The following is a 461,373-nucleotide window of genomic DNA, read 5'->3' as shown; positions in this document are numbered from 1 at the left end:
TCGCCCCAAGGGCAGGACCTTTTTTGGGTAGGCGACAGATGGTGGCTCTGTGCTATCTCCGCGGGTGCGCTGGAGGCTGTATCAGGCCGAATAGGCGACTCTTTCGTCGCTGACATTCACCCGGTTGCGGCCGTTATCTTTCGCTGCATATAGCGCTCGATCTGCCGCATTCAGCCACATAGCGGCGCTGGTGAAGGAGGGCTGAAAGTCCGCCAAGCCAATGCTCAGGCTCACGCGCAGCTCAGGGATGTGTGGGGCGCGGTATTTGCTGAAGGTTTCGCGCATGCGCTCCATCACCTGTGCGGCTTCTTCTTGGTTCATTCGCGGAAGAATCACACAGAACTCGTCGCCCCCGTAACGTCCAGCCAAGTCGTTTTCCCGCAAGTGGCGCCTTAATTCCAAGCTCAACTGGCGCAGCACGGCGTCGCCGGCGATATGGCCATGAGTGTCGTTAATCTGTTTGAAGTGATCGATATCGATCAGCGCAATAGTGCCGTGGGTTTGTTGTTGCTGGCACTTGTGGAACTTGAGGTGCAACAAGTCTTTCCAGGACCCGTGATTGAGTAATCCCGTGAGGCTGTCGATGCGGCTCAAGGCACGGAGGGCGCGTTTGTGGTCCGAGAGTTTGATCGCCAATTGATAGCAGATCATGCCGATGGCCATGGGGTAGAAGGTCAGCATCGGCAGGCACGCGTAGACCTGGACCACGCTGATGCCAGGGTTGAAGTGCAGGCCAAACAGCAAAACAGCGACGCCGGCGCCGAGCAGTTGCGCCAGTGCTCCGCGTAACAGCAGGTATCTGCCGCCGGCGGCGACGTTGTTCATGGACACCATGGACAGCAAGGTCACGGTGGTTAACGGCGCGAACTGCAACGTCGCGACCCAAAAGCCGCTGAATAACGCGTCGTACACCAGATTGCGTCGCTCGGCGTCGTAGGGGACTTTGGCGCGGGTCGCCAGTTGATACGCGAGGTGCGGCCAGACAAAACCATTGGCCAACAGCGCTGCCCAGACCCACCCCGGCATCGCCAACGGATACAGGGCGGCTATTACACTGATGCTGCACATGGCAGAGCCGATGATTCTGGGCCTGTAGATGCGCCTGGCAAACGAGAGTCCTTTGCCTTGTCTGTTTTCCATAAAGTCCTGATTGAGCTGCTTTTCTACCTATATGAAGGCGCACGTTCGCTGGATGAACCGTTGATCGGATAAGGCCGATGAATATTGTCAGTTATTCCCGTGGGAATAATCAGTGTCCTTCCAGGCCATTTACGCAAAACAGAGGGCGAAAGCGTCAAATACGACCTTAAGTGTCGCTTACACAACAGGCATTACTGGGCGGGTGTGGGCCTGACTTCGTAGCCGGCCAGGAACAGGTCAATGGCGGACTCGATCACGCTGGCCTGGTTGGCGGCGTCCAGGGTTGGTTGGCCGAGGGTAATCTGCGGCCAGAATGCGAAGGCTTTGAGCAGACTCTGGATCTGATGGGCGGCAAATGCCGGGTCGGTGCAGGAGAGACGGCCGTCTTCCTGGGCGGCGCGCACCCACTGGGTGAAGCCTTCTTCGCGCTGGCTCAGGCGGGTAACCATGTCTTGCGCACGTTCCGGCGAATGAATGGTAGCCGCGATGGCGACTCTGGCGAGATCGAGGAAGTTGGCGTCCGACATCATCTTCATCTTTGCCTCCAGCAATCCGCGCAATTGCTCACGCAGCGGGCGGTCGCTGGCATAGCAGACGTCAAGCTGAGCGACGCTGCTGGCCCAGAGCTGGTGGAGAATCTCGGCGAACAACTCTTCCTTGCTGGGAAAGTGGTTGTACACCGTGCGCTTAGAAACGCCGGCGGTGGCGGCGATCTTGTCCATGCTGGTGACCTCGAAACCGTTATCGCGAAACTCAGCGATGGCAGCAGCCACGATGGCTTGGCGTTTACGGTCGGTGAGGCGTTGAGGGGCAGTCATGGATGGCGCTCAGCTCTTGAAGGAAAATTACACTCGGTAGTTTACTTGCTCCCTGTTTTGTTGCAATCTTGAAACTACACTGTGCAGTGTAATTTATGAGCGGACCGTAGGAGTCACTCTGCAATGGCCACCATCTCACCCCGCGTCGACCGCACGTCTGCAGCGCTCAAGCCAGCAGAGCAGGGCAAGGCGCACTTCAGCAACGACGCCCCTGTGCAACATGGCGGGCTTGGCAAAACGTTGCGTATTTTTTGGAACATGGTGTTTAACAAGCCGCGCACCACGCGACCGGTGGGGGCGATTCCGGTAGAGCCGCTGACGCGCGAGCAACTGTTGGCGGCGCCTGATCACAGCGTATTTCGCTTGGGGCATTCCACTGTATTGCTGAAAATGCGCGGTAAGTTCTGGGTGACCGACCCGGTGTTCGCCGAGCGTGCCTCCCCATTCAGTTGGGCCGGCCCCAAACGCTTCCATCAGCCGCCGATCAGCCTTGAAGAGCTGCCTGATCTCGAAGCGGTGATTCTTTCCCACAACCATTACGACCATCTGGACCGCAAGGCTGTCGTCCAATTGGCCAACAAGACCCGTCATTTTCTAGCACCGCTTGGCGTGGGTGACATTTTGATCAAGTGGGGTGTCGACGCCAGCAAGGTTCGCCAACTGGACTGGTGGCAGGGCACCGAGGTAGACGGCATCCGTTTTGTGGCCACGCCGGCTCAGCACTTTTCCGGGCGTGGCCTGTTTGATGCCAATCAGACCCTATGGTGTTCGTGGGTGATGATCGACGGTGCGCGGAGGATTTTCTTCAGCGGTGACACGGGTTACTTCGATGGCTTCAAGCGCATCGGCGAGCAATACGGCCCGTTCGATCTGACGCTGATGGAAACCGGTGCTTACAACGTTGATTGGCCCCATGTGCACATGCAGCCGGAGCAAACCCTACAAGCGCACATCGACCTCAAGGGCCGCTGGTTGCTGCCGATCCACAACGGTACCTTCGACCTGGCGTTTCATGCCTGGCATGAACCGTTTGACCGCATCATGGCGCTGGCTTGGGAGCGTAATGTGTCGATCACTACGCCACCCATGGGCCAGGCGTTCAGCTTGAATCAGCCTGAGCGTGGGTATGCATGGTGGCTGGAAGTTGAAACTCAAAAAGATGCACAAGAGCAGCTTTTGAGCTGATGGAAGAGGTGTGGGAAAAAGGAGTTTTCATGTTGTTTCAGGGCTGCGACACACGCCAGTGAAGGATGCGATGATCCCCGGAAAATCACGGTTCAGGGGGTAGTTTTGGTGGAAAAAAAATGCAGTAAACATCCGCGAACAGAGGCGGTTTGCCAGTTAGGGCAGCCGCTGGCTGCACTCATGGATATAGCCGGTCGGGCAACGTCGTGCCACGCTCCGTCCTCTGAGCAGCCCCCTCCCCGCAACATCGCTTTTTGTGGCGATCCACACGTTCAAGTCCATCCCAGGGATGGCGTACTGATCCCCGGATATAACGCGCCGGCCCTGCCGATAAAACCCGTGCGTGACCCCTCATTGACGCTGATTGCCTTGAGCGGCATCGAACCCGAGGGACCGGTGATGGTGGAGGTGCCTCTGGTGCAGAACAACAGCACTTTTACTGCCCTCAGCATGCTGGCTGGCCGGCGCGTAGGTTTTGCCGACCGATATGAGCGCAACGGTGATCAAGAACCCCTCAAGCATCGGGCGCCGTTCCTGCGAGCGTTGGAGCAATTACGACAGGCCGGGGCGCTCCTTGTACCGGTGTCTGCACAACAGGTCGATGGCTCGCTGCAATTCGACCTCCACACGCGTAACGAAATCGACGACCTTATGACTGAGCATCGGCTGGATGCGCTGGTCTCGGACAGTCAGAGTGCCGCGTTCCATCAGGCTTGTTGGAGTGGATACCCAAGGCTGGGCGAGCCTTTGGGAGCCGGGGCTACGTTGTGGTTCTACGGTGCAAGATGGTCGAAGGATTCACTGGCAGTCCTGGTGCAGGGGTATCGCAGTGTTCGTGGCCATGCAGATGCACGGTAGGGGCTGACTGTGGCGTCGGGCAATCCCACTCGTTGATCTCCCTACGTAGCGTGCGCCGGCATGAGACCTGGTTAAAGGTGCCGGCTGGTCCGCTGACTTGGATAGGCTTTACGCACCATTCGGCTGGGCATTGGGAGAGTCTATTGATGCGGTGGTTGAGCCCATCAGCCGAGACATGATGCCCTGTGCCACGGGTTCAGGTGGCGTGATATTAAGGCGGCGCGCACTCATTCCCCAGCCCGGCGCAAAGCCTGGGAAAAATACCAGCCCTTCAGCCTCCAGCCGAAACGCCAGCGCCAGGCGCGTTGCATCATCGCTGTCACCCTGGCTTTCAAACCGTTGAATAGCCTCCACCGCCACACCGACATGACGGGCCAGGTCTTCCCGACTCCAGCCCAGCATCGCGCGGGCCTGTGCGCTGTGTTTGGCGGTGAATTGGTGCAGGACGATCTGCTGTTCTACGAAAGAGCTCATTGCCAGAGAGGACATGGGGTTTCTCCAGGGTTCGACGGGGGAGGACAAACTATACTGTGTTTTTGTACAGTTGTTTTGACCGCTCATCAACTGGATTTTTCCGATGGCTTTTTACCACTGGCTATTCCAACCCCGGCGCCTCCCGAATAATCAGGTGATCCAGGTTCTCGATATCCGCGCTGAACACCCCGAACGTTTGCTCGGGATTCTTCTTGCTGGGCACATGCTTGAGCTCTGGCGTCACCCCGTAGAAGAAGCAATACAGCGCACGCTGACTGTCCACTGCCGCCTTGATCTGTTCTAGGAACGCCGTGCGCTTGCGGTAGTTTTCGATGAGTTTTTTGCTCAGATAAACGTTGACCGAGTAGGGCTTCTTGTCGAGCCACACCTTCTTTTCGAAGTCGATGCGAAAGCTGCTGGTGTAGTCCTTGATCGCTTTAATCTTGCCCCAATAGATCAGGCCCTTGCTGTCTTGCAGGTATTCGATCTTCTTGAAAAACGTCCAGTAGGTCGCGGTGTGATCGCCGATTTTCAGCGGCATGCGCTTGAGCGTGTCCTTGTCGTCGATGTTGGACACGTAACATTCCACCGGGTGGGCGAATACGCTGGTTTTATCCGGGGTGGTGTCGCTGGAACTGACGGACGTGCTGGTTCGGTTTGAAGGTGTTTTCGCAGGTGACGCTGGGATTTGAGCTTCGGCACCGGTCACCGGAGTGTTGCGCGGGTACGTTCGTCGGGTCAGTACAAATTCCGACGGGAAATGGTCTTCGCGCTCGTCTTCAGTTTCCCCCGCAGCGCCCCTGTGCGTGCTGGCATAGCGGCAGCCCTCGATATGCTGGGTGCTGGTTTTGTTCTTGAAGTGCGGCGTGCGCACATAGTTGACGTTTTTTGCATTGAATGTGCTCAACGCATTGCCCGTATCGAACGTCCCTCGGCACGCATCGTTGGGGCAGAGGAAATGGTCAGTGTCGGAGTCGTATACGGCAGTTTCGTCGAAATTCAGGTCACGCACGTCGTAGATCGACAGCTTGTCATCGAGACTCAAACTGTAGGCTGTGTCGAATTTCATGAGGCTCGGGTCCGTGAGAAGTTTCGCTATTAATAGCGGGATCCCATGTAAATATCAGCAAGAACCTGCAACCCGCCGCCCACTCAGGAAACACAAGGTGCCACCCACAGCTGTCAGTGCGCCCAAGGCATAGAACATGCTGGTGGGCGCCGCATTGATCAGCAAGTACCCACAAATCACCGGGCTCAACGCTCCGCCAAAGGCGGCCAGGTTCTGTGCACCGTAGTAACTGCCGCGCAGGGTGTCGGGGGCGATGGTGTCGATGAACAGGAACTCCGAGGGGTAGATGATCATCTCGCCCAAGGTGAATACAAACATCGCCAGGCACCAGGTGACCAAGCTGTCCGCCAGGCTGAAACCGATCAAACCGGCAATGAACAGCAACGTCCCCAGCACGATCCAGTAGCGCAGCTGTTCACGCTTGAGAAACCGGCCTATCTGGTACTGCATCAAAATCACCGTAATGGCATTGCATGCCAGCACCGCCGAGAGAATCTTCAGAGCTTGCGCAGGCTTGTAGGCCACCAGCAGAAATTGCGACAGATACAGGGTGTAGCGCCCGTGGACAATGGTGCTTAACAGGCTGCCACCGGTGAACAGAATCAAGGTACGGTCGCTGCGCAATGTGCGCAGGGTGCTGAGAAAGCTCAGCGGTTTGTTGCTTTCGTCCCGTTGAGTCGGTGGGATGCCGATCATCAGGAACACACTGCAGAAGGCAATTGCGCTGGCGATCAGGAACGGCGCCAACTGCATGTGCCCCGCAATTACTACACCCACCATGGGGCCCATGGCGTAGCCGACGTTGGTGAGGGTGTAGCGCAGGGAAAACACCTTGGCACGCTCACCCACTGGCAGATTTTCGCTGATGATCGCTTTGGAGCCAATCAGGAACAGCGCCGACGCGGCTTCGGTGATTACCAGGGTCAGTGTCGTCAGGTAGAGGTTGCTGGCAAAGGTCAGCAACAGAAAACCGATGGCGCTGGAGAGCATGGCCAGGATCAGCAGCTTGCGCTTTTCCAGGCGGTCGATGATGTAGCCGCCGTACAGGCCCAGCAGCGTGGCGATAAACACGGCGATCCCCATCAGCAGACCGATGTCCTGCTGGTTGAGGCCCAGGCGCGTGCTCAGCAGCAGGGCCAGCAACGGGCTGGTCATGGCGCGGCTGACCACGATGGTCACCGAGCAAATCATCAGGCGGCGGATTACCAGGGAGTAGGTGGCCACGGTGGGGCGGATGTCCTTGTTATCTTTTTTGAACAACAAAAATCCAGTGTGGGAGGGGGCTTGCCCCCGATAGCGGTGTACAGCCAAGCATCAGGTGACAGAACCACCGCCATCGGGGGCAAGCCCCCTCCCACCTTTTTTAGACCGAGTTATTGGCCAGCGTTAATGGTGATCTTCTCGACCGCCCCTTGCTCCAGATCCCACTTCTTCAAAATCTTGCCGTAGGTCCCATCATCAATCATGCCCTGCAGCGCCTCACTGATCGCGGTCACCAGTTCAGTGTTGCTTTTCTCAATCCCCAGCCCGGTGAACTGCTTGGAAATCGCCAGCCCAACCGGCTTGTACTTACCTTTATCCAACGACATCAGATAAGGAATCGTCTCGCTGCCCTGCATCGCCGCATCCAACCGGTTCTGCTGCAACTGCGCCCGCGCATCCGCCGAACCTTCAGTCCCGATCACCACGATTGCCGGTTTACCCGCCGCTTCGCAGTTTTCCTTGCTCCACGCGGCAATTTCCGACGGCCAAGTAGTCCGGCGACTGGTGCCGACTTTTTTACCGCACAGGTCAGTCAGTTCCTTGATCTCTTCACGCTTGGCCAGGGTGTACAGCTGCGGGCCACTGGTGAAGTAGTCGACAAAGGTTACGGATTTCTGGCGTTCGGCGGTGTCCGACATGCCCGACAGCACGATGTCCACGCGCTTGGTGGTCAGGCCGCTGAGCATTTGCTCGAAGCCGGTTTCCTGCCACTTGATCTTCACGCCCAGGCGCTCGGCCAGAGCGTTGCCCAGGTCGAAGTCAAAGCCGGTGAGTTTATTGGTGGCCGGGTCCTTGAAATCCATCGGCGGGTAGTTCGGCACGATAGCCGCGCTGATCTCACCCTTGTCCTTGATGGCCGCCGGCAAGGCCGCGAATACACAGGTGGAGGCCATCAGGCCTGCGAGCATCGTTGGGATAAACAATTTTTTCATGGGGGCGTTCTCGTTAGTTTTTTAGTTAAGTGCGAACGGCAGAAATAAAGCTTTGGGTACGCGGGTTTTGTGGGCTTATTAGAATTTCTTCGGGGCTGCCGGCTTCCACAATCTGGCCGGCGTCCATAAACACCATGCGGTTGGACACTTCACGGGCGAAGCCCAATTCATGGGTGACCACGATCATGGTCATGCCGGTGGTGGCCAAATCGCGCATCACCGACAGCACTTCTCCTACCAGCTCCGGGTCGAGGGCTGAGGTGGGTTCGTCGAACAACATCAGCTTGGGACGCATCGCCAGCGCACGGGCAATCGCCACGCGTTGCTGCTGGCCGCCGGACAATTCCACCGGATAGGCATTGCGTTTGTCCGCCAGGCCCACGCGGGCCAGCAGTTCCAGTGCATCTTCGATGGCTTCCTTGGGCGAGCGCTTGAGCACCTGGCACGGGCCTTCGATGATGTTTTGCAACACGGTCATATGCGGGAACAAATTGAAGCGCTGGAACACCATGCCGGTGGCCAGGCGCTGTCGGGCGATCTGCGATTCATTCATCTCATGCAGCTTGTTGCCGACGACCCGGTAACCCACCAGTTCGCCGTCGACCCACAGGCCGCCCTTATCGATTTTTTCCAGTTGGTTGACGCAGCGCAGCAGCGTGCTTTTACCCGACCCGGACGGGCCGATGATGCACATCACTTCGCCTTGCTCGACTTCGATATTGATGTCGCGCAGCGCGTGATACTGGTCGTAATACTTGTTCAGGTTGACGGCCTTGACGATGCTTCTCATGGGGCAAATCTCCTCAACCCAAACTTACGAACGCTTGCCGGCGCCGCGAGCGAAACGACGCTCCAGACGGCTCTGGCCAAATGAAAGAACAGTCACCACCGCCAAGTACCAGATACCGGCAACGATCAGCAGCTCCATGACCCGGGCGTTGGCGTAGTAGATGTTTTGCGCGTTGTGCAGCAGCTCCGAGTACTGGATGACGCTGGCCAGGCTGGTCATTTTCACCATGCTGATGAACTCGTTGCCTACAGGCGGAATGATCACGCGCATGGCCTGCGGCAGAATGATCCTACGCAGCGCTTGCAAGCTCGGCATGCCGATGGACTTGGCGGCTTCGTACTGGCCCGTGTCCACTGACAGCAAACCGGCGCGCACCACTTCGGCGGTATAGGCACCCTGGTTGATGCTGAGGCCGAGCAGGGCGGCCACGAACGGCGTCATCAGGTCAACGGTGTCGATGCTGAACAGGCCGGGAATCGCGATTACCGGGAAAATCAGCGCCAGGTTGAACCACAGCAACAGCTGCAAAATCAGCGGTGTACCGCGGAACAGCCAGGTGTAGGTGATGGCCACATAGCGCAGGATCGGGTTGGCCGACATGCGCATGATTGCCGTGATCACGCCGATCACCACACCCAGCGCCATCGCCAGAATCGACATGACGATGGTATTCACCAGGCCCCATAGAATGGCCTCAGACGTGAGGAACTGACCGATGTAGGACCATTCGATCTGGCCATTGGCGAAGGCGCGCAACAGTGCGGCCAACACAATCACGATCAACGTGGCAAAAAACATCCGTCCGTAATAGCGGCGCGGCACGTGTTCGTACTGGGTTATGTCGAACTGGTTCTCGGACAGCTTGCGCTCTATTTCCAAGCGCTCGGCCGGGGTTTGGTTCATGGTGATTCTCCAAAACTGATGACGCTACTACTGATGTACTCGGTCCAAATGTGGGAGCGGGCTTGCTCGCGAAAGCGTCAGCCCCCGCACCACACCTCTGACAGGCTTAAATCCGAAAGCCCTGATAGCTCTCAGCCCACTGCTGCTGAGCCGCCAATGCAATCTTCAAACGTCCAATCTGCTCTCGAACCCGCTCCGGTGCCGTCCCACCCCAGCCACTGCGTGCCGCAATCGCCGCTTCCAGGGTCAAGCAATCCCGCACCTCAGGCAGCAGCCGAGCATCCACCTCGGCCAACATCGCCGGTGAGGCTTCCCACAACTCAATCTCATGCTTCTCACAGGCTTGTACCAACGCGCCGGTAATCTCATGGGCCTCCTTGAACGGCACACCACGAGTGGCTAGCCAATCCGCCACCTCGGTCGCCAAGGTAAAACCCATCGGTGCCTGGCGCCGCAGTTCGTCCACCTGGACTTTCATGGTCGCCACCATCCCCGCCATGGCTGGAAGTACCAGCAGCAACGTGTCCACACTGTCCAACACGCTGTGTTTGTCTTCACTCAAATCGCGGTTGTACGACAGCGGCAAGGATTTGAGCGTCGACATCAACCCGGTCAGGTTGCCAATCAAACGCCCAGCTTTGCCCCTGGCCAGTTCGGCAATGTCCGGGTTCTTTTTCTGCGGCATGATCGAGCTGCCGGTAGCGTAGGCATCGTCCAACACCACCCAGCGAAACTGGCGCGACGACCACAGGCAAAACTCCTCCGACAGCCGCGAAATATTCACCCCGAGCATGCCCGCCACAAACAGGAACTCCGCCACATGGTCACGGCTGGCCACAGCGTCGATCGAGTTTTCACACGGCCCGGTGTAGCCCATTTCCTTGGCCGAATGCTCCGGCCTCCGCGCAATCGCCGAGCCCGCCATGGCTGCGGCGCCCAATGGCGACAACGCCGTACGCGCATCCCAATCCACCAGACGCTGCACATCGCGCAGCATCGACTGCGCGTGAGCCAGTAAGTGGTGGGCGAACACGATGGGTTGGGCCTGCTGCAAATGGGTAAAGCCGGGGCAGATGCTCTCGACATGCTGCTCGGCCTGTTCCACCAACGCCTGCTGCAAACCCAACACCTCGGTGGTGATGGTTCGCGCATGGTCCCGTAGGAAAAGGCGCAAATCGTTGGCGGTTTGATCATTACGCGAACGTCCGGCGCGCAGCTTGCCGCCCAAGGCGCCCAGGCGTTCGGTCAAGACGCGTTCGATAAAGGTGTGTACGTCCTCGTCATCCAGGGTTGGATGCAGGCGGCCGGCGGTGAAGTCATCGCCGATTTGGTCGAGTGCTTCGAGGGTGCGCAGGGTCTCTGACTCATCCAGCAAACCGGCGCGCTGCAACTCACGGGCATGGGCGCGTGAGCCCGCCAGGTCGTAGGGCGTCAGGCGAAAATAGCGCTCAGGGCAACGTGACAACGCGGCCAACGCAGCAGACGGACCGGTCTTGAAACGAGCGCCCCAAAGGCGGTCGGTGGACTGAGACATGGGTATTCCTCACGCTTGTTTTTAGAAGAGTCGGAGGCAGTAAAAAAAGGTTTTCAACTAAACTGAATCAGCGTCTGACGCGCCGTATTCAAGGTTGCCAAGGGCGGATGTTTATGTTCATTATCGCCGCCTGGCTATGTTCAAGGATTGGGTTGAAGCCTGTTGAATATGGTACTTGAGGTCAACGCGTATTATGGAAACTCCACTTTCCACTTCTGGAAACCTGCCACCCAAACCGGGCACAAGACCACCGCTGCAACTGAGCGGACTGGACTTCAAATTGCTGCGGGTATTCATGGCCGTGGTCGAAGCCGGCGGCTTCAGTGCTGCGCAAAACGAGCTGAACGTGGGGCTGGCGGCCATCAGTAAACAGATCTCTGACCTCGAGATTCGTATCGGCATGCGCCTGTGTACACGGGGCCGAGAAGGTTTCGGGCTGACCGAAGAAGGGAAGTTAGTGTATCAAGCGTCCATCGAGTTATTTACCTCGGTGGACAGTTTCAGAGACAAGCTTAGTTCGGCGCAAAACGAGCTTATTGGTGACCTTAGTGTCGGGATTATTGATAACACCGTGTCGGATGTTAATTCCCCGCTTATTACCGCATTGGGAAAATTACATAGCGAATCACCAAAAATAAGATTGCGCCTACAGGCTTCACAGTTGGACGAAGTTGAACGCGGCGTGGTGGAAGGCCGGTTAATCGTCGGTATCGTTCCCGTGTACCAGCGCCGTGAAGAGTTCGATTACTTCCCGCTGTACGAAGAAAAGGCTCACGCCTACTGCGCCGTAGGACACCCGCTTTTTACTGCGAGCGACATTACGCCGGAGGTGCTGCGCCAATATGAAGTGGTCAACCATCGTTATGCGATCCATCGCGACAAGACTAACTTCGTCAATTACGACAGCCAGTGCGCCTCCGCCTCGCAAGTCGAAGCCGTCGCGATCCTGATCCTTACTGGCCGTTTCCTCGGTTTCCTGCCCGAACACTACGCCAAGCCCATGGTAAGAGAAGGGCGCCTTCGCGCACTGTGCCCGGAGCAAGTTCACTTGAGCACCGCCTTCAACCTCATCCTGCGCCATAACGCCCCGCGCAGCCCGATGGTAAAAGCCTTTGCGACGGCGTTGGGCGTAGACCTCAAAACCGCTGTCTGATCAACCTGCGGTGAGCGGGCTTGCCCCGCGCTGGGCTGCGCAGCAGTCCCAATAAAAACGCCGCATGCTGTCAGACAGCATGCGGCGTTTGGTTTTAGGGCCGCTACGCGCCCCAGCGCGGGGCAAGCCCGCTCACCACAATGGTCAGCACAGCGCTTTCGCCCGCTTCTTCTTCGCATGAAAATGCCGAAACGCCCCGCGCAGCCCGATGGTAAAAGCCTTTGCGGCGGCGTTGGGCGTAGACCCCAAAACCTGTGTTTGATCAACCTGTGGTGAGCGGGCTTGCCCCGCGCTGGGCTGCTCAGCAGTCCCAATAAAAACGCCGCATGCTGTCAGACAGAATGCGGCGTTTGGTTTTAGGGCCGCTACGCGCCCCAGCGCGGGGCAAGCCCGCTCACCACAATGGTCAGCGCAGCGCTTTCGCCCGCTTCTTCTTCGCATGAAAATGCCGAAAATGCGCATCCTGCGCCGCCGCCAACAACTCCCGGTCCCCGCGCGTATCGCCCCAGGCCCGGAGCCGATACTCCCCCAGGTCTCCGTACACCGCCTCAAGCCGCAGCACCTTGTTCTCACACCGGCAGTTATTCCCGGTGAGCTTGCCGGTCAACACCCCGTCGACTACCTCAAGCTCGGTGCCAATCAACTTGATCCCAAGTCGATTGGCAAACGGCTGCAACACTAACGCAGGCGAAGCCGAACACAATGTCACCTCCGCGCCGGAGCCCAACTCCTGCTCCACCGACAACACCCCGGCCGGGCGCATCAACCGCGCCCAATTGCGCTGGCAATACTCCTCGGCCTTCTGTTGCACCCACGTCTTCTCCACCCCTGTCATAAAGGTGCGGATCAACTGCGCTTTCAACTCATCCCGGCTGATCTGCCGAACCAAAAAGCGCAGCCCAGGCACCGCCAGCTTGACCATCCGGCCATAGAACTCGCCGGTACCAAAGGCAAACTTGAGGAAGGGCACGAAACTGTCGTGGTGGGTCAGGGTGCCGTCGAAGTCAAAGACGGAAAGTACTTTGGCGTCAGCGGGGCCGGCTTCGAGCATGTCTGGGTTCACGGGTTGGCCTCGGTCCTATCTAGTATTTTTTGAGCGTGCATCAGGTGTGACAGCAGGAGTTTACTCCCGTGCCAATCTTCCGACCTTGGCGTAAAGCCCCTCGGTGAAAGCCTCCCGGTCACTCGACCGGTGACAACGCTGATGGCAATTGGGGCACAAGGCTACAGCATTGGTGATGCGATCCGAACCCTTCTGGGCCAGGTGCTTGACGTGATGTACTTCAAGAAATGGCAAACCGTCGACCTCAAACGGCGCGTCAGAGCCGCAGCCTTCGCAGACGCCCTCGGCCTCTTTCAGTACCCAAGCGCGTACCTTTGGGTCTCGAACAAAAGCGGTGCTGACGGTCGAGACCTTCTGCGGCTGGGCAATGCCGTCCGGTAGCTGAGTGAAAGGTTGCTGCTGCAGTTTGGACGCACGGCGGATAAGCGTTTGCTCGTCTGCTGTTTGGGCGGCGTCTTCGGATTCGAATACACCCTGCGCGGCAAGTGCTTGGCGGATGCGTTGTTCGACGCCTGAGCCTACGTTCTTCGCAGGCTTATAGCCTTCGATGCGGTCCCAGCCCATACGCACAAGCACGGTGGAGATGTTTTGCATGCGGAATTCGATGGAGCCCTTTGCACGGCCTGCCACTGGGCCTTCGCGCAGGAGGCGGTTTTCGAGGGCTTTGTTGAACGGTTGGCCGCTCTTTTCCCAGGCCAGCATCTTCAAGTACGCCTCGACCGCAGCTGCCAACTCCGCGTCGCTCCAGTCCGTTTTGTCTTTCGTAATGTCCATACAACCGCCGAGGGTAGAAAACCCTCGGACGATACTGAGTAGCCATTATTGCGTCTACGAAATTTCCTACGAGCCAGAAGGATTTGGCGGTCAGCTACTTTGGTAAATTCGCTGCTTTGTAAGGAGAGTCTTTAGTGAGCTCGCATAAAAAAGCCCCGAACAAGTCAGGGCTTTTTGGTGTTGCTGTGCTAAGGAATCAATCCCAGCTCAGCGCGCCGCCAGTCTGATACTCGATCACACGGGTTTCGAAGAAGTTTTTCTCTTTCTTCAAGTCCATGATTTCGCTCATCCACGGGAACGGGTTAGTGGTCCCTGGATACTCTTCTTTAAGACCGATCTGCGACAGGCGACGGTTAGCGATGAACTTGAGGTAATCCTCCATCATCGCCGCGTTCATGCCCAATACGCCGCGCGGCATGGTGTCGCGCGCGTATTCGATCTCCAGCTGGGTCCCTTGCAGGATCATCTGGGTCGCTTCTTCCTTCATCTCGGCATCCCACAGGTGTGGGTTTTCGATTTTGATCTGGTTGATCACATCGATACCGAAGTTCAGGTGCATCGACTCATCGCGCAGGATGTACTGGAACTGTTCCGCCACGCCGGTCATTTTGTTGCGGCGGCCCATGGAGAGGATCTGGGTGAAGCCGCAGTAGAAGAAGATGCCTTCCAGCACGCAGTAGTAAGCAACGAGGTTGCGCAGCAGTTCTTTGTCGGTCTCAACGGTGCCGGTTTCGAACTTCGGATCGGAGATCGAACGGGTGTACTTCAGGCCCCAGGCTGCCTTTTTGGCGACCGATGGGATCTCGTGGTACATGTTGAAGATCTCGCCTTCATCCATGGCCAACGATTCGATGCAGTACTGGTAGGCGTGGGTGTGAATCGCTTCTTCGAAGGCCTGGCGCAGGATGTACTGGCGGCACTCAGGGTTGGTGATCAGGCGGTACACGGCCAGCACCAGGTTGTTGGCAACCAGGGAGTCGGCGGTGGAGAAGAAGCCCAGGTTGCGCATGACGATGCGGCGTTCGTCGTCGGTCAGGCCTTCGGGGTTTTTCCACAGGGCGATGTCGGCGGTCATGTTGACCTCTTGCGGCATCCAGTGGTTGGCGCAGCCGTCGAGGTACTTCTGCCAGGCCCAGTCGTACTTGAAGGGCACGAGTTGGTTGAGGTCGGCGCGGCAGTTGATCATGCGTTTTTCGTCAACGGCGACGCGGGCGGAGGCGCCTTCGAGTTCGGCGAGGCCTTCGGCGACGTCGAGTTTGTCCAGGGCAGCCTTGGCGCGCACGATGGCGGCGGAGTCACTGGCGGTGACGGCGCGTGCTTCGATGGCGGCGGCTGCGCCGGCACCGTCGAGGCGGTCCATGTTGGCTTCGGTGGCGTGGCCGGCGTTGGCGCCTTTGGTGGCTACTTCGCCTTCTTCTTCTTTGTCGAATTCGTCCCAGCTCAGCATGACGTGTCGTCTCCTGCGTGAGGGCTCAAAGGTGCCCGTGTGAAACCGGATGGTTGGGTGTTCACACGGCCCTAGGGCCGCGGTGGATCTTAAGGAATCGTTTGTTGCAGCAGCTAGCGCAGGCATTAAACGGAATAGGGTTACGGGTACTCTGCTTGAGGCTTGAGGTGCGCAGCGGTAGGTGCAAGCTCGCGCGGAGGCCTCAGGTCTGGCTCTTCGTCCCAGTGTAAAGGGATATTGCAGGCCCGATTTACCCGCGCATTATAGGGAAAAATTCGGTTTTGTGTTGCGGTGGATGGTCACGGGCGAGGGCCAAAATGGCGTGGTTTTCGGCCAAAGCGTGTGTTTGCGAGGCTTTGCTGGGGTTGGTTTTTTTTGAGGAGCGATGAGCGGCTTTTTGCGGGTGGGGGCAGGGGACGGGACGTAGGGCGTAATAGAGAGGTGCGGCGGTTGACGCTATCGGGAGCAAGCTCCCTCCCACACCTGGACTGCGTGGTGCCTCAAGCCGGTTCTTTGCCGCAAGAACGATTTCTTGCGGCGAATAAGATCCGGGTGTTTTCTAACTGACTAAGTTGTTAGCCGTTAGAGCAACCGTTGCCCATAATCTTGTAATTAAGAATATGGCGTTGACCCTGGGAGTCTTCATATTCCATCTTCGCAGGTACAACTTCACATACATTCGGAACTTCGCTCATGGACAATACTTTGGCAACGTCCAAGTGGGTGCTGTAGGTGTAATCTTCAACAATCGGGGCGTTCTGGCCGGCCAGCTCGGTCGGGGCTTCGTCGGCCAGGGCGGCGGTGGCGCACAAGCTGCTGAGGGCCATAACTACGAGAGCTTTCATTTCTTTACTTACCTTCTTCAGGGCGAAAGGGGTCACGGGGCCCTTGTGAGGCCACGTGTGTAACTTAGGATTGGTTAGTTCGGATTAACGTTGCCTTCGTGGGGGCTGTTACGTTGTTAATCACTGCCGTGTAAACCACGGCGTCGTGTTGACGGAGTTGATTTTAGGCCTGCGGGTTATATTCATATACCCGTGCTTTTGATAAACACTATTGGCGGTTTTTGTAACAATCCCGTGGTAAAGGTTTTTTCACACAGCGCCAGAAGCCTTGCAGCCCTTGGCCCAGAGCCCTGTCAGCCGATACCAGGGCAATGTGTAGGGGCTTGTTACTACCATCGTCGAATGGTTCTATGGGGTCGCCCCGGCTACAACAGGGCATACAAAAACAACTATTGTCACCGAGGTAAGAAAGATGAGTGCGGCTTCCCTGTACCCCGTTCGCCCCGAAGTAGCAGCCAACACGCTGACCGATGAGGCGACCTACAAGGCCATGTACCAGCAGTCGGTGGTCAACCCCGACGGTTTCTGGCGTGAGCAAGCCAAGCGTCTTGACTGGATCAAGCCTTTCACCACGGTGAAGCAGACCTCGTTCGACGATCACCATGTCGACATCAAGTGGTTCGCCGATGGCACCCTGAACGTGTCCTATAACTGCCTGGACCGTCACCTCGCCGAGCGTGGCGACCAGATTGCGATCATCTGGGAGGGCGATGACCCTGCCGAGAGCCGCAACATCACTTACCGCGAGCTGCATGAAGAAGTCTGCAAGTTCGCCAACGCCCTGCGTGGTCAGGACGTGCACCGCGGCGACGTGGTGACTATCTATATGCCGATGATCCCCGAAGCCGTGGTTGCCATGCTGGCGTGTACCCGCATCGGTGCGATTCACTCGGTGGTGTTTGGTGGTTTTTCGCCGGAAGCCCTGGCCGGTCGCATCATCGACTGTAAGTCGAAGGTGGTGATCACTGCCGACGAAGGCATTCGCGCTGGTAAGAAGATTCCGCTCAAGGCCAACGTCGACGACGCACTGACCAACCCGGAAACCAGCAGCATCCAGAAGGTCATCGTGTGCAAACGCACCAATGGCCAGATCAAGTGGAACCAGCATCGCGACATCTGGTACGAAGACCTGATGAAAGTGGCGGGCACCGTATGCGCGCCAAAAGAAATGGGCGCCGAAGAAGCCCTGTTTATCCTCTACACCTCCGGTTCCACCGGTAAGCCTAAAGGCGTGCAGCACACCACCGGCGGCTATCTGCTTTACGCCGGCCTCACCCACGAGCGCGTGTTCGACTATCGCCCGGGCGAAATCTACTGGTGCACTGCCGACGTCGGCTGGGTCACCGGCCACACCTATATTGTCTATGGTCCGCTGTCGAATGGCGCGACCACGGTGTTGTTCGAAGGCGTGCCTAACTACCCGGACATCACTCGGGTGGCGAAGATCGTCGACAAGCACAAGGTCAACATCCTCTACACCGCGCCGACCGCCATTCGCGCAATGATGGCCTCCGGCACCGCAGCCGTTGAAGGTGCTGACGGCAGCAGCCTGCGCCTGCTCGGTTCCGTTGGCGAGCCGATCAACCCGGAAGCGTGGGATTGGTACTACAAGAATGTCGGTCAATCCCGTTGCCCAATTGTCGACACCTGGTGGCAGACCGAGACCGGCGGCAACATGATGAGCCCGCTGCCGGGCGCCCATGCGCTCAAGCCAGGCTCGGCTGCACGGCCGTTCTTCGGCGTGGTGCCGGCGTTGGTGGATAACCTGGGCAACCTGATCGAAGGGGCTGCCGAAGGCAACCTGGTGATCCTCGATTCGTGGCCGGGTCAAGCGCGTACGCTGTTTGGCGATCATGACCGTTTCGTCGATACCTACTTCAAGACCTTCCGTGGCATGTACTTCACCGGTGACGGCGCTCGTCGTGACGAGGACGGTTACTACTGGATCACGGGACGTGTGGATGACGTGTTGAACGTTTCCGGCCACCGCATGGGCACTGCCGAGATTGAAAGCGCCATGGTTGCCCACCCTAAAGTGGCTGAAGCAGCGGTGGTTGGGGTGCCGCATGACATCAAGGGGCAGGGCATTTATGTGTATGTCACCCTCAAAAATGGCGAAGAGCCCAACGAAGCGCTGCGCCTGGAGCTGAAAAATTGGGTGCGTAAAGAAATCGGGCCGATTGCTTCGCCGGACGTGATCCAGTGGGCGCCGGGCTTGCCGAAGACCCGCTCGGGCAAAATCATGCGCCGTATCCTGCGCAAGATCGCCACGGCTGAGTACGACGGGTTAGGCGATATCTCCACCCTGGCGGATCCAGGTGTAGTGGCGCATTTGATTGAAACCCACAAGACCATGAACGTCGCTTAAGGCGAGGTTGGTTGGACAAAGCCCTATTCGGTGTGAGCCGGGTGGGGCTTTTTTATGTTCGCTTTGAGCTGGTGGGGATCCAGTGTGGGAGGGGGCATGCCCCCGATTGCAGTGGGTCGGTGAATACAGCTGTCAAGGGTCTACCGCCATCGGGAGCAAGCCCCCTCCCACGTTTGGATCTGCGCCACCCGAATAAATATCGGTTTATCGTGTAGGAGGTTTCTGAATGTTACCGGGCGGGGCAAATGTGTAACCCCATGTCCACACATGAGGCAAAGCGCTACGCCCGTGCCCCGAAAAACCCCATTCCAGACACCCCAAGAAATAAGATTAAACGCCAGACTTGCCGTGCCAGAAGGGTTTGCGAATAATAGGCCCGCAATTTGCAGCGTCTACAGGTTTAATGTCTTTTGTCTCTGCATAAAATCCAGGGGCTGTCAATGAGCTGGAACCGCTTTCTCTGTGCTTCTGTAAATTGTTGTCGCATTGAGGAAATATCGGCTTCCGGCCTGTCGTTAGAATGCCGATCACTCGCTCGTCGTCGCCGATGTTGAATTGGTGTCGGACGCAGCACCGCTATTCGGTTTCACCTTCGCCGCATCGTGGGCCATGGCTCATACTGCTGTTTTGCCCTATACCGATGGAGTCCCAAGATGAAGAAACTCGTGCTGTTGGGCGCCCTGGCGCTGTCCGTGCTGTCCATGCAGGCCTTCGCTGAAGGCAAGCCTCTGAAAATTGGTATCGAAGCGGCTTACCCTCCGTTTGCCTCGAAGGCGCCGGATGGCAACATCGTTGGTTTTGACTACGACATCGGCAACGCCCTGTGCGAAGAGATGAAGGTCAAATGTACGTGGGTCGAGCAAGAGTTCGACGGCCTGATCCCTGCGCTCAAAGTGCGCAAGATCGACGCCATCCTGTCGTCCATGTCCATCACTGAAGACCGCAAGAAGTCCGTTGATTTCACTAATCGCTACTACCTGTCCCCAGCACGCCTGGTGATGAAGGAAGGCACCGCTGTCAGCGACAGTCTGGATGAATTGAAAGGCAAGAAGATCGGCGTGCAGCGTGGTTCGATCCACGACCGCTTCGCTCGTGAAGTCCTGGCTCCAAAAGGCGCTGACATCAAGGGTTACAGCACCCAGAACGAAATCTACCTGGATGTGGCCGCTGGCCGCCTCGACGGTACCGTGGCCGACGCCACCCTGCTGGAAGACGGTTTCCTGAAGACCGACGCTGGTAAAGGCTACGCGTTCGTTGGCCCATCCTTCACTGACGCCAAATACTTCGGCGACGGCATAGGCATCGCGGTACGTAAAGGCGACAAGGAAAACCTGGACCGCATCAACGCTGCTATCGCTGCGATCCGTGCCAACGGCAAATACAAAGAAATCGAGAAAAAGTACTTCAACTTCGACATTTACGGCCCAGAAGCCCAGTAAAACGTCGCAGCGGTCTGTCCTAAATGGCGCAAGCAACAGAATTCCTGCGGTTTGCGCCATTTTTTCATCCCCCTTTTCGAGGACCTGAATCATGTTGAAAGGCTACGGGGCCGTCATCCTCGATGGCGCATGGTTGACGCTTCAGCTCGCCTTGTCGTCCATGGCCTTGGCCATTGTTCTGGGTCTGATCGGGGTCGCGTTACGCCTGTCGCCGGTGCGCTGGTTGGCCTGGCTGGGTGACTTGTACTCCACGGTGATCCGTGGGATCCCTGACCTTGTGCTGATCCTGCTGATTTTCTACGGCGGCCAGGACCTGCTCAACCGCGTCGCGCCGATGCTCGGCTACGACGACTATATCGACCTGAACCCTTTGGCCGCCGGTATCGGCACTCTGGGGTTCATCTTTGGCGCCTACCTTTCGGAAACTTTCCGTGGCGCCTTCATGGCCATCCCCAAGGGACAGGCCGAAGCCGGCCTTGCATATGGCATGAGCAGTTTCCAAGTGTTTTTCCGGGTGATGGTGCCGCAGATGATTCGGCTGGCGATCCCTGGCTTCACCAACAACTGGCTGGTACTCACCAAGGCCACCGCGCTGATCTCGGTGGTAGGCCTGCAAGACATGATGTTCAAGGCCAAGCAGGCGGCAGATGCCACCCGCGAGCCTTTTACCTTCTTCCTCGCAGTGGCGGCGATGTACCTGGTGATCACCAGCGTATCGTTGCTGGCGCTGCGCTATCTTGAGAAGCGCTACTCGGTAGGCGTAAGGGCGGCTGATCTATGATCTTCGACTACAACGTCATCTGGGAGGCCATGCCGCTGTACCTTGGCGGCCTGCTGACTACCCTGAAATTGCTCGCCATCTCGCTGTTTTTCGGCCTGCTCGTCGCCTTGCCCCTGGGGTTGATGCGTGTGTCCAAGCAGCCGGTCGTGAACGGTGTGGCCTGGCTCTACACGTACGTGATCCGCGGCACGCCGATGCTGGTGCAACTGTTCCTGATCTACTACGGCCTGGCGCAATTCGAAGCGGTGCGCGAAAGCTTTATGTGGCCCCTGCTGTCCAGCGCCACGTTCTGTGCGTGCCTGGCCTTTGCGATCAACACCAGCGCCTACACCGCCGAGATCATTGCCGGTAGCCTCAAGGCCACGCCCAATGGCGAGATCGAAGCGGCCAAGGCGATGGGCATGTCGCGCTATAAGCTGTACCGCCGCATCCTGCTGCCGTCGGCCTTGCGCCGTGCGCTGCCGCAGTACAGCAACGAAGTGATCATGATGCTCCAGACCACGAGCCTGGCCTCCATCGTCACCCTGATCGACATCACCGGCGCCGCACGCACGGTGAACGCCCAGTTCTACTTGCCGTTCGAAGCCTATATCACCGCTGGCGTGTTCTACCTGTGCCTGACCTTTATCCTGGTGCGCCTGTTCAAGTTGGCCGAGCGCCGCTGGCTGAGCTACCTGGCTCCACGGAAGCACTGATATGGAACGTATCGACCACCTGTTGCCCTGGGGCCACCTGGGCTGCGAGCGCCAACTGAGCGTGTTCCGTTTTGGCAGCGGCGAGCGCAAGGCCTATATCCAGGCCAGCCTGCACGCCGATGAACTGCCCGGCATGCGAGCCGCCTGGGAACTGAAAAAACGCCTGACAGAACTGGAACAGCAAGGCGCACTCAACGGTGTGATTGAGCTGGTGCCGGTGGCCAATCCGATGGGCCTGGGCCAGTTGTTGCAAGGCAGCCACCAGGGGCGTTTCGAAGTAGGCAGTGGCAAGAATTTCAACCGCGATTTCGTCGAGTTGAGCGAACCGGTTGCCGCATTGCTTCAAGGCAAGCTGGGGGATGATCCCCATGCCAATGTGCGCCTGATCCGTCAGGCCATGAGCGATGCGCTCAGCGACTTGCCCGAGCCGAGCAGCCAGTTGCAAGGCATGCAGCGCGTCTTGCTGAGCCACGCGTGCACCGCCGATATCGTCCTCGACCTGCATTGCGACGCCGAAGCCGCGCTGCATATGTACGCGCTGCCCCAGCATTGGCCCCAGTGGCGTTCGCTGTCGGCGCATCTGAATGTGAAGGTCGGCTTGTTGGCGGAGGATTCCGGTGGGAGCTCGTTTGATGAAGCCTGCTCGCTGCCATGGTTGCGCTTGTCCCGGATGTTTCCGGACGCTCAGATCCCGTTGTCGTGCCTCGCGACGACGTTGGAACTGGGTGGTCAAGCCGACACCGGGCGTGATGAAGCAATCTTCCACGCCGAGGGCATCCTCGCATTCCTTGCCGAGCAAGGCCTGATCAACGGCGAATGGCCGGCTGCGCAGCACGAAGCGTGCGAAGGCATGCCGTTTGAAGGCACCGAGTTGCTCTTCGCGCCCCACGCCGGTGTGATCAGTTACCTGCGCAAAGCCGGAGATTGGGTGGACGCTGGCGAACCGATTTTTGAAGTGATTGACCCCCTGCAAGACCGCGTGAGCGTTATCTGCGCCGGTACGTCGGGGGTGTTGTTTGCCGTTGAACGGCTACGTTATGCCCAAGCGGGTTTCTGGCTGGCCAAGGTGGCGGGGCGCGACGCGCTGCGACACGGGCGCTTGCTCAACGACTGACCACCTGTTTTTGTGAGAACCGACCGCATGTACAAACTTGAAGTCCAAGACCTGCATAAACGCTATGGCAGTCATGAAGTGCTCAAAGGTGTTTCCCTGGCCGCTGCGGCCGGTGATGTGATCAGCATCATCGGTTCCAGTGGTTCGGGCAAAAGTACCTTTTTGCGCTGCATCAACCTGCTGGAGCAACCCCACGCCGGCAAGATTCTGCTCAATAACGAAGAGCTGAAACTGGTGGCCAACAAGGACGGCGCCCTGAAGGCCGCTGATCCCAAGCAGCTGCAACGCATGCGTTCGCGCCTGTCCATGGTGTTCCAGCATTTCAACCTGTGGTCGCATATGACCGCGCTTGAAAACGTGATGGAAGCCCCGGTGCACGTGTTGGGCATGTCGAAGAAAGATGCCCGTGAAAAGGCCGAGCACTATCTGGCTAAAGTCGGCGTGGGCCATCGTAAGGATGCGTTCCCTGGCCATATGTCCGGCGGCGAGCAGCAGCGTGTGGCGATTGCCCGTGCCTTGGCGATGGAACCTGAGGTGATGCTGTTTGACGAACCGACTTCGGCGCTGGACCCGGAACTGGTCGGCGAAGTGCTCAAGGTGATGCAGGACCTGGCCCTGGAAGGCCGCACCATGGTGGTGGTCACCCACGAAATGGGCTTTGCCCGCGAAGTGTCGAACCAGTTGGTGTTCCTGCACAAAGGGATTGTTGAAGAGCGCGGCAACCCGCGGGAAGTGCTGGTGAACCCGCAGTCCGAGCGGTTGCAGCAGTTCCTGTCCGGCAGCTTGAAATAATTCCTCCCACATGGATCTCTACATTGGGGTTCTACAGTTGGATCTTTATCGTTTTTAAGCTTTGTGTTGGTTTACGGGCTAGCATTGGCCCTTGTCTTCATTACTGTTACAGGCTTCGGATAGCACTCCATGACCGCCCATAAAATTGGTTTCCTGATTTGGCCCAGCACAAAGGCACTCACGCTTGCGCTGGCTGAGGAGGCCTTACGCGTTGCTCAGCGGGTGCATCCGGATGTGGTTTACGAGCTGTCGTTTTTGCTCGCGGAGCCTGCCACCGAAGGCGCCTGGCAATTGCCGGGCGAACCATGGGCCGGCAAGCTCGAAGGCTTTCAGAAACTGTTTCTGCTGGCCGACGAGCCGCCAACCGTTATTGCCTCGCAACTGAGCACGGCCCTCAAGCAATTGGTGCGGGCCGGGTGTGTGATCGGTGGTTTGTCGGCCGGCGTGTACCCGTTGGCCCAGCTCGGTCTGCTCGACGGTTATCGCGCCGCCGTGCACTGGCGCTGGCAGGATGACTTCGCCGAACGTTTTCCCAAGGTGATCGCCACCAGCCACCTGTTCGACTGGGACCGTGATCGCCTGAGCGCCTGCGGTGGCATGTCGGTACTCGACTTGCTGCTGGCGGTACTGGCCCGCGACCACGGCGCCGAACTGGCGGGTGCAGTCTCCGAAGAACTGGTGGTGGAACGCATCCGCGAAGGCGGCGAACGCCAGCGGATTCCCCTGCAAAACCGCCTGGGTTCCAGCCATCCTAAGCTGACCCAGGCCGTGTTGCTGATGGAAGCCAATATCGAAGAACCGCTGACCACTGACGAAATTGCCCAGCACGTCTGTGTGTCGCGACGACAACTGGAGCGGATCTTCAAGCAGTACCTCAACCGCGTCCCCAGCCAGTATTATCTGGAGCTGCGTCTGAACAAGGCCCGCCAAATGCTGATGCAAACCAGCAAGTCGATCATCCAGATCGGCCTGTCCTGCGGCTTCTCCTCAGGGCCACACTTCTCCAGCGCCTACCGCAACTTCTTCGGCGCCACCCCGCGTGAAGACCGCAATCAACGGCGCAGTAGCAGCCCGTTCGAGTTGTCATCGGTGCCGTCCGAACGCGGCTGAAACCGGGTTGTCCCGCACAGGTACGCGACTGTCTCACTCCTCCATGGGTTCCGGTGTGCCGGGCGGGGTTATGTCCTCCATGTTTTCGTCGTATGTCGCTTCCTCCACGCCCAACTCATAACCCGTCTGCCGGTAATAGGTACGCAAGATCGTCAGGCTTTCGGGAGACAGGGGGTTGCCGCTCACATCCGAGTCATCGTCGAGCGGCAGTGGCATTCCCAGCAGGTCGTCCGGCAAGTGCTCGATCAGATTGTCGCTCAAGTCTACGGCCCGCAGGCGCGGTAGGCTGAAGATCCCCGTGGGTATGTCGCGCAGCCTGCAGTTGTGCAGGTACACCATCGTCAGTCGCGTCATGTTGCGCAGGTCCGGCGCTTGGGTGAGGGTGTTGTCGCTCAGATCCAAGTAAGTGAGCTCCGTCAGGCGTGATAGCTGCTCTATGCTGTCCGGCGTCAGGCGGATCTGGTTATTGCTGAGCTTGAGCAGGCGCAATTGCTTGAGTTCGAACACCCGGTCTGGAATCCGCTGCAGGGCGTGCTGCTCCACTGTCAGCGCAGTCAGGTTTGGGAACGCCTGCAGGAATTCGCCTACGCGAACATGGCGCTTGTCGCCCGTCAGTTCCATCAGCGTCACATGTTCCAGGCGCGCATTCAGGGCTGGCAGATCTCCGGAAAGCTGGCCGTTGAAGATCAGCTTGTGAGTGTTTCGGGCGGGCCATTCGTTTTCATCCAGATCGGTTTCTCTGCGCCAGCAGCGCAGTATCAATTCCTTGAATGCCAGGCGACGCACCTGCTCCTCGGCGCGGGCATTTTCGATCAACAGGGGGTTGGCCAGTTGGTCCATGGCGGGGACGTTGAGTACCCATTCCTCCAGGTCGCTGTCGAGCCGCTCGTATTCGGCACTCAGGCGGCTGATTTGCGCGTCGGCTTCCTCCAGTTCGCCGGGTAGCTCAAAAAAGATGCGCTTGGTGTCTCGCTCCGTGAGGCTGGGGTAGAGCGCGTTGATGCGCTGCAATTGTGTATCGGGAATGCTGGCATTCCAGTGTTCGCCCTTGGCTTGGCAATAGCGCTTGATCGCGTGCAAGGTCGAGGGCGACAGCGGGTTGGCCGACAGGTCGAATGCGTTGCTGGCCGCCCGCGGCAGTTCGAAGGCCTCTTCAGGCAGCTCGCGCAAAGCGTTCTGGCTCAAGTCCACGCGGGCACGCAATACCGCTGGCTGAATCAGCGAGCGGGGCAGTTCGCTCAAGCCAGTGTTACGCAGTGACAGGCTGACCAGGTTGGGCAGCTGGTTGAAATCCGGCAGTCGCGCCAGCGGGTTGTTATCGAGGTTCAGGTGCTTGAGTTCACGCATGCCCTGCAAGGCTTGCTGCGCGGAAGGCGACAATTGCAGCGTGCAGCGGTCCAGCACCAGGTACGACAGGTTTGGCAGGTGGCCGAGTCGCGGCAGTTCACTCAGTGCATAGTTTTCGATATGCAGCGCAGTCAGCGCCGGGAAACTGCGCAGGAACGCATCCAGGCCCAACGGTGAGCCCAAGCCCTTTAAGGCGAGCACGGACACATGATTGAACGAGGTGCGCAGGGCGGGCAAATCGCCGCTCACCGGGAGGAAAAGGCTGAATTCGTAGCTGAGCATCGGCAGCCCGAAGTTGACATCGCCCGAGGTGATATCGCGTCGCCAGCCTGCCTCAAGTGCAACGATGAATCGGTGGCGCAGGGCCTGTTCCTCGGCGGTGACGCTGCTGTCGTTGGCCCAGCCAAGGCAATCCTGACGGATAGTGGGAAATTCGTTCTCCAGCCGACTCATCTCGACGCGACCGGCTGCCAGGTCCCCTGGCAGGCCAAAAATGAAGCGGTTGATTTGGTCACCGTTGAACGAGGGAAACAGTCTTTTGGCCTGCTCCGCGTCGACCCTGGCCGGGATCGCTTCCAGGTAGTGTTGGGTACGCTGGAAGTAGGCTTTGACGCTCTCCAGTGTCGGCTCGGACAACGGGTTGTTGGACAGGTCGAAATGCCGAGTGATGTCGACGGGCAAATCGAACAGGGCGGCAGGCAACTCGCTGATCCTGTTATTGGACAGCATCGCCAGCGTCAGGTGGCTGCGACTCAGCAATCCTTCGGGCAGTTGCTCGATGTCGGTGTTGGCCAGGTCCAGGTATTGCAACTGCGGCATCTGTTCCACATTGGGAGTCAGCGTCAGGGGGTTGTTGTACAGGTCAAGGGTCAACAGGCGCGTCATGTTGTTGATGACCGCATGGCTTTGCTCGGTGAGGCGGATGTTGCAGCTGCTCAGGATCAATTCGTTGAGCGTGTTCATCGAGGCCAGGCTGGGCGGCAGTTCGTCCACGGCAAGATTGCGGATGTTCAGCCGACGCAAGCTTGGAAAAAGCTGCAGGAATCCGTCGATTTCCATGCGTTGGTGCGCACCCTGCAATTCCAGGTGAGAGACATGTTCGAAGCGTGCACTCAGGGTGGGCAACTCACCCAGCAGGGGGGCTGACAGTCGCAGGATATGACCGTTGATGGCTGGCGGCTCATAGAAGTTATCGAGCTCGGTTTCCTGGCGCCAGGCTCGCCGTAGTTGGTGGGCAAACAAATTGCGGTCGCGCCGCAGGTATTCATATTGGAGCGCGCTCAGCGTAGCGCCGGTTGTGGGGTGTACACGGGGTGTCTGGGATTCCCAGACCACCAGGTTCAGGTCCAGTTGGATGTATTCGTTGCGCAACCGGGTTAAGGCCAGTTGTGCACCGCCGGGGGTATTTTGCAGGGCGGCGATCATGTCGCGGATTCTTGCACGCGACAGTTGCGGGCGCAGCGTCTGCAGTTGTTGTTCGAGCGAGGGGCCGCGGCTGGGTCCCGGCACCTCGGGAATGGCTGGCGGGTAACCGTCCATGCCGCCGCGCAAACGCATGACATTGGGGTCGTAGCTGGGTTTGTTGTGCGGGTCGCTCTTTAATATGTCGCGCAAGGTAGGGCGATCCAGCGGGGCATCGCCGATCGCCTGCTTGAGGCGTGGGCCCTGGCCGATATGAAGTTGCAGCGCATTGCGTGCACTGTCAGGCAGGGCCTGCAGGACGGCGGTGTAGAAATCGGTGCTGCCAAACAGTGCGGTCTGGCCGTTCTCGGGGATGAATTGGCCGTCCGGTGTGGCCACCAGCGTACGTTTGGTCGGCGCGTAAGTAGGCCCGATGGCGTCGAGCAACTCGCCGTCAGCGCGGTATTGGCGCAGTTCCAGACGAATCCACTCGGGCCAGCCATTGAGGTTTTCCAGCGAATGCAGCGCCAGCCGGCAAGTGTCCGGATTTTCCACAGCGTCCAGATACAGGCCTTCATAGGCGCGTGTGGTGCGCACTTCATGCAACGACCATTCGGCCAGTTCGGTCAGGCGCGTCGGTACCTTGCCAGCGTCGATCGACTTGAGCTCCTCGCCACTGGCACCGGCCAGTAACTCCTCGGCAACCGGCGTCGGCAGGCCGGGGCGCGAGGCACTGTCGATGAGCTTTTGCACACGTGGGTCGCTGGTGCGGTCCTGGCCGCGGTAGCGTGAGTCGAACAGTGAGAAGCGCTTGTCCTGGGCAATACGCGCAAGTTTCTTGCGCAAAGCGGCTGCGCGGGTGCGGCTGGAGGCGGGAGGCAGCCCGAATTCTTCTTCCAGTAGTTCCTTGCGCTCCGGCTCATTCAGGCTGTCGATCAGGGTGGGCAGCAGGTCGCCGTTGCGCAATTGCTCCTCAAGTACCTGCACAGTGCTGGCCCCGGATTCTCCTAGGAACTCCCACAGGGTGTTGCCGCTGGCATCCACCACCCGCAAGGTCTTGCCGGAGGGCCACAGGCCATAGCTGATCAGCAACTGCAATTGGGTCTGCGGATCGGCCTTGGCGTAGATCGCCGGGTCGTCGCTGTTCATCTGTGTCACAAACTCCTGCAACTGCTGGTCGATCTTGAAGCGCTTGAGGGTGTCGGCCAGTAGCGGTGGTGGCGGCTGCTGGGTGCTGTGCGTTTTGCGCAACGTGTTGTCATGGGTAGCGCTGCTGTCGCGGACCTGCGCTAATTGCGCGTCGCTCAACGAATCGGTCTGGTAACCGAGGCGGCGCATCAGCGTAGTGCTATCCCAGCTCAAGGGGTTTTCCAGCTCGGTGACCCAGGCGCCCTGTCCGTTGGTCATCACGGCCGGACGGTAAGCCGAAGGTCGCGTGGGGTGCTGGATGAAATAGCGGCCGGCGTCTTTCTGCACGTGATAGCGCTCGCCATTGAGGCTAAGGATGTTTTTGTCTGCGTGCAGGTGCAGGCCTTGCGCGTCCGGGCGTGCCTCGGCGGGCAGTGTCACGTCCTGGCGATAGGGGCTGAGGTCGGGTTGCCACAGACGGCGCTGACTGTTGGGCCGCTTGACCGGTTGCAAGCGCTCGATGAAGGCCAGCAGCTGCGCGGGCAAGGCTTCGCGCACCAGTCCTTCGATGATGGGCAATCCGGTGGCGAACAGGCCCAGTTGGACCATCTGCTCCAGCAGGCCCAAAGCATGGCCCAGGGCTTCATGTCGCAGGCCCTCAGCCCAGTCGATGATGCCTTCGAAGGCCTCGTCGAGCACCTGATAGGCGGTATACGCCAGCATCAGTGCGCCCAGCGGCGGCACGAACGGCAGTGCCACGAAGGCAACGATCTGCAGCAGGGTATCGCCGATTTTTTTCAGGAATTCCCAGCGTTCCCAACGTGCGTTCTGGTCGACCTTGGCGGTGGAGACCGCGCGGCTCTGCGCGTCTGCCAGCAGCTTGCTCAGGTGCATCTGGAATAGATGCGCGAAGAGGTCACCGTTGATCCTGAGGCTGCGAAATTGCAGCTGGGGGCTCTGGGTCGGGGTGTCACGCCAACTGGGCAGTGGATCGCCCTGTTTATGCGCATGCCAGGTGACTTGGCTGAGGCGTTGATTGAGGTTGGCGAAGAACACCGCAGCGTCTTCATGGCGGACAAAACGGCTGAAGAACCCTTGAAAGTCCTTCGAGCGCAACCGGGCGACCAGGCTCTGCATGAACGCGGCACTGCTGGGGTAGTGTTTGATCGGGTGTTGCGGATCGTCGGGGATATAGGCGATCAGCGGGACTGCATCGCGACTGTTCTCCAGATCCGGAGCGAACAGCACCACGCCAGTGAGGCGACAATCCATGATGAATAAATCATGGGCCATCAGCGGTGGGCAGCCGTTGTGCGTGGCGTCGCCGTTTTCGATCAGATTGAGTACCGCGGTGTGGCTGGCGGCGGGCAGCTCGTCCTTGAGCAAGGCCATGTACAGAGCGAATTTCAGCGCGCCCAAGTGGCTTTGTTTGAGCCAGTGCTCCAGGGCGTTGCGCGCCACGGGGTTGCCCAGGTCGAGGTACTCGTCCAGGTAGCGTTGGTATTGGCCGCCGATGTCCAGGCGCCGGCAGAGCTGGGTGAATTGCGCGACGCTGATCTTCGCGTCGAGGTCGGGCAGGGGGCTGAACTGCCCTGTGGCCGTGGGTTGCGTGCTGAAGCCGGAGTGCTGCGCGTAGGTCTCGTCTGCTTCGAAGTTGTGCAGCGCCGCTTCCAGCAGTGAGACCGACCAGGTTCTGGCCGCGCCCTGCTTGACGGTAAAACCGACAACGGTCAACGGGACGTACAGTTGCAGGTAGGTGGTGCGCACATCAGTGTCGATGCCGAACTCGTCCTTGAGTGCCGCGTGCAGGCGTTCGGCGCCGAACTGCTCCGGGCTTTTCAGTGCCGCCAGAGCCTTGTCCACGAGGTTCTGCGCGGTCCAGGCGGCGGCGTTGAGTTCTTTGAGCTGTGCATGTTGCGACTCGGTTGCACGGGTATACCAGTCGGCAATCAACGGCGTGCAGGCTTTCAACGCCACGCGCTTGGCGGCACTGGCCGTGCCCAACCAAGGAGGGATAGCGTCGCGGAGAATGTCGAGGTGTGGTGTTTGGGTTTCAGGATGCTGCGCCATGGGCCGTTCCTTGATGGCTTTTGAGGAGGCTCAGCAAAACAGCGCGGGCTTGTCGTTGGGCGGTAGACAGTTAGCGCAGCGCGCTGGGGCTGATTTGCGAAGATCCTGTCATCCCCTGCCCACGAGGCCTGCGCACGGTTTAAACTGCGCCTTTGCGACGCTATTTGTCGCATTGGCGTAAACCCGCTGAAAACGCGGGTTGGCGCTATAAGAAGTTGTCGCTTGGCGGCAAGGCCGCTCTGAAAACTGTCCTTACAATCCCTGCATCGCCCGCCAGTTCCAGGCAGGCGTTCCTCTTCAGGAGACTCCGATGTCCGTTGAGCAAGCCCCGGTGCAACGTGCCGATTTCGACCAGGTCATGGTTCCCAACTACGCACCTGCCGCATTCATCCCCGTGCGTGGCGCAGGCTCCCGTGTGTGGGACCAGGCGGGTCGCGAGCTGATCGACTTTGCCGGCGGCATCGCGGTCAACGTGTTGGGCCACGCCCACCCGGCGCTGGTCGGTGCGTTGACCGAACAGGCCAACAAGCTGTGGCATGTCTCCAACGTGTTCACCAATGAGCCGGCCCTGCGCCTGGCCCATAAGCTGATTGACGCCACCTTTGCCGAGCGCGTGTTCTTCTGTAACTCCGGCGCCGAAGCCAACGAGGCCGCGTTCAAGCTGGCCCGTCGCGTGGCGTTCGACCGTTTCGGTACCGAGAAGTACGAGATCATTGCCGCGCTGAACAGCTTCCACGGCCGTACCTTGTTCACCGTCAACGTTGGTGGTCAGTCGAAGTACTCCGATGGCTTCGGTCCTAAAATCACCGGCATCACCCACGTTCCTTATAACGACTTGGCTGCGCTGAAAGCCGCCGTGTCGGACAAGACCTGCGCCGTGGTGCTCGAACCGATCCAGGGCGAAGGCGGCGTACTGCCGGCCGAGTTGGCTTACCTGCAAGGCGCCCGCGAACTGTGCGACGCCAACAATGCGCTGCTGGTGTTCGACGAAGTGCAGACTGGCATGGGCCGTAGCGGCCACCTGTTTGCCTACCAGCACTACGGTGTGACGCCGGACATCCTCACCAGCGCCAAGAGCCTGGGCGGCGGTTTCCCGATCGCGGCGATGCTCACCCGCGAAGACCTGGCCAAGCACCTGGTGGTCGGCACCCACGGCACCACTTACGGCGGTAACCCGCTGGCGTGTGCGGTGGCCGAAGCGGTCATCGACGTGATCAACACCCCTGAGGTGCTGGCCGGCGTCAACGCCAAACACAACCAGTTCAAGGCGCGCCTGGAACAGATCGGCAAGCAGTACGGCATCTTCACCGAAGTGCGTGGCATGGGCCTGCTGATCGGTTGCGTATTGAGCGATGCGTTTAAAGGCAAGGCCAAGGACGTGTTCAACGCGGCCGAGAAAGAAAACCTGATGATCCTGCAAGCCGGTCCGGACGTGGTGCGTTTCGCGCCGAGCCTGGTGGTGGAAGAAGCGGACATCAACGAAGGCCTGGATCGCTTCGAACGTGCAGTAAAAGCCCTGACACAAGCCTGATAACTACACCTTCTGCCGGCCGGACTGGGTCAAAAATGTGGGAGGGGGCTTGCCCCCGATAGCAGTCTTTCAGTTGATACATCCGGTGACTGATACACCGCTATCGGGGGCAAGCCCCCTCCCACATTGGAATATGGTTGTTCCAGCTATGTCCGGTAATTTTCCCCTATGAGTTTTAGAGTTAAGGAGTGACACCATGCTGGTGATGCGCCCCGCGCAAATGGCTGATCTGGGCGAGGTACAGCGTCTGGCTGCGGACAGCCCGATTGGTGTCACCTCCTTGCCGGATGATGTGGAACGCCTCAGCGACAAGATCGCCGCCAGCGAAGCGTCCTTCGCGGCCGAGGTAAGTTTCAACGGTGAAGAAAGCTATTTCTTCGTGCTCGAAGACACCGCGACCGGCAAGCTCGCCGGTTGCTCGGCCATCGTCGCGTCGGCCGGCTACTCGGAGCCTTTCTACAGTTTTCGTAACGAGACCTTCGTGCACGCCTCGCGCGAGCTGAAGATCCACAACAAGATCCACGTGCTTTCCCAGTGCCACGACCTCACCGGCAACAGCCTGCTTACCAGTTTCTACGTGGTGCCCGAGCTGGTCGGTTCGCCGTGGTCGGAACTCAATTCCCGTGGCCGCCTGCTGTTCGTCGCCAGCCACCCCGAGCGCTTTGCCGACTCGGTGGTGACCGAGATTGTCGGCTACAGCGACGAGAACGGTGATTCGCCGTTCTGGGATGCCATCGGCCGTAACTTCTTCGACCTCAACTACGCCGCCGCCGAGCGTCTGTGCGGGCTGAAAAGCCGTACGTTCCTCGCCGAGCTGATGCCGCACTACCCAATCTACGTACCGCTGTTGCCGGACGAAGCCCAGGAAGCCATGGGCCAGGTGCACCCGCGTGCGCAGATTACCTTCGACATCCTGATGCGCGAGGGCTTCGAGACCGACCATTACATCGACATCTTCGATGGCGGCCCCACGCTGCATGCACGGGTTTCGGGCATTCGCTCTATTGCCCAGAGCCGCGTGGTTCCGGTGAAGATCGGCGAGATGGTCAAGGGTGTCGGCCGCCAATACCTGGTGAGCAACGCGCAGTTGCAGGATTACCGTGCGGTGATGCTGGAGCTGGACTACGCGCCCGGCAAACCGGTGACCCTGGACTTGGCAACTGCCGAAGCCTTGGGCGTTGGCGAAGGCGCGAGTGTGCGCTTGGTAGCGGTATAAAGACTGAGTTTCGCGGGTGGCTGACAACAGCGGCCCGTCTGAGGAGATAGCATGATCGTTCGTCCCGTACGCAGCAGCGATTTACCGGCCCTGATTGATCTGGCGCGCAGCACCGGCACCGGCCTCACGACCTTGCCGGCCAACGAAGAGCGCCTGACCCATCGGGTTGGCTGGGCGGAAAAAACCTTTCGCGGCGACGCCGGGCGTGGCGATGCGGACTACCTGTTCGTGCTGGAAAACGACGAAGGCCGCGTGGTGGGGATTTCCGCCATCGCTGGCGCCGTTGGCCTGCGTGAGCCTTGGTATAACTTCCGAGTGGGCCTGACCGTCAGCGCCTCCCAGGAACTGAACATTTACCGCGAGATTCCGACGCTGTTCCTGGCCAACGACCTCACAGGCAATTCCGAGTTGTGCTCGTTGTTCCTGCACGCCGACTACCGCAACGGCCTCAACGGCCGCATGTTGGCCAAGGCGCGCATGTTGTTTATCGCTGAGTTTCCGCAGTTGTTCGGCAACAAGATCATTGCCGAGATGCGCGGCGTGTCTAACGATGCCGGGCGTTCGCCGTTCTGGGAAAGCTTGGGTCGTCACTTCTTCAAGATGGAATTCAGCCAGGCTGACTACCTCACCGGCGTGGGCAACAAGGCGTTTATCGCCGAGCTGATGCCGAAGTTTCCGTTGTACAGCTGTTTCCTGTCGGAAGACGCGCGCAACGTGATCGGCAAAGTCCATCCGGACACCGAACCCGCGCTGAGCATGCTCAAGAGCGAAGGCTTCAGCTACCAGGGCTATGTCGATATCTTCGACGCCGGCCCGGCAGTGGAGTGTGAGACCAGCAAAATCCGTGCGGTGCGCGACAGCCAGTCGCTGGTGCTGGCCATCGGCACGCCGGGGGACGACGCCACGCCGTTCCTGATCCATAACCGCAAGCGCGAAGAGTGCCGCATCACCGCCGCACCGGCCCGCCTGGCGGCAGGCACGCTGGTGGTCGATCCGCAGACCGCCAAACGCCTGCAACTGGTGGTGGGTGATCAAGTGCGCGCTGTACCGTTGTCTGCTGCTCGGGAGTCGAAATAATGAATTCGCTGTATATCGCAGGTAGCTGGCTGTCTGGCCAGGGTGAGTTGTTTGAATCACGCAACCCGGTGACTCAAGACGTGCTGTGGGCCGGCAACGGCGCCACTGCCGAGCAGGTCGAGTCCGCTGTGCAGGCCGCGCGCCAGGCGTTCCCGGCCTGGGCCAAGCGTTCGCTGGAAGAGCGCATCAGCGTGCTGGAAGCCTTCGCCGCGACCCTTAAACGTCGCGCCGATGAAATCGCCCGCTGCATCGGTGAGGAAACCGGCAAGCCGTTGTGGGAATCGGCCACTGAAGTCACCAGCATGGCCAACAAAATTGCGATCTCGGTGCAAAGCTACCGGGAGCGTACTGGCGAGAAGAGCGGCCCCCTGGGTGACGCCACCGCCGTGTTGCGCCACAAGCCCCACGGTGTGGTGGCGGTGTTTGGCCCTTACAACTTCCCTGGGCATTTGCCCAACGGGCATATCGTCCCGGCCTTGTTGGCGGGTAACACCGTGCTGTTCAAGCCGAGCGAGTTGACCCCCAAAGTCGCCGAGCTGACCGTGCAGTGCTGGATCGAAGCCGGTCTGCCGGCGGGTGTGTTGAATCTGCTGCAAGGTGCGCGGGAAACCGGTATCGCGTTGGCGGCCAACCCAGGCATCGACGGTTTGTTCTTTACCGGTTCGAGCCGTACCGGCAATCACCTGCACCAGCAGTTCTCCGGACGCCCGGACAAAATCCTGGCCCTGGAAATGGGCGGCAACAACCCGCTGGTGGTGGACGAAGTTGCTGATGTGGATGCGGCGGTCTACACCATTATCCAGTCGGCGTTTATCTCTGCCGGCCAACGTTGTACCTGCGCCCGTCGCCTGCTGGTACCGGAAGGCGCCTGGGGCGATGCATTGCTGGCGCGGCTGGTGGCGGTGAGTGCGACGATTAAAGTCGGTGCGTTCGACCAGCAACCGGCGCCGTTCATGGGCTCGGTGATTTCCCTTGGCGCTGCGAAAGCGCTGATGGATGCCCAGGAGCTGATGCTGGTAAATGGCGCTGTCGCGCTGCTGGAAATGACCCAGCCGCAGGATCAGGCCGCTTTGCTGACCCCAGGCATCATCGACGTGACCGGTGTGACCGAGCGCGAAGACGAAGAACTGTTCGGCCCGCTGTTGCAGGTGATCCGCTACGCTGATTTTGAGGCGGCGATTGCCGAGGCCAACAACACCCAGTACGGCCTGGCCGCCGGTTTGTTGTCGGACTCCGAGGCGCGTTACCAGCAATTTTGGCTGGAAAGCCGCGCCGGGATCGTCAACTGGAACAAACAACTGACCGGCGCTGCGAGTACCGCACCGTTCGGTGGGGTGGGGGCGTCGGGCAACCATCGGGCCAGTGCGTATTACGCGGCGGATTATTGTGCGTACCCGGTGGCGTCGCTTGAAACGCCAAGCCTGGTGGTGCCGGCCACGCTAACCCCCGGCATTACGCTGATCTAAATGTGAGAGGGGGCTTGCTCCCGATGGCGGTGTGTCAGTTGATGAATCAGGTGACTGATCCACCGCTATCGGGGGCAAGCCCCCTCCCACAGGGGTTCAGTGGTGTATTCAAGTAATTTGATGCCTATAAAAACAGATGTTCGTGGAGCCTCGCCGATGAAATCCTATGAAGTCAATTTTGACGGTCTAGTGGGGCCGACCCATAACTACGGCGGTTTGTCCTTCGGCAACGTCGCGTCCCAGAGCAACAGCCAGCAGCATTCCAACCCCAAGGAAGCAGCGTTGCAGGGCCTGCAAAAAATGAAAGCCCTGATGGACATGGGCTTTGTGCAAGGCGTACTCGCGCCCCAAGAGCGCCCGGACGTGGCCGCCTTGCGCAGCCTTGGCTTCAGCGGGACCGATGCCCAGGTGATCCAGCAGGCGGCCAAGCAGGCCATGCCGTTGTTGGTCGCCAGTTGCTCTGCGTCGAGCATGTGGGTGGCCAACGCCGCCACGGTCAGCCCGAGCGCCGACACGGCGGATGGTCGCGTGCATTTCACCGCCGCCAACCTCAACTGCAAGTACCACCGCAGCATTGAACACCCGACCACCAGCCGCGTGCTGGGCGCGATGTTTGCTGACCAGAAACACTTTGCCCATCACGCCGCATTGCCGGCGGTGGCGCAGTTCGGCGACGAAGGCGCGGCCAACCACACGCGTTTTTGCCGTGAATATGGCGAGGCGGGGGTAGAGTTTTTTGTGTTCGGCCGCAGCGCGTTCGATCCCCGTTACCCGGCCCCCCAGAAATACCCGGCACGCCAGACCCTCGAAGCCTCCCAGGCCGTCGCCCGTCTGCACGGTTTGAAAGACGACGGCGTGGTCTACGCCCAGCAGAACCCGGCCGTGATTGATGCGGGTGTGTTCCACAACGACGTGATCGCGGTGGGCAACGGCGAAGTGCTGTTCTATCACGAGGATGCGTTCCTCAATACCGAACAGATGCTCGCCGAACTGCAAGGAAAGTTGGGCAAAGTGGGCGGCAACTTCCAGTCGGTGTGCGTGCCGCGCGCCCAGGTCAGCGTCGAGGACGCAGTGCGTTCCTACCTGTTCAACAGCCAGTTGCTGACCCGACCTGACGGCTCGATGCTGTTGATCGTGCCAGAAGAGTGCCGCGCCAATGAGCGCGTGTGGCATTACCTGCAAGGCCTGACCGCTGCGGGTGGGCTGATCCGCGAAGTGAAGGTCTTCGACCTCAAGCAGAGCATGCAGAACGGCGGCGGCCCGGCGTGCCTGCGCTTGCGCGTGGCGCTGAACGAAACGGAACTGGCGGCGGTGAATCCAGGGGTTATCATGACCGCGCCGTTGTACGACACGCTGACCCAATGGGTCGACAAACACTACCGCGACAGCCTGCGTGAAACCGACCTGGCTGACCCGCAGTTGCTGCTTGAGTGCCGGACGGCACTGGATGAACTGACGCAAATCCTTAAACTGGGCTCGGTTTATCCTTTCCAGATCAATTAACGCCGCACGGCTGAGAACTATTTTATGACCACCGACACCCTAAAGCTGATCCTTGAAGACACCGACGGCACCCAGCTGGAAACCTCCTGCACCCGCGTCGCCGTGGTCTGGCAGGGCAAGGAAATCTGGATCCAGCACGACGGCCGTGGCCAACTGCTGATCGGTGTGGACGTCGAAGAAGGCGATGCCGAATACGCCAACCTGCTGATGCGCCCACTGGCCACCAACCTGATGAGCCTGCAGCTGGAAATGGAACCGGCCGACGTTGAAGGTGATGACGACGATCACGTCCACGGCCCAGGCTGCAACCACTAAGGAAGCTGCGTATGCTCGCCCTCGGCAAATTGCTTGAACTGACCCTCGCCGGTCGTGAACCGGCGCAAAAAATTCAATCGACTGTCGACGGCGTGCAGATGCGCTGGCTCAGCGAGGGCGCGCTTGAAGTGCGTCCTCCTGAAGCACGGGACAATGGCAGCGACCTGCTGCTGTCGTCCGGCATCCATGGCAACGAAACCGCGCCGATCGAACTGCTCGACCGCTTGTTGCATGGCATCGCCCGTGGGGAGATCAAACCCCGCACTCGTATTCTGTTCCTGTTCGGCAACCCCGAGGCGATGCGCCGCGGCGAGCGTTACCTCGAACTGGACGTCAACCGGCTGTTCAACGGCCGTCACGAAAAAAACATCGGCCCCGAAGCCATGCGCGCCGCCGAGCTTGAACAACTGGCCCGTAGCTTCTTCAGCCAGCCTGGCCGTTCGCGCCTGCATTACGATTTGCACACCGCCATTCGCGGCTCGAAGATTGAGCAGTTCGCCCTGTACCCCTGGAAAGACGGGCGCCAGCATTCGCGTCGCGAACTGGCGCGTTTGAACGCTGCCGGCATGGAAGCGGTGCTACTGCAGAACAAGACATCGATCACCTTCACGGCGTTTACCTATGAGCAACTGGACGCCGAAGCTTTCACCCTGGAACTGGGCAAGGCGCGGCCATTCGGGCAGAACCAAGGGGTGAATGTTTCCCGCCTGGAGCTGCGCCTCAAACAGATCATCGAAGGCACGGAGCCTGAGACTGACAGCCTGGACGGGTTGAAACTGTTCGCCGTGTCGCGTGAAGTCATCAAGCACAGTGATGCTTTCCTGCTGCACTTGCCGGCTGACGTGGAAAACTTTTCGGAATTGGAAAAGGGTTATCTGCTGGCCGAAGATGTGGCCAAGACGCGTTGGGTGATCGAGGAGGAGGGCGCACGCATCATCTTCCCCAACCCTAAGGTGAAGAATGGTTTGCGGGCAGGGATATTGATTGTGCCGACCACGGACGCTGGCCTGGCATAGGTCTCAAGGCGTAACCGGATGCAAATGTGGGAGGGGGCTTGCCCCCGATGGCGGTGTCTCAGCTACAGATGAGCTGAATGACACACTGCTATCGGGGGCAAGCCCCCTCCCACATTTTGTTTTGCAGTGTTGCTTAGACCGCTACCGCCCGTGGCTCGCTACGACGGATCGCCCGTACCTTGTGCAGGGTATCTGCGCAGGTCTTCGCCGCTTCCTGGCCCTTGTGCACAAAGTGATCATGGAAGAACGCGTGGTGCTCGCTGCCCGCGTGGAAGTGATGCGGCGTCAGCGATACCGAGAACACCGGCACTTCAGTTTCCAGCTGCACCTGCATCAGGCCGCTGACCACCGATTGGGCGACGAATTCGTGACGGTAGATACCACCGTCCACCACCAGCGCGGCGGCAACGATACCGGCGTAACGACCGGTCTTGGCCAGTAGCTTGGCGTGCAGGGGCATTTCAAAGGCGCCGCCGACTTCGAAGAAATCGATGTCCGATTCCTGGTAGCCCTGGGCGATCATTTCGGCGAGGAAGCCTTTACGGGATTGGTCGACAATATCCTTGTGCCAGCAGGCTTGGATAAACGCGACGCGCTCGCCGTAGTGGTTTTTGCTTTTGCTGTCGATAGCGGTGGGTTGCATGTTCTGACTCCTGTTTAAGAAAAAAACAGGGCGTTATGAATCGAATGGGATTTAAGGGTACGCATGCGTCAATAGGCGCGCGGCCCTTAGGTCTCAATCCCGTTCTCTCTTCATCCGGACTATGACCGTCGGCCCCGGGATCACACCGGGTCTGCTGACCTTGTCGCCGTCCCGCGTGAGCAGTTCGAGGCGCCAAGCGCTCGCGGGCTATACACATTGCGTGTAATTACCGCCGGTGGGGAATTACACCCCGCCCTGAGAACGTTGCCACCAGAACCCTGGCGGCGGGGAGATTTTTAACATGGTTTTTCAAAAACTGCACGGACGCCGTATCGATAACCTATATCGGTTTGTTTGGTTGGTATTCGATTGAATGTAAACGGGGCTTGATATTCCGGGGCTTTGCCCGCAGTAATCATCGATAAAAGGACGTACTCAACCTGTTAGAGGCCTGTTTCATGACCGTGATTGACCTGCGCAGCGATACCGTGACCCAACCCACCCCCGGCATGCTGGACGCGATGGCCACTGCCGTCAGCGGCGATGACGTCTACGGTGAAGACCCCAGCGTCAATCTGCTGGAAGCTGAATTGGCCAAGCGCCTTGGGTTTGCTGCGGCGTTGTTCGTGCCCACCGGCACCATGAGCAATCTGCTGGCGTTGATGGCTCATTGTGAGCGCGGCGAGGAATATATCGTCGGCCAGCAGGCCCACACCTACAAATATGAAGGCGGTGGTGCAGCGGTGCTGGGTTCGATCCAGCCGCAGCCGCTGGAAGTGCAGGCGGATGGCTCCCTGGATTTGAACCATGTACGGGACGCGATCAAGCCGGACGATTTCCACTTCGCCCGCACCCGCTTGCTGGCTCTGGAAAACACCATGCAAGGCAAAGTGCTGCCCTTGGAATACCTGGCCAAGGCGCGGGCGTTTACCCGTGAACATGGCTTGGCCCTCCATTTGGATGGCGCGCGAATCTACAACGCGGCGGTCAAGCTTGGGGTGGATGCGCGGGAGATCGCCCAGCATTTCGATTCGGTGTCGGTGTGCCTGTCCAAGGGGCTAGGTGCCCCCATCGGCTCGGTGCTGTGCGGCTCTACGATGTTGATCGCCAAGGCCCGGCGTTTGCGCAAGATGGTCGGTGGCGGTATGCGCCAGGCCGGTTCCCTGGCTGCGGCGGGGCTGTATGCTTTGGATCATCAGGTGCAACGCCTGGCTGATGACCACGCCAACGCTCAGTGGCTGGGCGAAGAGCTGCGCAAAGCGGGGTATGAGGTCGAGCCGGTGCAGACCAACATGGTCTACGTGCAGATCGGCGATCAGGCCCAGGCCTTGAAGGCCTTTGCTGCCGAGCGCGGGATCAAGTTGAGCGCCGCGCCACGCCTGCGTATGGTCACTCATCTGGATGTCAGCCGGGCGCAGATCGAGCAGGTGCTCGCGACATTCGTCGAATTTTCGCGCAAATGATCGTGCAGACCGTCTAATTGAGCGTCTCTATCGCATAAACACGCTGTACCCCCGGCAAAGGGCCGATATAATGCGGCCTTTTGCCGTCGCTCCGTCTGATGATGTTGCGCACTGGCCTTTGGCCGCAGCCTCCGTGGAAGAACCTAATGAAAAGCGCAGAAATCCGTGAAGCCTTCCTTCGCTTCTTCGAAGAGCAAGGTCACACCCGTGTCGCCTCCAGCTCTTTGATCCCAGGCAATGACCCAACCCTGCTGTTCACTAACGCGGGGATGAACCAGTTCAAGGACTGCTTCCTGGGCCAGGAAAAGCGCGCCTACACCCGCGCCACCAGCAGCCAGAAGTGCGTACGTGCCGGCGGCAAGAACAGTGACCTGGAAAACGTCGGCTATACCGCCCGTCACCACACGTTCTTCGAAATGCTGGGTAACTTCAGCTTCGGTGACTATTTCAAAAAAGATGCGATTACCTTCGCCTGGACCTTCCTGACCGGCGTGCTGAAGCTGCCAAAGGAAAAACTCTGGGTCACCGTCTACGCGACGGACGATGAAGCGTATGACATCTGGACCCAGCAAATCGGTGTGCCTGCCGAGCGCATGATTCGCATCGGCGACAACAAGGGCGCGCCCTACGCCTCCGACAACTTCTGGACGATGGGCGATACCGGCCCATGTGGCCCTTGCACCGAGATCTTCTACGACCACGGCGCCGACATCTGGGGTGGCCCGCCGGGCTCGCCGGAAGAAGACGGCGACCGTTACATCGAGATCTGGAACAACGTATTCATGCAGTTCAACCGCACCGCCGATGGCGTGTTGCATCCGCTGCCGGCGCCGTCGGTGGACACCGGCATGGGCCTGGAGCGGATCAGTGCGGTGATGCAGCACGTTCACTCCAACTATGAAATCGACCTGTTTACCAACCTGCTGAGCGCGTCGGCGGCGGCCATTGGTTGCGCCAATGAGGGCCAGTCTTCGCTCAAGGTTGTGTCGGACCATATTCGCTCCTGCGGCTTCCTGATTGCCGACGGTGTGCTGCCGTCCAACGAAGGCCGTGGCTATGTGCTGCGCCGCATCATTCGTCGAGCCTGCCGCCACGGTAACAAGTTGGGCGCCACCGGCAGCTTCTTCTACAAAATCGTTGCCGCCTTGGTGGCCGAGATGGGCGAAGCGTTTCCAGAACTCAAGCAGCAGCAGGGCAACATCGAGCGCGTGCTCAAGGCTGAAGAGGAGCAGTTCACCAAGACGTTGGAGCACGGTCTGAAGATCCTGGAACAGGACCTGGCTGAGCTCAAAGGCACCGTGGTGCCGGGCGATGTGGTGTTCAAGCTTTACGATACCTATGGCTTCCCGATGGACCTGACCGCTGATATCGCCCGTGAGCGCGAGCTGACCATTGATGAAGCCGGCTTCGAGCGTGAGATGGAAGCCCAGCGCGTACGTGCTCGTTCCGCCAGCTCCTTTGGCCTGGACTACAACACCCTGGTCAAAGTTGATGTGCCTACCGAGTTCACTGGCTACAAGGCGACCCTTGGCTCGGCCAAGATCGTTGCCCTCTATAAAGATGGCAAGTCGGTCGACGTTCTAAATGAAGGCGACGAAGCCGTTGTGGTCCTGGACCAGACGCCGTTCTACGCCGAGTCGGGCGGCCAGATCGGTGACTGTGGTTTCCTGAGCTCGACATCGGGTCGTTTTGAAGTGCGTGACACCACCAAGACCGGCGGTGCGTTCCTGCATCACGGCGTGTTGGTGCTGGGCAACTTGACGGTCGGCGCGCCAGTGGACACGCAGGTCGATGCCGAAGTACGGCATGCAACCGCCTTGAACCACTCGGCCACTCACTTGCTGCACGCTGCATTGCGTCAGGTGCTGGGTGAGCACGTCCAGCAGAAGGGTTCGTTGGTCGATAGCCAGCGTCTGCGTTTCGACTTCAGCCACTTCGAAGCGATTAAGCCGGAGCAGATCAAGGCCCTGGAAGATATCGTCAATGCACAAGTGCGCAAGAACACCCCGGTTGAAACCGAGGAAACCGATATCGAGACCGCCAAGGCCAAGGGCGCCATGGCACTGTTCGGCGAGAAGTACGGCGACAACGTGCGCGTACTCAGCATGGGCGGCGACTTCTCGGTGGAACTGTGTGGTGGTATCCACGCCAATCGCACGGGCGACATTGGCCTGCTGAAGATCATCAGTGAAGGCGGTGTGGCCTCCGGTGTGCGACGTATCGAGGCGGTGACTGGCGCTGCGGCCCTGGCCTACCTCAATGCGGCCGAAGAACAACTCAAGGAAGCGGCCAGCCTGGTCAAGGGCAGCCGCGACAACCTGATCGACAAGCTGTCCGCCGTGCTGGAGCGTAACCGTGCTCTGGAAAAACAGCTGGAGCAGTTGCAGGCCAAGGCAGCCAGTGCGGCGGGCGACGATCTGTCGTCTTCTGCGGTGGACGTCAAGGACGTGAAAGTCCTGGCGGCGCGCCTGGATGGTCAGGATGGTAAGGCGCTGTTGGCCCTGGTCGATCAGTTGAAGAACAAGCTCGGCCGCGCAGTGATCCTGCTCGGCGGTGTCCATGAGGATAAGGTCGTTCTGGTTGCCGGTGTAACCAAAGACCTGACTGGCCAACTCAAGGCCGGTGATTTGATGAAGCAAGCCGCCGCGGCGGTGGGCGGGAAGGGCGGTGGTCGTCCGGACATGGCGCAAGGCGGTGGTGTCGATGCCGGTGCTCTGGATGCGGCCCTGGCCCTGACCGTGCCGTTTGTCGAGGCAGGTATTTAAGGCGCTGTTAACTGGCCCGTGGTCTAGTCGCGGGCTTGTTCGGTGCTGGTTGATTGGATATTTAGGCGCCCCTTTACGGGCTGAGGCGGCTTAGAAATGGCTTTGATCGTACAGAAATTTGGAGGCACCTCGGTCGGCTCTGTCGAAAGAATCGAGCAGGTTGCCGACAAGGTTAAGAAATTCCGCGATGCTGGCGACGACCTGGTGGTGGTGCTGTCGGCCATGAGCGGCGAGACCAATCGCTTGATCGAGCTGGCCAAGGCAATCAGTGGCGACCAGCAACCGCTCCCGCGTGAGCTGGACGTGATCGTCTCTACTGGTGAGCAGGTGACCATCGCCTTGCTGGCCATGGCCCTGAACAAGCGTGGCGTGCCTGCGGTGTCCTACACGGGCAGCCAGGTGCGTATCCTCACCGACAGTGCGCACACCAAGGCGCGTATTCTGCAGATCGATGATCAGAAAATTCGCACTGATCTGAAAGCTGGCCGCGTGGTAGTTGTAGCGGGCTTCCAGGGTGTGGATGAACACGGCAACATCACCACCCTCGGGCGTGGCGGTTCGGACACTACCGGCGTGGCCCTGGCGGCAGCTCTCAAGGCTGATGAGTGCCAGATCTACACCGATGTGGATGGCGTCTACACCACTGACCCGCGTGTCGTTTCCGTGGCCCAGCGTCTGGACAAGATCACCTTCGAAGAGATGCTGGAAATGGCCAGCCTCGGTTCCAAGGTTTTGCAGATCCGCGCGGTGGAGTTCGCCGGCAAGTACAACGTTCCGCTGCGCGTATTGCACAGCTTCAAAGAGGGTCCGGGCACCCTCATTACTATTGATGAAGAGGAATCCATGGAACAGCCGATCATTTCCGGCATCGCTTTCAACCGCGATGAAGCCAAGCTGACGATCCGTGGCGTGCCAGACACCCCGGGCGTGGCCTTCAAGATTCTGGGCCCGATCAGTGATGCGAATGTTGAAGTCGACATGATCGTGCAGAACGTCTCGCACGATAACACCACCGATTTCACGTTCACTGTGCACCGCAACGAGTACGATGCGGCATTGAAAATCCTGGAGAACACCGCGAGCGAGATTGGCGCCCGTGAAGTGGTCGGCGATATCAAGATTGCCAAGGTGTCGATCGTGGGTGTGGGCATGCGTTCCCATGCCGGCGTTGCCAGCCGTATGTTTGGGGCTCTGGCCAAGGAAAGCATCAATATCCAGATGATCTCCACGTCTGAAATCAAAGTCTCGGTAGTGATCGAAGAGAAGTACCTGGAGCTTGCTGTGCGCGCGCTGCATACCGCGTTTGAGCTAGACGCTCCGGCCCGACAGGGCGAGTGATGTAGTGCCAGGAAGGCGCGGTCTACCGCGCCTTTCCTTTTTTTGTAGGGCGCATGGTCTTTTGTGTGCGCTCGACAATACTTAGGTCGTTAGGGCTATGACTCTCGGGTCGTAGGTCGAACGCCTTTTTTTTGCAGACTGTTGTTCCTGAAATGAAATGCGTGAGGAGAAAGGTATGCTGATTCTGACTCGTCGGTGCGCAGAAAGCCTGATTATCGGTGATGGCGAAATCACCGTGACCGTGCTCGGCGTCAAAGGCAATCAAGTACGTATCGGGGTTAATGCTCCGAAAGAGGTAGCGGTCCACCGCGAGGAAATCTACCTGCGGATCAAGAAAGAGAAGGACGAAGAACCAAGCCTTTAATTTTTATCGTTTTTTATGTTTGCAAACGGGGAGGAACGTGGTTAATATACGCCCCGTGTTGCGGAGAGCTGGCCGAGTGGCCGAAGGCGCTCCCCTGCTAAGGGAGTACACCTCAAAAGGGTGTCGGGGGTTCGAATCCCCCGTTCTCCGCCATTATTTGCTTAGTACGTTGCAATCTGGTTTTTTCGGTAAGTTGTTGAAAATTAACGAAAAAATAGCTTTACATAGAGATTGAACGGCCTATAATGCGCGGCAACAAATGCACTCGTAGCTCAGCTGGATAGAGTACTCGGCTACGAACCGAGCGGTCACAGGTTCGAATCCTGTCGAGTGCACCATTTAAGAGTTAGTTGCAGTAATGCGGTTAACTTGGCTTCAACCAGTTGTGATCTGGTCTAAAAACACAATCTGCACTCGTAGCTCAGCTGGATAGAGTACTCGGCTACGAACCGAGCGGTCACAGGTTCGAATCCTGTCGAGTGCACCATACAAACAAAAAGCCCGCCTAGTGCGGGCTTTTTGCCGTCTGGGGTTTGTGTCGGACTTTATCTTTTTCTCCTTCCTTGTGTGTTTTCCCTTCGCGCCGTGGCGTCGCAGTTCTAAGATGCAGCCAATACTCAGCTTTGGCTCGCAAGCGCTTGTTCTTTCCAGTTTTTTGACATTTAAGATGGTCGGTCGGTGTATCATTGCGCCCGTCAGCCCCGCCGGGGCTTGTGGAATACCTCCATGGACTTACCCAGTAGTTACTCAGTACCCCGCTTTACCAATCATGAATTGACTGATTGATCCTTCCGGCGTGCCCCGCTGCTGGGAGTGGAGTTCGCCTATGACCGAAGTAGAAGTAAAGAAAACACAAGAAAGCCTGCAAGATCGCTTGGCTCAAGTCATTGAGCTGCTGCAGCGCCAGCGCGTGGTCGAAGACCTTACGCATCGTCAGGAAGGTCCAAACCACGACCGCGTCGAAAACCTGGTTCACCGGCAAAACCTCGTCGAATTGCAGCGCAAGCTCGATGATCTGCACTCCGCCGACGTTGCCTACATTCTCGAAGCCTTGCCGCTCGATGATCGACTGACCCTCTGGCAGTTGGTCAAGGCCGACCGCGACGGCGACATCCTGCTCGAAGTATCCGATTCTGTTCGTGAAACCCTGATCGCCGACATGGACGATCACGAGCTCCTGGCTGCGGCCAGGGAAATGGACGCCGACGAACTGGCTGACCTGGCCCCTGAGCTGCCCCGTGATGTTGTCCATGAGCTGATGGAGGCACTCGACGGCCAACAGCGTGAGCGCGTGCGCTCCGCGTTGTCCTATGACGAGGACCAGGTCGGCGCGCTGATGGACTTCGAGATGGTCACCATCCGAGAGGATGTCAGCCTTGAAGTGGTGTTGCGTTACCTGCGTCGTTTGAAAGAGCTGCCGAGTCATACCGACAAACTGTTCGTGGTTGACTACGAAGGCATTCTCAAGGGCGTGCTGCCGATCAAGCGGCTGCTGGTCAACGATCCTGAAAAAAGGGTTGCTGACCTGATGGCTAGCGATACCGTCAGTTTTCATCCGGACGAAGACGCCTACGACGCGGCGCAGGCTTTTGAGCGCTACGACTTGATCTCGGCGCCCGTGGTCGACAAGAACGGCAAGCTGATCGGCCGTCTGACCATCGACGAAATCGTCGACCTTATTCGTGAAGAGAGTGAAACCGAAGTCCTCAACATGGCGGGTTTGCGTGAAGAGGAAGATATTTTTGCGTCGGTCTGGCGTTCGCTGCATAACCGCTGGGCCTGGCTGGCGGTGAACCTGATCACGGCATTTATAGCCTCTCGTGTGATTGGGCTTTTTGAGGGGTCTATCGAAAAACTGGTGGCTTTGGCTGCGTTGATGCCGATTGTGGCAGGTATTGGCGGTAACTCCGGTAATCAGACCATTACTATGATCGTACGCGCCATGGCGCTGGATCAGGTGAGTACCGCCAACTCTTCCCGCCTGCTGCGCAAGGAGCTGGCAGTGGGTCTGATCAACGGCCTGGTATGGGGTGGTGTGATTGGTCTGGTGGCTTACTTGCTCTATGGCAGCTGGTCGCTGGGGGTGGTGATGACCGCCGCTATGACGCTCAACTTGCTCCTGGCAGCGCTAATGGGTGTGCTGATCCCCATGACCCTGGCGCGCCTCGGCCGAGATCCAGCCATGGGCGCCAGCGTGATGATCACCGCCATGACCGACAGTGGCGGCTTCTTTATCTTCCTGGGTCTGGCGACGATCTTCCTGCTCTGATCCCTTCCGACGGCGGGGGCAAATTTGCCCCCCCAGCCTCGCGTTATCTTTCTAAAATCCGGGCAAAAAAAAGCCAGCACATGGCTGGCCTCGGCTTTCAGTTGCAGATCAATTGGCTTCTGCGGCCGCCTCTACGTCGTGCGCGATAAGCGAGACGAGGGCATTTTGTTGGCGATGGGAGAGCTGACGAAAACGCTGCAGCAGTTCGCGTTCATGCAGTGACAGCTCAGGACTATCCAGGCGCATGCTCAACTCGTCACCTAGCGCACCTTCCTGAATAAGGCTCTGTTCCAGGCGCGCGATGATTTCGGAGTTCATGCTGCGGTGATGATTGCGAGCCACCTCGGCAATGCGTTCCCGCATTCCGTCTGGCAGACGTACGACGAACTTGTCAGCCGTACGGCTGGAATAAATTGCCTGTTTCAATGGGCGCATATATTTAACCGGTTAGTTCAGGGGAGCGGTTTTTGGAATTGGCCGCAAGCGATGAGAGTTAAGACAAGACTCACGACCAAAGTTCAACCCGAATTGCAAAGAGGCCGCATCATGCCTCAGATTTGCCAGTTCCTTGGCGTCAATTCTGTGACAAATATTGAACTGCCTAAAGGCTTTATGCCAGCACTGATTTGCATTTTTGCGGACTGGTTGGAAAACTTTTCTGCGAGAGGGGCGCTTGACGATCTTCCCGTAGAACGGGCCGCAACGGGGCATTCGGGCGGCACATCGTATAGCAAAGTGGCCTTTTGCCCCTGTCTTTAAGACTAGTGGCAATTTGCCGATTTACTAGGGCGAGGCGACATAAGGTAGGACGAAGGGGGAGGGGGTCAGCGCAAAACCGGGTCGAATTTGATGCGGCGACCCATAACAAGGGTCAGCAGTAGAATGCAGGCGCAGACACCGCTCGCAATCAGTGCGTTGAGTTGAGTGTCCTGGGACTCGGCACCCAAGCCGTAGATGCCAGTGACAGTGGTCAGGCACAGAAAAAGCCAGGCAGTTTTGGTCATGAGCGGTTACCTTAAAAAACCCAGTGTTCGGAGGCCGGGGCGGCCTGAGTGCCTTGAGTCAAGCGTACCGGGGATTGCGCGTTCGGCGTCATGACTGCCAGCTGCGGGCGTTGTTGCAAGTGGTGCGGAACAGCCTGGCTGATCTGTGCTGGGTCATTATCGCCCGCCGACTGAAAATGGAATGTGACCAGCGTAGCCAGAGCGATGGCGTTAAGGGTTAACAAAAGGGCACTGTTCATGGTCATGTTCTCCGCTTAACGCCGTGGCTGAAGGGGTGGTATGGGAGAAGTATTGCAGGTGTCGTGCCAATCTATTAGTTCAATAAAATCAATGGTTTAGGTATTTATAAAGATGTCAAAGGCTTGCAATTTGCAATGCTGGCATTTTGGGGGAGTGCATTTTGCACGATTGGCCTGAGTGCCCGTATTTGCGGGTCGAAACCGCAACCTCCGGGGCGCGGATCCTCCTACACTCAAAAAGCCCACGGACGACATGACAAAACCTAACTCGGCCGTTAACATGCACGCCGTCCGTCGCAATGCCCTTGGCCCGACGGCTGTCATTTGTCCCAGTAGCTCAATTGGATAGAGCATCCCCCTCCTAAGGGGAAGGTTGGCCGTTCGAACCGGCCCTGGGACACCATATATTCCCTGCCTCGTAGCGTTTTTTTGATTCCTCTAAATGCATCCATGGGTGCATGGTGGGTGCAGGAATCCAAGCCTCTCGCCCTAGAAACTCTCTTCATCCTCATATCCGTCCCTTTCTTCAGCCGAACATTGCCTACACTCGCAGGGCGCAGACCAATCTCGTGCTTATAGGGGGGTGCCTAGGTTGACTATTAACATCGCAATCGCCACTTATGATGCAATCGTCCTGGGGTGTGACAGCCTTTCAAGCCAGGTAGAGCAAGCAATTTTGCCTTTCCGGAACGGGGGCGGCTTTGCCCGAGATGCTGATGGGAACGAATTGATTGATGCGACAGGCCATAAAGTGGTTTCTGCCGCGGAGTTGAGACCTTACGTAACCAATGTATTCGGTGGCGCACAGAAGATGTTTTGTCTTTATGAAGACGAGGACACTACCGTGGCTGCAGTCACTTCTGGGATGGCCACCCTTTGCGGGGTTACGATTGCGGGAGTGGCCAACCGCTTCAAAAAGAAAAACGCTGGAGAGGGAGCTACCTTTCGTACTGTTCAAGCCGTCGTTGAGGCATTTTTGGCACACGTTCGGCAGGAGTGGGAGGCCGAGGTCGAATATGCGACCGCTCCAGAAGAGCTAAGACCTTATTTTCCAGACCTTCAGTTCATCGTGGGCGGTTACGGCACGGATGATGCTACTAGTAAGGTGTTCAAGCTATCGGTCAGCGCTTTGACGTTTGAAGAGCAGTTCGCTTGGAGGAGTCGTTCGGGAACCTGTTTTGCTGGGCAGTCGGATTTCGTTGAACGGCTGCTCGTTGGGGTTGATGGCAGGCTTGCAGATCAAATTAATGTGACCGTTGGTCAATTAATGGCCAGCCAGGCGCCGGCGATTGTCCAAGCTTTTACCGATCAATTGAGAGCTGCAGGTGGCGAAATACCTGACGGATTCACGTTTGCCACGCCAGATTCTCCTGTTGAGCTACCATGGTGGGACAGTGTTGCTCGTATTGACTTTGGAAATTTACCTGCACAGTATGCCGTCGATTTAGCGGAGCTTTTGGTTAATTTGCAGTCAGGAATGCAACGCTTCGCAAGTGGTGTAGCGACCGTAGGTGGAAGGACTCACATCGGGGTGCTCAAGAGGGGCGAGAAATTCGTCATGCTCAATGAGCCAAAATTGGTACATAACCACACGGGTTATTCTCATGATTTATAGCAATCGCGATTCGTCCGGTCAGATTGGTTCAAAAACGCAGGAAGAGCGAGGCAGCTTTGCCGGTTCTTTTGCTTGCTCTGATCGCAGTGGCGCAATTCCTTCGCTGCAGGATTCCCGCCCTCCTGTGCAACCCAGCACCTCGGTGAAAGGGTGTTCGACTACGTTTCGAAACGGGATGATTGAGGTCGCTTAACAGTATTTCAGCGACAAAAAAGGCCAGCATTAGCTGGTCTTTTTGTTTTCTGATGCGTGTAGGTCGCGAATTCTTAGCACTGTAGTCGTCGAGCAATCAGCGTGACGTGCGGTTGCCCTAATACCTAGTCCCGTGCCGAGCAACTCGGTGACGCGCTTATGCAGGTCTGCATCGACTGGCCGACCCTGATACTTGCCCGCGGCCTTTGCCTTCTCTATGCCCTGGGCCTGGCGCTCGCGCCGCTGTTCGTAATCCTTGCGCGCAATCGCAGCCATCATCTCCACCAGCATCGAGTTGATCGCTCCCAGCATCCGCCCGGTGAACTCGTCGCCCTTGGTGTCCTGCATTCCCTGGTGGCTGGTCGGCAGGTCGAGCGCGACGATTCGCAGGCCCTTGGAGTCGATCGCGGCCTTGAGCTTTTGCCAGTCCTCCACTGGGAGTCGGGATAGGCGGTCAATCGACTCCACCAGCAACACGTCACCCTTGCGGGCATCCTTGAGCAGGCGCAGCAGCTCCGGCCGGTCGGCGGTGGCGCCGCTGGCGTTCTCCAGGTACACGCTCGCAATGACCTTGTTATGGTCGCTGGCGAACTGCTCGAGCGAGGCGCGGGCCCGGCCGGCGTCTTGCTCTTCGGTGGATGCTCGGAGGTATGCGCGGATGAACATGATGGGTGCCTGTATCAGTTAGGGCGTTCTACTAATACTGTTGCACTTTGGGTGTTACTTATCAAGCGAAAAGCCCGAGAAAGGCAAAATAAGCCTGTATCTGGATAGGCATACCCTAGTGAAATACTTGTGATGTCATTATGATTCCGCGCTCTCCAGCATTGAATTACCAATATGAAAAATCCTTATGCCGTCGGTTTCTACTGCGCAGTAATTGCGTTATTTGTTTTAGCGGGGGGAGTATTTTTTGGGCGGCTCGGAGATGGCGGCGCTGACAAGGCTTTTGCCTTTGTCAGCTCTTTTGCGTCTTTGATACAGGCCATCGCTGCAATCGTCGTTGGTGGAATTGCGTTTCATGGGCTAAGCGCCTGGAGGAATCAGATTATTTATGGAAAGGCCTTGGGTGTCATCTGGGACGCTCAGGTCGCCCTTAGGCAGATTGAAAGCTCCGGTAGTCTTTACCTCAGTCGCGCAGACCTCGTTAATCGAGGTAGTAGGACGCAAGTGCAGATTGCGGACGAAATCAGCGGTACGCCGCTTGGCCAAGCTTTTTTACAGTTTAAACATCAATGTATTTTGTTGGACAAAGTCGTGGTTAAGGAAAAAACAGATTGGCAGGATCGTGCTGCCAGTTTAGAAAAGGCTATCCAAAAACTCGCAATTGAGATTGGAAAGCCCGCTCCTGATCCTGATCGTGGCATCTTTGGCATCGTCGGGAAAAGGTCAGAAAAGAAAGTTGAAGAGTATCTTTCAGAAGCTGATGACCGGGTTGATAGGATGAGTTCGCTTCTCGACGGCCTTGAGAGGAAATACATAGTTTGATGTGATCTGGCGCCAGCCTAGCGGTGGTGTTCTGTGTATCGTTCCGTTGGTTTTATACCTGGTCCTCCGCATAAATCGCGGCGCTGATGATTGCACCTCCTACCCGCCGCTTGCCGTAGCAGAGCGGTACCGGGTTACCGGAGGCCGTGGTGTTCTTGGCGCTGCCGAAGGCGTAGCCCGGGGTGTTCTCGGGCGCCGCGCTAGTCTTGAGGCCGCCGGCCTGGGGGCTGAGCATCTGAATGACGCCGCCAGCCACGAGCGCAATCCCAGGGGCAAGCGTTGCGCCGTTGGTAAATGCGCTGGCCACGATCAACACGATGCCTACGATGGTCTGGAGTATGCCGGCGCGCTTGCTCCCGGTGATCACTGGAACCACCCTTATTTCCCTGGCCCCGCCGAGAGTCAACTCGGATTCGCCTACGTTCTTCCTGTTGCGGAAAATTGCGAACTCCAGGCCGATAGACCTTGCTCGCGCGATGTCGCTCAGAAAGCCCGGGTGATTCACATCAATCGCCCTCAGCGCCTCCCTGGTATCGCCATGAGCGGACAGAGCATAGGTGTGTCGACGGCCGTATTTCTTTGCCAGTGAGCCACTGAGCAGAATGGTCGTGCGCGGTGCATATTCGATGGCAGTCATACCCGATCCTCAGCGTAAATAGCAGCGCTGATGATCGCGCCACCCCAGCGGCGGTGGCCGCAGCAAAGCGGTACCGGGTTGCCGGAGGCTGTGGTATTCCGAGCGGAGCCAAACGCATATCCCGGCGTGTTTTCTGGTGCTGCGCTCGTCTTGAGGCCGCCAGCCTGGGGGCTGAGCATTTGGATTACGCCGCCGGCGACCATACCCACTCCTGATGCAAACAGCCCAGCTGATACCGGGGGCGCCCAGAACGTGAAGAATGAGGCTGCGATCAGCACGGCGCCGATGACGGTTTGCAGAACTCCAGAGCGTTTGCTGCCTACGATCACAGGGGCAATGATGATGTCGCCTTTGCCTTGAAATCCAAGCTCACCCTCACCGATATTTTTCTTGCCTCGAAAGACTGCGAACACGAGCCCGCGAGACTTTGCGTTTGACAGAAACCGTTCAAACCCTGGGATCTGCACTGACAATGCTTTGATCGCCTCGGCCGGCGTGCGGACGGAGAACTGGTAGGACTTACCGAACTGCCGTAGTTGCCCGCACAGCTTGATAGTGGTGAGTGGGGCATATTCAATTGCTGTGGCGGCCATGGGGCCTCCTATAGATTGGTAGAAGGGGCTGGAAGCCCAAGGCGAATGGCGAGTACAGCGCGCGACATATGCGCCTGGTCGATGGTCAGTTGCTCCTGGCGCGGGTCGTAGTTCCACACCCGGTTGTAGATCGTCTCGCTGGCCCGGGCGCCGCGAAATGTACCCCTCAGCAGGTCGGCCGAAACCCTGGCCTCTTCTTCGGTGAAGAAGGGGCCGTCGACTGTCACCTGCTGGCCACCACTGACGTGTTGGACCTCCCACACCGTGTAACCGGCGTCGGGCCCCTGGATCAGTTCGTAGGGTTTGAATTTCTGCGTTTTGCACGCCTCGGTAAAGCGCTCTTGAAACGTCATGTCTTCTTACTCAAAGAATCAGCCGGCTGATGGGCGCTACCTAAACTTGCGTAGCGCACGGATGATCAGTTAGGCCGCTTCGGATTGATCAGGGGCCGCTTTTGCAGAGGTGCGAGTGGGCATTTTCGCTAGCCATTCGCGAAGCGCTTCGGAGCCCTCGCAGCCCGATCGCCACTTCTCAAACCGGCCGGTGTACCCATTAGAATTGGCAACCATGCCGCTCAGTGCGACACCAGCATTGGAGGCGGTGGCCAGCACGTCATCGTAGATCGCTAGCATCTGCTTGAGCCCTTCAATGTCTTCGGCGCGCGACGCGGCAATGCCTGCGCGCGAAAGGCTGTCAGCCGCCTCTGGCGATAACCCGGAGAGCATTGGGTTTGCCCTGAGCACCGCCTCTACAACGTCGGGGTGACTGCCTGCGCGCGCTTCAGCTACTAGGCGCTGACGCTCCTCCGGCTTGAGGCCTCGCACGATGGCTCGTAGCTCCTGATCGGCCAGGAAACCAACAACGTCCGAGCTAGCGCGCGGCGTGACCGCTGCAAAGCCGCTGGCCACCGTTTGTGCCAACGTGAGCATATCTTTTGCCGCCTTCTCCATCGCCGGCATCAGGGCGGGGATGATTCCATCAATCTGCTCCTTGCCCTTACGCTCAATGGCAGCGGCGTTGAGGTCCTTGTTCTCGCGAATCGAGAGGATCTCTTCTCCGAGGTCCTTGAACGCCTCCAGCGACAAGCCCTGCAAATGGCGAACAGACTTCAGCAAGCCACCGGCCTGCCAGGTGCCTTTGGTGCCATCGGGTCGCTGAATATTGAATGTTCTTGCCTCTACCTGGGAGTGCTCGTATTCGGAGTAATGGAGGTTGGCCAAGCCAACTTTGAGGACGGATCGTTTGCCGATTTTCATTGGGTTACCTTTTGATTGTCTGGCCGTGGTTCGGCCGGTTTTGGTCTGATGCTTCGCTCAGAATTTCGAGTAGGGACACGTTTTCTCGGGTGCCACCGCCGGTTGCTGTTACGTGCAACTCGTCCATAAGGGCGCTGATCTCTCGTACGTCACGATTGAATTGAGTGAGCCCTGATTGCTGACGCAGCTTGGCCACCTGGTTACGGATGTTCATGGCGGGCCTCGATGATCAGTTGGTACTGTTCTGCGACGTGCTCTTTGATGTTTTGCCCATCAGCCAGCGGTGCGAAGATCCAGGCACCAGAACTTGGGAATGGCCGCATATCCATCACACCCACTGGAGCAGGGCGGCGGAGGCTTTCGATTGCTCGGACGTGGAGAATGAACGCCTCTGCCAGATTGGCCGCGTCATAGCTGTTCATGGTGCACAGTGGGAAGTGCATGACCGACTGTACGCCGAGGACGGGATAGTTGAAGGAGTGGCCCACTGTCTTGGGGTAGTCCATCTCCTCCTCAACCGCGTCAACCCTGCAGTCCACCACCGTCAACATAACGAGCACTGTTTCTTCGTCTTCGGCGCCGATCTTTTCTGCAATTCGCTTGAGCTCGGCCCGCATCCACTTAATGCTCATTGCCGCATTCCCTCCATCTGTTCGCGGAGTTCTTCGACGGCCTTCTGTAGCTCGGCAACTTCGATGACCCGGGCAACAGCGCCTAGCCCTTCGATCAGTGCCTTGCCCTGGTCGGGCGGTAGCTCGCCGGCGGCAACTGCGCGAAGGATTGATTTGGCTGCGCTGGGCAAGTCGGTGTCGTCGAGTTCGAAGCACACTGTTTCGGCAGTTGGCTTGATTGGCGGTACCAGTCGTTCAAGGATCAGTCGGCAAGCCTGCATATCGCCCTTCTTGGCCGCTGTCAGAACCTTCTTTGTCACGGCGTCTGCACCTTCCGCGAGTCGGGCGCGCAGCTCTTGCGTCTGGCCGGATCGGCCGCCGGGATTACCCGATTGCCCCGGCTTCCACTTGCCGGCTTTATCGCGATCAGTCATGCGGTGGGCGATTCCATAGCGATGACCGGTTTGTTTTCAGCGAGCGCTATCAGCAGGGCGGAGGCTTGAACGCTTCCGTCGGCTGCGGCTTCGCGAAGGCGGCCCCAGGCGGCAGCGACCTCGGAGCGAGTTGGTTTGTGCTGGCGTCCTCGGGCGGGCTTAGCTGTGTTCATAGATGCGGCCTCGAATGGGGTTTGAGTGGCTCAAAAACTCACATTAGGCATGATCTGATCATTTATCCAGTGCTTTTTAGGTGCACCTAAGGTGATACACAGAACGGGATTGAATGGGACTGAAATAGTTGGTTTTGGCGGGATTGGAGAGGGCGTTTTTGTTGCAGTAAATCGAGGGTAGGCAAATTGATACAGGGCTGGGATTTCAGCTCAGTCCAACCTCAGATTGCGGATGGAGCGGGGAGGGCTGACCTGCCGTTTTGGAATGGCAGGTTTTGTCAGATTCTCGCGCCACGTTTTGCGAGATATGAAAACGTGGCGCGTATGGGATATGAGCAAGTTTGCTCACATCTTCCCTCATTGGGGAAATACCACTGATCGGTGGGATTTGCGAACCACAGAGAAATCCTCGGCAGTTAGCAGAACTGGCAGGGTGAGATAGTCTCACTTCGGTCGGGATGGTTTAAGAGCCAGGATCACATTAAGGGGCTAGTGTCACAGCAACGCGTGCTCCAGCCTGCTGTCAGGCTTGGCTCAGCTATCTACAGCAGGATAGCTCGGTTACGCTTATGTCTTCCATGGATAGGGGCTATGCGAATGATCTTTCAATCATTGTTCAATTACCTGCACGGTGCGTGGCAAGAATTAGCGCTGGGCGGGCTCGTCGGCTACCTAGTAGCCGCTCTGAAGCCACTGTCGACAATAGTCAAAGGCGTCCTCGATTACCGTAAGGGCAAAGGCCGGGTAAAGGCGGAAGGGAAGCTCATCCCTGGGTTGGGTGATCGGCAAAAAGCAGCTAGGCACAACAACAGGGACGGATTCCGCGCTGGGCAACTGCTTGAGGTCTTCGAAGTGAAGGTTAGAAACATCGGTAGTGTGCCAGCGTTCGTTGAGGATGTTTGGTTATCGGACCGCGACGGTTCGACGTATCACGCTTATAAAAATACCTCGCCGCATGGTTTTCTCGTTCCTATCGGAGACCAGGGCGCGATTGCTATCGATCCAGGTTCGTACCATAACTTTGTGGTTCGTATTCCTTTCGATAAAGACATAGATGAGCTAATGCACTGGTGTGTGTCCTTCAACAATGGAGTGATCTGGAAGGCCCACCTTCTGAATTGGCGTCAACGTGTTGCCCTTATGGTTGGTCGACGATAGATTTCAGTGTTACCGGCATCTCGCTCCCGCTCGAGGCCCATGCAGCAGTCAGGCGAGAGGGGCTGATTCGGCTCATTTGGTCTGTCTCGCCGTTGTAGGAGCGAGCACCGATGAAATCGGAACGACTCCCGATCTGCCAGATAGACCAAACCATCTCAGTGAGATGAAATTGTCTCAGAGAGCACAAGGCGTCACACTGCGCATCAGTCCAATTTCAGCAGGGAAGCATCACGCTGAGGATGATGCTTCGTATTGTACGAGTAATGAACAAGGAGAGGGCGTGGAATTGCGTAAGATTATAAATAGTTCTATAGGGACGGCACTTCTTGTTGTGCTGGTTGCTTTTATAGTTATTTTTACGATTAGCTCGGCTTGGGAGTTTATAAGTACTACTGTTTTTCCAAATACTACTTTAGGTGTCTACAATAGAGGGTTTTGGGAAAATGTGCTTGTTGAGCTGCATGGGATGCTTATAGAGCTTGCCGTTGTTGGTGTGCTTTTATTGTGGCTGGATGGACGGCGAGAGCATGCAAAATCTATATTGCAGAGTAAGGAGGAGCTTACTGATTACGCGGACCTTGATTTTCCGGAAGCCCACTTGAGAAAGATGGGTGCTCTAAAAAGATTAAGTGTCGCCGGAAATACAAATTTCAGTGTAAGAGATTTGCATTTGGTGGGGCGTGAGTTGAAGGGCTTGAAATTAAAGGGTAGTAGTGTGATTGGTATGAAATTAACTGGGGGGAAGATAACTTCAACTACTTTTGATGGTGTTGACATGAGGTCTTCAAATTTTGTTGATTGCACAATTAGAAATACAGCTTTTATATCCGTGAAGATGTATAAGTGCAAATTTCAGGGTGCTACCCTGGCTGGTGTTAAGTTTGAGGGTGTGGATATAAATCAGGCAGAATTTATTAATTGTAAGATGCCTAATACGATTTTCAAAATGGTTAGCTTAGCGGGCGTGAGGTTTGACGGTGCCGATTTGGGTCGCTGCAGTTTCCTGGGCGCACAAGATATAGATGTAGCTCAATTGGCTAAAGCTAAGAATTTAGATTATATATCGATTTCGAAAGACTTATTGGCGGACTTAATGGTTCTGCGGCCACATATTAAGTTTCAGCGGGATACTCGTCGGCCTTAAGGGAATTGAACCCTCTCACTAGTAAACTAGCTGACCCGCATCTGGCCACGAGCGTTGACAATACGTCAGCACTTCATTTTCGTCAAGTCAGCAGCAGCCCACGGCAGGGCGTAATAGCCACAGGCAGTTCAGGTGGCCCGACTCATGGGGAGCGGGCAGAGCAGGAATTTTGATCGGCATGAAGAGCTACGTACCCGGCCCTTATCTGTTCTCTATCGCGAGCTTGAGGCAACGAGACCTGATGAGTCAGCTTGCTAGGTCCGTCTCGTCGATGTGGGAGCGACTCCCGATCGACCAGATAGACCAAAACGTCTTTGTGAGATCAAAACGTCACACCGCTGGCGCAGATGCTGGGTTGGGCGGCGTGCTGACGGCGATCGATGCTCCCAGATCTACAAGATCTTGAAAGGTCGACTTTGAGCTAATCAGAACAGCAACGGCATCCGCCTCGTGAAATTCGGTATCTAGCCTATAGTCAGCTTTCACGCGCTGGCTATGCAATTGAAGAAGCTGGTAGCTAACTTTTCTAAATTTCACTGTTTTCTCGCGAGTTGGCGCGAGCCCAACTTTGTAGTAGTCGGAAACTTTTTTATGGGAGCTGCCACCACACGCAGAGAGTGGGGGGGTGAGTAAAGTGTCTGCGTAAGCCAAGGCACAATGATACAGCCCGTAGTAGGCTCTGCTTGATGCGCTTCTATAGGTGATTTCGCTCCCAGATCCTGAAGCCATAGCGCGGTCAGCTTCATCAATGAAGCAGTAGTTTGTAACAGGCATAAGATATCCTTATCTTTAGTGTTGTGAGCTATCTGGGCGAGTTGGAGTGCGAGTGGCATAAGTGAATGCGTATATCATTCTATTCCACTCCGAAAAGTCAAAATCTTCAGCGACTAGAGTTGCCATGTCTTCATTCATTTTGGCGAGTGTTTCGCCTGAACACATTACTCTAAGTTCTAAAGATAAGTAATCATGCCCGTCTGAGTTTACAGTATTTACAATGCACTCAGTAGGGCGAACATCGTACTTTCTGATGACTTCTTCCGCTTTCATAAAGGCGTGATTATAATTGTCGTCAGAAATCTTTAAACGTTGAGCGGCTTTTTTTGCGCTGTCGTACTGCTCGATATTGTATTCATTCATAATAGCCTCATCCTGAGTTGCTTTGATGTATGAACTTAAAATGCTCTCGAAAGCTTGAAATCTTCCAGTGCAAGTAACTAGTTCTGCTGCTTTGAGCGCACAGAAAGTATCGGTCCTGTCCTTTTTGAGCGCGTCACAATAGCGGTCAAATGCAGAAGTATAGTACCCCAAGTGCTTAAGAGATATTGCATAGTTCTTAAGCATGGTTGGGTGGTTGCCGCTGCACCGGAGAGACGCTTCATGACTTTCAAGTGCTTTGTCTTTTTCGCCAGTTAAGGCGAAAAAAACACCAGCAGCCATAAAACCAACTTTGGCATCCTTACTTTTAAGTGCTTCAATGTCGCGTTTGAAACTAGCTTTTTCAAAAGCGCTCAATTGCTTTTTACTGATGCTTAAATCATTTAAGCGATCAATGAGTTCAGATGCAATTGTTTTCGGGACTGCCATGGCCTCTCCAAAATTCGCCCCCATCCAAAGCGGCGATAATCTTATGCACAGGTTATCCACAGGATAATCACAGCGCCGTAGACAATTACAGCTTTTTCTCTACCTCATCGTCAACAGGATTTACACGCTCAGCTACAGCAAAGATGTCCTCATGCTCTTGGAAAGCAGGGGGCTTCAAAAATTCCCCCTTTGGAGGCAGGGTAGCTCAGCACAAAGGAAATCTCCGAGATTATGCGGCTATGCGGCTCCAGGCCTGTCTTCATCACACACTCTATTGTGATCATGTGCATTGTCGCTTGGGAGCCTTTTTCGGGACCTCGTCTCTGTACCGTTCCCTTCGCCATGGCAGATGGTGAAAGTTTCGGGTGCCGGCGCCGATCCGCGCCAGGTCATCAGGCAGATGCGGCTGTAATTTCCTCCAGTGCAGCGAGTTGGGGTTTTCCACCGGTGGTGGGGAACCCAGCCCTTTTACGAGCCTCTCGCGAAACCACCGAGAATTCCTCGGTAGTTGCCACGCAAACCCGTGTTATCTCGGCCGTGCAGATCCCCCAGATTTGGGGCTGCAATTATTTTGCATTTTTCCTGTTGCGTTACCACTCACAAAAATGCATCATCTTCATATCGTAAGTGGTAACGGAGGCAATATGGCAGGCCAAGACAAACAGAAGCAGCCCCTGTCGGCGGCAGAGCGTCAAAGGCTCTTCAAGGATCGTCAACGTGAGGCAGGCTTCAGGCACACCACGGTTTGGATTCACACCGAAACAGAGGAGGAGGGTAAGCAAGCAGCGCGGGATGGCAAGCCACTCAAACCGATGGGCACGAAAGATCCCTTGAGCTGGGCTGCGGGATGGATCAGTGAGAAGGGTAAGCAGTAGGTGAACGGATCGTTCACCTCCGGCGATCAGCTGAGAAATTAGCCGATCAGGTCGATGGTCCAGGCTTGGGCCATCTCAGAAGAGGTGCCAAGCCGCTGCGCGAACAGCGGCTTGGCGATCACACGACGAAACTTGAAGGTGAACGTCATGCAACTTTACCAAAATATCAGTAACGCCCTGAAAGGCCAAGATAAGCCTGAATTTGAAGGGGGTGGCTCGGTTGGCACTGAGGTGGCCGACTCTAGCGCCTTACATCTGCCCCTCTTCACCGAGAAGCAACGAACCTTGGTGGTTGAGCTCATTCTCGCAGAGCGGCGCCATGCTACCCGGTGGTGGACGCACCTGAGCGAGATGCGGCGGCGTAGGGAGCTCCCTGAGTGGGTTGCGGCGGACATTGGCACTCATGATGAGCATGACCTTCTGCTTGAGAGTAGAAAGGCCGTCAATCAGGCTTTGTTCGGCTCGGATGACCTGGGCGGCGATCAGCCTTACCGCGCGGTGGTGTTGGAGTAGGGCTGGCAAACATCGGAACCTCCGCGGCATCTAGGGCACTACCCCGAAACAGGGTGGTGCCCTTTTTCATTTGTCGGCGGTCGGTGCCTTCTCAGCAAAGTAGATCAGGTTGAGCTGTATGCCTCCAACCACTCATCAACACTCTGGTCCTGTGGTGGCTTAGGTGTGTGTATGGGGGAGTAAGGACGTACCTTGTTACCGTCCTCCCTTATTACCTTGTTTCCGTGGTTTTCAACGCACGTAGTTGAATTCGGCTGAAACCCTTGTAGATCGTGCTCTGTAGCAGGTTCCTTGTGCCCTGGAGTTGTGCCCTCCTTGTGCCCTCCTTGTGCCTTAGTTGTGCCCTCCTTGTGCCCTAAAATCGCCGACCGCGCTTGATCAGCATCGATGGTCACGTGTCGGATTGACTGCACGTCAAGGCGCTCATTGGTTACGCTGCCCGCCAGCAAGAAACTGGATAGCTTGCCCATGCACTTGTGGAACCGCTGCATCCGATCTGGCATCTGCAAACCCATGGCCAGCCAGAACTTGTAGAAGTGGCTCCGCTCACCCACACGGAACTCGCCAGCAGGAAGAGGATCACCGGCCTTGCCGCCCGCCGTGGTCCGCTTTCTAGCCAGGTCCACGTTGAAGATGGCGTATGCGGGTTCACCTGTGATCACCGATGCGAAAATTAGAGTCAAACCTGCAGCTCTGCGCTTCCCGTAGTGACCAGTGCGGTGTCCCACGTACTCGTAGGCGTCAATGCCTGCCGCAACCAATACCGATCGGCAGATCTCCCGCGCATTGGCGTTCATCCACTCAGGCGGTACAGGCTTGCCGCTCGCCGGTTGAATGACGAGCTGCCCAAGCTCAATGCTCACCGCGTCACCGCGGCTAAGTAGTTTTGTGGCTAGGCATTCCACTGAATCGACCTCAGCGTAATTCGGCTGGATAAAGAACGGGCCGAAGCCCGCCAGCAGCTCGCAGGCAGGCACAAAGGACGCCGCAATTTAGCGGCGTCCTTTGTGGTCTCCGGATTACGACGCTTCGCGCATCAGGATGTACTTGGCAACGCGGTGTGGCGGCCGGCCTGGCTCAGTGGACTGATGCGTCCAGTAGGTGCGGATTTCGTGACCCTTTTTCCTGAGTCGGCGAATGGTGTTTGGTGGCTGGACAATATCCAGTTCCTTTGCGGCCTCGATGGTCGATACCGGCCCGTTTCGCAGGGCCTCCATCATCTTGCGGTCTTGCTCAGTTGAAGAATGGCGTGTCATAGTTTGCCCTTCACGTTGGTGCTATCCAGTGTGTTTTCGCTAAGGCGGTGTTCTAGCACCGCCTTGGCAATCTCCCGCGCAGTCCTGCGCAATCCCCACTCCTTATTCTTTTCGCACTTCACCGTGCGCCGACCTTTGCTGCGCGCTCGACGAACGCCTTCAGCTCGGATGCCAAAGCCAGGCGCCGGCGGCCGATCTTGAAAGTCTTGATTTCGCCTTGAGCGATAAGCTCGTATGTGGCGGAGCGAGAGATGCCCAAGATTCGGGCAGATTCCTCGACGCTCAACGACAGCGGCGCCATTTTTTGAGGTGCTTGTTCCATAGGATTCTCCAAATGCCCATCGAGAGTGATTGGGCAATGTGAGAATCCTATTGCCGTATTTGCATGTAGTCAACTGCAATCATGAGCTGATTGTGAACGCATGGACTTCGGCGGACGCAAAAGGTACGATTCGATTTATGCGTAAATTGATGAGTGCAGATGAGATGGCTAAGAACAAGCCCAACCAGGGCGCACGGAAGACAGAGACCTTGACTTTACGTCTCGACCCCAAGGTTAAGCTGATGATCGAGCTCATCTCTCGCATTCGACGACAGTCCATCACCGGCGTGGTGGAAGCTGCGATCGAGGAAATCGCTTTTGATTTGGACGCCCCGGTCGTATCGGCGGGCGAGCCATGGCCTATGTCTCTGCTGAGCGCAGTGAGCGAAATATGGTCGACAGATGAAAGTGAGCGCTTTATCCACCTATGCACCCACCTTCCTTCTCTGATTACTTACGAGGAGCAGCGGATTTGGGAAACGATTAAAGCGTCCAAAGTCTTTCTAACCGATGGCATCGAAGAAAACGCTCAGTTTTGGGATGTCCCGGGGGTTGGATACATTGACAAGCATAGCGTCCGAATTTGGTGGCCTGATTTGCTGGCTCACGTTGAGGAAAACAAAGAAAGCCGCACCATCGTGCCCTTTGAGCCGCCTCTCTAAATCAGCTCTACCGCGGCGGCCTTGGTACCTGGCGCCAAGTGCGCGTAGCGCAAAGTCATCTTGATGTCGGCGTGCCCCAGCAGATCCCGTACCGTGTTGAGCGGTACGCCAGCCATTACCAGGCGTGAAGCGAAGTCGTGCCGCATATCATGCCAGCGGAATCCGTCGATCTGCGCCCGCTCAAGCAATTTGAGCCAGGCGCTTTTGACGTCCTCAAAGCGACCGCCGCCCTGACCTGGGAAGACATACGGCGACTTGCTCACCTGCTTCTTCCAGGCTTCCAGCACACCAATAGTCTCCTTGTTCATCGGGATGTGGCGCGTATCGCTTGTCTTGGTGGTGGCCCCGGCGACTGTGATTGTCTTCGTGTCGAAGTTCACCGCTGACCATTCCAGGTCGAACAGCTCTCCGCGCCTTATGCCGGTATTCAACGATACCAACACCATTGGCTTCAGGTGATCGGTGAAGGGCAGTTGCAGCAGGCTTGGCATCGGCTCTCTGTGGCGGTCCGTCCGCCAGATGTTTGCACTCTCACGCTCGGCCCGCATTTCGTCCTGTCTAGCGTTCAAGGCATCGCGTAGGCGCTTGGTCTCGTCGGCAGTTAAATAGCGAATCACCCCCTTTGAGTCGACTTTGAGCTGTTTCAGCTTGGCCAGAGGATGCTCGTCGATGTAATCCCACTCGACCGCCCGGCTGAATACTCCGCTGATAGAGCCCATTTTCCGGTTGACCGTGGAGGGCTTGTTGCCGGCCTGCATCCATCCTGTGCGAATCTGCTCCAGGTCTCGCCCGGTGATCGCGTCCAAGCGCTGGGGCATGATTGAGTCGAAGTTATTGCTGAGGGTGTGCTGCGTCTTCTCGTGGCCTTTGTGATGAGCCTTGAACCAGGGCATATAGGTGTCGTCGATGAAGTCGCGCAGCGAGGGCAGGGTGGCGCCCCTTCGGCCTTGAGTGACCGCCAGAGGCTCTCCATGTGATCGGGCTTCTGCAAGGTACTGAGTGGCCTCAGTGCGCGCTTGATCAAGCGTGAGAATGCCGACACGGCCTAAAGTCTTCTTTCGGCCGCGGGCCCAGGTGACGACGTAAGACTTTGCACCTGCCGCAGTAACACGCACGAATAGACCGCCGACGGTGGTATCGTGAACCTCGTATTCGTTGCCAGTGACCTGCAGTGATCCCAGCAGTTTGGCTGTTAGCTTCTCTTTCAATTTGTTCCCATGGGTGCATTGTGGGTGCAAAAAGAACTATACGGGGTCGTTTTTACGGACACAACCGGACGCTAAGGCCAATAGATACTGGATTTCATCAATGGTGGCTGGACTTGGTTTGACCCTCCTAAGGGGAAGGTTGGCCGTTCGAACCGGCCCTGGGACACCAGTTCCAAAGCCCCGCACAGACTATTCTGGGCGGGGCTTTTTTGTGCGTGCTCGGTCTTTTCAAACAACAATCGAACCTTGCCGCCGATCAATGTTCACAGCAGGTGCTGTCGGGTATTTTTCGCGATGGTGTACCTCTTACGACGCCCTGTGTCGTCTGAGCTGTTCAAGCAAATTAATCCCCGGAAACAGCTCATACCGCCTGTCCGGAACCGGCCACCCAGGACTATCATGCCGATAGCCCTGTCTCTCACTGCAAGGAGCCGCTCGGAACGCCGATGCGTCAGATCTGGAAATCTTTTCGAGCCCTTTATTTCGCGTCCTTGATGATGCTGATCGGCTCTGGCCTGCTCAGTACCTACCTGGCCTTGCGTCTGGCGGCCGACCATGTCGACAGCCTATGGGTGGGTGCGCTGATGGCGGCCAACTACTTTGGCCTGGTTTTGGGCGGCAAGATCGGGCACCGCTTGATTGCGAGAGTCGGGCATATCCGTGCCTATGCCACCTGCGCCGGTATCGTCGGCGCGGCGGTGCTGGGCCATGGCCTGATCGACTGGTTGCCGGCCTGGATCGTGCTGCGGATGATCGTCGGCCTCGGAATGATGTGCCAGTACATGGTCATCGAGAGCTGGCTCAATGAGCAGGCGGATGCCAAGCAGAGGGGCGTGGTATTCAGCGGCTATATGATCGCGTCCTACCTTGGGCTGGTGCTGGGTCAATTGATCCTGGTCATGCATCCCCAGCTTGGCCTTGAGTTGCTGATGCTGGTGGCGCTGTGCTTTGCCCTGTGCCTGGTGCCGGTGGCCATGACTCGACGTATTCACCCGGCGGCCTTACACCCCGCGCCGATGGAGCCGCGTTTCTTTATCAAGCGCGTGCCCCAGTCGCTAAGTACAGTGCTGGGTGCGGGGCTGATTGTCGGTTCGTTTTACGGTTTGGCGCCGCTTTATGCGTCCCAGCAGGGGCTCACGACGGAGCAAGTCGGCCTGTTCATGGGTAGCTGCATTTTTGCCGGGCTGCTGGTGCAGTGGCCTCTGGGCTGGTTGTCGGATCGTTATGATAGGGCGCTGTTGATTCGTTGTTTTGCCTTGTGCCTGGCGGTAGCGGCCTTGCCGCTGGCGATCATGACTCAGGTGCCGCTGGAAGTGCTGTTTGTCGCGGGCTTCCTGTGTTCGCTGGTGCAGTTCTGTCTGTACCCGCTGGCGGTGGCGTTTTCCAATGACCATGTGGAAGGCGATCGTCGAGTATCGCTGACCGCCATGCTGCTGGTGACTTATGGCGTTGGTGCGAGTATCGGGCCGTTGCTGGCAGGCGTGATCATGAAGATGTTCGGCAGCCAAATGCTGTATGCCTTCTTCAGCCTGTGTGCGTTGATCCTGGTGTGGCGCATCCGGCCGAAGGCGGTGACCAATTTGCATCAGGTGGAGGATGCCCCGCTGCATCACGTGGCGATGCCCGACAGCATGTCGAGTTCGCCGCTGGTGGCCGCGCTTGATCCACGGGTCGATGAGCAAGTGGTGCAGGAGCAGATGCAGAATGTCCCTGATCCTAGTCCTGAGCCTGAGCCGGAAACTGATCCCCAGGCGCCAGTAGATGAGCCAGCCTTTGTCGGGCCGCCGGAACCTCTGGGGCCGGAAGAGCATCCGCATGACTTGAGCAGGGCGCGCCCCTGAAAGTAAAAACGGGCAGATCCCCAAAGGATCTGCCCGTTTTTTTGCCGTAATCTTTAATGATTAAAAATCGTCGTCCTTGTCGAAGCGCCGCGCTTCTCGCTGCAGTTGATACACAAAACGTTCGACTTGGCGCTGCACCAGGCCACTCATGTTGTGGAAGCGCACGCCGGCAAAGGTGGTGTTTATCTTCTCTTCGAAGTGCAGGTAACGCAGCTCGACCGAAGTGGTCATGCTGCCAAACGGCAGGGCGGCGATAAAGCGGTCGTATACCTGGCCCAGTTGCAAGCGTTCGGAGATGTCGCCTTCAAAGCGCAGTTTGCAGCCGGTGGCGGAGATATCGAGCAATTTGCCGTTGACAGGCGCCTTGAGTTTTTCGCCGCCGAGCTCGATGTTCACCAGTTGTGCCAGCTTCAGCGCGGCGCGAAATGCATTGCGGCGCTGATGGTAGACCACCTCGTCCGGCAGGCTGCCGGTGTAGATACGGTGGCCATCTTTTTCGCTGATTTTGAGGTTGCCGGTGCTTTCCCAGGCGACGCGCACGCCGTCGTGGAAGCCTTCGATACGGAAGGGTTCGCCGTTTTCGAGGTGGCGTTCGCCATCACGGGGGATCATTTCGTCCAGCGCCAGCGTGCTGCTGTCACGGTTAACGTCCACCAGATAGCTCTGGAAGCGCTGGCTGCGCTCATGGAAGGTGATGATCAGCGGGTCATGGCTGTCTTGCAGCATCCGCAAGGTGCCTGCGATTTCCAGAGGCGTGGTGAGCACCTTGGGTGGCTGCGGCGCATCTTCCGCATTAAGGGCGTTGAACACGGTTCTTCCATCTCCAGACAAAATACGACTACACGCAAGAACCGGCATTTTGCCAGCATGTGGCGCGCCTTGGATAGGGCGCACAGTAAACTGGCGTCAGGCTTGGCTGCGGGTGCTTGGCTTGACCAGGCGCGAGGTTGATCCCTGGGCGTTATACAGTGCCGGCGGCTCTCCGCCGTGGAGTATGCGCAACTGGTTGGCGGTCGTGGCTTGCTGAAGCTGGATCGACTGACCGTTAAGCAGGTTGGCTTCCTGGCACTGGGCGAGCAATTGGTTGAGTTCTTTGCTCTGGCTCAAGAGCTGATCGCCGACCGAGGAGTGGCTGGCCAGCTGCGCCAAGCCGTCGTGGTCTGCCGGCAGGCCAAGGCTGATCAGGATCTGGCTGCGTTTTTTGCCGTGCTGTTCCAAGAGGACAATCAGCGACTGTTTGCGGGCCAGAATTTCTTCCAGCAACGGCATATCCCGGCCGTAAAGGGCCAGTGATTCCTCTCTTAGCAGCTCCAGCAATTGTTGCGTCGGCGCTAGATCATCAATGATCAGTTGCAGCAAATGTTCGTCGTGATGCATGGCTGGCCTTGGGTTTTAAGCGTCCAAAAGCCCTGCGCAGGCCTTTGCCTAGCGCTCGGCTTCGAAATTAAGCAGCTTGCTGGCTACACGGTTGCTGTCGACTTTATAGCTGCCATCGGCGATTGCCTGTTTCAATTCGGCCACACGGGCTTTATTGACCACGGGTTGATCGCGCAGCGAGTCAGTGACCTTCTGCAACTGTTGAGCCTCATTGCTCAGGTGTACGGATTCCCCGCTCTGGCTGGCCTGTTCTGCCTTGACGGGCAGCGCCGGGGCCTTGGCTTCTACGCTGTCCTTGGTGCTGGTGGTGCGCGTAGTGCCTGACGTCGTCGGGGCGTTATTCAAACGGCTGAAATCGATGACCATGATAAAAAAACCTCTGGGTATTTGGACGCTTGCCATGTTTTCGGCCATACCCGGACAAACTTTAGGCGCGAATGACAATAAATCTCCGCACGGGACTTCTCGTGCACAGTGTAGGAAAACCCAGCGTCCTGTACCAGTAATCTATAAAGCGACCTCGACTTGCCCTGGGGCTGTCACCCGCGCCTTGATCACGCGGTTGGAGTTGAGGTTCTTGACTCGAATCTGTTCGCTCATGCCGCCGTTGGACAGTGCTTCGCCAGGCATTTTCACATTCAATCCTCCGCTGCTCGCGGAAATCACCACCTGATCGCCCTTGCGAATGACCTCGGCCTGTTCCAGATGCACCAGCGTAATCACCTGATCGGTGACCACTGGTCGGGTCAATTTCTGCCCGATGGCCTGGTCCACTGATGTGAGATAGCCCTGGTTGATCAGGCTGATGTCGCGTTCACGCAGCACAACGTCTTCAAAACCAATGATGCCGGTGCGTTTCAGCGGTCGGGCCACCACCACTACATCGCGGAATAGCTTGACCTGTGCCGGCACAAACACCGTCCAGGGCGAGGCGCCATCGCAGCGCACCCGCACCGTCACGCGGCCGATAGGCTGAGCGGGGCTTTCCAGGGTCGCTGTCAATTCCTTGTCGCACATAGGCATGCGCAGGCGCGGGTCCAACTGGTTGACCTGGATTTCATAACGGCCCGGTGTCTGGGTGGTCGCCAGATAATCTTCTACAGTGAACTCAAGAAAGCCCTGAGTGACGCCGATAAGTAGATCAGGCAAGGTGACGTTATCTGCGCGGGCCGTGGCGCCGAGGCAGGAAGCAAGCAATGCCACCGAGGCGCAGAGCAATCTGCGGTACTGTGGGAATCGAAGGCGTCGGGAAACTGTCGTTTTAATATCCATGGCCAATAAATAGCAAAGCTCGTGCCGTTTAGTGTTGGGTGCGCGTCGCACCTTCAAGGTTTTAGCGTAGGAGTCTGGGCATGGCAGGAGTAATGGATTCAGTAAACCAGCGCACACAGCTGGTAGGGCAGAATCGCCTGGAGTTGTTGCTTTTTCGCCTGGATGGCAAACAGCTGTACGGCATCAATGTGTTCAAGGTGCGGGAAGTGCTGCAATGTCCCAAGCTGACGATCATGCCCAAGTCCAGCCCTGTGGTGTGTGGCGTAGCCAACATCCGTGGCGCGACCATCCCGATTCTTGACCTGGCCCTGGCCACCGGTTCGGCTGGCCTGCAGGACCGCGAGAACCCGTTCGTAATCATCACCGAGTACAACACCAAGACCCAGGGTTTCCTGGTTCGCTCGGTGGAGCGCATCGTCAACATGAACTGGGAAGAGATTCATCCGCCGCCCAAGGGCACTGGCCGCGACCACTACCTCACGGCAGTGACGCGGGTCGATAACCAGTTGGTGGAAATCATCGACGTGGAGAAGATCCTCGCCGAAGTTGCGCCGACCTCGGAATCGATTTCCGTGGGCGTGGTGGATGCCGAAACGGCGCATAAGGCGGTCTCGCTGCGTGTGCTCACGGTGGATGACTCCTCGGTGGCACGCAAGCAGGTGACCCGTTGCCTGCAAACCGTCGGCGTGGAAGTCGTGGCGCTTAATGATGGTCGCCAGGCGCTGGATTACCTGCGCAAGCTGGTGGATGAAGGCAAGAAACCGGAAGAAGAATTCTTGATGATGATCTCCGACATCGAGATGCCGGAAATGGACGGCTACACCCTCACGGCTGAGATACGCAGCGATCCACGCATGCAAAAATTGCATATCATCCTGCATACTTCGTTGTCGGGCGTATTCAATCAGGCGATGGTCAAGAAGGTCGGTGCCGATGACTTCCTGGCCAAATTCCGTCCTGATGACCTGGCATCCCGGGTAGTCGACCGGATCAAGGCAGCAGATCACAGCTAAGGGCTTGTTGCCCTGGCGGTCTTACGATTTTAGAGGCGGTATCAGTGTCTACGGGTAATTTGGATTTTGAACAGTTCCGGGTCTTCCTGGAAAAAGCCTGTGGCATATTGCTCGGTGAAAACAAGCAATACCTGGTATCCAGCCGTCTTAACAAACTGATGGAGCAGCAGGGCATCAAGTCCCTGGGCGAGTTGGTTCAACGGATCCAGGGGCAGCCGCGCAGTGGTCTCAAAGAAATGGTGGTCGATGCCATGACCACCAACGAAACCCTTTGGTTTCGTGATACCTACCCCTTTGAAGTGCTCAAGAGCAAAGTGCTGCCGGAGGCTATCAAGGCCAGCCCGGGCCAGCGTCTGCGTATCTGGTCGGCAGCCTGCTCCTCGGGGCAGGAACCGTACTCTATCTCGATGTCCATTGATGAGTTCGAACGGACAAACATGGGTCAGTTGAAGGCCGGGGCACAAATTGTTGCCACTGACCTGTCCGGCACCATGCTCACTAATTGCAAGACCGGCGAGTACGACAGCCTGGCTCTGGGACGTGGTTTGTCACAGGAACGCCTGCAACGTTACTTCGACCCGAAAGGGGCGGGGCGTTGGGCGATCAAGGCGCCAATCAAGAGCCGCGTTGAGTTCCGCTCGTTCAACCTGCTTGATAGCTACGCCAGCCTTGGCAAGTTCGACATGGTATTTTGCCGCAACGTGCTGATCTACTTTTCGGCCGAAGTGAAGAAAGACATCCTCTTGCGCATCCACGGCACCCTCAAGCGTGGCGGTTACTTGTTCCTCGGTGCTTCCGAGGCGCTCAATGGCCTGCCGGATCATTTCCAGATGGTGCAGTGCAGCCCTGGGATCATCTACCAGGCCAAGTAATAAAGCGTACGCGGTCAAGAATGTGGAAGGGGGCTTGCCCCCGATAACGGTGGTTCAGTTGATGCATCTATCACTGATACACCGCTATCGGGGGCAAGCCCCCTCCCACATTTTTTTTGTGCGGCAATCCTCAGGATAGCGGCAAGCCGGATTGCCGCTTTACTGGCGCTACGCGGAGACCCGTTGCCGCTTTTCTGGCATTGCCGCCGGCAATATCCCCGTAAACCCTTGATTCATGGGCTTTTCAGAAACTGGCATGCGCTTTGCTATAACCCAGTTAACGAACAGCAGGTCAGCCTAAAGGTTTCCGCCATGAGCATCAGCTTCGATAAAGCGCTCGGTATCCACGAAAAAGCCCTGGGCTTCCGCGCCCAGCGTGCTGAAGTCCTGGCCAACAACATTGCCAACGCCGATACCCCGAACTACAAGGCTCGGGACCTGGACTTCTCCGCCGTGCTTGCCGCACAGCAGGACAAGACCAAGAACGGCACCTTCGCCTTGAACATGACCAACAACCGTCATATCGAAGCACAAGGTCTGAGCAGTGGTGACGAGTCGCTGCTGTATCGCACGCCGATGCAGCCGTCGATCGACCAGAACACCGTCGACGCCCAGCTGGAGCAATCGGCCTACGCCGAGAACTCGGTGAACTTCCAAGCCAGCTTTACGCTGCTCAACAGCAAATTCAAAGGGCTGATGTCGGCCCTTCGTGGAGAGTAAGCCATGTCCCTGTCCAGTGTTTTCAATATTGCCGGTAGTGGCATGAGCGCCCAGACCACGCGTCTCAACACCGTCGCCAGTAACATCGCCAACGCCGAGACTGTGTCTTCGAGCATTGACCAGACCTACCGTGCGCGTCACCCGGTCTTCGCGACCATGTTCCAGGGCGGCCAGAACGGCGGCAGCGATTCGTTGTTCCAGGAGCAGGGCGCAGCAGGCTCTGGCGTGCAGGTGCTCGGCGTGGTCGAAGACCAGAGCAACCTCGAAGCCCGCTACGAGCCGAACCACCCGGCTGCGAACGAAAAAGGCTACGTGTACTACCCGAACGTCAACGTGGTCGAGGAAATGGCCGACATGATTTCCGCCAGCCGCTCGTTCCAGACCAATGCGGAAATGATGAACACCGCCAAAACCATGATGCAGAAGGTCCTGACCCTGGGTCAGTGATAAGGGGCGCCAAATAATGGCCATCGTTGATACGTCTACTAATTCGGCAGTCCAGGACCTTTTCAATTCCAAGGTCAGCACTGCAACAAACAATGTCGCGAGTACGGCTGCTGCTGCTACCGGCAATCAGTCGTTGGGTAAAGATGCATTCCTGCAGCTGCTCGTCACCCAGCTAAAAAACCAGGACCCGCTGTCGCCTCAGGACAACGGTGCATTTGTGGCCCAACTGGCCCAGTTCAGCAGCCTGGAAGGCATCAACACCCTCAACGACTCGGTGAATGCAATTTCCAGCAACTTCAGCTCCTCCCAGGCGCTGCAGGCTTCGTCGCTGGTTGGGCGTTCGATCATCACCCAGACCGACAAGGCCCTGGTGGATACGAGCAAGAGCATGAACGGTTCGGTAGCTGTGACTGCAGCCACCGGCAACGTCGCCATCAAGATCACAGACAAAGATGGCAACTTGGTGCGCACCATTGATATGGGTGCCCAGAGCGCCGGCACTGCGAGCTTCATCTGGGATGGCAAGAACGATGCGGGTGAGGTGGCTCCAGCGGGCACCTACACCTTCGCGGCCACGACCAAGAATGACGCGGGCGATTCAGTGGCCCTGGCCACTTCGTTGCCGGCAACGGTGACCAGCGTGACTTTGAGCAAGACCGGTGGCGAGATGCTGCTGAACCTTGCGGGTGGCATGGGCAGCGTCAAGCTGTCGCAAATTCAGACTATCGGTACATAGAGCCGGCTAACTACGGCAGAGGGAGAGAAACATGTCTTTTAATATCGGCCTTAGCGGCCTCTATGCGGCCAACAAACAATTGGACGTGACTGGCAACAACATCGCCAACGTCGCGACCACTGGCTTCAAGTCGTCCCGTGCGGAATTCGCCGACATCTACGCCGCATCCAAATTGGGCACCGGCCAGAACAGCATCGGCAATGGTGTGAACCTGGCGGCGGTGTCCCAGCAGTTCACCCAAGGTGACGTCAACAACAGCGGCGGCGTGCTGGACATGGCGATCCAGGGCGGTGGCTTCTTCGTGCAGAAGGGCAGCGACGGTTCGCTGGAATACACCCGTAGTGGTGCGTTCCGTGCCGACAAAGACGGCTATATCACCAACAACACCGGCACCTCGCGCCTGCAAGGCTACGCAGCGGATGAAGACGGCAAGATCATCAAGGGTGGCTTGACCGACCTGCAACTGAACTTGTCTTACCTGCCGCCGAAGGCGTCCACCAAAGTGGATTCCACCAGTAACCTGAACTCGTCGGAGCCGGTGATCAATCAGACCGACAAGCCGTTCAACCCAAGCGACACCACCACCTTTACCACTCAGTACAGCACCACCTTGTACGACTCCCAAGGCAACTCGCACGCCATGGTGCAGTACATGGTGAAAACCGACGCCAACGAATGGAATGCCTACACGTTGATCGATGGTCGTAACCTGGATGGTTCCAAGCCGACAACGACCGGCACCACTGCACCTGTGCCATCGACCATCACTTTTGATGGTGCCGGTAAGCTTAAAGATGTTGTTACCGGTGGCGTGAGCAGCAAGACATTGACGCTCACTGGCTGGGTCCCAGGATCGGTGACCGATGGCAATTGGACGCCAAACGAAGCGACCGCCGGGCCAATTGCCGTGAATATGGGCAATATCACCCAGTACAACTCTGCCAGCTACCGCAACCCACCGACTACCGACGGCTACGCCACCGGCCAGATCACCGGCCTGAAAATCGACGGCAACGGCGTCATGTTCGCCACGTTCAGCAACCAGCAGAGCAAGGCCATTGGCCAGATCTCCCTGGCCAGCTTCAACAACGAACAGGGCCTGCAGCCTGCGGGCAGTACCGCTTGGAGAGAGACCTTCTCCTCGGGCCAGCCGGGTTACGACACCCCGCAATCCGGGACCCTGGGTTCGATTGTGGCCAACTCCCTGGAGAACTCCAACGTCAACCTGACCAACGAGCTGGTAGACCTGATCAAGGCCCAGAGCAACTATCAGGCGAACGCCAAGACCATCTCCACCCAGAGCACCATCATGCAGACCATCATTCAGATGACCTGATGCGGTAATGCTCCACAAGAAGCCCCTCGTGAGAGGGGCTTTTTTGTGGATGTAAGAAAAGTGTGTTTGAAACGGTCCCCACGCGTGAGAGCGATCAAACCGCAGGCAAAAGAAAACCCCCGACCAGCCCAGAGGGTTGATCGGGGGTTTCGAGTAAGCGCTGTTGGGCGCTTACCTGCTCAGCTTATTGGCAAGCTTCGCAATCCGGCTCATCAATCGCGCAGGCCTTTGGCACGGGTGCCGGACCGGCTGGAGCAGCGAGTACCGAGTCATCACCATGGTTGCCGCTGGATACAGCGTTCAGCTTACCGGTGTTGATGGTCGACTTCTCGGTGCTGGTTGCGGCCAGGGCACGGAGGTAGTAAGTGGTTTTCAGGCCACGGTACCAAGCCATGCGGTAGGTCACGTCCAGCTTCTTGCCCGAAGCGCCAGCGATGTACAGGTTCAGGGACTGAGCCTGGTCGATCCACTTCTGACGACGGCTGGCGGCGTCAACGATCCACTTGGTGTCCACTTCGAAGGCGGTCGCGTAGAGCTCTTTGAGTTCTTGCGGGATGCGCTCGATCTGCTGCACGGAACCGTCGTAGTACTTCAGGTCGTTGATCATGACCGAGTCCCACAGGTCGCGAGCCTTGAGGTCGCGAACCAGGTACGGGTTGATCACGGTGAATTCGCCCGACAGGTTCGATTTCACATACAGGTTCTGGTAGGTCGGTTCGATCGACTGGGACACGCCGGTGATGTTGGCGATGGTCGCGGTCGGTGCGATGGCCATGATGTTGGAGTTACGAATACCTTTCTGCACGCGGGCACGTACCGGCGCCCAGTCCAGGGATTCTTCCAGGTCAACATCAATGTACTTCTGGCCACGTTGCTCGATCAGGATCTGTTGCGAGTCCAGCGGCAGGATGCCTTTGGACCACAGCGAACCCTGGAACGTCTCGTAGGCACCGCGCTCGTCGGCCAGGTCGCAGGAAGCCTGGATCGCGTAGTAGCTGACCGCTTCCATGGACTTGTCGGCGAACTCGACCGCTGCATCCGAACCGTAAGGGATGTGCTGCAGGTACAGCGCGTCCTGGAAGCCCATGATGCCCAGGCCAACCGGGCGGTGCTTGAAGTTGGAGTTCTGCGCCTGTGGCACCGAGTAGTAGTTGATGTCGATTACGTTATCGAGCATGCGAACTGCGGTGTTGACGGTGCGCTCCAGCTTGGCAGTGTCCAGCTTGCCGTTGACGATGTGGTTCGGCAGGTTGATCGAACCCAGGTTGCAAACGGCGATCTCGTCCTTGTTGGTGTTCAAGGTGATCTCGGTGCACAGGTTCGAGCTGTGAACCACGCCCACGTGCTGCTGCGGGCTGCGCAGGTTGCATGGGTCCTTGAAGGTCAGCCATGGGTGGCCGGTTTCGAACAGCATGGACAGCATCTTGCGCCACAGGTCTTTGGCCTGGATGGTCTTGAACAGCTTGATCTTGCCTGGGTACTGGGACAGGGCTTCGTAATACTCGTAGCGTTCTTCGAAAGCCTTGCCGGTCAGGTCGTGCAGGTCCGGCACTTCGGATGGCGAGAACAGGGTCCACGGGCCGTCATCGAAGACACGCTTCATGAACAGGTCAGGGATCCAGTTGGCGGTGTTCATGTCGTGGGTACGACGACGATCATCACCTGTGTTCTTGCGCAGCTCGATGAACTCTTCAATGTCCATGTGCCAGGTTTCCAGGTAGGCACACACAGCGCCTTTGCGCTTGCCGCCCTGGTTGACCGCTACCGCGGTGTCGTTCACGACTTTCAGGAACGGTACGACGCCCTGGGACTTGCCGTTGGTGCCCTTGATGTACGAACCCAAGGCCCGCACCGGCGTCCAGTCGTTGCCCAGGCCGCCTGCGAATTTGGACAACATGGCGTTGTCGTGGATCGCGTGGTAGATGCCCGACAGGTCATCCGGCACGGTGGTCAGGTAGCAGCTCGACAGCTGTGGACGCAGGGTGCCGGCGTTGAACAGCGTCGGGGTCGACGACATGTAGTCGAAGGACGACAGCAGGTTGTAGAACTCGATCGCACGGTCTTCTTTGTGTTTCTCTTCGATCGCCAGGCCCATGGCCACGCGCATGAAGAACACTTGCGGCAGTTCGAAGCGGATACCGTCCTTGTGGATGAAGTAACGGTCGTACAGGGTTTGCAGGCCCAGGTAAGTGAACTGCTGGTCGCGCTCGTGATTGATCGCCTTGCCGAGTTTTTCCAGGTCGAAAGTGGCCAGGATTGGGTTCAGCAATTCGAACTCGATACCCTTGGCGACGTAGGCAGGCAGGGCCTTGGCATACAGGTCGGCCATTTCGTGGTGGGTGGCGCTGTCGGCCACGCCCAGGAAGCCCAGGCCTTCGGCACGCAGGGTGTCCATCAGCAGGCGCGCGGTCACGAACGAGTAGTTCGGCTCGCGTTCAACCAGGGTACGGGCGGTCATCACCAGGGCGGTGTTGACGTCGGTCAGGGCCACGCCGTCGTACAGGTTCTTCAGGGTTTCGCGCTGGATCAGGTCACCGTCGACTTCTTCCAGGCCTTCGCAGGCCTCGGTGATGATGGTGTTCAGGCGGCCCAGGTCCAGCGGTGCAAACGTACCGTCGGCCAGGGTGATGCGGATCGACGGGTGAGCTTGTACGGCGGCTTCTTCGGCCGGGGAGCGCACGGCGCGCTCTTTGGAGCGGGCGTCACGGTAGATCACGTAGTCGCGCGCAACTTTTTGCTCGCCGGCACGCATCAGGGCCAGTTCGACCTGGTCCTGGATTTCTTCGATGTGGATAGTGCCGCCCGACGGCATGCGACGCTTGAAGGTCGCGGTGACTTGTTCGGTCAGGCGGGCAACGGTGTCGTGGATGCGCGACGAAGCGGCAGCGGTGCCGCCTTCAACTGCAAGAAACGCTTTGGTGATAGCGACGGTGATTTTGTCATCGGTGTAAGGAACGACAGTGCCGTTACGCTTGATCACGCGCAGTTGCCCTGGTGCAGTGGCGGACAGATCCATATTCGAATCTGCTGCCAGCGGCACGGAGCCCTGCGGGTTCTCGCGAGTTGTGTCGGTTTGCATGGGGGGTTGTCTCCACATTCTATATTTATTTGGGCACCATCACGGTGCCCACCGTTCCGTCCTGAAGCACTTACAGCAGGCGTTGGCCTGGCATAACAACTTCGGGACAGGAGGAAGGGGGGCTGTTCGCGCCGCTTCCATGCCGAAGTCTTCGGTTCGGGGCTTTAATGCCCTTGGCCGTATTCCTGGTGGGTGACAGTTGCCAGGTTCAAGCACTGCAACACCCGTACCGTTTTCTGCTATTGGAGCTTGAAAACGGCTGCCATCCGCTTGAGCGGTTTGGGCTTTCAAAAAATGCTTGGGTTCGACCAAACAGGAGCAAGAAAGGGCTTGAGTTTCTTGTCTGACTTGTGTTGGGTCTTTTCGCTCAAAACCCTACATGTAGGGTTTTTTTAGCGCCGAGGTACAAGATAATGCGTTTTGGGGGGCTTAGCAACGCACGACCTGTGGATAACGCTGTGGGTAAAATGTGTATGAAACGTGGAACGCCCGTGTAGGCCGCAGTACTGCTGGATTCGGCCGTTTGTCACCGAATATTCCAATATAAAAACAGCCGGTTGGATTTTTGAGGGCGCGAACCCTACCACAAAAAAACGCGATCACCGAATGGATTTACCGGCTTGTGTTCCAGGGTTGGGGCATGGCTACAATCGGCCTTCAATAGAGGCAGTATTGTGCTTCCCGTACATGACAATAATTAGAATCGAGGTAGCGCATGGAGCAAGAAGCCTGGCAAATCCTGATCGTCGAGGACGACGAGCGATTGGCCGAATTGACCCGTGAGTACCTGGAAAGCAACGGCCTGCGTGTTTCGGTTGAAGGCGATGGCGCCCAGGCCGCAGCGCGTATCATCGCCGAGCAACCAGACCTGGTGATCCTCGACCTGATGCTGCCCGGCGAAGATGGCCTGAGCATCTGCCGCAAGGTGCGCGAGCGCTACGAGGGCGTGATCCTCATGCTTACCGCGCGCACCGACGACATGGACCAGGTGCTGGGCCTGGACATGGGCGCCGACGACTACGTATGCAAACCCGTGCGCCCCCGGCTGTTGCTGGCGCGTATCCAGGCGCTGCTGCGGCGCAGTGAGCCCGCCGAATCCGCAACGGTAGAAAACCAGCGCCGCCTGGAATTCGGCCCGTTGGTGGTAGACAACGCCCTGCGCGAAGCCTGGCTGCACGACGGCAGTATCGAACTGACCAGCGCTGAATTTGACCTGCTGTGGCTGCTGGTGGCGAATGCCGGGCGCATCCTGTCCCGCGAAGAAATCTTTATCGCCCTGCGCGGTACCGGCTATGACGGCCAAGACCGGTCCATCGATGTACGCATCTCACGAATTCGCCCGAAAATCGGCGACGATCCGATCCATCCGCGTCTGATCAAGACCATTCGTAGCAAAGGCTACTTATTCGTCCCTGAAGCCGCCGCCGATATGTCGCTGTGAACTCGATCTTCCTGCGTATCTACGGCGGCATGTGCGCGGCGCTGATCCTGGTGGCGCTGTTGGGCGTACTGGCCTTGCACCTGCTTAACGAGGTGCGCAGCGGCCAATACCGCGAGCGCCTCGCCCATGGCACCTTTGCCTTGATGGGCGACAACCTGCAACCCATGAGCGCTATCGAACGCCAACGTGCCTTGGCGGTGTGGGAGCGCTTGCTGGGGATCCCCCTGGAACTGCGCAGCCTCACCGACGCACAGTTGGACCTCAGCCAGCGCAACAGCCTGCAACGCGGCCAGGTTCTGGTGCAGCAGACCGGCCCTCACGCCGCCCGTGTTCTGCGTCTGGTCAGCGATAAAGAGCAATGGGTGCTGACGGGCGAGGTGCAGCAGATCAGCGAACAACTGGCCCGTGCGACCATTTACCTGCTGGCTGACGAATTGGTGCGCTTCCCCGTGGCCGAGCAGCCGCAAAGGTTGGCGGATATAAAAGAAGCCAAGGGCTTTGGGTTCGAAATGCACCTGATGACCCTCGACCAGGCAGATATGGACGACGACCAGCGCCGCCGCGTGTCGGAGGGCGATACGGTGATGGCCCTGGGCAAGGGTGGCGACTCGATCCGCGTGTTCTCCGGCATCGTCGGTACGCCCTGGGTGCTGGAACTCGGTCCGCTGTATCAAATGAACCCGTACCCGGTGCAGTGGCTGGTCCTGATTGCTTTGATTGGCCTGACCTTGATCGGCTTGATCGTCTATCTGCTGGTGCGTCAGCTTGAGCGCCGGCTGCGTGGCCTGGAGGCGGCCGCGACACGCATTGCCAAGGGCAATCTGGAAGTACGCGTGCCGGCCCGGGGAGCGGACTCGGTGGGTCGCCTCGCCGCGGCCTTCAATGGCATGGCTGAGCACTTGCAGCAATTGCTGGCGATTCAGCGCGAACTGGTACGTGCGGTGTCCCACGAACTGCGCACGCCGGTAGCGCGCCTGCGCTTCGGATTGGAGATGATCGGCGACGCTGCTACCCCAGAGGCCCGGCGCAAGTACCTGGAAGGCATGGACAGCGATATCCAGGACCTCGATGGCCTGGTGGATGAAATGCTCACCTACGCAAGGCTGGAGCAGGGCGCACCCGAGCTGAGTTTTCAGCGAGTGGACCTTGATGCGTTGCTTGATCAGGTGATTGGCGAATTATCGCCACTGCGCCCACAGGTGACTGTGGCGCGGGGTATCTGCTTGTCATCGGCCCACTGGGATAACGCCTGGGTCGACGCCGAACCCCGCTATTTACACCGTGCCCTGCAAAATCTGGTGAGCAATGCCATGCGCCACGCGCAGAGCCAAGTGCTGATCAGTTATCAGGTGGGTCAGGTGCGCTGTCGAATCGATGTCGAGGACGATGGCCCCGGTGTGCCGGAAAACGCCTGGGAGCGTATTTTTACGCCCTTCCTGCGGCTCGACGACAGCCGCACCCGAGCGTCCGGGGGCCACGGCCTGGGCTTGTCGATTGTACGGCGGATTATCTATTGGCACGGCGGGCGCGCATTGATCAGCAAGAGCAACAACCTGGGTGGGGCGTGTTTCAGTTTGAGTTGGCCGAGGGGGCAGGATAAAACCTGACCTATCAGGCGCTGATGCTCACGAGGCTCAAGAGCTGCCCATCATTCACCGCAAACTGCCCAACCAACTCCTTGCCATGGCACCACTCATCCGACAAGTCAGTCAGCAACCGCAGCTTTATATGCCCGGTCTCGGTCCACTCCACCACCTCGGCATGCTCAAAGTAGAAGCGCTTGTGCACAATCGGGTAAAGCGCCTTGAACAGGCTCTCTTTGACCGAAAACGTCAGCGTCACTAGCAGGGCAATCTGCTCTCGCGCCACACCGCCCATACGCTGCAGTTCGTCGGCTGTCAGAATTTCCCCGGCCAGACGCTCTGCGCGCTCCAGCGTGAGTACATTTTCCAGGTCCATCCCCAACCCGCGCCATTGCGCCTTGTACCCGACAATCGCCGCGGCATGCCCGGTGCTGTGTGTGATCGAGCCACTGATGTGCGCGGGCCAGACCGGTGCACGGTCTTCGCCGATAGCCGGGATGCAGTCAAGCTGATCGAGGTGTTGCAGAGCGGCGCGGGCGCACAGGCGACCGGCCAGAAACTCGGCTTGGCGTTTGGCCACTGAGCGCTGGATGCTCGCCGGTGCCGGCACTGCGCAGCGTTGGAAATCACCGGCTGCCAACAATGCCGGGTCGAAGTGAGTGCCGAGAAACACTGTTCCCGGTAATGGTTCGGGCAGTGGCCAATGGGCGTCGAGTGGTGTGCAGCAAGCGGGCAGAAGATTCATGGGCGGTATTTTGCCGAGTTGAGGCGCCAGAGGATAGCCCGCGGCGGCGCACCGCCTGTTCAGGGGGAGTTCAGGGGCTTTTGCGTAGGCTGACCTCAACAGCCAAACGCGTATGAGGTAACACCATGACTGCGATCAAAAAGCTGATGTTGGCGTTGACCATGCTCAGTGCTACCGCAGGGGTCCAGGCCTCTGATGGTGACTTTGCCGCATTCGGCCGCGAGAAAACCAAGAAAACCAGCACCTTGATTCAACGTGTCAGTTTCGAAGACGCGAGCAGTCAGCCTACGCCTTGGGGCCAGTCCCTGGGCCTTGCTACCCCACAGCCAGCCTACCGCACCGGTTACGCGCACCTGAGTGGCCAGTTCAATGGCATTAAACTGCGCCCGCAAGACCTGCAGGGCCGCTATGATGTCCCCCTGTCGGACAGTTGATTTGCTTTGGAGAGCCTTATGAAATTGCTGGTGGTGGAAGATGAGGCGCTGCTGCGTCATCACCTGTTTACCCGCCTGACCGACAGCGGCCACGTGGTCGAAGCTGTGGCCAACGCCGAAGAGGCGCTTTACCAGGTCGGTCAATTCAACCATGACCTGGCGATTATCGACCTGGGCCTGCCCGGCATGGGCGGCCTGGACCTGATCCGCCAACTGCGCAGCCAGGCCAAAACGTTTCCGATCCTAATCCTCACCGCGCGCGGCAACTGGCAGGACAAGGTCGAAGGCCTGGCCGCCGGCGCTGACGACTACGTGGTCAAACCATTCCAGTTCGAAGAGTTGGAGGCGCGCATGAACGCCTTGCTGCGCCGCTCCAGCGGGTTTACCCAATCGACTATCGTTGCCGGGCCCTTGCTGCTGGACCTCAACCGCAAGCAAGCGTCCCTCGACGAACAGCCCCTGGCGCTGACCGCCTACGAATACCGCATCCTTGAATACCTGATGCGCCATCACCAGCAAGTTGTCGCCAAAGACCGCTTGATGGAACAGCTTTACCCCGACGACGACGAGCGCGATCCAAACGTCATTGAAGTCTTGGTCGGCCGCCTGCGCCGCAAGCTGGAAGGCCCCACAGGGTTCAAGCCGATCGACACCGTGCGTGGCCTGGGCTACCTGTTCAATGAGCGCTGCCGTTGATCCGCTCGTTACGTGTGCGTTTGATGCTGGCGGCAGCGACCCTGGCCGTGTTGTTCATGTTGGGCTTGTTGCCGGCCATGCAGGGCGCTTTCAGTCTGGCGTTGCAGGACTCCATCGAACAGCGCCTGGCGTCGGACGTGACGACGCTGATCTCCGCCGCGCGGGTCGAAAACAACCGCCTGCTGATGCCTGCGCAGTTGCCGGACGAACGTTTCAACCTGACCGATAGCCGTCTGCTCGGCTATATCTACGACCGCGAAGGCCACTTGGTGTGGCGCTCGCGGGCTACCCGGGAAGAAAACATCAACTACAAGCCGCGCTATGACGGGCGAGGCAATGAATTCGCCAGGATTCGCGAAGCGGACGGCCAGGAGTTCTTCGTCTATGACGTGGAGGTCAAGCTGCTCGGCGGCAAGAGCGCGGCGTTCAGTATCGTCGCCCTGCAACCGGTGCGCGAATACCAGCTGACCCTAGAAGGCCTGCGCGAAAACCTCTACTTGGGCTTCGGCGCGGCGTTGCTGGTGCTGCTGACGTTGCTGTGGCTGGGCCTGACCTGGGGCCTCCAAGCCCTGCGGCGGCTGAGTCAGGAGCTTGACCAGATCGAAGGCGGCACCCGCGAAAGCCTGTCCGAACAACACCCACGTGAATTGCTGCGCCTTACCGGCTCCCTCAACCGCTTGCTGCACAGTGAGCGTGAACAACGTACGCGATACCGCGACTCCCTCGATGACTTAGCTCACAGCCTGAAAACCCCGCTCGCCGTGTTGCAAGGCGTGAGTGAAGACATGGCCAAGCGCCCAGAAGACCGCGATCAGGCCTGGGTGCTGCAATCGCAGATCGAACGCATGAGCCAGCAGATCAGCTACCAGTTGCAGCGCGCCAGTTTGCGCAAAAGCGGCCTGGTGCGCCATCAAGTGCGCCTGGAACCGGTGCTGCAAAGCCTGTGCGATACCTTGGGCAAGGTCTACCGTGACAAGGGTGTCAGGGTGTCCTTTGAACTGCCGCACGCCTGCGATGTGCCGATCGAGAAGGGTGCCTTGCTCGAATTGCTCGGCAACCTGCTGGAAAACGCCTATCGGCTGTGCCTGAGTGAAGTGCGAGTTAGTCTGGTCGAGAACCTCGAAGGCATTGAGTTGTGCATAGAAGATGACGGACCAGGCGTGCCGCCAGATCAGCGCGCGCGGATTTTGCAACGGGGCGAGCGGCTGGACCGCCAGCATCCGGGGCAGGGGATTGGGTTGGCGGTGGTCAAGGACATCATAGAAAGCTACGGCGCGCGACTGACCCTGGGAGATTCACCGCTGGGTGGCGCGGCGTTCAAGATCCACTTTCCATCTGTGTGATATTCAGTGGCTGGGCTGACCCTATCGGGGGCAAGCCCTCTCCCGCATTTTGAATTTATTCAAGCATCAAACTTTGTAAACGCAGTCAAAGGTGGGAGGGGGCTTGCCCCCGATGAGGCCCTCACACACAACGCCTCTCTAACTCTCCCGTGCGCGATAGGCCCCCGGCGTTAACCCTGTCCACTTCTTGAACGCCCGATGAAATGCCGACGGTTCGGAAAATCCCAACTGCTCGGCAATCTCATGCAACGACAAATCCGCCCGTCCCAGATGGTAGATGGCGATGTCCCGCCGCAACTCATCTTTGAGCGCCTGAAAGCTGGTGCCTTCTTCGCGCAAATGCCTGCGAAGGGTTTGTGGGCTGATGTGCAAGTGCTGAGCGACGGCTTCCAGATCCGGCCACGGCGTGCGATCGCGGCTCAGTAGGCGTCGCAACTGACTGCTCAAGCTATCGCCTTCATCCGGGCGTGACAGCAGGTCAGCGGGAGAGCGCTCCAGAAAGTGCTTGAGGGTGCGCTCATCCTGCAGCAGCGGCATGTTCAGGTAGCGGGCAGGGAACACCAGGCTACTGTTCGGCGAACCGAACACCCGGTCGCAGGGGAACAGCAGGTCATATTCGCTGGAGTGGGCCGGCATCGGGTAGCTGAACGTGGCCTGGTGCAGTCGGATGCGCTGGCCGATCAGCCAACTGCCCAGGCGGTGCCAGATCACCAGCAGGCATTCGCTGAGGAAGTGATCCGGGTCCCACAGTTGGGAGTCATCCAGGCTCAGGCGGGCCATTTCGCCTTCCCGTGTGAGCTGCCAACGCGGGCCTTGTGGGAATAGGCTATAAAATAATAAGCCGCGTTCCAGGGCTTTCTCCAGCGTGCGGCAGTGGATCAACGCATGGCACATCATGGCGAAAGTGCCACGTTTGCTCGGACCGTCGGCAAAGCCCAGGTATTCGTCGTCCAACGCCAGCCAAAGCATCTGGAGCAACCGGGTAAATTGCTCCGGCGCAATGCGGGCGCGAGGTTCAGTCAACTGCTCGGGGGTGATGCCCAACTGTTGCAGCAGGCCCGAATAATCGTAACCGGCCCGACGCGCTCCGCCCAGGGCGGCCCGTGCGTAGTGACTGGCGATGGTGCGTTCACGCATGCGGGGCCCTCGTCCATGGAATGGCGGATGGTAGTCAGCACCTGGCAAGGCGACAAGGCGGATATCCGCCAAATTGTAGGACGCGATTGGGTGCGGTGGCGGAAATTCGCCAACCGATTTGGCGCCTGGCGAGGCGTCTGAAAACCATCAGCCCTGATGCCTAAAGGCCTTTAGGGCTTTTGAGCAAAGTGGCACGGCGTTTGCGATAAGGATTACAGCGCAGGCCTGGACCTACAGGCTTCGCAAACAACAAATCCCTCCAGTGCAGGAGGGTTCGCAATTCAAGTGTCGTGGGCAATGGCGGATATTTGCCACACGGGACGATTGAGGAATTTTGCAATGACGACTCGTCAGCCAATCTACAAATCCCTGTATTTCCAGGTGATCGTTGCAATCGTTATCGGTATTTTGCTCGGTCACTTCTACCCGCAAACCGGTGTGGCCCTTAAGCCACTGGGTGACGGGTTTATCAAACTGATCAAAATGGTCATCGCCCCGATCATCTTCTGCACCGTTGTCAGCGGCATCGCTGGCATGCAAAGCATGAAATCGGTCGGCAAAACCGGCGGCTACGCGCTGCTGTACTTCGAAATCGTTTCCACCGTCGCCCTGCTGATCGGCCTGATCGTGGTGAACGTCGTGCAACCGGGCGCCGGCATGCACATCGACGTAGCGACCCTGGACGCTTCCAAAGTCGCTGCCTATGTGACTGCTGGCGCAGACCAGAGCATCGTTGGCTTCCTGCTTAACGTGATCCCGAACACCATCGTCGGCGCCTTCGCCAACGGCGATATCCTGCAAGTGCTGATGTTCTCGGTGATCTTCGGTTTTGCCCTGCATCGCCTGGGTGCCTACGGCAAGCCGGTGCTGGACTTCATCGATCGCTTCGCCCACGTGATGTTCAACATCATCAACATGATCATGAAGCTCGCGCCACTTGGTGCCCTGGGCGCCATGGCGTTCACCATCGGTGCCTACGGTGTAGGTTCCCTGGTGCAGTTGGGCCAACTGATGATCTGCTTCTACATCACTTGCCTGTTGTTCGTGCTGGTGGTGCTGGGCGGTATCTGCCGCGCTCACGGTTTCAGCGTCATCAAGCTGATCCGCTACATCCGTGAAGAGCTGCTGATCGTATTGGGTACTTCCTCCTCCGAGTCCGCACTGCCACGCATGCTGATCAAGATGGAGCGTCTGGGTGCCAAGAAATCCGTAGTAGGTCTGGTAATCCCGACTGGCTACTCCTTCAACCTTGACGGTACTTCGATCTACCTGACCATGGCTGCCGTGTTCATCGCTCAAGCGACTGACACCCACATGGACATCACCCACCAGATCACTCTGCTGCTGGTGCTGCTGCTGTCCTCCAAAGGCGCTGCTGGCGTGACCGGTAGTGGCTTCATCGTTTTGGCTGCAACCTTGTCGGCTGTAGGCCACCTGCCGGTTGCCGGCTTGGCGCTGATCCTGGGTATCGACCGCTTCATGTCCGAAGCCCGCGCACTGACCAACCTGGTCGGTAACGCCGTTGCCACCATCGTTGTGGCTAAGTGGGTCAAGGAACTGGACACCGACAAGCTGCAAAGCGAGCTGGCGTCTGGCGGTACCGGTATCTCCGAAACCCGCGAAATCGATGACCTGGGCGTGGCCGAAGGCCCTGCACCTGTCGTCAAGTAAGCCGCTGAAGGCGTGAGCCCACGCTAGCAGCTATACGCAAACGCCCCGACTGGTTCGGGGCGTTTGCGTTTCTGCTCGGCCACTTTTGAATCGCTTTGCTTTACAGTAAATGAATATTTCATCAACAACGCTGGCGGGAGACTGAATGGACAGTGTGGATTTGAATGTCCTGCGCAGCGTGCTGGAATGGCGCCGCGCTGGACAGCGAGTGGTGTTGTACAGCGTGGTCCAGACCTGGGGCAGTGCACCGCGTCCGCCGGGGGCAATGCTAGCCCTGCGGGGCGACGGCGTGGTGATTGGCTCGGTTTCCGGTGGTTGCATCGAGGATGACTTGATCGCGCGGTTGCAGGACGGCCGCTTGCCTGATGACGGCCCGCCGGTACAACTGGTGACCTACGGCGTTACACGCGACGAAGCTGCGCGTTTTGGGTTGCCGTGCGGCGGCACGCTGCGCTTGACCGAGGAGCGGGTGGATGACTGGGGCTGGGTAGAGATGTTACTGGCGCGCTGCGAGGATCATCAGATTGTTGCTCGGGAGCTAAACCTGGCAACCGGCGAAGTGACCCTGAGCGGCGCGAGCAAGACTGATGTGGTGAGTTTCGACGGTGAACGCTTGCGCGCCATCTATGGACCACGCTGGCGCCTGCTGCTGATCGGCGCCGGGCAACTGTCGCGCTATGTGGCGGAAATGGCGCGTTTGCTGGATTTCGAAGTGCTGATCTGCGACCCGCGCGAAGAGTTCGTGTATGGCTGGGAAGAGCAACATGGCCGCTTCGTGCCGGGTATGCCTGATGAGGCAGTGTTGAATATCCAGACCGACGAACGCACGGCGATTGTCTGCCTCACACACGACCCGCGCCTGGATGACATGGCGTTGCTGACGGCGTTGAACTCCAATGCCTTCTATATCGGCGCGCTAGGTTCAAGGGTCAATACCCAGAAGCGCCGTGAAAACCTCGCCGCACTGGGTTTGTCGGCGGAGGCGATTGCCCGCTTGCATGGGCCGATTGGTTTGCATATCGGCAGCCATACGCCGGCGGAAATCGCGCTGTCGCTGATGGCGGAAATTGTCGCAATCAAGAACGGCGTGGCGCCTATGCAGAAAAAGCCTTTGCCGGTGGTAGCTGAGTGACCGTGACGGCGATTGTGCTGGCGGCAGGGCAGGGCAGCCGCTTCCGCGCAGAAGCTGGGGCCGACCAGGATAAATTGCTGGCGCTCTGTGTAGGTCGCGATGGCGTGACGCGACCGGTGATCGAGCAGGTGCTGTTGAATCTGCCGGAAGACGTAGTGGAGCGCTGGGTGGTGACCTCGCCAGATCGTTCGGAGGTCATTCGGTTGGCGAAGGTGTATGGCTGCAAGGTCTTGCTGCTGCAGTCGGCTGGCATGGGCGACAGTATTGCCGCAGCTGTCGCGGCCAGTGCTTCGGCGCAGGGTTGGCTGGTGGTACTGGGGGATATGCCGTTTATTCAAGCGTCGACGATCGAGCGCGTGATAGACGGCCTGGATAGCATCAATGTGCCGGTACATGCCGGTCAGTATGGCCACCCGGTTGCCTTTGCCCGTGCATTTGGGCCCGCCTTGATGGCGCTGAGTGGCGATCGTGGTGCCAAAGCGTTATTTGTACAGGCTGTTTTGAAGGAGGTGCGGGTGGAGGATTCCGGTGTTTTGTGGGATGTGGATGTGCCCGCGTTATTGCATTACCGCTGACCGGCAGACAAAAAAAAGCCCCGCCTGATCACTCAGGCGGGGCTTTTTAGTGGCTGATGGAATCAGACGAGGGGTTTAGGCTCGTGCTCTTCTTCCAGGGCCTTGTGCTCTACCACGGCTTCAGCAACCGGAGCAGGCGCTTCGACAGCTTCGACTAAAGCCGGAGCGGCGGCGGCAGCAGCAGCGGCGGCTGCCTCAGCTTCCTTGCGGCGACGACGCACTTCACGTGGATCGTTCGGCGCACGGCCGTTTTCGCTCAAGGCGCTGGCAGGAGCAGCTTCAACCACGGGTGCTTCAACTTCAGCAACAACCGGGGCTTCAACAGCCACTGGTGCAGGCTCGGCAACTACGACTTCAACCACCGGTGCTGGCGCTTCCTCTACAACAGGCGCAGGCGCGGGAGCTTCGACCGGGGCGGCAGGTTCGGCAGTCCATTGGAAGGCGGTCTGTTCTTCGCGAACTTCACGCACCGCTGGGGCAGCCTCTTCGACAGCCGGAGCTTCAACTACGGCTTCAACCACTGGCTGAGGTTCAACAACCGGCGCAGGTTCAATGGCGACCGCTTCGGTTTCTGGCTGGGCGTCGCGAACCGGGGCTACTTCCACTTCCGGAACCACTGGGGCTTCGATCGGGGTAGTTGCCTCAACAGCGGGGGCCTCAACGACCGATGCTTCAACCGCTGGGGTCTCGGCAACTGGTGCTTCTACAGCAGCGGTTTCTTCAACGGCTGCAGTAGCGCGTTCAGCTTGCTCGTGAGCCTGGGCTTCAGCAGGAGCGCTGATGACCGAGCTGGCAACGGCAGCAGTAACGGCCAGGCCGGCAGCCAGTTCGGCACCCGTCGGTTCGTTAGCTTCGTTGGTTGCGCCCTCAGCGTTCTCGCCGGTCTCTTCCGAGCCTTCGATTACGTTGCCGTTGGCATCACGCTGGCGCTCGCGACGGTTGCTGCGACGACGCTGACCACGGGAGCGGCGGCGAGGACGATCGCCTTCGGCGTTGTCCTGACCATCTTCCTGCAGTTGCTCTTCGCCGGTCAGTACTTCTTCCTCTTCGCTGGCGGAAGCAGCTTGCTCGGCGCGTGGTTGACGCTCTTCACGCGGAGGGCGCGGCTGGCGCTCTTCACGGGGGGCGCGTTCTTCACGCGGCTGGCGGGCCGGGCGCTCTTCGGTAGTCGCAGCAGCGGCAGCAGCAACGGCTGGCGCAGCGTCCAGCGGCTCACGCAGTTCACGTACGCGTTCCTCACGCTCGCCACGTGGCTTGCGATCTTCACGCGGAGCACGTGGGGTGCGAGGTGCGCGCTCTTCACGCGGTGCGCGTTCTTCACGGGCTACGGCTGGTGTTTCTTCACGGGCTTCACGAGGCGCACGCTCTTCACGTGGTGCGCGTTCTTCACGCGGTGCCCGTTCTTCGCGCGGCTTGCGCTCTTCGTCACGGCGACCGTTGCGGTTGCGGCTCTGCTGACGGCCGTTGCGACGTTCTTCGTTACGTGCCGGGCGCTCGGAGGCTGGTTTTTCAACTACAACCGGGGCCACAGGCTCTTCTTTGGTAGCGAACAGGCTGACTAGCGATTTCACCAGGCCTTTGAACAGGCTCGGCTCAGGCAGGGCGGCTGGTGCAGCAACCGGTGCGGCAGCTTCAACCGGCACTGGTGCGTTGGCACGGGCTGGCGCGGTTTTCACAGCAGCTTCCTGGCGAACCAGAGTGCGGGTCGCGGCGGCTGGCTGGACTTCTTCCACTTCGGCAGCGGCAGCAGCGATTTCGTAGCTGGACTGGCCGCTGTGGGCTTCCGGGCTGTCGTCACGCAGGCGCTGTACTTCGAAGTGCGGCGTTTCGAGGTGATCGTTCGGCAGGATGACGATACGGGCACGGGTGCGCAGTTCAATCTTGGTGATCGAGTTGCGTTTTTCGTTCAGCAGGAAAGCGGCGACCGGGATTGGCACTTGCGCGCGGACTTCGGCGGTGCGGTCTTTCAGGGCTTCTTCTTCGATCAGGCGCAGGATCGCCAGGGACAGCGATTCAACGTCACGGATGATGCCGGTGCCGTTGCAACGCGGGCAGACGATGCCGCTGCTCTCGCCCAGGGATGGACGCAGGCGCTGACGGGACATTTCCAGCAGGCCGAAGCGCGAGATGCGGCCGACTTGCACGCGGGCACGGTCAGCTTCCAGGCATTCGCGGACTTTCTCTTCCACGGCGCGCTGGTTCTTGGCTGGGGTCATGTCGATGAAGTCGATCACGATCAGGCCGCCGATGTCACGCAGGCGCAGTTGGCGGGCGATTTCTTCAGCCGCTTCCAGGTTGGTCTGCAGGGCGGTTTCTTCGATGTCGCTACCCTTCGTGGCGCGCGCCGAGTTGATGTCGATGGACACCAGTGCTTCGGTCGGGTCGATCACGATGGAGCCACCGGAAGGCAGTTCGACGACGCGCTGGAAAGCGGTCTCGATCTGGCTTTCGATCTGGAAGCGGTTGAACAGCGGAACGCTGTCTTCGTACAGCTTGATCTTACTGGCGTACTGCGGCATCACCTGGCGGATGAAGGTCAGGGCTTCGTCCTGGGCTTCAACGCTGTCGATCAGCACTTCGCCGATGTCCTGGCGCAGGTAGTCGCGGATGGCGCGGATGATCACGTTGCTTTCCTGATAGATCAGGAACGGCGCGGAACGATCCAGGGACGCTTCTTTGATAGCAGTCCACAGTTGCAGCAGGTAGTCGAGGTCCCACTGCATTTCTTCGCTGCTGCGGCCCAGGCCGGCAGTGCGCACGATCAGACCCATGTCGGCCGGTGCGATCAGGCCGTTCAGCGCTTCACGCAGTTCGTTGCGTTCTTCGCCTTCGATGCGGCGGGAAATGCCGCCGGCACGTGGGTTGTTCGGCATCAGCACCAGGTAACGGCCGGCCAAGGAGATGAAGGTGGTCAGGGCGGCGCCCTTGTTGCCACGTTCTTCTTTTTCGACCTGGACGATGACTTCCTGGCCTTCGCTCAGGACGTCCTTGATGTTCACGCGGCCTTCGGGGGCTTTCTTGAAGTATTCGCGGGAGATTTCTTTGAGGGGCAGGAAGCCGTGGCGCTCGGAGCCGAAATCTACAAAGGCAGCCTCAAGGCTTGGTTCGATGCGAGTAATACGGCCTTTATAGATGTTGGCCTTCTTTTGCTCGCGTGCACCGGATTCGATGTCCAGGTCGTAGAGGCGTTGGCCATCTACCAGTGCAACACGCAACTCTTCGGGTTGAGTTGCGTTAATCAGCATTCTTTTCATGTTGTACCGTCGGTTTCCGGGCTGCCGGAAACGGCGTTCGGCACACACGACTTCTCACGGTCGGTGTCAGGTGCGTCAAGAGTGGTTGGCCACTCCAGTGTCCAGCAAAATCGGCCAATTGGGCCGGTATCGCGACGGACGCGTCCTGCTTGTTAGCGGTGGTGACAAAGGCACCACTTCAACAAAAGCTAAGGTCAGGAGGAGGAATCAACCGGCGACTGTGGACGAGATGAAGCGTCTAAATATAAGCCTAGTGCTACACGGTCCGACGGTTGTGCATCTCCACCCTACACGTATCCCTGATAATTCGGGTGCTGCCGCGCGCAGAATCCGCAGCGGGTTGGCATTTACCGTGTACTCCAATGGGGAGTTCACGCTCATGGCTAAACAAGACTGAATGTGGGCGACTGCGCTCTCACTCAGCTCTTAACAGGCGTTGTTTCCGAAGCATTCGCCGTGGTCTGGCACAAGACTGACTGCACTTTGTGAACTGGCCGTAAATATCGGCGCAGAATGCGAGTATTCACTCTGCGTTCTGCACTCGCTTCAGGCCTCATGTCACCTGCGCTTGTTACAATCTCGAACCTTCCAGGGTGGCGAAAGCCCCGTAGGACGGCCTCGCGTCCTGATGAATTGCGATGGTCAGGGCCGGCAGCTTGCCGCAAGTCCTCTGTCCAGGCCGCTTTTGGCGGCGTTCGCGACTATAGCAGCAATGATTAAGTGCTTCAATTCCATAAAAAATTGTTATCATCGCCGCCATGACGACTACCGCCCCCCAGACCCCCAGACCCCCAGCGTCCAGCTGCTTGAGGTCTCGCCGGAATATGCCGGCCAACGCATCGACAACTTTCTCCTGGCCAGGCTCAAAGGCGTGCCCAAGACCTTGATTTACCGCATCTTGCGTAAAGGCGAGGTGCGCGTGAACAAGGGTCGTATCAAGCCCGAGTACAAGCTGCAGGCGGGCGATATCGTGCGTGTGCCGCCAGTGCGCGTGCCTGAGCGGGACGAGCCTGTTCCCCTCGCTCAAGGGCTGCTGCAGCGCCTTGAGGCGTCGATTGTCTTTGAAGACAACAAACTAATCGTGATCAACAAGCCCTGTGGCATTGCTGTGCATGGTGGCAGCGGCCTAACGTTTGGGGTGATCGAAGCCTTTCGCCAGTTGCGCCCGGATGCCAAGGAGCTGGAACTGGTCCATCGCCTGGATCGCGATACTTCCGGCCTGTTGATGATCGCCAAGAAGCGCAGCATGTTGCGGCACCTGCACACCGCCCTGCGGGGTGATGGCGTGGACAAGCGCTACATGGCGTTGGTGCGTGGCAACTGGGCCAGCTCAATCAAAAGCGTTCGTGCGCCGCTTCAGAAGAGCAATCTGCGCTCGGGCGAGCGCATGGTCGAAGTGGACGAGGAGGGTAAAGAAGCCCTGACCCTGTTCAAGGTGCTGCGCCGCTTCGGTGACTTCGCCACCCTGGTCGAGGCCAAACCGGTCACTGGGCGTACCCACCAGATTCGCGTGCATACCTTGCATGCGGGCCATTGCATTGCCGGTGATACCAAGTACGGCGACGAAGACTTTTCCAAGGAAATTAGAGACTTGGGCGGTAAGCGCCTGTTTCTCCATGCCTACATGCTGACTGTGCCGCTGCCTGATGGTGGCGAGCTGAAGTTGCAGGCGCCTGTCGATGAGATGTGGGCCAAGACCGTGGAGCGTTTGAGTGTCGCACCTTGATTACAAGCTGCTGATTTTTGATTGGGATGGGACGCTGGCCAACTCCATTGGTCGCATTGTCGAGTCGATGCACATGGCGTCCACCCGTTCAGGCTTTGCGTTATGCAGCGATCAGGCGGTCAAGGGCATTATTGGTCTGGGGCTGCCTGAAGCCATCCGTACCCTGTATCCCGAAATCAGTGACGCTGAACTGATAGCGTTTCGCGAGCATTACGCTGATCACTACATTGCGCTGGAGGCAGAGCCTTCGCCGCTGTTTGAGGGCGTTGTGCAATCGCTGGCGGCGTTCCGGGCGCAGGGCTACCACTTGGCAGTTGCTACCGGCAAGGCTCGTCGCGGGCTGGATCGGGTGCTCAAGGCTCATGGTTGGGAAGATTACTTCGACATCACCCGTGCTGCGGATGAAACCGCCAGCAAACCTCACCCTCTGATGCTGGAGCAGATCCTTGCCCATTGCGGCGTGTCGCCGCGTGAGGCGCTGATGGTGGGCGATGCTTCCTTCGATCTGATGATGGCGCGCAACGCCGGCATGGACAGCGTTGCAGTCAGCTATGGTGCCCAGTCCGCTGAGGCGTTACAGCAATACGAGCCTAGGGTCACGATTGATCATTTTTCTGAATTGCAGGCCTGGCTCGGTCGGGCTCAATAAGTCTTTGCTGGGGTTGATGGCATGAGTGATGAGTGGAAAGCGCCTGAAAAGGCTGAAAGCGGTGACGACAAGAGTTGGAAGCTGCTGGAGAAGACGCTCCTGGCCAGCGTCCAGGAGCAGCGTCGTGCGCGGCGCTGGGGGATTTTCTTCAAGCTGCTGACCTTTACTTATCTGTTGCTCATGCTGGCGCTGTTCAGCCCGCTGATGGATATGGAAAAGAGCGCAACCCGTGGCGCGAACTACACCGCGCTGATCGAGGTGCGCGGTGTAATTGCCGACAAGGAGCCGGCAAGCGCCGATAACATCGTCGGCAGCCTGCGTGCTGCGTTCGAAGATCCCAAGGTCAAAGGGGTGATACTGCGCATCAACAGCCCGGGCGGCAGCCCGGTGCAATCGGGTTATGTGTATGACGAGATTCGCCGCCTGCGTGGCCTGCACCCGGATATCAAACTGTACGCCGTGATTTCCGATCTGGGTGCTTCGGGTGCTTATTACATCGCCAGTGCCGCTGATCAGATCTATGCCGACAAGGCCAGTCTTGTGGGCTCCATTGGTGTGACGGCGGCCGGTTATGGGTTTGTTGGCACTATGGAGAAGCTGGGTGTTGAGCGCCGCACCTACACCTCGGGCGAGCACAAAGCGTTTCTGGATCCGTTCCAGCCGCAAAAGCCCGATGAAACCCAATTCTGGCAGAGCGTGCTGGATACCACTCATCGCCAGTTCATCGCCAGCGTGAAGCAGGGGCGCGGGGATCGTCTGAAGGATAAAGATCATCCTGAGCTGTTCTCGGGGCTGGTGTGGTCCGGTGAGCAGGCGTTGCCGCTGGGTTTGATCGATGGCCTGGGCAGTGCCAGTTCGGTGGCGCGGGATGTGATTGGCGAGAAGGAGTTGGTGGATTTCACGGTTGAGGAATCGCCGTTTGATCGCTTCTCCAAGAAGCTCGGTGCCAGCGTGGCTGAGAAGCTGGCGCTGTACATGGGCTTCCAGGGGCCGACGCTGCGCTAATATCTCAAGTCTGTCGTAGGTCAAAATGTAGGAGGGGCGGTGCGATGATTCGACTTGCCCCCCGATAGCGGTGGATCAGTCAATCCAAGGTTGGCTGATACGCTTCTAGCGGGGAAAACCCTCTCCCGTATTTGGTATGCGGTGTTCTTAAGGGAGTTGCACGCCTTCGCTGAGTAGCATATCTACCAAGCGAATCAGCGGTAAGCCGACAAGGCTGGTCGCATCTGGCCCGTCGGTGCTTTGGAACAAACTCACGCCCAGCCCTTCCGCCTTGAAGCTGCCCGCGCAGTCATATGGTTGTTCGACACGCAGGTAGCGCTCGATGCGCGCTGCATCCAGCTCGCGCATGTGCACGGTAAAGGGCACGCAGTCGACCTGGCAGTGCCCCGTCTCGCTGTTCAGCAGGGCCAGGCCGGTGAGGAAGCTGACACGCTTGCCGCTGGCGGCCAATAATTGCTCACGCGCATTTTCGAAAGTGTGAGGTTTGCCGATGATGCGGCCTTCCAGTGCGGCGACCTGGTCTGAACCGATGATCAGGTGTCCTGGGTGGCTGGCGGCGAGGGCGCGCGCCTTTGCTTCGGCCAGGCGCTTGACCAGCTCGATGGCGGACTCATTTGCAGCATGGCTTTCGTCGATATCCGGCGAGCTGCAGATGAATGGCAGGTGCAGGCGACTGAGCAATTCCCGGCGATAAACCGAGCTGGAAGCGAGTAATAAAGGCAGCATGTACGACTCCTCAAGGCAGTCGCCGATTCTAGCGGGGCGACCGGCTGACGCACAGGGCTGAATTTCCTTTGACATGGCTGGGTGCATCCCTATAATGCTGCGCCTATGTTGAATGACCCGATTCCACCTCACGTTGACCCGCGCAAATTGGCTGATCGTGGCACTTCCCTTCAAGGTGAATTGCTGCTGGCCGATTTGGAGAGACTCTGCGACCCGCTTTCCGACACTGTCGGTACGGTGCAGGCCAAATTCGTTTTTGAACGAGATGAACGTAAATCTGTGGTAATCCACAGCTTTATCGACACCGAGGTCAAAATGGTTTGCCAGCGTTGTCTTGAGCTGGTCACCCTGCCGATCCACAGCGAGTGCAGTTATGCCGTGGTAAAGGAGGGTGCGAATACCCAGTCGTTGCCGAAAGGTTATGACGTGCTGGAACTGGGCGAAGATCCTTTGGATCTGCATGCACTGATCGAGGAAGAGCTTCTGCTCGCCTTGCCCATTGTGCCTGCTCATCATCCGGAAGAATGCCAGCAGCCGGAGGGTCTCGATGACGAGGCCGAGCCGAGCGAGGACGAGGTAACGCGGTCCAACCCGTTCAGTGTATTGGCGCAGTTAAAGCGTGACCCAAACGTTTAGGAGTTAATCAATTATGGCTGTTCAGCAGAACAAAAAATCCCGTTCCGCCCGTGACATGCGTCGTTCGCACGATGCCCTGACGGCGAGCACTCTGTCTGTAGAAAAAACCACCGGTGAAATTCACCTGCGTCACCACGTATCGCCAGAAGGCGTATACCGTGGCCGTAAAGTGATCGACAAGGGCGCTGACGAGTAATCACTTGTCTGCTCAAGTCATCGCGATTGACGCAATGGGCGGGGACTTCGGTCCCCGCAGCATTGTTCAGGCCTGTATTGCCAGCCTGATTGCTACGCCCTCGCTGCACCTGACCCTCGTCGGTCAACCCTCACTCCTTGAAGAATTGATCGCCAGCCATCCGGTTGTGGATCGCGCGCGCCTGACGATTACGCCGGCCAGCGAAACCATCAGCATGGATGACAAGCCTGCTTCGGCCCTGCGCGGCAAGCCTGACTCTTCAATGCGAGTGGCCTTGGAGTTATTGCGTGATGGCAAGGTGCAAGCCTGTGTCAGTGCAGGTAACACCGGGGCGTTGATGGCACTGTCACGGTATGTGCTCAAGACGCTGCCTGGCATAGACCGGCCCGCGATGGTCGCGGCGATTCCAACGCAGAAAGGCTACTGCCAACTGCTGGACTTAGGTGCGAACGTGGATTGCAGTGCCGAGCACTTGTTCCAGTTCGCCGTGATGGGCTCGGTGGCCGCAGAAGCGCTGGGTATAGCCCGGCCGCGTGTGGCCTTGCTGAATATCGGCACTGAAGACATCAAGGGCAATCAGCAGGTCAAGCTTGCCGCCAGTCTGTTGCAGGGCGCGCGGGGCTTGAATTACATCGGTTTTGTCGAGGGTGACGGTGTTTACCGCGGCGAAGCGGATGTGGTGGTCTGCGATGGGTTTGTCGGCAATATCCTGCTTAAATCCAGCGAAGGCCTGGCGACCATGATCGCTGTGCGCATTGAGGCGTTGTTCAGGCGTAATCTGGTATCGCGCATCGTAGGTGCTCTGGCGCTACCGTTGATGCGGCGTCTGCAGGCCGACCTGGCTCCGGCGCGGCACAATGGTGCGAGCTTTCTGGGGTTGCAGGGGATTGTGGTGAAGAGTCACGGTTCAGCCGGTGTTGAAGGCTTTCAAAGTGCTATTGCGCGGGCCTTGATCGAGATTCAGGAAAACCTGCCGCAACGCTTGCACGGCCGTCTTGAGGATCTGTTGCCTTAGGCGAATTGGCTCGGGAGTGCTTAAATGTGACCGGCCAGTTCAATTGACCATCCAATCTGTCAGTTTCGCGCGCTCCCATAGTCGGCGCGCGCATTTTTGACGACCAGATCATTAGGGGCTTGTTACATGTCTACATCCCTCGCATTCGTCTTTCCAGGGCAGGGTTCGCAGTCCCTCGGCATGTTGGCCGAGCTGGGCGCGCAATACCCGCTGATCCTGGATACCTTCAAGGAAGCTTCCGAGGCCCTGGGTTACGACCTGTGGGCGCTGACCCAGCAGGGGCCGGAAGAGCAGCTCAATCAAACCGATAAAACGCAACCGGCCATCCTGACCGCTTCGATCGCCTTGTGGCGCCTGTGGCTGGCCGAAGGTGGCGCGCGCCCGGCATTCGTCGCCGGTCACAGCTTGGGCGAATACAGCGCCTTGGTTGCTGCGGGCAGCCTGACCCTCGCCGAAGCGGTCAAGCTGGTCGAGCGTCGTGGTCAACTGATGCAGGAAGCCGTTCCGGCCGGGCAGGGCGGCATGGCCGCTATTCTGGGCCTGGACGACGCCGTGGTGATCGAAGCCTGCGCCGAAGCGGCCCAGGGCGAAGTGGTCAGCGCAGTGAATTTCAACTCCCCTGGCCAGGTGGTGATCGCCGGTGCCAAGGCGGCAGTCGAGCGCGCCATCGAAGGCTGCAAGGCGCGTGGCGCCAAGCGTGCGCTGCCGTTGCCGGTGAGCGTGCCGTCCCACTGCGAGCTGATGCGCCCGGCGGCCGAGCGTTTTGCCGAGTCCATCGCAGCCATCAACTGGCAGGCACCGCAAATTCCCCTGGTGCAGAACGTCAGCGCGGCCGTGGCGGTCGACCTCGACACGCTCAAGCGGGACCTGCTGGAGCAACTCTACAAGCCTGTGCGCTGGGTCGAGTCGGTCCAAACCCTGGCCGCCAACGGCGCCACCGAGCTGGTCGAGTGCGGCCCAGGCAAAGTCCTGGCTGGTCTGAACAAGCGTTGCGCCGACGGCGTGTCGACTGCCAACCTCAATACCCCGGATGCCTTCGCTGCTGCTCGTGCGGCGCTGGCCTGATCCCCGAACTTAGGAGAAGCCTGCATGAGTCTGCAAGGTAAAGTTGCACTGGTTACCGGCGCGAGCCGTGGCATTGGCCAGGCTATCGCCCTGGAACTGGGCCGTCAGGGTGCCGTTGTGATCGGCACCGCCACTTCCGCTTCGGGCGCCGAGCGTATCGCCGCGACCCTGAAGGAAAATGGCGTTCAAGGCACTGGCCTTGAGCTGAACGTGACCAGCGATGAGTCTGTGGCTGCTGTATTGGCCGAGATCACTGCACAGTTCGGCGCACCGGCTATTCTGGTGAACAATGCCGGTATCACGCGCGACAATCTGATGATGCGTATGAAAGACGACGAGTGGTACGACGTGGTCGATACCAACCTGAACAGTCTGTTTCGCCTGTCCAAGGGCGTTTTGCGCGGCATGACCAAGGCTCGTTGGGGTCGAATTATCAATATTGGCTCCGTAGTGGGTGCCATGGGCAACGCAGGCCAAGTAAACTACGCAGCTGCCAAGGCTGGTCTGGAAGGTTTCAGTCGTGCTTTGGCACGTGAGGTCGGCTCGCGGTCGATTACGGTCAACTCGGTGGCCCCAGGGTTCATTGACACCGATATGACCCGCGAACTGCCGGAAGCACAGCGTGAAGGCTTGCTGACGCAGATTCCGCTGGGCCGTCTGGGCCAGGCTCAAGAGATCGCGAATGTGGTCACTTTCCTGGCATCCGACGGTGCGGCATACGTGACTGGGGCTACAATCCCGGTGAACGGCGGGATGTACATGAGTTAAATTGTGACGGATCGCTTCAAAAAAATGTCATACGAGCTGTCTAAAATCCGTTATAAAGCTGCAACTTAATTTATAGGCAGGTGGCGGACCGGGTACAGGGTGAAGCTTTCAGTTGAAAAGCTGAAAAGGCTTTCTATACACTTACCCACTGGCCAGCTGCCTGAATTTGTCCATTAGGAGTTAAACAAGGTATGAGCACCATCGAAGAGCGCGTCAAGAAAATCGTTGCCGAGCAACTGGGCGTCAAAGAAGAAGAAGTGACCAACACTGCTTCCTTCGTAGAAGACCTGGGTGCCGATTCCCTTGACACCGTTGAGCTGGTGATGGCTCTGGAAGAGGAATTCGAGACCGAAATCCCGGACGAAGAAGCTGAAAAAATCACTACTGTTCAAGCTGCTATCGACTACGTTACTGCCCACCAGGCGTAATAGTTTGTAGTCGTCGCTTGCTGTTAGGGAAAACCGCACTGCTGTAACGGCGTGCGGTTTTTTCTTTAGCGGTGATGAAAAAGTAAGCTCTGAAGCAAAGTGTCGTCATTAGAAAAAGGAGAGTGCTGTGTCGCGTAGACGCGTCGTAGTCACCGGTATGGGTATGTTGTCGCCACTGGGTACGGATGTGCCGAGCAGTTGGCAGGGCATTCTGGCTGGCCGCAGTGGTATTGGTCTGATCGAACACACGGACCTTTCTGCCTATTCCACCCGTTTTGGCGGCTCGGTAAAGGGGTTCAATGTCGAGGAATACCTCTCGATCAAAGAGTCCCGCAAACTCGACCTGTTCATTCAATACGGCCTGGCAGCCGGTTTTCAGGCAGTGCGTAACGCCGGCCTGGAAGTCACTGATGCCAACCGTGAGCGCATCGGCGTGGCGATGGGGTCTGGTATTGGTGGTCTGACCAATATCGAAGAAACCAGCCGCACGCTGCACGATACTGGCCCTCGTCGAATTTCACCGTTCTTCGTGCCTGGCTCGATCATCAATATGATTTCCGGCTTCCTGTCCATCCACCTGGGTGCACAGGGACCGAACTACGCCATCGCTACTGCGTGCACCACCGGCACGCATTGCATCGGCATGGCAGCACGCAACATTGCCTACGACGAAGCCGACGTGATGATCGCCGGCGGTGCCGAAATGGCAGCCTGCGGCCTGGGTATGGGCGGCTTTGGCGCGTCCCGTGCGCTGTCGACCCGCAATGACGAGCCGACCCGCGCCAGCCGCCCATGGGACAAGGGTCGTGACGGCTTCGTACTGTCCGATGGTGCCGGTGCCCTGGTGCTGGAGGAGTTGGAGCACGCTAAGGCGCGCGGAGCCACCATCTATGCCGAGCTGATCGGCTTTGGCATGAGCGGCGACGCCTACCACATGACCTCGCCACCGTCTGACGGTGCCGGCGCTGCGCGCTGCATCACCAACGCATTGCGTGATGCGAAGGTCAATGTCGATCAGGTGCAGTACATCAACGCCCATGGCACTTCGACCCCGACCGGTGACTTGGCGGAAGCTGAGGCCATCAAGTCGGTGTTCGGCGAGCACGCGTACAAGCTGGCTGTCAGCTCCACCAAGTCCATGACCGGTCACCTGCTGGGTGCGGCGGGCGCGGTCGAGGCGATCTTCAGCGTGATGGCCATCAAGGATCAGGTCGCTCCGCCGACCATCAACCTGGATGAGCCGGATGAAGGCTGCGACCTGAACTTCGTACCGCACGAGCCGCAACAGATGCCGATCGACGTTGCGATCTCCAACTCGTTCGGATTTGGTGGCACCAACGGTTCCCTGGTGTTCCGCCGGTACGCCGAGTGATGCACAGCTGGGTCGACGGTCAGCCAGCGGACAGCGTGCCCCTGAAAGATCGTGGCCTGGCGTATGGCGATGGCCTGTTCGAGACCGTCGCCGTCAAGGCCGGGCAGCCCCTGCTACTCGACCGCCACCTGCAGCGCCTTGATGAGGGCTGCAGGCGCTTTGCGTTCGTGGTCGATCTCGGGTTGATCCGCAACGAAGTGCATGCCTATGCCGCCGCCCTCGGTGACGGTGTCCTCAAGCTGATCCTTACCCGTGGCGACAGCCTGCGCGGTTACGGCATCAATCCCGACGCACCTGTGCGCCGTATCCTGCAGGGCAGTCCGCCCGCCACCTATCCCCACGCCCATGGAGCCGACGGCATTCGCCTGTTTCCGTGCGCTACCCGTTTGGCGGAGCAGCCCTTGCTGGCCGGCCTGAAGCACCTTAACCGCCTGGAGCAGGTGATCGCGCGTGCCGAATGGCAAGATGTCGAACATGCCGAAGGTTTGATGCTTGATATGTCCGGCCGCGTAATTGAGGGCGTATTCAGCAATCTGTTTCTCGTGCGTAACGGCTTGTTACTAACCGCCGATCTGAGGCGTTGCGGTGTCGCGGGCGTGATGCGTGCCGAGATCCTAGACCAGGCACAATTGCTGGGCATCCCGGTGGCCGTGGCCGACATCACTGTCGAGCAACTGCAGCAGGCCGACGAAGTCTTTGCCTGTAACAGCGTGTATGGCATTTGGCCGGTGCGCGGCTGTGCTGCGATGAGCTGGCCGGTTGGGCCGCTCACCCGTAAACTGCAGGGCATTGTTCGCGCGCTATTGGATATCTGAGTTGATACGAAAACTGGTTGTACTGCTGCTGATCGGTCTGTTCTCGGCGGCTTTGCTGTTGGGGGTCTGCGCCTGGAAATACGACGCTGCCTTGAAGCAGCCGCTGAATCTGACCCAAGAGCAGTTGCTCGATGTGCCGGCAGGGGCGACTCCGACCGGCACCTTCAATCGACTGGAAGCCGACGGCGTGATCGACGGAGCCTTCTGGCTGCGTCTGTATTGGCGCTTTAACCTCGACGGCCAACCGCTGCATAGCGGCGAATACCGCATGACGCCCGGCATGACCGCCGAAGGCCTGATTGGCCTCTGGCAGCGTGGCGACGTGGTGCAATACAGTCTGACACTGGTGGAAGGCTGGAACTTCCGCCAAGTGCGTTCGGCCCTGGCCAAGCATGAAAAGATCGTACAGAGCCTCTCCGGCCTGAGTGACAGCGAAGTGATGGAGAAACTTGGTCACCCTGGGGTGTTTCCCGAAGGGCGATTCTTCCCGGATACGTATCGGTTCGTGCGCGGCATGACCGACGTCGAATTCCTTAAAAAAGCTTACAACCGCCTGGACGACGTACTGGCCCAGGAATGGAGCAAGCGCGCCCCCGATGTGCCGTACACCGACCCTTATCAAGCGCTGATCATGGCGTCTCTGGTGGAAAAAGAGACCGGTGTGCCGGAGGAGCGTGGCCAGATTGCCGGTGTGTTCGTCCGCCGTCTGAAGATCGGCATGCTGCTGCAGACCGACCCTACGGTGATCTACGGCCTGGGTGAGCGTTACAATGGCAAGTTGACGCGCGCTCACCTCAAGGAATCCAACCCTTACAACACCTACATGATTGCCGGGCTGCCGCCGACGCCAATCGCCATGGTCGGCCGCGAGGCTATCCATGCCGCATTGAACCCGGTGCCTGGCAGCAGCCTGTATTTCGTCGCCCGTGGCGATGGCAGTCATATTTTCTCCGATGACCTGGGTGCGCATAATGCCGCCGTGCGTGAGTTCCAGCTCAAACGCCGTGCCGATTACCGCTCGAGTCCGGCACCGGTGGTAAAACCGCCGGAAGATGCAACGCCGCCAACGGAAGCGCCCGCCGAGCCCGTGCTGGACACCACCGCGCCGCAAAGCCGGCAATGACTCTGACTAAGGACTGCCTGTGACTGGCTTGTTTATTACCCTGGAAGGCCCGGAAGGCGCCGGCAAAAGCACCAACCGCGATTACTTGGCAGAGCGCTTGCGTGCCGAAGGCATCGAGGTGGTGTTGACCCGTGAGCCCGGCGGTACGCCTTTGGCCGAGCGCATCCGTGAAGTGTTGCTGGCCCCAGGCGAAGAACAGATGAACCCGGACACCGAGCTGCTACTGGTGTTCGCTGCCCGGGCACAACATCTGGCCGAAGTGATTCGCCCGGCCCTGGCCCGCGGTGCCGTGGTGATTTGCGACCGGTTTACCGATTCCACCTACGCCTACCAGGGCGGCGGCCGCGGCTTGTCATTGGCGCGCATCGCTACCCTGGAAACGTTCGTGCAAGGTGATTTGCGTCCTGACCTGACCCTGTTGTTCGACTTGCCCGTAGAAGTGGGCATGGCTCGCGCCAGTGCTCGTGGTCGTCTCGATCGCTTCGAACTCGAAGGCCAGGCGTTCTTCGATGCTGTGCGCAGCGCGTTTCTCAAACGTGCTCAGGTCGAACCTGCTCGCTATCACCTGCTTGACGCATCCCAGCCGTTGGCGAAGGTGCAGCAGGCCATCGACGGCTTGTTGCCAACACTGTTGGAGCGCGCCCGTGGCTGAAGCCTACCCGTGGCAGGACAGTCTCTGGCAACAGTTAGCCGGCCGCGCCCAGCACGCTCATGCCTACTTGTTGCATGGGCCAATCGGTATTGGTAAACGGGCCCTTGCCGAGCGCCTGATGGCCAGCCTGCTGTGCCAGCGTCCGGTTAACTTGGAGGCTTGTGGCCAGTGCAAATCCTGCCTGTTGCTTAAGGCTGGTAGCCATCCGGACAATTACCTGCTGGAGCCCGAGGAAGCCGACAAGGCGATCAAGGTCGACCAAGTGCGTGATCTCGTCAGCTTCGTGGTGCAAACCGCGCAGATGGGCGGGCGCAAGGTGGTGCTGATCGAGCCGGTAGAAGCGATGAACATCAACGCCGCCAACGCCCTGCTCAAAAGCCTGGAAGAACCCTCCGGCGATACTGTGCTGTTGCTCGTGAGCCACCAGTCAAGCCGCCTGTTGCCGACCATCCGCAGCCGCTGCGTGCAGCAGGCCTGTCCGCTGCCAAGCGAGGCGATAAGCCTGCAATGGCTGGCGCAGGCACTGCCAGACTGCTCCGCCGATGAACGTGTCGAACTACTGACCCTGGCCGCCGGTTCGCCCTTGGCGGCAGTGAAGCTGCAAGCCCAAGGCGTGCGTGACCAGCGCGCGCTGGTGGTGGATGGGGTTAAAAAACTCCTCAAGCAGGAACTGTCTGCGACACAACTGGCCGAAAGCGCCTGGAAAGACATTCCCCTGTTGCTGCTGTTCGACTGGTTCTGCGACTGGTCGAGCCTGATCCTGCGGTATCAGTTGACCCAGGATGAAAATGGCCTGGGCCTGCAGGACATGCGCAAGGTGGTGCAGTATCTCGCGCAGAAAAGCGCCCAGGACAAGGTGCTGTCCATCCAGGACTGGATCCTCGCCCAGCGCCAGAAAGTGCTCGGCAAGGCCAACCTCAACCGTGTGCTGTTGCTTGAAGCGCTGCTGGTGCAGTGGGTGGGCTTGCTCGGCCGCCGTTAATTTCCGTGGCCGACGGATGTATCGTCGGCCAGACACTTTCCGTGACTCAAGTTGTAACTTCCTATGCTCGTAGATTCCCACTGCCACCTTGATCGTCTTGACCTCGCCCAGCACGGCGGCTCCCTCGATGCCGCCCTGGAAGCGGCTCGCCAGCGCGGAGTCGGGCATTTCCTGTGCATCGGCGTCAGCGCCGACAACGCCGCCGACGTCAAAGCCTTGGCTGATCGTTATGCCGACGTGGATTGCTCAGTGGGTATCCACCCGCTGGACCTCAAGCCTGGCGAGGCCCCGGCCCTCGACTGGCTGCTGGGCGAACTCAACCATCCGCGTGTAGTGGCCATCGGCGAGACCGGCCTGGATTACCACTACGAACCCGAAGCTGCCGAGTTGCAGCAGGCATCCTTTCGCCTGCATCTGCAAGCCGCCCAGCAGACGGGCAAGCCGGTGATTGTTCATACCCGCGGCGCCCGTGCCGACACGCTCACCTTGCTGCGCGAAGCCGCGTTGCCCCAGGCCGGCGTATTGCACTGCTTCACTGAAGACTGGGACATGGCCAAGGCGGCGTTGGACCTGGGTTTCTATATCTCCCTGTCGGGTATCGTCACTTTTCGCAATGCCGACGCGTTGCGTGACGTGGCCCGCCAAGTCCCGGCCGATCGCCTGTTGGTGGAAACGGACTCGCCGTACTTGGCGCCCATCCCCCATCGCGGCAAGCCGAACCTGCCGGAGTACGTGCGTGATGTGGCGGATTATCTGGCGATGCTGCGGGGTGAGTCCTACGAGCGTTTTGCGCAACAGACTACCGAGAACTTCAAGCGCCTGTTTCCATTGGCTCACGTCGTTTCGTAGATCCAGGGTCAAATTGCGGGCAAAAAAAACCCGGGTTCTGGGGGGTGAATCCGGGTTAAGACCATTAGGAGTAAAGCAAGGGCACACAGTCCGTCGGTACCCAGGTCGGCGCTTCACTTGGGGGAGATGTCACGCCGACAGTTCAAGTATTGATCAGTATCTGATTCAGTCCAGTCGCGACTGATCGTTTTTTAAACAGATTTGGAATACACGCGCTTCGCTTGAGTTCTCATTAGGCCGGTGCACGGGTGCAGTTGTTGCGTATTATTTCTGACTGATAGCCATGAAATCGTTGGCAGTCTGAAAGTAAAGTGCATGGCGGGTTCACATAGACGTTGCCCAACGACCGTTCAGTCGGGATAATCCCTCGCACTGGGTAAATCGTATCGCCATGTAATCTTGGTCATGCGCAACCCTCCCTATTCCGACCTTTGCAGACCTCTTCCTCATGCACAAAGAACCCCGTAAGGTCCGTGAGTTTCGCCGCCGTGAGCAGGAAATTCTCGATACCGCACTCAAATTGTTCCTCGAACAAGGCGAAGACAGCGTCACCGTCGAGATGATCGCGGATGCCGTGGGTATCGGCAAAGGCACGATCTACAAGCACTTCAAGTCCAAGGCGGAGATCTACCTGCGCCTGATGCTCGACTACGAGCGCGACTTGAACGAGCTGCTGCATTCGGCCGATGTCGATAAAGACAAGGAAGCGCTGTCCCGCGCCTACTTCGAGTTCCGTATGCGTGATCCGCAGCGCTATCGCCTGTTCGACCGCCTGGAGGAGAAGGTCGTCAAGGGCCATCAGGTGCCAGAGATGGTCGAAGAGCTGCACAAGATCCGCGCCTCGAACTTCGAACGCCTGACCCTGTTGATCAAGGGCCGCATCAGTGAAGGCAAGCTTGAAGACGTACCTCCTTATTTCCACTATTGCGCGGCTTGGGCCTTGGTGCACGGCGCCGTGGCGCTGTACCACTCGCCATTCTGGAGCAATGTGCTGGAAGACCAGGAAGGTTTCTTCCAGTTCCTGATGGACATTGGCGTACGCATGGGCAACAAGCGCAAGCATAGCGCCGAGCCAGCAGCCGTAGAGTCTTCGCCCGTGGAGACGCCGGCGTCGTAATCTTTACTGCCAGGCGTAGTACCCCAGGAATATACTCAGGCAAGGACCTTGCTAAAAGCTGATTTATCAGTCAGTTTTTAGCGCGCCCGAATCATCCTCTGCCGGAGTGATCCATGATCGTTGATCGTCAAGGCAGGCGTTTTCGCAATTTGCGGATCAGCCTGACTTCAGCCTGCAACTACGCGTGTACCTACTGCGTGCCCAACGGCAAGCGGCTGGTGGCTGCCCAAGACGAACTCTCGGCCGAGGCCATGGCCCGTGGTGTGGCTTACCTGATCGAAGCGGCGGGCATCGACCGACTGCGCATCACGGGTGGCGAGCCGCTGGTCAGCCCCAAGCTGGAAGCCTTCATGGGCGCAGTCGGTGGCATGGGCCTCAGCGATATCAGCTTGACCACCAACGGCCAGTTGCTGGCGCGCAAACTGCCGCTGTTGGTGGATGCCGGCATTCGGCGTATCAACGTCTCTCTCGATACCTTGGACGCGGACGCCTTCCGCAGCATCGCCCGTGGTGGCGACTTGGCCACCGTGCTCGATGGCATGGACCAAGCGCGCGCTGCAGGAATCAAGATCAAGGTCAACATGGTGCCGTTGCGCGGCCAGAACCTCGACCAAGTGATGCCGCTGCTCGACTACTGCCTGGAGCGTGGTTACGAACTGCGATTTATCGAGTTGATGCGCATGGGCCACCTGGCCAAGGATTCCAACGCGTTCCTGCAGCAATTCGTCAGCCTGCAGCAACTGCTCAGCCTGATTGGCGAACATCACGAATACCTGCAAGCCAACGCACCGGTGGACGCAACCGCAGTTCGCTACGAGGTGCCGGGCAAAGGCTACTTTGGCGTGATCGCCAACGAGAGCGTTCCATTCTGCCGTACCTGCTCACGGTTGCGCCTGTCGTCCACCGGCTGGCTGCATGGCTGCTTGTCTTCCAGCAACCGCCACTATGTCGGCGACCTGCTCGACAAACCGCGCCACCAGGCACTGCCGGCACTGCAAGGCTTGCTGATGAAAGCCCTGGGCGACAAACAGGAAGTGGCATTCTCCGGCGGCGCGACGATCATGAAGATCATCGGCGGCTAACGCTATCCCAAGGTTACCCATCACCCAATATGGGAGTTGCCTTCAAGCTGGCGCAGAACCTGCATCTCACGTCCATTCGCCGGTTTTCCGTCACCGGCTTCTGGAGGATTAGGATGCGTAATCTGGTTTTGTTGCTGGCGTCATTGACGCTGAGTGGTTGCATGACCGTCAGCGATATGGCCGAAGGCACCCGCTATCAGATGAGCGACGCCGGGTTGCTTGACCACAGTGATACCCGCCGTACCGCCTCGGTTCGCATACAGCCGGACTCCTTTGTTTTCATCGCGCAGGGTGCCTTCGTGCCGCCGGGCAGCGCCTATCCGCGACCGAACGTGGTGGCCGAAGAAGCCTTCAACGGATTCGTCGAATACTTCCCCATGGTGCGCCGCGCCCGTCAGCCCGAAGGTTTGGAACAGGCGATGGCCGAAGCTCGTGCGGCAGGCGCCCATTACCTGCTGTACTGCCGATTCGCCAAGGCAGATGACCGTATCGGCAACGCCGACGAATGGGCCGATCAAGAGGCTCTGGACCGGGTAGGGCTAGACAGTGGCGTAATCCAGATCATGTTGATCGAGACCAGTACCCAGTATTTGATTGATACTGCACGCATTCGCAGTCGTGGCGGTTTACTGACGTTCCACGACAATCGGCCACAAGACTTGATTGCCCGCCCGCTGGCGCAGTACGCCCGCGGCCTGCTGGGTATGAGCGATCAGTAAGGCCAGATCAAAAAAAGGGAGAACCCCATGACCGATTCCGCCAAGGCCAACGACCTTTTGGCCCAACTGCCCAAAGGCAAGGGACCGGCGCCGGTGCACCTGTGGAACCCGGACTTCTGCGGCAACATCGACATGCGCATCGCCCGCGATGGCACTTGGTTCTACCAAGGCACGCCTATTGGGCGAAAGCCGATGGTCAAGTTGTTCTCCAATATCATTCGCCGCGATGGCGATGATTATTTCCTGATTACTCCCGTGGAAAAAGTCGGCATCACCGTCGATGATGCGCCCTTTGTCGCGTTGACCCTGGAGGTTGAAGGGCAGGGTGAAAGCCAGTTGCTGCGCTTCACCACCAACGTCGATGAACAGATCGAAGCTGATATCGAACATCCGCTGCGGGTGGTCATCGACCCCGTCACCCAGGAACCTGCGCCCTATCTACGGGTGCGTACCAACCTCGAAGCGCTGGTGCACCGCAACGTGTTCTATCAATTGGTCGAGCTTGCTGTAAGCCGTCCGATCAACGGTCAGAACTGGCTGGGCGTGTGGAGCGGTGGCGAGTTTTTCCCGATCGGCGTGGAACCTTGAGGCCGGTTTTTTCACCTTCTTGAAATAATAAGCTTGCTGCTAACGGGCGCTTTCGGTTATCAATTTGTACATGATTAGACATGTTCGATTTGATAAGAAAAAACGCGTCGTCGACGAGCTCATCCGCCGTATCGAGGGTGGGGTGATGGCCGACGGTTTCCTGCTGCCAGGCGAGCACCAACTAGCGGAAGAGTTTGCAGTCAGCCGCGGCACCCTGCGCGAAGCCCTGGCCGAACTCAAGCGGCGCAACTACATTGCGACCCAGAGCGGCGTCGGCTCCATCGTCACATTTGACGGCATGGTGCTCGATCAAAACAGCGGGTGGGCCCAGGCCTTGGCGGACAATGGCGCCTTGGTGACCACCGATGTCCTGCGCCTGGAAGCGGTGACGCGCCCCGACCTGTTCAGCCGGTTCGGCACCGATCAATTTATCGCCCTCGACCGCCGCCGGCGCACCACCGATGGTGCCGCCGTGTCCCTTGAACGTTCGTTGATGCCCGCGTCCGGTGGCCTGGAAAGCCTGCCCCGCGTCGGCCTGATCGACAATTCCCTGACCATCACCCTGGCGGCCTACGGCTATGTCGGCGCCGAAGGTGACCAGTGGATCGGCGCCGAACCCCTCAGCGATGAAGACGCCCTACTGCTCGGTCGCCCGGCGGGGACCGTATTCCTCAAGGCATCGCGCACCACCTATGACCGGCGCGAGCGTTTCATGGAGCACGTCGAAAGCTTGCTTGACCCTCTGCACTTTCGCCTGCACCTGCAAATTGGATCTTCGAAATGACCTCGAATAACCGTGCCGTTGGCGCTTTCTACGGTCTCGCGCTGGGCGATGCCCTGGGCATGCCTACTCAGTCCCTCAGCCGCGAGCAGGTGCGACAGCGCTTCGGTGCTATCACCACCTTGGAAGATGCCGGTGCCGACCAACCTATCGCGCCGAACATGCCCGCCGGTTCCATTACCGATGACACCGAACAGGCAATTCTGGTCGGCGAGTTGCTGGTTGAAGGCCAAGGCAAGATTGAGCCCACCGTGCTCGCCCAGCGCCTGATCGACTGGGAAGCGGTGATGCGTGCCAAGGGTTCCCAGGACCTGCTCGGCCCGTCGACCAAGCGTGCCATCGACATGATCCTTGCCGGTCATACCCCGGAAGAGTCCGGCCGCTACGGCACCACCAACGGTGCCGCCATGCGCATCACGCCGGTGGGAATCGCCGCCGATGTCAGCGACCCGGCAGCGTTTATCCAGGCGGTCATCCAGGCGTGCCAGGTCACCCACAACACCACCTTGGGCATCTCCAGTGCAGCGGCGGTGGCGGCGGTGGTGTCAGCCGGTATCAACGGTGCGGACCTCGGCGAAGCGTTGAATATTGGCGCCCAGATCGCCCGACAGGCGGAAGGCCACGGTCATTGGGTTGCTGGCGGGCGTATCTCCACCCGTATCAGTTGGGCGCGCACTCTGAGTGTCGGCAGCGGCGACAAAGCGTTGTTTGCTGAACTGCTCTACGAATTGATCGGCACCTCAGTCGCCTCCCAGGAGTCGGTGGTGGTGTCGTTTGCCCTCGCCCAGCAAGTGGCAGTGGGGGATATGAACGCCTTCGAGGCTTTGTGCCTGGCCGCCAGCCTTGGCGGTGACACCGACACCATCGCGGCGATTCTGGGTGCAATGCTCGGCGCCTGTTTAGGCATGCAGTGCTGGCCTGCGGCAATGATTGAACAGATCAAGGCCGTGAATGGGTTGGACTTGCAGCCGTTGGTTGAAGATCTGTTGAAAATGCGCTGAGTCAGGACAGTTGGGAAGACCGATTCACCTTGCACACCTGCCACAACCACAACAATACCGGCACCAGGAGCACCCCTCATGAGCAGCACCTCTTCCGGCCAAAGCGCCGGACAATTGGAAACACGCGGCATCGAACCGGTCCCCGAAGGCGAGTGCAATGGCCATCCGCTGCAACTGTTCTGGGTGTGGTTCGCCGCCAACATCAGCATCCTCGGCTTGCCGCTCGGCGCGACGTTGGTGGCGTTCCGTGGCCTGGCAATCTGGCAGGCGATCATCGTGGCGATCCTCGGCGCAGCAGGCTCCTTCGCGGTGGTGGGCATCATCTCCATCGCTGGCCGTCGTGGTAGGGCTCCCAGCCTGACCCTGTCCCGCGCTATCTTCGGCGTGCGCGGCAATATCGGCCCAACGCTGGTGTCGCTGATGTCGCGCCTGGGCTGGGAAACCGTCAACACCACCACCGCCGCCTTTGTGCTGCTGTCGTTGTGCTCGATCCTGTTCGGGTCGCCGGTCGAGGCCAAAAGCGCGCCGGTGCTGACCCTGATCTTCATTGCCATCTTCGTGTTGCTGACCCTGTCCGTTTCCGGCCTGGGCCATGCCACCCTGCTGGTCATCCAGAAGTGGGCCACGTACGTGTTTGGTGCGTTGAATATCCTGGTCGGCGGCTTCCTCTGCGCCACCATCGACTGGAGCGCCGTGTTCAACGCCACACCCGCACCGCTGAGCGCAATGATCATCGGCATAGGCACCATGGCCGCCGGCACCGGTATCGGTTGGGCCAACGCCGGTGCCGACATGTCGCGCTACCAGCACCGCAGCGTCAAGGCCGTGCGTCTGGTGGCATCCGCCGCGTTTGGTGCGGGCATTCCGCTGGTACTGCTCATCACCCTCGGCGGCTTGCTGTCGGTGGGCAACAACGACCTGGCCTCGGCCACCGACCCGATCATCGCGATCCGGGACATGCTGCCTACCTGGATGGCCGTGCCGTACCTGATCACCGCGTTCGGCGGTTTGCTGCTGTCCAATAACCTGTCGGTATACTCGGCCGGTCTCACCACCTTGACCCTCGGCTTGAAGGTCAAGCGCGTGCACGCAGTGATCGTCGACATCGTCGCGATCTTCGCCGGTTCGATTTACTTCATGTTGATTGCCGACAGTTTCTACGGTCCGTTCATCACCTTCATCTCGTTGCTGGCGGTGCCGATTACCGCGTGGGTCGGGATCTTTGTGGTCGACCTGATCCACCGTCACTACTACAGCCCCAAGGATCTGCTGGACGTCAGCCCCAGCAGCGCCTACTGGTATCGCGGCGGTGTGGAGTGGCGTGCGTTCGGCGCGTGGGCCGTGGCGATTGTGCTGGGCTTCAGCTTCACCACCATCGGTACCACCGCCGAAAATATCTGGTTCGCCGGGCCGCTGTCCGACTCCTGGCTGGGCCACAACGGCCTGGGCTGGATTGTCACCTTTCTGGTGGCCGGCGGGATTTATGCGGTACTGGGCGGTGCGGCTGATCGTCGCCCAGCATTAGTAGAGAGCCCCAATGTCTAGATTGCTGCACACCGGCCAGGTCATTGTTGACCTGATCATGGCCCTCGATACCTTGCCCGCCACCGGCGGCGACGTGCTCGCCAAGTCCGCCGGTTTCGAAGCCGGCGGCGGCTTCAATGTAATGGCGGCGGCACGACGCAATGGGTTGCCGGTGGTTTACCTGGGGCGCCACGGCAACGGCCGCTTTGGCGACCTGGCCCGCGCGGCGATGCAGGCCGAGGGCGTGGAAATGGCCCAGGCGGCAAGTGAGGGAAAGGACACCGGGTTGTGTGTCTCGCTGACCGAGGCCACCACCGAGCGCACCTTCATCTCCCATATCGGCGCTGAAGGTGACTTGACTGCCGATGACTTAGCGCGCGTCGTTCCCCAGGCTGATGATTATGTATACGTCAGCGGCTACAGCCTGCTGCTGGAAGGCAAAGCGCAGGCCTTGCTCGATTGGTTGCTGGCGTTACCCCGCGCTATCACCGTGGTGTTCGACCCGGGCCCGCTGGTCAAGGCGCCCGATTCTGCACTGATGATTGCCTTGCTGCCACGTATCGACATCTGGACCAGCAATGGCCCGGAAGCCTTGGCGTTTACCGGTGCGAAAACACTGGCGGACGCACTGCTGGACCTCAATCGGCATCTGCCTGATGGCGCGCTGCTGGTGGTGCGTGATGGGCCGAATGGCTGTTGGGTCAGTCGTCACGGACATGCCGACCATGTACCAGGTTTTAAGGTGAGGGCAGTGGATAGCAATGGCGCGGGTGATGCGCATGCGGGGGTGTTTATCGCAGGTTTGGCCGCGGGTTTGACACCGTGTGAGGCAGCGCGTCGGGCGAATGCGGCGGCGGCGCTGGCGGTGACCCGTTGGGGTCCGGCCACCTCGCCTGGCACCGATGAAGTTGACGCTTTGCTCACTCACTGAGCGCGGAGCAGACATGTGGAAGGGGGCGTGCTCCCGATTGCAGTGCATCAGCCCATGTACAGGTAGCTGACATACCGCTATCGGGAGCACGCCCCCTCGCACATTTGGTTGGTGTGGAGGCTACTGACCGGCGTCCAGTTTGCGCGCCTCATCCACTCCAGATGCCGTCAGCTTGATCGGCAAGTTCAGCGAGTATTCACCGGCGTCGTCGGTGGTCACATGCCCATCCTTGATAAACCCGCGGTCCTGTAGGAACGCCAACACACTGGCGACCTCCTTTTCGCCGCGGTAGTTATCCAGCACCTCCTTGCCCAAACCTTGTGGGTGGGCGTGCAGCAGGCGGGTGAGGACTTCTTTTTCAAGGTTTCTATCGACGTTCATGCGTACCTCTTCACTGGGAAATGATCGGGTGTTCATCTTGCGGTCGAGTGCTTAAGGCGCAGGTTGTTTCGGCGCGCCGGGCAGGTTCGAGTCGTCGCCTTTGTTGATCTTCGGCTCATTGATCGACGGGCCCATTTTACCGTTGCCGACTGCGGCAGGTGCCTGGCGCTCGGTGTCGTGGCCCTTGGTATGCGGGTCGGCGCCGTTGGCGTTATCAATGACTGCGCCACCATTGGTATCCAGGCCAGTGCCCATGGATTTTTGCGATTCGGTGGTGGCGTCAGGCGTAGGATCGGTCGGGCCGGTGGTCGAGCTGGCAGCGACGGCGCTCAGCGATGCGGCGGACAGCAGGCCGGTGAGGGCGAAGGCAGCAAACTTGGAAGGCTTCATGAGGATATCTCCATAGAATTAATGTCCTTACCCTCTATTGGTCAGTTGCCGTTTGTTGATGGTGCCTTGATGGCGACGAACGGTATCAGCGCGCCTGTAAGATTTTGTGTGGCGCGGCCCCTCACCACTCCCGCCGCGCCACCCCCGGCTTTGTCGTGTGCGTGCGGGTGCTTGCAGCAGCGCAGGCCGGCGTAACTGCACGGCCCATGAAAATGCGCTGCAATCAGTCATCAAAGCGCCTTAGTATGTCGGCTTTGAAATTGCCCAAGGCTTGCCCATGACCATCGAGATTCGCCCCGCCGTGCCCAGCGATGCTGCGCAGATCCTGACGTTCATCACTGAACTCGCCGAGTACGAGAAAGCCCGGCATGAAGTGATCGCCAGCGTGGTGGATATCCAGCGCAGCCTGTTCAGCGAGGGCGCCACCGCCCATGGCCTGATCTGCTTGCGCGATGGCTTGCCGATTGGTTTTGCGGTGTTCTTTTTCAGCTATTCCACTTGGCTGGGCAGCAACTGCTTGTACCTGGAAGACCTCTATATCAACCCCGAGCAGCGCGGTGGCGGGGCGGGTAAGAAGTTGCTGCGCCACCTTGCCAAGATCGCGTTTGATAACGGCTGCGCGCGCTTCGAGTGGAGCGTGCTGGACTGGAACGAGCCGGCGATCGCCTTCTATAAATCCATCGGCGCCCAGCCTCAGGAAGAGTGGGTGCGCTATCGCATGGAAGGTGATGCATTACGAGATTTTGCCCTGGGCTGATTGTCATCCTGCCTACAAAACCGGCCAATTCAGGGCCGGTTTTTTTATGTCTAAGTTCACAATATGGGATGCAAATTTATATATTGAGATATTTCGGGATCTGGGTTTATAGTCGGCGACATCAGCACTCACTACCAAAAATAAAACAGGTGAAGCGATGCAGGCACAACCGTTGTCACTCCCCGCCGTGCCCGAGCCCACTTACGGCGAGCGGCTCAAAGGCAAGGTGGTGATCATTACCGGCGCCGCCCAAGGCATTGGCGAAGCGATCGTCGCGTGTTTCCAGGCCCAGCAGGCGCGCCTGGTTATCGCCGATATTCAGGGTGAAAAAGTCGAGAAGGTGGCCGCCCATTGGCGCGAACGCGGTGCGCAGATTTACGCGCAAGCCGTCGACATCACTTCAAAAGAGCAATGGCAGGCGCTGGTCAATGTGGCCATTGAGCGCTTTGGTCGCGTGGATGTGCTGGTCAACTGTGCTGGCGTCAATGTGTTCTGCGACCCGCTGGAGATGACCGACGAAGATTGGCGCCGCTGCTTCGCCATTGACCTCGACGGCGCCTGGTTTGGCTGCCGCACGGTGCTACCGCACATGATTGAGCAGGGCGTCGGCAACATCATCAATATCGCCTCTACCCATTCCAGCCACATCATTCCTGGTTGCTTCCCGTACCCCGTCGCCAAGCATGGCTTGCTCGGCCTCACCCGAGCCCTCGGTATCGAATACGCGCCCAAGGGCATTCGCGTTAACGCTATCGCGCCGGGCTATATCGAAACCCAACTCAACGTCGACTACTGGAACGGTTTTTCCGACCCCCACGCCGAGCGCCAGCGCGCATTTGACCTGCACCCGCCCAAACGCATCGGCCAGCCGGTGGAGGTGGCGATGACTGCGCTGTTTTTGGCCACCGACGAGGCGCCCTTTATCAATGCCACCTGCCTGATGATCGATGGCGGGCGGTCTGTGATGTATCACGACTAGAACTTTTACCGCTCAATAACAATAAAAGGTGTCGTTCATGAAAAAAGCTCTACGCGTCCTTGCCGCCGCCGTTGCTTTAAGCAGCCTCAGCAGCCTCGCATCCGCCGAAGAAGTGAAGATCGGCTTCCTGGTCAAACAGGCCGAAGAACCCTGGTTCCAGACTGAATGGGCCTTCGCCGAAAAAGCCGGCAAGGAACACGGTTTCACCGTGATCAAAATCGCCGTGCCCGATGGTGAGAAAACCCTTTCCGCCATCGACAGCCTGGCCGCCAACGGTGCCAAGGGCTTTGTGATCTGCCCGCCGGACGTGTCCCTCGGCCCAGCCATCGTGGCCAAGGCCAAGCTCAATGGCTTGAAAGTCATGGCCGTGGATGACCGTTTCGTCGATGCCAAAGGCAACTTCATGGAGGACGTGCCGTACCTGGGCATGGCCGCTTTTGAAGTCGGTCAGAAACAAGGCGCCGCCATGGCTGCCGAAGCGAAAAAACGTGGCTGGGACTGGAAGGACACCTACGCGGTGATTAACACCTTCAACGAACTCGACACCGGTAAAAAACGCACCGACGGCTCGATCAAATCCCTTGAAGAAGCCGGCATTCCGAAAGACCACATCCTCACCGCCGCACTGAAAACCCTCGACGTCCCTGGCAGCATGGACGCCACCAACTCGGCGCTGGTCAAGCTGCCCAGCGGTGCGAAAAACCTGATCATCGGCGGCATGAACGACAACACCGTGCTCGGCGGCGTGCGCGCTACCGAAAGCGCGGGCTTCAAAGCGGCCAACGTGATCGGCATCGGCATCAATGGCACCGACGCCATCGGCGAACTGAAAAAGGCCGACAGCGGCTTCTTCGGCTCCATGCTGCCAAGCCCGCATATCGAGGGCTATAACACGGCGCTGATGATGTACGAGTGGGTCACCAAAGGTACCGAGCCACCGAAGTACACCGCGATGGATGAAGTCACCCTGATCACCCGCGCCAACTTCCAGGAAGAACTGACCAAGATCGGGCTGTGGAAATGAGTGCGGCGGCCCTGCGGTTTGAGGGTATCGGCAAAACCTTTCCCGGGGTCAAGGCGCTGGACGGCATCAGCTTCAGCGCCCAGCCCGGGCAGGTGCATGCCTTGATGGGCGAGAACGGCGCGGGCAAGTCGACGCTGCTGAAAATCCTCGGCGGCGCCTACATTCCCAGCAGCGGCACGGTGCAGATCGGCGAGCAGACCATGGCGTTCAAATGCGCTGCGGACAGCATCGCCAGCGGCGTCGCGGTGATCCACCAGGAGCTGCACCTGGTGCCGGAAATGACCGTGGCGGAGAACCTTTTCCTTGGGCACCTGCCGTCGCGTTTTGGGGTGGTCAACCGGAGCCTGCTGCGCAAGCAGGCCCTGGCGTGCCTCAAGGGTCTGGCCGATGAAATCGATCCTGAAGAAAAGCTCGGGCGCTTGTCCCTGGGCCAGCGCCAACTGGTGGAAATCGCCAAGGCGCTGTCCCGTGGTGCCCATGTGATCGCGTTCGACGAACCGACCAGCAGCCTGTCGGCGCGGGAGATCGACCGTTTGATGGCGATCATCACGCGCCTGCGGGATGAGGGCAAAGTGGTGCTGTACGTGTCGCACCGCATGGAAGAAGTGTTCCGGATTTGCAATGCCGTGACGGTGTTCAAAGACGGGCGTTACGTGCGCACTTTTGATGATATGAGTGCGCTCAGCCACGACCAGTTGGTGACCTGCATGGTCGGTCGCGACATTCAGGATATTTACGACTACCGCCCGCGAGAGCATGGCGAGGTCGCACTCAAGGTCGACGGCTTGCTGGGGCCTGGCCTGCGTGAGCCGATCAGTTTCGACGTGCGCAAGGGCGAGATTCTTGGCTTGTTCGGGCTGGTCGGGGCAGGGCGCACGGAGCTGTTTCGTTTGCTCAGCGGGTTGGAACGCAGCAGCGCTGGCAGCCTTGAACTCTGTGGAGAGGCGCTGCAACTGCGTTCCCCGCGCGACGCCATCGCCGCCGGTGTGTTGCTGTGTCCCGAGGACCGCAAAAAGGAAGGCATCATTCCGCTTTCCAGCGTCGCCGAGAACATCAATATCAGCGCCCGTGGTGCCCATTCCTCGTTCGGCTGGTTGCTGCGCGAGCCCTGGGAGAAAGGCAACGCCGACCAGCAAATCAAGGCGATGAAAGTCAAAACCCCGGATGCGCAACAGAAAATCATGTACCTGTCCGGCGGCAATCAGCAGAAGGCCATTTTAGGTCGCTGGCTGTCGATGCCGATGAAGGTCTTGCTGTTGGATGAACCGACGCGGGGCATCGACATCGGCGCCAAGTCGGAGATCTACCAGATCATCCATAACCTGGCGGCCAGCGGCATTGCGGTGATCGTAGTGTCCAGCGACTTGATGGAAGTCATGGGTATTTCCGACCGCATCCTGGTGCTGTGCGAAGGCGCCCTGCGCGGTGAACAAACCCGTGAAAACGCCACCGAATCCAACCTGCTGCAGCTGGCCCTGCCGCGCCGCGTGACGAACTGAGAGACGACCATGAACACTCAAAACAACGCGTTGCCCACCGCACGCAAACCCTTCGATCTGCGCGCACTGCTCGACAACTGGGCGATGCTGTTGGCGGCGGTGAGCATCTTTGTGCTGTGCGCCTTGCTGATCGACAACTTCCTCTCACCGCTGAACATGCGCGGCCTGGGCCTGGCGATTTCCACCGTGGGCATCGCCGCGTGCACCATGCTGTTCTGCCTGGCGTCGGGGCACTTCGACTTGTCGGTGGGCTCGGTGATCGCCTGTGCCGGCGTGGTGGCGGCGATTGTGATGCGCGACACCGAGAGCGTCATGCTCGGCATCGGCGCCGCGCTGCTGATGGGCCTGATCGTCGGGCTGATCAACGGCATCGTCATCGCCAAGCTGCGGGTCAATGCGTTGATCACCACCTTGGCCACGATGCAGATCGTGCGCGGCCTGGCCTACATCTTTGCCGACGGCAAGGCGGTTGGCGTGTCCCAGGAGCAGTTCTTTGTGTTCGGCAACGGCCAGTTGTTCGGCGTGCCGGTGCCGATTTTGATCACCATCGTGTGCTTTGTGTTTTTCGGCTGGCTGCTGAACTACACCACCTACGGGCGCAACACCATGGCCATCGGCGGCAACCCGGAAGCGGCGTTGCTGGCAGGGGTGAACGTTGACCGCACCAAGATCCTGATCTTCGCCGTGCACGGCCTGATCGGCGCGTTGGCCGGGGTGATCCTTGCGTCGCGCATGACCTCAGGCCAGCCGATGATCGGGCAGGGTTTTGAGCTGACGGTCATCTCTGCGTGCGTGCTGGGTGGGGTGTCGTTGAGTGGTGGGATTGGCATGATCCGCCATGTGATCGCGGGGGTGTTGATCCTGGCAATCATCGAGAACGCGATGAACCTGAAGAACATCGACACGTTTTATCAATACGTAATCCGCGGTTCGATCCTGCTACTGGCGGTGGTCATCGACCGCATGAAACAGCGTTGAACCAAATCCTATAAAGGCCAAATGTGGGAGGGGGCTTGCTCCCGATAGCAGTGGGTCAGGTAATGAATATGTAGCTGACACACCGCCATCGGGAGCAAGCCCCCTCCCACAGTTTTAATCGGCGGAGAATTAGAACACGGTGTTTTGGCTGTAAGTTTGTCCTGGGTTCATCAATACGAGATCTGCGGTTTGATCCTGCTACTGGCGGTGGTCATCGACCGCATGAAACAACGCTGATTCAAGCCCTATGAGGTTCAAATGTGGGAGGGGGCTTGCTCCCGATAGCAGTGGGTCAGGTAATGAATATATAGCTGACACACTGCAATCGGGAGCAAGCCCCCTCCCACAGTTTTAATCGGCGGAGAATTTGAATACGGTGTTCTGGTTGTAAGTTTGTATTGGGTTCATCAATGCGTGATCTGCGGTTTGATCCTGCTACTGGCGGTGGTCATCGATCTCATGAAACAACGCTGATCCAAACCCTATGAAAGCCGAATGTGGGAGGGGGCTTGCTCCCGATAGCGGAGTGTCAGTTTGCACATTTGTCTCTGACACACCGCCATCGGGGGCAAGCCCCTCCCACCTATAGATCTCAACTGTATTGACGGGCGGTATTTGCCATAATGCCCGCGCTTTCATACTTATAGGCCCGATATGCAGGAAAACGCCCACACCCCCGTCAAAGACGCCGCCCCCACCGGCACCCAGACCCTGCTGCGTGGCCTGGGCGTGGTGCAGGCAGTGGCGGCCGGTGCGCGGGATCTGAAAGAGATCGCCAAGCGCATCGGCACCACCCGCAGCACCACCCACCGCCTGGCCAGTTGCCTGGTGGATGAGCGTTACCTGCGCGTAGTGCCGCAAGTCGGTTACCTGCTGGGGCCAAAGTTGATTGAACTGGGCTTCCAGGCACGGGAAGAGCTGCCATTGGTGACCCTGGCGGTGCCGTATCTGGACGAGTTGTCCGCGCTGACCGGTGACACCATCCACCTGGCGATTCGCGAATTTGACGACGTGCTGTACCTGCACAAGAACCCCGGCCGTAATGGCCCGGAAATGCGTTCACGGGTCGGCCATCGCATGCCGTTGGCGCGCACGGGCGTAGGCAAGGCAATGCTGCTGGATGACACGGTGCAAGAGTGGCAACGCTTGTACGAAACCAGCCTGCCGGCGGGAGGAAAAAACCTGCAGTGGCCGCAGCACCCGGAGCAATCCTGGGCACAGTTCGAGCAGCGTATGCATGAATATGTGGTGGGCGGTTATGCGTTCGATCTGGAAGACAACGAACCGTCGATCCGCTGCGTGGCGGCACCGGTGCGCGATGCGAGCCGGCGAATCGTCGCCGGCATCAGCATCGCCAGTACCGTGCCTTATATGCCGCTGGAGAAAATGGCCGAGCTGATCCCTGTCATCAAACAAGTCGCAGCGCGGCTTTCAGCGGAGTTGGGCGCGAAGGTCTGATCAGACCTTCAGGGTCGCCATGTCGATGACAAAGCGGTACTTCACATCACCGGCGATCATGCGGGCATAGGCCTCGTTGATCTGGCGGATGTCGAGCATTTCGATGTCGCAGGTGATGCCATGCTCGGCGCAGAAATCCAGGACTTCCTGGGTTTCGGCAATGCCACCGATCAGCGAACCGGCCAGTACTTTACGGCCCAGCACCAGCTTGGCTGCATTCACCGGCGGGTCCACTGGCTCGATCAAACCCACCAGGATGTGCACGCCGTCAAAGCGCAGCACGTCGAGGTAGGGGTTCAGGTCGTGCTGCACTGGGATAGTGTCCAGCAAGAAATCAAAGTGCCCGGCAGCGGCTTTCATCTGCTCGGCGTCGGTGGACACGATCACGTGGTCGGCGCCCTGGCGACGGCCTTCTTCAGCCTTGCTCGCGGAGCGGGTGAACAGCGTGACTTCCGCGCCCATGGCTTTGGCGAACTTGATGCCCATATGGCCCAGACCGCCCATGCCCAGGATCCCGACTTTATCGCCGGCCTTTACGCCGTAGTGCTTGAGCGGCGAGTAAGTGGTGATGCCGGCGCACAGGATCGGCGCGGCGCTGGCCAGGTCGAGCTTGGCCGGAATCTTCACCACAAAGTGCTCGCTGACCACGATGCTGTCGGAATAGCCGCCCATGGTGTTGCTGCCATCCACACGATCCGGCGTGGCGTAGGTCATGGTCGGGCCTTCGAGGCAGTATTGCTCCAGGTCCGATTTGCACGCTTCACAGTGACGGCACGAATCGACCATGCAGCCTACGCCGACGAGGTCGCCGACTTTATGCGCGGTAACGCTGGCGCCGACGGCAGTGACCTTGCCGACAATTTCGTGGCCGGGCATCAGCGGGTACACAGCGATGCCCCATTCGTTGCGCGCCTGGTGGATGTCGGAGTGGCAGACGCCGCAGTACATAATCTCGATCGCCACGTCATCGGCGCGCGGGCTGCGGCGTTCAAACGACATGGGGGCGAGGGGAGTGGTGGCCGACTGGGCGGCATAACCGATGGCGGTATACATGGTGAAACCTCGCAAAAAGCAGTGACAAGTGAGGCGGGCCATTCTCCCCATCGACCGTCGAGGCGACCATGGCGATTGCTCCGAGTCTCATGCCTATTCGTCCGGGAGTGCCCCTTGTTTGGATTTATGTGCCGCCAGACCTGCGATGATGCTCTCATCCCTTTTTCGCGAAGTTTTTTGCCATGTTGTTGACCCGCCATCTCGACGCCAACGCCACGTTGGTTTCCCTGATTGAGGGGCTCACGCCCTGTGACGGTTTTTCCCCTACCCATCTGCCCGGTGTGAAGGTGCTGCGCGCCAGTTGCGACGTGGCGCGCGGACCGCAGATCTATGAGCCGAGCCTGATGTTCGTGGCCCAAGGCAGCAAACTCGCTTATCTGGGGCCGCGGACCCTGGAGTATGGCGCTGGGCATTACTTGATCCAGGCGATGCCCGTGCCGTTCGAGTGCGAGACATTCGCCATGGCGCCCGGAGCACCGCTGTTGGGTGTGTCGGTGGGTATCGACCGTGTGGTGTTGGGGGAGTTGGTGATGGCCATGGGCATGCAGGCTGGGCCGCCACCGACCCCGCAAACCCTGGAGTCGATGAGTTCGGTGGTGCTGGATGACGCCATGCGCGGTTGCGTCGAACGGTTGTTGCAGTGCCTGCACGATCCGCTGGAAAGCCGGATCATGGGGCCAGCGCGGGTGCGCGAATTGTTGTTCACCGCGCTGCGCGGGCCGCAGGCGGATGTGCTGCGTGCGTTGGTAGAGCAACAGGGGCAATTCTCGCGGATTGCCACGTCGTTGAGTCACCTGCATGCCCATTTCGCCGAGCCGCTCAATATCGAGACGTTAGCCGGGTATGCGCACATGAGTGCGTCGACCTTCCATGAGCACTTCAAGCGCTGCACCTTGCTGTCGCCGGTGCAGTACCTCAAGCGTCTGCGCCTGCTCAAGGCCCAGCAATTGCTGCTGGTGGAAGGCATGGGCGTGGCCCAGGCGGCGCACAACGTGGGTTACCAGAGCACGTCGCAGTTCAGTCGCGAATACAAGCGCTACTTCGAGCGCAACCCAGGGGAAGAGCGCGCGGCTTAGTAGTAACGTCGCGGGTCAGAATCGATCAGGCTGGCCAACTTGGTCAGGGCGAAGCGCAGCTCGTCCTGACTGGTGGGCGACATCAGTACCAGCCGTACACTGCGCGTCACCCCGGAACGTTCGGCCTGGAACTGAGTGCCACTGAGCACCAGCACCCCATTGGCCCGCGCCAGCATGGTGAATTCGTCGCTGGTCCAGGGTTCGGGCAGCGTCAGCCAGACATGGTAGGAGTACGGCTGGGTCTTGAGTTCGTAATTGGCGAAGATCTCTTGGGCAATCGCTTGGCGCCCGGCGGCTTCGTTGCGCTGGATACGGATCAGTTTTTTGTCCAGGCCTTCGGTGACGACATTGCTGGCCAGTTGCGCAGTCAGTGGCGACGGCATCCACACGCTGCTGCGGACCATCGACGTCAAGCGTGACAGTAGTTTTGGCGGGCTATACAGGTAGCCGATGCGCAGCGCAGGCATCACCGACTTCGACAGGCTGGTCAGGTACACCGAACGGTCCGGGGCGAACGCCGACAGCGGTTTGATTGACGGGTCGGTGGCGAGAAAACCGTAGATGTCATCGTCGAGAATGATGAAGTCGAACTCTTCGGCCAGCGCCGCGATTTGCGCCCGACGCTTTTGCGACATGATCGCCGCCGTCGGGTTCTGGCAGGTTGCCACGCAGACCAGCATCGCCGGTTTTTCGCGCTGGCACAGTTCGCGCAGTGCCTCGGGGATGATGCCTTCGTCATCCATCGGCACGCCCCGCAGACGGCGCTCCAGGCCGTGGGCCAGGGAAATGATGCCGGGGTAGCAAAGCGCTTCGCAGAGCACCAGGTCGCCGGCGTTGGTCAGGGCGCTCATGGCCACCATCAAGCCATGCTGGGCCCCGGCGGTAATGATCACTTGCTGCCACTGCGCATCGGGCAACGAATGCCGCAACCACTGTGCACCCGCCTCGCGATGAGCCGGGTGGCCGCCATCGGGTGCGTAGTCCAGGGCGCGCGCGAAATCGGTGCTCTTGGCCATGCTCACCAATGCATCGCGCAGCCAGTATTCCAGGGTTTCGCTGTAGGGCTTGATGATCGACAGATCGAGCAGTTCGGACTGCCCAAGATTCAAGGGTACGGACGCGCTGTTACTCGCCGGCAGTTCCAACTGCTTTTGATTGAGCACATACGTGCCGCGCCCCACTTCACCCTGCACCAAGCGACGCCGCTGGGCTTCGCTGTATGCGCGGCTGATGGTGCCCGGCGTGACATTCAGCGTCGTGGCCAGCTCCCGCAGGGTCGGCAGGCGATCGCCTTCGTTCAATACGCCGTTGCCGATATCGCGTGCCAACGCATCGGCAATCGACAAATACATCGGCTGGCCGAATTCGCTTAGCTGGGGAACCCACATGAATGATCACTGCCCATCGTAGAAATGATGAATATCCGAGCATATCACATGGAGGTTAGGCAACTAATAAATCGACACAATTGGCGAATTGATTCGATTGATCCCGTGATTGAATCGATATTGATCGCTAGGTTCAGATATTTTTTGGTTTTTTAATCGCCTTATAAATCAAATAATTAAATGCGTAACGGCGCAAAAACAGGCACGTATAGCAAAAAAACATCCCGTAACAACCTCGCCAGCTATTGAATCAACTCAATTTCTTCAAATACACTCATCTCGAATCGAAGCAATCGACTCAATCTTCCCCTGTTCACTGCCCGGCCCCGCCGCGCCAAGTCGAGACATCATGGACACATTCAGAAAGGATCTATCCCTGTCAGCCGTCATCGCGGGCTTTATTGCCGTGATCATTTCTTATGCCGGCCCGTTGATCATCGTGTTTCAGGCGGCCAAGGAAGCGCACCTGCCCAATGACGTGGTGTCTTCGTGGATCTGGGCGATTTCCATCGGCAGCGGCATCACTGGCCTGTTCCTCAGCTGGCGCCTACGGGTTCCGGTGATTACCGCGTGGTCCACACCTGGCGCGGCATTGCTCGTTTCGATGCTGCCGACGGTGACGCTGCCACAGGCCATCGGTGCCTATGTGGTCGCGTCGGTGATCATTGCCGTGGTGGGGTTGTCCGGCGCATTCGACAAGTTGATGAGTCGACTGCCCAAGGCCATCGCCGCTGCCATGCTTGCCGGCATTCTGTTCCGCTTCGGCGCCGAGCTGTTTACCTCGATCAAGCTGCAACCCGCGCTGGTACTGGCGATGATCGCGGCCTACCTGATCTTCAAACGCCTGTCGCCGCGCTACGCAATTCTTTCGGTGTTGATTATCGGCTGTGCAGTCGCCGCCTCGTTTGGAGAGTTGAACAGCACGGCAATTACCATCGCCGTGGCGCACCCGGTGTTTATCGCGCCGGAATGGAGTTGGCACGCCATCATCAACATCGGCCTGCCGCTGGCGCTGGTGACGCTGACTGGGCAGTACGTGCCGGGCATGGCAGTGTTGCGCACTTCGGGCTACAACACCCCGGCGCGCTCGATCATTTCGGTGACGGCGATCGGTTCGGTGCTGATGGCACCGTTCGGTTCCCACGGCTTCAACCTCGCCGCGATCACCGCTGCCATCTGCACCGGCCGCGAAGCCCACGAGGACCGCGACAAACGCTACATCGCCGGGATCGCCTGCGGGGTGTTCTACATCCTGATGGGCACCTTCGGCGCGACCCTGGCTTCGGTGTTTTCCGCCTTGCCTAAAGAGTTGATTGCGTCCCTCGCCGGGTTGGCCCTGTTCGGTGCGATCAGCGCCGGGCTGACCGGTGCCATGGCCGACGAGAAGCAACGGGAAGCCGCGTTGATCACCTTCCTGGTCACCGCCTCGGGCATGAGTTTCCTCGGCTTGGCCGCGGCGTTCTGGGGCTTGATCTTCGGTCTCGTCGCACACTTCGTGCTGACCTACACCCGAGAAAGCAAGGCCATCGCGATGGCTGAGGGCAGCCGTCCATGACCGCACGTTACGATTTCATAGTGGTGGGCGGTGGCATCGCTGGCGTGTCGGCGGCGTATGAGCTGGCGGCCCACGGCAGCGTTTGCCTGCTGGAGCAGGAGCAGCAACTGGCCTATCACACCACTGGCCGTTCGGCGGCGATCTCCATGGAAAGCTACGGCAACCAGCAGATCCGCTCGCTGACCTGCGCTTCCCGAGGCTTTTTCGAGAACCCGCCCGAAGGCCTGGCCGAACACCCGCTGTGGTCGCCACGCGGTGCCTTGATCGTGGCGCAAGCGCAGCGGGTGGACAAACTGGCTGCGCGGTTCACCGCGGTGCTCGGGCAAGTGCCCACGGCAAAGTTCCTCGACGACAAACAGGTGCTCGAACTGGTGCCCTACCTGGCCGAAGGCGCCTGGAGCGCCGGCATCTATGAGCCCAGCGCGTTCGACCTGGATGTGCACGGCATTCATGGCGCCTACCTCGGCGGCCTGCGGGGGCGCGGCGGTGTGGTCAAGCGCGAAGCCGAAGTGGTGCGCGGCGAACACCGCAACGATCACTGGACCTTGCACACCGCTGACGGCCAACGGTTAGAGGCGTCGATCGTGGTCAACGCTGCCGGCGCCTGGGCTGATGAGTTTGCCCAGCGTTGCGGGGTGCCCAAGGTTGGTGTGCGGCCGTTGCGCCGCACGGTGCTGGCGGTGGATCCGCAGTGCGACGTGCACCACACGCCGTACCTGGGCACGGTGGACGAAGACATTTTCATCAAGCCGGAAGCCGGGCGCCTGATCGTCTCGCCCTGCGATGAAAACCCGTCGCTGCCCTGTGACGCGCTGCCTGACGAGCTGGACCTGGCGATCACCATGGACCGTCTGCAAAGCACTACGCGCCTGCGTCCACGCTCGATCATCAACAAGTGGGCAGGCCTGCGTACCTTTGTTGCCGACCGGTCCCCGGTGCTCGGCCAGGATCCGCAACACGAGAGCTTTATCTGGCTAGCCGCCCTCGGTGGCTACGGCATTCAAGCCGCGCCAGCCATTGCCCGGCTGTGCAGTCACGCGGCGTTGGGCATCGCCATGCCGACCGATCTGGCGGCGCTGCAACTCAACTACCAGCATTTCTCCCCGGCGCGTTGCCGCGACGAGGCGTTTTCCAGCCTGGCCGTCAAACAGGTTGCCGATTTGCACTAACCCTCCACCCACTTCACAAGGAACGTCACCATGCAGACCAACGCTCAACACCAGTCCGTCGCCAAGCCTTTCCTGGGCGAAGAAAACGTGATCTTCACCGACAAGGCGCCGCTGCCCCTGGGCACGTATTCCCAAGGGATCAAGGTCAGTCACGGGCAAACCATCTACCTGTCGGCACAGACTCCCGTCTCGGCGCTGAACAACGAGGTGCTGGCCAAGGACTTCGAAGGCCAGTTGCGTCAGACCCTGGACAATCTGCAGCAAATGGCCGAGGCCGCAGGCGGCACTTTGGCGAACGTGGTCAAGGTCACGGCGTTCATCACGGACTTGAGCGAGTTCCCGACCCTCAACCGGGTGATGGAGGAGTACTTCACCCAGCCATACCCGGCGCGCACCACTGCCGGGGCCAGCGCCCTCGCGCGCAATACCCTGGTCGCCATCGACGCCATCATGGTGGTCTGAAGCCCACTCTCTGCGTGCAGTGCCCGTCGGTCCGGGGCAGTGGACCGACGTCGGCAGCAAAAGCACCCGCACCGCGTATTTTCAGGGGGTTGGTCATGAAACATTCGTACAGCGAGTATGTGTTGCAGTGCCTGGTCTGCGATCGCAGCTACCAGCCGCATGAGGTCAGCTACTACTGCCCTCATTGCAAAACCGACGGTGCCCTCGATGCGCTTTACGATTATTCGACGCTCAAGCGCGAATGGTCCAGGGACACCCTGGTCCATGATCACGCCCGAGGCATGTGGCGTTATGACCGGCTGATGCCATTGCGTTCGACGCAGTTCATCCCGCCGCTGCTGGTGGGGAACACGCCGCTGTATTCGCGCCCGGAACTGCTCGGTAGGGGCGCGCGGATCAAGGTCTATATCAAAGATGAATCGCGCCAGCCCACCGGCTCGCTGAAAGACCGCGCCAGCGCCCTGGCGGTGGCCCATGCCATGCAGTCCGGTGCACGTACCGTGGCGGTGGCCAGTACCGGCAACGCCGCCTCGGCCCTGGCCGGGATGAGTGCAAGCCTGGGCCTGCATAACGTGATTTACCTGCCCAAAAGTGCGCCCCGCGAGAAGCTCGCTCAGATGCAAGGCTATGGCGCCGAGATTGTGCTGGTCGATGGCCAGTACGACGAAGCCTTCGAACAATGCCTCAACGCCTGTGAAACCCACGGTTGGTACAACCGCACCACCGGGATCAACTCGTACATGAGCGAAGGCAAGAAAACCGTGGCCTTCGAGATGTGCGAGCAGCTCAACTGGCAGGTGCCGGATCTGGTGTTCGTGCCGGTCGGTAATGGCTGCATTCTGGGCTCGGTCTACAAGGGGTTCTTCGACCTGCTGCAAATGGGCTGGATCGAGCGTATTCCACGTCTGATCGGCGTCCAGGCCGAGCACAGCAACTTTATGTACCGGGCCTGGCGCAGTGACCGGCCGATGCAGCAGATTGAACGCATTGCCCCCACCAGCCTGGCCAGCAGCATCAATGTGGCCTTGCCGCGCGACCGTCTCAAAGCCATGCGCGCCGTGACGGCCAGCGGCGGCGAGTTCATTTGCGTCAGCGATCCGAGCATTGTCGCGGCGGCTTCCCGCCTGGCCGCCAGCACCGGTGTGTTTCCCGAGGCCGGCGCGGCGAGTGCCTTCGCCGGGCTGCTCAAGTACGCCGAAGCACACCCCGACACCCCGCAGACCGCCGTGATCCTGATCACCGGCAGCGGTTTGAAAGACACCTCCATTTTTCTCTCCAACTCGACCAGAGGCCAGACACGGGTGCAATCCCAGCCCCTGGCCGACCTGCTGACCTAGGAATCCCACCATGAGCCTGCAAAATTTCGACCCCGCCATTGCCCGCCTGATCGACCGTGAACGCAATCGTCAGGAAACCCACCTGGAGCTGATCGCTTCAGAAAACTATGTGAGCGACGAAGTGCTCCAGGCCCAGGGCTCGGTGCTCACCAACAAGTACGCTGAAGGTTATCCGGGCAAGCGGTATTACGGTGGTTGCAAGGTCGTCGACGAGATCGAAAACCTGGCCATCGAACGCGCCCGCAAACTGTTCAATTGTGAATACGTCAACGTTCAGCCGCACTCCGGGTCGCAGGCAAACCAGGCGGTGTTTCTCGCGGTGCTGGAACCCGGCGATACCATTCTGGGAATGTCCCTGGCTCATGGTGGTCACCTGACCCATGGCGCATCGGTGAATTTCTCGGGCAAGTTCTACCAGGCGTTTTCCTACGGCCTGGACCCTGACACCGAGACCCTGGACTACGCCGAAATGGAAGCCCTGGCCCGGCAGCACAAACCGAAGATGATCATCGCCGGGGCCTCCGCCTATTCGCGCACCCTGGACTTCCAGCGCTTTCGCAAGATCTGCGATGAGGTAGGCGCCTACTTGATGGTGGACATGGCGCATTACGCCGGTTTGATCGCGGCGGGCGTGTACCCGTCGCCGGTCGGCATTGCCGACTTCATCACCTCGACCACTCATAAAACCCTGCGTGGCCCGCGCGGCGGCTTGATCCTGGCTAAGGCGCAATACGCGGCGTTGCTTGATAGGACGATTTTTCCGGTCTACCAGGGCGGCCCGCTGATGCATGTCATCGCAGCCAAGGCTGTGGCGTTCAACGAGGCGCTTAGTGATGGGTTCAAGCATTACCAGCAACGGGTGATCGACAACGCCCGCACCATGGCCGACGTCCTCACTCGCCGTGGTTTGCGTGTGGTGTCGGGAGGCACCGATTGCCATATGTTCCTGCTTGATCTGCGCGCGATGAACATCACTGGCAAGGATGCCGAAGCGTTGCTGGAGAGTGCGCACATCACCTTGAACAAGAATGCGATTCCCAACGACCCGCAAAAACCGGCGATCACCAGCGGCATTCGCATCGGCACGCCGGCGTTGACCACCCGGGGCTTTGGGGAGGCGGAGTGTGCTGAAGTGGCAAACCTGATCGCCGACCTGCTGGAGCAGCCGAACAACGCGACGCTGCTGGAGAACACCCGGCGCCGGGTGATGCACCTGTGCGAGTGCTTTCCGGTTTATCTACTGAGCTGACGCAAACAAAAAAGCCAACGCTTTTGGGCGTTGGCTTTTTGTGTTTCAGGCAATCGTCTTACATGTTCGGGTAAGTCGGTCCACCTGCGCCTTCCGGCGTGACCCACGTGATGTTCTGCGAAGGGTCCTTGATGTCACAGGTCTTGCAGTGCACGCAGTTCTGGGCGTTGATCTGGAAGCGCTTCTCGCCGTCTTCCTTGGTGATCACTTCATACACACCGGCCGGGCAGTAGCGCTGTGCCGGTTCATCGTAGAGCGGCAGGTTGGTGCCGATCGGGATGCTCGGGTCTTTCAGCTTCAAGTGGCACGGCTGCTCTTCTTCATGGTTGGTACCAGAGATGAACACCGAACTCAGCTTATCGAAGCTCAGCTTGCCGTCTGGCTTGGGGTAGTTAATCTTCGTGCTGTCTTTGGCCAGCTTCAGGCAGGCGTAGTCCGGCTTGGTGTCGTGCAAGGTGAACGGCATCTTGCCGCCGAGGATGTTCTGGTCGAACCAGTTGAAGCCCGCACCGAGGATCGGGCCGAACTTGTGCATCGCCGGGCCGAAGTTGCGGGTGGCGAACAGTTCTTCGTAGAGCCAGCTGGCTTTGAAGCTGTCGACGTAATTGGTCAGTTCATCACCGCCTTCGGACTCTGCCAGCAGGCGCTCGGCCACGGCGTCGGCGGCGAGCATGCCGGACTTCATGGCGGTGTGGCTGCCTTTGATCTTGGCCACGTTCATGGTGCCCAGGTCGCAGCCGATCAAAGCGCCGCCCTTGAAGACCATCTTCGGCAACGAGTTGATGCCGCCCTTGGCCAGGGCGCGAGCGCCGTAGCTGATGCGCTTGCCGCCTTCCAGGTACTGTGCGAGCACTGGGTGATGCTTGAGGCGCTGGAACTCATCGAACGGCGACAGGAAAGCGTTGCTGTAGGACAGGTCGACGATCAGGCCCACGACCACCTGGTTGTTTTCCAGGTGATAAAGGAAGGAGCCGCCAGTGTTCTCGTTGCTCATGATGTCCAGCGGCCAACCGGCGGTGTGGACCACCAGGCCTGGCTGGTGCTTGGCCGGGTCGATTTCCCAGATTTCCTTGAGACCAATGCCGTAGTGCTGGGCGTCGGCGTCGCTGTCCAGGTTAAAGCGCTGGATCAACTGCTTGCCGATATGCCCACGGCAGCCTTCGGCGAACAACGTGTACTTGCCACGCAGTTCCATGCCTGGGGTGTACACGCCTTCTTTAGGATTGCCTTCGCGGTCGACGCCGAGGTCACCGGTGATGATCCCGCGCACCACGCCGTTCTCGTCGAACAGTGCTTCCTGGGCGGCGAAACCTGGGTAGACTTCCACGCCCAGATTCTCGGCCTGCTGGGCGAGCCAGCGGCACAGGTTGCCGAGGGAGATGATGTAGTTGCCTTCGTTGTGCATGGTCTTGGGCACGAAGAAGTCTGGCACTTTGGTGGAAGCTTCGGGGCTGCGCAGTACATAGATGTCATCGCGCACCACGGGAGTGTTGAGCGGGGCGCCGAGTTCTTTCCAGTCCGGGAACAGTTCGTTCAGGGCCCGTGGTTCAAACACGGCACCGGAGAGGATGTGTGCGCCGACTTCGGAGCCTTTCTCGACCACGCAGACGCTGATTTCCTTACCGGCTTCGGCGGCCTTCTGCTTCAGTCGGCAGGCGGCGGACAGGCCAGCCGGGCCAGCGCCGACGATGACCACGTCGAATTCCATGTATTCGCGTTCCACAGGCTATCTCCTACTCAAGGCTCAACAGGCTTTTTTTCTAATGGGTGGAGGTTCGGTGTCGTCTTGCGGCAACGGCAAGACCCACCTTTCTCTCTAGGTGGCGCATTATATATAGACCACTGTCAGCGTCCAATACAAACGTTTGTTTGAATTGCCCGCAGGCTAGGAAAATCAAAGCAACGCGGCTTATGACTGGCCATTTTGCCGTATTGACCAGAATAGGCGTTCCGGTCAATATACGGTCGGTTTTGCGCTTACCGTAGGCAGACAGCAGGTTTCAAGAGCACGTCCAAAAGCGAAACAGGTGACGCGCGCCTAAACACCGGCGCGCAGTTTACACGCCGCGATAAAGAATGACCTCTCAGTCACCACTGACGAACGGTCGTCATTTCCCGTGAGCAAGGTCATTTGCCCAGGTTTTTGGAGGTGCCCTTGTGTGCCGATGAGCATCAACCGCCAGGTTCGCCTAGGCGACTTTCTTTTCACCGGAGAGTAACGAGGAATCCATGAAGGTTCTTGTAGCTGTCAAACGCGTTGTCGATTACAACGTGAAAGTTCGCGTCAAGGCGGACAATTCCGGCGTCGATCTTGCTAACGTCAAGATGTCGATGAACCCTTTCTGTGAAATCGCTGTGGAAGAAGCCGTACGCCTGAAAGAGAAAGGCGTAGCGACTGAAATCGTCGTGGTTTCCATCGGTCCTACCACTGCTCAAGAGCAGCTGCGTACCGCCCTGGCACTGGGCGCTGACCGCGCTATCCTGGTCGAATCCGCTGAAGACCTGACCTCCCTGGCCGTTGCCAAGCTGCTCAAGGCTGTTGTCGACAAGGAACAGCCTCAGCTGGTGATCCTCGGCAAACAGGCCATCGACAGCGACAACAACCAGACTGGCCAGATGTTGGCTGCACTGACCGGTTACGGCCAAGGCACCTTCGCCTCGAAAGTCGAAGTAAGCGGCGACAGCGTTGCCGTGACCCGCGAAATCGACGGCGGCGCACAGACGGTTTCCCTGAAACTGCCGGCCATCGTCACCACCGACCTGCGTTTGAACGAGCCGCGCTACGCGTCCCTGCCAAACATCATGAAAGCTAAGAAGAAGCCTCTCGAAGTGCTGACTCCGGACGCTTTGGGCGTTTCCACCGCCTCCACCAACAAGACCGTCAAAGTCGAAGCGCCGGCTGCACGCAGCGCGGGCATCAAGGTCAAGTCGGTGGCTGAACTGGTCGAGAAACTGAAAAACGAAGCGAAGGTAATCTAACCATGACTATCTTGGTAATCGCAGAACACGACAACAAAGTGCTGGCCCCGGCCACGCTGAACACTGTTGCTGCTGCCGCCAAAATCGGTGGCGACATCCACGTGCTGGTAGCAGGCCAAGGCGCTGGCGCCGTGGCTGAAGCCGCTGCCAAAGTGGCTGGCGTGAGCAAAGTACTGCTGGCCGATAACGCCGCCTACGCTCACCAGCTGCCGGAAAACGTTGCTCCACTGGTTGCAGAGCTGGGCGCTGGCTACAGCCATATCCTGGCTGCCGCTACCTCCAACGGCAAAAACATCCTGCCACGCGTTGCCGCGCAGTTGGACGTTGACCAGATCTCCGAGATCATCTCGGTTGAAAGCGCCGACACCTTCAAGCGCCCGATCTACGCCGGTAACGCCATTGCCACCGTGCAATCGACTGCTGCCGTCAAAGTCATCACCGTGCGTGCCACCGGTTTCGATCCGGTTGCTGCTGATGGTGGTTCGGCTGCCGTTGAAGCCGTCTCCGCTGCCCACGACGCTGGCACTTCCAGCTTTGTTGGCGAAGAGCTGGCCAAGTCGGACCGTCCTGAGCTGACCGCTGCCAAGATCGTCGTATCCGGCGGTCGTGGCATGCAGAACGGTGACAACTTCAAGCACCTGTACGCCCTGGCCGACAAGCTGGGCGCTGCGGTTGGCGCTTCCCGCGCCGCCGTCGACGCAGGTTTCGTACCCAACGACATGCAGGTCGGCCAGACCGGCAAGATCGTGGCGCCACAGCTGTACATCGCCGTCGGTATCTCCGGCGCGATCCAGCACTTGGCCGGTATGAAAGACTCCAAAGTGATCGTTGCGATCAACAAGGACGAAGAAGCACCGATCTTCCAGGTGGCTGATTACGGCCTGGTGGCGGACTTGTTCGAAGCCGTACCTGAGTTGGAGAAGCTGGTCTAATCCAGCCGCTTCACTTATAAAGAGCCCGGTCTTGCGACCGGGCTTTTTTTTGTCCGGCCTTTTTGAATATCGGAGAAACCGCCATGGAACTGCGTCCCTGGGCACTATTGCTGGGCCTGTCGCTGCTGCCGAGCCTGACCTTGGCCGCTGGCAAATGTGAGCGCCTGGTGATCACCGGCAGCCCTGACGCACCGCCCTTGTTATGGCGCGACCCCCAAGACCCCACGCACCTGATCGGCGCCACCGCCGACGTGCTCCAGCAAGTGGCAAAGGACCTAGGGTTGAAGGTCGACCTGCTTTACGGCGGCAAGCGTTCCCAGGCCTTGGATGAGGTGCGCAGCGGCCGTATGGATATATTCGCCGACACGCCGCTAAACCTCGGCGAGCTGGAAAATCTTGATTACATCCACCCGGCGTTGGTGCAGACCGATTATCTCGTCTGGACGCGCAAAGACTCGGCACTGGTCTACACCACAGCTGCCGACCTGCACGGGCACAAGGGTGCAGTATCGGAGCGTTCCCGTTTTAGTGCCGGATTCGAAACCTTCGCCGGTGAGCAACTGACCTTACAGCGCCTGCCGACGTTGACTCCGGCGTTCCAGAAACTGCTGCTGGGGGAGGTGGAGTACGTGCTGGCGGGACGTTATTCCGCAATGGCCATGGCTCAGACACTGGGCATGAGCAACGACCTGATCGCCCGCGATGTTCCGATCGATCAGCCGGGGCTGTACCTGGCGATTTCCCACAACTCGGCCTGCAATGATCCGTGGTTGCGCGGACAGCTCACCAAAAAGATGACAGAATTGCCCGGGTCTGGTGTGACGGAAGCCGCGCTGCAGCGCAATCTGGAGCGTTGGAAAGCGCAATTGCAACAACCCGTCGGCACCCCAACAAAGTAGGGATTTTCAGTGACTCTTCGACCTTTTTTCGCGGCCCTCGCCGTTGTCGCTCTGGCGGGATGTGCGGCCGATCCTGCGCCGAATGAACAAATTCGCCTCACCCAGCAAGCCCTGGAGCAAGCCAACGCGGTGGGTGCCAGCGCCGATGAATCCCCTGAACTGAAGCTGGCCGAAGACAAATTCGCCCAGGCCAAGGCCGAAATGGCCGACCAATCCTACAAAGACGCGCGCATGCAGGCCGAACAGGCCGAGTTGGACGCGCGCCTGGCCGAAGCCCAGGTGCTGACTCGCAAGAGCCAGGAACAACTGAACGTGCTTAACACCCGCATCACGCGCCTGCGCAAGCAATTGCAGTTAGGGGAAGCCCAATGAGTCGGATGATCCGTGGAGTGGGTTTTACCGTGCTGCTGGGCAGTGCGGTGCTGGGCGGTTGCGCCAGTCACCCGAATGGCGAGCAAGCCTTGCAACAGGCCGGCAGCGACTTCCAGAAGGTCAAGGAAGACGCCAACGTGCTGCGCATCGCGCCTAAAGACGTGATTCGCGCCGGTGAATCCCTGGCGCGGGCTGACCGCTTGTCCAGCTACTGGGGCAGCGGCGCCGACGTGGTGCATTACGCCTACCTGAGCCAGCGCTACAGTGCCATCGCCCGTGAACACACCGAGCAGTCACTCAACGAGGAACGCGCCGCCAAGCTCGAACTGGAACGCCAGCGCCTGCAACTGGCCCTGCGTGAAAGCAAGCTGATCAGCGTGCAGCAACAGGGCAAATGGCTGGAAGAACAGATAGCCAGCCTGACCACCACCCAGACCGATCGTGGCCTGGTGATGACCTTGGGCGATGTGCTGTTCGATACCGGCGAAGCGGAGTTGAAGAACTCGGCCAACCGCACCGTGCTGAAAATCGTGCAGTTCCTGCAATTGAACCCCAAGCGCGTAGTGCGCATTGAGGGTTACGCCGACAACACCGGCGGCCAGCAGGAAAACCTCAAACTGTCCCGTGACCGCGCGCAATCGGTGGCCGATGTGTTGGTGGATCTGGGAATCGACGAAAAGCGTATCCAGGTCGAAGGCTATGGTGACCAATACCCGGTGGAAGCCAACGCCTCCGAACGAGGTCGCGCGCAGAACCGTCGGGTCGAGATTGTGTTTTCCGACGAGAAAGGCCAACTGGGCGCCGCTCGCTAAAGGCTTGCCCCGATCAAAACTGTGGGAGGGGGCTTGCCCCCGATGACGGAATATCAGTCACCGAAAAAGCTGACTGAACCACCGCTATCGGGAGCCAGACCCTCCCACAGTTGTTTCGTATACACCTGAAAATTCTATCCGCCACCCTTACAGTTTTTACTGTCACTCCCGCGCGCGCTCGACTATTGTGGCAACTGTCCCCGTACACTTTCAAACTGTGCCGGTATGTTTCACACAAAAATAAAATACCCGTGAAATCGAGTGCTGCGTCATGACCAATCTGTTGCTTTACCAACGTATCGCCCAGCAACTGGCTGAGGACATCCGACGCGGTGTCTATCAACCGGGTGAGCGCGTGCCCTCGGTGCGCAAGATGAGCTCCCAGCTCAATGTGAGCCACGCCACGGTATTGCAGGCTTACGCCAACCTGGAAGACCAGGGGCTGATCCGGGCGCGGCCGCAGTCCGGCTACTACGTGCACCAGACGCCAGCGCTCACGGCGCCGACACCGGACATCGCACGGGTCGAGCGCCCGGGGTTGGTTACGCGCAGCAGCATCATTCAGCAGGTTTTGGGCGAATCGCGCCGCGAAGGAGTGTTCCCGCTGGGCGCCGCCGTGCCGAGTGTCGACTACCTGCCGGTGCGGGCGCTGCACCAGCAGTTGGCCAAGGTCACGCGGTTCCAGAGCCCGCGCGCGTTCAGTTATATGTTCAGCCCAGGTTTCGAGCCGCTGCGCCGCCAAGTGGCGATCCGCATGCGCGATGCGGGCGTTGTAGTTGACCCGTCCGAAGTAGTCATCACCCACGGTTGTGTCGATGCATTGCAGATGTCTTTGCGCGTGCTGACGCGCCCCGGCGACTTGATCGCGGCTGAATCACCGACGTATTACGGCTTGCTGCAACTGGCCGACTTGCTGGGCCTTAAAGTCATTGAGATCCCCAGTGATCCGTCCACCGGCATGAGCCTGGAGGCCCTGCAACTGGCAGCCAACCAATGGTCGATCAAGGCCCTGGTGCTGACCACGCGCCTGAGCAACCCCTTGGGCGGCACCATGCCCGAGGAGCGGCAGAAACAGTTGCTGCGCCTGGCCTCGGATTTCGATATCCAGATTGTCGAGGACGATATCTACGGCGAGTTGATGTTCGAAATCGGTCGCACCAAGGCCCTCAAGGCCTACGACCGCCTGGACCGGGTGATCTATTGCTCAAGCTTCTCCAAGACGTTGTCGCCGGGTGTGCGTATCGGCTGGATGATCGCCGGTAAGTACCAGCAGGAAATTCAGCGCCTGCAAATGTTCAGCACCCACTCGGCGTGCAGCGTCACTCAGATGGGCGTGGCGGCGTACCTGGAGAACGGCGGCTACGACCGGCATCTGCGCCACATCCGCCAGGAATACCGCAAGAATCTCAGCGCCTTCCAACTGGCAGTGCAGCAGTATTTCCCCGAAGGCACCCAGATGACCCGTCCGACCGGTGGTTTTATCCTGTGGGTCAGTTTGCCCGGACGCGTCAATACCCAGGAACTGCACGTGCGCGCCCTGCAACAGGGCATCAGCATCGCGCCGGGGTTGATCTTCAGTAACACCGAGCAGTTCAACCACTGTATTCGCCTTAACTGCGGCACCCCGTGGAACCGCGAGGCAGAGCGGGCGCTGATGACGTTGGGGATGCTGGCCAGCCAGTTGTGTCAGGAAACCGCGGCAGGATTTTGAGGCGTTGAATGGGGACAACTCCGATAGCTGGCTAATCACCGCCCTTGTCATGGCGCGCACAACAAGCGAGCATATGGCCCTCTGCCGTTAATGCTGTAGGCGATATGACCTCGATTGTTCGTGCTGTTTTGGTGATTGGCCTGTTAAGCCTGTGCAACGTCAGCACAGTGCTGGCGGCGGCACCTGTGACTGAAAACAAGCCTGCTGCCACTACCGAGCAGAACGCTCCGGCAAAGAAACCAAGCCCCGCCAAGCAAGCCTCCGTTACGAAGAAACAAGCCGCCACGGCGAAAAAGCGTGCAGCGAAGGCGAAAAAGTCCAAGTCAGCCCAGGAAGTGGCACAGACCAAGCTGCCACCGGCACAGTTGGATCTGTCGCTGCCGTCGGACATGGTCAGGCACCTGCAGCCCCTCGGCACCATGCCCAAGCCCCAGAGCGTGCCGTTGCTGCCGCCGATGTTTGGCGAAAAGCCCACCGACAACAGTGCCTTCCAGATCAATGGACGTCTGCTCAGCAATGAGATGAAGCTACAACTGCGGAACGAAGAGCGCCGTGACGTGGAAGGTGCCGCGCTGGAATTCGAGTTCAAGCAATAAACGTTTCCTATAGACGTGACGCAGGCCAATGACCATCTGTCGCAGACTGGTCAGTCATGTTTTTTTTATGCGAAAAACCCCTGTTAGACCATTTTAAAACGGCTGTTTAAGGGCGTACTCTAGCCCGGCCATCCCTATTGAGTCGTCGAGGACCTGCTGGTCATGAATTGCCGTGAAGGCTGTGGCGCTTGCTGCATCGCTCCCTCCATCAGTTCGCCATTACCCGGAATGCCCCATGGCAAACCGGCGGGCGAACGCTGCCTGCACCTGTCGGTCGAACAGCTGTGCCAACTGTTCGGCCAACCGGAGCGCCCGGCGGTGTGCAGTGATTTCAAGGCGGATATCGATGTCTGCGGCACTGATCAGGCCGATGCGATACGGTTGATCGGCTGGTGGGAGCAGATGACGGCGGCTTGATGGGCTTTACTATCGGAACTTCAACAATAAGGAATACAACAATGGGTTCGCTGAAACGAATGGCTGTGCTGTGCGGGTTTACGGTGTTGTTCGCTGCCACTGCCCAGGCTGAGGATTGGCAAGTCGCGAAGGATGAGGACGGTATCAAGATTTCCCTGAGCGAAATCGCCGGCTCCAAGTACAAGGCGTATCGCGGTGTGACCGTGATCAAGGCCCCCGTGGCCAAGATCCAGGCCCTGCAGGAAGATGTGGCAGGCGCCTGCTCATGGATTCATGAGTGTAAATCCCAGAAGTTGGTGGACAGGAAAGGCGATGAGGCCTGGACCTACACCCAGTTCAAGGCGCCGTTCCCGGTGACCGATCGCGATTCGTATATCCATGTCACCACCACCAAGGACGCCGATGGCAGCGTGACCCGCAAGTTGCAGGGCGTGCCTACCTACAAGCCTGAAGAGAAAGGTTACGTGCGTGTTGCCCAGGTTGAGGGTTTCTGGAAGCTGGTGCCTAAAGGCGCCAATGAAACCGAAGTCACTTATCAGGTTCACACCGAGCCAGGCGGCAGCGTGCCTTCGTGGTTGGCGAACAAGTTTGTGGTGGACGCGCCGTTCAACACTTTGAAAGCCTTGAAAGAACACGCTGAAAAATAAGTGCAGTTGATCAGGTGTCTCCGGACTTGAGCGGAACGTTTTCCGAGCCCTCAAGGTCCAGATAGTTGTAAGCCCAAACACGGGTTTTATCGAGGAGGCACCGATGCAAAAGTGGCAGATTACCTTCGTTGATGATCACGGCGTCCAGTCCGTGGAGCAGTTCACCTGCGACCAAAAGCCCAGCCTCGAAGATGCGGCACACATGATTCGCAACAAGTTGGTCCCCGTCGCAGCAGAACTCGACCTCAATGACCTGGAGGGCCGCAAGCCCGAGCCTACGGTCAAGATCCTGAAAGACCAGAACAGTATCCAGATCCTCGATATCTCGCCCGCCGTCTGAACATTCCCGCTATGCCATCCATGCGCCTCTGGTGGAGGTGATAGCTTCGCGCTACTCTGCAAGTGAGATCAGCGAATGAATCGCTAAGGTCTGGTCTTGTCAGCTACATGCTTGTTTTCCTGCGGTGATGTTATTGCCGTGGTGCCCGCGCCAGCAGCGCGCGGGGCTTTGGGAAGCACGGAAAGTCTATCCATCAGTTTGAGGAGGACGTTTCATGAGCACAGCCTATCAAGAAGACATCAGCACCAACGTTCTGCGCCGCATGAAAGAGGGCGGCTTCGACTTTTCACGCTTCCACCCCATCGAGTTCTACGCCATTTTCCCGGATGAGGAACGGGCGCGCAGGGCTGCGGGTGAGTTTCGTGGAGAATCACTGAATGCCCAGGTCAGCGCGCGCGACGATGGCGCCTGGTACCTGGAACTGAGCAAAATCATGTTCGCCACCTACGACGGCATAGGAGACTTCGAGCAGGACTTTGAGGCGGTGGTCGAGCCGCTGGGCGGGATCATTGAAGGATGGGGCGTCAAGCAGGAGGTGCGTGGGTTACCCATGTAGCGCAATTGTATGAGTAACGCAGCGTATCGGCTGACCTTAGGGTCGGCCGATTTTGTATGGGTTGCGAGAAAATTCCTGGAACTTGCGCTGCCTTTTCGTGCACCAAAAAAAAAGCCATCCTAAAAGGATGGCTGAAAGGGAAGACCTTAGGAGTCAGTCAGTACACGAGCTGTCACGGTACCGAGTGTGCAAGGGGTAAAGCTGTAGGAAAGATCCTGTTCAGCTGATGGAGGCGATTATCCGCACCCTTCGTCGGGCAGTGAAATCAACTCTGGCTATGCTGTTGATAGTCAAAGCCTGCATTGCGATGAAGCGTGCAGCAATGCGACGGGCGTTCTGCGCACCAGGACGGTGCGATCAGCGCTGCGCTTTTATTTAACTCACTGATTTTTAAGTGTTTATGCCGCTGGCACGGGCCTTGCGATGGTTCTTGCGTCCGGGTGACAAGGAGTACGGCATGATCCGCACTTATTACGACGAAATGTACGATGGCGCGGGGCAGGTCCGCCCCCATTACCGCGAGTTCGCCCGCTGGTTAGCCGAGACCCCTGCAGAACTGCTGGCCCAGCGCCGGCGTGAAGCCGATTTGCTGTTTCATCGCGCCGGTATCACCTTCACGCTTTATGGCGACGAGCAGGGCACCGAACGCCTCATTCCTTTCGACACCATCCCCCGCAGTATCCCCGCCAGTGAGTGGCGAATTGTGGAGCGCGGCTGTATCCAAAGGGTCAAGGCGCTGAACATGTTCCTTGCCGACCTGTACCACGAGCAACGCATCATCAAGGCTGGGATCATCCCCGCCGAACAGGTGTTGGCTAACGAGCAATACCAGTTGGCGATGCAGGGTTTGGACCTGCATCGCGACCTGTATTCCCACGTCTCCGGGGTCGACCTCGTACGCGATGGCGACGGCACTTACTACGTGCTTGAAGACAACCTGCGCACACCGAGCGGCGTGAGCTACATGCTCGAAGACCGCAAGATGATGATGCGCCTGTTCCCCGAACTGTTCGCCGCCCAGCGCATCGCGCCCATCGACCACTATCCCAACCTGTTGCTCGACACCCTTAAAAGCTCCAGTCCTTTGGATAACCCCAGCGTGGTGGTGCTGACGCCAGGGCGCTTCAACAGCGCGTTCTTTGAACACGCGTTCCTTGCCCGGGAAATGGGTGTGGAACTGGTGGAGGGCGCCGATCTGTTCGTACGTGATGACCGCGTCTTCATGCGCACCACCGACGGACCTAAGGCGGTGGACGTGATCTACCGCCGTCTCGATGACGCGTTCCTCGACCCGCTGGCCTTCAACCCGGATTCCATGCTCGGTGTGCCGGGCCTACTGGCGGCCTATCGCTCCGGCAACGTGGTGCTGGCCAACGCCATCGGCACCGGGGTGGCGGATGACAAGTCGGTGTATCCCTTCGTTACCGAGATGATCCGTTTCTATCTGGATGAAGAACCGATCCTAAAGAACGTTCCTACCTTTCAATGCCGTAAGCCTGACGAATTGTCCCACGTACTGGCCAACCTGCCGGACCTAGTGGTCAAGGAAACCCAAGGCTCCGGCGGCTACGGGATGTTGGTGGGGCCGGCGTCCACGGCGGCTGAAATCGAAGCGTTCCGGGCGCGAATCAAAGCCAAGCCTCATGCCTATATCGCACAGCCGACCCTGTGTTTATCCACCTGCCCGACCTTTGTCGAAAACGGTATCGCCCCGCGCCACATCGACCTGCGCCCGTTTGTGCTGTCCGGCAAGGAAACCCGTGTGGTGCCGGGTGGCTTGACCCGTGTGGCGCTGCGCGAAGGTTCGCTGGTGGTCAACTCGTCCCAGGGCGGCGGCACCAAAGACACCTGGGTGGTTGAGGACTGAATGCCATGTTGAGTAGAACTGCCTCGGATTTGTATTGGATGTCGCGCTATCTGGAGCGTGCGGAAAACCTCGCGCGCATGCTCGATGTCAGTTATTCGCTGTCGCTGATGCCCCAGGATGGGCGTGGCGATGGCCTGCATGAATTAGCCATGCCGCTGCTCATCACCGGCACCCTGGATGATTACCGCGAGCGCCACGGTGAATTGCATGCCGAACGCCTGCTGCACTTCTTTGCCCTGGACGCGGCCAACCCGGCGAGCATCTACAGTTGCCTCGGCTCGGCGCGGGCCAGCGCCCATGCGGTGCGTGGGCGAATTACCGCCGACATGTGGGAAAACATCAACGCCACTTGGTTGGATATTCGCGATATCGCTCAGCAAGGTCTCAGCCGCTACGGTATGAGTCGCTTCTGTGAGTGGGTTAAGGAACGCTCCCATCTGTTTCGAGGGGCGACCTACGGCACCATCATGCGCAACGATGCATTCCGTTTCATTCGTTTGGGCACCTTTATCGAACGCGCTGACAACACCCTGCGTTTGCTTGATGCGCGCTATGAAATGGCCGGCGACCGTGCTGAAGCCGTCACCGATGGCACGGCCCACGCCTACTATCAATGGAGTGCCTTGCTGCGGGCGTTGTCGTCGTTCGAGGCCTACACCGAGATCTATCGCGACGCCCCTGGCGCCCGGCAAGTCGCCGAATTATTGCTGTTACGCGCCGATGTGCCGCGCTCGCTGCGTGCCTGCAGTGAAGAAATCGACCAGATCCTTGCCAGCCTGCCCGGCCTCAACGGTCGACCGGCCCAGCGCTTGGCCGCCGAAATGGACGCGCGCCTGCGCTTTACCGCGATCGATGAAATCCTTGAGGAAGGCCTGCACGCCTGGCTGACCGACTTTATCCCCCTGGTCCGCCAATTGGGCGACGCCATCTACAGTTCCTACCTGGAGGCGGCATGAGACTCTCCATCAGCCACGAAACCACCTACCACTACGAGGACCAGGTTCGCGCCAGCATCCAATACCTGCGCCTGACGCCCCATGACAGCGAGCGTCAGCACGTGCTCAGTTGGCAACTGGACCTGCCGCGCCCGGTGCGCGCCCAAGTGGACCCTTTCGGCAATATCCTGCACGTGTTGACTCTGGACGAACCCCATGACGCCATCATCATCGGCGCCCGTGGCCAAGTGGATATCGACGAATTACGCGAAGCCGAGCATGAGAGCCAGTCGGCGTTTCCGTTCCTGCGTTGCACGCGCCTGACTGAACCGGATGACGCCTTGCGTGGCTTTGCCGCACAGCATTGTCGTCAGCGTCGTGATCGCACCGCGCTGATCGATCTGATGCACGCGCTCAACCAAGCGATGGTCTACACGCCAGGCGCTACTGAGATCGACACCTGCGCTGCCGAGGCCTTCGCTGGGGCTGCGGGCGTGTGCCAGGACCACACCCACGCGTTCCTGGCCTGCGCACGCAGCCTGGGCATTCCTGCGCGGTATGTGTCGGGGTATTTGTACACCGAAGACAGTACGCATCTGGCCAGCCACGCCTGGGCCGAAGCTTGGTTGGATGACGCCTGGTACAGTTTTGACGTGACCAACCAATTGGCGCGCCCGGAGCGGCATCTCAAGCTGGCTGTGGGACTGGATTACCTGGATGCCTGCCCCGTACGCGGCATGCGTCGTGGCGGCGGGCATGAGCAAATGCACGCCAAGGTGTTTGTGGCGCCGACGCCGGTGGTTTCTGTGCAGCAGCAATAAATGATGAGTGGGTCGTGGCTTGTTGGGGGGAGAGAGCTTTCTTTGGTGAGCGGGTTTGCCCCGCGCTGGGCTGCGAAGCAGCCCCAAGACCATCCGCCGCGTAATGCCTGCCCGACAAAATTCTGCTGTATTGGGGCTGCTGCGCAGCCCAGCGCGGGGCAAGCCCGCTCACTACACGAAACTGTCTTTCGAAGGAGGCTGGCTCAGGGCTGCTGCTTACGCCCCGCCATATGCTTCAAATACCCCACCAATAAATCCAGCTCGCTGTCAGGCAATACACTGGCAGCGAACGCCGGCATCTTCGCCTGGGGCCAATGCCTCAAACTCTGCGGATCACGGATATAGCGCTTTAGGAAATCCCCACCGAAATATTCGGTAGGGCTGTAGGGGATATTCAGATCCGGACCCACCTGCGCATCGCCTGCACCATTGAGGCGATGGCAGGCCAGGCAGTTTTTCTGGAACAGTGCAAAGCCCTGGTTGATGGGATCATTCGCCGCCAGTTCCGGATCGGGTAGCAGCGCGGGGAAGCGCTCGGCTACGGTCTTCAATTGCTTGATTGTCGAGACTTGAAACGGCCACTGCTCGGGGCTGATGTGCCCTGCTTGCGGGTCGGTCCACACCAGATAAAACGGGCCGGCACTGTGTTTGCCATCGGCCAGGGCGGGCCACGGTTTGGCCGGATCTTCCACGGCCAACCACGCGCGCGCGCCGTGTTGTTCCAGCAGCGGTGCGGCGGTCAGTTCTGCAGCGAAGCCATCCAGGGCAACGGCTTGCACATGGCTCTGTGGCGTTAGGCCTGGTAAGAGCACCGCCAGCGGCACCGCGCGAAAGGTCATATTGCGCTTGTAGGAAACGTCATCGACGATCTGCACCGTCTGCGCATCCGGATGCTTGAGCAGTTCGGCGGTCTGCCAGGTCTTGCGGGTGTGGTCCAGTTCGATAGTCAATTGCGCCGCGGCTGCGGGCAGAGCAAGCAACAAGGCTAAGAGTGCGAAGATCGGTTTCAAGACAGAGGCCCCGGGTTAAGTGGCGATGGGGCTCACGATACCGGAAAAACGCGCGTAAAAAGGCAGCCCCTGCAACGGGGTCGCTATGCACGAAGTCCCGGCAGGTGCTGCCAAAAAGCTGCAATCCTGATGCACAAAGCGCGGAGGATAGAGGGTCACCCAATGACCTTGGTCAAATTGGGCAGGATCAGAATCAGTGTGGTGGCGAACAGAATAAGTCCCGCCTGACGTACTTTCGAATGCTTGAACATGGCTGACTGCCTTTTGTTGTTATTCCTGAGCGTCAAATACGTGCCGTTTTATTTCAGTATGGCGCTATGACGTGTCACTTTTCTTACAGTTGCTCCAGCAAAACCCGGCAGCAACATCTTACTGATTGAACCTTAGAGCCCTCGTTCTTCGCGGCTTAGATCCATTTCATATCAGCTAATCAGGATTTCAGCTTAAAAAGGCATGAGGCAGAACGCCATCTTGGCGCCAATGCCTTGGCTAGACAGCTAAAACGATTAATCAGCCTATGCGCTTAGGGGCCTACCGTTCGTCCGAGCGTGGGGGTCAAAAGCAATGAGCGCATCCGTCATTGAAACCGTGTCAATCGGGCCTAAGGTAAGGGCACTACTGCGCAATGGTTCGAGGATGTCATGACCCAAGCTTTGATCTTTGATGCGATACGCACGCCCCGGGGCAAAGGCAAGGCAGACGGCGCCTTGCACAGCGTGAAACCGGTAAATCTGGTGGCAGGTCTGCTCACGGCGCTGGCGCAACGCAGCGACCTCGACACCCACCAAGTGGATGACATCGTGCTCGGCTGCGTCACCCCAGTGGGCGACCAAGGCGCCGACATCGCCAAGACCGCCGCCTTGGTAGCGAACTGGGCGATCAGCGTCGCTGGCGTACAGGTCAACCGCTTCTGCGCCTCGGGCCTTGAAGCAGTGAACCTGGGGGCGATGAAAGTGCGCTCCGGCTTTGAAGACCTGGTGGTGGTTGGCGGAGTCGAGTCTATGTCCCGTGTGCCCATGGGCAGCGATGGCGGTGCCTGGGTGCTGGACCCGCAGACCAACCTGCACAGCCACTTCACACCCCAAGGCATCGGCGCGGATCTGATCGCCACCCTGGAGGGTTTCAGTCGCCAGGATGTCGATAGCTTTGCCCTGCAGTCCCAGCAGAAAGCGGCCAGGGCCAGTGCCGACGGTTCCTTCAGCAAGTCGTTGATCGCGGTGCAGGACCAGAACGGTATTGTCCTGCTGGACCATGACGAATTTATCCGTGGCGACTCGACCCTTGAAGGCCTGGGCAATCTCAAACCGAGCTTCGAGATGATGGGGCAAATGGGCTTCGACGCTACGGCTCTGCGGGTCTACAGCCATGTGGAACGCATCAACCACGTACATACCCCGGGTAATAGCTCGGGCATTGTCGACGGCGCCGCACTGATGTTGATCGGCTCTGAAGCGAAGGGGCGCGAACTGGGCTTGCAACCGCGGGCGCGCATCGTCGCCACGGCAGTTACCAGCACTGATCCCACCATCATGCTCACGGGGCCCGCGCCAGCCACACGAAAAGCCTTGGCCAAGGCCGGTTTGCGCGTGGAAGACATCGATCTGTTCGAGGTCAACGAGGCCTTTGCCTCAGTGGTGCTCAAATTCATCAAGGACATGGGCATCAATGCCGCACGCGTCAACGTCAACGGCGGTTCCATCGCAATGGGCCACCCGTTGGGCGCCACTGGTTGCGCGATCCTTGGCACTCTGCTTGACGAGCTTGAAGTGCGCCGGCAGCGCTACGGCCTGGCCACCCTGTGTGTCGGCGGTGGCATGGGCATCGCCACTATTATCGAACGTCTCTGAGCCTAAGGAATTTCTAATGACCGATGCCATTCGTTACGAAAAAGGCCAGGACCAAATTGTGGTGCTGACTCTCGACATGCCCGGCCAGAGCGCCAACACCATGAACGGTGTTTACCGCGATGCCATGGCCGCTGCGGTTCTGCGCCTTGAGTCGGAAAAGGACCACATTGCCGGCGTGATTATCACTTCTGCAAAGAAGACTTTTTTCGCGGGCGGTGACCTCAATGAACTGATCAAGGTCGACAAGTCCCACGCCAAGGACTTCTATGAGAGCGTGTTGGTGCTTAAAGCGCAGTTGCGTCGCCTGGAAACCCTCGGCAAGCCGGTGGTGGCTGCGATCAACGGCGCGGCGCTGGGCGGCGGCTGGGAGATTTGCCTGGCCTGTCATTACCGTGTCGCGCTGGATGACAAATCGGTGCAGCTTGGATTGCCGGAAGTCACCCTCGGCTTGCTGCCGGGCGGCGGTGGCGTGGTGCGTATGGTGCGCATGCTCGGCTTGGAAAAAGCCCTGCCGTATTTACTGGAAGGTAAAAAAGTACGGCCGCAACAGGCGCTCCAGGCGGGGTTGATCAACGAACTGGCGGTGGACCGCGATGGCCTGCTGGCCAAATCCCGCGCTTGGATTCTCGGCAATTCCGAGGCTAAACAACCCTGGGACAACAAGGCGTACCAGATTCCCGGCGGCACTCCCTCGAACCCAAAAGTCGCGCAGATGCTGGCGATTACACCGTCGATCCTGCGCAGCAAAACCAATGGCTGTTTTCCGGCTCCAGAGAAAATCCTCTGTGCTGCCGTTGAAGGCGCTCAGGTGGACTTCGACACCGCGCACCTGATCGAAACCCGTTACTTCACCGAGTTGGTCACCGGGCAAGTGGCGAAAAACATGATTGGCACCTTCTGGTTCCAACTCAATGAAATCAACGCCGGCAGCTCGCGACCCAAGGGTTTTTCACCTTACGTGACACGCAAAGTGGGTGTGCTTGGTGCCGGGATGATGGGGGCTGGAATTGCGTATGTCAGCGCCTGTGCGGGGATCGAGGTGGTGCTCAAGGACGTCACCCAGGCCGCCGCCGAGAAGGGCAAGGCACATTCGGCCGCGCTGCTGGACAAGAAGGTCAGCCGTGGGCAATTGACCGCCGAGCAGCGGGAAGCCACCTTGGCGCGGATTTACCCTACTGCCTCGGATGCTGATTTGGTCGGCTGCGATTTGATCATTGAGGCCGTTTTCGAAGACCGTGAACTTAAGGCCAAGGTTTCGGCCGCCGCGCAACATGTGGTCGGAGCCGACGCGGTGATCGCCTCCAATACCTCAACGTTGCCCATCACCGGCCTTGCTAGAGCTGTGGCGGATCAAGGCAAATTTATCGGCCTGCATTTTTTCAGCCCGGTGGACAAGATGCCTCTGGTTGAAATCATCAAGGGCGCCCAGACCTCGGACGAAACCCTGGCCCGAGGTTTCGATTTCGTCCTGCAAATCAAGAAAACTCCGATTGTGGTCAACGACAGTCGCGGCTTCTTCACCTCGCGGGTGTTCGGCACGTTCACCAATGAAGGCATCGCCATGCTCGGTGAAGGTGTGGCCGCGCCGATGATCGAGACCGAGGCGCGCAAGGCTGGTATGCCGGTGGGGCCGCTGGCGGTGTCCGATGAAGTGTCCCTCAGCCTCATGAGCCATATCCGACAGCAGACGGCCAAGGATTTGCAGGCCGAAGGTAAGACGGTGCCAGGGCATCCGGCAACGGCGGTCATCGATCTGTTGGTGAATGAATACAAACGCGCGGGCAAGGCGGCGGGTGGCGGTTTTTACGAGTATCCCGCTGGAGGGCAGAAGTACCTGTGGCCGGAGTTGAAAGCCCGCTTTGAACGGCCGGGCCAGCAGATTTCGCCACAGGATGTGCGCGACCGTTTGCTGTTTATCCAAGCCATCGAAACTGTGCGCTGTGTGGAGGAGGGCGTGTTGATGTCCACCGCTGATGCCAATGTGGGATCGATCTTCGGCATTGGTTTTGCGGCGTGGAGCGGTGGGGCGTTGCAGTTTATCAATCAGTACGGCTTGAACGACTTCATCGCCCGTGCGCGTTATCTGGCTGAGCAATATGGGGAGCGCTTTGCGCCGCCAGTGTTGTTGCTGGAGAAAGCGGCGAGGAGTGAAGTGTTTCGGTGATTAATGGAGGGGCTTGCCTTGAAGGGGTGTTTCAAGGCAGGCTCTGGGTGTTCAATATTCCCATCGCCGTGTCAGGTATTTTTTATGTCGCTACGCGTCTGCATCCTGGAAACCGATATCCTGCGTCCAGGCTTGATCGATCAGTACCAAGGTTACGGGCAGATGTTCAAGCGCCTGTTCTCCAAGCAGCCGATTGCTGCCGAGTTTGTGGTTTACAACGTGGTGCAGGGCGAATATCCGTCAGACGATGAAGTGTTTGATGCCTACCTCGTTACCGGCAGCAAGGCCGATTCCTTCGGTACCGATCCTTGGATCCAGACCCTCAAGACCTACTTGCTGCAGCGCTATGAGCGTGGCGACAAATTGCTCGGTATCTGCTTCGGTCACCAGTTGTTGGCATTGCTGCTCGGCGGCAAGACTGAGCGCGCCAGCAAAGGCTGGGGCATGGGCATTCATGACTACAAACTCGATGCCAAGGCTCCGTGGATGAGCCCTGAGGTGCCTGAGTTGACGCTGTTGATCAGTCACCAGGACCAAGTCACCAGCTTGCCGGACAATGCCACGGTCATCGCCTCCAGCGATTTTTGCCCGTTCGCGGCGTATCACATTGGCGACCAGGTGCTGTGCTTCCAAGGCCACCCGGAATTTATCCACGACTATTCGCGCGAGTTGCTGGAGATTCTTCAGACAACCCTCGGGGAAACGGTTTACACGAATGGTGTCGCCAGCCTGGAGCGCGACCACCACGGCGCCACCGTGGCGGAATGGATGATGCGGTTTGTGGCGCACAAAGCTTAAAGCCAGCCCGAGCGTTTGAAACTGGCCCACAGGCTGGTGCATCCCACCGCAATAAACCCGAGCACCGCAAAATAGCCATAGTGCCATTGCAGCTCGGGCATGTTCTGGAAGTTCATCCCATAAATCCCTGCCACCGCGGTGGGGAATGCCAGGATCGCCGCCCACGCGGCAAACTTGCGCTGCACCACGCTCTGGCGTGACGCCTCCAGCAACACACCGATTTCGATCGTCTGGCTGGCGATGTCGCGCAGGGTGGTGAGGTCCTCCATCTGCCGTGTCACGTGGATCTGCACATCACGAAAATACGGGCGCATGTTCTTATCGATAAACGGGAAGCTCAGCTTCTGCAACTCCTGGCTGATCTCCACCATCGGCGCCACATACCGCTTGAGCCGCAGCACATCGCGGCGCAGACCGTGGATCTTCTGAATATCGCGTTCGCTCAGTGAACTGCACAGTACGTTGCGCTCCAGTTCATCGATCTCGGCGTGGATCGCCTCGCTGACCGGCTGGTAGTTTTCGGTGACGAAATCCAGCAACGCATAGAGTACGAAATCTTCCCCATGCTCCAGCAACAGCGGGCGCGCCTCACAGCGTTGGCGCACAAAGCCGTAGGACGCTGAGTGACCGTTGCGGGCGGTGATGATATAGCCGGTGCCGGCAAAGATGTGGGTCTCGATAAACTCCAGCTTGCCGTTCTCGCGCACCGGTGAATAGGTGACGATAAACAGCGCATCGCCGAAGGTTTCGAGCTTGGGGCGGCTGTGTTTTTCCAGGGCGTCTTCGATGGCCAGTTCATGCAGGTTGAACTGGCGCTGCAGGTTGGCCAGCTCTTGGGCATCGGGCTCTTCCAGGCCGATCCACACAAAATGCCCGGGCTTGGCGGCCCAGGCGGCGCCTTCATCAAGGGTGATATCAGAGACTTTCTTACCGGCGCTGTAGACGGCGGCCGCAACAACTCTACCCATGGTGCTGATCACTTCTTGTTTGGAGGACAGATGTTGGGCAGCTTAGCTTGAATGGCGTTCCGTTGTAGACGTCGTTGCGGCGAGCTTTGTGTGGTGAGCGAGGTTGCTCGCGATGGGGAAGGAGCGCCCAAATAACGTGTTCAGGCGGACTGCACTTCGCGGTCCAGTTCTGCAATGCATGCATCCATCTGCGCCTGACACGCCTGCATCAACGCAGGGACGTCATTCGCTGTCAGCCCGGCTGTAGGAACGGGTGGCAAAGAACGTATGAGCACATCACCACTGTTCCAGCGATTAAGCTTCATATGAACGACGTAATTGCTGACGCACACCTGCACGATAGGTACACCCGCCGCAATCGCCATATGAAACGCGCCTTTTTTGAACGGCAGCAGGCCCTTGCCCAGATTGCGCGTGCCTTCCGGGAACACCCAGATCGACGTGTCTTTGTGTTGCAGCGTATGGGTGGTGGTCAGCATCGCACGGCGCGCCTTGTGCGCATTGCCGCGGTCGATCAACACATTGCCTGCCAGCCAGAACAACTGGCCGAACAACGGCACCCATTTCAGGCTCTTTTTGGCAATACACACTGTGCGATGGGGCACTACAGTGCCCACCACGAACAGGTCATAGTTGGACTGGTGGTTGGCGATGACCACGCAGGTGCCGGGCTTGTTGCGCAGCGAGTCGACATCGGCCTTCACGTTCAATCGCAAGATGCGCATCGCGGGCAGCGCATACAGGCGCGCGCACAGGCGGCTGTTGTCCGGGTTGAACGGCCGGCAGATACCTAGAAAAACCCCGAGCACACCCGCCACCATAAAGTGCAGGCCCATCAACAACATACGCAGCAGAAAAAGCATCGACACGGCCTATCGGGACAAAAGGTGGCGAAGTGTACGGATGTGCACTGACTTCGGCAATTACCCAGGTAGAGGTCGGAGATAGGCGATGTTTAAGCGTATGTTTCAACATGTGCCGACACTGGCTGGCTAGAGCGGCTAGGGGCGTTTCGGATTTACGTGTAAGAAAAAGCCCGACACAAAGTCGGGCTCTGGCACAGCAGGTGTAGGGACTTAGCTCAGGTTGTGGCCCTGATCCTGGATAATTGCATCGTCCAAGGCTTCCAGGAGCGCTTTACGCACTTTCAACTTGGTGTGCTTGTGGGCATTCATATTGATCTTCTTCAACTGGCGCGCCGCTTCCAGTGCCGCTGCATGCAGTTCTTCAGGCGCCACCACCTTGTCGAGGAAACCGGCCTGCAACGCGCCCTGCGGGTCAAACATCTCGGCATTGATCACCGAGCGGTGGAACGCCGACTTGCGCAGACGATCCCGCGCCAGCTCGATCCCTGCGTGGTGCATGGTCATGCCGATTGCCACTTCATTCAGTCCGATGCTGAACGGGCCTTCCACCCCAATCCGATAATCGGCCGACAGCAACAGAAACGCGCCCTTGGCAACTGCATGCCCAGGGCACGCCACAATTACCGGGAATGGGTGCGACAACAGACGACGCGCCAACGTCGAGCCCGACGTGACCAGGCCGATGGCCTCTTTAGGGCCTGCCGTCATCACTTTCAAATCATAACCACCCGACAAAATCCCCGGCGTGCCGGTGATCACCACCACCGCCCGATCTTTCTCGGCTTGGTCCAGCGCTGTATTGAACGCACTGACAACATCCGGAGAAATGGCATTCACCTTGCCGTTGCTCAAGGTCAGGGTCGCGATACCGTCTTCGAGGTGGTAGGCAATCAACTCACTCATGACGCGGTTCCTTGTAGGACTTGTTATAGAAGAATGCAGCAGACGTTACCCACCACGCCCGTTCCGGTAAAGCGCAATGACTGACTGGCCAGTCAGCCTTTTCCCGTATCCCTGGTCGAAAATGGCCTGCAGCCGGGCACAGTATCCAGCGAAGACCCTCTGAACCCTCCCCGAGATTGGCATAATCACCGTCCTCCCGCGGGCCCATTCCGGTATAACCGTCTAACCGCATGAAAATTCTGAAAAAAACCTTTGCCATCAGAAAGGCTTTCGACTACATTAGCGCGCCTCGACAGACTGAACTGGTTTGACGAGATACGGTGAAGTGTCCGAGTGGCTTAAGGAGCACGCCTGGAAAGTGTGTATACAAGAAATTGTATCGAGAGTTCGAATCTCTCCTTCACCGCCACATTAAGTAAACACAAACCCCTGATTTTCCTAGAGAAAGTCGGGGGTTTGTGGTTTTTGGGATTCAAAAAAAGCCCCGTTAGCGGGTTTGCGACAGGGTTATCTCGTATGGGCGCTCACGAAGGTCCTACGTACGGTTCCCATCGCCCCAAAGAAACCCACCCGATCGATAGCTTGCTTTAAATATGTGTGTATCCGTATATTCGGTTATTCACATATAGCAAGTGGCCCACATGATTACGCCTCCAGAAGTGTTTAAGAGCCTTGCAGAGGAAACTCGCGCACGCGCTACTTTGCTGATTGCCTCCCAAGGAGAGCTCTGCGTCTGCGAACTGATGTGCGCTCTCGGCGACAGCCAATCGAAGATCAGCCGTCACCTCGCACAGTTACGCAGCAGTGGTCTCCTGCTGGATCGTCGGCAGGGACTCTGGGTTTACTACCGCTTAAATCCGGACCTTCCCAGCTGGGTGCACGAGATCCTGCAAGTGACGTTACGAGCCAACGTTCACTGGCTGCAGGGCGACACTTCCCGTCTACAGAATATGGATGGACGCCCTGTCCGCGATGTTGCCTGCTGCTAATCCCAACTGTTAACCCTATCGAAGCTGGCGCTGCGCCTAAGTGTTTAATGCCCGCGAAGAGTGGAAGGAGTAATTAATGCGAGTCTTGTTCATGTGCACGGCCAACAGCTGCCGAAGCATTCTTTCAGAAGCCATGTTCAACCACCTGGCGCCGGAGGGTTTCAAAGCGGTGAGCTCCGGAAGCTTTCCCAAGGGGCAGGTGCTACCTCGCAGTTTGACGACTTTGACCCAGTCGGGCATTTCCATCGAAGGCTTGAGCAGCAAGGGCAACGAAGCCTTCGAAGATAACCCTCCGGATATCGTCATTACCGTATGCGACAAGGCAGCAGGCGAGTCTTGCCCGGTGTATTTCGGCCCAGCCGTGAAAGCTCATTGGGGCCTGGAAGATCCTTCCGATGTGATGGGGGGCGAAGAAGAAGTTGATGCCGCTTTCCGAGCCACGCTCGCTTGCATCGAAAAACGCTGTAAAGCGTTCTTTGCGCTTCCCTTCAACAGCCTCAGCCGCGATGAACTCAAACGCGAGCTGGATCAAATCAGCAAACACTGAGAAGGAGGACATATGTCAGAGCAACTGCCCAACCTAGACCTCTCTCTGTTCGACCCCCTGCCAATTGCATCTCGCCCGAAAGATCAAAAGCCTCGAATTCTCTTGCTGTATGGGTCGACCCGCGAGCGCTCTTTCAGCCGTCTCCTCGTCGAAGAAGCTGCGCGTTTACTGGAGCACTTTGGTGCGCAAACCCGTGTGTTCAATCCTAGTGGGTTGCCACTGCCCGACGACGCATCGGTGAATCATCCTAAGGTGCAGGAACTGCGGGATCTGATGTTGTGGTCGGAAGGTCAGGTCTGGTGTTCACCAGAACGGCATGGCGCGATGTCAGCGGTGTTCAAGGCGCAGATCGACTGGGTGCCTCTTGAACTCGGCGCTGTTCGCCCCACCCAGGGAAAGACCCTGGCCGTGATGCAGGTCTGCGGTGGGTCACAGTCCTTCAATGTGGTTAATCAGTTGAGGGTACTGGGTCGCTGGATGCGCATGTTCACGATACCCAATCAATCCTCTGTACCGAAAGCCTATATGGAGTTCGACGAGGCAGGCCGAATGAAGCCTTCTGCTTTTTACGATCGCGTGGTCGATGTGATGGAGGAACTGGTGAAGTTCACCCTGTTGCTGCGTGACCAAAAGGCGTTTTTGGTGGATCGTTACTCGGAACGCAAGGAAAGCGCGGAACAGCTCATGGCGCGCGTGAACCAGCGTTCAATCTGAGTTCAATCAATGTCCATTGAAATCAGAGCGGCACGGCTTGGAGATGCTGTTGCCATCCAGGCTATCTATGCCTCGGTAGTGACCGGCTCGGCTATTTCCTTTGAAGAGGTGCCGCCTAGTATTGAAGAGATACAGCAGCGCATTGAGCTAACGCTGCGGATCTATCCATATCTGGTGGCGGTTCGAGAAGGCAAGGTGGTCGGCATATGCTTATGCAAGTCAGCACCGAGCTTCTGGTTCGGCAGGGCTATCGTCCGGCCTATGCTGGCATTTCTCAGCCCAATTCAGGCAGCGTCAAGTTGCATGAGCGGTTTGGCTTCCAACACATCGGTACCTATCCTCAAGTCGGTTATAAGCTCGGTCAGTGGCACGATGTGGGCTATTGGCACCTTGAGTTAGCGGATAAAAGCCAGCCGATCGGGCGTCTGTTGGTCTCAGAGCCATGCCCATCGCCCCTCAATGCCTGTGCCGATGATGCACATCCGGAAAATGCGCATGGCTGTGCCTCAGCGGACTGTGCACATGCACATGGCTATGGGGCTCAGCCGGATCCCACTCAAACCCATGCTCATGTTGGTGATGTTCATCATGCACATGCCGATGTCCGTGCTCCATGGCCTCATGCTGATGATTATGGGCATGCCGTTCCGTCAGGTGCAGCCAAACGCCCATGGCCATCAACGCCGATGCAATCCAGAAAGCCAATGTCACTGACTCACCCAACATCAGCACCGCAATCGCGGCACCCAGAAACGGCGCGGTAGAAAAATAGGCTCCCGTGCGTGCACTGCCCAGTCCGCGCAGCGCCAGCACGAACATCACCAGGCTGATGCCATAGCCCAGAAAACCAACCAGCAAGATAGGCGTCAGTTGCGCCATACCCGGGATTTGCGCTCCGAAATAGAGCGCCAACCCGCCATTCACCAGCCCCGCAATCAACCCCTTGGTCCCGGCGATAAACAGCGCGTCCGACGCAGACACTTTGCGCGTCAGGTTGTTATCAATCCCCCAGCACAGGCACGCCACGGCAACCGCCAGCGGCCCCGTCCAGTCATGGCTCGTGCCACCGCCGTCGGCCCATGACAACACCACGCCGCCCAGCACGATGGCGATCATCCCCAGGACGATGCGACGGTCGGCGTTTTCCTTGAACACGACCCAGGCGATGACGGCGGTCAGCACTGATTCCAGGTTGAGCATCAGGGAGGCGGTTGCGCCGGCCGTGCGGGTCAGGCCGAACATCAGCGCGACAGGCCCGAGGATGCCGCCGAATGCGATGGCGCCGAGCAGCCAGGGCCATTCCGATGAGGTCAGTCCGCTGGGTTTCCAGCCACGATCACGGATCAGGCGCACGCCGGCGAGACCGACGCCGCTGCCGAGGTAGAGCAGGCCGGCGAGCAGCACGGGCGAGAGGCCCAGGCCGAGGTTTTTGGCGAGCGGGGTGCTGGCGCCGAACAGGGCGGCGGCGGCGAGTGCGTAGAGGATACTGAGGTTCATGGGTCATCCTCGAAAGGGTGGCCCATGATACGTCGCGGGCTCAGGTGAAAGCCCGAGCGGATTTACTGCGCGGTTTTCAGCTTGATCACATCACCGGAAATCTTGGTGGTGTAACCGCTGAGGACCCAGGCCCAGAACCAGTTTTCCTGCACTTGGGTGTTGATCAGCGCATCGCCGCCTTTTGCTTTGATGGCGGCATCCTGGGCGCGCACGAAACGGCTGTTCTGGCCGATCGGGATCACGCCGAACAGCATAATGCCGGTGGCGCTGGCTTCACTGTGGCCCAGGACGGTGTATTGGCTGCTGTCGTATTGCGGGGATTTGATGGCGGTGCCGGTGCAGCCTGCAAGCGTGAAACCGAGAACGGCTGCTGCAACCACTTTACTGATGTACTTCACTGGGAAACTCCATGGACTAAAGCCCGAGATTCAATTCTCGGGGGGCGTACTTTAATCGCCCCGGCAGGGGATTGAAATCAATCTTCCCGTCGTCAGATGTGCAACCACGCCAGGCTGCCTAACACCACCGCCACACCCGCCGCCGTATACGCCATGCGCTTCAACCACTCCTTCCTTGTGAGCAACGTAATTGCCGCCAGCGAAATCGCGATCTGAATCGCGGTCATCGCCTGGGCCCAGCGGTGGTGCTGGTGCAACGCCTGTTCTGATTTTTCATCCCATTCCCGCGAGGTGGCCTCAAGCTTTTCTGCCTGCTGGCGCACGTCTTCCTTCTGGCTTTTGTAGCGCTCGATCTCGCCCTTGTAATGCGCAGCGTCTACGCCGATATGGGTGGCCAACTCCGCCAGGTTTTGGCGGCTGGATTTGGCCTGGTAGTAGTTCCACTGGTTGGCGGCTTCGGTCTTGATGATGGCCGCGTTGTTTTTGTCCATCGCCGCTTCGCTTTCGGTGGAACCGGCCTGGTAGCTGAGCATGGCGCCGAGAGTGGCCATCAGCGCGGTCATGACGGCGATTCGGCTGGCGAAACGGTCTCCTCTTGCGTGGGCATGTTCGGTGGTGTGTTCGATGTGTTTTTCGTGGGGGCTGGGGACTTCGAAGGCTTCGGACATGGCGGCGGCTATGAAGGGACTGAGGGAGTCTGATTCTTCACCCGTGCGGCTGTCTCAAGGCTGTACGTAACGCCGAATCAGCCGCGTATACACCGCGATATTGATCACTAACACCAATGCACCCAGCGCCAGTTGAATCTGCGGAGTCAGGCCAGCCGGATAGATGAGCGTAAGAATGTAGTGTTCGATGAATCCGCCGCCGTAGCCGTCTTGACCGGCGAGATGGCGAAGCAAGTTTTCCCAGCGCGTGAGTGGGCACGGCAGGTGAAAGACCTCGACGGCCACGCCCCACGCGGCAGCGGGCAAGTGCAGCCAGATAACCGGCCGCCACTTAAGGGCCAGCAGCCCGCCGAATAATACGAACAGGATAAAACACAGGTGAAACAGCACGAGGCTGTCGGCAGCTAGACGGTAGAGCATTGTGCGCGCTTCAAAAAGGGGAGGGCGTAGTCTAAGGGTTGCCCGCAGGTAAGCGGGACCGTTATTGTGCTGAATCCTTTTAGTCCTTCCTCCCAAGGATCTGTTGTGATGAATTCGCCACGTACCGTTGCCCCGATCAAGGCTGTGATTTTCGATATGGACGGGTTGTTGCTCGATACAGAAGGCATCTACACCGAAGTCACGCAGATCATCGCCGAGCGCTACGGTCGTACTTATGATTGGGGGATCAAGCAGCATATTATTGGCCGTGGCGCCCAGGACCTGGCCGATTACGTGGTCAAGGCATTGGACTTGCCGATCACACCGGCGCAGTTTCTGGAAATTCGCGAACCGTTGATGAGCGAGCGCTTTCCAAAGGCCCTGGGCATGCCCGGTGCCGAGGCGCTGGTTCGGCACTTGAAGGCACACAACATTCCGATTGCCGTGGGCACCAGTTCGTCGCGCAATTCGTTTGGCCACAAAACCACGTTGCACCGCGAGTGGTTTAGCCTGTTTGGGACCATCGTTACCGCAGATGACCCCGAAGTTGGCGCCGCCAAACCTGCACCGGATATCTTCCTTACCGCCGCGCGCCGCCTGGGCGTTGCCCCTGAGGATTGCCTGGTGTTCGAGGATTCGCCCTTTGGTGTAACGGCTGCGAAGGCCGCCCATATGACCGCCATCGCCGTGCCCGACGAAGCCATGGCCGACAGCAAGTACCAGCATGCCGATCAGATCATCCGCAAGCTTGCGGACTTTGACCTGGCGGCCTATGGCTTGCCGCCAATCTCCTGACCTTACTCGGTAAAAAATGTGGGAGGGGGCTTGCTCCCGATGGCGGAGTGTCAGTCACCATTGAGCTGGCTGACACTCCGCCATCGGGAGCAAGCCCCCTCCCACATTTGTTTTTGCAGGGATTCAGAAAATTTGGTTTTGCAGGGATTCAGAAAATCAGGCGCTGAACCCACCATCAATGGTCAGGCTGGCACCGGTGATATACCCCGCTTCCGGTCCGGCCAGATAGGCCACGAAACTGGCAATCTCTTCCACATGTCCGTAACGCCCCACCGCCATTAACCCGATCAGGCTCTCGGCAAAATCACTGTTTGCCGGGTTCATATCGGTGTCCACCGGCCCAGGCTGCACATTATTGATGGTGATGCCCCTCGGTCCCAGATCTCGCGCCAACCCCTTGGTCAGGCCCACCAGTGCCGCTTTGCTCATCGCGTACGGGCCACCTCCGCCAAAGGGCATGCGTTCAGCATTGGTGCTGCCGATGTTGATCACCCGACCACCTTCACCCATATGCTTGGCGGCTTCCTGGGTAGCGATAAACACGCTGCGCACGTTGATCGCCAAGGTTTGGTCGAAGTCTTCCAGCTTGAAGTCTTCCAGCGGTGCGATGGCCAGCACGCCAGCGTTATTCACCAGGATGTCCAGGCGGCCAAAGGCTTCCACGGTGGTATTGACCGCGTTGCGGATCGCAGTGGCATCGGCGCTGTCGGCGTGAATCGCCAGGGCTTTGCCGCCGGCGCTGATTACGCTGTTCTGCAACTCTTCTGCCTTGGCGGCCGAGCTGACATAGGTGAAGGCGACCGCTGCGCCTTGGGCGGCGAGGCGCTTGACGATGGCGGCGCCGATACCGCGGGAACCGCCTTGAATCAAGGCGACTTTGCCGCTGAGGTTGAGTGTGGTCATGTCGATCTCCTGGCTGTTCAAGGCAGGCTGCCTTGTTGTTGGAGCCGAGTATCGACTTCACCCAGCCCTACCGGTAGACCGTGATTGCTATAGTCTGTGTAAACCTAAAGTTTAGAGTGGGGCGTGATGGAAAGCTTTGGAAGTATCGAATGCTTCGTGCGCAGCGCCGAAGGTGGCAGCTTTGCCGAAGCGGCGCGGCACTTGAGCCTGACCCCGGCGGCGGTCGGTAAAAGCGTCGCCAAGCTGGAAGCGCGCCTCGGTGTGCGGCTCTTCCAGCGCAGCACCCGGCGCCTCACGCTGACTGAAGCCGGCAAGCTGTTTCTAGAAGAGGTCAGCGCCAGCCTTACCACTATCCAGAACGCCGTCGCCAACCTGGCCAGCGCCGAAGGGCGACCGGTGGGTACGCTCAAGGTCAGCATGGGCACGGTGTTCGGCAATCGCTATGTGGTCCCGCTGCTGGGGGAGTTTATGCGGCGTTTCCCGGATATCAGCCCGGACTGGCATTTTGATAACCGCCAGGTGGACCTGATCGGCCAAGGCTTTGATGCCGCGATTGGCGGCGGTTTTGAACTGCCCCAAGGCGTGGTGGCGCGCAAGTTGACGCCCGCGCACCGGGTGCTGGTGGCTTCACCGGGTTACCTGGCGCAACGCCCACCGGTGCGCGAGCCCGAAGACCTGTCGCGGTGCAAAGGTATCCTGATCCGCTCACCGCAAACCGGGCGTATCCGTTCCTGGCAGTTGACCAGTGTCGAACGTGAATGCCGCCCGCTGGTGCTCAAACCCGGCATGACCATGAGCGACTCCGAAGCCGCCTGCCGCGCCAGCGCTCAAGGCTTGGGAATTGCGCTGGTGAGCATGCCCATGGCCGTGCCGTTCCTCGACAGCGGCGAGGTGGTAAGGGTATTGCCCGACTGGTACGTCGACGACGGCAATATTTCCATCTACTACGCCGAGCACAAACTGCTGCCCGGCAAGACCCGGGCGTTTGTGGACTTCATCATTGAGCAGTTTGCCGAAAAAAAACTGGGGCAAAGGTTCAGCGCAATCTAAAACCAGACGCAGCTCGAAATGTGGGAGGTGGCTTGCTCCCACATTTGATTTTCAGCGGCCGAACCGGGTCGGCCAGCCAATGACCTTCTTCGGCCGAGGCGTCGCGTAAGTCCGGATCTTCGACGTCGACAACCCCAGCCGCACCAAGGATTCGGCGATGGTCACCGCCGCCGTCACGCCATCCACCACCGGCACCCCGGTGCGCTGGCGAATCTGCTCATCCAGCCCGGCCATGCCGCCGCAACCCAGGCAAATCACTTCGGCCTTGTCCTCGCGGATGGCCAGTTCCGCTTGGCGCACGATGGCTTCCATCGCGGCCAACGGGTCTTCTTCCAGCTCCAAAACCGCCATGCCACTGGCCCGAACTGAAGCACAGCGCTGGTACAGGCCGGCAAGTTTCAGGCGGTCTTCGATCAGCGGCACGGTGCGGTCCAGGGTGGTCACCACCGAATAGGCATGGCCCAGGAACATCGCCGTGCTGGCCGCCGCTTCGGTGATATCCACCACCGGCACATTCAATAACTCCTGCAAACCTTCCCGGCCGTGTTCGCCGTAGCCGGCCTGGATCACCGCATCGAACGGTTGGTCGTAAGCCATTACCCGGTCCATCACGGCGATGGCGGCCAGGTAGCTCTCAAAATTGCCTTCAACCGATTCCGCGCCGAAGTACGGGGTAAGTCCGACAATCTCAGTGCCCGGCGAGGCCACGGCCCGCGCTTGCTGGGCGATGGTTTCAGTGATGGATTCGGTGGTGTTGACGTTGACCACGAGGATACGCATGGAAGGTCCTTACTCAGTGACTGACGTTATCGACGGCAATGCTTTCGCCGCTGACATCGGCGTAGAACGGCTGGCGCTTGGCGATCAGCAGGTACAGCAACCCTGCAATACCGGCGCCAAACAACCAGGAAAACGGTGAGACGCTGGCAAATCCCGGCAACAGCGCCAGCAGGATGGCGATGATGGCCGCAGGAATAAACGCCGCCACTGCACGCATATTCACCCCACGGCTGTAGTAATAAACGCCATTCGGGTTTTCGCTATACAGCTGCGGTACGTCCACCTGGCTTTTACGGATCAGCCAGTAGTCAACCATGATCACCCCGTACAACGGGCCTAGCAGTGCGCCGAGGCCAGAGAGGAAATACACGATCACCAGCGGGCTGTTGTAGAGGTTCCACGGCAGAATCAATACAGCCACGGTGGCGCTGATCAGACCCGCACGGCGGAAGTTCAGGTACTTGGGCGCCAGGTTGCTCAGCACAAAGGCTGGCGCAACGAAGTTGGCCATGATGTTCACCGCCACGGTGACGATCAGGAACGCCAGGCAGCCCAGCACGAGAAAGAAGGTATTGGGGATGGCCGCGATGATTTCAGTCGGGCTTTCGATCACCCGGCCATTGAGTTGGAATTGTCCGCCGCAGAGCAACACGGTGATTGCGGCAAACACCAGGATATTCACCGGCAAGCCCCAGAAGTTGCCGACCAGAATGGTCTTGCGGCACGGCGAAGAGCGTGCAAAGTCGCAGAAGTTGAGGATCAGCGTGCCGTAGATCGCCAGCCATAGCGCGCCGCCGGCAAAGATATTGCGCCACATCTCGCCACCGCTCAGCGGTTCGCGGATCGACCAGGCAATGTTGCCGCCGGCCTGGAAGTACATCCAACCGGCCAGCGACGCCACAGTCAGCAAAATCACCGGCCCGGCGAAGCCTTCATAGCGCCGTACCATCTCCATGCCGTAGGCCAGGATCACCAGTTGTACGAACCATATCGCCACAAAACACGCCCAGCCAAGGGATGACAGGCCGAGGATTGAGTTGTGGTCATAGTCGGCAAACCCTGGATGAATTGCCGTCAGCAGCACGCGGAAAACCACCGAGGCCAGGTAGGTCTGGATACCAAACCAGGCAATCGCAATGACCGCGCGGATCAACGCGGGAATCTGTGCGCCGTGAATGCCGAAACTGATACGGCTGATGACCGGAAACGGTACGCCGGTCTTCTGCCCCATATACCCCGACAAGTTCATGAAGAAGTACACCAGCGCCGCACCGATCCCCAGGGATAACAGGATCTGCCAGCCGCCGAGGCCCAGTGCATATAAGCCAATGGCGAACGAATAGTTGGCGATGTTGTGCACGTCATTGGTCCACAACGCAAAGATGCTGTAGCGCCCCCACCGACGGCCTTCGATCTTGGTCGGCGCCAGGTCTTTATTGTGCAGGCGTGGGCTGAGCACTAACGGGCCGGGGCATGCGGCGTCCGGGTTCAGGGCGGAGGAGGGCAGATCCAGTGCGATATTGTTCGAGAGGCTTGTACGCATTCCGGCAGGCTCCAGCATATCTGCCGGGAAGAGGCAGATGGCAAAGTGTATGTATGTTTTGTATTTATTGTATACAAAGCGCAATTCACCTTAAGCCACATGCGTGCCAGTTTTGGATCTATGAAAGTCCTGGGTAATTTCGTTTTTATAGGTTGGTTAAATAAATAACTGAATTTAAAGAGATATAAATTGACCGACTGAACAGCTATTTATTTTTGGGTTGCCAGTATGCGATTTGCCAGGCCAATCGAGGGGAGGGGAGAGGTGTTACGTTATGGTGCGGCCGAATAAGAATTGCACACATAAATGGCACCGATGGTTACATGTATGTGTACATCTCCAACACTCAATACAAGACAAATGTGGGAGGGGGCTTGCCCCCGATAGCGGCCTGTCAGTCAATCTATGTTTGACTGGAAAACCGCTATCGGGGGCGAGCCCCCTCCCACATTTTCTAACCGCGTCAGCCCTTAGGCCTTGCTGATGATATTCCCGGCGTGCAGCCCGCATTCTTTCTGCGTGGCTTCTTCCCACCACCAACGACCCTCTCGCTCATGCTGGTTCGGCAGCACAGGCCGGGTGCATGGCTCACACCCGATGCTGATAAAACCGCGCTCATGCAAGCTGTTGTACGGCAGCTCCAGCATGCGGATATAGCCCCAGATCTCTTCGCTGCTCATCTGCGCCAGCGGGTTGAATTTGTATAGGGTGCGTTCCGGGGTAGAGAAGGCGGTGTCGATCTCCAGCGCCGCCACTTGGCTGCGGGTGCCAGGGCTCTGGTCACGGCGTTGGCCGGTGGCCCAGGCACTCACGCCCGACAGCTTGCGGCGCAGCGGCTCGATCTTGCGCACGCCGCAGCATTCGCCATGACCATCCTTGTAGAAGCTGAACAGACCTTTCTCCTTGACGAAGGGCTCCAGCTTGCTCTGGTCCGGCGAAATCAGTTCGATGTCGATCTTGTAGAAGTCGCGCACCTGCTCGATAAACCGGTAGGTCTCCGGGTGCAGACGGCCGGTGTCGAGGCTGAACACCTTGACGTTCTTGTTCAGCTTCCAGGCCATGTCCACCAGCACCACGTCCTCGGCGCCGCTGAAGGAGATCCACAGGTCATCGCCGAACTGGCTGAACGCCAGCTTGAGAATGTCCTGGGCGGATTTGTTGGCGTAAGTCGCGGCGAGTTCAGCGACGTCGAAGGCTTGGTTCATCAGGACGGTTCCTACAGGTCAGTGGCGCTGAGCGCTCTATAGGGGAGCGATGGTATCAAAATCCGCTCCGCGTTGCGGCGGCGAGCTTGAATCGCTAGAGTTCGGCAGTCCTTTTGCTCGCTCAACTAACAACATCCAATAGGAGTGTCTTGTGGAAATTGCCTGTCTCGACCTGGAAGGGGTACTGGTACCGGAAATCTGGATCGCCTTCGCCGAAAAAACCGGTATTGAATCGCTACGGGCCACCACCCGGGACATTCCTGACTACGACGTGCTGATGCAGCAGCGCCTGCGCATTCTCGACGAGCACGGGCTCAAGCTCGCCGATATCCAGGCAGTGATCGCCACGCTCAAGCCTTTGGACGGCGCCATCGAGTTCGTCAACTGGCTGCGCGAGCGTTTTCAGGTGGTGATCCTGTCCGACACCTTCTACGAATTTTCCCAGCCGCTTATGCGCCAACTGGGTTTCCCGACTCTGCTGTGCCACCGCCTCATCACCGATGAATCCGACAGGGTGGTGAGCTACCAACTGCGCCAGAAAGACCCCAAGCGCCAGTCGGTATTGGCGTTCAAGACTCTTTACTACCGCGTGATCGCCGCTGGCGACTCCTACAACGACACCACCATGTTGGGCGAGGCCGACCGTGGGATTCTGTTCCATGCGCCGGAGAATGTGATTCGCGAGTTCCCGCAATTCCCGGCGGTGCATACGTTTGAGGATTTGAAGAAAGAGTTCATCAAGGCGTCGAATCGGTCGCTGAGCCTCTAAAGCGGATTGTGGCGAGCGGGCTTGCCCCCGGAATGGGACTGCTGCGCAGTCCAACGCGAGCAAGCTCCCTCGACACAAGAGGTCTACCTGCTACAACCCTTCCAGCGTTTGCAGCAAAACCCGCACCTTCGTCAGCGACTCCTGATACTCGGCCTCCCACTGCGAATCCGCGACAATCCCGCCGCCGCCCCAGCAGCACACTTGCCCATCCTTGACCAATAAGCTGCGAATGGCGATGGAGCTGTCCATCTCGCCGCGTACGTCCAGGTACACCAGCGAACCGCAGTACAAGCCGCGTCGGGTGGGTTCCAGTTCGTCGATGATCTGCATGGCGCGAATCTTCGGCGCGCCGGTGATGGACCCACCAGGGAAGCTGCCGGCGATCAGGTCGAGGGCGTCTTTGTCGTCGGCCAGTGTGCCGGTGACGCTGCTCACCAGGTGGTGCACGTTGGGGTAGCTTTCCAGGCTGAACAACTCCGGCACGCTCACCGAGCCGGTGCGGCAACTGCGCCCCAGGTCGTTGCGCAGCAGGTCGACGATCATCAGGTTTTCGGCGCGATCCTTGGGGCTGGCCAGCAGTTCCGTGGCGTGGGCGGCGTCTTCTTCAGGCGTGACACCGCGTGGGCGAGTGCCTTTGATCGGGCGGGTTTCGACCTGGCGCTCGCTGACGCGCACGAAACGCTCCGGTGACAGGCTCAATACCGCGCCGTCATTGGGCAGGCTCTGGAATCCGGAGAAGGGCGTCGGGCAGGCTTCGCGCAAGGCGCAATAGGCGACCCAAGGATCACCGCTGCACGGCGCACGAAAACGTTGGGCGAAGTTGACCTGGTAGCAGTCGCCGGCCTGGATGTAATCCTGGATGCGCTCAATGGCCTGATGGTAAGCCTCGACGCTGAGATCCGGTGCCATGGGGCCCTGCAATTTGAAGGTTGCAGGGGCGGTGGCAGCGTCACCGCTGAACAGCGTGATCAGTCGCTGCCGTTCGCTATCGGCCAGCGCCGGGTGAAATACCAGTTGGCTGGTCTGTGCCAAGTGGTCGCTGATCAGCGCCCAGGCATACAGTCCAAAACGCGCATCCGGCAGGTGCAAATCATCCACCGCCAAGTGCGGCAGCTGTTCCAAATGCCGGCCAAAGTCGTAGCTCAGGTAGCCGATCAAGCCACCGGCAAACGGCAACTCATAGCCGTCGGGCAATTTCGCTTCACCCAACTGTGAAAGGTTTTTCCGTAATCGCCGCAGGAAGTTGCTGCCGCTTTCGTCAGGATCCACTGCAAGAGTCGCCTCGGGCCAGGCGCTGAGCAGGTCATAACGACCGCGTTCGGCAGCAGGTCGGCCGCTGTCGAGCAGGACCGCGCCGGGTGCATGGCGAATCGCCGCAAAATACTCGGCGGGGTTGGCCCGATAGGGCAGCGGGTGTACTGAACAGGTCGACATGCGAGGGTGGATCAGCCAAGGCGCGGGGGAGGGGATTGTAGTCCCCTGTAGGATTTGCTCCTAGAGGGGATGTCGGCGATAGACAGTTCGAAGACCGGATCAGCCTTCTACGGGAGGAATATGCCCAAACATTTCCTGCACAAACTTCACCCGCTCTTCCGGGGTTTCCGTCACGCCGGCGGCTTTGAGTGCTTCCAGTCGTGCTTCTACCGCGTGGGTGCGCAAGGTCAGGCCGCAATCGTTGGCGATCTGGATGTTCAGCCCTGGCCGCGCATTGAGCTCCAGGATCAGCGGGCCTTTTTCCTGGTCCAGCACCATGTCCACACCGATGTAGCCCAGCCCGCATAGCTCATAGCAGCCGGCGGCCAGCTTCATGAAACCGTCCCAGTTGGGCAGTTGCACGCCATCCACCGCGTTAGTGGTGTCGGGGTGTTTGGTGATGATGTTGTTCAGCCAGGTACCGCGCAGGGTCAGGCCGGTGGCAAGGTCCACACCGACGCCAATCGCGCCCTGGTGCAGGTTGGCCTTGCCGCCGGACTGGCGGGTCGGCAACCGCAGCATGGCCATCACCGGGTAGCCCATCAGCACGATGATGCGGATATCCGGAACGCCTTCGTAGCTGATGCTCTTGAAGATCTGGTCGGGTACCACGCGGTACTCGATCAGCGCGCGGTCACGGTGGCCGCCCAGGGAATACAGGCCGGTGAGGATGCTGGAAATCTGATGCTCGATCTCTTCATGGCTGATGATCTTGCCAGACACCGTGCGGTAGCGCCCTTCAAAACGGTCCGCCACCACGAGAATGCCGTCACCGCCGGCGCCCTGGGCCGGCTTGATCACGAAGTCGCTGCGCCCACCGATAATTTCATCGAGCTTGTCGATTTCCTTCTCGGTGGAGATCACTCCATACATTTCCGGCACGTGGATACCCGCCGCGATCGCCCGTTCCTTGGTGATGATCTTGTCATCCACGATCGGGTACAGGCTGCGCTTGTTGTACTTGAGCACGTAATCGGCGTTACGCCGGTTGATGCCCATGATTCCCCGCGCTTCCAGGGCTTTCCAGGTCTTCCAGAAACCGAACATTACTTATCAGCCTTCAAGAACGCCTTGAAACGCACCAGCTCAGTCAGGCGGTAGCCGCGATAACGACCCATGGCCAGCATGAAGCCCACCAGGATCAGGAGGATCGCAGGGAAGGTGAACACGAAGTACACCAACTCCGGCACGCTCATAATCAAGTGCGCCAGGGACGCAGCGAACAACGTACCAATCGCCACTTTCAACGCATGGTTGGCACCGCGTTCTTCCCAGGTGATCGACAGGCGTTCGATGGTCATGGTCAGGATCACCATCGGGAACAGTGCCACCGACAGCCCGCGCTCCAGCCCCAGTTTATGGCTGAACAGACTGATGGCCGCGATCAGCACCACCACGAAGGTCAGCACCACCGACAGCCTCGGCAGCATTTGCAGCTTCAAGTGTTCCAGGTACGACCTGAGTGACAGCCCCAGTGCCGTAATAATGGTGAAAAGCACGATTCCGAAGCCCAATTGCGTCTCGCGGAACGCGAGGGCAATCAGCACTGGCGTGAACGTGCCCAGGGTCTGCAGGCCGATCAGGTTGCGCAGGATCAGAATCACCAGCACGCCAATCGGGATCATCACCATGATCATGAACGTCTGCTGGGTTTGCAGTGGCAGGCCGTACAGCGAGTATTCGAGGAAGTTGGCGTCGGTGTTTTCATCCGTCAGCTTGGCCAGGCGAATCGCGTTCATTTCGCTGTTGTTCAGGCTGAACGTCACCATGGCTTTCTTGCCGCCGTCGACCGTGATCAGGTTTTCATCGCCGGTCCACCACAGCAAGCGGTCGCTGGGCAGGCCCTGTTCGCCGGTTTCCGGGTTGAAGTAGAGCCAGTCATTGCCATTAAAGCTGCGCAGCCAGAGTTCGGGCGTTTGCGGCTGGTCGGCGACCAGGCGGATGGTGTGGACCTTTTCCACCGGCACGTGGGCGATGGACAGCAGCAACTCGACGATCTTGGCTTTGTGAGGCGTGGACGGGTCGCCGGCCAGCAACAACTTCACATTGTCGTCGTTGAGGTTGTTGGTGCGCTTGATGGCTTCGGTAATGAAGGTTTCGACGTCGGCCGAATGCTGGCGGATCGGCGCCAGCAGGGCTTCGGCGGCGATTTTTTCCGGGCCTTCCACCGCGATGCTGTCGCGGAACGTTGGGCCTTTGATCTTGGTTTTTTCACCGCTGTAACGCTTGGTCAGCACCAGGCGGTAATACAGGGTCTGGTTGCCGTTAGCGCGGCGTGCCGACCAGGTGACCTTACGGTTACCGTCAATACGATTGACGCTCACCCCATAGTTGTTCGAGATAAAGCTCTCATTAAGGCTGACGAAGTCGCGGCTCAGGGGCGGCACGAACATCTGGATCTTCACCGGGTCCTTCGGATTGGCGACGAACTCGACCTTGGCGTCGATGTTCCACAAATCGTCGGTCGCGTCCTCAGTGACAGGAATGCCCAGCACGAAGATCTGGTAGGCGGTGACCGAAATACCCAGCACCACCAGGATGGCGATCAGGATTTTCAGGTGCAGGGTAAGAGAGCGCATTCGGTTTACTCGGCGGTATGAGCGTCGGCGGCGCAGGCGGGTTTGCCTGCTGCGTATTTAAGACTGGGGTCGACCAGCGCATCAAAGCGTTTCAACGCTTCGGAGCCGATCAGCAGCGGATATTGGAATGCGCTGCGGTCAGTCAAGTTCACTTCGATGCTGCGTAAAGCGGTGCCCATGCAGATATCCAGGGCTATCACTGGACGGGCGGTGTAGTTCTTGTCCTCATCGGGGTCGTAGTCACCGGCGCGGCGTTTGATCTTGCTGACGCGGGCCAGGGGCCGTTCGATGGGGTGGGAATGGGCGGTGTCGATGGCCAGGTAGAAGCGCACCCAGGATTCGCCGTTGCGCTTGAAGCGCTTGATATCACGGGCGCTGAGGGAGGCGGTCTTGGCGCCGGTGTCCAGCTTGGCGGCCACTTCAAGGTCGATGCCAGCCAATTGGGCATATTCATTGAGGCCATACACGGTCTTCTCGGCGGCAACGCCAAGGCCGGGGATGAACAGTAGGCAAAACAGGGGGAAGGGCTTGAGTCTCATAGATCCTGAGGCGGTGCAGTGCGATGTTCAATTCAAGGCGACTGGCATTGCTGCGCAAACTCCCTCGTGCGCCGTTTCATCAAGCGATGTCAGGCAAATGCGGCGGCATTCTAACATGATGCTTTTTTGGCGCCACCGCTGGCAGGCGGCCATGCTCCGAACGCGTGCAACAAGGGTTATTAGACGATTGTCGACAATGTGTATTTATTCTTTGACTATCCAGGCCTGATTGGCTAGTTTTTGCGGCATTGCTTTTTAAGGTGTCGACAATATGCTGGTTCAGCCTGAAGCTCCGATAGTCGTGTCGGACGAATCCCAAACGATGTCGGAGAACGTTTTCCGGCGCATCCAGGCCGCCATCGTCAAAGGCGAGATCGCCCCCGGCAGCAAGATCTCCGAACCGGAACTGGCCCGCACCTACGGCATCAGCCGTGGCCCGTTGCGTGAGGCGATCCACCGCCTGGAAGGCCAGCGCCTGCTGGTGCGCGTGCCCCATGTGGGCGCGCGGGTCGTGTCCCTGAGCCACGCCGAGCTGATCGAACTCTATGAAATCCGCGAATCTCTGGAAGGCATGGCCTGCCGCCTGGCCGCCGAGCGCATGACCGACGCCGAAATCGAAGAGCTGCGCCAAGTGCTGCACACCCACGAACGGGATGCTGCGTTCCAGGCCGGCGTCGGCTACTACCAGCAAGAAGGCGACTTCGACTTTCATTACCGGATAATTCAAGGCGCCGGTAACCGCACCCTGACCCAAATGCTCTGCGGCGAGCTGTACCAGTTGGTGCGCATGTACCGCATCCAGTTCTCCACCACCCCCAATCGTCCACGCCAGGCTTTTGCCGAGCATCACCGCATTCTTGACGCGATTGCCGATCGCGACGGTGAACTGGCCGAACTGCTGATGCGCCGTCATATCGGCGCGTCCAAACGCAACATTGCCCGTCACTTCCCGGACGGCGCCCCTGATAGAGGTGAGTCATGAGTTCGAACAATAAAAGCACACCCGGCCAGCGTTTCCGTGACGCAGTCGCCAGTGAACAGCCGTTGCAGGTAGTCGGCGCAATCAACGCCAACCACGCGCTGCTGGCCAAGCGCGCTGGCTTCAAGGCGATCTACCTGTCAGGCGGGGGCGTGGCGGCCGGTTCCCTGGGCGTGCCCGACCTGGGCATCACTGGCCTGGATGACGTGCTCACCGACGTGCGCCGCATCACCGACGTCTGCGACCTGCCGCTATTGGTGGACGTGGACACCGGTTTTGGCTCCTCGGCGTTCAACGTGGCGCGCACCGTCAAATCGATGATCAAGTTCGGCGCCGCTGCGATTCATATCGAAGACCAGGTCGGCGCCAAGCGCTGCGGCCATCGTCCGAATAAAGAAATCGTGTCCCAGCAGGAAATGGTCGACCGCATCAAGGCCGCCGTGGATGCGCGCACCGATGACAGCTTCGTGATCATGGCGCGTACCGATGCCTTGGCCGTCGAAGGGTTGGAGTCCGCCCTGGAGCGTGCCGCCGCCTGCATCGAGGCTGGTGCCGACATGGTGTTCCCGGAAGCCATTACTGAACTGGAGATGTACAAACTGTTCGCCGCCCGTGTGAAAGCGCCGATCCTGGCCAACATCACCGAATTTGGCGCGACGCCGCTGTACACCACCGAACAGTTGAAATCTGCTGATGTTTCCATCGTGCTGTATCCGCTCTCGGCCTTTCGCGCCATGAACAAGGCCGCCGAGAACGTTTACACCGCGATCCGTCGCGACGGCACCCAACAGAACGTGATCGACACCATGCAAACCCGCATGGAGCTTTACGATCGCATCGACTACCACACCTTCGAGCAGAAGCTCGACGCGCTGTTCGCCGCGAAGAAGTGACGAACACGTCTCCCTGAATAACGACAAAATTGGAGAAAAACCATGGCTGAAGCAAAAGTACTGAGTGGCGCCGGCCTGCGTGGCCAGGTCGCCGGGCAAACTGCACTGTCCACCGTGGGCCAGGCCGGTGCCGGCCTGACCTATCGCGGCTACGATGTTCGCGAACTTGCTGCCGATGCGCAGTTTGAGGAAGTCGCCTACCTGCTGCTGTACGGCGAATTGCCGACCAAAGCCGAATTGGCCGCGTACAGCCAGAAGCTGAGCAAGCTGCGCGACCTGCCGCAAGCGCTCAAGGAAGTGCTGGAACGCATCCCCGCCGACGCCCATCCGATGGACGTGATGCGCACCGGTTGTTCGTTCCTGGGCAACATCGAGCCGGAAAAAGACTTCAGCGTGCAGCGCGATGTCACCGACCGCTTGCTCGCCGCCTTCCCGGCAATCATGTGTTACTGGTACCGCTTCAGCCACGACGGTAAGCGCATCGACTGCGTGACCGACGAGCCGAGTATCGGTGGTCATTTCCTGCACCTGCTGCACGGCGAGAAACCGAGCGAGCTGCATGAGAAGGTCATGAACGTCTCGCTGATCCTTTACGCCGAGCACGAATTCAACGCCTCGACCTTCACCGCTCGCGTGTGTGCCTCGACCCTGTCCGATCTCTACTCCTGCGTCACTGCCGCCATTGGCTCCCTGCGCGGTCCGCTGCATGGCGGCGCCAACGAAGCGGCGATGGAAATGATCGAGCGTTTCGGTTCGGCAGAGGAGGCTGTCGAAGGCACCCTCGGCATGCTGGCGCGCAAAGACAAGATCATGGGCTTCGGCCACGCGATCTACAAAGACAACGACCCGCGTAATGAAGTGATCAAGGGCTGGTCGAAAAAACTCGCTGACGAAGTGGGCGACACCGTGCTGTTCCCTGTCTCCGAAGCCATCGACAAGACCATGTGGGAACAGAAAAAACTCTTCCCTAATGCCGACTTCTACCATGCCTCGGCGTATCACTTCATGGGCATTCCGACCAAGCTGTTCACGCCGATCTTCGTGTGCTCGCGGCTTACAGGATGGGCAGCCCACGTATTCGAGCAACGCGCCAACAACCGCATCATCCGTCCAAGCGCCGAGTACACCGGCGTCGAACAGCGCAAGTTCGTGCCAATCGAACGTCGCTGAAGGCTGACGATCCCAGGATTGGAATGAGGTCAAAGTGTGGGAGGGGGCTTGCTCCCGATGGCGGTATGTCATTCAACACCTATGGCAACTGATAAACCGCTATCGGGGGCAAGTCGAAACGTCGCACCGCCCCTCCCACATTTGAATCGCATTTCAATTCTGGATCGGCCCAGGTCTTCCTTTTGTAATCACCGTGACCGAGTCCTGACGATGAACACAGAATTTCGCAAACCGCTCCCCGGCAGCCGCCTGGATTTCTTCGACGCCCGTGCGGCAGTCGAAGCAATCACCCCTGGCGCCTACGCCACCTTGCCCTACACCTCCCGCGTACTGGCAGAAAACCTGGTGCGCCGCTGCGACCCGGCCACTCTCAATGCTTCCCTGAGCCAGTTGATCGAACGCAAGCGCGATCTCGACTTCCCCTGGTTCCCGGCGCGTGTGGTGTGCCACGACATTCTTGGCCAGACCGCGTTGGTCGACCTCGCCGGCCTGCGCGATGCCATCGCCCTGCAAGGCGGTGACCCGGCCCAGGTCAACCCGGTGGTGCCGACCCAATTGATCGTTGACCACTCCCTGGCCGTCGAAGCCGGGGGTTTTGACCCCGATGCGTTCGAGAAAAATCGCGCCATTGAAGACCGTCGCAACGAAGACCGTTTCCACTTTATCGAGTGGACCAAAAAGGCCTTCAAGAACGTCGACGTGATCCCGCCGGGTAACGGCATCATGCACCAGATCAACCTGGAGAAAATGTCCCCGGTGATCCAGGTGCGTGACGGCGTGGCGTTTCCGGATACCTGCGTCGGCACCGACAGCCACACGCCCCACGTGGATGCTCTGGGCGTGATCGCCATTGGCGTCGGCGGCCTGGAAGCGGAGAGCGTGATGCTCGGTCGCGCCTCGTGGATGCGCCTGCCGGAAAGCGTCGGTGTCGAGCTGACGGGCAAGCTGCTGCCGGGCATCACCGCCACCGATATGGTGCTGGCGCTGACCGAGTTCCTGCGCCAACAGAAAGTCGTCGGCGCATGGCTGGAGTTCTTTGGCGAAGGCGCATCAAACCTGACCTTGGGCGACCGCGCGACCATCTCCAACATGGCCCCGGAATACGGCGCCACGGCAGCGATGTTTTATATCGACCAACAAACCATCGCCTACCTGAAACTCACTGGCCGTGAAGATCAACAGGTCGCACTGGTCGAGCAATATGCGCGTCACACCGGTCTGTGGGCGGATGATTTGAAAGGCGCGCAGTACGAGCGCGGCCTGACCTTCGACCTGTCCAGCGTCGTGCGCAACATGGCCGGCCCGAGCAATCCCCACGCCCGCGTCGCCACCCGCGACCTGGCGGCCAAAGGTATCTCCGGACAGTGGGATGAAGTGCCAGGGCAAATGCCTGATGGCGCGGTGATCATCGCCGCCATCACCAGTTGCACCAACACCAGCAACCCGCGCAACGTGATCGCCGCCGGGCTGTTGGCGCGCAATGCCAACAAGCTGGGGCTCAAGCGCAAGCCGTGGGTCAAATCCTCCTTGGCACCCGGTTCGAAAACCGTGGCCATGTACCTGGAAGAAGCCGGCCTCGGTCACGAACTCGATAAGCTCGGTTTCGGCGTGGTGGCGTTTGCCTGCACCACCTGCAACGGCATGTCCGGCGCGCTCGACCCGGTGATCCAGCAAGAGATCATCGACCGCGACCTGTACGCCACCGCCGTACTGTCGGGTAATCGCAACTTCGACGGGCGCATTCACCCTTACGCCAAGCAAGCCTTCCTCGCGTCGCCGCCGTTGGTGGTGGCGTATGCGATTGCCGGCACCATCCGTTTCGACATCGAGAAGGACGTGCTCGGCCTCGACGCCGACGGCAAGGAAATCCGCCTGCAGGACATCTGGCCGAGCGACGAAGAAATCGATGCGGTGGTCAAGGCCTCGGTCAAGCCGGAGCAGTTCCGCGCGGTGTATATCCCGATGTTTGCGATCCACGAAGACACTGGCCCCAAAGTCGCGCCGCTGTACGACTGGCGTCCGCAGAGCACGTATATCCGCCGTCCGCCGTATTGGGAAGGTGCGCTGGCCGGAGCGCGTCCGCTGAAGGGCATGCGCCCGCTGGCGGTGCTGCCGGACAACATCACCACCGATCACCTGTCGCCGTCCAACGCGATCATGCTCGACAGCGCTGCCGGTGAATACCTGGCGAAAATGGGCCTGCCGGAAGTCGACTTCAACTCCTACGCAACCCACCGCGGCGACCATTTGACCGCGCAGCGCGCAACGTTCGCCAACCCGAAACTGTTCAACGAAATGGTGGTGGAAAACGGCAAGGTCAAACAGGGTTCCCTGGCGCGCATCGAGCCGGAAGGCCAGGTTACGCGGATGTGGGAAGCCATCGAAACCTACATGGAGCGCAAGCAGCCGCTGATCATCATCGCCGGTGCCGATTACGGCCAGGGCTCGTCCCGCGACTGGGCGGCCAAGGGCGTGCGCCTTGCTGGTGTGGAGGCGATTGCCGCCGAAGGTTTCGAGCGCATCCACCGCACCAACCTGGTGGGCATGGGCGTGTTGCCCCTGGAGTTTTTGCCGGGAACCGACCGTCACACCTTGCACATCGACGGCAGTGAAACCTATGACGTGGTCGGCGAGCGCACCCCGCGTGCGCAGTTGACCCTGGTGATCAATCGCAAGAATGGCGAACGTGTCGAAGTGCCGGTGACCTGCCGCCTCGACACCGCCGAAGAAGTGTCGATCTATGAGGCGGGCGGCGTGTTGCAACGTTTTGCCCAGGACTTCCTGGAATCGGCGGCGACCGCTTAAGAGGACAACCATGGCACACGTACCGCAAATCAAGATCCCCGCCACCTATATGCGTGGCGGCACGAGCAAGGGCGTATTTTTCAGCCTCCAGGACCTGCCCGCCTCGGCGCAGGTACCGGGCGCTGCCCGCGATGCCTTGTTGTTGCGGGTGATCGGCAGCCCCGATCCCTACGACAAACAAATCGACGGCATGGGCGGCGCCACATCGAGCACCAGTAAAAGCGTGATTCTGGCCAAAAGCACCCGCGCCGAGCACGACGTGGACTACCTGTTTGGCCAAGTCTCCATCGACAAACCCTTTGTCGACTGGAGCGGCAACTGCGGCAACCTGTCGGCGGCGGTGGGTTCGTTCGCCATCACCGCCGGGTTGGTCGACCCGGCTCGCATTCCGCACAACGGCGTGGCCGTGGTGCGTGTGTGGCAGGCCAATATCGGCAAGACCATCATCGCCCACGTACCGATTACCGACGGCGCTGTGCAGGAAACCGGCGACTTCGAACTGGACGGCGTGACCTTTCCGGCCGCCGAAGTGCAGCTGGAATTCATGGACCCGGCGGCAGAAGAAGAGGGCGGCGGCGGCTCGATGTTTCCCACCGGCAACCTGGTCGATGACCTGGAAGTGCCCGGTGTCGGCACCTTCAAGGCCACGCTGATCAACGCCGGCATCCCGACGATTTTCATCAACGCCGAAGACCTCGGCTACACCGGCACCGAGCTGCAAGGCGCGATCAACGGCGACCCCAAGGCTTTGGCCATGTTCGAGACCGTGCGGGCCTATGGCGCGTTGCGCATGGGCCTGATCAAACACCTGGACGAAGCCGCCCAGCGCCAGCACACGCCGAAGGTCGCATTTGTGGCCAAGCCTGCGGATTACGTGGCGTCCAGCGGCAAGGCGATCAAGGCTGGCGATGTGGATTTGCTGGTGCGCGCCCTGTCCATGGGCAAGCTGCACCACGCCATGATGGGCACGGCTGCCGTGGCGATTGGCACGGCAGCGGCGATTTCCGGGACATTGGTCAACCTCGCCGCAGGCGGCATTGAACGTAATGCGGTGCGCTTCGGGCATCCGTCCGGCACGTTGCGCGTGGGGGCTGAAGCCACCCAGGTGAACGGTGAGTGGGTGGTGAAGAAAGCCATCATGAGCCGCAGTGCACGGGTGTTGATGGAAGGTTTCGTCCGCGTACCCGGCGACTCTTTCTAAAGTCCAACACCAATCCCTTGTGGGAGAGGCGGTGCGACGATTCGACTTGCCCTTGATAGCGGTGTGTCAGTCGACACATTCATCACTGATCCATCGCCATCGGGGGCAAGTCGAATCGTCGCACCGCCCCCCCCCACAGTCATAAGCAGGCATTCAGACCTGCGAAACGATCAACCCTGACCCTGAGGATGCAACAACCCTAACTCACTTTGGAGATCTGCCATGAGCACCAACGTCGACCAGAACAACCGCCCCGACTACGACCAGGTTCTGCAGGACATCGCCGACTACGTCCTCACCTACCGGATCGACTCCCCAGCCGCCCTCGACACCGCCCGCAACTGCCTGATGGACACCCTCGGTTGCGGCCTCCTGGCGCTGCGTTTTCCCGAGTGCACCAAGCACCTGGGGCCGATCGTCGAGGGCACGGTGGTGCCGTTCGGTGCGCGAGTGCCGGGCACGTCGTTGCGCCTGGATCCGGTCAAGGCCGCCTGGGACATCGGCTGCATCGTGCGTTGGCTCGACTACAACGACACCTGGCTCGCCGCTGAATGGGGCCACCCTTCGGATAACCTCGGTGGCATTCTGGCCGTGGCCGATCACCTGTCGCAAAAACGTGTGGCCAATGGTGATGCGCCGCTGACCGTGCGTGCGGTGTTGGAAGCGATGATCATGGCCCACGAAATTCAGGGCGTTATTGCGCTGGAAAACTCGTTCAACCGTGTCGGCCTCGACCATGTGCTGCTGGTCAAAGTCGCCTCGACGGCGGTCACTGCCAAGCTGATGGGCGCCACCCGTGAGCAACTGCTGGCGGCCTTGTCCCACGCGTTTGTGGATGGGCAAGCGCTGCGCACTTACCGCCATGCGCCGAATGCCGGCTCGCGCAAATCCTGGGCGGCGGGTGATGCATCAAGCCGTGGCGTGCGCCTGGCGGATATCGCGCTGCGTGGCGAGATGGGCATTCCCGGTGTCTTAAGCGCGCCGCAGTGGGGCTTTTACGACGTGTTGTTCAGCCACACCAACAAGGACCTGGCGCTCAAGCCCGAGGACAAGCGCGCGTTCAGTCTTTCCCAGGCGTACGGCACCTATGTGATGGAAAACGTGCTGTTCAAGATCAGCTTCCCCGCCGAGTTCCATGCGCAAACAGCCTGCGAAGCGGCGGTGACCTTGCATCCTCAGGTCAAACATCGACTGCATGAGATCGAGCGCATCGTGATCACTACCCATGAGTCGGCGATCCGCATCATTTCCAAGGTGGGTCAGTTGGCCAATGCCGCTGATCGCGACCACTGTTTGCAATACATGACCGCCGTGCCTCTGGCGTTCGGCAATCTGGTGGCCGAGCAGTACGAAGATGAATTCCATGCAGCCCACCCGATCATTGATGAGCTGCGCGACAAGATGGTCATTGTCGAAGACCCACGCTACAGCCGCGAATACCTGGAGGCCGACAAACGTTCCATCGCCAATGCAGTGCAGGTGTTCTTCAAGGATGGCTCCAGCACCCAGCAGGTGGCGGTGGAATATCCCATCGGCCATCGTCGCCGTCGCGTGGATGGCATTCCGTTGCTGGAAGACAAGTTCAAGGCCAACCTGGCGACGCGGTTTACCGCGCAACGCAGCGCCGAGATCTTTGCGTTGTGCAAGGACCAGGCGAAGCTTGAGGCCACAGCTGTAAACCGCTTCATGGACCTGTTCGTGATCTAGCAGGCGACGCAAAACTAAAAATGTGGGAGGGCGGCGTGACGATTCGACTTGCCCCCTCCCACATTTGAATTGCGTTCATTCGAACCGTAGGATCACCCGGCGATTGTGCTTACTCTTCTTCTCGATCTTTTCGCAGAACACCCGGCCGATTTCCTCAGTGTTGATCACGTGGGTGCCGCCGCACGGCTGGATGTCGATCCCGGCAATTTCAATCACCCGTACCGAACCTTGGATCACCGGGGGGGCGACCGCTTGGGTGCGGGTGATCTGCAACAGGGTGGAGTATTCCGTGGCAGCCATCGACAGGGTTTTCACCGGGTGAGCCTGTTCGATCAGCGCGTTGAGGTCGCGGGTGATGCTGTCTTTGTCGAGGGTCATTTCCGGCAGGTCGAAATCCAGGCGACCTTTGTCGGCACTGATGCTGCAGCCCGTTACCGGTGCATCGATGAGCGAGCACAACAAATGCAGGCAGGTGTGCATTTTCATGTGCTGGTAGCGCCGTGCCCAATCCAGCCCGGCATCCACCTTTACTCCGGCAACCAGTTGCTCGGGGCAGTGTTCAACCTGGTGCCAGATGATCGAGCGCAGTACTTGGTCGCGTACGGTGCCGATCACTTCGACCCGCGTACCATCGGGTAAGGTCAAGTGGCCGGTATCGCCCGGCTGTCCGCCGCCGGTGGGGTAGAACAGTGTGTGCTCCAGGGCAATGCCGTGTTCGCTTACGGCAATCACCCGGGCGCTGAATGCGTTCTGGTAGGGCGCGCTGTCATACAGCGCCAGGGTTTCCATGGAGTGCACGGACATGTTCAACCTCCGACGATCAGTGGGCTGGCTTGCAACAGGTGGCGCACCATTGCACTCAAGCCAGGGGGGGAAAGCAGGGTTATTTCAAATTCCGGGCCGCAGATTTTCAGGTTCAGCGGCAGGCGCGGCAGTTGATTGCCTGCTTCGACCCGGTGCAGACGAAATTGGAGGTGATGACGCTCCTTCACTGTCGGCTCCAGCATCAGCCCAGGCAAAGGGTGGAAGTCGGCGTCCAGCACCGTCACCTTGTGGCTGGCGTTGACCTCGCCGACCACGTGCAAGCGCTCCTCCAGGGCGAAGGCGCCAAGGTAGCTGCTGTGGTCCGATTCATCGTTTTTCTGCAGTTGGATCTGGTTGACCACCTTGACCTTGGTCCCGGCGGGCACGTCCTGGGTGATCACGCAGGACGGGCTGATAAACACGTTATCGCCAATTAACACATACCCCAGCACCCGGGCACCGGAGCCGACTTCGACGTTGTTGCCCAGGCGTGGATGGCGCTTGCCGTCAGGGTTGTTGGCAATGCCTCGAGCGCCGAGGGTCACGCCGCAGAGGATGTAGCAGTCGTTGCCGATCTCGCAGGTTTCACCGATGACCGTGCCGTAGCCGTGGTCCAGTACAAAGCGCCGGCCGATGCGCGCCGCCGGGTGTATCTCGGCGCCGGACAGCACTTTGCCCTGGTTGCTGAGCTTGAGGGCGATGCGCGAGAACACGCCGTTGGTCTGGTCAGGGAAATTCCACACCAGGTGCGCAAGCCGGTAATACAGCACCGCCTTGAACGAGGCATAGGATTCCAGAATCAGCTCGCCGCGACCGCGTGAAGCCGGGTCGCGGTAGGCATAGGCGATCAGGTCTTCGGCCACCGATTGGGCGGCGCTCTGGATCAGCGGCGCCAGGTGCGGTTCCAACTGTTTCATTTGCGCAGGCGTCAGGGTCTTGATGAGTTGGGTGAGCAACTCATCATGCAGGTGTTGCATGTCGATAAAGCCGCCCATGGAGGAACCCCCGCATTCTGGCTGGTTGGAAAACCGGTTATTCGAAGCTGGGCAGGTAGCTGTCGGCATTGTCGTAGACCATGGTCAACACCACCGTTTCGGGCGGCAGTTCGGGGGCAAGCCTGGCGACGGCCACCATATTGGCGGCGGAGGAGAGGCCCAGGCTGATGGCGTCGGTGCGCATGATGCGTTTCATCATGTCGATGCAGTCTTGGCGCGAAACCTTGAGCATGCCGTCAATCACATCGAGGTTGAGGATGCTCGGGATCAGCCCAATCGACAGGCCCTGGATATGGTGCGGCGCGTGTTGGTTTTTCAGCAGGTCACATTCTTCCGGTTCCACGCCCATTACGCGTAGTGCCGGCCAGGCGGCTTTGAGGGTTTCGCCGATACCGGTGATATGGCCACCGGTGCCGATGCCGCTGACGAAGTAGTCCACGCGGCGATCACCAAAGGCGCGGAGGATTTCCGGCGCGGTGGTGTCGCGGTGAGTCTGCGGGTTGGCGCCGTTACGTTGCTGGTTGAGCATCACGTAGTTGGGGTTTTCCAGCTGCAACTCCATGCATTTTTCACCGTGGGAATTGTTGCCCAGGCGGCTGTCCGACAGCACCACCTTGGCGCCGTACAGGCGCAGCAGCTTCTGTTTTTCAGGGCTGTAGTTGTCGGGAATCACCAGCACTACCTTGTAGCCCAGCACGTTGCCGGCCATCACCAGGCCGATGCCGGTGTTGCCGCCGCTGGGCTCGATGATGGTTTGCCCGGAATCGCGCATCAGCACGCCCCGGCGCTCGGCGTCGAGGATCATGCCGAGGGCGATGCGCGCCTTGTGGCTGCCGCCGGGGTTGAGGGATTCGAGCTTGGCGTAGACCTCGATGCCGAGGTCTTCGGAAAACTGCGCCAGACGCACGATGGGCGTGTGGCCGATGGCATCGAGGATCGAGTTATGCAACATCAGTCAGTCCTCAACTCAGTACAAGGGCATGTCGGGTTCGACGTCGCGAACCCAGTGCTTCATGCCGCCTTGCAGGACTTTGGTGTTGGCAAAACCTGCCGCGAGCAGCGTACTGGCCGCTTGCTCGGCGCGGGTGCCGGCGTAGCAGATCAGGTAATGAGTGTTGTCGCGGCTGAGGCGGTCGAGTTGACCGTCCAGCTCGGCGAGGGGGATGTGCACCACCCCCGGTAACTTGCACACCTCCAGTTCGCTGGCGTCGCGCACGTCCAGCAGCACGTCGGCGCTGTGCGGGTGTTCGAGCAATTGCTTGAGAACTCGCGGCTTGATGTAGCGCTCTTCAGCGAGTGAAGGTGCGCTGGGCATGGTGTCGGCGCATACGGCTGGCGCGACCGTTTCACTGTGGCGCAGTTCGGAGCAGCACGGGCAGTCGGCGCGGCGTTTGAAACGGATTTCACTGAATTTCATCGCCAGCGCATCGAAGCGCATCAAGCGCCCGGACAGCGGTTCGCCAATGCCGATCAACAGCTTGATGGCCTCGGTGGCCTGGATCATCCCCACCACGCCGGGCAGTACGCCAATCACGCCACCGGCGCTGCAATTGGGTGCCAGCTCTGCGGGCGGTGCGCTGGGGAACAGGCAGCGGTAGCACGGCCCGCCCTTGTAGTTGAGGACGCTGATCTGCCCGTCGAAACGGTAAATGGCGCCATACACCAAGGGTTTTCCAAGCTGCACGCAGGCGTCATTGACCAGGTAGCGGGTGTCGAAGTTGTCGGTGCCGTCGATCACCAGGTCATAGGCACCCACCAACTCCAGGGCATTGTCGGCATTCAGGGCGGTGTCGTGGGCGTTGATCTGGATATGACTGTTGAGGTCTTGCAGGCGTTGCTTGGCGGATTCGACCTTGGGCATGCCGAGGGTACTGTTGCCGTGGACGATTTGGCGTTGCAGGTTGCTGCTTTCCACTACATCGAAATCCACCAGGCCCAGAGTGCCGACACCGGCCGCCGCCAGGTACAGGCTGATGGGGGAGCCCAGGCCACCGGTGCCGATGATCAATACCTTGGCTTTTTTCAGGTTCAACTGGCCTTCGCGGCCGACGCCCGGCAGGGTGATGTGGCGCACGTAACGCTGTACTTCCTCGTTGCTCAGAGTGTCGAGGTCTATGCCGCCGGACGTGGCGAGTAGCACTTCGATTTTGGCTTGTTCCGGCAAGGGTTCGTCGGCACCGATCAGCTCTTCTTCGGCGGTAAACAGGAAGTGTTCCTTGAGCTGGTTGTTCTTCTCGTGAAACAGGTGCGCACGCAACTGCGGGTGGCTGGTGCAGAGGTTTTCAATGACTTCGCGCAATGTCGATCCGGTGCTCTCAAGGGTCGATTCCGGCAGCTTGGCCACGCGAACCAGGATATCGGGGAAAGAGACAGCGTTCATGGACAACTCCGTGTGCAGGTCGTTGAAGGGTTGAAGAGCGAAATGTTTGCCATCCCAGGCAAATAGCTTGGAACCGAGGGCCTGGCCCTGGCGAACATCCACCACCAGATAGCTCACCGGGTAGATCGGCTCGCCCAGGAACAGCGCCTTGTCCTGGTCCTCGTCGCTGAAATACGCGCCGACGTCCGGGTGGGAGTGGTAGATCACCACCACGGGGTTGTCGCTGCGAAATGCCTTGTTCAGCAGCAGGGTGTCGGCCACCGAGAAGGTGTAGCCGCTGGCCGCGCTGCGCGGGTACATCTCGGGGTTCTTGTGGTGCAATTCATTTTGGATATTGCTGCCCAGGTACACGCTGCCGTCGGCAAAGACGTAGCCACAGCATTCCTCGGGATAGCTGCGGCTGGCGTGGGCGTAGATCTGTTCCAGGGCGGTGGGGCGGAGGACTTCCATGTTTCTCTCGCGTTGGTTGTGGGTCAATTTTTCTTGGCCATGAGTTTTTCAATCGGCAACTTGGTGATCGCAAAGCCAGCCAGCAGGATGGCCGAATACAGCATCAGGTCGCGTGAAATCGCCACGCCTTCGTACCAGGCGCCGATGATCACCGCGAATACCGGGAAGATGATGAACACGAACGACAGGATGATCGGGCTCAAGCGCTTGAGCAGCATGAAGTACACGATGAACCCGCCCACCGAGGCCACCAGTCCGAGGTAGAACAGGGCACTCCAGGAGCGCAGGGTGATGTCTTCAAAGGTGGGTGTTTCAAACCACAGCCCGGCGACGAACAGCATCAGCCCGGCGATGCCGATGGGCAGGGTGTTGTAGGTGATCACGCTGATGGCGCTGCCTTTCTGCTTGGTAATCACGTAGCACAAGGCATGCATGATCGCGGCGGTCAGAATCGCCAGTACGCCGAAGAACTCGGCGTGGTCCAGATGCAATCCCTGGCTCCTGATGATCATGTAGAGGCTGCCGAAGCCGATGCCGATGCCGACCACTTGGGAAAAGTAGATGCGCTCGCGCAGAAATAGCGCGGAGAAAATCAGGATGAATACCGGCATGCAACTGAAGAGCAGGGCGGTCAGGCCGGACGAGACATGCATCTCGCCATAGTTGAGCAAGTAGTAGGGAACGCTGAAGTAGGACAGGGTCACGAACACGAAGAACCAGCGGCTTTCGCGGGGAAACAGGATCGGCTCGCGCCGCACCATGGCAAAACACAGGAACAGCGGGAACGCGATCAGGAAACGCAGGCCGGCAGAGGTCAGTGGCGGCACGCTTTCCACGGCAATTTTGATGCCCAGCCAGGTCGTGCCCCAACTCAGGCACACGATTAGGAACATCACACTGGTGATCAGCCCGGCCAACCACTGTTTTTGAGTGTTGGTTTTGGCGGTGTTTTCTATAACGGCGGACATTGGCATCGTTTATTGCTTCCCTGAGCCGGAATTGAACTCTATATTGAACTTGTAATGAGTTATTAAATTCGGCGATTGAACCCGTAAAAGCACACTATTAGGGCGAAAGATGGCTGTCAAAACAAATATTGACATGGTGTCAATTATGCGTGAGGGCTTGTCCAACGGTCAGGGCGTGAAGTACAAGCGCCTGTCCGATGTCATGGAACGGGGCATCCTCGAAGGCTTGATTGAGCCGGGACGAAAACTGCCGCCCCATCGGGTGCTTTCCGACAATCTGGGTGTGACCATCGGCACCATCAGCCGGGCCTACGGTGAGTTGGAGCGCCTTGGCTTGGTGGTTGCGCGAGTTGGTGACGGAACATTCGTGCGCAAGCGTGGGATGGAGCGCCAGCGCGATGAAGGCTTTCGCAACGTCAGCGAGGAGCCGCGCCAGTACTTCGATATGAGCCGCAACATGCATATCCCCGGGCAGGAGACGGCGTTCCTGGCCCAGAGCTTCCAAACCTTATCGACCAACGCCAAGTTCCTTCAGGACATCAGCGCCTATACCCCGGACGCTGGCCTTCCGCGCTACCGCGAAGCGGGTGCGCAATGGCTGGTGCAGAGGGATTTTCATCCGATTCCCGAGCAGGTCATCTGCGTCAATGGCGGCCAGCACGGCCTGCTCTGCGCGATGATGGCGCTGCTGCGTGCCGGCGATACGGTTGTGACCGAGCAACTGACGTATCCAGGCTTGATCACCGCGGCGCGCATGCTTGGCATCCGCCTGATCGGCCTGGAGATGGATGACGAGGGCGTGTTGCCGAATGCGCTGGACGAAGTCTGTCGAAACCACCGGATTTCGGCGCTGTACTGCACGCCGACGATCCAGAACCCCACCACCGCCGTGTTATCGGTGGCGCGCCGCGAAGCGCTGGTTAAGGTGTGTCGCGAGCACAATCTGCTGATCCTTGAAGACGAAGCTCATGGCGTATTAGTAGAAGACCGGCCGCCGCCCCTCAGCCATTTCGCCCCCGAGCGCACGATTTTGATCAGCAGCCTGAGCAAAGCCGTTTCCGCCGGGCTGCGCGTGGGCTATGTGCATGCGCCGCCGGCGTTGGTCAGCCGTATTTCGGCGGCCTTACGTTCTACGTGCTGGATGGCTACGCCGGTGACGTTGGAACTGGCCACGCAATGGATCGAAAATGGCACGGCCGAATACCTGCTGCGCCAACAGATCAACGAGATCAGCCGGCGTAAAGCCTTGGTGAGTGACCTGCTGGAAGGCCTGGCATACCGCACCCACCTCAATAGCCCGCACTTCTGGATTGAAGTGCCGGAGCCGTGGCGTGCGTCGGAAATCGAGGCGGAGCTCAAGCAGAACAATTACTTGATCGCCACCGCCGAAGCATTTGCCGTAGGGCAGACGGCGGTCCCGCAGTTTATTCGGGCGAGTATCTGCAATACCTCGGGAGATGATCAGTTGTTGCGAGCGGGGTTTGATGCGTTGGCCACAGCGTTGGGGCAGGGCGGGGGCAGGTTCCATCTGTAGAGCTGAATGTACGCCGACCCAAATGTGGAAGGGGGCTTGCCCCCGATGGCGGTGGATCAGTCAATTAATCTGTCAACTGACACGCCGCCATCGGTAACAAGCCCCCTCCCACAGGTTATTTGAACCTGCGCTCCACACCTTTCTCCACCAGAATCTTCGCGGAAATCTCTTCCACCGAAAAATGCGTGGAATTGATGTGCGCAATATTCTCGCGACGGAACAGATTTTCCACTTCGCGCACTTCAAACTCGCACTGGGCGTAGCTTGAATAGCGGCTGTTGGGCTTGCGCTCGTTGCGGATGGCGGTGAGTCGGTCCGGGTCGATGGTCAGGCCGAACAGCTTGTGGGAGTGAGCGCGCAGGGCGGCCGGGAGTGTCAGGTGCTCCATGTCGTCTTCGGTCAGCGGGTAGTTGGCCGCGCGGATGCCGAATTGCATGGCCATGTACAGACAGGTGGGCGTTTTGCCGCAGCGCGACACGCCCACCAGGATCAGGTCGGCTTTGTCGTAGTAATGCGTGCGGGCGCCATCGTCGTTGTCGAGGGCGAAGTTCACCGCCTCGATACGCTCCATATAGTTGGAGTTATGCCCAATGGAATGGGACTTTCCTACGGAGTAGGAGGAGTGTTCGCTCAGCTCCTGCTCCAACGGCGCCAGGAAGGTCGAGAAGATGTCGATCATGAAACCATTCGACGTTGCGAGAATCTCACGGATGTCTTGATTGACGATGGTGTCGAAAATGATCGGCCGAAAGCCGTCTTTTTCAGCCGCAAGATTGATTTGTTGTACCATGGCCCGCGCTTTATCCACGCTGTCGATATAGGGCCGCGTGAATTTGGCGAAGGTATTGTTTTCGAACTGCGCGAGCAGGCTCTGACCCAATGTTTCGGCTGTAATGCCGGTGCCGTCGGAGATAAAGAAAGCAGATCGTTTCATTTGAGCCCTGGGCCTTAAGCTGATGGCGAATCTTGGATATGATAGGCGCGATTTTGCCGTCCCGCAGTGGGCCGCATTCTCACTTATTTTCCAGGTCCAGGCCACAAGCGCGGGCGTTAGCTCCTACTGAGCCGCCGGCGTCCTGAGCTTTTCCAACACAGAAAGTGGAGAGATCACCTTGGTAGAGTACGTAGTTTCCCTCGATAAGCTCGGCGTCCATGATGTAGAGCACGTGGGGGGCAAGAACGCATCCCTCGGCGAGATGATCAGTAATCTTGCAGGCGCTGGTGTCTCGGTGCCCGGTGGTTTCGCCACCACGGCCCAGGCTTACCGCGATTTCCTCGAACTGAGCGGCCTGAACGCTCAGATCCACGCCGCGCTGGACGCCCTGGACGTCGATGACGTCAATGCCCTGGCCAAGACCGGCAGCCAGATCCGCCAATGGATCATGGACGCCGAGTTCCCCGAGAAGCTCAACGAAGAAATCCGCACCGCCTTCGCCACATTGTCGGCCGGCAATCCGGACATGGCTGTCGCCGTGCGCTCCTCGGCCACCGCCGAAGACTTGCCCGACGCCTCCTTCGCCGGTCAGCAAGAAACCTTCCTTAATATCCGTGGCGTGGAAAACGTGATCCGCGCCGCCAAGGAGGTGTTTGCCTCTCTCTTTAACGATCGCGCCATTTCCTACCGCGTACACCAAGGTTTCGACCACAAGCTGGTGGCTTTGTCTGCCGGTGTGCAGCGCATGGTGCGTTCGGAAACCGGCACCGCCGGCGTGATGTTCACCCTGGATACCGAGTCGGGCTTCCGTGACGTGGTGTTTATCACCGGCGCCTACGGCCTGGGCGAAACCGTCGTACAGGGCGCGGTCAACCCGGATGAATTCTACGTACACAAGCACACCCTTGAAGCTGGCCGTCCCGCCATCCTGCGCCGCAACCTGGGCAGCAAAGCCATCAAGATGATCTACGGCGACGAGGCCAAGGCCGGTCGTTCGGTGAAAACCGTTGATGTGGACAAGGCCGAGCGTGCACGTTTCTGCCTGTCCGACGCGGAAGTCAGCGAGTTGGCAAAGCAAGCGATGATCATCGAAAAGCACTACAAGTGCCCGATGGACATCGAATGGGCCAAAGACGGCGACGATGGCAAGCTGTACATCGTGCAGGCCCGTCCGGAAACCGTGAAGAGCCGCACTTCGGCCAACGTCATGGAGCGCTACCTGCTCAAGGAAACCGGCACCGTGCTGGTGGAAGGCCGTGCCATCGGCCAGCGCATCGGCGCCGGCAAGGTGCGGATCATCAAGGACGTGTCCGAGATGGACAAGGTCCAGCCAGGCGACGTACTGGTCTCCGACATGACCGACCCGGACTGGGAACCAGTGATGAAGCGTGCCAGCGCTATCGTCACCAACCGTGGCGGGCGTACCTGCCACGCGGCGATCATCGCTCGTGAGCTGGGCATTCCGGCAGTTGTAGGTTGCGGCAACGCCACCCAACTGTTGAAGGATGGTCAAGGCGTGACCGTGTCCTGTGCCGAAGGCGACACCGGTTTCATCTTCGAAGGCGAACTGGGCTTTGACATCAAGCAAAACTCCATCGACGCCATGCCGGACCTGCCGTTCAAGATCATGATGAACGTCGGCAACCCGGACCGTGCCTTCGATTTCGCGCAGTTGCCGAACGCCGGTGTGGGCTTGGCCCGCCTGGAGTTCATCATCAACCGTATGATTGGCGTGCACCCCAAGGCGCTCTTGAACTACGACGGCCTGCCGCTGGATATCAAGGAAAGCGTCGACAAGCGCATCGCCGGTTACAACGACCCGGTGGGCTTCTACGTCGAGAAGCTGGTGGAAGGTATCAGCACCCTGGCGGCGGCGTTCTACCCGAAAAAGGTCATCGTGCGCCTGTCGGACTTCAAGTCCAACGAATACGCGAACCTGATCGGCGGCAAGCTCTACGAGCCGGAAGAAGAAAACCCAATGCTGGGTTTCCGTGGCGCCTCGCGTTACATCAGCGAAGCGTTCCGTGATTGCTTCGAGCTGGAATGCCGCGCGCTGAAACGTGTACGTAATGAGATGGGGCTGACCAACGTCGAGATCATGGTGCCGTTCGTCCGAACCCTGGGCGAAGCGAGCCAAGTGGTGGACCTGCTGGCTGAAAACGGTTTGTCCCGTGGTGAAAACGGTCTGCGCGTCATCATGATGTGCGAACTGCCGTCCAACGCCATCCTGGCCGAAGAGTTCCTGGAGTTCTTCGACGGTTTCTCCATCGGTTCCAACGACCTGACCCAACTGACCTTGGGCCTGGACCGCGATTCCGGGATCATCGCTCACCTGTTCGACGAGCGTAACCCTGCGGTTAAGAAGCTGCTGTCCAATGCTATCCAGGCCTGTAACAAGGCCGGCAAGTACATCGGCATCTGCGGCCAAGGCCCTTCCGACCACCCTGACCTGGCCCGTTGGCTGATGGAACAGGGCATCGAAAGTGTCTCGCTGAACCCCGACTCCGTGCTGGAAACCTGGTTCTTCCTGGCGGAAGGCCAAGCGTCCGCCTAAAGTCGCTACGTCAAAAGTGCCGGTCACTCGTTGTGGGTGACCGGCATTCTTATCTGTGCAGGGCGGATCTCCTTCCGGACGCCGCCCTTTTTTGTGCAAGAGCATTATGCAAAGCAGCAGCAATCTGTTTCCCGTCGCCCTGATCAGCGCTGAGCGTCGTGGCGACCTGAGTGAAGATGTATATCGCCTCAAACCCGGTAATAGCCCCGACGGCACCGTTGAGCTGGCAGTTACCCGTTTGGGCCTTGCCGATATCCCGGAAAACCGGGGCATCCCGGTTATTTTGTTGCACGGCAGTTTTTCTAATCGGCGTTTCTGGTATTCGCCTAAAGGCATCGGCTTGGGTGCTTTCCTGGCGCGCCAGGGCTTCGATGTGTGGATACCGGAAATGCGCGGCCATGGTTTGTCCAAGCGCAATCATGACTACGCCAAAAATCGGGTCGCCGACTACGCGCGCTATGATTTGCCGGCTATCGGCGCGTTTGTGAGAGAGCAAAGTGCGCAGATCCCCCATTGGATCGGGCACTCCCTGGGCGGCACAGCCTTGGCGGCGGCGCTGGGTGGTGAGCACCTTGGCGCGCCGGCAGTGGCTTCCGTGGCCTTGTTTGGTTGCCAGGTCAGTCGCACCCACTGGCCATTGAAGCTTCCTCCGGTGGAGTGGACCGGTCGATTGCTTCTGAAACGCTTCGGGGAATTGTCCGGCTCGCGCCTCAAGCGCGGTCCGGAGGATGAGCCCGCAGGCGTGCTGATCGAAGCCATGCGTTGGAATGGCCTGTTTGGACGCTTTGGCGAGGGTAAGCAGGACTGGTGGAAAGGCCTGGCAACCGTCGATGTGCCGCTGTTGGCCGTCAGTGCTGCCGGTGATCAACAGGACCCTGATTGGGCATGTCGCAAGTTGTTCGAGCAAATCGGTTCTGAGCATCGGCAGTACCTTTGCCTGGGCCGCCAGCAAGGTTTTACCGAGGATTTCGGGCACGTGGAAATGCTGGTGAGCAAGGCCGCCCAGGCCGAAGTGTGGCCGCTGGTGGCGCAATGGTTAAAAGATCCGCTCACACCGTTGCTTGGCGCCCCGGTCGATACAGTGGCGACGGTTTGACGCAGCGCTCTGCCAAGGGCGTTTCGCTTGTGCGAGGTTGCGGCTAAGATATGACGCGCTGAACGCTTCTGGTCATATTCAGTCGCGCAGTGGCTCTTGCGTTGCGGCGAGGCGAAAGGGATGTTCCCCGTCCGCTTCGGCCGGTACTTCTTTGAAAGACACTTCTCTGGCAGAAAGGAATTTTTCGATGAACCATTACGTGACCCCCGACCTGTGCGACGCCTACCCGGATCTGGTGCAGGTGGTCGAGCCGATGTTCAGTAATTTTGGCGGCCGAGATTCCTTTGGCGGCGAGATTGTCACCATCAAGTGCTTCGAAGATAACTCGCTGGTCAAGGAGCAAGCCGACCAGCCGGGCGCCGGCAAGGTGCTCGTGGTCGACGGGGGCGGTTCCCTGCGGCGCGCGTTGTTGGGGGACATGATCGCCGAGAAAGCTGCAAAAAACGGCTGGGAAGGGTTGGTGATCTACGGTTGCATCCGTGATGTCGATGTCATCGCGCAGACCGATCTTGGCGTCCAGGCCCTGGCCAGCCACCCGATGAAGACCGACAAGCGCGGCATCGGTGACTTGAATGTGGTGGTCACATTTGCCGGCGTGACCTTTCGTCCGGGTGAGTACATCTATGCGGATAATAATGGCGTGATTGTGTCGCCAAGCCCGCTGAAAATGCCTGAATAAACCGCAATAACCGACGGGGTGAGGATGTTCGAGGAAGAAAACGCGCAATGGGGGCTGGTGCATGCCCTGGTGCTGGACGGTAAAGGCGGTGCGCGTTCGATTGCCCGGACTGAGCTCGACGACTTGCAACTGCAGCCCCAGGAAAGCCTGTGGCTGCATTGGGATCGCAGCCATCCGCAGACCCAGACCTGGCTGCGTAAATCCAGTGGCCTGAGCGAATTTGCCTGCGACCTGCTGCTGGAGGAGAACACCCGCCCGCGCTTGTTGCCGCTGCCAGAGGGCGAGCTTCTCCTGTTCCTGCGCGGGGTTAACCTCAATCCGGGTGCAGAGCCCGAAGACATGGTGTCGGTGCGTATCTTCGCCGCCGCCAGCCGCGTGATTTCCTTGCGCCTGCGCCCGCTGCGCGCTACCGATGAACTGCTTGTGCAACTGGCGGAGGGAAAAGGGCCAAGAACTGCGTCTGAACTCATCCTTTATATGGCGCAGTACCTGACCAATAAAGTGCAGGATCTGGTCACGGACCTCTCTGAAGTCGTGGATTCCGAGGAAGAAAAACTCGATACCGACGAACGGTATACTCCGGAGCACGGCAGCGTGTTGCAGATCCGTCGACGAGCGGCAGGGCTCAAGCGATTCCTCGCGCCGCAGCGGGACATTTTTGCTCAACTGACGCGGATCAAATTGCCATGGTTTTGCGATGACGATGCCGACTATTGGAACGAATTGAACAACAGCCTGACCCGCTATCTGGAAGAGCTCGAATTGACCCGCGAGCGCGTGGGGCTTGTGCTGGAGGCTGAAGACCGGCGCTTGAGCGTGCGCATGAACCGCACGATGTATCGCTTTGGGATCATCACTGGAATCTTCCTGCCCATGAGCTTCTTGACCGGCTTACTGGGTATAAATGTGGGAGGTATACCTTTCTCTCAGAGCCCCTATGGCTTCATCATTGCGTGCCTGTTGATGGTGTCGGTGGCCCTCGGACAATGGTGGCTATTTCGGCGGTTACGCTGGGTTTGAGCTGAATATCACCTGAATGTAGGAAGGGTCCTATGTGACCCCAGGAATTTTCCCCTCGTCTTTAAAACACTTGCGAGAGGTCTTTATGCACGATCCGTTCGAACAGTCTTTACGTGACATGCTCAATGCCTCGCCGTCCAACCGTGACGACGATGCCTGCCTGGGCCGCGTGTTGAAAACCGCTAACCGCCAGGTGGGCGCGGGTGACCTGTTCGGTCTGCTCGGCCGCTGGGTGCCGGCGTTGATGATGGCCTTGAACAACGGTTCGGCCCACGTTTCACCGGTTTCCCGTCGTAAACCTCTTGCTCGCACTGCTGATAAGGCTGATTGAATATGGAACTTGATCTCTGGACCCAGAGCCTGGTCACTGCAATGACCGCATTGTGGACCAAGGTGGCGAACTTCATTCCCAACCTGTTTGGTGCTCTGGTCCTGGTATTGCTGGGCTTTGTCGTGGCCAAGCTGCTCGATACCCTGCTGTCCAAATTGCTCGCTAAACTCGGGCTTGATCGCCTGATGGCAGGCACTGGCCTGACCAAGCTGCTGGGGCGTGCCGGGCTGCAAGTGCCGATCTCCACGTTGATCGGTAAGATCGTCTATTGGTTCGTTTTGCTGATTTTTCTGGTTTCTGCGGCTCAATCCCTTGGACTTGAGCGAGTTTCAGCTACGCTCGACATGCTGGCGCTGTATTTACCGAAAGTTTTCGGCGGCGCGCTGGTACTGCTGGTAGGTGTTCTGCTGGCGCAACTGGCCAATGGGCTGGTGCGCGGCGCTGCCGAAGGCGTGGGGCTGGATTATGCTGCTGGCCTGGGGCGAATTGCCCAGGGGTTGGTGATCATCATCAGTATTTCGGTCGCGATCAGCCAGTTGGAGGTCAAGACTGACCTGCTCAACCATGTAATTGTGATCGTTTTGATTACCGTTGGTCTGGCCGTTGCGCTGGCCATGGGCTTGGGAAGCCGGGAAATTGCGGGTCAGATTCTTGCGGGAATCTATGTGCGCGAGCTGTATCAAGTTGGGCAACAGGTGCGTGTAGGCGAGGTCGAAGGGCAAATCGAGGAGATCGGCACGGTCAAGACGACGGTGCTGACCGATGACGGTGACCTGGTGTCGTTGTCCAATCGGATTCTCCTGGAGCAGCAGGTCAGTAGCCGCTAATCCGGTAAACCCTGCTAATGTACGCCGCCGCAAGCTCGGCTGACCGGGCTGTAGCGGACATTGACCTGACTGTCGGCACGACTTGTTTTGAATAAAGCCCAAACGCTGTCCACGCGCTATGACCCCCGTGAGCTCTCTGATGAGGAGTTGGTCGCGCGCTCGCACACGGAGCTGTTTCACGTCACTCGCGCGTACGAAGAATTGATGCGCAGATATCAACGCACTCTGTTCAACGTTTGTTCAAGGTATTTAGGGAACGATAGAGATGCGGACGATGTCTGTCAGGAAGTGATGCTCAAGGTGTTGTACGGCCTGAAGAACTTTGAGGGTAAATCGAAGTTCAAGACCTGGCTCTACAGCATCACGTACAACGAGTGCATCACGCAGTATCGGAAGGAACGGCGAAAGCGTCGCTTGATGGACGCTTTGAGTCTGGACCCCCTTGAGGAGGCGACTGAAGAGAAGTCGCCGGCACCCGAGGAAAAGGGCGGACTCGATCGCTGGCTGGTGTATGTGAACCCGATTGACCGGGAAATTCTGGTGCTGCGATTTGTCGCAGAGCTCGAGTTCCAGGAAATCGCTGACATCATGCACATGGGTTTGAGTGCTACAAAAATGCGTTACAAACGTGCTCTAGATAAATTACGTGAGAAATTTGCGGGCGAGACTGAAACTTAGTGCGTGGCAAATATCTCTTACGTGTAGGCAAGTTCTGTTAGACTTGTCGCCGAGTTGTCCCCCGGTTTGTGGGACTGCTTTACAATCACCAGATGGGGATTTAACGGATGAAACTGAAAAACACCTTGGGCTTGGCCATTGGTTCTCTTATTGCCGCAACTTCTTTCGGCGTTCTGGCACAAGGCCAAGGCGCAGTTGAAGGCGAGCTGTTCTACAAGAAGCAGTACAACGATAGCGTCAAGCACATCGAAGACGGCTTCAATCCTGGCGCTCGCATCGGTTACTTCCTGACCGACGACCTGTCCTTGAACTTGTCCTACGACAAAACCAACCACACCCGTTCGAACGACGGTACTGGTAGCCAGAAGATCAAAGGCGATACCGGCAGCCTGGTTGCCCAGTATCACTTCGGTCAAGCTGGTGTTGACAGCCTGCGTCCATACGTTGAAGGCGGTTTCGGCCACCAGAGCCGTGGCAACGTACAAGCTGACGGCCACAGCGGTCGCGATCAGACCACTTTCGCTACCGTCGGTACTGGCGTGAAGTACTACTTCACCAACAACCTGTACGCTCGTGCCGGTGTTGAAGCTGACTACGGTCTGGACAACGGCAAGTGGGACTACTCCGCACTGGTCGGCCTGGGCGTAAACTTCGGCGGTAACGCTGGCGCAGCTGCTCCAGCTCCTACTCCAGCACCAGCTCCAGAGCCAACTCCAGAGCCAGAAGCTCCAGTTGCTCAGGTTGTTCGTGTTGAGCTGGACGTTAAGTTCGACTTCGACAAATCCGTTGTTAAGCCTAACAGCTACGGCGACGTGAAAAACCTGGCCGACTTCATGGCTCAGTACCCAGCTACCAACGTAGAAGTTGCTGGTCACACTGACTCCGTAGGTCCAGACGCTTACAACCAGAAGCTGTCCCAGCGTCGTGCTGACGCTGTTAAGCAAGTCCTGGTTAAAGACGGCGTTGCTCCTAGCCGTGTAACTGCTGTTGGTTACGGCGAATCCCGCCCAGTTGCTGACAACGCAACTGAAGCAGGTCGTGCTGTTAACCGTCGCGTAGAAGCGTCGGTTGAAGCTCAAGCTCAGTAATTACTGAGTAGAAAAAAGCCCGGCTCAGGCCGGGCTTTTTTTCGCCTGGAATTTGCCTCAGGCACTGGCCGCTGCCGTGATGTAGGCCACTTGGTCGGTGGCGGCAACACTGCCAATCACCAGGATTGCAGGGCTCTTCAAGGCAAAGGAATGAGCATCCTCGTGCATGCGTGACAGCTCACTACGGCATTCGCGCTGCTGGGGCAGTGATGCATTTTCGATCATCGCCACTGGCATATCAGCTGCCATCCCGCCTCCGAGCAATTGCTGGCGAATCTCCTCCAGCTTGGCCACGCCCATGTACACCACCAATGTCGTTCCACCTTCTGCCAGCGCGCGCCAATTAACGCTGCTGTCGTCTTGAGTGTGGGCCGTGACCAACGTCACGCCGCGGCTGACACCGCGCAATGTCAGAGGAATCGCGCAGTTCGTCGCACCCGCCAGCCCTGCGGTGATCCCGTTGACCAACTCCACCTCGACGCCACGCTCGCGCAGCCACATGGCCTCTTCACCACCGCGTCCGAAAATGCACGGATCGCCACCTTTGAGCCGCACCACGCACTTGCCTTGGCGGGCGTAACGCAGCATCAGGCGATGGATAAAATCCTGCGGGGTTGAGCGGCAGCCACCGCGTTTACCCACGGTAATCACACGAGCCTCGGCGCAGTGCTCCAGTACGGCCGGGTTGACCAAATCATCGATCAACACTACATCGGCTTCGTTCATTGCCCGTACGGCTTTGAGGGTCAACAGTTCTGGGTCGCCGGGGCCTGCGCCCACCAGCCAGACTTTTGCGTTCATGTGTTTTTCCTCGTCTAGAGCTGACGTCAGCTATGAAAGAGTGAATACAGAAGAATCAGATTGATCAGCATCGAGACCAGGCCCAAGGTGCGCCAAACCTTCAAAGGTTCGCGCTCAAGGAGTGGCTTCGGACGGATGCTCAGCTCTTGGCGATCAGCCTGCTCCAGCACCAGCAGCCATTCCTCGGCAGTCTCGTAGCGATGCGCGGGCTGCGCTGCCACCGCGCGTTCCAGGCTCAGAGGGAGCCAGTCCGGGAGGTCCGGACGATAGCGGCTGGCGGTGACGGATTGGGCAAATCTAGGTCGTTGGAAAGCTTCGATTTCACCGTAGGGGTAGTGCCCGGTCAGCAGGAAATACAGCGTCACACCAACGCTATATAAATCCTGTTGTGCTGTAGGACGGTCGCCATTGAACGCCTCAGGCGCGATAAAGCTCGGAGTGCCGGGCAGCACATGGGCGCGATCCTCTGACAGGCCCGAGCAATACGCCAGACCGAAATCCAATACTCGCAATTCTCCGTCGTCCCCCAGCAGCAGGTTTTCCGGCTTGATATCGCGGTGCAGGATCTGCCGTCGATGCAGCATGCCCACCGCGCGCAGCAAACGCTCGGCGACGGACTGCCATTGCGCCAGGGGCAGTGGGCCCTGGCGCTGAAAGAGCTCGGCGAGGGTCATACCGGGATATTCACGCATCACGTAGTACAAATGCTGACGCCCGCTGGCCGTATGGACTTCCGGAAACGCCCGCCCGGCAACCCGTCGCAGAAACCATTCTTCCGACAACAATGCCTGACCGCCGTCGCTGTCATTATCGCGGCTCAGGGGCAGCGTTTTCAGCAGCCAGGGTTGCTGCTGGGCATCGCGTACCCGGTACAACAATGACTGCCTGCTGTGTGCCAGGACGGCGTCGACCTGCCAACCTTCAAAGTGTTGCCCGGCTTTGAGTGGCGGTGGCAAGGGCCATTGCTGCAGCTGCACCAAGGCGTCACCGAGCGTGGCCTCGCCGACCGTGTCGACACGCACCAGCAGGGCGCTGGCATTGTCCTGGCTACCCGCCAGATGCGCGGCGTTGATCAGGGTGCTTACCGCCAGGTCGAGGTCGGTTTGTTCACGCAGGATCGCGCTGATGCTGTGATCGGCCAGGGTCGCCCACACGCCATCGCTGAGCAGCAGGAAACACTCACCCTCGCGCAATTGACCGTCGAGAAAATCCAGGACCAGATGTTGATCCAGGCCAAGGGCACGCTTGAGAACATGCTGCATGCCCGGCTGTTCCCACACATGGTCTTCGCTGATGCGCTGCAACTCGCCGTCCAGCCAGCGATATGCCCGGCAATCGCCGACATGGGCCAGGGTGAAGCGCTGGCCGCGAAAGACCAAGGCGCTGAGGGTGGTCAGCAACGGTTGACCTCCCCCATTGGCCTGCAGCCAGCGGTTCTGTGCGAGTAGCAACCGCTCCAGTGCCTGTGCCACGCCCCAGGTTTGCGGCGTGGCGTAGTAATCCAGGGCCAGGGCCTGCAGAGTTGATCGGGCGGCCAGGCCACCGTCTGCACACTGGCTCACGCCGTCGGCCATGGCGCACAGATAGCCTTTGCTCGCCGCCAGTTCCGCAGCGGGGGTAACCACCCGCAGCGCATCCTGGTTTTCCGCCCGTGGGCCGATGGCACTGGCGTGGGCGATGCTCAGTTGCAGGCTCATCAGACGCGCGCGGCGGTCACAGCGGCCGAACCCCAAGTAGTTCTCCAGCGGCGCTTGACGCCATGCAGACCGAACCAGGCCAATACGCCCAGGCTCGCGAACAACCACAAGGCCAATTGATAGCTTCCGGTGCTCTGCTTGATCGCACCCATGCCCGCCGCCAGGGCGAAACCGCCGATGCCGCCGGCCATGCCAATCAGGCCGGTCATCACGCCGATCTCACGGCGAAAACGCTGTGGTACCAGTTGGAACACAGCGCCATTGCCTGCGCCCAAACCGAGCATGGTGCAGACGAAAAGCGCCAGCGCCGCGTAGGAACTGGGCAGGTTGAAACCGACTGCCGCGATGCAAATTGCTGCGACGCTGTACATGCCGAGCAGTGTGCGGATCCCGCCGAAACGGTCGGCCAAGGCGCCGCCCAGTGGGCGCATCAGGCTGCCACCGAACACGCAGGCGGCGGTGTAGTAGCCGGCGGTCATGGGGCTCAGGCCGTATTGATCGTTGAAATAGCCGGGCAGGGCGCTGGCCAGGCCGATAAATCCACCGAAGGTCACGCTGTAGAAAAACATGAACCACCAACTGTCGCGGTCGCCCAGAGCCTTGAAGTAATCAGCCATGGACTTGGCTTTAGCGCGTTCAGGCGCATTTTTCGCGAGCCAGGCGAACACGATCAGGGTCAGGATCAGCGGAATCAGTGCGAAGCCGAACACGTTGCTCCAGCCAAAGGCCGCCGCCAGTACCGGGGCCAACAATGCAGCGAACACTGTGCCCGAATTACCGGCGCCGGCGATGCCCATGGCCTTGCCCTGGTGTTCGGCTGGATACCACTGGGACGCCAACGGCAACGCCACTGCAAAGGATGCGCCGGCCATACCGAGGAACAGCCCTAGCAACAAGGCTTGTTCGTAGCTGTGAACCCCCAGTTTCCAGGCGCCGAACAACGCGACAATCACAATCACCTGGCCAATCAGCCCGGCTGTCTTTGGGGATAGCTTGTCCGCCAGCATGCCCATCAGGAAGCGCAACACAGCGCCCGCAAGGATCGGTGTCGCCACCATCAAGCCGCGTTGTTGAGTGGTCAGGTGCAAGTCGGCGGAAATCTGTACCGCCAGCGGGCCCAACAAATACCAGACCATGAAGCTCAGATCGAAATACAGGAACGCGGCAAACAGGGTCGGGGTGTGCCCGGATTTCCAGAAGCTTGATTTCATCACGCACCTCAACGGTTGGGAGTCTTGTAAGAAGGCCTAGTGATGGAGCAGCCGGCTGAGGCCGCCCCACCGGCCCCGTGCTGCTGGGGCCAAAACGAAAAAACGCCGCCATCGGGTTCGCGAGGGCAAACCGGATGTGCGACGTCTTTGTCGTGGAGGGGCAACCGCCGTTGGTTACCTGTGATGATTGTTTAGCAAGTCCCGCGCCACATCAGCCGAGCAGTTCACTCATGGCGATGATTTGCTCTGCCACTTGGATCAGTTTCTGTTGGCGGCTCATGGCTTGGCGGCGCATCAGTGTGTAGGCCTCTTCCTCATTACAGGCCTTCATTTTCATCAGCATGCCCTTGGCCAGTTCGATGCGCTTGCGCTCGGCCAACTGCTGGTCCCGCGCCTGAAGCTGGGCGCGCAAGGCCTGGTCGCTTTCAAAGCGGGCCATGGCCACGTCGAGGATCGGTTGCAGGCGCTGGGCCTGGATGCCCTCGACGATATAGGCACTGACACCGGACTTGATGGCCTGGCGCATCACGTTCGGGTCGTGCTCGTCGGTAAACATCACGATAGGCCGGGGCTGGTCGCGGCTGACGAGCACCACTTGCTCCATCACATCGCGGCCCGGTGACTCGGTATCGATCAGAATCACATCCGGGCGCACTGTTTCGACGCGTGCCGGCAAGTCGATGGTCAGGCCGGACTCATCGATCACCTCGAAGCCAGCTTCGATCAGCGCCGTACGCAGGCGCCCGACCTTGCGCGGGGTGTCATTGATCAACAGGATTCGCAGCATAGAAGTGCTCCTGTCAGCGCAAGGCTTGGCGGTTGGCGTGGTCGGCGATGGCATGCAATCGGAAACTGCGGGCGTAGCCGACGGGGTCCGAGCCGTCCCACACCTTGCCGTCGATCAGTTGGCTGCTGCGCATGTCCTGGCGTTGCGCATTGATGCCCAGCGCGTCTGCCGCCTGGCGATACAGCGCCAGTTGCTGGACCTGGCGGGCAACGCCCAGGTAATCAGGGTCTTCGCGCAGCAGGCCCCAGCGTCGAAACTGGGTCATGAACCACATGCCATCGCAGAGATATGGCAGGTTCACTTCGCCATCGGCGAAAAAGCGCAGGGCATGGGGATCCTGCCAGTGGTTGCCCAGGCCATCGTCATAAATGCCCAGCAGGCGGGGTTCGATGCAGTCGAGAGGCGCGTCAAGGTACTCGCGGCCGCTGAGCAACTGCGCGGTGGAACGCCGGTTTTCGATACTTTCTTCAATAAAGCGGCTGGCTTCGAGGATAGCCATGACCAATACGCGGGCGGTGTTGGGGTATTGGTCGACGAAGGCCTGTGTGCAGCCGAGCACCTTTTCTGGATGGTTCGGCCAGATCGCTTGGGTGGTTGCCAGTGTAAAGCCCTGGTTTTGCGCGACTGCGCTGGCACTCCAGGGTTCTCCGACGCAAAAGCCATCAATCCGACCAGCTTGCAGGTGCGCAACCATTTGTGGGGGCGGTACCACGACGCTGTCCACATCCTGTAACGGATGAATGCCCTGACTTGCGAGCCAGTAGTACAACCACATGGCGTGGGTGCCTGTGGGAAAGGTCTGTGCGAAGGTCAGTTTTGTTCGGCTTTGGTGCACGTGGCGATCCAATGCCTCAGGAGTGACCACCCCTTGTCGTTGCAGGGCGTGGGACAGGTTGATGCTTTGACCGTTCTGATTCAATCCCATCAGCACCGCCATGTCGGTGGGTGCGACGCCGCCGATGCCCAGGTGAACGGCATAGATCAACCCGTACAGGCTGTGGGCGGCGTCCAGTTCACCGCTGACCAGTTTGTCCCGCAGGTTGGCCCACGAGGATTGGCGCTTGAGGTTTAGCGTCAGGCCATAAGGTTGAGCGAAGCCCTGGGTTGCCGCCACCACCAGGGAGGCGCAGTCGCTCAAAGCCATGAAGCCCAGGTCGAGGCTGCTCTTTTCCGGAGCATCACTGCCGTTGACCCAGGCCAGTGGGTCTCTTGTCGGGCTGCTGCCAACCGAATCGTTCATCAACACCTACCTTTTCTTTCAAAAAAAAGCGCCGTTCCCTCAGATGGCGATGCAAGGCCATTGCGGGTAACGACGCCTTTGTCCGTAAGCTCGCTCCGCCGTTGGAGTGCGCTCTGATACCGAGTGCAAAGCAAGGCACATGCCACGGGCCTGGAAGCGCTGTCGGCCGTCACCTTTCCATCAAGATTGAAAATGGACGGCCTCTCAGTATGGCCGCCTCTCACTGCCAGGCCGCCCAGGAAACCTACGGTGTACGCTGACTTTCCCTTAACGACTCCCTGCCTCTGGCTACTGCTTGCCGCGCTGATGCTGGGAGGTGCCGATGCCCATGGCGAAACCTATCAGGCGCAGGACGAGAGCCTGCATACCGTCTTTACTGCCTTGTCCGTGCCTATGGGCCTGCCCATTGTCGTGAGCAGTGAAGTGGCGCGCACACGCATCAGTGAAGTCATTGACCTCGATACACCTCAACACGCCCTGGAGACGCTTGCATTGCAATACGGCTTGATCTGGTACGGCGACGGGCAGGCGCTCTACATCTATGACGTCAGCGAAGCAAAAAGCTCGACCGTGACGTTGTTGCATATATCCGTCGACAGGTTTCGTGCCCTCATGCGCCGCTCTGGGGTTGATGAAACGCGCTACCCCCTTAGGATCAGCGGAGCTCGGACATTCTCCGTGTCGGGTCCGCCTAATTATGTCGATCAGGTGTTGCAACTGGCCCAATTGATGGACCTTGAACGTGCTGATTTGCGCGTGGGTACCCAGGCGTTTGCTGTCGTCCAGGTACTCAACACCCATGTTGCTGACCGGGTGTACTCCATGGGCCCGGAAAAGGTCACGGTGCCGGGGATCGCGTCGCTGATCGACACCCTGCTGGCGTCTGAGGAGGACGGACCACTGGCCGACAAGAGTCTGGTGGTGATCCCCTATTTGGATACCAACAGCCTGCTGATCAAGGGCGAACCTGAGCAATTGGGATTCATCGAGCGATTGATCGCCGAGTTGGACACACCCAAGCGGTCTGTCGAAGTCTCGCTCTGGATGGTGGACGTGGAGCGTGACGACCTGAAAAAACTGGAGCCTGCCTGGGATAAGGAGGCGAAGGGTCAGGCCACGCGAATCCTGGAACCGATTGACGATAACCGCTTGATGGCGCAAATCGCCACGCTGGAGCATCGGCGGCGAGCGAAAGTGATGACGTTACCGGTGATTCTCACCCAAGAGAACGTGCCAGCGGTATTTCAGGATAACCACACCTTCTATCTGCCCGCTCCCGGACAGGATCATGCTGATTGGAAGCCTGTGCATTACGGCTCCCAAGTCAGCGTGTTGCCGCGTTTTGCCGAAGCGAATCAGATCGAGATGCTTCTCCACGTTGAGGATGGTCGCCAGATGAGCCAGGTAGGTCGGCGCGGCAAACCGAGCGCGGTCGGACGGGTGAGTGTCAGTAGCGTGGTGCAAGTGCCGCAGGGCAAGCGCCTGTGGTTGGGGCCGTTTAGCCGTGAGGCCAATGAGCAGGGACGAAACGCCGTATCAAATGGCTCGGCCAAGGTTCGTCTGTTTGTGATTCAGTCCCGGGCCATGGGTAGCGAGAAGGCCTTACCGGCAGGCGTTGGTGCGCCGCCGTTGACTGCGGCGCAATACGAACGAGTGCAACGTGCGTTTGTGCACCCGGGTCGCGATATCTCTCCGTGAAAAAGGTGCTAACCCGTGCATATGGAAATTCTTCTACAGGAACAACTGGTCAGTTTCAGGCGCCTTTCAGCCTTTGCGCCTGGGAAGGTGCTGCCATTGGCGCCTGGAATCAACCACTGCGTGGAGGTTCGGGTTAACGGCCGGCTATTGGCGTTGGGGGAGTTGGTGCAGTTGGAGGATCGCCTGGGGATTGAATTGCACGAGGTCTATCGAAAAGGGGCATCTGACAGTTGTAAATGAACGGTCTTACAGGGTGATGCTGAAAAGCGGCGGCTGTATGGGTTTTTTCCTAGCGTGGGCTGCAAGGCGGTTTTTTATAGTCATGACGTGGGCACAAGAGCCAGTACTGGAAATAAGGAATGAGTCGGATGCCGAGGTGGATATGGCCGTCGTGAATGATGGGTTGACTGCGACTTCCCTGTATTTCTCCCAGTGGATACTGCATGGCGATGGTCGTCTAAGCGGTAAAGTCAGCGATGTTCAGTTGCCGCCCAAGGAGCTGCATGTTTTGCGGTTGCTGCTTGCCTCTGGCGGTGTCCTGATGACCAAGGATCATTTGCTTGAACTGGCCTGGCCACAAGGGGAGGTCGCGGAGGAGTCACTGACCCGTTGCATTTACTCGCTGCGCAAGCATCTTGGAGCCGACAAGGGTTTTATCAAGACCATCTACGGTCGTGGGTATCGCTTCACCTGTCCGGTGAACGTTGAGCGGCATGGGGCCGGGCATACGGATGCCGCGCAGCACCTGTGTTCGGCCTGTGGCCAGCTCAGGCGTGGCTAAGCTGTGGCGCAGGCTGCTGTTGCTCGGCCTATTGATCAGCGCAAACCAGGCGTTTGCCTACTGCTGGGAGGAAACCGCCAGTCGCTACGGTATCGAGCCTGAATTGCTGCAGGCTATCGCTGCCGTGGAGTCGGGGTTTCGTGCAGATGCGATCAACCACGCAAACCAAAATGGTACGCGTGACATCGGCCTGATGCAGATCAACAGTATCCATTTGCCCCGCTTGCTCAAGCTGGGCATTACCGAGGAGCGGCTGTTGAGTGAGCCGTGCCTCTCAGTGGAAGTAGGCGCTTCCATACTGGCCGATTTCATTCAGCGCTTTGGCTACAACTGGACGGCGGTAGGTTCCTACAATGTTGGCGCCGGCTCAGGCCCTCAGCGCGACGCATTGCGCATGCGCTATGCAGAGAAAATTTGGGCACGCTATGAGTTGCTCGTACAGCAGCGCTATTGATGTTTGGGTAGCACGCCTCGCGTGCACCCCGTCACCCCGGCTATAATCGCCGCCACCTTTCGCCGCCATCCGAGTCTAGCCCGCCCATGTATACCCTGGCCCGCCAGCTGTTGTTCAAACTCTCCCCGGAAACCTCCCACGATCTGTCCCTGGACCTGATCGGCGCCGGTGGCCGCCTGGGGCTCAACGGCCTGGTGTGCAAGGCACCCGCAAAAATGCCGGTATCAGTGATGGGGCTCGACTTCCCCAACCCGGTCGGACTGGCCGCCGGCCTGGACAAGAACGGCGCGGCCATCGATGGCTTCGCGCAACTGGGTTTCGGTTTTGTCGAGATCGGCACCGTGACGCCACGGCCGCAGCCCGGTAACCCCAAGCCGCGGATCTTCCGCCTGCCTGAAGCCGAGGCGATCATCAACCGCATGGGTTTCAACAACCTCGGCGTCGATCATCTGCTGTCGCGGGTTGAGGCTGCGAAGTACAAGGGCATCCTCGGCATCAATATCGGCAAGAATTTTGATACACCGGTTGAGCGAGCGGTGGACGATTACCTGATCTGCCTGGACAAGGTCTACGCCCACGCCAGCTATATCACCGTCAACGTCAGCTCGCCGAACACACCGGGCTTGCGCAGCCTGCAGTTCGGTGACTCCCTCAAGCAATTGCTCGAAGCCCTGCGCCAGCGCCAGGAAGATTTGGCAGTGCGCCATGGCAAGCGCGTGCCGCTGGCCATCAAGATCGCCCCGGACATGAGTGACGAGGAAACCGTACTGGTGGCCCAAGCCCTGGTGGATTCGGGTATGGACGCAGTGATCGCTACCAACACCACCCTCAGCCGTGTCGGCGTCGAAGGGTTGGCCCATGGCGACGAAGCCGGTGGCCTGTCAGGTGCGCCGGTGCGGGACAAGAGCACCCATATCGTCAAGGTGTTGGCTGCTGAGTTGGCCGGGCGTTTGCCGATCATTGCAGTGGGCGGTATCACCGAAGGCAAGCACGCAGCCGAGAAGATCGCTGCCGGCGCGAGCCTGGTGCAGTTGTACTCCGGGTTTATCTACAAAGGCCCGGCACTTATTCGTCAATCGGTGGATGCGATCGCAGCATTGCGTTGAAGGATCGCCCAATAAAAAGGGCTCCTTAAAAGGAGCCCCTGGGCCGAAGCCCGCCGCCTTGAGAGGGCGTGCGTGGTTAAGTCGTAATCTATTCGTGGTGGTGTCGGAATTAAGTGCCCTTGATTAGCCGACGGCGTGAAGTTCGTTGAGTCTGTGGATTCCCGCAGTGCCAGTCATACCGTCCCAGTTGTCGCCTCGTCCTTCTCGCCAGCCGTTGATCCAGGCTTGGCGTACCGACGGTAGAGTAAATGGGCAAAGCTCACGGGATTTGCCATGAACGCCATATTGATATCCGCGTAAAAAAGCTCTTTCCAACGGATCACGCTTAAGTCTTCTCATAGGGTGTTTCCCTCACTTGTTGACTGTCTTGATATCCTTCGGCCTCGTCTGAGGCCGGGCAGAGTTTTTCTGCCGTTGGTGGGCTCGCTGCCGGCGTGGCGAGCCTAGGTGTTGGCGTCGTTACGGCGCCAACCTGTGTTGAGTTCTAACCAATAGGTCACACGGATTCAATGATCGTTTTGTCATAAGCACGTAACGATTACGATGCTATAGCCATAAGCTGGGATGGCTTTTCGCCCCTTTTTTGAGGCAAAGCCAGCTATGATGCACCCTGCAAAGAGGATGGGTTTAATCCTTTAGTGAGAATGCTGGCCCGTTGCGGTCGGTTACTATTCGACGAAGGGTCGGAATATTTCTTTTTGTTGCTTAAAAAAATCACTCTGCCCCGTCAATAAAGGCTCAAGGGCCCGTTAGACGGGGTGGGACGGCACATTCGTGCCACGCGAGCACTCTTCGAGAAAAGTGCTTGATTGAAAACCGAACCGGCGATGCGTCGCCCGTTCATTTATTGCTGAAAAGCCTGGAATGCCCCATGTCGGACCGTTTTGAACTCTTCCTCACTTGCCCCAAGGGCCTCGAAGGCCTGCTGATCGAGGAAGCCGTCGGGCTTGGCCTTGAGGAAGCCCGCGAGCACACCTCGGCCGTGCGCGGCATGGCCGACATGGAAACCGCCTATCGCCTGTGCCTCTGGTCGCGCCTGGCCAACCGCGTGTTGCTGGTGCTCAAGCGCTTCCCGATGAAGGATGCCGAAGACCTCTACCACGGCGTGCTGGACATCGAATGGGCCGACCACATGGTCTCCGACGGCACCCTGGCGGTGGAGTTCAGCGGTCACGGTTCGGGCATCGACAACACCCACTTCGGCGCGCTGAAGGTCAAGGACGCGATCGTCGACAAGCTGCGTACCCCGACCGGCGAACGCCCGTCCATCGACAAGATCAACCCGGACCTGCGCATTCACCTGCGCCTGGACCGTGGCGAAGCAATCCTGTCCCTCGACCTTTCCGGCCACAGCCTGCACCAGCGCGGCTACCGCCTGCAGCAGGGCGCGGCGCCGTTGAAGGAAAACCTGGCGGCGGCGATCCTGATTCGTGCCGGCTGGCCGCGTATTGCTGCCGAAGGCGGCGCGCTGACTGACCCGATGTGCGGTGTGGGGACCTTCCTGGTCGAAGGCGCGATGATTGCCGCCGACATGGCCCCCAACCTCAACCGCGAACTGTGGGGCTTCACCACCTGGCTTGGCCACGTGCCGGCGCTGTGGAAGAAACTTCATACAGAAGCCACTGAACGTGCCGCCATCGGCATGAACAAAACCCCGCTGTGGGTGCGTGGCTACGAGGCTGACCCCCGTCTGATCCAGCCCGCGCGCAACAACATCGAGCGTGCTGGTCTGAGCCATTGGATCAAGGTGTACCAGGGCGAAGTCGGCACCTTCGAGCCGCGCCCGGACCAGAACCAGAAAGGCCTGGTGATCTGCAACCCGCCCTACGGCGAGCGTCTGGGTGACGAAGCCAGCCTGTTGTACCTCTACCAGAACCTCGGCGAGCGTCTGCGCCAGGCCTGCATGGGCTGGGAAGCCGCGGTGTTCACCGGCGCACCGGACCTGGGCAAGCGCATGGGCATTCGCAGCCACAAGCAGTATTCGTTCTGGAACGGCGCGTTGCCGTGCAAATTGCTGCTGATCAAGGTCAACCCGGATCAGTTCGTTACCGGCGAGCGTCGTACCCCGGAACAGCGCCAGGCTGAACGTGAGCAGGCTGTTTACGACCAAGCCCCGGTCGAGCCACAAGAGCGCCAGTACAACAAGAACGGCAACCCGATCAAGCCAGCCCCGGCTCCTGTGGTCGAGCAGGCGCGCCTGAGCGAAGGCGGGCAGATGTTCGCCAACCGCCTGCAGAAGAACCTCAAGCTGCTGGGCAAGTGGGCCAAGCGTGAAGGGGTGGATTGCTATCGCGTGTACGACGCCGATATGCCCGAATACTCCATGGCCATCGACCTGTACCACGATTGGGTGCATGTGCAGGAATATGCCGCGCCGAAGTCCATTGACCCGGAAAAAGCCTCTGCACGTATGTTCGATGCGCTGGCGGCGATCCCTCAGGCGCTGAACATCGACAAGAGCCGCGTGGTGGTCAAGCGTCGTGAGCGCCAGAGCGGCACCAAGCAGTACGAGCGCCAGAGCGCCCAAGGCAAGTTCACCGAAGTCAGTGAAGGCGGCGTGAAGCTGCTGGTCAACCTCACCGATTATCTCGACACCGGCCTGTTCCTAGACCATCGCCCGATGCGCATGCGTATCCAGAAGGAAGCGGCCGGCAAGCGTTTCCTTAACCTGTATTGCTACACCGCCACCGCCAGTGTGCATGCAGCCAAGGGTGGCGCGCGCAGCACCACCAGCGTCGACCTGTCCAAGACCTATCTGGACTGGGCGCGTCGCAACTTCTCCCTCAACGGGTTCTCCGACAAGAACCGCTTGGAGCAGGGTGACGTGATGGCCTGGCTGGAGGCCAGCCGCGATGAGTTCGACATGATCTTCATCGACCCGCCGACCTTCTCCAATTCCAAGCGCATGGAAGGCATTTTCGACGTGCAGCGTGACCACGTGCAGTTGCTGGACCTGGCGATGGCACGCCTGGCACCGGGTGGTGTGCTGTATTTCTCGAACAACTTCCGCAAGTTCGCGCTGGAGGAAAACCTCAGCGAGCGCTACACGGTCGAGGAAATCAGCGACAAGACCATCGATCCGGATTTTGCGCGCAACGCCAAGATCCATCGGGCCTGGAAAATCACCGCTCGCGGTTAACCAACAGCCTGAAGCCGCAAGCCTGGTTTAATCCGGTCTTGCGGCTTTTTTACGCTGGTCAAACTCTGGGCCGATAGCTATAACTTAAGGCCTAGCCAAAGTGACACCCCCGCACGCTGGCGTTGTGAGTGTTGCTTATGCCGATGCAAGCCGTTCGCCCGAAAATCCTAGGCTTTATCAGTGAACAGGCGTCGGCTTGGCTGGTGGCATTGGTGGTGTTTCTGGCGGGCTGTACCCTGACGCTCATCGTCGCCTGGGCGTCCTTCGATCTCTATCAACAACAGGTGCGCCAGCGTTTCCAGTTGCTGGTCAACGAGCGGTATACCCGCCTGCAGGAACGCTTCGAAGATCAGGAACAGCGCTTGAACAGCCTGCGGCGGTTCTTCGTCAATTCCGACGACGTGTCCCGTGAAGAATTCGATGGTTTCGCCCAGCCTTTGCTATTGCGCACCCGGGCCTACGCCTGGGCGCCGCGCGTGTCTCGCGATCAACGCAGCCAGTTCGAACAAGAGGTGTCCCGCCAGCGTGGTGCGCCCTTTGTCATCCGTGAGTTAAATAGCGCCGGAGAACTGGCCCCGGCGCCTGAGCGTGATGAATACGTGCCGGTGCTCTACAGCCAGACTCAAAGTCTGCTGGGCTCTCCATTGGGTTTTGATCTGCTGGCCCAGCCCCTGCGGCGCTCAGCCCTTGAGCGCGCACAAAAAAGCGGCAAGCTGGCGGTTTCCCAGCCCATGCAACTGGTAGGCGTTGAGCCTGCTTATGCCACTGGCGTATTGCTGGTGGCGCCGGTCAGTCACCTGTCCACTTCCGAGCAGTCCCAGCATGAGCCCTTTGGCTACGTGATGGCCGTGATCAGCATGCGCCAGTTAGTAGCTGACGGCTTGCCCAAGCCGGAACGGGACAACCTGGTGATGCAGATCGTCGATACCTCCGACCTACAGAAACGTGTGCTCTACGAATCGAGCAATAGCGTGGCAAACGGCGACCTGATCGGTGCGCGCCGTCTTACCTTGGGGGACCACGTTTATGCCCTGACCCTGCGTCCGAGCCAGGTGTTCGACCAGACTAACCATTCTTCGTTGATCACGATCCTGACGATGGGCGGGTTGCTCAGCCTGTTGCTCAGCGCTTTGCTCTATGTGCTGGTGAGCCAACGCCAGCGCGCCGTGAAGCTGGTGGAACAGCGTACCGTGCAGTTGCGCCTGCGTGAGCAGGAGTTACGCGGTGCCCATGGCCAACTGCGCAGCGTGCTGAATGCGGCGACCCAGGTCGCCATCATTGCCACCGACTTACGCGGCGTCATCAACACCTTCAATGCCGGTGCCGAACAAATGCTCGGGTTCTCAGCCGAGCAGGTGGTGGGTAAGTTGACCCTGGAAAGCTTGCACTTGGCGTCGGAACTGGAAGCCCGTGCAGCTAGCCTGAGCGTGGCCTTGGGCAAGCGAATCCCTGCCAGTCAGGCGATGCTGGTCGAGAGCCCGGATAACCTGCACGAAGCCCGGGAATGGACCTTGGTGCGCGAGGATCGCAGCCAGTTGACTGTGAACATGCTGGCCACTGTGTTGCTGGATGATCACGGTTTGTGGATCGGGCACTTGGCGATTTACCTGGACATTACCGAGCAAAAACGCGCTTACGAAGCATTGGCGGCCCGTGACCGCCTGCTCAAGAAACTCAGCGCCCATGTGCCCGGCGGTATCTTCCAGTTCACCCTGGAACCCCGCGAAAACTGGCGGTTCATCTATGCCAGCGATGGTATGCGCGACATTTATGAAATCGAAACCGGTGTGTTGCAGCAGGACGCGAAGAAAGTTTTCGAGCGTATCCACCCGCTGGACGTGGAGCGGGTACGAGCCTCGATTCGCCTGTCGGCGTTGCAGTTGAGCCATTGGCGCGAAGAGTACCGGGTGCAGTTGCCACAACGGGGTCTGCGCTGGATTCGCGGCGAAGCCACACCGGAAGAGTTACCGGGTGGCGGTACGCTGTGGCATGGCTACGTGTCGGACATTTCCGATTTGAAGCGGGTTGAAGAGGAGCTACGCGCACTGTCCATCACTGATTCCCTGACCGGAATTCACAATCGACGCTATTTTCAGGACCGACTCAGGGCCGAGATGGTGAGGCTCAATCGGACCAGCGGGGCATTGTCGGTGATCATGCTCGATATCGATCACTTCAAGCGCATCAACGACAAGCATGGTCACGCGGTCGGCGACGCGGTGTTACAGGAGTTGTGCAAACGCATCGGCCAACGCTTGCGTCGTTCCGATGTCTTCTGTCGGCTGGGTGGCGAGGAATTCATGGTGCTCTGCCCCAACACCGGTGGCGAACAGGCCTACAGCCTGGCGATGGAATTGTGGCAGTCGCTGCGCAACGAGCCTATGGACGCGGTGGGCATCGTCACTGCCAGCTTTGGTGTGGCCAGTTGGCGGATCGACGAAGGCATTGATGGGTTGTTGCTGCGCGCCGACTCGGCCGTTTATGTAGCCAAGCAGGCGGGCAGGGATCGGGTAGAGGCGACGCCGCTGTGTTGAGTGACCTTTGTGGTGAGCGGGCAAGCCGCTCACCACAGGCCCCAGTTCAGCGTCAGAGTACTGGGGCTGAAGCCGCCAATTTAGGTTGGCGATACAGGTCCAGCAGCACCTGATCCAGCACCGACGAAGCGCCCCATGGCTTCGGATCGTTGAGAATCGCCACCACCGCCCAGGTATTGCCGTTGTTGTCGCGGCTGAACCCGGCAATGGCGCGTACGGTGTTCAAGGTGCCGGTCTTGACGTGGGCTTCGCCGCGCATCGCAGTGGTCTTCAGGCGTTTGCGCATGGTGCCGTCGGTGCCGGCAATCGGCATCGAACTGATGTATTCGGCAGCGTAAGGGCTTTTCCAGGCGGCTTGCAGCATCGCGGCCATCTCGCGGGCGCTGACCCGTTCGGCACGGGACAGCCCGGAGCCGTTCTCCATCACCAGATGTGGTGCAGTGATACCTTTTTTCGCCAGCCACTGACGCACTACACGTTGCGCGGCCTTGGCGTCGTCGCCGTCGGCATCGTTGCGAAACTGCGCGCCCAGGCTCAGGAACAACTGCTGCGCCATGGTGTTGTTACTGTATTTGTTGATGTCGCGGATGATTTCCGCCAGGTCCGGCGAGAATGCGCGGGCCAACACCTTGGCATCCTTGGGCACGGGTGCCTGGATATCACGGCCCTGGATGCTGCCGCCCAACTCCTGCCAGATTGCCCGCACGGCGCCGGCGGTATAGGTGGCATGGTCGAGCAGCGACAGGTACGTCTGGGAGCTGCAGCCGTCGCCCAGTTGGCCACTGACGGTGACCGTCACGCTGCCATCGGCGGCAGTGACCGGGTTGTAGCGCACGTCGCCGGTGCATTGCTTGGCGTTGGAAACCTTGACCTGATTGTCGATGCGAATACTGGCGATCGGCGGCTCCACCGATACGATCACACGGCCTGAGTCGTTGCGGGTCACAAAGCGCAGGGCCTTGAGGTTGACCAGCAGGGCGTCGGGCTTAACCAAGAAGGGCTTGTTCTCGTCGTTGCCGTCGTCATTGAATTCCGGCAGTTGTGGCGGGATAAAGAAGCCACGGTCCAACACCAGGTCGCCGGTGACTTGCTGTACGCCATTGGCGCGCAGGTCGCGCATCAACAGCCAGAGTTTTTCCATATTCAGCTTGGGATCACCGCCGCCCTTGAGGTAAAGGTTGCCATGCAACACGCCGCCGCTGAGGGTGCCGTCGGTGTAGAACTCGGTTTTCCACTGGTGGTTGGGGCCGAGCATTTCCAAGGCGGCGTAGGTGGTAACCAGCTTCATGGTGGAAGCGGGGTTTACCGAGACGTCAGCGTTGAAGACGGTGGGGGTACCAGGGCCGTTCAGGGGGATCATCACCAGTGACAGCGCGGTGTTTTGCAGCTTGGCTTTGGCCAGGGCCTGCTGAACATTCGGGGGGAGGGTGTTATTGACTGGGGCAGCTGTGGCGCTGAGGGCCAGTGGCAAGAGGAGACCGGCTAGCAAGACTGAACGTAAAGATTTGATCATAAGAAATGAAACCCTACTGCTGAGGAGGGTGAAAAAGGCGAGGGGTAAATAGGAAAAATCCCTCATTGGTCATGAAAGTGTCGGCATTATGCCCCAAGGTGGGCGCGCTTGTGGCTGAACCATAGCTGGAAATCAGCGTTTTTTTTACAGGCAAAGTGCCGCCTGTCCCAGAGAGTCGGGCAATCGTCGCCTTAAACTGCTAAAGTGCCGCCCGTTATTACTTATGAGGATTGTTCCAATGGCGACTAACCGTTCCCAGCGTCTGCGCAAAAAACTGTGCGTTGATGAATTTCAAGAGCTGGGTTTCGAACTGAACCTGGACTTCAACGAAGGCCTGAGTGAAGAAGCTATCGACGCTTTCCTCGAAGCATTCATCAAAGAAGCCATGGAAGCCAACGGTCTGGGCTATGTCGGCGGCGATGACTTCGGTCTGGTTTGCCTGCAGAAGCGTGGCTCGGTCTCCGAAGAGCAGCGCGCTGCTGTTGAAGCCTGGCTGAAAACCCGTTCCGAGCTGACCAAGGCTGAAGTCAGCCCGTTGCTGGACGTGTGGTATCCGGAAAAGCCGATCAACGCGGCTAAGTGATACTGAAAAAAACGGCGACCTGAGGGTCGCCGTTTTTTTATGCCTTGCGCCAGTTCAGAATCAGCAGCGTCAATACCCCCGCCACAATCCCCCAGAACGCCGACCCGATGGAAAACAACGTCAAGCCTGACGCGGTGACCATAAAGGTGATCAGCGCCGCTTCCCGTTCCTTCGGCTCATTCATGGCGATACTCAAGCCGTTGATGATCGAGCCAAACAACGCCAATGCCGCAATCGACAGCACCAGCTCCTTGGGCAATGCTGCGAACAATGCCGCCAACGTGGCGCCGAACACGCCAGCAATCCCGTAGAAAACCCCGCACCACACGGCCGCGGTGTAGCGTTTGTTGCGGTCTTCGTGGGCATGGGGCCCGGTGCAGATGGCTGCGCTGATCGCCGCCAGGTTGATGCCATGGGAGCCAAAAGGTGCCAGTACCAGCGAGGCCAGGCCGGTGGCTGTGATCAGTGGTGATGCCGGCACGTTGTAGCCGTCGGCGCGCAACACGGCGACGCCGGGCATGTTTTGCGAAGTCATTGCCACCACAAACAGCGGAATGCCGATGCTGATCGTCGCGGCCAGTGAGAAGTGCGGCGTGGTCCAGACCGGCGTCGCGACTTCCAGGTGGAAGCCGCTGAAATCCAACAGCCCCATCACCCCGGACAGCGCGGTGCCGATCACCAGCGCGGCCAGCACCGCATAACGTGGCGACAGACGCTTAATGATCAGATACGTGAAGAACATCCCCAGCACCAGGCCGGTGCGATGCTGCGCGGCAACGAAAATCTCGCTGCCGATCTTGAACAGGATCCCTGCCAATAAGGCCGCCGCCAGTGAGGCAGGAATGCGTTTGACCAGTTTTTCAAAGCTGCCGGTCAGCCCGCAGATCGTCACCAGCACCGCACAGGTGATATAGGCACCGATGGCTTCGCCATAACTCACGCCGCCCAGGCTGGTGATCAACAGCGCCGCGCCAGGCGTGGACCAGGCAATGGTGATCGGTGTGCGATAGCGCAGGGACAGGCCGATGCTGCACACCGCCATGCCGATGGAAATTGCCCAGATCCATGAGGAAATCTGCGCAGTGGTCAAGCCGGCGGCTTGCCCGGCTTGGAACATCAGCACCAGGGAACTGGTGTAGCCGGTCATCATCGCAATGAAACCCGCGACGATGGCCGATGGAGAAGTGTCGGCCAGCGGGCGCAAAGGCGCTTGAGTGGCTTCGGTCATGGAGAGGTGTTCCTTTTACCTGGGTATTTGCCGGTGATGGCGCAGATTCAAGCCTAAACTCAAACGTAACTAGTCATTGCAATACAGCCGCCGGCGCAATCAGCCGTACAGTGTGTTGGCGCATTGGGTTGTGTACAATGTGCCGTGTTTTTAGGTGATACTTGCCAGCGACCCTCGCTTGCCGTATTACCGTTAATTCGCCGCCGTTCTCCAAACCCGAGTGCCCATGAACGAACAGTTGCAACCTCTCAAGAAACAACCGCGAGCCGGCAAGGCCGGTCGCAGCGGAACCCAGGACGATATCGTCTATGCGCATATCTTCGAGGCCATCCTCGAACAACGCCTGGCGCCCGGCACCAAATTGAGCGAAGAAGCACTGGGCGAAATCTTCGGCGTAAGCCGCACCATCATTCGTCGCGCACTGTCGCGCCTGGCCCATGAAGGCGTCGTGCTGCTGCGGCCCAATCGCGGCGCTGTGGTGGCGAGTCCAAGCGTGGAAGAGGCGCGCCAAGTGTTCCTGGCACGGCGCCTGGTGGAGCGGGCGATCACCGAGTTGGCGGTGCAGCATGCTACCGCCGAACAACTGGCCGAGCTGCGCCAGATGGTCAACGACGAGCGCGACAGTTTCTCCCGTGGTGATCGCGGTGCGGGTATCCGCCTCTCCGGCGAATTCCACCTCAAGCTGGCCGAAGCGGCAAAGAACGCGCCGCTGATCAGCTTCCAGCGCAGCCTGGTGTCCCAGACCTCACTGATCATAGCCCAGTACGAAAGCGGCAACCGCTCGCACTGTTCGTATGATGAGCACACCCAGTTGATCGACGCGATTGAAGCGCGGGACGCGACACTGGCGGTGAATTTGATGATGCATCACATGGATCACATCGACAGCAAGCTCAACCTCGACGAGGAAAGTGCGTCGGATGATTTGCATGCGGTGTTTTCGCATTTGCTCCAGACCAAAAAGCCGGGGCGTTCTTCGGTCAAACTGTAATTTCCCCGTTTCACCCGGAAACAAATGTGGGAGGGGGCTTGCTCCCGATAGCGCTGGATCAGTTAACACATGACTAACTGAACCACTGCCATCGGGAGCAAGCCCCCTCCCACGTTTGGTTTTGTGTAGCGGTTGAGATCAGCGTTGGTGCACGAGTTGGCCGGCAGCGTAGGTCTGCAACACCGTCCGATCATCCCCCAGCGTCATCAGCACAAACAACGTCTCGGCAATGTTGTTCGCCTGCTTCAAGCGATAGCTGAGCAACGGCGTGGCGTTGTAATCCAGCACCAAAAAGTCCGCATCCGTGCCCGGCTGCAACGTGCCGATCTTGTCCTCCAGGCGCAGTGCACGCGCTCCGCCGAGGGTCGCCAGGTACAGCGATTTGAACGGGCTCAACCGCGCCCCTTGTAGTTGCATGACCTTGTACGCTTCGTTCAACGTTTGCAGCAGCGAGAAACTGGTGCCGCCGCCCACATCAGTGCCCAGGCCCACATTCAACTTGTGCTTCTCGGCCATTGGCAGGTTGAACAACCCACTGCCGAGGAAGAAGTTCGACGTCGGGCAGAACGCTACCGCCGAGCCCGTCTCTGCCAGCCGCGCGCACTCGTCATCACACAGGTGCACGCCGTGGGCAAATACCGAACGCTCGCCCAGCAGGTTGTAGTGGTCGTACACATCCAGATAGCCTTTGCGCTCCGGGAACAACTCCTTCACCCATTCGACTTCCTGCTTGTTCTCACTGATGTGCGTCTGCATGTACAGGTCCGGGTACTCGCCCAGCAGTTGCCCGGCCAATGCCAGTTGTTCCGGCGTGCTGGTCGGTGCGAATCGCGGCGTGACGGCATAGTGCAGACGGCCATTACCGTGCCAGCGCTCGATGAGCGTCTTGCTTTCCTGGTAGCCGGTTTCGGCAGTGTCGGTGAGGTAGTCCGGCGCGTTGCGGTCCATCATCACTTTGCCAGCGATCATGCGCAGGTCGAGTTTCTCGGCCGCTTCGAAGAATGAGTTCACTGACTGCGGATGCACGCTGCCGAACACCAGCGCCGTGGTGGTGCCGTTGCGCAGCAGTTCCTTGATGAAAATATCCGAGACTTCGTCGGCGTGGGCCTTGTCGGCAAATTGGCTTTCACACGGGAAGGTGTAGGTGTTGAGCCAGTCCAGCAACTGCTCGCCATAAGCACCGACCATGCCGGTCTGCGGCAGGTGGATATGGGTGTCGATCAGGCCTGGGGTGATCAGCGCGTCCTGGTAATGGGTGACTTCGATGTCGGCCGTCAGGGTCGGCAGCAGGTCGCCAGCATGGCCGACAGCGCTGATCTGGCCGTTGTCGATCACCAGCAGGCCGTCTTCGAAATACTCATAGGACGCTTCGATCCCAACGATGGCGGGGTCGGCGATGCTGTGCAGGATGGCGGCACGGTAGGCTTTGCGAGTCAAAGGCATGGTTATCTCAATTCGTGGCTTGGCTGCGGCGTGACACCGGCAGCAATTTGGCAATGGGTTCGGCGCTCGCGGTGTGCTGGCCGAAATTAGCGTTATAGGTGGCGATGATTTCGCCGGCGATGGAGATGGCGATTTCTACCGGTAATTTGCCCTTCACCTCGGTGAGGCCCATGGGGCAGCGCATGCGTTGCAACTGCGCGGCGTCGAAGCCACGGTCACGCAGGCGGTGTTCAAACTTGACGCGCTTAGTCTTGGAGCCAATCAGGCCGAAGTAGGCGAAGTCATTGCGCTTGAGCAGGGCGGCGGTGAGTTCCAGGTCCAGCGCGTGATTGTGGGTCATGACGATGCAATAACTGCCCGCCGGCAAGTCAGCAATTTCGTCGACCGGTTCTTCGCTGACGATTTTACGCACGCCCTGGGGGATATGTTCCGGGAACTCCTGATCGCGGGAATCGATCCAGCGTACCCGGCACGGCAGGCTCGCCAGCAAGGGCACCAGCGCGCGGCCGACGTGACCTGCGCCGAATACCGCAATCTGCGCCTGCACCTGGCCCATGGGTTCAAACAGCAACACGGTGACGCCACCGCAGCACTGGCCCAGGCTGGCGCCGAGGCTGAAGCGCTCCAAATGAGTGTTTTGCTGGCCGCGCGCGAGCATGTCGCGGGCGATCTGCATGGCCTTGTATTCCAGGTGCCCGCCACCGATGGTGTCGAAGGTCTGCGCGGCGCTGATTACCATCTTCGAACCAGCATTGCGCGGCGTGGAGCCGAGTTCTTCGATGATGGTCACCAGTACGCAGGGTTCGCCTCTGTTTTGCAGGTCGGCGAGGGCGCTGATCCAGTTGTTCATGTTTACCTCAACATTACTGTTGTCAGTCAGGCCGCTATCGGGGGCAAGCCCCCTCCCACATTTGAAGGTATTCACAGATCAAAATGTGGGAGTGGGGCTTGCCCCCGATGGCAGCGCCTCGGTCTAGAGCGAAGCCATCTCGGTATCAGCCTCAACTACCTTCGCAGCAGCCAACTTGCGCATCTGCTCACACCCCCACAACACTCGCTCCGGCGTCGCTGGCGCATCGATTTTCGGCTGATGGCGATAGTCACCCAGGCTCGCCACCGCATCCTTTATCGCGCACCACGAGGCAATCCCGAGCATGAACGGCGGTTCACCCACGGCCTTGGAATGGAACACCGTGTCTTCCGGATTTTTGCGGTTTTCTACCAGCTTCACCCGCAGATCCAACGGCATGTCCGCCACCGCCGGGATCTTGTAGCTGGCTGGGCCGTTGGTCATCAGCTTGCCCTTGTTGTTCCACACCAGCTCTTCCATGGTCAGCCAACCCATGCCTTGGATAAAGCCGCCCTCCACCTGGCCGATGTCGATGGCCGGGTTCAGCGAGGCGCCTACGTCATGCAGGATGTCGGTGCGCAGCATTTTGTATTCGCCGGTCAGGGTGTCGACGATCACTTCGCAGCAGGCTGCGCCGAAGGCGAAGTAATAGAACGGCCGCCCGCGTGACTGGCTGCGGTCGTAGAAGATTTTCGGGGTCTTGTAGAAGCCGGTGCTCGACAGCGACACCTGAGCGAAGTAGGCCTGCTGGATCAGTGCCTCAAAGGTCAGGATCTGGTCACGCACGCGCACATGGCCGTTGTGGAATTCAACGTCCGCCTCGCTCACGTCGTATTTGCGCGCCGCAAATTCCACCAACCGTTGCTTGATGGTTTCGGCGGCATTCTGCGCGGCTTTGCCGTTCAGGTCCGCGCCGCTGGAAGCGGCGGTCGGCGAGGTGTTGGGCACCTTGTCGGTGTTGGTGGCGGTGATTTGCACGCGGTCGATTTCCACCTGGAACACTTCGGCCACTACTTGCGCCACCTTAATGTTCAAACCCTGGCCCATCTCGGTGCCGCCGTGGTTCAGGTGGATACTGCCGTCGGTGTAAATATGGATCAGCGCACCGGCCTGGTTCAGAAAGCTGGCGGTGAACGAGATGCCGAACTTCACCGGTGTCAGCGCCAGGCCTTTCTTCAGGATTGGGCTGTGGGCGTTGTACAGGCGAATCGCTTCGCGGCGCTCGGCGTATTGGCTGCTGGCCTCCAGTTCGGCGGTCATCTCTTCGAGCATGTTGTGCTCGACGGTCTGGTAGTAGTGGGTGACGTTGCGCTCGGTCTTGCCGTAGTAGTTGGCCTTGCGCACCGCCAGCGGGTCCAGCGCCAGATGGCGGGCTATGGCGTCCATAACTTCTTCGATAGCGACCATACCTTGGGGCCCGCCGAAGCCACGGTAAGCCGTGTTGGACGCGGTATTGGTCTTGCAGCGATGGCCGTTGACCGTGGCATCGCCCAGGTAATACGAGTTGTCGGAGTGGAACATGGCACGGTCGACAATCGAGTTGGACAGGTCCGGCGAGCAGCCGCAGTTGCCGGCCAGCTCCAGGTTGATGCCGTGCAGGCGGCCGCTGTCGTCGAAGCCCACGTCGTATTCGATATAGAAGGGGTGGCGCTTGCCGGTCATCAGCATGTCTTCCACACGCGGCAGGCGCATTTTGGTCGGCTGGCCGGTGAGGCGCGCCACCACTGCGCACAGGCAGGCGGGGCTGGCGGCCTGGGTTTCCTTGCCACCGAAACCACCGCCCATGCGGCGCATGTCGACGACGATTTTGTTCATCGACACATCGAGTACTTCGGCCACCAGTTTCTGCACTTCGGTGGGGTTTTGTGTGGAGCAGTAGACGATCATGCCACCGTCTTCGGTGGGCATCACCGACGAGATCTGGGTTTCCAGGTAGAAGTGTTCCTGGCCGCCGATGTGCAGAGTGCCCTGGATACGGTTTTTCGCCGTTGCCAGTGCGCCTGCCGAATCGCCGCGTTGATGGGTATGACTGTCGAGCACAAAGTGTTTTTTGCGGTAGGCCTCGACCACGTCCAGCACCGGTTCCAGGTCTTCGTATTCGATCACGGCGGCCATGGCGGCTTTGCGTGCGGTGTCCAGGTCACGGGCGGCAACCGCCAGTACCACTTGGCCAACGAACTGCACGGTGTCGATGGCCAGCAGCGGGTCGCCGGGCATCAGCGGGCCGATGTCTTTCAGGCCCGGTACGTCTTCGTGAGTGATAGCGATGCGCACACCTTCGAAGGCGTAGCAGGGCGCGGTGTCGATGCTGATGATTCGGGCGTGGGCGCGGTCAGACATGCGCGCATACAGGTGCAACTGGTTGGGGAATTCCAGGCGGTCATCGATGTACTGCGCCTCACCGCTGACGTGCTTGGCGGCGCTGTCATGCTTGACGCTGCGACCGACTCCGGAGGTCAGGTCCTGGGCGAACAGCTCGGCGAGTTCGGCCTGGGTTTTTTCCACGGCGTGATGGTTAGACATAAGCGGTCACCCGAGTCTCGATGTGCGGCGTTTGCAGTTCGATGAAGTATTTACGCAGCAGGTTCTGCGCGCTGAGCAGGCGATATTCCTTGCTGGCGCGGAAGTCCGACAGCGGCGTGAAATCCTGGGCCAGGGCGGCGCAGGCTTTCTCCACGGTGGCGGCGTTCCAAGTGGCGCCGACCAATGCGGCTTCGCAGCTTTTCGCGCGTTTTGGTGTCGCGGCCATGCCGCCGAACGCGACGCGTGCCTCACGGATTACGCCGTTGTCGATCTGCAGATTGAAGGCTGCGCAGACGGCGGAAATGTCATCGTCCAGGCGCTTGGAAACCTTATACGCACGGAACAGCGTATGGCCCTTGGGTACGATGATTTTCTCGATGAATTCACTGTCCTGGCGGGCGGTCACGCGGTAGTCGATGAAGTAGTCTTCCAGGGCCAGAGTGCGGCGTACGTCGCCCTTGCACAGCACGATCTGCGCGCCCAGGGCGATCAGCAGTGGCGGTGAGTCGCCGATGGGTGAGGCGTTACCGATATTGCCGCCCAACGTGCCCTGGTTGCGGATTTGCAGAGAGGCGAAGCGGTGCAGCAGCTCACCGAAGTCCGGGTATTCGTGATGCAGTGCGGTGTAGCAGTCGGAGAGGGCGGTGGCGGCGCCTATTTCCAGGCGGTCGTCGAACGATTCGACGCGCTTCATTTCTTCAATATTGCCGACGTAAATCATCACTGGCAGCGTGCGGTGAAACTGAGTGACTTCCAGCGCCAGGTCGGTGCCGCCGGCCAGCAGGCGGGCTTGGGGGTAGGCGTCATAGAGGTCGGCCAGGTCGGCCACGGTCAGCGGCACCAGGCAGCGTTTGTCGCCGCTGTTGAGCTCGCCCGTTTGGGTCGGCGCGATGGCTTTGAGGCGTGCAATGGTCTCGGCCTGGCGGCTGTCGAACTGATCCTGGGGCTTGTTGCAGCAGGCCTGTTCGGCGGCCGCAAGAATCGGGCGGTAGCCGGTGCAGCGGCACAGGTTGCCGGCCAGGGCTTCATGGGCTTTCTGGCTGTCGGGAGCGTCGCTGTTCTTTTGCAAGGCGAACAGCGACATCACAAACCCTGGGGTGCAAAAGCCGCATTGCGAACCGTGGCACTCAACCATGGCTTGCTGCACGCTGTGCAGTTGGCCTTGGTGCTTGAGGTCTTCGACGCTGATCAGTTGTTTGCCGTGCAGCGACGACACAAAGGTCAGGCACGAGTTAAGGCTGCGATAACGAATCTGCTCGACGCCTTGATCGTCGCGATGCAGCTCGCCGACCACCACGGTGCACGCACCGCAGTCGCCGCTGGCGCAGCCTTCCTTGGTACCGGATTTGCCCACGTGCTCACGCAGATAGTTGAGCACGGTCAGGTTGGGGTCCAGGGCGTGCTCGCTACGGAGTTCCTGGTTGAGTAAAAACTGGATCACGGAAGGCCTCGCAGACTCATTATTGTTGTTAACCGCTTTTCGCCGAATCTAGTCATGTCTGACTTTTCGGTCAATGATTTTCTGACCAGCAGGTCAAGAAAATGCGATCGCAACACTCTCAATTATGGTCCAGTCTTTTGGAACCGGCGTTTTTGCGGGCTTACGCTGCTCAACCGCTGCTTATTTCATGCCAAATTCGCCACGGTGGGCGTAGCGCCATCAGCCAGCCAATGCGCTACACTGCCGCGCTTGTACCGATAGAAGATTTTGAAGGGAAAACATGACGTTCAAGGCGCCGGACAGTCTCGCCGAGCAAATCGCTCACCACCTCGCCGAACGCATTATTCGCGGCGATCTCAAGCCTGGTGAGCGCATCCAGGAACAGAAAGTCACGCTGGCACTCAATGTCAGCCGTGGTTCCGTGCGCGAAGCCTTGCTGATCCTCGAACGGCGCCACCTCATCGCGATCCTGCCGCGCCGTGGTGCCCACGTGACCGAGCTCACCGCGCACAAGGTGCAGAGCCTGTGCACGCTGATGAGCGAGCTGTACATCCTGCTCGGCAATGCCGTCGCCGAAGGCTGGCAGACCCAGGCCGACATGGCGCCGTTCGTGCAGATCCAGCAGCGCCTGGTGACCAATTTCGAGCGTGAGGACATCCGCGCCTTCGTCGAAGAATGCTTTAACGTGATGCGCGCCGCGTACCCCTTTGCCAACAACCCGTACCTGCAGGAAACCGTCGAGAACCTGCAGCCGGCGATGAACCGCGCTTATTACTTGGCCCTGGATCAACGCAAGGCCTCCATGAGCGAGTACCTGGCGCTGTTCGAGCAACTGCTCGCCGCCGTACTGGCCCGTGACGTGCCGCAGATTCGCCTGGTGCTGTCGGCCTACTGCCAGCGCAGCAGCTCGTTGGTCATCGCAGCGTTGGCGGACGGCTAAGCGTGCGGCTCAAGTGCATCAAACTGGCGGGGTTCAAATCCTTCGTCGACCCGACCACGGTGAACTTCCCCAGTAACATGGCGGCGGTGGTCGGGCCCAATGGTTGCGGCAAGTCGAACATCATCGACGCCGTCCGTTGGGTGATGGGCGAGAGCTCGGCAAAAAACCTGCGCGGCGAGTCGATGACCGACGTCATCTTCAACGGCTCCACCAGCCGCAAGCCGGTGAGCCAGGCCAGCATCGAGTTGGTGTTCGATAACTCCGACGGCACCTTGATCGGCGAGTACGCAGCCTACGCGGAAATTTCCATCCGCCGCAAAGTCACGCGCGACAGCCAGAACAGCTACTTCCTCAACGGCACCAAGTGCCGTCGACGTGACATCACCGATATTTTCCTTGGCACCGGCCTGGGCCCGCGCAGCTACTCGATCATTGAGCAGGGCATGATCTCCAAGCTGATCGAAGCCAAGCCCGAAGACCTGCGTAACTTTATCGAAGAAGCGGCCGGCATCTCCAAGTACAAAGAGCGCCGCCGCGAAACCGAAAACCGCATCCGCCGTACCCACGAAAACCTTGCCCGCCTCACCGACCTGCGCGACGAGCTGGAACGCCAGTTGGAGCGCCTGCACCGCCAGGCCCAGGCGGCCGAGAAATACCAGGAATACAAGGGCGAAGAACGCCAGCTCAAGGCACAACTCTCGGCCCTGCGCTGGCAGGCGCTGAATGAGCAAGTGGGGCAGCGCGAAGCGATCATCGGTACCCAGGAAATCAGTTTTGAAGCCTTGGTGGCGGAGCAGCGTAACGCCGACGCCAGCATCGAGCGTCTGCGCGACGGGCACCATGATCTGTCCGAACGCTTCAATCTGGTGCAAGGCCGCTTCTATTCGGTAGGCGGCGACATCGCCCGTGTCGAGCAGAGCATCCAGCACGGCCAGCAGCGCCTGCGCCAATTGCAGGACGATCTGAAGGAAGCCGAACGCGCGCGTCTGGAGACCGAATCTCACCTGGGCCATGACCGCACCTTGCTGCTGACCCTGGGCGAAGAACTGGACATGCTCACCCCAGAGCAGGAAATCACCAGCGCCGCCGCCGAAGAAGCCGCCGCCGCCCTGGAAGAATCTGAAACCACCATGCATGGCTGGCAGGAACAGTGGGACGCTTTCAACCTGCAATCCGCCGAGCCGCGTCGCCAGGCCGAGGTGCAGCAGTCGCGCATCCAGCAACTGGAAACCAGCATGGAGCGCCTGGCCGAGCGCCAGCGCCGTTTGCAGGAAGAGCGCGTATTGCTCGCCGCTGATCCGGAAGACGCCGCGATCATGGACCTCAGCGAGCAACTGGCCGAAAGCGAAATGACGCTGGAAGAGCTGGAAGCCAGCGAAGAACAGCAAGTAGAGCGCCTTGAACAATTGCGTCAGCAGTTGCAACAGGCGACCCAGGCCCAGCAGCAGGCACAGGGCGATTTGCAGCGGCTCAATGGTCGGCTGGCATCCCTTGAAGCCTTGCAGCAAGCTGCGTTGGACCCAGGTACCGGCACCGCCGAATGGCTGCGCGACCAGCATTTGGCAGAGCGGCCACGCCTGGCGGAAGGCCTGAAGGTCGAAGCCGGCTGGGAATTGGCAGTGGAAACCGTGCTCGGTGCCGATCTTCAAGCAGTGCTGGTGGATGACTTTGGCGGTTTCGACCTGGCCGGGTTTGCCCAAGGCGATCTGCGTTTGCTCAGCCCCGCCGCCGATGGTGCGCGGGTGCCGGGCAGCCTGCTGGATAAGGTCGAGGCCGCCATTGACCTGTCGCCGTGGTTGGGCCAAGTCAAACCGGTGGATTCCCTGGAGCAGGCCCTGGCCCGGCGCGGTCAATTGGCAGCCGGCGAAAGCCTGATCAGCCGCGATGGCTATTGGGTCGGCCGGCACTTTTTGCGGGTTCGCCGCGCCAGTGAAGCGGAAAGTGGCGTTCTGGCCCGTGGTCAGGAAATCGTCAACCTGATCGCTGAGCGCGAAGAGCGTGAAGCGACCCTCGAAAGCCTGGAAACCGAACTGCAAACCCTGCGCGCCACCCAGCGCCAGCAAGAGACCGGCCGCGAACACCTGCGCCGTCTGTTGCAGGACGAAGCGCGTCAGCAAGGCGAGTTGAAGGCGCAACTGTCGGCGAGCAAAGCCAAGGCCGAACAACTGACCCTGCGCCGTACCCGTCTTGATGAAGAAGTCGCCGAGATGGGCGAGCAACGCGCCCTGGAACATGAACAGATCGGCGAAGCGCGCCTGCACTTGCAGGAGGCGCTCGACAGCATGGCCCTCGATACCGAGCAGCGCGAACTGCTACTGGCCCAGCGCGACAGCTTGCGCGAACGCCTTGACCGCGTGCGCCAGGAAGCCCGGCAGCACAAGGATCACGCGCACCAATTGGCGGTACGCCTCGGCTCGCTGCGCGCCCAGCATGATTCCACACGCCAGGCCCTTGAACGCCTGGAGATGCAATCCGAACGCCTCACCGAAAAGCGCGAGCAACTGAGCCTCAATCTGGAGGAGGGCGAAGCGCCGTTGGAAGAGCTGCGCCTCAAGCTCGAAGAATTGCTCGACAAGCGCATGACCGTCGACGAAGAACTCAAGACTGCGCAGATCGCCCTGGAAGACGCCGACCGCGAATTGCGCGACGCGGAAAAACGCCGAACCCAGGCCGAGCAGCAGTCCCAATTGATTCGCGGCCAACTCGAACAACAGCGTATGGAATGGCAAGCCTTGACCGTGCGCCGCAAAACCTTGCAAGACCAATTGCTGGAAGACGGCTACGACCTGCACGGCGTGCTCAACACCCTGACCTCCCAGGCCAACGAGAAAGAAGCCGAGGAAGAACTTGAGCGGATTGCTGCACGTATCCAACGCCTGGGCGCGATCAACCTCGCGGCCATCGATGAATATCAGCAGCAGTCCGAGCGTAAACGTTATCTGGATGCCCAGGACGCCGACCTGGTCGAAGCCCTGGATACGTTGGAAAACGTGATCCGCAAGATCGACAAGGAAACCCGTAATCGCTTCAAAGATACCTTTGATCAGATTAATAGCGGTTTACAGGCGTTATTCCCAAAAGTTTTCGGCGGTGGCAGCGCTTACTTGGAACTGACGGGCGAAGATCTACTCGATACAGGGGTAACGATCATGGCGCGGCCTCCAGGTAAGAAGAACAGCACCATTCATTTGTTGTCCGGCGGCGAAAAAGCCCTGACCGCATTGGCCCTGGTATTTGCCATCTTCAAATTGAACCCGGCGCCGTTCTGTATGCTCGACGAAGTTGACGCTCCATTGGATGACGCTAACGTTGGACGCTATGCACGACTGGTCAAAGAGATGTCCCAGACCGTGCAGTTCATCTATATCACCCACAACAAGATCGCCATGGAAATGGCTGATCAGTTGATGGGGGTGACGATGCATGAACCGGGCTGTTCGCGTTTGGTCGCAGTGGATGTCGAAGAAGCGATGGCGATGGTGGAATCCTGAGCTGCGCCATGACAGATAGTTTTCATGCGATGTCAGGTGATTTAGCGGTCAGGTGAAAGTGGCAAATGGACATATTTGTTCAAGGCATTTTGACAGACGGTGTAAAGTTATCTTTGGTCGTGCTAGTTTAATGTCAATTTTTCGTGTGCGTGGGCAAAACGTCAGTCAGAACATAGAGTTGGCGCCACGTTTTAAAGCGGTTTGCACGGTGCTAAACCCCTTATTTTTCAGCATTTTTTATTAGAGGCACGGGATTACATGGAAATCGGTCTGCGCGAGTGGCTGATCGTCATCGGCATTATTGTCATTGCCGGTATTCTTTTTGATGGCTGGCGCCGCATGCGCGGTGGCAAGGGCAAGCTCAAATTCCGTCTGGACCGCAACCTGTCCAACTTGCCTGACGACGACGGCAGCGCCGAGCTGCTGGGGCCGCCCCGTGTGCTGGACACGCATAAAGAGCCGCAACTGGACGAGCACGACTTGCCGTCGATGAGCGCGCCGTTGCGTGAAGCCCGTGAACCGTCTTCCAAACGTGGCAAGCGCGCCAATGCCGCCGTGGCCGAGCCCCATCAGGGCGACCTGAACCTCGACGTCGACGAAGGCCCGAGTTTCAGCAGCCGTGACGATGACTTCCCGGACGAAAACGTTGGCAAGAACGCGCCGCGCCAATCGGTTAACGATCAGCCTGCTGCTGAAGAAGTGCTGGTGATCAGCGTGATCTGCCGCGACGCCGCCGGCTTCAAAGGCCCGGCCCTGTTGCAGAACATCCTCGAAAGCGGCCTGCGCTTTGGCGAGATGGATATTTTCCATCGCCACGAAAGCATGGCAGGCAACGGCGAAGTGCTGTTCTCCATGGCCAACGCAGTCAAGCCCGGCACCTTCGACCTGGACGACATCGACCTGTTCAGCACTCCAGCGGTGAGCTTCTTCCTTGGCCTGCCAGGCCCGCGTCACCCGAAACAAGCGTTCGATGTGATGGTGGCTGCAGCCCGCAAGCTCTCCCAGGAGTTGAACGGCGAACTGAAGGACGACCAACGTAGCGTCCTGACTGCCCAGACCATCGAACACTACCGTCAGCGCATCGTCGAATTCGAGCGTCGCGCCCTGACACAGAAACGCTGAGGTTTGGCTTCAAGCGTTGTCGATAGAATTAAGCGCACCAACATTTGAGCAGCTTCGGCTGCTCTTTTGCTTTATGAGAGAACACCCATGACCGCCGCCCACACCCGCATCCTCGAACTGCGCGCTGAACTGGATCAGCACAACTACCGTTACCACGTCCTCGACGAGCCGAGTATTCCGGACGCCGAGTACGATCGGCTGTTCCACGAGCTCAAGGCTCTGGAAGCTGAGCATCCGGAACTGATCACGCGGGATTCGCCGACGCAGCGGGTGGGCAGCGCGGCGTTGTCGGCGTTCACTCAGGTCAAGCACGAGATCCCGATGCTCAGCCTGGGCAACGCCTTTGATGAAACCACGATGTTGGAGTTTGATCGCCGGGTGACTGAAGGCCTCGACCTGCCGGTGGGCGACCTTTTTGGCGCTGGTGCCGAGGTGGAGTACAGCTGCGAACCCAAACTGGACGGCCTGGCGGTCAGCCTGCTGTATCAGGACGGTGAGTTGGTGCGCGGCGCCACCCGAGGTGACGGTACCACTGGCGAAGACATCAGCGTCAACGTGCGCACCGTGCGCAATATCCCTTTGAAACTGCACGGCAGCGGCTGGCCGGCGACCTTGGAGGTGCGTGGCGAAGTCTTTATGTCCAAGGCCGGCTTCGAACGGCTCAATGCCTCGCAACTGGAAGTCGGCGGCAAGACCTTCGCCAACCCGCGCAATGCCGCCGCCGGCAGTCTGCGTCAGTTGGATTCGAAAATCACCGCCAGCCGCCCGCTTGAATTCTGCTGTTATGGCATTGGCCAGGTAACTGCTGACATCAGCGATACCCACATCGGGAACCTGCAGCAGTTGCAAAAATGGGGCATGCCCATCAGTCATGAACTGAAGCTGGCCAAGGGTATTCAGGATTGCCTCGACTACTACCGCGATATCGGCGAGCGGCGCAACAGCCTGCCCTATGAGATCGACGGCGTTGTCTTCAAGGTCAACAGCATTGCTGCTCAGCGTGAATTGGGCTTCCGCGCCCGTGAGCCGCGCTGGGCCATCGCCCACAAATTCCCGGCGATGGAAGAACTCACTGAGCTGCTCGACGTGGAATTCCAGGTCGGCCGCACCGGCGCCGTCACCCCGGTAGCGCGTCTGAAGCCCGTCAAGGTCGCGGGTGTGACTGTGTCCAACGCCACCTTGCACAACATGGATGAAGTGGCGCGTCTGGGCGTCATGATTGGCGACACTGTAATCATCCGACGCGCTGGAGATGTGATCCCTCAAGTGGTGTCCGTAGTGCTTGAGCGACGTCCGGCCGATGCCCGCGCGGTACCGGTTCCCGAGAGCTGCCCGGTGTGCGGCTCGCACGTGGAGCGCACTCAACTGGTCAAGCGCAGCAAGGGCAAGGAAACCGTCAGCGAAGGCGCCGTGTACCGCTGCGTCGGGCGCCTGGCCTGTGGCGCTCAGCTCAAGCAGGCGATCATTCATTTCGTCTCGCGTCGGGCCATGGACATTGATGGGCTGGGTGACAAGACCATCGAGCAACTGGTGGATGAAAAACTCATCGGTTCGCCAGCCGACCTCTACACGCTCAAGTACGAGCAGATCATCGACCTGGAAGGCTTCGCCGACATCTCCAGCAAGAAGCTGATCGCCGCCATCGAGAACAGCAAGACTCCGACCCTCGCGCGTTTTATCTACGCGCTCGGCATCCCCGACGTGGGCGAGGAGACCGCCAAAGTGCTGGCACGCTCGCTGGGGTCCCTTGAGCGCGTGCAGCAGGCGTTGCCGCCGGTGCTGACGTACTTGCCCGACGTGGGCCTTGAAGTGGCGCACGAGATCCACAGCTTCTTTGAAGACAGCCATAACCAGGAAGTGATTGGCGCACTGCTGTCGCCGGAGAAGTGCGGCCTGCAATTGCAGGATCAGGGCGACCTCAGCGCCGAGTTCGCCGCTAGCACCACCTTGGGCGGCTTGCTCGACAAGCTGCACGTACCGTCCGTGGGCCCAGGCGCTGCGCAGAAGCTGGCGGACAAGTTCGGCAGCCTGGAAGGCGTGATCAAGGCCGACTGGCTGGACATGCGCCAGGCGCTGCCCGAAAAGCAGGCCAAGGCCGTGCGCGACTTCTTCGACAACCCGGACAACGCCCAGCACGCCTTGGCCATTGAGCAGCAGCTCAAGGACTTCGGCATGCACTGGCAAAGCGAGAAAAAGGTCGTAGAAGGCTTGCCTGAAGCCGGACACACGTGGGTACTCACTGGCTCCCTGGAGCTTATGAGTCGCGACGTGGCCAAGGAAAAGCTCGAAAGCCTCGGCGCCAAGGTGGCCGGTTCCGTCTCGGCGAAAACCCACTGCGTGGTGGCCGGGCCGGGTGCTGGTTCGAAACTGGCAAAGGCCAGCGAGTTAGGCTTGAAGGTGCTGGACGAAGAGGCCTTCGTGGCCTTTCTCGCCACGCACAACATTCCAGTCAGTTGACCCTCACCTGTAGGCGTCCGGCTTGCCGGCGATCGCGCGCCAAGGAGTGCCATCGTCGGCACGCCTGACGCCTATAGGGATGTCATCCCATTTTTGGAACGATCTTCGAAGGGAATTGATCTAGTCTTGGTCACCCCAGGAAGAGATCGCCATGTTCCGCTACTTCGAGCAACTCAGTTCGCGCATTGCCGCACCGTTCATGGCCGAATCCTCGCGCAACAGCAAGGTTTGGCAATGTCGTTGCGGCCAGTCCCTATTCTTTCGCAACAGCCAATGCCTGGCATGCGCAGCGCTGCTGGGCTATCAACCCCGGCAAAGTCGCTTGTCCTCGCTGCAACCCGGCCCCGTCGAAGGCACCTGGCTGCAGGACGATAACCTCGACGCCGGCGCCTTTCGCCGCTGCGCCAACCTTGACACGCCTGCCGCCTGCAACTGGCTGATTCCGGCCCACAGCACCGCACCGCTGTGCGTGGCCTGTAGTCTCAACCGCACGATCCCCGACCTGTCGATCCCGGAAAACCATGAGCGCTGGCGCAAGGTAGAAACCGCCAAGCGCCGGTTGGTGGCGCAACTGATCAGCCTGGGCCTTAGCGTCGTGCCCAAGAGCGTTGACGAAGACACCGGCCTGGCCTTCGATTTCGTTGGCATCGACCTGGAAGGCAACGCCCCGATGACGGGCCATTCGAACGGCTTGATCACCCTCGACATCAAAGAAGCCGACGACGCCCACCGCGAAAAAATCCGGGTGCAGATGCGCGAGCCTTACCGCACCTTGCTCGGTCACTTTCGCCATGAGGTCGGCCACTATTATTGGGATCGCCTGATCGCCAATACCCACTGGCAGGAGTCCTTTCGCACCCTGTTCGGCGACGAACGCGCCAGTTACGCCGACGCCCTTGACCAGCATTATCAAAACGGCCCGCGTCCTGACTGGCAGCAAACCTGTGTCAGCGCCTACGCCACCATGCACCCTTGGGAAGACTGGGCCGAAACCTGGGCTCATTACTTGCACATGATGGACGCCGTCGACACTGCCCTGGGCTTTGGCATGAGCGCCCGCGAGATGGACCTGGATTACCAGCCGTTCCCCCTTACTACGCTTTATGACCCCCAACATCCCAGCGGTCCTGCGTTCCTGTCGTTCGTTAACGCCTGGATTGAACTGGCGGGCATGCTCAATGAGCTGTCGCGCGCCATGGGCCAGCCGGATTTCTACCCGTTCGTGCTACCACCGGCGGTGATCGCCAAGCTGCACTTCATCCACCTGGTGATCCAGGAAGAGGGCGGCCGGGCGGATGAGGTGTTGCAGGCACAATGATCAGCCAATGTGGGAGGGGGCTTGCTCCCGATAGCGTTGGGTCAGTCACTGATTTATTGGCTGGCAGTCCGCTATCGGGGCAAGCCCCCTCCCACAGGGGATGGCGGGGAAGCTGATGGCCATGGCAAGTGCTTGAACCCCTTCATATTTTTAATCCGTCACCAACGGTTGTAACTTCCGATGAGATCGGTACAATGGCCCCGCTTGCCGAGAGGCAGGCGTCGTTATGGTGACCCCATCGGTCCCCCCGCAACGATTACCCGTGAACCTGGTCAGAGCCGGAAGGCAGCAGCCACAGCGGGAACATTGTGTGCCGGGGTGTGGCTGGTGGGGTTGCCTCCATAACGCCCCTCCTTGCAATACCCCTTCGATTCAAATCCAGATTTCTTATTTTCAGCCAACTGCCGATGTTTATTGCGCAGTCGATGACGGCTGTTTCACAACTTTCCAAACCCCCGCTGGACAACCCTAAACCGCCTTGTTAGTTTGCGCCGGCCACTTGTTTCAGAATATGACAATGGCGCTGAATTGATATTGAAGTGCTATCACTTCTTTAACTAACAAGGATGTCTGTGATGAAAAGCCTGCAAGGTTTACCTCGTCTTATCAGTGCTTCGGTAGGCGCTCCGGGTAAAGCCCGCAACTTGCCCGCCGATGTGCAGTGCATCCAATATTTATTCAATCTGATCATTCCCAAGATGGGTTTCCCGTTGGCCGAAAACGGCAAATGCGATGGTCAGTTGGTGCAGTGCATCAGCCAGTATCAGTTTCGCCATCTCAAATACGCCCATCCAGATGGTGTGGTCGACCCCACCGGTCGCACGTTTAACAGCCTGATCGAAGAGGCGGTGAAGGTGCCGGTGAAGTCCTTCCCGACGATGCGTATACCGAGTTTTCTCAACGCATTTGGCAACAACCAGGGCGACGCGGTGCAGGCCACGGTCAATGTGTACCTGGACCGCATGCGCGCGATGATTGAGGCCGAGCGGCGTAACCGGCAATTGATGCTCCAGGCCACGTGCGACGGGGGCATGACCCTTAGCGAAACGGACTTCCAGAACGCCGCTACGCAACTGGGTAGCGGTATTTCGGTGAATATCATCAAGGCCTTCGCCACCGTGGAATCTGGCGGGCGCTCCGGCTTCGGGCCGGCCAAGCTGCCGGTGATCGCCTTTGAAGGTCACCTGTTTCGCAAATACACCAAGCACATCTATGACCAGGCGCACCCGCTGCTGTCCTACCCCTACAAGAAAAAAGCAGGGCCGCAGTGGCAGGCGAACAACAAGGACCAGACAAAGGCCTGGGAAACCATGGCTACCGCATTCGCCCTGGATCAGGAAGCCGCATTGATGTCGGCATCGTGGGGCATGTTCCAGATCATGGGTTTCAACTTTGCGTCGTGCGGGTACAAGACGGTATTTGAGTTTTCGGCGGCATTAAAGGTGAATGCTGGCAACCAACTAAAGGCGTTCCTCGGCTTTTGCAGTAAGAGCCCTGCGTTGATGAAGGCCATGAAGGCCAAAGACTTTACTGGAATGGCGCGTAACTATAACGGTGAGGACTACGGCAACTACGACGTCCTTATGCAAAAAGCCTACGAAAAACTTGAAGGGAAAAAATAGGATGATCCGTTTACTCGCGATAGGTGTGTTGTCGTTGTGCGCCGTGGCACCTGCCATGGCTGGTTCGGCCGCGCTGCATTCGGGCAAGTACGAAGGGCTGATGCTGGCAGTGACGCCGGAGCATCAGGTCGAAGGTTTTTACACGGAATCAATGGGTGAGGGCGTGACGCGCAGCTGTGCGTTCTACCTGCAAGGTAAGCCCGACGCGCTCACCACTTGGCTCGACGACGCCTACCCTGGCAGCGTGGCGCCGTCGTCTGACGGTGTGACCCTGACCGTGGAAGAAGGCCGTCAGCACCCCGGCTGCATCAACGTACTGATGCCGGAAATCGCCACCGGCCTTGATCTGACCCAGACCGCCAGTAAGAAGTGGATCGGCCTGGTCACAGTGTCTGCCGACAAGGCTTACCTGCAGAAAACCCCCGGCGCCAAGGCGGCCAAGCGTCCGTATATCGTCAAGAACGATGTGGTAGGGGTGCTGGCGTTTAAGGATGGCTGGGCTCAGGTTGAGTTCATCAATGCTGAGGATCGCTCGTTTAAGGGTTGGATCACCCAGGATCAATACAGTCGTCTGGCCGCGCCCACTGCAAAAAACTGAGCAGAACCGCGCACACAAAAACGCCGCAACGTGTCCAGCACGCTGCGGCGTTTTTGTGTGCGGCGGTCAGGCCTTGTTGCGGTTGAACAGCTTGCGGATCACCGCGAATAACGCCACGACACCCACCACCAGAAACTTCTTCGCGGCCAGCAGGAAGATCCCGATCTTGGCGAATAACCCGGCCTTGGCGGCAATCCCGCCGGCAACCAACGCGGCTAGGCCGTAAGTGGCGAGCTTGTCGGTTTTCGGGTTGAAGTCGGTGTAGAGGTTGCCGTCGGTGAAGTTGGTAAACGCCAGGACCTTGGGCAGTTCCTGCTTGATGGTCGGCAGGTCGGCCATCGCCGCGACGGCGTTGAGTTCCAGTACGCCCTCACGGCCCAGCACGCGGATGCTGTAGTTGAGGGTGTTCTGGTCGGCGTCGTCGGCCTTCAGTTCACGGGCCCAGTACATCTTGTGGGTGGTGTCGTCGTAGCGCGGCGGCTCGGCCCAGCCCACCAGATGCAGGCCGGCGTAGCCTTGTTTCTGGCGTTCCTTGTTATCTGTTTCGTCTTCTTCCTGCATTTGCTTGAGCAGGTCGGAGTAGTCGATTTTCGCGGCATCTTCGTCGGAAATATGCCCGTCGGCCTTGTAGCTGACGATGACGCCCCAGCCGCGTTCCGACAGTGGGCTGACGGCTTTAGGCACGATCATGCCCAGGGTCTTGAAGCCCGGCGGGTTGCCCCAGCCATCGGTGAGCAAGCGCTCAGTGTCGGCGGGGTCGAGGTAATAAAATTCGTCGTTGAGCTTGAGGGTGGCAATGCCACTTGGCAGCGTGACGGTGCCGGTCTTTTGCTTAAGTGACGCCAGAAAGTGCTCGGCCGTTTCGGCGGGGGCACTGGCTTCAACGGGGGCAGGCGAGGCAGCAGCAACGGCAGGTGCGGTAGGCAGGCTCAGAGCGGCCGCCGCCAACAACAGGCGGAAGTAATTCATGGTAGTCCCTTACATTTTGAATTAATTTCGTAAGAGGATAACCGAAACAACATGTTGCGAGTTAGCCGAAAGTCTCCCGCAACAGCCCGGCGAATGCATCCCGTGCCAGGTGGCGTTGGGTGTCCTTGTGCCAGAACAGCAGGTTATCCACGGCCGCCAGCTCTTCAAATCGATAAGACGCCAGCTGATTGGCCTGCTCATAGCGCGCCAGGATGCCTTCCGGCGCCAACGCCACGCCAATCCCGGCGCTGACGCAACCGATGATCGTGCCCCAACTGGCATAGCTGGCAATGGTCGGTTTGAAGTTGTGCGGCTTGACCCAGTTTTCCAGTGCTGCGCGATACGGGCAGCCAGGCGGCCAGACCAGCAAGGTGCGGCCGGCGAGGTCCTCGGCGCCATTGATGGGTGCACTGGATGCGCTGGCGATCAGCACCAGGCGCTCGCTGTAGACCACGCTGTGTTCGAGCTTGGAGCGTTTGTTGCCGGCGGCCACGAGCGCCACGTCCAGGCGATGGTGTTGCAGGTCGTCGAGCAACGGGCCCCAGGCGCCTGTCACCAGTTCCAGGCTGACATCCGGGTAGCGCCGGTGATACTCCGCCAGCAGCGGCGGCAAACGTCCGCTGGCGCTGGATTCCACCGCGCCGATACGCAAAGTGCCACGGGGAATGGCGCTGGCGTCCACGGCGCGTTTGGACTCATCCACCAGCGCCAGAATGCGCTCGCAGTACTCCAGGAAAATCTCACCGGCGGCACTGATCGCCAGCCCACGCCCGGCGCGGATGAACAGTGGTGTGCCCAGCTCGCCTTCCAGCTGCTTGATGCGCGTGGTGATGTTGGACGGCACGCAATGCAGCAGCACGGCTGCTTGGGCCACGCTGCCGGTTTGTGCCACGGCTCGCACCATTTTCAGTTGGGCCAGTTCCATTGCTCAGTTCCAGTGATTGCAGAAGTCAGAAACGGTTAATTGTCCTGCGCCTTACGGGGGCGAAGACTGACGGCACACCTTCTCAGTTTCTGGACGCCGTCGATGAATAACCCTTCACTCGCAAAGCTTACGCTAGTCATCGCCAGCGTCATCCTGTGTTGGGCCTATTCGCCGATTGGCGTGCACATGGGGCTGCACAGCTACAGCCCCGGACAATTGGCGTTGTTAAGGTTTTTGATTGCGTCGGTGTTCATGGGCGGTGTGGCACTGGTGATGGGCATCGGTCGTCCGCGCTTGCGGGATTTTCCGTGGTTGCTGGTGCTGGGGTTCTTCGGCGTGTTCCTGCACCACACCAGCCTCAACTATGGGCAGCAATGGGTCACGGCAGCGGCGTCCAGCGTACTGGCGCAGTCGGCGCCGCTGTTCAGTGTGCTGATCGCGTTTTTCTGCCTGAAGGAGCGGGTCAGCGCTTGGCGCTGGGGCTGCGTATTGCTGGGGCTGCTCGGCGTGCTGGTGGTGATCTGGGGGGATCAGGGGCTGGGTGAGATCGACCCGCGTGGCTTGTTGATCCTGCTGGCGGCGGTGTCGTGGAGTGTGTATTTCGCCCTGCAGAAGCACTATGCCCACCGCTACAGTCCGCTGACTATGGCGTGCTACATGGTGTGGGCGGGCACCCTGATGCTGTGCGTGAACCTGCCGGGCCTGCCTGCTGCGGTGGTGCAGGCGCCGTTGGCGGAGAACGTCGCGGTGCTGGTACTCGGTATTTTTCCCAGCGCCTTGGCGTATCTGGCTTGGGGTTATGTGTTGAAGCATGTGGAGGTCAGTCGCGCGTCGGTGGCGATGTACCTGATCCCGCCGGTGGCAATGGTGATGGCCGCAACGTTGCTGGGTGAACACATTGCCTTGCAGGTGATGCTGGGCGGTGTGATCGTGCTGGCCAGCGTGGCGGCGATCAGTCTGGAAGGGCGCTGGCGGTTAGTCGTTCAGACAAAACGCACGCAAACGCTGGCCATCGAAGTCCAGGGCCGGCGGTGACTGGATAAGGACGGCGCCGCGTTCTACCCATTGGTCGTGCAGCAAGAAGCCCACTTCACCGCCGGCTGTAAGCTGGACTGCGGCTCGACCCGAGCCCGAGCCTATAAGGAGCGCCTGTCAGTTTTTGTCAGGGGCGAGCAGGGGCGCCGGGTTTTCGCCGGTGTACAGCTTGATGATGTCGTCGATTTCGCCGGACATTTTCATCCGCAACAAGGTGCGCAGGATTTTTTGCGCCGGCACGTCGGGATCGTTACGCACGATGCAACCGAGGTTTTGCTCGTCAATCAACGCGACCTTGTGCAGCCGCTGGCTGATCGGCATTTTCTGGTTGAAACGGTCGACGATCCATTCGTTGCTCACCGCATAGTTGAATCGCCCCGCCACCAGTTTGTGCAGCACCAGCTCTTCGCTATGGGCGTCGTCGCGGGTGAGTTGGCCGTTGGCAAACAGCGAGTCGAGGGCGGCATAGCGATAGTTGAGCACCGTGCCGATCGGCTGAGGTGCCAGCTTGAGCACCTGTACCGGCTGGTTTTGCGCGCTGACCAGCACATTGCGCTGCACCATTAAAGGCAAGCTCCAGAGGTAGTCGCCGGACAGGTTGTCGACCCACGCCTGGGTGACATAACAGCGCACATCAATGTCGCCGTGTCCCATGGCCGCAGAGATGCGTGCCCGGGCCAGCACGTGGAACTGCGCCGGATGGCCAACCTGGGTGGCCAGGCTCAGCATCACGTCATACAAAATGCCCTGGGTCGGCCGACCGTTCTCCAGTTGCACCATGGGCATCGCCCAACTATCGGAAACCGAGAAGCGCAGCGGTGCAGGCGCCGCCAGGCAAGCCGTGGTCATCATCCATAAAGCGCCCAGGACTACGCGCATACACTCTCCGGGTTCAGGCCTTTTGGAGGCCAGTCAGCAGAGCTTAGTCAGATTAGGCGAGCGTGCCGGATGCAATTTCCCCCTTGCTCCGCTAGCATTACCGGCTTCCGCTTCCCAGTTGCGACGGTTTTCGATGAGTTATCAGGTTCTTGCACGTAAATGGCGTCCGCGCTCGTTCCGCGAAATGGTCGGCCAGACCCATGTGCTCAAGGCTCTGATCAATGCCTTGGACAGCCAACGGCTGCACCACGCCTACCTGTTCACCGGTACCCGGGGCGTGGGCAAGACCACCATTGCGCGCATCATTGCCAAATGCCTGAACTGTGAAACCGGTATCACTTCGACGCCTTGTGGCACTTGCTCGGTGTGCCGCGAGATCGACGAAGGGCGTTTCGTCGACCTGATCGAGATCGACGCCGCGAGCCGCACCAAGGTCGAAGACACCCGCGAGTTGCTCGACAACGTGCAGTACGCGCCTAGCCGCGGTCGTTTCAAGGTCTACCTGATCGACGAAGTGCACATGCTGTCCAGCCATTCCTTCAACGCGCTGTTGAAAACCCTGGAAGAGCCGCCGCCCTACGTCAAATTCATCCTGGCCACCACCGACCCGCAGAAACTTCCTGCAACGATCCTGTCGAGGTGCCTGCAGTTCTCCCTGAAAAACATGACCCCCGAGAGCGTGGTCGAGCATTTGACCCACGTGCTGGGTGTCGAGAACGTACCGTTTGAAGACGACGCGCTATGGCTGCTCGGCCGTGCCGCCGATGGTTCGATGCGTGATGCCATGAGCCTTACCGACCAGGCCATCGCCTTCGGTGAAGGCAAGGTCATGGCCGCCGATGTGCGCGCCATGCTCGGCACCCTCGACCACGGCCAGGTGTTCGATGTACTGCATGCATTGATCGAAGGGGATGCCAAGGCGTTGCTCGAAGCCGTGCGCCACCTCTCGGAGCAAGGCCCGGACTGGAATGGCGTGCTCTCGGAAATCCTCAACGTCTTGCACCGCGTCGCTATCGCCCAGGCTTTGCCGGAAGGTGTCGACAACGGCCATGGCGACCGCGACCGCGTGTTGGCCCTGGCCCAGGCGTTGCCGGCCGAAGATGTGCAGTTCTACTACCAGATGGGCCTGATCGGTCGTCGGGACTTGCCTTTGGCGCCGGACCCGCGTGGGGGCTTTGAAATGGTCCTGCTGCGCATGCTGGCGTTCCGGCCAGCTGATTCGGCCGATGCGCCGAGACAGCCGCTAAAGCCAGTGGGGATCAGCCAGGCCACAGTTGATTCCGCCAAACCAGTGGCTGGCGTGGCGGTGGTTGCGCCAGTGGTTGCTGCCCCGGTTGCGCCGGCGCCTGAGCCAGCCCCTGTGGTGGTGGCACCTGTGGTTGAGCCGGAGCCGGTGGTTGAGCCCGAGCCTGTCGTCGACTTGCCTTGGAATGACCCGGTAGAAGCCGAGGTCGAAGAACTCGAACAGCAGCCCTATGTTGAACCCGTGCTCGAAACCGCCAGCGAGCAGCCTGAGCTGACGCCGATGCCCGCGCCGACACCGGACAGCGTGGTGCCGGCCGCACCTGAGTGGGTTTCAGCACCGGTTCCCGAGCCGACAGTCGCCCAGGTTGAGGCCGCAACCCCAGGCATCGACCTCGACGACGAGCCGCCGCTGGACGAAGACTACATCGAGCCGGACATGGATTCGGCCTACAGTTACCTGGACGATTTGGCCAGCGAACACACCGCCGAACCGGCCCCCGAGCCCGAAGCAGAACCCGCGGCAGCCCCGGCCACCGGCCTGGCGTTGCAATGGCTGGAACTGTTCCCGAAACTGCCGATCTCCGGCATGACCGGCAGTATTGCCGCCAACTGCACCCTGATTTCCGTCGACGGCGACCATTGGCTGTTGCATCTGGATCCGGCCCACAGCGCCCTGTTCAACGCGACCCAGCAACGGCGCCTCAACGATGCCCTGAACCAGTACCATGAGCGCACGCTGACTATCACCATCGAGTTGATCAAGCCCGAGCAGGAAACCCCGGCCCAAGCCGCAACCCGTCGGCGTATCAACCGTCAGCGCGAGGCTGAGGATTCGATCCACGCAGACCCGCTCATCCAGCAAATGATGCAACAGTTTGGTGCGGTCGTTCGTCACGATACTATTGAACCTGTCGAAGCCCCGGTGACCCAAGCGTCATGACACCGGGCTATTAATTGATCCACGTACTTTTGAGGTGATTCCCATGATGAAAGGTGGCATGGCCGGCCTGATGAAGCAGGCGCAGCAGATGCAGGAAAAGATGGCCAAGATGCAGGAAGAACTGGCCAACGCCGAAGTCACCGGTAAAGCCGGGGGCGATATGGTCAGCGTGGTGATGACTGGGCGTCACGACATCAAGCGCGTTAGCATCGACCCAAGCGTGCTGCCAGGCGTGGGCGAAGATGACCTGGAAATGCTCGAAGCGCTGTTCGCCGCGGCCGTCAACGACGCCGTGCGCAAGATCGAAGCCAATAGCCAGGACAAAATGTCCGGCGTGACCGCTGGCATGCAACTGCCACCGGGCATGAAGATGCCTTTCTGATTCTCCAGCGTTAGCTAGACTCCAATGCCAGGCCCAGTGCCTGGCATTTTTGTTTGTGCCTATTCAATCGAATCCCGATCGAACCCTGGCCTGGCACCCATGGTCTGCAACCTATACCGATGAATTCGATAAGGAGCCCCTGATGCCTCAAGAACTGACCCTGAACCAACGTATCGTGCTGGTCTCGCGCCCTCAAGGCGCGCCCACTCCGGAAAACTTTCGCCTGGAGCGCGTGAGCTTGCCGGAGTTGGCGGACGGCCAAGTGCTGCTCAAGACCCTCTACCTGTCCCTTGACCCCTACATGCGCGGGCGCATGAGCGACGCACCGTCCTACGCCGCCCCGGTGGAAATCGATGAGGTGATGACCGGCGGTGCTGTCAGCCGTATCGAGCAATCCCGTAACCCGAAATTCGAAGTGGGTGATCTGGTGGTCGGCGCCACGGGTTGGCAGAGCCACAGCATTTCCGACGGCCGCAACCTGATTCCGGTGCCCAAAGGTCTCGCCAGTCCGTCCATGGCGTTGGGCGTATTGGGGATGCCGGGTATGACCGCCTACATGGGCCTGATGGACATTGGTCAACCCAAGGCTGGGGAAACCCTGGTGGTCGCCGCTGCCTCCGGCGCAGTCGGTTCGGTAGTGGGCCAGGTCGCCAAGCTCAAGGGCCTGCGCGTGGTCGGGATTGCAGGCGGTGCGGACAAGTGCCGCTATGTCGTGGATGAACTGGGTTTTGATGCCTGTATCGACCATAAGAGCGCAGACTTCGCTGATCAACTCGCCCAGGCTTGCTTCAATGGCGTGGACATCTATTTCGAGAACGTCGGTGGCAAGGTGTTCGACGCCGTGGTGCCTTTGCTCAAACCCAAGGCACGCATTCCTTTGTGCGGGCTGATTGCCGGCTACAACGCCCACGAAGCCCCCAGCGGGCCTGATCGCTTGCCGGCGCTGCAACGCACGTTGCTGACCAAGCGGGTGCGCATCCAGGGCTTTATCGTGTTTGATGACTACGGTGATCGTCAGCCAGAGTTCCTCAGTGCCATGGCGCCCTGGGTCCGCGACGGTAAGATCAAGTTCCGCGAAGACGTGGTCGATGGCTTGGAGCAGGCGCCCGAAGCCTTTATCGGCCTGCTTGAAGGGCGCAACTTCGGCAAGTTGGTGGTGCGGGTCGCGCAGGATTGAGGATTTGACGCTAATCCGGGGCGCGGGTATAAACCGCGTCTCGTTGTTTTGTCGGACCATTGCCCCATGAGCTTCAGCCCCCTGATTCGCCAACTGATCGACGCCCTGCGCACGTTGCCGGGTGTCGGCCAGAAAACCGCCCAGCGCATGGCGCTGCAACTGCTGGAGCGTGATCGCAGCGGCGGCACCCGGTTGGCCCAGGCCCTGGGCCAGGCCATGACGGGCGTCGGCCACTGCCGCCAGTGCCGAACCCTCACCGAAGAAGACCTTTGCCCGCAATGCGCCGATCCGCGTCGCGACGACACGTTGCTGTGTGTGGTGGAAGGCCCGATGGACGTCTACGCGGTGGAGCAGACCGGTTATCGCGGGCGTTACTTCGTGCTCAAGGGCCACCTGTCGCCGCTGGACGGCCTGGGTCCGGAGGCCATCGGCATTCCGCAACTGGTGGCACGTATCGAAGAGCAGGGCACCTTTACCGAGGTGATCCTGGCCACCAACCCGACCGTGGAAGGTGAAGCCACCGCCCATTACATCGCCCAACTGCTGAGCAACAAAGGCCTGATCACTTCGCGTATCGCCCATGGCGTACCGTTGGGTGGGGAGTTGGAGCTGGTGGATGGCGGCACGCTGGCGCATTCGTTCGCCGGTCGCAAGCCGATCGCGCTCTAACAATAAACACCAGCCAAATGTGGGAGGGGGCTTGCTCCCGATGGCAGTGGATAAGTCATGAATCTATTGGCTGACACACTGCTATCGGGAGCAAGCCCCCTCCCACAATGGTTTTGCGGTGTGATTGAGATCTGTGTTGCTAACCAAGCAAGCGCTTGGTAATTTCGCTCCACCTCTCCGTGGAGCTTGCCGATGTCTGCCTATCAGGACTACTTCGACCCCAGCCACCAATTGCTCCGCGACAGCGTGCGCCGTTTTGTCGAGCGGGAGCTGTTACCGGGCATCGAGCAATGGGAGGAGGCGGAGAGCTTTCCCCGAGCGTTGTACCTTAAGGCCGGTGCGGCGGGGATCCTCGGTATCGGTTATCCCGAATCCTTGGGCGGCAGTCACGAGGGCGATCTGTTCGCCAAGGTGGCCGTCAGCGAGGAATTGATGCGCTGCGGCTCCGGCGGCGTGGTCGCGGGATTGGGCTCGCTGGATATCGGCTTGCCTCCCATCATCAAATGGGCGCGGCCCGAAGTGCGCGAACGTGTGGCCCCGCAAGTGCTCTCGGGCGAGAAGATCATCGCCTTGGCCGTCACCGAACCCAGCGGCGGCTCCGATGTAGCCAGCCTGCGCACCCGCGCCGTGCGTGATGGCGACGTTTACCGGGTCAGCGGCAGCAAGACCTTTATCACCAGCGGCAACCGCGCCGATTTCTACACCGTTGCTGTTCGTACCGGAGGGCCAGGCTTTGGCGGCATCAGCCTGTTGCTCATCGAAAAAGACACCCCGGGTTTCACCGTCGGCCAGCCCCTGAAGAAAATGGGTTGGTGGGCGTCGGACACGGCAGAGTTGTTCTTCGATGATTGCCAGGTGCCCGTAGGCAACCTGATCGGCGCCGAGAACATGGGGTTTGCCTGCATCATGGGCAACTTTCAGAGTGAACGGCTGGCGCTGGCGTTGATGGCCAATATGACCGCGCAGCTTGCGCTTGAGGAAAGCCTCAAATGGGCCGCGCAGCGTGAAGCATTTGGCAAGCCCATTGGCAAATTCCAGGTGCTCAAGCATCGCTTGGCGGAAATGGCGACAGCTGTGGAAGTGTCCAGGGAATTCACCTACCGCCAAGGCGCCAAGATGGCCGCTGGCAAGAGTGTGATCAAGGAGATATCCATGGCCAAGAACCTGGCCACCGATACCGCCGATCGGGTGACTTATGACGCCGTGCAGATCCTCGGCGGCCAGGGCTATATGCGCGGCAGCCTGGTGGAGAGGCTGTATCGCGACAACCGTATCCTGTCGATCGGCGGCGGCACTCGTGAAGTGATGAATGAAATCATCAGCAAACAGATGGGGCTTTGAGGCGGCTTACCTGCCTCATCGGGGCAAGCCCACTGCCACATTTTGATGTGTAAACACCTTCAAGTGTGGGAGGGGGCAGCCCTTGATAGCGTCATTCCCGCCAAATATTACCGCTCGGACAGCGCAAATTGCGTCAGGCAAAACGTCGGAATCCCCATGTCTTCCAAACGCTGCGAGCCACCCAGCTCCGGCAAATCAATAATTGCCGCGGCTTCAAAAATCTTCGCACCCATGCGCCGCACCAGGTTCGCCGCAGCGATCAAGGTCCCGCCTGTGGCGATCAGGTCATCGAACATCAGCACCGAGTCGCCTTCGCACAGGCTGTCGGCGTGCACTTCCAGGAAAGCTTCGCCGTATTCGGTCTGATAACCCTCGGCCAGGACATCGGCCGGCAGCTTGCCCTGCTTGCGGAACAGGATCAGCGGTTTGTTCAGTTGGTAGGCAATGATCGAACCGATCAGAAACCCGCGGGCATCCATCGCGCCGATGTGGGTGAAATCGGCTTCGACATAGCGATGGGCAAAGGTATCGGCCACCAGGCGCAGGGCCTTGGGCGATTGGAACAGCGGCGTGATGTCACGGAAGATCACCCCAGGCTTGGGGAAGTCGATGACGGGGCGGATCAGGGATTTGATGTCGAACGAATCGAAGGTCATCGTCGAAGAGTCCTGGGAGGAAAACGGACTCGAAGTATACCTGCGGCCTCACCGATTGGCGCGGCCACAAGTGTCTGCATCAACCCTCTAGAGAACCACCCGCCAACGCACACAGCTGGATCGGGTCGAGAATGTGCACTTCCTTGCCTTCGGCGGCAATCAACTCGTTCTGCTGGAAACGGGTGAACACGCGGGACACGGTTTCCACCGCCAGGCCCAGGTAGTTGCCGATTTCGTTACGCGACATGCTCAAGCGGAACTGGTTGGCCGAGAAACCGCGTGCCCGGAACCGGGCCGACAGGTTGACCAAGAATGTCGCGATGCGCTCGTCGGCGGTTTTCTTCGATAACAGCAGCATCATCTGCTGATCGTCACGAATTTCTCGGCTCATCACGCGCATCAACTGGCGGCGCAGTTGAGGTAATTGGATGGCCAGTTCGTCCAGGCGTTCGAAGGGGATTTCGCACACCGACGTGGTCTCCAGCGCCTGGGCCGACACGGGATGCATCTCGGTGTCCATGCCCGACAAACCCACCAGTTCGCTGGGCAGGTGAAAACCGGTGATCTGCTCCTCGCCGTTGTCGCTCAGGCTGAAGGTCTTCAACGCGCCCGAACGTACTGCATAGACGGAGTCGAACTGATCGCCCTGGCGAAACAAAAACTCGCCTTTCTTCAGCGGGCGACCACGTTTAACGATGTCGTCCAGCGCATCCATGTCTTCCAGATTCAGCGAAAGTGGCAGGCAGAGGGGGGCCAGGCTGCAATCCTTGCAGTGAGCCTGGCTGTGAGCGCGCAGTTTGACTGGCTCGGACATTTCTTAAATCCTTGTGGGAAAACACACATAAGACGTAAGGGTAACGCACTGGGGGGCAGTGAGGCCAGCGTGTACAAAAAACAGACAGCCGTATAAAGCTTTGTGTATCGGTGCCGATACATATGTGTACGTTCATGAGCAGGAGCTCAGCGCATGTTGATCATCGCCGCCAACAACCCCTCCATCCGTGTGCCAAACCCAGAGCCGGCCCCGCCCGCTGCGGCGGTTGAGACGCAGGATGCCGTGTCAACGCCTGCCACGAGCGAAGGCGTGAAGGTGAGCATTTCGCCGGATGGCTTCAAGGCTGCGGGTGCGGCCAAAAGTGCCAACGCCGATATCGACGACAGCGGTCTGGACGACAACGTTAAGCAAGTTCTTAAAATGATCCGTCAGTTGAAGCAGCAGATCGCCGAAAAATTGGCGGAGCTTCAGGCCATCGCCGCGGACAAAAGCCTGACGCCGGAGGAGGTTCAGGCCAAGGTCGCTAACGTGCAAGGTGCCATCAGTTCCTTGCAGGCCGGCTTGATGACGGCCCAAATCTCCTTGGCCAAGGCCATGAAAACCATGAGTGCCGATCAGGCGCTCAAGGCCGCTTCGTTGTCGATGTAACTAGATCACCCGTGAAAACCGTTGCCGGTTCTGGTGTTCCAGGTACGCGTCGAACACCATGCACACCGAGCGCACCAGTAAGCGCCCTGCGGGCAGCACCCGAATGCCCTGGGCGTCGAGCGCGATCAGGCCGTCCTTGGCCATGGCCTCAAGTTGCAGCCAGATCTCATCGAAGTACCCGCGAAAATCAATATTGAAGGCCTGTTCGATACGCTCGAATACCAGGCTGAAATTGCAGATCAACTGCTGAATCACTTCCCGTCTTAGTCGATCGTCTGTGGTGCAGACCAAGCCACGGCTGGTCGCCAGCTGCGCGCCGGCCAGGGTGTTCTGGTAGCCGTTGAGGTCACTGCTGTTCTGGCAATACAAGTCGCCGATCTGGCTGATCGCCGACACACCCAGGCCGATCAGGTCGCAATGGCCGTGGGTGGTGTAGCCCTGGAAATTGCGTTGCAGCGTGCCTTCTTCCTGGGCGATGGCGAGTTCGTCATCCGGCAGAGCGAAGTGGTCCATGCCGATGTAGCGATAACCCGCCTCGGTCAATTGCGTGATGGTGGTTTGCAGCATCAGCAGTTTTTCCGCCGGTGCTGGCAGCTCGTCGCTGTCGATGCGCCGCTGGGGCATGAAGCGCTCCGGCAGGTGCGCATAGTTGAACACCGACAGGCGATCCGGTTGCAGCTTGATCACTTCTTCCACGGTGCGCGCGAAGTTGATCGGCGTTTGCTTGGGCAGGCCGTAGATCAGGTCGATATTGATCGAGCGAAACTGCAAAGTGCGCGCCGCATCGATTACTGCGCGAGTCTCTTCCAGGCTTTGCAGGCGGTTAACGGCCCGCTGGACCTCGGGGTCGAGATCTTGCAGGCCAATGCTGACGCGGTTGAAACCGAGTTCACGCAGCAGGCCCATGGTGGCCCAGTCGGCTTCGCGCGGGTCGATTTCGATGCCGTAGTCGCCGGAATCATCATCGAGCAAATTGAAGTGCTGGCGCAGGGAGCCCATGACCTGACGCAGTTCGTCGTGGCTGAGAAACGTCGGCGTGCCGCCGCCGAAATGCAACTGCTCCACCGGCTGTTTCGGGTCGAGGTGGCAGGCCACCATTTGGATCTCCTGCTCCAAGCGGTGCAGATATGCCTGGGCGCGGCCACGGTCCTTGGTGATTACCTTGTTGCAGGCGCAGTAGTAGCAAATGTTCGCGCAGAACGGCACATGCACATACAGCGACAATGGGCGCACAGCCTTGCGACTGTCGCGCAGGGCGTGTAGCAGGTCGAATGTGCCGACCTGGCTGTCGAATTGTACGGCGGTGGGGTAGGACGTATAGCGCGGTCCCGCCAGGTCGTAGCGATGAATCAGATCGGTGTCCCAACGAATGGCGTCGAGCATGCGGGCGTCCCCCGGATAGGCTAGTGGGCCGAGTCTAGAGGCGTGGAGCAGAGGGCATCTTGATTTGCATCAACGAGCAGCGGCGCTATGCCACATGGCCTTTTAGTGGCCCATCAGCCAGTGCTGGTGCGGCCCTGGCAAGGTCCAAATACCGAACACAATGACCAGCAATCCACCGGCCATGCGCACGCTGCGTTTGCGCAATAACGCGGTGACGCGTTCGGCGGCCAGCCCAGTCGCCAGCAGCACGGGCCAGGTGCCCAACCCGAACGCGAGCATCAGCAAGGCACTGTCCAGCGCATTGCCCTGGCTCGCGGCCCACAGCAGGGTGCTGTAGACCAAACCGCACGGTAACCAGCCCCACAGCGCACCCAGCAGTAAAGCGCGAGGCAGGCTGGACACCGGCAGCAAACGGGTGGCAACGGGCTGGATATGCCGCCACAGGCCGCGCCCCAGGCTTTCGATACGGGTGAGGCCGCTCCACCAACCGGCCAGGTACAGGCCCATGCAGATCAGCAGCAGACCGGCGAGCACGCGCATGAACATCGCCGCCGGGCTATTGGCCACGGCCCAGCCGGCCAGGCCGATCAACAGCCCAGCTGTGGCGTAACTGAGGACTCGCCCCAGGTTGTACGCCAGCAGCAGGCGAAACCGGCGACTGCGTTGCTCCTTGGGAATTGCCAAAGTCAGCGCGCCCATCAGCCCGCCGCACATGCCCAGGCAATGACCGCCGCCCAGCAGGCCCAGGATCAGCGCGGAGACCAGCAGCGGCGCCAATTCAAGCATGAGGTGGGTCTTTGGGCGGTTGTTCCGGACCGTTGGCTTCGTCGATGGCGGCCAGGTGGTTCGGGTCCTGGTCGTCGAACAGCACGCTGTGGGCCGGGCCGTCGAGGTCATCGTACTGGCCGCTGTCCACGGCCCAGAAGAAGATGTAAATAGCGATGGCCACTATCAGCAGCGCCGCCGGAATCATCACGTATAAAGCTGGCATCTGCACTCCATGCCCGCGCGGCTCACGCGGGCAGCGGGCGGGTGATTGAGGGGGCGCTGGCGGCCTGTGCGCTCGGCACGCGAGTCAGGCGCAGGGCGTTGAGTACCACGGTCAACGAACTGATGGACATGCCGACTGCCGCCCAGATTGGCGTGATCCAGCCCAAAGCAGCAAACGGCAACATCAGGCCATTGTATAGGCCCGCCCAGAGCAGGTTTTCAATAATCACTCGTCGGGTGCGCCGCGCCAGGCTGAAAGCCTGCACCAGAGCGTCGAGGCGATTGGAGAGCAACACCGCATCGGCACTGGTCTTGGCCAGGTCGGTGGCCGAGCCCATTGCCACGCTGATATCGGCGGCGGCGAGGACGGGGACATCGTTGACGCCATCGCCGAGCATCAGCACCTTGCGACCTTCCTTGTGCAGCTGTTGCAGCACGTGCAGCTTGTCGTCGGGACGCAGGCCGCCGTGGGCCTCGTCTATGCCCAGCTCAAGGGCGACACTGGCGACCATCGGCGAACTGTCCCCGGACAGCAGCAGTGTGCGCCAACCGCGCGCCTTGCAAGCGGCGAGCAGGGCGGGGGCGTCGCTGCGCAGGCGATCATCCAGTACGAACCAGGCGAGGGCGCCGCTGCGGTCTCCCAGCAGCAGCCATTGCCCGGCGTCGTCCGGCGGAGCGGGGATCGGGCAGCCACTGAGTTCGCAGACGAAACCCGGCTGGCCGATGCGCAGCAGACGCTCGCCCACTCGACCTTCCAAACCGAGACCGGGGGTACTGAGCACTTCGTCAGCGGCCAATGGCGCACGGCCAAAGGCGCGGGCAATCGGATGTTCCGAGCGGTTTTCCAGGGCGGCGGCGAGACCCAGGCAGTCGTCGCTGCCCAATTCGCCCAGCGGCCGGATCGCGCGCAGGGCCAGGCGACCTTCGGTGAGGGTGCCGGTCTTGTCGAAGATCACCGTGTCGATCTGGTTCAGGCCCTCCAGCATATGGCCACGGGTCAGCAGCAGCCCGAGTTTGTGCAGGGTGCCGGTGGCGGCGGTCAAGGCGGTAGGTGTAGCGAGGGACAACGCACATGGGCAGGTCGCCACTAACATCGCCAGCACGATCCAGAACGCTCGTGATGAGTCCAGTTCCCACCACAGCAGGCCGATTAGCGCAGCGGCGATCAGCGAACACAACAGGAACCACTGCGCGGCGCGGTCGGCGATTTGCGCCAGTCGCGGTTTTTCGGCCTGGGCGCGCTCCAGCAGGCGCACGATGGCGGACAGGCGGGTCTCGTGGCCAAGGGCGCGCACTTCGACGGTCAGCGCGCCGTCGACGTTGAGGGTGCCGGCGGTGACGGTGTCGCCGACTTGGCGCGGTTGCGGCAAGTACTCGCCGGTGAGCAGGGACTCATCAATGCTGGACTGGCCATCGAGGATCACGCCGTCTGCTGGCAGCACCGCGCCCGGATGCACCAGCACCCGGTCGCCCAGGGCCAGTTCGCTCAACAGGATGCGTTCGCTCTGGCCGTCGTCTTTCAAGCGCAGGCACGACGCAGGCAACAGGTTGACCAACTGCGCAGTGGCCGCCGCCGTGCGCTCCCGGGCACGGCGTTCCAGGTAGCGACCGGCCAGCAGGAACAGTGCAAACATGCCCACTGCATCGAAATACAGCTCGCCGACGCCGGTGATCGCGGTCCATATTCCCGCCAAATAAGCCCCGCCAATGGCGAGGGATACTGAAACGTCCATGGTCAGGTGGCGCGTGCGCAGGTCGCGCATGGCGCCCTTGAAGAACGGCGCGCAGCTGTAGAACACGATGGGAGTTGTCAGAAACATCGCCACCCAGCGCAGGATTACATGCAGCTCCGGGCTCAGGTCGATATTGAATTCCGGCCAGGTGGCCATGGTTGCCATCATTGCCTGGAACCACAGCAGCCCGGCGACACCGAGTTGGCGCAAAGCCAGGCGGTTTTCGCTGGCCAGTTGCTCGGCGGCGCGGTCGGCCTGATAAGGATGGGCGGCATAGCCGATATGGCGCAGCTCACTGAGCACTTGGCTCAACGGCAATTGCCCGTCGGCCCAGCGCACCTGCAAGCGATGGTTGGACAGGTTCAACCGCGCCTCGGCAACGGCGGGCAAGCTGCGCAGGTGTTTTTCGATCAGCCAGCCACAGGCGGCGCAGCTGATGCCTTCCATCAACAGGGTCGTTTCAGCCAGTTCGCCTTGGTGGTGCACGAAGGGTTTTTGCACGTCGGCGCGGTCGTACAGCGCCAGTTCGTCCACCAGTTGCACCGGCAGCGTTTCGGGGTTGGCCGAGGCTTCGCTGCGGTGCTGGTAATAGCTTTCCAAACCTGCGGCCACGATTGCTTCGGCCACCGCCTGGCAGCCCGGGCAGCAGAGTTCGCGGCGCTCACCGAGGATATCGGCGGTGAACCGGCTGCCGGGCGGTACGGGCAGGGCGCAGTGGTAGCAGGGAGTGGGGGTGGTCATGGTTCGGGATCTTTGGTGGCTGGGAAGGCCCCATCGCCGGCAAGCCGGCTCCTACGAGAGGGGGTGTAGGTCTGTAGGAGCCGGATTGCCGGCGATGCGCGAAGCGCAGGTGTTTATTTTTTCAGGTCTTCGGCACCCTGCAACGGTTCATCACCCAACAGCAAGTCTTTGTCGTGGCTGACTTCTTCTTCCTCGAACAGCCGCCAGGTCTTGTCGCCTTCCACGCCCAGCAGTTCCACGAAGCGGCGGCCTTCGACTTTGTCGGTGACCTGGCCGATGTAGCGGCCGGGTTCGCTGTCGCTGCGGGCCAGGTTGATTTTGCGATCTTTCTCCGGCTGAGTCGGGGAAATCAGGTTCAGTTCCAGGGTGTTCGGGTTGCTGTAGCCGGTGAGCTTCAGCTCGACTTCACCGGTCAGTTCGTCCAAATGCAACTTGGCGCGCAGTTGCAGGGTCTGCGCCAGGCGTTCGCGGTCCAGTGAGCGGTTGATGCCCTTGCCAGCCTCGTAGTAGTTGTCGTTGACCAGGTTGTCCGGGTTGTTTACCGCGATGGTCACCATGGACAAGGTCAAGGTCACCGAGCAGGCGAGGATCCCGATGATGATCCAGGGCCAGAGGTGCTTGTACCAAGGGCTTGCGGAAGTGGCTAAGGGCATTGTTCCGTTCTCTCTTTATCGAACTTGTGGGCCGATGAATCGGCTCTTGGCTTCAATGTTGACGCTGGCGTCATCGGCATCGGTGAGGGTGAATTTCACCTCGTTGGTGCTCGACGGCAGTTGTTCCGGCGCACTCGACAGTTCCACTGGCATGCTGACGATATCGCCGGCAGCCACCTTGATCTCGCGCCGGCCCTGCAGCTTGAGGTCTGGCAGGCCTGATGCGTCGAGCACGTAGGTGTGGTCGCGCTGGTCCTTGTTCATGATCTTCAGGCTGTAGACGTTTTCGATACGGCCTTCGGCGTTTTCGCGGTAGAGCACGCGGTCTTTGCTCACGTCGAAGCCCACCAGCGACCGCATGAAGAACGCCCCGGCCAACAGGCTGATCATCGCCAGCAACACCAGGGCGTAACCGATCAGGCGTGGGCGCAGCTTGTGGGTTTTCTGCCCGGACAGGTTGTGCTCGGTGGTGTAGCTGATCAGGCCGCGCGGGTACTCCATCTTGTCCATGATGTTGTCGCAGGCGTCGATGCACGCGGCGCAGCCGATGCACTCGATCTGCAGACCGTCGCGGATGTCGATGCCGGTGGGGCACACCTGCACGCACATCGTGCAATCGATGCAGTCGCCCAGGCCTTGGGCCTTGTAGTCGATCCCTTTTTTACGCGGGCCACGCAGCTCTCCACGACGTGGGTCGTAAGAGACGATGAGGGTGTCTTTGTCGAACATCACGCTCTGGAAACGCGCGTACGGGCACATGTAGATGCACACCTGTTCGCGCAGCCAGCCGGCGTTGCCGTAGGTGGCGAGGGTGAAGAAACCGACCCAGAAATACGACCAGCCATCGGCCTGGCCGGTGAAGAAATCGAACACCAGTTCGCGGATCGGCGAAAAGTAGCCGACGAAGGTAATCCCGGTGGCAAAACCGATCAGTAGCCACAGGCTGTGCTTGCTGAATTTGCGCAGGAATTTGTTGGCGCCCATCGGCGCTTTATCCAGCTTGATGCGTTGGTTGCGGTCGCCTTCGGTGACTTTTTCGCACCACATGAAGATCCACGTCCACACGCTTTGCGGGCAGGTATAACCGCACCACACGCGGCCGGCGTACACCGTGATGAAGAACAGGCCAAACGCCGCGACGATCAGAATGCCCGACAGCAGGATGAAGTCTTGGGGCCAGAAAGTTGCACCGAAAATGAAGAACTTACGCTCCGGCAGGTTCCACCACACGGCCTGGTGACCGCCCCAGTTCAACCACACCGTGCCGAAGTAGAGCAGGAACAAAGCAGCGCCGCCGAGCATTCGTAAATTGCGGAACAGGCCGGTAAAGGCGCGGGTGTAGATTTTCTCGCGCGGGGCATAGAGGTCGACGGTAGCGGTCGAGTGTTTGGCAGGCGGGGTAACGTCATGTACCGGTATTTGGTCGCTCATCATTGCATCCCACGGCGGTGGAGATTTGCCTCGGCCAGTACGTGCCAACCGGGGTCAAATTAGGGGTCTTGCAGTGGCGTAATGATACGCCCCCGATGCTGCGCAAGGGGTGCGACCTTTGGTCGCGTTGGGGAAAATCAATTGATGGTGTACGTGATCTGGATCAATTGACTTGTGAAGTATGGACGGTTTTTGCGGGCTCAACCTTCAAAAAGCCGAAGATCCAATGTGTGAGGGGGCTTGTTCCCGATAGCGGCGTGTCAGTCAGAGTCACTAATACTGATCCACCGTCATCGGGAGCAAGCCCCCTCTCACAAGGGTTTTTTGGTGTTTCTGGGTAAGGGGGGAGCCTTACTGCTCCTCGGCCTTCTTATCCCCATGGGACAAGCTGTAAACATACGCCGCGAGCAAGTGCACCTTGTCATTGCCTTGCAATTGTTCCTGCGCCGGCATCTGGCCCTGGCGGCCGAAACGGATGGTCTGCTGCAGTTGGGCGAAGCTCGAACCGTAGATGAAGGCGCCGGGGTGGGTCAGGTCGGGCGCGCCCATTGCTGGGGTGCCTTTACCGGCTGGGCCGTGGCAGGCCACGCAGTTGGCGGCGAAGAGTTTTTCGCCGTTGGCTACGTCGGCCTTGACGCCTTCGGGCAGTTTGCGGCCGTCGAGTTGGGTGACCACGTAGGCCGCCACGTCGCTGACACCCTCTTCTTGCAGCACCGGAAGCCAGCCCGGCATCACGGCATGACGGCCTTTCATGATGGTTTCCTTGATCGTCGCCGGCTCCCCACCCCAGCGCCAGTCGGCGTCAGTCAGGTTGGGGAAGCCGTAGGCACCCTTGGCGTCGGACCCGTGGCACACCGAGCAGTTGGACGCGAACAAGCGGCCACCCATCTTCAGGGCTTGCGGGTCCTTGGCGACTTCCTCAATGGGCATGGAGGCGAATTTGGCGAAGATCGGACCGAACTTGGCGTCCGACCGGGCCATTTCCTTTTCCCATTCATGCACACCGGTCCAGCCGGTCTGGCCATTGGCGAAGGGGGTTTGTTTGTCGTTGTCGAGGTAGTTGTAGCCCGGCAGCAGGCCTTTCCAATTGCCCAGGCCTGGGTACAGCACCAGGTAGCCAAGGGCAAAAATGATGGTGCCGACGAACAGCATGAACCACCACTTGGGCAACGGGTTGTCGTACTCCTCGATGCCATCGAACGAGTGGCCGACGGTCTCGTCGGTTTGCTCGGCGCGCTGGCCCTTGCGGGTCGACAGCAACAGCCAGGTCAGGGCGAAAATGGTACCCAGACTGAGGACTGTGACGTACAGACTCCAGAACGTAGTCATTCTTTGTTACTCCTAGAAGCTTGCTCGACGTGCTTGATGGCTTCGGGATCATCCGCAAAGGGCAGCAAGGTCGCGTCTTCAAACTCCGACTTGCGCTTGGGGCTGAACACCCACAACGCCAGGCCGATAAAGGCCACCATCACCACAACGGTGCCCAGGCCACGAATCATCCCGATATCCATGAAGAATCACCGTTTGCTTTTGATGATGGTGCCCAGGCCTTGCAGGTAGGCCACCAATGCGTCCATTTCGGTCTTGCCCTTTACGGCTGCGGCTGCACCGGCGATGTCTTCGTCGGTGTAGGGCACGCCCAGGGTGCGCAAGACTTCCATCTTCTTCGCGGTGTCCTTGCCGTCGAGCTTGTTTTCCACGAGGAACGGATACGCCGGCATTTTCGATTCAGGCACCACGTTGCGCGGGTTGTACAAGTGCGCACGTTGCCAGTCATCGGAGTAACGCCCGCCAACACGGGCCAGGTCAGGGCCGGTGCGCTTGGAACCCCACAAGAACGGGTGGTCCCATACGCTTTCGCCGGCGACCGAGTAGTGGCCGTAGCGTTCGGTTTCGGCGCGGAACGGGCGGATCATCTGCGAGTGGCAGCCCACGCAACCGTTGGCGATGTAGACGTCGCGGCCTTCCAGTTCAAGGGCGGTGCGCGGCTTCATGCCTTCCACCGGCTTGTTGGTCACGTCCTGGAAAAACAGCGGAACGATCTGGGTCAGGCCGCCGATACTCACGGCGATGACCATGAAGAAGGCCAGCAGGCCGATATTCTTCTCGACTACTTCATGCTTCATCAGTGGGCTCCCACAACGGCGATCTTGGCGGCGGCTTCGGCTTCTGCCGGGTCCGAGGCACGCACGGTGCGCCAGACGTTGTAGGCCATGAACAGCATGCCAGCAGCGAAGAACGCACCGCCCAAGGCACGGACGATGTAGCCCGGATGGCTGGCTTGCAGCGCTTCGACGAACGAGTAGGTGAGGGTGCCGTCATCGTTGATCGCACGCCACATCAGGCCTTGGGTGATGCCGTTGACCCACATCGAAGCGATGTAGAGCACGGTGCCGATGGTGGCCAGCCAGAAGTGCGTGTTGATCAGCCCGACGCTGTGCATCTGCGCACGGCCGAACAGTTTGGGGATCATGTGGTACAGCGCACCGATGGAGATCATCGCCACCCAACCGAGGGCACCGGCGTGAACGTGGCCGATGGTCCAGTCGGTGTAGTGGGAGAGCGAGTTGACGGTCTTGATTGCCATCATCGGCCCTTCGAAGGTCGACATGCCGTAGAACGCCAGGGATACCACAAGGAAGCGCAGGATCGGGTCGGTGCGCAATTTATGCCAGGCACCCGAGAGGGTCATCATGCCGTTGATCATGCCGCCCCAGCTCGGAGCCAACAGGATGATCGACATCGCCATGCCCAGGGACTGCGCCCAGTCCGGCAGTGCGGTGTAGTGCAAGTGGTGCGGGCCGGCCCAGATGTAGAGGGTGATCAATGCCCAGAAGTGCACGATGGACAAACGGTACGAGTAAATAGGACGTTCGGCCTGTTTCGGCACGAAGTAGTACATCATCCCCAGAAAACCGGTGGTGAGGAAAAAGCCTACGGCGTTATGCCCGTACCACCACTGGATCATCGCGTCCGTCGCGCCGGCATACGCCGAGTAGGACTTGAACAGGCTGACCGGCAGCGACGCGTGGTTGACGATGTGCAGCATCGCCGTGACCACGATGAACGCACCGTAGAACCAGTTGCCCACGTAGATGTGCTTGGTTTTGCGCTTGACGATGGTGCCGAAGAACACCGCACCGTAAGTCACCCACACAATCGCCAGCAAAATGGCGATCGGCCATTCCAGCTCGGCGTATTCCTTGGTGGTGGTGTAGCCCAGTGGCAGGCTGACGATGGCGCCGACGATGACCGCCTGCCAACCCCAGAAGGTAAAGGCGGCGAGGCCATCGGAGATCAGTCGCGTCTGGCAGGTTCGCTGCACGACATAGTAGGAGGTGGCAAACAATGCACATCCGCCGAAGGCGAAAATCACCAGGTTGGTGTGCAGCGGGCGTAGGCGACCGAAGGTCGTCCATGGCAAGTCGAAATTCAATTCCGGCCAAACCAGTTGCGAGGCGATGAACACCCCGAGCCCCATGCCAAGGATCCCCCAGACCACCGTCATGATGGCGAACTGGCGGACTACCTTATAGTTATAAGCAGTCGGACTGATTGCTGTGCTCATTCTAAGGTTCCACGGTTTAGGTTTTTTTATAGGTAAAATCGGCCGCAAGTATGTAGAAAGCGAGGGGCCATTGCAACGCAATGGCTGACCTGGATCAATGCGTTCCACGCCAGATTCTGCGCCCTTTCCATGTTTGGCGTAAGGACAAAATCAGAAATCGAAAGCTGATCGAGTGGACAGGAAATTTTGGGGGTCGCAACGACTGTCGTCGCGTACGCCAAGATCGGTCCGCTGTGCAAGCAAGCGTAGACCCGAATGGCAGTAGGGGAAAGTTGTGCTTTGGAGGGGTGTGACACTTGGTCGCGTAGCGCGGTAGAGCTGCCGCCCCAAATTGGGGCGGCAGTCAGGTGTTACTGAGCTGCGCTTTCTGGCATTGCACCATCAGCGTTGTGAGACAGGCTGTACACGTAAGCTGCGAGCAGGTGCACTTTGTCGTTGCCCTGCAACAGTTCCTGCGCCGGCATCTGGCCCTGACGGCCGTGGCGAATGGTCTGCTGCAATTGCGCCAGGCTGGTGCCGTAGATATAGCCGCCTGGCAGCGTCAGGTTCGGCGCCCCCATGACTTCCATACCGTGGCCTTCCGGCCCATGGCAGGCCACGCAGGTGGTGTTGAACGCCGCTTTGCCCGCATCCAGGTCGGCAGTGCTATCGGCCGGCAGTGGCAACTTGGCCAAATCGTGACGTACATAGGCAGCGACGTTTTTCACACCGTCGTCACCCAGCACCGTACCCCAGGCCGGCATCGCCGCGTGGCGACCGTTCAGGATGGTGGTCTTGATGGCCTCAGCCGAGCCGCCCCAGCGCCAGATGTTGTCTGCCAGGTTAGGGAAGCCGAACGCGCCCTTGGCGTCCGAGCCGTGACACACCGCGCAGTTGGACGCGAACAGGCGACCGCCCATCTTCAGCGCTTGCGGGTCTTTAGCGACTTCTTCCACGGGCATGGCCGAGAATTTGGCGAAGATCGGCCCGAACTTGGTGTCGGCCTTGGCCATCTCCTTGTCCCACTCCTTGGCCGAGGTCCAACCGTCTTCATAGCCCGGCAGCACACCTTTCCAGTTCCCCAGGCCCGGGTAGAGCACCAGGTAGCCGACCGCAAACACCAGGGTGCCGGCGAACAGCATGAACCACCACTGGGGCAGCGGGTTGTCGTATTCCTCGATACCGTCGAAGGCGTGGCCCATGGTCTGGTCGACACTGCCCTTGGTCTCGCCCTTGCGGGTGGCGATCAATAGCCAGGTCAGCCCGATCAGGCTGCCGAGGGTCAGTACGCAGATCCATGTACTCCAGAATAGGGTCATGGCCGATTGCTCCTTGTTGCAGGCTCTTCTTGAGCGTCGGATGGAGAAGGTTCATCGGCGAAGGGCAGCAGGCGCGCCTGCTCGAATTCCTCATTGCGCCGGTTGTTGAACACCCACAGCGACAGGCCGATAAAGGCGATGGCAACGACCAGCGTGCCAAGGCCGCGGATGGTGCCCGCATCGAATTCAAATCCCATGGCTCACCTCTTGCTCTTGATGGCAGTGCCGAGTACTTGCAGGTACGAAACCAGCGCGTCCATCTCGGTCTTGCCCTTGAGGCTGGCCACGGCGCCACTGATGTCGTCGTCGGTGTATGGCACGCCGAGGGTGCGCATTACTTTCAACTTGTTCTCGGTGTGGCTGCTGTCGACCTGGGCCGTGACCAGCCACGGGTAGGCCGGCATCTTCGACTCGGGCACTACGTTGCGCGGGTTGTACAAGTGCGCGCGGTGCCAGTCGTCCGAGTAGCGGGCGCCAACGCGGGCCAGATCCGGGCCGGTGCGCTTGGAGCCCCACAGGAACGGGTGATCCCACACGCTTTCGCCCGCCACCGAGTAGTGGCCGTAGCGTTCGGTTTCGGCGCGGAACGGACGGATCATCTGCGAGTGGCACTGCACGCAGCCTTCGCGGATGTAGATGTCGCGGCCTTCCAGTTGCAGCGCGGTGTAGGGCTTCATGCCTTCCACCGGCTTGTTGGTCACGTCCTGGAAGAACAGCGGGACGATCTGGGTCAGGCCGCCGATGCTCACGGCGAGCACCATGAGCAGCATCAACAGGCCGACGTTCTTTTCAATCGTTTCGTGTTTCATCACAGACTCCTCAGGCCAGCTGCGCAGTGGTGGCGGCTTCGACAGGCTGCGGCGAACGCACGGTGCGCCACGTGTTGTAAGCCATCAGGAACATGCCGCTGAGGAACACCGCACCGCCCACCAGCCGCACGATGAAGCCTGGATGGCTGGCCACCAGGGTTTCGACGAAGGAGTAGGTCAAGGTGCCGTCTTCGTTGATCGCACGCCACATCAGGCCCTGGGCGATGCCGTTGACCCACATCGAGGCGATGTAGAGCACGGTGCCGATGGTGGCCAGCCAGAAGTGCGCGTTGATCAGGCCGAGGCTGTACATCTGCTCGCGACCGAAGACTTTCGGGATCATGTGGTACAGCGCGCCGATGGAGATCATCGCCACCCAACCGAGGGCGCCGGCGTGTACGTGGCCGATGGTCCAGTCGGTGTAGTGGGAGAGGGCGTTGACGGTCTTGATCGCCATCATCGGGCCTTCGAAGGTCGACATGCCGTAGAACGCCAGGGACACCACCAAAAAGCGCAGGATCGGGTCGCTGCGCAACTTATGCCAGGCGCCCGAGAGGGTCATCATCCCGTTGATCATGCCGCCCCAGCTCGGAGCCAGCAGTACCAGAGACATCACCATGCCCAGGGACTGCGCCCAGTCCGGCAGCGCGGTGTAGTGCAAGTGGTGCGGACCGGCCCAGATGTACAGGGTGATCAGCGCCCAGAAGTGCACGATGGACAAGCGATAGGAATACACCGGACGTTCGGCCTGCTTGGGCACGAAGTAGTACATCATCCCCAGGAAGCCTGCGGTGAGGAAAAAGCCTACCGCGTTGTGCCCATACCACCACTGCACCATGGCATCCGTCGCACCGCCGTAGAGGCTGTAGGACTTGGTCAGGCTGACCGGGATTTCCAGGTTGTTGACGATATGCAGGATCGCCACGGTGATGATGAACGCACCGAAGAACCAGTTACCGACGTAGATGTGCTTGGTGTTGCGCTTCATCACCGTGCCGAAGAACACGATGGCGTAGGCCACCCAGACAATGGTGATCAGGATGTCGATCGGCCATTCCAGCTCGGCGTATTCCTTGGAACTGGTGTAGCCCAGCGGCAAGGTGATCGCAGCCAGCAGGATGACCAACTGCCAACCCCAGAAGCAAAACGCGGCGATTTTCGGCGCGAACAGCTGCGTTTGGCAGGTGCGTTGCACCGAGTAGAACGAGCTGGCAAACAGTGCGCAGCCGCCGAAAGCGAAGATCACCGCGTTGGTGTGCAGCGGGCGCAAGCGGCCGAAGCTGGTCCAGGGCAAATCGAAGTTGAGTGCGGGCCAAACCAATTGGGCGGCGAGAAAAACCCCGAGCCCCATGCCGACGATGCCCCACACCACCGTCATAATGGCGAATTGGCGGACCACCTTGTAGTTATAGGCGGTACTTAAAGTAGTGTTCATGGTTCCCCATCCACGGTTCAACCCAAGCAAATGCGGCACTTGGGCTGGAGTTATAGGCAGACTAAATAGCGAGGCAAGCATGGGCAAAGAGCACAAGGCCAGTATTGACGGGGATCAATGGGCGCAGTGTGTGCGGGAACACGGCTGGTTGTGGGATGTAGCGAAAGGGTCTATCGCGCGTACACCGGTGACGCTGATCCTGGCCCACGGCGCCGGCGCACCGATGGACTCATCCTTCATGAACGACATGGCTGCACGCCTTGCCGGGCATGGCGTCAACGTGTTGCGCTTCGAGTTTCCCTACATGGCCCAGCGTCGATTGGATGGTGGCAAACGCCCACCCAACCCGGCGCCGAAACTGCTGGAAGCCTGGCGCGAAGTGCATGCCGAGGTGCGACGTCATGTCGCTGGGAAACTGGCCATTGGTGGCAAGTCCATGGGCGGGCGCATGGCGAGTCTGTTGGCCGATGAATTGGCCGCGGACGCGTTGGTGTGCCTGGGCTATCCGTTCTATGCGGTGGGCAAGCCGGAAAAACCGAGGGTCGAGCATTTGGTCGAGCTAAAGACGCCGACGTTGATTGTGCAGGGCGAGCGCGATGCGCTGGGCAATCGGGCGACGGTGGAGGGGTATGTGTTGTCACCGAGCATCGAGGTGATGTGGCTGGTGGCGGGGGATCATGATTTGAAGCCGTTGAAGGCTTCGGGGTTTAGTCATGAGCAGCATTTGGAGGCTGCGGCGGTGCAGGTCGCCAGGTTTCTCGGCGCCTGTTAGGGACGTATCGGGACGTAGGTATCTACACATCTTCGATGCAAACATACCCTGAGAAAACGAGGCTCTTGTGGGGAGCGGGCTTGCCCCGCGCTGGGCTGCGCAGCAGCCCCAAAACCTGCCAGTCGGGTGTTGCTGAAAAAATGCGGTGTCTGGATTAGGGCTGCTTCGCAGCCCAGCGCGGGCAAGCCCGCTCACCACAGAGTTATGTGTCTGCCTTTAAGCGTTGTGTAGATAACCCTGCCCCCGAGAGCGGTCTAGCGGTTAAAACGCTCCACCAGCGAGTACTGGGTATTGGCGGTATGCGTCAATTCCTCACTCAACTGCGCCGAGTTCATCGCCTGCTCCGAGGTCTGATCTGCCAACAGCGCAATGGTGCTGATGTTACGGCTGATCTCTTCGGCTACCGAGCTTTGCTCTTCAGTCGCCGCTGCAATTTGCGTGGTCATGTCAGTGATATGCGCCACCGCCTCACTGATGCCCACCAACGCCTGATCCGCTTCCATCACCCGCGCCACACCTTCTTCGGCCTGGCGATGCCCGGCGTCCATGGTTTGCACAGCGGCGGCGGCGGTGTGTTGCAGCTTGGCGATCAGAGCATGGATCTGCCCGGTCGACTCGGCCGTACGCTGCGCCAGCTGCCGTACTTCGTCGGCTACCACGGCAAAGCCACGGCCCATCTCGCCGGCACGAGCGGCTTCGATAGCGGCGTTCAATGCCAACAGGTTGGTCTGGTCGGCAATGCCCTTGATCACGTCAACAACGCCGCCGATCTCATCGCTGTCCTTGGCCAGTTGAGTGACGGTCACGCCCGTCTCACCCACGGCAATTGACAGACGCTGAATGGCCTCGCGGGTTTCCCCCGCGATATCCCGGCCGCGACCGGTCAAGCGATTGGCTTCCTGAGTGGCGTCCGCCGTGCGCTGCACATGGCTGGCGACTTCCTGGGTGGTCGCCGCCATCTGGTTGACCGCCGTGGCCACCTGTTCGGTTTCCACGCGCTGGCGTTCCAGGCCGCTGGAGCTGTTGTGGGCCAGGGTGTTGGACTGCGCCGCTTGCTCGTTGAGATGCTCAGCAGTGTCCTGCAAGCGTGTAAGGCATGTCTTCAGACGCGCTTCCTGGCTGAGGATCGACATCTCCAAGCGCGCCTGAGCGCCACGGCTGTCGGTGTACATCTGCGCGATCAACGGGTCGGAGGTGGTCTGCTCGGCCAAACGCAGCAGGCGCTTGAGACCGCGCTGTTGCCAGCTCAGGCCCAGCAGGCCCAACGGCACCGACAAACCCGCCGCCAGGGCAAAGCCCCAGTGGGAGTTGAGCGACACGCCAATCATGAAGCTCAACTGGCTGATCAGGATAAACGGCAGCCAGTCCTGCAACACCGGCAGCCACTTGTCCCGCTGGGGAACGGCCGACTTGCCCTGGTTGATACGTTGGTAGAGCGCTTCGGCCCGGCGGATCTGCTCGGCGGTGGGCTTGATGCGCACCGATTCGTAGCCGACCACCTGATTGCCTTCAAAGACCGGCGTCACATAGGCGTTAACCCAGTAGTGATCGCCCGTCTTGCAGCGGTTCTTAACGATGCCCATCCATGGCAAGCCTTGTTTGAGCGTGGCCCACATATGCCCGAACACCGCCGCCGGCACGTCCGGGTGACGAACCAGGTTGTGCGGGGCGCGTACCAGTTCTTCGCGACTAAACCCACTGATCTCGACGAAAGCGTCGTTGCAGTAGGTGATCACGCCTTTGGCATCTGTGGTTGAGATCAACCGTTGCTGAGCGGGGAAGGTACGTTCGCGCTGGGTAACGGGTTGGTTATTACGCATGGTTGTTCAATCCGCAAGGCTTTCAGGGGGTATCGACCGGAACGGGGGTTTATTTAACTTATTTTTGCAACAATCCCTCGGTCGGACGCCACCTCACTGTTCTATTTGAGTTTTCCGGTATTGAGAATGTCGATCGCCATAGGCTGCTGGATAGTGCTGCGCTAACTACTCGTGGATAAAAGCCATATGCTCAGTAGCGCCTTGGCTCAACTTGGTGAGTGTGGCATCCGGGTTAATGGGGTAAATACCGAAGCATCTGGAATACATTGAGAAGGCCATGGCATCCGGGGACGCGCTGTACGTCAATGCCGTTTCCGTTATAGAAGCCGGGCAGCTACTGGAACGCCAGGCTCAGTGCCAACACGATAAACAGCCCTTGTCCCGTCTAAATCACTTTGGCCAATTTCCCCGGTCGCAACACCAACCACAACGCCCCCCCAATCAACACCCCGCCGTATAGATGCGCCATCGATAACGGTTCGTCGAGCAACAACGCCCCCCACAGCACCCCAAACGGCGGGATCAGGAAGGTAGTGGTCATCGACCTCACCGGTCCAATAGCCGTCAGCAACCGGAAGTACAAAACATACGCCAACGCCGTACACCCCAACCCCAACCCGAGCAACGATGCCCACACCTCCCAGCCACCCCAGCTCGCGGGCGGATGCAGGGCGGCGCTGTAGGCGAAGAGCGGCAACAGAAACAACGTCGCGCCGAGCATGCTGCCCAAGGCGGACAGGCGACTGTCTAACCCGCCACGCTGGTCCAGCCAACGCCGCGCGAGGAAGCCGGCGAAGCCGTAACAGGTGGTCGCCACCAGGCAGGCCACCGCACCCATCAGCAGCTCAAGATCAAAGGCCACCGGCCCGGCGCGCGTGAGTACGCCTACACCAAGCAGGCCAAGGCTTACCCCGGCGATTTTTGAAGCGGTGAGCCGTTCGCTGAAGAACAGCCCGCCGATCAATACGCCCATCAGCGGCGTAGTGGCATTGAAGATCGCCGAGTAACCGGCCGGCAGCACTTGGGCGGCCACGGAGTACATGGTCGCCGGGATCCCGGAGTTGATCACGCCGAGCAACAGGACTGTCTTGAACTTGCCCTGGAAATCCCAGCGCACTCGCATTACTGCCAGCATCACCAGCAGGCCGGCAGCGGCAATCGATACGCGGAAAAACGCGGTCGGCACGGGGCCGATTTCCGGGGCGATGATGCGCATGAACAAAAAGCTCGCGCCCCAAATGGCAGCCAGCCCCAACAGGTACAGGGTGTCGACAGGTCTCACGGAATATTCCTACATCAATAAGGCCGCGAGTGTTGCCCAGTCACCTGTCCGACACAATCACTGTTTACACGACAAACCGCGTCACCAAACCGTTGAGGTCCACTGCCAGGCGCGACAATTCCTGGCTGGCGGCCGAGGTCTGGGTAGCGCCGGCGGCGGTCTGGGTGGACAGGTCGCGGATATTCACCAGGCTGCGGTCCACTTCGCGGGCCACCAGCGCCTGTTGCTCGGCGGCGCTGGCGATCACCAGGTTGCGCTGGCTGATCTGCGAGATGGCGGCGGTGATTTTCTCAAGGGCGCTGCCGGCGCTGTTGGCCCGTTGCAGGGTCTGGCCAGCGTGCTCTGCGCTGCTGTTCAACGCTTCGACGGTGTCCTGCGTGCCTTGCTGGATACCGCTGATCATCTGCTCGATTTCTTCGGTGGAATCCTGTGTGCGCTGCGCGAGGGAACGCACCTCGTCGGCAACCACCGCAAAACCGCGCCCGGCTTCACCTGCGCGCGCCGCTTCAATCGCAGCGTTGAGGGCCAGCAGGTTGGTTTGCCCGGCAATACCACGGATGACTTCCAGCACCTTGCTGATGTCCTGGGCCTGTACCGCCAGGCCTTCGGCTTTGTTCGAGGCGCCGAGTACTTCATCCACCAGGTTCTGGATCGAGCTGATGGTTTCGCTGATCTGGTAGTGGCCGTGCTTGCTGTCTTCATCCGAGGCCTGGGACGCTTCGGCGCTGGACACCGCATTGCCCGCCACTTCGTCCACGGCCGCGCTCATCTGGGTAACGGCGGTGGCGGCCTGTTCGATTTCATCGTTTTGCGCTTGCAGGCCGCGCGTGCTCTGTTCCATCACCGAGCTCATTTCTTCGGCGGCCGAAGCCAGTTGTTGCGCCGATTCGCTGATCCCACGGATGGTGGTCTGCAACTGCGTCTGCATGGTGACCAGGGCGCCAAGCAGTTGGGCCGGCTCATCATTGCCGCTGACGTTGATCGGTTGGCTCAAGTCGCCGGCGGCGATGGTGCGCGCCACGGACAGCGCCTGGCTGAGAGGCGCGGTGATGCTGCGGGTCAGCAGCCACGCCAGCAGCAAAGTGGCGATCAGTGCAATCACGATGATCAGGCCGACCACCCATTGCGCGCTCGAATACATCTGTGCGGCGGAGTCCGCAGCGGCTTCGACACCGTTCTGATTGAAGACGATCAGCTTTTCCAAACTCTGGGTGAGGAGGGTGCCTTGAGGCGCAAGGCGGTTGTTGAGCAGGTCAATAGCGTCTTGTTGCTGATCCTTATCGATCAAATCAACCATTTGGCCGACGATCGCCAAGTAGCCGGCCACGTCAGTTTTGACCTGCTTGAGCATCTCGCGCTCTTCGTCATTGGTCAGCAGGGTTTCATGGCGGGCCAGCAGGGTTTGCAGTTCGTTGCGCTGCAGGGTGATCAGGTTTCTGCTGTTGTCACGCACCCGGGACTCATCGGTGGTCACCAGGCGCAAAGCCTCCAGGCGGATACTGGCCGCGAAGGCCGCGCTGTCGTGGATATTCTCGATGCTCGGCATCCACGACTGCTCGATGACCAGCGCGCTTTCGCGCAGCTTGGCCATCTGCCCCAGGCCGAACAGGCCAACAATCACCAGCAAGCTGGCCAACACCCCAAAACTCAGACTGGCACGCAGACCGATCCTCATGTTCCTCAATGACATCTCAATGCTCCTTGGGCAATTAGAACCTGCTCCCGGATCGGTCTTTTGACCTTGTTAGGGTGGGAGAGGGCGCGCTGTATATCAAAGTGCCATCAAGGTGGTAATCGGGGTTTCCCTTAGTTGGATCCAACGCTTGAGGCGGGATCAAAATTGGAATTGGCACCGCTATTTCTGGCACCAAGTGCCAAGCCCCGCCGTTAGCGGCTATTGGTCAAACGGATGAGGACTAATAGGTGTTTTTATTGACCGTATGGTCGAATTAAAAAAATTGAAAACAAATGTACGATGTGAACGAAGTTGTACAACGCAGCGCAAAAAATCAGCCTTCTCCTGCTTACGTACACTGGCTAAGCTCAGGGCTTCCCGATGCTCGTTCGAGGTTTTCCGCATGTCGCAACCCACGCCCGCCCTCGCTATCGCCCGCACGATCCTCGACGGCTTCGACGATTACCGTGAGCACTTTCGCCAGATCACCGATGGCGCCCGCGAGCGTTTCGAAAAGGCCCAGTGGCAGCAGGGCCAGGCGGCGTCTGCGGCGCGGATCAACCTGTACGAAGAGAAGGTCTCTGAGGTGATCGCTGGCCTGCGCGCCCGTTTCGAAGACGCGGACTTACTGGATGTCGACCTGTGGCCCTTGGTCAAAAGCGCCTACATCGACTTGATCGACCTGCGTTTCGACGATGAGCTGTCCGAGACTTGGTACAACTCGATCTTCTGCGGCCTGTTCAGCCACGACCTGATCAGCGACGGCTGCATGTTTATCCACACCACTCGGCCCAGCCTGCGTCGGGCGCGGGCAGCGCAGACCCGCACCTATACGCCCGCCGGTAAAATCGGCGAGATGCTTGCGCAGATCTTTGCGGACTACCGTTTCAGCGAGCCCTACGCCGATCTGAACGCAGACCTGCAGCGCCTCGAAGCGCAATTACGGGAAAACCTGCCCGATTGGGTATGCAAGGACCCGGACCTCAAGGTCGAGTTGTTTTCTTCGGTGCTCTACCGCAACAAAGGCGCCTATCTTGTAGGTCGCCTCTACACCCGAGAGGAACAATGGCCCCTGGTGATTCCGTTGTTGCACCGCGAAGGGCAGGGCATCCAGATCGATGCGTTGATCACCGACGAAGCCGATGTGTCGATCATCTTTTCGTTTACGCGTTCCTACTTCATGGTCGACGTACCGGTGCCCGCGGAGTTCATCGGTTTCCTCAAGCGCATCCTGCCGGGCAAGCACATCGCCGAGCTGTACACCTCCATCGGCTTCTATAAGCATGGCAAGTCGGAGTTCTATCGCGCGCTGATCAATCACCTGGCCACCACCGACGACCAATTCATCATGGCGCCGGGCGTGCGTGGCATGGTCATGAGTGTGTTCACGCTGCCGGGCTTCAACACCGTGTTCAAGATCATCAAGGACCGCTTTTCACCGTCGAAAAACGTCAACCGCGCCACGGTCATCGAGAAGTACCGGCTGGTCAAAAGCGTCGACCGTGTGGGGCGCATGGCCGATACCCAGGAGTTTGCCGACTTCCGTTTCCCCTTGAGCAAGTTCGAGCCCGAGTGCCTGGCCGAGTTGCTGGAAGTCGCCGCCGGCACCGTCGAAGTAGAGGGCGACACCGTGCTCATTCGTCACTGCTGGACCGAGCGGCGCATGACCCCGCTCAACCTGTACCTCGAAAACGCCAACCCCGCCCAGGTGCGCGAAGCCCTGGAGGACTACGGCTTGGCCATCAAGCAACTGGCGGCGGCGAATATCTTCCCCGGCGACATGCTGCTGAAGAACTTCGGCGTCACCCGCCACGGCCGCGTGGTGTTTTATGACTACGACGAAATCTGCTTTCTCACCGAAGCCAATTTCCGCCACATCCCCGAGCCACGCACGCCCGAGGATGAAATGGCGTCGGAACCCTGGTACTCCATCGGTCCGCTGGACGTGTTCCCAGAAGAATTCCCGCCGTTCCTGTTCGCCGACGCCGGGCAGCGCAAGCTATTTGATGAATTGCATGGCGAGTTGTACAACGCCGACTACTGGAAGGGACTGCAAGAAGCGATTCGCGCGGGGAAGGTGATTGATGTGTTTCCGTACCGACGCAAGGAGCGCGGTTACTCCTGAAGGGCGAGGTGTGCTGGAACCCCCGCCCTGAGTCAGCCGGCGTCAGACGATGACACATACGCCCTTGGTTGCCTCCACGCCCATGCTCCTTAAATGTTGCAGCGCGGGCCTCAAGTCACTTTGCTTGGGTAAGTAATGGCCTGACGTATTGGATAGACAGACTTTCCCCAGCAGGTTTTTTTTCATGTACCCGGCACTGACGATCTTCTGCGACTGACCGGGGCCAGCGCCGATTTCGGCAATGGCGGGGTGAGACATCCACTTGGGTGGCACGTTTTTGTCGATGTTGCCGACTACCAATTGGCCGCCTTGGGTTAGCACAAACTTATTCAACGAAGTCGGTTTATCCAGGATCTTCAGGTCTTTTGGCTGATTGACGTTCACCAACTGACCTCTGGGGCTTCTGGGGTTCAGCGCCGCGCCTGCCAGGTGCAGTTCCGCATTCAGGTCCCGCGCTTTTGTATTGTTCAGCAGCGCATAGCCAACGGAAGTGCAGCAGGGTAACGGCGAGCCCTTATAAGGCGTGACGTCGTGATGTGTGTTGGCGTGTGAATGCGAGAAACTGCCGCTGGTAGAGCGATGGGGATTAATAGGCATACGAAATCCTCTTGGGGGGGGCAGATTTGAACCCCGCGTCGCTCGCTCAATACATCGGATTTCAGCTTTAACGCGTGGGAAGGGTGGTCGGATTTTTGTAGGAACCGTCCTTGTGATGGGGTTGCCAGCGGCGTTACCCGATGACGCAACGTCTCCCGTCCTGCCGAAATCTGCGACAATCGCGTCCATTCCATCGACTGATGCTGCGCAGGCCTCACCTGCCTCACCCAAAAGACCCTTGCCGCCCTGATGACTGACCAAGCGCCCGCTATTGACCAACTGCTGAAAAACCTCGATCACGCCATGCTCGCCGACCGCCACCGCTTGCGGCGGCAGTTGCTTGAGCTGCGCAAGAAGCCCGACGAGGAAAAACTGGCGCAGTGGGTCACGCGCATGCAGGCGTCCTGCGCCCAGGTCACGGCACGGCGCGCCAGCCTGCCGGTGATTCGCTACGACGACAGCCTGCCGATTGCCGCCAAGCGCGACGAGATCAAGGACGCGCTGAACAAACATCAGGTACTGATCATTGCCGGCGAAACCGGTTCGGGTAAAACCACCCAGTTACCGAAAATCTGCCTGGAAATCGGTCGCGGCCAGTACGGTTTGATCGGTCACACCCAGCCACGCCGAATTGCCGCGCGCAGCGTTGCCAGCCGGGTTGCCGAAGAGTTGGCCACGCCTTTGGGCGCGTTGGTGGGCTATCAGGTCCGGTTCGAGGATCAGAGCGATTCCAACACCCTGATCAAGCTGATGACTGACGGCATCCTGCTGGCGGAAACCCAGAACGACCGTTACCTGGAACGCTACGACACGATCATCGTCGACGAAGCCCACGAACGCAGCCTGAACATCGACTTCCTGCTCGGTTACCTGAAAACCCTGCTACCGCGTCGCCCGGACCTCAAGGTCATCATCACCTCGGCCACCATCGACCTGGAGCGCTTTTCCAAGCACTTCGACGATGCACCGATTGTCGAGGTCTCGGGTCGCACGTTCCCGGTGGACACGTGGTACCGCCCGCTGACCCTGGAACAGGACGAAGAGGGCAACCGCGTCGAGGATGACTTGACCGTTGACCAGGCGATTCTCGCCACCCTCGATGAAATTGCCGCTTACGAGCGCAGCGAACGGCGCAGCCCCGGCGATGTGTTGGTGTTTTTGCCGGGCGAGCGCGAGATTCGTGACGCCGCCGAGATGCTGCGCAAGGCCCAGCTCAAGCACACGGAAATCCTGCCGCTGTACGCGCGCCTGTCACCGGCCGAGCAGCAGCGGATTTTCCAATCCCACCCGGGCCGGCGCGTGGTGCTGGCGACCAACGTCGCGGAAACCTCGCTGACCGTGCCTGGCATTCGCTATGTGATCGACAGCGGCACCGCACGCATCAGCCGCTACAGCTACCGCGCCAAGGTGCAGCGCCTGCCGATCGAGGCGATTTCCCAGGCCAGTGCCAACCAGCGTAAAGGTCGGTGCGGCCGGGTCGAGCCGGGTATCTGCATCCGTCTGTTCAGCGAAGAAGATTTTATCGGGCGGCCGGAATTTACCGATCCGGAGATCCTGCGTACCAACCTCGCCGCCGTGATCCTGCAGATGCTGCACCTGCGCTTGGGTGAAATCACCGACTTCCCGTTTATCGAACCGCCGGATGGCAAGGCGATCAGCGACGGTTTCAACCTGTTGCAAGAGCTCTCGGCCGTGGACCGCAACAGCCAACTCACCCCGCTGGGCCGCCAACTGGCGCGCCTGCCGGTGGACCCGCGCATGGGGCGCATGTTGCTGGAAGCCGCCAAGCTCGGCAGTTTGCAGGAAGTGCTGATCGTCGCCAGCGCCATGTCGATCCAGGACCCACGCGAGCGTCCGCCGGAGCGCCAACAGGCCGCCGACCAGGCCCATGCACAGTGGAAAGATCCCGATTCGGACTTCGCCGGGCTGGTCAATTTGTGGCGCGGCTTTGAAGAACAGCGCCAGGAGCTCACGGCCAGCCCGCTGCGCAATTGGTGCCGCAAGAACTTCCTCAACTACCTGCGCCTGCGCGAGTGGCGTGATTCCCATCGCCAGTTGAGCCTGATCTGTCGTGACATGCAGCTGACCATCAACAAAGAACCGGCTGATTTCCCGAAACTGCACAAAGCGGTGCTCTCCGGCCTGCTCAGCCAGATTGGGCAGAAGACCGAAGACGGTGATTACCTCGGTGCGCGCCAGCGGCGCTTCTGGATTCACCCTTCGTCGGGTATTGGCAAGAAGCGTCCGCAATGGCTGATGACCGCCGAACTGGTGGAAACCACCAAGTTGTACGCGCGGATGGTCGCCAAGATCGACGCGGACTGGATCGAACCGCTGGCCGGGCACCTGATCAAGAAAAACCACTTCGAGCCGCATTGGGAGAAGAAGCGCGGCCAAGTGGTGGCGTTTGAGCAGATCACCTTGTTCGGGTTGATTGTGGTCGGGCGCCGGCCGGTGCATTACGGGCCGATTGACCCGGTGGTGTCCCGCGAGCTGTTTATCCGCGAAGGCCTGGTGCGCGGCGAGATTCAATCCCGCGCCAAGTGCCTCACGGCCAACCAGCAACTGCTGGAACAACTCGACGAACTGGAAGCCAAGGCCCGCCGTCGCGACATCCTGGCCGATGAAGAAACCCTGTACGCCTTCTACGACGCGCGCTTGCCGGCGGAGATCCACCAGACCGCCACCTTTGACAGCTGGTACAAGGTCAACAGCCAGAAAGACCCGCAACTGCTGATCATGCGCGAAGAAGACGTGCTCGCCCGTGAGGCCAGTGAAGTCACCGCCGCGCATTACCCGGACACCCTGCACTTGGGCGACCTGGAACTGGCCCTGAGTTACCACTTCGAACCCAACCACCCGCGCGACGGCGTGACCCTGCGCGTACCGGCGCCGCTGTTGCCGGCCTTGCCGCCGGAACGTTTGGAATGGCTGGTGCCGGGGGTGATCGAAGCCAAGTGCATCGCCCTGGTGCGCAACCTGCCTAAAGCGCTGCGCAAGAATTTCGTGCCGGTGCCGGACTTCGTAAAGGCCGCACTGCAACGCATCGAGTTCGGTCAGGGCTCGCTGCCCCAGGCGCTGGGGCGTGAACTGTTGCGCATGACCGGCGCGCGGGTCAGCGATGAAGCTTGGGCCGAGTCGGCGCAGCAGGTGGAAAGCCACCTGAAGATGAACCTGGAAGTGGTTGACGGCCAAGGTAAGTTCCTCGGCGAAGGCCGCGACTTGGCTGAGCTGACCGCACGCTTTGCCGAAGCCAGCCAAGCCGCGTTGGCCGTGCCGCAAACGGCGAAAAGCCAGCAGCCGGTGGAAGCCAAGGTGTTCGCCGCCGTGGCCGAGAAAACCCAGCAAAAGATCGCTGGGCTGTCGATGACGGTGTACCCGGCGCTGGTGGAAGAAAACGGTACGGTCAAGGAAGGTCGTTTTTCCACCGCCGCCGAGGCTGAGTTCCAGCATCGCCGCGCGTTGCAGCGTCTGCTCATGCAGCAACTGGCGGAACCGGCGAAATTCCTGCGCGGCAAGCTACCCGGCCTCACCGAGTTGGGGCTGATGTACCGTGAATTGGGGCGTATCGACGCGCTGGTGGAAGACATCCTGCTGGCGAGCCTCGACACCTGCGTGCTCGAAGGCGAAGCCAGCCTGCCGCGTGATGGCGCTGGCTTGGCCGCTTTGGCCGAACGCAAGCGCGGCAGTTGGACCGAACACGCCGAACGCCAGGCGCGCTTGACCCTGGAGGTGCTGAAACTCTGGCATGGCTTGCAAAAGCGCTTCAAAGGCAAGATCGACCTGGCGCAGGCGGTGGCCTTGAATGACATCAAGCAGCAACTGAGTAACCTGGTCTATCCAGGTTTTGTGCGGGAAACCCCGGCGCAGTGGTTCAAGGAGCTGCCGCGTTACCTCAAGGCCATTGAGTTGCGTCTGGAAAAACTGCCGAGCCAGGTGCAAAAAGATCGGGTGTGGAGCAGCGAGCTCAGCGGTCTGTGGGTGCAATACCAGAACCGCCTGAACAAGCATGCCCAGGAAGGTAAGCGTGATCCTCAGTTGGAGCTTTATCGCTGGTGGCTGGAGGAATATCGGGTGTCGTTGTTTGCCCAGCAGTTGGGCACCAAAGTGCCGATTTCCGACAAGCGCTTGAGCAAGCAGTGGACGCTGGTCGAGGCCTGATCCCTTCACGATTTTCAGCATCAACAAGGTTTCAATGTGGGAGGGGGGGGCTCCCGATGGCGGTCTATCAGAAACAAATTCTGTAACTGACACACCGCTATCGGGAGCAAGCCCCTACCACACATTAAAAAGGTGTTTGTCTGGGAAGTGGCGCCAAACCCCAGCGTTTGTGGCAAACTTCGCGCCCATAAATGCCGGGATCGTCGTAGCAGCGACGCGATGGAATAAAGCGATGCCAGTTTGATGTCCGCTGGGCGGAATAGAACTACTCACAGTTTGGTACGACGGTACCAATATCTTCTGCCTGACAGATTTAGAGGAACGACCGTGCATAACGTCGTCATCAGCGGCACTGGCCTTTACACCCCTGCCAACAGCATCTCTAACGAAGAGCTGGTGCAGTCTTTCAATACCTACGTGCAGCAGTTCAATGCTGACAACGCCGCTGCCATCGAGCGTGGCGAGGTGCAGGCGCTGACTGAGTCCAGCGCGGCCTTTATCGAAAAGGCGTCAGGCATCAAGAGCCGCTTCGTGATGGACAAAGACGGCATTCTCGATCCGCAGCGCATGGCCCCACGCCTGCCTGAGCGCAGCAACGACGAATGGTCGGTGCTCTGCCAGATGGCCATCGGCGCCGCCGAACAAGCCCTGCAGCGTGCAGGCAAGACCGCCGCCGACATCGACGGCGTGATCGTCGCCTGCTCCAACCTGCAGCGCGCCTACCCGGCCATTGCCATCGAAGTCCAGGAAGCCCTGGGTATCGCCGGGTTCGGTTTTGACATGAATGTGGCGTGCTCCTCGGCGACCTTCGGCATCCAGAACGCCGCCAACAGCATCCAACTCGGCCAGGCCCGGGCGATCCTGATGGTCAACCCGGAGGTCTGCACCGGCCACCTGAACTTCCGCGATCGCGATAGTCACTTCATCTTTGGTGACGCCGCCACCGCTGTGGTCCTGGAACGTGCCGACCTGGCAACGTCCGAGCACCAGTTCGATGTGGTGAGCACCAAGCTGCTGACCAAGTTTTCCAACAACATCCGCAACAACTTCGGCTTCCTCAACCGTGCGGCGGAAGAGGGCATCGGCGCGCCCGACAAGCTGTTCGTGCAGGAAGGCCGCAAAGTCTTCCGCGACGTGTGCCCGATGGTGGCCGAGCTGATCGGCGTGCACCTCGAAGAAAACCAGTTGAACGTGGCCGATGTGAAACGCTTCTGGCTTCACCAGGCCAACCTGAGCATGAACCACCTGATTGTGAAGAAACTGCTGGGCCGCGAAGCCACGGTAGAAGAGGCCCCGGTGATTCTCGATACTTACGCCAATACCAGCTCCGCTGGCTCGGTGATTGCGTTTCACACCTACCAGGATGACCTGCCCAAAGGGTCGGTTGCGGTGCTCAGTTCGTTCGGTGCAGGTTATTCCATCGGCAGCGTGATCCTGCGCAAGCGTTGATCCTGCGACAGGCCTTGCAGTGAAATCGAGGTAGACAATGGCAGCAGCGGACGACGCGCATCTGCTTGAACGCCTGCTCAAGGGTGATCAACGGGCTTACAAGGAGTTGGTCACCACCTACCAGAGCGCCATGCGGGCGGTGGCATATGCCATCGTCGGCCAGCGCCATGCCGACGAAATCGTCCAGGACGCCTGGCTGTCGGTAGTGCGCAACCTGTCCAAGTTCGAAGGCCGGTCCAGCCTCAAGACCTGGCTGCTGACCATCACCGCTAACGCCGCCAAGGGGCGCTACAAGCAGAATCGTCGTGAGGTGTTGCTCGACGATTTGCCTTCGCCCCACGGCACCATCGGCGATGACCGCTTTACCCCCGACGATGGCCACTGGGCGGTCGCCCCCTTTGCCTGGCATCAGGACACGCCGGAAGCCTTGCTGACCGAGGATGAGCTGCGTGATTGCCTGGAGCATACGCTGCTGAGTTTGTCGCAGTTGCAAAGCAGCGTCCTGGTGCTGCGTGAACGCCAGGGCCTGGAGTTGGAGGAGATTTGTAATCTCCTGACGCTCTCACTCTCCAATGTCCGTGTGCTGTTGCATCGAGCACGGCTTAAAGTCTTTGCCACGGTGGAGCATTTTGAGGAAACGGGCGAATGTTGACCTGTAAAGAACAAGTGGCACGTTCCAGTGACTATCTCGATGGGCAATTGACCTTTCGCGAGCGCTTGCTGGTGCGTCATCACTTGATGTTCTGCCCGAACTGCCGCCGGTTTATCCGTCAGATGCGCCTGATGCAGGCGACCCTGAAGATCATGCCGGATGAGCCGGTGAAGGATGTGGATGCCTTGGCGCAACGGCTGGCTGCCGAGCGGCTCAAGGATCAATAAAGGCGGGGTAGAAGCAGACTCGCGTGGCGCGATCGAACGGATGATGGGGATCGATCTCGCCACGCAAGGCTGTTGCAACCACCTCGGGCCGTCCTGGCCCAAGGCTTATTACACGTACTGTTAGAACTTGGCTTCTGCGTCCAACTGCAGGGTATTGGCATTGGCGTCGCGGTAACCTGCGACGCTGGCGTAGTCTGCCTTGGTCAGGAAGTAAGTCGCGCCGATGGCGAAGTTCTTGTCGATGTCGTAACCGACCTTGAACTTGTGGCCCCGTGCACCGGTGAAGCCGCCGGCGAAGTCCGAGTCGGTGAGGGCACCCACCACCGCGTAACGCTGCACATCGCGGTAGTTGTAGTCCAGGTTCAGGCCAAACACCTTGGACTTGGCACCCAGCAACCAGGCTGTGTCCTTGTCTTTATCAGTGGCTTTGGTGTTTTGCACGTACTGGCCGTAGAACGACAACGGTACGGCCAGGCCGCCGATATCGATTTGGCTGAAGCCTTCGTACAGGCGGTATTCGCTGGCATTGCCGGCCGTGGTGTTCGCCACGGTTTCAGCCGGTGTCAGGCACTGGAAGGAACCGGCGGTCGGGCAGCGGCTGTCTTCGTCATTCTGGAACGCATAGACACTGCCGCCCAGCGTCAGCTTCAGGTTGTCGGTCAGGGTGAAACGCGAGCCCAACTGGCCGGCGGTCATGCGCAGGTCATTGCGAAATTGCACGCCGTCGCCATTGACGTTGTCTTTGAGGTTGTAGTTACCCAGGCTGCCGAACAGCTCGGCGCTGCTCCCCAGTGGGTATTTGTAGGTCAGGGCCAGACCTTCCGGGTTGATATCGCTATCCCAGATCACGTCGCCCATGCTGACCCACGGTTGCAGCATCTTGCCGCCGATCACGTGCAGGTTTTTGATCTGGTCCGGGTGGTAGTCGATGTAGCCCAGGTCCAGCCAGATCGACTTCTTGTTGAAGTAGCCATCCAGGTCCTGGTTGGTGGAACGGGCGTCGTCGCTGCTACCGGTAGCAATGCGGATGCCGGTATCCACTTGTGGGTTGATTTCGGTGTAGGCACCCAGACGCGCGCGGATGCGCTCACGGTCCTTGTCCTTGCCGCCATTGTTGGGGGTGCCATCGATCTTGATTGTCTCGTGGCGGAAACGTACGTCACCCTTGAATTGTGTCTTGGCTGCCCAAGCCAGCTTCTGGTCGAAGCTGCTCAGCTCATTGGTTTTTTTCGCGGTGGCCGCGATCTGTTCGTTGCTCTCTTGCTGAGCTTGCCGGGCGATCTGCTGTTCTTTCTGGTCTTTGGCCAACTCGTTTTGCAGTTCGGTGTACTGCGAAGCGGTGATCTGGCCGTTGGCCTTGAGCATGTCGAGCAGTTTAGCGTCGACTGCAGCGCTGGCCGGAACGCTCAGGGCCAGTAACAGGCCGCCGCACAGGGCCGCCGCAGTTTTAGTGGAAGCAAGACGCATATCAATCTCCGAAAGTGAGGAGGGATGGCAAACCATCCAGGACACAACCGACCGATGACGGACGGAAAAATAGCCGACTGGTAGAACCAGGCGCTCTAAAAACAGGCGTCAGTATCGCGATGGTTTATGACGCAGCAGTGGCGAAGTGATGTCATCTGTGTGACAAATTCTTTTGCTTCGGAACTATTGTTTTAGAGCCTTGTCGGGCGATTTGAGGGTGTGTGAAACCTAGCGATAAGCGATACTCGCGGAGCTTTTACGCCCTGATGTAGTGAGGATGCCGATGCCGTTGCAACGCCTGCAAAGCTTGTCCGAAATAGCCCCGCAGACCTGGGATGCCTTGGTGCCTCAGGCCCAACCGTTCGTGCGGCACGCGTTCCTGAGCGCCCTCGAAGATAGCGGCAGCGTCGGCCCGCACTCCGGCTGGCAGCCGGAGCATTTACTGCACTGGGAAGGTGATCGGCTGGTGGCGGCACTGCCGGGTTATCGCAAGTGGCATTCTTATGGCGAATACGTGTTCGATCACGGTTGGGCCGATGCCTGCGAGCGGGCCGGTATCGAGTACTACCCCAAAATGCTGACAGCTGTACCGTTCAGTCCGGTCAGTGGCCCGCGCCTGTTGGCGGCCAACGCACAGGACGGTTTCGAACTGCTCAACAGCCTGCCGGGCTACCTGGAAATCGAAGGGCTATCCAGTGCGCATATCAACTTTACCGATGCCTTGGCCGATGAGGCCTTAGCCCTGCAACCTGGCTGGATGCAGCGCCTGGGCTGCCAGTTTCATTGGCAGAACCGTGGCTACCGTGACTTCCAGGATTTCCTCGACGCCCTGAGTTCACGCAAGCGCAAGCAGATGCGCAAAGAGCGTGAGCAAGTGGCGGGGCAGGGTATCGACTTCGAATGGTTGCAGGGCCATGAGTTGAGCGAGGCGCAGTGGGATTTTGTCTACGCCTGCTACGCCAACACCTACGCGGTGCGCCGCCAATCGCCCTACCTGACCCGCGCGTTTTTCAGCCTGCTGGCCGAACGTATGCCCGAGGCAATCCGGGTGGTGCTGGCCAAACAAGGCGCGCGGCCGGTGGCCATGGCCTTCAGCCTGATCGGCGGTGATAGCTTCTACGGCCGCTACTGGGGTTGCCTGGCGGAGTTCGACCGCCTGCATTTCGAAACCTGTTTCTACCAGGGCATGGACTACGCCATTGCCCACGGCGTGCAACGCTTCGACGCTGGCGCCCAGGGCGAGCATAAATTGATTCGCGGGTTTGAGCCGGTGATCACCCACTCATGGCATTACTTGCGCCATCCAGGGTTGAAGAATGCCGTGGAGGATTTTCTTGAGCGTGAGCGGGTAGGGATTCTGGCGTATGCCGAAGAGGCGAGGGCGGCCCTGCCTTATCGGCAGGGCTGACCCCCGCTGGTTTCAGGCTGAGTCCTCCCTGCCCAGCCATCGATAGGTAACACCGCCGATGACCGCACCGAGGATCGGCGCGAGCCAGAACATCCACAATTGCTGGATCGCCCACCCGCCCACGATCAGTGCCGGCCCGGTACTGCGAGCCGGGTTGACTGAGGTGTTGGTGACAGGGATGGAGATCAGGTGGATCAAGGTGAGCGCCAGGCCAATGGCAATGGGCGCGAGGCCCTTCGGGGCGCGGTGGTCGGTGGCGCCGAGGATGATCAGCACGAACATGGCCGTCATCACCAGCTCGCACACCAACCCCGCCGCCATCGAATAACCGCCCGGCGAATGCTCGCCATAGCCGTTGGAGGCCAGCCCGCCGGCCAGTTCAAAGTCCGGCTTGCCGCTGGCGATGAAGTACAACAATGCGGCGGCGACTACCCCGCCAATGACTTGGGCCACGATGTACGCCGGTAACTCCCTGGCCGGAAACCTCCCGCCCACTACCAGCCCCACCGATACCGCCGGGTTGAGGTGACAACCGCTGATATGCCCAATGGCAAACGCCATGGTCAGCACCGTGAGCCCGAACGCCAGGGACACGCCCAACAACCCGATCCCGACAGCAGGAAACGCGGCGGCCAACACCGCACTCCCGCAACCGCCCAACACCAGCCAAAACGTACCCAGCCCCTCTGTGACTGAACGCTTGAACAAAGACATGCAGCACGTCCTTGATAGATCACTCTACCGAATCAGTAAATCAATGATGCTCCCTGCAGATTTACTTCAGCGCCCGTCTGGGCACTGCACTCAGTACAGCACGGTTTTTACACAAATCCAGGCGATGAAAAAGCGCCAAAGGGCTGTGGGCGTTGGCGCGAACTGCACATTCTACTGAGGGGCTGGCTACTGAATGGCTGTGAGCAAATGTGGGAGAGGGCTTGCCCCCGATAGCCGTGTGTCAGTCACCGATGCAGCAACTGACACACCCTCATCGGGGGCAAGCCCCCTCCCACATTTTGAACGGCGTATAGGATTGAAATCCTCAGTCGATTCCGACAAACCCGCCCGTCTGGTGCTGCCACAACCGCGCATACAAGCCCTTATGGGCCAGCAACTCGGCATGGCTGCCGCTTTCGGCAATCTGGCCTTTCTCCAGTACCACCAAGCGATCCATCCGCGCAATCGTAGACAAGCGGTGTGCAATCGCAATCACGGTCTTGCCTTTCATCAGGGTTTCCAGGCTTTCCTGGATCGCCGCTTCCACTTCCGAGTCCAGGGCCGAAGTGGCTTCGTCCATGATCAGGATCGGCGCATCTTTGAGAAGCACGCGTGCGATGGCAATACGCTGACGTTGGCCACCGGAGAGTTTCACCCCGCGTTCGCCCACGTGTGCATCCAGCCCGGTGCGGCCTTCGGAGTCTGACAGCAGTGGGATGAACTCATCGGCGCGAGCCTTGTGCACGGCGGCCCAGAGCTCTTCGTCGGTGGCGTCGGGCTTGCCGTACAGCAGGTTGTCGCGGATCGAACGGTGCAGCAGCGAGGTGTCCTGCGTGATCATGCCGATTTGGGCGCGCAGGGATTCCTGGGCGACCTCGGCTATGTTCTGGCCATCGATCAGGATGCGCCCGCCTTGCAGGTCGTACAGACGCAGCAGCAGGTTGACCAGGGTTGATTTGCCCGCCCCGGACGGGCCGATCAGGCCGATCTTTTCACCGGCCTTGATCTCAAGGTTCAGGCCGCCAATGATTCCGCTCTGTTTGCCGTAGTGGAAATCCACCTGCTCAAAGCGTACTTCGCCACGGGGCACCGTCAGGCGCGGCGCGTTGTCGCGGTCAATCACCGCCAATGGCTGAGCGATGGTCTTGAGACCGTCCTGCACCATGCCGATGTTTTCGAAGATGCCGTTGACCACCCACATGATCCAGCCGGACATGTTGACGATACGGATCACCAGACCGGTGGCCAGGGCAATCGCGCCCACGGAAATCAGCGACTGTGTCCATAGCCACAGGGCGAGGCCGGTGGTGGTGACAATCAGCAGGCCGTTCATGGTGGTGATCACGATGTCCATGCTGGTCACCACGCGGCTGGCCAACTGGGTTTTTTCGGTCTGCTCGATGATCGCTTCCTTGGCGTACTCCTGTTCGGATTGGGTATGGGCGAACAGCTTCAAGGTGGTGATGTTGGTGTAGCCGTCGACGATGCGGCCCATCAGTTTGGAGCGCGCCTCGGAGGAAATCACCGAGCGCTCCTTCACCCGTGGCACGAAGTAACGCAGTGCCAGGCTGTAGGCGATGATCCAGGTCACCAGCGGGATCATCAGGCGCCAGTCGGCCTCAGCGAACAGCACCAGCGAACTGATGGCGTAGATCGCCACGTGCCAGATCGCATCCACCGCCGCCACGGCGGAGTCGCGCAGGGAGTTGCCGGTCTGCATGATGCGTTGGGCGATACGACCGGCGAAGTCATTCTGGAAGAAGTTGAGGCTCTGTTTGAGCACATAGCTGTGGTTCTGCCAGCGGATCAGGCTGGTCATCCCGGGGCTGATGGTCTGATGCACCAGCAAGTCATGCAGTGCGCCGAAGATCGGGCGCAGCAACAGGGCGACCACGGCCATCCAGATCAGCTCGGTGCTGTGGACCTGGAAGAAGTCAGCGGGCGGGGTGCCTTGGGCGAGGTCGATGATGCGGCTCAGGTAGCTGAACAGCGCGACTTCGATCAGCGCACCGATCAGTCCCACTACCAGCAAGGCGGCAAAGTGCGGCCACACCTGGCGCAGGTAGTAGAGGTAGAAGGGCAGGACTTTATCGGGAGGGGCTTCGCTGGGTGCGTCGCGGAAAATATCGATCAGTTGTTCAAAACGACGATAGAGCATTGAGTATGACGCCCGCTGTGCGGGCTCTCCTTTCAAATGCGCGCGCCGCCTTGTGGGCCGCGCGCGGAACTACCTGCTACCTCAGTCGATGCGCTTGGCCGACTTGATGTACACAGGATCGATTGGCACGTTCTGCATGCCCTGCTTGGTAGTGGTTTGCGAGTTGACGATCACATCAACCACGTCCATGCCCTTGACCACTTTGGCGAACACGGCATAACCGGCATCGCGACCCGGATCGAGGAAGGCGTTGTCAGCCACGTTGATGAAGAACTGGCTGGTCGCCGAGTTCGGGTCATTGGTGCGCGCCATGGACAAGGTGCCACGCACGTTATGCAGGCCGTTGCTGGCTTCGTTCTTGATCGGTGCTTCGGTCGGCTTTTGCGACATCGACTGGGTAAAACCGCCACCCTGGACCATGAAGCCCGGGATCACACGGTGGAAAATCGTGTTGGTGTAGAAGCCCTTGTCGACATAGGCCAGGAAGTTCTTGGTACTGATCGGCGCCTTGACCGGGTCCAGTTCGATTTCAATGTCGCCGTTGGTGGTGGAGATCAATACGTGTGGCGCCTTGGCGGGTTCGGCCGCCATCAGGTTGGCAGCGAACAGAACGGAACCGGCAAAGAAGGCGATTTTTTTCAGCATGGGTCAGTGATCCTGGGTAGTGGTTTCGACTGTCTCTAGAAAATCGAGCAGGGTGGTATTAAAGACTTCGGGTTGGTCCAAGGGCGTGGCGTGGCGGGAATCCTTGATCACCACCAGCCGCGCATCGGGCAGCAGTTTTACATAGTTTTCTTTCTGGGCCACGGGGGTGTAGTCGTGGTCGGCGCTGATGACCAGGGTTGGACAGGTAATCCTCGAAAGTCGTTCCTGCACGCCCCAGCCCACAATCGCATCGAAGCTGGCGAGATAAGCACGTTTGTCGTTTTTTGCCCAGCGTTCGGCCATCTTGCGGCGCAGGTCGGCCTGCGCGGGTTTGGGGAACAGCCGGTCGCCGAGGGCCTTGCCGATGGTCGCCAGGCTGAGCACGCGGGCCAGTGTCCAGCGCTTGGCCCACTGCCAATAGTCATCGGCACTGCGCACCTTGACCTCGGGTGCGCCGTTGACGATGCACAGGCTTCTGACCAACGTAGGTTCATCCACGGCTAACTGGAAAGCGATCATGCCGCCCATGGACAGGCCCACCACATGAGCGGCAGGCAGGTTCAGGTGCTCGAACAGCGCCACCACGTCATGGGTGAACCCTGGGATGCTGTAACGCTCACGCGGTTTGTCTGAGCGACCATGACCGCGTACGTCCACCACGATCACTCGGTAGTGCCTGGACAGTACCGGAATCTGCAATTCCCAATCCTGGCTGCTGGAGCCCAGGCCGTGGATCAGCACCAGCGGTGTACCGTGGCCGTATTCCTCGTAGTGCAGGCTGCATCCTTCGTGGTCGAACCAGGCCATGGATGAACTCCGTTTCAGGCTTGTTGGGGGGCGGCGAAAGGTGCGTCCAGGGGCGCCGTGTCAAACGTGCGCAGTAACTCCACGAGAATCTGCGTCGCTGGCCCCAGGGGTTTGTCCTTGTTCGAGTACAGGTAGAACGCGGGGTGACGGCTGCCGCCCTGTTCCAAGGGTAGTTGCTTGAGCACGCCCTCGGCGAGTTCGCGTTCGATCATGTGCCGCGGCAGCCAGGCGAAGCCCAGGCCGCTGCCGACAAAGGCGGCCGCGGTGGCCAGGCTGCCGACGGTCCAGCGTTGTTCGGCGCCGAGCCAGCCCACATCCCGTGGCTGCTGGCGGCCGGAGTCGCGGATCACCACTTGCATCTGGCTTTCCAGGTCCTGGAAGCTCAGCTCGCGATTCATACGGTGCAGCGGATGCTCGGGGTGGGCCACGGCGACGAATTCCACGTCGCTCATTTCCGTGCCCAGGTAACCGGGGATGCTGAAGCCGCAGATCGCCAGGTCGGCCACGCCTTCGATCAACAACTCTTCAACGCCGGACAACACCTCTTCACGCAGGCGCACGCGGCAACCACGGCTTTGCGGCATAAAGGCCGTGAGGGCGCGCACCAGGCGGGCGTTGGGGTAGGCAGCGTCCACGACCAGCCGCACTTCGGCTTCCCAGCCCTGTTCCATATGGTGGGCGAGGTCTTCCAGCTGACTGGCGTTTTTCACCAGTTGCCGGGAGCGGCGCAACAGCACTTCACCGGCGTCAGTGAGCACGGCTTTGCGCCCGTCGATGCGCAGCAGCGGCACGCCAAGCTGGTCTTGCATACGGGCCACGGTGTAGCTCACCGAAGATTGCGAACGGTGCAGCGCTTCGGCCGCCTGGGCGAAGCCGCCATGGTCGACCACGGCTTGCAGCGTGCGCCATTGATCGAGGGTAACGCGGGGCGCTTTCAAGATAGGTTCCTCTTGTCCTAAGCTGGCGGTCCTTATTGGAGACTGCCGAATGAGAAAATTTTGTTATGTGCTGTTGGCGCTGCTGCCGATGAGCGCGTTTGCGTACCCCATCGACGTGACAAAAAAGATCAGTGGCGTGAGCGTGGACTACACCGCCTCAGACGTGGACGGCGACATCAGTTCGATTCAACTAAACAACTACGGCACCAACGATGCCTTGTGCTCGGTAGTCTTCACCAATGGCCCGGAGGCCCCCCGCCGACGCACGGTCTCGGTGCCGGCAGGCAAAAGCACCAACACCACGGTCAAGTTCAACCGCGCCATTATCAAGATGCGGATTGCCTTGGACTGCGCGCCAAAATAAAGGGGTAGCGGAGCATGTCTACAGGAATACTCCGCATATCAACAAATTTCTAGATGGGTTATAGCAGTTTTTTGCGCTTTTTTATCGAATGAGCCATGGTTAATCTTTTCTCCATCGACTTACAGCATTTACAGATGGAGCCTACGAAGCCATGTCCAACGTTCTGATCATCGAAAGCAGCGCCCGCCAGCAGGACTCGATCTCCCGTCAACTGACCCAGCAGTTCATCAGCCAATGGCAGGCCGCCCACCCGGCAGACCAGATCACCGTGCGCGACGTGGCCCTCAACCCGGTGCCACACCTGGACGCCAACCTCCTTGGCGGCTGGATGAAACCTGCGGATCAGCGCAACGACAGCGAGCAGGTGTCCCTTAACCGCTCCAACGAATTGACCGACGAACTGCTCGCCGCCGACGTACTGGTGATGGCCGCGCCGATGTACAACTTCGCCATCCCCAGCACCCTCAAGGCCTGGCTGGATCACGTGTTACGCGCTGGTGTGACCTTCAAGTACACCCCCACCGGCCCACAGGGTCTGTTGACCGGCAAGCGTGCCATTGTCCTGACCGCGCGCGGCGGCATCCACACCGGCGCCAGCTCCGATCACCAAGAACCGTACCTGCGCCAGGTCATGGGGTTTATCGGGATTCATGACGTCACCTTCATTCACGCCGAAGGGGTGAACCTGAGCGGTGACTTCCAGGAAAAGGGCATCAACCACGCCAAGGCCCTGCTGGTGCAGCTCGTGGCATGAGCCGCTTGATCCTTTAATCGTCAGATAATCGCGCGGTGTTTATATCGCTCCACGCAAACCCTTCAAGTACGCGTACGAACCTCCCTTTGCACTTGTTGCTCCTAAGTGCTCCTGCCCGACTGACGCTTTAGCGAGGTCGGGTTTTTTTTGCCCTGAGTTTCTTCAAACCCTGAAAACCTTTAATGTCGCGCCCATTCGAAGCGAGGCACACATGGGCTATCTACTGGTTGTCACCCTGATTCAGGCATTTTCCTTCAATCTGATCGGCGAATACCTCGCCGGTCATGTCGACAGTTACTTCGCTGTGCTGGTACGCGTCGTGCTGGCCGGGCTGGTATTTATCCCGCTGACCCGCTGGCGCTCGGTAGAGCCGGCCTTCATGCGAGGCATGCTGGTGATCGGCGCGCTGCAGTTTGGCGTGACCTACGTGTGCCTGTACCTGAGTTTTCGCGTGCTCACGGTGCCGGAGGTGTTGCTGTTCACCATCCTCACGCCGTTGCACGTGACGCTTATCGAAGATGCGCTTAACCGGCGGTTCAATCCCTGGGCCCTGGTCGCCGCCTTGGTGGCAGTGGCGGGGGCGGCGGTGATTCGTTTCGATCAGATCACGCCTCACTTCCTGATGGGCTTCCTGCTGCTGCAACTGGCCAACTTCACCTACGCCGCCGGGCAAGTGATGTACAAGCACCTGGTAGCGCGTTATCCGAGTGACCTGCCGCACTACCGGCGCTTCGGTTACTTCTACCTCGGTGCGTTGCTGGTGGTGTTGCCGGCGTTCCTGCTGTTCGCCAAGGCCGACTTTCTCCCGCAAGCGCCGCTGCAATGGGGTGTGTTGGTGTTCCTCGGGTTGGTCAGCACGGCGCTGGGCATGTACTGGTGGAACAAGGGCGCGTGTTTGGTGCATGGCGGCACGCTGGCGGTGATGAACAATCTGCATGTACCAGTGGGGTTGTTGCTGAACCTGCTGATCTGGAACCAACACGAACCCCTGGGCCGCCTGGCGTTGGGTGGGTTGGTGATTCTCGGGGCGGTGTGGATCAGTCGGTTGGGCATAAAGCCTGCGCCTGGCGTAAAGTCTGCGACGTGATGGCCCCAAGGCATGCGTGAGCGGCAATGAAAGTCTGTTATAGAAAAGAACGGTGTGGGGGCGGCAGAGTGGACAAGATTGATGAACTGATCATTGCAGCCTTGAAGGACGACTCCCGGGTCAGCCTGGCGCAATTGGCGCGGCAAGTTCATAAGTCGCGAACAGCGGTGGAGTCGCGTGTCCAGAAGTTGATTGAAAAGGGCATCATCCTAGGCTTCACCATCAACGTAGCCGAGGGCGATGAGACCCTGCAAGCGGCGTTCTTGATGCTGACGCTCAATGGCAGCAACTGCCACCTGGTGTTTCCGAAGATCCAGCAGTTCAGCCAAGTGGTGCACGCCTACTCACTGTTTGGCGACGTGGACATGATGCTCGACGTTCGCTACAGGAGCTTTGAAGAACTGATGGTCTTCAAGGAAAGCCTGCTTAACATCGAGCATGTGAAGGAAGTCGTGGTCAACCCCGTGCTGAAGGCCTGGCGCTAGGCGCCGGCCGTTTCTTCAACTGTTGGCTTCAGGCGTGATCGCGAACCGTTTCAAGGAAGTGATGGCTAAGGTTCGGCATTTTCTGACGAAGCGTGTCCACCAGCTCTTCGATGACGCCTTGGTTGAATTGAAGCGACGTGTCGTCATGCCCCAGGATCACCACCAGAAGCCTTGACGAGTCCTTCGTCAGCCGGAAGTCATGGGCGTCGGCGTCAACCTTGCCGATGCTCGCCAACGGCACATCCCCGCAGGTATAGACGATATCGCCAACGGGAATGGTGATGGCCTTCTTGGCGAACAGTGGGCGTAGAACCCTCGGTTTGTCCGAGCGCATCACGTAGATGTCATCTTTCTGATGATAGGTGTGCACACCGATGCTGACCCCATGGCGGATCGAGACTGCGTTATAGGCGTCAACGATGTTGTTGATGGGGTACACGCCTTTGGCGATGAAACGCCGCAGCAGCTTTTCGTTGGCGCTGACGGTGTTTTCGTAGCCGAGTTTTTTGAGCTGCTTGGCAAACCCTTCATACACGATGTTCGAGTCCAGCTCATTGAGGCGGGATGCGACGTGGTTCAGGTTGCTCTGCAACACCCCGACGAAGCTTTGGTCGTCTGAAACGGTGATGTCTTCGATAACCGCGGCGCACGCATTATTGATGCCCAGCTCACAGGCTGATTTTTTGATGATCAAGCGACTTTGCATAACCTTAGCCCCAGAGTAGTTTTCGAAGGTTCGCGGTACTGGTGTCCAGTTGCAGCGCCGAAGGACTCTGTAGCCAGAACAGCCCCGGACAGGTGGCGAAGTCAATCGTGACCGGCGTGGTATGACCGGGAGCGATGAAGTACCGGTGGCCGCAATAGGCCTCGTCCGCCTGGGCACTCTGGAGGGCCTGGGGAGAGGGAGGATCGAAGGTGCGTTGTGCATCGGAGCAGAAGAAACCGATCCGGCCATGGCTGATCTGGCTCGCTGCATCAGCTTGCGGGCGTGGGTGGCCGAGGTAGCTGTCGATCGACAGCGACAGCAAGTCGGGGTGATAGACCTGTTGAAACAGAAGGGGCGCGATGCCGCCGTGCAAGCGACCTCCGGCTTCAATCATCACCGGCCCGGCATCGGACCAAATGATCTCCATATGAATCGGCCCGACCCGCACGCCGAGCGCCGCGGCTGCCTGGCGGGCGTAATCGGTCAGCGGTTGCAGGTGCGCAGCCTGGGGATCAAGCGTGTCCAGGCTTTCGTAGACAAACATGCTGCCGTTCTTCTGGATCTTGGTGTACTTGCAGACACTGGCAATGATGTACGTGCCGTTGAAGGCGACCATATCCACCACGTACTCCGGCCCCGCGATAAACGACTGCACGATAAACCCGAGGTTGACCTCACCCAGGTCATTCTTCTGCTGCCAGGCCGCGTTTCTCAACGCGGTTTCTGCTTCGCCTTTGCCTTGGGCAAACACCACGCCTTCGGTGGCGGCCGAATTCAGCGGCTTGACCACATAGGTGGCCGACTCTTCCAGCTTGGCCACCACTTCGCCAATGCGGCTTGGCGAGCTCAACAGGTGCGAGTCGATGTGCGCCAACTGGTGTTTTTTCAGCGCCTGCTGCATGGAGAATTTGTTGCGCCGCAGGTCGCTGGTGATACGGCTGTTACCCGGAATGCTGAGCAACTCCGTCAGGTAGTCCGTGAGGTAGATGGCGGTTTCGCAACCGGCGATTACTGCGCTCAAAGACAACGTTTCCAGGGTGATCAGCAGGCTCTCTTCCCAGTGATACACCTCATGGAAATTCTCAGCGACCAGGTCGTTGGTGAAGTGTTCGGGCAAGGCGCGTGTGGAGATCACGGCGATGCACCGTATGCCCTGCGCGTTGAGCAGGGGCGCATAGAGCTTGCCCGTGGAGAATGGGTCAACAATCAGTACGGTTTTCACGTCGTGCAATCCTTATTCCGTGGTGGCGGCAGGCGAGGCTGCGGGGGTCAGGTTCCACGCCAGTACGGCAGTGGCCAACAGGCCGGCGGAGACGATCATCAACAGCCGTGCGCCTTCGAGTCCGAGAAAGCCCGAGGTGGTAAAGAACGTCAGGATCATCGGTGCCGAGCCACTGACCAGCAGGTAGTAGAGCGAGCTTTTCGCGGCGATGACGTCGGCTACCCGGTCGTTGGGCGCCGATTCGATCAGGGTTTTACGCAGTTGGATCCGCAGGCTGTTGATGCAAAAGCCCAGCAGGAACGCAGCGGCCATCATCACGTAGAGACTCTGGAAGTAGACGATTGCCACGTCCGCCAGAATCACCAGTGCGATGGCCCCATAGCTGTTGAGCTTGATACGCGGAAGCACGGCGGCGCTGAAGGCCCCCAGGCCGGCCAGGCCACTGGCGACGCCAAACAGGGTGGCGTTCCACTCATTGAGCTTTTGAAAAACGATAGGCACCAGGCTGTTGAACGCGCCGATATGGAAGCCGATCATGCTCAACACAATGATCAGAATGTAGAGGTTGCGCGGCAGGTCCAGCGGCGCGGCGGCGGTGGAGGCTGCGGTCTGATCGGTGCCTTTTGCGCTGGGGCTGTCGGCCACCAGGTAGACGCCCGCCAGTGACACAATCGCCGCCAGGCTGATGATTTGCAGCGTCTCGTTGACCGAGAACACATCCACGATCAAACCGCCCAGGAGCGCACCGCCGAAGGCACCGATCTGGATGGAGGTTTGCATCAACCGCGCGCAGGTATCGCTGTCGGTGAGGCCTGCCAGCACCAGCTTGGTGTTTTTCGATTCCAGGGTACTGATGGTGAAATAGTCGGTGACGCCCACCACAAACGCGATCGCCAGGAAGCCGATCGGCAGCAAGGCGGCCTGGGTAAACGACAATCCCAGGACGGCGGCGAACGCAGCCAGGCGTATGTACAGCAGCCGTTTCAGGCTGAGTTCAATCGTGAAGAACTTGCCGATGTACTGTTCACATAAATAGGGCACCACGGTCGCTACACACAAGGTGGCGCCTACCAGGAATGTGGACCCGGTGGTCTCAAGGCCAAACCAGACCATCGCGATCACAATCGCCATGTCGAGGCCGGTGAAGAGGGTCACGATTGAATAGAACGCGGTCAGTGTCGAATTAGTCTTCATGGGCTTCATCCGTCGTAACGGGAGAGTTTAAGTAGCGGCACGCACCGTTCGGTGTCGCCGACCACGGTGCTGATCTGGTTTCTGACGCGCACGGTGGGCAGCGCCTTCTTTTCCAGGTTGCAGACCTTGTAGGCGTTGTCGTGCCAGGGACAGATCACGCTTTGGCCGTCGCCCGTCACTTCGCCCATGTGCAGTGGGCCGCCACGATGGGGGCACGAGGTGGGCAGCAATTGCGTCGAATACGCGTGACGCTTCAGAAAATAGGTTCTGTCCTCCACGGCCACGTAATGGGCGTGGGTGATATTCAGGCTGATGGCTTTCATTGGGTGGCCCATTCAGATGGCGGTGACGGTGTACGTGCAGGACGGACTGACGATGCGCGTGCCATGGAGCATTCCCTTGGGAATCACGACGCCTTCGCCGGCGATGAGGCGCACAGTCAATTCGGGGCTGGCGATAAACTCCAGCTCGCCGGATTCGACCCAGAACAGTTCGTCATTGGGGTGGGTGTGCAGCACCGAGAGCTCGTGTTCAGCCTCGGTGATTCGCAGGTCCACCGGCTTTTGGCCCTGTAGCTGCGAAGCCTTGGCGCGATGTTCATCCAGCTCGTCATGCCATTTGATATGGGCATACAGTTCCTCGTCGGCGATGTCCTGAAGGAGCTTGAACTCTTCAAAGCCGCGGATAAGGTCGGGGATGATCTTGGTGCCGAACTGCTTGATCATGGGAATGATCAGGCGCTGAAGTGCCATTCTGCCGTGGTGCACATCGATATGAGCATGCTCATCGAAGTAGGCAGTGGAGACCTGGCCATCGAAGATGGTCTTTATCGCACGGGACTGGTGCTTGGTCGTCAGCGCCAGCGTGGCTTCGGTGTAGTACATGGCGCCGATGTAGCGGAACAGTTCGCCGTGGTTGGCCGACACATAGTGGAAATAGTTGGTCAGCGACAGCGACGCCGGCGTGTAGAACTGCCAGTAATGGTGCACGTGGTGTGACATGTCCATGTCCTGGAGCATGTCTTCAAAGATGGTGCTGTGCTTCTTTTTGTCGACGCCGTAGCCATACTCGTCGATCAGGATCTTGAACAACTCGCTGGTGTACACACCGCAGTTACCCAAAACATTGCGCGCCATGGCCGAGGCTTCACTGAGGAAATCCCCTGCGCATTGGGTCATGAAAAAACGCGCGGCACGCTGGGGGTTGCGGCTGGTGGTCAGCACCTCATGCAGTTTGGAGTCGGCTTGGGCTACATCATCTAAGACTTTATCGGTGTGGGCGACAAAAGAGTCCAGGCACCAAGGACCATTGATGTGCACTTCTTCCTTAAGCCAGTTGTATAAGTAGTGTTCCAGTAACGGGCGGATCTTTTTGCCACTGGCGGCATGTTGGGGGTCATAGAACTGTTTGAACGCCTTTAAGTCGAGTTCTAATGGCGGCTTGGGCAAGAAGACTAAGTCTTGCTCGTAGATATTCAATAACAAGCGTTGTGCCAACAAATGCTGACTGTCTGAAAGTTGGTCGCTGGTCAGGCTGGTGGTGATGATCGAGTCGGTCACGTCCTGCGGCCTGGAAGGTCGCTGATAGGGACTAGTGGTATAAAAATCGCGAGGTTGAGCAAAGGCACTAGCACCACAATAGTGGGTCAACGCTTCGGCATTCGAAGTTAATACAAAGTCTGCCGCATTATCAGAAAGCTGAGTTGTCCATAACATGAGGGATGGCCTTTATCTGGCGTTGTTTGATGGCCAAATGCTAAGGCGTTGGTTTTTTTAAAAACAGATTAGAAATAGTGCGCACAAGTAGTGAAAATCACTAAAGGCGTAGGAGAAATTTTCTTTATTGTCTGCGTCAGTTGATTATTCGGTCGCAGCGGCTACACATAGTTGCCGGCGATTAGCGGGATATTGCGCCGGCGAGGCGCGTATTTTCACCTCGCCGGCTTCGGGCTCACTGCAGGGCTGGCGTGCTCTGGGGGCTGGGCGTCAGCGCCAGAATTCCTGCCCGTAGATCGGTGCCACTCGGTTGCTGGTACAGACTCAGTCCAAACTCCGGCAACACCGCCAGCAGGTAATCGAAGATGTCCCCCTGGATGCGCTCGTAATCGGCCCACGCCGTGGTGCGGGTGAAGCAGTAGATCTCCAGCGGCACGCCCTGAGCCGTGGTTTGCATCTGGCGCACCATGCAGGTCATGTTCGGCTGGATGTCCGGATGGCTTTTCAGGTAGGCCAGGGCATAGGCGCGGAAGGTGCCGAGGTTGGTCATTCGGCGACGGTTGGCCAGTATTTGTGCGCTGTGGCCCTGGGCTTCATTCCAGGCCTTGAGCTCTGCCTGCTTGCGTCCGATGTAGTCGGTGAGCAGGTGCACCTGGGTCATGCGCACCTCTTCGTCATCGCTCAGGAAACGCACGCCGCTGGCGTCGATGAACAGGCTGCGCTTGATCCGACGCCCGCCGGAGGCTTGCATGCCGCGCCAGTTCTTGAACGACTCGGACATCAGGCGCCAGGTAGGAATGGAGACGATGGTCTTGTCGAAGTTCTGCACCTTGACCGTGTGCAGAGTGATGTCCACCACGTCGCCGTCGGCGCCGACCTGGGGCATTTCGATCCAGTCACCGACCCGCAGCATGTCGTTGCTGGTGAGCTGCACGCTGGCGACGAACGACAGTAGCGTGTCCTTGTACACCAACAGAATCACCGCCGACATCGCACCCAAACCCGACAGCAGCAACAGCGGCGAGCGGTCAATCAGGGTGGCGACGATGATGATCGCGCCGAACACGAACAGCACCATCTTCGCCAACTGCACGTAACCCTTGATTGAGCGGGTGCGTGCGTGTTCGGTGCGGGCATAGATGTCCAGCAGGGCATTGAGCAGGGCGCTCATGGCCAGGACCAGGAACAGGATGGAGATGGCCAGTGCCACGTTGCCGATGAACAGAATCGCGGTTTTGCTCAAATCCGGCACCAGGTACAGGCCGAACTGGATCACCAGGGACGGCGTCATTTGCGCCAGGCGGTGGAAGACTTTGTTGTGCCGCAGATCATTGAGCCAGTGCAGCGACGGTTGGCGGCCGAGCAATTTGACGGCGTGCAGGGTGAGGTATCGCGCTACCCGTCCGAGCAGCAGGGCCACCACCAGCAACACCATAAAACCAAGGCTGGCATGCAGCACCGGGTGTTGGTCGAGGGCGCCCCATAGGTCTTGGACGTTGAGCCAAAGCTGTTTGATATCCATGGGTGAAACCGATTCCTCTGTAAGACAAGACGGCGCGATTAGAGCATCTAAGTGCGACAAAGTTGACGTTGTAGACAAATGCCCTGACAAAAAAGCACCTGATTCGCACCGTTCGCGTAAAGAAACTCGGTTTGGGCGCCCGAAACCGTTACCCTATGCAGCTGATATTTTGTATTTCTTCGAGGTAGCACCCGTGTTTTCCCAATTCGCCCTGCACGAACGCCTGCTCAAAGCCGTGGCCGAGCTAAAATTTGTCGAGCCTACGCCTGTGCAAGCAGCGGCCATCCCGCTCGCGCTCGAAGGGCGTGACCTGCGGGTGACGGCTCAAACTGGCAGCGGCAAAACCGCCGCTTTCGTCTTGCCGGTTCTGAATCGTCTGATCGGCCCGGCCAAAGTCCGCGTGAGCATCAAGACCCTGATCCTGCTGCCGACCCGTGAGCTCGCCCAGCAGACTTTGAAGGAAGTGGAGCGCTTCTCGCAGTTCACCTTCATCAAGTCCGGCATTATTACTGGCGGCGAAGACTTCAAGGTCCAGGCCGCCATGCTGCGCAAGGTGCCGGACATCTTGATCGGCACCCCAGGCCGTATGATCGAGCAACTCAACGCCGGCAACCTCGACCTCAAGGAAGTCGAAGTGCTGGTGCTCGACGAAGCCGACCGCATGCTCGACATGGGCTTTGCCGACGACGTTCAGCGTCTGGTTGCCGAATGTGTCAATCGCCAGCAGACCATGCTGTTCTCCGCCACTACCGGCGGCTCGACCTTGCGCGAAATGGTCGCCAAGGTGCTGAACAACCCTGAGCACTTGCAGGTCAACAATGTCAGCGACCTGAATGCCACCACGCGCCAGCAGATCGTCACCGCTGACCACAATGTGCACAAAGAACAGATCCTCAACTGGCTGTTGGCCAACGAGACCTACCAGAAGGCCATCGTGTTCACCAACACCCGCGCTGCCGCCGACCGCATCTACGGTCGCTTGGTTGCCCAGGAATACAAGGCTTTCGTGCTGCACGGCGAGAAAGACCAGAAGGACCGCAAGCTGGCCATCGATCGCCTCAAGGCGGGCGGCGTGAAGATCCTGGTGGCTACCGATGTGGCTGCCCGTGGCCTGGACGTTGATGGCCTGGACCTGGTGATCAACTTCGACATGCCACGAAGCGGCGACGAGTACGTGCACCGTATCGGCCGTACCGGGCGTGCCGGCAACGATGGCCTGGCCATCTCGCTGATCTGCCATGGCGACTGGAACCTGATGTCGAGCATCGAGCGCTACCTCAAGCAGTCGTTCGAGCGCCGCACCATCAAGGAAGTCAAAGGCACCTACACCGGGCCGAAGAAGGTCAAGGCGTCGGGCAAGGCTGTTGGCGTGAAGAAGAAAAAGACTGACGCCAAGGGCGATAAGAAGAAGACAGGCGCCAAGTCGCCGACCAAGCGCAAGATCGCCAACCGTCCGAAGACCGATAACCTGTCGTTGGTCAGCAAAGACGGCATGGCCCCGCTTAAACGCCGCAAGCCCGAAGCACCGGCTGCTGAATAAGCCAGCGCTGATGTGAAAAAACCGGACATCGTCCGGTTTTTTTATGCCTTCAGTTTTTGGCTTTTGCCGCAGCTTCTTTCAATTCTTTAAGGCGGGCGTCGATGAGCTGGCACTTGTCAGGGAATTCCGCGCTTTCAGTGTCCAGGTCCATCTTCTGCAGCTCGTCGTTCATCTCTTTGGCTTTGGTGGGGTTCTGCTCGGTGAGCTTGGTCACTTCCGTCGCCAACTGCTCTCGTTTCGCCGTGGCCTCTTCGGGCGTGCAGGCCCAGGCGGGCAGGGCCGTGAGCAGGGCGGCGGCGATGGTCAGGTTTCTCAAGGTGTTCATGGTACGTACCTCCTTGGTGATGATGTGCGGTTGAGGGGGCGAACGTCTTGAAAGTTCAGAGAAATGACGTCCGTCTGGCGGGCTGAACGGTGGCAGGTGTGGCATGTCACACCTTTTGACGGGCTACTTTTTCTTAGGCCTGCAGGAGGAATCAGGATGACGACTTACAACTGGGATCTAATCGAACGTCTGCTGCACGAAGTGCAGAACGGCGAAGGCAGCTTTGCCCCGCGCAAATACGCCGAGCAGGAAGCGGCCGAGAAGGCCACGGCGGGTGAGAACACCGGCAATCTGGATGCGCTGAAAAAGACCGCAGCGGATTATGAAGCGCTGCTGTTCAAGCGCGGTTTTATTGAATCGCGCCCCGAGGCAGAGGGCGGAAATGGTGAGAACTTCATTTTGACGCAATTGGGTGCCCAACTGCTGGCGCTGATCGACAGTTCCATTCCCGGCAACGATCACCCGCGCCAAGTGCTGGATGAGCAGCCGGATGCACTGGACCCGGCAACCTTCGCTGAAGTGGCGTCCAAAGCGCAGATTGCCTGACGGATATTCGCGGACCCAGTGTGGGTGGCAGCCCCTCCCACATTAAATCCCGGCGGCCTTGAGGCATTTGAGTGCCTTGAAGTCGCTGCGTACGCCGTCGATTTTCTGCGTGAGTTTAAGGCGTTGCTGCGGCGTACTTTCGGCCATCACGTCGACAATCAGGCTGCGCGCCGCAGCTTCGGTCTGGGCGTAAGCCGCGCGATATTGCGGGGTCCATAGGCTTTCGCGGTCCACCAGCAGTTGCTGCATCTTCTGTGGGAATTCGGCGCTGTGGCGTTGCTGCACCGCTTCGATAAATTGCGCCTGCCAATGGGCGCGATTGCCGATCCATTCCTGATTCTGTTCGCCCAGCGCGACGGACCACGCGGTGACGCGATTTTGCTGGCTAGCGCTCAGTGGGCCCATCCAGGTGTCCAGGCGTTTGTTCATGCGCTCGGCGCGGTCCTTGATTTGTTGGGCGAGGGGCGGCTTAAGGTAGTCATCCTGGCGTTTACGCAGATCCTTGGCCAGGGCGTCATTCATTTCTTTGACCTGCTGATCATTCAGTCCCTGGAGCAATTCGATGGCTGATGGGGTGATTTCGCGGGCGACTTCAGCGATTGCCTGTTCGGCTTCAGCGGTGCGCGTTTTCAATGCAGCATCGGTGACCTGGTTTTCGTCGACCATCTGTTGCAGGCGATCGAGCCAATCGAGATAACCCGGCAACTGCGTGGTGCAATGCCAGGCCAAGTGTTCTTTGAGCTTATCGTTGAACCAACTCTTCTGCCCGGCGTTCATGTCCAGGTAGTCATTGAGGGTCCAGGGGATGATCACGTCCAGGTTGCGGTAGGCCAGGCCCACGCGGTTGCAGCCGGCGAGTGCCAGGCTTAGGGTCAGCAGGGCCACCAACAGTTTGAGCTGACGCAGCATGGGCGTTTCCTTGGGCAGAGGGATTCAATGCATGTGAACCCGCGCCAGGCGCTACAGTTCAGCCCATCAATAAAACGACCGCGCGGCCTTTAACGTCAACAGCCCGTCGCATTGCGAATTGTGTCCGGAGTACGCCGAGCAGTCGCCGCCGCTAAGGCTGGAGTCGCTGTAAATCAGGTCCAAGTCGATGCCCTTCCAGGCGCGGGAGAATTGAACCGACCAGTCGCTGAAGCTGCTGATGGTGCCGCCGTCCACCGAAGCTGGAGTGCCCAATTGGTGGGTGGTGTACTTCATGCTGACGCCGATGCCGAAGGGTTGGGTGCCGCCGAGGTCGGCGAAGAGGGTGCTGTCCTGGCGGTCCGGGTCGTTGCTGAAGGAGGCACCGAAACGATTGCCCAACAGGTTCAAGCCACCGTAGAACTCTTGGCTGTCGAGGGGGCTGAGCTTGGGGTAGCTGTAGTGGATCAAGCCGACTTCGTAGCCGAGCGTCTGGTCGAAGGGGTGTTTGAAGCCCATGTAGGAGTCGACTTCGAGGGTGCTTGCCGAAGACAGGCCCATGTTTGGCGAGAACTGGCCGAAGTACAGGCCGCTGTTGTGGCTGAGGTCCAACCCCCCGTGGAAAGAGTCGCTGCCCGGCGAGGTCGGCTTGACCAGGCCCTGTGCCATGCTGCGGCTGGGGGTGGTGCCTAATTTCAGGTCGAAGTCGCCCAATTCGCGCTGGAAGATCTGCGCTTCGGCAAGGGGGCAAGCCACTAATGTGCTGACCAGAAAAATGCAGGATTTGAGCATGCTTCACTCCATGAAAAGCGAGGAGCAGTAACGGAGAAAATCGGGCAGATGCCCGTGCTAGACGTGTGCAAGGATACCGGCGAATGCCAGGCGATGAGGCCCGTTCGTCGATTAACGCAATATTGAATGTAGAAGGAGGGTGTTTCGGGCTCTAGTCCTAGCGCCTTGGAGGCAAGACGCTTAGGGACCAGGTATTTTGCGCGGTGTTACTTTTTACCCAGGCTGATCTGCTTGGACGGGCCGAAAGTCTGGCCGCTCACGCCTTTTGCAATTTGCTGGATTTCGCCACCGGACTTGAGGAAAGCAGCGATTTGGCTGTTGATCGATTCGCTGGTTTCAACGGCTGGAGCTGGCTTTGCTTTGCTGTTGGATGCTTTTACGCGCATGGCGGCCACTAACCTGTAGAAAATTAACTTGGCCAGGCATCGTACAGGAAATACTTGACAATTGCTTGGCAAATATCCCCTGGGAATAATTGGTGCGGCTGGAAATAACCGAAGTTCATCGTTGAAATTAGGCCCTAACTTACTGTTTTGACTCGAAACCACCTAGCAAAGCAGTGCTGGTGGAAGGGCAAAACTCAGTCGAATGATCGGACGAGCGGAGCGATGCCATCGTAGGGCCATGCCAGGCCGCGATTTTTCAGGCGCGCGCGCGTGGCGGGCGCAACTCGGGTAGAATGCCGCCCACGCAATGAGGGTATTGGAAATGGCTCTAGTCGGGCGCTACAACAGCTTACAAGTGGTTAAACACACTAACTTCGGTTTGTACCTTGATGGTGCGCAAGATGGCGAAATCCTCTTGCCTAATCGGTATATCCCCAAAGATATTCCCAGTGAAGATGAAGACTGGCTTAACGTTTTTATTTACCTGGACAGCGATGACAAACTTATCGCCACCACCGAAAAACCCAAAGTTCAAGTCGGCGAATTTGCCAGTTTGAAAGTGGTGGAAGTCAACAGTATTGGCGTGTTCCTCGATTGGGGTCTGCCAAAGGACCTTTTGCTTCCGTACTCGGAAGAAAAACGTCAGATGACCGCCGGTGAATACTGCGTGGTGCACGTCTATCTCGACAAGCACACCAAGCGTATTACCGCCACCGCGCGCCTTGACCGCTACCTGGACAAGACGCCGGCCAACTACGTTGTGGGTCAGGAAGTGGACCTCTTGGTGGCCGAAGCCACTGATATGGGCTTCAAGGCGATCATCAACAACAAACACTGGGGGCTGATCCACAAGAACGAAGTGTTCAAGTTCCTGCGTCCCGGCAAGGAAGAGAAAGGCTTCATCAAAGAGATCCGCGCCGACGGCAACATCAGCCTGAGCCTGCAACCGGTCGGCCAGGAAGCGGCCTCCAGTCTCAACTCGAAGATCCTCGCCAAGTTGCGCGAAAACAACGGCACGTTGCCGGTCAGCGATAAAAGCGACCCGGCAGTAATCAGCAACTTGTTCGGCGTGAGCAAGGGTAACTTCAAGAAAGCTATTGGTGCGCTCTACAAGCAGGGTCAGATCGTGATTCACGCGGATCGCATTGAACTAAGCTGAGTAGGGTTTGCTCTTCTGTAGGAGCGAGCTTGCTCGCGAAAAGGGTACATCCGATACCGCGATGGGCCTGAGATATTTTCGCGAGCAAGCTCGCTCCTACAGAGGTCCGCTTGATGTCTAAAAAATCGTTGTTCGCCTACCTCGGCACCTTGCTTGCTTTTCTGGTGCTCGACGGCCTCTGGCTCGGCGTCCTCATGGGCCCTACCTACAAATCCTTGCTGGGCCCGCTGATGCTTGATCAGCCCCGCCTATTGCCCGCAGTGCTGTTCTATCTCCTGTATGTCCTCGGTTGTGTGGTGTTCGTGGTCTTGCCAAGCATCAACTGGCAACGCGCAGCGCGTTTGGGTGCCTTGCTGGGTCTGGTGGCCTATGGCACCTATGACCTGAGCAACTGGGCCACACTGCAAGGCTGGTCTGCGAGCTTGGCCCTGATGGACATGGCCTGGGGCACCTTCCTGACAGCGGTGTGTTGCACGGTTGGACACGTGTGTGCACATCGGGTGCACCGATGATTGTGTACAGGATTTATGTGCACCGTTGCTGAGCGCGGTCCCCGCGACTAAACCGTCATAAGCGCCTTTGGAGCACCGTCGTAGAGGGATTGTGTGCCATTGGCACGCATTCTGCTGACTGTCTCGTATACAAACCTGGCCGCCTCCCGTATGCATCCCCGTGACGGAAGCGCAGGCCGGTATTACGAGGAGCCCAGCGATGACCGAACAATTGCCCAAAGGCTATAGCCCGCGCCTGTACAACGAGGATCTGGGCCCACTGCCGCAGAAGTGGAACTGGTACAACATTTTTGCCTTCTGGATGAGTGACGTGCACAGCGTCGGTGGTTATGTATTCGCTGCCAGTCTGTTCGCCTTGGGGCTAGCCAGTTGGCAGGTGTTGATCGCCTTGCTCGCGGGTATTTGCATCGTGCAATTGATCGCCAATCTGGTGGCTAAGCCTAGCCAGCAGGCCGCCGTTCCTTATCCAGTCATCTGCCGGCTCGCATTTGGTGTGTTTGGCGCGAATATTCCTGCGGTGATTCGTGGCCTGATTGCCGTGGCCTGGTACGGGATTCAGACTTATCTGGCGTCCAGCGCTTTGATCATCGTGGTGTTGCGCTTTTTCCCACAGATGGCGGTGTATGCAGAACCGCATTTCGCCGGTCTGTCCTACCTGGGCTGGTTTGGTTTCCTCAGCCTGTGGGTACTGCAAGCTGCAGTTTTCTGGGCCGGCATGGAGTCTATCCGCCGCTTTATCGATTGGGCGGGGCCGGTGGTATATGCGGTGATGTTTGCCCTGGCTGGCTGGATTGTTTGGAAGGCTGGCTGGTCGAACATCAGCTTTACTCTGTCGGAAAAGTCCCTGTCGGGCTGGCAAGCGTTCGGCCAAGTGATCGTAGCCACGGCGCTGGTGGTGTCGTACTTCTCTGGGCCAACCCTGAATTTCGGCGATTTCAGCCGCTACTGCCGCAGCATGCAGGATGTGCGACGCGGAAACTTTTGGGGCCTGCCGGTGAATTTCCTGGCCTTTTCCCTGGTGACGGTAGTGATCGTCTCTGGCACCTTGCCGGTGTTTGGCGAAATGCTCCACGACCCGATCGCCACGGTTTCGCGTATCGACAACAACATGGCCGTGCTGCTTGGCGCATTTGCCTTTGTGACCGCGACCATCGGTATCAATATCGTCGCCAACTTTGTGTCCCCTGCGTTTGACTTCGCCAACGTCGCGCCAAGCAAAATCAGCTGGCGTGCCGGGGGCATGATCGCAGCGGTAGCCTCGATCTTTATCACTCCATGGAACCTGTTCAATAACCCGCTGATGATCCACTACACCCTGGATATCCTCGCGGCGTTTATCGGGCCGCTGTTTGGGATTCTGTTGGTAGATTTCTACCTGATCAAAAAACAGAAAATCGATGTAGATGCGCTGTTCGATGACAGCCCAAGCGGGCGCTATTACTTCGACGGCGGCGTGAACTGGACAGCGGTCAAGGCGCTGGTGCCCGCAACACTGGTGGGCGTCGCGATCACCTTCACACCGGCGTTACAGGGCATGGCCAACTTCGCCTGGTTTACCGGCTGCTTCCTGGGAGGGCTGTTTTTCCTGGCGCTGTCACGGCGCGAACAGGTGCGCACGCAAGCGCCTTTGGTTGCTGGCTGACCAATATCCCCCCCGCCAAGAACAGGCCTGTACCGGCAATCACCAATGCCGGTTGCAGGCCGCCGCTTAGATGGCTGCTCGCCGACGCCAATAAGGGCCCGCTCAATTGGCCGATGGCAAAGCTGGCGGTCAGCAGACCGGTGCTGCGCTGGTAGCCGTGGGGCGCCACATCCCGCAAGCGCGCCATCACCAATTGCATACAGGCCAGGAACGGACCGCCGCAAAGCAGAACGCCCAGTGCCAACCCCCAGCCATCGCCCAGCAAGCACGTGAACACTCCGGCCGCTTGCAGCCACAGGGTTGTCATCAGCCAGCGGCGAGTAGCGTCTGGATCTTTGCGACGCAGAGTCGCCACGCCCACGCCAATCGCTGCCAGCAGGCCAAAGCACGGCCAGAACAGATCGGCCTGCCAGGCCCCTTTGAACTGGGCGCTGGCCATCTGTGACAGGAAGGTCGCTGGAATGATGTAACCCAGTCCGAATAGCACATAAACCCAGCACAGGTGCGTGATGCTGCCGTTGCTGCCCGCGTCGCTATGACCGGCGCCAGGGGCGCTGGCACAAGGCTGCGGCAAAAACGGCAGGATCGCCAGCAGCATCACCAGTGCTACAGCGCCATAGATCAACCATAACGTGGCGGAGTTTTGCCCCAGCAGGTTTGAGCCGAGCGCCAATAGCCCGGTCAACAGAATCCCCAGGCCCGGCCCGGCAAATACCAGAGCACCCAGACGCGGGCGTCCGGCGGCGAGCGCCAGCGGCTGACTCAAGCTAGTGATCATCACCAATGCCCAGGCACTTGCCACGCCAGTGCCAAAGCGCAACAGCAGATGGGGCCAGAACCCATGGGCCCAAGAGGACGCAAAGGTCAGCAGCACACATAACCAGAGCCCACCGTACAGCCGACCGCGTACATGACGGTGACCGCGGGCGAAAATCGAATCCACCGCGCCCACGAAGTAGCCGAGGTAATTGGCGGCGGCGATCAGGCCGGCGTCGGTCAGGTCGATCTGCCCTTCGCTAAGCATGTGGGGCATTTGTGGGGTGAGGGCGAAGCGGCCAATGCCCATGGCCATCATCAGGGCGATGGAGCTGGCGAGTAAGCGAATCAGGGGTGACATGGTCAGGTGTCCTGCTGAGAAACGAATGACCCTCAGCCTAAGGTGTGTTGACTTTCTGTAAAATTGAATAATATTGAGTAACTTATTCAGTTTTGGAGAAAGTCGTGGAGTTCAGTCAATTGCGCATTTTCCAGGCCGTGGCGGAAGAGGGGTCCATCACCCGCGCGGCTGAGCGCCTGCACCGCGTGCCGTCAAACCTATCGACCCGACTCAAACAGATGGAGGAACAGCTCGGTGTAGAGCTGTTCCTGCGCGAACGTCAGCGCTTGCAGCTGTCTCCGGCGGGCAAGATATTGCTGGACTACAGCACCCGTCTGCTGGCACTGCACGATGAAGCCCATGGCGCCGTGCAAGGTGGGCAACCGGCCGGCGACTTTGTTCTGGGCAGCATGTACAGCACTGGAGCAGTGCATTTGCCCAAGCTGCTGGCGCGTTATCACAAGGCCTACCCAATGGTGAATCTGCAGGTGCAGTCAGCACCCAGTGGTGAGTTGCTGGAAGGTCTGATCACGGGGCGTCTGGACGCAGCGTTTGTGGACGGCCCGCTGACCATCGCCAGCCTGGACGGCGTGCAGTTATGCGAGGAAAAACTGGTGCTGATCTGTGAAGCCGACCACCCACCCGTGCGTGGCCCCCAGGATGTTGCCGGCCGCTCGGTGTTTACGTTCCGACGCAGTTGCGCTTATCGCACACGCCTGGAGAGCTGGTTTTCCCACGAGCGCGTAGCCATGGGACGGGCGATTGAGATCGAGTCATATCAAGGCATGCTCGCTTGCGTGATTGCCGGTTCAGGAGTGGCGTTGATGTCCCAAGCTATGCTCGACAGCCTGCCAGGCAAGGACAGCGTGTCCGTTCATCCACTGACAGGGCATTTTGCCACTGCGACCACCTGGTTGATGTGGCGAAAGGGTATGCTCGGCGCTAACCTCAATGCGTGGATCGACTTGCAGCAAGAGGGCCAGGCGACGGTAATGAAAGACACCCGCGCCATTGCCTGACCGGTCCGTCAGAATTCGGATGAATTCAGTAATAGTTCGTTGTGGTTTCGTTCAAGCAATATGTAGGACTTAGGGCTACTATCAGTGTAGGAAAAGGCGACATAGCTTGCGCCTACAAGCATTACCCTCAAAGGGGGCAAACCATGAAAGAGAAAATCCAAAACTGGCTCCATGATCTGGGCGTTGCGCTGGGCTTGATCGAGCCTCCGCTGCAGCCGGTGCCGATTCGTACGGATGACGAGCAGCGTCGCCCACGTCGCAGATGAGGCCCCGGGGAGCGCTCGCGCGATGAATACCTCTCTATGTCGTGGGAGCGCTGCCAGGTAAATCGGATGGCTGTACGACGTGTGAGTTGCGTCATTCGCCTTTACTGACTTCGGTAAACCCGAAGCTATGTATGTGGTCCTCGCCAGTGGCGCAATCGTGATAATGGCCCTTTACCTCCATCTCACCATTGAAACTTCCATGAACTTCAAAGCTGAACCAGTCTTTAAATGCTCGTTCTATGGGCAGTGTGGCAAATGAAGTCCCGTTTTTATAAAACATGAGCTTGTATATTCCAGTGCAGACGCCTGCGTGGGGGCCGCTCATATGCACGCGGTCGCCTGTCTTAAGTTGCGGTGGAACTGTTGACGCAGCGGGGTAGCTAGGATCGCGCTGTTTCATTTCATCACCTCATGGGTTATCGGGTAGCCAAGCCAATTTCTTCAGATTTGAAATGGCCATGTCAGGCTATTACGGCCCTCAGCGGTCCTTCTACTGTGATAACTACCAGTTCCGACCAATGGCAGCTGGGTGAACTCAGGGAAAACAGGTGCAGCATCCGCGTGCATCTGATGCAGTAAATTCCTCCCGAACATATTCGTTGGGTAACGCCTCGTAGACACGGGTTGCAGTCCGTAAGTGAGCGTGCCATTCAGGCTGTGCTTTTTTAAGACCGGAATTGGACTACCCGTTTATCAGAAGCGGTTGGGTTAGTTAGTTTGAAATATCGGAGTAGTTTGAGTTTCGTTAAGTAATGATTTGTACCGCTTACTGATATAAAGCTTCCTGAAGAAAACGGGTTTATGAAGGGTGAGTTTTAGGGCTTTAAGTATTTAAAGTGTTGGCCCCAACTTATTTAACTCCTATCTCCAGGCATTAGTCAGCCAGAATTGTTGGAGACGAAACTATGCTGCTCTCTCACGTTCCGCCAGTTGCCGCGTCACTCATCGCCACTACCGAAAATATTTTACATATCGCACCTACGTCGAACCGTTGGAAGGCTGATGCACCCAGCAACGTAGTGTTTTTCCCCCCGAACTCAACCAAGCAAGCGCTGCTGCTACAGATCGGGCTCGTGCGCCCTTCAACGATCATTATTGGAGATCAGGTTATCGATGGGGAGGTCATTGACCTATGGCGTTTAAGCCACCCATTTGGAGATCTCTGTCTGATTCGCCGAGGCACAAGTCTGGATAAGGTGCGGTTGGATTTATGCGAGTCAAACGGCATTCGAGTGGTCAACACACCTGGGGTCAACGCGCCGCACGTTGCGGCTTATATCGCGCACTGGCTGACACTTGCCGATGGCTCTACACCCCAAGACATCTGCGTCCTGGGTTACGGAAATGTGGGGAAAGAGCTGGTCAAGTTGTTACTTGATCGAGATCCGCATGTTCGGATCAAAGTGTTGAGTCCACGCAGCCAGGCGTGTCCAGATAGCCGAGTCTCATTTGTGTCGGACTGGTCCGAGGCACTGCAAGGGGCTCGTTCTATCGCCATTTGTTTATCCCTGAATGATGATTCTGCCCATCGCATTGATCGGGCCCTGATTCAATGTATGCACAGGCAGGCGCGTCTGATCTGCGTCGCCAAACCAGATGTGTTCAGCGACGATGCGTTGCAATCCCTTTCACTGGCTGAAGACGTCCAACTTGTCTTGGATTACGGGCCTGCGACATTGGAGGCGTTTCGGATGCGTACACAAGCGCTCGGTTGCAGTGTCGCCACCTGGCGCAGACCGGCGACGCTGACTGCACAGGCGGCAACCACCGAAGCCTGCCATTGCGACCTTGATTATGCCGTCGCTGTTCAATTGAGCTTGATGGCCCTGCGTGGCCTTGTCAGGCGTAAACTTGCACGCTCACTGACGATCCCCACACTGCATGCACATGCCGATGCGCCCCGTGTATCAATCATCGGCAGAGGGATCAACGGCCTGCTCCAGGCCGTGATGTTTCGCTTGGCGAATTATCAGGTAACAGTCTATGGAGGCAATCGGGACAGTGATGGTGCCAGCCATAAGCGTATGAATATGCGCCATCTTTCAGCAACTGAGACGACTGCAAAGCCGCCACATAACGACTATTTACTTCCAGGAAATCAGTATCTGGCCATTGAGTGCAACCGCGCCGGCATTGAGTTGTTTGAAAAATTTCTGGCTGACAACCCATCACTGGAGCAATTTGCGCGAGCGCGGGTTGTGCGCGCTTATAGGGAGACAACCAGTGAAGTAGATGCCGCAATACGCGAGCAGCGCGAGATCGAAAGCAGACCGTGGCCTAGTGGCAAACCTGGAGGTGAGCTCAGAGAAATCAGCCCACAGCAACTCCAAGCGCTTTGTGGCATCCATGGAGTCGGTAGGGCTATTGAAGTATCAGGCTACGATGTGGAATTTGTTCACCTAATGGATGAGATTGAGGTGCTGTTGCAGTGCTCTGGGGTTCAGTTCCAGCCTCAGCATCTGAGCCGTGTCCAAATTGCTGAGCTGAGCAAAGAACATTTCGTCGTCAGTGCCATGGGCGTAGAGGAGCCAGAGGTTATCGCGATCATCGGCTGGTTTTTCAAGCTGCCTGCTGTGGGTAATGAAGGCGCTGAAATGCGGGGGCTCAAGCTTCAATACGATCTGCCAATTGGTGTCATGAATTGCCGCTTGGACGGGCACTGCATTCTCGTCTCCGGTGGACAGGTCCCGCCCGATTCGGCGCCGGAGCACAAAGAGCAGATCCTGGCAGCTTGTCTGGCCGCTGTTTCTCTTCACTTTCCAATGTCTTATTGCAGTGCAATCGAAAGTGGCGACTTGCATATTGTCGAATGTGCCAGGCCCGGCACCTCAGATGGACTTTCGATCGTTTATTGGGCCGCCCATCATCAAATCGCCGCCGGAGGCACCTATGCCGGAGGCACAACCCAAGGATTGGTATGGGCCTCCCTGGTCCAGGAAATCATCCAGGCAAACCAAAACCTGTCAGTTGGACGATAAAAAAACGGGCGCGACATCCGACGTCGCGCCCGCTGAAGAAACCGCTCTTGATTCTGTGAGGCGTCAAACCACCCGAGTCGCCATCGCCTCCGGCCGCCGGGACAACAAACTGACCAGCACAAAACTCACCAGCCCAACCGCCAGGCTGTAGTAAATCGGCGTGTTCGCATCCAGCCCATCCTTGAACATGAACACCAGCGCCGTCACAAAGCCCAGCGTCATGGACGTAATCGCCCCCGACGTGGTCGCGCGCTTCCAGAAGATCGCGCCAATCAACGGGATCAACATCCCGCCGACCAAAAGGTTATAGGCCAGGGTCAGCGCGCTGATTACATCGCTGACCACCAGCGCGATACCCAGCACGGCGATACCGGTCAGCATCGTGAACAGGCGGTTGATGTTGAGGCTCGACTGCTTACCACCACGCAAACGCGGCAGCAGGTCCTCGGTCAGTACGGTGGAGGCGGCCAGCAAGCCGGCGCTGGCCGTCGACATCATCGCCGCCAGTGCTGCCGCGATCACCAGCCCACGGATGCCGTCCGGCAGCGACAGTTTGACGATGGCCGCAAACGCGTTGTTGACGTTGTCCAGGTCCGGAATCAGTACATGGGCCGCCATGCCGATCAGCGCACAGGCCAGTCCGTAAAGGATGCAGTAGAAACCGGCGAAGGTGCCCGCGTACTTGGCGACTTTTTCATCACGGGCGGTGAACACCCGTTGCCAGATGTCCTGGCCGATCAGGATGCCGAAGAAGTAGATCATGAAGTAGGTAATGATCGTGTCCCAGCCGATCGCGGTGAAGCTGAAGCTCGACGCCGGCAGCTTGGCTACCAGTTCATCCCAGCCGCCTACGCGGTACAGGCAGATCGGCAGCAGTATAAACATCAGGCCGACGGTCTTGATCACGAACTGCACGATGTCTGTGAGGGTCAGCGACCACATGCCGCCGATGGTCGAGTACACCACCACCACGCCGCCGCCCAGCAGTACCGAGATCCAGAACGGCAGGCCGAACAGCACTTGCAGCACGGTACCGATGGCCAGGATCGAAGTTACGCCGATCATCAGCGCGTAGGCCAGCATGATCACCGCACTCGCTTGGCGAGCCATGGGGTTGTAGCGTTTTTCCAGCACCTGGGTAACGGTGAAGATCTTCAGTTTGAGCAGCGGCTTGGCCAGGAACAGGTTCAGCGCAATGATTCCCATGCCCAGCGCGGCGCACAGCCAGAAGCCGGAGATGCCATGCACATAACCCAGGCGCACGGTGCCGACGGTGGACGCTCCGCCCAATACCGTCGCGGCCATGGTGCCCATGTACAGCGACGGGCCCAGGTTGCGCCCGGCCACCAGGTAGTCTTCGTGGGTCTTGGCGCGGCGCATGCCGTAATAGCCGAGCACGAGCATGCCGGCGGCGTAGATGAGTACGACGAATAAATCCAAAGCCATGACGGCGAGTCTCCGATTATCTTTTTTATGAGGTCAGGCGGCGTGTTGCATCGCCGGTTTAGCGAGCGAATCCATGCTCTTGCTGCGTGGATCAGTCGGTCCATAAACAGAGGCCGGCTCCGGGAACACTCGCAACAACGTCAGGTAAACCACTGACGCCAACCCCAGCGTTACCGGCAGGCTGATATCGATGCCATCGGCCAAATTGCCCAGCGGCCCGACAAACTGCCCCGGCAGGTTGACGAAGCACAGGCCCACCAACGCGCTCGGAATCCAGGCTCCCAGCCCGCGCCAGTTCCAGCCATGGCTGAACCAGTAGCGCCCGCCGGTTTCACCGCGGGTGAACACTTGCAGGTCATCCGGGCAGTAGAAGCCGCGGCGCACGATCAGGCCGATGATCATCATCACCATCCACGGCGTGGTGCAGGTGATGATCAGCACGGCGAAGGTCGACACGCTCTGCACCAGGTTGGCGGCGAAACGTCCGATAAAGATGAAGGCAATCGACATCACCCCAATCAGCAGCGTGGCCTTGACCCGCGACAGCAGGCGCGGGAATACGCTGGACATGTCCAGCCCCGTGCCATACAGCGAGGTCGTGCCGGTGGACATGCCGCCGATCACCGCGATCAGGCACACCGGCAGGAAGAACCAGGTGGGTGCAACCGCCAGCAGGCCACCGACATAGTTGTTGGCTGCGATGTAATCCGGTGCCTTGATCGCCACGATGGTCGCGGTGGCGAGGCCAAACAGGAACGGGATCAAAGTAGCGATTTGCGCCAGGACCACTGCCAGCATGATGCGCAGTTTCGGCGTCTCACGGGGGATGTAGCGTGACCAGTCTCCGAGGAACGCGCCGAAGGAAATCGGGTTGCTCATGGCTACCAGCGCAGCGCCGATAAACGCGGCCCAGAAGCCGGTCTGGCCCATGGCGACGCTGCCTGAGAAGTGGCTGTCAAAGGCTGGCGCGAACGCGAAGATCCCCAGCAAAAACAGCAGGCTCGCCGCCCACACCGCAATTCGGTTGACCCACAGCATGAAGCGAAAGCCGTAGATGCACACCGTGAGGACAAGCAGGGCGAACAGGCCGTAGGCCAGGCCCAGGGTCAGGTCGGTTTCCGGCAGGCCAATCAGACGTTTCGCACCTCCGACCAGCGCATCGCCTGAACTCCACACCGACAGTGAGAAGAAGGCAATTGCCGTCAGCAATGACAGAAACGAACCGACAATCCGCCCGTGCACCCCAAAGTGCGCACCGGAAGACACCGCGTTGTTAGTGCCATTGATCGGCCCGAACAAGCCCATAGGCGCCAGGATCAGAGCACCCAGCAGCACGCCCAGCACAATGGCCCAGACACCGGCCTGGAATGACAAGCCAAACAGCACTGGGAACGAGCCCAGCACGGCAGTGGCGAAGGTATTGGCACCGCCGAAGATCAGACGGAACAGATCCTTGGGGTTGGCGGTACGTTCGTGGTCCGGAATCTGTTCGACCCCGTTGGTTTCAATCTTGCGAATACTGTTTTCGTTGTTTTTATTATTCATGATCAGCTCCGATCACATTGGCTAAGGGGGCGGCAGCCCTTCCGGCACAGCGGACAAATGTTCGTGACAGGCCAGCCACAGGCCTTGTTTTTGTTGTGTGCGTAGCCCTTGCCGTTTGAAGACAATGGTCTCGCGTTCCTGGCTGAAAAATTGCTCCCCGTTCATGCGCAACTCGGTGGCCACGTCATGAATAAATATCGCCACATCCTCACCTTGCAGGCTAACAGACGGGTTGCTCGACGTGCAGGACAGCACCTCGAAGCCCTCGTCCGCGCGCCAGCTGTCCCACAACGCCTGGTAGGCATCGCGGCTGAGCAGCGGTTGGGGGAGGGTGTAGAACACAAAGCTGGCATCGGCCGTGAACGCACCGAAGTAGGCGGCGCGGTCATTGCGGGCGAAGGCCGCCACCAGGTCGGCGGCGGCTTGCAGCACCTCGTGCGTGCTCATCAGCGATGCGCCACGCCGGGCAGTACGCAGAGCATCTCGTACAGCAGGTTGGCGCCGAGCAGCGAGGTGTTGCCGGTGGTGTCGTAGGGCGGCGAAACTTCTACCAGATCACAACCAACCAGGTCGAGGCCCTGGCAACCACGGATGATCTCAATGGCCTGGATAGTGGTCAGCCCGCCGATTTCCGGAGTGCCTGTGCCGGGGGCCCAGGCGGGATCGATGCCGTCGATGTCGAAGCTCAGGTACACCGGGCCGCCGCCAACTTTCTCCCGCACTTCGGCCATCAACGGCGCGAGGGAGTGGTGCCAGCATTCTTCCGCCTGGACCACGCGAAAGCCCTGTTTGCGGCTCCAGTTGAAGTCTTCCGCGGTGTAGCCCTGGGCGCGCAGGCCTATCTGCACCACGCGGTCGCAATCGAGCAGGCCTTCTTCCACGGCGCGGCGGAAGGTGGTGCCGTGGGCGATTTTCTCGCCGAACATATGGTCGTTGACGTCGGCGTGGGCATCGATGTGAACCAGCCCGACCTTGCCGTGTTTCTTGTGGATCGCCCGCAGGATCGGCAGGGTGATGGTGTGGTCACCGCCCAGCGTCATGGGGATCACATCGTGTTCTAGGATCTCGTCGTAGGCTTCTTCGATGATGCGCACGGCGTCGAGCAGGTTGAAGGTGTTGATCGCCACGTCGCCGATGTCAGCCACGGAAAGCGAGTCGAACGGTGCTGCGCCGGTGGCCATGTTGTACGGGCGGATCATCACTGATTCGGCGCGGATTTCACGCGGCCCGAAGCGGGTGCCGGCACGCAGCGAGGTGCCGATGTCCAAGGGCACGCCGACAAAAGCAGCGTCCAGGCCTTTGGCCGATTGCAGGTGGGGAAGACGCATCATGGTGGCGATGCCGGCGAAGCGCGGCATTTCGTTGCCGCCCAGTGGTTGGTGGAAGATCTTGTCCACGGGATTGCCTCATCGTTGTTTTGTTTATTAGGGGCCGATTCTGCGAAATGCGAAGGAAGGGAAGAATCGGCAGAGGCAAATACTTAGTTCAGGTTTTTCTAAACTAATGCACGCGAGTAAACTGCCCCGGTCCTTACCCGGAGCCGACCATGGCCAACGCCTTGCCCGACCTCAAACTCCTGCGCATCTTCGTCAGCGTCGTGCGCCACCAGGGGTTCGCCAACGCTCAGCACGAACTCAACCTGTCCACGTCGGCCATCAGCACCTATATGAGCCAGTTGGAAAGCGCGTTGGGCCTGGTGCTGTGCCATCGCGGGCGCGGCGGCTTCAGCCTCACCAGCAAGGGCGAGTTGTTTCACCAGGAAACCTTGCGCCTACTCGGTGAACTGGAAGGCTTCGAGCAGTACGCCGCCGCGCTCAAAGGGGAGTTGCGCGGCACCCTCAAGCTCGGCGTGCTCGATTCCACCGTCAGCGACAAGGCCCTGCCGTTCGCCGAAGTGATCGGCGCCTACAGCCTGGAACATCCGGCGGTGCATCTGCATCTCTCGGTGATGAGCCCGTACGAATTGCAATTGGGTGTGCAGGACAACCGCCTCGACCTGGCCATCGGCGCCTTCTCCAACCGTATGAGCGGGCTGATCTACATGCCGCTTTATCGCGAGCAGCATTGGCTGTATTGCAGCACGCGGCATCCTTTATTCAATGAGCGACGCATTCCCGAACAAGTGATCACCCAGCAACGCATGGTCGGACGCGGCTACTGGAGCCAGGCGGAACTCGCGCGCCACGGCTTCAAGCACAGCGCCGCCACGGTGGAAAGTATGGAGGCGCAGCTGATCCTGGTGCTGTCCGGCGCCTATATTGGTTACCTGCCGGAGCATTACGCCCAGGCCTGGGCCGACAAGGGTGACCTGCGCGTATTGCTGCCAGCCACCTTTGGCTATCAAGCGCCATTTTCGATGATCATGCGCCGGGGCCGCAGCCGTGAGCCGCTGATCCAGACCTTCCGCGATTTGCTCAAAGCCCAGCTCAATCAGGCCTGAAGAACCATGTCCAGACCCCAATGCTCCCGTTGCCTCAGGCCCACTGCCCATTGCTTGTGCGCGCTGATCCCCAACCTCGATAGCCGCACCCGCGTATTGCTGTTGCAGCACCCGAGCGAGGTCAACCATGCGCTCAATACCGCGCGGTTGGCGGCGCTGGGATTGAACAATGCGCAGTTGGTGGTGGGCGAGGTCTTTGATGACTTGCAGGCCCTGTTGAACCCGCCCGGCTACCAGGCGAGGCTGTTGTTTCCTGCTGACGATGCCCAGCCGCTGCAAGCCTACGCGCCAGGGGCTCAGCCGCTGTTGCTGGTGGTGCCTGACGGCACTTGGCGCAAGGCGCGCAAGCTGTTGCACCTCAATCCCTTGCTGGCGGCGTTGCCTCGGGTGACGCTGGCTGAGGCCGCCGTGTCCCGCTATCGACTGCGCAAGGCGCCCGGGCCAGGGGCGTTGTCGACGGTGGAGGCGATTGTGCAGGCGCTGCAAGTGCTGGAGGCGCCGGTGTCGTTTGAACCGTTGCTCAAGCCGTTTGATGCATTGATCGAAGGGCAGATTGCAGCGATGGGTGAGGAGGTCTTTCGGAGAAATCATGGCGATGGGCATTTGGGCTAGGTGGGGTATCGAGGCGCGGCCATCGGGAGCAAGCCCCCTCCCACATTCGACCGAGTTCCAGCATGAGAATGCGGTCCAGTGTGGGAGGGGGCTTGCTCCCGATGGGGTCCCCAAGCTCACCCTCTTTTCCGCTTATTCCTTTAAGCCATAAGCACCACACTTTGCGTGATATGGCCCGCCGGCCTTTCCCGGTATGATGTGCGCCCCGCAGTCTGGATTGCGAATACGCCATGACCTTGCAGTACCCTACAATCGCCGATTGCGTCGGCAACACGCCCCTGGTCCGCTTGCAACGCATGGCGGGTGAAACCAGCAATACCCTTTTGCTCAAGCTCGAAGGCAACAACCCGGCCGGCTCGGTAAAAGACCGCCCGGCGCTGTCGATGATCACCCGCGCCGAGCTGCGTGGGCAGATCAAGCCTGGTGACACCCTGATCGAAGCCACCTCGGGTAACACCGGCATCGCCCTGGCCATGGCCGCCGCGATCAAGGGTTACAAGATGGTGCTGATCATGCCCGACAACGGCAGCGCCGAGCGTAAGGCAGCGATGACCGCCTATGGCGCCGAGTTGGTGCTGGTGACCCAGGAAGAAGGCATGGAGGGCGCCCGCGATCTCGCCGAGCGCATGGCCGCCCAAGGCCGTGGCCAGGTGCTGGACCAGTTCGCCAATGGGGACAACCCCGAAGCGCACTACACCACCACCGGCCCGGAGATATGGCGCCAGACCCAAGGCACCATCACCCATTTCGTCAGCTCCATGGGTACCACCGGCACCATCATGGGCAACTCGCGCTACCTCAAGGAGCAGAACCCGGCGATCCAGATCGTCGGCCTGCAACCGATGGAAGGCGCGGCCATCCCAGGCATTCGTCGCTGGCCCGAAGAGTACTTGCCGAAGATCTACAACGCGACCCGCGTGGATCGCATCATCGACATGGCCCAGCGCGAAGCCGAAGACACCACCCGCCGACTGGCCCGTGAAGAAGGCATCTTCTGCGGCGTGTCGTCCGGCGGTGCCGTGGCGGGTATGTTGCGCTTGTCCAAGGAAGTGGAAAACGCGGTGATCGTCGCGATCATCTGTGACCGAGGCGACCGTTACTTGTCGACCGGCATTTTCGACGAACCCAACTGATGGCCAAGCACGAGAGAGGCCTGCGCTTCCAACCGACGGGCGGCAGCCGGGCCCCACAGATTCCAGTGGGCAAGAAACAACGCCTGACCATTGAGCGCCTGGCCAACGATGGCCGTGGCATCGTCTTTTTTGAAGGCCGCACCTGGTTCGTCAATGGCGCGCTGGCCGGCGAAGAAGTCGAAGCGCGGGTGTTGGGTACCCACGGCAAAGTGGTCGAGGCCCGCACCGAGCGGGTGTTCAAGGCCAGTGAACTGCGCCGTCCTGCACCGTGCGCGCACTTCGGCCGCTGTGGCGGTTGCAGCGTGCAGCACTTGCCCCACAACGAACAACTCGCCCTGAAACAGCGCATGCTCGCCGAGCAACTGTCCCGCGTGGCCGGTGTCGAACCGCAAGAGTGGGCCGCACCGTTGAGCGGCCCGGAGTTCGGTTACCGGCGCCGTGCCCGCGTGGCGGTGCGTTGGGATGCCAAGGCAAAAAAACTCGACGTGGGTTTCCGCGCCGTTGCCAGCCAGGACATCGTCGCCATCGATGATTGCCCGGTGCTGGTACAGGCCTTGCAGCCGATCATGCAGCGCTTGCCCAACATGCTCCGTCGTCTGAGCAAACCTCAGGCACTGGGCCATGTTGAGTTGTTCAGTGGCTCGTCCGTCGCGTTGTTGCTGCGGCATATGGCGCCGTTGTCGGAGGCGGACCTGCTGATTCTGAAAGAATTTTGTAGCTTCCATGAAGCCCAGTTGTGGCTGCATGGCGAAGGCCAGCCGGAACCCTTTGAGGCCGATCAGTCACTAGGTTTCCGATTGGACGCATGGGGCTTGGAGTTGGCGTACCGGCCGGGGGATTTTGTCCAGGTCAACGCCGGGGTCAACGAGGCGATGGTTGCCCAGGCCCTGGACTGGCTGGCGCCGCAACCTGATGAACGGGTGTTGGACCTATTTTGCGGCTTGGGCAATTTTGCCCTGCCACTGGCCAAACAGGTGCGTGAAGTGGTGGCAGTGGAAGGGGTGCAGACCATGGTGGACCGGGCTGCACAGAACGCCATCAGCAACAATTTGCATAATGCGCAGTTTTTTCAGGCCGATTTGTCCCAGCCTTTGACTGACGCGGATTGGGCCAAACAGGGCTTTTCTGCGGTACTCTTGGATCCACCCCGCGATGGTGCCCAAGAGGTTGTGCGCAAGCTCGCCACCCTGGGGGCCAAGCGCCTGGTGTATGTGTCCTGCAACCCGGCGACGCTGGCGCGGGACACGGTTGAGTTGGTCAAGCAAGGCTACCGGCTAAAACGGGCCGGGATCCTCGACATGTTTCCGCAGACGGCGCATGTCGAGGCGATGGCGTTATTTGAAGCGGGCTAGGATGCCCGTTTAATCCGACTGGCCTGCATTCTCCAAGGCCGTGAACTGCCAGGGAGTTTGCAGCAAAAGGTCGGCATGATTTTTGGCGCATCCAAGGTGCGTCGTAGGGAAGGTAAGCAAGATGGTACAGGTGAGAGCACACCAGCCGATCAACACCGACGGCAGTATCAACCTGGAGGCATGGCTGGATCATGCCATCAGTGTCGACCCGGCACTGGACCGTGAAGCCTTGAAAGCAGCCTGCGAGTTCGCTCGCGAGTCTGAGCAGCAAGACAATGCGGCCAAGAACCTGTGGGCTGAAGGCACTTCCAGCTTTCGCACCGGGTTGGAAATCGCCGAGATTCTTGCCGATCTCAAGTTGGACCAGGATTCGCTGATCGCCGCCGTGCTCTATCGCGGCGTGCGTGAAGGGCACATCCAGTTGCCTACGGTCAGCCAGCGTTTCGGCGCAGTGGTGGCCAAGCTGATTGACGGCGTCCTGCGCATGGCGGCCATCAGCGCGAGCCTCAGTCCGCGCCAGTCCATGGTGCTGGGCACCCAGGGCCAAGTCGAGAACCTGCGCAAGATGCTGGTCGCTATGGTCGACGACGTACGCGTCGCCCTGATCAAGCTGGCCGAACGCACCTGCGCGATCCGTGCGGTAAAAACCGCCGACGACGAAAAGCGCAACCGCGTTGCCCGCGAAGTCTTCGACATCTACGCCCCCCTGGCTCACCGCTTGGGCATCGGCCATATCAAATGGGAGTTGGAGGACTTGTCCTTCCGCTACCTGGAACCCGATCAATACAAACAGATTGCCACGCTGCTGCATGAGCGGCGGCTCGATCGCGAGCGCTTTATCAGCGACGTGATGGGCCAGTTGCGCTCCGAGTTGCAGGCCACCGGGGTCGACGCCGACATCAGTGGCCGTGCCAAGCACATCTATTCCATCTGGCGCAAAATGCAGCGCAAGGGCCTGGCCTTCAGCCAGATCTACGACGTGCGTGCGGTGCGCGTGCTGGTGCCGGAAATGCGCGACTGCTACACCGCGCTGGGCATCGTTCATACGCTGTGGCGTCACATTCCCAAGGAGTTTGACGACTACATCGCCAACCCCAAGGAAAACGGCTATCGCTCTCTGCACACCGCTGTGATCGGCCCCGAAGGCAAGGTACTGGAAGTGCAGATCCGCACCCACGCCATGCACGAAGAGGCTGAGCTGGGCGTGTGCGCGCACTGGCGCTATAAGGGCACCGACGTCAAGGCCGGGTCCAACCAGTACGAAGAGAAAATCTCCTGGCTGCGCCAAGTGCTGGAATGGCATGAAGAGCTCGGCGACATCGGCGGCCTGGCCGAACAGCTGCGTGTGGATATCGAACCGGACCGGGTCTACATCTTCACCCCCGACGGCCACGCCATCGACCTGCCCAAGGGCTCGACGCCGCTGGACTTCGCCTACCGCGTTCACACCGAGATCGGCCACAACTGCCGGGGCGCCAAGATCAACGGGCGTATCGTACCGCTCAACTACAGCCTGCAGACCGGTGAGCAGGTCGAAATCATCACCAGCAAACACGGCACGCCGAGCCGCGACTGGCTGAACCCGAACCTGGGCTACATCACCACGTCGCGGGCACGGGCGAAGATCGTCCACTGGTTCAAATTGCAAGCGCGCGACCAAAACGTCGCCGCCGGCAAGACCCTCCTTGAGCGCGAACTGGCTCGCCTGGGCCTGCCGCAGGTGGACTTCGACAAGCTGGCCGAAAAGGCCAACATGAAGATTGCCGAAGACATGTTCGCCGCCCTGGGTGCCGGCGACCTGCGCCTGGCGCAACTGGTCAATCTGGCCCAGCAGTTGGTCGAGCCGGAACGCGGCAACGAACAACTTGAGCTGATCCCCCGTAAAGCCACCGGCTATAAGCCTGGCAAGCGCGGTGATATCCAGATCCAGGGCGTGGGCAACCTGCTGACGCAAATCGCCGGCTGCTGCCAGCCGCTGCCGGGGGATGCGATCGTCGGTTACATCACCCAGGGCCGTGGCGTGAGCATTCACCGCCAGGACTGCGCCTCGGTGCTGCAACTGGGTGGGCGCGAGCCGGAGCGGATTATCCAGGTCAGCTGGGGCCCGGTGCCGGTGCTCACCTACCCGGTGGACATCATCATCCGTGCCTACGACCGTTCCGGTTTGCTGCGTGACGTCTCGCAAGTGCTGCTCAATGAGCGGATCAACGTGCTGGCGGTCAACACCCGCTCGAATAAAGAGGACAACACCGCGTTGATGTCCTTGACCATCGAGATCCCGGGGTTGGACGCATTGGGCCGGTTGCTGGGGCGGATTTCCCAGTTGCCGAATATCATCGAGACACGGCGTAACCGCACACCATGATTCGCGGAATGAATGCAGGCTAAATGTGGGAGGGGGCTTGCTCCCGATAGCAGGCTGTCAGTTGATACATCTGGTGGCTGACGCACCGCTATCGGGAGCAAGCCCCCTCCCACACTGATCGGACACAGAAAGATGTATTCACTTGAAGACCTGCTGCACCTGATGAGCCGCCTGCGAGACCCGCAATATGGGTGCCCGTGGGACCTCAAGCAAACCTACGCGACCATCGTCCCGCACACCCTCGAAGAAGCCTATGAAGTGGCCGACGCCATCGAGCGCGGCGACTTCGATCACCTGCAAGGGGAGTTGGGCGACCTGTTGTTCCAAGTGGTGTATTACAGCCAGTTGGCGCGGGAAGAGGGGCGTTTCGAATTTGCCGGCGTGATCGACAGCATCACGCGCAAGCTGATCCGGCGTCATCCCCATGTGTTCCCCACCGGTGATCTGTATGCGCCACTGGATATCCCACAGTTGAGCGAAGAGCAGGTCAAGGAGCGCTGGGAGCAGATCAAAGCCGAGGAGCGTGCGGAAAAATCCGACGCACCTGAGCAGCTTTCCCTGCTGGATGATGTGCCCACGGCGCTGCCGTCCTTATCCCGTGCCGCCAAATTGCAAAAGCGCGCCAGCCAGGTCGGTTTCGACTGGCCGTCTGCCTTGCCGGTGGTGGACAACGTGCGCGAAGAGCTGGATGAAGTGCTCGAGGCCATGGCCGATAATGACTCGGTAGCCATTGCCGATGAAGTCGGTGATCTGCTGTTTGCGGCGGTCAACTTGGCCCGTCACCTCAAGGTTGACCCGGAAACCGCACTGCGTGGCGCCAATGCCAAGTTCGAACGACGTTTCCGATTTATCGAACAGGCATTGCGCGACACCCGTCGTCCCATAGAAGATTGCACCCTCGAAGAGTTGGACGCCCTATGGGGCGAAGCCAAACGTCAGGAAAAGAATGTGTCCAGCTGCGGTTGAGCAGTTGCCTAAGTGAGTAAGCACCATGAGCCTTTCCCTTCGCGACCAGTTGCTCAAAGCAGGTCTGGTCAACCAAAAGCAGGCCAAGCAGGTCGGCAAAGAGAAACAGAAGCAGCAGCGCCTGGTCCACAAAGGCCAAGCCGAGGTCGATGACACCCAGGCACGCCTGGCTGCCGAGGCACACGCCGAAAAGGTCAAACGTGACCAGGAGCTGAATCGCCAGCAGCAGGAAAAAGCCGAGGCCAAGGCCCGCACGGCTCAGGTCAAGCAATTGATCGAAACCTCGCGCCTGCCCAAGCTGACCACCGAGGATTACTACAACTTCGTGGATGACAAGAAGGTCAAGCGCCTGTCGGTCAACACGCTGATGCGTAACAAGCTGAGCAACGGCTCCCTGGCGATCGTGCACCACGGCGGCGGCTACGAAGTGATCCCGCGTGAAGCGGCGCTGAAGATTCAGGAGCGCGCACCAGAGCGCATTGTGCAACTCAACATCCTCACAGAAAGCCAGGTGCCGGATGAGGACGATCCGTACGCGGCTTACCAGATCCCGGATGATCTGATGTGGTAAAGCGTTCAAGCACCTGAGTGGTAAGCAGTACCTCTCAAAACAACAAACCCCGCTCAAAAGGCGGGGTTTGTGTTTTCAGGCGTCGGGCTGCGTGGGCCTTGTGCCGAAATCCTGCGAATATTCAGGAGCTTTGTGCCTGGCGTTTCATCTCAAGCGACTCAAGCTCGTTTTTATAATTGTGAGCGTCGCTCTCGTTGTGAAACATGCCGACCAGCAGGTCTTGTTGGTGTACATCCCAGATGTGAATCCCATGGCCCAGCGCTTCGTGGGACATATGTGCATCGTCGCGTTCAGTTACTTTTACAGTCATCTGCTTGCTCCAATTTCTGGTGGGTATGCGGCAAGTCGTCGCAGGTCTTTTTATACGATTTGTTAGCTTGCTAAGTAAACCGCTTTGGCGGTTTATGACAGAAGTTTCATGTTGGGCGGCAGCCTGATAGGGCTGTGTTGGTCATGCCGGCGCCATCGGGAGCAAGCCCCCTCCCACAGGGGAAAGTGTTCGCAGTTCAAATGTGGGAGGGGGCTTGCTCCCGATGATGGCAGACACTTGAACCCAAAACCGCCAGACGAAAAAAAGCCCCGCATTCAGCGAGGCTCTTGTTCAGCTCATCCGCGCAATCAGTTGCCTTTGACAGCCTTGCCGTCAACGGTACCGTCTTGCAGCATGATGTTGTATTCCTTGCCGTCGGTCTCAACCTGACGCAGGGCGACCAGGATGCCGCCCTGGTCCTTGGCAAACCACATCTGGGTGATGCGCTTGCTTTGGGTCGGGTCACGCACGCGCTCGACCTTGATCGCGTCGATGGAGCCTACCTTGGTCTGGACCTTTTCCGGGCCGATCACGCGGAAGTCGTAGGTGTCGACGTCGGTCCCTTCAACCACGTTGTAGCTCATGCTTTTCTTGCCGGCTGCCACATCGCGTTGCAATGCGAGCTGGTAGGTCGACTTGTCGAGCATGTTGCTTTGCAGGGCCACGTTCACCGGGTCTTTGTTTTCAAAACCGGTAACTTTCTTGGCGGTCTGGTCGAAGTCCAAGTTGATTTTCTTTGCCTTGCCCAGGCCGCCACGTTCGAAGCTGTAGCTCACGGGTTGCAGGGTGTCCTTGTCGAAGCGGATCACGCTGGTTTCGGTCAGGCTGGCGATCATCATGGATGCCTTGAAATTCAAGGTCCACGAGCCGTTGTCGTTCTTGGTCAGGCTGCGCTCAGCCGAACCACTCATGGGCAACTGTTTCCAGTCGGCGGTGTAGCTGGCGGAGAAGGGGTGAAGGTCGGCTGCCTGCACGGCAGGCAAGGCGAACAGCGCAACAGCGAAAAGCAAGGCGCGACGCATAAAATCTCCTAGGTTCGAATCAAGTGGCCGCTGGCCGCAAGTAACTGACCGTCCAATAATGCACCCTGGTCACCAAGAATCAACCGCCCCTCGGCAAACCAGCGCACAGCCAGCGGGTAAATCCTGTGTTCCTGGGTATGAACCCGTTGCGCAAGTGTCTGCGCCGAGTCGTCAGACTCTACCGGAACCACTGCCTGTACGACCAGAGGCCCGCCATCGAGTTCCTCGGTGACAAAGTGCACGCTGCAGCCATGCTCACTGTCACCGGCTTCAAGGGCGCGCTGATGGGTGTGCATGCCTTTGTATTTGGGCAGCAGGGAAGGGTGGATATTCAGCAGGCGCCCGTCGTAGTGCCGCACGAAATCGCCGCTGAGGATTCGCATGAATCCGGCCAGTACCACGAGTTTGGGGTTGAAGGCATCGATGAGTTCGATCAAGGCGCTGTCGAAGGCCTCGCGGCCCTCGAAAGCCTTGTGATCCAGCGAGCGGGTTTCGATACCCGCGTCCCTGGCACGTTGCAGGCCGTAGGCGTCGCTGCGGTTGGAGATCACCGCAGCGATGCGCACCGGGCTGTCGCCGGTGCGCGTGCTGTCGATCAGGGCCTGCAAGTTACTGCCGGTGCCGGAGAGCAGCACCACAACATCACAGGTCTGAGACATCAATGAGCCTTGAGGTTCTTCAGTTCAACCTGGGCCGCGCCCTCGGCAGCGGTGGCGATCTGGCCGATGACCCAAGGCTGCTCGCCGGCTTCACGCAGGACGTTCAGCGCAGTTTCAACGTGCTCTTGCGCTACGCAGATCACCATGCCCACGCCGCAGTTCAGCACGCGGTGCATTTCGGTTTCATTGACGTTGCCTTTCTCTTGCAGCCAGTCAAATACCGCAGGACGCTGCCAGCTGGCCACGTCGACGATCGCCTGAGCGCCTTTTGGCAAGACGCGCGGGATGTTGTCCAGCAGGCCGCCGCCGGTGATGTGGGCCATGGCTTTGACCGCGCCAGTGTCCTTGATCAGCTTGAGCAGTGGCTTGACGTAGATGCGGGTCGGGGCCATCAGCAGGTCGGTCAGTGGCTTGCCGTCGAGTCGGATGTTCTCGATGTCGGCACCGGACACTTCGATGATCTTGCGGATCAGCGAGTAGCCGTTGGAGTGCGGGCCAGAGGATGGCAGGGCGAGCAGGGCGTCACCGGCAGCCACTTTGGAACCGTCGATGATTTCGGCTTTCTCTACAACACCCACGCAGAAACCGGCCAGGTCGTAGTCTTCGCCTTCGTACATGCCTGGCATTTCAGCGGTTTCGCCGCCTACCAGGGAGCAACCCGACAGTTCGCAACCCGCGCCAATGCCGGTTACCACTTGGGTAGCGGTCTCGACGTTGAGCTTGCCTGTGGCGTAGTAGTCAAGGAAGAACAATGGCTCGGCGCCGCATACCACCAGGTCGTTGACGCACATGGCCACCAGGTCGATGCCGATGCTGTCGTGCTTGTTCAGGTTCAGTGCCAGGCGCAGCTTGGTGCCCACACCGTCGGTGCCGGAAACCAGAACAGGCTGCTTGTAGCCGGCCGGGATTTCGCAGAGGGCGCCAAAACCGCCCAGGCCGCCCATGACTTCGGGGCGCGCAGTGCGCTTGGCGACGCTCTTGATGCGTTCGACCAATGCTTCACCGGCGTCGATGTCTACACCGGCGTCCTTGTAGCTCAGGGAGGGTTGCTTGCTCATGATCCAGGCCTTTAGGGGGGATTCAGGGGTAACGACCGAGCGGGCAGGGGCTTTTGGTAAAAGGCCCAGCCGATGACGGTCTGCGAAGGCGCGCGATTTTATCAGGCTTGAGGGGCAGCGGCCATCCTCGGGCCGACGGGCAGGGCCATATAGGTTAAAAAAATGCTAATCGCGTCAGCCGTGGCACGTATTAAGGTATAGCCTTGAACCCGCTATCGTTATGACAGCATGAAAACTTACCAGGACCCTGTGAATGTTTTACCGGTTGCCGTGGTCACAGCCTTGGCAAACCGAGTTCACGCGGTCTGTTCCAGCCGCTAAATTTGTCGTTCGGGAATCTTCCATGCGTCTGTGTAAATTCTTCTTTATGGGCTGCTTGTCGTTGGTCAGCCTGGCGAGTCATGCCGAAACCCTCAATGGTCTTTATCAAGTACTTGAACCCGTCAGCAGCCAATCGCCCCAAGAGCGCGACCAGGCCACCCAGCGCGCGGTGCAGACCCTGGTAATCCGCCTGACCGGCGACGCCAAAGCCGCCGACGGCCCAGGCCTGGCGGCGATTCGCAAGGATCCGCAGCAAATCATCACGCAATACGGTTACGACGCCGGCCCACCCGAGAGTCTGCAAGTGGATTTCGACCCGGTCAGCACCGACCGCGCTCTGCGTGATGCGGGCCTGTCGATCTGGGGCAGCAATCGGCCGTCGATCCTCGGCTGGTGGTTGAACGATTCCACTGAAGGCAGCAGCCTGGTGGGGGATGGCCAGACCGTCGCCCAGGCGCTGCGTCATGCAGCCCAGCACCGTGGCTTGCCGTTGCGTCTGCCGCTGGGCGATCTGGATGAGCAGGTCGTCGCCACGGCGCCGAACCTGGAGAGTGCCGACGCCACACCGTTGCGCGCCGCATCCGAGCGCTACGGCGCCGACGCGTTGCTTGCCGTGCACGCGCGTCAGGAAGGTAACCAATGGCAGGCCAAATGGCGCCTGTGGCTGGGCGACAAGAGCGAACAGGGCACAGCCCAAGGCGCCGACACCGGCGCGGTGGCCGACGCAGTGATGCTGGCGGTCAGCCAGAAATTGGCGCCGCGTTTTGCGGTCAAGCCTGGCGTGAGCACCGAACAACTGCTGGAAGTGCAGGGGATGACCCTGGAGCGCTACGCGGCACTGGGTCATCTGCTGGAGCCGTTTGGTGGCCAGCCGCAGTGGGTTGACGGCAATCGCATTGTGTATCGGGTTAACGGTAGCGCCGATCAGTTGCGCACCCAGTTGAGCCTGGCCAAGCTGCAGGAGATCCCTGCGGGCGAGGCGCCGGCTACGCAGCCAGTCGCTGAGGGCGCGCAACCGGCCGCTGCACCTGAGCCTCAGGCGCAACTGCGTTTTCGTTGGTAACAGTTCTTCCTTATATAGAAGCAATGGAGTGGTTTATGGCGGATACGCGTCGTTGGGTGTGGCTTGGCGGGATCGTCCTGCTGTGCGTTTTTGTGTTCTTGCTGCATTCGATCCTGACGCCGTTCCTGGTTGCGTTGCTGCTGGCCTATCTGTTCGATCCGGTGGTGGATCGTTTGGAGAAAGCCGGGCTGTCGCGGACCTTGGGCGTAGTGGCGGTGTTTGCGCTGTTCACCTTGATCATCACCGCGCTGGTGCTGGTGTTGGTGCCGATGCTGGCCAAGCAACTGTTTCGTCTCTATGAGTTGGCGCCGCAGATGCTCGACTGGTTGCAGCACACGGCAATGCCGTGGGCCCAGGCCAAGTTGGGGTTGTCGGACGGCTTCTGGAAGTTCGATAAGGTCAAGGCGGCGATCAGTGAGCATATGGGGCAAACCACCGATATCGTCGGTGTGATCCTCAGTCAGGCGACTGCGTCGAGCCTGGCGTTGATCGGCTGGCTGACCAATCTCGTGCTGATCCCGGTGGTGGCGTTCTATCTGCTGCGCGACTGGGACATCATGATGGCCAAGATCCGCAGCTTGCTGCCGCGTGATCGTGAGGAGCGCATCGTCTCCCTGGCCGGTGAGTGCCATGAAGTCCTTGGCGCATTCGTGCGTGGCCAGTTGCTGGTGATGCTGGCCCTGGGCGTTATCTACGCCGCCGGCCTGATGGCCATCGGCCTGGAGCTGGGCCTGTTGATCGGCCTGATCGCTGGCCTGGCGGCTATCGTTCCTTATATGGGCTTTGTGATCGGCATCGGCGCGGCGCTCGTGGCTGGCCTGTTCCAGTTTGGTGGTGACCTGTATCCGATGCTCGGGATTGTTGCGGTGTTCATGGTCGGCCAGGCCCTTGAGGGCATGGTGCTGACGCCGTTGCTGGTGGGTGACCGGATCGGTCTGCACCCGGTGGCGGTAATCTTTGCGATCCTGGCGGGGGGCGAGCTGTTTGGCTTTACCGGCATCTTGCTGGCATTGCCGGTGGCGGCGGTGATCATGGTGCTGGTGCGCCATATGCACGATTTGTACAAGGATTCGGATGTGTACACGGGCGTCGAAGACCCCGACCTGTAACCGCTGCTTCATAAACCCGGCTTCGGCCGGGTTTGTTGTTTATGGGGGGATGGCGTCAAACAATCCGCGTAAAACCGGCAAGTTAACGCAAACCTTTGATTTTGCTTGTGGTCTGCTGCATTGTGCGCCCCGCGTCACGGGTATAAACTTTGCAAACTTTACACAGAGGCCACTAGCGGTTCGATGGGAGCCGTTCAGTCAGCATGAAACCGATTCAGCTGCCCTTAGGTGTGCGTCTGCGTGATGACGCCACCTTTATCAATTACTACCCAGGCGCCAATGCCGCTGCACTCGGCTATGTCGAGCGGCTCTGCGAAGCCGACGCCGGGTGGACTGAAAGCCTGATCTATCTGTGGGGCAAGCACGGCGTGGGGCGTACTCACCTGTTGCAGGCCGCCTGCTTGCGCTTCGAGCAAATGGGCGAGCCGGCGGTGTACCTGCCTTTGGCTGAATTGATGGACCGCGGTATCGGGATCTTCGACAACCTTGAGCAATACGAGCTGGTATGCCTGGATGACCTACAGGCGATTGCTGGCAAGGCCGATTGGGAAGAGGCGCTGTTTCATCTGTTCAACCGCCTGCGAGACAGCGGACGGCGCTTGTTGATTGCTGCCTCCACATCGCCCCGCGAGTTGCCCGTCAAACTGGCCGACCTCAAGTCGCGCCTTACCCTGGCGCTGATCTTCCAGATGCGCCCGCTCTCCGACGAAGACAAATTGCGCGCCCTGCAACTGCGTGCCTCTCGCCGCGGCCTGCACCTCACCGACGAAGTCGGACACTTTATCCTCACCCGTGGCACTCGCAGCATGAGTGCGTTGTTCGATTTGCTCGAACAGCTCGATCAAGCCTCTTTGCAGGCCCAGCGTAAACTGACCATTCCCTTTCTCAAAGAAACCCTCGGCTGGTAGCAACCCCTTTGTTTGCAGGGGTTTTGGCAAATTCCAGGCGTCAGAAAACCCGCGTTTGGGCCGGTTTGGCCACGCGAAAGGTGCGTATAGGGTGTTAAGGGCTTAGATGTCATAGTCCAAACAGGAAGTCACATAGATCACGATTGAATTTGCAAATCGATGTGATAGAGGGCATAGTCTCGGCTTCTTTACACATCAGCCACGGTCGTGCCCATGCTAAATCGCTTCGCACCCCTCGTGCCTCTCGCACTCGTTACCCTGTTGTTTGGTTGCGCCTCCCACCCTCAGCAGGTGGTTGAGCAGCAAAAGCCTCAACAACATTCCCAGGCAAAATTTGTTGCAGCGCAGTCTTCCACTGTCTATGAGGAAGAAGTTGCAACAGAGAAAGAACTGGCCGATTTCTCCGGCAGCAAGCCTTATCAGCTTCCAGTTCTGGCCGACAGCATTCTCGAACGCGGCATGTCCCTGATCGGTACCCGTTACCGTTTTGGCGGTACTTCCGAAGCCGGTTTCGACTGCAGCGGTTTCATCGGCTATCTGTTTCGTGAAGAAGCTGGCATGAACTTGCCACGCTCCACTCGCGAAATGATCAACGTGAACGCACCGTTGGTCGCGCGCAACAACCTCAAGCCCGGTGATCTGCTTTTCTTCAGTACTGCAGGTCGTGGTCGTGTCAGTCACGCCGGTATTTACCTGGGTGATAACCAGTTTATCCACTCCAGCAGCCGTCGCAGTGGCGGTGTCCGAGTCGACAACCTGGGCGACAGTTACTGGAGCAAAACCTTCATCGAAGCCAAGCGCGCACTCGCCATGGCCCCGACGACCGTTACCGCTAGCAAGTAAACTTAAAGTGATACTTGAAGTTTGACGTGTAAGCGCTAGAATCCCTGGACATTGTTGTAATCCGTTCGCGCGAGCCTTGCTTGCGCGTTCTGGTTTTCAGCGTTCGGCAGCGAAAGCCGCATCCAGACCAGGATTGTTCTGCACATGTCGACGTCAGCCCGCCTAGTTCTTCTCGTTTGCGCCGCGCTGCTCAGCGCCTGCGCCAGCCGTCCGCCGCCTGCTCCTGTCGCGGTCAAGCCCAAGCCGGTATTCAACTACGCCACCCAGAATTTCTCGCCTGCTGCCGAAGACGTGCTCTTCCGTGCGCTGGGCCTGGTCGGCACGCCTTATCGCTGGGGTGGCAACACGCCGGACTCGGGCTTTGATTGCAGTGGCCTGATCGGCTTTGTGTTCCGTGACGCCGCCGGCATTTCCCTGCCACGCACTACCCGTGAGCTGATCGTGATGCGCGCTCAGGACGTGAGTGAGCAGAACCTGCAAACCGGTGACCTGCTGTTCTTCGCCACCGGTGGTGGTTCGCAGGTCAGCCATGCTGGGATCTATGTGGGCGAGGGCCGCTTTGTCCATGCGCCGCAAACCGGCGGTACGGTGAAGCTCGATACCCTGTCCAAGGCGTATTGGCAGAATGCCTATCTGAGCGCCAAGCGGGTATTGCCAGCAAACCTGGCACGTAATCCCTGAACCCAATACCTAACTAAATGTGGGAGGGGGCTTGCCCCCGATAGCGAAGTATCAGTCACAGTGTCTGTGCCTGACCCACTGCTATCGGGAGCAAGCCCCCTCCCACATTGGTTTTGTCATGCTTCTGGGGGCGTTTATTTGGCCGCCGACACCCGCCATACCTTGTTCCCCACGTCATCCGCCACCAGCAAGTCCCCTTGCTGATCAATCACCACGCCCACTGGGCGGCCCATGGCTTTCTCATCTTTATCAAGGAAGCCGGTCAGCACGTCCACCGGCTGACCTTTAGGCAGGCCTGCGTCGAATGGCACGAAAATCACCTTGTAGCCGCTGTGCGGCTTGCGATTCCACGAGCCATGCTGGCCGATGAATGCGCCGTTGCTGAACGGCGCCGGGAGTTTGCTGCCCTCGGCGAACGTCAGGCCCAAAGAAGCGGTGTGCGGCCCTACGGCGTAGTCCGGCGCAATGGCCTTGGCGACCAGGTCCGGGTTCTGCGGCGTGACGCGCACATCCACATGCTGACCGTAATAGCTGAACGGCCAGCCATAGAAACCGCCGTCCTTGACCGAGGTGATGTAGTCCGGCACTAGGTCGCTGCCGATCTCGTCGCGCTCGTTCACCGCTGTCCACAGCTTGCCGCTCTGCGGTTCCCAAGCCATGCCATTGGGGTTGCGCAGGCCGGAGGCGAAAATACGGTGCTGGCCGCTGGCGCGGTCGACTTCCCAGATCGCGGCACGCCCCTGTTCCGCCTCCAGGCCGTTTTCACCGACGTTGCTGTTTGAGCCGACGCTCACGTACAGCTTGCTGCCGTCCTTGCTGGCCACGACGTTTTTCGTCCAGTGGTGGTTCAGCGGACCGCCTGGCAAGTCGACCACCTTGGAGCCTTGGGCCTTGATGGCAGTTTCGCCTGGCTGATAGGGGAAACGCAGCAGCTTGTCCGAGTCGGCCACATACAGGTCGTTTCCGACCAGGGTCATACCGAACGGCGAATTGAGGTTTTCCAGAAACACCGTACGTGTTTCGGCGACGCCGTCGTGGTCGGCATCGCGCAGTAGAGTGATACGGTTCGGGCTCGGCACCCCGGCGCCGGCACGTCCCATGACCTTCTCCATGACCCAGCCGCGTATGCCCTTGGCGTCATCCGGTTTGGGCGGTGCGTTGGTTTCCGCCACCAGCACATCGCCATTAGGCAACACATACAGCCAGCGCGGGTGGTCGAGACCCTCGGCGAACGCGGCCACTTGGGTGCCGGGGGCTGCCGTTGGCTTCGCGCCATCTGGCCAGCCGATGGCTGGAGCGATGTTGACGGTAGGGATCAGCGTTTTGTTCGGTTCCGGCAGTCTGGGCGAGGGGCCGGTGCCGTCGGAAACCTTCAGGGTTGAGCTTTCTCCGCACGCCGCGAGGGTGCCGGCAAGCATGATTAACAGGGCGAGTCTGGTTTTATGCATGGTGTTCTCCTTGATACCTGTAAGGGTAGAGGAGGGCGGTGGTGCGATGGTTCAAGTACTCGACCAGCTTTCATTGACGCTCCATCCCCAACCCACTAACCTTCGCCGCTTGTTCCAGGTGCTCTGTGACCCGTGGGTCGACAGAGTGAAACAGGGAAGCCGGTGAGTGAGCGCGCTTGTACACAGCGCCGCCGCAATTCCGGCGCTGCCCCCGCAACGGTAAATGAGTCAAGACGCTGCTTTTGCCACTGTATCGCGTGCGATATGGGAAGGCGCAGCGTTGGCCTGCTTGCTCTCTACAAGAGCTGCGCCACTCATGAGCCCGGAGACCGGCCTGGATCATCCAACAGCATCACGGTGGGCGATGCTTGGCTGTCTGTTTTTTCTTTTTCCTGCCCGCCGTTTTTGTCCAGCCCCAACGGAGAGCTGCCATGACCGATACCCCCGACCGCGACGAACGCCACCTGGCGCGCATGCTGCGCAAAAAAGCCGTGATCGACGAGCGCATCGCCAACTCCCCTAACGAATGCGGCTTGCTGCTGGTACTCACCGGCAACGGCAAAGGCAAGAGCAGCTCGGCGTTTGGGATGCTCGCTCGCGCCATGGGCCATGGGATGCAATGCGGTGTGGTGCAGTTCATCAAGGGGCGTAACAGCACTGGCGAAGAGTTGTTCTTCCGCCGCTTCCCCGAGCAAGTGCGTTTCCACGTCATGGGCGAAGGCTTTACCTGGGAAACCCAGGACCGCCAGCGCGATATCGCCGCCGCCGAGGCAGCCTGGGCGGTATCCCGCGAACTGCTGCAAGACCCAACCATCGGCCTGGTGGTGCTGGACGAGCTGAACATAGCCCTCAAGCACGGTTACCTCGACCTGGACCAAGTGCTCAGCGACCTGCAAGCCCGCCCGCCGATGCAACACGTGGTGGTCACTGGCCGTGGCGCTAAGCCGGAGCTGATCGAGATGGGCGACACCGTCACCGAAATGGGCATGCTCAAACACGCATTCCAGGCCGGTATCAAGGCACAGAAGGGCGTCGAACTTTGAATCAGCCCCGTCATTGCCCGGCCGTATTGATCGCCGCACCGGCGTCCGGCCAAGGCAAAACTACCGTCACCGCCGCCCTGGCTCGTTTGCACCGCAATCTGGGACGTAGGGTGCGCGTGTTCAAATGCGGTCCGGACTTTCTGGACCCGATGATCCACGAACGCGCCAGCGGTGCGCCGGTGTATCAATTGGATATGTGGATGGTGGGCGAGCAGGAAAGTCGCCGCCTGCTGTGGGAAGCGGCGGGGGAGGCCGACCTGATCCTGATCGAAGGCGTGATGGGTCTGTTCGACGGCACGCCCTCCAGTGCCGACCTGGCGCGGCACTTCGGCGTGCCAGTGCTGGGCGTGATTGATGGCACCGCCATGGCCCAAACCTTTGGTGCTCTGGCGCTGGGCCTTGCGCGCTACCAGCCGGATCTACCGTTCGCGGGCGTGTTGGCCAACCGCGTCGGCACGTTGCGTCATGCGCAATTGCTCGAAGGTAGCCTCACTGAAGGCCTGCGCTGGTACGGCGCGCTGTCCCGCGAGACGGGAATCGAGCTGCCGAGCCGTCATCTGGGCCTGGTTCAAGCCAGCGAACTGAATGACCTCGATGCACGCCTGGACGCCGCCGCCCAAGCCTTGGGCAGCAGTTGCGAAGTCGCTTTACCGCCGCCCGTGACCTTCGCCGCGCCTGAAGTGATCGAAGCTGAGCCGTTGTTGGCCGGTGTCCGCATTGCCGTGGCCCGCGACGAAGCCTTCGCCTTCACCTACGGCGCCAGTCTTGACCTGTTGCGGGCGATGGGCGCTGAGCTGACATTTTTCTCCCCGATCCACGATCGCGAATTACCTGACGCCGACAGTCTGTATCTGCCTGGCGGCTACCCGGAACTGCACCACCAGGCGTTGTCGGAAAATACTCCGATGCTCGACGCCATCCGTGCTCACCATGCGGCGGGTAAGCCGTTGCTCGCTGAGTGTGGCGGCATGCTCTACCTGCTGAACTCCCTCACCGACGTCGACGGCAACCGCGCCGAACTGCTCGGCCTGTTGCAGGGTGATGCAGTGATGCAAAAGAAACTGGCGGCCCTGGCGCTGCAAAGCGTCGAATTGCCGGAAGGCGTGCTGCGCGGCCATACCTATCACCACTCCCTGACCAGCACCGAATGGCAACCGATTGCCCGTGGTCTGAGCCCCAATGGTGGGCGCGGGGCCGAAGCGGTCTACCGACAGGGGCGGATGACGGCCTCTTACGTGCACTTCTACTTTCCGTCGAATCCGGCTGCTGTGGCCGCATTGTTTTTACCCACGATAGCGCCATGACTGACAACGCCTTCCCCCAGGCCGACCGCGATGCCGTTTACCGCGCCATTGCCGAACGCCGCGACATGCGCCACTTCAGCGGTGGCACTGTCGCCCCTGAATTGCTCCACCGCCTGCTTCAGGCCGCGCATCAGGCGCCGAGTGTCGGCCTCATGCAGCCCTGGCGTTTTATCCGCATCAGCGACCGCCACCTGCGCGGGCAGATCCAGCAACTGGTGGAAGAAGAGCGCGTGCGCACAGCCGAGGCCCTTGGCGAACGTACCGATGAGTTCATGAGGCTTAAGGTCGAAGGCATCAATGACTGTGCCGAAGTACTGGTGGCGGCATTGATGGATGATCGCGAGCGCCATATTTTCGGCCGGCGCACCTTGCCGGAGATGGACATGGCCTCGCTGTCCTGCGCGATCCAGAATCTGTGGCTGGCCGCTCGCGTGGAAGGCCTTGGCATGGGCTGGGTCTCGTTGTTTGAGCCCCAGGCCCTGGCCGATTTGCTGGGCCTGCCGCCCGGCGCAAAACCTCTGGCTGTGTTGTGCCTGGGGCCGGTCGTCGAGTTCTATCCGGCACCGATGTTGCAGCTCGAAGGCTGGACCGAACCGCGTCCGCTGAGTGACATGTTGTATGAGAATACGTGGGGAGTAAGTCAATGAGTGTGGCCTTGCTGTGTGTCGCTGCAGTGGCGTTGGATGCGCTACTGGGCGAGCCCAGGCGCTGGCATCCGCTGGTGGCGTTCGGCAATTTTGCCGGGCGCATCGAGCAACGTTTCAACAGTGGCGGCCGTGGCTGGCGCAGTCACGGCGTGACGGCGTGGTTTATCGCCGTGGTGCCGCTGACGCTGCTGGCCACCGCGTTGTCGTGGGCGCCTTATATCGGCTGGGTGTTGGAGATTCTGGCGTTGTACTGCGCCCTCGGTATGCGCAGCCTCGGCGAGCATGTGATGCCGGTGGCCCAGGCGTTGCGCAGCGATGACCTGGATGAAGCCCGCACGCGGGTGAGTTACCTGGTGAGCCGCCAGACCAGCGAGCTGGATCGCACCGAAGTCGCCCGCGCTGCCACCGAATCGGTATTGGAAAACGGCAGCGATGCGATATTCGCCGCGCTGTTCTGGTTCGTGGTCGCTGGCGTACCGGGCGTGGTGCTCTACCGATTGAGCAACACCCTTGATGCCATGTGGGGCTATCGCAACGAACGCTTCGAGCGCTTCGGCTGGGCCGCAGCGAAAATCGACGACGTGCTCAACTACATTCCGGCACGCCTGGTGGCCTTGACCTACGCCGTGCTCGGCAAAACCCGCCTGGCCCTCAAATGCTGGCGCACCCAGGGCCCGACCTGGGACAGCCCCAACGCCGGGCCGGTGATGGCTGCCGGCGCAGGCGCCTTGGGTGTTGAATTGGGTGGTGCTGCGATTTATCACGGCGAAGTGCACCAGCGTCCGCCATTGGGCGAAGGCCCGGCGGCGGATGCCGACTCCATCGACCGAGGCTGGCAACTGGTGCAGCGCGGCGTATGGTTGTGGCTGCTGATCCTATGTGTGGGGGCGCAATTCTATGCTTGAACACGGTGGCCGACTGCGTAAAGCATCCATTCAATACGGGATTGCCGAGGCCGACTGGCTTGACCTGTCCAGCGGTCTCGCGCCTTGGCCCTGGCCGATCCCGCCGATCCCGCTGCGTGCCTGGGCACGATTGCCAGAGACCGACGACGGCTTGGAACAGGCTGCCAGCGAGTACTACGGGGCCGCGCATTTATTGCCGGTGCCCGGTTCCCAGGCGGCGATCCAGTTGCTGCCGCGCCTGCGCCGATCCGGCAAAGTCGGCGTGCTGTCGCCTTGCTATGCCGAGCATGCCGAAGCCTGGCGCCGCGCCGGGTATGTGGTGCGCGAGGTGCAGGAACAGGAAGTCGACTTCTTCCTCGATAGCCTCGACGTTTTGGTGGTGGTCAATCCCAACAATCCTACAGGCCAGAGCCTGACTCCCCAGCGCCTGCTGGACTGGCACACACGGCTGGCCCAGCGCGGCGGCTGGCTGGTGGTGGACGAAGCGTTTATGGACGTGACGCCGGAGTTGAGTTTGGCAGGCCAGGCTCATCAGGTCGGTCTGATTGTGTTGCGCTCGTTCGGCAAGTTCTTCGGCCTGGCCGGCGTGCGTCTGGGATTTGTGCTGGCCGAACGCAAGTTGCTCAAGTTGCTCGCTGAACAGGTCGGGCCTTGGGCCGTTAGCGGACCGACGCGCGTGTTGGGGCAAGTGTGCCTGCGCGACACTGCCGGGCATACCCGTCAGCGGGCGCGTTGCGTCGAGGCTGGCGAGCGATTGTTCACGCTGCTTGAGCGCCACGGATTTCAGCCTCAGGGCGGCTGCGCGTTGTTCCAATGGCTGATCACCCCGCACGCCGAACGCATGCACGAATTCATGGCCCAGCGCGGCATCCTCCTGCGCCTGTTCGTCCACGACAGCAGCCTGCGCTTCGGCCTGCCCGACACCGAGGCCGATTGGTTGCGACTCGACGCCGCACTGGCCGCCTATAAGGATGCTTCATGAGTACGCTGATGGTGCAAGGCACCACGTCCGACGCCGGCAAAAGTACGCTGGTGACCGCGCTGTGCCGCTGGCTGGTACGCCAAGGCGTCGCAGTGGTGCCGTTCAAGCCGCAGAACATGGCGCTCAACAGTGCCGTGACGGCCGAAGGCGGCGAGATCGGCCGCGCCCAGGCGGTGCAGGCCCAGGCAGCTAATCTGGCGCCTCACACCGACATGAACCCGGTGCTGCTCAAACCCAACAGCGACACCGGTTCCCAAGTGATCATCCACGGCCGCGCCGTGACCACCATGAACGCCGTGGCCTATCACGACTACAAAGCCATCGCCATGCAGGCAGTGCTGGCCTCCCACGCACGGTTGAGCGAAGCCTATCCGGTGGTAATGGTGGAAGGCGCAGGCTCCCCGGCGGAGATCAACCTGCGCGCCAATGACATTGCCAACATGGGCTTCGCCGAAGCCGTCGACTGCCCAGTGCTGCTGATCGCCGACATCAATCGCGGCGGTGTGTTTGCCCATCTGGTCGGCACCTTGGAATTGCTTTCGCCCACCGAACAAGAGCGGGTCAAGGGCTTCGTCATCAACCGTTTTCGCGGCGATATCGCGCTGTTGCAACCCGGTTTGGATTGGCTGCAAGCACGCACTGGCAAACCGGTGGTGGGGGTTTTGCCCTACGTGATGGATTTGCACTTGGAGGCTGAAGACGGCATCGACCAGCGTCAGATCGACAAGGCGGCGCAGGTGCTCAAGGTGGTGGTGCCGGTATTGCCGCGCATCAGCAATCACACGGATTTTGACCCACTGCGCCTGCATCCTCAGGTGGATTTGCAGTTTGTCGGTCCGGGCCAGTCGATTCCTGCCGCCGACCTGATCATCCTGCCGGGCTCGAAAAGCGTGCGCAGTGATTTGGCGTATCTGCGTGCCAATGGCTGGGATACCGCCGTAGCACGGCATTTGCGGTATGGCGGCAAGGTGCTGGGGATTTGCGGCGGGTTGCAGATGCTGGGCGAGCAGGTGCATGACCCATTGGGGCTGGAAGGAGCGGCGGGTTCCAGTGAGGGGTTGGGGTTGTTGGCGTTCAGCACGACTTTGGAAGAAGAGAAGCAACTGCGCAATGTGCGGGGGCGGTTGTTGCTGGAGGATGCTGAGGTCAGCGGGTACGAGATTCATGCGGGTGTGACGTGTGGCGCTGCCCTGTCGAACGCCGCCGTGCTGCTGGAGGACGGTCGCCGTGACGGCGCGCAAAGTGCTGACGGGCAGATTCTCGGCACGTATCTGCATGGCTTGTTCGAGACCCCGGCGGCCTGCAGTGCGTTGCTGCGTTGGGCAGGGTTGCAGGATGTGCAGGAGGTGGACTACCACGCCCTGCGCGAGCGCGATATCGAACGCCTGGCCGATCTGGTGGAGAACCATTTGGACACCGATTTGTTGCGCAAACTGTGTGGGATTTAATGGTGTACACACGGTTCAAAGGTGGGAGGGGGCTTTCGGTGTACATATCCATTCCTGCGTTCGGCCAGCGTGGTTTACGGGGCGACTTCAGATCAAAAGCAGGATCAAAAACGACTCGCTTCGCATCGTGGATGGGTGAATGGGTAGGGGGTGTCTCATGCTTCAACTGATTTTAGGCGGCGCTCGTTCCGGTAAAAGCCGCCTGGCCGAAAAGCTCGCCAGCGACAGCGCTTTGCCCGTCATCTATATCGCCACCAGTCAGCCGCTTGACGGCGAGATGAATGCCCGCGTTGCCTCGCATCGCGAGCGTCGCCCTGATCATTGGGGTTTGATCGAAGAGCCTGTCGAGCTGGCGCGTGTGCTACGCGAAAACGCCGCACCCGGTCGCTGCTTGCTGGTGGATTGCCTGACCCTGTGGCTGACCAATCTGCTGATGCTCGAAGACGCAGAGCGCTTGGCGTTTGAGCGCGATCAATTGCTGGAAACCCTGGCCACGCTGCCGGGGGAAATCATTTTTGTCAGCAACGAGACCGGAATGGGTGTCGTGCCGCTGGGCGAATTGACTCGCCGCTATGTGGATGAAGCCGGTTGGCTGCATCAAGCTTTGGCCGAGCGGTGTCAGCGTGTTGTCCTGACGGTTGCCGGCCTGCCCCTGACTTTGAAAGGTATTGCGTTATGACTGACACCTGGTGGCTCAACCCTTGTAAGGCGATTGACGCCTCGGCGTACGAACAGGCCTTGGCGCGCCAGCAGCAATTGACCAAGCCGGCCGGTTCCCTCGGTCAGTTGGAAGCGCTGGCCGTGCAATTGGCTGGCTTGCAGGGCCAGGTCAAACCGTCGGTTGATCACGTGTGGATTGCGATTTTTGCCGGGGATCACGGCGTGGTTGCCGAAGGTGTGTCGGCGTATCCCCAGGAAGTGACCGGGCAGATGCTGCATAACTTTGTCACCGGTGGTGCGGCCATCAGCGTACTGGCGCGGCAATTGGATGGGCAGTTGGAGGTGGTCGACCTCGGTACGGTGAACCCGTCGCTGAGCCTGCCGGGCGTGCGTCACCTGAATATCGGTGCGGGCACCGCCAACTTCGTCAAGGGCCCGGCAATGACCGTGGCTCAGGGGCAATTGGCATTGCAAGCGGGTCGCGACAGCGTGCTGCGTGCCCGTGAAAGCGGTGCGCAGTTGTTTATCGGCGGCGAAATGGGCATCGGCAACACCACCGCCGCCAGTGCGTTAGCGTGCGCGTTGCTCGATTGCCGCGTCAGCGATCTGACCGGCCCGGGTACAGGGTTGAACGCTGAAGGGGTGAGCCACAAGGTTGCCGTGATCGAACGCGCGTTGGCGTTGCATGCCGGGCAGCGTGGTGACGCACTGCACACCCTGTTCAACCTGGGCGGCTTTGAGATTGCTGCATTGGTGGGAGCTTATCTGGCGTGCGCCCAAGAAGGCGTGGTGGTGCTGGTGGATGGGTTTATCTGCACGGTCGCCGCACTGGTGGCCACGCGTCTGAATTCGGACTGCCGCGATTGGCTGTTGTTCGGCCATCGGGGCGCTGAACCGGGTCATCGTCATGTGCTGCAAAGCCTTGATGCACAACCGTTGCTCGAACTCGGCTTGCGCCTGGGCGAAGGCAGCGGCGCCGCGTTGGCGGTACCGTTGTTGCGCCTGGCGTGTGCGCTGCACGGGCAGATGGCGACCTTTGCTGAAGCGGCCGTGGCAGACCGTCCGGCATGATTTTGCACCTGGACCTGCTGCGCCACGGCGAAACCGAGCTGGGCGGCGGCCTGCGTGGCAGCCTGGATGACGCCTTGACCGCCAAAGGCTGGGAGCAGATGCGCGCCGCCGTCATAGCGCAGGGGCCTTGGGACCGGCTCATCAGTTCGCCGCTGCAACGCTGCGCGCGCTTCGCTGATGAGTTGGCGGCGCGGCTGAAGGTGCCGGTGAGCTTGGAAAAGGACCTGCAAGAGCTGCACTTCGGCGCTTGGGAAGGACAGAGCGCGGCGGCGTTGATGGAAACCGACGCCGAAGGCTTGGGCCTGTTCTGGGCAGATCCCTATAGCTTCACGCCACCTGAGGGTGAGCCGGTCAGGGAATTTTCCGAACGTGTTTTGAGCGCCGTCTCACGCTTGCATCAGGCCTATGCCGGTGAGCGCGTGCTGTTGATCAGCCATGGCGGGGTGATGCGTTTGCTATTGGCCCAGGCCCGAGGCTTGCCCCGCGAGCAGTTGCTGAATGTCGAAGTTGGCCATGGTGGGCTGTTCAGCTTGCAGGTCGCTGCCGATGGCGTGTTGAAGGAAGGAATCTGACGATGCTGCCGTTCTGGATTGCCCTGCAATTTCTCAGCAGCCTGCCGATTCGCTTGCCGGGCATGCCGCAGCCGCAGGAGTTGGGGCGCTCGTTGCTGTTTTATCCGGTAGTCGGGCTGCTGTTCGGGTTGCTGTTGTGGGGTTTGAATACGGCGCTGATGGGGGCGCCATTGTTGCTGCATGCCGCGCTGCTGCTGACGGCCTGGGTGCTGCTCAGTGGCGGGTTGCACTTGGATGGCCTGGCGGATAGCGCGGACGCCTGGCTCGGTGGTTTTGGCGACCGTGAGCGCACCCTGACCATCATGAAAGACCCCCGCAGTGGACCGATTGCGGTAGTCACCCTGGGCTTGGTGTTGCTGCTCAAGTTCACTGCACTGGTGGCCTTGATTGAGCAACACAACGGCGCTGCGCTCATTTTGGCACCGCTGATCGGGCGGGCCTCGATGCTGGCGTTGTTTCTGACCACTCGTTATGTGCGTGCTGGCGGATTGGGTCAGGCATTGTCGGATCATTTACCTCGGCTCGTCGGCCAACAGGTGCTGATCCTCAGTGCTCTGGCCTGCATTCTTATCGGGGGATTCAGTGGTGGGATCGCGGTGCTGCTCGCGGCGATCTGCTTCATTGGTCTGCGCCAGTTGATGGTCAATCGCCTCGGCGGCACCACCGGCGACACCGCTGGGGCCTTGTTGGAGCTGCTGGAAGTCGCTGTATTGGTCGGTCTGGCGCTGTAACACTTTCTTGCATTTCAATAATCGCGGGTATATACACGTTCCATGCTTGCCTCCCAATGTTTATGCACCAACCTGCGACGCGCCGCCCGTGGCGTCAGCAGGCACTACGACGGCGCCCTCGACGGCTTCGGGATCAACGTTGCCCAGTATTCTTTGCTGTGTAACCTGCAGCGCCTTGATCAGCCGAGCATTTCCAGCCTGGCGGACGCCATGGGGCTGGACCGCAGCACCTTGGGGCGCAATCTCCGGGTGTTGGAGTGCGAAGGATTGGTCCAGTTGGTCGAGGGCAATGACCTGCGAAATCGCCTGGTGCTGCTGACCGAGGCCGGTGCAGAACGGCTGGCTGCGGCCTTGCCAGCCTGGGAAGCAGCGCAACAGAAATTGATCGATCAACTCGGCGCGGATAAACGCGAAACCTTGTTGGCCTTGCTGGATGAGCTCGCCTGAAGGCGAGCTTGTTCGAACATAAGCGGGTATATACCCGCGAGCGGAGAATAAGAAATGACCTCGATGTGGCGCACCAGTGGTTGGATCCTAGTGGGGAGTGCGCTGATCCTGGCGTTGTCATTGGGGGTGCGGCACGGTTTCGGCCTGTTCCTTGCGCCAATGAGCAGTGAATTCGGCTGGGGTCGAGGCACGTTCGCCTTGGCGATTGCGCTGCAGAATCTGATCTGGGGCCTGGCGCAGCCATTTGCGGGGGCGGTGGCCGACCGATTCGGCGCGACCAAAGTGGTATTTGTAGGTGGAGTGCTGTACGCCGTGGGCCTCGTGTTGATGGGCCTGTCCGATTCCGCGTGGTCGCTTTCGCTGAGTGCCGGTCTGCTGATTGGTATCGGCCTCTCTGGAACCTCGTTTTCGGTGATTCTTGGGGTCGTCGGCCGTGCCGTGGCGCCGGAAAAACGCAGCATGGCCATGGGTATTGCCAGCGCCGCAGGTTCATTCGGCCAGTTCGCTATGGTGCCCGGCACCTTAGGCTTGATCAGTTGGCTGGGCTGGTCCGCAGCACTGCTTGCGTTGGGCCTGATGGTAGCGTTGATCTTGCCGCTGGTCAGCATGCTCAAGGATCGGCCGCTGCCGGTACTGGCCGGGCAGCAGACCTTGCGCGAGGCATTGCACGAAGCCTGCGGACACTCCGGATTCTGGCTGCTGGCCTTTGGCTTTTTCGTCTGTGGTTTCCAGGTGGTGTTTATCGGTGTGCACCTGCCGGCCTACCTGGTGGATCAGCACTTGCCGGCCACCACAGGCACCACCGTGCTGGCATTGATTGGCCTGTTCAATATCGTCGGTACCTACACCGCCGGTTGGCTGGGTGGGCGTATGTCCAAGCCGCGTCTGCTGACCGGGTTGTACCTGTTGCGAGCGGTGGTGATTGTGCTGTTCCTGTGGGCGCCGGTGACCCAACTCAGCGCCTACCTGTTCGGCATGGCGATGGGCTTGCTGTGGTTGTCCACGGTGCCGCTGACCAACGGCACCGTAGCCACCTTGTTTGGCGTGCGAAATCTTTCGATGCTCGGTGGGATTGTGTTCTTGTTCCATCAGATTGGTTCGTTCCTCGGCGGTTGGTTGGGCGGGGTGGTCTATGATCGAACCGGCAACTACGATTTGATCTGGCAAGGTGCCATTGTGTTGAGCCTGCTCGCAGCCGCCCTCAATTGGCCGGTACGCGAGCGGCCGGTGGCGCGTCTACAGGCGCAAATGGAGGCGGCATGAGCCTGAAAGCACAGGGTTTATTGATTATTGCGGGGCTCATCCTGCTGGTGCTGGCATGGTGGGGCTGGCAGCGCGGCGGGCTGGCATTGATGCAACTGGGTATGTCGATCTGTTAAGTTCGATCCCTGAACTCTTGAAAGGACGTTTCGACATGCAGATGCGCTGGCTGGCTGTACCTGTGCTGATGGCGGCTTTTGGCGGTGTGGCGTTGGCTGCTGATTGCCCACCTTTGCTTGAAGGCCAATTGCCCAAACTGCGCGCCAAGGAATCCATCGACCTGTGCCAGCGCTTTGCCGGCAAGCCTTTGGTTATCGTCAACACCGCAAGCTTTTGCGGATTCGCCCCGCAGTTCAAAGGCCTCGAAGCCTTGTATCAACGCTACAAGGATCAAGGGCTGGAAGTGATCGGCGTGCCGTCCGATGACTTCAAGCAGGAAGCCAAGACCGGCGAGGAGACCGCCAAGGTCTGCTACGTGAACTACGGCGTGACCTTCACCATGACCGAGCCGCAGAAGGTCAAGGGCCCTGATGCAGTGAATCTGTTCAAGGTGTTGGCACAGCAGAGCAACGCGCCGAAGTGGAATTTCTACAAGTACGTGGTGGATCGCCAGGGTAAGGTGATTGCCGATTTTTCCAGCCTGACCAAGCCGGACAGCCCGGAGCTGATCAAGGCGGTGGAGCAGGCGATAGCGTCTAAACCCTGATCCGCGCCCAATGAAAAGCCCCGCCTCCTTTGCAGGAGAGCGGGGCTTTTTTACACCTGCCTGAATCAGAAGGTGTAGGTCATGCCCAGGCCGAAACCGTTGGCACTGTTTTCGTACTTGGCGCGATAGCTCGACGGCGCCGCAGTGTTATTGACCTTGACGTCTTCTTCCTTGAGGTAGGAATAAGCCAGGTCTACCGTCATGTTATCCATCACTTTGTAGCCCAAGCCAACACTGAAGATCGTACGGTCGCCAGTAGGAATGCGCGGCGAACGGTCGGTGTTGTTGGTTGGCGACTGGTCGAAGGTCAGGCCAGTACGCAGCACGACCTGTTTGGTCAACTGGTACGAAGTACCCACGGCGTACGCCCAGGTGTCATGCCAGTTTTGTTCTTCAGTAATGTTGCTGATTCGGCTCGGGGCCAGGATGCCGCCGTTTGTACCGGTCACGCCTTCGTTGTTAACAGTGATTTCTTTCAGGCGGCTCCAGCGGGTCCAGGTTGCACCGCCATACAGTTTCCAGGCATCGGTCAGGTCTTGAGTGACCGACAGATCGTAGGATTCTGGCGTTTCAATTTTCAACGATGCGTCGTAGCGGTTGTTACGCAGGAACCCTTGGGTGGCTGCCGGGCCGCTGACGGTCGTGTGACCCTCAAGCTTGTACTTCACTTTGGAGTGGTAGGTCAGGCCGACTCGGGTGGTATCGGTGGCTTGTACCAGTACGCCGACATTGAAGCCCAGCGCGGTATCGTCGCCCTTGATTTTGACATTGGTATCGGAGAATGCAGGGGACAAGGTCTTGTCCGATTCCAGCACGCCGGAAATCCGGTTGATCGTTGGACCAAAGCCGATCGACACACGATCGTTGAACGCGTAGCTGACAGTTGGCTGGAAGGTCATGACCTTCACTTCACTCTTGCTGCCGAAACCACGGCCCTGGAAGCCGTTTTCATAGTCGGTCACCAGGCCGAACGGTGCATACACACCGAAGCCGATGGCCCACTGATCGTCAAGTTTGTTGGTGTAGAAACCGAATGGCACGGCGGTGAACGGTACCATGTCACCTTTGTTCGAGCCGCTGGAGGCGCCGCCCGTGTCCTTGATGTTGGACGAAGCATCAATGGCAGCAACACCGCCCGTGATCTGCTGGCCATTCAGGCGAGCCATACCGGCAGGGTTACCGTAAACAGTGCTTGCATCATCGGCAGAAGAGGAGCGACCTGCGAAACCCGTACCCATCCCGCTCACGCTTTGTTCGTTCAGTGCAAAGCCGCTTGCGAACAGTTGGGAGGATGCCATGGCAACGGCGAGGCTAAGTGTGGTCTTGAGCATTACTTTTTTCATTATTAGAACTCCGTGGTGATCACCGCTGCGGAAAGTACCAATAAAATTAACATCGCGCTATAGGCTGTAATGTCGGAGATAGAGCGTTTTTGTAGGACAATCCGACCAAAATTCAGCGTTTTTGGCGAATCTTGCAAATTGCCCGGTCAGCAGGCCACGTGATTCATGGGTGAAACACAGGTTTGCCAGGTTTGGGTGAAATCTCGCAGCCTTCCTTGCGGATGAAATATTTCTTTCCAGATACGTGCCATCGCTAAAACGTCACCGGATTGAGGCAGGGCAGGGCTGTGTTGTTCCACCAGAAGCCATGCGATGGCGGTGGCGTAACGCAGGTTTACGGTGAGCTCCAATTGTGGGGCGCTGAGAAAGGCGTGTTGGCTGGCCAGCCCGCGCACCAGGCTGGCACGCTCGGGGTCGAGTGCCAGGTAGGTGTCCCACAAGGCGCGATGACGGGGTTCGGTGATGCTGTACAGGCCGTGACCGCGTCGATCGTGCAAGGCGGAACCCAATTCCGACTGGCTGGCCGCGATACCCAGGAGCAGAGACTCTGCCGTTGGGCTCTGTCGGTCGAGGTACATCAGCGTCGGCCGGATTACATAACGACACAATTCACTGGCAGCGATACCCATACAAGCCTCAATCCGTGAAAGTGGTCGACGAGACCTGAGAAGGAGGGGGCTTGGCAGCAGTGGATCGGATCTCAGGCTCGCCGGAAGCGGATCACGCCGCTTGAGTTGAAGTGTAGTGTCATATTCGCGATGTAAAGGCCTGTTTTTAAAACATCTTATTCAACCAGTTATAATGTTTATATCGATTTGAACTTAGTAAAACTTCGCAATTCAGGAATCGCAGGCAATAAAAAACCCTGTGTTTTAAACAGGGTTTTTTGTGTTTCAGCGACTCGGGTCGATCAGGCAACCAGTGCCTGACGGGTACGCTCGATCACGGCCTGCAGCGGTTCTGCGCTGGAGTATTGATCGGGGTACAGGCGTTCGCTGTGACGAGCGATGCCGTGTTCGTTGACCAGTGTGAAGCTGAAGCAGCCTTTGCGAGCGGCCATGATCAGGCAGTTCATTGGGGCAAAAGCATTAGTGAGGGTGCGAATGGCATCCTGAGTATGGATTTGAGCGTTCATATTATTGGTGTTCCTACAAATGACACGGATTAAGAGCCGTGCAACGTTAAAACGTTCCAGTAACGTTGATCACCATTGATCAAACGAAGAACCTGACTGGAACAAAGCAGCCAGTTTGAAGCGCTAATAAGTTAGGCGCGCTTGGGCTGGCAGGTAGGTACTTAGGAGGGCAGGCAGCACAACAGGGGCAAAGGTTCTGGGCCCAGGGTGAAGATCCTGATCAATTTGCAGGTTGGTTCGGTCAGAGTATGGAAACTTCGCGACACCCTTTGCTTGTTCAAAGGCAATGTCGTCGCAAGTGATACCTGGAAACCTTCGAGGTGGTCGATCCCGTGTTGTTCAGGGGAGTTGTTCGACCAGAATTGACTTTCAGCTTGGTACTAACGCCGCGGATAGTAACGGAATGAAACAGGTAATGGAAGTGTGTTACCAAAAAAACTTCAATCAGCCAGCCAGCAGGCTGCGGTAGACCAGTACGGTGATAGCTGCGGCCATCGAACAGCCCAGCCCATAGGCGGCTAAGGTCAGGCGCAGTGATTGGCCGGTCTCAACGACCTTCATCACATCGCGCATATCGTTGATGCGGCCTTCGCCGAGCTCGATGCACAGGCTTATGGCCGTGAAAGCGGCCGACAGCAAGATAGCGATGGCGAACAGCGCGCCATCTGGCGATGGCAGCGCGGCATTAATCCACAATGAGATGGCGCAGATGGCCAGTAACAGCACAGCGAATAACAGAATTCCTTTCATCGACCTAGTCCGCATTGCGTTGCCCGTCGGGCAGTGTGGAGAGCCGGTAAAGATTTGAAAAGTCCCCAATTGGCTTCGCGGTAACGTTTTTGAAGGCAGTCGCTCCAAAAAAAGCCGGGGATATAACCATCGGATCGGTACTTGTGCACATTGGTTGCGGCAGGTGTAACCAGGCTGTCCATCGCATCGCAGCCTCGCCATTTGCCTGTAATGGAAATTTAAGTCAATGAAAAATCTGGCTTTTTTTTATTGGTGAAAAAATCGTCAGTTTGACTGCGAGCCCCGCTCCATGGGCCTTTGCGCGAGTTTAAGGTAGGTTGTCCACTGAGTTATCCACAGCTTCTGTGGATTGTCCCAAGCGCTTGCTCTAGCACGGGCGTGCACGGTTTTTTGAGCTTTACCTGTACGAAAAAAAGAGTAGAGTGGCGCGCCTTCCGTTCTGTCCCACAGTGCTTTATGAAGTTTCGCTCAGTATCACCTTCTGTTACCGACACCCTACAGACTGTTACCGCACCCAAGCGCTTCTCATTGAAAGTGGCCCTGTGGTTGCTCGACAGCCCGCGCCTGGGACACAGCAGCAACGTCAAACACTTCGCCGGACGCTTGCTCAAGCAGCCGGCTCGTGAAGGCGTCGTCGCCGCACAAAGCCGCTTGGGCCAATTGATGTGCCGTGAATGCGGCAATGCCCGCGACCGCCGTATCGGTCACGACCTGCTGCGCATGGCCGCCCGTGCCGGTGACCTGCGCGCCCAACGCGAACTGGGCCAGGTCGAAGACTGAGCTGTCTTCCCGCCCTATGCTTGGTTAACCTTGCTCCTTTTCGGTGATGGCAGAAATGGCTATGGCTTTTGACTGGACCAGTATTGCCCTGGGCCTTGCAGGCGCTGCAGTGCCGTTGTTGGCCGTGTGCTGGCAGCTCCAGCGGCGGTTGACCGCGCGCACCACTGGCTGGGAATTGCTTGAAGAGCGCCTGGCCACTGCGCAACTGGCCCAGGAAGGCCTCGCCGCGCAACTGGATGCCAGCCGCGATGAAATCAGCGACCTGAGCCAGGCCAACGCCGCCAAGCAGGCCGACCTCGCCGCTGTGCGCCGCGAAGTCGAACTGCTGCAGATCGACCGTGACAACGCCCGCGACGCCGCCCACGCCTGGAACCTCGACCGCAGCGCAAAAGACACCGAATTACGGCGCCTCGACGCCCTGGCGGCCGGCTTGCGCGCCGAACTGCGTGAGCAACAGGACAGCCATCAACAGCGTCTGACTGACCTGCAAGGCTCGCGAGATGAGCTGCGCGCGCAGTTCGCCGAATTGGCCGGCAAGATCTTCGACGAGCGTGAACAGCGCTTTGCTGAAACCAGCCAGGAACGCCTCGGACAGTTGCTCGATCCGTTGAAGGAACGCATACAGTCCTTCGAAAAGCGTGTGGAAGAGAGCTATCAGAACGAGGCGCGTGAGCGTTTTTCCCTGGCCAAGGAGCTTGAGCGCTTACAGCAACTGAACCTGCGTCTGTCAGACGAAGCCACCAACCTGACCCGCGCCCTCAAGGGCCAGAAAACCCAGGGCAACTGGGGCGAACTGATCCTTGAGCGCGTGCTGGAACATGCGGGACTGGAGAAGGGGCGCGAGTACCAGACCCAGGTCAGCCTCAAAGGGCCGGACGGCGAACGCTTTCAGCCGGATGTGCTGATCATGTTGCCTGGCGACAAGCAGGTGGTGGTGGATTCCAAGGTCAGCCTGACGGCGTATCAACAGTACGTTGCGGCTGATGATGAAGTGATTGGCCAAGCGGCGCTGAAACAGCACGTGCTGTCGCTGCGCAATCACGTCAAAGGCTTGGCCGGCAAGGACTATAAGCGCCTGGAAGGCCTGCACAGCCTGGATTTCGTCTTGCTGTTCGTGCCGATCGAAGCGGCGTTTTCCGCTGCGTTGCAGGCCGAGCCGAATCTGTTTCAAGAGGCCTTCGACCGCCATATCGTGATCGTCAGCCCTACGACCTTGCTTGCGACACTGCGGGTGATCGACAGCCTTTGGAAGCAGGAACGCCAAAGCCAGAACGCCCGGGAAATCGCCGAGCGCGCTGGTTGGCTGTATGACAAGTTTGTGCTGTTTATCCAAGACTTGGACGAAGTGGGCAACCGTCTTCAGCAGTTGGATAAGGCCTACAGCGCCGCGCGAAACAAGCTGACAGATGGACGCGGAAATCTGGTCAGCCGCACCGAGCAATTAAGGCTGCTGGGTGCTCGCGCGAGCAAAAGCCTGCCGGCGGATTTGCTGGAGCGGGCGATGACCGATTCAGATGGCGTCGCACACCTTCCCGAATAAACGCAGCGCTAAGGGTGGGGGGCGCATCCGATTTATAGAGGTAAGTGTCGACTCAGCAACGCCCGCAACGCCGCCGGCTTCACCGGCTTGGCCAGATAGTCCAAGCCAGCCGCATGCACCTCGGCAACCATCTCCGGACGGCCGTCGGCACTGATGACCACACCGGGAATAGGCTCCGCCAACTGCGCGCGCAGCCAACCCATCAATTCAGTGCCGGTTTCTCCATGATCCAAGTGGTAATCCACCAGCGCCAGTTGCGGCCGCACCCCTTCGGCTAACAACGCCGCGCACTGCGCCTGGTCGGTGGCGGTCCACACTTCGCACCCCCAGCGCGTCAGCAGGCTGCGCATGCCGATCAGGATGCTTTCTTCGTTATCCACGCACAGCACTTGCGCGCCGCTCAATGGCTGGCCGTTATCCGCTGTCGGCTTGGGCTGCGGGCTGGCCTGGTTGCGCGCCAGTGGCACGCGCACGCTGAACACGCTGCCTTTGCCCGGCCACGAGCGCACGCTCAGACGATGGCCCAGCACCCGGCACAGGCCGTCGGCAATCGCGAGGCCCAAGCCCAGGCCTTTCTCGGCGCGGGTCTGATGGCTGTCCAGGCGCTTGAACTCTTCGAAGATCACCTTCTGTTTATCCTGCGGAATACCGGGGCCTCTGTCCCACACCTCCAGACACAACTCGCCCTTGCGCCGGCGTACGCCAAGCAGCACCGGGCCGTCGGCATAACGGAAAGCGTTGGTCAGGAAATTCTGCAGGATTCGTCGCAGCAGCTTGATGTCGCTGTCGACCCGCAGGCGACTACCGCGCAGGCGGAAGCGCAAACCTTGCTCCTGGGCCAGTGCCTTGAATTCCGCGCCTAGAGTGTCGAACAGCTCGTTGAGCACAAAGGGCTGGCGTTGCGGATTGATTTTGCCGTTTTCCAGGCGCGAGATATCCAGCAGGTCGCTGATCAGGTCTTCGGCGGAGCGCAGCGAACTGTCCAAGTGCTGCACCAGTTGCCGGGCTTCGCTGGACAGGCCGTCGTTCTGGTGGGAGAGGGCGGCTGAGAACAGGCGGGCGGCGTTCAATGGTTGCATCAGGTCATGACTGACGGCTGCGAGAAAGCGTGTCTTCGACTGGCTGGCGGATTCGGCCACGCCTTTGGCGTCGGTGAGCGCCACATTGAGCTGCGACAGTTCATGGGTACGTTCGGTCACCCGCTGCTCAAGGCCTTCGTTCGCTTCGGTGAGCGCCTGCTCGGCTTCGCGGAACGCGGTGATGTCAGTGAAGCTCATGACAAATCCACCACCGGGCATCGGGTTGCCAATCAGCTCAATCACCCGTCCATTCGGGAACAAACGCTCGGAGGTGTGCGCGCGGCCCTGGCGCATCCAGTGCAGGCGTCGCGCCACATGCACTTCGGCTTCGCCCGGGCCACAAAGGCCGCGCTCGGCGTTGTAGCGGATGATGTCGGCGATTGGCCGGCCGACGCTGATCAGCCCGTCGGGGTAGTTGAACAGTTCCAGGTAGCGTCGATTCCAGGCCACGAGCTTGAGCGACTGGTCGACGACGCTGATGCCTTGGGTAATGTTTTCGATGGCACCTTGCAGCAGCGCGCGGTTGAACTGCAGCACCTCCGACGCTTCATCGGCGATGCGTACTACGTCCTCCAGCTGCATTTCCCGCCCTTCAATCGCAGCTTTTACCACCGCACGCGTCGAAGAGGCGCCGAGCACACCGGCCAACAGGCGTTCGGTGTGGGCGATCCAGTCGTTATCGGCATTCTGATTGGGGTTGAAGCCTTTGCCCTGGCGGTAGGCAAAGCGAATAAAGCTCTGCTGGGCACGTTCTTCACCAACAAAACGTGCCGCCAGGCTGAGGAGGTCGCTGATCTGTACCGACAGCATTGAGCGGGCGTTGGCGCGCTGGCTGATTTCCTGGCCGATAAAACGCCCGGCTTGCCAGTGCTCCGACACCCGCGTGCGCGACAGCATCGACACCCACACAAACAGCGTGAAGTTACCCGCCAGGGAGAACACCGTGCCCAGGGTCAGCGACGTGACGGATAAACCCAACGGGTGGGAATGCATCCACGTCAGCCCAGGGAAAAGGCTGAGGGACCAGCCCAGGCTTTTCGCCGTTACGGGTAGGACCAATGTGTAGAACCACAGGAATGTGCCCGCCGCCAAGCCGGCAAACACACCGCGGCGGTTCGCCTGCTTCCAATACAGCGCGCCAAGCATGGCCGGGGCGAGCTGGGTCACGGCGGCAAAAGCGATCTGTCCGATAGTTGCCAGGCTTGCCGTAGAACCCAGTAAGCGGTAACTCACGTAAGCCAACAGCAAAATGATCACAATGCTGACCCGGCGCACCGAGAGCATCCAGTGGCGGAACACCTCGAACGGGCGCTCTGCGCTGGAACGGCGCAACAGCCACGGCAGCAACATGTCGTTGGAGACCATGGTCGACAGGGCGATGCTCGCCACAATCACCATGCCGGTGGCCGCTGAGGCGCCGCCGATAAATGCCAGCACCGCCAACGCCGGATGGGCTTCGGCCATGGGCAGGCTGATTACGTAGGAGTCCGGCAACACCGAGCCGGGCAGCAGCATTTTGCCGCCTAGGGCGATGGGGATGACGAACAGAGCGGCGAGGATCAGGTAGGCGGGGAATACCCACTTGGCTACGCGCAGGTCCTGCGGGTCGATGTTCTCTACTACCGTCACATGAAACTGTCGGGGCAAGCAGATGATCGCCATCATCGCTACGCCAGTCTGCACCACCATTGACGGCCAGTTGACGGTCTCCTTCCAGTATTCCTCCAAGCGTGGCGCGAGCATTGCCTGGCTGAACAGGTCGCCGAAACCGTCGTAAAGGCCGTAGGTCACAAACGCGCCCACTGCGAGAAAAGCGAACAGCTTGACCAGGGATTCAAACGCAATCGCCAGCACCATGCCACGGTGGTGTTCCGTGGCGTCGAGGTTGCGCGTACCAAACACAATGGTGAACAGCGCCAGCACCAAGGACACGATCAGTGCCGTGTCCTGGGCCCGCGTGCCGGTGGTATCGGCGCCCGCGCCGATCAGCAGGTTCACCCCCAGCACGATGCCTTTGAGTTGCAGGGCGATATAGGGCAGCACGCCCACCAGGCAGATCAGCGCGACCACCACTGCCAGGGACTGGGATTTGCCATAGCGTGCGGCAATGAAGTCTGCGATGGAGGTGATGTTTTCCTGCTTGCTGATCAGAATCATCTTCTGCAGCACCCAGGGTGCCAACACAAGCAACAGCACCGGTCCCAGGTAGATCGGTAAAAACGCCCACAACTGTTCGGCGGCTTGGCCTACGGCGCCGAAGAACGTCCAACTGGTGCAATACACCGCCAGAGACAGGCTGTACACCCAGGCGCGCACGCGCGGCGGCAATGGCGCGCGACGGCGGTCACCGTAGAAGGCAATGGCAAACATAATGGCCATATAGGCCAGGGCAACGGCTGCAATCAGCCCGCTGGACAGCGTCATGGTAACTCCGAGCATAGAAACACCCGGGTATTCCTGCCCCGGTTGGACAGTCTCGCATGATGGCTGAGGTTAGTCAGTGTCGACCAAGGTCGTGTGGGATCTAATGTCGCAGGGCGGCACTTAGCGCGGTGGCAGGGTTTTCTGGCGCAGGATGTAGATCGTGACCAGTACCGCACTGGTCAGCATGAACCCGCGTGCCCACGGCAGCGGCACCAAGTAGCACGAGAGGCCGATGCTCAGCCACATCAAGCCAATGGCGTAGACCTTACCCTTGAGTGGGATGCCATTGCCGTCCAGATAGTCGCGAATCCAGGGGCCCAGGCGCGGATGTTCCACCAGCCACTGGTAGAAACGCGGGGAGCTTCGAGCGAAGCAGGCGGCGGCGAGCAGGAGGAAAGGCGTGGTCGGCAATACCGGTAGGAAAATGCCGATTACCCCCAGCGCTACGCTTAACCAGCCGATGGCCAGCAGCACGTAACGCAGGAGGAGCGAGCGATTGCCCATGGGTGTCACGGGCAAGGGACTCAGTGGTGACGAGGCTTGAGGATCGCCGGTTTTTCGTCAGGAGCGTTGCACAGCAGGTACAGGGCGGTCAGGGCTTCCGGGATCTGTACGATCATGTCGTCCATCAGGTTGGCGTCGGCGGCGATGTCGGAAAACTCAGCTTCTTCTTCAAACAGCCCTGAACCGACCATGATCGGCAGCAGCATTTCGCTGACTTCTTCCTCGGCAGTTTCGAACCAGGCAGCTTCACGCAGGAACACGCCTTCCATGAAACCGATGCACCAGCCGCGCAGGTCGGAGTCGTCCGGATCTTCGCCCAGGTCCAGCTCGCATGGCAGTTCGAATTCCTCATCGGAGGCCAGTTGGCGAGCGATGTGGGCCTTGAGGGCCAGCAGGGTGGATTCGATTTCTTCGCGCTGGGCGTCGTCTGCGTAATGAGGCTCTTCAGCGAATAGCGCGTCAATCCATTCACGGTCGGGAACGACGTCGGAGCAGATCGAAAGGGCGGTCAGGTAGCCGTGGGCGGCCACATAGTCCAGCGCCTCGTCATGCAGCTCATCGGCGTCGAGGAAGGCTTGCAGGCGGGTTAGTTGCTCAGCGAAGGACATTGAAGGACTACCTTGGGAATAAACGATGCTGAATTCTAGGCGTTCTTGCGCGCCCAAGCCAGTCGGCATGCAGATTTGCCCGGTTTTAGAGACGGGCTGCAATTCGTCAGCGGCGCCCTTTGCCGGATGGTGCTCGGGTATACTGCCGCGTTTTGTGATGCCCCAGCAGGCCAAGCGCCAGGTCGAGAAAACTCCACTTACGGATTATTTTCCGTGAGGTCGGATTTTTTCGACCAGCCTGTATAGAGGGATTTCGGCACTATTTTGTTGGAGTTATACATGCTCGATCAGGCTCAACGCGTCCTCAAGGACATCTTCGGCTACGACAGCTTTCGTGGCCGCCAGGGTGCGATCATTGAGCGCGTGGCCAAAGGCGGTGACGCCCTGGTACTGATGCCTACCGGCGGCGGCAAGTCGTTGTGTTTCCAGGTGCCTGCATTGTTGCGCAACGGGCTGGCCGTGGTGGTGTCGCCGTTGATTGCATTGATGGACGACCAAGTGGCGACCCTGGAAGAACTTGGTGTCGCCGCCGCCGCCTTGAATTCCACCCTCAGTGCCGAGCAGCAGCGTGACCTGGCCGCACGCATCAAGCGCGGTGAAGTGAAAATGCTCTACCTGGCCCCCGAACGCCTGGTGCAGCCGCGCATGCTGGCGTTTTTGCAGAGTCTGGAAATTGCCCTGTTCGCCATCGACGAAGCTCACTGTGTATCCCAATGGGGGCACGATTTCCGCCGCGAATATTTGCAGCTGGGTCAACTGGCGGAGCTGTTCCCGGACGTTCCGCGCATCGCCCTGACCGCCACCGCCGACAAGCGCACCCGCGAAGAAATCGTTGAGCGCCTGCACCTGCAGAACGCCGAGCGTTTCCTGTCGAGTTTCGACCGACCGAATATTTTCTACCGCATCGTGCCCAAGGAGCAGCCGCGCAAGCAGTTGCTCGCGTTCCTCTCTGAACGGCGCAGCGACGCGGGCATTGTCTATTGCCTGTCGCGCAAGAAGGTCGATGAGGTGGCCGCGTTCCTCTGCGAGCAAGGCTACCCGGCGCTGCCGTACCACGCCGGTCTACCTAATGAAACGCGCTCCGCTCACCAGAAGCGCTTCCTCAACGAGGAAGGCCTGATCATGGTGGCGACCATCGCGTTCGGCATGGGCATCGATAAATCCAACGTGCGTTTTGTCGCCCATATGGACCTGCCAAAATCCCTTGAGGCTTACTACCAGGAGACCGGGCGTGCTGGCCGTGATGGTTTGCCGGCGGATGCGTGGATGGTCTACGGCCTGCAGGACGTGGTGATGCTCAAGCAGATGTTGCAGAACTCCGAAGGCGATGAACGGCACAAGCGCTTGGAGCAGCACAAACTCGACGCCATGCTCTCGTTGTGTGAAGAGACTCGCTGCCGCCGTCAGACCTTGCTGGCGTATTTCGACGAAGACATGCCGGAGCCTTGCGGCCATTGTGATAACTGCATCGATGGCGTGCAGACCTGGGACGCTACCGAGCCCGCACGCCAGGCGTTGTCGACCATCTACCGCACCGGTCAGCGTTACGGTGTGGGCCATCTGGTGGATGTGTTGCTGGGTAAGGACAACGAAAAAGTCCGCAGCTTCGGTCACGAAAAACTCTCGGTCTACGGCGTCGGTAAAGCCCGCGCTGAGGGCGAGTGGCGTTCGCTGTTCCGCCAGATGGTCGCGCGCGGCCTGGTGGATATCGACATTGAAGGCTACGGCGGCCTGCGTCTGAATGACAGTTGCCGCCCGCTGCTCAAGGGCGAGGTCAGCCTGGAACTGCGTCGCGACCTCAAACCGCAAACCACTGCCAAGACCAGCACCAGCCAGGCCAGCCAGCTCGTGCGAGGCGAGGAGCGCGAGCAGTGGGAAGCCTTGCGCACCCTGCGGCGCAAATTGGCACAGGAACACAGTGTGCCGCCTTACGTTATTTTTCCCGACTCCACCTTGCTGGAGATGCTGCGCGAGCAGCCCACCACCATGGCCGAGATGGCGCGGGTCAGCGGCGTCGGTGCACGCAAACTGGAGCGCTATGGCCAGGCGTTCCTCGAAGTGCTCGGCGGCCAGGCCGAAGCACCGAAGGAAATCGCCGACATTCGGCACGAGCTGATCAGCCTGGCGCGCGCTGGCATGACGCCGATCCAGATCGCGGGCCAACTGCAATGCTCGGAGAAAAACGTCTACACCCTGCTTGCTGAATCCATTGGCAAGCAGCAGTTGTCCCTGGAGCAGGCCCTTGATTTGCCGGAAGATTTGCTCGGTGAAATCCAGGATGCATTTCTCGACGGAGAAGGCGAACTGCCACCGGTAGCCGAGATTGCGCCACTGTTCACAGGACGTGTTCCAGAGGGTGTTTTGTACTGCGTGCGGGCCGCTTTGCAGTCTGAATTCGAAATTTAGTGTGCCAATTACGACAATGTAACGATTCAGTTCATAGCAACTCTTGCCTAGTGGCATGGCTCATGCTTAGCTGGCTAATAATTAGCCACACTTTATTTTCAGTCTAACCCATGAGTTTTTTATGCCGTTAACCGATCAACACCGATTTGGCATGCAGCTGGCGCAAATGTCCCGAGGTTGGCGCGCCGAGCTAGACCGCCGTTTGGCGGGGCTGGGCTTGTCCCAGGCGCGCTGGCTGGTGCTGCTGCACTTGGCCCGTTTTGAAGAAGCTCCCACTCAGCGTGAGCTGGCGCAAAGCGTTGGCGTAGAAGGGCCGACCCTGGCTCGCTTGCTCGACAGTCTCGAAGGCCAGGGCCTGGTGCAACGCCAGGCAGTGGTTGAAGACCGCCGCGCCAAGCGCATTCTGCTGTGTGACACCGCGCGGCCGCTGATCGAACAGATTGAAACCATCGCCACTGAGTTGCGTCACGAGCTGTTCGTGGGCGTGGATGAAGCGGATTTGAGCGTGTGCATGCGCGTGCACGGGCACATCCTGGCGAATCTGGAAAAGTCCTGAACCCAAGTGCAGTGAAGATCAACGTGTGGGGGGCTTGCTGCGGTGAGCGGGGCAAGCCCGTTCACCACAATTAGCCGCTCCAACACTGATTCAGCGTTGTCTCAGAACGTCTGCCCCAGGTTCAGGTACACCGCCTTCTGATTATCATCGTTGAACCCGTAGCTGAAATTCAGCGGCCCCAACGGTGTATCAAACCCCAGAAAAATACTCGCAGCGTTTATATAACCGCTGTCGAACTCATTGTCGTTGTTCCATGCCCGGCCCCGCTCCAGAGACGCGCCCAGGTACAACGGGAAATCCAACGGTAAGTACGAGCGCGGCGTCAGTCGGCGGTAGTACACCGCGCGCATCAGGCTGATGTTCTGCCCGGAAATCGCATCCTGGCGGAAGCCTGACAACTGTCGTGCACCGCCCAGCAGGAAGCTGGAAATCACCACATCGGAATCATCCAGGGTGCGCCCATACCGGCCGCCCAGCACCAGTGTGTCCGGGCCATGGCTCATGGCCTTGTCCAGCTTGAATTCCCATTGTCGATAGCGCTGGTCCGAACCCAGTCCCGGTTCGAACTCGCGGTAGGCCAGGCCGATGTCCTCACCGGTGTGCGGGAAGTACACGTTATCCAGGGTGTCGAAGGAGTACTTCAGTTCATAGAAACCTTCGCTGAAGCTCACACTCGGCAGGTCGCGGTCGCCAATGCGCACATCCGCCTTGCCCCAGGCCTCGCCGACACCGAAGCGGATCTCGCCGCTGTTGCCGATCTGCCGCCCCACGTTCAGGCCGAAACCATAGCGTTCCAGGCGGTATTCGGAGATGGGGTCGTTGTCCAGAATCAGCTCGACGTTCTGCGCCTGGGCGCTGAGATAGGGCGCGATGAAGTAGCGCGAGCCAGCGTCCATCGGTTGATAGAACTCGCTGTACAACTCTTGCCGATCACCGATCTGCACGCGGGTCAGCCACTCGGCGCCGAGGCGATTGATGCCGTTCATGCGGTAGCTCGCGCCGAGGTTAAAGGCGCTGTCGCCGCGCATATCGTCCGACAGGTTCAAGCCCAGGCGCAGGTAGTCGGTGCCGCTGCGCTTGCCCCGCGCGCTGATCACCAAGGTGTTGTCGTGGCCTTTTTTCACCACGCGGTATTGCACCTGCTCGAAGTAATCCAGGCCGTACAACGTGCCCATGTCGGTTTGCAGACGGCCAAGCTCCAACGGTTCGCCCAACGGTTGGCGGATGTAGTAGCGGATCACGTCGTCGCTGACTTTCGAATCGTTCTCCAGCTTGATCGCGGTGATCACCGGGGTTCGCTCGCCTGGAGTCCGCGCGGCCACCAATTCGGGGTCAACCGGTTCGGCAGGGCGCAAATGGGCCAGGCGCAGGTCGAGGGCGCGGGTGGCGCGGTAGCCAGCGTCGATCATGTCTTTGGCGCGGCCGAAATCGGTCACGCCAAAAGCGGACAGTGGCGGCTGGATCAGTACGTCCTTGGGATTGAGGGCCTTAAGCTGTTCTTCTGAGTTGCGCCGGGTCATCAGGGTGATGGACTGGTTGAGCACATCTACCACGGTCGCGAGTTGCTTGCGTGAGCGCAGCGGGGTGCCGATGTCGACCACGATGGCGATGTCCACGCCCATCTCACGCGCCACATCCAATGGGATGTTATCGGTCATGCCGCCATCCACCAGCAGCCGGCCATCCAGCTCCACAGGGGCGAACACCGCCGGGATCGACATACTGGCGCGGATTACCTGGGGCAGGTGGCCCTTGCGGAACACTACTTTTTCGCCGGTGGTGATGTCGGTGGCCACGGCGCGAAAGGGGATCGGCAGCTTGTCGAAATTACGCGTGTCGCTGCTGTGGGCGAACATGCTTTCCAGCAGCAGCGCCAGATTCTGGCCCTGGATCACGCCCAGGGGCAGGCCGAGACTGCCGTCATCGCGGAAGCTGAGTTTCTGCTTGACCAGGAAATCCCGGTCATCCTGCTTGCGCCGAAACGGCACGTCTTCACGCGGCGGCGCGTCGGATAACGCCTGCTGCCAGTCGATGCTCAGGGCGAGCTTTTCCAGCTCGTCGATCTTGTAGCCCGAGGCGTATAACCCACCAATCACCGCGCCCATGCTGGTGCCGGCAATGGCGTCGATATGGATGCCCTGTTCTTCCAGGGCCTTGAGCACGCCAATGTGCGCCAGGCCGCGGGCGGCACCGCCGGACAGCACCAGGCCGATTTTCGGTCGGGGTGGTTCAATGGCGTCGGCAAGCAGGGGGACGAGGCACAGAAACAGGCAGGACAGCAGGCGGCGCATCAGGAATCTCAGGGCTGGGCGATAAAGGCCGGTATTATAGCCACTCGATCCTCATCACTCGTCATGCCAGGAACTTGTCAAATGATGTCCGTCAGCAAACCCGAGATCGTTATCACCTATTGCACCCAGTGCCAGTGGCTGCTGCGCGCCGCGTGGTTGGCTCAGGAACTGTTAAGCACCTTTGCCGATGACCTGGGCAAAGTGTCGCTGGAGCCAGCGACTGGCGGCGCGTTTCGTATCACCTGCGATGGCGTGCAGCTTTGGGAGCGTAAGGCTGACGGTGGTTTCCCTGAGGCCAAGGTGCTCAAGCAGCGCGTGCGCGATCAGATCGACCCTCAGCGTGACCTGGGGCACAACGACCGTACACAGTGAAGGTCACCGCCATCGGCTGACGGTGACTGATGGAGGCCGCTACTTGGCGGCCATTTTGCTTTTGATGAAGCCCACGACCCACGTCAACACCAGGCCTCCGACGCCGCCGCCGACAATATTGCTGCCGACCGCCGCCACATCCAGCGCCTCACCGCCCGAAGCGCCCGTCAGTGCCGTCACGATCTGGCCCAGTACAAGCCCGCCGACACCGCCCAGCATGGTATTGAGCCCGGTCCCCAGGCTTTGTTTGGTCATGCCGGCCAAATTGCCGCCGACGGCACCGCTGATGATTTGAACCAGTAAGCTGATAAACATTTCCATGATGTAGCCTCTGCATCGCGTTTAAGGAGTGACTACTCGCTTGCAGCAACTGCAGGGCACACCAAGGCTGTCGTCGAGCGGTCAGTTATCCGTTGAACGACTCCAGACTGTTGCGGATGTTTAAAGTATAGATCAGGTCGTTGCAGTCGGCTGTTTGGCCTGGCTGGCGCTGCCCATCAGCCCTGAGAGCACGATGGCGACGATGATCAGCGCGCCCCCCAGCAGCATGCGCAGCGTCGGGGTTTCGGCGAACAGCAGCCAGGCCGCGGTAATGCCGTAGACCGGCTCCATGGCAAATACCACGGAGGCGGTACGCGCCTTGATTACTGCGAGGCTGGCGACAAACAGGCTGTGGGCCAAGCCTGTGCAGAACACGCCGAGCAGGCCGATCCACAACCAGTCCAGCGCGCGCACATCCGCCAACCCCGGCGCGGCCACGGGCAATAGGCACACCGCAACGACCACGTTCTGGCACAGGGCTGCCTGTACGGCAGGAATGCGCCCGGAGCTGGCACGGTTGTTCAGCGACAATAAAGAGAACAGCAGCCCCGACGCGATGCCCCACAGCAGGCCGCCGGTGGCTTCGCTGGCCAGGTTGAAGTCCGGCGTCACCAGCACCAGGCCAACGGTGACCAGCGCCACCAACACGACTTCATTGGCGCGGATACGCTCGCGGAAGATCAGTCCTTCAAGGATCACGGTAAACGCCGGAAACGCCGTGAACCCGAGCGTGGCGACGGCCACGCCAGCGACTTTGACCGCCATAAAGAACGTCACCCAATGTGCGGCCAGCAACACGCCGCTGACCAGCAGGCGTTTCCAGTCGCGCAGTTCCAGCGTTTTCCAGGGTGCGTTGCTGACGAAGCGCGCAAACACTGCCAGGGCAATCACGGCAAATGCGGCGCGACCGAATACGATAATGGCCGGTGAGGCGGCCGCCAGCTTGCCGAATACGCCGGTAAGGCCAAACATCAGTGCGCCGATATGCAGGGCGCCGAGGGCTGAACGGGGAGTCATTGCGATCCTTGAACCAACGGGAGTGACAGGACCGCAGTCTAGAGGGTGCTACTACGCACGTCTGTCGCGCAGCTCGCGATTTTTAGCGCCAGCCTCGCCCTATGCCGAGCGCCGCAACGCGCCCGGAGAGGCGCCAAACTCGCGCAACATAGCGGCGGCAAAGGCACTTTGCGAGGTGTAGCCGACACGCTCGGCGATTTCACCGATGGGCAATGGCGTTTCGCGCAGCAGGTTCAGGGCCAGTTGAAGGCGACGGCTGCGGATGTAATCCATGGGCGTTTGGCCGCACTCGGTCACAAAGCGCGCATGCAGGCGCGCCACCGACAGGCCGGCAATCCGCGCAAGGTCGGCGACCTGCAGCGGATGGGCGACGTGGCGCTCTATATGCGTATTGAACGCCGCATACGGCAGGCGCCGGCCAGGTACCGGTTGGGCCAGTGAATGATTGAGGCTGGCCAGCAACAGCACCGCGCCCTGTTGCACGATCAGTGGGTCATCCACCGGGCTATGGGCCAGCCATTGCACCAGTTGGTGTTGTCGCGAATCCAACGCCAGGCGCGCCGGTTGATCCAGCAAGCGGCGGCTTGTATCGGCGTGTTCACCCAACGATTGCAGCACCCAATGCTCCGTGGGCACATCCAGCACCAGGCAGCGGCTTCCATCGCGACTGCCGCAGGCATGGTGGGCAGAGAAGGGCAGGACCATCACGCTGCTTTCACGCACCTGGCTGCCACGGCCATCGACTTCCAGGTCCAGATGACCGGACAGGCCGAACACCAACTGCGCATGTTCATGGCTATGGGCGATGGGCGCTTCGAGGTAGTGGCGCAGGGTGAGGGTAGGTCTCATCGCGGTCTCCTATGCAGGTCGCCAGTCTACAACGCTTCGCGAACACCGAGCGTTGTCATCAGACTGACGCACAGTTGTCATGGGCTATTAATCGCTATGGCGCAAGCTCGCGTAAACAGCGTCGAGTGATGCCCATGACCAGTGCCGAGTTCACCAAGCCCAGCCGCAAGCAACGGGTACGTACCCTGTGGATTTCCGACGTGCACCTGGGCACCCGGGATTGTCAGGCCGAACATTTGTCGCAATTCCTCAAGGGTTACCACGCCGACAAGGTGTACCTGGTGGGCGATATCATTGACGGCTGGAAAATGCGCGGCGGCATGTATTGGCCCCAGGCCCATACCAACGTAATCCGTCGCCTGCTGACCATGGCCAAGCGCGGCACCGAGGTGATCTACGTCACCGGCAACCATGATGAGTTCCTGCGGCGCTATTCCAAGCTGATTCTGGGCAATATCCAGTTGGTCGATGAAGCAGTGCACGTCACCGCCGATGGCCGGCATTTGTTGGTGATCCACGGTGACCAGTTTGATGTGATCACCCGTTATCACCGCTGGCTCGCATTCCTCGGCGACTCTGCCTACGAATTCACCCTCACGTTGAACCGCTGGTTGAACCATTGGCGTGCGCGGTATGGCTACGGCTATTGGTCGTTGTCGGCGTATCTGAAGCACAAGGTCAAAACGGCCGTGAGCTTTATCAGCGATTTCGAAGAAGCCATCGCCCATGAGGTGACCAAACGCGAGTTGCACGGCGTGGTGTGCGGGCATATCCACCATGCGGAGATTCGCAAAGTGGGCGAGGTGGATTACCTCAACTGCGGGGATTGGGTGGAGTCGTGCACGGCATTGATCGAGCACTGGGATGGGAGTATCGAGTTGTATCGGTTGGCGGACGCGCAGGCGAAAGAGGCGCTGCTGAAAGCCGAGATGGTCGCCAGCTGAAGGGTGTACTCGGTCAAAATGTGGGAGGGGGTTTGCCCCCGATGAGGGAGTGTCAGCCAGTACACCTGTCACTGACCCACTGCCATCGGGAGCAAGCCCCCTCCCACATTTTCAGTCCCGGTTTCGTCAGTTGGATACGTCGGCGATGGCTTCGGCCAGGAGTGTCAGGCGTGTCGCATCAATACCCGCCACGTTGGCTCGCCCCGAACTGACCATATACACGCTGTGCTTTTCCCGCAGTTGCTTGACCTGCTCGGCACTCAAACCGGTATAGGAAAACATCCCGCGTTGTGCGCCGATGTGCGCAAAGCGCTCCGATAAACCATGGGGCGCCAACGCCTCCACCAGTCCGGAACGCAACTGCGCGATCCGCGCACGCATGGCTTCGACTTCCTCGCTCCACTGCTTTTTCAGCTCGGCATCACCGAGGATAGTCGCGACCACTGCCGCACCATGGTCCGGCGGCGTAGACCACAGATTACGCGCGATATTCGCCAGTTGGCTGCGTACATCCGTCAGCTTCTCGGCGTCTGCAGCGCACACGATCAGCGCGCCAACACGGTCGCTGTATAGGCCGAAGTTTTTCGAGCACGAGCTGGTGACCAATACTTCCGGCAACTCTCTGGCAAACAAGCGCACCGCCCAGGCGTCCTGCTCCAGGCCATCGCCGAAACCCTGGTAGGCGAAGTCGATCAGTGGCAGCAGTTGGCGCTCGCGCACGATCTGCAGCGCGTGGCGCCAGTCATCCTGGGACAGGTCGAACCCGGTGGGGTTGTGGCAGCACGCGTGCAGCAGCACCACATCACCTTTTGGCACGGTGGAAAGGGTCGCTAGCATCGCCTCCACATCCAGGCGGTTGTCGGCGCCTACATACGGATAGTGGCTGACCTTGAGCCCGGCCTTGGCAAAGATGCTTTCGTGGATTGGCCAGGTCGGGTTGCTCAGCCACACGCCGCGTCCTGGAAGGTTTTGAGCGATGAAGTCGGCACTGAGGCGCAAAGCACCGGTACCACCCGGGGTTTGCGTGGCGCCGGCCCGGCGTTCACGGATAAGTGCAGAATCGGCACCGAGGACCAGCTCGCTGATCAATGTGCCGAACGCTGCATTACCGTGGCCGCCGATGTACGTCTTGGTGGTTTGGGTGTCAACCAGGCGCTGTTCGGCGAGCTTCACTGAATGGGGAATCGGCGTCAGGCCCTGATCATCTTTATAGACGCCCACGCCGAGGTCGAACTTGTTCGGGTTGGTGTCCTGGGCATACAGGTCCATCAGCCCGAGGATCGGGTCGCCGGGCACGCGGCCAATGGCATCGAAATGCATTACTTGCGGCCCTCGGCGTCCTTGGCCACTTCGTCGGTGCGCGCGGCCATGATGAAGTCGTTGCGGTGCAGGCCTTTGATGGAGTGGCTCCACCACGTCACGGTGACTTTGCCCCATTCGGTGAGCAGGCCCGGGTGATGGCCTTCGGCTTCGGAGATTTCACCCATGGCGTTGGTAAAGGCCAGGGCGAATTTGAAGTTCTTGAACAGAAAAACCTTTTCCAACTGCATCACGCCGTCGCGGACTTCGATGTTCCAGTCTGGGATCTGCTTGAGCAGCACCGGCAATTCTTCATCGCTGACTTGTGGGGCATCGGCGCGGCAGGCTTCGCAGTGGGCTTGGTTCAAGGTGGTCATGTGGTGGTGTCCTGAATTCGAGTGTTTAAAAACGGTCGTCAGTGGCGTCACCCTAAAGCAACGCGGGGCCAGGGAACAGACTCACCTGGCCTTAAAAGCCACGGTTCACGCGGCCTTGGGTTTTGGCGGGAATTTCGGCGCATGCAACCCAAGCTGCATACCGCGCTCGACCATGCCCATGATGTCTTCCTGCGCGACTTCGAACAGGCGCTTGAGGTTGGGCAGTACGAAATACAGCGGTTGGAGGATGTCGATGCGATACGGCGTGCGCATCGCTTCCAGCGGGTCGAAGGCCTGGTGCTCGGGCTCGTCCGACAGGCAGTACACACTTTCCTTGGGCGACGACAAAATCCCGCCACCGTAGATGCGCCGACCCTCGGGCGTATCCACCAGGCCGAACTCGATGGTCATCCAGTACAGGCGCGCCAGGTACACCCGTTGCTCCTTGGTGGCCGCCAGGCCGAGCTTGCCGTACGTGTGAGTGAATTCGGCGAACCAGGGGTTGGTCAGCAGTGGGCAGTGGCCAAAGATCTCGTGGAAAATATCCGGCTCTTGCAGGTAGTCCAGTTCTTCACGGGTACGAATAAAGGTCGCCACCGGAAATTGCTTGTTAGCGAGCAATTCGAAGAAGGTCTGAAAGGGGATCAGCGCGGGGACCCGGGCCACTTGCCAGCCGGTGGTCTCGGCCAGCACTTTATTGATTTCGCCCAACTGTGGAATGCGGTCCAGGGGCAGGCCAAGTTTGTCGATACCGTCCAGGTATTCCTGGCAAGCGCGGCCTTCGATCACTTTCAACTGACGCGTGATCAGAGTGTTCCACACCGCGTGTTCTTCCGGCGGGTAGTGGATAAAACCTTGCGCATCGGGCTCGCGGGCCACGTACTGCGTCTGCTTCATACGGCTCTCCTGCTAGGCATTCGTTCTTGTTATGTCCTGCGATGAACCTATTGATAACCCGCGCGGAGCAGGATTCCATCTGTCTGTGAGCGGATCTTGTAGGAAAAAATACCGATTTTCGTAAAGTAATCGTTACGCTCGTGTGGTTCATCGCGCCGTTGGGCTGTGAAAAGCACACAAGCTGTCACATAATCTTGACGACTATCTGCGCCCAGCGACAAAAAGACGCGGCGCCTACCCACTTTTTCGGGCCCTTTCATGCGTATCAAAGTGCACTGCCAAAACCGCATCGGCATATTGCGGGACATTCTCAATCTGTTGGTGGAGTACGGCGTCAATGTCGCCAAGGGCGAGGTCGGTGGTGAGCATGGCAATGCCATTTACCTGTTTTGTCCGAACCTGGTGAACATGCAGTTCCAGGCATTACGTCCGCAGTTCGAAGCCATTGCCGGGGTGTTTGGCGTGAAAAGGGTAGGGCTGATGCCCAGCGAGCGCCGGCACATGGAGCTCAATGCCTTGCTCGGTGCGTTGGAGTTTCCAGTGCTGTCCATCGACATGGGCGGCTCCATTGTCGCCGCCAACCGCGCGGCGGCGCAGTTGCTCGGGGTGCGCGTGGACGAAGTGCCGGGCATTCCGCTGTCGCGCTACGCCGAGGACTTCGACTTGCCGGAACTGGTGCGCGCGAGCAAGTCGCGGATCAATGGTCTGCGGGTCAAGGTCAAGGGTGACGTGTTCCTGGCGGACATAGCGCCACTGCAATCCTCCGAGCACGACGACAGCGAGGCCATGGCTGGCGCCGTGCTGACCCTGCATCGCGCCGACCGCGTGGGCGAGCGCATCTACAACGTGCGCAAGCAGGAACTGCGCGGCTTTGACAGCATCTTCCAAAGCTCCAAAGTCATGGCGGCGGTGGTACGTGAAGCCCGGCGCATGGCGCCGTTGGACGCACCGCTATTAATAGAAGGCGAAACCGGCACTGGCAAAGAATTGCTGGCCCGCGCCTGCCACCTGGCCAGCCCCCGTGGGCAATCGCCGCTGATGGCGCTCAATTGTGCTGGTCTGCCGGAGTCGATGGCTGAGACCGAGTTGTTTGGCTATGGCCCCGGCGCGTTCGAAGGCGCGCGGGCCGAAGGCAAGCTCGGGCTGCTGGAGCTGACGGCGGGCGGTACGTTGTTTCTCGATGGCGTGGGGGAAATGAGTGCGCGCTTGCAGGTGAAATTGCTGCGCTTCCTGCAGGATGGTTGCTTCCGTCGGGTGGGCAGTGATGAGGAGGTGTACTTGGATGTGCGGGTGATCTGCGCAACCCAGGTGGATTTGTCCGAACTCTGCGCCCGTGGCGAATTCCGCCAGGACCTTTATCACCGCCTCAACGTGCTGTCGTTGCACATCCCACCACTGCGCGAATGCCTTGATGGGCTGGGGCCGTTGGTTGACCACTTTCTTGACCAGGCCAGCCGTCAGATCGGCTGCCCACTGCCCAAGCTGGCGCCGGCGGCGATGGAGCGACTCAGTCACTACCACTGGCCGGGCAATGTGCGGCAGTTGGAAAACGTGCTGTTCCAGGCCGTGTCGTTGTGCGAGGGCGGGACGGTCAAGGCCGAGCATATTCGCTTGCCGGATTATGGCGTGCGTCAGCCGCTTGGCGATTTTTCCCTGGAGGGTGGGTTGGAGGCGATCGTCGGACGGTTCGAGAAGGCGGTGCTGGAGAGCCTGTATGCCGAGCACCCGAGCAGCCGGCAGTTGGGCAAGCGGCTGGGGGTATCGCACACCACCATCGCCAATAAGTTGCGCGATTACGAAATTCTGAAGGCTGATAAATAACCTGTGTGGTTGGGGGCTGCTTCGCAGCCCGGCGCGGGGCAAGCCCGCTCACCACAGCAAGCCCGCTCTCACATTTGATCTGCGTCGTTGCCGTAAGCGGCAGTAGTCCGCCGTTTTTTCGACTATCCCCAGTCCTTCAAATCCTGCTGACTCAACGCAAACCCCCGTACTGTCTGGGTTTTCCCCTTTTTTTAAAAGTTGGTTCGCAAATTGCTTAAGCCTCATCAGTACAGCGGTGGGCGGCAAGCCTGCGTCAGAAAGAGGAAAGAATGTGGACAAGTACCTTTATGTGGCAATGACCGGCGCCAGCCAGAATGCTCTGGCGCAGAAGGCCCATGCCAACAACTTGGCGAACATTTCCACCAACGGCTTTCAACGTGACCTGGAACAGGCGCGTTCGATGCCGGTGTTCGGTGACAGCTTTCCGGCGCGGGCGTTTGCCCTGACCGAACGTCCAGCCACCGACTTCACTCCCGGCGCGATGATCGAAACCGGTCGTGATCTGGACGTGGCGGTCAACGGCGACGGTTGGATGGCGGTGCAAACTCCGGATGGCAGCGAAGCCTATGTGCGCAGCGCCAGCATGAACGTCGATGCGTTGGGCGTGCTGCGCGCCGGTAACGGCATGCCGATCATGGGCAACGGTGGCCCGATTGCCGTGCCGCCCCAGCAGAAGATCGAAGTCGGTTCCGACGGCACCATCAGCATCCGCGCCATGGGCGAAGGCCCACGGGTGATGGCTGAAGTGGACCGGATCAAGCTGGTCCAGCCCGACCTGAAGAATATGAATAAAGGCCTCGATGGCACCATTCACACCAAAGATGGCCAGCCGGCCGTGGCCGATGCGAGTGTCAAGCTGACCTCGGGTTTCCTGCAGGCAAGCAACGTCAATGCCGTGGAAGAAATGACGGCAGTGCTGGCGCTTTCCAAGCAGTTCGAGCTGCACATCAAGATGATGAACAGCGCCAAAGAAGACGACCAGGCCATGACTCGCGTCATGCAGATGAGCTGATCAGCGCTCACTCACTAATTTGCTAAACGGCGCCAACAAACAGGCGCACGAAGGAGAACACCATGCTTCCGGCTCTATGGGTTGCCAAAACAGGTCTGTCCGCCCAGGACACCAACCTGACCACCATTTCCAACAACTTGGCCAACGTGTCGACCACGGGCTTCAAACGTGACCGCGCTGAGTTCCAGGACTTGCTCTATCAGATCAAGCGCCAGCCAGGTGCCCAGTCGACCCAGGACAGCGAATTGCCGTCGGGCCTGCAATTGGGTACCGGTGTGCAAATCGTCGGCACCCAGAAGAACTTCAACGCCGGTAACCTGCAGCAAACCGGCCAGCCGCTCGACATGGCTATCAACGGCAAGGGCTTCTTCCAGATCCTGCAACCGGATGGGACCACTTCGTACACCCGTGACGGCACGTTTCACCTGGACGCCAACGGCCAGATCGTGACGGCCAACGGTTTCGCCCTGGAACCGGCCATCGTCGTGCCGAACAACGCCCAGACTTTCACCGTCGGCAACGACGGCACCGTGTCCATCACCGTGGCCGGTAACCCGGCATCGCAAGTGATCGGCAACCTGCAAACCGCCGACTTCATCAACCCGGCTGGCCTGCAGGCCATGGGTAATAACCTGTTCCTGGAAACCGCCTCCAGCGGCGCGCCGCAAATCGGCACCCCTGGCCTGAACGGTTTCGGCACCACGCTGCAAAGCACCCTGGAAACCTCCAACGTGAGCACCGTTGAAGAGATGGTCAACATGATCACCACTCAGCGTGCCTACGAGATGAACTCCAAGGTGATTTCCACCGCCGACCAGATGCTCTCGTTCGTAACGCAGAATCTGTAATCAAGTCTATGGGGCGCTCTTGAAGGCGCCTGCAACACCGTGAGGTATGGGTCATGAATCGCTATGTTTCCGTTTTGGCATTGAGTGGGATTGCCGTGCTCGCGGGCTGTGTCGCCCCGACGCCCAAACCCAATGACCCGTACTACGCGCCGGTGTTGCCGCGCACGCCATTGCCGGCGGCGGCCAACAATGGCTCGATCTACCAGGCGGGTTTCGAACAGAACCTGTACAGCGACCGCAAGGCGTTCCGGGTTGGTGACATCATCACCATCACCCTGAACGAGCGGACCCAGGCCAGCAAGAACGCCAACTCGCAGATCGGCAAGACCAGCAAGGCCAGCATTGGCCTGTCCTCGCTGTTCGGCGGTGTGCCGAACACCAATAACCCATTGGGCAGCGGTGACTTGAGCCTCGATGCCGGCTACAGCGGCGACCGTGCTACCAACGGCAAGAGTGCGGCGGCGCAAGGCAACACACTGACCGGTTCGATCACCGTGACCGTGGCCGACGTGTTGCCCAACGGCATCATCGCGGTACGCGGTGAAAAGTGGATGACCCTCAACACCGGTGACGAACTGGTGCGCATCGCCGGCATGGTCCGTGCCGATGACATCGCCACCGACAACACCGTGCCGTCGACACGGATTGCCGATGCACGCATTACCTACTCGGGTACGGGTTCGTTTGCTGATGCGAGCCAGCCGGGTTGGTTCGACCGTTTCTTCCTTAGCCCGCTGTTCCCTTTCTAGGTGGCCACTTTGAAACTCAAACAGCTGATGGCTGCCGCACTCCTGCTTTCGTTAAGCGCTGTCGCCCAGGCCGAGCGCCTGAAAGACATTGCGAGCATCTCCGGCGTGCGTTCCAACCAGTTGATCGGTTACGGCCTGGTAGTGGGGCTCAACGGCACGGGTGACCAGACCACCCAGACCCCGTTCACTCTGCAGACCTTCAACAATATGCTCTCGCAGTTCGGCATCAAGGTGCCGGCGGGCTCGGGCAACGTGCAGCTCAAGAACGTCGCGGCTGTGTCTATCAGTGCCGACTTGCCAGCGTTCTCCAAGCCGGGCCAGGTGGTGGACATCACCGTGGCCTCCATCGGTAACTCGAAAAGCCTGCGCGGCGGCACGCTGCTGATGACACCGCTTAAAGGTATCGACGGTAACGTCTATGCCATCGCCCAGGGCAACCTGGTGGTGGGCGGGTTTGACGCCGAAGGTCGTGACGGTTCGAAGATTACCGTCAACGTGCCATCGGCCGGTCGCATTCCTGGCGGTGCCACGGTGGAACGTACCGTGCCCAGTGGTTTCAACCAAGGCAACAGCCTGACCCTGAACCTCAACCGTTCCGACTTCACCACCGCCAAGCGCGTGGTCGACAAGATCAACGACATGCTCGGCCCTGGCGTGGCCCAGGCCATCGACGGCGGCTCGATCCGTGTAACTGCGCCGCTGGATCCAAGCCAGCGTGTGGATTACCTGTCGATCCTGGAAAACCTTGAAGTCGACCCAGGCCAGGCGGTGGCCAAAGTCATCATCAACTCGCGCACCGGCACTATCGTGATCGGCCAGAACGTCAAGGTGTCGCCGGCAGCGGTGACCCACGGCAGCCTGACCGTGACCATCACCGAAGACCCGATCGTCAGCCAGCCTGGGCCGTTGTCCAATGGCCAGACGGCAGTAGTGCCGCGCTCGCGGGTCAATGCTCAGCAGGAAGCCAAGCCGATGTTCAAGTTCGGCCCCGGCACCACGTTGGATGAGATTGTCCGCGCGGTGAACCAGGTGGGCGCTGCGCCAGGCGACTTGATGGCAATTCTTGAAGCCCTGAAACAGGCCGGCGCCTTGCAAGCCGACCTGATCGTAATCTGAGGCCGTGGCCATGGATATGCGCAAGAGCGGGATCAGCAGCACGGCGGACTCGGGGTCTTACTCCGACTTGAACCGGCTTAACCAGCTCAAGGTCGGCGACGACAAGAACAGCGAAGGCAATATGCGCAAGGTGGCGCAGGAGTTCGAGTCGCTGTTCTTGAGCGAGATGCTCAAGTCGATGCGTTCGGCCACCGAGGCCCTGGGCAAAGACAACCCGATGAACACGCCTGCGGCCAAGCAATATCAGGAGATGTACGACCAGCAACTGGCGGTGTCGTTGTCCCGTGAGGGCGGTGGTATCGGCCTCGCCGACGTGCTGATGCGCCAGATGCAGAAGAACAAACCGGTGGACGCCGCTGCGGCCACTTTGCAGGGCCCGGCAGCCGCTGAACCGGTTAAGAAAGTCGACGTGCCGACGGAAATTGCCGCCGGCACCCAGGCTCAGGGTCCGCTGGGTCGTTCCAATGGCCAGCGTCCGTTGTGGGCTTACCGCGTGGCAGAGCCCCAGGCCGGTGCCGCTGCTGCTCATAGCAACGATATGGAGCTGATGAACCAGCGCCGGATCGCCTTGCCAAGCAAGCTGACCGATCGCCTGCTCGCCGGCATCGTTCCGAGCACCCAAGTGGCGACCGAGGCCAAGGCCGCGCCGCTGCGTAACAGTGCCTCCGATGACAACGTCGTCAATAGCACCGCACGCAGTTTTGCGGTGCCCAGCGACCGTATGCAGATCTACAGCCGCGCCGTGGCCCAGCCGCCGCTGGCACCGGCGAAGAAGGCGTTCAGTTCGCAGGACGAATTTGTCGCCACGATGTTGCCGATGGCCAAGGCGGCTGCGGCGCGCATTGGTATTGATCCGAAGTACCTGGTGGCCCAGGCCGCCCTGGAAACCGGTTGGGGCAAATCGGTGATGCGCGCCGAAGATGGCAGCAGCAGTCACAACCTGTTCGGCATCAAGGCCGGCCAGAGTTGGCAGGGCGGTCAGGCGCGTGCGATCACCAGCGAGTTTCGCGATGGCGCGATGGTCAAGGAAACGGCGCAGTTCCGTTCCTACGACTCCTACCAGGACAGCTTCCACGACCTGGTGACATTGCTGCAAAGCAATGATCGCTATAAAGAAGTTGTGAAGTCGGCCGACAACCCGGAACAGTTTGTGCGCGAGTTGCAAAAAGCCGGTTACGCCACCGATCCGGCCTACGCCAGTAAGATTTCGCAGATCGCAAAAACGATGAACAGTTATCAGAATTACGCTGCCGCGGGCGCGACCACTCATTTATAAGGTCTGAACCATGAGTTTGCTCAATATCGGGATGTCGGGGCTTAACGCCGCTCAAGGATCGTTGTCGGTCTTGAGTAACAACATCGCCAACGCCAATACCGCGGGCTATTCGCGTCAGCAGACCACCCAGAGCGCGAACGCGTCGAATCAGTACGGCGGCGTGTTCATCGGCAGCGGCACCACCCTGGCCGACGTGCGCCGGGTCTACAACGAATACCTGGACACCGCTTACCAGAACAGCACCTCGCTCAACAGCGATGCCAAGGCTTACCTGGACCAGATCAGTGCGGTCGACAAGACCCTGTCGGACAAGACCACCGGCATGTCCGCCGTGCTCAGCTCGTTCTTCGCGGCGGTGCAGACCGCCTCGGCCAGTCCGAACGATACTTCGGCCCGTCAGATCCTGCTTACGAACGCCCAGACCCTGACCAACCGGTTCAACACCATCTCCAGCCAGTTGAGCCAGCAGAAAGAGACCATCAACAGCCAGTTGACCTCGATGAGCGATCAGGTCAACCAACTGACGTCGTCGATTGCGTCCCTCAACAAGCAGATCGCCCAGGTACAGGGTTCGTCGAACACTTCCCCGGCCAACCTGCTGGACTCCCGTGCCGAGGCTGTACGCTCGCTCAATGAGTTGATCGGCGTGACCGCCACGGAAAAGAACGGCGTGTTCAGCCTCAGCACCGGCAGTGGCCAGTCCCTGGTGCTGGGCGATCAGTCCAGCAGCATTTCCGCGGTGCCGAGCAAGAGCGACACTAGCCAGTACACGATCCAGCTCAATGCGCCGGGCGGTACCGCCCTGGACTTGGGCAACGTGATCAGTGGCGGCAGCATTGGTGGCCTGCTGCGTTATCGCAGCGATGCGCTGATGCCGGCAATCAATGACTTGGGGCGTATCGCGATTGTCACTGCCGATGCGCTCAACAGCCAGTTGGGCCAAGGCCTGGACCTCAATGGCGAGTTCGGCGCCTCGATGTTCACCGACATCAATAACGCAGCCTCCGTTGCCCTGCGTAGCCAGGCGGCCCAAGGCAACCTGGGCGACGGCGCCTTGGGCGTGACGATCAAAGACAGCAGCCAGTTGACCAACTTCGATTACAAGGTCAGCTTCAACGATGGGACCAATCTCAACAAAGTGACGGTCCTGCGATCCGACGGCAAGGCTATGGGCACTTATGACTTGAGTGCCACGCCGCCGCCGGTTATCGACGGTTTCACCCTGGCGGTCCAGAGCGGCGCAGTGCAGGCGGGTGACAGCTTCAAGGTCAGCCCGACCGCCAACGGCGCCAAGGAAATCGGCACCGTGCTCAGCGATCCGAGCAAGATTGCCTTTGCCGCGCCGTTGCAGGGCGAGGCGGGTAAAACCAACCAGGGCACCGGCACCTTTACGCCGCCGACCCTCACAGTGCCTCTGGATATCCAGGGTGGCGCCGACACCGCGCAATTGCGTACGGGCATTGAGCACTCGATGCCGGTGACGATGGTCTTTGGTAAGCCCGCGGCCGATGGCACTCAGGCTTACACCCTCAGCAACGCCCAGGGTGATCCGATCGGCTCCGGCACTATCATTCCAGGCCAGGCCAACAAGATCAGCATCAGCGTGCCGATGCGCGATGCCGGCGGTGTCTTGTTGTCGCCAGCCAAGAGCTTCAGCTTCGACACCACGGTGGGCGGTTCGCCAGCGAATGGCGACAGCACCTCCTTCTCGTTCAATGCCTCCGGCAAGTCCGACAACCGTAACGCCCAGGCTCTGCTCAACCTGCAGACCAAGTCAACCGTAGGTCTCGCGGCCGATGGCAGTGGCGGCACCAGCCTGGTGGGGGCCAACAGCAAGTTGGTCTCGACCGTCGGCGCCAAGGCCGCAGCGGCCACCACAGACACCACAGCGACCAACGCGCTGTTGACGGCCAACAAGAACGCACGCAACTCCGTATCCCAGGTCAACCTGGATGAAGAAGCGGGCGACATGATCAAGTTCCAGCAGTACTACACAGCGTCGTCGCAGATCATCAAGGCTGCGCAAGAAACCTTCAGCACGCTGATCAATAGTCTTTAAGGGAGTCTGGGACGATGCGCATTTCTACACAGCAGTATTTCGACACCAGTGCCAGCAAGTATCAGAACAATTATTCAGGTGTGGTGCAGGCCCAGCAGCAGGCCAGCTCCGGCGTGCGTGTGCAGACCGCCGCCGATGATCCGGTGGCTGCCCAGCGCTTGCTGATGCTGCAACAGCAGAAAGATATGCTGTCGCAGTACAGCGGCAATATCACCAGTATTCAGAACAAGCTGACTAACGAAGAAAGCATCCTGGATGCGATTAACACCACGATCCAGGCCGGCAGCCAACTGGCGCTGCGTGCCGGTGGCGTGACCAGTGATGCTGACCGCAAGTCCATTTCGGTTGAGGTGGGCGCGCTGGAGGATCAACTGTTGGGCTTGCTCAACAGCAAGGACTCGGCCGGCAACTATCTGTTCTCAGGCTCCAAGACCGACACGCCGCCGTACTCGCGCAACAACGATGGTACTTACAGCTATCAGGGCGACGAGAACGAGCTGAGCCTGCAGGTATCCGAGACCCTGACGGTTCGCACCGGCGACACCGGCAAGACCATCCTGGAAGGGGCGGTCAATACCAGTCGCACCCAGTCCAATTACCTCGCGCCTGCCACTGCGCCGGTGGCGCCTGCGATTTCGCCGCCGCTGGTCGACGACCACAAGGTCGCCTTATCGAGCGGCCTTGTGACTTCGGGTTCCGACTACACCCGGCAGTTTGCCGACGGCCAGCCGTACAAACTGACGTTCACCAGCAGCACCCAGTACGTCATTACCGACAAAGACAACAACGACATTACTTCGCAGGTTGCCGGTAACGGGACGTTCGACTCCACCAAGGAAGGCAGCGCCAGCGTCAACCTGCGTGGCGTCAAGTTCGATATCACGGTAGACCTGACCGACCTTGCCACCGGACCTGATGCCGATGCGCTGGTCAAGGGGCGTGAGTTCAGCCTCAGCGCCAAGCCTGACGGGTTCAACATCGCTCGAACCCCGAGCAACACTTCCAGCGCGCAATTGACCAATGCCAGCGTCAGCAGTGCGGCCAACTATTCGAGCACGTTTCCTAACAGCGGCGTATTGATCAAGTTCGACGACACTGACCCGACGGCCTACAAGGTCTATGCCCAGCCGTATAACGCCGGCAGCAAACCGATCGTGGACAATGGCGTCATCACTCCCGGCACCGGCACCCCGCCAGGCCCGAGCACCATCACGGCGGCAGGCGTTACCTTCGAACTGAGCGGCACGCCGAACGTTGGCGACCAGTTTTCGGTGGGCAACACCACCCAAAAAACCCAGAACGCCCTCGATACCCTGGGCCAACTGCGTATGGCTCTGGAGCAACCGGCAGACGGCATTCCGGGCGCGCGGGTCAAACTTCAGGACGCCTTGAATGCCGCCGTCAGTAACCTGACCAGCTCGGCCGACCAAGTGGACAACGTACGTGGCTCCATCGGTGCGCGTGAGAATGCGTTGACGGTGCAGGCCAGCGCAAACACTAGCATCAGCTTGGCCAACACCACGACCATGAGTGCACTGGCCAACGTCGACATGGGTGAGGCGGCGATCAACCTGACGCTGCAGCAAACCATGCTCGAAGCCTCGCAGCTGGCGTTCGTGAAAGTCTCGCAGTTGAGCCTGTTCAACAAGATGTAAGTGGCGCCAAGTCAAGCGGCCCGCTCTGGAAACAGGGCGGGCCGTTGTCGTTTCTGGGGTTAAATTGTTGAAACGTTTTGCATAAAGCGCACAAAATTGAGTGACCTGTGAGTCATAAAGCGCATCTTCACTGTATCGTGTGAAAAGGATAAGTCGTCACAGGGTCCTTGCGGGGCGGCTTTCAGCGAGATTTTTATGGGGTTATCCCCTTTATTGTCAGCACTCCGGGCGCAGTCCTCGGGGTGTTCTCCAGCTATTTAGTATTGGGAAGCCACAATGATTGGCATAAAAAGCATCGCCAGTTACGTGCCGGCAGACGGGATCGATAACTACGCCCAGGGTGCCAAATTCGCCAAGGATGAAGAATTCATCATTGGCAAGATCGGTTCTGCGTTCCTGCCGCGCAAGGAAGCCGCGCAGGAAACCTCCGATCTGTGTGTCGAGGCGGTCAACGCTTTGTTTGCCAACAACCCGGATCTGAAGCGCGAATCGATTGACGCGCTGATCGTCGTCACCCAGAACGGTGATGAAGAGGGTTTGCCCCACACCGCCGCGATCGTCCAGGACAAACTGGGCCTGCCGACGCATGTGGCGGCCTTTGATATTTCCCTGGGCTGCTCCGGCTACGTCTACGGTATCTACGCGATGAAGGGCTTCATGGAAGCCACTGGCCTGAAAAACGGCCTGCTGATCACCGCCGACCCGTATTCGAAGATCGTCGACCCGGAAGACCGTAACACCACCATGCTGTTCGGCGACGCCGCTACCGCCACCTGGATGGGTGAAGACGCGCCGTGGTTGCTGGGCAAGTCCAAATTCGGCACCGACGGTTCCGGCGCACCGCACTTGAAGGTCAGTGATGGCGTGTTCTTCATGAACGGTCGCCAGGTCTTCAACTTCGCCTTGCTCAAGGTGCCGGCGCATTTGCACGAGCTGCTCAACGAGTCGGACCTCAAGGCTGATGAGATCGACGCGTTCTGCATTCACCAGGGCAGTGCGGCCATCGTTGATGCCGTGGCACGCCGTTTTGAAGATGCCCCAGTGGACAAGTTCATCAAGGACATGGTCGAGACCGGCAACACCGTGTCGTCGAGCATTCCACTGCTGCTGGAAAAGCACGTGATGGACGCCAAGTGGAAGCGCGTGGCAATCAGCGGTTTTGGTGTGGGTCTGTCGTGGGGTTCGGCGATTCTGTATCGCCCGTGACGCTTTAATAGGCTGCATAAAAAAACGCCGATGATCTAGAGATCATCGGCGTTTTTTATTTGGCGCCAGAAAAGCCAATGAATCCGGGGTTTTGAGCTGATGTAAGCCGTTGAATTGCAAAGGGTGGCACGGCGCCAGTAAAAAAAATCAAAAAAATCCTCAAGCAACTGCCTACCACGACGATAACTATTACGTAGGTTCTCAGGCCACACCCGGCGGTTGCCAGGGCCGGAAGCCGCAGTATCCATCCAACGAGGATTTCGTCATGGCTTTAACAGTAAACACCAACATTGCTTCGATCACTACTCAGGGCAACCTGAACAAAGCTGGCGGCGCCCTGGCCACTTCCATGCAGCGCCTGTCTTCCGGCCTGCGTATCAACAGCGCTAAAGACGACGCAGCTGGCCTGCAGATCGCTAACCGCCTGACCAGCCAAATCAACGGCCTGGGTCAAGCAGTAAAAAACGTGAACGACGGTATCTCCATCGCTCAGACCGCTGAAGGCGCGATGCAGGCTTCGACCGACATCCTGCAAAAAATGCGTACCCTGGCTCTGTCTTCCGCTACTGGCTCCCTCAGCGCTGACGACCGTAAGTCGAACAACGACGAATACCAGGCTCTGACTTCGGAACTGACCCGTATCTCGCAAACCACTACTTTCGGTGGCCAGAAGCTGCTGGACGGTTCGTACGGTACCAAAGCTATCCAGGTTGGCGCCAACGCTAACGAAACCATCAACCTGAGCCTGGAAAACGTTGCAGCCAACAACATTGGTTCGCAGCAGGTCAAAACCAAGGCCATCGTGCCTAGCGCAACTGGCCTGGCTGGCGGCGACATCACTGTTACCGGCAACGGTCAGACTAAAACCGTAACTTACGCTGCAGGCGCTTCGGCTAAAGACATCGCTGCGGGCCTGAACGGTTCGATCGGTGGCCTGACCGCTACCGCCAGCACTGAAGTCAAACTGGAAGTAGGCGCTGCCACTCCGTCGAACTTCAAACTGGCTGTAGGTAGCGGTGCCGCTGTTGATTTCGTCGGCGTGAAGGACCTGGCCGGCCTGGCTGACCAGCTGAAATCGAACGCTGCCAAACTGGGCATCAGCGTTAACTACGACGAATCCAACAAAACCCTGTCGGTTAAGTCGGATTCCGGCGAAAACCTGTCGTTCTCGGGTGCTGATGCCAACGCCCAGGCCAACATCCTGGTTGGCGCTAAAGACGGCGCTGGCGCATTCGCCACCCCGGCTGCTCTGGGTGCTGCTGCAATCGTTGTGACCGGTCAGGTTTCCCTGGATTCGGCTAAAGGCTACTCCCTGAGCGACGCTGGTACTGGTGTATCGGACTTGTTCTCGGCTGCTACCGTTTCGTCGACCAAGACCACCATCTCTAACACCGACGTGACCGACGCTACCAACGCTCAAAACGCGCTGGCTGTTATCGACAAGGCCATCGGCACCATCGACGGCGTTCGTTCGGGCCTGGGTGCTACCCAGAACCGTCTGACTACCACTGCAGACAACCTGCAGAACATTCAGAAGAACTCCACCGCTGCACGTTCCACCGTTCAGGACGTCGACTTCGCTTCCGAAACCGCCGAACTGACCAAGCAACAAACCCTGCAGTCGGCTTCCACCGCGATCCTGTCGCAGGCTAACCAGCTGCCATCCGCTGTACTGAAGCTGCTTCAGTAATCTCAGCGCTTGGTAACTAACGGAAGGGCGCGTCTACGTGCCCTTCCGTTTTTTCGGTTTAGAGGAGATTGGACATGGACATGAGTGTAAAGCTGAACCAGTCTTATCCGCCGGTTGCACCTCAAAGCGCACCTGCCAAGGTAGTGGCTGACAACAACGTTCTGAATGTCCAGGCAACGCCCGCGATTAGCCAAGAGCCCGCACGCGCCGACCTGGAAAAAGCAGTCACCGATATTCGCGATTTCGTTCAAGCTACCCAGCGTAGCCTCGATTTTTCCATTGATGATTCCACCCACCGTGTGGTGGTCAAGGTCATCAATACCGACAATGGTGAAGTGATTCGCCAGATTCCGTCGGAAACAGCATTGAAGCTGGCACAGAACCTCAGCAGCGCAAGCAACCTGTTGTTTGACGACAAGGCCTGAGCTGGCATGAAACTTGTTGCTGTCCTGTCTTGAGGCGTAATAAGTCAAGATAACGGCAGCCACCGAACAGGAGATAGATGATGGCGGGTTCAACGGTAAGTGGTATCGGTTCGAACATCGATACGCAAGCGATCGTGACATCCTTGGTTAACGCCGAAAAGGTGCCCAAGCAAACGCAGATCAATACCGCGTCCGCGAAAGCGACCACCACGCTGTCTTCGATCGGCAAGGTTCAGGCAGCGCTGGATGCGTTTCGTAACGCCCTGGACACCATGTCCAAGGACAGCAGCTTCACCGGTTTGAGCGGTTCGTCGTCGGATGAAAAGACCGCGACCATGACGGCCAGCAATACGGCCTCGAACGGCAGCTTCCGGTTGATCGTCGACCAGTTGGCCCAGGCGTCCAAGCTGTCGAGCAAGAACTTCAGCGGTGGCACTTCGACGGTTGTCAACGCGACGGATAAGCCGACCACGTTGACCATCAGTCAGTCCGGCAAGGCTTACGACCTCAGCGTTCCAGCGGGCGCGACCCTGCAGCAGGTACGTGACTCGATCAATACGCAGTTTGGCACGTCGGGGCTGAGTGCCAACATCCAGACCGATTCCAACGGTTCTCGATTGATCCTGACCTCTACCAATATGGGGACGGGCTCGGACCTCACGCTGTCTGGCACCTCGGGGCTGGATGTGGACGCCACGGTCGTTGATTATCCCAAGGATGCGCAATACAGCATCGATGGTGTTTCGTCTGTGTCCAAGTCCAACACCATCACTGGTGCTCTTAGTGGCGTGGATATCAAGCTGGTAGCTACGTCGACTTACAAAACGGGCACTACGGGTGACAAGAACGCCACGCTCATCACCGTCAGCACCAACAACACCGCGCTCAAGTCCGGGGTCAAGGGGTTCATTGACACCTACAACGCCCTGATCACAGCGATGAACGCCGAAACCAAGGTCACCACGAACCTGGACGGCAGCACCACTGCGGCAGCGTTGACGGGTGACTCGACCATGCGTTCGTTGCAGAGCACGATCCGCAATGAGTTCAACGCGCTGTCGGGCAACGGGGCCTTCAAGTCCCTGGCTCAGTTCGGCGTGACCACCAGTTCGACCACTGGTCTGCTGGCGATTGATGACAAAAAGTGGGACGCGGCGGTTAAAACCAACGGCGCCGACATCAACAGTATGTTCAGCGGTAAAGACGGCATGCTGGCGCGGATGAAAAGCGCCACGGATGACTTTGCCAAGGCGAGCACCGGTATCTTGGCGACGCGTTCGACGTCCTTGTCGGACACGCTGAAGGACCTGACCAAAGACCAGGCCACGCTCGACGAGCGCATGACCCTGCTCACCAACAGCCTGTCGGCCAAATACAACGCCATGGACACCCTGGTCGCCCAATTGCGCCAGCAAAGCACCAGCGTCATGACCACGCTCAACGCCTTGAACAACGTCAAGACCAATAGCTGATGCCTGCGCATGAAAAAGGCCAGGCAATCTGCCTGGCCTTTTTTTATCGCGGGACAACTGGCCCTAAAGCTTTTTGCGAACCCGTCGACATATTGGTTACTAGAATCCTTTTCGCTGTCGCCCGTCACGAGGTAGAAACATGAATCCCATGAGAGCCCTTCGCCAATACCAGAAGGTCAATTCCCATGCTCAGATCTCCGAAGCCAGCCCTCATCGCCTGGTGCAGATGCTGATGGAAGGCGGGCTCGACCGCATGGCCCAGGCCAAGGGCGCGCTGGCGCGTGGCGACATCGCCCAGAAGGGGCTGATGCTCGGCAAGGCCATCGATATCGTGATCGGTCTGCGTGACGGCCTGAACGCTGAAAAGAGTGATAACCCGGCTTACGTCCAGCAGTTGGAAAGTCTGTATGCGTACATGACCAACCGTCTGATGGAAGCCAACCTGCATAACGACGCTGACATGATCGACGAAGTTGCCCGTTTGATGATTACCGTTAAAGAAGGCTGGGATGCGATTGGCGCGCCACAGGCTGCAGCAGAATAAGGCCTGGGTGCCTTGAGGAACACGTCATGAGCCAAGCACTGCAACGCATTGATGAAACCCGTGAGGCGCTGATGGGCGCGCTGGCAGACCGTAACTGGGACGCCATTGGCGAGCTGGATATGGGCTGTCGCGACGTGATCGAGCAGGTGCTCAGCGAAGCACCGGTGGATGAGGATGCGTTGCGTGAAAAGCTTGAGAGTCTGTTGGCGGTATACCAGCAATTGCTTGAGGTGACGACCGGCGAACGCCAGGCGATTTTCGAAGAGATGTCGCAGATCAACCAAGCGAAAAATGCGTCAAAGGTTTACCATCTGTTCGGCTGAACAGTCGAAGTTAATCCTACCGGCGCGTCATAAATTTGACCGTGCCAGCATTTTTGACTTAACTAGTGCTGTTTTCAGATTTCAGACGTCTATAAGGTAAGAAGTCTTACAGGCGCCTCGATTGCCCTCAATCTCGGGGCAGGAAGTTTTACTAGGGAAGTTGCTATTGCATGTGGCGTGAAACCAAAATTCTGCTAATCGATGACGATAGCGTCCGCCGCCGCGACTTGGCGGTGATTTTGAATTTTCTTGGCGAAGAAAATCTGCCCTGCGGTAGCCATGACTGGCAGCAGGCGGCCAGCTCATTGTCATCGAGCCGTGATGTCATTTGTGTGCTGATCGGGACAGTAAATGCTCCAGGCGCTGTTTTGGGCTTGTTAAAGACACTGTCTACGTGGGATGAGTTCCTTCCGGTCCTGCTGATTGGTGATATTTCTTCTGTCGAGCTGCCGGAAGACCAGCGCCGCCGCGTGCTTTCCAGCCTGGAAATGCCTCCCAGCTACAGCAAATTGCTTGATTCCCTGCACCGTGCCCAGGTCTATCGCGAGATGTACGACCAGGCCCGCGAGCGCGGTCGCCACCGCGAACCTAATCTATTCCGCAGCCTTGTCGGCACCAGCCGCGCGATCCAGCACGTGCGCCAGATGATGCAGCAAGTGGCCGATACCGACGCCAGCGTGCTGATCCTCGGCGAGTCGGGCACTGGCAAAGAAGTGGTCGCGCGTAACCTGCATTACCACTCCAAGCGCCGCGACGGGCCATTTGTGCCGGTCAACTGCGGGGCGATCCCTGCAGAGCTGCTCGAAAGCGAACTGTTCGGCCATGAGAAGGGCGCCTTTACCGGGGCGATCACCAGCCGTGCCGGGCGTTTCGAGCTGGCCAACGGCGGCACCCTGTTCCTTGACGAAATCGGCGACATGCCGCTGCCGATGCAGGTCAAGCTGTTGCGCGTATTGCAGGAGCGCACCTTCGAGCGCGTGGGCAGCAACAAGACCCAGAGCGTCGACGTACGCATCATCGCCGCTACCCACAAGAACCTCGAAAGCATGATCGAGGTGGGCAGCTTCCGTGAAGACTTGTACTACCGCCTAAACGTTTTCCCAATCGAGATGGCCCCGCTGCGTGAGCGCGTGGAAGACATCCCGCTGCTGATGAATGAACTGATCTCGCGCATGGAACACGAAAAGCGCGGCTCGATTCGCTTCAACTCCGCTGCGATCATGTCCCTGTGCCGCCATGGCTGGCCGGGCAACGTCCGTGAGCTGGCCAACCTGGTGGAGCGCATGGCGATCATGCACCCCTACGGTGTGATCGGCGTGGTCGAGCTGCCGAAGAAATTCCGCTACGTCGACGACGAAGACGAGCAGATGGTCGACAGCCTGCGCAGTGACATGGAAGAGCGGGTCGCCATCAACGGCCACACCCCGGACTTCGGTTCTACCGCCATGCTGCCGCCGGAAGGTCTCGACCTCAAAGACTACCTCGGCAACCTGGAGCAAGGCTTGATCCAACAGGCCCTGGACGACGCCAACGGCATCGTCGCCCGTGCCGCCGAGCGCCTGCGTATCCGTCGAACCACCCTGGTGGAGAAGATGCGCAAGTACGGTATGAGCCGCCGAGAAGGTGATGAACAGGCAGATGATTGACGCCTGTTTTTCAAGCCGCTGATTAATCAGCGGTTTTTTTTCGGCACAAGTATTGCTACAGCCCTCGCAACGTTCCGTTTAACTGACGGTCAGCCAAGCGAGAGAGCATGATGCCCCACGCCGCCCAACTATCTTCGGCCCCTGCCATCCAGGGACTGATTGCGCCTGTAGAACCGCAGACCCGCCAGGGTCTTGAACAAGCGTTCTCGCAGTTCAACCAGATGTCGAGCCAACTGACTGATTCCTACAGCCTGCTGGAGGCCCGGGTCTGCGAGCTGAAAGGCGAACTGGCGGTAGTTAGCGCCCAGCGCATGCAAGAGCTGGCCGAGAAAGAGCGCTTGGCCAACCGTCTGCAGAACCTGCTGTCGCTGCTGCCCGGTGGCGTTATCGTCATTGACGAAGAGGGCCGCGTGCGCGAAGCCAATCCGGCAGCCTGCGACATGCTCGGCCTGCCGCTGGAAGGCGAGCTGTGGCGCCACGTCATTACCCGCTGCTTTGCGCCGCGCGAGGATGATGGTCACGAAATCTCCCTTAAAGACGGGCGCCGCCTGTCCATCGCTACCCGTTCCCTGGACGCAGAGCCGGGGCAATTGGTGCTGCTCAACGACCTGACCGAAACCCGTCACCTGCAAGACCAATTGGCGCGCCACGAGCGTTTGTCCTCGTTGGGCCGAATGGTCGCTTCTTTGGCGCATCAAATCCGTACGCCGTTGTCGGCGGCATTGATTTACGCCAGTCATTTGACTGATGAACAATTGCCCGCTGCCACACAGCAGCGGTTTGCTGGTCGTCTCAAAGAGCGCCTGCATGAACTGGAGCATCAGGTACGCGACATGTTGGTGTTTGCCCGCGGCGAATTGCCGCTGACTGACCGCGTGACACCTGCCCAATTGATGCAGGCCCTGCAAGCGGCGGCGGCCACCCATATTCAAGACACTCAGGTACGTTGGCAGTGCGACAGCCACCTTGGCGAGTTGCTGTGCAATCGCGACACCCTGGTGGGCGCGTTGCTTAACCTGATCGAAAACGCTATCCAGGCCAGCGGCCCGGGCGCACGGCTCAAGGTGCACCTGTACAACCGCGAGCAAACCCTGCGCCTGTGCATCAGCGACAGCGGTGCCGGCATTGATCCTGTGGTGCTTAAGCGCCTTGGCGAACCCTTTTTCACCACCAAGACCAATGGAACCGGCCTCGGCCTGACCGTGGTCAAGGCTGTGGCGCGTGCCCATCAGGGAGAATTGCAGCTGCATTCCCGGCTGGGGCGTGGCACTTGTGCATTGATGAGCTTGCCGCTGTTTTCATGCGCGGCAAGCGCGGAGTAAAAAGTAATGGCTATCAAGGTTCTGTTGGTGGAAGACGATCGCGCCCTGCGTGAAGCATTGGCGGACACGCTGCTGTTGGCGGGTCATGACTACCGGGCGGTCGGTTCTGCCGAGGACGCCTTGGACGCGGTGGAGCAGGAAGCCTTCAGCCTGGTGGTCAGTGACGTGAACATGCCCGGCATGGACGGCCACCAGTTACTGGCCTTGCTGCGCGCGCGCCAACCGCAACTGCCGGTGTTGCTGATGACTGCTCACGGCGCGGTGGAGCGTGCGGTGGACGCCATGCGCCAAGGCGCGGCGGATTACCTGGTCAAGCCGTTCGAACCCAAGGCGCTGATCGAACTGGTGGCGCGGCACGCCCTGGGCGTGATCCCTGCCAGTGAAGGCGAAGGCCCGATTGCCTTCGAACCGGCCAGTGCGCAACTGCTTGAACTGGCGGCCCGGGTGGCGCGCAGTGATTCCACGGTGCTGATCTCCGGCGAGTCCGGTACCGGTAAAGAGGTGCTGGCGCGTTACATCCACCAGCAATCCACTCGCGCCAAACAACCGTTCATCGCCATCAATTGCGCGGCGATCCCCGACAACATGCTTGAAGCCACCTTGTTCGGTCATGAAAAAGGCTCGTTCACTGGCGCCATCGCTGCCCAGGCCGGCAAGTTCGAACAGGCCGATGGCGGCACCATTCTGCTGGATGAAATCTCGGAAATGCCTCTGGGCCTGCAAGCCAAGCTGCTGCGGGTGCTGCAAGAGCGCGAAGTGGAGCGCGTCGGTGCGCGTAAACCGATCCAGTTGGATATCCGTGTGGTCGCCACCACCAACCGCGACCTCGCTGGCGAAGTGGCGGCGGGGCGCTTCCGCGAAGACCTGTTCTACCGGCTATCAGTATTCCCCCTGGCCTGGCGCCCGCTGCGTGAGCGTCCGGCGGACATCATTCCGCTGGCCGAGCGCTTGCTGAACAACCACGTCAAAAAAATGAAGCACGCCCAGGCGCGGCTCTCGGCCGAGGCGCAAGCGTGTCTCATCAGCTATCCCTGGCCGGGCAACGTGCGCGAGTTGGATAACGCCATCCAGCGCGCGCTGATTCTGCAACAGGGTGGCTTGATCCAGCCCCAGGATTTCTGCCTGGCCATGGGCAGTGGTGCGGCCCCATTGCCTACCTTGGCGCCCACGCCGGTGGTTGCAGAGGCTGAGTCTGCCGGTGCCCTGGGTGACGACCTGCGTCGCCGCGAATTCCAGATGATCATCGACACCCTGCGCGCCGAGCGCGGCCGTCGCAAAGAGGCCGCCGAGCGTCTGGGCATCAGCCCGCGCACCCTGCGCTACAAGCTGGCGCAGATGCGCGACGCCGGGATGGACGTCGAGGCGTATCTGTTCGCCACATAACCGGTAACAACGGCGATAAGGTTTGTCGCCTTTTCTTACGAGTTGATACAGAGCTGGCACCCTTGTTGCTACCTCCCCTAGTAATCGCTGCGTAGTGTCAAAAATTTGCGGGTTGGAGAGAGAAGTTCATGAGCCAGGGTATTGAGTTCAATCGGTTGATGTTGGATATGCGCTCCATGCAAATGGATGCCATGGCTCAACCGAAATCCGTCGCGCCAGCGCCGGAATTGGGCCAAAGCAGCTTCGCCGACATGCTCGGCCAGGCCATCAACAAAGTCAGTGACACCCAGCAAGCTTCCAGCCAGTTGGCCACCGCGTTCGAGATCGGCAAAAGCGGCGTGGACCTCACCGATGTGATGGTCGCCTCGCAAAAGGCCAGCGTCTCCTTTCAGGCTCTGACCCAAGTGCGTAACAAGTTGGTTCAGGCCTATCAAGACATCATGCAGATGCCGGTTTAAGGGCGAGATTTAAGTCATGGCAGAAGCAGTCTCCGACAACGTACCCGCCAAGGCAGACGGCAAGCCGCCGCTGTTTGGCCTGTCGTTCCTGGAAAACCTCTCGGAAATGACCATGTTGCGTCAGGTGGGCCTGATGGTCGGCCTGGCTGCCAGCGTGGCGATTGGTTTCGCCGTGGTGTTGTGGTCGCAACAACCCGATTACCGTCCGCTTTACGGCAGCCTGGCGGGCATGGATTCCAAGCAGATCATGGAAACCCTCGCCGCCGCCGACATCGCCTACACCGTAGAGCCCAACTCCGGCGCGCTGTTGGTTAAGGCCGATGACGTGGCCCGTGCGCGCATGAAGCTTGCCGCTGCCGGCGTAACGCCGTCCGACAGCAATATTGGTTTTGAAATCCTCGACAAGGACCAGGGCCTCGGGACCAGCCAGTTCATGGAAGCCACGCGCTACCGTCGTGGCCTGGAAGGCGAGCTGGCCCGCACCATCTCCAGCTTGAACAACGTCAAGGGCGCCCGTGTGCACTTGGCCATTCCGAAAAGCTCGGTGTTTGTGCGCGACGAGCGCAAGCCAAGTGCCTCGGTACTGGTGGAACTGTTTTCCGGCCGTTCGCTGGAGCCTGGCCAGGTTCTGGCGATCATCAACCTGGTGGCCACCAGCGTTCCCGAACTGAGCAAGTCGCAAATCACCGTTGTCGACCAGAAGGGCAACCTGCTGTCCGACATGGCGGAAAACTCCGCGCTGACCCAGGCCGGCAAGCAATTCGACTACAGCCGCCGTATGGAAAGCATGCTCACCCAGCGTGTGCACAACATCCTGCAACCGGTGCTGGGCAACGACCGCTACAAGGCTGAGGTGTCCGCCGACGTGGACTTCAGTGCCGTCGAGTCGACCTCCGAGCAGTTCAACCCGGACCAGCCAGCGCTGCGCAGCGAACAGTCCACCAGCGAACAACGCACCGCCAGCAATGGTCCGCAAGGTGTGCCGGGTGCCCTGAGCAACCAGCCGCCAGCCCCGGCTTCGGCCCCGCAAACCACCGGTGGCGCTGCTGCCACCGCTGGCGCGATCCAGCCCGGCCAGCCATTGTTGGACGCCAACGGCCAGCAGATCATGGACCCGGCCACCGGCCAACCGATGCTCGCCCCGTACCCGGCGGACAAGCGTAACCAGTCCACCAAGAACTTCGAACTCGATCGCTCCATCAGCCACACCAAGCAGCAGCAGGGTCGCGTCAATCGCCTGTCGGTGTCGGTGGTGGTCGATGACCAGGTCAAGGTCAATGCGGCGGATGGCGCCGTTACCCGTGCGCCGTGGAGCGCCGACGAATTGGCGCGCTTCACTCGCCTCGTGCAGGACGCCGTCGGCTTTGACGCCAGTCGTGGTGACAGCGTCAGCGTGATCAACATGCCGTTCTCCGCCGAGCGCGGTGAAGTCATCGCCGAAGCGGCGTTCTACACCCAGCCGTGGTTCTGGGACATCGTCAAGCAAGTGCTGGGTGTGTTGTTCATCCTGGTGCTGGTGTTCGGTGTGCTGCGTCCGGTGCTCAACAACATTACCGGCAACGGCAAGAACAAACAGCTGGCGGCGTTTGGCGGCAGTGACGTCGAGTTGGGTGGCATGGGCGGCCTGGACGGCGAACTGGCCAACGACCGCGTCAGCCTCGGCGGCCCGCAAAGCATCCTGTTGCCAAGCCCGAGCGAAGGTTACGACGCTCAGTTGAACGCAATCAAAAGTCTGGTAGCAGAAGACCCGGGCCGTGTGGCCCAGGTCGTGAAAGAGTGGATTAACGCAGATGAGTGATCGAGCCGCTGTTGCCAAGCTCACCAAGGTCGACAAAGCCGCAGTCCTGCTGCTGTCGCTCGGTGAAACCGATGCCGCCCAAGTGCTGCGCCACATGGGGCCCAAAGAGGTCCAGCGTGTGGGCGTGGCCATGGCGCAGATGCGCAATGTGCACCGTGAGCAAGTCGAACAGGTGATGAGCGAGTTCGTCGAGATCGTCGGCGATCAGACCAGCCTGGGCGTCGGCTCCGACAGCTACATCCGCAAGATGCTCACCTCGGCCCTGGGCGAAGACAAGGCCAACGGCCTGATCGACCGCATCCTGTTGGGCGGCAACACCAGCGGTCTGGACAGCCTCAAGTGGATGGAACCGCGCGCCGTCGCCGACGTGATCCGCTTTGAACACCCTCAGATCCAGGCCATCGTGGTGGCGTACCTCGATCCGGACCAAGCCGGTGAAGTGCTTGGCCATTTCGACCATAAAGTGCGCCTGGACATCATCCTGCGCGTCTCGTCGCTGAACACCGTGCAGCCGGCGGCCCTGAAAGAATTGAACACCATCCTGGAGAAGCAGTTCTCCGGCAACTCGAATGCCTCGCGGACCACCTTGGGTGGTATCAAGCGTGCGGCAGACATCATGAACTTCCTCGACAGCTCGGTCGAAGGCCAGTTGATGGACTCGATCCGCGAGATCGACGACACCCTGTCCGGCCAGATCGAAGACCTCATGTTCGTGTTCAACAACCTCTCCGATGTCGACGATCGTGGCATCCAGGCGTTGCTGCGCGAAGTGTCCTCCGACGTGCTGGTGCTTGCCCTCAAAGGCTCGGACGAAGGCGTCAAAGAGAAGATCTTCAAGAACATGTCCAAGCGTGCTTCCGAACTGTTGCGCGACGACCTGGAAGCCAAAGGCCCGGTGCGCGTCAGCGACGTGGAAACCGCGCAGAAAGAAATCCTCACCATTGCCCGCCGTATGGCCGAAGCCGGAGAAATCGTTCTCGGTGGGAAGGGCGGCGAAGAAATGATCTAAGGCGCCCCTGATGTCGAACAAAGATGAGGCGCCCAGCGATCTGATTCGCGCACGGGATGTCGGTGGGTTCGACATCTGGTCGTTGCCCAGCTTCGACCCGCATGTGCCCGAGCCTGAGCCGGAACCCGTTGAAGAAACGCCGGTGGAAATGGAAGAAGTGCCGCTGGAAGAAGTCCAGCCACTGACCCTGGAAGAGTTGGAAAGCATCCGCCAGGAGGCTTACAACGAAGGCTTCGCTGCGGGTGAAAAAGACGGTTTTCGCAGCACCACTCTCAAGGTGCGCCAAGAGGCCGAAGCGGCGCTGAGCGTCAAGCTGGCCAGCCTGGAACGTTTGATGGGTGTGTTGTTCGACCCTATCGCCGAGCAGGATGCGCAGATTGAAAAATCCATGGTCGGCCTGGTGGAGCATATTGCACGCCAGGTGATCCAGCGCGAACTGGTGCTCGACTCCAGTCATATCGAAAGCGTGATGCGCGAAGCACTCAAGCTGCTGCCCCTGGGTGTCGGCAATGTGCGGCTGTACATCAACCCGCAGGATTTCGAACAGGTCAAAGCCCTGCGCGAGCGCCATGAAGAAACTTGGCGCATCGTCGAAGACGCAGCGCTTCAGCCCGGTGGTTGCCGGGTCGAGACCGAACACAGCCGCATTGATGCGACGGTGGAAACCCGCATCAGCCAGATCATGGCCAAGCTGCTGGATCAAGTCCACGAGCAGGTGTTGAACCCCGCCGAACCTGACCTCAGCGTCGACCTGGACGCCGCCGATGCGCCTTGATCGCACCAGCTTCGTCAAGCGCCTGAGCGGCTACGTCGAGGCCACTGAATTGCCCGGCCAGCCGATCCTTGAAGGGCGTCTGTTGCGCATGGTCGGCCTGACCCTCGAAGCCGAGGGCCTGCGCGCCGCCATGGGCAGCCGCTGCATGGTGATCAACGATGACAGCTACCATCCGGTGCAGGTCGAAGCGGAAGTGATGGGCTTTTCCGGCAACAAGATCTTCCTGATGCCCGTCGGCAGCCTGGCGGGCATCGCCCCCGGCGCCCGCGTGGTACCGCTGGCCGATACCGGCCGCCTGCCCATGGGCATGAGCATGCTCGGCCGGGTGCTGGACGGCGCCGGTCGTGCGTTGGACGGCAAGGGCGGCATGAAAGCCGAAGACTGGGTGCCGATGGACGGCCCCACCATCAACCCGCTCAACCGCAACCCCATCAGCGTGCCGCTGGATGTGGGCATCCGCAGCATCAACGGTTTATTGACGGTCGGCCGCGGCCAGCGTCTGGGCCTGTTCGCCGGTACCGGTGTGGGTAAGTCGGTGTTGCTCGGCATGATGACGCGCTTTACCGAGGCCGACATCATCGTGGTGGGGCTGATCGGCGAGCGGGGCAGGGAAGTTAAGGAATTCATCGAGCACAGCCTCGGTGAAGAAGGCCTCAAGCGCTCCGTCGTCGTCGCCTCCCCAGCGGATGATGCGCCGTTGATGCGTTTGCGCGCGGCCATGTACTGCACGCGCATCGCCGAATATTTTCGCGACAAGGGCAAGAACGTCCTGTTGCTGATGGACTCGCTCACCCGTTTTGCCCAGGCCCAGCGGGAAATCGCCCTGGCCATCGGCGAACCGCCGGCGACCAAGGGCTACCCGCCGTCGGTGTTCGCCAAGCTGCCGAAACTGGTGGAGCGCGCCGGTAATGCCGAGGCCGGTGGCGGCTCGATCACTGCGTTCTACACGGTGTTGTCCGAAGGCGATGACCAGCAGGACCCTATCGCCGACTCGGCGCGGGGCGTGCTCGACGGCCACATTGTGCTGTCGCGCCGTTTGGCCGAAGAAGGGCACTACCCGGCTATCGATATTGAAGCGTCCATCAGCCGGGTCATGCCGGCGGTGGTCACGCCGGAGCATATGGTCCGCGCGCAACAGTTCAAGCAGTTGTGGTCGCGCTATCAACAGAGCCGCGACCTGATCAGCGTTGGCGCCTACGTGGCCGGTGGCGATCGCGACACCGACCTGGCGATCGCCCTGCAACCGCAGTTGGTGACTTACCTGCGCCAAGGCCTCAACGACAAGATCAGCATGGGTGAAAGCGAAGCGCATCTGCATTCCATCTTCGCCCCTGCGCCAGGCGGCTAAGCCATGGCCAACAGCCGCGCCGCGCGCCTGGCCCCCGTGGTGGACATGGCCGAAAAGGCCGAAAAAACCGCCGTACAGCGCCTGGGTTATTTCCAGGGCCAAGTGCGCTTGGCGGAAAGCAAGTTGGGTGACCTGGAACGCTTTCGCGGCGAGTACCAACAGCAATGGATCGAGCGCGGCACCAAGGGCGTTTCGGGTCAGTGGCTGATGGGCTACCAGGGCTTTCTCAACCAGTTGGAAACCGCCGTGGGCCAACAGCGCCAGAGCCTGGCCTGGCACCAGAACAACCTCGATAAGGCCCGCGAAAGTTGGCAAGAGGCGTTTGCCCGGGTCGAAGGATTGCGCAAGCTGGTGCAGCGCTATATCGATGAAGCGCGGGCGCTGGAAGACAAGCGTGAGCAGAAGTTGCTCGATGAGCTATCACAACGTCTTCCCCGCCAATCACAATTCTGAATGTGCGAGGGGGCTTGCCCCCGATAGCGATAGATCGGTCACTGAATTTGTTGACTGACCCACCGCTATCGGGACCAGGCCCTCTTCCGCATTTGACCTGCGGTGTTGCCCGGATCTCATTCGCCTGCTACACCTTGTGTCTATGCCCATGACAAGGAAGCAGTCGCATGTCAATCGAGTCAGAAGTATCCCTGGACGGGAAGAAGTTGACGATCGCTATCAAGGGACGGTTTGATTTCGGCAGTCATCAGACGTTTCGTGACGCCTACGAGCGTTACTACAAAGTGCCTGAGCTGTATGTGGTCGATCTGAAAGAAACCACGTACATGGACAGCTCGGCCTTGGGCATGCTCCTGCTGTTGAGGGACCATGCTGGCGGCGAAGAGGCGCGGGTTGAGGTGGTCAACACCAACTCCGATGTGCGCAAGATCCTCGCCATCTCCAACTTCGACAAGCTGTTCGACATCAAGTGAGCGCCCAGGCCCCCGCGGTTGAGCCGCTGACGATCCTGATCGCCGATGATAACGCTGCCGATCTTCTATTGCTGTCGACCATTGTGCGGCGCCAGGGGCATCAGGTGCTCACCGCTACCAACGGCGAGGAAGCCGTCGAAGTCTTCGCCCGCGAACGGCCGCAGCTGGTGCTGATGGATGCTTTGATGCCAGTGATGGATGGCTACGGCGCTGCGCGGTGGATCAAGCAACTGGCGGGGGAAGAATTGGTCCCCATCATTTTCCTCACCTCCCTGCGCGAAAGCGCTGCCCTGGCCGAGTGCCTGGATGCCGGCGGTGATGACTTCCTGCCCAAACCCTATAACCAACTGATCCTGGCGGCCAAGATCAACGCCATGGACCGCCTGCGCCGCCTGCAAGCCACGGTGTTGCAGCAACGCGACATGATTGCCAAGCACCACGACTACCTGCTGCATGAGCAGCGCGTGGCCAAGGCAGTGTTCGATAAGGTCGCCCACTCCGGCTGCATCAATGCCGCACCGAACATCCGCTACCTGCAATCGCCCTATGCGCTGTTCAATGGCGACCTGCTGCTGGCGGCCTACACGCCGTCAGGCGACATGCACGTGCTGCTCGGCGATTTCACCGGCCATGGCTTGCCGGCGGCGGTGGGCGCTATGCCCCTGGCGGAAGTGTTCTATGGGATGACCGCCAAGGGCTATGGCCTGACGCAGATCCTTCGGGAGATGAATGCCAAGCTCAAGCGCATCCTGCCGGTGGACATGTTCTGCTGCGCCACCCTGTTGTGCCTGAGCACCGAGCGGCGCGTGGTGGAGGTGTGGAACGGGGGCATGCCCGACGGTTATGTGCATGACATCGCCAGCGGCAAGCGCACCCCGATGCAGTCGCGGCATTTGCCGTTGGGGGTGTTGTCGGCGCAAGCCTTTGATGACCGCACCGAAGTCTGGCCCATGGCGTTGGGCGACCGTGTGTTCCTGCTGTCCGACGGCGTGTTGGATACCGCAGATGCCAACGATCAACTGTTCGGCGCCGAGCGTTTGCAGCAGGTCTTTGCGGCCAATCGCGAGCCCAATCGTCTGTTTGAAGACATCGAACAGGCCCTGGCGGCGTTTCGCGGTGAAGCGCGTGACGACGTGAGCATGGTGGAAATCACCCTGCAGCACGGCCAATCCCTGCGCGCCACCGGGCCGTTGTATGCCGACAGCGGCCAATCCTGCCCGCTGGATTGGTCGGTGAGCTTCGAGTTTCGCGCCGAGACCCTCAAGCGCTACAACCCTTTGCCCTATCTGCTGCAACTGCTGCTTGAGATCCATGGCCTGCGCGAGCAGAGCGGGGCGCTCTACAGCGTGATGGCTGAGCTGTATTCCAACGCCCTGGAACATGGTGTGCTGGGGCTGGACTCGCGGCTCAAGCGCAATGCCCAGGGGTTTGCCGAATATTACCGCCAGCGCAATGACCGCCTGGCGAAGTTGAACAGCGGTTACGTGCGGGTGCATGTGCAGGTGGTGCCCACCCACATGGGCGGCAAAATGACGTTGCGCCTGGAAGACAGCGGGCCGGGTTTCGACGTGGAGCAGATGCTGGCACGGCCGCTGGACGTCGATCGTCTGTCGGGTCGGGGCCTTAGCCTGGTGCGCCAGTTGAGCAGCGACGTACGCTGGTCTGACGGTGGGCGCAGTGTCTGCGTGGAGTTTTGCTGGGGGGCTCTGGCATAATCCGCCGATTCTTGATCAAGGAGCGAGCAAGTGGCAGAGATTCATATGGACCCGCAGGTGTTGTCGGGTTTGCAGGAGGTTATGGAGGGCGAGTATCCCAAGCTGCTTGATACCTTTCTTGATGACTCCCAGAAACGCATCGAGGCCCTGCACCAGGCGCGGGATGATTCCAAGGCGTTGGGACGGATTGCGCATAGTTTCAAGGGGAGCAGTGGGAACCTTGGGGCGCTGCGGTTGGCGCAGTTGTGTCAGTCGCTTGAGGCCAGGTCTTCTGAGCCGGCTTCGGACTTGGGGGAGTTGGTGGATCAGATTGATCGGGAGTTTGCGTTGGTGCGGCCGTTGTATGAGCACGAAAGGCAACGGTTTCAACTTTGATGGGTGACCTGTCCGTTACCGAATAACGGATAGGTCCACCCAAAAAGCCGCAATCCAACAAACCTGGCCCAACTCTTGCTCTACCTCCAGGTACTGCATCCCCGACCCCCATGCAGTGGAGACCTTTACCTATGCCAGTCGCCCCCAATTCGCTTCTTCAGGCTGCCCCCGCGGCCAAGCCTCAAGCGCCCGCTGCCAACCCCCAGGTAGCGGCTGCGGACCCACGGGACAAGGGCCCTGGCTTCGCTCAAGTGTTCGCCAGCCAAGGCTCGAAACCGTCGGTCAAAACCGACGACAACGCGGCTAAACCCACACGCGACAAGCCTGTCGACGCCAGCGCCAAGCCGGCTGCCGGTACCGACAAGCCTGCCGCCAGTACACCGGCGGTTGCCGATAGCGGCAAGACCTTGCCTGCCAAGCCGTCCGACGACAGCGCCAATAAGGATGACGACGCACCCGCCGATCCAGCACTCGCGCAGCAGCCCCCGACTGATCCCGTCGTCGACCCGGCCATGATTGCCGCTGTCACGCCTGTGGTCTTGCCGGTGGAAACCCCGGAACCCGCCGCTGCCGCCCAGGACGACAAGGCCCTGCCGTTGGTCGTTGTGCCCATCGCGGCGACCGAGGAGGTCAAGCCGGCCTTCGATCCTGAGGCTGATCCCCTGGATGCCATGCCGGCCGTGCGCCTGGCGATGGAGCAGGGCGGGCATGTGTCGGCCAGCAGCCAGGCGCCGGCCAAAACCGCACCGACGACTACCCAGGACCAGCCAACCGCCGCGCAGAACTTTGCCGCTGGCCTGGCCACAATGGTCGACCAGCAAGCCACCAAAGACAGCACTGACCAAGGCGGTGACAAGGCCTTCAGCGGCTTGATCGAAGACGGCCTCAAAGACCTTAAAAACGCCACCAGCGACACCCGTGTCGATGATTTCGCCAATCGTTTGGCGGCATTGACCCAGGCGGCCACGCCGAAAACGGCCAACGCGTTGCCGCCGGTGACGAATGCGCCACTGGCCATGCACCAGAGCGGTTGGACCGACGAGATCGTCAATCGGGTGATGTACCTGTCCAGCGCCAATCTCAAGTCGGCGGAGATCCAGTTGCAACCGGCTGAACTCGGTCGTCTGGATATCAAGGTCAACATGACCGCCGACCAGCAAGCCCAGGTCAATTTCATGAGCGCCCACCCGGTGGTGCGTGAAGCGCTGGAAAGCCAGTCGGGTCGCCTGCGGGAAATGTTTGCGCAACAGGGCATGGGGCAGGTGGACGTCAACGTGTCCGACCAATCCCGTGGTCAGGAGCAGCAACAGCAGCAGGCCCAAACCAGTGGCGTGAGTCGCAGCGGGCGAGGGGCTGACAGCGGCGACAGTGGCAACCACATTGATGTGGCTGAAGCCGTGGTGCCAGTGAGTTCTACAGTGATCGGCTCCAGCGCCGTCGATTACTACGCCTGACTTGAGCCGCGTACAGATCCAAATTGTGGGAGGGGGCTTGCCCCCGATGAGGGTGTATCAGTCAACCGATGTATGAACTGACACACCCTCATCGAGGCAAGCCCCCTCCCACATTTGTTTTGTGGTGTTCGTTCGTCTCTGCCTGCCAGACAACTCTGGCATAACACTTGCTCTTGCCTATCCGTAGATCTATGAATTCCCGAATAGTGACGGATTATTGGCATGGCGAAGAGCGACGACGCAGCAAAAGCACCCGCACCGGCAGACAAAGGCAAGCTCAAGCTTATCCTGATGATAGTCGTGGGCCTGCTCCTGGCCATCGGGGCCTCGGTGGGCGGCACTTGGTACATCATGCATAGCAGTGCAAGCAAACCGGCACCTGCCGCCGAAACCGCCAGTAACGTCAAGCCACCGGCAATCTTCGAGCCGATGCTTCCGGCCTTTGTCGCCAACTTCAATCAGAACGGTCGCCAACGCTACCTGCAAGTGAGCATCACCTTGCTGGCACGGAATGCGGCGGACCTGGATGCCCTCAAAGTGCATATGCCGGTGATCCGCAACAACCTGGTGATGCTGTTCTCCGGGCAGAGCTTCGACACCTTGGCCACCCCGGTGGGCCAGGAAATGCTGCGCCAGAAGGTCACTGCCAGCGTGCAGGAAGTGGCCCAGAAGGAGCTCGGCAAAGTCGTGGTCGAGCAGGCGCTCTTCACTAACTTCGTATTGCAGTAGGATCACGACATGGCCGTGCAAGACCTGCTGTCCCAGGATGAAATCGACGCGCTGTTGCATGGCGTCGACGACGGTCTGGTACAGACCGAAATGGCTGCCGAGCCCGGCAGCGTCAAAAGTTATGACCTGACCAGCCAGGATCGCATCGTCCGTGGACGCATGCCGACGCTGGAGATGATCAACGAACGCTTCGCTCGCTACACCCGGATCAGCATGTTCAACATGCTGCGCCGCTCGGCGGACGTGGCGGTGGGCGGCGTGCAGGTGATGAAGTTCGGTGAGTACGTGCATTCGCTGTACGTTCCCACCAGCCTTAACCTCGTCAAGATCAAGCCGTTGCGCGGCACTGCGCTGTTCATCCTCGACGCCAAGCTGGTGTTCAAGCTGGTGGACAACTTCTTCGGCGGTGACGGTCGTCACGCCAAGATCGAAGGCCGTGAATTCACCCCCACCGAATTGCGCGTCGTGCGCATGGTGCTGGAGCAGGCCTTCATCGATTTGAAGGAAGCCTGGCAGGCGATCATGGAAGTCAATTTCGAGTACATCAACTCGGAAGTGAACCCGGCCATGGCCAACATCGTCGGCCCGAGCGAAGCGATTGTGGTGTCCACTTTCCACATCGAACTCGATGGCGGCGGCGGCGACCTGCACGTGACCATGCCGTACTCGATGATCGAGCCGGTGCGCGAGATGCTTGATGCCGGTTTCCAGTCCGACCTGGACGACCAGGACGAGCGTTGGGTCAAGGCCTTGCGCGAAGACTTGCTGGACGTCGACGTGCCGCTGAGCGCCACCGTAGCCCGTCGCCAATTGCGCCTGCGGGATATTTTGCACATGCAGCCGGGAGACATCATCCCGGTCGAATTGCCGGAAGAAATGATCATGCGCGCCAATGGCGTGCCGTCGTTCAAGGTCAAGCTGGGTTCCCATAAGGGCAACCTGGCGCTGCAAGTGGTTGAGCCGATCAACCGTCGCTGATGCATCCCCTATTTATGAATGTTTGCTCCGCCGAGGACATGTAATGGCTACCGAACACGAAAACACTTCCGCCGAAGACCAGGCTCTGGCTGACGAATGGGCCGCGGCCCTGGAAGAAACCGGCGATGTTGGCCAGGACGATATCGACGCCCTGCTGGCCGCCGATGCCGCCACTGCCCCCGCAGGTAACCGCCTGCAGATGGAAGAGTTTGGCAGCGTGCCGAAGAACAACGACCCGGTGACCCTCGATGGGCCGAACCTGGACGTGATCCTCGACATCCCGGTGTCGATTTCCATGGAAGTGGGCAGCACCGACATCAACATCCGCAACCTGCTGCAACTCAACCAGGGCTCGGTGATCGAGCTGGATCGCCTGGCGGGTGAGCCCTTGGACGTGCTGGTCAACGGCACCCTGATTGCCCACGGTGAAGTGGTGGTGGTCAACGAAAAGTTCGGCATCCGCCTGACGGACGTGATCAGCCCAAGCGAACGCATCAAGAAGTTGCGCTGATATGAAGCGGCTGATGGTGGGACTGTTGGTCGCGCTGCCATTGGGCGCTTGGGCCGCAGAGCCGGTGGCCCAGGCGGCCGCCGCGGCGGCGCCGGTCGGCAGCGGCCTCGGTGGCCAGTTGACCCAACTGGTGCTGGGGCTGTTGCTGGTGGTTGGCCTGATCTTCGTGTTGGCCTGGCTGTTGCGCCGCGTACAGCAGGTGGGTCCGGGTAACGCGCAGGTGATCGAGATGATCGGCTCCCGCGCCCTCGGCCCGCGTGATCGGCTGGTGCTGGTGCAAGTGGGTGAAGAGCAGATCCTGCTGGGCCTCACTCCTGGCCGCATCACCCCGTTGCATGTGCTCAAGACCCCAGTGAACGTGGATCAGTCCAAGCCCGCCACGCCCGAATTCGCTCAGCGCCTGATGGAACTGCTGGGCAAGGATCAGAAGGATAAGAAGTAATGCGCGTGTTATTGACGCTCATGCTGTGGCTGGCGGCGCCGTTGGCGTTTGCCGCCGACCCGTTGTCGATCCCGGCGATTACGCTGGGTACCAACGCGGCCGGGGCCCAGGAGTATTCGGTCAGCCTGCAGATCCTGCTGATCATGACCGCGCTGAGTTTTATCCCGGCGTTTGTGATGCTGATGACCAGCTTCACGCGGATCATCATCGTGTTTTCGATCCTGCGTCAGGCCCTTGGCCTGCAACAGACGCCGTCGAACCAGATCCTCACCGGCATGGCGTTGTTTCTGACCATGTTCATCATGGCGCCGGTGTTCGACAAGGTGAACCAGCAAGCCCTTCAGCCCTATCTGGCGGAAACCATCACCGCCCAGGTGGCGATTGACCGGGCACAGGTCCCTATCAAGGATTTCATGCTGTCGCAGACCCGCTCCAGTGACCTTGAGCTGTTCATGCGCCTGTCCAAGCGTACCGACATCGCGACCCCGGACCAGGCGCCGCTGACCATTCTCGTACCGGCCTTTGTGACTTCCGAGTTGAAGACCGCGTTCCAGATCGGCTTCATGATCTTTATCCCGTTCCTGATCATCGACCTGGTGGTGGCGAGCGTGCTGATGGCCATGGGTATGATGATGCTGTCACCACTGATCATCTCGTTGCCGTTCAAGATCATGCTGTTTGTGCTGGTAGACGGTTGGGCGCTGATTATCGGCACCCTGGCCGGCAGTTTCGGCGGGGTATAGCGCAATGACGCCAGAAGTAGCCGTCGACCTGTTCCGAGAAGCGCTGTGGCTGACCACCATGATGGTTGCCGTGCTGGTGGTGCCGAGCCTGTTGGTGGGCCTGCTGGTGGCGATGTTCCAGGCTGCCACCCAGATCAACGAACAGACCTTGAGCTTCCTGCCGCGCCTGCTGGTGATGCTGATCACCCTGATCGTCGCCGGCCCGTGGCTGGTGCAAACCTTTATGGAATACATCCTGCAGCTGTACGGCAGTATTCCTCAGTTGATCGGCTGATCGGGTGAATTCCCTGCTGGCATTGACCGACACCCAGATCAGCACGTGGGTGGCGTCGTTCATCCTGCCGTTGTTCCGCGTGACCGCCATGTTGATGGCCATGCCGGTGTTCGGCACGACCCTGGTGCCACGCCGGGTGCGCCTGTATTTGGCGGTGGCGATCACGGTGGTGCTGGTGCCGGGCTTGCCGCCCATGCCGTCGGTGAATGCCCTGGACCTGAGTGCCCTGATGCTGATCGCCGAACAAGTCCTGATCGGTGCCATGTTGGGGTTTTCCCTGCAACTGTTCTTCCAGGCGTTTGTGATTGCCGGGCAAATCATCTCGATCCAGATGGGCATGGGCTTCGCCTCCATGGTCGACCCCACTAACGGTGTGTCGGCCGCGGTGATCGGGCAATTCCTGACGATGCTGGTGACCTTGCTGTTCCTGGCGATGAACGGGCATCTGGTGGCGTTCGAGGTGCTGACCGAAAGCTTCACCACCTTGCCGGTGGGGTCGGGGTTGGTGGTCAATCACTTCTGGGAAACGGTCGGGCGCCTCGGTTGGGTGCTTGGGGCTTCGCTGTTGCTGGTACTGCCGGCGATTACCGCATTGTTGGTGGTCAACATCGCGTTTGGCGTGATGACCCGTGCGGCACCGCAGTTGAACATCTTTTCGATTGGTTTCCCGTTGACCCTGGTATTGGGCATGGGGATTTTCTGGATCGGCCTGGCCGACATTCTCAATCAGTATCAACCGCTGGCGACCGACGCCTTGCAGTTCTTACGTGATCTGGCACGGGCGCGCTGAGCCATGGCCGAGAGCGAGAGTGGTCAGGACAAAACAGAAGACCCCACGGAGAAACGTAAAAAGGACTCCAGGGAAAAGGGCGAGATTGCGCGCTCCAAAGAGCTCAATACCGTTGCGACCATGATGGCCGGTGCCGGCGCCTTGCTGATCTACGGCGGTGGTTTGGCGCTCGACTTGCTGGAGCTGATGAAGCACAACTTCACCTTGCCTCGTGAGGTGTTGCTTAACCCGGATGCGATGGGGCAATACCTGTTGCACTCGGGCAAGATCGCGATCCTGGCGGTGCAGCCCATCCTGATTACCTTGTTGCTGGCCGCGCTGATCGGTCCGGTAGCCCTCGGAGGCTGGCTGTTTGCCGCGAGCAGCATGGCGCCCAAGTTCAGCCGCATGAACCCCGGGGCCGGGCTCAAGCGCATGTTCTCCGCCAAGGCCCTGGTGGAGCTGCTCAAGGCCCTGGCCAAGTTCATCCTGATTCTGTTTGTGGCGCTGATGGTGTTGTCGTCCGACATCGACGACCTGCTGCTTATCGCCCACGAACCGCTGGAGTCGGCGATCATCCACAGCGTGCAAGTGGTCGGCTGGAGCGCGCTATGGATGGCCGCCGGGCTGATCATCATTGCGGCAGTGGATGCGCCGATCCAGCTGTGGGAAAGCCACAAAAAACTGCTGATGACCAAGCAGGAAGTGCGCGACGAACACAAGGATCAGGAAGGGCGGCCCGAGGTCAAGCAACGCATCCGCCAGCTGCAGCGGGAAATGTCCCAGCGCAAGATGATGGCGTCGGTGCCCGACGCCGACGTGGTCATCACCAACCCGACCCACTACGCCGTGGCCCTCAAGTACGACCCGGAGAAGGGCGGCGCACCGATGCTGCTGGCCAAGGGTAGCGACTTTACTGCGCTGAAAATCCGCGAAATCGCCGTGGCCCACGACATTCTGTTGCTCGAATCGCCGGAACTGGCGCGGTCGATCTTCTACTCCACCGATCTCGATCAGGAAATCCCCGCCGGGCTTTACCTGGCCGTGGCTCAGGTGTTGGCGTATGTCTATCAGATCCGCCAATACCGCGCGGGCAAGGGCAAGCGTCCGGACCCGCTCAAGGATCTGCCGATCCCACCGGAATTGCGCCGCGACTCCTGATTATCAACTGCCCCGAACTCTCCCTCCCGGCTCCATCCTTCCCCCTACCACTCGTCGTTGTCGGTCGTCTACCTGTCAACTTTGACAGTAGCTGCCGTCCCTTTATCGCGGTTCCATAACACTGGGTTTTCCACGCACATTGCTGTGCGTGAGGCAGAGGGTGTTGCAATGGAAGTGGTTAAAGGGACGGTCGAGGAATACGACCGCAAAACAGGGGAGGGAATGATTGCTATGGATGGCGGCGACGAACACGTGTTGGTGGATCTCACGAGTTCTGCAGGGATTTGGCTCAGAGAGGGCCTAAGGGTGCAATTTACGAGGATCCACCGCCCTGAGGGCGTATTCGCGTCCCATATCAAGATTATCCAGTGAGTCTCGTGTGGTGTGCTGAGCGAGGTCAGGAGAGCGGCAATGTCGACAGGTACGGTGAAGTGGTTTAACGGGGAAAAAGGCTATGGCTTTATCAGTCAGGATGGTGGGGGAGATCTCTTCGTCCACTATTCGGCGATCAAGGGCGAGGGCTATAAAACCCTTGAGGAGGGGCAGAAAGTGGAGTTCAAAGTAGAAACAGGTCAAAAGGGTGATCAGGCTACCGAAGTGCAAATCGTCAGTTGAATTGCCCGGCCTGATAGTGCTCCAGCGTGCTTGGGAGCAATCCGCGTTTTTTAAAGCAAAAGTTGGAAGGCTTCTTGCAATACCGCCTCCAGGACGCCTTCCGGCGTCAAAAGTTTGCTTCAAGGAAACGAGGAATACCGGTGGTGGATCGCTCTCAAATGCTCGGCACGGCCCGTACGACCCTGACTGACCTCTCGCGGGGCAATCTGGGTGTGCCGTTGTTGTTGCTGGTGATGCTGGCAATGATGATGTTGCCGATGCCGCCGTTCCTGCTGGACGTGTTCTTCACCTTCAACATTGCGTTGTCGGTCGTGGTCCTGTTGGTGTGTGTTTACGCCCTGCGGCCGCTGGACTTTGCGGTATTCCCGACGATCCTGCTGGTGGCGACCCTGCTGCGGCTGGCGCTCAACGTGGCGTCCACCCGCGTGGTCATGCTCCACGGCCAGGACGGCCACGCGGCCGCCGGTAAGGTGATCCAGGCCTTCGGTGAGGTGGTGATCGGCGGTAACTACGTGGTCGGTATCGTGGTGTTCGCGATCCTGATGATCATTAACTTCGTGGTGGTCACCAAGGGCGCCGGGCGGATTTCCGAGGTGAGCGCACGCTTTACCCTCGACGCCATGCCCGGCAAACAAATGGCCATCGACGCCGACCTCAACGCCGGTCTGATCGACCAGAATCAAGCCAAGACCCGCCGCCTGGAAGTGGCCCAGGAAGCCGAGTTCTACGGCTCCATGGACGGTGCCAGCAAATTCGTGCGCGGTGACGCCATCGCTGGCCTGTTGATTCTGTTCATCAACCTGATCGGCGGCATGGCCGTCGGTATCTTTCAGCACGGCATGACCTTCGGCGATGCGGGCAAGGTGTACGCCTTGCTGACCATCGGTGACGGTTTAGTGGCGCAATTGCCATCACTGTTGTTATCTACAGCTGCAGCCATCATGGTGACCCGTGCGTCGGGCTCCGAAGACATGGGCAAGCAGATCAGCCGGCAGATGTTTGCATCGCCCAAGGCGTTGGCCGTGGCGGCGGGCATCATGGCGATCATGGGCATTGTCCCGGGCATGCCCCATGTGTCGTTCCTGAGCATGGCGGCCATGGCGGGCGGTGGTGCCTACCTGTTCTGGAAGAAGCAAAACGCGGTCAAGGTCCAAGCCCTGCAAGAAGTTGCGCGTCAACAAGAACTGCTGCCATCGCCAGCCCGCGCCCAGGAAACCAAGGAGTTGGGCTGGGACGACGTGACCCCCATCGACATGATCGGCCTGGAAGTTGGCTATCGCCTTATCCCGCTGGTGGACCGCAACCAAGGCGGCCAATTGCTCGCGCGGATCAAGGGTGTGCGCAAGAAGCTCTCGCAGGACCTGGGCTTCCTGATGCCCACCGTGCACATCCGCGACAACCTCGATCTGGCTCCGAGCGCCTACCGCCTGACCCTGATGGGGGTGATCCTGGCTGAAGCCGAGATCTATCCGGATCGCGAGTTGGCGATCAACCCAGGCCAGGTGTTCGGCAGCCTCAACGGCATTACCGCCAAAGATCCGGCTTTCGGCCTGGAGGCGGTGTGGATCGAAATCAGCCAGCGCAGCCAGGCGCAGTCACTGGGCTATACCGTGGTGGACGCCAGCACGGTGGTCGCGACCCACCTCAACCAGATTCTGTACAAGCACTCCCACGAGCTCATCGGCCACGAAGAAGTCCAGCAATTGATGGGCTTACTGGGCAAAGCCTCGCCAAAACTGGCGGAAGAGCTGGTGCCCGGCGTGCTGTCGCTGTCGCAATTGCTCAAGGTGCTGCAAGCGCTGCTGGCCGAACAGGTACCGGTACGCGACATTCGCAGCATTGCCGAGGCCATCGCCAACAACGCCGCCAAGAGTCAAGATACCGCCGCGCTGGTGGCTGCGGTGCGTGTCGGATTGTCCCGTGCAATCGTGCAAAGCATTGTAGGGCTTGACTCTGAGCTGCCTGTGATCACCTTGGAACCAAGGTTGGAACAAATATTGCTCAATAGTATTCAGAAGGCAGGACAAGGCCAGGAAGAGGGCGTTCTGCTGGAGCCAAGCATGGCTGAAAAGCTGCAGCGTTCGTTGATCGACGCCGCACAGCGTCAGGAAATGCAGGGCCAACCGGTGATTCTGCTGGTGGCAGGTCCGGTCCGCGCGATGTTGTCGCGGTTTGGACGCTTGGCAGTACCGAATTTGCACGTTTTGGCTTATCAGGAAATTCCTGACAACAAGCAAGTGACTATCGTCGCGACAGTAGGGCCCAACGGCTGAGGGTAGTGGGTTATGCAAGTTAAGCGTTTTTTCGCCGCCGATATGCGTCAGGCCATGAAACTGGTCCGTGATGAGCTGGGCGCCGACGCCGCGATTATCGGTAACCGTCGTATTGCCGGCGGTGTCGAGCTGACGGCTGCCCTGGATTACACCCCCTCGGCGCTGGCGCCGCGTGTACCGAACATGGAGCTCGAAGACGAGCTGCGCAAGACCGCTTCGCGCATCGTCTCGGCCCAGGCTGAGCTGAGCATGCGTGGCGACAGCGATACCACCACCAATCGCCAGTTGTTCGCCGGGCTGCCGCTGACCGCTGCCGAACCACTGGTTGAGCCGACCTTCGTCGAGCCGCCGCGTCCTGCCGCGCCAGCCCCGGCCGCCGCAGTTGACCAGCGTGTGTTCGACTCGATGCGCTTTGAGCTCAACGGCCTGCGCGAACTGCTGGAAGTGCAGCTCGGCTCGCTGGCCTGGACGCAGCTGCAAGGCAGCAAACCGCAACAGGCCAACCTGTGGCGTCGCCTGCAACGCATTGGCTTGTCCGGCCCGTTGTCCCGCGACCTGCTGGCCCTGACCACCGAAATCGAAGAACCACGCCAGGCCTGGCGCATGTTGCTGGCCCACCTGGCGCGGATGATCGCTACCCCGGAAATCGAACCCCTGGAAGAGGGCGGTGTGATCGCCATGGTCGGCCCTGCCGGCATGGGCAAGACCACCACCCTCGCCAAGCTGGCAGCGCGTTATGTGCTCAAGTACGGCGCGAATAATATCGCGCTGGTGAGCATGGACAGCTACCGGATCGGCGCCCAGGAGCAGCTCAAGACGTTGGGCCGCATCCTCAATGTACCGGTGACCCACGTCGACCCGGGCCAGTCCCTGGCCAACGCCCTCGATCCGCTGCTGCGCAAGCGCGTGGTGCTGATCGACACCGCCGGCTTGCAAGCCAGCGACCCGGCGTTGCGCATGCAACTGGAAACCCTGGCCGGGCGTGGCATCAAGTCGAAAAATTACCTGGTGCTTGCAACCACCAGCCAAAAACAGGTTCTTACCGCTGCGTACCATAGCTACAAACGCTGTGGCCTGGCCGGTTGCATCCTCACGAAACTGGATGAGACCGCCAGCCTGGGTGAAGTGTTGAGCCTGGCTATCAGTCATGAATTACCGGTTGCCTACCTGACCGACGGGCCGCGGATCCCGGATGATCTTCATCTGCCGCGCCGTCATCAGTTGGTCAGCCGTGCCGTCAGCGTGCAAATGCAAGAAGAGCCTAGCGAGGAAGCGATGGCCGATATGTTCGCCGACCTCTACCACAACCCGGCAAAACGGGTCGGTTGAAGTCAGGATGAACACCGTGAAATGTACCTACATTGATGGTCTGCAAGCGATTCACGCGGCCAAGCCATGTAGCCTGCGTCTAAGCAAGACAAGGTAAAGAAATAAAATGGGCAGCATGCATCCCGTACAGGTGATCGCGGTGACCGGCGGCAAAGGTGGCGTCGGAAAGACTAACGTGTCAGTGAATTTGTCCCTGGCCCTGGCAGAGCTTGGCCGTCGCGTCATGCTGCTGGATGCTGACCTGGGGCTGGCGAACGTCGACGTTCTGCTGGGACTGACGCCCAAACACACCCTTGCCGATGTGATCGAGGGGCGCTGTGAGCTGCGCGACGTGCTGCTCCAGGGCCCTGGCGGGATCCGCATCGTGCCGGCTGCCTCCGGTACCCAGAGCATGGTGCACCTGAGCCCGGCGCAGCATGCCGGCCTGATCCAGGCATTCAGTGATATCGGCGACAACCTCGACGTGCTGGTGATCGACACCGCCGCCGGGATCGGCGAGTCCGTGGTCAGCTTTGTGCGCGCCGCGCAGGAAGTCCTGCTGGTGGTCTGCGATGAACCCACCTCGATCACCGACGCCTACGCCCTGATCAAACTGCTTAACCGTGACTACGGCATGAACCGCTTCCGCGTCCTGGCCAACATGGCCCAGAGTCCGCAGGAAGGGCGCAATCTGTTCGCCAAGTTGACCAAGGTCACGGATCGCTTCCTCGATGTCGCCTTACAATACGTCGGTGCAGTTCCCTACGACGAGTGCGTGCGCAAGGCTGTGCAAAAGCAGCGTGCAGTCTACGAAGCGTTCCCTCGTTCCAAATGCGCATTGGCGTTCAAGGCTATTGCCCAGAAGGTCGATACCTGGCCGTTGCCCGCCAACCCTCGTGGGCATCTGGAGTTTTTCGTCGAGCGATTGGTACATCAGACGAGCGCAGGACCGGTGCTATGACAGCGAATGGCTACAACGCCTACAAGAAATCTGCCCGTGACAGTCAGGGTGAGTTGATTGAGCGCTATGCGCCGCTGGTCAAGCGTATCGCCTATCACTTGCTGGCTCGCCTGCCCGCCAGCGTGCAGGTCGAGGACCTGATCCAGGCCGGCATGATCGGCTTGCTCGAAGTGTCGACCAAATACGATGCCAGCAAAGGCGCGAGTTTCGAGACGTATGCGGGTATCCGTATCCGTGGCGCGATGCTTGATGAGGTGCGTAAAGGTGATTGGGCGCCGCGTTCGGTGCACCGAAATACGCGCATGGTCAGCGACGCAATTCGTGCAATTGAAGCAAAAACCGGTCGCGACGCTAAAGATCATGAAGTTGCGGCCGAACTCCAATTGAGTCTCGACGATTATTACGGGATTTTGAACGATACCTTGGGCAGCCGCCTGTTCAGTTTCGACGACCTGTTGCAGGACGGCGAACACGAAGGGCTGCACGAGGACGGCGCGAGCGCGCATATGGAACCGTCACGCGACCTGGAAGATGAACGCTTCCAGGGTGCATTGGCGGACGCCATTGCCAACTTGCCCGAGCGCGAGCGGTTAGTGTTGGCGCTGTATTACGACGAAGAGCTGAACCTCAAGGAAATCGGTGAGGTCCTGGGGGTCAGCGAATCGCGTGTCAGCCAGTTGCACAGCCAATGCGCAGCCCGCTTGCGGGGGCGTTTGGGAGAGTGGCGAGCGCGCTGACAGGCAGTGTGGGGAGCATTGCAAAGCGATACCGCGAAGGTGATAGGCCTTCGTGGGTTCGATCCGTGGTGCCCCCGGCAGTCCTTTTTGTGTAATGCCTGTTGATTGAAATGGCGCGTCCAGGTGCTGGGCGCGTTTAAGACTGCTTGGAGGTCGAATTGGACAAGAACATGAAAATCCTCATCGTTGATGACTTCTCAACGATGCGGCGGATCATAAAAAACCTGTTGCGTGACCTTGGGTTCACAAACACGGTCGAGGCGGATGACGGCCTTACGGCGATTCCGATCCTCAACAGCGGGAGCATCGACTTTCTGGTAACAGACTGGAACATGCCGGGCATGACCGGTATCGACTTGTTGCGCCACGTGCGTGCCGACGAAAAACTGCGCAGCCTTCCCGTGTTGATGGTGACCGCCGAAGCCAAGCGTGAACAGATCATCGAAGCCGCCCAGGCCGGGGTCAACGGTTACGTAGTCAAGCCATTCACTGCACAGGCCTTGAAAGAGAAGATCGAAAAGATCTTTGAACGCATCCACGGCTAATGCCATCGCGGGGGAGCTATGGAGCATAAAGAAACGTCACAGGGAGACTTTGAGTCGACCCTGAAAAAGCATGCTCACCAGTTGGTCGACAGCCTTGAAAAAGGCCACTTCGGCGACGCGGTGCAGTTGATCCATGAGCTCAACCAGACCCGTGACCGCGGCCTGTACCAGGAAGTGGGCAAGCTCACACGCGAGCTGCACAGTGCGATCGTCAATTTTCAGATTGACCCGCACATGCCCCAGGCCGAAGAAATCTCGCAGATCACTGATGCCACCGAACGCCTGTCCTATGTGGTCAGGCTGACCGAAGCCGCGGCTAACCGCACCATGGACCTGGTGGAAAATGCCACGCCTCTGGTCAACGGCATGGCCAATGAAGCCCAGGCCCTCAGCGTTGACTGGGGCCGCTTCATGCGTCGCGAAGTCGGGGCCGAAGAGTTTCGTGAATTGGCCCGTCGGGTCGACGGTTTTCTGTCGCGCAGCGAACAGGAAAACCGCACGGTTTCCAGCAACCTCAATGACATTCTGCTGGCCCAGGATTACCAGGACCTCACCGGTCAGGTGATCAAACGTGTAACCCAGTTGGTTACCGAAGTGGAAAGCAATTTGCTCAAATTGGTGCTCATGGCTGGCCAGGTAGACCGTTTTGCCGGCATCGAACATGACCGCGAAGCGATCCTCTCTGAAAAAGATCCACAAAAACATCTCGCCAAGGGTGAAGGTCCGCAGATTCATGCCGATAAACGTGAAGACGTTGTGTCAGGTCAGGATGACGTAGATGACCTGTTATCCAGTTTAGGCTTCTAAGGAGCACCCACATGAGCTTCGGCGCCGATGAAGAGATCCTTCAGGATTTCCTTGTAGAGGCCGGCGAAATTTTAGAGCAACTGTCCGAACAACTGGTCGAGCTGGAAAGCCGACCGGATGATGCGAACCTGCTCAATGCAATTTTTCGCGGTTTTCATACTGTAAAAGGGGGCGCCGGCTTCCTCCAGCTCCATGAGCTGGTGGAGTGCTGCCACATCGCCGAGAACGTTTTCGACATCCTGCGCAAGGGTGAGCGTCACGTTGATTCGGAATTGATGGACGTGATTCTCGAAGCACTGGATGCGGTCAACGGCATGTTCAGCGAAGTTCGCGAACGTGCCCCGATCACGGCGGCCACCCCGGAACTGCTGGCCGCCCTGGCGCGCTATGCAGAGCCAGCCGACACCACGGCAGCGCCGGTGGTTGAGGCCGCGCCTGAGCCGGTGGCGGAGCCTGAAGCGGATGTGACGGACAACGAGTTCGAACAACTGCTCAACTCCCTCAGTGCCGTCAAGGCCGAAGCTGAAGCACCGGCCGCCGTTGCCCCGGCAGCGGCACCGACCAGTGAAGACATCACCGACGCCGAGTTCGAATCCCTGCTCGACCAGTTGCACGGCAAAGGCCAGTTCGCCGCCGATGCGGTGGCGCCTGTCGCGGCTGCCGAAGCGCCTGCGGCCCCGGCCAGCACCGACATCACCGATGACGAATTCGAAGCCTTGCTTGACCAGTTGCACGGCAAAGGCACGTTTGCGGTCGACGCCCTGCCGGAAGTGGCGGCAGCGCCTGCTGCTGCGGCGGCTGCCAGTGCCAAGCCTGCGGACGATGGGTTGATCTCTGATCACGAATTCGAAGCGCTGCTGGATGATTTGCACGGCAAGGGCAAGTTCAGCGAAGTCGCCCCAGCGGCTGCAGTCGCCACGGCAGCACCGGCTGCTGCTAAAGCGGCTGCGCCTGTGGCAGCGGCCAAGCCCGCAGCCCCGGCTCCAGCTCCTGCGCGTGCGGCTGCGCCACCACCGGCGGAAAAACCGGCCAGTGAAGCCGAAACCACCGTGCGGGTTGATACCGCGCGTCTGGACGACATCATGAACATGGTCGGCGAGCTGGTACTGGTGCGTAACCGCCTGGTGCGCCTGGGCTTGAGCAGTGGCGATGAAGCCATGCAGAAGGCCGTGTCGAACCTCGACGTGGTGACGGCTGACCTGCAAACCGCGGTGATGAAAACCCGGATGCAGCCGATCAAGAAAGTCTTCGGCCGCTTCCCGCGCCTGGTTCGTGACCTGGCGCGCCAGCTGAAGAAAGAGATCAACCTGGAACTGGTGGGTGAAGAAACCGACCTCGACAAAAACCTTGTCGAGGCCCTGGCCGACCCGCTGGTCCACTTGGTGCGCAACGCTGTCGATCACGGCGTCGAAACCCCTGAAGAACGCGAAGCCTCGGGCAAGTCCCGTGGCGGCAAGGTGATTCTGGCGGCGGAGCAAGAAGGCGACCACATCCTGCTGTCGATCACCGATGACGGCAAGGGCATGGACCCGGCGATCTTGCGCAATATCGCCGTCAAGCGTGGCGTGATGGACAAGGACGCCGCCGACCGCCTGACCGACACCGAGTGCTACAACCTGATCTTCGCCCCTGGCTTCTCGACCAAGACCGAGATTTCCGACGTGTCGGGCCGTGGCGTGGGCATGGACGTGGTGAAGACCAAGATCAGCCAGCTCAATGGCTCGATCAACATCTACTCGACCAAGGGCCAGGGCTCCAAGATCGTCATCAAGGTGCCGTTGACCTTGGCGATCATGCCGACCCTGATGGTGATGCTGGGCAACCAGGCGTTCGCCTTCCCGTTGGTCAACGTCAACGAGATCTTCCACCTCGACCTGTCGCGCACCAACGTGGTGGACGGTCAGGAAGTGGTGATCGTGCGTGATAAAGCGCTGCCGTTGTTCTACCTCAAGCGCTGGCTGGTTGCATCGGCTGCCCATGAGGAGCAGCGCGAAGGCCATGTGGTGATTCTCTCGGTGGGCACTCAGCGGATCGGCTTTGTCGTCGATCAACTGGTTGGCCAGGAAGAAGTGGTCATCAAGCCTTTGGGCAAAATGCTGCAGGGAACCCCGGGCATGTCGGGTGCGACCATTACCGGTGACGGTCGGATCGCGCTGATTCTCGATGTTCCGAGCATGCTCAAGCGTTACGCCGCACGGCGTATTTGATTCTGGCGGGGCAGGGCGGTAATGCCCGCCCCGCCTAACGGAGTGTTTATGGCAGTCAAGGTCCTGGTGGTGGACGATTCGGGTTTCTTCCGCCGCCGCGTCTCGGAAATTCTTTCCGCCGATCCAAGCATCCAGGTGGTCGGTACGGCCACCAACGGTAAAGAGGCGATTGATCAAGCCATTGCACTAAAGCCGGACGTGATCACCATGGACTACGAGATGCCGATGATGGATGGCATCACGGCAGTTCGGCACATCATGCAACGCTGCCCGACCCCGGTATTGATGTTCTCCTCGCTGACCCATGAAGGTGCCCGAGTGACCCTCGACGCGCTGGATGCCGGTGCGGTGGACTTCCTGCCGAAGAATTTCGAAGACATCTCGCGCAACCCCGATAAGGTCAAGCAACTGCTGTGCGAGAAAGTCCACAGTATTTCCCGCAGTAACCGTCGCAGCCTGTTCAGCGCCCCAGCACCCGCCCCGGCGCCGGTAGCTGCGCCGTCTGCGCCCACCAGTTCCTCGTTCAGTCGCCCGGCGCCTGCCCCGGTTACCCGGCCTGCGCCGCCGCCGGTACGCACGTCAGCACCGGCTGCCGCGCATGCCCATTCGCCAGCGCCCAAGCGCAAGGCTTACAAGCTGGTTGCCATTGGGACTTCCACCGGTGGCCCGGTGGCCTTGCAGCGCGTATTGACCCAATTGCCGGCCAACTTCCCGGCGCCGATCGTGTTGATCCAGCACATGCCAGCGGCGTTCACCAAAGCGTTTGCCGAGCGTCTGGACAAGTTATGCCGCATCAGCGTCAAGGAAGCCGAGGATGGCGACATCCTGCGCCCTGGCCTGGCGCTGCTGGCCCCAGGCGGCAAGCAGATGATGGTCGATGGCCGTGGCGCGATCAAAATCCTTCCGGGTGACGAGCGCCTCAACTACAAGCCGTGCGTGGACATTACCTTCGGTTCGGCGGCCAAGTCCTACGGTGACAAAGTTCTGGCGGTGGTGCTCACCGGCATGGGCGCCGACGGTCGTGAAGGCGCGCGCCTGCTGAAGCAGGGCGGCAGTGCGATCTGGGCCCAGGACGAAGCCAGTTGCGTGATCTATGGCATGCCCATGGCCATCGTCAAGGCTGACCTGGCCGACGCCGTTTACAGCCTGGACGACATCGGCAAGCATCTGGTGGAGGCCTGCCTCTGATGGATGTATTGAGCCTGATCGGCATCATCATGGCGTTTGTCGCCATTATCGGCGGCAACTACCTCGAAGGCGGCCACCTCGGCGCCCTGGCCAACGGCCCGGCGGCGCTGATCGTGATTGGCGGCACCGTGGGCGCTGCGTTGTTGCAGTCACCGATGAGCTCGTTCAAGCGTGCGATGCAGATCGTGATCTGGATCATCTTCCCGCCACGTGTCGACTTGGCCGGTGGCATCGACCGGGTGGTCAACTGGAGCCTCACCGCACGCAAGGAAGGCCTGCTGGGCCTGGAAGGCGTGGCCGATGCCGAGCCCGACAGCTACTCGCGTAAAGGCCTGCAGTTGTTGGTCGACGGTGCCGAGCCGGAAGCGATCCGCAGCATCCTGGAAGTGGATTTCTACACCCAGGAAAGCCGCGACATCAACGCCGCCAAAGTGTTTGAAAGCATGGGCGGCTACGCGCCGACCATCGGCATCATCGGTGCAGTCATGGGCCTGATCCACGTGATGGGCAATCTGGCCGACCCTTCGCAATTGGGCAGCGGCATCGCCGTGGCGTTCGTCGCGACTATCTATGGTGTGGCCAGTGCCAACCTGGTGCTGTTGCCGGTAGCGAGCAAGCTCAAATCCATTGCCATGCGCCAGTCCCGTTACCGCGAGATGCTGCTCGAAGGCATTCTCTCGATTGCCGAGGGCGAGAACCCGCGCTCCATCGAATTGAAGCTTCAGGGCTTCATGGATTGATGGGGAGTAATGCCAATGAGCCGTCGCCGTCGCGAGCCTGAGGAACACGTCAACCACGAGCGGTGGCTGGTGTCCTATGCGGACTTCATCACCTTGCTGTTCGCATTTTTCGTGGTGATGTACTCCATCTCGTCGATCAACGAAGGCAAGTACAAAGTCATTTCCCAGGCGCTGATCGGCGTGTTCAACGACGCCGACCGTTCGCTCAAGCCGATCCCCATTGGCGAAGAGCGGCCCAAGAGCGTCACCCCGGCCAAGCCGCTGGTCAACGACAGCGACGAAACCGCGGCCGGCGTGGGCGGCACCAGCGACCCGCTGAAAAGCATCGCCGATGACATCAGTGCCGCGTTTGGCGACCTGATCAGCTCCAACCAGATGACCGTGCGCGGCAATGAGTTGTGGGTGGAGATCGAGCTCAATTCCAGCCTGCTGTTCGCCAGTGCCGATGCGTTGCCCAGCGACCAGGCGTTCACCATCATCGACAAGGTGGCGGCGATCCTCAAACCGTTTGAAAACCCGGTCCACGTCGAAGGTTTTACCGACAATGTGCCGATCAGCACCGCGCAGTACCCGACCAACTGGGAGCTGTCCTCGGCCCGTGCCGCCAGCATCGTGCGTATGCTCGCGATGCAGGGTGTGAACCCCGGGCGCCTGGCGTCGGTGGGGTATGGCGAGTTTCAGCCGGTGGCCAATAACGCCACCCTGGAAGGCCGCGCGCGCAACCGTCGGGTGGTGTTGGTCGTCTCACGCAACCTGGATGTGCGCCGTAGCCTGACCGGCACCGGCACCGCCAATGCAACACCGGATGCGGCCTTGAGGCGCGCTGGCACACAAACTGCACCGGCCCCTGCAAAGCCGCCGGTTCGGCAGAGTGCCGTCAATTCTCCGTCACCGGCTCAATAACCTATGCAATGTCTCGGTCGCGCACGTGCCCACCGGGAGGAACCATCCGAATGAGAGTCTGGGCAGTTGCCAATCAAAAAGGTGGAGTCGGCAAGACCACCACCTCCATCGCTTTAGCCGGCTTGCTGGCCGAGGCGGGCAAGCGTGTGGTCGTGGTCGACCTCGACCCCCACGGCTCGATGACCAGCTATTTCGGTTACGACCCGGACGCGCTGGAGCACAGCAACTATGACCTGTTCCTGCACAAGGGCAGCGTGCCGAGCGACTTGCCCGGCCAACTGCTGCTGCCGACCAGTAACGAGAGCATTTCCCTGCTGCCGTCCAGCACCGCGCTGGCCACCCTTGAGCGCCAGTCGCCGGGGCAGAGCGGCCTGGGCCTGGTGATCGCCAAGACCCTGGCGCAACTGTGGCAGGACTTCGATTACGCGATCATCGACAGCCCGCCGTTGCTCGGCGTGCTCATGGTCAATGCCTTGGCGGCCAGCCAGCAGTTGGTGATCCCGGTGCAGACCGAGCACCTGGCGGTCAAAGGCCTGGAACGCATGGTCAGCACCTTGGCGATGATCAACCGCTCGCGTAAACAGGCGCTGCCGTACAGCATTGTGCCGACCTTGTTCGATCGCCGTACTCAGGCGTCCCTGGGCACGTTGCGCGTATTGCGTGACGCCTATCCGCAGACCATCTGGAACGGCTACATCCCGGTGGACACGCGCCTGCGCGATGCCAGCCGCGCCGGGCTGACGCCTTCGCAGTTCGACGGTAAAAGCCGTGGTGTGTTGGCCTACCGCGCATTGCTCAAGCACCTGCTGTCCCAGCAGCTTGTTGCGCAGGTGGCGTGATGAATCGTCCTGTCGAACTCAAGACCCGGCCGCAACTGGCACTGGAATCCTACCTGGATGCCTTGTTGCAGGAAGCCACTGCAGAAGAATTGCCGGAACCGATCCTGGTCCTGGAACCTGCGGTAGAAGAACCGTCGTCCAGTACCCTGGATGAGTTCCAGTTGGCCGTATTGGAAGAGCAGGCGCGTGATGCCTACGTCGCGCCGGTGATCGTGCCGGTCGCCGTCCCGGTGGTCATGCCCGTCGCGCCGGTGGTGGTCGAGCCCGTGGTGGAAGTGCACCTGCCACCGAATATTACGCCGCCGCCCGTGAGCGGCGATGGTCGTCCGGCCTGGGCGGCGGAGCCTTTCGAATGCCTGCTGTTCGACGTCGCCGGCTTGACCCTTGCGGTGCCGCTGGTGTGCCTGGGCTCGATCTACTCCCTGGCCGGCCAGGAACTGACGCCGCTGTTCGGGCAACCGGAGTGGTTCCTCGGAATCCTGCCGAGCCAGGCCGGTAATCTCAAGGTACTGGACACCGCGCGCTGGGTGATGCCCGATCGCTACCGCGACGACTTCCGCCAAGGCCTGCAATACGTGATCTCGGTGCAGGGTTACGAGTGGGGGCTGGCGGTGCATCAAGTCAGCCGCTCGTTGCGCCTGGACCCTAACGAAATCAAATGGCGCAGCCACCGGGGCCAGCGGCCTTGGCTGGCGGGCACCGTAATCGAACACATGTGCGCGTTGCTCGACGTCGCCGAACTGGCCGAGTTGATCGCCAGCGGTGCCGTCAAGTCGATGCCCGTGAACATACGCAGTTGATTGAACAATAAGGGCCGCACGCGAGTGCGGTCGACGAAGCACACACGCCGTTGGTAACGGCATTTGAAGGGGTCATGGGTATGAATAAGTCAGCATCTGCACAAGGTTTGGATGATCCGATCCTGCAATGGGTTACCTTCAAACTGGACAACGAAACCTACGGCATTAACGTGATGCGCGTGCAGGAAGTGCTGCGCTACACCGAGATCGCCCCGGTTCCAGGTGCGCCGAGCTACGTGCTGGGCATCATCAACCTGCGCGGCAACGTGGTGACGGTGATCGACACCCGCCAGCGTTTTGGCCTGGATACCGTCGAAGTCAGCGACAACACCCGTATCGTCATCATCGAAGCCGACAAGCAAGTGGTCGGGATCATGGTCGACAGCGTGGCCGAAGTGGTTTACCTGCGCCAATCGGAAGTGGAAACCGCGCCGAACGTGGGTAACGAGGAATCAGCCAAGTTCATTCAGGGCGTGTGCAACAAGAACAACGAACTGCTGATTCTGGTTGAGCTGGACAAGATGATGAGCGAAGAAGAGTGGTCGGATCTGGAGAACATCTGATTGTTCCTTGAAGCAGCAGTGATTGTCCTGGCCCTGCTGTGGGCCGGGACGCTGGCGTTTATGCTGCGCTATGTGCGCCAGCAGCGAGAATTGGCCATGCAACAGGCCGAGCGCGATGCGCTGCGCGACCGGCGCATTCTGGAGTTGGTCAAGCGGGTTGATCACTTCCAGCAAAGTGCGGTGAGGGTCGGGGATGAGGTGCATGAACTGCGCGCCATCCTCGCGCCGTTGCCGGACAAGCTGGCGCAGATTGAGCAGCGCGACCCTGCGAGCCTGTCGTTTGCCCAGGCAGCGAAGCTGGTGGGCATGGGTGCGACGGTGGATGAACTGACCCAATCCTGCGGTTTGACTCAGGCTGAGGCGCAATTGATGAGCAAATTGCACAAAAACTGAGGATTAATTTTCACACCTGAAAAACCGCTATAACCCTTGAGTTAGAGCGTTGCAATGTGACAGTCATGGCGGTCTGCAGTGGCCGCTTTTGCGAATCAAGTCACAGTGCCATGTTTTGCTGGGGCACTTTTGTGTCGTTGTGGTGACAAAGCCTGCGCATGTAGGAAGTTTCACTCACAAGGATGCGAAATGTCTCTCGTCGCTGTATCTAGAACAAAACCATCAGTTTTGCTGCAGTCGTGCGTTTCCACCTGTACTGCAGTTGGTTTGCTAGCCAGCGCGGCTGCGTTTGCGGCCGAGCCGCAAGCGCCGGCCCAGCAATTGATCCAGCAGCAACAGCGCGAGCGTGCACAACGCGAGCAGCTGGAACCGTCGCCCGACGTTCGCCTGCAAGCGCCCCAAGACACCGAAGCCAGCCTGCGCCTGCCGCGCGATGAAACGCCGTGCTTCAAGATCGACCGCGTGGTGCTCAGTGGCGACCAGGCCGAGGATTTCCAGTGGGCCCTGCGTGCCGCCAACCCGTCCGATGATCCAGTGCAAGGGCGTTGTGTTGGCGCGCGCGGGATCAACCTGACCATGAAGCGCATCCAGAATGCGATCATCGCCAAAGGTTTTATTACCACTCGCGTGCTGGCCCAGGCCCAGGACTTGAATCAGGGCACCCTGTCCCTGGTGGTGGTGCCCGGCCGGATCAAACACATCCGTTTTGCCGCCGGCACCTCGGCCCGCGCCAACTATTGGAATGCGATGCCCGCGTCCGATGGCGATGTGCTGAACCTGCGCGACATCGAACAGGCGCTGGAAAACTTCAAGCGCGTGCCCACCGCCGAAGCCGACGTACAGATCACCCCCGCCGAAGGCGCCGATGCGCAGCCAGGTGAAAGCGATGTGGTGATCGCCTGGAAGCAGGCCGTGCCCGTGCGGGTCAGCCTGTCGGTGGACGACTCCGGCAGCAAGCAGACCGGCAAGTACCAGGGCAACGTCGCGCTGTCGCTGGATAACCTGGCGACCCTCAACGACCTGTTCTACATCAGCTTCAACCACGACCTCGGCGGCGGCGAAAGCGGCGACCGTGGGTCCAAGGGCCACACCATTCACTATTCGGTGCCCTACGACTATTGGCAGTTGAGCCTGACCTCCAGCGAATACGACTACCACCAGACGATCGCCGGGGTTAACCAGGCGTATTCCTACAGCGGCCGCAGCCGGACCAATGAGGTGCAGCTGTCGCGCGTGATCTATCGCGACGCGGTGCGTAAGACCACCGTGTCCCTCGGTGGCTGGAGCCGTACCTCCAGCAACTACATCGAAGACACCGAAATCGAATTTCAGCGCCGGCGCATGGCCGGTTGGCAGGCCGGGATCAATCACCGTGAATTCATCGGTGCGAACACCCTCGACCTTGGCGTCGGCTATCGCCGTGGCACCGGTGCGCGCGATGCCTTGCGCGCGCCCGAGGAAGAAAACGGCGAAGGCACGTCGCGCTCGCAGATCATTACCGCCAACGCGCAATTGCAAGTGCCGTTCAGCGTCGGCCAGCAGAAGCTGCGTTACATCGGCGGCTGGCGCGGGCAATGGAACCGCACGCCGCTGATTCCCCAGGACCGCTTTTCAATCGGTGGGCGCTACACCGTGCGCGGCTTTGATGGCGAGCAGATTCTGTCGGCCGAACGCGGCTGGACCTTCAGCAACGACCTCGGCCTGAGCCTGGGCAACACCGGTCAGGAGCTCTATCTGGGCGTGGATTACGGCCAGGTTGGCGGGCATTCCACCGAGTACTTGCTGGGTCGCCGCCTGGCCGGTGCGGTGGTAGGCCTGCGCGGCGGCTACAAGCAGTTTTCCTATGACATCTACACCGGCAAACCTCTGGAAAAACCCAAGGGTTTCCAGACCGCCGACGTGACCAGTGGCTTCAGCGCCAACTGGTCATTTTGAAGGAGGCCAGCATGTCGGATGACACCCTCGAAGTGCTCGCGCCCACGGGGCCCGACAGTCCCATCGACGAAGCCCAAGTGCTGGGTTCGGCGGTGTGGTTGTGGATGCACTCGGCGGCGCATCGCGATGCGCCATTGCACAGCCTGTCGACCCTGTTGCTGCCGGCGATCAAGCGCCGTCAGTTCATCCTGATCAGCGAAGCGGGGCGCCCGGTGTTTTTCCTGTCGTGGCTCAACCTCAGTGCCGAGGCCGAGGCGCGCTACCTGCGCGAACCAGCCGTCTGCCTGCCTGCCGCGGATTGGGACAGCGGCGACCGCCTGTGGATCAACGACTGGGTCGCGCCGTTCGGGCATACCCGACGAGTCAGCGGCCTGTTGCGACGGCGGCTGTGGCCCGGGCGGATCTTCCGTTCGCTGTACCACCGAGGCGATGAGCGCGGACTGCGCGTCATGAATTTCCAGGGTATCGCCGTCCTGGACCTGGAGGCGCAAGCCTGGTTTGCCACTCACCCGTTACCCAGCGACGCGCTCTGATCAGCCACCGCGCAAAGGACTTGCATGAATAAGCATCTGTATCGAATTGTTTTCAACCAGGCTCGCGGCCTGCTGATGGTGGTGGCCGAAAACGTCAAGAGCGCGTGCAAGGCTCCCGGCACGACCGGCGCCGTAGCGCGCCCGGGTACGGCGGTTGCCACGCTCACGCCGCTGCGGTTTGCGCTGATGCTGGGCATGGGCTGGGTCGCGCTGGCGGCGCCGGTACAAGCGCAGGTGGTGGTCGATGGCTCCGCACCGGCGGGCCAGCGCCCGACCATCGGCGCCGCCGGCAACGGCACCACGGTGGTGGACATCACCCGGCCAAGCGGCGCGGGCGTGTCGCGCAACACCTACACCCAGTTCGACGTGGACAAGCGCGGGGTGATCCTCAACAACGGCGTGACCAACAGCCAGACTCAACTGGGCGGGTGGATCGAAGGCAACCGCAACCTGGCCAACGGCAGCGCACGGGTGATTCTCAACGAGGTCAATTCGAGCAACCCTAGCCAGTTGCGCGGCTTTGTCGAAGTGGGGGGCTCCAAGGCGCAGGTGGTAATTGCCAACCCGTCGGGCATCACCTGTGAAGGCTGCGGGTTTATCAACGCCGACCGCGCGACCCTGACCACCGGGCGCGCGCAGTTCGAGAACGGCCTGATCAGTGGCTATGAAGTCTCGGGCGGCAAGATCAGCATCGGCGGCGAAGGCATGGACACCAGCCGCGCCGACTACACCGAAATCATCGCGCGCACCGTTGAGGTTAACGCGGGGATCTGGTCCAAAGACTTGACCATCAAGGCCGGCGCCACCGGCGCGGCACCGACCGACACGCCAACCGTCGCCATCGACGTGGCGCAGTTGGGCGGCATGTACGCGGGCAAGATCACCTTGGTCGGCAATGGCGCAGGCGTGGGCGTGCGCAACGCCGGGCAGATCGGCTCCAGCGCTGGTGAAGTGGTGATCGGCACCGACGGCCGGATCGAAAACCACGGCCAGATCAGCAGCGCCACCGATTTGACCGCCCGCGCCGACAAGGGCATCGACAACGACGGCACGCTGTACGCCCAAGGCAACCTGGCCGTGCACACCGCTGGTGATATCGACAACCGTGGCATCGTGTCCGCCCAGGGCAATGCCGCGCTGACCGCCACCGGCGCCAATTCGGCGATTCGCAGCCACGCAGGTTCCGCATTGGCCGCGGGCGTGGACAGTACCGGCAAGCTCGGCAGCAGCGGTTCGCTGACGCTGACCTCGGCTGGCACCTTGACCGCCAAAGGCCAGAACCTCGCCGCGCAGACCCTCAAGGCCAGCGCCGCCCAGGTCGACCTGAGTGACAGCCAGACGTCCGCCCAGACCGTTGAGTTGACCAGCACCGCCGGCAATCTCGACTTGCGTCGCAGCCGCGTCACCGCCGGCCGCGCCCTCACGGCCGACGCTAACCAGAGCGTGCTCAGCGATGCAGCACAGGTAGGCGCGGCACAGATCAGCGTGACCGCGCTGGACCTGTCCAACGTCGGCGGCAAGTGGGTGCAGACCGGCAGCAACGGTATGCAGATGACCGTCGCGCGCAGCCTCGACAACGGTGGCGGTACGCTGTCCAGCGGTGGCGCCCTCGTCGTCAGCGCTGACACCCTGAACAACGCGGATGGCCTGGTGCAGTCGGGTGGCCTTGGCGACTTGTCCGTCACCGCGCGCCAGCACCTGAACAATCAGAAGGGCAAGCTGGTCACCGCCGCGCAATTGACCCTCAACGGCGGCACCCTGGACAACAGCAGCGGGCAGATCACTGCCGGCGGTGCGCTGGGGATCAAGGCCGCGCAGTTGAACAACGCCAATGGCACCGTCGCGGCCACGCAAACCTTGACGGTCAAGGCCGACAGCCTGCAGAACCAGGGCGGTACCCTCGGTTCGGTGGCCGCCGACCTGATCCTCAACAGCGACACTAGCGTGCTCGACAACCGTGGCGGGCGTCTGGAGGCAGCCAAGGCGCTGACCCTCAATGCACTCGGCCTGAACAACCAAAGTGGGGTGATCACCGGCGCGCAACTGCTGCTCAATACCCAGGGCCAGCAACTCGACAACAGCGCAGGCACCGTCAACGCCAGCGACACGCTGAGCGTCGACAGCGGCGCGTTGATCAACGACGGCGGCATCATGCAGGCCAAGTCGGACCTGCGTGTGGATACCCACGGCCAACAGCTGAGCAACCGCAATTCCGGCGCCACCGGCGGCATCCTCGGCCAGCGCGACGTCACCGTGCGCGCCGGTCAAGTGTTCAACGACCAAGGCTTTATCGGCAGCGCGCGCACCCTGGACATCAACGCCCAGCAACTGAGCAACCAGGCGGGCCTGTTGCGCGCCGACGGGCATCTGTTGCTGACCGCCGCGAGCGTGGACAACAGCGCGACCCAGGGCGCGAACCAGGGCATCAAGGGCCAGAGCGTCGATCTCGACACCGATACGCTGACCAACCGCGCTGGCTCAATCGTGTCCGACACCACGCTGAACGTGAAGGGCAGCGGCAGCGTGGACAACGACGCGGGCATCCTTTCGGCGGGCAGCGTGCTGACCCTGGCCGATCGCAACCCGGCGCAGAAAAGCCTGGCCATCAACAACGGCGCGGGCACCCTGATTGGGGGCCAGTCCGTGTTGCTCGACAGTGCCAATTACAGCGGCGCCGGCAAGGTCCAAAGCCTCGGCGACCTGACCTTCCGGTTGACTCAAAACTTCATCAACAGCGGCCTGGTGCAGAGCAACGGCGACCTGTCGCTGCAGACTGGCGGCACGATGACCAACCAGGGGGCGGTGCAGTCCGGCGCGCTGGTGCGCGTGGATGCCGGCGCTATCGACAACGGTGCCAACGGCGTGATCAGTGGGCGGCGTGTGCAGGCCAACGCGGTCAACCAATTCGACAACCGTGGCGTGGTCGACGGCGAGACGACCCGCCTCAGTGCTGCGACCCTGAACAACCTCGGTACCGGGCGCCTCTACGGTGATCATTTGTCGATCACCGCCGGTACGCTCAACAACATCCTCGAAGGCGCAACGGCGGCGACCATCGCGGCACGCAACCGCCTGGATATCGGCGCTCAGGTGATCAACAACCGTGAGCACGGGCTGATCTTCAGCGCCGGCGATACGGTGATCGGCGGCTTGCTTGACGCCAACGACCAGGCCAGCGGCCAGGCACAGGTGCTCAACAATGCGAGCGCCACCGTCGAAGCCCTGGGCCATCTGAGCGTCAACGCCAAGCAGATCAACAACACCAACGAACACTTCGCCACCGACCGCGTGCTGGTGTCCAACCAAGTGCTGCAGGAGTACCTGCTGTCGGGCTCGACCAACCGTTACACGCCGGACCAGATCTCGCTGTACAACGACGAGGTGCTGCACCTGGTCACGCCGGAAGGCTACGGCACGCGCTGGAACCGCTATGACTACACGCGCAGCGTCACCGAGACGCAAATTGTCAGCTCCGACCCTGCGCAGATGCTTGCCGGTGGCAACCTCACGTTGATCGCCGACCAAGTGCTCAACGACAAGAGCCGGATCATTGCCGGGCAGGCGCTCAACGGCAGCATCGGCCAAGTGATCAACACCGAAGTGACCGGCGAACGGGTCACGGCCGACAACGGCAGCGTGGCCAATTACTATCGCATCCAGCGCAAGGGCCGTGACCGCCAGGGCGTCGGCCTGACCGGTTATACGCCGGCGCCGCTGATCGAGCAGATCTCCCTTAAACCCACGGTGTACACCGAGTACGCGGCCATCAACGGCAGCGGCACCCAGGTTGGCGCGCTGGTTCTGGCCAACGTTACCGATAGCACTGCGGGTACCGGTGAGCTGGCGGGCGCTGGCCGCACCCACGCCGTGAGCCCGATCAGTGAAGTGAAGGCACTGACCCAACTGGACGCGGCAGGCGCGGTGGAGCAGATCCGCACGGGTGGTTTCAACCCCGACCTGCCCAACAGCAGCCTGTTCCAGACCAACCCGAACAGCACCGCCGGTTATCTGGTGGAGACCGACCCGCGCTTCGCTAACTACCGCAAGTGGTTGTCTTCGGACTACATGCTCGGGCGCCTGAACCTCGACCCGGCGGCCACGCAGCAGCGTCTCGGCGACGGCTTCTACGAACAGAAGCTGATCCGTGAGCAAATCGCGCAACTCACCGGCCGGCGCTTTCTCGACGGCTACGCCAGTGATGAGGAACAGTATCGCGGCATGATCGACAGCGCCGTGACCCTGGCGGATCAGTGGAAACTGATTCCTGGTGTCGCCCTGACCGCCGAACAAATGGCGCAGTTGACCAGCGACATCGTCTGGCTGGTGTCCAAGGACGTCACGCTGGCGAGCGGTGAAGTTCGTCAGGTGCTCGTGCCGCAAGTCTATGTGCGGGTTCGCGAAGGTGATCTGGATGGCTCCGGCGCACTGATGGCCGGGCGCACGTTGAACCTTGATGTGCGCGGTGATCTGGTGAACTCCGGCAGCCTGTCCGGGCGCGATGGCGTGAACATCAGCGTGCAGAACCTCGACAACCTCGGCGGCCGTATCCAGGGCAACGACGTGGCCCTGACCGCCAGCCAGGACATCAACAACATCGGCGGCCTGATCAGCGCCAACAGCCGTCTGGCCCTGAGCGCCGGCAACGACATCAATGTGCGCTCGGTCACCACCGACAGCGAGAGCGATCAGGGCACCCGCACTGGCTTGTCGCGGGTGGCGGGGTTGTACGTGTCGGCACCGGCGGCGAACCTGATTGCCACCGCCGGCAACGATATCAACCTGCAAGCCGCGCAAGTGAGCAACACCGGCGTCGGCGGCAAGACGTCGCTGGTGGCGGGCAACGACATCACCCTGACCACAGTGAAAGAGTCCTACACCCAGTCCAACCAGTGGGATGGCGACAACTGGCGCAAGGAAGCCGGACGCAATGAAGTCGGCAGTTCGGTGCAGGCCAACGGCGATGTTCGCGTGGGCGCCGGGCGTGACGTGCAGGTGCGCGGGGCGATGGTCAACAGCGACGCGGGGGCTGTTGCTGTGAGTGCGGTGCGCGACATCAATGTCGAGGCCGGCGAGCGCTTCAACAGCGCCGACGAAGCGCACAAGGTCAAGGGCAGCAACGGGATGTTTTCGAGCAAGACCACCACCACCCGCGACACGGTCAGCCAGACCACCGCACAGGCCTCGACCTTCAGTGGCGAGCAGGCGGTGATGCAGGCCGGCAACAACATCACGATTACGGGTAGCAACGTGGTTTCCACATCGGGCACGGTGCTGGCGGCGGGCAACGACATCAAGGTATTGGCAGCCACCGAGCAACTTGACGAAAAACACATGAAGGATGTGAAGACCAGCGGGATGTTCAGCGGGGGCGCCATTGCCGTCACCGTTGGTTCCAAGCAACAGACCAATAAAGACAGCAGTCAGCAGACTACGGCGGCCGCGAGCAACATTGGCGCAACCGACGGCAACGTGCTGATCAGCGCCGGCGGCGAATACCGTCAGGTGGGCAGCAATGTGAACGCGCCCAATGGCGATGTGTCGATCGACGCGTCCGAGGTCAATATCCTCGAAGCGCGCAACCTCAGTGCGCAGCAGCAGGAGCAGCGCTTCAAGCAGACCGGCGTGAGCCTGACCCTGACCAACCCGATCGTGAGTGCGGTACAGACCGGCCAGCGCATGAACAAAGCCGCTGAACGTACCGATGACAAACGTATGAAAACTTTGGCGGCGCTGAGTACTGTGTGGGCCGCCAGCGATGCGCACACTCAGGTCATGGCTGACCCGGCGGCGGCGGGCGGTATCAACTTGAGCATTGCCCTGGGCATGAACAAGAGCGAGAGCAAAAGCGAGCAGACCAGCAACACCGCAGCCGCTTCGACGGTCGCGGCGGGTGGGGATGTGACGATCGTGTCCTCGGGCGGCACGCGCAACAACAACCTGACCGTGCAGGGCAGTGAGATCACGGCGGGCAACAATGCGTTGTTGAAAGCTGACGGCAACATCCTGCTGGCGGGTGCGCAGAACACCATCGAGCAACACAGCACCAACAAAAGCGTCAACGGCAGCCTTGGCATCGGCATCTCGTTTGGTAGCGAGAAAAACGGTCTGAGCTTCAACGCGTCCGCCTCTCAGAGCCGTGGCAATGCCGATGGCAATGACTTGGTGTGGAGCAATACCCACGTGACTGCCGGCAAAGAGGTCAGTCTGATTTCCGGTAAGGACACCACCCTGCGTGGTGCGGTGGTGTCGGGTGAGACGGTCAAGGCCGATATCGGCGGCGACCTGAATGTCGAGAGCCTGCAGGACACCAGCACCTTCGCGTCCGAGCAGAAGAGCATGAGCGCTGGGATCAGCATCTGTATCCCGCCGGTCTGTGCCGGTGCGGCGACCGCTAGCTTCAGCTCCACCAACGCCAAGCAGAAGTCCAACTTTGCCAGCGTGATCGAACAATCGGGCATACGTGCCGGCGACGGTGGTTTCGACATCAACGTGCGCGGCAATACCGACCTCAAGGGTGGCGTGATCGCCAGTTCCGACAAGGCCATTGCCGACGGCAAAAACAGCCTGACCACCGGCACGCTGACGGTGTCCGACATCCACAACGTGTCCGAAGCCAGCGCCAAAACTTCAGGCGTCGACCTGAGTTCGGACATGCTCGACGGCAAACTGGGCACGGCCAAGGCGCTGCTCGCCAACAGCATCAACAACGGCTCGGACTCCGACTCCGCCGACAGCGACACCCGCAGCGCGATCAGCGCCGGCACCTTGGTGATCACCAATGCCGAGCGCCAGCGTGTGGTTGGCGGCATGACGGTTGACCAGACAATTGCCAACCTGAACCGCAACACCGAGGCCGCCCATGTCGCCGTGGGACGGTTGGATGTGGCGGAAATGGGGCGCAAGGTCGCGGCTGAGCAGGAGATCAAGCGTGAGTTCTATCATCAGGTCTCGCTGCTGGCGGATGAGGCGTATCGCAAGATCTTTATCGAGAAGGCGCGGGTGTATGAGGTCTCGAAGGACAAGGAGGGCAAAGTTCAACGTCGCGAACTGAGCGACGAAGAGAAAATGAACCTCAAGAAAGGGCCGGACGGCAAAGTGCATATCGCCAACAACGGCATTTTCAATGATGCCGACGCTGCGGCCAAATACGCCGAGCAGCACAGTTCGGCTGATAGCGGGCCGCAATACTTGATCCATTTCGAGCAAGCCAACAACTTCACTTCCGAGCTGATGATCGCTGCTTATCAGAAGAATCTGGAGAATGATTTCTGGGGGTTGTCCAATGCAACGGTGCAAACCAAAGACTACATGACGCAGTTCGGCCAGAGCGGGTTGCACATCGATGGTCACAGCCGGGGCACGTTGACCACTGGCAGCGCCATGGAGTCGCTGGCCCGTGATCCGGCCAACGTGGGCATTCTCGGCAAAACGTCGATGAACTTCTTCGGTGCTGCCTACAGCGTGCAGAAGGCCGACTCGTTGTTAGGGGTCTTACAGAGTCGTTCAGGGGTGAGCTCCGAATCACAGCGCGAGGCGATGGAGCTGCGCTACCAGAATCACAATCTCGATCCGGTTGCGCGCTTGCCGCTCGTAGGGTTCAACCCCGCTACGGGCGGTACGGTCCCGGACGGCAGCGTGCGTGTATGGGAATGGCTGAAAGTGCTTGGCGGCGATAAGACAGTGCACAACTGCTACGGCAATGGAGGGCCCGCCTGCAAGCCCTTCTGGAAAGATTCAACCGATGGCGTTCCACACTTTAAGCGCGCCGGAGAATAAGGAAGAACGTTATGTTGAGAAGTACGTTGCTGTTGACTATTGGCGCTGTGTTACTGACCGGCTGCACGGGGAGGGGCTTTCAACCGCCGCCGCCGGAATTCACCAATTGGAAAAAAAGTGGGGTCTCCCAAGAAGGCGTCAAGAGTGCGATGAGAGCTTGCGGGTATATCAACCTGACAGGCACGGGGGACACAACGCCTATTGACCAGGTACTCACACAGTTTTATTGCATGAAAGACTCGGGTTTCAAGCGCACAGATAACATTGACCTGTGCAAAGAAGGCCGTATTGGTGAATCACCGGTGTGCGAAGGCCGCCGTTAATCGATCACTGAAAGGTCGCAGGGAATGAACGATTTACGCAAACCTTAAGGAACACCCCTATGTCCAGGAGCGGGCTGCTGTTGAGTGTTTGCGCTGTACTGCTGGTCGGCTGCACAGGCAGGGGTTTTCAGCCGCCGCCGCCTGATTTTGTCTATTGGCAAAAGAGTGGGGTCTCTGTAGAGGGCGTCAAGAGCAGTATGCTCGCGTGCGGGTACGAGAATGTGGCGGGCACGGGCGGCGGCTCAATCGATGAGCGGCTTAGGAGCTTCTACTGCATGAAAGATGCGGGCTTCACACGCAAAGATAACTTGGACATGTGCAAGCTTGGCCGTATCGGCGAATCACCGGTGTGCGAAGGCCGTCGGTAACCCATCCCTAAAAGGAAGCAAGGAATGAACGATTTACGCAATGGACTGTACGGCGTCGCGCTGGCATTGGCGGCGACAGGGTTGGGCGGTTGCGCCTCGTCGATGACGGTCACCGGCGAGCCGGGGGTGAGGATGGGCCAGAGCTATGCACAGGTGCTCGCGGTGGTCAGCCGCAACAACGCCGTGACCAAGCAGGTCGATGGCGAAGGCTTCCGGGCGGAGGGTTACTCGTCGATGTTCAAGGACTGCCGCATCAAGTACTTCATCTTTCAGGGCGCCGATGGCTTGCAGCAGGTGAAGTACGAGCCCGCACCGCAGTTGTCGGTCAGCCAGAATTGCCGTCAGCCGTAAACAGCCCTTTATTCCTTTGCGAGTTGACTGCTGATGAGCGTTTTACGTGGGGTTCCCGTGGCGTTGCTGGTGCTGCTGACAGGCTGCGGCCAAGTGGCGAATATCCGTTCCTTGTCCACCGGCTACGTCGCACCAACGTCTGGCGAGACTGCCCGTGTGCGGTTGATCACCGATGGTCTGGTGCGCGCGGTGCCGGGGCGTGATTGCCTGGACTGGAATGTACCGGGCGCTGGGGTGATGGCGTCGACGAAAGCGGGCTTCCCCGATCACAACGGCGAGAGCCTGGGCATGCCTGGGCCGATTTACTCGTGGGCGGCTGCGGTTTCGTCGGAGTTGGTGGTGCCGGCGAACACCCCGATCGCGTTTCATTACTTGGGGAAACTGCAGTATTCCCGGCAATGCTCCAGCACCATGACCTTTGTGCCTCGGCCGGGGATGGACTACATGGTGCAGGCGTCCATCTATGCGAGCTGTTCGTTCCAGCTGCACGAGCTGCCGCCGGGCGGTAAGCAATGGGTCGAGGTGGAGCCTGCGCCCAAGGGCAAGGTGTCGATGTGCAACGCGATGGATAATTTCTAGCGAGCCAATTATTTTTCGACCTTAATGACTTTTTCCTACTCCTCAAAGGTCAACATCCTTCAAGCACCATTGACTCCAGGAGTACGCCCCCCATGACCACCCCCAAGGCACTGTTGATCCTTCACGGCAAGCAAGCCCTCAACGAGGACGTACGCGCGGCCGTGCTGGCCCGGCGCGAGTCGGGTTTGGAGCTGGCGGTGCGGGTGACGTGGGAGGGTGGTGACGCTCAACGGCTGGTCAAGGAGGCTGTGGACGGCGGTTACACCCACATCATTGCCGGCGGCGGCGACGGCACCTTGCGCGACGTGGCCGAAGCCATGGCCCAGGCCAAGAGCGACGCCAGCCTGGTGCTGATGCCCCTGGGCACCGCCAATGATTTTGCCAAAGCTGCCGGCGTGCCGTTGGAGCCTGCCCAGGCCCTGGCATTGCTGGATGTGCCCCCTAGGGCAATCGACCTCGGCCAGGTCGGCGGGCAGATTTTCCTGAACATGGCCACTGGAGGCTTTGGTAGCCAGGTCACGGCCAATACCTCCGAAGATTTGAAGAAAGTCCTCGGCGGCGCTGCTTATCTGTTTACGGGCCTGACGCGCTTCAGCGAGTTGAGGGCCGCCTACGGTGAGCTGGAAGGACCGGACTTTCACTGGAAGGGCGAGTTGCTGGCGCTGGGTATCGGCAACGGCCGCCAGGCGGGCGGGGGGCACATACTGTGCCCCGGCGCATTGGCCGATGATGGTTTGCTCGACGTCAGCATTCTGCCGGCGCCTCAGGAAGTGGTCGGCACGCTGCTCAATCTGGTGAGCGACGGTGGGATCGACAACATGTTCGTACGGGCGCGCCTGCCGTGGGTCGATATCAAGGTGGCGCAGGGCTTGTACATCAACCTCGATGGCGAGCCGCTGGAAGGTGACGACCTGCACTTCGAGGCGTTGCCCAAGGCGCTTCGCGTGCATTTGCCGGTGGATTCGCCCCTAGTCGTCCAGGCTGATGATCTGCTCGCGCACAGCGAATAACACCAGGCCTGCCACATCAAATATCTGCAGACGCTTCATGATTTGCGAACGGTGGGCTTCTACGGTCTTGATGCTCAGGCCCAGGCCGTGGGCGATCTCACGGGTGGATTTGCCACGCACGATCAGGCGCAGGATCTCCAGTTGGCGTGCCGTGAGATTATGGCTTTGACCGGCGGGCGTGATCGGCCCCTGGCTGCGCACCAGCGCCTGGTTGATCACGGTGTGGGCGATCGCCGGGCTCAGGTAGCGCTCGTTGTTGCGCAAGGCTTGCAGCGCGTGTTCCAGCTCATTGGCGGTAGTGTCCTTGAGCAGGTAGCCATGGGCACCGGCTTGCAGCGCGCGCATGATCAACTCCGGGTCGGTGTGCATCGACAGGATCAGCACCTTGCTCTTGGGGTGCGCACTCTTGAGTTGCTTTAAAGCGTCGAGGCCGCCGGTGTGCTTCATCGACAGGTCCAGCAGCACAATGTCCGGCAGCAAGCGATTGAACTGCTCCAGCAATTGGGCGCCATCGCTGGCTTCGCCCGTCACCGTGTAGCCGGGAATATCCTGGATCAGCGCACGCACGCCGGCCCTGATCAGGGCATGATCGTCCACCAGAAGTAATGTGCAGGTCACTCGATAACCTTAGGGGCGCTGGCCCGTTCGAGGGCGCGGGGCGCCCAGGGGAAGAGCGCTTCGATGCGCGTCCCGTTACCTGGATGACTGCTCACGGACAATGTGCCGCCAAGCTGATCAACCCGCTCGGACATGCCCGCCATGCCCCGCTGGCCTTCCAGGCTGGGATTGATGGCGGGCAAAAAACCCTGGCCGTCATCACAAATGCTCAGCGACAGGCCTTCGGGTAGACGTTGCAGGCGCACCAGCAGGTTGTGTGCCTGGGCGTGGCGCAGCATGTTGGTGACGGCTTCCTGGGTGATGCGAAAGGCCGCCACGGCCATTTCTTCCGGGATGCCGGTCAGCCGTTGCTGGCATTCCAGGCTCCAGTGCACCGGGGTGTTTTCCAGGGTCTTGAGCAGGTGCGCGCGCAGGCTGGCTTCCAGGCCCAGGCTGGCGAGCTGTCGGGGGTTGAGGATGGCAGAGACGTCGCGCACCTTGGCCAGGGTCTCGTTCAAGGTGTTGCACAAGACGTTGCACTGGGTTTGCAGCTCATCCGGCATACGGCGCTTGAGCCATTCGCTTTGCAGCTTGGCGGCGGTCAGCAGTTGCCCGATGTCGTCATGCAGTTCGCGGCTGAGGCGGTGGCGTTCGTTTTCCTGCACTTGCAGCAGGCGATCGGCCAATTCCTGGGGCTGGAACTTGATGGATTTGCGCGAGTACCACTGTTGCAGGCCTACCACCAATAAGGTGGCCAGGTTGAGCAGCAGTACCATCAGCGGCAGCGTTGCGGAATGGGCGTAGGCCCACAGGCTCAGCAGCAGCGAGCCAAGGCATAGCGTGAGGATCAAACGGCGTGCATTGCTGCGGGACGCGGACCTTGCGATGAATGTCTTGAGGCTGGCATGCATAGCGGATGGAGCCAATGAAGGTTCGCTGCGGGAAGACCGGTCGACACTGACCGGGCGCTGTTTGAGATACGTTATTGAATCGTTTTCAAAGTTAATAAATTCAATCACTTTGAGGGGGTGATAGTACCACTACTCTTACCTTCGGTCGCCAGGCGCCTGTCTGGCGGGATTATCTAAGCGCGCAAATATTCAGGGACGATAGTCCCAAAGTTAATGAAGGGGGGGATGTATTACTTCAACAGGAATGTAGGGGTTATGGCTAATTGATATCTACGCATGCGCCATTCAGTTTCAATGGGTTGGTTAAACCTGTCGTTTTTAGAAAACTGCGCGTTATTTACGACCTCATAACCGCTCAGGACGAGGGGTGTAAACGCTGCTGCGGTTTATATCTGAAATCCTTTTGTGGGATTTGCAATGTGACCGTAGCAATCAATGAGGTTTGTTCCGATTCATCCAGTGCCAATAGGCCTGTCTTCGCATCGATAAGCTCCAGTTGCCAGGCCAGCAGTCTCAGGCAATCTTCCAGGGCGCTCAGGGCCTGATCATGCAGCTGCAACGGGTTTTCGGCGTTGGCGATCACGTATTGGATATGCCGCGAAAATTCGCTGATCGCCTGCAGGGCCAGGCAATCGGCTTTTTCGGCGAGCTTGATCAGGCTGGCTTTCATGCAGTCGATGGCGTCGCTGTCGTTGCGAATCAGATGCAGGTGACTCAGGCACTCTTCCGACTTGGCCAGCAGGTTTTCAGCCTCGTGCAGGAATTCGGGAAGTGCAAGTTGCCACTCGTTACCGTCGTTCATCATGCAAGTCTCCACAACATAAGGTGGGGTGATGAGAGGTCGCATTGGGTGAGTGGCGTAAAACTACTGCTGAAAGATAACTGGAGTCTGTAGGTAGCTTCTGAGCGTTCAGTAGGACGTTTATTTGAATTATGGCGACGGCTGCGCGCGGCCCTCGTGAGCAGGCTCAATTGCACACCTTCAGTTGCCGCGACGTGAGTGTCTGGTAGACCCGTGGAACGAGGGCTTGGGATGGCAAACAAAGCCTGACTCCATTCATGCAATGAGAATGGCGTCACATTAATGACTATTAGATAAAGCGAATATCAGGTTGGGCCTGATTGCTTATAGGGGAATCCCTTACATGGCGGAACTTTACATCGCTTTGAATGTCCGGCAACGCCGATGTACCGCTGTCTGGAGAGGTTCATGCAGTAGAGCATGATGTCAGTGTGACATCAATGAATTTACGTGGCATTTTAGCAGGGGGTCAAGGTCTGGCTTTCGCCGCCGATAACAGCAGTAATGAATTGCACAATCCCTTCGCGCATCTAGCTGCGCACACCAGGAGCTTTTGATGGCCGGCATTCTCGACACAGTAGACCAACGCACGCAACTGGTGGGTGAGAATCGCCTGGAGATCCTCATGTTTCGCCTGGCCGGGCGGCAACTGTTCGCAATCAACGTGTTCAAGGTGCAGGAAGTCCTGCAACTGCCCAAGCTGACCCTGATGCCTCAGCGTCACCCCTTCGTGTGCGGCGTGGTCAACCTGCGTGGCCAGACCTTGCCGGTGATCGACCTGTCCCAGGCCATCGGCATGCGCCCACTGGTACCGGGCCCGAACAGCACCATCATCGTCACCGAGTACAACCGCTCGGTACAGGCGTTCCTGGTGGGTGGTGTGGACCGCATCGTCAACATGAACTGGGAATCCATCCTGCCGCCGCCGACCAGCGCCGGGCGTCAGCACTACCTGACCGCCATCAGCAAGGTCGATGACCAACTGGTGGAGATCATCGATGTGGAAAAAGTCCTCGCCGAGATCGTGCCCTATAACGCCAAAGTTTCCCGTGAAAAACTTGAAGACCCGGTGTTGGAACGTGCCCGTGGCCGCGAAGTGCTGCTGGTGGACGACTCCAACGTCGCCCTGTCGCAACTGCGCGACACCTTGGGTCAACTGGGTGTGAAGATGCACATCGCCAGCGACGGCCTCAAGGCACTGAACATGCTAAAGGCCTGGGCCGACGCCGGCCACGTAATGACCGACAAGCTTCTGATGATCTTCACCGACGCCGAAATGCCCGAGATGGACGGCTACCGCCTCACCACCGAAATTCGCAACGATCCACGCCTGCGCAAGCTCTACGTGGTGCTGCACACCTCGCTGTCGGGCAGCTTCAACGACTCGATGGTGAAGAAGGTTGGGTGCGACAACTTCCTGTCCAAATTCCAGCCCGACAAACTGGTGGATGTGGTGCGCCAGCGACTGATGCTGGACGAAGCCACCGCTTGACCTTAGGGTTGCATCTTTGCCCCTCAGGAATGCAGGCCCATGCTTCGTCTCAGCGCGTTGTACCGTTACCCCTTGAAGTCCGGCAAGGCCGAAACCTTGCAGCACATCGGCCTGGATAAACTCGGGTTGAATGGGGATCGACGCTGGATGCTGGTGGACGAGGCCAGCGGGCGTTTCCTCACGCAGCGGGCGGTGGCGAAGATGAGCCAACTCTCTGCGCTGTGGAACCGCACGGGCGGCCTGACCTTGAGTTCGCCTGGCTACGCGCCGCTGGACGTGGCGCTGCCCGGCAGCGACGCCGAGTTGCGCGGCGTGACCATCTGGCGCGACACCTTGCGCGTACCGGACGCCGGTGATGAAGCTGCCGCCTGGGTCAGCGACTTTATCGGCAAGCCGACACGGCTGGTGCAGATGCCCTTGGACCGCGCCCGCACCACCCAGGCCGGTTTCGGGCGTGATGATGATCAGGTGGCGTTTGCCGATGGTTATCCGTTGCTGCTGATCGGGCAAGCGTCGCTCGACGACCTCTCGCAAAAAATCGGCCGCCCCATGGAGATGCTCCGCTTTCGCCCGAACCTCGTGATCGAGGGCGGCGAAGCTTTCGCGGAAGATGGCTGGAAGCGTCTGCGCATTGGTGATGTGGAGTTTCGCGCCGTGAAACCCTGCTCACGTTGCATTCTCACCACCATCGACCCGCAAACCGGTGAACGCAGCGCCGACCGTGAACCGTTTGTCACGTTGGAGGCTTATCGCAAGACGGAGGACGGCGCGATGTTCGGCCAGAACCTGGTCAACGATGGTAATGGACGCCTGGAAGTGGGCATGCCAGTGACCATTCTCGAATAGCCTTCGGCGCCCATAAAAAATGCCCGTCTCCCACGAGACGGGCATTTTTTTGACCGGGCGAATGCTTAGCCGCGGTACTCGCACAGGTAAGCAGTATCCACGGCGACCTTCAGTTGGAACTTGCTGTTGGCCGGTACGTGGAACTGGCTGCCGGCGGCGAAGGTTTCCCACTCGCTGGCGTCAGGCAGTTTAACGGTCAGGGCGCCGGAGACTACGTGCATGATTTCACGCTGGGCGGTGCCGAATTCGTATTCACCCGGGGCCATCACGCCGATGGTCGCCGGACCTTCTGCGGTGCCGAAAGCGATCGACTTGACGGTGCCGTCGAAGTACTCGTTGACTTTGAACATGGGCGAATCCTCGGAAAAAGGGTCTGGAAAGGTCGGCCAGTATGCCCAAGGGCAGGGAAGCTGCCTAGACCGGTAAAATCAGCGGCAACAGGCGCGCGGTATTGCGTGCATCTTCCAGCGCCCGATGTTGCTGGCCATGGAACTGCATTCCCGCCAATTGAAGGGCGCCATTGAGGCCCAAGGGCTTGTCCAGGCGCCGGGCCTTGGCGAAGCGCTGCTTGAGGTTCACATGAGGTGTCTTGGCGAGTGCACTCACCAGGCTGTTGCGCTGCCATTCGAGCTCAAGCTGCGCGCGGTCATAGTCACCCCAACTCGCCCAGCCTTCCAGGCGCGGTTGATGCTGGCCCAGCCAGCGTTCGAACAGCGGCCACACCTCGGTGATGGGCGCGGCGGTGTCGATATTGGCCTGGGTGATATGGGTCAGCTGGCGGCAAAAGGGCGTCAGCAATGGGCGCCGCAATGGCCGCACAAAGCGCTGGAAGTGGTCCAGTTCGCGGCCCTGGCGGTTAACCAGGCTCGCGCCGATCTCGATGACTTCCATCTCCGTCACGGGCCAGCCGCCTTCATCCGTTGTGGCTTCAAGGTCAATAATCAGCCAATGAGGCATTGTGCAGGTTCCCGTACTCGTCCCTTCCTGATGGGGATAGAGCGTAGCCCGGCCCTGTAGTTCCGCCTAGGGACTATTCGATCTCCAGCAATACCTGCCGATTGCGCACCTGATCGCCTGCCATTACCTGCACGGCCTTGATCACACCGTCGATGCCCGCCGTGAGCGGGTGCTCCATTTTCATGGCTTCAAGCACCAGCAGCAGTTGGCCTTTGCCGACACGCTCACCTGCACGGACCCGCACATCGACAATGGCGCCATCCATCGGCGCCTTGACCGTGCCGCTGCTGGCGTCGGCCTGGCGGCTGGCGACCTGTTGGGTGCGGTTGGTCACGGTCAGGCCAGGTAGCCGTAATTGGTCGCCGTCGAGGTGGTAAGCGATACGGCGCCGGATCCCGTTGAGCACGCGCGTGGCGTAGCGGCCGTCGGTGCTGAGTTGCAGGTCGTCAACGGTGACCGTTTGAAGGTCGCCGTTGACCTCCAGGCAGCATGTCCAGGGGATGCTTGCGTTATTGCGCCATCCCGCCAGACCCAGGGCGTGCTGGTCAGCGCTGTGGTGATAAAACAGCGCGGCGGCCAGGGCAAGCTGTTCTGTTGACGCGGCGGGCGCCGGGATTTCGCGAAAGTGCTCGGCGATAAACCCGGTGCTGAAATGGCCGTCGATAAAGTCCGGTTGCTTGAGCAGATCGGCCAGCAGTTGCTGGTTGGTATTGACGCCCAGCAGCACGGTGTCCTCCACAGCGCGAAGCAGCTTGCGGCGCGCCTCTTCGCGGGTGGCGCCGTGGGCGATGATCTTGGCTTGCATGGCGTCATAGAACGGGCTGATTGTTTGGCCTTCGCTGACGCCATGGTCAATACGTACGCCTGCGGCCGGCTCCCAGCGCAGCACCTCACCGGTTTGCGGGAGGAAACCTTGGGCCGGGTCTTCGGCGTACAGGCGCACTTCCATGGCATGGCCGCTCAGGGTCACCTCTTTTTGGCTCAATGGCAGTGGGTGGCCGGCGGCGACCAGCAGTTGCCAGGCCACCAAGTCCAGGCCGGTGATCAACTCGGTGACCGGGTGCTCCACTTGCAGGCGCGTGTTCATTTCCAGGAAGTAGAACTGACCGTTGCGGTCGAGCAGAAATTCCACGGTGCCGGCGCCGACGTAATTCACCGCGCGCCCGGCCTTTAGCGCCGCCTCGCCCATGGCCTGGCGCAGTTCCGGGGTCATGACAGGGCAGGGCGCTTCTTCGACGATTTTTTGGTGGCGACGCTGGATCGAGCAGTCGCGTTCGCCGAGGTAGATCAGGTTGCCGTGGCTGTCGCCGAACAGTTGGATTTCGACGTGACGCGGGTCGATCAGTGCCTGTTCGAGGATCAGTTCGTCACTGCCGAAGGCGTTCTGCGCTTCGGAGCGGGCGGTGCGCAATTGCTCCAGCAAGTGCTCGGGTTTGTGCACCAGGCGCATGCCTCGGCCACCGCCGCCGGCGCTGGCCTTGATCATCAACGGGTAGCCGATGCGGTCGGCCTGGTGTTGCAGGGTGGCGTCGTCCTGGGCGCTGCCCTGGTAGCCGGCGATGCAAGGCACGCCGGATTCCAGCATGGCGAGTTTTGACCGGCGCTTGCTACCCATCAGTTCGATGGCCTCGACGCTGGGGCCGATGAAGATCAGGCCGGCGTCTTGGCACGCGCCAGCGAAACCGGGGTTTTCCGAGAGGAAGCCGTAGCCGGGGTGTATGGCGTCGGCGCCGGTTTTTTCGGCGGCCTCAAGGATGGCCGGGATGTTGAGGTAGGACTGTTGTACCGGGGCGGGGCCGATGCGCACGGCTTCGTCGGCCATCTGCACGTGTAGGGCCTGGGCGTCGGCGTCGCTGTAGACGGCGACGGTGCGGTAGCCCAATGCCTGGGCCGTGCGCTGGATGCGGCAGGCGATTTCACCGCGGTTGGCGATCAGGATCTTGTTGAACTGCGGCATAGGTGTTTTCCCTGGGACTGAGTACATATCCGTTTCTTCGGTAACGGCAATCTATGGTTCCGCGCTTACAAAGGGTGGCCTTCGCCCCAACACTCGGTACCCGGCCGAGGCTCGGTGTGCCAGCTTGTTTGACTGGGCGATCGCAGTTCGAATGTGGGAGGGGGCTTGCTCCCGATAGCAGTGGTTCAGTTACACATCTGTTGGCTGATACACCGCCATCGGGAGCAAGCCCCCTCCCACATTTGGATCTCCACCTATCAGATAGGTCTTACCCTGCTTTTGACCTGCTTTTGATCTGACCCTTACATCCTTTTCGCTGACGAAGTCAGCGGTCTTTTGATCTTGATCTCAGGCGCCCCGTTAAACACGCTGGCCGCACACCGAGCCTGGGCGAGGTGCCGAGTGTTGGGGCAAGAGCCTTTTGCTTGTGTTTGGCTGGGCTGGCATTCCGGCTCTTCCAAAGTGAGTCGCCGTAAGGGCCAAACCATAGGCAGCCGTTACCCAAATAACGGATATACCCCCAATCAACGAGCCCACTCAGGCCGACGCCTCTGCAAAAAAGCCCGAGTCCCCTCAACCCCCTCCGCCCCGCTGACCGCCTCGGCAAACCACTGCGCCCCGCGATCCAACACAACCCCAATCGGCTCATCCACGCTGGCCAACAACAACGCCTTGGTGCGCGCGTTGGCGCCTGGTGCGCAGCGCAGCACCTGCCCCAGGACTTCATCCAAACGCTCCGCCAACGCCTGCGGATCGCGCTCGGTGAAGTGCACCAGCCCCAGCCGTTCAGCTTCCTGCCCATCAAATCGCGCGGCGGTCAGTGCCAGTCTCCGCGCCTGGGTCAGACCGATCCGCTTGACCACAAACGGCGCAATCTGCGCCGGCAGCAACCCCAGGCTGGTTTCCGGCAAACCGAACTGCGCCTGGTGATCGGCAATCGCGATGTCGCTCACACAGGCCAAGCCAAACCCGCCGCCGAGCACCGCGCCTTGCAGCACCACGATGACCACTTGCGACACGGCTTCAACCTCTTGCAGCAACGTGCCAAAGGCCCGGTTCAGCGCCTGCAATTGATCGCCTGCGCTGACCAAGTCCTTCACGTCGGCTCCCGCGCAGAAATGCCCGCCGGCGCCGCTCAGAACCACCGCGCGGACTTGGTCGTCGAGTTGGGCCACTACCGCTCGCAGTTCGTTGACCATCTCCAGGCTCATGGCGTTGCGGCATTCGGGCCGATTGAGGGTGATGTGCAGCACGCCGTTATGGGGCTCCAGCAGCAAGGTGCTCATGGTTTTTTCCCCGGTAGCGTGCCCATCAGTTTGCAGATGATGCCCAGCATGATTTCGTCGGCACCGCCGCCAATCGATACCAGACGCACATCGCGATAAGCACGGGCTACGGGGTTGTCCCACATAAAGCCCATGCCGCCCCAGTATTGCAGGCAACTGTCGCTGACCTCACGGCCCAGGCGTCCGGCCTTGAGTTTGGCCATGGAGGCCAGGCGGGTCACGTCCTGGCCTTTGATGTATTGCTCGGTGGCCTGGTAAACCAGCGCCCGCAGGCATTCGATTTCGGTGGCCAGTTCGGCCAGGCGAAAGTGGATCACCTGGTTGTCGATCAGCGCTTTGCCGAAGGTCTGGCGTTCCTTGCAGTACTCGATGGTGCTGTCGATGCAGTACTCCAGGCCCTTGATCATATTGGCTGCGCCGAACAGGCGTTCTTCCTGGAATTGCAGCATCTGCATCATGAAGCCCGCGCCTTCGTGGCCGATACGGTTGCGCTGGGGGATGCGTACGTTGTCGAAGAACACCTGGGCGGTCTCGGAGCTGTGCATGCCGAGTTTTTCCAGGGGCGGGCTGACGCTGATGCCGGGGGTGTTCATCGGCAGCATGATCAGCGATTTGTTGATGTGCGGCTTGTCGTCCGAGGTGTTGGCCAGCAGGCACATGAAGTCCGCGCTGGGCGAGTTGGTGATCCACATTTTGCTGCCGTTGATCACGTAGTCATCGCCGTCCTTGCGCGCGTAGGTCTTGAGCCCGGCAACGTCGGAGCCGGCGCCGGTTTCCGAGACGCCGATGCAACCGACTTGCTCGCCGCTGATGGCCGGGCGCAGGAATTCGTCGCGCAGTGCATCGCAGCCGAAGCGGGCGAGGGCGGGGGTGCACATATCGGTCTGCACGCCGATGGACATGGGAATGCCGCCGCAGCGAATGGTGCCGAATTCTTCGGCGGCGACGATCGAGTAGCTGTAGTCCAGGCCCATGCCGCCGAATTGTTCGGGTTTGGAAATGCCCAGCAGCCCGAGGTCGCCGGCCTTGCGTAAGATCGCGTGGATGGGAAAGCGCCCGGCTTTTTCCCATTCGTCCACGTAGGGGTTGATCTCGCGATCGACGAAGGCGCGGACGGTGCGGCGCAGTTCCTGATGTTCCTGGGTGAAGATCATTGTTCTTGTTCTCCTGTTAGAAACGCGCCACACCGAAGCTGTTGGGCTGCAATTGCCGCACCTCGGCGTCATGGCAAATATCCAGCAAAAAGCCGAGCAACGTGCGGGTATCCCGGGGATCAATCAGCCCGTCATCCCACAGGTTTGCGCTGCCGTACAGGGCGGTGGATTGGCTGTCGAGCTTCTGCGCGGTGACCTGTTCCAGCATGTCCAGCACCTTGGGGTCGGGCACCAAGCCGTCTTTGAGCTGCTTGGCCTCGGTGACGATGCGCAGCACCTTGCCCGCCTGCGCGCCGCCCATCACCGCCGTGCGGCTGTTGGGCCAGGCGAAGATAAAGCGTGGGTCCAGACCCCGGCCACACATCGCATAGTTGCCCGCACCGTAGGAGCCGCCGACCACCACGGTGAGTTTAGGCACCCGCGCATTGGCCACCGCCTGGATCATCTTCGCGCCGTGCTTGATTACGCCTTGTTGCTCTGACTCGGTGCCGACCATAAAGCCAGTGGTGTTGTGCAAAAACAGCAGCGGCGTGCGGCTCTGGTCGCACAGCTGGATAAACTGCGCAGCCTTGCTCGCGCCTTTGGGCGTGATGGGGCCGTTGTTGCCGATCACGCCAATGGCGCGGCCCTGGATATGCAGGTGGCCGCAGACGGTGTGGGCATCGAACTCGCCCTTGAATTCAAGGAATTGGGAACCGTCAGCCAGCCGCGCCAGGATCTCGCGCACGTCGTAGGGTTTTTTCGGATCATCGGGGATCAGCCCCAACAGTTCCTCGGCGCAGTACAGTGGTTCTTTGTAGGTGCGTTTTGGCGCAGACGGCAGGCGGTCATCCCAGGGCAGCAGGCTGACGATCTCACGCACGATACGCACGCCATCGGCGTCGTTTTCCGCCAGGTATTCGGCGGTGCCGGCCGTTTGCGCGTGCATCTCGGCGCCGCCCAGTTCTTCATCGGTGGCCACTTCGCCCGTCGCCGCCTTGAGCAGTGGCGGCCCGGCCAGGAACAGCTTGGCCTTGCCGCGCACCACCACCACGTAATCCGACAACCCCGGTTGGTACGCGCCACCCGCAGTGGCCGAGCCGTGCACCACGGTGATCTGCGGCAGGCCCATGGCTGACATGCGCGCCTGATTGGCGAAGCTGCGTGCGCCTTCGACAAAAATCTCGGCGGCATAGTTGAGGTTGGCGCCGCCGCTTTCGGCCAGTGTCACCACCGGCAATTTGTTCTCCAGCGCGATCTGCTGCAGGCGCAGGGATTTTTTCAGCCCGGTAGGAGAAATGGTGCCGCCCTTGATCGCGCTGTTATTGGCCACCACCAACATGCGCACGCCGCTGACGTAGCCGATTCCTGCGATCAACCCACCCCCGGCTGCGCTGCCGTCCTTGTCGTCGTGGAGTTTGTAGCCGGCCAGGCTGGCCAATTCCAGGAACGGCGCACCGGGGTCAAGCAGCAAGTTGAGGCGCTCGCGGGGCAACAATTGGCCCCGTTTGTCGAACTTGGGCTTGGCTTCCTGGGCCTTGCTCAGCAGGTTTTGCTCCAGTTGGCGCAGGTGCTGAATGCTGTCCAGCATGGCCTCACGGTTGCGTGCGAACGCTGCGCTGTGGGCGTCGATCAGGCTTTCAATCACCGGCATGATTTATTTCCCTTCCTTGAGCACGTCCGGCAGGTAAGCGCGGTGAAAACCATTGAACGGTTCGCTCGGCGGCTGGGCCTTGTGCAGCGGCCAGGCACGGCTGCCGAGGCTGGCGGCGCCGTCGATGCGCAGGGTGCTGCCGCTGATAAATGCAGCGGCGGGGCTGAGCAGGAACACAATGGCGGCGCTGACTTCCGATTCGGTGCCGATACGCTTGAGCGGCACGTGTTCACGCAGGGTGGGGATCACCGCCTTGAACGCGCCCTCGTAGGTGTCCATGCCGCTGGAGGCGATCCAGCCCGGCGCCACGGCGTTGACCCGAACCCCGGCGCAGCCCCATTCGAAGGCGGCGGTTTTGGTGAAGTTGTCCATGCCGGCACGGGCGGCGCCGGAGTGGCCCATGCCGGGCATGCCGCCCCACATGTCGGCGAGCATATTGACGATGGCGCCACCGTGTTTGCTCATGGATTGGTTGAACACTTCGCGGGCCATCAGGAAACCGCCCACCAGGTTGGTGCGCAGCACGGTTTCAAAGCCTTTCTGATTGATCGACGCGAGCGGTGATGGGTACTGACCGCCAGCATTATTCACCAAACCGTGGACCTGGCCGTGGTCATTCAGGATTTGGCTGACCAGCGTCTTCACCGCCTCTTCATCGCGAATATCGCAGGCGCTGCAATGGGCGATGCCGCCGTCTTCGGCAATTTCCGCCGCGACCGCTGCGAGCTTGTCCGGCTTGCGTCCGACCAGGATCACCTGGGCGCCGAGCGCCGCCAGCTCATGGGCGGTGCAGCGGCCAATGCCACTGCCGCCACCGGTGACAATCACGGTGTGACCCTGGAATAGGTCGGCTTTGAAGATCGAGTCGAAGGCCACGGCAACGCTCCTGTTATTGGCATTGATCGGCAATGTGTTGCGGCACCGCGATGGGAATTTCCAGCAGTTGCTGGGCGAAAGCCTTGCCTTGGGGGTCGATGCGCAGGCTGGCAATGCCGCCGCCGCCCAACGCGTTTTCCAGCAGGAAATTCAGGCTGTGGCTGCCGGGCAGATACCAGCGCTCGACGCGGCCGTGCAGCGGGTCGAGCACGTGGCTCATCCAGTCGACGATCACTGCGGGCGTCAGCGCTTCGGCGATCCATGGCAGGTACTCGGGATCACGGGCGATCACGCCGATATTGCTGTGATTGCCCTTGTCACCGGAGCGTGCCACGGCGAGTTTCACGAGGGGCACGCTGGCGTCGGCGCGACCTTGGGGCTTGGGTGGATCCATCGGCGCGGCGGGCAGGGTTGGGGCGTCGGTGATGGGTAGCGCGCAAGCGTGGCGTTCACCTTGGAAGTCGATCAGTAACTCACATGAGGACTTGTCGATCAGAAACGAAAACAACCGAATCAACGGATACACCGTCGGGCGACCCCCTAAGATTCCGGTCAACCCCGGCGCCATCCCGGTAGCGGCCTGGGCGATCTCGCGCGCGAACAGCACCAGCGCCTGCTTGCTCGGGTGTCGCACCGCCAACTTGACCACCACTTCACGACAGTCATGACGCATCGCATGTGCGCCATAGGTTGCTTCGCTGCCCAGCAGCTCGATATTCACCTCGGTGTACGGCGCCCAGCCGCGTTGGCTGAACAGTTGCGAGGTCTTGTTGATGATCGCCTGGCTGACCCGCTCGGCCTTGGCCACCGCGTCGATCCCGGCAATCAGGCAACTGGCGGTGCAACGCGAGCCATCGGGATACGTGGCGCTGACCTTGTACTGGTCGGTGGGTGGCGAACCCTTGGCGCCGTGCAGGTGCACGCGGTTTTTTCCCTGCTGCTGCAGTTTGACCTGGCTGAAATCGCAGATCACGTCGGGCAACAGATAGGCGCATGGGTCGCCGATTTCATACAGCAACTGTTCGGCCACGCTGAGTTCGCTGATCAACCCGCCGGTGCCGTCGACCTTGGTTACCGTGAACTGGCCGTCGGCGCTGACCTCGACGATGGGGAAACCGATGTGTTCGTAGTCCGGCACATCGCGCCAATCGGTGAAGTTACCGCCGGTGCACTGGGCGCCGCATTCGATGATATGCCCGGCCAGGGCCGCTTGGGCGAGGCGGTCGTAGTCGTGCCAGGGCCAGTCGAATTCATGCACCAGCGCTGCGCTGACCACGGCGCTGTCGACCACGCGGCCGGTGATAACGACATCGGCGCCCAGCGCCAAGGCTTGGGTGATGCCCGGTGCGCCAAGGTAAGCGTTGGCGGACACGCACACCGGCGGCAGCGGTGTGCCGCTGAACATATCGGTAGTGCCCGTGAGGTTTTTCAATTGGGGTTGCAGGTCATCGCCCAGCAGAACGGCTATTTTCAGCGGTACCTGGGCTTTATCGCAGGCCGCTTGCAGGGCTGCGGCGCAGGCTTGGGGATTAATGCCGCCAGCGTTGCTGATTACGCGGATGCCCTGGCCCTGGATATCGGCCAGCAGCGGCGTCAGCACCTCGACAAAATCCGTGGCGTAACCGGCCTGGGGGTCTTTCATCCGTGCGCCGGCAAGGATCGACATCGTGACTTCCGCCAGGTAGTCGAACACCAGGTAATCCAGCTTACCGCCGTGCACCAACTGGGCGGCGGCAGTGCAGGTGTCGCCCCAGAAGGCGCTGGCACAGCCGATACGAACCGTCTTGCTCATGAGAAATCCTTCCTCGAATGGCTGTTGGCGAGACTACCAAGCAAGCGCTTGGTTTGTAAACTCCAGTCACAAGTTTTAGCCAAGCGCTTGCTTGGTTGGCGGCCACGGCCTAAATTGCCGGCCAAGACGTCAGTAGAAGTAGAGGAGAGCAGCATGGATGAGCACAAAGCCCTGCGGGTGATGCGCACCATGGTCGATGGCGGCCAATTGACCGATCCCGACAGCGCCCGGGGCAAGTTGCTGCAAACCGCGGCCCACCTGTTTCGCAACAAGGGTTTCGAGCGCACCACCGTGCGTGACCTGGCCAGTGCGGTGGGCATTCAGTCCGGCAGCATCTTTCATCACTTCAAGAGCAAGGACGACATCCTGCGGGCGGTGATGGAGGAAACCATCCACTACAACACGGCGCTGATGCGGGCTTCGCTGGAGGAGGCGACAAACGTGCGCGAACGTGTGCTGGCGCTGATTCGCTGCGAGTTGCAGTCGATCATGGGCGGCAGCGGCGAAGCCATGGCGGTGCTGGTGTATGAATGGCGCTCACTGTCGGCGGACGGCCAGGCCCAGGTCCTGGCGCTGCGCGACGTGTACGAAGACCTCTGGCTGCAAGTGCTGGGCGAGGCCAAGGCTGCTGGCTACATCAAGGGCGATGTGTTTATCGCGCGCCGCTTCCTCACAGGCGCATTGTCCTGGACGACCACCTGGTTTCGCGCCGAGGGCAGCATGACGCTGGAGCAGTTGGCCCAAGAAGCTTTGTTGATGGTTCTGAAAGCCGACTGAGGCGCAAGCTATTAATTTGCTGGCGGAAAGTTGTCTCGCCAGACAAAAACGCCTAGCTTATCGCCATCAGAGTTTTGAACGGTGTGTGCCTTGATGTTTTCGCCATGGCGGCTGGCTGCAGGACTTACCTTTTGGGCACTGGGCACCGCGTGGTGGATGCCGGCGTCGGCTGCGCAATTGGTGCGCATCGGCGCGGCGCATTTCCCTCCTTATACGGTGCGCCCGGAGCAGGGCGCCGACACGGGATTGCTGCCGCAACTGGTGGAGGCCCTGAACGCCTCGCAAACCGACTACCAATTTGTGCTGGTGCCGACTTCCATTCCTCGACGTTTCCGCGATTTCGAGCAGGGCCGGATCGACATGGCCATCTTCGAAAACCCCGCGTGGGGCTGGCAGAAAATTCCCCATACCAGCGTCGACATGGGGCTGGAGGACGCGGAAATCTTCGTCGCCCAGCGTGAACCCGGTCGCGGCCAGGACTATTTCGCCGACCTTGCGGGCAAACGCCTGGCGGTGTTCAGCGGTTATCACTACGCCTTCGCCAGCTTCAACCCCGACCCCAAGAACATGGCCGAGCACTTCAACGCCACCTTGACCTATTCCCACGACAGCAACCTGCTGATGGTTGCGCGCGGGCGTGCGGACATTGCCTTGGTGACCCGTTCGTACCTGAGTGACTTCATGGTGCGCAATGCGGATATGGCCGCGCAGTTCCTGGTGTCTGAGCGTATCGATCAGGTCTATCACCATTACGCCTTGCTTCGGCCGAAGGCGCCGATCACGGGCCAGGCTTTTTCCGCGTTGCTCAAGCGTCTGCGCGATGACGGCGAGATGCTGAAGATTTTCGAGCCGTACCGCATCGACGTGATGCCGGTACCTTGATCGGCTAAATTTCCTCTCCCGGCTCACGTCACTTCTTTATCTGTCGACGGTTACCGTGAGCCCCTCCCATGTCCAATCTGAATGACCTGTCGGTCCTGCCGTTACCGGCCGGGCCTGCCTTGAATGCTGATGAAACCGAAAGCCACCTGAGCCTGACCCTGGAAGGCCAGCCGCTGGCGCGTTTGCGCCTGGAGCGTGGCGATGACCTGCAGGTGCGTTTGCAGACGCCCGCCGAGGTGCCTTCCCCCCGCGCCTTGTGGGCTGCCTGCTACTGGTTGTTTACCAAGGAGCCGACTCGGCAACGTCTGACCTGGCACCTTGAGCATGCGCCCGAAGACGCCTTGCGCAGTGGTTTGCTGGTGGCTAGCGAGATCGCCGGGCAGTACCGATGTGAGCGCACCCTGTTCTGGCAATTGCCCCAGCCATGGTTGGGACTCTCGCCCAGTGGCAGCTACCCGCAGCAGATGATCATCAGCGCCGGCAAGCGCCACCCCGTCCGTGCGCCGAAGCCTCGGGGTGAGGTTTACCGGCGTTATGACGCACGTCTTGGGGCCTGGATTTCCCTGCGCACCGTTGAGGTCGATGTGGATTTGGCGCGCTTCAATCGCTGGCAGAACAGCACGCGCGTGGCGAGTTTCTGGCAGGAAACCGGCAGCCTGGAGCAGCACCGGGAATACCTGGATAAGCTCGCCGCCGATCCGCACACCCTCACGCTGATCGGCTGTTTTGATGATGAACCCTTTGCCTATTTCGAAGCCTACTGGGCCAAGGAAGACCGTATCGCGCCGTTCTACGATGCCGCTGACTACGACCGTGGCATCCACATGCTGGTGGGGGAGGAACATCATCGCGGTCCGCACAAGGTCGCCAGTTGGCTATCGGCGCTGGTGCACTACCTGTTCCTGGATGACCCTCGAACCCAACGTGTGGTGGCAGAACCGCGCGCCGATAACGCGAAGATGATCGGCCATATGCACAACCAGTGTTTCCACTGTGAAAAGGAGTTCGATTTCCCGCACAAGCGCGCGGCGCTGATGATTTTGGGGCGGGAGCGGTTTTTTGAGCGGTGCGGGCTGGTGTGAGCGGTGGGGGCGGGCGTGCTCGCCCCCATTATGGGCAGATCCGTGTGGATCAGACGCGTCGTGCAAACGTATCGCTATGGCTGCCCGACACCTTGCGGCAGTGCACCAGCGCATCGCGAATCATGAAGTTCACCAACGTTGGCGAAACCCCCAACTCCTTGGCGATGTCCTTTTGCGGCACGCCGTGCAGACGGTACATCTCGAACGCGTAACGGGTGCGCTGGGGCAGCTCAGTCAGGGCGTCGGCGATGTTTTCCAGGGTGTTGAAATTGATGTGGGAGGTTTCCGGTGAAGCGCCGTGAATAACCACATTCAAGCCTTCCTCTTCCGTCCCGGAGTATTTGAGCTCCAGGGCCTGCTTACGGTAGTGATCGATGGCCAGGTTACGGACGATCTGGAACAGGTAACTCAATTGGGCCTTGAACGAGGATGTGATCGTCGGCGCCGATTGCAGGCGGAAGTAGGCATCCTGCACGACGTCTTCGGCGCGGGAGCGGCAGCCGGTAATTCGTGCTGCGATCTTCACCAGAATCAGTCGGTTGTCGACGAATGCCTGGAGAAGTGGTGAGTCGCACCTGCCTGTGGATACTTGTTCCGTCATGGAAATCACCTTGAAAAATAGGTTGGGGGAGGGCGTCCTTGCTGAGGCCTCCTACACATCGGGCAACAAATTAGGCTGAATGATAATGATTGTCAAATGAGAAGACGAACTAATCTTATGCTTTCTTGTTCGGCGTGAACCACGTCTCGCTCATGCCTGGCGACTAATTATTTGCCGGTGCCGTCCGTTCTTCTGGGTGAAAGGTCCGTTAGTCAGGCGGCCAAGGATCAGCACCCGCAGGAGGACGAGATGGGTTTTTATCGTGCATACAGCGTGTTTCAGTTTGGGGTCTTCGAGCGATGAGCGCGCCGACCCGACTGCGCCTGTTCTGCCTGCCCTATTCAGGCGCCAGCGCCATGGTCTATGCACGTTGGCGCCGGGTGTTGCCCGAGTGGCTGCAGGTATGCCCGCTGGAATTACCCGGTCGTGGCATGCGCATGGACGAGCCCTTGCAGCGCGATATCAAGGCCTTGGCTGCGCAACTGGCGGACGAAATCTGCCACGAGTTGAGCGGCCCCTACGCGTTGTTCGGCCACAGCCTCGGCGGCCTGCTCGCCTTTGAATTGGCCCATGCGTTAAACGCACGCAACGTCCCTGCGCCGCTGGCGCTGTTCGCTTCCGGCACTGCCGGCCCGGCGCGTCGCGATGTCAGCGAATACGCCATTGAAAAGACGGATGAGCAACTGATCGCCCGTCTGCGCGAACTGCAGGGCACCGCCGAAGCGGCCCTGGCCAACCCCGAATTGATGCAACTGATGCTGCCGATCCTGCGCGCTGACTTCCTGCTGTGCGGCAGCTTCACCTACGGCGAGCGTGAGCCGCTGGGCATGCCGATCCATGTATTCGGTGGCAAGCAGGACAGCGTACGCGCCGACCAATTGCTCGACTGGCAACTCGATGCCGCCAGCGGCTTTTCCCTCGATATGTTCGACGGCCACCACTTCTTCCTCATGCAGCACGAAAGCACCGTATTGCGCTGCCTGCGGCGCTACGCCGAGGAACACCTGGCCCGCTGGCGCAATGGCGCGGCGCGGCAGTTGGTCGCCGGCTGATAGCTACTCAATTTCCGAATTTCCCGTAAGCCGATTTCAGGCAGGAACCCCATGATGGACGCCTTCGAACTTCCCCGCACCCTGGTCCAGTCCCTTCAACGTCGCGCCGCGCAGACCCCGGACCAGGTGGCTCTGCGCTTCCTCGCCGAGTCCGCCGAGCACAGCGTTGTGCTCAGTTATCGCGACCTCGACCAGCGCGCCCGCACCATTGCCAGCGCCCTGCAGGCCAATGCCGCGCTGGGCGACCGCGCAGTGCTGTTGTTCCCCAGCGGTCCGGATTACGTCGCGGCGTTTTTTGGCTGCCTGTACGCCGGGGTGATCGCAGTGCCGGCCTACCCGCCGGAGTCCACCCGCCGTCATCACCAAGAGCGTTTGCTGTCGATCATCAGCGACGCCGAACCGCGCCTGCTGCTGACCATTGCCAGTCTTGCCGATGGCCTGGCGCAGATCGAAAATGCGCCGCCGGTGTTGAGTGTCGATACCCTCGATGCGCCAGTGGCCGATGCCTGGATCACCCCCGATCTACAGCCCGACGACATCGCGTTCCTGCAATACACCTCCGGCTCCACAGCGCTGCCCAAAGGCGTGCAAGTCAGCCACGGCAATCTGGTGGCCAACGAAGTGCTGATCCGCCGTGGCTTTGGCATCGACCTCAACCCCGACGACGTGATTGTCAGCTGGCTACCGCTGTACCACGACATGGGTCTGATCGGCGGCCTGTTGCAACCGATCTTCAGTGGCGTGCCGTGCGTGCTGATGTCGCCTGCGTACTTCCTTGGCCGGCCATTGCGCTGGCTGGAAGCGATCAGCCAATACGGCGGCACCATCAGCGGCGGCCCGGATTTCGCCTACCGGCTGTGTAGTGAACGGGTCAGTGAGTCAGCCCTGGAACGCCTGGACCTGAGCACGTGGCGCGTGGCCTATTCCGGCTCCGAGCCGATCCGGCTCGACACCCTGGACCGCTTCGCCGAGAAATTCGCCGCCTGTGGTTTTAGCTCAGACAATTTCTTTGCGTCCTACGGCCTGGCCGAGGCCACGCTGTTTGTCGCTGGCGGCACCCGGGGTCAGGGCATCCCGGCGCTGCGCGTCGACGAGACGGCGCTGGCCGCCAACCGCGCCGAACCGGGGCAGGGCAGTGCGATCATGAGTTGCGGCACCAGCCAGCCGGAACACGCGGTGCTGATCGTCGATCCCCACACCTTGAATGAGCTGCCCGACAACCGCGTCGGCGAACTCTGGGCCACCGGTCCGAGCATCGCCCACGGCTACTGGCGCAACCCCGAAGCCACAGCCAAGACCTTCGTCCAGCATGCCGGGCGGACCTGGCTGCGCACCGGCGACCTGGGCTTTATTCGCTTTGGTGAGGTGTACATCACCGGCCGCCTGAAAGACCTGTTGATCGTGCGCGGTCATAACCTCTACCCGCAAGACATCGAGCAGACTATCGAGCGCGAAGTGGAAGTGGTGCGCAAAGGCCGGGTTGCGGCGTTTGCGGTGAATGACCAGGGTCTGGAAGGCATCGGCATCGCCGCTGAAATCAGCCGCAGCGTGCAGAAAATCCTGCCGCCCGAGGCGTTGATCAAAGCCATCCGCCAAGCCGTGGCCGAAGCCTACCAAGAAGCGCCGAGTGTGGTGGTGTTGCTCAACCCCGGCGCATTGCCCAAGACCTCCAGCGGCAAGGTGCAGCGTGCGGCCTGCGCGCTGCGTCACGCCGACGGCAGCCTCGACAGCTATGCGCAATTCCCCGATCTGCAAGGGTTGGCGGGCGATGCTGCGCTGGAATCCGAACTGCAACAGCAGATCGCGGCGATCTGGTGCGAACAGTTGCAGGTCGCGACCGTTGCTGCCGACGATCACTTCTTCCTGCTCGGCGGTAACTCCATCACCGCTACCCAAGTGGTCGCACGCCTGCGTGAAACCCTCGGCCTGGAGCTGAACCTGCGCATGCTGTTCGAGGCGCCGACCCTGTCGACGTTTGCCGCCAATGTTGCGCAATTGCAGCAGGACGGCGGCGTGGCCCAAGGTGCAATTCATGCCTTGTCACGCCAGGACGAACTGCCTCAGTCCCTGGCTCAGAACCGCCTGTGGATCACCTGGCAACTGGACCCTCAGAGCAGCGCCTACACCATTCCCGGCGGCTTGCGCCTGCGTGGCGAGCTGGACGAAGACGCAGTGCGCCTGAGTTTCCAGCACCTGATCCAGCGCCACGAAGCCCTGCGCACCCGCTTCTACGAGCGCAACGGCCAGGCCTTCCAGCGTGTTGACGCCAACGTGGCGTTCGACCTGCAAGTCATCGACCTCAGCGACCTGCCCGCTGCCGAGCGCGAAACCCGCGCGCAGCAGATTCGCGAAGACGAAGCACGCACTCAATTTGATCTGGAAAAAGGCCCGCTGCTGTGGGTGACACTGGTGCGCCTGGACGACGAAGACCATCAACTGCTGGTGACGCTGCATCACATCATTGCCGATGGTTGGTCGCTCAACATCCTTATCGACGAGTTCTCGCGCCTCTACGCCGCGGCCTCCCAGGGACAATCCCTGGAACTGCCGGCCCTGGCCCTGCAATACGCCGACTACGGCAGTTGGCAACGTCAATGGCTGGCCGAAGGTGAAGGTCAGCGCCAACTGGCGTACTGGAAAAACCAACTGGGGGACGAGCACCCGACCCTGAGCCTGGCCACCGACCATCCGCGCTCCGCGCAGCACATCCGCAGTGCTTCGCGCCATAGCGTGCGCCTGAGCGCCGGCCTCAGCGAAGCGATTCGCCAGACCGCCCAGGCCAATGAGTCCACGCCATTCATGCTGTTGCTGGCGGCGTTCCAGACCTTGCTCTATCGCTACAGCGGCCAGCGCGATATCCGCATCGGCGTGCCCAATGCCAACCGCCCGCGCCAGGAAACCCAAGGCCTGATCGGCTTTTTCATCAACACCCTGGTGCTGCGCGCCGAACTGGACGGGCGCCTGCCGTTCAACCAGCTATTGGCCGCCACCCGCGAGACCGCACTGGGTGCCCAAGCCCATCAGGACCTGCCCTTCGAGCAACTGCTGGAAGCCTTCCCTCAGGCCCGCGAGCAGGGCTTGTTCCAGGTCATGTTCAACCACCAGCAACGCGACCTCAGCGCCTTGCGCCGCCTGCCGGGCATGCTCGCCGATGAGCTGCCGTGGCACAGCCGCGAAGCCAAGTTCGACCTGCAACTGCATACCGAAGAAGACCGCAACGGCCGCCTGAGCCTGGCGTTCGACTACGCCGATGAGGTGTTTGAAGGCGCAACCATCCAGCGCCTCGCCGAGCACTTCATCAACCTGCTGCACGCCATCTGCGAGCAACCCCAGCAAGCCCTCGGCGACCTGCGTTTGCTGCAAGCGGACGAACAGCAACCGTGGAGCCAAGCGCCGTGTGCGCCCGCCCAGCAATGGTTGCCCGAGCTGCTCAATCAGCAGACTTCGGACAACACCGCGTTGGTCTGGCAGGACGGCAGCCTGACCTTCGCCCAACTGCATGCCCAAGCCAACCGCCTGGCCCATTACCTGCGCGACAAAGGCGTGGGCCCGGACGTGTGCGTGGCTATCGCCGCCGAGCGTTCGCCACAACTGCTGATCGGCCTGCTGGCGATCATCAAGGCCGGTGGCGCCTACGTGCCGCTGGACCCGGATTACCCCGCTGAGCGCCTGGCCTACATGCTCAAGGACAGTGGCGTGCAACTGCTGCTGACCCAGACCGCAGTGTTGGAAAAACTGCCGAGCGCTGACGGCGTGTGTGTCATCGCCATGGACAGCCTGCATCTGGAAAGCTGGCCGACCCAGGCGCCGGGCCTGCACCTGCACGGCGATAACCTCGCCTACGTGATCTACACCTCCGGTTCCACCGGCCAGCCCAAAGGCGTCGGCAATACCCATGGGGCCCTGGCCGAGCGCTTGCAGTGGATGCAGGCCACTTACCAACTGAACGACACCGACGTGCTGATGCAAAAGGCACCGATCAGTTTCGACGTGTCGGTGTGGGAATGCTTCTGGCCGTTAATCACCGGCTGCCGCCTGGTGCTGGCCGGCCCTGGCGAACATCGCGACCCGCACCGCATCGCGCAGTTGGTGCAGGAACATGGCGTGACCACCCTGCACTTTGTGCCGCCGCTGTTGCAGTTGTTCATCGACGAGCCGCTGGTACCCGAATGCACCAGCCTGCGTCGCCTGTTCTCCGGCGGTGAGGCGTTACCAGCCGAGCTGCGCAACCGCGTCTTGGCTCAGTTGCCGGCGGTGCAGTTGCACAACCGCTATGGCCCGACCGAGACCGCGATCAACGTCACCCACTGGCACTGCACCGCTGAAGATGGCGAGCGCTCGCCGATTGGCCGACCGCTGGGCAATGTGATCTGCCGCGTATTGGACGATCACCTCAACCTGTTGCCAGCCGGTGTGCCGGGCGAACTGTGCATCGGTGGCATCGGCCTGGCGCGGGGGTATCTGGGGCGTGCCGGTTTGACCGCCGAACGGTTTATCGCCGACCCGCTGGGCGAGGCGGGTGCGCGCCTGTATCGCACTGGCGACCGTGTGCGCTGGAATGCTGACGGCGTGCTCGAATACCTGGGGCGTCTCGATCAGCAGGTCAAGCTGCGCGGCTTCCGCGTGGAGCCGGAAGAAATCGAAGCGCGCCTGCTGGCGCTGGACGGTATCGCCCAGGCCGTGGTGCTGGTGCGCAATGCCACACTGATCGGCTACTACACCGCAAGCAGAGCGCTGGACGAACAGGACGTGAAAGCCGCCCTGGCCGCCGAGCTGCCCGAGTACATGGTGCCCGCGCAACTGATGCGCCTGGACGCCATGCCCCTGAGCCCCAGCGGCAAGCTGGACCGCCGCGCATTGCCGGAGCCAGTGTGGCTAACCCGCGAACACATTGAACCCGAAACCCCGTTGCAACAGCAGATCGCCGCAATCTGGCGCGAAGTGCTCGGCCTGCCGCAAATCGGCCTGCGCGATGACTTCTTCGCCCTCGGCGGCCACTCATTGCTGGCCACGCAAATCATCTCCCGCACCCGCCAGGCCTGTGACGTTGAGCTGCCGCTGCGTACCTTGTTTGAAGCCAGTGAACTGGGCGCGTTTGCCGAGCAAGTCGGCCTGATCCAGGCCTCGGGCCAGCGCAACCAGCAAACCGCGATTGCCAAAGTCGACCGCAGCCAACCGGTGCCGCTGTCCTATTCCCAGCAGCGCATGTGGTTCCTCTGGCAGATGGAGCCGGACAGCCCGGCCTACAACGTCGGTGGCATGGCGCGCCTGCGGGGCGTGCTGGATGTGGGGCGTTTCGAGGCGGCGTTGCAGGCCTTGATCATGCGCCACGAAACCCTGCGCACCACGTTCCCCAGTGTCGACGGCGTGGCCTATCAAAAGGTCTCGCCGCAGACCGGCGTGCGCATGGACTGGCAGGATATTTCGGCGCTGAATGAAACCGAGCGCGAGCAGCGCTTGCAGCAGTTGGCCGATCACGAGGCCCACACGCCGTTCAACCTGGAAACCGGCCCGTTGCTGCGCGCGTGCCTGGTCAAGGCCGGCGAGCAGGAACACTACTTGGTGCTGACCCTGCACCACATCGTCACTGAAGGCTGGGCCATGGACATCTTTGCCCGTGAACTCAGCGCGCTGTACGAAGCCTTTATCGACGAGCGTCTGTCGCCACTGTCGCCGTTGCCGGTGCAATACCTCGACTACAGCGTGTGGCAGCGTCAGTGGCTGGAGTCCGGCGAGCGTCAACGCCAGTTGGATTACTGGACCGCGCAACTGGGCACCGAACACCCCTTGCTGGAACTGCCCGGCGACCGCCCACGACCACCGGTACAAAGCCACCAGGGCGAGCTGTACCGCTTCGATCTGAGCGACGCGTTGGCTGCCCGCGTGCGTGCCTTCAATGCCGAACGCGGCCTCACGCTGTTCATGACCATGACCGCGACCCTGGCCGTGTTGCTCTACCGCTACAGCGGCCAGACCGACCTGCGCATCGGCGCCCCCGTGGCCAACCGTATTCGCCCGGAAAGCGAAGGGCTGATCGGCGCATTCCTCAATACCCAGGTGCTGCGTTGCCAGCTCAATGGTCAGATGAATGTCGGCGAGTTGTTCGAGCAAGTACGCCACACCGTGATCGAGGGCCAATCCCACCAGGACCTGCCGTTCGACCATCTGGTGGAAGCCCTGCAACCTCCGCGCAGCGCCGCGTACAACCCGTTGTTCCAGGTGATGTGCAACGTGCAGCGCTGGGAATTCCAGCAGAGCCGTCAACTGGCCGGCATGACCGTCGAATACCTGGCCAACGATGCTCGCGCGACCAAGTTCGACCTCAACCTGGAAGTGACCGACCTCGACCATCGCCTGGGTTGCTGCCTGACTTACAGCACTGATCTGTTCGACGAGCCGCGCATTGCGCGCATGGCTGAACATTGGCGCAACCTGCTGGAAGCGTTGATTGCAGACCCCGATCAACGCCTCAGCGAACTGCCGCTGCTGACCGCCACCGAACAACGCGCATTGCAGGACAGCCTGGGCGTTGAGGCCGGTTTGCATCGTCTCGACCAGTGCATTCATCAGCTGTTCAGCCAGCAGGCGCAAATGCGTGCGCAGGCTCCGGCGCTGACCTTTGCCGGCGTAACCCTCACTTACGCGGAATTCAATGCACGCGCCAATCGCCTGGCCTGGATGCTGCGCGAACGCGGCGTCGGCCCGCAGGTGCGAGTCGGCTTGGCGCTGCCACGCTCCCTGGAAATGGTCATTGGCCTGCTGGCGATCCTTAAGGCCGGCGGCGCCTATGTACCGCTGGACCCGGAATACCCGCTGGACCGCCTGCACTACATGATCGAAGACAGCGGCATCGGCCTGTTGCTCAGCGACGCGGCGATGTTCGAAGCCCTAGGTGAACTGCCGGCCTCGGTGGCGTGCTGGTGCCTGGAAGACGACTCGCCAGTGCTGGTGAATTACCCGGCCGATGAGCTGCCATTTATCAGCCTGCCGCAACACCAGGCGTACCTGATCTACACCTCCGGCTCCACCGGCAAACCGAAAGGCGTGGTGGTGTCCCACGGCGAAATCGCCATGCATTGCCAGGCTGTGATCGAGCGTTTCGGCATGCGCCCGGACGACTGCGAGCTGCATTTCTATTCGATCAACTTCGACGCCGCCACCGAGCGTTTGCTGGTGCCGTTGCTCAGCGGCGCGCAGGTGGTCTTGCGGGCCCAAGGCCAATGGGATGCGGAGGAAATCTGTGGGCTGATCCGCACCCATCGCATCAATATCCTCGGCTTCACCCCAAGCTATGGCAGCCAGTTGGCGCAGTGGCTGGCGACTCAACACCAGACCCTGCCCGTGCGCATGTGCATCACCGGCGGTGAAGCCCTGACCGGTGAACACCTGCAGCGCATTCGCGCAGCCTTCCAGCCAGAGGTGTTCTTCAACGCCTATGGCCCGACTGAAACCGTGGTGATGCCGTTGGCCAGCCTGGCGCCGGAGCACTTGGAGGAGGGCGCCGGCAGCGTGCCGATCGGTAGCATTATCGGCGACCGTATGGCCTATATTCTCGACGCCGACCTGGCCTTGGTGCCCCAAGGCGCAACCGGCGAGTTGTATGTCGGCGGCGCGGGCCTGGCACAGGGTTACCACGAGCGCCCGGGCATGACGGCGGAGCGTTTTGTCGCCGATCCCTTTGCCGCCAATGGTGGCCGCCTGTATCGCACCGGCGACCTGGTGCGCCAACGCGCCGATGGTCTGGTGGAGTACCTGGGGCGTATCGACCATCAAGTGAAAATCCGTGGTTTTCGCATCGAGCTGGGCGAGATCGAAACCCGCCTGCTGGAGCACGAAGCTGTGCGCGAAGCGGTGGTGCTGGCGCTGGATTCGCCGAGCGGCAAACAGCTCGTGGCGTACCTGGTCAGCGACGCAGAGCACGGCCCGTTGCGCGAGGCGCTGAAGGCGCATCTCAAGGCGCAACTGCCGGACTACATGGTGCCCGCGCACCTGATCGTGCTCGACAGTATGCCGTTGACCGCCAACGGCAAGCTCGACCGCCGTGCCTTGCCGCAACCGGACCCCGAGGCCAATCGCCAACAGTACGTAGCCCCGCGCAACGAACTGGAAAGCACCTTGGCCGCGATCTGGTGTGCGGTGTTGAACGTGCAACAAGTCGGCCTGGACGATAATTTCTTTGAACTGGGCGGCGACTCCATCCTGTCGATCCAGGTGGTCAGCCGTGCGCGGCAGGCAGGAATTCATTTCAGCCCCCGCGACCTGTTCCAGCACCAGACGGTGCAAACCCTGGCCGCTGTGGCCACGCGCTCCGAGCAGGTCACGGCGGAGCAGGGCGTACTCACTGGCAGCTCGGGCCTCACGCCGATCCAGCATTGGTTCTTTGACACCGACGTCCCGGCGCGTCAGCACTGGAACCAGGCGTTGGTCCTCAAGCCGCTGCAATTGCTCGAACCCCATCGCCTGGAGCAAGCGCTGCTGGCGGTGCTGGAGCACCACGACGCCTTGCGCCTGAGCTTCACGCGGCGCAATGCGCAATGGCATGCCGAACATTTGACCGTGCCCCAGGGCGGCGTGCTGATGCAGGCGCAAGTGCGCGATATGGCCCAGTGCACCGCCTTGTTCACCGACACCCAACGCAGCCTCGACCTTGAACGCGGCCCGCTGCTGCGCGCCTTGCTGGTGGATGGCCCCGAAGGCCAGCAACGCCTGCTGATCGCGATTCATCACCTGGTGGTGGACGGCGTGTCGTGGCGTGTGTTGCTCGAAGACCTGCAGAATGTGTATCGCCAACTGAGCGAGGGCGAGTCCGTCAGCCTGCCGGCCAAGACCAGCGCCTTGCGTGACTGGGCCGCGCGGTTGCAGGCTTATGCCAGCAGCGAATCCCTGCGTGAAGAATTGAGCGTGTGGCAGGACCACTTGGCGGGCCCGACGGTGGCGTTGCCGGTGGACCGTGCACAGGGCACGTTGCGCAATCGCGATGCCGACACGGTCAGCGTGCGCCTGGATGCCGAACACACCCGTCAGTTGCTGCAACAAGCCCCAAGCGCATACCGCACCCAGGTCAATGACCTGTTGCTGACCGCCTTGGCCCGCGTGTTGTGCCGCTGGAGCGGGCGTGACTCGGCGCTGATCCAACTGGAAGGCCATGGCCGCGAAACCCTGTTCGATGAGATCGACCTGACCCGCAGTGTCGGCTGGTTCACCAGTGCCTATCCACTGCGCCTGACGCCCGTGCAAATCGAAGAAGCGGCCGGGCAGGGCGCCTCGATCAAGGCGATCAAGGAGCAACTGCGGGCGGTACCCCACAAAGGGTTGGGCTATGGCGTGCTGCGCTACCTGGCGGACGACCTGTGCAAGCAGGCCATGGCCGCGCTGCCAACCGCCGACATCACCTTCAACTACCTCGGCCAGTTCGACCAGAGCTTCGGCAGCGAGGCGCTGTTCCACCCGCTGGATGAGTCGGCGGGCCTGGCCCATGACCCGGATGCGCCGCTGCCCAACGCCCTGAGCGTCGACAGCCAGGTGTATGGCGGTGAGCTGGTGCTGCGCTGGACCTTCAGCCGTGAGCGCCACGATGCAAACACCATCCGCGAGTTGGCCGAGGCCTACGTCGCCGAGCTGTACAGCTTGATCGCCCATTGCCTCAAGGATGATGCCGGTGGCCTCACGCCGTCCGACTTCCCCCTGGCACAACTGACCCAGCCGCAACTCGACAGCTTGCCGGTCCCGGCCAGTGCCATCGAAGACGTGTACCCGCTGACTCCGATGCAAGAGGGCCTGTTGCTTCACACTTTGCTGGAGCCGGGCACCGGTCTGTACTACATGCAGGACCGCTACCGCATCAACAGTGCCCTGGACCCTGAGCGTTTCGCCCAGGCCTGGCAAGCGGTGATCGCCCGTCATGAAGCCTTGCGTGCCTCGTTCTGCTGGAACGTTGGCGAAGACATGCTGCAAGTGATCCACAAACCCGGCAGCACGCCGATTGAATACCTGGACTGGAGCAACGATCCCGAGGCTGAGCAAGAGCCGCGTCTGCAAGCGCTGCTCAAGGCCGAGCGTGAAGCCGGCTTCGATCTGCTCAACCAGGCGCCGTTCCACCTGCGCCTGATCCGCGTCGGCGAAGCACGCTACTGGTTCATGATGAGCAACCACCACATCCTTATCGATGCGTGGTGCCGTTCGCTGCTGATGAATGACTTTTTCGAGATCTACATGGCCCTGGGCGAAGGCCACGACGCGCAGTTGGCCACGGCGCCGCGTTATCGCGACTACATCGCCTGGCTGCAACGTCAGAACCTGAATGAAGCGCGCCAGTGGTGGCAACAGAACCTGCAAGGCTTTGAGCGCACCACGCCGATCCCGAGCGACCGCCCTTTCCTGCGCGAACATGCGGGCCACAGCGGCGGCATGGTGGTGGGCGACTGCTACACCCGTCTTGATGCCCGCGATGGCGCGCAACTGCGTGAACTGGCACAGGCCCACCAACTCACCGTCAACACCTTTGCCCAGGCGGCATGGGCCCTGGTGCTGCGCCGCTTGAGCGGCGATCGCGACGTGTTGTTCGGCGTTACCGTGGCCGGGCGTCCGGTGGAAATGCCGGAGATGCAACGCACCGTCGGGCTGTTTATCAACAGCATCGCGCTGCGGGTAAAGCTGCCGGAAGACGGTCAACGTTGCAGCGTGCGTCAGTGGTTGAGCGGCTTGCTCGACAGCAACATGCAATTGCGCGAGTACGAATACCTGCCATTGGTGACCATCCAGGAACACAGCGAATTGCCTAAAGGCCAACCGCTGTTCGACAGCCTGTTCGTGTTCGAAAACGCCCCGGTGGAAACCTCGGTGCTGGACCGTGCACAAAGCTTGAATGCCACCTCGGATTCCGGCCGCACCCACACTAACTTCCCGCTGACCGCCGTGTGCTACCCCGGCGATGACCTGGGCTTGCACCTGTCTTACGACCAGCGTTACTTCGACGAAACCACCGTGCAAAACATGCTCGGCGAGTTCAAGCGCCTGCTGTTGGCGCTGGTGCAGGGGTTCCATGGCGACATGGCCGACCTGCCGTTGATTGGCGAGCAGGAGCGTGAATTCCTGGTTGAAGGCTGCAACCAGAGCGCACACGCCTATCCGCTGGACCGTAGCTATATCGAGCTGTTCGAAGCGCAAGTGAGCGAGCATCCGCAGCGGATCGCCGCCAGTTACCTGGAACAGCAGTGGACCTATGACGAACTCAACCGCCGCAGCAACGGCTTGGGCCATGCATTGATCGCGGCGGGTGTCGGCCTGGATCAACCGGTGGCCTTGCTGGCCGAGCGTAACCTCGACCTGCTGGGCATGATCATCGGCAGCTTCAAGGCCGGTGCGGGTTACCTGCCGCTGGACCCGGGCCTGCCAAGCCAGCGCTTGAGCCGCATCATCGACATGAGCCGTACGCCGTTGCTGGTGTGCACCGAGGCGTGCCGCGAGCAGGCGATTGAGTTGCTCGACGGTTTTGACTGCCAGTTGCTGGTGTGGGAAGAAGTGCAGGCTCGTGGTGAGAACCCAGGCATCTACAGTGGCCCGGACAACCTCGCCTATGTGATCTACACCTCGGGCTCCACGGGCTTGCCCAAAGGCGTGATGGTCGAGCAGCGCGGCATGCTCAATAACCAACTGAGCAAACTGCCGTACCTGGACCTGAGCGCGGCGGACGTGATCGCGCAAACCGCGTCGCAAAGTTTCGACATTTCCGTGTGGCAATTCCTCGCCGCGCCGCTGTTCGGCGCGCGGGTGGACATCGTGCCGAACACCATCGCCCACGATCCCCAAGGTTTGCTGGCTCACGTTGAGGCACAAGGCATTACCGTGCTGGAGAGCGTACCGTCGCTGATCCAGGGCATGCTGGCCCAGGACCGCATCAGCCTCGACGGCCTGCGCTGGATGCTGCCCACCGGTGAGGCGATGCCGCCGGAACTGGCGCACCAATGGTTGCTGCGTTACCCGCAGATCGGTTTGGTGAACGCTTATGGCCCTGCGGAATGCTCGGATGACGTGGCGTTCTTCCGCGTTGATTTGGCATCGACCCGTGGCACCTATCTGCCGATCGGCACGCCGACTGACAACAACCGCCTGTACCTGCTGGATGGCGCGCTGGAGTTGGTGCCCCAAGGGGCTGTCGGCGAGTTATGTGTAGCCGGCACGGGGGTGGGGCGTGGTTATGTCAGCGATCCGTTGCGCACCGCTCAAGTGTTTGTGCCGAACCCGTTCGGCGCACCGGGCGAGCGCCTGTATCGCACCGGCGACCTGGCGCGTCGGCGCAGCGATGGTGTCTTGGAGTACGTCGGGCGTATCGACCATCAAGTGAAGATTCGCGGCTACCGCATCGAACTGGGTGAAATCGAAGCGCGCCTGCACGAGCAACCGCAAGTGCGCGATGCAGCGGTGGGCGTGCAGGAAGGCGTCAACGGCAAGCATCTGGTGGGTTATCTGGTGGCCGCTGATGAAACCCTCAACCCAAGCGAGCGCCTGGACCGCATCAAGCAACACCTGCGCGCCGAGCTGCCGGAATACATGGTCCCGCTGCACTGGCTATGGCTCGACCGCCTGCCGCTCAACGCCAACGGCAAACTCGACCGCAAGGCCCTGCCGGAACTGGAAATCGGCCAGTTGCACAGCCAGGATTACCTGGCACCGCGCAACGAACTGGAAACCACCTTGGCCGCGATCTGGGCCGAGGTGCTCAAGGTCGAGCGCGTGGGCGTAGAAGACAACTTCTTCGAACTGGGCGGGCACTCGTTGCTGGCCACGCAGATTGCCTCACGGGTGCAGAAGACCTTGCAGCGCGATGTGCCACTGCGGGCGATGTTCGAGTGCAGCACGGTGTCGCAATTGGCCGAGTACATCGAGGGATTAGCGGCCAATGAGATCAGCGCGGAGAAGGTGGATCGGTTGAGTGATTTGATGGCGGAGTTGGAAGGGCTTTAATCTTCGCTGGGTTTGAGGGCCTCATCGGTATCTACACAACTTTCAGTGGTCTGTGCCCCAACACTTGGCACCTCGCTTAGGCTCGGTGTGCCCGAACGAAGGCTCTGGAGCCGACCGGAGTTGGGTCTGGTGTACTGGGTTAAAAATGTGGGAGGGGGCTTGCCCCCGATGAGGGAGTGTCAGTTGATGCATCTTTGGCTGACCCACTGCTATCGGGGGCAAGCCCCCTCCCACACTTGAATGTATTCACCAATAGAAATGTGTGAACCCAAACCACTGTGGGAGGGACGGTGCGACGATTCGACTTGCCCCCGATGACGTCAGACCAGGCGCCGCTTACTTCGGTCCCATAATCTTCACCAACTTATCCGGGGACGGCGCGCCTTGCTGTTGCTGCAAGCCACCCTTGTCATCCAGGTAGAAGATCGCCGGCGTCGCCGACAGTTCGAGCTCATCCATCAACTTCATGTTGGCATCGAGCTTGGCTTCGATATCGGCCGGGATTTTCGGCAGTGCCTGCAATTTGCTGCTCTTGCCGGCGGCTTCGTGTTCTTCCAGTGCTTTTTGCGGGTCTTTGGCGGCGAACAGGGCGGCCGATTTGGCGGCGCTGTCTTCGCGGATGATGCCGACCATGATGTGGCGCAACTGCACCTTGCCGGATTTGACCCACGGCCGGGCCTGTTCCCAGAACATGTTGCAGTACGGGCAGTTGGGGTCGCTGAAGAGGTAGACGATACGCGGTGCGTTTTTGTCGCCGTCCTGGATCCAGCTGCTTTTTTCCATCTTGGCCCAGACTTCCTTAGCCATCGGCGCGTACACCAGTTTTTCCAGCGGCGCGGTGCTCAGGTCATCGCCCTGGGCGTCGTACAGGTTGCCGGCGATCACGTGTTTGCCGTCGGCGGTCAGGTACAGCGCCATGCCTCGATTCTGGTATTGCGCGGCATAGCCGGTGAGGCCGCTGGGGGCGTCGAACTTGCCGATGATCTTGGCGCCCTTGGCTTCGATCTGTTTGATCGGTGCCGGCCAGTCATCGGCGTGGGCCAGGTTGGCTGCCAGCGTCAGTGGTAAGAGGCTCAACAGGTGGCGGAGGCTTCGCATGTGGGTTTCCTTGTGGCAGCAGGGGCGGTGTCGAAGGGTTCCATGGCACGGGCCAGGCTGGCCTGGGACAACTCGCCCAAGTGGCTGTTGATGAGGCGTCCATCAGCTTGGTAGAACAAGGTGGTCGGCAGGGCCATGGAGCCCACGGCCTGGCCGAGGCGACCGCTGGCGTCAAACAGCACGTTGTCCAGGTTCAGGCCTTGGGTGGCCAGGTAGGTGCTGACGCTTTGCATGCTTTCGGCCTGGTTGACGAACAGGAAGGTCACGTCAGGGCGCATGCGCTGGGCGCTTTCCAGCACCGGCATTTCGCGGCGGCATGGCGGGCACCAGGTGGCCCACAGGTTGATGACCAGCGGTCCGCCCTGGTAGTCCGCCAGTTGCACCACTTCGCCATTGGCGTTGCGCAAGGTGATGTCTGGCAGGCGTGTGCCTTTTTCATACACGCTCAAGGACAGGCTGGTCATGCCCCAGAACAGCAGACCGGTGATGACCCCGGCGCTCAACGGCTTGCGCAGCGCCGGGCGCCGCCAGCCGTAGAGCACAGCGCCGATGAGCAGGGCGATGATGCCTGGCCAGGCGAGAAAGCCGCCGTCGCGCAGGTCGACCATCTGCAGCCAGTCGCTGCTGTAGTAACTCCAGTACATCAGCACAAAGCTGACGCGGGCCGCGAGCATGCCCAGCAGAAACAGGCTGAACAGCACTGACTCCGGGTTTTCACCACCACGCTTGGCCACGCGCCAGCCCACCAGGGTGGCGAGAATCAACGCGCTGATCAGCAGGATGTGATTCAGCGCGATGGCGAAGGTGCCGATGGTCAGGGTCAGCATCAGAGGGCGTCCCGGGTTTGCGTCCAGCGTTGCAGGAAGGCGTCGGCATTCACTTCGCCGGTGATGCGTTGTGCGCGGCGTTCTTCACCGTCGGGGCCGATCCAGACAAAGCTCGGTGGCCCCGGCACCTTGTAGCGGCCCAGCAGTTCGCGGCTGGCGGCATTGTCGGCGGTGACGTCCAGGCGCAGCAGGCGCACGTCTTTCAGTGCGTCGAGAACTGCGGGTTTGCCGAACACCTGTTTTTCCATGATCTTGCACGACACGCACCAGTCGGCGTAGTAATCCACCAGCACCCATTGGCCCTGGGCCTTGGCGCTGTCGAGTTGGTTTTGCAGCACGGCGGGGTCACTGATGGTCATGAAGGCGTCATGGGCGGAGGGCGCCCCGGCGACCTTCGCGCCGCTGTACACCTTCAGCGGTTGCCACAGGTCGTCGCTGCCACCGGCCGCACCCACCACCAGCACCGCGCCCCACAGGCCCAGCACCAGGGAGCCGGCGCCGAATACCTTGGCCGCCAGGCCGTACTCGCGGGCGAGGGTCCAACCGCAGTAGGCCATCACCAGGGCCAATGCACCCCACAGGCCGACCCACAGGCTTTCGCCAACTACCGGACGAATCATTAGCACGGCGGTGCCCAGGAACAGGAAGCCGAAGATGCCCTTGAGCACGTTCATCCAAGTGCCCGGCTTGGGCAGGAAGCGGTTGCCGACAGTCACCAGCAGCAACAACGGAATGCCGATGCCGATGCCCATGGCGAACAGGATCAAGCCACCGTGCAGCGCGTTGCCGCTTTGGGCGATATACAGCAGGGCGCCAGCCAGGGGCGCGGTCATGCACGGGCCGACCAGCAGGCCGGACAGCGCGCCAAGCACACCGGCACCGATCAGGCTGCCACCGCTTTGCTGGCGGCTGACGTTGTCCAGTCGGTCGCGCAGGAAGGCGGGCAGTTGCAGTTCAAAGAAGCCGAACATCGGCAGGGCGAGCAGCACAAACAGAGCGGCGAAACTGCCCAATATCCACGGCGTTTGCAGCAGGGCGGCGAGGTTGGCGCCGAGCAACGCAGCCAGTACACCCAGCGCGGCATACACCAGCGCCATGCACACTACGTAGCTGCTGGCCAAGGCAAAACCACGGCGAGGGCTGGCGCCGCTGCCCACCACCAGACCGGCGAGGATCGGCAGCATCGGCAACGAACACGGTGCAAACGCCAACAGCAGGCCCAGGCCGAAGAACACCAGCAGGCTCCAACCCAGGCTGCGCTGTTGCAGGCCGCTGGCCAGGCTCTGGTCCTGGGCTTGAGCGGTGGCCGCTACGGCAGGATTGCCACCCAGGTCCACGGTGATCGACTGCGGTGGGTAGCACAGGCCAGCATCGGCGCAGCCCTGCCAGCCCAGCTTGATCTGGCCGGTGGCGCCAGCAGGGAGCTTCACTTCCAGGCCCTGGCGGTACACTTCCTGCTCGCCGAAGAACTCATCGCTATGGGCTTCACCTTGCGGCAGTGCCGGCTGTGCGGTCAGGCCCTCGAACTTCATGCGCTGCTTGTACAGGTAATAACCGTCGGCAATCTGCCAATACAGCTGGGTCTCGCCACTTTCAAGACGTTCGGAGGTAAAGGTGAAAGCTTTGCCCACCGGGAGGAAATCGGGTTTGGTCTCAAACGGGTTGCCCGGCGCGGCTTGGGCCAACCCGGCGAACAACACCAGCAGAAAGGTAAAAAGATGCCGCATGGTCAAGCCTTAGTCCGATACAAGTGAGGCACACAATGTGTGGCGTTGATTAACCGATGATTAACCGGCGCTATTCTAAAGTGTAGGGATTATCTGAGCTTGCCTCTTTTCACGGCATAATCTGCGCTTAATCCGCTGCACCTTTAATCACCCCATCTTTTATGAAGGGTTCACCATGCACGTACTGGTCTGTGAAGACGACGAACTGATCGCCAGCGGCATCGTGGCCGGCCTCACCGCCCAGGGTTTTACCGTCGAGCGCGTGGCTACGGCTGCGGCTGCTCGGGCGATGCTCAAAGCGGCGACTTTCGACATCATGGTGCTCGACCTCGGCCTGCCCGACGAAGACGGCCTCAAGCTGTTGCAGCAACTGCGCAGCCAGGGCCTGGAGATTCCGGTGCTGATCCTCACCGCGCGGGACTCGGTGACCAACCGCGTCGACGGCCTGCAAGCCGGCGCCGATGACTACCTGCTCAAACCCTTCGACTTGCGCGAATTAGCTGCCCGCCTGCAAACCCTGCTGCGCCGGATGGCAGGGCGCAGCGTCAACTTGATCGAACACGGCCGGTTGACCTATGACCCCAGCAGCCGTGAAACCCTGTTGGGTGGCCAGCCGGTGGATTTGTCCCGGCGTGAGCAGGCGCTGTTGCAGGCCCTGCTGCACAACAAGGGCCGTGTGCTGTCCAGCGAGCAGCTCAAGGACAGCGTCTACGGCTTTAACGATGAGCTGGAAAGCAACGCACTCAACGTGCATATCCACCACCTGCGGCGCAAATTGGGCAATGGCATTGTCGAGACCGTGCGTGGTCTGGGCTATCGCCTGGGCCCGGCGGATGATGGAGAGAACGTTTCGTGAAGAGCCTGCGCCTGCGCCTGACGTTCAAGCTCGGCGCCGCATTCGTGTTGATCTGGGCCCTGGCAGCGGCCTGGATGCTCAACGACCTGCGCAACCAGATGATGTTCTCTCTCGACCAGCGCCTGGTAGCGTCGGCGCGCATGGTGGCGGGGCTGACCGAGCAGATGCCGGGCCTGGCCAGTGTCAGCGGCGGCGCGCATTTCAGTGCCGAGCAACTGCATGTGCCGGGCGGCATGGCCTGCCAGGTCAGCTCCTTGCGCGGGGAAATCCTCGCGCGCAGCCACACCACGCCGGATCAGGGCCTGGAGTCCCAACGCAGCGGTTTTCGCGACCAAGAGATCGACGGCGTGGGCTGGCGCAGCTTTACCCTGTCCCGTGGCGATCTGCTGATCACCACCGCCGACCGCCAGGTGGAGCGCGAGGCGTTGAATATGTCGATCCTGCTGGCGGCATCGGTGCCGGTGGGCGTGGCCATGCTCGGTTGCCTGTGCCTGCTGTGGTTGGGCATTGGCCAGAGCCTGCTGCCGCTCAACCGTATGCGCGATGCGCTGATGCGGCGCAGTGCGGACTCTCTCGAACCCCTGCAGATCCACCCGCTGCCCAGCGAACTCAAACCGCTGCTCGACACCCAGAACCAACTGTTGCAGCGTATCGCCAAGACCATTGAGCGCGAACGTCGCCTCACTGGCGACGCGGCCCACGAACTGCGCAGCCCGCTGACGGCGATCAAGACCCACCTGCAAGTGGCGCGCATGACCGAAGGCGCGGCCCGCGACCAGTCCCTGGCCCACGCCGAGGAGGGCGCCGATCGCCTGCATCGCACCCTGGAACAATTGCTGTTGCTGGCGCGAGTGGAAGGCAGCCTGTCGTTTGACGATGGCGTGCAGTCCAGCGCCGAAGACGTCGCACGGCTGGCGATCCAGGATGCCAATGCTGGCGATAACTCACGCATCGACCTGATCCTGCCGGACAACCTTTCCAGCGCTCCGGTGGAAATGCCCGTCGGCCTGGCGGTTGCGGCCCTGCGCAATCTGCTGGACAACGCCTTGCGCCACACCCCGGCGGACACTCGCGTGGAACTCAGTCTGTTCACCCAGGCAGGCAACGTGGTGTTTCGCGTGCGTGACCACGGCAAGCAGATTTCCAGCGAAGACCTGCAGTACTTGACCCAACGCTTCTGGCGTAATGGCAACAGCGAAGGCTGCGGCCTGGGCTTGGCAATCGTGCAAGCGATTGTGCAGCGCTGTTCCTGCTCGTTGACGTTCGACAGCCAGGCGGATGGCCTGCGCGTCGAGCTGGGTATGCCGTTGCGGCGCTGATCTTTTTTCATCTGCCAAATAGTTACCGCCCTCTTGAAGTTCAGCGCTTCAGGATGGCGGTAATTTTTTTGCACTTGAACGGGCCGAAGGACTCGGCCTGTACTGAAAAGGACAGTTCTTATGTTAGTCATCGATACCACTTTTCCTGCCAAAGGCTTCAATGAACGCAACGGTGAAACCGTGCGACAGTTGATCCTGCATTACACCGCAGCTCCCTTCACATCCTCCTTGCAGACGCTGACGCAGGAGGGGGTCAGCGCTCACTATCTTTTGCCCGACCCGGATGAGCCTGGTTACCGCGCTGCCGGGTATGACGAACTGCGCGCGTTTCGCCTGGTGGATGAAACCAAGTCTGCGTGGCATGCCGGTGCGAGCCAATGGGCAGGGCGGGATAACCTCAATAGCCGCTCCATTGGCATCGAGATCGTCAACCTGGCACGGGACGATGCGGGTGTCTTTATCTTTCCTGAGTACTCGCACGAACAGATTGAAGTGTTGAGTGCATTGGTGCGCGACATCCTCGGACGCTACCCGCAGATCGGCCCGACCGACATTCTCGGGCATTCGGACGTGGCCTATTGGCGCAAGAGTGATCCAGGGCCTCGACTGCCTTGGCGGTGCTTGTACGACGCCGGTGTAGGTGCCTGGTTCGATGAGGCGGCGCGGACGATGTATCAACGCCGATTTTGTGTAGGGCTGCCGCCGGAAGTGGAAGTGGAGCGTGCGTTTCAGCGATATGGGTATAGACCGGCGCAGAATCGACAGGCGTTTGAGCTGCGCACGCGGGCGTTTCAGATGCACTTTCGGCCGGGGGATTATCGTGGCGTATTGGATGCCGAGACGTGCGCGATCCTGTATGCCTTGAATGAGAAATACCGAGGACTTTGACGCAGAGCACCGTTCAACGGCATCAGTTAACGATCACCAGCCCTAAATCCCTCAGCCGCTGATGCGTTTCCAGAACAGGAAATCCGTGCGCATGCCCTTGGGCCAGACGCCAACGGATTGGCAGTTTGGTCACCATCATCAGCGTATTGAGGGATAGAGAGATGTCTGTCGCTACCAGCCGTATCGAAAGCGCCCCAGTGCATGTCAGCCCGGCGCCTGTGGAAACGCTCTACCAGTTCGACGAAACACCGCTGCTGGCCCGTCAGCGCCAGCAGGAATCCAATGCGCGCAGTTATCCGCGGCGTATCCCTTTGGCGCTCAAACGCGCCAAGGGCATCTACGTGGAAGACGTGGAAGGCCGCCAGTTCATCGACTGCCTGGCCGGGGCCGGTACCCTGGCGCTGGGGCATAACCACCCGGTGGTGATCGACGCTATCCAGCAAGTGCTGAGTGATGAGCTGCCGTTGCACACCCTCGACCTGACTACGCCGGTCAAGGATCAATTCGTGCAGGACTTGTTCGGTCTGTTGCCGGCCGAGTTGGCGCGGGAAGCCAAGATCCAGTTTTGCGGGCCCACTGGCACCGATGCGGTGGAAGCCGCGCTGAAACTGGTCCGTACCGCCACAGGGCGCAGCACCTTGCTGTCGTTCCAGGGCGGTTATCACGGCATGAGCCAAGGCGCTTTGAGCCTGATGGGCAGCCTGGGGCCGAAGAAGCCCTTGGGGGCGTTGCTTGGCAATGGCGTGCAGTTCCTGCCGTATCCCTACGATTACCGCTGCCCGTTTGGTCTGGGCGGTGCGCAAGGTGTGCGGGTCAACCTGCACTACCTGGAAAACCTGCTTAACGACCCGGAAGCTGGCGTGTTGCTGCCGGCAGCGGTGATTGTTGAAGTGGTGCAGGGTGAAGGCGGCGTAATCCCGGCCGACCTCGACTGGCTGCGCGGCCTGCGACGCATCACCGAACAGGCGGGTGTGGCGTTGATTGTCGACGAAATCCAGAGCGGTTTTGGCCGCACCGGCAAGATGTTCGCCTTCGAACACGCGGGCATCATTCCGGATGTGGTGGTGATGTCCAAGGCCATCGGCGGCAGCTTGCCGTTGGCGGTGGTGGTGTACCGCGACTGGCTCGACACCTGGCTGCCGGGCGCCCATGCCGGCACGTTCCGTGGCAATCAAATGGCTATGGCGGCGGGTTCGGCGGTGATGCGCTACCTCAAGGAACACGACCTGCCCGGCCACGCAACAGTTATGGGCGAGCGCCTCGGCGAACACCTGCGCATTCTGCAACGCGACTTCCCGCAGTTGGGGGATATTCGCGGTCGCGGGCTGATGCTCGGTGTGGAACTGGTCGACCCGGACGGCACCCTCGATACCCAGGGCCACCCTCCGGTGCACCGCCAATTGGCGCCGCTGGTACAGCGCGAGTGCCTCAAGCGCGGGCTGATCCTGGAACTGGGTGGTCGCCATGGCAGCGTGGTGCGCTTCCTGCCGCCGCTGGTGATCACCGCCGCTGAAGTCGACCGTGTGGCCGAGATCTTCGGGCGTGCCCTGGCAGCCGCCGTGGACAGCCTCTAATTTTTCGACGGCTTGGTACGTTTCTACAGATATCAGTGCTGCGCGTGGTGCGCAGCCAGCTTTTTGCGATGGAGAACAGCAATGACCTCAGTATTTGACCGCGACGACATCCTGTTTCAGGTAGTGGTCAACCATGAAGAA

The 461,373-nt window shown here is 59.8% G+C and carries 419 protein-coding genes, 5 tRNA genes, 1 other RNA gene, 1 pseudogene and 2 riboswitches (1 of these 428 running past the window's edge); of the genes and pseudogenes, 267 read left to right on the top strand and 159 right to left on the bottom strand.

Going from position 1 to position 461,373, the window contains the following annotated elements:
- Positions 1–81: 81 nt before the first annotated feature.
- Together LRO94_RS22160 and LRO94_RS22155 are read right to left on the bottom strand one after the other, a co-directional pair.
- Complete coding sequence (locus LRO94_RS22160) at positions 82–1,140, bottom strand: diguanylate cyclase (protein ID WP_179179965.1); 1,059 nt, start codon at positions 1,138–1,140, stop codon at positions 82–84.
- 191 nt (positions 1,141–1,331) lie between these two features.
- The gene (locus tag LRO94_RS22155; protein WP_032891070.1) at positions 1,332–1,958 is read right to left on the bottom strand and encodes a TetR/AcrR family transcriptional regulator; all 627 of its coding nucleotides are present in this window, start codon (positions 1,956–1,958) and stop codon (positions 1,332–1,334) included.
- Between the two features lie 123 nt (positions 1,959–2,081).
- On the opposite strand from LRO94_RS22155, the gene LRO94_RS22150 reads away from it, so the two are divergent.
- On the top strand, positions 2,082–3,143 hold the full coding sequence (locus LRO94_RS22150; RefSeq protein WP_032891071.1) for an MBL fold metallo-hydrolase: 1,062 nt from the start codon (positions 2,082–2,084) through the stop codon (positions 3,141–3,143).
- A gap of 339 nt (positions 3,144–3,482) precedes the next feature.
- Positions 3,483–4,001, top strand: a complete 519-nt coding sequence (locus LRO94_RS22145) for a hypothetical protein (protein ID WP_081797863.1) — start codon at positions 3,483–3,485, stop codon at positions 3,999–4,001.
- A 108-nt stretch (positions 4,002–4,109) separates the two neighbouring features.
- Here LRO94_RS22145 and LRO94_RS22140 read toward each other — a convergent pair whose 3' ends face one another.
- The 7 genes from LRO94_RS22140 to argH form a co-directional block, all read right to left on the bottom strand.
- Positions 4,110–4,490, bottom strand: coding sequence for a helix-turn-helix domain-containing protein (locus LRO94_RS22140; protein WP_032891073.1), 381 nt, complete (start codon positions 4,488–4,490; stop codon positions 4,110–4,112).
- Between the two features lie 106 nt (positions 4,491–4,596).
- Positions 4,597–5,544: a hypothetical protein gene (locus tag LRO94_RS22135; RefSeq protein ID WP_122680728.1), complete on the bottom strand. Its 948-nt coding sequence runs from the start codon at positions 5,542–5,544 to the stop codon at positions 4,597–4,599.
- A gap of 54 nt (positions 5,545–5,598) precedes the next feature.
- Positions 5,599–6,768: an MFS transporter gene (locus LRO94_RS22130; RefSeq protein ID WP_179180116.1), complete on the bottom strand. Its 1,170-nt coding sequence runs from the start codon at positions 6,766–6,768 to the stop codon at positions 5,599–5,601.
- Positions 6,769–6,917: 149 nt separating this feature from the next.
- Positions 6,918–7,739 carry an ABC transporter substrate-binding protein gene (locus LRO94_RS22125; RefSeq protein WP_032891075.1) on the bottom strand — a complete coding sequence of 274 codons (822 nt, stop codon included), beginning with the start codon at positions 7,737–7,739 and terminating at the stop codon, positions 6,918–6,920.
- A 25-nt stretch (positions 7,740–7,764) separates the two neighbouring features.
- The gene (locus LRO94_RS22120; RefSeq protein ID WP_010208290.1) at positions 7,765–8,529 is read right to left on the bottom strand and encodes an amino acid ABC transporter ATP-binding protein; all 765 of its coding nucleotides are present in this window, start codon (positions 8,527–8,529) and stop codon (positions 7,765–7,767) included.
- 24 nt (positions 8,530–8,553) lie between these two features.
- Complete coding sequence (locus LRO94_RS22115; protein ID WP_025859372.1) at positions 8,554–9,432, bottom strand: amino acid ABC transporter permease; 879 nt, start codon at positions 9,430–9,432, stop codon at positions 8,554–8,556.
- A 106-nt stretch (positions 9,433–9,538) separates the two neighbouring features.
- Positions 9,539–10,966, bottom strand: coding sequence for an argininosuccinate lyase (gene argH, locus LRO94_RS22110; protein WP_179179966.1), 1,428 nt, complete (start codon positions 10,964–10,966; stop codon positions 9,539–9,541).
- Between the two features lie 193 nt (positions 10,967–11,159).
- Here argH and LRO94_RS22105 point away from each other — a divergent pair, with 193 nt between their 5' ends.
- Positions 11,160–12,119, top strand: coding sequence for a LysR family transcriptional regulator (locus tag LRO94_RS22105; protein WP_179179967.1), 960 nt, complete (start codon positions 11,160–11,162; stop codon positions 12,117–12,119).
- 406 nt (positions 12,120–12,525) lie between these two features.
- Here LRO94_RS22105 and LRO94_RS22100 read toward each other — a convergent pair whose 3' ends face one another.
- The 4 genes from LRO94_RS22100 to LRO94_RS22085 all read right to left on the bottom strand — a co-directional run bounded on the left by LRO94_RS22100 (position 12,526) and on the right by LRO94_RS22085 (position 16,248).
- Positions 12,526–13,170 carry an HAD-IB family hydrolase gene (locus LRO94_RS22100; protein WP_032891078.1) on the bottom strand — a complete coding sequence of 215 codons (645 nt, stop codon included), beginning with the start codon at positions 13,168–13,170 and terminating at the stop codon, positions 12,526–12,528.
- Positions 13,171–13,242: 72 nt separating this feature from the next.
- Positions 13,243–13,956: an HNH endonuclease gene (locus LRO94_RS22095; RefSeq protein ID WP_179179968.1), complete on the bottom strand. Its 714-nt coding sequence runs from the start codon at positions 13,954–13,956 to the stop codon at positions 13,243–13,245.
- A 196-nt stretch (positions 13,957–14,152) separates the two neighbouring features.
- A complete protein-coding gene (locus LRO94_RS22090) occupies positions 14,153–15,403 on the bottom strand; it encodes a ribonucleotide-diphosphate reductase subunit beta (RefSeq protein ID WP_093529834.1) in 1,251 nt (416 codons plus the stop codon).
- 575 nt (positions 15,404–15,978) lie between these two features.
- Positions 15,979–16,248: a DUF2790 domain-containing protein gene (locus tag LRO94_RS22085; RefSeq protein ID WP_032886743.1), complete on the bottom strand. Its 270-nt coding sequence runs from the start codon at positions 16,246–16,248 to the stop codon at positions 15,979–15,981.
- A 412-nt stretch (positions 16,249–16,660) separates the two neighbouring features.
- Here LRO94_RS22085 and acs point away from each other — a divergent pair, with 412 nt between their 5' ends.
- The 7 genes from acs (at position 16,661) to LRO94_RS22050 (ending at position 24,547) form a co-directional block, all read left to right on the top strand.
- A complete protein-coding gene (acs, locus tag LRO94_RS22080) occupies positions 16,661–18,616 on the top strand; it encodes an acetate--CoA ligase (protein WP_032886744.1) in 1,956 nt (651 codons plus the stop codon).
- Between the two features lie 653 nt (positions 18,617–19,269).
- Complete coding sequence (locus tag LRO94_RS22075; protein ID WP_032886745.1) at positions 19,270–20,055, top strand: ABC transporter substrate-binding protein; 786 nt, start codon at positions 19,270–19,272, stop codon at positions 20,053–20,055.
- Positions 20,056–20,146: 91 nt separating this feature from the next.
- Positions 20,147–20,836 (top strand): ABC transporter permease, encoded by a 690-nt coding sequence (locus LRO94_RS22070; protein WP_032886746.1) that lies wholly within the window; start codon positions 20,147–20,149, stop codon positions 20,834–20,836.
- A complete protein-coding gene (locus tag LRO94_RS22065) occupies positions 20,833–21,531 on the top strand; it encodes an ABC transporter permease (protein WP_179179969.1) in 699 nt (232 codons plus the stop codon). Before LRO94_RS22070 ends, LRO94_RS22065 begins: the two co-directional genes overlap by 4 nt.
- A 1-nt stretch (position 21,532) precedes the next feature.
- Positions 21,533–22,645 (top strand): succinylglutamate desuccinylase/aspartoacylase family protein, encoded by a 1,113-nt coding sequence (locus LRO94_RS22060; protein ID WP_179179970.1) that lies wholly within the window; start codon positions 21,533–21,535, stop codon positions 22,643–22,645.
- Between the two features lie 27 nt (positions 22,646–22,672).
- Entirely contained in the window at positions 22,673–23,437 is a 765-nt protein-coding gene (locus LRO94_RS22055) for an ABC transporter ATP-binding protein (RefSeq protein WP_032886749.1), read from the top strand.
- 129 nt (positions 23,438–23,566) lie between these two features.
- Positions 23,567–24,547 (top strand): GlxA family transcriptional regulator, encoded by a 981-nt coding sequence (locus LRO94_RS22050; protein WP_095185706.1) that lies wholly within the window; start codon positions 23,567–23,569, stop codon positions 24,545–24,547.
- 33 nt (positions 24,548–24,580) lie between these two features.
- On the opposite strand, the gene LRO94_RS22045 is transcribed toward LRO94_RS22050, so the two are convergent.
- Positions 24,581–30,493: a leucine-rich repeat domain-containing protein gene (locus LRO94_RS22045; protein ID WP_179179971.1), complete on the bottom strand. Its 5,913-nt coding sequence runs from the start codon at positions 30,491–30,493 to the stop codon at positions 24,581–24,583.
- 310 nt (positions 30,494–30,803) lie between these two features.
- Between LRO94_RS22045 and LRO94_RS22040 the strand changes: the two genes are divergently transcribed.
- The 7 genes from LRO94_RS22040 (at position 30,804) to astE (ending at position 38,617) form a co-directional block, all read left to right on the top strand.
- Positions 30,804–32,024 carry an aspartate aminotransferase family protein gene (locus tag LRO94_RS22040; RefSeq protein WP_122764452.1) on the top strand — a complete coding sequence of 407 codons (1,221 nt, stop codon included), beginning with the start codon at positions 30,804–30,806 and terminating at the stop codon, positions 32,022–32,024.
- Positions 32,025–32,220: 196 nt separating this feature from the next.
- Positions 32,221–33,240, top strand: a complete 1,020-nt coding sequence (aruF, locus tag LRO94_RS22035) for an arginine/ornithine succinyltransferase subunit alpha (RefSeq protein WP_179179972.1) — start codon at positions 32,221–32,223, stop codon at positions 33,238–33,240.
- Between the two features lie 51 nt (positions 33,241–33,291).
- Positions 33,292–34,317, top strand: a complete 1,026-nt coding sequence (gene astA, locus LRO94_RS22030; protein WP_032886754.1) for an arginine N-succinyltransferase — start codon at positions 33,292–33,294, stop codon at positions 34,315–34,317.
- Complete coding sequence (astD, locus tag LRO94_RS22025) at positions 34,314–35,783, top strand: succinylglutamate-semialdehyde dehydrogenase (protein WP_179180117.1); 1,470 nt, start codon at positions 34,314–34,316, stop codon at positions 35,781–35,783. The genes astA and astD overlap by 4 nt, the downstream gene beginning before the upstream one ends.
- A gap of 156 nt (positions 35,784–35,939) precedes the next feature.
- Positions 35,940–37,286 (top strand): N-succinylarginine dihydrolase, encoded by a 1,347-nt coding sequence (astB, locus tag LRO94_RS22020; RefSeq protein ID WP_095185702.1) that lies wholly within the window; start codon positions 35,940–35,942, stop codon positions 37,284–37,286.
- A 24-nt stretch (positions 37,287–37,310) separates the two neighbouring features.
- Positions 37,311–37,601 carry a hypothetical protein gene (locus tag LRO94_RS22015; protein ID WP_003214319.1) on the top strand — a complete coding sequence of 97 codons (291 nt, stop codon included), beginning with the start codon at positions 37,311–37,313 and terminating at the stop codon, positions 37,599–37,601.
- A gap of 11 nt (positions 37,602–37,612) precedes the next feature.
- On the top strand, positions 37,613–38,617 hold the full coding sequence (gene astE / locus LRO94_RS22010; RefSeq protein ID WP_032886757.1) for a succinylglutamate desuccinylase: 1,005 nt from the start codon (positions 37,613–37,615) through the stop codon (positions 38,615–38,617).
- A 133-nt stretch (positions 38,618–38,750) separates the two neighbouring features.
- Here the strand turns inward: astE and LRO94_RS22005 are convergent, their stop codons facing one another.
- Complete coding sequence (locus LRO94_RS22005; RefSeq protein WP_095185700.1) at positions 38,751–39,260, bottom strand: 6,7-dimethyl-8-ribityllumazine synthase; 510 nt, start codon at positions 39,258–39,260, stop codon at positions 38,751–38,753.
- 97 nt (positions 39,261–39,357) lie between these two features.
- A riboswitch (FMN riboswitch) is annotated at positions 39,358–39,527 on the bottom strand.
- Between the two features lie 191 nt (positions 39,528–39,718).
- Here LRO94_RS22005 and ltaE point away from each other — a divergent pair.
- The 8 genes from ltaE (at position 39,719) to mgtE (ending at position 47,459) form a co-directional block, all read left to right on the top strand.
- Complete coding sequence (gene ltaE, locus LRO94_RS22000; protein ID WP_032886759.1) at positions 39,719–40,723, top strand: low-specificity L-threonine aldolase; 1,005 nt, start codon at positions 39,719–39,721, stop codon at positions 40,721–40,723.
- A gap of 146 nt (positions 40,724–40,869) precedes the next feature.
- A complete protein-coding gene (gene alaS, locus LRO94_RS21995) occupies positions 40,870–43,488 on the top strand; it encodes an alanine--tRNA ligase (protein ID WP_032886760.1) in 2,619 nt (872 codons plus the stop codon).
- Positions 43,489–43,584: 96 nt separating this feature from the next.
- The gene (locus LRO94_RS21990; protein ID WP_032886761.1) at positions 43,585–44,826 is read left to right on the top strand and encodes an aspartate kinase; all 1,242 of its coding nucleotides are present in this window, start codon (positions 43,585–43,587) and stop codon (positions 44,824–44,826) included.
- A gap of 175 nt (positions 44,827–45,001) precedes the next feature.
- The gene (gene csrA, locus LRO94_RS21985; protein WP_003175645.1) at positions 45,002–45,190 is read left to right on the top strand and encodes a carbon storage regulator CsrA; all 189 of its coding nucleotides are present in this window, start codon (positions 45,002–45,004) and stop codon (positions 45,188–45,190) included.
- A gap of 62 nt (positions 45,191–45,252) precedes the next feature.
- Positions 45,253–45,343, top strand: a tRNA-Ser gene (locus LRO94_RS21980).
- A 108-nt stretch (positions 45,344–45,451) separates the two neighbouring features.
- A tRNA-Arg gene (locus LRO94_RS21975) sits at positions 45,452–45,528 on the top strand.
- A gap of 72 nt (positions 45,529–45,600) precedes the next feature.
- Positions 45,601–45,677: transfer RNA gene (locus LRO94_RS21970), tRNA-Arg, on the top strand.
- 339 nt (positions 45,678–46,016) lie between these two features.
- The gene (mgtE, locus tag LRO94_RS21965; RefSeq protein WP_032886762.1) at positions 46,017–47,459 is read left to right on the top strand and encodes a magnesium transporter; all 1,443 of its coding nucleotides are present in this window, start codon (positions 46,017–46,019) and stop codon (positions 47,457–47,459) included.
- Between the two features lie 108 nt (positions 47,460–47,567).
- On the opposite strand, the gene LRO94_RS21960 is transcribed toward mgtE, so the two are convergent.
- The 3 genes from LRO94_RS21960 to LRO94_RS21950 all read right to left on the bottom strand — a co-directional run bounded on the left by LRO94_RS21960 (position 47,568) and on the right by LRO94_RS21950 (position 48,702).
- A complete protein-coding gene (locus LRO94_RS21960) occupies positions 47,568–47,894 on the bottom strand; it encodes an Arc family DNA-binding protein (protein WP_003175643.1) in 327 nt (108 codons plus the stop codon).
- A 389-nt stretch (positions 47,895–48,283) separates the two neighbouring features.
- The gene (locus LRO94_RS21955) at positions 48,284–48,463 is read right to left on the bottom strand and encodes a PA3371 family protein (protein WP_032886763.1); all 180 of its coding nucleotides are present in this window, start codon (positions 48,461–48,463) and stop codon (positions 48,284–48,286) included.
- Between the two features lie 11 nt (positions 48,464–48,474).
- On the bottom strand, positions 48,475–48,702 hold the full coding sequence (locus tag LRO94_RS21950; RefSeq protein ID WP_032886764.1) for a hypothetical protein: 228 nt from the start codon (positions 48,700–48,702) through the stop codon (positions 48,475–48,477).
- Positions 48,703–49,028: 326 nt separating this feature from the next.
- Here LRO94_RS21950 and LRO94_RS21945 point away from each other — a divergent pair.
- A tRNA-Arg gene (locus tag LRO94_RS21945) sits at positions 49,029–49,105 on the top strand.
- A gap of 189 nt (positions 49,106–49,294) precedes the next feature.
- Positions 49,295–50,317, top strand: coding sequence for a hypothetical protein (locus tag LRO94_RS21940; protein ID WP_179179973.1), 1,023 nt, complete (start codon positions 49,295–49,297; stop codon positions 50,315–50,317).
- Positions 50,318–50,539: 222 nt separating this feature from the next.
- Here LRO94_RS21940 and LRO94_RS21935 read toward each other — a convergent pair whose 3' ends face one another.
- Positions 50,540–51,175, bottom strand: coding sequence for a recombinase family protein (locus tag LRO94_RS21935; protein ID WP_179179974.1), 636 nt, complete (start codon positions 51,173–51,175; stop codon positions 50,540–50,542).
- 174 nt (positions 51,176–51,349) lie between these two features.
- Between LRO94_RS21935 and LRO94_RS21930 the strand changes: the two genes are divergently transcribed.
- On the top strand, positions 51,350–51,997 hold the full coding sequence (locus LRO94_RS21930) for a hypothetical protein (protein ID WP_179179975.1): 648 nt from the start codon (positions 51,350–51,352) through the stop codon (positions 51,995–51,997).
- Between the two features lie 52 nt (positions 51,998–52,049).
- Here the strand turns inward: LRO94_RS21930 and LRO94_RS21925 are convergent, their stop codons facing one another.
- From LRO94_RS21925 to LRO94_RS21895, 7 genes are all read right to left on the bottom strand, one after another.
- Positions 52,050–52,634, bottom strand: a complete 585-nt coding sequence (locus tag LRO94_RS21925; RefSeq protein WP_179179976.1) for a tail assembly protein — start codon at positions 52,632–52,634, stop codon at positions 52,050–52,052.
- A complete protein-coding gene (locus tag LRO94_RS21920) occupies positions 52,631–53,227 on the bottom strand; it encodes a tail assembly protein (RefSeq protein WP_179179977.1) in 597 nt (198 codons plus the stop codon). Before LRO94_RS21920 ends, LRO94_RS21925 begins: the two co-directional genes overlap by 4 nt.
- Positions 53,228–53,235: 8 nt before the next feature.
- Positions 53,236–53,580 carry a hypothetical protein gene (locus LRO94_RS21915; RefSeq protein WP_179179978.1) on the bottom strand — a complete coding sequence of 115 codons (345 nt, stop codon included), beginning with the start codon at positions 53,578–53,580 and terminating at the stop codon, positions 53,236–53,238.
- 69 nt (positions 53,581–53,649) lie between these two features.
- Positions 53,650–54,483 (bottom strand): hypothetical protein, encoded by an 834-nt coding sequence (locus LRO94_RS21910; RefSeq protein WP_092359527.1) that lies wholly within the window; start codon positions 54,481–54,483, stop codon positions 53,650–53,652.
- A gap of 4 nt (positions 54,484–54,487) precedes the next feature.
- Positions 54,488–54,697 (bottom strand): hypothetical protein, encoded by a 210-nt coding sequence (locus LRO94_RS21905; protein WP_179179979.1) that lies wholly within the window; start codon positions 54,695–54,697, stop codon positions 54,488–54,490.
- Positions 54,684–55,115 carry a hypothetical protein gene (locus LRO94_RS21900; protein ID WP_179179980.1) on the bottom strand — a complete coding sequence of 144 codons (432 nt, stop codon included), beginning with the start codon at positions 55,113–55,115 and terminating at the stop codon, positions 54,684–54,686. Before LRO94_RS21900 ends, LRO94_RS21905 begins: the two co-directional genes overlap by 14 nt.
- A complete protein-coding gene (locus LRO94_RS21895) occupies positions 55,112–55,528 on the bottom strand; it encodes a DUF5681 domain-containing protein (protein ID WP_017138405.1) in 417 nt (138 codons plus the stop codon). The genes LRO94_RS21900 and LRO94_RS21895 overlap by 4 nt, the downstream gene beginning before the upstream one ends.
- A gap of 764 nt (positions 55,529–56,292) precedes the next feature.
- Between LRO94_RS21895 and LRO94_RS21890 the strand changes: the two genes are divergently transcribed.
- Together LRO94_RS21890 and LRO94_RS21885 are read left to right on the top strand one after the other, a co-directional pair.
- Positions 56,293–56,859, top strand: a complete 567-nt coding sequence (locus tag LRO94_RS21890; protein ID WP_179179981.1) for a hypothetical protein — start codon at positions 56,293–56,295, stop codon at positions 56,857–56,859.
- Between the two features lie 280 nt (positions 56,860–57,139).
- On the top strand, positions 57,140–58,003 hold the full coding sequence (locus tag LRO94_RS21885) for a pentapeptide repeat-containing protein (RefSeq protein ID WP_179179982.1): 864 nt from the start codon (positions 57,140–57,142) through the stop codon (positions 58,001–58,003).
- Between the two features lie 330 nt (positions 58,004–58,333).
- Here the strand turns inward: LRO94_RS21885 and LRO94_RS21880 are convergent, their stop codons facing one another.
- Both LRO94_RS21880 and LRO94_RS21875 read right to left on the bottom strand, forming a co-directional pair.
- Positions 58,334–58,777, bottom strand: coding sequence for a hypothetical protein (locus LRO94_RS21880; RefSeq protein WP_179179983.1), 444 nt, complete (start codon positions 58,775–58,777; stop codon positions 58,334–58,336).
- Between the two features lie 15 nt (positions 58,778–58,792).
- A complete protein-coding gene (locus tag LRO94_RS21875; RefSeq protein WP_179179984.1) occupies positions 58,793–59,587 on the bottom strand; it encodes a hypothetical protein in 795 nt (264 codons plus the stop codon).
- 644 nt (positions 59,588–60,231) lie between these two features.
- On the opposite strand from LRO94_RS21875, the gene LRO94_RS21870 reads away from it, so the two are divergent.
- Both LRO94_RS21870 and LRO94_RS21865 read left to right on the top strand, forming a co-directional pair.
- Positions 60,232–60,462 (top strand): hypothetical protein, encoded by a 231-nt coding sequence (locus LRO94_RS21870; RefSeq protein WP_179179985.1) that lies wholly within the window; start codon positions 60,232–60,234, stop codon positions 60,460–60,462.
- A 147-nt stretch (positions 60,463–60,609) separates the two neighbouring features.
- Entirely contained in the window at positions 60,610–60,975 is a 366-nt protein-coding gene (locus LRO94_RS21865; RefSeq protein WP_179179986.1) for a hypothetical protein, read from the top strand.
- A gap of 104 nt (positions 60,976–61,079) precedes the next feature.
- On the opposite strand, the gene LRO94_RS21860 is transcribed toward LRO94_RS21865, so the two are convergent.
- The 3 genes from LRO94_RS21860 to LRO94_RS21850 all read right to left on the bottom strand — a co-directional run bounded on the left by LRO94_RS21860 (position 61,080) and on the right by LRO94_RS21850 (position 62,553).
- On the bottom strand, positions 61,080–61,952 hold the full coding sequence (locus LRO94_RS21860; protein WP_179179987.1) for a hypothetical protein: 873 nt from the start codon (positions 61,950–61,952) through the stop codon (positions 61,080–61,082).
- A gap of 42 nt (positions 61,953–61,994) precedes the next feature.
- Positions 61,995–62,231, bottom strand: a complete 237-nt coding sequence (locus LRO94_RS21855) for a helix-turn-helix domain-containing protein (protein WP_092359513.1) — start codon at positions 62,229–62,231, stop codon at positions 61,995–61,997.
- Between the two features lie 118 nt (positions 62,232–62,349).
- Positions 62,350–62,553, bottom strand: a complete 204-nt coding sequence (locus LRO94_RS21850) for a helix-turn-helix domain-containing protein (RefSeq protein WP_065936199.1) — start codon at positions 62,551–62,553, stop codon at positions 62,350–62,352.
- A gap of 92 nt (positions 62,554–62,645) precedes the next feature.
- Between LRO94_RS21850 and LRO94_RS21845 the strand changes: the two genes are divergently transcribed.
- Positions 62,646–63,215 (top strand): hypothetical protein, encoded by a 570-nt coding sequence (locus LRO94_RS21845; protein ID WP_179179988.1) that lies wholly within the window; start codon positions 62,646–62,648, stop codon positions 63,213–63,215.
- Here the strand turns inward: LRO94_RS21845 and LRO94_RS21840 are convergent.
- Positions 63,212–64,423: a site-specific integrase gene (locus tag LRO94_RS21840; RefSeq protein WP_179179989.1), complete on the bottom strand. Its 1,212-nt coding sequence runs from the start codon at positions 64,421–64,423 to the stop codon at positions 63,212–63,214. The two genes, LRO94_RS21845 and LRO94_RS21840, sit on opposite strands and share 4 nt — an antisense overlap.
- Positions 64,424–64,869: 446 nt before the next feature.
- On the opposite strand from LRO94_RS21840, the gene LRO94_RS21835 reads away from it, so the two are divergent.
- Positions 64,870–66,264, top strand: a complete 1,395-nt coding sequence (locus LRO94_RS21835) for an MFS transporter (protein ID WP_179179990.1) — start codon at positions 64,870–64,872, stop codon at positions 66,262–66,264.
- A 60-nt stretch (positions 66,265–66,324) separates the two neighbouring features.
- On the opposite strand, the gene LRO94_RS21830 is transcribed toward LRO94_RS21835, so the two are convergent.
- From LRO94_RS21830 to flgA, 4 genes are all read right to left on the bottom strand, one after another.
- Positions 66,325–67,074 carry a flagellar brake protein gene (locus LRO94_RS21830; RefSeq protein ID WP_032886767.1) on the bottom strand — a complete coding sequence of 250 codons (750 nt, stop codon included), beginning with the start codon at positions 67,072–67,074 and terminating at the stop codon, positions 66,325–66,327.
- A gap of 96 nt (positions 67,075–67,170) precedes the next feature.
- On the bottom strand, positions 67,171–67,641 hold the full coding sequence (locus tag LRO94_RS21825; RefSeq protein WP_032886768.1) for a flagella synthesis protein FlgN: 471 nt from the start codon (positions 67,639–67,641) through the stop codon (positions 67,171–67,173).
- A gap of 48 nt (positions 67,642–67,689) precedes the next feature.
- Complete coding sequence (gene flgM / locus LRO94_RS21820) at positions 67,690–68,007, bottom strand: flagellar biosynthesis anti-sigma factor FlgM (protein WP_032886769.1); 318 nt, start codon at positions 68,005–68,007, stop codon at positions 67,690–67,692.
- A 141-nt stretch (positions 68,008–68,148) separates the two neighbouring features.
- Positions 68,149–68,913 carry a flagellar basal body P-ring formation chaperone FlgA gene (flgA, locus tag LRO94_RS21815; RefSeq protein ID WP_032886771.1) on the bottom strand — a complete coding sequence of 255 codons (765 nt, stop codon included), beginning with the start codon at positions 68,911–68,913 and terminating at the stop codon, positions 68,149–68,151.
- 80 nt (positions 68,914–68,993) lie between these two features.
- On the opposite strand from flgA, the gene LRO94_RS21810 reads away from it, so the two are divergent.
- The 6 genes from LRO94_RS21810 (at position 68,994) to flgE (ending at position 74,037) form a co-directional block, all read left to right on the top strand.
- Positions 68,994–69,926 carry a chemotaxis protein CheV gene (locus tag LRO94_RS21810; protein ID WP_032886773.1) on the top strand — a complete coding sequence of 311 codons (933 nt, stop codon included), beginning with the start codon at positions 68,994–68,996 and terminating at the stop codon, positions 69,924–69,926.
- Between the two features lie 44 nt (positions 69,927–69,970).
- Positions 69,971–70,798, top strand: a complete 828-nt coding sequence (gene cheR, locus LRO94_RS21805) for a protein-glutamate O-methyltransferase CheR (protein ID WP_032886774.1) — start codon at positions 69,971–69,973, stop codon at positions 70,796–70,798.
- A 312-nt stretch (positions 70,799–71,110) separates the two neighbouring features.
- Positions 71,111–71,518, top strand: coding sequence for a flagellar basal body rod protein FlgB (gene flgB / locus LRO94_RS21800; protein WP_032886775.1), 408 nt, complete (start codon positions 71,111–71,113; stop codon positions 71,516–71,518).
- Between the two features lie 3 nt (positions 71,519–71,521).
- Complete coding sequence (flgC, locus tag LRO94_RS21795) at positions 71,522–71,965, top strand: flagellar basal body rod protein FlgC (RefSeq protein WP_032886776.1); 444 nt, start codon at positions 71,522–71,524, stop codon at positions 71,963–71,965.
- Between the two features lie 16 nt (positions 71,966–71,981).
- Positions 71,982–72,701, top strand: a complete 720-nt coding sequence (gene flgD, locus LRO94_RS21790; protein ID WP_032886778.1) for a flagellar hook assembly protein FlgD — start codon at positions 71,982–71,984, stop codon at positions 72,699–72,701.
- A 31-nt stretch (positions 72,702–72,732) separates the two neighbouring features.
- Positions 72,733–74,037: a flagellar hook protein FlgE gene (gene flgE, locus LRO94_RS21785; RefSeq protein WP_032886780.1), complete on the top strand. Its 1,305-nt coding sequence runs from the start codon at positions 72,733–72,735 to the stop codon at positions 74,035–74,037.
- Between the two features lie 184 nt (positions 74,038–74,221).
- Here flgE and LRO94_RS21780 read toward each other — a convergent pair whose 3' ends face one another.
- Positions 74,222–77,116 (bottom strand): ribonucleoside-diphosphate reductase subunit alpha, encoded by a 2,895-nt coding sequence (locus LRO94_RS21780; protein ID WP_032886782.1) that lies wholly within the window; start codon positions 77,114–77,116, stop codon positions 74,222–74,224.
- 715 nt (positions 77,117–77,831) lie between these two features.
- Here LRO94_RS21780 and LRO94_RS21775 point away from each other — a divergent pair.
- Entirely contained in the window at positions 77,832–78,557 is a 726-nt protein-coding gene (locus tag LRO94_RS21775; protein ID WP_179179991.1) for a response regulator, read from the top strand.
- The gene (locus LRO94_RS21770) at positions 78,554–80,164 is read left to right on the top strand and encodes an ATP-binding protein (protein WP_032886785.1); all 1,611 of its coding nucleotides are present in this window, start codon (positions 78,554–78,556) and stop codon (positions 80,162–80,164) included. Before LRO94_RS21775 ends, LRO94_RS21770 begins: the two co-directional genes overlap by 4 nt.
- A gap of 4 nt (positions 80,165–80,168) precedes the next feature.
- Here LRO94_RS21770 and LRO94_RS21765 read toward each other — a convergent pair whose 3' ends face one another.
- Positions 80,169–80,885: a 4'-phosphopantetheinyl transferase family protein gene (locus LRO94_RS21765; protein WP_179179992.1), complete on the bottom strand. Its 717-nt coding sequence runs from the start codon at positions 80,883–80,885 to the stop codon at positions 80,169–80,171.
- 125 nt (positions 80,886–81,010) lie between these two features.
- Here LRO94_RS21765 and LRO94_RS21760 point away from each other — a divergent pair, with 125 nt between their 5' ends.
- Genes LRO94_RS21760 through LRO94_RS21750 form a run of 3 tightly spaced genes read left to right on the top strand, consistent with a single transcriptional unit; the run spans position 81,011 to position 83,358 of the window.
- Positions 81,011–81,319 (top strand): hypothetical protein, encoded by a 309-nt coding sequence (locus tag LRO94_RS21760; protein ID WP_032886787.1) that lies wholly within the window; start codon positions 81,011–81,013, stop codon positions 81,317–81,319.
- An 18-nt stretch (positions 81,320–81,337) separates the two neighbouring features.
- Complete coding sequence (locus tag LRO94_RS21755) at positions 81,338–82,015, top strand: response regulator (RefSeq protein WP_032886788.1); 678 nt, start codon at positions 81,338–81,340, stop codon at positions 82,013–82,015.
- Complete coding sequence (locus tag LRO94_RS21750) at positions 82,012–83,358, top strand: ATP-binding protein (RefSeq protein WP_032886789.1); 1,347 nt, start codon at positions 82,012–82,014, stop codon at positions 83,356–83,358. Before LRO94_RS21755 ends, LRO94_RS21750 begins: the two co-directional genes overlap by 4 nt.
- Before the next feature lie 138 nt (positions 83,359–83,496).
- On the opposite strand, the gene LRO94_RS21745 is transcribed toward LRO94_RS21750, so the two are convergent.
- The gene (locus tag LRO94_RS21745; protein WP_179179993.1) at positions 83,497–84,495 is read right to left on the bottom strand and encodes an AraC family transcriptional regulator; all 999 of its coding nucleotides are present in this window, start codon (positions 84,493–84,495) and stop codon (positions 83,497–83,499) included.
- A gap of 339 nt (positions 84,496–84,834) precedes the next feature.
- Here LRO94_RS21745 and LRO94_RS21740 point away from each other — a divergent pair, with 339 nt between their 5' ends.
- The 3 genes from LRO94_RS21740 to LRO94_RS21730 all read left to right on the top strand — a co-directional run bounded on the left by LRO94_RS21740 (position 84,835) and on the right by LRO94_RS21730 (position 87,873).
- Positions 84,835–86,166 (top strand): dicarboxylate/amino acid:cation symporter, encoded by a 1,332-nt coding sequence (locus LRO94_RS21740; RefSeq protein WP_032886791.1) that lies wholly within the window; start codon positions 84,835–84,837, stop codon positions 86,164–86,166.
- Positions 86,167–86,311: 145 nt separating this feature from the next.
- Positions 86,312–87,298 (top strand): XdhC family protein, encoded by a 987-nt coding sequence (locus tag LRO94_RS21735; protein ID WP_179179994.1) that lies wholly within the window; start codon positions 86,312–86,314, stop codon positions 87,296–87,298.
- Positions 87,295–87,873: a nucleotidyltransferase family protein gene (locus tag LRO94_RS21730; protein WP_179179995.1), complete on the top strand. Its 579-nt coding sequence runs from the start codon at positions 87,295–87,297 to the stop codon at positions 87,871–87,873. The genes LRO94_RS21735 and LRO94_RS21730 overlap by 4 nt, the downstream gene beginning before the upstream one ends.
- Before the next feature lie 62 nt (positions 87,874–87,935).
- On the opposite strand, the gene rne is transcribed toward LRO94_RS21730, so the two are convergent.
- Positions 87,936–91,127: a ribonuclease E gene (gene rne, locus LRO94_RS21725; protein ID WP_179179996.1), complete on the bottom strand. Its 3,192-nt coding sequence runs from the start codon at positions 91,125–91,127 to the stop codon at positions 87,936–87,938.
- A gap of 712 nt (positions 91,128–91,839) precedes the next feature.
- Here rne and rluC point away from each other — a divergent pair.
- Genes rluC through LRO94_RS21710 form a run of 3 tightly spaced genes read left to right on the top strand, consistent with a single transcriptional unit; the run spans position 91,840 to position 94,507 of the window.
- Positions 91,840–92,853, top strand: coding sequence for a 23S rRNA pseudouridine(955/2504/2580) synthase RluC (gene rluC / locus LRO94_RS21720; RefSeq protein WP_233896886.1), 1,014 nt, complete (start codon positions 91,840–91,842; stop codon positions 92,851–92,853).
- Positions 92,840–93,502, top strand: a complete 663-nt coding sequence (locus LRO94_RS21715; protein ID WP_095185671.1) for an HAD-IA family hydrolase — start codon at positions 92,840–92,842, stop codon at positions 93,500–93,502. Before rluC ends, LRO94_RS21715 begins: the two co-directional genes overlap by 14 nt.
- A gap of 21 nt (positions 93,503–93,523) precedes the next feature.
- The gene (locus LRO94_RS21710; protein ID WP_122753532.1) at positions 93,524–94,507 is read left to right on the top strand and encodes a S49 family peptidase; all 984 of its coding nucleotides are present in this window, start codon (positions 93,524–93,526) and stop codon (positions 94,505–94,507) included.
- Between the two features lie 147 nt (positions 94,508–94,654).
- Here LRO94_RS21710 and LRO94_RS21705 read toward each other — a convergent pair whose 3' ends face one another.
- The gene (locus LRO94_RS21705; protein ID WP_179179997.1) at positions 94,655–95,233 is read right to left on the bottom strand and encodes a Maf family protein; all 579 of its coding nucleotides are present in this window, start codon (positions 95,231–95,233) and stop codon (positions 94,655–94,657) included.
- Between the two features lie 105 nt (positions 95,234–95,338).
- Between LRO94_RS21705 and LRO94_RS21700 the strand changes: the two genes are divergently transcribed.
- From LRO94_RS21700 to LRO94_RS21605, 20 genes are all read left to right on the top strand, one after another.
- On the top strand, positions 95,339–95,869 hold the full coding sequence (locus LRO94_RS21700) for a YceD family protein (protein ID WP_032886799.1): 531 nt from the start codon (positions 95,339–95,341) through the stop codon (positions 95,867–95,869).
- 13 nt (positions 95,870–95,882) lie between these two features.
- Entirely contained in the window at positions 95,883–96,065 is a 183-nt protein-coding gene (rpmF, locus tag LRO94_RS21695) for a 50S ribosomal protein L32 (RefSeq protein WP_008152339.1), read from the top strand.
- A gap of 4 nt (positions 96,066–96,069) precedes the next feature.
- The gene (plsX, locus tag LRO94_RS21690) at positions 96,070–97,080 is read left to right on the top strand and encodes a phosphate acyltransferase PlsX (RefSeq protein WP_081797705.1); all 1,011 of its coding nucleotides are present in this window, start codon (positions 96,070–96,072) and stop codon (positions 97,078–97,080) included.
- 126 nt (positions 97,081–97,206) lie between these two features.
- Positions 97,207–98,145, top strand: coding sequence for an ACP S-malonyltransferase (fabD, locus tag LRO94_RS21685; protein WP_032886801.1), 939 nt, complete (start codon positions 97,207–97,209; stop codon positions 98,143–98,145).
- Between the two features lie 24 nt (positions 98,146–98,169).
- Complete coding sequence (fabG, locus tag LRO94_RS21680; RefSeq protein ID WP_032886802.1) at positions 98,170–98,913, top strand: 3-oxoacyl-ACP reductase FabG; 744 nt, start codon at positions 98,170–98,172, stop codon at positions 98,911–98,913.
- 191 nt (positions 98,914–99,104) lie between these two features.
- On the top strand, positions 99,105–99,341 hold the full coding sequence (gene acpP, locus LRO94_RS21675) for an acyl carrier protein (RefSeq protein WP_010566559.1): 237 nt from the start codon (positions 99,105–99,107) through the stop codon (positions 99,339–99,341).
- 127 nt (positions 99,342–99,468) lie between these two features.
- The gene (gene fabF, locus LRO94_RS21670) at positions 99,469–100,713 is read left to right on the top strand and encodes a beta-ketoacyl-ACP synthase II (RefSeq protein WP_032886804.1); all 1,245 of its coding nucleotides are present in this window, start codon (positions 99,469–99,471) and stop codon (positions 100,711–100,713) included.
- The gene (pabC, locus tag LRO94_RS21665; protein ID WP_179179998.1) at positions 100,713–101,528 is read left to right on the top strand and encodes an aminodeoxychorismate lyase; all 816 of its coding nucleotides are present in this window, start codon (positions 100,713–100,715) and stop codon (positions 101,526–101,528) included. Before fabF ends, pabC begins: the two co-directional genes overlap by 1 nt.
- A gap of 1 nt (position 101,529) precedes the next feature.
- The gene (gene mltG / locus LRO94_RS21660; RefSeq protein WP_179179999.1) at positions 101,530–102,651 is read left to right on the top strand and encodes an endolytic transglycosylase MltG; all 1,122 of its coding nucleotides are present in this window, start codon (positions 101,530–101,532) and stop codon (positions 102,649–102,651) included.
- Positions 102,652–102,670: 19 nt separating this feature from the next.
- Positions 102,671–103,303, top strand: coding sequence for a dTMP kinase (tmk, locus tag LRO94_RS21655; protein WP_032886808.1), 633 nt, complete (start codon positions 102,671–102,673; stop codon positions 103,301–103,303).
- Positions 103,296–104,285, top strand: a complete 990-nt coding sequence (locus LRO94_RS21650) for a DNA polymerase III subunit delta' (RefSeq protein WP_122681222.1) — start codon at positions 103,296–103,298, stop codon at positions 104,283–104,285. Before tmk ends, LRO94_RS21650 begins: the two co-directional genes overlap by 8 nt.
- 63 nt (positions 104,286–104,348) lie before the next feature.
- Positions 104,349–105,134 (top strand): TatD family hydrolase, encoded by a 786-nt coding sequence (locus tag LRO94_RS21645; protein WP_179180000.1) that lies wholly within the window; start codon positions 104,349–104,351, stop codon positions 105,132–105,134.
- Between the two features lie 448 nt (positions 105,135–105,582).
- Complete coding sequence (locus tag LRO94_RS21640) at positions 105,583–106,251, top strand: TetR/AcrR family transcriptional regulator (protein ID WP_095185662.1); 669 nt, start codon at positions 105,583–105,585, stop codon at positions 106,249–106,251.
- A gap of 113 nt (positions 106,252–106,364) precedes the next feature.
- Positions 106,365–107,333, top strand: coding sequence for a GTP 3',8-cyclase MoaA (locus tag LRO94_RS21635; RefSeq protein WP_122753526.1), 969 nt, complete (start codon positions 106,365–106,367; stop codon positions 107,331–107,333).
- 113 nt (positions 107,334–107,446) lie between these two features.
- Entirely contained in the window at positions 107,447–108,052 is a 606-nt protein-coding gene (locus LRO94_RS21630) for a DUF4823 domain-containing protein (protein ID WP_032886814.1), read from the top strand.
- 27 nt (positions 108,053–108,079) lie between these two features.
- Positions 108,080–108,640 carry a DUF1285 domain-containing protein gene (locus LRO94_RS21625; protein WP_095185659.1) on the top strand — a complete coding sequence of 187 codons (561 nt, stop codon included), beginning with the start codon at positions 108,080–108,082 and terminating at the stop codon, positions 108,638–108,640.
- Between the two features lie 70 nt (positions 108,641–108,710).
- Positions 108,711–109,424, top strand: a complete 714-nt coding sequence (locus tag LRO94_RS21620) for a GntR family transcriptional regulator (RefSeq protein ID WP_179180001.1) — start codon at positions 108,711–108,713, stop codon at positions 109,422–109,424.
- The gene (locus LRO94_RS21615) at positions 109,421–110,422 is read left to right on the top strand and encodes an ADP-ribosylglycohydrolase family protein (RefSeq protein ID WP_179180002.1); all 1,002 of its coding nucleotides are present in this window, start codon (positions 109,421–109,423) and stop codon (positions 110,420–110,422) included. The genes LRO94_RS21620 and LRO94_RS21615 overlap by 4 nt, the downstream gene beginning before the upstream one ends.
- Positions 110,423–110,500: 78 nt before the next feature.
- Positions 110,501–111,967, top strand: a complete 1,467-nt coding sequence (locus LRO94_RS21610) for a purine-cytosine permease family protein (protein WP_032886818.1) — start codon at positions 110,501–110,503, stop codon at positions 111,965–111,967.
- A complete protein-coding gene (locus LRO94_RS21605) occupies positions 111,960–112,877 on the top strand; it encodes a PfkB family carbohydrate kinase (protein WP_179180003.1) in 918 nt (305 codons plus the stop codon). Before LRO94_RS21610 ends, LRO94_RS21605 begins: the two co-directional genes overlap by 8 nt.
- Before the next feature lie 120 nt (positions 112,878–112,997).
- Here LRO94_RS21605 and LRO94_RS21600 read toward each other — a convergent pair whose 3' ends face one another.
- Entirely contained in the window at positions 112,998–113,258 is a 261-nt protein-coding gene (locus tag LRO94_RS21600; RefSeq protein ID WP_032886820.1) for a hypothetical protein, read from the bottom strand.
- Positions 113,259–113,309: 51 nt separating this feature from the next.
- Entirely contained in the window at positions 113,310–113,648 is a 339-nt protein-coding gene (locus tag LRO94_RS21595; RefSeq protein WP_032886822.1) for a hypothetical protein, read from the bottom strand.
- 277 nt (positions 113,649–113,925) lie between these two features.
- Here LRO94_RS21595 and LRO94_RS21590 point away from each other — a divergent pair, with 277 nt between their 5' ends.
- The 6 genes from LRO94_RS21590 to LRO94_RS21565 all read left to right on the top strand — a co-directional run bounded on the left by LRO94_RS21590 (position 113,926) and on the right by LRO94_RS21565 (position 120,343).
- A complete protein-coding gene (locus LRO94_RS21590) occupies positions 113,926–114,405 on the top strand; it encodes a GNAT family N-acetyltransferase (protein WP_032886823.1) in 480 nt (159 codons plus the stop codon).
- Positions 114,406–114,562: 157 nt separating this feature from the next.
- Positions 114,563–115,384 (top strand): SDR family oxidoreductase, encoded by an 822-nt coding sequence (locus tag LRO94_RS21585; RefSeq protein ID WP_032886824.1) that lies wholly within the window; start codon positions 114,563–114,565, stop codon positions 115,382–115,384.
- Between the two features lie 37 nt (positions 115,385–115,421).
- Complete coding sequence (locus LRO94_RS21580) at positions 115,422–116,408, top strand: substrate-binding domain-containing protein (RefSeq protein ID WP_095186531.1); 987 nt, start codon at positions 115,422–115,424, stop codon at positions 116,406–116,408.
- Positions 116,405–117,907 carry an L-arabinose ABC transporter ATP-binding protein AraG gene (araG, locus tag LRO94_RS21575; protein WP_122681216.1) on the top strand — a complete coding sequence of 501 codons (1,503 nt, stop codon included), beginning with the start codon at positions 116,405–116,407 and terminating at the stop codon, positions 117,905–117,907. Before LRO94_RS21580 ends, araG begins: the two co-directional genes overlap by 4 nt.
- Positions 117,908–117,916: 9 nt before the next feature.
- Positions 117,917–118,885, top strand: coding sequence for an L-arabinose ABC transporter permease AraH (araH, locus tag LRO94_RS21570; protein WP_122681215.1), 969 nt, complete (start codon positions 117,917–117,919; stop codon positions 118,883–118,885).
- A 654-nt stretch (positions 118,886–119,539) separates the two neighbouring features.
- Positions 119,540–120,343, top strand: coding sequence for an IclR family transcriptional regulator (locus LRO94_RS21565; protein WP_032887414.1), 804 nt, complete (start codon positions 119,540–119,542; stop codon positions 120,341–120,343).
- Here LRO94_RS21565 and LRO94_RS21560 read toward each other — a convergent pair whose 3' ends face one another.
- Positions 120,344–121,396 (bottom strand): NAD(P)-dependent alcohol dehydrogenase, encoded by a 1,053-nt coding sequence (locus LRO94_RS21560; RefSeq protein ID WP_032887416.1) that lies wholly within the window; start codon positions 121,394–121,396, stop codon positions 120,344–120,346.
- Positions 121,397–121,578: 182 nt separating this feature from the next.
- On the opposite strand from LRO94_RS21560, the gene LRO94_RS21555 reads away from it, so the two are divergent.
- Positions 121,579–122,472 carry an AraC family transcriptional regulator gene (locus LRO94_RS21555; RefSeq protein ID WP_032887418.1) on the top strand — a complete coding sequence of 298 codons (894 nt, stop codon included), beginning with the start codon at positions 121,579–121,581 and terminating at the stop codon, positions 122,470–122,472.
- Here LRO94_RS21555 and LRO94_RS21550 read toward each other — a convergent pair.
- On the bottom strand, positions 122,469–123,860 hold the full coding sequence (locus tag LRO94_RS21550; protein ID WP_095185323.1) for an aminotransferase-like domain-containing protein: 1,392 nt from the start codon (positions 123,858–123,860) through the stop codon (positions 122,469–122,471). The two genes, LRO94_RS21555 and LRO94_RS21550, sit on opposite strands and share 4 nt — an antisense overlap.
- Before the next feature lie 349 nt (positions 123,861–124,209).
- Here LRO94_RS21550 and LRO94_RS21545 point away from each other — a divergent pair, with 349 nt between their 5' ends.
- From LRO94_RS21545 to glyA, 5 genes are all read left to right on the top strand, one after another.
- Positions 124,210–125,415, top strand: a complete 1,206-nt coding sequence (locus tag LRO94_RS21545) for a benzoate/H(+) symporter BenE family transporter (protein WP_179180004.1) — start codon at positions 124,210–124,212, stop codon at positions 125,413–125,415.
- A complete protein-coding gene (locus tag LRO94_RS21540) occupies positions 125,412–126,584 on the top strand; it encodes an NAD(P)/FAD-dependent oxidoreductase (protein ID WP_179180005.1) in 1,173 nt (390 codons plus the stop codon). Before LRO94_RS21545 ends, LRO94_RS21540 begins: the two co-directional genes overlap by 4 nt.
- Positions 126,585–126,614: 30 nt before the next feature.
- Positions 126,615–127,046: a Rid family detoxifying hydrolase gene (locus LRO94_RS21535; RefSeq protein ID WP_050442841.1), complete on the top strand. Its 432-nt coding sequence runs from the start codon at positions 126,615–126,617 to the stop codon at positions 127,044–127,046.
- Positions 127,047–127,141: 95 nt separating this feature from the next.
- On the top strand, positions 127,142–128,383 hold the full coding sequence (gene thrC / locus LRO94_RS21530; RefSeq protein ID WP_032887425.1) for a threonine synthase: 1,242 nt from the start codon (positions 127,142–127,144) through the stop codon (positions 128,381–128,383).
- A 10-nt stretch (positions 128,384–128,393) separates the two neighbouring features.
- Entirely contained in the window at positions 128,394–129,632 is a 1,239-nt protein-coding gene (gene glyA, locus LRO94_RS21525) for a serine hydroxymethyltransferase (RefSeq protein ID WP_179180006.1), read from the top strand.
- A 58-nt stretch (positions 129,633–129,690) separates the two neighbouring features.
- On the opposite strand, the gene LRO94_RS21520 is transcribed toward glyA, so the two are convergent.
- Entirely contained in the window at positions 129,691–131,355 is a 1,665-nt protein-coding gene (locus LRO94_RS21520) for an electron transfer flavoprotein-ubiquinone oxidoreductase (protein ID WP_179180007.1), read from the bottom strand.
- A 506-nt stretch (positions 131,356–131,861) separates the two neighbouring features.
- Between LRO94_RS21520 and LRO94_RS21515 the strand changes: the two genes are divergently transcribed.
- The 14 genes from LRO94_RS21515 (at position 131,862) to LRO94_RS21450 (ending at position 143,516) form a co-directional block, all read left to right on the top strand.
- Positions 131,862–132,611 carry an electron transfer flavoprotein subunit beta/FixA family protein gene (locus LRO94_RS21515; protein ID WP_032887429.1) on the top strand — a complete coding sequence of 250 codons (750 nt, stop codon included), beginning with the start codon at positions 131,862–131,864 and terminating at the stop codon, positions 132,609–132,611.
- A gap of 2 nt (positions 132,612–132,613) precedes the next feature.
- On the top strand, positions 132,614–133,543 hold the full coding sequence (locus LRO94_RS21510; RefSeq protein WP_099602920.1) for an electron transfer flavoprotein subunit alpha/FixB family protein: 930 nt from the start codon (positions 132,614–132,616) through the stop codon (positions 133,541–133,543).
- An 83-nt stretch (positions 133,544–133,626) separates the two neighbouring features.
- On the top strand, positions 133,627–134,442 hold the full coding sequence (locus LRO94_RS21505) for a substrate-binding periplasmic protein (RefSeq protein WP_179180008.1): 816 nt from the start codon (positions 133,627–133,629) through the stop codon (positions 134,440–134,442).
- Positions 134,443–134,451: 9 nt separating this feature from the next.
- Positions 134,452–134,814 (top strand): DUF4398 domain-containing protein, encoded by a 363-nt coding sequence (locus tag LRO94_RS21500; RefSeq protein ID WP_095185327.1) that lies wholly within the window; start codon positions 134,452–134,454, stop codon positions 134,812–134,814.
- Complete coding sequence (locus LRO94_RS21495; RefSeq protein WP_179180009.1) at positions 134,811–135,626, top strand: OmpA family protein; 816 nt, start codon at positions 134,811–134,813, stop codon at positions 135,624–135,626. Before LRO94_RS21500 ends, LRO94_RS21495 begins: the two co-directional genes overlap by 4 nt.
- 271 nt (positions 135,627–135,897) lie before the next feature.
- The gene (locus LRO94_RS21490; RefSeq protein ID WP_179180010.1) at positions 135,898–137,337 is read left to right on the top strand and encodes an aminotransferase-like domain-containing protein; all 1,440 of its coding nucleotides are present in this window, start codon (positions 135,898–135,900) and stop codon (positions 137,335–137,337) included.
- A 104-nt stretch (positions 137,338–137,441) separates the two neighbouring features.
- Positions 137,442–137,933, top strand: a complete 492-nt coding sequence (locus LRO94_RS21485; RefSeq protein WP_099602921.1) for a translation initiation factor 2 — start codon at positions 137,442–137,444, stop codon at positions 137,931–137,933.
- A 162-nt stretch (positions 137,934–138,095) separates the two neighbouring features.
- The gene (locus tag LRO94_RS21480) at positions 138,096–138,350 is read left to right on the top strand and encodes a YkgJ family cysteine cluster protein (RefSeq protein WP_032887441.1); all 255 of its coding nucleotides are present in this window, start codon (positions 138,096–138,098) and stop codon (positions 138,348–138,350) included.
- 41 nt (positions 138,351–138,391) lie between these two features.
- The gene (locus LRO94_RS21475; protein ID WP_099602922.1) at positions 138,392–138,997 is read left to right on the top strand and encodes an START domain-containing protein; all 606 of its coding nucleotides are present in this window, start codon (positions 138,392–138,394) and stop codon (positions 138,995–138,997) included.
- 103 nt (positions 138,998–139,100) lie between these two features.
- The gene (locus LRO94_RS21470) at positions 139,101–139,337 is read left to right on the top strand and encodes a hypothetical protein (protein WP_032887444.1); all 237 of its coding nucleotides are present in this window, start codon (positions 139,101–139,103) and stop codon (positions 139,335–139,337) included.
- A 214-nt stretch (positions 139,338–139,551) separates the two neighbouring features.
- On the top strand, positions 139,552–139,893 hold the full coding sequence (locus tag LRO94_RS21465; RefSeq protein WP_015885395.1) for a ribonuclease E inhibitor RraB: 342 nt from the start codon (positions 139,552–139,554) through the stop codon (positions 139,891–139,893).
- Positions 139,894–140,350: 457 nt separating this feature from the next.
- Positions 140,351–141,760 (top strand): circularly permuted type 2 ATP-grasp protein, encoded by a 1,410-nt coding sequence (locus LRO94_RS21460; RefSeq protein WP_032887446.1) that lies wholly within the window; start codon positions 140,351–140,353, stop codon positions 141,758–141,760.
- 5 nt (positions 141,761–141,765) lie between these two features.
- Complete coding sequence (locus LRO94_RS21455; protein ID WP_032887448.1) at positions 141,766–142,716, top strand: alpha-E domain-containing protein; 951 nt, start codon at positions 141,766–141,768, stop codon at positions 142,714–142,716.
- Positions 142,713–143,516: a transglutaminase family protein gene (locus LRO94_RS21450; protein WP_179180011.1), complete on the top strand. Its 804-nt coding sequence runs from the start codon at positions 142,713–142,715 to the stop codon at positions 143,514–143,516. Before LRO94_RS21455 ends, LRO94_RS21450 begins: the two co-directional genes overlap by 4 nt.
- Before the next feature lie 203 nt (positions 143,517–143,719).
- Here the strand turns inward: LRO94_RS21450 and LRO94_RS21445 are convergent, their stop codons facing one another.
- Entirely contained in the window at positions 143,720–144,526 is an 807-nt protein-coding gene (locus tag LRO94_RS21445) for a c-type cytochrome (protein ID WP_179180012.1), read from the bottom strand.
- Positions 144,527–145,167: 641 nt separating this feature from the next.
- Here LRO94_RS21445 and LRO94_RS21440 point away from each other — a divergent pair.
- From LRO94_RS21440 to LRO94_RS21430, 3 genes are all read left to right on the top strand, one after another.
- Positions 145,168–146,373, top strand: coding sequence for an acetyl-CoA C-acetyltransferase (locus LRO94_RS21440; protein WP_179180013.1), 1,206 nt, complete (start codon positions 145,168–145,170; stop codon positions 146,371–146,373).
- Between the two features lie 16 nt (positions 146,374–146,389).
- Positions 146,390–148,537 (top strand): 3-hydroxyacyl-CoA dehydrogenase NAD-binding domain-containing protein, encoded by a 2,148-nt coding sequence (locus LRO94_RS21435; protein WP_179180014.1) that lies wholly within the window; start codon positions 146,390–146,392, stop codon positions 148,535–148,537.
- A gap of 84 nt (positions 148,538–148,621) precedes the next feature.
- A complete protein-coding gene (locus tag LRO94_RS21430) occupies positions 148,622–149,335 on the top strand; it encodes an amidotransferase (protein WP_032887456.1) in 714 nt (237 codons plus the stop codon).
- Here the strand turns inward: LRO94_RS21430 and LRO94_RS21425 are convergent.
- The 3 genes from LRO94_RS21425 to LRO94_RS21415 form a co-directional block, all read right to left on the bottom strand.
- Complete coding sequence (locus tag LRO94_RS21425) at positions 149,332–150,303, bottom strand: magnesium and cobalt transport protein CorA (RefSeq protein ID WP_032887457.1); 972 nt, start codon at positions 150,301–150,303, stop codon at positions 149,332–149,334. The genes LRO94_RS21430 and LRO94_RS21425 overlap by 4 nt on opposite strands.
- 140 nt (positions 150,304–150,443) lie before the next feature.
- A complete protein-coding gene (locus tag LRO94_RS21420; RefSeq protein WP_095185333.1) occupies positions 150,444–151,166 on the bottom strand; it encodes a lysophospholipid acyltransferase family protein in 723 nt (240 codons plus the stop codon).
- Positions 151,167–151,379: 213 nt separating this feature from the next.
- Positions 151,380–152,072, bottom strand: a complete 693-nt coding sequence (locus LRO94_RS21415) for a crotonase/enoyl-CoA hydratase family protein (protein WP_032887461.1) — start codon at positions 152,070–152,072, stop codon at positions 151,380–151,382.
- A gap of 319 nt (positions 152,073–152,391) precedes the next feature.
- Between LRO94_RS21415 and LRO94_RS21410 the strand changes: the two genes are divergently transcribed.
- The 5 genes and pseudogenes from LRO94_RS21410 to LRO94_RS21390 form a co-directional block, all read left to right on the top strand.
- A tRNA-Ser gene (locus tag LRO94_RS21410) sits at positions 152,392–152,481 on the top strand.
- A 232-nt stretch (positions 152,482–152,713) separates the two neighbouring features.
- A complete protein-coding gene (locus LRO94_RS21405; protein ID WP_032887533.1) occupies positions 152,714–153,061 on the top strand; it encodes a metalloregulator ArsR/SmtB family transcription factor in 348 nt (115 codons plus the stop codon).
- Positions 153,062–153,137: 76 nt separating this feature from the next.
- Positions 153,138–153,608, top strand: coding sequence for an arsenate reductase ArsC (locus tag LRO94_RS21400; RefSeq protein ID WP_032887535.1), 471 nt, complete (start codon positions 153,138–153,140; stop codon positions 153,606–153,608).
- Positions 153,609–153,620: 12 nt separating this feature from the next.
- Positions 153,621–154,322: an arsenical resistance protein ArsH gene (arsH, locus tag LRO94_RS21395; RefSeq protein WP_032887537.1), complete on the top strand. Its 702-nt coding sequence runs from the start codon at positions 153,621–153,623 to the stop codon at positions 154,320–154,322.
- Positions 154,323–154,331: 9 nt separating this feature from the next.
- Positions 154,332–154,753, top strand: a pseudogene (locus LRO94_RS21390) (N-acetyltransferase family protein); the annotation flags it as partial.
- A 25-nt stretch (positions 154,754–154,778) separates the two neighbouring features.
- Here the strand turns inward: LRO94_RS21390 and LRO94_RS21385 are convergent.
- The 4 genes from LRO94_RS21385 to LRO94_RS21370 all read right to left on the bottom strand — a co-directional run bounded on the left by LRO94_RS21385 (position 154,779) and on the right by LRO94_RS21370 (position 157,305).
- Entirely contained in the window at positions 154,779–155,819 is a 1,041-nt protein-coding gene (locus tag LRO94_RS21385; protein WP_179180015.1) for a DMT family transporter, read from the bottom strand.
- Positions 155,820–155,881: 62 nt separating this feature from the next.
- On the bottom strand, positions 155,882–156,217 hold the full coding sequence (locus LRO94_RS21380; protein ID WP_032887540.1) for a hypothetical protein: 336 nt from the start codon (positions 156,215–156,217) through the stop codon (positions 155,882–155,884).
- Positions 156,218–156,309: 92 nt separating this feature from the next.
- Entirely contained in the window at positions 156,310–156,885 is a 576-nt protein-coding gene (locus LRO94_RS21375; RefSeq protein WP_179180016.1) for a DUF4337 domain-containing protein, read from the bottom strand.
- Between the two features lie 54 nt (positions 156,886–156,939).
- Positions 156,940–157,305, bottom strand: coding sequence for a DUF2784 domain-containing protein (locus tag LRO94_RS21370; RefSeq protein ID WP_032887544.1), 366 nt, complete (start codon positions 157,303–157,305; stop codon positions 156,940–156,942).
- 108 nt (positions 157,306–157,413) lie between these two features.
- Here LRO94_RS21370 and LRO94_RS21365 point away from each other — a divergent pair, with 108 nt between their 5' ends.
- The gene (locus LRO94_RS21365) at positions 157,414–158,100 is read left to right on the top strand and encodes an HAD-IA family hydrolase (protein WP_095185335.1); all 687 of its coding nucleotides are present in this window, start codon (positions 157,414–157,416) and stop codon (positions 158,098–158,100) included.
- A 156-nt stretch (positions 158,101–158,256) separates the two neighbouring features.
- Here LRO94_RS21365 and LRO94_RS21360 read toward each other — a convergent pair whose 3' ends face one another.
- Positions 158,257–159,003: a 3-oxoacyl-ACP reductase family protein gene (locus LRO94_RS21360; RefSeq protein WP_032887548.1), complete on the bottom strand. Its 747-nt coding sequence runs from the start codon at positions 159,001–159,003 to the stop codon at positions 158,257–158,259.
- 126 nt (positions 159,004–159,129) lie between these two features.
- Between LRO94_RS21360 and LRO94_RS21355 the strand changes: the two genes are divergently transcribed.
- Positions 159,130–160,053 (top strand): LysR family transcriptional regulator, encoded by a 924-nt coding sequence (locus LRO94_RS21355; protein WP_099602934.1) that lies wholly within the window; start codon positions 159,130–159,132, stop codon positions 160,051–160,053.
- A 51-nt stretch (positions 160,054–160,104) separates the two neighbouring features.
- Here the strand turns inward: LRO94_RS21355 and LRO94_RS21350 are convergent, their stop codons facing one another.
- The 3 genes from LRO94_RS21350 to LRO94_RS21340 form a co-directional block, all read right to left on the bottom strand.
- Positions 160,105–160,833 (bottom strand): aspartate/glutamate racemase family protein, encoded by a 729-nt coding sequence (locus tag LRO94_RS21350; protein WP_032887552.1) that lies wholly within the window; start codon positions 160,831–160,833, stop codon positions 160,105–160,107.
- Positions 160,834–160,846: 13 nt separating this feature from the next.
- Entirely contained in the window at positions 160,847–162,376 is a 1,530-nt protein-coding gene (locus tag LRO94_RS21345) for an NCS1 family nucleobase:cation symporter-1 (RefSeq protein WP_095185337.1), read from the bottom strand.
- Positions 162,377–162,846: 470 nt separating this feature from the next.
- The gene (locus LRO94_RS21340; RefSeq protein ID WP_032887556.1) at positions 162,847–163,581 is read right to left on the bottom strand and encodes a phosphoadenylyl-sulfate reductase; all 735 of its coding nucleotides are present in this window, start codon (positions 163,579–163,581) and stop codon (positions 162,847–162,849) included.
- A gap of 151 nt (positions 163,582–163,732) precedes the next feature.
- Between LRO94_RS21340 and thrH the strand changes: the two genes are divergently transcribed.
- On the top strand, positions 163,733–164,350 hold the full coding sequence (thrH, locus tag LRO94_RS21335; RefSeq protein WP_032887558.1) for a bifunctional phosphoserine phosphatase/homoserine phosphotransferase ThrH: 618 nt from the start codon (positions 163,733–163,735) through the stop codon (positions 164,348–164,350).
- Between the two features lie 90 nt (positions 164,351–164,440).
- Here thrH and pabB read toward each other — a convergent pair whose 3' ends face one another.
- The 4 genes from pabB to rloA form a co-directional block, all read right to left on the bottom strand.
- Positions 164,441–165,784, bottom strand: coding sequence for an aminodeoxychorismate synthase component I (gene pabB / locus LRO94_RS21330; RefSeq protein WP_179180017.1), 1,344 nt, complete (start codon positions 165,782–165,784; stop codon positions 164,441–164,443).
- Positions 165,785–165,883: 99 nt separating this feature from the next.
- Positions 165,884–166,870, bottom strand: a complete 987-nt coding sequence (locus tag LRO94_RS21325) for an alpha-L-glutamate ligase-like protein (protein ID WP_032887562.1) — start codon at positions 166,868–166,870, stop codon at positions 165,884–165,886.
- Complete coding sequence (gene rloB / locus LRO94_RS21320; RefSeq protein WP_032887564.1) at positions 166,870–168,402, bottom strand: osmotic stress tolerance membrane protein RloB; 1,533 nt, start codon at positions 168,400–168,402, stop codon at positions 166,870–166,872. The genes LRO94_RS21325 and rloB overlap by 1 nt, the downstream gene beginning before the upstream one ends.
- Positions 168,403–168,407: 5 nt before the next feature.
- Complete coding sequence (gene rloA / locus LRO94_RS21315) at positions 168,408–168,941, bottom strand: retropepsin-like aspartic peptidase RloA (RefSeq protein ID WP_032887566.1); 534 nt, start codon at positions 168,939–168,941, stop codon at positions 168,408–168,410.
- Positions 168,942–169,212: 271 nt separating this feature from the next.
- Here rloA and LRO94_RS21310 point away from each other — a divergent pair, with 271 nt between their 5' ends.
- From LRO94_RS21310 to prpD, 6 genes are all read left to right on the top strand, one after another.
- A complete protein-coding gene (locus LRO94_RS21310; protein WP_032887568.1) occupies positions 169,213–169,923 on the top strand; it encodes a GntR family transcriptional regulator in 711 nt (236 codons plus the stop codon).
- The gene (prpB, locus tag LRO94_RS21305) at positions 169,920–170,813 is read left to right on the top strand and encodes a methylisocitrate lyase (protein WP_015885362.1); all 894 of its coding nucleotides are present in this window, start codon (positions 169,920–169,922) and stop codon (positions 170,811–170,813) included. Before LRO94_RS21310 ends, prpB begins: the two co-directional genes overlap by 4 nt.
- Positions 170,814–170,855: 42 nt before the next feature.
- The gene (gene prpC / locus LRO94_RS21300) at positions 170,856–171,983 is read left to right on the top strand and encodes a bifunctional 2-methylcitrate synthase/citrate synthase (RefSeq protein ID WP_032887571.1); all 1,128 of its coding nucleotides are present in this window, start codon (positions 170,856–170,858) and stop codon (positions 171,981–171,983) included.
- Positions 171,984–172,193: 210 nt separating this feature from the next.
- Positions 172,194–174,788, top strand: a complete 2,595-nt coding sequence (gene acnD / locus LRO94_RS21295) for a Fe/S-dependent 2-methylisocitrate dehydratase AcnD (RefSeq protein WP_032887573.1) — start codon at positions 172,194–172,196, stop codon at positions 174,786–174,788.
- 10 nt (positions 174,789–174,798) lie between these two features.
- Entirely contained in the window at positions 174,799–175,989 is a 1,191-nt protein-coding gene (gene prpF / locus LRO94_RS21290; RefSeq protein ID WP_095185342.1) for a 2-methylaconitate cis-trans isomerase PrpF, read from the top strand.
- A 222-nt stretch (positions 175,990–176,211) separates the two neighbouring features.
- On the top strand, positions 176,212–177,696 hold the full coding sequence (gene prpD / locus LRO94_RS21285) for a 2-methylcitrate dehydratase (RefSeq protein WP_032887577.1): 1,485 nt from the start codon (positions 176,212–176,214) through the stop codon (positions 177,694–177,696).
- Positions 177,697–177,771: 75 nt separating this feature from the next.
- Here the strand turns inward: prpD and LRO94_RS21280 are convergent, their stop codons facing one another.
- From LRO94_RS21280 to LRO94_RS21260, 5 genes are read right to left on the bottom strand one after another with little or no spacing between them, the layout of a single operon-like run.
- Positions 177,772–178,500 carry an alanyl-tRNA editing protein gene (locus tag LRO94_RS21280; RefSeq protein WP_179180018.1) on the bottom strand — a complete coding sequence of 243 codons (729 nt, stop codon included), beginning with the start codon at positions 178,498–178,500 and terminating at the stop codon, positions 177,772–177,774.
- A gap of 2 nt (positions 178,501–178,502) precedes the next feature.
- On the bottom strand, positions 178,503–179,495 hold the full coding sequence (locus LRO94_RS21275) for a serine O-acetyltransferase (RefSeq protein ID WP_032887580.1): 993 nt from the start codon (positions 179,493–179,495) through the stop codon (positions 178,503–178,505).
- Between the two features lie 37 nt (positions 179,496–179,532).
- The gene (locus LRO94_RS21270; protein WP_032887582.1) at positions 179,533–180,447 is read right to left on the bottom strand and encodes a PLP-dependent cysteine synthase family protein; all 915 of its coding nucleotides are present in this window, start codon (positions 180,445–180,447) and stop codon (positions 179,533–179,535) included.
- Between the two features lie 15 nt (positions 180,448–180,462).
- On the bottom strand, positions 180,463–182,325 hold the full coding sequence (moeB, locus tag LRO94_RS21265) for a molybdopterin-synthase adenylyltransferase MoeB (RefSeq protein ID WP_179180019.1): 1,863 nt from the start codon (positions 182,323–182,325) through the stop codon (positions 180,463–180,465).
- A 23-nt stretch (positions 182,326–182,348) separates the two neighbouring features.
- A complete protein-coding gene (locus LRO94_RS21260) occupies positions 182,349–183,242 on the bottom strand; it encodes a DMT family transporter (protein WP_160385034.1) in 894 nt (297 codons plus the stop codon).
- Positions 183,243–183,402: 160 nt separating this feature from the next.
- Between LRO94_RS21260 and LRO94_RS21255 the strand changes: the two genes are divergently transcribed.
- Positions 183,403–184,827 (top strand): aminotransferase-like domain-containing protein, encoded by a 1,425-nt coding sequence (locus tag LRO94_RS21255; protein ID WP_032887586.1) that lies wholly within the window; start codon positions 183,403–183,405, stop codon positions 184,825–184,827.
- 115 nt (positions 184,828–184,942) lie between these two features.
- Here the strand turns inward: LRO94_RS21255 and ppsR are convergent, their stop codons facing one another.
- The gene (gene ppsR, locus LRO94_RS21250; protein WP_027603681.1) at positions 184,943–185,761 is read right to left on the bottom strand and encodes a posphoenolpyruvate synthetase regulatory kinase/phosphorylase PpsR; all 819 of its coding nucleotides are present in this window, start codon (positions 185,759–185,761) and stop codon (positions 184,943–184,945) included.
- Positions 185,762–185,939: 178 nt separating this feature from the next.
- Between ppsR and ppsA the strand changes: the two genes are divergently transcribed.
- The 8 genes from ppsA to LRO94_RS21210 all read left to right on the top strand — a co-directional run bounded on the left by ppsA (position 185,940) and on the right by LRO94_RS21210 (position 194,034).
- A complete protein-coding gene (gene ppsA / locus LRO94_RS21245) occupies positions 185,940–188,315 on the top strand; it encodes a phosphoenolpyruvate synthase (protein ID WP_032887588.1) in 2,376 nt (791 codons plus the stop codon).
- 106 nt (positions 188,316–188,421) lie between these two features.
- The gene (locus tag LRO94_RS21240) at positions 188,422–189,411 is read left to right on the top strand and encodes an alpha/beta fold hydrolase (RefSeq protein ID WP_179180020.1); all 990 of its coding nucleotides are present in this window, start codon (positions 188,422–188,424) and stop codon (positions 189,409–189,411) included.
- 187 nt (positions 189,412–189,598) lie between these two features.
- A complete protein-coding gene (gene rraA, locus LRO94_RS21235) occupies positions 189,599–190,090 on the top strand; it encodes a ribonuclease E activity regulator RraA (protein WP_032887592.1) in 492 nt (163 codons plus the stop codon).
- A gap of 24 nt (positions 190,091–190,114) precedes the next feature.
- The gene (locus LRO94_RS21230; protein WP_032887594.1) at positions 190,115–191,110 is read left to right on the top strand and encodes a zinc transporter ZntB; all 996 of its coding nucleotides are present in this window, start codon (positions 190,115–190,117) and stop codon (positions 191,108–191,110) included.
- 85 nt (positions 191,111–191,195) lie between these two features.
- Positions 191,196–191,441 carry a hypothetical protein gene (locus tag LRO94_RS21225; protein ID WP_025854229.1) on the top strand — a complete coding sequence of 82 codons (246 nt, stop codon included), beginning with the start codon at positions 191,196–191,198 and terminating at the stop codon, positions 191,439–191,441.
- Positions 191,442–191,443: 2 nt separating this feature from the next.
- Positions 191,444–192,268 carry a mechanosensitive ion channel family protein gene (locus LRO94_RS21220; RefSeq protein ID WP_003175519.1) on the top strand — a complete coding sequence of 275 codons (825 nt, stop codon included), beginning with the start codon at positions 191,444–191,446 and terminating at the stop codon, positions 192,266–192,268.
- Positions 192,269–192,355: 87 nt separating this feature from the next.
- A complete protein-coding gene (sigX, locus tag LRO94_RS21215) occupies positions 192,356–192,946 on the top strand; it encodes an RNA polymerase sigma factor SigX (RefSeq protein ID WP_032887596.1) in 591 nt (196 codons plus the stop codon).
- A gap of 107 nt (positions 192,947–193,053) precedes the next feature.
- Complete coding sequence (locus LRO94_RS21210; protein ID WP_032887598.1) at positions 193,054–194,034, top strand: OmpA family protein; 981 nt, start codon at positions 193,054–193,056, stop codon at positions 194,032–194,034.
- A gap of 57 nt (positions 194,035–194,091) precedes the next feature.
- On the opposite strand, the gene cobA is transcribed toward LRO94_RS21210, so the two are convergent.
- From cobA to LRO94_RS21185, 5 genes are all read right to left on the bottom strand, one after another.
- Complete coding sequence (gene cobA / locus LRO94_RS21205; protein WP_032887600.1) at positions 194,092–194,835, bottom strand: uroporphyrinogen-III C-methyltransferase; 744 nt, start codon at positions 194,833–194,835, stop codon at positions 194,092–194,094.
- A gap of 26 nt (positions 194,836–194,861) precedes the next feature.
- Entirely contained in the window at positions 194,862–196,532 is a 1,671-nt protein-coding gene (locus tag LRO94_RS21200) for a bifunctional protein-serine/threonine kinase/phosphatase (RefSeq protein ID WP_032888083.1), read from the bottom strand.
- A complete protein-coding gene (locus tag LRO94_RS21195; RefSeq protein ID WP_032887602.1) occupies positions 196,532–197,743 on the bottom strand; it encodes a nitrate/nitrite transporter in 1,212 nt (403 codons plus the stop codon). Before LRO94_RS21195 ends, LRO94_RS21200 begins: the two co-directional genes overlap by 1 nt.
- A gap of 211 nt (positions 197,744–197,954) precedes the next feature.
- Positions 197,955–198,530, bottom strand: a complete 576-nt coding sequence (locus LRO94_RS21190; RefSeq protein WP_032887604.1) for an ANTAR domain-containing response regulator — start codon at positions 198,528–198,530, stop codon at positions 197,955–197,957.
- Between the two features lie 13 nt (positions 198,531–198,543).
- On the bottom strand, positions 198,544–199,770 hold the full coding sequence (locus LRO94_RS21185; RefSeq protein WP_032887605.1) for a CmpA/NrtA family ABC transporter substrate-binding protein: 1,227 nt from the start codon (positions 199,768–199,770) through the stop codon (positions 198,544–198,546).
- Positions 199,771–200,019: 249 nt separating this feature from the next.
- Here LRO94_RS21185 and sctC point away from each other — a divergent pair, with 249 nt between their 5' ends.
- The 5 genes from sctC to LRO94_RS21160 all read left to right on the top strand — a co-directional run bounded on the left by sctC (position 200,020) and on the right by LRO94_RS21160 (position 203,809).
- Positions 200,020–201,468 (top strand): type III secretion system outer membrane ring subunit SctC, encoded by a 1,449-nt coding sequence (gene sctC, locus LRO94_RS21180; RefSeq protein ID WP_032887607.1) that lies wholly within the window; start codon positions 200,020–200,022, stop codon positions 201,466–201,468.
- 15 nt (positions 201,469–201,483) lie between these two features.
- Complete coding sequence (locus LRO94_RS21175) at positions 201,484–201,708, top strand: FliM/FliN family flagellar motor switch protein (RefSeq protein ID WP_032887609.1); 225 nt, start codon at positions 201,484–201,486, stop codon at positions 201,706–201,708.
- Between the two features lie 142 nt (positions 201,709–201,850).
- Positions 201,851–202,249, top strand: coding sequence for a winged helix-turn-helix domain-containing protein (locus tag LRO94_RS21170; protein WP_032888085.1), 399 nt, complete (start codon positions 201,851–201,853; stop codon positions 202,247–202,249).
- Positions 202,242–202,703, top strand: coding sequence for a transglycosylase SLT domain-containing protein (locus LRO94_RS21165; protein ID WP_032888087.1), 462 nt, complete (start codon positions 202,242–202,244; stop codon positions 202,701–202,703). The genes LRO94_RS21170 and LRO94_RS21165 overlap by 8 nt, the downstream gene beginning before the upstream one ends.
- An 86-nt stretch (positions 202,704–202,789) precedes the next feature.
- Positions 202,790–203,809 (top strand): quinone-dependent dihydroorotate dehydrogenase, encoded by a 1,020-nt coding sequence (locus LRO94_RS21160; RefSeq protein ID WP_179180021.1) that lies wholly within the window; start codon positions 202,790–202,792, stop codon positions 203,807–203,809.
- Positions 203,810–203,932: 123 nt separating this feature from the next.
- Here LRO94_RS21160 and rmf read toward each other — a convergent pair whose 3' ends face one another.
- Positions 203,933–204,148 (bottom strand): ribosome modulation factor, encoded by a 216-nt coding sequence (gene rmf / locus LRO94_RS21155; RefSeq protein ID WP_002553055.1) that lies wholly within the window; start codon positions 204,146–204,148, stop codon positions 203,933–203,935.
- 532 nt (positions 204,149–204,680) lie between these two features.
- Here rmf and rlmKL point away from each other — a divergent pair.
- Both rlmKL and LRO94_RS21145 read left to right on the top strand, forming a co-directional pair.
- The gene (rlmKL, locus tag LRO94_RS21150) at positions 204,681–206,948 is read left to right on the top strand and encodes a bifunctional 23S rRNA (guanine(2069)-N(7))-methyltransferase RlmK/23S rRNA (guanine(2445)-N(2))-methyltransferase RlmL (RefSeq protein ID WP_032887613.1); all 2,268 of its coding nucleotides are present in this window, start codon (positions 204,681–204,683) and stop codon (positions 206,946–206,948) included.
- Between the two features lie 137 nt (positions 206,949–207,085).
- Positions 207,086–209,482 carry a sensor domain-containing diguanylate cyclase gene (locus tag LRO94_RS21145; protein WP_122757034.1) on the top strand — a complete coding sequence of 799 codons (2,397 nt, stop codon included), beginning with the start codon at positions 207,086–207,088 and terminating at the stop codon, positions 209,480–209,482.
- 52 nt (positions 209,483–209,534) lie between these two features.
- Here the strand turns inward: LRO94_RS21145 and dacB are convergent, their stop codons facing one another.
- Entirely contained in the window at positions 209,535–210,995 is a 1,461-nt protein-coding gene (gene dacB / locus LRO94_RS21140; RefSeq protein WP_032887618.1) for a D-alanyl-D-alanine carboxypeptidase/D-alanyl-D-alanine endopeptidase, read from the bottom strand.
- 238 nt (positions 210,996–211,233) lie between these two features.
- Between dacB and LRO94_RS21135 the strand changes: the two genes are divergently transcribed.
- Positions 211,234–211,578: a YggL family protein gene (locus LRO94_RS21135; RefSeq protein WP_016979277.1), complete on the top strand. Its 345-nt coding sequence runs from the start codon at positions 211,234–211,236 to the stop codon at positions 211,576–211,578.
- Between the two features lie 37 nt (positions 211,579–211,615).
- On the opposite strand, the gene LRO94_RS21130 is transcribed toward LRO94_RS21135, so the two are convergent.
- A complete protein-coding gene (locus tag LRO94_RS21130) occupies positions 211,616–212,806 on the bottom strand; it encodes a benzoate/H(+) symporter BenE family transporter (RefSeq protein WP_095185353.1) in 1,191 nt (396 codons plus the stop codon).
- A gap of 226 nt (positions 212,807–213,032) precedes the next feature.
- On the opposite strand from LRO94_RS21130, the gene LRO94_RS21125 reads away from it, so the two are divergent.
- Positions 213,033–213,797, top strand: coding sequence for a GntR family transcriptional regulator (locus LRO94_RS21125; protein ID WP_017134778.1), 765 nt, complete (start codon positions 213,033–213,035; stop codon positions 213,795–213,797).
- A gap of 138 nt (positions 213,798–213,935) precedes the next feature.
- Here the strand turns inward: LRO94_RS21125 and guaD are convergent, their stop codons facing one another.
- From guaD to xdhA, 4 genes are all read right to left on the bottom strand, one after another.
- The gene (gene guaD / locus LRO94_RS21120; RefSeq protein ID WP_179180022.1) at positions 213,936–215,240 is read right to left on the bottom strand and encodes a guanine deaminase; all 1,305 of its coding nucleotides are present in this window, start codon (positions 215,238–215,240) and stop codon (positions 213,936–213,938) included.
- Positions 215,241–215,247: 7 nt separating this feature from the next.
- Positions 215,248–216,090: a xanthine dehydrogenase accessory protein XdhC gene (gene xdhC, locus LRO94_RS21115; RefSeq protein ID WP_099602947.1), complete on the bottom strand. Its 843-nt coding sequence runs from the start codon at positions 216,088–216,090 to the stop codon at positions 215,248–215,250.
- 123 nt (positions 216,091–216,213) lie between these two features.
- Positions 216,214–218,613: a xanthine dehydrogenase molybdopterin binding subunit gene (xdhB, locus tag LRO94_RS21110; protein ID WP_032887626.1), complete on the bottom strand. Its 2,400-nt coding sequence runs from the start codon at positions 218,611–218,613 to the stop codon at positions 216,214–216,216.
- Complete coding sequence (gene xdhA / locus LRO94_RS21105; protein ID WP_122764546.1) at positions 218,606–220,054, bottom strand: xanthine dehydrogenase small subunit; 1,449 nt, start codon at positions 220,052–220,054, stop codon at positions 218,606–218,608. The genes xdhB and xdhA overlap by 8 nt, the downstream gene beginning before the upstream one ends.
- A gap of 280 nt (positions 220,055–220,334) precedes the next feature.
- Here xdhA and LRO94_RS21100 point away from each other — a divergent pair, with 280 nt between their 5' ends.
- The 8 genes from LRO94_RS21100 (at position 220,335) to LRO94_RS21065 (ending at position 231,602) form a co-directional block, all read left to right on the top strand.
- Positions 220,335–220,994 (top strand): GntR family transcriptional regulator, encoded by a 660-nt coding sequence (locus tag LRO94_RS21100; protein WP_032887629.1) that lies wholly within the window; start codon positions 220,335–220,337, stop codon positions 220,992–220,994.
- Between the two features lie 2 nt (positions 220,995–220,996).
- Complete coding sequence (gene smc, locus LRO94_RS21095; RefSeq protein WP_179180023.1) at positions 220,997–224,485, top strand: chromosome segregation protein SMC; 3,489 nt, start codon at positions 220,997–220,999, stop codon at positions 224,483–224,485.
- A 258-nt stretch (positions 224,486–224,743) separates the two neighbouring features.
- Positions 224,744–225,607, top strand: a complete 864-nt coding sequence (gene zipA / locus LRO94_RS21090) for a cell division protein ZipA (protein ID WP_032887633.1) — start codon at positions 224,744–224,746, stop codon at positions 225,605–225,607.
- A gap of 87 nt (positions 225,608–225,694) precedes the next feature.
- Positions 225,695–228,064, top strand: a complete 2,370-nt coding sequence (ligA, locus tag LRO94_RS21085) for an NAD-dependent DNA ligase LigA (RefSeq protein ID WP_032887635.1) — start codon at positions 225,695–225,697, stop codon at positions 228,062–228,064.
- Between the two features lie 151 nt (positions 228,065–228,215).
- Positions 228,216–229,382, top strand: coding sequence for a zinc-binding metallopeptidase family protein (locus LRO94_RS21080; RefSeq protein ID WP_095185358.1), 1,167 nt, complete (start codon positions 228,216–228,218; stop codon positions 229,380–229,382).
- Between the two features lie 236 nt (positions 229,383–229,618).
- An RNA gene (gene ffs / locus LRO94_RS21075) (signal recognition particle sRNA small type) lies at positions 229,619–229,715 on the top strand.
- 242 nt (positions 229,716–229,957) lie between these two features.
- Positions 229,958–231,004 carry an N-acetylmuramidase family protein gene (locus LRO94_RS21070; RefSeq protein ID WP_032887639.1) on the top strand — a complete coding sequence of 349 codons (1,047 nt, stop codon included), beginning with the start codon at positions 229,958–229,960 and terminating at the stop codon, positions 231,002–231,004.
- A gap of 1 nt (position 231,005) precedes the next feature.
- A complete protein-coding gene (locus tag LRO94_RS21065) occupies positions 231,006–231,602 on the top strand; it encodes a hypothetical protein (protein WP_032887641.1) in 597 nt (198 codons plus the stop codon).
- Between the two features lie 66 nt (positions 231,603–231,668).
- Here LRO94_RS21065 and LRO94_RS21060 read toward each other — a convergent pair whose 3' ends face one another.
- Both LRO94_RS21060 and LRO94_RS21055 read right to left on the bottom strand, forming a co-directional pair.
- Positions 231,669–232,571 carry a DUF2167 domain-containing protein gene (locus tag LRO94_RS21060; protein ID WP_032887643.1) on the bottom strand — a complete coding sequence of 301 codons (903 nt, stop codon included), beginning with the start codon at positions 232,569–232,571 and terminating at the stop codon, positions 231,669–231,671.
- A gap of 61 nt (positions 232,572–232,632) precedes the next feature.
- Positions 232,633–233,496 (bottom strand): LysR family transcriptional regulator, encoded by an 864-nt coding sequence (locus tag LRO94_RS21055; RefSeq protein ID WP_032887645.1) that lies wholly within the window; start codon positions 233,494–233,496, stop codon positions 232,633–232,635.
- A gap of 102 nt (positions 233,497–233,598) precedes the next feature.
- Between LRO94_RS21055 and LRO94_RS21050 the strand changes: the two genes are divergently transcribed.
- The gene (locus LRO94_RS21050) at positions 233,599–234,531 is read left to right on the top strand and encodes a DMT family transporter (RefSeq protein WP_179180024.1); all 933 of its coding nucleotides are present in this window, start codon (positions 233,599–233,601) and stop codon (positions 234,529–234,531) included.
- A 117-nt stretch (positions 234,532–234,648) separates the two neighbouring features.
- Here the strand turns inward: LRO94_RS21050 and LRO94_RS21045 are convergent, their stop codons facing one another.
- Positions 234,649–235,410 (bottom strand): substrate-binding periplasmic protein, encoded by a 762-nt coding sequence (locus LRO94_RS21045; protein WP_122764550.1) that lies wholly within the window; start codon positions 235,408–235,410, stop codon positions 234,649–234,651.
- A gap of 133 nt (positions 235,411–235,543) precedes the next feature.
- On the opposite strand from LRO94_RS21045, the gene dnaX reads away from it, so the two are divergent.
- From dnaX to LRO94_RS21020, 5 genes are all read left to right on the top strand, one after another.
- Positions 235,544–237,595, top strand: a complete 2,052-nt coding sequence (dnaX, locus tag LRO94_RS21040) for a DNA polymerase III subunit gamma/tau (protein WP_179180025.1) — start codon at positions 235,544–235,546, stop codon at positions 237,593–237,595.
- A gap of 43 nt (positions 237,596–237,638) precedes the next feature.
- Positions 237,639–237,977, top strand: a complete 339-nt coding sequence (locus LRO94_RS21035) for a YbaB/EbfC family nucleoid-associated protein (protein WP_032887653.1) — start codon at positions 237,639–237,641, stop codon at positions 237,975–237,977.
- 142 nt (positions 237,978–238,119) lie between these two features.
- A complete protein-coding gene (locus LRO94_RS21030) occupies positions 238,120–239,154 on the top strand; it encodes an NADP-dependent oxidoreductase (protein ID WP_179180026.1) in 1,035 nt (344 codons plus the stop codon).
- A gap of 66 nt (positions 239,155–239,220) precedes the next feature.
- Positions 239,221–239,823, top strand: coding sequence for a recombination mediator RecR (recR, locus tag LRO94_RS21025; protein WP_095185365.1), 603 nt, complete (start codon positions 239,221–239,223; stop codon positions 239,821–239,823).
- A 192-nt stretch (positions 239,824–240,015) separates the two neighbouring features.
- On the top strand, positions 240,016–241,164 hold the full coding sequence (locus LRO94_RS21020) for an acyl-CoA dehydrogenase family protein (protein ID WP_179180027.1): 1,149 nt from the start codon (positions 240,016–240,018) through the stop codon (positions 241,162–241,164).
- A gap of 107 nt (positions 241,165–241,271) precedes the next feature.
- Here LRO94_RS21020 and LRO94_RS21015 read toward each other — a convergent pair whose 3' ends face one another.
- On the bottom strand, positions 241,272–241,820 hold the full coding sequence (locus LRO94_RS21015) for an adenine phosphoribosyltransferase (protein WP_032887660.1): 549 nt from the start codon (positions 241,818–241,820) through the stop codon (positions 241,272–241,274).
- A 79-nt stretch (positions 241,821–241,899) separates the two neighbouring features.
- Positions 241,900–242,634 (bottom strand): fumarate/nitrate reduction transcriptional regulator Fnr, encoded by a 735-nt coding sequence (gene fnr / locus LRO94_RS21010; RefSeq protein ID WP_032887662.1) that lies wholly within the window; start codon positions 242,632–242,634, stop codon positions 241,900–241,902.
- A 153-nt stretch (positions 242,635–242,787) separates the two neighbouring features.
- Between fnr and LRO94_RS21005 the strand changes: the two genes are divergently transcribed.
- Entirely contained in the window at positions 242,788–243,243 is a 456-nt protein-coding gene (locus LRO94_RS21005) for a hypothetical protein (RefSeq protein WP_095185367.1), read from the top strand.
- Here LRO94_RS21005 and hemN read toward each other — a convergent pair whose 3' ends face one another.
- From hemN to ccoN (LRO94_RS20935), 14 genes are all read right to left on the bottom strand, one after another.
- Positions 243,244–244,626: an oxygen-independent coproporphyrinogen III oxidase gene (gene hemN / locus LRO94_RS21000; protein ID WP_095185368.1), complete on the bottom strand. Its 1,383-nt coding sequence runs from the start codon at positions 244,624–244,626 to the stop codon at positions 243,244–243,246.
- Positions 244,627–244,728: 102 nt separating this feature from the next.
- Positions 244,729–245,412, bottom strand: coding sequence for a sulfite exporter TauE/SafE family protein (locus tag LRO94_RS20995; RefSeq protein ID WP_179180028.1), 684 nt, complete (start codon positions 245,410–245,412; stop codon positions 244,729–244,731).
- Positions 245,405–245,617 carry a cbb3-type cytochrome oxidase assembly protein CcoS gene (gene ccoS / locus LRO94_RS20990; RefSeq protein WP_032887669.1) on the bottom strand — a complete coding sequence of 71 codons (213 nt, stop codon included), beginning with the start codon at positions 245,615–245,617 and terminating at the stop codon, positions 245,405–245,407. Before ccoS ends, LRO94_RS20995 begins: the two co-directional genes overlap by 8 nt.
- A 22-nt stretch (positions 245,618–245,639) precedes the next feature.
- A complete protein-coding gene (locus LRO94_RS20985; RefSeq protein ID WP_179180029.1) occupies positions 245,640–248,090 on the bottom strand; it encodes a heavy metal translocating P-type ATPase in 2,451 nt (816 codons plus the stop codon).
- 113 nt (positions 248,091–248,203) lie between these two features.
- A complete protein-coding gene (locus LRO94_RS20980; RefSeq protein ID WP_179180030.1) occupies positions 248,204–248,743 on the bottom strand; it encodes a FixH family protein in 540 nt (179 codons plus the stop codon).
- A gap of 15 nt (positions 248,744–248,758) precedes the next feature.
- Entirely contained in the window at positions 248,759–250,174 is a 1,416-nt protein-coding gene (gene ccoG / locus LRO94_RS20975; RefSeq protein ID WP_032887674.1) for a cytochrome c oxidase accessory protein CcoG, read from the bottom strand.
- Between the two features lie 351 nt (positions 250,175–250,525).
- Positions 250,526–251,503: a cytochrome-c oxidase, cbb3-type subunit III gene (gene ccoP, locus LRO94_RS20970; protein ID WP_095185370.1), complete on the bottom strand. Its 978-nt coding sequence runs from the start codon at positions 251,501–251,503 to the stop codon at positions 250,526–250,528.
- Positions 251,500–251,685, bottom strand: coding sequence for a CcoQ/FixQ family Cbb3-type cytochrome c oxidase assembly chaperone (locus LRO94_RS20965; protein WP_003175465.1), 186 nt, complete (start codon positions 251,683–251,685; stop codon positions 251,500–251,502). The genes ccoP (LRO94_RS20970) and LRO94_RS20965 overlap by 4 nt, the downstream gene beginning before the upstream one ends.
- Before the next feature lie 6 nt (positions 251,686–251,691).
- Positions 251,692–252,300 carry a cytochrome-c oxidase, cbb3-type subunit II gene (ccoO, locus tag LRO94_RS20960; RefSeq protein WP_003193167.1) on the bottom strand — a complete coding sequence of 203 codons (609 nt, stop codon included), beginning with the start codon at positions 252,298–252,300 and terminating at the stop codon, positions 251,692–251,694.
- The gene (gene ccoN / locus LRO94_RS20955) at positions 252,300–253,742 is read right to left on the bottom strand and encodes a cytochrome-c oxidase, cbb3-type subunit I (protein ID WP_032887677.1); all 1,443 of its coding nucleotides are present in this window, start codon (positions 253,740–253,742) and stop codon (positions 252,300–252,302) included. Before ccoN (LRO94_RS20955) ends, ccoO (LRO94_RS20960) begins: the two co-directional genes overlap by 1 nt.
- A 350-nt stretch (positions 253,743–254,092) precedes the next feature.
- Complete coding sequence (gene ccoP / locus LRO94_RS20950) at positions 254,093–255,040, bottom strand: cytochrome-c oxidase, cbb3-type subunit III (RefSeq protein WP_032887679.1); 948 nt, start codon at positions 255,038–255,040, stop codon at positions 254,093–254,095.
- The gene (locus tag LRO94_RS20945) at positions 255,037–255,237 is read right to left on the bottom strand and encodes a cbb3-type cytochrome oxidase subunit 3 (RefSeq protein WP_032887681.1); all 201 of its coding nucleotides are present in this window, start codon (positions 255,235–255,237) and stop codon (positions 255,037–255,039) included. Before LRO94_RS20945 ends, ccoP (LRO94_RS20950) begins: the two co-directional genes overlap by 4 nt.
- Positions 255,238–255,240: 3 nt before the next feature.
- Positions 255,241–255,849 (bottom strand): cytochrome-c oxidase, cbb3-type subunit II, encoded by a 609-nt coding sequence (gene ccoO / locus LRO94_RS20940; protein ID WP_032887682.1) that lies wholly within the window; start codon positions 255,847–255,849, stop codon positions 255,241–255,243.
- A 10-nt stretch (positions 255,850–255,859) separates the two neighbouring features.
- A complete protein-coding gene (ccoN, locus tag LRO94_RS20935) occupies positions 255,860–257,284 on the bottom strand; it encodes a cytochrome-c oxidase, cbb3-type subunit I (RefSeq protein ID WP_032887684.1) in 1,425 nt (474 codons plus the stop codon).
- A gap of 79 nt (positions 257,285–257,363) precedes the next feature.
- On the opposite strand from ccoN (LRO94_RS20935), the gene LRO94_RS20930 reads away from it, so the two are divergent.
- Complete coding sequence (locus tag LRO94_RS20930) at positions 257,364–258,056, top strand: alpha/beta family hydrolase (RefSeq protein WP_032887686.1); 693 nt, start codon at positions 257,364–257,366, stop codon at positions 258,054–258,056.
- A gap of 254 nt (positions 258,057–258,310) precedes the next feature.
- Here LRO94_RS20930 and LRO94_RS20925 read toward each other — a convergent pair whose 3' ends face one another.
- From LRO94_RS20925 to LRO94_RS20915, 3 genes are all read right to left on the bottom strand, one after another.
- On the bottom strand, positions 258,311–259,876 hold the full coding sequence (locus LRO94_RS20925) for a methyl-accepting chemotaxis protein (protein ID WP_179180031.1): 1,566 nt from the start codon (positions 259,874–259,876) through the stop codon (positions 258,311–258,313).
- A 385-nt stretch (positions 259,877–260,261) separates the two neighbouring features.
- Positions 260,262–261,158: a DMT family transporter gene (locus LRO94_RS20920; protein ID WP_122757014.1), complete on the bottom strand. Its 897-nt coding sequence runs from the start codon at positions 261,156–261,158 to the stop codon at positions 260,262–260,264.
- A 64-nt stretch (positions 261,159–261,222) separates the two neighbouring features.
- Positions 261,223–262,833: a methyl-accepting chemotaxis protein gene (locus LRO94_RS20915; RefSeq protein ID WP_407692700.1), complete on the bottom strand. Its 1,611-nt coding sequence runs from the start codon at positions 262,831–262,833 to the stop codon at positions 261,223–261,225.
- A 403-nt stretch (positions 262,834–263,236) separates the two neighbouring features.
- On the opposite strand from LRO94_RS20915, the gene aceK reads away from it, so the two are divergent.
- On the top strand, positions 263,237–264,958 hold the full coding sequence (gene aceK / locus LRO94_RS20910) for a bifunctional isocitrate dehydrogenase kinase/phosphatase (protein WP_032887694.1): 1,722 nt from the start codon (positions 263,237–263,239) through the stop codon (positions 264,956–264,958).
- A 42-nt stretch (positions 264,959–265,000) separates the two neighbouring features.
- Here aceK and LRO94_RS20905 read toward each other — a convergent pair whose 3' ends face one another.
- A complete protein-coding gene (locus tag LRO94_RS20905; protein ID WP_032887696.1) occupies positions 265,001–265,555 on the bottom strand; it encodes a hypothetical protein in 555 nt (184 codons plus the stop codon).
- 249 nt (positions 265,556–265,804) lie between these two features.
- On the opposite strand from LRO94_RS20905, the gene hrpA reads away from it, so the two are divergent.
- The 4 genes from hrpA to LRO94_RS20885 all read left to right on the top strand — a co-directional run bounded on the left by hrpA (position 265,805) and on the right by LRO94_RS20885 (position 272,044).
- Entirely contained in the window at positions 265,805–269,716 is a 3,912-nt protein-coding gene (gene hrpA / locus LRO94_RS20900) for an ATP-dependent RNA helicase HrpA (protein WP_122754463.1), read from the top strand.
- Between the two features lie 327 nt (positions 269,717–270,043).
- Positions 270,044–271,165, top strand: a complete 1,122-nt coding sequence (locus tag LRO94_RS20895; protein WP_032887699.1) for a beta-ketoacyl-ACP synthase III — start codon at positions 270,044–270,046, stop codon at positions 271,163–271,165.
- 37 nt (positions 271,166–271,202) lie between these two features.
- A complete protein-coding gene (locus LRO94_RS20890) occupies positions 271,203–271,817 on the top strand; it encodes an RNA polymerase sigma factor (RefSeq protein ID WP_032887701.1) in 615 nt (204 codons plus the stop codon).
- Complete coding sequence (locus LRO94_RS20885) at positions 271,811–272,044, top strand: anti-sigma factor family protein (protein WP_032887702.1); 234 nt, start codon at positions 271,811–271,813, stop codon at positions 272,042–272,044. The genes LRO94_RS20890 and LRO94_RS20885 overlap by 7 nt, the downstream gene beginning before the upstream one ends.
- Positions 272,045–272,164: 120 nt before the next feature.
- On the opposite strand, the gene LRO94_RS20880 is transcribed toward LRO94_RS20885, so the two are convergent.
- On the bottom strand, positions 272,165–273,511 hold the full coding sequence (locus LRO94_RS20880) for a putative porin (protein WP_032887704.1): 1,347 nt from the start codon (positions 273,509–273,511) through the stop codon (positions 272,165–272,167).
- Positions 273,512–273,794: 283 nt separating this feature from the next.
- Between LRO94_RS20880 and LRO94_RS20875 the strand changes: the two genes are divergently transcribed.
- Positions 273,795–274,919 (top strand): GNAT family N-acetyltransferase, encoded by a 1,125-nt coding sequence (locus LRO94_RS20875; RefSeq protein WP_179180032.1) that lies wholly within the window; start codon positions 273,795–273,797, stop codon positions 274,917–274,919.
- A 12-nt stretch (positions 274,920–274,931) separates the two neighbouring features.
- On the opposite strand, the gene aqpZ is transcribed toward LRO94_RS20875, so the two are convergent.
- The 5 genes from aqpZ to LRO94_RS20850 all read right to left on the bottom strand — a co-directional run bounded on the left by aqpZ (position 274,932) and on the right by LRO94_RS20850 (position 280,181).
- Positions 274,932–275,633, bottom strand: coding sequence for an aquaporin Z (gene aqpZ / locus LRO94_RS20870; RefSeq protein ID WP_179180033.1), 702 nt, complete (start codon positions 275,631–275,633; stop codon positions 274,932–274,934).
- Positions 275,634–275,958: 325 nt separating this feature from the next.
- Positions 275,959–277,791 carry an ABC transporter ATP-binding protein gene (locus LRO94_RS20865; protein WP_095185393.1) on the bottom strand — a complete coding sequence of 611 codons (1,833 nt, stop codon included), beginning with the start codon at positions 277,789–277,791 and terminating at the stop codon, positions 275,959–275,961.
- 81 nt (positions 277,792–277,872) lie between these two features.
- Positions 277,873–278,436 (bottom strand): peptidylprolyl isomerase, encoded by a 564-nt coding sequence (locus tag LRO94_RS20860; RefSeq protein WP_032887711.1) that lies wholly within the window; start codon positions 278,434–278,436, stop codon positions 277,873–277,875.
- A 3-nt stretch (positions 278,437–278,439) separates the two neighbouring features.
- Positions 278,440–279,243, bottom strand: a complete 804-nt coding sequence (locus LRO94_RS20855) for an alpha/beta fold hydrolase (protein WP_179180034.1) — start codon at positions 279,241–279,243, stop codon at positions 278,440–278,442.
- 14 nt (positions 279,244–279,257) lie between these two features.
- On the bottom strand, positions 279,258–280,181 hold the full coding sequence (locus LRO94_RS20850; RefSeq protein ID WP_032887714.1) for a LysR family transcriptional regulator: 924 nt from the start codon (positions 280,179–280,181) through the stop codon (positions 279,258–279,260).
- Between the two features lie 49 nt (positions 280,182–280,230).
- On the opposite strand from LRO94_RS20850, the gene LRO94_RS20845 reads away from it, so the two are divergent.
- From LRO94_RS20845 to LRO94_RS20830, 4 genes are all read left to right on the top strand, one after another.
- A complete protein-coding gene (locus tag LRO94_RS20845; protein ID WP_032887716.1) occupies positions 280,231–280,545 on the top strand; it encodes a hypothetical protein in 315 nt (104 codons plus the stop codon).
- A gap of 151 nt (positions 280,546–280,696) precedes the next feature.
- Positions 280,697–281,299 (top strand): FMN-dependent NADH-azoreductase, encoded by a 603-nt coding sequence (locus LRO94_RS20840; RefSeq protein WP_095185395.1) that lies wholly within the window; start codon positions 280,697–280,699, stop codon positions 281,297–281,299.
- A 211-nt stretch (positions 281,300–281,510) separates the two neighbouring features.
- Positions 281,511–282,386: a carboxylate/amino acid/amine transporter gene (locus LRO94_RS20835; protein ID WP_179180035.1), complete on the top strand. Its 876-nt coding sequence runs from the start codon at positions 281,511–281,513 to the stop codon at positions 282,384–282,386.
- A 68-nt stretch (positions 282,387–282,454) separates the two neighbouring features.
- The gene (locus LRO94_RS20830) at positions 282,455–282,871 is read left to right on the top strand and encodes an Lrp/AsnC family transcriptional regulator (protein WP_032887722.1); all 417 of its coding nucleotides are present in this window, start codon (positions 282,455–282,457) and stop codon (positions 282,869–282,871) included.
- A gap of 28 nt (positions 282,872–282,899) precedes the next feature.
- Here LRO94_RS20830 and LRO94_RS20825 read toward each other — a convergent pair whose 3' ends face one another.
- The 6 genes from LRO94_RS20825 to LRO94_RS20800 form a co-directional block, all read right to left on the bottom strand.
- The gene (locus LRO94_RS20825) at positions 282,900–283,577 is read right to left on the bottom strand and encodes a phenylalanine--tRNA ligase beta subunit-related protein (RefSeq protein ID WP_032887724.1); all 678 of its coding nucleotides are present in this window, start codon (positions 283,575–283,577) and stop codon (positions 282,900–282,902) included.
- A gap of 4 nt (positions 283,578–283,581) precedes the next feature.
- Complete coding sequence (locus LRO94_RS20820) at positions 283,582–284,799, bottom strand: ATP-grasp domain-containing protein (protein WP_032887726.1); 1,218 nt, start codon at positions 284,797–284,799, stop codon at positions 283,582–283,584.
- A 12-nt stretch (positions 284,800–284,811) separates the two neighbouring features.
- Positions 284,812–285,993, bottom strand: coding sequence for an MFS transporter (locus LRO94_RS20815; RefSeq protein ID WP_179180036.1), 1,182 nt, complete (start codon positions 285,991–285,993; stop codon positions 284,812–284,814).
- Positions 285,994–285,998: 5 nt separating this feature from the next.
- Positions 285,999–286,316: a Rieske 2Fe-2S domain-containing protein gene (locus LRO94_RS20810; protein WP_032887730.1), complete on the bottom strand. Its 318-nt coding sequence runs from the start codon at positions 286,314–286,316 to the stop codon at positions 285,999–286,001.
- Positions 286,317–286,328: 12 nt separating this feature from the next.
- Positions 286,329–287,552: an iron-containing redox enzyme family protein gene (locus tag LRO94_RS20805; RefSeq protein WP_233896885.1), complete on the bottom strand. Its 1,224-nt coding sequence runs from the start codon at positions 287,550–287,552 to the stop codon at positions 286,329–286,331.
- Between the two features lie 391 nt (positions 287,553–287,943).
- Positions 287,944–289,230, bottom strand: a complete 1,287-nt coding sequence (locus LRO94_RS20800) for a mechanosensitive ion channel family protein (RefSeq protein WP_233896883.1) — start codon at positions 289,228–289,230, stop codon at positions 287,944–287,946.
- A gap of 193 nt (positions 289,231–289,423) precedes the next feature.
- Between LRO94_RS20800 and LRO94_RS20795 the strand changes: the two genes are divergently transcribed.
- Positions 289,424–290,770 (top strand): DEAD/DEAH box helicase, encoded by a 1,347-nt coding sequence (locus LRO94_RS20795; RefSeq protein ID WP_017735367.1) that lies wholly within the window; start codon positions 289,424–289,426, stop codon positions 290,768–290,770.
- A gap of 49 nt (positions 290,771–290,819) precedes the next feature.
- Here LRO94_RS20795 and LRO94_RS20790 read toward each other — a convergent pair whose 3' ends face one another.
- Positions 290,820–291,095: a hypothetical protein gene (locus LRO94_RS20790; RefSeq protein ID WP_179180037.1), complete on the bottom strand. Its 276-nt coding sequence runs from the start codon at positions 291,093–291,095 to the stop codon at positions 290,820–290,822.
- A gap of 156 nt (positions 291,096–291,251) precedes the next feature.
- On the opposite strand from LRO94_RS20790, the gene LRO94_RS20785 reads away from it, so the two are divergent.
- Positions 291,252–291,641, top strand: coding sequence for a hypothetical protein (locus tag LRO94_RS20785; RefSeq protein ID WP_032887737.1), 390 nt, complete (start codon positions 291,252–291,254; stop codon positions 291,639–291,641).
- Positions 291,642–291,683: 42 nt separating this feature from the next.
- On the opposite strand, the gene LRO94_RS20780 is transcribed toward LRO94_RS20785, so the two are convergent.
- From LRO94_RS20780 to LRO94_RS20770, 3 genes are all read right to left on the bottom strand, one after another.
- A complete protein-coding gene (locus LRO94_RS20780) occupies positions 291,684–292,550 on the bottom strand; it encodes a DUF6279 family lipoprotein (RefSeq protein ID WP_179180038.1) in 867 nt (288 codons plus the stop codon).
- A gap of 66 nt (positions 292,551–292,616) precedes the next feature.
- Positions 292,617–293,339: a TorF family putative porin gene (locus LRO94_RS20775; RefSeq protein ID WP_032887741.1), complete on the bottom strand. Its 723-nt coding sequence runs from the start codon at positions 293,337–293,339 to the stop codon at positions 292,617–292,619.
- Between the two features lie 206 nt (positions 293,340–293,545).
- On the bottom strand, positions 293,546–293,725 hold the full coding sequence (locus LRO94_RS20770; RefSeq protein WP_003193095.1) for a hypothetical protein: 180 nt from the start codon (positions 293,723–293,725) through the stop codon (positions 293,546–293,548).
- A 322-nt stretch (positions 293,726–294,047) separates the two neighbouring features.
- On the opposite strand from LRO94_RS20770, the gene LRO94_RS20765 reads away from it, so the two are divergent.
- From LRO94_RS20765 to LRO94_RS20755, 3 genes are all read left to right on the top strand, one after another.
- Complete coding sequence (locus LRO94_RS20765; protein ID WP_032887742.1) at positions 294,048–294,884, top strand: CvfB family protein; 837 nt, start codon at positions 294,048–294,050, stop codon at positions 294,882–294,884.
- 113 nt (positions 294,885–294,997) lie between these two features.
- Positions 294,998–295,396, top strand: a complete 399-nt coding sequence (locus LRO94_RS20760) for a DUF2177 family protein (RefSeq protein ID WP_032887744.1) — start codon at positions 294,998–295,000, stop codon at positions 295,394–295,396.
- Between the two features lie 199 nt (positions 295,397–295,595).
- Positions 295,596–297,038, top strand: a complete 1,443-nt coding sequence (locus LRO94_RS20755; RefSeq protein ID WP_179180039.1) for an NCS1 family nucleobase:cation symporter-1 — start codon at positions 295,596–295,598, stop codon at positions 297,036–297,038.
- Here LRO94_RS20755 and LRO94_RS20750 read toward each other — a convergent pair.
- Positions 296,950–298,155 (bottom strand): MFS transporter, encoded by a 1,206-nt coding sequence (locus LRO94_RS20750; protein ID WP_179180040.1) that lies wholly within the window; start codon positions 298,153–298,155, stop codon positions 296,950–296,952. The two genes, LRO94_RS20755 and LRO94_RS20750, sit on opposite strands and share 89 nt — an antisense overlap.
- A gap of 104 nt (positions 298,156–298,259) precedes the next feature.
- Between LRO94_RS20750 and ptrR the strand changes: the two genes are divergently transcribed.
- Together ptrR and LRO94_RS27905 are read left to right on the top strand one after the other, a co-directional pair.
- Entirely contained in the window at positions 298,260–299,153 is an 894-nt protein-coding gene (gene ptrR / locus LRO94_RS20745; protein ID WP_032887750.1) for a putrescine utilization regulator PtrR, read from the top strand.
- A gap of 143 nt (positions 299,154–299,296) precedes the next feature.
- On the top strand, positions 299,297–299,419 hold the full coding sequence (locus LRO94_RS27905; protein WP_003193089.1) for a PA1414 family protein: 123 nt from the start codon (positions 299,297–299,299) through the stop codon (positions 299,417–299,419).
- Positions 299,420–299,510: 91 nt separating this feature from the next.
- Here LRO94_RS27905 and LRO94_RS20740 read toward each other — a convergent pair whose 3' ends face one another.
- The gene (locus tag LRO94_RS20740; protein WP_179180041.1) at positions 299,511–299,819 is read right to left on the bottom strand and encodes a hypothetical protein; all 309 of its coding nucleotides are present in this window, start codon (positions 299,817–299,819) and stop codon (positions 299,511–299,513) included.
- 505 nt (positions 299,820–300,324) lie between these two features.
- Here LRO94_RS20740 and LRO94_RS20735 point away from each other — a divergent pair.
- Positions 300,325–302,397, top strand: coding sequence for an FAD-dependent oxidoreductase (locus tag LRO94_RS20735; RefSeq protein WP_179180042.1), 2,073 nt, complete (start codon positions 300,325–300,327; stop codon positions 302,395–302,397).
- A gap of 63 nt (positions 302,398–302,460) precedes the next feature.
- Here LRO94_RS20735 and LRO94_RS20730 read toward each other — a convergent pair whose 3' ends face one another.
- Genes LRO94_RS20730 through speB form a run of 4 tightly spaced genes read right to left on the bottom strand, consistent with a single transcriptional unit; the run spans position 302,461 to position 306,785 of the window.
- Positions 302,461–303,843 (bottom strand): sodium:solute symporter, encoded by a 1,383-nt coding sequence (locus LRO94_RS20730; RefSeq protein WP_032887756.1) that lies wholly within the window; start codon positions 303,841–303,843, stop codon positions 302,461–302,463.
- A 33-nt stretch (positions 303,844–303,876) separates the two neighbouring features.
- Positions 303,877–305,388, bottom strand: a complete 1,512-nt coding sequence (locus tag LRO94_RS20725; protein WP_099602992.1) for a purine-cytosine permease family protein — start codon at positions 305,386–305,388, stop codon at positions 303,877–303,879.
- Positions 305,389–305,409: 21 nt separating this feature from the next.
- Positions 305,410–305,835, bottom strand: a complete 426-nt coding sequence (locus LRO94_RS20720; RefSeq protein WP_122681156.1) for a YybH family protein — start codon at positions 305,833–305,835, stop codon at positions 305,410–305,412.
- Entirely contained in the window at positions 305,835–306,785 is a 951-nt protein-coding gene (gene speB / locus LRO94_RS20715; RefSeq protein ID WP_032887762.1) for an agmatinase, read from the bottom strand. Before speB ends, LRO94_RS20720 begins: the two co-directional genes overlap by 1 nt.
- Positions 306,786–306,934: 149 nt before the next feature.
- On the opposite strand from speB, the gene LRO94_RS20710 reads away from it, so the two are divergent.
- From LRO94_RS20710 to LRO94_RS20680, 7 genes are all read left to right on the top strand, one after another.
- Positions 306,935–307,828, top strand: coding sequence for a LysR family transcriptional regulator (locus LRO94_RS20710; protein ID WP_017134867.1), 894 nt, complete (start codon positions 306,935–306,937; stop codon positions 307,826–307,828).
- A gap of 6 nt (positions 307,829–307,834) precedes the next feature.
- Positions 307,835–308,440 carry a tRNA-uridine aminocarboxypropyltransferase gene (locus LRO94_RS20705; RefSeq protein WP_032887764.1) on the top strand — a complete coding sequence of 202 codons (606 nt, stop codon included), beginning with the start codon at positions 307,835–307,837 and terminating at the stop codon, positions 308,438–308,440.
- A 230-nt stretch (positions 308,441–308,670) separates the two neighbouring features.
- The gene (gene cysM / locus LRO94_RS20700; RefSeq protein ID WP_099602994.1) at positions 308,671–309,573 is read left to right on the top strand and encodes a cysteine synthase CysM; all 903 of its coding nucleotides are present in this window, start codon (positions 308,671–308,673) and stop codon (positions 309,571–309,573) included.
- Positions 309,573–310,925, top strand: coding sequence for a 23S rRNA (uracil(1939)-C(5))-methyltransferase RlmD (gene rlmD / locus LRO94_RS20695; RefSeq protein ID WP_179180043.1), 1,353 nt, complete (start codon positions 309,573–309,575; stop codon positions 310,923–310,925). Before cysM ends, rlmD begins: the two co-directional genes overlap by 1 nt.
- Positions 310,926–311,046: 121 nt before the next feature.
- Entirely contained in the window at positions 311,047–313,290 is a 2,244-nt protein-coding gene (gene relA / locus LRO94_RS20690) for a GTP diphosphokinase (protein ID WP_032887770.1), read from the top strand.
- 132 nt (positions 313,291–313,422) lie between these two features.
- Positions 313,423–314,256, top strand: coding sequence for a nucleoside triphosphate pyrophosphohydrolase (gene mazG, locus LRO94_RS20685; protein ID WP_032887772.1), 834 nt, complete (start codon positions 313,423–313,425; stop codon positions 314,254–314,256).
- A 25-nt stretch (positions 314,257–314,281) separates the two neighbouring features.
- Positions 314,282–314,827, top strand: a complete 546-nt coding sequence (locus LRO94_RS20680; RefSeq protein WP_014719402.1) for a DUF2058 domain-containing protein — start codon at positions 314,282–314,284, stop codon at positions 314,825–314,827.
- Between the two features lie 121 nt (positions 314,828–314,948).
- On the opposite strand, the gene LRO94_RS20675 is transcribed toward LRO94_RS20680, so the two are convergent.
- From LRO94_RS20675 to purM, 4 genes are all read right to left on the bottom strand, one after another.
- The gene (locus tag LRO94_RS20675; RefSeq protein WP_032887774.1) at positions 314,949–315,137 is read right to left on the bottom strand and encodes a hypothetical protein; all 189 of its coding nucleotides are present in this window, start codon (positions 315,135–315,137) and stop codon (positions 314,949–314,951) included.
- Between the two features lie 308 nt (positions 315,138–315,445).
- Positions 315,446–316,159, bottom strand: a complete 714-nt coding sequence (locus LRO94_RS20670) for a DUF3108 domain-containing protein (RefSeq protein ID WP_032887775.1) — start codon at positions 316,157–316,159, stop codon at positions 315,446–315,448.
- Between the two features lie 8 nt (positions 316,160–316,167).
- The gene (gene purN / locus LRO94_RS20665) at positions 316,168–316,818 is read right to left on the bottom strand and encodes a phosphoribosylglycinamide formyltransferase (protein ID WP_032887777.1); all 651 of its coding nucleotides are present in this window, start codon (positions 316,816–316,818) and stop codon (positions 316,168–316,170) included.
- Positions 316,818–317,876 (bottom strand): phosphoribosylformylglycinamidine cyclo-ligase, encoded by a 1,059-nt coding sequence (gene purM, locus LRO94_RS20660; RefSeq protein ID WP_179180044.1) that lies wholly within the window; start codon positions 317,874–317,876, stop codon positions 316,818–316,820. Before purM ends, purN begins: the two co-directional genes overlap by 1 nt.
- A gap of 343 nt (positions 317,877–318,219) precedes the next feature.
- On the opposite strand from purM, the gene LRO94_RS20655 reads away from it, so the two are divergent.
- From LRO94_RS20655 to LRO94_RS20635, 5 genes are all read left to right on the top strand, one after another.
- On the top strand, positions 318,220–319,260 hold the full coding sequence (locus LRO94_RS20655; RefSeq protein WP_032887779.1) for a DUF2066 domain-containing protein: 1,041 nt from the start codon (positions 318,220–318,222) through the stop codon (positions 319,258–319,260).
- 35 nt (positions 319,261–319,295) lie between these two features.
- Positions 319,296–320,369: an AI-2E family transporter gene (locus LRO94_RS20650; RefSeq protein ID WP_032887781.1), complete on the top strand. Its 1,074-nt coding sequence runs from the start codon at positions 319,296–319,298 to the stop codon at positions 320,367–320,369.
- Positions 320,370–320,572: 203 nt separating this feature from the next.
- On the top strand, positions 320,573–321,277 hold the full coding sequence (gene hda / locus LRO94_RS20645) for a DnaA regulatory inactivator Hda (protein WP_032887783.1): 705 nt from the start codon (positions 320,573–320,575) through the stop codon (positions 321,275–321,277).
- 213 nt (positions 321,278–321,490) lie between these two features.
- Complete coding sequence (locus tag LRO94_RS20640) at positions 321,491–322,120, top strand: C40 family peptidase (RefSeq protein ID WP_032887785.1); 630 nt, start codon at positions 321,491–321,493, stop codon at positions 322,118–322,120.
- A gap of 144 nt (positions 322,121–322,264) precedes the next feature.
- On the top strand, positions 322,265–322,801 hold the full coding sequence (locus LRO94_RS20635; RefSeq protein ID WP_099602998.1) for a C40 family peptidase: 537 nt from the start codon (positions 322,265–322,267) through the stop codon (positions 322,799–322,801).
- A gap of 134 nt (positions 322,802–322,935) precedes the next feature.
- Here LRO94_RS20635 and LRO94_RS20630 read toward each other — a convergent pair whose 3' ends face one another.
- Positions 322,936–324,249 (bottom strand): PQQ-dependent sugar dehydrogenase, encoded by a 1,314-nt coding sequence (locus tag LRO94_RS20630; protein WP_179178619.1) that lies wholly within the window; start codon positions 324,247–324,249, stop codon positions 322,936–322,938.
- A gap of 99 nt (positions 324,250–324,348) precedes the next feature.
- Positions 324,349–324,601, top strand: a riboswitch (cobalamin riboswitch).
- Between the two features lie 79 nt (positions 324,602–324,680).
- Between LRO94_RS20630 and cobO the strand changes: the two genes are divergently transcribed.
- The 13 genes from cobO to LRO94_RS20565 all read left to right on the top strand — a co-directional run bounded on the left by cobO (position 324,681) and on the right by LRO94_RS20565 (position 336,025).
- A complete protein-coding gene (gene cobO / locus LRO94_RS20625) occupies positions 324,681–325,292 on the top strand; it encodes a cob(I)yrinic acid a,c-diamide adenosyltransferase (RefSeq protein ID WP_027603802.1) in 612 nt (203 codons plus the stop codon).
- Entirely contained in the window at positions 325,289–326,596 is a 1,308-nt protein-coding gene (locus LRO94_RS20620; protein ID WP_032887791.1) for a cobyrinate a,c-diamide synthase, read from the top strand. Before cobO ends, LRO94_RS20620 begins: the two co-directional genes overlap by 4 nt.
- The gene (gene bluB / locus LRO94_RS20615; RefSeq protein ID WP_099603000.1) at positions 326,593–327,243 is read left to right on the top strand and encodes a 5,6-dimethylbenzimidazole synthase; all 651 of its coding nucleotides are present in this window, start codon (positions 326,593–326,595) and stop codon (positions 327,241–327,243) included. Before LRO94_RS20620 ends, bluB begins: the two co-directional genes overlap by 4 nt.
- Positions 327,240–328,148 carry an adenosylcobinamide-phosphate synthase CbiB gene (gene cbiB / locus LRO94_RS20610; RefSeq protein WP_032887795.1) on the top strand — a complete coding sequence of 303 codons (909 nt, stop codon included), beginning with the start codon at positions 327,240–327,242 and terminating at the stop codon, positions 328,146–328,148. The genes bluB and cbiB overlap by 4 nt, the downstream gene beginning before the upstream one ends.
- Positions 328,141–329,130: a threonine-phosphate decarboxylase CobD gene (gene cobD / locus LRO94_RS20605; protein WP_032887797.1), complete on the top strand. Its 990-nt coding sequence runs from the start codon at positions 328,141–328,143 to the stop codon at positions 329,128–329,130. The genes cbiB and cobD overlap by 8 nt, the downstream gene beginning before the upstream one ends.
- Positions 329,127–330,578: a cobyric acid synthase gene (locus tag LRO94_RS20600; protein ID WP_179178620.1), complete on the top strand. Its 1,452-nt coding sequence runs from the start codon at positions 329,127–329,129 to the stop codon at positions 330,576–330,578. Before cobD ends, LRO94_RS20600 begins: the two co-directional genes overlap by 4 nt.
- A 157-nt stretch (positions 330,579–330,735) precedes the next feature.
- Complete coding sequence (gene cobU / locus LRO94_RS20595) at positions 330,736–331,257, top strand: bifunctional adenosylcobinamide kinase/adenosylcobinamide-phosphate guanylyltransferase (RefSeq protein WP_179178621.1); 522 nt, start codon at positions 330,736–330,738, stop codon at positions 331,255–331,257.
- Positions 331,254–332,309 carry a nicotinate-nucleotide--dimethylbenzimidazole phosphoribosyltransferase gene (cobT, locus tag LRO94_RS20590; protein WP_179178622.1) on the top strand — a complete coding sequence of 352 codons (1,056 nt, stop codon included), beginning with the start codon at positions 331,254–331,256 and terminating at the stop codon, positions 332,307–332,309. Before cobU ends, cobT begins: the two co-directional genes overlap by 4 nt.
- The gene (gene cobC, locus LRO94_RS20585; protein WP_179178623.1) at positions 332,306–332,881 is read left to right on the top strand and encodes an alpha-ribazole phosphatase family protein; all 576 of its coding nucleotides are present in this window, start codon (positions 332,306–332,308) and stop codon (positions 332,879–332,881) included. Before cobT ends, cobC begins: the two co-directional genes overlap by 4 nt.
- A 2-nt stretch (positions 332,882–332,883) precedes the next feature.
- The gene (locus LRO94_RS20580; protein WP_179178624.1) at positions 332,884–333,612 is read left to right on the top strand and encodes an adenosylcobinamide-GDP ribazoletransferase; all 729 of its coding nucleotides are present in this window, start codon (positions 332,884–332,886) and stop codon (positions 333,610–333,612) included.
- Positions 333,613–333,654: 42 nt separating this feature from the next.
- Positions 333,655–334,059 (top strand): MarR family winged helix-turn-helix transcriptional regulator, encoded by a 405-nt coding sequence (locus LRO94_RS20575; protein WP_032887810.1) that lies wholly within the window; start codon positions 333,655–333,657, stop codon positions 334,057–334,059.
- Positions 334,060–334,122: 63 nt separating this feature from the next.
- The gene (locus tag LRO94_RS20570; RefSeq protein ID WP_163035004.1) at positions 334,123–335,322 is read left to right on the top strand and encodes an MFS transporter; all 1,200 of its coding nucleotides are present in this window, start codon (positions 334,123–334,125) and stop codon (positions 335,320–335,322) included.
- 151 nt (positions 335,323–335,473) lie between these two features.
- Positions 335,474–336,025: a glutathione peroxidase gene (locus LRO94_RS20565; protein ID WP_032887814.1), complete on the top strand. Its 552-nt coding sequence runs from the start codon at positions 335,474–335,476 to the stop codon at positions 336,023–336,025.
- 65 nt (positions 336,026–336,090) lie between these two features.
- Here the strand turns inward: LRO94_RS20565 and LRO94_RS20560 are convergent, their stop codons facing one another.
- From LRO94_RS20560 to LRO94_RS20545, 4 genes are all read right to left on the bottom strand, one after another.
- Complete coding sequence (locus LRO94_RS20560; protein WP_032887816.1) at positions 336,091–337,368, bottom strand: OmpP1/FadL family transporter; 1,278 nt, start codon at positions 337,366–337,368, stop codon at positions 336,091–336,093.
- 146 nt (positions 337,369–337,514) lie between these two features.
- On the bottom strand, positions 337,515–337,997 hold the full coding sequence (locus LRO94_RS20555) for a hypothetical protein (protein ID WP_122754440.1): 483 nt from the start codon (positions 337,995–337,997) through the stop codon (positions 337,515–337,517).
- A 281-nt stretch (positions 337,998–338,278) separates the two neighbouring features.
- Entirely contained in the window at positions 338,279–338,503 is a 225-nt protein-coding gene (locus LRO94_RS20550) for a hypothetical protein (RefSeq protein ID WP_003175353.1), read from the bottom strand.
- Between the two features lie 444 nt (positions 338,504–338,947).
- Positions 338,948–339,253 carry a hypothetical protein gene (locus LRO94_RS20545; RefSeq protein WP_032887819.1) on the bottom strand — a complete coding sequence of 102 codons (306 nt, stop codon included), beginning with the start codon at positions 339,251–339,253 and terminating at the stop codon, positions 338,948–338,950.
- A gap of 456 nt (positions 339,254–339,709) precedes the next feature.
- Here LRO94_RS20545 and LRO94_RS20540 point away from each other — a divergent pair, with 456 nt between their 5' ends.
- The gene (locus tag LRO94_RS20540; RefSeq protein WP_032887821.1) at positions 339,710–340,033 is read left to right on the top strand and encodes an SEL1-like repeat protein; all 324 of its coding nucleotides are present in this window, start codon (positions 339,710–339,712) and stop codon (positions 340,031–340,033) included.
- A gap of 61 nt (positions 340,034–340,094) precedes the next feature.
- Positions 340,095–341,573, top strand: a complete 1,479-nt coding sequence (gene rmuC / locus LRO94_RS20535; protein ID WP_095185419.1) for a DNA recombination protein RmuC — start codon at positions 340,095–340,097, stop codon at positions 341,571–341,573.
- Positions 341,574–341,605: 32 nt separating this feature from the next.
- On the opposite strand, the gene LRO94_RS20530 is transcribed toward rmuC, so the two are convergent.
- The 3 genes from LRO94_RS20530 to LRO94_RS20520 all read right to left on the bottom strand — a co-directional run bounded on the left by LRO94_RS20530 (position 341,606) and on the right by LRO94_RS20520 (position 346,188).
- Positions 341,606–345,076, bottom strand: a complete 3,471-nt coding sequence (locus LRO94_RS20530; protein WP_032887824.1) for a hybrid sensor histidine kinase/response regulator — start codon at positions 345,074–345,076, stop codon at positions 341,606–341,608.
- 120 nt (positions 345,077–345,196) lie between these two features.
- Positions 345,197–345,580, bottom strand: a complete 384-nt coding sequence (locus LRO94_RS20525; protein ID WP_032887826.1) for a YbaN family protein — start codon at positions 345,578–345,580, stop codon at positions 345,197–345,199.
- Positions 345,581–345,600: 20 nt separating this feature from the next.
- On the bottom strand, positions 345,601–346,188 hold the full coding sequence (locus LRO94_RS20520) for a UPF0149 family protein (protein ID WP_032887828.1): 588 nt from the start codon (positions 346,186–346,188) through the stop codon (positions 345,601–345,603).
- A 279-nt stretch (positions 346,189–346,467) separates the two neighbouring features.
- On the opposite strand from LRO94_RS20520, the gene recQ reads away from it, so the two are divergent.
- Positions 346,468–348,594 carry a DNA helicase RecQ gene (recQ, locus tag LRO94_RS20515; RefSeq protein ID WP_032887830.1) on the top strand — a complete coding sequence of 709 codons (2,127 nt, stop codon included), beginning with the start codon at positions 346,468–346,470 and terminating at the stop codon, positions 348,592–348,594.
- A 121-nt stretch (positions 348,595–348,715) separates the two neighbouring features.
- Positions 348,716–349,150 (top strand): MarR family transcriptional regulator, encoded by a 435-nt coding sequence (locus LRO94_RS20510; RefSeq protein ID WP_032887832.1) that lies wholly within the window; start codon positions 348,716–348,718, stop codon positions 349,148–349,150.
- 101 nt (positions 349,151–349,251) lie between these two features.
- On the opposite strand, the gene LRO94_RS20505 is transcribed toward LRO94_RS20510, so the two are convergent.
- Positions 349,252–351,441 (bottom strand): patatin-like phospholipase family protein, encoded by a 2,190-nt coding sequence (locus LRO94_RS20505; protein WP_122756996.1) that lies wholly within the window; start codon positions 351,439–351,441, stop codon positions 349,252–349,254.
- An 84-nt stretch (positions 351,442–351,525) separates the two neighbouring features.
- Between LRO94_RS20505 and LRO94_RS20500 the strand changes: the two genes are divergently transcribed.
- Positions 351,526–351,813, top strand: a complete 288-nt coding sequence (locus LRO94_RS20500; RefSeq protein ID WP_032888088.1) for a SelT/SelW/SelH family protein — start codon at positions 351,526–351,528, stop codon at positions 351,811–351,813.
- 39 nt (positions 351,814–351,852) lie between these two features.
- Here LRO94_RS20500 and LRO94_RS20495 read toward each other — a convergent pair whose 3' ends face one another.
- From LRO94_RS20495 to LRO94_RS20485, 3 genes are all read right to left on the bottom strand, one after another.
- Complete coding sequence (locus tag LRO94_RS20495; RefSeq protein WP_095185420.1) at positions 351,853–352,134, bottom strand: hypothetical protein; 282 nt, start codon at positions 352,132–352,134, stop codon at positions 351,853–351,855.
- Between the two features lie 132 nt (positions 352,135–352,266).
- Entirely contained in the window at positions 352,267–353,151 is an 885-nt protein-coding gene (locus tag LRO94_RS20490; RefSeq protein WP_032887838.1) for a DMT family transporter, read from the bottom strand.
- A gap of 99 nt (positions 353,152–353,250) precedes the next feature.
- Positions 353,251–354,000, bottom strand: a complete 750-nt coding sequence (locus LRO94_RS20485; RefSeq protein WP_122754436.1) for an AraC family transcriptional regulator — start codon at positions 353,998–354,000, stop codon at positions 353,251–353,253.
- Between the two features lie 134 nt (positions 354,001–354,134).
- Here LRO94_RS20485 and LRO94_RS20480 point away from each other — a divergent pair, with 134 nt between their 5' ends.
- Positions 354,135–354,944 carry a UDP-2,3-diacylglucosamine diphosphatase gene (locus LRO94_RS20480; protein WP_053133181.1) on the top strand — a complete coding sequence of 270 codons (810 nt, stop codon included), beginning with the start codon at positions 354,135–354,137 and terminating at the stop codon, positions 354,942–354,944.
- A gap of 126 nt (positions 354,945–355,070) precedes the next feature.
- On the opposite strand, the gene LRO94_RS20475 is transcribed toward LRO94_RS20480, so the two are convergent.
- The 3 genes from LRO94_RS20475 to phhA all read right to left on the bottom strand — a co-directional run bounded on the left by LRO94_RS20475 (position 355,071) and on the right by phhA (position 357,517).
- On the bottom strand, positions 355,071–356,264 hold the full coding sequence (locus LRO94_RS20475; protein WP_179178625.1) for an amino acid aminotransferase: 1,194 nt from the start codon (positions 356,262–356,264) through the stop codon (positions 355,071–355,073).
- Entirely contained in the window at positions 356,264–356,620 is a 357-nt protein-coding gene (locus LRO94_RS20470; RefSeq protein ID WP_010208721.1) for a 4a-hydroxytetrahydrobiopterin dehydratase, read from the bottom strand. Before LRO94_RS20470 ends, LRO94_RS20475 begins: the two co-directional genes overlap by 1 nt.
- Before the next feature lie 105 nt (positions 356,621–356,725).
- Entirely contained in the window at positions 356,726–357,517 is a 792-nt protein-coding gene (gene phhA, locus LRO94_RS20465) for a phenylalanine 4-monooxygenase (RefSeq protein WP_122681135.1), read from the bottom strand.
- Positions 357,518–357,775: 258 nt separating this feature from the next.
- On the opposite strand from phhA, the gene LRO94_RS20460 reads away from it, so the two are divergent.
- From LRO94_RS20460 to yegS, 58 genes are all read left to right on the top strand, one after another.
- Complete coding sequence (locus tag LRO94_RS20460) at positions 357,776–359,338, top strand: sigma-54-dependent phenylalanine hydroxylase transcriptional regulator PhhR (RefSeq protein WP_032887849.1); 1,563 nt, start codon at positions 357,776–357,778, stop codon at positions 359,336–359,338.
- A gap of 271 nt (positions 359,339–359,609) precedes the next feature.
- Positions 359,610–360,350, top strand: coding sequence for a flagellar basal body rod protein FlgF (locus LRO94_RS20455; RefSeq protein ID WP_032887850.1), 741 nt, complete (start codon positions 359,610–359,612; stop codon positions 360,348–360,350).
- A 62-nt stretch (positions 360,351–360,412) separates the two neighbouring features.
- The gene (gene flgG / locus LRO94_RS20450; RefSeq protein WP_032887852.1) at positions 360,413–361,198 is read left to right on the top strand and encodes a flagellar basal-body rod protein FlgG; all 786 of its coding nucleotides are present in this window, start codon (positions 360,413–360,415) and stop codon (positions 361,196–361,198) included.
- A gap of 53 nt (positions 361,199–361,251) precedes the next feature.
- Positions 361,252–361,947, top strand: a complete 696-nt coding sequence (gene flgH, locus LRO94_RS20445) for a flagellar basal body L-ring protein FlgH (RefSeq protein ID WP_032887854.1) — start codon at positions 361,252–361,254, stop codon at positions 361,945–361,947.
- A gap of 27 nt (positions 361,948–361,974) precedes the next feature.
- On the top strand, positions 361,975–363,063 hold the full coding sequence (locus tag LRO94_RS20440; RefSeq protein ID WP_081797739.1) for a flagellar basal body P-ring protein FlgI: 1,089 nt from the start codon (positions 361,975–361,977) through the stop codon (positions 363,061–363,063).
- A 10-nt stretch (positions 363,064–363,073) separates the two neighbouring features.
- Positions 363,074–364,339: a flagellar assembly peptidoglycan hydrolase FlgJ gene (flgJ, locus tag LRO94_RS20435; protein ID WP_032887857.1), complete on the top strand. Its 1,266-nt coding sequence runs from the start codon at positions 363,074–363,076 to the stop codon at positions 364,337–364,339.
- Between the two features lie 10 nt (positions 364,340–364,349).
- Positions 364,350–366,398: a flagellar hook-associated protein FlgK gene (gene flgK / locus LRO94_RS20430; RefSeq protein ID WP_032887859.1), complete on the top strand. Its 2,049-nt coding sequence runs from the start codon at positions 364,350–364,352 to the stop codon at positions 366,396–366,398.
- A 14-nt stretch (positions 366,399–366,412) separates the two neighbouring features.
- Entirely contained in the window at positions 366,413–368,053 is a 1,641-nt protein-coding gene (locus tag LRO94_RS20425; RefSeq protein WP_032887861.1) for a flagellar hook-associated protein 3, read from the top strand.
- 276 nt (positions 368,054–368,329) lie between these two features.
- A complete protein-coding gene (locus tag LRO94_RS20420; protein ID WP_032887863.1) occupies positions 368,330–369,259 on the top strand; it encodes a ketoacyl-ACP synthase III in 930 nt (309 codons plus the stop codon).
- A 265-nt stretch (positions 369,260–369,524) separates the two neighbouring features.
- Positions 369,525–370,949 (top strand): flagellin N-terminal helical domain-containing protein, encoded by a 1,425-nt coding sequence (locus tag LRO94_RS20415; protein ID WP_032887865.1) that lies wholly within the window; start codon positions 369,525–369,527, stop codon positions 370,947–370,949.
- Positions 370,950–371,023: 74 nt separating this feature from the next.
- Positions 371,024–371,374, top strand: a complete 351-nt coding sequence (locus LRO94_RS20410) for a flagellar protein FlaG (RefSeq protein WP_095185426.1) — start codon at positions 371,024–371,026, stop codon at positions 371,372–371,374.
- Positions 371,375–371,454: 80 nt separating this feature from the next.
- Complete coding sequence (gene fliD / locus LRO94_RS20405; RefSeq protein WP_179178626.1) at positions 371,455–372,846, top strand: flagellar filament capping protein FliD; 1,392 nt, start codon at positions 371,455–371,457, stop codon at positions 372,844–372,846.
- 139 nt (positions 372,847–372,985) lie between these two features.
- Complete coding sequence (fliS, locus tag LRO94_RS20400) at positions 372,986–373,390, top strand: flagellar export chaperone FliS (protein ID WP_032887870.1); 405 nt, start codon at positions 372,986–372,988, stop codon at positions 373,388–373,390.
- A gap of 26 nt (positions 373,391–373,416) precedes the next feature.
- Entirely contained in the window at positions 373,417–373,713 is a 297-nt protein-coding gene (gene fliT, locus LRO94_RS20395) for a flagellar protein FliT (RefSeq protein ID WP_028617332.1), read from the top strand.
- Positions 373,714–373,883: 170 nt separating this feature from the next.
- The gene (locus tag LRO94_RS20390) at positions 373,884–375,359 is read left to right on the top strand and encodes a sigma-54 dependent transcriptional regulator (RefSeq protein ID WP_032887872.1); all 1,476 of its coding nucleotides are present in this window, start codon (positions 373,884–373,886) and stop codon (positions 375,357–375,359) included.
- A gap of 110 nt (positions 375,360–375,469) precedes the next feature.
- Positions 375,470–376,681: a sensor histidine kinase gene (locus LRO94_RS20385; RefSeq protein ID WP_032888090.1), complete on the top strand. Its 1,212-nt coding sequence runs from the start codon at positions 375,470–375,472 to the stop codon at positions 376,679–376,681.
- 6 nt (positions 376,682–376,687) lie between these two features.
- On the top strand, positions 376,688–378,064 hold the full coding sequence (locus LRO94_RS20380) for a sigma-54-dependent transcriptional regulator (protein WP_179178627.1): 1,377 nt from the start codon (positions 376,688–376,690) through the stop codon (positions 378,062–378,064).
- 128 nt (positions 378,065–378,192) lie between these two features.
- Positions 378,193–378,522 (top strand): flagellar hook-basal body complex protein FliE, encoded by a 330-nt coding sequence (gene fliE, locus LRO94_RS20375; RefSeq protein ID WP_017134937.1) that lies wholly within the window; start codon positions 378,193–378,195, stop codon positions 378,520–378,522.
- A gap of 16 nt (positions 378,523–378,538) precedes the next feature.
- Complete coding sequence (gene fliF / locus LRO94_RS20370) at positions 378,539–380,320, top strand: flagellar basal-body MS-ring/collar protein FliF (protein ID WP_032887876.1); 1,782 nt, start codon at positions 378,539–378,541, stop codon at positions 380,318–380,320.
- Positions 380,313–381,329 carry a flagellar motor switch protein FliG gene (gene fliG / locus LRO94_RS20365; protein WP_032887877.1) on the top strand — a complete coding sequence of 339 codons (1,017 nt, stop codon included), beginning with the start codon at positions 380,313–380,315 and terminating at the stop codon, positions 381,327–381,329. Before fliF ends, fliG begins: the two co-directional genes overlap by 8 nt.
- Before the next feature lie 10 nt (positions 381,330–381,339).
- A complete protein-coding gene (fliH, locus tag LRO94_RS20360) occupies positions 381,340–382,104 on the top strand; it encodes a flagellar assembly protein FliH (RefSeq protein WP_032887879.1) in 765 nt (254 codons plus the stop codon).
- The gene (gene fliI / locus LRO94_RS20355) at positions 382,094–383,452 is read left to right on the top strand and encodes a flagellar protein export ATPase FliI (RefSeq protein WP_032887880.1); all 1,359 of its coding nucleotides are present in this window, start codon (positions 382,094–382,096) and stop codon (positions 383,450–383,452) included. The genes fliH and fliI overlap by 11 nt, the downstream gene beginning before the upstream one ends.
- Before the next feature lie 3 nt (positions 383,453–383,455).
- Complete coding sequence (fliJ, locus tag LRO94_RS20350; RefSeq protein WP_032887882.1) at positions 383,456–383,905, top strand: flagellar export protein FliJ; 450 nt, start codon at positions 383,456–383,458, stop codon at positions 383,903–383,905.
- Positions 383,906–384,072: 167 nt separating this feature from the next.
- Positions 384,073–384,378 carry an STAS domain-containing protein gene (locus LRO94_RS20345; protein WP_122764585.1) on the top strand — a complete coding sequence of 102 codons (306 nt, stop codon included), beginning with the start codon at positions 384,073–384,075 and terminating at the stop codon, positions 384,376–384,378.
- The gene (locus LRO94_RS20340; protein ID WP_032887885.1) at positions 384,375–386,093 is read left to right on the top strand and encodes an ATP-binding SpoIIE family protein phosphatase; all 1,719 of its coding nucleotides are present in this window, start codon (positions 384,375–384,377) and stop codon (positions 386,091–386,093) included. The genes LRO94_RS20345 and LRO94_RS20340 overlap by 4 nt, the downstream gene beginning before the upstream one ends.
- Positions 386,094–386,123: 30 nt before the next feature.
- Positions 386,124–386,468, top strand: a complete 345-nt coding sequence (locus LRO94_RS20335) for an Hpt domain-containing protein (RefSeq protein ID WP_179180045.1) — start codon at positions 386,124–386,126, stop codon at positions 386,466–386,468.
- 131 nt (positions 386,469–386,599) lie between these two features.
- Complete coding sequence (locus LRO94_RS20330) at positions 386,600–387,922, top strand: flagellar hook-length control protein FliK (RefSeq protein ID WP_179178628.1); 1,323 nt, start codon at positions 386,600–386,602, stop codon at positions 387,920–387,922.
- A 222-nt stretch (positions 387,923–388,144) separates the two neighbouring features.
- Positions 388,145–388,651: a flagellar basal body-associated protein FliL gene (gene fliL, locus LRO94_RS20325; RefSeq protein ID WP_179178629.1), complete on the top strand. Its 507-nt coding sequence runs from the start codon at positions 388,145–388,147 to the stop codon at positions 388,649–388,651.
- A gap of 9 nt (positions 388,652–388,660) precedes the next feature.
- On the top strand, positions 388,661–389,629 hold the full coding sequence (fliM, locus tag LRO94_RS20320; protein ID WP_010208755.1) for a flagellar motor switch protein FliM: 969 nt from the start codon (positions 388,661–388,663) through the stop codon (positions 389,627–389,629).
- A gap of 43 nt (positions 389,630–389,672) precedes the next feature.
- Positions 389,673–390,140 carry a flagellar motor switch protein FliN gene (gene fliN / locus LRO94_RS20315; RefSeq protein WP_032887893.1) on the top strand — a complete coding sequence of 156 codons (468 nt, stop codon included), beginning with the start codon at positions 389,673–389,675 and terminating at the stop codon, positions 390,138–390,140.
- A gap of 1 nt (position 390,141) precedes the next feature.
- Positions 390,142–390,582, top strand: coding sequence for a flagellar biosynthetic protein FliO (gene fliO / locus LRO94_RS20310; protein ID WP_032887895.1), 441 nt, complete (start codon positions 390,142–390,144; stop codon positions 390,580–390,582).
- Positions 390,582–391,325, top strand: coding sequence for a flagellar type III secretion system pore protein FliP (gene fliP / locus LRO94_RS20305; protein ID WP_032887897.1), 744 nt, complete (start codon positions 390,582–390,584; stop codon positions 391,323–391,325). The genes fliO and fliP overlap by 1 nt, the downstream gene beginning before the upstream one ends.
- Before the next feature lie 4 nt (positions 391,326–391,329).
- Positions 391,330–391,599 (top strand): flagellar biosynthesis protein FliQ, encoded by a 270-nt coding sequence (gene fliQ / locus LRO94_RS20300; protein WP_003214552.1) that lies wholly within the window; start codon positions 391,330–391,332, stop codon positions 391,597–391,599.
- A gap of 4 nt (positions 391,600–391,603) precedes the next feature.
- Complete coding sequence (gene fliR, locus LRO94_RS20295) at positions 391,604–392,389, top strand: flagellar biosynthetic protein FliR (RefSeq protein ID WP_032887898.1); 786 nt, start codon at positions 391,604–391,606, stop codon at positions 392,387–392,389.
- Positions 392,390–392,392: 3 nt separating this feature from the next.
- Complete coding sequence (gene flhB / locus LRO94_RS20290) at positions 392,393–393,529, top strand: flagellar biosynthesis protein FlhB (protein ID WP_032887899.1); 1,137 nt, start codon at positions 392,393–392,395, stop codon at positions 393,527–393,529.
- A gap of 411 nt (positions 393,530–393,940) precedes the next feature.
- Positions 393,941–394,144, top strand: coding sequence for a cold-shock protein (locus LRO94_RS20280; protein ID WP_032887903.1), 204 nt, complete (start codon positions 393,941–393,943; stop codon positions 394,142–394,144).
- A gap of 158 nt (positions 394,145–394,302) precedes the next feature.
- Positions 394,303–396,417 (top strand): flagellar biosynthesis protein FlhA, encoded by a 2,115-nt coding sequence (gene flhA / locus LRO94_RS20275; RefSeq protein WP_185160066.1) that lies wholly within the window; start codon positions 394,303–394,305, stop codon positions 396,415–396,417.
- A gap of 12 nt (positions 396,418–396,429) precedes the next feature.
- The gene (flhF, locus tag LRO94_RS20270; RefSeq protein WP_032887905.1) at positions 396,430–397,746 is read left to right on the top strand and encodes a flagellar biosynthesis protein FlhF; all 1,317 of its coding nucleotides are present in this window, start codon (positions 396,430–396,432) and stop codon (positions 397,744–397,746) included.
- Between the two features lie 106 nt (positions 397,747–397,852).
- Positions 397,853–398,686 carry a flagellar synthesis regulator FleN gene (fleN, locus tag LRO94_RS20265; protein ID WP_003192912.1) on the top strand — a complete coding sequence of 278 codons (834 nt, stop codon included), beginning with the start codon at positions 397,853–397,855 and terminating at the stop codon, positions 398,684–398,686.
- Positions 398,683–399,423 carry an RNA polymerase sigma factor FliA gene (gene fliA / locus LRO94_RS20260; RefSeq protein ID WP_015885174.1) on the top strand — a complete coding sequence of 247 codons (741 nt, stop codon included), beginning with the start codon at positions 398,683–398,685 and terminating at the stop codon, positions 399,421–399,423. The genes fleN and fliA overlap by 4 nt, the downstream gene beginning before the upstream one ends.
- 170 nt (positions 399,424–399,593) lie before the next feature.
- Entirely contained in the window at positions 399,594–399,968 is a 375-nt protein-coding gene (locus LRO94_RS20255; RefSeq protein WP_160385018.1) for a chemotaxis response regulator CheY, read from the top strand.
- 18 nt (positions 399,969–399,986) lie between these two features.
- Positions 399,987–400,775, top strand: a complete 789-nt coding sequence (locus tag LRO94_RS20250; RefSeq protein WP_032887907.1) for a protein phosphatase CheZ — start codon at positions 399,987–399,989, stop codon at positions 400,773–400,775.
- A gap of 11 nt (positions 400,776–400,786) precedes the next feature.
- A complete protein-coding gene (locus tag LRO94_RS20245) occupies positions 400,787–402,982 on the top strand; it encodes a chemotaxis protein CheA (RefSeq protein WP_122756988.1) in 2,196 nt (731 codons plus the stop codon).
- Positions 402,983–403,030: 48 nt separating this feature from the next.
- On the top strand, positions 403,031–404,170 hold the full coding sequence (locus tag LRO94_RS20240) for a protein-glutamate methylesterase/protein-glutamine glutaminase (RefSeq protein WP_032887910.1): 1,140 nt from the start codon (positions 403,031–403,033) through the stop codon (positions 404,168–404,170).
- Complete coding sequence (locus tag LRO94_RS20235; protein ID WP_032887912.1) at positions 404,170–404,910, top strand: flagellar motor protein; 741 nt, start codon at positions 404,170–404,172, stop codon at positions 404,908–404,910. Before LRO94_RS20240 ends, LRO94_RS20235 begins: the two co-directional genes overlap by 1 nt.
- A gap of 15 nt (positions 404,911–404,925) precedes the next feature.
- Positions 404,926–405,813: a flagellar motor protein MotD gene (motD, locus tag LRO94_RS20230; RefSeq protein WP_032887913.1), complete on the top strand. Its 888-nt coding sequence runs from the start codon at positions 404,926–404,928 to the stop codon at positions 405,811–405,813.
- 50 nt (positions 405,814–405,863) lie between these two features.
- The gene (locus LRO94_RS20225; protein ID WP_032887915.1) at positions 405,864–406,652 is read left to right on the top strand and encodes a ParA family protein; all 789 of its coding nucleotides are present in this window, start codon (positions 405,864–405,866) and stop codon (positions 406,650–406,652) included.
- Entirely contained in the window at positions 406,652–407,452 is an 801-nt protein-coding gene (locus LRO94_RS20220) for a CheW domain-containing protein (RefSeq protein WP_032887917.1), read from the top strand. The genes LRO94_RS20225 and LRO94_RS20220 overlap by 1 nt, the downstream gene beginning before the upstream one ends.
- Positions 407,453–407,532: 80 nt before the next feature.
- Positions 407,533–408,015 (top strand): chemotaxis protein CheW, encoded by a 483-nt coding sequence (locus LRO94_RS20215; RefSeq protein WP_032887919.1) that lies wholly within the window; start codon positions 407,533–407,535, stop codon positions 408,013–408,015.
- Entirely contained in the window at positions 408,016–408,408 is a 393-nt protein-coding gene (locus LRO94_RS20210; RefSeq protein WP_032887921.1) for a DUF2802 domain-containing protein, read from the top strand.
- Between the two features lie 267 nt (positions 408,409–408,675).
- Positions 408,676–410,343, top strand: coding sequence for a ShlB/FhaC/HecB family hemolysin secretion/activation protein (locus LRO94_RS20205; RefSeq protein ID WP_032887923.1), 1,668 nt, complete (start codon positions 408,676–408,678; stop codon positions 410,341–410,343).
- A gap of 11 nt (positions 410,344–410,354) precedes the next feature.
- Positions 410,355–410,876, top strand: coding sequence for a toxin-activating lysine-acyltransferase (locus LRO94_RS20200; RefSeq protein ID WP_032887925.1), 522 nt, complete (start codon positions 410,355–410,357; stop codon positions 410,874–410,876).
- A gap of 24 nt (positions 410,877–410,900) precedes the next feature.
- Positions 410,901–418,652, top strand: coding sequence for a hemagglutinin repeat-containing protein (locus LRO94_RS20195; protein WP_179178630.1), 7,752 nt, complete (start codon positions 410,901–410,903; stop codon positions 418,650–418,652).
- Between the two features lie 11 nt (positions 418,653–418,663).
- Positions 418,664–418,975 carry a hypothetical protein gene (locus LRO94_RS20190; protein ID WP_032887929.1) on the top strand — a complete coding sequence of 104 codons (312 nt, stop codon included), beginning with the start codon at positions 418,664–418,666 and terminating at the stop codon, positions 418,973–418,975.
- A 59-nt stretch (positions 418,976–419,034) separates the two neighbouring features.
- On the top strand, positions 419,035–419,343 hold the full coding sequence (locus LRO94_RS20185; RefSeq protein WP_032887930.1) for a hypothetical protein: 309 nt from the start codon (positions 419,035–419,037) through the stop codon (positions 419,341–419,343).
- Between the two features lie 24 nt (positions 419,344–419,367).
- Complete coding sequence (locus tag LRO94_RS20180) at positions 419,368–419,694, top strand: hypothetical protein (RefSeq protein ID WP_032887932.1); 327 nt, start codon at positions 419,368–419,370, stop codon at positions 419,692–419,694.
- 33 nt (positions 419,695–419,727) lie between these two features.
- Positions 419,728–420,273 (top strand): hypothetical protein, encoded by a 546-nt coding sequence (locus LRO94_RS20175; RefSeq protein ID WP_032887934.1) that lies wholly within the window; start codon positions 419,728–419,730, stop codon positions 420,271–420,273.
- 92 nt (positions 420,274–420,365) lie between these two features.
- The gene (yegS, locus tag LRO94_RS20170) at positions 420,366–421,283 is read left to right on the top strand and encodes a lipid kinase YegS (protein WP_179178631.1); all 918 of its coding nucleotides are present in this window, start codon (positions 420,366–420,368) and stop codon (positions 421,281–421,283) included.
- Here the strand turns inward: yegS and LRO94_RS20165 are convergent.
- The 3 genes from LRO94_RS20165 to LRO94_RS20155 all read right to left on the bottom strand — a co-directional run bounded on the left by LRO94_RS20165 (position 421,242) and on the right by LRO94_RS20155 (position 423,596).
- Positions 421,242–421,901, bottom strand: coding sequence for a response regulator transcription factor (locus LRO94_RS20165; protein ID WP_032887937.1), 660 nt, complete (start codon positions 421,899–421,901; stop codon positions 421,242–421,244). The genes yegS and LRO94_RS20165 overlap by 42 nt on opposite strands.
- Complete coding sequence (locus tag LRO94_RS20160; RefSeq protein WP_179180046.1) at positions 421,898–422,791, bottom strand: sensor histidine kinase; 894 nt, start codon at positions 422,789–422,791, stop codon at positions 421,898–421,900. Before LRO94_RS20160 ends, LRO94_RS20165 begins: the two co-directional genes overlap by 4 nt.
- A 355-nt stretch (positions 422,792–423,146) precedes the next feature.
- Entirely contained in the window at positions 423,147–423,596 is a 450-nt protein-coding gene (locus tag LRO94_RS20155) for a hypothetical protein (protein ID WP_177326444.1), read from the bottom strand.
- 553 nt (positions 423,597–424,149) lie between these two features.
- Here LRO94_RS20155 and LRO94_RS20150 point away from each other — a divergent pair.
- Together LRO94_RS20150 and LRO94_RS20145 are read left to right on the top strand one after the other, a co-directional pair.
- On the top strand, positions 424,150–425,085 hold the full coding sequence (locus tag LRO94_RS20150) for a chemotaxis protein CheV (RefSeq protein WP_032887940.1): 936 nt from the start codon (positions 424,150–424,152) through the stop codon (positions 425,083–425,085).
- A gap of 39 nt (positions 425,086–425,124) precedes the next feature.
- A complete protein-coding gene (locus tag LRO94_RS20145; RefSeq protein WP_032887942.1) occupies positions 425,125–425,931 on the top strand; it encodes an MOSC domain-containing protein in 807 nt (268 codons plus the stop codon).
- Between the two features lie 65 nt (positions 425,932–425,996).
- On the opposite strand, the gene ppnP is transcribed toward LRO94_RS20145, so the two are convergent.
- From ppnP to LRO94_RS20105, 8 genes are all read right to left on the bottom strand, one after another.
- Positions 425,997–426,281, bottom strand: a complete 285-nt coding sequence (gene ppnP, locus LRO94_RS20140) for a pyrimidine/purine nucleoside phosphorylase (RefSeq protein ID WP_032887944.1) — start codon at positions 426,279–426,281, stop codon at positions 425,997–425,999.
- Positions 426,282–426,345: 64 nt separating this feature from the next.
- A complete protein-coding gene (locus LRO94_RS20135) occupies positions 426,346–426,888 on the bottom strand; it encodes an exonuclease domain-containing protein (RefSeq protein WP_032887946.1) in 543 nt (180 codons plus the stop codon).
- Positions 426,889–426,961: 73 nt separating this feature from the next.
- Positions 426,962–428,845: an acetyl/propionyl/methylcrotonyl-CoA carboxylase subunit alpha gene (locus LRO94_RS20130; protein WP_179178632.1), complete on the bottom strand. Its 1,884-nt coding sequence runs from the start codon at positions 428,843–428,845 to the stop codon at positions 426,962–426,964.
- Positions 428,846–429,369: 524 nt separating this feature from the next.
- Positions 429,370–430,131: an enoyl-CoA hydratase/isomerase family protein gene (locus tag LRO94_RS20125; protein ID WP_032887950.1), complete on the bottom strand. Its 762-nt coding sequence runs from the start codon at positions 430,129–430,131 to the stop codon at positions 429,370–429,372.
- A complete protein-coding gene (gene atuD / locus LRO94_RS20120; protein ID WP_032887952.1) occupies positions 430,128–431,285 on the bottom strand; it encodes a citronellyl-CoA dehydrogenase in 1,158 nt (385 codons plus the stop codon). The genes LRO94_RS20125 and atuD overlap by 4 nt, the downstream gene beginning before the upstream one ends.
- Positions 431,286–431,301: 16 nt before the next feature.
- Positions 431,302–432,918, bottom strand: a complete 1,617-nt coding sequence (gene atuC, locus LRO94_RS20115; RefSeq protein WP_095185443.1) for a geranyl-CoA carboxylase subunit beta — start codon at positions 432,916–432,918, stop codon at positions 431,302–431,304.
- A 3-nt stretch (positions 432,919–432,921) separates the two neighbouring features.
- Complete coding sequence (locus LRO94_RS20110; protein ID WP_032887956.1) at positions 432,922–433,794, bottom strand: SDR family oxidoreductase; 873 nt, start codon at positions 433,792–433,794, stop codon at positions 432,922–432,924.
- Between the two features lie 13 nt (positions 433,795–433,807).
- Positions 433,808–435,586 carry an acyclic terpene utilization AtuA family protein gene (locus tag LRO94_RS20105; RefSeq protein WP_179178633.1) on the bottom strand — a complete coding sequence of 593 codons (1,779 nt, stop codon included), beginning with the start codon at positions 435,584–435,586 and terminating at the stop codon, positions 433,808–433,810.
- Between the two features lie 153 nt (positions 435,587–435,739).
- Between LRO94_RS20105 and LRO94_RS20100 the strand changes: the two genes are divergently transcribed.
- From LRO94_RS20100 to LRO94_RS20090, 3 genes are all read left to right on the top strand, one after another.
- Positions 435,740–436,363, top strand: a complete 624-nt coding sequence (locus tag LRO94_RS20100) for a TetR/AcrR family transcriptional regulator (protein ID WP_032887960.1) — start codon at positions 435,740–435,742, stop codon at positions 436,361–436,363.
- Between the two features lie 93 nt (positions 436,364–436,456).
- Complete coding sequence (locus LRO94_RS20095) at positions 436,457–437,245, top strand: substrate-binding periplasmic protein (RefSeq protein WP_032887962.1); 789 nt, start codon at positions 436,457–436,459, stop codon at positions 437,243–437,245.
- A gap of 68 nt (positions 437,246–437,313) precedes the next feature.
- Positions 437,314–438,327, top strand: a complete 1,014-nt coding sequence (locus tag LRO94_RS20090) for a GNAT family N-acetyltransferase (protein ID WP_179178634.1) — start codon at positions 437,314–437,316, stop codon at positions 438,325–438,327.
- 49 nt (positions 438,328–438,376) lie between these two features.
- Here the strand turns inward: LRO94_RS20090 and LRO94_RS20085 are convergent, their stop codons facing one another.
- Positions 438,377–438,928: an RNA polymerase factor sigma-70 gene (locus LRO94_RS20085; protein ID WP_005789991.1), complete on the bottom strand. Its 552-nt coding sequence runs from the start codon at positions 438,926–438,928 to the stop codon at positions 438,377–438,379.
- Between the two features lie 299 nt (positions 438,929–439,227).
- Between LRO94_RS20085 and LRO94_RS20080 the strand changes: the two genes are divergently transcribed.
- Together LRO94_RS20080 and LRO94_RS20075 are read left to right on the top strand one after the other, a co-directional pair.
- Positions 439,228–439,980, top strand: coding sequence for a thioesterase II family protein (locus LRO94_RS20080; protein ID WP_179178635.1), 753 nt, complete (start codon positions 439,228–439,230; stop codon positions 439,978–439,980).
- A 51-nt stretch (positions 439,981–440,031) separates the two neighbouring features.
- Positions 440,032–452,943: a non-ribosomal peptide synthetase gene (locus LRO94_RS20075; protein WP_179178636.1), complete on the top strand. Its 12,912-nt coding sequence runs from the start codon at positions 440,032–440,034 to the stop codon at positions 452,941–452,943.
- A 336-nt stretch (positions 452,944–453,279) separates the two neighbouring features.
- Here the strand turns inward: LRO94_RS20075 and dsbG are convergent, their stop codons facing one another.
- The 3 genes from dsbG to dsbD are packed head-to-tail and all read right to left on the bottom strand — an operon-like array spanning position 453,280 to position 456,595.
- Entirely contained in the window at positions 453,280–454,041 is a 762-nt protein-coding gene (gene dsbG, locus LRO94_RS20070; protein ID WP_179178637.1) for a thiol:disulfide interchange protein DsbG, read from the bottom strand.
- A complete protein-coding gene (locus LRO94_RS20065; RefSeq protein ID WP_095185451.1) occupies positions 454,017–454,868 on the bottom strand; it encodes a TlpA disulfide reductase family protein in 852 nt (283 codons plus the stop codon). Before LRO94_RS20065 ends, dsbG begins: the two co-directional genes overlap by 25 nt.
- Entirely contained in the window at positions 454,868–456,595 is a 1,728-nt protein-coding gene (gene dsbD / locus LRO94_RS20060) for a protein-disulfide reductase DsbD (protein ID WP_122756979.1), read from the bottom strand. The genes LRO94_RS20065 and dsbD overlap by 1 nt, the downstream gene beginning before the upstream one ends.
- Before the next feature lie 175 nt (positions 456,596–456,770).
- Here dsbD and LRO94_RS20055 point away from each other — a divergent pair, with 175 nt between their 5' ends.
- From LRO94_RS20055 to LRO94_RS20035, 5 genes are all read left to right on the top strand, one after another.
- Positions 456,771–457,451: a response regulator gene (locus tag LRO94_RS20055; RefSeq protein ID WP_032887975.1), complete on the top strand. Its 681-nt coding sequence runs from the start codon at positions 456,771–456,773 to the stop codon at positions 457,449–457,451.
- Positions 457,448–458,770 (top strand): ATP-binding protein, encoded by a 1,323-nt coding sequence (locus LRO94_RS20050; RefSeq protein ID WP_122764598.1) that lies wholly within the window; start codon positions 457,448–457,450, stop codon positions 458,768–458,770. Before LRO94_RS20055 ends, LRO94_RS20050 begins: the two co-directional genes overlap by 4 nt.
- A gap of 120 nt (positions 458,771–458,890) precedes the next feature.
- On the top strand, positions 458,891–459,658 hold the full coding sequence (locus tag LRO94_RS20045) for an N-acetylmuramoyl-L-alanine amidase (RefSeq protein ID WP_179178638.1): 768 nt from the start codon (positions 458,891–458,893) through the stop codon (positions 459,656–459,658).
- Positions 459,659–459,819: 161 nt separating this feature from the next.
- Entirely contained in the window at positions 459,820–461,232 is a 1,413-nt protein-coding gene (locus tag LRO94_RS20040) for an aspartate aminotransferase family protein (protein ID WP_179178639.1), read from the top strand.
- Between the two features lie 81 nt (positions 461,233–461,313).
- Positions 461,314–461,373, top strand: the 5' end (the start) of a protein-coding gene (locus tag LRO94_RS20035) for an MbtH family protein (protein ID WP_032887983.1). 162 nt of this gene lie beyond the right edge of the window; the window shows 60 of its 222 coding nt (coding positions 1–60); it begins with the start codon at positions 461,314–461,316; its stop codon lies off the right edge, out of view.

It is taken from the genome of Pseudomonas sivasensis, from assembly GCF_021391435.1.
GTDB lineage: Bacteria > Pseudomonadota > Gammaproteobacteria > Pseudomonadales > Pseudomonadaceae > Aquipseudomonas > Aquipseudomonas sivasensis.
The sequence above is the reverse complement of the archived record's forward strand: the minus strand, read 5'-3'. Positions and strand labels throughout refer to the sequence as shown.

Bases quoted from the DNA above. Each gene is read 5' to 3' on its own strand.
- LRO94_RS22160 (WP_179179965.1), bottom strand. From the start codon at position 1,140: ATGGAAAACAGACAAGGCAAAGGACTCTCGTTTGCCAGGCGCATCTAC.
- LRO94_RS22155 (WP_032891070.1), bottom strand. From the start codon at position 1,958: ATGACTGCCCCTCAACGCCTCACCGACCGTAAACGCCAAGCCATCGTG.
- LRO94_RS22150 (WP_032891071.1), top strand. From the start codon at position 2,082: ATGGCCACCATCTCACCCCGCGTCGACCGCACGTCTGCAGCGCTCAAG.
- LRO94_RS22140 (WP_032891073.1), bottom strand. From the start codon at position 4,490: ATGTCCTCTCTGGCAATGAGCTCTTTCGTAGAACAGCAGATCGTCCTG.
- LRO94_RS22135 (WP_122680728.1), bottom strand. From the start codon at position 5,544: ATGAAATTCGACACAGCCTACAGTTTGAGTCTCGATGACAAGCTGTCG.
- LRO94_RS22125 (WP_032891075.1), bottom strand. From the start codon at position 7,739: ATGAAAAAATTGTTTATCCCAACGATGCTCGCAGGCCTGATGGCCTCC.
- LRO94_RS22120 (WP_010208290.1), bottom strand. From the start codon at position 8,529: ATGAGAAGCATCGTCAAGGCCGTCAACCTGAACAAGTATTACGACCAG.
- LRO94_RS22115 (WP_025859372.1), bottom strand. From the start codon at position 9,432: ATGAACCAAACCCCGGCCGAGCGCTTGGAAATAGAGCGCAAGCTGTCC.
- argH (WP_179179966.1), bottom strand. From the start codon at position 10,966: ATGTCTCAGTCCACCGACCGCCTTTGGGGCGCTCGTTTCAAGACCGGT.
- LRO94_RS22105 (WP_179179967.1), top strand. From the start codon at position 11,160: ATGGAAACTCCACTTTCCACTTCTGGAAACCTGCCACCCAAACCGGGC.
- LRO94_RS22100 (WP_032891078.1), bottom strand. From the start codon at position 13,170: ATGCTCGAAGCCGGCCCCGCTGACGCCAAAGTACTTTCCGTCTTTGAC.
- LRO94_RS22095 (WP_179179968.1), bottom strand. From the start codon at position 13,956: ATGGACATTACGAAAGACAAAACGGACTGGAGCGACGCGGAGTTGGCA.
- LRO94_RS22090 (WP_093529834.1), bottom strand. From the start codon at position 15,403: ATGCTGAGCTGGGACGAATTCGACAAAGAAGAAGAAGGCGAAGTAGCC.
- LRO94_RS22085 (WP_032886743.1), bottom strand. From the start codon at position 16,248: ATGAAAGCTCTCGTAGTTATGGCCCTCAGCAGCTTGTGCGCCACCGCC.
- acs (WP_032886744.1), top strand. From the start codon at position 16,661: ATGAGTGCGGCTTCCCTGTACCCCGTTCGCCCCGAAGTAGCAGCCAAC.
- LRO94_RS22075 (WP_032886745.1), top strand. From the start codon at position 19,270: ATGAAGAAACTCGTGCTGTTGGGCGCCCTGGCGCTGTCCGTGCTGTCC.
- LRO94_RS22070 (WP_032886746.1), top strand. From the start codon at position 20,147: ATGTTGAAAGGCTACGGGGCCGTCATCCTCGATGGCGCATGGTTGACG.
- LRO94_RS22065 (WP_179179969.1), top strand. From the start codon at position 20,833: ATGATCTTCGACTACAACGTCATCTGGGAGGCCATGCCGCTGTACCTT.
- LRO94_RS22060 (WP_179179970.1), top strand. From the start codon at position 21,533: ATGGAACGTATCGACCACCTGTTGCCCTGGGGCCACCTGGGCTGCGAG.
- LRO94_RS22055 (WP_032886749.1), top strand. From the start codon at position 22,673: ATGTACAAACTTGAAGTCCAAGACCTGCATAAACGCTATGGCAGTCAT.
- LRO94_RS22050 (WP_095185706.1), top strand. From the start codon at position 23,567: ATGACCGCCCATAAAATTGGTTTCCTGATTTGGCCCAGCACAAAGGCA.
- LRO94_RS22045 (WP_179179971.1), bottom strand. From the start codon at position 30,493: ATGGCGCAGCATCCTGAAACCCAAACACCACACCTCGACATTCTCCGC.
- LRO94_RS22040 (WP_122764452.1), top strand. From the start codon at position 30,804: ATGTCCGTTGAGCAAGCCCCGGTGCAACGTGCCGATTTCGACCAGGTC.
- aruF (WP_179179972.1), top strand. From the start codon at position 32,221: ATGCTGGTGATGCGCCCCGCGCAAATGGCTGATCTGGGCGAGGTACAG.
- astA (WP_032886754.1), top strand. From the start codon at position 33,292: ATGATCGTTCGTCCCGTACGCAGCAGCGATTTACCGGCCCTGATTGAT.
- astB (WP_095185702.1), top strand. From the start codon at position 35,940: ATGAAATCCTATGAAGTCAATTTTGACGGTCTAGTGGGGCCGACCCAT.
- LRO94_RS22015 (WP_003214319.1), top strand. From the start codon at position 37,311: ATGACCACCGACACCCTAAAGCTGATCCTTGAAGACACCGACGGCACC.
- astE (WP_032886757.1), top strand. From the start codon at position 37,613: ATGCTCGCCCTCGGCAAATTGCTTGAACTGACCCTCGCCGGTCGTGAA.
- LRO94_RS22005 (WP_095185700.1), bottom strand. From the start codon at position 39,260: ATGCAACCCACCGCTATCGACAGCAAAAGCAAAAACCACTACGGCGAG.
- ltaE (WP_032886759.1), top strand. From the start codon at position 39,719: ATGACCGTGATTGACCTGCGCAGCGATACCGTGACCCAACCCACCCCC.
- alaS (WP_032886760.1), top strand. From the start codon at position 40,870: ATGAAAAGCGCAGAAATCCGTGAAGCCTTCCTTCGCTTCTTCGAAGAG.
- LRO94_RS21990 (WP_032886761.1), top strand. From the start codon at position 43,585: ATGGCTTTGATCGTACAGAAATTTGGAGGCACCTCGGTCGGCTCTGTC.
- csrA (WP_003175645.1), top strand. From the start codon at position 45,002: ATGCTGATTCTGACTCGTCGGTGCGCAGAAAGCCTGATTATCGGTGAT.
- mgtE (WP_032886762.1), top strand. From the start codon at position 46,017: ATGACCGAAGTAGAAGTAAAGAAAACACAAGAAAGCCTGCAAGATCGC.
- LRO94_RS21960 (WP_003175643.1), bottom strand. From the start codon at position 47,894: ATGCGCCCATTGAAACAGGCAATTTATTCCAGCCGTACGGCTGACAAG.
- LRO94_RS21955 (WP_032886763.1), bottom strand. From the start codon at position 48,463: ATGACCAAAACTGCCTGGCTTTTTCTGTGCCTGACCACTGTCACTGGC.
- LRO94_RS21950 (WP_032886764.1), bottom strand. From the start codon at position 48,702: ATGAACAGTGCCCTTTTGTTAACCCTTAACGCCATCGCTCTGGCTACG.
- LRO94_RS21935 (WP_179179974.1), bottom strand. From the start codon at position 51,175: ATGTTCATCCGCGCATACCTCCGAGCATCCACCGAAGAGCAAGACGCC.
- LRO94_RS21930 (WP_179179975.1), top strand. From the start codon at position 51,350: ATGAAAAATCCTTATGCCGTCGGTTTCTACTGCGCAGTAATTGCGTTA.
- LRO94_RS21925 (WP_179179976.1), bottom strand. From the start codon at position 52,634: ATGACTGCCATCGAATATGCACCGCGCACGACCATTCTGCTCAGTGGC.
- LRO94_RS21920 (WP_179179977.1), bottom strand. From the start codon at position 53,227: ATGGCCGCCACAGCAATTGAATATGCCCCACTCACCACTATCAAGCTG.
- LRO94_RS21915 (WP_179179978.1), bottom strand. From the start codon at position 53,580: ATGACGTTTCAAGAGCGCTTTACCGAGGCGTGCAAAACGCAGAAATTC.
- LRO94_RS21910 (WP_092359527.1), bottom strand. From the start codon at position 54,483: ATGAAAATCGGCAAACGATCCGTCCTCAAAGTTGGCTTGGCCAACCTC.
- LRO94_RS21905 (WP_179179979.1), bottom strand. From the start codon at position 54,697: ATGAACATCCGTAACCAGGTGGCCAAGCTGCGTCAGCAATCAGGGCTC.
- LRO94_RS21900 (WP_179179980.1), bottom strand. From the start codon at position 55,115: ATGAGCATTAAGTGGATGCGGGCCGAGCTCAAGCGAATTGCAGAAAAG.
- LRO94_RS21895 (WP_017138405.1), bottom strand. From the start codon at position 55,528: ATGACTGATCGCGATAAAGCCGGCAAGTGGAAGCCGGGGCAATCGGGT.
- LRO94_RS21890 (WP_179179981.1), top strand. From the start codon at position 56,293: ATGCGAATGATCTTTCAATCATTGTTCAATTACCTGCACGGTGCGTGG.
- LRO94_RS21880 (WP_179179983.1), bottom strand. From the start codon at position 58,777: ATGCCTGTTACAAACTACTGCTTCATTGATGAAGCTGACCGCGCTATG.
- LRO94_RS21875 (WP_179179984.1), bottom strand. From the start codon at position 59,587: ATGGCAGTCCCGAAAACAATTGCATCTGAACTCATTGATCGCTTAAAT.
- LRO94_RS21870 (WP_179179985.1), top strand. From the start codon at position 60,232: ATGGCAGGCCAAGACAAACAGAAGCAGCCCCTGTCGGCGGCAGAGCGT.
- LRO94_RS21865 (WP_179179986.1), top strand. From the start codon at position 60,610: ATGCAACTTTACCAAAATATCAGTAACGCCCTGAAAGGCCAAGATAAG.
- LRO94_RS21855 (WP_092359513.1), bottom strand. From the start codon at position 62,231: ATGACACGCCATTCTTCAACTGAGCAAGACCGCAAGATGATGGAGGCC.
- LRO94_RS21850 (WP_065936199.1), bottom strand. From the start codon at position 62,553: ATGGAACAAGCACCTCAAAAAATGGCGCCGCTGTCGTTGAGCGTCGAG.
- LRO94_RS21835 (WP_179179990.1), top strand. From the start codon at position 64,870: ATGCGTCAGATCTGGAAATCTTTTCGAGCCCTTTATTTCGCGTCCTTG.
- LRO94_RS21825 (WP_032886768.1), bottom strand. From the start codon at position 67,641: ATGCATCACGACGAACATTTGCTGCAACTGATCATTGATGATCTAGCG.
- flgM (WP_032886769.1), bottom strand. From the start codon at position 68,007: ATGGTCATCGATTTCAGCCGTTTGAATAACGCCCCGACGACGTCAGGC.
- flgA (WP_032886771.1), bottom strand. From the start codon at position 68,913: ATGGATATTAAAACGACAGTTTCCCGACGCCTTCGATTCCCACAGTAC.
- LRO94_RS21810 (WP_032886773.1), top strand. From the start codon at position 68,994: ATGGCAGGAGTAATGGATTCAGTAAACCAGCGCACACAGCTGGTAGGG.
- flgB (WP_032886775.1), top strand. From the start codon at position 71,111: ATGAGCATCAGCTTCGATAAAGCGCTCGGTATCCACGAAAAAGCCCTG.
- flgC (WP_032886776.1), top strand. From the start codon at position 71,522: ATGTCCCTGTCCAGTGTTTTCAATATTGCCGGTAGTGGCATGAGCGCC.
- flgD (WP_032886778.1), top strand. From the start codon at position 71,982: ATGGCCATCGTTGATACGTCTACTAATTCGGCAGTCCAGGACCTTTTC.
- flgE (WP_032886780.1), top strand. From the start codon at position 72,733: ATGTCTTTTAATATCGGCCTTAGCGGCCTCTATGCGGCCAACAAACAA.
- LRO94_RS21780 (WP_032886782.1), bottom strand. From the start codon at position 77,116: ATGCAAACCGACACAACTCGCGAGAACCCGCAGGGCTCCGTGCCGCTG.
- LRO94_RS21775 (WP_179179991.1), top strand. From the start codon at position 77,832: ATGGAGCAAGAAGCCTGGCAAATCCTGATCGTCGAGGACGACGAGCGA.
- LRO94_RS21765 (WP_179179992.1), bottom strand. From the start codon at position 80,885: ATGAATCTTCTGCCCGCTTGCTGCACACCACTCGACGCCCATTGGCCA.
- LRO94_RS21760 (WP_032886787.1), top strand. From the start codon at position 81,011: ATGACTGCGATCAAAAAGCTGATGTTGGCGTTGACCATGCTCAGTGCT.
- LRO94_RS21755 (WP_032886788.1), top strand. From the start codon at position 81,338: ATGAAATTGCTGGTGGTGGAAGATGAGGCGCTGCTGCGTCATCACCTG.
- LRO94_RS21745 (WP_179179993.1), bottom strand. From the start codon at position 84,495: ATGCGTGAACGCACCATCGCCAGTCACTACGCACGGGCCGCCCTGGGC.
- LRO94_RS21740 (WP_032886791.1), top strand. From the start codon at position 84,835: ATGACGACTCGTCAGCCAATCTACAAATCCCTGTATTTCCAGGTGATC.
- LRO94_RS21735 (WP_179179994.1), top strand. From the start codon at position 86,312: ATGGACAGTGTGGATTTGAATGTCCTGCGCAGCGTGCTGGAATGGCGC.
- rne (WP_179179996.1), bottom strand. From the start codon at position 91,127: ATGAAAAGAATGCTGATTAACGCAACTCAACCCGAAGAGTTGCGTGTT.
- rluC (WP_233896886.1), top strand. From the start codon at position 91,840: ATGATTAAGTGCTTCAATTCCATAAAAAATTGTTATCATCGCCGCCAT.
- LRO94_RS21710 (WP_122753532.1), top strand. From the start codon at position 93,524: ATGAGTGATGAGTGGAAAGCGCCTGAAAAGGCTGAAAGCGGTGACGAC.
- LRO94_RS21705 (WP_179179997.1), bottom strand. From the start codon at position 95,233: ATGCTGCCTTTATTACTCGCTTCCAGCTCGGTTTATCGCCGGGAATTG.
- LRO94_RS21700 (WP_032886799.1), top strand. From the start codon at position 95,339: ATGTTGAATGACCCGATTCCACCTCACGTTGACCCGCGCAAATTGGCT.
- rpmF (WP_008152339.1), top strand. From the start codon at position 95,883: ATGGCTGTTCAGCAGAACAAAAAATCCCGTTCCGCCCGTGACATGCGT.
- fabD (WP_032886801.1), top strand. From the start codon at position 97,207: ATGTCTACATCCCTCGCATTCGTCTTTCCAGGGCAGGGTTCGCAGTCC.
- fabG (WP_032886802.1), top strand. From the start codon at position 98,170: ATGAGTCTGCAAGGTAAAGTTGCACTGGTTACCGGCGCGAGCCGTGGC.
- acpP (WP_010566559.1), top strand. From the start codon at position 99,105: ATGAGCACCATCGAAGAGCGCGTCAAGAAAATCGTTGCCGAGCAACTG.
- pabC (WP_179179998.1), top strand. From the start codon at position 100,713: ATGCACAGCTGGGTCGACGGTCAGCCAGCGGACAGCGTGCCCCTGAAA.
- LRO94_RS21645 (WP_179180000.1), top strand. From the start codon at position 104,349: ATGCTCGTAGATTCCCACTGCCACCTTGATCGTCTTGACCTCGCCCAG.
- LRO94_RS21640 (WP_095185662.1), top strand. From the start codon at position 105,583: ATGCACAAAGAACCCCGTAAGGTCCGTGAGTTTCGCCGCCGTGAGCAG.
- LRO94_RS21635 (WP_122753526.1), top strand. From the start codon at position 106,365: ATGATCGTTGATCGTCAAGGCAGGCGTTTTCGCAATTTGCGGATCAGC.
- LRO94_RS21630 (WP_032886814.1), top strand. From the start codon at position 107,447: ATGCGTAATCTGGTTTTGTTGCTGGCGTCATTGACGCTGAGTGGTTGC.
- LRO94_RS21625 (WP_095185659.1), top strand. From the start codon at position 108,080: ATGACCGATTCCGCCAAGGCCAACGACCTTTTGGCCCAACTGCCCAAA.
- LRO94_RS21620 (WP_179180001.1), top strand. From the start codon at position 108,711: ATGATTAGACATGTTCGATTTGATAAGAAAAAACGCGTCGTCGACGAG.
- LRO94_RS21615 (WP_179180002.1), top strand. From the start codon at position 109,421: ATGACCTCGAATAACCGTGCCGTTGGCGCTTTCTACGGTCTCGCGCTG.
- LRO94_RS21610 (WP_032886818.1), top strand. From the start codon at position 110,501: ATGAGCAGCACCTCTTCCGGCCAAAGCGCCGGACAATTGGAAACACGC.
- LRO94_RS21605 (WP_179180003.1), top strand. From the start codon at position 111,960: ATGTCTAGATTGCTGCACACCGGCCAGGTCATTGTTGACCTGATCATG.
- LRO94_RS21600 (WP_032886820.1), bottom strand. From the start codon at position 113,258: ATGAACGTCGATAGAAACCTTGAAAAAGAAGTCCTCACCCGCCTGCTG.
- LRO94_RS21595 (WP_032886822.1), bottom strand. From the start codon at position 113,648: ATGAAGCCTTCCAAGTTTGCTGCCTTCGCCCTCACCGGCCTGCTGTCC.
- LRO94_RS21590 (WP_032886823.1), top strand. From the start codon at position 113,926: ATGACCATCGAGATTCGCCCCGCCGTGCCCAGCGATGCTGCGCAGATC.
- LRO94_RS21585 (WP_032886824.1), top strand. From the start codon at position 114,563: ATGCAGGCACAACCGTTGTCACTCCCCGCCGTGCCCGAGCCCACTTAC.
- LRO94_RS21580 (WP_095186531.1), top strand. From the start codon at position 115,422: ATGAAAAAAGCTCTACGCGTCCTTGCCGCCGCCGTTGCTTTAAGCAGC.
- araG (WP_122681216.1), top strand. From the start codon at position 116,405: ATGAGTGCGGCGGCCCTGCGGTTTGAGGGTATCGGCAAAACCTTTCCC.
- araH (WP_122681215.1), top strand. From the start codon at position 117,917: ATGAACACTCAAAACAACGCGTTGCCCACCGCACGCAAACCCTTCGAT.
- LRO94_RS21565 (WP_032887414.1), top strand. From the start codon at position 119,540: ATGCAGGAAAACGCCCACACCCCCGTCAAAGACGCCGCCCCCACCGGC.
- LRO94_RS21560 (WP_032887416.1), bottom strand. From the start codon at position 121,396: ATGTATACCGCCATCGGTTATGCCGCCCAGTCGGCCACCACTCCCCTC.
- LRO94_RS21555 (WP_032887418.1), top strand. From the start codon at position 121,579: ATGTTGTTGACCCGCCATCTCGACGCCAACGCCACGTTGGTTTCCCTG.
- LRO94_RS21550 (WP_095185323.1), bottom strand. From the start codon at position 123,860: ATGTGGGTTCCCCAGCTAAGCGAATTCGGCCAGCCGATGTATTTGTCG.
- LRO94_RS21545 (WP_179180004.1), top strand. From the start codon at position 124,210: ATGGACACATTCAGAAAGGATCTATCCCTGTCAGCCGTCATCGCGGGC.
- LRO94_RS21540 (WP_179180005.1), top strand. From the start codon at position 125,412: ATGACCGCACGTTACGATTTCATAGTGGTGGGCGGTGGCATCGCTGGC.
- LRO94_RS21535 (WP_050442841.1), top strand. From the start codon at position 126,615: ATGCAGACCAACGCTCAACACCAGTCCGTCGCCAAGCCTTTCCTGGGC.
- thrC (WP_032887425.1), top strand. From the start codon at position 127,142: ATGAAACATTCGTACAGCGAGTATGTGTTGCAGTGCCTGGTCTGCGAT.
- glyA (WP_179180006.1), top strand. From the start codon at position 128,394: ATGAGCCTGCAAAATTTCGACCCCGCCATTGCCCGCCTGATCGACCGT.
- LRO94_RS21515 (WP_032887429.1), top strand. From the start codon at position 131,862: ATGAAGGTTCTTGTAGCTGTCAAACGCGTTGTCGATTACAACGTGAAA.
- LRO94_RS21510 (WP_099602920.1), top strand. From the start codon at position 132,614: ATGACTATCTTGGTAATCGCAGAACACGACAACAAAGTGCTGGCCCCG.
- LRO94_RS21505 (WP_179180008.1), top strand. From the start codon at position 133,627: ATGGAACTGCGTCCCTGGGCACTATTGCTGGGCCTGTCGCTGCTGCCG.
- LRO94_RS21495 (WP_179180009.1), top strand. From the start codon at position 134,811: ATGAGTCGGATGATCCGTGGAGTGGGTTTTACCGTGCTGCTGGGCAGT.
- LRO94_RS21490 (WP_179180010.1), top strand. From the start codon at position 135,898: ATGACCAATCTGTTGCTTTACCAACGTATCGCCCAGCAACTGGCTGAG.
- LRO94_RS21485 (WP_099602921.1), top strand. From the start codon at position 137,442: ATGACCTCGATTGTTCGTGCTGTTTTGGTGATTGGCCTGTTAAGCCTG.
- LRO94_RS21480 (WP_032887441.1), top strand. From the start codon at position 138,096: ATGAATTGCCGTGAAGGCTGTGGCGCTTGCTGCATCGCTCCCTCCATC.
- LRO94_RS21475 (WP_099602922.1), top strand. From the start codon at position 138,392: ATGGGTTCGCTGAAACGAATGGCTGTGCTGTGCGGGTTTACGGTGTTG.
- LRO94_RS21470 (WP_032887444.1), top strand. From the start codon at position 139,101: ATGCAAAAGTGGCAGATTACCTTCGTTGATGATCACGGCGTCCAGTCC.
- LRO94_RS21465 (WP_015885395.1), top strand. From the start codon at position 139,552: ATGAGCACAGCCTATCAAGAAGACATCAGCACCAACGTTCTGCGCCGC.
- LRO94_RS21460 (WP_032887446.1), top strand. From the start codon at position 140,351: ATGATCCGCACTTATTACGACGAAATGTACGATGGCGCGGGGCAGGTC.
- LRO94_RS21455 (WP_032887448.1), top strand. From the start codon at position 141,766: ATGTTGAGTAGAACTGCCTCGGATTTGTATTGGATGTCGCGCTATCTG.
- LRO94_RS21450 (WP_179180011.1), top strand. From the start codon at position 142,713: ATGAGACTCTCCATCAGCCACGAAACCACCTACCACTACGAGGACCAG.
- LRO94_RS21440 (WP_179180013.1), top strand. From the start codon at position 145,168: ATGACCCAAGCTTTGATCTTTGATGCGATACGCACGCCCCGGGGCAAA.
- LRO94_RS21435 (WP_179180014.1), top strand. From the start codon at position 146,390: ATGACCGATGCCATTCGTTACGAAAAAGGCCAGGACCAAATTGTGGTG.
- LRO94_RS21430 (WP_032887456.1), top strand. From the start codon at position 148,622: ATGTCGCTACGCGTCTGCATCCTGGAAACCGATATCCTGCGTCCAGGC.
- LRO94_RS21425 (WP_032887457.1), bottom strand. From the start codon at position 150,303: ATGGGTAGAGTTGTTGCGGCCGCCGTCTACAGCGCCGGTAAGAAAGTC.
- LRO94_RS21420 (WP_095185333.1), bottom strand. From the start codon at position 151,166: ATGCTTTTTCTGCTGCGTATGTTGTTGATGGGCCTGCACTTTATGGTG.
- LRO94_RS21415 (WP_032887461.1), bottom strand. From the start codon at position 152,072: ATGAGTGAGTTGATTGCCTACCACCTCGAAGACGGTATCGCGACCCTG.
- LRO94_RS21405 (WP_032887533.1), top strand. From the start codon at position 152,714: ATGATTACGCCTCCAGAAGTGTTTAAGAGCCTTGCAGAGGAAACTCGC.
- LRO94_RS21400 (WP_032887535.1), top strand. From the start codon at position 153,138: ATGCGAGTCTTGTTCATGTGCACGGCCAACAGCTGCCGAAGCATTCTT.
- arsH (WP_032887537.1), top strand. From the start codon at position 153,621: ATGTCAGAGCAACTGCCCAACCTAGACCTCTCTCTGTTCGACCCCCTG.
- LRO94_RS21385 (WP_179180015.1), bottom strand. From the start codon at position 155,819: ATGAACCTCAGTATCCTCTACGCACTCGCCGCCGCCGCCCTGTTCGGC.
- LRO94_RS21375 (WP_179180016.1), bottom strand. From the start codon at position 156,885: ATGTCCGAAGCCTTCGAAGTCCCCAGCCCCCACGAAAAACACATCGAA.
- LRO94_RS21370 (WP_032887544.1), bottom strand. From the start codon at position 157,305: ATGCTCTACCGTCTAGCTGCCGACAGCCTCGTGCTGTTTCACCTGTGT.
- LRO94_RS21365 (WP_095185335.1), top strand. From the start codon at position 157,414: ATGAATTCGCCACGTACCGTTGCCCCGATCAAGGCTGTGATTTTCGAT.
- LRO94_RS21360 (WP_032887548.1), bottom strand. From the start codon at position 159,003: ATGACCACACTCAACCTCAGCGGCAAAGTCGCCTTGATTCAAGGCGGT.
- LRO94_RS21355 (WP_099602934.1), top strand. From the start codon at position 159,130: ATGGAAAGCTTTGGAAGTATCGAATGCTTCGTGCGCAGCGCCGAAGGT.
- LRO94_RS21350 (WP_032887552.1), bottom strand. From the start codon at position 160,833: ATGCGTATCCTCGTGGTCAACGTCAACACCACCGAATCCATCACTGAA.
- LRO94_RS21345 (WP_095185337.1), bottom strand. From the start codon at position 162,376: ATGCGTACAAGCCTCTCGAACAATATCGCACTGGATCTGCCCTCCTCC.
- LRO94_RS21340 (WP_032887556.1), bottom strand. From the start codon at position 163,581: ATGAACCAAGCCTTCGACGTCGCTGAACTCGCCGCGACTTACGCCAAC.
- pabB (WP_179180017.1), bottom strand. From the start codon at position 165,784: ATGTCGACCTGTTCAGTACACCCGCTGCCCTATCGGGCCAACCCCGCC.
- LRO94_RS21325 (WP_032887562.1), bottom strand. From the start codon at position 166,870: ATGTTCGGTTTCTGGAAGACCTGGAAAGCCCTGGAAGCGCGGGGAATC.
- rloB (WP_032887564.1), bottom strand. From the start codon at position 168,402: ATGCGCTCTCTTACCCTGCACCTGAAAATCCTGATCGCCATCCTGGTG.
- rloA (WP_032887566.1), bottom strand. From the start codon at position 168,941: ATGAGACTCAAGCCCTTCCCCCTGTTTTGCCTACTGTTCATCCCCGGC.
- LRO94_RS21310 (WP_032887568.1), top strand. From the start codon at position 169,213: ATGCTGGTTCAGCCTGAAGCTCCGATAGTCGTGTCGGACGAATCCCAA.
- prpB (WP_015885362.1), top strand. From the start codon at position 169,920: ATGAGTTCGAACAATAAAAGCACACCCGGCCAGCGTTTCCGTGACGCA.
- prpC (WP_032887571.1), top strand. From the start codon at position 170,856: ATGGCTGAAGCAAAAGTACTGAGTGGCGCCGGCCTGCGTGGCCAGGTC.
- acnD (WP_032887573.1), top strand. From the start codon at position 172,194: ATGAACACAGAATTTCGCAAACCGCTCCCCGGCAGCCGCCTGGATTTC.
- prpF (WP_095185342.1), top strand. From the start codon at position 174,799: ATGGCACACGTACCGCAAATCAAGATCCCCGCCACCTATATGCGTGGC.
- prpD (WP_032887577.1), top strand. From the start codon at position 176,212: ATGAGCACCAACGTCGACCAGAACAACCGCCCCGACTACGACCAGGTT.
- LRO94_RS21280 (WP_179180018.1), bottom strand. From the start codon at position 178,500: ATGTCCGTGCACTCCATGGAAACCCTGGCGCTGTATGACAGCGCGCCC.
- LRO94_RS21275 (WP_032887580.1), bottom strand. From the start codon at position 179,495: ATGGGCGGCTTTATCGACATGCAACACCTGCATGATGAGTTGCTCACC.
- LRO94_RS21270 (WP_032887582.1), bottom strand. From the start codon at position 180,447: ATGTTGCATAACTCGATCCTCGATGCCATCGGCCACACGCCCATCGTG.
- moeB (WP_179180019.1), bottom strand. From the start codon at position 182,325: ATGGAAGTCCTCCGCCCCACCGCCCTGGAACAGATCTACGCCCACGCC.
- LRO94_RS21255 (WP_032887586.1), top strand. From the start codon at position 183,403: ATGGCTGTCAAAACAAATATTGACATGGTGTCAATTATGCGTGAGGGC.
- ppsR (WP_027603681.1), bottom strand. From the start codon at position 185,761: ATGAAACGATCTGCTTTCTTTATCTCCGACGGCACCGGCATTACAGCC.
- LRO94_RS21240 (WP_179180020.1), top strand. From the start codon at position 188,422: ATGCAAAGCAGCAGCAATCTGTTTCCCGTCGCCCTGATCAGCGCTGAG.
- rraA (WP_032887592.1), top strand. From the start codon at position 189,599: ATGAACCATTACGTGACCCCCGACCTGTGCGACGCCTACCCGGATCTG.
- LRO94_RS21230 (WP_032887594.1), top strand. From the start codon at position 190,115: ATGTTCGAGGAAGAAAACGCGCAATGGGGGCTGGTGCATGCCCTGGTG.
- LRO94_RS21225 (WP_025854229.1), top strand. From the start codon at position 191,196: ATGCACGATCCGTTCGAACAGTCTTTACGTGACATGCTCAATGCCTCG.
- LRO94_RS21220 (WP_003175519.1), top strand. From the start codon at position 191,444: ATGGAACTTGATCTCTGGACCCAGAGCCTGGTCACTGCAATGACCGCA.
- LRO94_RS21210 (WP_032887598.1), top strand. From the start codon at position 193,054: ATGAAACTGAAAAACACCTTGGGCTTGGCCATTGGTTCTCTTATTGCC.
- cobA (WP_032887600.1), bottom strand. From the start codon at position 194,835: ATGAACGCAAAAGTCTGGCTGGTGGGCGCAGGCCCCGGCGACCCAGAA.
- LRO94_RS21200 (WP_032888083.1), bottom strand. From the start codon at position 196,532: ATGAGCCTGCAACTGAGCATCGCCCACGCCAGTGCCATCGGCCCACGG.
- LRO94_RS21195 (WP_032887602.1), bottom strand. From the start codon at position 197,743: ATGAAATCAAGCTTCTGGAAATCCGGGCACACCCCGACCCTGTTTGCC.
- LRO94_RS21190 (WP_032887604.1), bottom strand. From the start codon at position 198,530: ATGCTGCGAATCCTGTTGATCAATGACACCCCGCGCAAGGTCGGGCGC.
- LRO94_RS21185 (WP_032887605.1), bottom strand. From the start codon at position 199,770: ATGAACGATTCGGTTGGCAGCAGCCCGACAAGAGACCCACTGGCCTGG.
- LRO94_RS21170 (WP_032888085.1), top strand. From the start codon at position 201,851: ATGGCCGTCGTGAATGATGGGTTGACTGCGACTTCCCTGTATTTCTCC.
- LRO94_RS21160 (WP_179180021.1), top strand. From the start codon at position 202,790: ATGTATACCCTGGCCCGCCAGCTGTTGTTCAAACTCTCCCCGGAAACC.
- rmf (WP_002553055.1), bottom strand. From the start codon at position 204,148: ATGAGAAGACTTAAGCGTGATCCGTTGGAAAGAGCTTTTTTACGCGGA.
- rlmKL (WP_032887613.1), top strand. From the start codon at position 204,681: ATGTCGGACCGTTTTGAACTCTTCCTCACTTGCCCCAAGGGCCTCGAA.
- LRO94_RS21145 (WP_122757034.1), top strand. From the start codon at position 207,086: ATGCCGATGCAAGCCGTTCGCCCGAAAATCCTAGGCTTTATCAGTGAA.
- dacB (WP_032887618.1), bottom strand. From the start codon at position 210,995: ATGATCAAATCTTTACGTTCAGTCTTGCTAGCCGGTCTCCTCTTGCCA.
- LRO94_RS21135 (WP_016979277.1), top strand. From the start codon at position 211,234: ATGGCGACTAACCGTTCCCAGCGTCTGCGCAAAAAACTGTGCGTTGAT.
- LRO94_RS21130 (WP_095185353.1), bottom strand. From the start codon at position 212,806: ATGACCGAAGCCACTCAAGCGCCTTTGCGCCCGCTGGCCGACACTTCT.
- LRO94_RS21125 (WP_017134778.1), top strand. From the start codon at position 213,033: ATGAACGAACAGTTGCAACCTCTCAAGAAACAACCGCGAGCCGGCAAG.
- guaD (WP_179180022.1), bottom strand. From the start codon at position 215,240: ATGCCTTTGACTCGCAAAGCCTACCGTGCCGCCATCCTGCACAGCATC.
- xdhC (WP_099602947.1), bottom strand. From the start codon at position 216,090: ATGAACAACTGGATCAGCGCCCTCGCCGACCTGCAAAACAGAGGCGAA.
- xdhB (WP_032887626.1), bottom strand. From the start codon at position 218,613: ATGTCTAACCATCACGCCGTGGAAAAAACCCAGGCCGAACTCGCCGAG.
- LRO94_RS21100 (WP_032887629.1), top strand. From the start codon at position 220,335: ATGACGTTCAAGGCGCCGGACAGTCTCGCCGAGCAAATCGCTCACCAC.
- zipA (WP_032887633.1), top strand. From the start codon at position 224,744: ATGGAAATCGGTCTGCGCGAGTGGCTGATCGTCATCGGCATTATTGTC.
- ligA (WP_032887635.1), top strand. From the start codon at position 225,695: ATGACCGCCGCCCACACCCGCATCCTCGAACTGCGCGCTGAACTGGAT.
- LRO94_RS21080 (WP_095185358.1), top strand. From the start codon at position 228,216: ATGTTCCGCTACTTCGAGCAACTCAGTTCGCGCATTGCCGCACCGTTC.
- LRO94_RS21070 (WP_032887639.1), top strand. From the start codon at position 229,958: ATGAAAAGCCTGCAAGGTTTACCTCGTCTTATCAGTGCTTCGGTAGGC.
- LRO94_RS21065 (WP_032887641.1), top strand. From the start codon at position 231,006: ATGATCCGTTTACTCGCGATAGGTGTGTTGTCGTTGTGCGCCGTGGCA.
- LRO94_RS21060 (WP_032887643.1), bottom strand. From the start codon at position 232,571: ATGAATTACTTCCGCCTGTTGTTGGCGGCGGCCGCTCTGAGCCTGCCT.
- LRO94_RS21055 (WP_032887645.1), bottom strand. From the start codon at position 233,496: ATGGAACTGGCCCAACTGAAAATGGTGCGAGCCGTGGCACAAACCGGC.
- LRO94_RS21050 (WP_179180024.1), top strand. From the start codon at position 233,599: ATGAATAACCCTTCACTCGCAAAGCTTACGCTAGTCATCGCCAGCGTC.
- LRO94_RS21045 (WP_122764550.1), bottom strand. From the start codon at position 235,410: ATGCGCGTAGTCCTGGGCGCTTTATGGATGATGACCACGGCTTGCCTG.
- dnaX (WP_179180025.1), top strand. From the start codon at position 235,544: ATGAGTTATCAGGTTCTTGCACGTAAATGGCGTCCGCGCTCGTTCCGC.
- LRO94_RS21035 (WP_032887653.1), top strand. From the start codon at position 237,639: ATGATGAAAGGTGGCATGGCCGGCCTGATGAAGCAGGCGCAGCAGATG.
- LRO94_RS21030 (WP_179180026.1), top strand. From the start codon at position 238,120: ATGCCTCAAGAACTGACCCTGAACCAACGTATCGTGCTGGTCTCGCGC.
- recR (WP_095185365.1), top strand. From the start codon at position 239,221: ATGAGCTTCAGCCCCCTGATTCGCCAACTGATCGACGCCCTGCGCACG.
- LRO94_RS21020 (WP_179180027.1), top strand. From the start codon at position 240,016: ATGTCTGCCTATCAGGACTACTTCGACCCCAGCCACCAATTGCTCCGC.
- LRO94_RS21015 (WP_032887660.1), bottom strand. From the start codon at position 241,820: ATGACCTTCGATTCGTTCGACATCAAATCCCTGATCCGCCCCGTCATC.
- fnr (WP_032887662.1), bottom strand. From the start codon at position 242,634: ATGTCCGAGCCAGTCAAACTGCGCGCTCACAGCCAGGCTCACTGCAAG.
- LRO94_RS21005 (WP_095185367.1), top strand. From the start codon at position 242,788: ATGTTGATCATCGCCGCCAACAACCCCTCCATCCGTGTGCCAAACCCA.
- hemN (WP_095185368.1), bottom strand. From the start codon at position 244,626: ATGCTCGACGCCATTCGTTGGGACACCGATCTGATTCATCGCTACGAC.
- LRO94_RS20995 (WP_179180028.1), bottom strand. From the start codon at position 245,412: ATGCTTGAATTGGCGCCGCTGCTGGTCTCCGCGCTGATCCTGGGCCTG.
- ccoS (WP_032887669.1), bottom strand. From the start codon at position 245,617: ATGCCAGCTTTATACGTGATGATTCCGGCGGCGCTGCTGATAGTGGCC.
- LRO94_RS20985 (WP_179180029.1), bottom strand. From the start codon at position 248,090: ATGACCACCCCCACTCCCTGCTACCACTGCGCCCTGCCCGTACCGCCC.
- LRO94_RS20980 (WP_179180030.1), bottom strand. From the start codon at position 248,743: ATGCCCTTAGCCACTTCCGCAAGCCCTTGGTACAAGCACCTCTGGCCC.
- ccoG (WP_032887674.1), bottom strand. From the start codon at position 250,174: ATGAGCGACCAAATACCGGTACATGACGTTACCCCGCCTGCCAAACAC.
- ccoP (WP_095185370.1), bottom strand. From the start codon at position 251,503: ATGACTACGTTCTGGAGTCTGTACGTCACAGTCCTCAGTCTGGGTACC.
- LRO94_RS20965 (WP_003175465.1), bottom strand. From the start codon at position 251,685: ATGGATATCGGGATGATTCGTGGCCTGGGCACCGTTGTGGTGATGGTG.
- ccoO (WP_003193167.1), bottom strand. From the start codon at position 252,300: ATGAAGCATGAAGTAGTCGAGAAGAATATCGGCCTGCTGGCCTTCTTC.
- ccoN (WP_032887677.1), bottom strand. From the start codon at position 253,742: ATGAGCACAGCAATCAGTCCGACTGCTTATAACTATAAGGTAGTCCGC.
- ccoP (WP_032887679.1), bottom strand. From the start codon at position 255,040: ATGACCCTATTCTGGAGTACATGGATCTGCGTACTGACCCTCGGCAGC.
- LRO94_RS20945 (WP_032887681.1), bottom strand. From the start codon at position 255,237: ATGGGATTTGAATTCGATGCGGGCACCATCCGCGGCCTTGGCACGCTG.
- ccoO (WP_032887682.1), bottom strand. From the start codon at position 255,849: ATGAAACACGAAACGATTGAAAAGAACGTCGGCCTGTTGATGCTGCTC.
- ccoN (WP_032887684.1), bottom strand. From the start codon at position 257,284: ATGAACACTACTTTAAGTACCGCCTATAACTACAAGGTGGTCCGCCAA.
- LRO94_RS20930 (WP_032887686.1), top strand. From the start codon at position 257,364: ATGGGCAAAGAGCACAAGGCCAGTATTGACGGGGATCAATGGGCGCAG.
- LRO94_RS20925 (WP_179180031.1), bottom strand. From the start codon at position 259,876: ATGCGTAATAACCAACCCGTTACCCAGCGCGAACGTACCTTCCCCGCT.
- LRO94_RS20915 (WP_407692700.1), bottom strand. From the start codon at position 262,833: ATGAGGATCGGTCTGCGTGCCAGTCTGAGTTTTGGGGTGTTGGCCAGC.
- aceK (WP_032887694.1), top strand. From the start codon at position 263,237: ATGTCGCAACCCACGCCCGCCCTCGCTATCGCCCGCACGATCCTCGAC.
- LRO94_RS20905 (WP_032887696.1), bottom strand. From the start codon at position 265,555: ATGCCTATTAATCCCCATCGCTCTACCAGCGGCAGTTTCTCGCATTCA.
- hrpA (WP_122754463.1), top strand. From the start codon at position 265,805: ATGACTGACCAAGCGCCCGCTATTGACCAACTGCTGAAAAACCTCGAT.
- LRO94_RS20890 (WP_032887701.1), top strand. From the start codon at position 271,203: ATGGCAGCAGCGGACGACGCGCATCTGCTTGAACGCCTGCTCAAGGGT.
- LRO94_RS20885 (WP_032887702.1), top strand. From the start codon at position 271,811: ATGTTGACCTGTAAAGAACAAGTGGCACGTTCCAGTGACTATCTCGAT.
- LRO94_RS20880 (WP_032887704.1), bottom strand. From the start codon at position 273,511: ATGCGTCTTGCTTCCACTAAAACTGCGGCGGCCCTGTGCGGCGGCCTG.
- LRO94_RS20875 (WP_179180032.1), top strand. From the start codon at position 273,795: ATGCCGTTGCAACGCCTGCAAAGCTTGTCCGAAATAGCCCCGCAGACC.
- aqpZ (WP_179180033.1), bottom strand. From the start codon at position 275,633: ATGTCTTTGTTCAAGCGTTCAGTCACAGAGGGGCTGGGTACGTTTTGG.
- LRO94_RS20865 (WP_095185393.1), bottom strand. From the start codon at position 277,791: ATGCTCTATCGTCGTTTTGAACAACTGATCGATATTTTCCGCGACGCA.
- LRO94_RS20860 (WP_032887711.1), bottom strand. From the start codon at position 278,436: ATGCTGAAAAAAATCGCCTTCTTTGCCGGTTCCGTTCTGTTCGCTGCC.
- LRO94_RS20855 (WP_179180034.1), bottom strand. From the start codon at position 279,243: ATGGCCTGGTTCGACCACGAAGGATGCAGCCTGCACTACGAGGAATAC.
- LRO94_RS20845 (WP_032887716.1), top strand. From the start codon at position 280,231: ATGAGAAAATTTTGTTATGTGCTGTTGGCGCTGCTGCCGATGAGCGCG.
- LRO94_RS20840 (WP_095185395.1), top strand. From the start codon at position 280,697: ATGTCCAACGTTCTGATCATCGAAAGCAGCGCCCGCCAGCAGGACTCG.
- LRO94_RS20835 (WP_179180035.1), top strand. From the start codon at position 281,511: ATGGGCTATCTACTGGTTGTCACCCTGATTCAGGCATTTTCCTTCAAT.
- LRO94_RS20825 (WP_032887724.1), bottom strand. From the start codon at position 283,577: ATGCAAAGTCGCTTGATCATCAAAAAATCAGCCTGTGAGCTGGGCATC.
- LRO94_RS20815 (WP_179180036.1), bottom strand. From the start codon at position 285,993: ATGAAGACTAATTCGACACTGACCGCGTTCTATTCAATCGTGACCCTC.
- LRO94_RS20810 (WP_032887730.1), bottom strand. From the start codon at position 286,316: ATGAAAGCCATCAGCCTGAATATCACCCACGCCCATTACGTGGCCGTG.
- LRO94_RS20800 (WP_233896883.1), bottom strand. From the start codon at position 289,230: ATGGATATCAAACAGCTTTGGCTCAACGTCCAAGACCTATGGGGCGCC.
- LRO94_RS20790 (WP_179180037.1), bottom strand. From the start codon at position 291,095: ATGAACACCTTGAGAAACCTGACCATCGCCGCCGCCCTGCTCACGGCC.
- LRO94_RS20785 (WP_032887737.1), top strand. From the start codon at position 291,252: ATGACGACTTACAACTGGGATCTAATCGAACGTCTGCTGCACGAAGTG.
- LRO94_RS20780 (WP_179180038.1), bottom strand. From the start codon at position 292,550: ATGCTGCGTCAGCTCAAACTGTTGGTGGCCCTGCTGACCCTAAGCCTG.
- LRO94_RS20775 (WP_032887741.1), bottom strand. From the start codon at position 293,339: ATGCTCAAATCCTGCATTTTTCTGGTCAGCACATTAGTGGCTTGCCCC.
- LRO94_RS20770 (WP_003193095.1), bottom strand. From the start codon at position 293,725: ATGCGCGTAAAAGCATCCAACAGCAAAGCAAAGCCAGCTCCAGCCGTT.
- LRO94_RS20765 (WP_032887742.1), top strand. From the start codon at position 294,048: ATGGCTCTAGTCGGGCGCTACAACAGCTTACAAGTGGTTAAACACACT.
- LRO94_RS20760 (WP_032887744.1), top strand. From the start codon at position 294,998: ATGTCTAAAAAATCGTTGTTCGCCTACCTCGGCACCTTGCTTGCTTTT.
- LRO94_RS20755 (WP_179180039.1), top strand. From the start codon at position 295,596: ATGACCGAACAATTGCCCAAAGGCTATAGCCCGCGCCTGTACAACGAG.
- LRO94_RS20750 (WP_179180040.1), bottom strand. From the start codon at position 298,155: ATGTCACCCCTGATTCGCTTACTCGCCAGCTCCATCGCCCTGATGATG.
- LRO94_RS27905 (WP_003193089.1), top strand. From the start codon at position 299,297: ATGAAAGAGAAAATCCAAAACTGGCTCCATGATCTGGGCGTTGCGCTG.
- LRO94_RS20740 (WP_179180041.1), bottom strand. From the start codon at position 299,819: ATGAAACAGCGCGATCCTAGCTACCCCGCTGCGTCAACAGTTCCACCG.
- LRO94_RS20735 (WP_179180042.1), top strand. From the start codon at position 300,325: ATGCTGCTCTCTCACGTTCCGCCAGTTGCCGCGTCACTCATCGCCACT.
- LRO94_RS20730 (WP_032887756.1), bottom strand. From the start codon at position 303,843: ATGGCTTTGGATTTATTCGTCGTACTCATCTACGCCGCCGGCATGCTC.
- LRO94_RS20725 (WP_099602992.1), bottom strand. From the start codon at position 305,388: ATGAATAATAAAAACAACGAAAACAGTATTCGCAAGATTGAAACCAAC.
- LRO94_RS20720 (WP_122681156.1), bottom strand. From the start codon at position 305,835: ATGAGCACGCACGAGGTGCTGCAAGCCGCCGCCGACCTGGTGGCGGCC.
- LRO94_RS20710 (WP_017134867.1), top strand. From the start codon at position 306,935: ATGGCCAACGCCTTGCCCGACCTCAAACTCCTGCGCATCTTCGTCAGC.
- LRO94_RS20705 (WP_032887764.1), top strand. From the start codon at position 307,835: ATGTCCAGACCCCAATGCTCCCGTTGCCTCAGGCCCACTGCCCATTGC.
- cysM (WP_099602994.1), top strand. From the start codon at position 308,671: ATGACCTTGCAGTACCCTACAATCGCCGATTGCGTCGGCAACACGCCC.
- rlmD (WP_179180043.1), top strand. From the start codon at position 309,573: ATGGCCAAGCACGAGAGAGGCCTGCGCTTCCAACCGACGGGCGGCAGC.
- relA (WP_032887770.1), top strand. From the start codon at position 311,047: ATGGTACAGGTGAGAGCACACCAGCCGATCAACACCGACGGCAGTATC.
- mazG (WP_032887772.1), top strand. From the start codon at position 313,423: ATGTATTCACTTGAAGACCTGCTGCACCTGATGAGCCGCCTGCGAGAC.
- LRO94_RS20680 (WP_014719402.1), top strand. From the start codon at position 314,282: ATGAGCCTTTCCCTTCGCGACCAGTTGCTCAAAGCAGGTCTGGTCAAC.
- LRO94_RS20675 (WP_032887774.1), bottom strand. From the start codon at position 315,137: ATGACTGTAAAAGTAACTGAACGCGACGATGCACATATGTCCCACGAA.
- LRO94_RS20670 (WP_032887775.1), bottom strand. From the start codon at position 316,159: ATGCGTCGCGCCTTGCTTTTCGCTGTTGCGCTGTTCGCCTTGCCTGCC.
- purN (WP_032887777.1), bottom strand. From the start codon at position 316,818: ATGTCTCAGACCTGTGATGTTGTGGTGCTGCTCTCCGGCACCGGCAGT.
- purM (WP_179180044.1), bottom strand. From the start codon at position 317,876: ATGAGCAAGCAACCCTCCCTGAGCTACAAGGACGCCGGTGTAGACATC.
- LRO94_RS20655 (WP_032887779.1), top strand. From the start codon at position 318,220: ATGCGTCTGTGTAAATTCTTCTTTATGGGCTGCTTGTCGTTGGTCAGC.
- LRO94_RS20650 (WP_032887781.1), top strand. From the start codon at position 319,296: ATGGCGGATACGCGTCGTTGGGTGTGGCTTGGCGGGATCGTCCTGCTG.
- hda (WP_032887783.1), top strand. From the start codon at position 320,573: ATGAAACCGATTCAGCTGCCCTTAGGTGTGCGTCTGCGTGATGACGCC.
- LRO94_RS20640 (WP_032887785.1), top strand. From the start codon at position 321,491: ATGCTAAATCGCTTCGCACCCCTCGTGCCTCTCGCACTCGTTACCCTG.
- LRO94_RS20635 (WP_099602998.1), top strand. From the start codon at position 322,265: ATGTCGACGTCAGCCCGCCTAGTTCTTCTCGTTTGCGCCGCGCTGCTC.
- LRO94_RS20630 (WP_179178619.1), bottom strand. From the start codon at position 324,249: ATGCATAAAACCAGACTCGCCCTGTTAATCATGCTTGCCGGCACCCTC.
- cobO (WP_027603802.1), top strand. From the start codon at position 324,681: ATGACCGATACCCCCGACCGCGACGAACGCCACCTGGCGCGCATGCTG.
- bluB (WP_099603000.1), top strand. From the start codon at position 326,593: ATGACTGACAACGCCTTCCCCCAGGCCGACCGCGATGCCGTTTACCGC.
- cbiB (WP_032887795.1), top strand. From the start codon at position 327,240: ATGAGTGTGGCCTTGCTGTGTGTCGCTGCAGTGGCGTTGGATGCGCTA.
- cobD (WP_032887797.1), top strand. From the start codon at position 328,141: ATGCTTGAACACGGTGGCCGACTGCGTAAAGCATCCATTCAATACGGG.
- LRO94_RS20600 (WP_179178620.1), top strand. From the start codon at position 329,127: ATGAGTACGCTGATGGTGCAAGGCACCACGTCCGACGCCGGCAAAAGT.
- cobU (WP_179178621.1), top strand. From the start codon at position 330,736: ATGCTTCAACTGATTTTAGGCGGCGCTCGTTCCGGTAAAAGCCGCCTG.
- cobT (WP_179178622.1), top strand. From the start codon at position 331,254: ATGACTGACACCTGGTGGCTCAACCCTTGTAAGGCGATTGACGCCTCG.
- cobC (WP_179178623.1), top strand. From the start codon at position 332,306: ATGATTTTGCACCTGGACCTGCTGCGCCACGGCGAAACCGAGCTGGGC.
- LRO94_RS20580 (WP_179178624.1), top strand. From the start codon at position 332,884: ATGCTGCCGTTCTGGATTGCCCTGCAATTTCTCAGCAGCCTGCCGATT.
- LRO94_RS20575 (WP_032887810.1), top strand. From the start codon at position 333,655: ATGCTTGCCTCCCAATGTTTATGCACCAACCTGCGACGCGCCGCCCGT.
- LRO94_RS20570 (WP_163035004.1), top strand. From the start codon at position 334,123: ATGTGGCGCACCAGTGGTTGGATCCTAGTGGGGAGTGCGCTGATCCTG.
- LRO94_RS20565 (WP_032887814.1), top strand. From the start codon at position 335,474: ATGCAGATGCGCTGGCTGGCTGTACCTGTGCTGATGGCGGCTTTTGGC.
- LRO94_RS20560 (WP_032887816.1), bottom strand. From the start codon at position 337,368: ATGAAAAAAGTAATGCTCAAGACCACACTTAGCCTCGCCGTTGCCATG.
- LRO94_RS20555 (WP_122754440.1), bottom strand. From the start codon at position 337,997: ATGGGTATCGCTGCCAGTGAATTGTGTCGTTATGTAATCCGGCCGACG.
- LRO94_RS20550 (WP_003175353.1), bottom strand. From the start codon at position 338,503: ATGAACGCTCAAATCCATACTCAGGATGCCATTCGCACCCTCACTAAT.
- LRO94_RS20545 (WP_032887819.1), bottom strand. From the start codon at position 339,253: ATGAAAGGAATTCTGTTATTCGCTGTGCTGTTACTGGCCATCTGCGCC.
- LRO94_RS20540 (WP_032887821.1), top strand. From the start codon at position 339,710: ATGAAGTTTCGCTCAGTATCACCTTCTGTTACCGACACCCTACAGACT.
- rmuC (WP_095185419.1), top strand. From the start codon at position 340,095: ATGGCTTTTGACTGGACCAGTATTGCCCTGGGCCTTGCAGGCGCTGCA.
- LRO94_RS20530 (WP_032887824.1), bottom strand. From the start codon at position 345,076: ATGACGCTGTCCAGCGGGCTGATTGCAGCCGTTGCCCTGGCCTATATG.
- LRO94_RS20525 (WP_032887826.1), bottom strand. From the start codon at position 345,580: ATGGGCAATCGCTCGCTCCTCCTGCGTTACGTGCTGCTGGCCATCGGC.
- LRO94_RS20520 (WP_032887828.1), bottom strand. From the start codon at position 346,188: ATGTCCTTCGCTGAGCAACTAACCCGCCTGCAAGCCTTCCTCGACGCC.
- recQ (WP_032887830.1), top strand. From the start codon at position 346,468: ATGCTCGATCAGGCTCAACGCGTCCTCAAGGACATCTTCGGCTACGAC.
- LRO94_RS20510 (WP_032887832.1), top strand. From the start codon at position 348,716: ATGCCGTTAACCGATCAACACCGATTTGGCATGCAGCTGGCGCAAATG.
- LRO94_RS20505 (WP_122756996.1), bottom strand. From the start codon at position 351,441: ATGCGCCGCCTGCTGTCCTGCCTGTTTCTGTGCCTCGTCCCCCTGCTT.
- LRO94_RS20500 (WP_032888088.1), top strand. From the start codon at position 351,526: ATGTCCGTCAGCAAACCCGAGATCGTTATCACCTATTGCACCCAGTGC.
- LRO94_RS20495 (WP_095185420.1), bottom strand. From the start codon at position 352,134: ATGGAAATGTTTATCAGCTTACTGGTTCAAATCATCAGCGGTGCCGTC.
- LRO94_RS20490 (WP_032887838.1), bottom strand. From the start codon at position 353,151: ATGACTCCCCGTTCAGCCCTCGGCGCCCTGCATATCGGCGCACTGATG.
- LRO94_RS20485 (WP_122754436.1), bottom strand. From the start codon at position 354,000: ATGAGACCTACCCTCACCCTGCGCCACTACCTCGAAGCGCCCATCGCC.
- LRO94_RS20480 (WP_053133181.1), top strand. From the start codon at position 354,135: ATGACCAGTGCCGAGTTCACCAAGCCCAGCCGCAAGCAACGGGTACGT.
- LRO94_RS20475 (WP_179178625.1), bottom strand. From the start codon at position 356,264: ATGCATTTCGATGCCATTGGCCGCGTGCCCGGCGACCCGATCCTCGGG.
- LRO94_RS20470 (WP_010208721.1), bottom strand. From the start codon at position 356,620: ATGACCACCTTGAACCAAGCCCACTGCGAAGCCTGCCGCGCCGATGCC.
- phhA (WP_122681135.1), bottom strand. From the start codon at position 357,517: ATGAAGCAGACGCAGTACGTGGCCCGCGAGCCCGATGCGCAAGGTTTT.
- LRO94_RS20460 (WP_032887849.1), top strand. From the start codon at position 357,776: ATGCGTATCAAAGTGCACTGCCAAAACCGCATCGGCATATTGCGGGAC.
- flgG (WP_032887852.1), top strand. From the start codon at position 360,413: ATGCTTCCGGCTCTATGGGTTGCCAAAACAGGTCTGTCCGCCCAGGAC.
- flgH (WP_032887854.1), top strand. From the start codon at position 361,252: ATGAATCGCTATGTTTCCGTTTTGGCATTGAGTGGGATTGCCGTGCTC.
- LRO94_RS20440 (WP_081797739.1), top strand. From the start codon at position 361,975: ATGGCTGCCGCACTCCTGCTTTCGTTAAGCGCTGTCGCCCAGGCCGAG.
- flgJ (WP_032887857.1), top strand. From the start codon at position 363,074: ATGGATATGCGCAAGAGCGGGATCAGCAGCACGGCGGACTCGGGGTCT.
- flgK (WP_032887859.1), top strand. From the start codon at position 364,350: ATGAGTTTGCTCAATATCGGGATGTCGGGGCTTAACGCCGCTCAAGGA.
- LRO94_RS20425 (WP_032887861.1), top strand. From the start codon at position 366,413: ATGCGCATTTCTACACAGCAGTATTTCGACACCAGTGCCAGCAAGTAT.
- LRO94_RS20420 (WP_032887863.1), top strand. From the start codon at position 368,330: ATGATTGGCATAAAAAGCATCGCCAGTTACGTGCCGGCAGACGGGATC.
- LRO94_RS20415 (WP_032887865.1), top strand. From the start codon at position 369,525: ATGGCTTTAACAGTAAACACCAACATTGCTTCGATCACTACTCAGGGC.
- LRO94_RS20410 (WP_095185426.1), top strand. From the start codon at position 371,024: ATGGACATGAGTGTAAAGCTGAACCAGTCTTATCCGCCGGTTGCACCT.
- fliD (WP_179178626.1), top strand. From the start codon at position 371,455: ATGGCGGGTTCAACGGTAAGTGGTATCGGTTCGAACATCGATACGCAA.
- fliS (WP_032887870.1), top strand. From the start codon at position 372,986: ATGAATCCCATGAGAGCCCTTCGCCAATACCAGAAGGTCAATTCCCAT.
- fliT (WP_028617332.1), top strand. From the start codon at position 373,417: ATGAGCCAAGCACTGCAACGCATTGATGAAACCCGTGAGGCGCTGATG.
- LRO94_RS20390 (WP_032887872.1), top strand. From the start codon at position 373,884: ATGTGGCGTGAAACCAAAATTCTGCTAATCGATGACGATAGCGTCCGC.
- LRO94_RS20385 (WP_032888090.1), top strand. From the start codon at position 375,470: ATGCCCCACGCCGCCCAACTATCTTCGGCCCCTGCCATCCAGGGACTG.
- LRO94_RS20380 (WP_179178627.1), top strand. From the start codon at position 376,688: ATGGCTATCAAGGTTCTGTTGGTGGAAGACGATCGCGCCCTGCGTGAA.
- fliE (WP_017134937.1), top strand. From the start codon at position 378,193: ATGAGCCAGGGTATTGAGTTCAATCGGTTGATGTTGGATATGCGCTCC.
- fliF (WP_032887876.1), top strand. From the start codon at position 378,539: ATGGCAGAAGCAGTCTCCGACAACGTACCCGCCAAGGCAGACGGCAAG.
- fliG (WP_032887877.1), top strand. From the start codon at position 380,313: ATGAGTGATCGAGCCGCTGTTGCCAAGCTCACCAAGGTCGACAAAGCC.
- fliH (WP_032887879.1), top strand. From the start codon at position 381,340: ATGTCGAACAAAGATGAGGCGCCCAGCGATCTGATTCGCGCACGGGAT.
- fliI (WP_032887880.1), top strand. From the start codon at position 382,094: ATGCGCCTTGATCGCACCAGCTTCGTCAAGCGCCTGAGCGGCTACGTC.
- fliJ (WP_032887882.1), top strand. From the start codon at position 383,456: ATGGCCAACAGCCGCGCCGCGCGCCTGGCCCCCGTGGTGGACATGGCC.
- LRO94_RS20345 (WP_122764585.1), top strand. From the start codon at position 384,073: ATGTCAATCGAGTCAGAAGTATCCCTGGACGGGAAGAAGTTGACGATC.
- LRO94_RS20330 (WP_179178628.1), top strand. From the start codon at position 386,600: ATGCCAGTCGCCCCCAATTCGCTTCTTCAGGCTGCCCCCGCGGCCAAG.
- fliL (WP_179178629.1), top strand. From the start codon at position 388,145: ATGGCGAAGAGCGACGACGCAGCAAAAGCACCCGCACCGGCAGACAAA.
- fliM (WP_010208755.1), top strand. From the start codon at position 388,661: ATGGCCGTGCAAGACCTGCTGTCCCAGGATGAAATCGACGCGCTGTTG.
- fliN (WP_032887893.1), top strand. From the start codon at position 389,673: ATGGCTACCGAACACGAAAACACTTCCGCCGAAGACCAGGCTCTGGCT.
- fliO (WP_032887895.1), top strand. From the start codon at position 390,142: ATGAAGCGGCTGATGGTGGGACTGTTGGTCGCGCTGCCATTGGGCGCT.
- fliP (WP_032887897.1), top strand. From the start codon at position 390,582: ATGCGCGTGTTATTGACGCTCATGCTGTGGCTGGCGGCGCCGTTGGCG.
- fliQ (WP_003214552.1), top strand. From the start codon at position 391,330: ATGACGCCAGAAGTAGCCGTCGACCTGTTCCGAGAAGCGCTGTGGCTG.
- flhB (WP_032887899.1), top strand. From the start codon at position 392,393: ATGGCCGAGAGCGAGAGTGGTCAGGACAAAACAGAAGACCCCACGGAG.
- LRO94_RS20280 (WP_032887903.1), top strand. From the start codon at position 393,941: ATGTCGACAGGTACGGTGAAGTGGTTTAACGGGGAAAAAGGCTATGGC.
- flhA (WP_185160066.1), top strand. From the start codon at position 394,303: ATGCTCGGCACGGCCCGTACGACCCTGACTGACCTCTCGCGGGGCAAT.
- flhF (WP_032887905.1), top strand. From the start codon at position 396,430: ATGCAAGTTAAGCGTTTTTTCGCCGCCGATATGCGTCAGGCCATGAAA.
- fleN (WP_003192912.1), top strand. From the start codon at position 397,853: ATGGGCAGCATGCATCCCGTACAGGTGATCGCGGTGACCGGCGGCAAA.
- fliA (WP_015885174.1), top strand. From the start codon at position 398,683: ATGACAGCGAATGGCTACAACGCCTACAAGAAATCTGCCCGTGACAGT.
- LRO94_RS20255 (WP_160385018.1), top strand. From the start codon at position 399,594: ATGAAAATCCTCATCGTTGATGACTTCTCAACGATGCGGCGGATCATA.
- LRO94_RS20250 (WP_032887907.1), top strand. From the start codon at position 399,987: ATGGAGCATAAAGAAACGTCACAGGGAGACTTTGAGTCGACCCTGAAA.
- LRO94_RS20245 (WP_122756988.1), top strand. From the start codon at position 400,787: ATGAGCTTCGGCGCCGATGAAGAGATCCTTCAGGATTTCCTTGTAGAG.
- LRO94_RS20240 (WP_032887910.1), top strand. From the start codon at position 403,031: ATGGCAGTCAAGGTCCTGGTGGTGGACGATTCGGGTTTCTTCCGCCGC.
- LRO94_RS20235 (WP_032887912.1), top strand. From the start codon at position 404,170: ATGGATGTATTGAGCCTGATCGGCATCATCATGGCGTTTGTCGCCATT.
- motD (WP_032887913.1), top strand. From the start codon at position 404,926: ATGAGCCGTCGCCGTCGCGAGCCTGAGGAACACGTCAACCACGAGCGG.
- LRO94_RS20225 (WP_032887915.1), top strand. From the start codon at position 405,864: ATGAGAGTCTGGGCAGTTGCCAATCAAAAAGGTGGAGTCGGCAAGACC.
- LRO94_RS20220 (WP_032887917.1), top strand. From the start codon at position 406,652: ATGAATCGTCCTGTCGAACTCAAGACCCGGCCGCAACTGGCACTGGAA.
- LRO94_RS20215 (WP_032887919.1), top strand. From the start codon at position 407,533: ATGAATAAGTCAGCATCTGCACAAGGTTTGGATGATCCGATCCTGCAA.
- LRO94_RS20200 (WP_032887925.1), top strand. From the start codon at position 410,355: ATGTCGGATGACACCCTCGAAGTGCTCGCGCCCACGGGGCCCGACAGT.
- LRO94_RS20195 (WP_179178630.1), top strand. From the start codon at position 410,901: ATGAATAAGCATCTGTATCGAATTGTTTTCAACCAGGCTCGCGGCCTG.
- LRO94_RS20190 (WP_032887929.1), top strand. From the start codon at position 418,664: ATGTTGAGAAGTACGTTGCTGTTGACTATTGGCGCTGTGTTACTGACC.
- LRO94_RS20185 (WP_032887930.1), top strand. From the start codon at position 419,035: ATGTCCAGGAGCGGGCTGCTGTTGAGTGTTTGCGCTGTACTGCTGGTC.
- LRO94_RS20180 (WP_032887932.1), top strand. From the start codon at position 419,368: ATGAACGATTTACGCAATGGACTGTACGGCGTCGCGCTGGCATTGGCG.
- LRO94_RS20175 (WP_032887934.1), top strand. From the start codon at position 419,728: ATGAGCGTTTTACGTGGGGTTCCCGTGGCGTTGCTGGTGCTGCTGACA.
- yegS (WP_179178631.1), top strand. From the start codon at position 420,366: ATGACCACCCCCAAGGCACTGTTGATCCTTCACGGCAAGCAAGCCCTC.
- LRO94_RS20160 (WP_179180046.1), bottom strand. From the start codon at position 422,791: ATGCATGCCAGCCTCAAGACATTCATCGCAAGGTCCGCGTCCCGCAGC.
- LRO94_RS20155 (WP_177326444.1), bottom strand. From the start codon at position 423,596: ATGATGAACGACGGTAACGAGTGGCAACTTGCACTTCCCGAATTCCTG.
- LRO94_RS20150 (WP_032887940.1), top strand. From the start codon at position 424,150: ATGGCCGGCATTCTCGACACAGTAGACCAACGCACGCAACTGGTGGGT.
- LRO94_RS20145 (WP_032887942.1), top strand. From the start codon at position 425,125: ATGCTTCGTCTCAGCGCGTTGTACCGTTACCCCTTGAAGTCCGGCAAG.
- ppnP (WP_032887944.1), bottom strand. From the start codon at position 426,281: ATGTTCAAAGTCAACGAGTACTTCGACGGCACCGTCAAGTCGATCGCT.
- LRO94_RS20135 (WP_032887946.1), bottom strand. From the start codon at position 426,888: ATGCCTCATTGGCTGATTATTGACCTTGAAGCCACAACGGATGAAGGC.
- LRO94_RS20130 (WP_179178632.1), bottom strand. From the start codon at position 428,845: ATGCCGCAGTTCAACAAGATCCTGATCGCCAACCGCGGTGAAATCGCC.
- LRO94_RS20125 (WP_032887950.1), bottom strand. From the start codon at position 430,131: ATGAGCACCTTGCTGCTGGAGCCCCATAACGGCGTGCTGCACATCACC.
- atuD (WP_032887952.1), bottom strand. From the start codon at position 431,285: ATGATCTTCACCCAGGAACATCAGGAACTGCGCCGCACCGTCCGCGCC.
- atuC (WP_095185443.1), bottom strand. From the start codon at position 432,918: ATGCCGGTGATTGAAAGCCTGATCGACGCCCACAGCGCAGCGTTCGCA.
- LRO94_RS20105 (WP_179178633.1), bottom strand. From the start codon at position 435,586: ATGAGCAAGACGGTTCGTATCGGCTGTGCCAGCGCCTTCTGGGGCGAC.
- LRO94_RS20100 (WP_032887960.1), top strand. From the start codon at position 435,740: ATGGATGAGCACAAAGCCCTGCGGGTGATGCGCACCATGGTCGATGGC.
- LRO94_RS20095 (WP_032887962.1), top strand. From the start codon at position 436,457: ATGTTTTCGCCATGGCGGCTGGCTGCAGGACTTACCTTTTGGGCACTG.
- LRO94_RS20090 (WP_179178634.1), top strand. From the start codon at position 437,314: ATGTCCAATCTGAATGACCTGTCGGTCCTGCCGTTACCGGCCGGGCCT.
- LRO94_RS20085 (WP_005789991.1), bottom strand. From the start codon at position 438,928: ATGACGGAACAAGTATCCACAGGCAGGTGCGACTCACCACTTCTCCAG.
- LRO94_RS20080 (WP_179178635.1), top strand. From the start codon at position 439,228: ATGAGCGCGCCGACCCGACTGCGCCTGTTCTGCCTGCCCTATTCAGGC.
- LRO94_RS20075 (WP_179178636.1), top strand. From the start codon at position 440,032: ATGATGGACGCCTTCGAACTTCCCCGCACCCTGGTCCAGTCCCTTCAA.
- dsbG (WP_179178637.1), bottom strand. From the start codon at position 454,041: ATGCGAAGCCTCCGCCACCTGTTGAGCCTCTTACCACTGACGCTGGCA.
- LRO94_RS20065 (WP_095185451.1), bottom strand. From the start codon at position 454,868: ATGCTGACCCTGACCATCGGCACCTTCGCCATCGCGCTGAATCACATC.
- dsbD (WP_122756979.1), bottom strand. From the start codon at position 456,595: ATGCGGCATCTTTTTACCTTTCTGCTGGTGTTGTTCGCCGGGTTGGCC.
- LRO94_RS20055 (WP_032887975.1), top strand. From the start codon at position 456,771: ATGCACGTACTGGTCTGTGAAGACGACGAACTGATCGCCAGCGGCATC.
- LRO94_RS20045 (WP_179178638.1), top strand. From the start codon at position 458,891: ATGTTAGTCATCGATACCACTTTTCCTGCCAAAGGCTTCAATGAACGC.
- LRO94_RS20040 (WP_179178639.1), top strand. From the start codon at position 459,820: ATGTCTGTCGCTACCAGCCGTATCGAAAGCGCCCCAGTGCATGTCAGC.